This window comes from Enterobacter sp. SA187, from assembly GCF_001888805.2.
Lineage (GTDB): Bacteria > Pseudomonadota > Gammaproteobacteria > Enterobacterales > Enterobacteriaceae > Enterobacter_D.
The window spans coordinates 3,899,092-4,360,464 of the sequence record NZ_CP019113.1 but is presented as its reverse complement, the minus strand read 5'-3'; the positions used below and the strand labels follow the sequence as shown (position 1 = coordinate 4,360,464).

The following is a 461,373-nucleotide window of genomic DNA, read 5'->3' as shown; positions in this document are numbered from 1 at the left end:
GAAGCCGCCACACAGTCAGAAGGCAAAACCATGCGTCTGCTGCGTAATAAAGTCACGGATGCGGAAATCGCAGAAGTGCTGGCGCGCTGGACCGGCATCCCGGTAGCCAGAATGCTGGAAGGTGAGCGTGACAAATTACTGCGTATGGAGCAGGAGCTGCACGGTCGCGTGATTGGCCAGAATGAAGCCGTTGAGGCGGTTTCTAATGCTATTCGTCGTAGCCGCGCCGGATTATCAGATCCGAATCGCCCGATTGGTTCGTTCTTGTTCCTCGGGCCGACCGGGGTGGGTAAAACCGAACTCTGTAAAACGCTGGCTAACTTTATGTTCGACAGTGATGACGCGATGGTGCGTATCGATATGTCCGAGTTTATGGAGAAACATTCGGTATCACGTCTGGTGGGCGCGCCTCCGGGATATGTCGGTTATGAAGAAGGCGGTTACTTAACCGAAGCGGTTCGTCGTCGTCCTTACTCTGTCATCCTGCTGGATGAAATCGAGAAGGCGCATCCGGATGTGTTCAACGTCTTACTGCAGGTACTTGACGACGGACGCCTGACAGACGGACAGGGGCGGACGGTCGACTTCCGTAACACGGTAGTCATTATGACCTCGAACCTGGGATCCGATCTGATTCAGGAGCGTTTCGGCGAACTGGACTACAGTCATATGAAGGATGTGGTGCTGGGCGTGGTCAGCCAGAACTTCCGTCCGGAATTTCTAAACCGTATTGATGAAGTGGTGGTCTTCCATCCGCTCGGTGAAAACCATATTGCTTCTATTGCGAAGATCCAGCTGCAACGTCTGTATCAGCGTCTGGAAGATCGGGGCTATGATGTGCATATCACCGATGAGGCACTGAAAATGCTCAGCGCCAATGGGTTTGATCCGGTTTATGGGGCGCGGCCATTAAAACGTGCCATCCAGCAGCAGATTGAGAACCCGCTGGCACAGCAAATCTTGTCCGGGGAGCTTATTCCTGGCAAAACCATCCAGCTGGTGGTTAAAGATGAGCAAATAGTTGCCGTGCAGTAATTCACAAAACGAAGAAAACGAGCCCTGCGCGGCTCGTTTTTGTTTAAAAACCAGGCGAAAATACGCTTCACTGGCTCGTTTTGTATGAATATTGTGCGATCGATAAGTTTTTTTAATTTTAGACTTGTCAGCCCGGAATAACTCCCTATAATGCGCCACCACTGACACGGAACAACGGCTTACAGGCCACCGGGTCAGAAGGTCTTCCTCCGGGAATGACCGGCAGAGAAAAGCAAAATAATCGCTTGACTCTGAATGAGGAAAACGTATTATACGGGACCTCGCGACACAGCGCCAAAGCGCGTCGCAACTGCTCTTTAACAATTTATCAGACAATCTGTGTGGGCACTCAAGGACATGGATTCTTAAACGTCGAAAGACGCTAAATGAATACCAAGTCTCTGGAGTGAACATACGTAATTCATTACGAAGTTTAATTCACGAGCATCAAACTTAAATTGAAGAGTTTGATCATGGCTCAGATTGAACGCTGGCGGCAGGCCTAACACATGCAAGTCGAGCGGTAGCACAGAGAGCTTGCTCTCGGGTGACGAGCGGCGGACGGGTGAGTAATGTCTGGGAAACTGCCTGATGGAGGGGGATAACTACTGGAAACGGTAGCTAATACCGCATAACGTCGCAAGACCAAAGAGGGGGACCTTCGGGCCTCTTGCCATCAGATGTGCCCAGATGGGATTAGCTAGTAGGTGGGGTAACGGCTCACCTAGGCGACGATCCCTAGCTGGTCTGAGAGGATGACCAGCCACACTGGAACTGAGACACGGTCCAGACTCCTACGGGAGGCAGCAGTGGGGAATATTGCACAATGGGCGCAAGCCTGATGCAGCCATGCCGCGTGTATGAAGAAGGCCTTCGGGTTGTAAAGTACTTTCAGCGGGGAGGAAGGTGTTGAGGTTAATAACCTCAGCAATTGACGTTACCCGCAGAAGAAGCACCGGCTAACTCCGTGCCAGCAGCCGCGGTAATACGGAGGGTGCAAGCGTTAATCGGAATTACTGGGCGTAAAGCGCACGCAGGCGGTCTGTCAAGTCGGATGTGAAATCCCCGGGCTCAACCTGGGAACTGCATCCGAAACTGGCAGGCTTGAGTCTTGTAGAGGGGGGTAGAATTCCAGGTGTAGCGGTGAAATGCGTAGAGATCTGGAGGAATACCGGTGGCGAAGGCGGCCCCCTGGACAAAGACTGACGCTCAGGTGCGAAAGCGTGGGGAGCAAACAGGATTAGATACCCTGGTAGTCCACGCTGTAAACGATGTCGACTTGGAGGTTGTGCCCTTGAGGCGTGGCTTCCGGAGCTAACGCGTTAAGTCGACCGCCTGGGGAGTACGGCCGCAAGGTTAAAACTCAAATGAATTGACGGGGGCCCGCACAAGCGGTGGAGCATGTGGTTTAATTCGATGCAACGCGAAGAACCTTACCTACTCTTGACATCCACGGAATTTGGCAGAGATGCCTTAGTGCCTTCGGGAACCGTGAGACAGGTGCTGCATGGCTGTCGTCAGCTCGTGTTGTGAAATGTTGGGTTAAGTCCCGCAACGAGCGCAACCCTTATCCTTTGTTGCCAGCGGTTCGGCCGGGAACTCAAAGGAGACTGCCAGTGATAAACTGGAGGAAGGTGGGGATGACGTCAAGTCATCATGGCCCTTACGAGTAGGGCTACACACGTGCTACAATGGCATATACAAAGAGAAGCGACCTCGCGAGAGCAAGCGGACCTCATAAAGTATGTCGTAGTCCGGATCGGAGTCTGCAACTCGACTCCGTGAAGTCGGAATCGCTAGTAATCGTGGATCAGAATGCCACGGTGAATACGTTCCCGGGCCTTGTACACACCGCCCGTCACACCATGGGAGTGGGTTGCAAAAGAAGTAGGTAGCTTAACCTTCGGGAGGGCGCTTACCACTTTGTGATTCATGACTGGGGTGAAGTCGTAACAAGGTAACCGTAGGGGAACCTGCGGTTGGATCACCTCCTTACCTGAAAGAACCTGCCTTGCAGTGCTCACACAGATTGTCTGATGAACGTAATGAGCAAGACGGCTGCGAAGTCGTGACACCTCGTGTCCCCTTCGTCTAGCGGTTAGGACTCCGCCCTTTCACGGCGGCAACAGGGGTTCGAATCCCCTAGGGGACGCCACTTGCTGGGTGTGAGTGAAAGGCACAACCAATCAGTATCTCAAAACAGACCTCCGGGTCTCGTTTGAGATATTTGCTCTTTAAAAATCTGGATCAAGCTGAAAATTGAAACGACACGCTGTTTCTTTTCTCCGTAATAAGAAAAGAAAACGGTGTGTTCGAGTCTCTCAAATTTTTGCAATCAGAAGTGAAACATCTTCGGGTTGTGAGGTTAAGCGACTAAGCGTACACGGTGGATGCCCTGGCAGTCAGAGGCGATGAAGGGCGTGCTAATCTGCGATAAGCGCCGGTAAGGTGATATGAACCGTTATAACCGGCGATACCCGAATGGGGAAACCCAGTGCAATCCGTTGCACTATCATGTCATGAATACATAGTGGCATGAGGCGAACCGGGGGAACTGAAACATCTAAGTACCCCGAGGAAAAGAAATCAACCGAGATTCCCCCAGTAGCGGCGAGCGAACGGGGAGGAGCCCAGAACCTGAATCAGCATGTGTGTTAGTGGAAGCGTCTGGAAAGTCGCAGGGTACAGGGTGATACTCCCGTACACAAAAATGCACATGTTGTGAGTTCGAAGAGTAGGGCGGGACACGTGGTATCCTGTCTGAATATGGGGGGACCATCCTCCAAGGCTAAATACTCCTGACTGACCGATAGTGAACCAGTACCGTGAGGGAAAGGCGAAAAGAACCCCGGCGAGGGGAGTGAAACAGAACCTGAAACCGTGTACGTACAAGCAGTGGGAGCCTCTTTATGGGGTGACTGCGTACCTTTTGTATAATGGGTCAGCGACTTATATTCTGTAGCAAGGTTAACCGTATAGGGGAGCCGAAGGGAAACCGAGTCTTAACTGGGCGTTAAGTTGCAGGGTATAGACCCGAAACCCGGTGATCTAGCCATGGGCAGGTTGAAGGTTGGGTAACACTAACTGGAGGACCGAACCGACTAATGTTGAAAAATTAGCGGATGACTTGTGGCTGGGGGTGAAAGGCCAATCAAACCGGGAGATAGCTGGTTCTCCCCGAAAGCTATTTAGGTAGCGCCTCGTGAATTCATCTTCGGGGGTAGAGCACTGTTTCGGCTAGGGGGTCATCCCGACTTACCAACCCGATGCAAACTGCGAATACCGAAGAATGTTATCACGGGAGACACACGGCGGGTGCTAACGTCCGTCGTGAAGAGGGAAACAACCCAGACCGCCAGCTAAGGTCCCAAAGTCATGGTTAAGTGGGAAACGATGTGGGAAGGCACAGACAGCCAGGATGTTGGCTTAGAAGCAGCCATCATTTAAAGAAAGCGTAATAGCTCACTGGTCGAGTCGGCCTGCGCGGAAGATGTAACGGGGCTAAACCATGCACCGAAGCTGCGGCAGCGACACTATGTGTTGTTGGGTAGGGGAGCGTTCTGTAAGCCGTTGAAGGTGGACTGTGAGGTCTGCTGGAGGTATCAGAAGTGCGAATGCTGACATAAGTAACGATAAAGCGGGTGAAAAACCCGCTCGCCGGAAGACCAAGGGTTCCTGTCCAACGTTAATCGGGGCAGGGTGAGTCGACCCCTAAGGCGAGGCCGAAAGGCGTAGTCGATGGGAAACAGGTTAATATTCCTGTACTCGGTGTTACTGCGAAGGGGGGACGGAGAAGGCTATGTTGGCCGGGCGACGGTTGTCCCGGTTTAAGCGTGTAGGTGTGTGTTCCAGGTAAATCCGGTTCACTTTAACACTGAGGCGTGACGACGAGGCACTACGGTGCTGAAGTGACAAATGCCCTGCTTCCAGGAAAAGCCTCTAAGCATCAGGTAACACAGAATCGTACCCCAAACCGACACAGGTGGTCAGGTAGAGAATACCAAGGCGCTTGAGAGAACTCGGGTGAAGGAACTAGGCAAAATGGTGCCGTAACTTCGGGAGAAGGCACGCTGGTGCGTAGGTGAAGCGACTTGCTCGCGGAGCTGAAACCAGTCGAAGATACCAGCTGGCTGCAACTGTTTATTAAAAACACAGCACTGTGCAAACACGAAAGTGGACGTATACGGTGTGACGCCTGCCCGGTGCCGGAAGGTTAATTGATGGGGTTAGCGGCAACGCGAAGCTCTTGATCGAAGCCCCGGTAAACGGCGGCCGTAACTATAACGGTCCTAAGGTAGCGAAATTCCTTGTCGGGTAAGTTCCGACCTGCACGAATGGCGTAATGATGGCCAGGCTGTCTCCACCCGAGACTCAGTGAAATTGAAATCGCTGTGAAGATGCAGTGTACCCGCGGCAAGACGGAAAGACCCCGTGAACCTTTACTATAGCTTGACACTGAACACTGGTCCTTGATGCGTAGGATAGGTGGGAGGCTTTGAAGCGTGGACGCCAGTCTGCGTGGAGCCATCCTTGAAATACCACCCTTTAATGGCTGGTGTTCTAACGTGGGCCCGTAATCCGGGTTGCGGACAGTGTCTGGTGGGTAGTTTGACTGGGGCGGTCTCCTCCTAAAGCGTAACGGAGGAGCACGAAGGTTAGCTAATCCTGGTCGGACATCAGGAGGTTAGTGCAATGGCATAAGCTAGCTTGACTGCGAGCGTGACGGCGCGAGCAGGTGCGAAAGCAGGTCATAGTGATCCGGTGGTTCTGAATGGAAGGGCCATCGCTCAACGGATAAAAGGTACTCCGGGGATAACAGGCTGATACCGCCCAAGAGTTCATATCGACGGCGGTGTTTGGCACCTCGATGTCGGCTCATCACATCCTGGGGCTGAAGTAGGTCCCAAGGGTATGGCTGTTCGCCATTTAAAGTGGTACGCGAGCTGGGTTTAGAACGTCGTGAGACAGTTCGGTCCCTATCTGCCGTGGGCGCTGGAGAATTGAGGGGGGCTGCTCCTAGTACGAGAGGACCGGAGTGGACGCATCACTGGTGTTCGGGTTGTCATGCCAATGGCATTGCCCGGTAGCTAAATGCGGAAGAGATAAGTGCTGAAAGCATCTAAGCACGAAACTTGCCCCGAGATGAGTTCTCCCTGACCCTTTAAGGGTCCTGAAGGAACGTTGAAGACGACGACGTTGATAGGCCGGGTGTGTAAGCGCAGCGATGCGTTGAGCTAACCGGTACTAATGAACCGTGAGGCTTAACCTTACAACGCCGAAGATGTTTTGGCGGATTTGAGAGATTTTCAGCTTAGACCAGATTAACGTAAAGTCTTGTGGATTTTGCGCTGAGGCAAGGCGGCCAGCGAAGCGATGGAAGGAGCATACTGAAGTATGTGACTGACATTCGCGAGAGCAGCCAACGCCGTATCAGTGTAAAAGACACGGGACAGAGCACAAAGAATTTGCCTGGCGGCACTAGCGCGGCGGTCCCACCTGACCCCATGCCGAACTCAGAAGTGAAACGCCGTAGCGCCGATGGTAGTGTGGGGTCTCCCCATGCGAGAGTAGGGAACTGCCAGGCATCAAATAAAGCAGAAGGCCATCCTCACGGATGGCCTTTTTGCGTTGCGTTGCGTATAAAAAAGCTTAATGCCGGGCAAGCTGCCACACGCTATAGCCTGTAGTAGCACCCGCGACATCCCATGCAAAATCCTTCCAGCTCCAGCCACTTCCTGCCGGGCGGCTATCCCATAACTCTTTTGATGCCCCCAGGCTTACAGAAAACATAAATCCAAAGGCCGCGCTGCGATCCTGATTAATCCCCTGGTGCTGAGCATATTCGTTACCGGCAGCCGCCAGCATGGCTGAGGCGAGGAAATGCTGCGCTTTATCCTGGCCGTGCCATTCGTCATGGGCCATATGGCTACAACCACTAATGAAAAGAAGACCGAAAAGGGGGAGGTATCGCATTATTATCTCCATTAAAAAGCCCCATCAATGACGGGGCTCAGGGCAAGCGCAGAAGTTACAGTATTCGACTAATCAGCCTGTCGATGCGGATCCGACGCAGACGCCGTATAAGCTTACGTACTTTCACCGGGTAATCGGCGATACTTTGCAGATCGCGATAATGCTGCACAACAGTAGTATGCGTACGGATCAACTCCAGCTCTTTATCACGCAGCGGCGCCAGCTCCTGCTTAGGATCGTGGATCAAAATCGCATTTTCCAGATCCAGTCGCCAGGCGCGTGGGTTAAGATTGTTGCCTGTCAGCAGCATCCACTCCTCATCGACCCACATACCTTTAAGATGATAGCTGTTATCTTCATCTTTCCACAGACGAACAACCAGCTGATCGTTATTGACGTAATACTGCAGACGACTCAGGAAACGTCGCAGGTTGATCTCGTAAAGATACGGCAGCGCACCGATGATCTTGAATGGCTCATTTTCGGGGATGAAAAAGTCATTCGCAGTTTTATCACCGACAATAATCTCCACCTTTTTGCCATCGCGCAGCAGCTGGATGATATTGCGCACCAGTATTGCCGGCAGGTTAAAGTATGGCGTACAGATGGTGAGCTTATGCTCGGTGCACGGCATCAGGTGATAGATAGTTTTATTGAGCAGGCTGGATTTTCCCAGCCCGACGAGCGGCGTTACTGCCAGCCGATCGTTATCCGCATCGCCCTGGAAATGATAAGACGCATCGCGTAATTCCTGGCGATAAAGTCGGATATCGTTTTTGATTTCCGGGCTTTTCGGACGCTCCGGATTATCCAGACGATTTACGCCGCGCCCTTGTACCAGATTTTGTTTAACCCAGCCGAGCATTACATCCGCCATCTGCGGATTACGGATAAGCTGATAGCGATCGTAACGGTATTTATCGTGTTGATGCAGGTAAACATCATTCAGACTGGCGCCGCTGTACAGCACGCTGTCATCAATAATGAAACCCTTAAAGTGGAGTACGCCGAGCGCTTCACGGGTGTTAACCGGCACGCCGTAAACCGGTACTTCTACGCCAGGATTTTCCTGGGCCATGCGGCAGTACCAGTCTGCGTTAGTATTGGATGCCGCCGCGCCGATGCGTCCACGCTGCGCACGGTGCCAGTCAACCAGTACGCAAACGTCCAGTTCAGGACGCTGCCGTTTGGCATCATAAAGCGCCGATAAAATGCCTTTACCGCCATCGTCCTGCTCCAGATAAAGCGCAATAAGGCAGATGCGGTGCGTGGCACTGGCGATTTTTTGCAGCAGGGTCTCCCGGAAATCCGCAGGAGAGTAGTAAAACGCGACATCATCAACTGACTGAGAGAGCTTAGGTAGTTGGGCAAGGTGTTGTTGATGTTTATTACGCTTGAATTTTGACAACATCACAGTGCGTTTCTTCTCTGTTTATTGAAGGGTCCTCTGTACTAAGCAGACGACAGAAGCGGGCAATGATACCACCAGAGCCAGCCAAAGTGATCAACATTTCCAGTACCTTACTCTTCATTACTCTGCCGTATCCAGCCGGAGCGTCAGGCCAACGATCCCGTCTTCCAGCTGAACATCGACGTTAAATCCGAGTTTTCGCGCCAGCGTCACCATGCCACGATTGTTGGGCATAGTAATACCGTTCAGGCGTTTAAGTCCGTGATCGCGGGTATAACTGATAAGTTTTTCCAGCAATCGACGCCCAAGGCCGAGGCCTTTCAGATCGGAGCGTACCAGCACGGCAAACTCCGCATCAATATTATCCGGATCGGAAATGGCGCGCGTCACGCCAAGGATCTCATCACCCTGATCGGTTCGGCGTACAGCCACAAATGCCATTTCCCGATCGTAGTCGATCTGCGTCATGTTAGCTAAATCTTCATGGGTAAATTCATTGATCTCACTAAAGTAGCGATAGTAGAGATCTTCTTTTGTTACCTGTGAAATGAATTGTTGTAGCTGTGGTTCGTCTTCCGGGAGGATCGGGCGAAACAGGCTGCGTTCGCCATTTTTCATCTCCACCCACTCTTCCAGATGCTGCGGATAGGGGCGAATGGCCAGCCGGCTGTCATTATTGCCATTAAAGGGCGCCAGTTCGAGCGTCACATCAAGGGCGATGAATTCACTCGCCGAGGCAAGAAGAGGGTGGATATCCAGACGCTGGATCTCCGGGCAGTCGACGATCAGGTTAGACACCTGCACCAGCAGCTGGCTCAGCCCGGCAATATCCAGCGGTCTTAACGCGCTACGGCCGCGGATCTTTTTACTCTTGATCGCCTGGATCACAAGATAACGGGCGAGGTTCATATTAAGCGGTGGCAGGGCGACCGCCGCCTGATCTTCTGCCCGCCACTCCACACCGCCTTCCCCTAACATGATCAACGGCCCGAAGACCGGATCGTGCTCCACCACCACGCGAAGCTCCTGCGCCCCGGCACGGTTTGCCATGCTTTGCACCTTTAAGCCGTGGATGCGCGCCTGCGGCCAGCGCATTTTCACGCGATCGATAATCGCTTCCGCCGCCTGCTGCACTTCAACCGGCGTGCGCAGGTAGAGCATTACCCCCTGCACCTCGGACTTATGGGGAATATCAGGAGAACGCAGTTTTAGCGCCACCGGGTAACCGATTTGCTCGGCAATATGCACCGCTTCGGCGCTGTCGCTGGCGATCCAGGTCGGCAACGTTTGCAGGCCATAAGCACGCAGAACGGGCTGCACTTCATGGGTATCCAGCGAGGTCGCCCCCTCCTCAATCGCTTGTTGCAGGAGGTGATGCGCTTCAGCGGTATTCGCGGTGAGGTTACTGGGCAGCGCAGGGGTTTCACGTAACTGCTTCTGGTTACGACGATACTCAACCATATGCATAAAGGCGGTGATACTTCCTTCCGGCGTGCGATAGGTGGGCAAACCCGCTTCGCTGAACAGTCGTCGCGCCTCCTGGGAGGAGAACTCGCCGCACCAGTTGGTTAACACCGAGACATATTTCCCGCGCGGATGCTTTTTCAGCGCGTCTATTAACGCCCGCGCGCTTTCGCTGCCCGGCGCGGCGGCGCTGGGCGCATGGATCACCAGCAGGGCATCCATATCCGTGCTGTCGAGCAGAATATTCAGCGCGGCAATGTAACGCTCGCTGCTGGCGTCATCGCGTAAATCAAGTGGATTCCCTGCTTCCACATAATGCGGAAGGGCGTCCCGCAAGCGCGCCAGTACCTCATCGCTGAGGGTGGCCAGTTTGCCGTTACGCAGCCAGAGTTCATCCAGCGCCAGCGCGGCGGGGGCAGCGCCGTTACTGACGATCATCAGCCGCTCCCCGCGCAGCGGCCGCATATGGCTTAACGTTTCAACGGCGGAGAAGAGTTCATGGGTGTCCTGAACGCGCAGCAAACCGGCGCGCTGAATAGCGGCATCCCAGGCGGGATCCATGCCGGAATGGGCATGCAGCAACCGCTGAGCCTGCGGGCTACGACCGCTTTTGATCACCAGAATAGGCTTATTACGCGAGGCGCTGCGCGCCGCAGACACGAAACGCCGGGCGTCGCGGAGGTGCTCAAGGTAGAGCAAAATGGCGCTGGTTTTCGTATCCCGGGCAAGGAAATCGAGCAGCTCATCCACATCAATGTCCAGACTGTCGCCAAGCGCAATAAAGTAGGAGAAGCCCATTTCGCGCTGCTGCGCCCAGTCAAGAATAGTATTGGAAACGGCCGCCGACTGGGAAATAAAGGCGAGTTTTCCGCGCCGGATGGGGACGGGAGAGAAACTGGCGTTCAGCCCCTGCCAGGGAGCCAGCAGCCCCAGGCTGTTTGGTCCCAGCAGACGCATCTGGTAACGGCCCGCGCAGGCCAAAAGTTCAGCATGTTGTTCCGGCTGGGCGGAAAGAATAATGCAGGTCTTACAACCTTTCTCACCCAGCGCCTCCAGTAATGCCAGATTACGGCTGGCATTGGTGCAGAGCACCGCCAGATCGGGGGTAAAAGGCAGGCTCGGTATATCCGGCCAGGCCAGCACGCCCTGTACCGCTTTCCACGCGGGGGTGACGGGCAGCACAGGACCGGCAAACCCTCCCGCCAGCAGGTTGCGCATCATCAGATAACCGGCACGATCCGGTTTCATGGATGCGCCAATAACGGCAATCGACTTCGGACGTAACAGCGCTTCCAGCCCTCGTTGGCTCATACAGGTCTCCGGAAAAGAGCGACCCGATGATTCTAAACGCTTTCTGGATCTTCTGCTGTGATACTGCCCTGATGATGAGGTTTTCCCGCCAGATAACGTTCGCGGAAACAGGAGAAATGATCGCCCAGCGTCTGCGCCGCTTCGGTATCATCCGCCAGATCTAACAGCGCGATGGCGACTTCCGCCGTGCAGTACTGATCGTCCGCATGGGCGGCGCGCAACCGGTAGGCTGATACGCGGGACAAGTCGACGGAAATCACCGGCAGCGCATCCAGCCACGGGCTTTTACGAAACATTTTACGCGCTTCGGTCCAGGTGCCGTCGAGCATGATAAACAGCGGCGGCTTACCAGCGGGCGGGGCGGCCAGCACCTGACGCTCGCTTCCGGCATAGGAGGCGGGAAACACCACCATCGGCTGATAACGGGGATCGGCCACCAGATCCAGCAGCGCCTGTGGCGGTTCGGTACGCGACCACTGAAACGCTGCGGTATCCGGCAAGGTATCGGCAATCAGACGCCCGGTATTGCTCGGCTTCATGGGTTCGGTATCAAACATCACCAGGCAAAAGCGGCTGCGCGCGTCGGCAGGCTGAATGGTATCGCACAGGCACTGTTTAAGGGGCAGCAGACAGCGCTGACAGCGGCGGATGCGATTGCCGCGGGCAAGAAAAGGGCGGGTAGCGCGGGCAAGACGTTCAGCCCGGAGTTGCAGAACAGCGTTAGTTTTCATGAGTGCGCGCAGAAAAAACGCTATTGTCGCAGAGGAAAATACGGGGCACAAGTTGTGCCCCGTCAGATCAGAGTGATTCGTTCAGCCAGCTGTCAAAAGGCGCTTTCGGCACGGCGCCGTTTAACATGTCGACGACTTCACCATTTTTGAACAGCATAATGGTCGGAATACTGCGGATACGGAAGCGGGCGCTGAGTTCGCGTTCGGCTTCGGTGTTCACTTTAATAAAGCGTACTTTGCCACTGCGCTCTTCCGCCACGTCTTCAAAGATTGGCGCAAAGTTACGGCACGGGCCGCACCACGGCGCCCAGAAATCCACCACGACCGGCAGATCGTCCTTGAGCAATTTATCCAGGTTTTCACCGGTGGCGTTAATGACTTCGCCATCAAACAGTTCATGACCACAACGCCCACATTTCGCGATGTCATTAACGCGATCCTCGGGAATGCGGTTAAGCGCCTGGCAGCTTGCACATACGGTATTCATAACTAACCTCTGGTAAACCATGGGTACAGGTAGTGACAATAATGTTTCCTGAATGTTACGTATTATCATTGAAGGTGACACAGACAACAACGCGTTTTGTTCAATGAGTACGATAGCCGCTGGCTTTTAAACGAAGTAATGGCTATGCGACTGCACATCGGGTAATCTGCGCGCTTCGCGCAGCGCTGGTGGAGAAAAGCATGAACGACGAACTAAAGAATAAAAGCGGCAAGGTCAAAGTGATGTATGTCCGCAGTGATGATGATTCCGACAAACGCACCCATAACCCGCGTACCGGGAAAGGGGGAGGGCGTCCGGGATCCTCTCGTGCAGACGGTGGCCGTCGCCCCGCCCGCGATGAACGTAAAGGTCCGGGCCGCGATCGCGATCGCAGCCGTGACCGTGATTATGACGGCGAATCCTCTTCGCCATGGCGTACCGTTTCCCGTCCGCCGGTTGATGCGAGCGTGAAGCCGGAGGCCACGACCGCAGGCGGCAAAGCCTTTGTCGATCCTGAAGTCATTCGTCGCCAGCGCGCGGAAGAAACCCGCGTTTATGGTGAAAACGCCTGTCAGGCGCTGTTCCAGAGCCGTCCGGACTGCATCGTCCGTGCCTGGTTCGTGCAAAGCGTCACCCCGCGCTTTAAAGAAGCGCTGCGCTGGATGGCGGCTAACCGCAAGGCATACCACGTTGTGGACGAAGCGGAGCTGGTGAAGGCTTCCGGCACTGAACACCACGGCGGCGTGTGCTTTATTATCAAAAAACGCAGCGGGATCTCCGTTCAGCAATGGGTAGACCAGGCTGGCGAAGAAGATTGCGTACTGGCGCTGGAAGATGTGGGTAACCCGCATAACCTCGGCGCGATGATGCGCAGCTGCGCGCACTTTGGCGTCAAAGGCGTGCTGCTGGACGACGCGGGCATTCTGGAATCGGGTGCCGCGATCCGTACCGCTGAAGGCGGCGCGGAACACGTGCAGGCGGTAACCGGCGACAGCATTATCAGCGCGCTGGATGCGTTCCGTAAAGCGGGTTATACCATAGTCACCACTTCCAGCCATGAAGGTACGCCGTTATCTGCGGCGACGATGCCAAAGAAAATGGTGCTGGTGCTCGGGCAGGAGCGTGACGGGTTATCTGATGCCGCGCTGTCCAGCGCGGATATGAGCATCTCGATTCAGGGAACAGGTAAAGTGGAAAGCCTCAACGTTTCGGTGGCAACGGGTGTGTTGCTGGCGGAATGGTGGCGACAAAACAAAGCCTGATGCAAAAATGCCAGCGTAACGCTGGCATTTTTTTTACTCGGTTTCCGCAGGCAGTACCGGCATCCAGTCGATGGGCGTTTCGCCGTGCTGTTCCAGCCACTCGTTCGCCAGTACGAAATGATGGCAGCCGAAAAAGCCACGGTGCGCCGAAAGCGGCGACGGATGCGGCGCTTTCAATACATGATGGCGCTTGCCGTCGATAATCGCCCCTTTCTTCTGCGCGTGAGATCCCCAGAGCAAAAACACCACCCCTTCACGATGTTCATTAATCAACGCGATTACTTTATCGGTAAAGGTTTCCCATCCCAGACTGGCGTGTGAATGCGCCTGACCGGCGCGCACAGTCAGCACCGTATTAAGTAACAGCACGCCCTGGCGCGCCCAGCTTTCCAGATAACCGTGCGTCGGCCGTTCAAAGCCCGGGATCGATTTCTCCAGCTCCTTATACATATTCAGCAACGAGGGCGGAATGGCGACGCCAGGACGCACAGAAAACGCCAGACCATGCGCCTGCCCGGGGCCGTGATAGGGATCCTGACCTAAAATAACGACTTTCACGTCCCCAAGCTCAGTAAAACGAAAGGCGTTAAAGACATCTTTCTGCGGCGGGTAGATAGTGGCGCCCGCCTGACGCTCGGCGGCGACGGCGTTAAGCGTGTCGATAAAATAAGGCTGCTGTTTTTCTTCGGCCAGCACATCGTGCCATGTCAGTGAAGTGGTCATGCCGCTCTCCAGCGAAAAGTGATAATGCTTAGCTTAACTGCTTATGTTGCCAGAATAAAATTGCCAGGCTTCATAGTGCGAAATTGCCCAAAAAAATTTTAAAGCTTACAAAATAATTTTATTCCTCCCAGGGCTAAAATTGATATAAAACAATTATTTCCATATATAGGCACTTTTGTAGTGTGGTTTTTATTGATTTAAGTCAAAGAATGACGGCTGGCTGACTGGTATATCTACACTCAAGCAACAATGGTTTTACCAATTGGCCGACATCAGGCCGGTTAAAACAAATTATGAAGCCCGGGAGGCATAACATGATTACAGGTATCCAGATTACTAAAGCCGCAAACGACGATCTGCTGAACTCTTTCTGGCTGCTGGACAGCGAAACCGGTGAAGCACGCTGCGTATGCGCAAAAGCCGGCTTTGCAGAAGACGACGTGGTGGCTGTCAGCAAGCTCGGCGAGATTGAATATCGCGAAGTGCCGATGGAAGTGCAGCCGCAGGTTCGTGTTGAAGGCGGTCAGCACCTGAACGTTAACGTGCTGCGTCGTGAAACCCTGATGGACGCAGTGGAGCACCCGGAAAAATATCCGCAGCTGACCATTCGTGTTTCCGGCTATGCGGTGCGTTTTAACTCGCTGACCCCGGAACAGCAGCGCGACGTGATTGCCCGTACTTTCACTGAAAGCCTGTGATAAAGCGTATAAATCAGCGATAAAAAAAGCCGGGTTATTAACCCGGCTTTTTTATTACTCGTTAGTGGTGTCCTGCGAACCGCTTGGCTTGCGGCGCTTACCCACGTTTTTCGCATCGCGATGGCGATTCTTCACCCGCGGTTTCTCTTTTTCTGCTTTTTTCTTCTCGGCGCGTTTCGCCAGCACTTTTTTCGACGGCTTGCCGGTCAGCTTATCGCTTGGCGCACGGGTAGTCGGACGCAATTCATCAATAACGCGGGCTTTCAGCGGCTCGTCAACGTAGCGGCCGACTTTCAGCAGCAGCAGATGATCGTGCGCTTCGACCAGCGAAATCGCCGTGCCTTTACGACCCGCACGGCCGGTACGGCCAATACGGTGCAGATAGATGTCCCCGCTGCGCGGCATGTCAAAGTTGATCACATGGCTCACATCCGGAATATCGATACCACGGGCCGCCACGTCGGTGGCGATCAGCACGTTTACGCGGCCTTCCGTCAGACGTTTGATGCCTTCGGTACGCTTCGCCTGCGGCATATCGCCTTCGAGGTAGCAGTTGTTAATACCAGCCGTACGCAGCAGACCCGCCAGTTCATGCACACGCTCGCGCTTACGCACAAAGACGATGGTGCGGGTCGCATCGTCCTGTTTCAGCAGATGCTGAAGCAGCGCCACTTTGTGATCCAGATTATCGGCGCGGTAATACCACTGATGGATTTTCTTACGCTCGCGTGTGGACGGCGTGGCGGAGACCTCTTCCGGATCCTCCAGCAGACGCTCAGCAAACTCTTTTACCGCATTGCCTTCGAGCGTGGCGGAAAACAGCATGGTCTGTTTGCGCCAGCGCGTTTCGCCTGCAATATGTTCAATGTCCTGCGCGAAGCCCAGCTCCAGCATACGGTCAGCTTCATCCAGAATCAGCGTTTCCACCGCGCGGCAGTCAAAGTTTTCTTCTTTTATGTACTGCATCAGACGACCCGTGGTCGCCACCACGATGTCCTGGTTTTCGCTGAACACTTCCGCGTGGTTCATATAGGCGACACCGCCGGTAATGGTAGCGATGTCCAGATGGGTATTGGCGGCTAACTCACGCGCATGTTCCGCAACCTGCATGGCCAGTTCACGGGTCGGCGTCAGGATCAGAATACGCGGCGGCCCGGATTTTTTACGCGGGAAGTCGATTAAATGCTGCAACACAGGCAGCAGGTACGCCGCCGTTTTACCGGTGCCTGTCGGCGCAGAACCGAGTACATCACGGCCTTCCAGCGCGGGCGGAATAGCAGCCGCCTGAATGGCAGTCGGGCGTGTAAACCCTTTATTCTGGAGCGCTTCCAGAAGGGTTTCATCGAGTTCAAGTTCGGAAAAAGTCGTTACAGTCATGTTCTACCTCTGTGTGGGGCGCTGATTATAGACGTTATGGCTGCAATCTTCATCTGTTTGTGTGGATAAGCCTTCCCCGGCTTATCGCTTTCACCTATGCTACCCCGGTTTCATTAAGAAGGTTGTAAAGAATGTCGCCAGGCAAAACGTTGCTTCGTCGTGATGGATTCACGTTTAAACAGTTCTTTGTCGCGCACGATCGCTGTGCGATGAAAGTCGGTACTGATGGTGTTTTACTGGGGGCATGGTCGCCCGTGGCAGGCGTTAAACGCATTCTTGATATCGGCACCGGTAGCGGCTTGCTGGCGCTGATGCTGGCTCAGCGCACCGGCGATACGGTAGCCATTGATGCGGTAGAACTGGATGAGGCCGCAGCCAGTCAGGCCAGGGAAAATGTCGATGAATCCCTGTGGAAAGCGCGCATTCAGGTGCACAGCGCCGACATTCAGCAGTGGGTAAAACAGTGCACCCAGCGTTACGATCTGATCGTCAGTAATCCGCCTTATTTTGAGAAAGGCGTTGAGTGCGCTAGCGCAGAGCGTGAGCAGGCGCGTTATACCACGACGCTGGATCACGCAGCGTTACTGGCCTGCGCCACGGAATGCATTACCGAAGAGGGCTTTTTCTGCGTGGTATTGCCGGAAAATATCGGCAATGTCTTTACGCAAAACGCGCTGGAAGGCGGCTGGCATCTGCGCCTGCGCACCGATATTTCCGACACTGAAGGGCGACTGCCGCACCGTGTGCTGCTGGCATTCTCCCCGACGCAGGGAGAATGCTTTAGCGACCGGCTGGTGATCCGCGGCCCCGATCAGCGCTATTCCGAAGGCTATACGGCGCTGACCCAGGCGTTCTACTTATTTATGTAAGCCTGGCGATAACACCGACGGCCCGGAGGCAGGCAACAGCGCCGGGTAGTCGAGGGTGTAATGCAGTCCGCGACTCTCTTTGCGCATCATCGCGCAGCGCACAATCAACTCCGCCACCTGTACCAGATTCCGTAACTCCAGCAGGTTGTTGGAGACGCGGAAATGGGCATAGTATTCGTCGATCTCCTGTTGCAACATCTGGATCCGCCGCAGCGCACGCTCCAGCCGCTTAGTGGTGCGCACAATACCGACGTAATCCCACATCAGTAAACGCAGCTCATGCCAGTTATGCTGGATCACGACCCGTTCATCGGCGTTATCCACACGGCTTTCGTCCCAGGCGGGCAGGGCGGCAGTGTCACGTACGTAGGGCATACGGCGGGCAATATCTTCAGCGGCAGACCAGCCGTACACCAGGCATTCCAGCAGGGAATTCGACGCCATGCGGTTTGCGCCGTGCAGTCCGGTGTAGCTGACTTCACCGATGGCGTACAATCCGTCGACATCGGTGCGTCCGGCCTCATCCACCATGACCCCGCCGCAGGTGTAATGGGCGGCAGGGACAATGGGTACCGGCTCACGCGTCAGGTCGATCCCCAGACCGAGCAGTTTTTCGTAGATCGTCGGGAAATGCTGGCGCACGAAGGCTTCTGGTTTATGACTGATGTCCAGATACATGCATTCAGCGCCGAGACGTTTCATTTCATGATCGATGGCGCGGGCGACAATATCCCGCGGGGCCAGTTCGGCGCGCTCGTCAAAATCAGGCATAAAGCGGGAACCGTCCGGGCGTTTCAACAGCGCGCCTTCGCCGCGCAGCGCTTCGGTGAGCAGAAAATTACGCGCCTGCGGATGGAAGAGCGCCGTGGGATGAAACTGGTTAAACTCCAGATTCGCCACCCGACAGCCAGCACGCCAGGCCATGGCGATACCGTCCCCGGAGGCAATATCCGGATTGGTGGTGTACTGATACACTTTTGAAGCGCCGCCGGTGGCCAGCACGACCGCTTTGGCTTTACAGGTTTCCACCACTTCTTTATTGCGATCCCAGATCCAGGCACCCACCACGCGACGCGTACCCGGTAGGCCGATTTTATCGGAGATAATGAGATCGACCGCGTTAGCGCGCTCTAGCACCCGAATATTCGGATGGCTCAGCGCCTGGCTGACCAGCGTGGTTTCCACAGCTTTGCCAGTGGCATCGGCGCTGTGCAAAATACGGCGATGACTGTGCCCGCCTTCCCGCGTCAGGTGATAACCCTCAACGCCGTTGGGTTGAGTGTGGGTATCGAATAGCACGCCCTGATCGATAAGCCACTGCACGCAATGACGGGCATTGCTGGCGACAAATTCCGCCGCATGGGGATCGACAATACCGGCACCGGCGATCAGCGTATCTTCCACATGCGCCGCGATACTGTCGGTTTCATCAAACACAGCGGCAATGCCGCCCTGGGCATAAAAAGTGGAACCTTCGCTGACCGGGCCTTTACTCAGTACCAGCACGTTATGGCGTTCAGCCAGACGCAGAGCCAGCGACAGACCAGCAGCACCGCTGCCAATAATCAGCACATCACAGGCGTGTTCAGGTGTTGTGTTCATTTCGTGTTTAATTTACTAAACAAGGTTGTCGCAGCATAGCACTGCCAATCCCATCAGAGCACCTGTTTTTTAAGGCTGTGTTATAGGTACTAAACAGGTTATATCAGTCAGCGCAGATAAAAAAAGTGAAATTAATTTGCGAAGCAGAGCGTTAGCAACAGATTAAGAGATGAAATCGGGGGCGCGTTGCGTTACTCTTCAGGCGGTTAATAATGCCTTTATTGCTGGTCAAAGTACGTGGTTTAAAGTCCGTAGACTTATAATGAGTTATAACCAACAGTTTGCGAAACGATACACAAAAACAAAGGCGTAACGGAACTATTCACGAAACCTATTCTCTAATGACCTGCTTGCTCATAGTGCAGTATTGGAGTGGCGTTTCGATTACGCGTGGAAACAGGGTTTGGGGAGACATTACCTCGGATGAGCGAGCAGTTAACGGATCAGGTCCTTGTTGAGCGGGTCCAGAAAGGAGATCAGAAATCGTTTAACTTACTGGTAGTACGCTACCAGCATAAAGTGGCGAGCCTGGTCTCACGTTACGTGCCGTCTGGCGACGTGCCGGACGTGGTACAAGAGTCCTTTATTAAGGCCTATCGTGCGCTGGATTCATTCCGGGGAGATAGCGCTTTTTACACCTGGCTGTACCGTATTGCGGTGAATACCGCTAAAAATTATCTGGTGGCTCAGGGGCGTCGTCCGCCGTCTACCGATGTTGATGCAATTGATGCGGAAAACTTCGAAAGTGGCGGGGCGCTGAAAGAAATTTCGAACCCTGAGAACTTAATGTTGTCTGAAGAATTGCGACAAATTGTTTTCCGCACCATTGAGTCGCTCCCTGAAGATTTACGCATGGCTATCACCTTGCGGGAGCTGGATGGTTTGAGCTATGAAGAGATAGCCGTCATCATGGATTGTCCGGTCGGTACGGTTCGTTCACGTATCTTCCGTGCGCGGGAAGCCATTGATAATAAAGTTCAACCGCTTATCAGGCGTTGACGATAGCGGGATACTGGAAAAGGTATTTAGGCATGCAGAAAGAACAACTTTCCGCTTTAATGGATGGTGAAACGCTGGATAGCGAACTCCTTAGCGAGCTTTCGCGCGATCCGGAAATGCAAAAAACCTGGCAGAGTTATCATCTTATCCGCGATTCAATGCGAGGCGATACGGCCGATGTTCTGCATTTCGACATCTCAGCCCGCGTGATGGCTGCCATTGCAGACGAACCGCAACGCCAGACGACGCCGCTGATCCCTGAAGCGCAGCCTGCACCGCAGCAATGGCAGAAAATGCCGTTCTGGAGCAAAGTGCGCCCGTGGGCAAGTCAGCTCACGCAAATGGGCGTGGCCGCCTGTGTATCGCTTGCAGTTATCGTCGGCGTGCAGCACTATAACGGGCAGTCTGATGCCACCCAGCAGCCAGAGGCGCCGGTATTCAATACCCTGCCGATGATGGGTAAAGCCAGCCCGGTTAGCCTTGGCGTTCCTGCTGATGCCTCCCAGCCTGGCGCAGGTCAGCAACAGCAGGTGCAGGAACAGCGTCGTCGAATCAATGCCATGTTGCAGGATTACGAACTGCAACGCCGCCTGCACTCCGAACAGCTTCAGTTTGAGCAGGCCCAGACTCAGCAAGCCGCAGTCCAGGTACCCGGTACTCAAACCTTAGGAACGCAATCGCAGTAATGAAGCAACTTTGGTATGCCATGTCCTTTGTGACGGGTAGCCTGTTCCTCTCCTTCAACGCCTCGGCTGATATATCATCCGGGGCGTTGTTGCAGCAGATGAATCTGGCCAGCCAGTCACTCAATTACGAGATGTCTTTCGTCAGCATCAACAAGCAGGGTGTGGAGTCATTACGCTATCGCCACGCCCGTCTCGATAATCAGCCGCTTGCCCAGCTTTTGCAGATGGATGGCCCGCGCCGCGAAGTCGTACAGCGCGGCAGTGAAATCAGCTATTTCGAGCCTGGTCTTGAGCCGTTCACGCTTAACGGCGATTACATCGTCGACTCGCTGCCGTCGCTGGTCTATACCGATTTCAAACGCATCTCTGCCATTTACGATTTTATCTCCGTCGGACGTACGCGCATTGCCGACCGCCTGTGCGAAGTGATCCGCGTGGTGGCGCGGGACGGCACGCGTTACAGCTATATCGTCTGGCTCGATTCAGAAAGCAAACTGCCGCTGCGCGTTGACCTGCTGGATCGCGACGGTGAAACCCTGGAGCAGTTCCGCGTGATTGCGTTCTCGGTGGACAGCCAGGTGGGAACCAGCATGCAGTCATTGGCTAAAGCCAGTCTGCCGCCGCTGCTCTCCGTGCCGACGGGCGATAAGATTGAATTCAACTGGACTCCGTCCTGGCTGCCGCAGGGCTTCAGCGAAGTGGCCAGCAGCCGCCGGAAATTACCCACGGTGGATGTACCCGTTGAATCGCGCCTTTATTCAGATGGTTTGTTCAGCTTCTCGGTGAACGTGAACGCCGCAAACCAGAACAGTACCGATCAGATGCTGCGTACCGGGCGTCGTACGCTCAATACCACCGTGCGCGGCAACAGCGAAATTACCGTAGTGGGAGAACTCCCGCCGCAGACCGCAAAACGTATTGCGGACAGTCTTAAATTCAGGGCAGTACAATGATTAAAGAGTGGGCAACCGTCGTCTCATGGGAACAGGGCGAAGCCATGGTCAGCTGCGATGTGAAAGCATCCTGCAGCAGTTGCGCCTCGCGTTCCGGTTGCGGCAGCCGCGTGCTCAACAAGCTGGGGCCGCAGACCACGCACACGCTGGTGGTGCCCTGCGACCAGCCACTGGTCGCCGGTCAAAAAGTCGAGCTGGGGATTGCTGAAGGCAGCCTGCTTGGCTCCGCAATGTTAGTGTATATGACGCCGCTGGTGGGTATGTTTGCGGTGGCGGGGATTTTCCAGACCCTGTTTGGTTACGATCTCGCAGCGCTGGGCGGCGCGGTGCTGGGCGGAGCAGGCGGCTTTTTGCTGGCGCGCGCGCTTTCCCCGAAGCTGGCCGCGAAAGACGCCTGGCAGCCGGTGATCCTGAGCGTGGGTTTACCGCCGGACATGCTGCGAGTGGAAACGCCGCACTCCAGCGCCAGTCAATAATTTCACGCCTTTTTGCCTTAATCGTTACCGTACAACAGACAGCGCCGTCGCCTGCCGCGCCGTACGCGGGATGAGCATTTCCCCGCGTCAGGGTTGTAGTGTAGAATGCGGCGTTTCAGACAACAGACGTGGGCTCAGTACAGCGGCCTCTTAGTTTCCGTAAGGCATAAAATCTCCATATATGAAGAACATACGCAACTTTTCGATCATCGCTCACATTGACCACGGTAAGTCGACGCTGTCTGACCGTATTATCCAGCTTTGCGGCGGCCTGTCCGATCGCGAAATGGCAGCCCAGGTGCTTGATTCTATGGATCTTGAGCGCGAACGCGGCATTACTATTAAAGCGCAAAGCGTTACGCTCGATTACAAAGCATCAGACGGCGAAACCTATCAGCTGAACTTTATCGACACCCCCGGCCACGTTGACTTCTCCTATGAAGTCTCCCGCTCCCTTGCCGCCTGCGAAGGCGCGCTGCTGGTGGTGGATGCCGGTCAGGGCGTGGAAGCCCAGACGCTGGCGAACTGCTATACCGCACTGGAAATGGATCTTGAAGTCGTACCGGTGCTTAACAAAATCGACCTGCCGGCCGCCGATCCTGAGCGCGTGGCGGAAGAAATTGAAGACATCGTCGGCATTGATGCCACCGACGCCGTGCGCTGCTCAGCGAAAACCGGCGTGGGCGTGGGTGACGTGCTGGAGCGTCTGGTGAAGGAAATTCCTGGCCCGCAAGGCGACCCGGATGCACCGCTGCAGGCGCTGATCATTGACTCCTGGTTCGATAACTACCTGGGCGTGGTCTCGCTGATCCGTGTGAAAAACGGCACCCTGCGTAAGGGCGACAAAATTAAAGTGATGAGCACCGGCCAGGTCTACAACGCCGATCGTCTGGGCATTTTCACCCCGAAACAGATCGACCGTACCGAACTGAACTGCGGTGAAGTAGGCTGGCTGGTTTGCGCCATTAAAGACATCCTGGGCGCGCCGGTGGGCGATACCCTGACGCTGGCGCGTAATCCGGCAGACAAAGCGTTGCCTGGCTTTAAAAAGGTGAAGCCGCAGGTTTACGCCGGTCTGTTCCCGATCAGCTCTGACGACTACGAAAACTTCCGCGATGCGCTGGGTAAACTCAGCCTCAACGATGCCTCCCTGTTCTATGAGCCGGAAAGTTCTACGGCGCTGGGCTTTGGTTTCCGCTGCGGCTTCCTTGGCCTGCTGCACATGGAGATCATCCAGGAGCGTCTGGAACGTGAATACGATCTGGAGCTGATCACCACCGCGCCGACGGTAGTTTACGAAGTGCAAACCACCTCGAAAGAAACGATTTACGTCGACAGCCCGTCCAAGCTGCCGCCGCTGAATAACATCGAAGAGCTGCGCGAGCCGATCGCCGAATGTCACATGCTGCTGCCGCAGGAATATCTCGGTAACGTCATCACGCTGTGTATTGAGAAACGTGGCGTGCAGACCAACATGGTTTACCACGGTAAGCAGGTGGCGCTGACCTATGAAATTCCGATGGCGGAAGTGGTGCTCGACTTCTTCGATCGCCTGAAGTCCACCTCCCGCGGCTATGCGTCGCTGGATTACAACTTCAAACGTTTCCAGGCCTCTGACATGGTGCGCGTGGATGTCCTGATCAACAACGAGCGCGTCGATGCGCTGGCGCTGATCACCCACCGCGATAACTCCCAGTACCGTGGACGTGAGCTGGTGGAAAAAATGAAAGATCTGATCCCGCGTCAGCAATTCGACATCGCGATCCAGGCCGCCATTGGCAACCATGTTATCGCCCGTTCAACGGTGAAACAGCTGCGTAAAAACGTACTGGCGAAATGCTACGGCGGCGACGTCAGCCGTAAGAAAAAGCTGCTGCAAAAACAGAAAGACGGTAAGAAGCGTATGAAACAGGTCGGTAACGTCGAGCTGCCACAGGAAGCCTTCCTCGCCATTCTGCATGTAGGCAAAGACAGCAAATAAATTAAGGAGTTGGCATGGCGAATATGTTTGCCCTGATCCTGGTGATCGCGACGCTGGTGACCGGGCTGTTATGGTGTGTGGATAAATTTATCTTTGCACCAAAGCGCCGTGAACGCCAGGCGGCGGCGCAGGCGGCCACCGGCGATGCAATCGATCCGAAAACGCTGAAAAAAGTCAGCCCGAAACCGGGCTGGCTGGAAACCGGGGCATCGGTTTTCCCCGTGCTGGCCATTGTACTGGTGGTGCGTTCCTTCATTTACGAGCCATTCCAGATCCCGTCTGGCTCCATGATGCCAACGCTGCTGATCGGCGATTTCATTCTGGTGGAGAAATTCGCCTATGGGATCAAAGATCCGATTTACCAGCACACCTTGATTGAAACGGGTCACCCGAAACGCGGCGATATCGCCGTATTCAAATACCCGGACGATCCGCGCCTTGATTACATCAAACGCGTCGTGGGCTTGCCGGGTGACAAGGTGAGCTACGATCCGGTGACCAAGCAGGTGACGGTACAGCCAGGCTGTCGTTCTGGTCAGGCGTGCGAAAGCGCGCTGCCGATCACTTACTCTAACGTGGAGCCGGGCGATTTTGTGCAGACCTTCGGCCGTAAAAACGGCGGTGAGGCGAGCAGCGGTTTCTTCGCGCTGCCGAAAGGGGAAACCCGTGACAACGGCATTCGCCTTAACGAGCGTAAAGAGACGCTGGGCGACGTGACGCACCGTATTCTGATGGTGCCAATCGCGCAGGATCAGCTGGGGATGTATTACCAGCAGCCGGGTCAGCAACTGGCCACCTGGATCGTGCCGCCGGGACACTACTTCATGATGGGTGATAACCGCGATAACAGCGCGGACAGCCGTTACTGGGGCTTTGTGCCGGAAGCGAATCTGGTAGGGCGCGCGACGGCGATCTGGATGAGTTTCGAGAAACAAGAAGGTGAATGGCCAACCGGCGTGCGTTTCAGTCGCATCGGCGGCATTCATTAATTTGTCGGGTTGCAGTCGTCATGGCTGCAACCCAAATTATTTCTCTGATAAATCTATTCCGTTAACGACATACCCCGCCGTTGTGTATAGAATATTCCCCCGAAGTTTAAGGTTGGCGCTGCAAGGTGCCACGGCACACGAAACCGCGTTGGTTTGCTCAGGTCGGTTTCGTGTGCTGTATTTTTTACGCATTATTTTATCTGGTATCGCATGAATCCCATCGTAATTAATCGGCTTCAACGGAAGCTGGGCTACACTTTTCATCATCAGGAATTGTTGCAGCAGGCATTAACCCATCGCAGTGCCAGCAGCAAGCACAATGAACGTCTCGAATTTTTGGGTGACTCGATTTTAAGCTTTGTGATCGCCAATGCGCTGTATCACCGTTTTCCACGCGTGGACGAAGGCGATATGAGCCGCATGCGCGCCACGCTGGTGCGCGGCAATACCCTGGCTGAGATCGCCCGCGAATTTGAACTCGGCGAATGCCTGCGCCTCGGGCCGGGCGAGCTGAAAAGCGGCGGCTTTCGCCGTGAGTCTATCCTTGCCGATACCGTTGAAGCGCTGATTGGCGGCATTTTCCTCGACAGCGATATTCATAACGTCGAAAGACTGATCCTCAACTGGTATCAAAGCCGTCTGGATGAAATCAGTCCGGGCGATAAACAAAAAGATCCGAAAACGCGTTTGCAGGAATACCTGCAGGGGCGTCATCTGCCGCTGCCGTCTTATCTGGTGGTGCAGGTGCGTGGTGAAGCCCACGATCAAGAATTTACTATCCACTGCCAGGTAAGTGGTCTGAGCGAACCGGTGGTAGGCACAGGTTCCAGCCGCCGTAAGGCAGAGCAGGCCGCCGCCGAACAGGCGCTTAAAAAACTGGAGCTGGAATGAGCGAAGAAAAAACATACTGCGGATTTATTGCCATCGTGGGGCGTCCCAACGTTGGCAAATCCACCCTGCTGAACAATCTGCTCGGGCAGAAGATTTCTATTACTTCCCGTAAAGCGCAGACCACCCGTCACCGTATCGTGGGCATCCACACCGAAGGGCCGTATCAGGCTATCTACGTGGATACCCCGGGTCTGCACATGGAAGAAAAACGCGCCATTAACCGCCTGATGAACAAAGCGGCAAGCAGCTCCATCGGCGACGTAGAGCTGGTTATTTTCGTGGTGGAAGGCACGCGCTGGACGCCGGACGACGAGATGGTGCTGAACAAACTGCGTGATGCCCGCGCGCCGGTGATCCTTGCGGTGAACAAAGTGGACAACGTGCAGGAGAAAGCCGATCTGCTGCCGCATCTGCAGTTCCTGGCAAGCCAGATGAACTTCCTCGACATCGTGCCGATGTCTGCGGAAACCGGTATGAACGTTGATACCGTGGCAGGGATTGTGCGTAAGCATCTGCCGGAAGCGATCCATCACTTCCCGGAAGAGTATATAACCGATCGCTCCCAGCGCTTTATGGCGTCTGAAATCATCCGTGAAAAACTGATGCGTTTCCTCGGCGCAGAGCTGCCTTACTCGGTAACGGTAGAAATTGAGCAATTTGTCACTAACGAGCGCGGTGGTTACGACATCAACGGTCTGATCCTCGTCGAGCGCGAAGGGCAGAAGAAAATGGTGATCGGCAACAAGGGCGCGAAAATCAAAACCATTGGTATTGAAGCCCGCAAGGACATGCAGGACATGTTTGAAGCCCCCGTGCATCTTGAGCTGTGGGTGAAGGTTAAATCCGGCTGGGCCGATGACGAGCGCGCCCTGCGTAGTCTCGGTTACACCGACGATCTGAAGTAAGCCCTTATGGAAGGCTGGCAGCGCGCTTTCGTCCTGCATAGTCGTCCCTGGAGCGAAACCAGTCTCATGCTGGACGTCTTCACGGAAGAATCCGGTCGCGTGCGTCTTGTCGCAAAAGGGGCACGCTCTAAACGCTCCAGCCTTAAAGGCGCGCTACAACCCTTTACCCCTCTGCTGCTCCGCTTTGGCGGACGCGGCAACGTCAAAACGCTGCGCAGCGCCGAAGCCGTCTCCCTGGCGCTGCCTTTAAGCGGAATTTCCCTGTACAGCGGTCTGTATATCAACGAGCTGATTTCGCGCGTGCTGGAGCACGAGACGCGCTTCTCTGAACTCTTCTTTGAATACCTGCACTGTATCCAGGCGCTGGCGGGCGTCAACGGTTCGCCGGAGGCCATTCTGCGCCGCTTTGAACTGGCGTTGCTCAGTCACCTGGGGTACGGCATCGATTTCCTGCACTGCGCAGGCAGCGGCGACGTGGTGGAAGACACCATGACCTACCGCTATCGCGAAGAGAAAGGATTTATCGCCAGTGTCGTGCTGGATAACCGTACCTTTACCGGACGTCATCTGCGGGCGCTGGCGGAGCGCGAGTTTCCTGATGCCGACACGCTGAAGGCCGCGAAACGCTTTACCCGCATGGCCTTAAAGCCGTACCTTGGCGGTAAGCCGCTAAAAAGTCGCGAACTGTTTCGTCAGTTCATTCCTAAGCGCGCGGCACCCGATCCCCAATAAAATGAACATGTCATACGAGGACTGTCATGGCTGAATTACTGTTAGGCGTTAACATCGATCACATTGCCACATTGCGTAATGCGCGCGGCACGGCGTACCCGGATCCGGTGCAGGCCGCGTTTATCGCTGAACAGGCGGGCGCGGATGGTATTACCGTGCATCTGCGCGAGGATCGTCGGCACATTACCGATCGCGACGTGAAGATCCTGCGCCAGACGCTGGATACGCGCATGAATCTGGAAATGGCCGTTACCGATGAGATGCTGGACATTGCCTGTGACACCCGTCCGCATTTTTGCTGCCTGGTGCCGGAAAAGCGTCAGGAAGTGACCACCGAAGGCGGGCTGGACGTCGCCGGTCAGCGTGAAAAAATGCGCGCAGCCTGCAAACGTCTTGCTGATGCGGGCATCCTGGTCTCACTGTTTATCGACGCCGATGAAGCGCAAATCAAAGCCGCTGCGGACGTGGGCGCACCTTATATCGAGATCCACACCGGCTGCTACGCCGATGCGAAAGACGAAGCCGCGCAGGCAAAGGAACTGGAGCGCATCGCGAAAGCCGCAACCTATGCCGCCAGCCTCGGCCTGAAAGTGAACGCCGGACACGGTCTGACCTACCATAACGTGAAAGCCATCGCCGCCCTGCCGGAAATGCACGAACTGAATATCGGTCACGCGATTATTGGTCGCGCGGTAATGAGCGGGCTGAAAGAGGCGGTCAGCGAAATGAAACGTCTGATGCTGGAAGCGCGTCGCTAATGGCGATCCTGGGATTAGGGACGGATATTGTCGAAATCGCCCGTATCGAAGCGGTGATCGCCCGTAGCGGCGATCGCCTGGCGCGGCGCGTGCTGGCGGATAACGAGTGGGCCATCTGGGCTTCGCATCAGCAGCCGGTACGCTTTCTGGCGAAACGCTTTGCGGTAAAAGAGGCGGCGGCAAAAGCCTTCGGCACCGGCATTCGCAACGGGCTGGCCTTTAATCAGTTTGAAGTGTACAACGACGAACTGGGCAAGCCGAGCCTGCGGTTATGGGGCGAGGCGCTGAAGCTGGCAGAAAAAATGGGCGTCAGATCGATGCACGTTACGCTGGCGGATGAGCGGCACTACGCCTGTGCGACGGTGATTATCGAAAGCTAGATTTTATCGGCGTGATGCAACATCACGAACTTATCCCACAGCTGTTCGTTATTTTCGATATGTGCCGGATCTTTTAAGATGGTATTCGGGATCGGGCACACCTTCTGACAGGTGGGCGTTTCGTAATGGCCCACACACTCGGTGCAGCGATCGCTGTTGATTTCATAAATGCTGTCGCCCATCGAAATGGCCTCGTTCGGACACTCTGGTTCGCACATATCGCAATTTATGCATTTTTTGGTGATCAACAGCGCCATCAGGAAAATCTCAGAAACAACACAAACAGGGCGGGCATTATACGCCCAATTTCTGCTCAGACCAGTTTTTTTACCAGTGCTTCACTGTGACGAATACGCTCCGGCGCGTGTTCAATATCCTGCTGCACCAGCGCCATAAACAGCAGATCGGTTAGCATCATCTGCGCGCTGGAAGAGGAGATGGCCGCGCTGCGCGTCGCCTGTTCCTCCGCAATGGTGTACAGACAGTGGGAGGCCCGCTGTTGCAGCGTGTTGGGCGTAAAGCCGGTAATGGCAAGGATCCTGCCGCCGACGCGGAAGGTTTCGTCCGCCGCCAGATTGATTTCCCGCCGCTCGCCGGAATAGGACACCGCCACCAGCACGTCACCCGGCCCCAGCGCCTGTACCGTTGCCAGCAGCGCGTGCATATCCTGCTCCACCACCGCGTTAAAGCCAATCTTTAGCAGCTTCCAGCCAAAGTTCCGCGCCACCAGTCCGGATGCGCCGATCCCGGTGAGCACAATACGCCGCGCGCCGCGCAGCAGCTGCACGCTCTCCTGAAGTTTTTCTTCGCTGTTCACGTCCAGGGTCGCATGCATGGCGTTCACATTGTCCTGGATAAGTTTCTCGCCCACCAGACGCAGCGGATCGTCGCCGCGGATCTGATTATGCAGCGGCACGGCCTGCGGGTTCGGATGGCTGACCAGCGCTTCGCTTATCGCCAGCTTCAGCGCCGGAAACCCTTTAAAGCCGAGCTTCTGGGAGAATTTCACCACGCTGGACTGGCTGACGCCGGCTTCGCTGGCTAACTGCTGGGAGCTAAGGTGACGGGCCACGTCCGGCTGCGCCAGAATAAAATCCGCCAGCTTCTTATCGCTCTGCGCCAGCCCAGGGTAGCGCTGACGGATGCGAATCAAACAGTTCATAGGCTCTCCCCGACAAAATGTGACAATGGTTGCAAATTACACATTCCGCTCGCATGAATGAATATAATATTCCATCATGCCGCGGTTAAAGTGAATAAAAAATTCTTGAGGTCGAAATATGAATCTTGGCTTACTGGTATCAGAAACACGCAATTCACAGACAATGGATTTAGATGCCTTGTCGACCATCGAACTGGTTAACCGTTTTAATCAACAGGATACGCTGGTCGCCCTGGCAGTGAAAGAAACATTACCCGAGGTGGCGAAAGCGGTGGATGCCGCCGCCGCCGCCCTGAAGTCCGGCGGGCGGATTATTTATATGGGCGCGGGCACCAGCGGGCGGCTGGGGGTGCTGGATGCCTCTGAGTGTCCGCCCACCTTTGGCGTACCGCATGGGCTGGTGGTCGGGCTGATTGCCGGCGGGCCGGGGGCGCTGCTTAAAGCGGTGGAAGGCGCGGAAGACGATCCGCTGCTGGGGGAGGGCGATTTACAGGCGCTGAACCTGAAGGCAGAGGATCTGGTGGTCGGGCTGGCCGCCTCCGGGCGCACGCCTTATGTCATCGGCGGGCTGAAGTATGCCCGTACCCTCGGCTGTACTACGGTGGCGATCTCCTGTAATCCCGGCTCGCCAATCGCGCAGATCGCCGATATTGCCATCTCCCCGGTGGTCGGGCCGGAAGCGCTGACCGGCTCCACACGCCTGAAATCCGGCACCGCGCAAAAACTGGTGCTGAATATGATCTCCACCGGTGCGATGGTGAAGTTCGGCAAGGTCTATCAGAACCTGATGGTGGATATGAAGGCCACTAACGTCAAACTGGTGGATCGCGCCTGCCGCATGGTGGTGGAAGCCACGGGCGCGGAACGCAGCGAAGCCGAAGCGATCCTCAAACAAACCGACTATGACGTCAAACCAGCGATCCTGATGATCCTCAGCGGGCTGGATGCCGCCGCCGCGCGGGCAAAACTCGCGGCGCACCAGGGCTTTTTACGCGCAGCATTAGAAAATTAACGAGGCGGGTATGGATAAAACCACAACGCTGGCCAGTGAGATCCTGCGGGGCATTGGCGGGCAGCAGAATATTTCGCGTCTGGAAAATTGTATGACGCGGGTGCGCGTCGAAGTGCACGACGATGCGCTGCTGGATATTGCCGGTTTAAAACAACTCCCCGGCGTCAGCGGCTATGTGAAGCAGGGGGAGCAGCACCAGCTGATTGTCGGGCCTGGCAGGGCCGCGCAGGTAGTGGATGCTATGAAAGCGCTGATGGGGGCTAAAGGCGACACGCCGGTGACCGACGACGTTGAGCGCAACAAAGCCCAGGCCAAAAGCAAATACAAAGCGCCGATGAGCGATGCGCTGCGCATGCTGGCGAACGTTTTCATTCCGCTTATTCCGGCCTTTATCGCCTCGGGGCTTATCACCGGCATCATTAATATCCTCAAGCGCCCGGATATTGTTGGCGACGTGGCGACCCAGTATCCCAACCTGCTCGGTCTGCTGGCGATTTTCGGCAGTGCGGTGTTTGCCATCATGAACATTCTGGTGGGGGTGAATACCGCGAAAGTGTTCGGCGGATCGCTTGCAATGGGCGGCGTCATGGCGGGGATTTTGTCCAGCCCGCAGCTGGCGCAAATTACCCTGTTCGGGGAACAGCTCCAGCCGGGACGCGGCGGGGTGATCGCCGTGCTGCTGGTGGTGGCGCTGATGTGCTGGATCGAAAAGCGCCTGCGCGCGCTGCTTCCCGGCTCTATTGAGCTGATCCTTAACCCGCTGCTGACCACGCTCATCACCGGCGCGATTGCCATAGTGGCGCTGCAACCGCTTGGCGGCTGGATCTCCGAAGCCATCGCCCACGGTGCGTCCTGGGCTATCGATCGCGGCGGTTTCCTGGTGGGCGCGATCATGGCCGGGACATTCCTGCCGCTGGTGCTGACCGGGCTGCATCAGGGGCTGGTGCCGATCCACGTCGAGCTGGTGCAGGCCCACGGCTATAACGCGCTGTTGCCGATCCTCTCTATGGCGGGCGTAGGCCAGGTGGGCGCGGCTATCGCGGTGCTGATGAAAACCCGTAACAGCCGCCTGAAAAAGCTCTGTAAAGGGGCGCTGCCGGTAGGTTTGCTGGGTATTGGCGAACCGCTGATTTTTGGCGTCACCCTGCCGCTCGGCAAGCCATTCCTCGGGGCTTGTCTGGGCGGTGCCGTGGGCGGGGCGCTGATCAGCTACTTTAAAGTGGCGACAGTGATCACCTTCGGAATTTCCGGTTTACCGCTGGCATTAACGATAGTGACCGGAAAAGTCGTGCTCTATCTGTTAGGCTATTTAGTGGCGGTTATTGCCGGGTTCCTCTTTACCTGGCTTTTAGGGTTCAACGATCCAGAGGAGTAAGGTTTGGCTAACAGCGAGCGTCGTGTCGTTTTTTTTGACCTGGATGGCACACTGCATCAGCAGGATATGTTTGGTACCTTCTTGCGTTACATGTTGCGTCGTCAGCCACTGAATGCGCTGCTCGTTCTGCCGTTGCTGCCCATTATCGGCGGCGCGTTACTGATCAAAGGACGCGCCGCGCGCTGGCCGATGAGCCTGCTGTTATGGGGCTGTACCTGGGGGCACAGCGAAGCGCGCCTGAAACAGCTGGAAAAGGAGTTTGTCGCCTGGTTTCGCACCAAAGTCACCGCGTTCCCCGTGGTGCAGGACCGTCTTACCAACTATCTTGCCGCCTCCGACGCCGACATCTGGCTGATCACCGGTTCGCCGCAGCCGCTGGTGGAGCAGGTCTATTTCGATACCCCCTGGCTGCCGCGCGTCAATCTGATCGCAAGCCAGGTCCATCGCCGTTACGGCGGCTGGGTGCTGACCATGCGCTGCCTCGGCCATGAAAAAGTGGTGCAGCTGGAGCGCAAAATCGGCACGCCGCTGCGGCTGTACAGCGGTTACAGCGACAGCAAACAGGACAACCCCCTGCTTTACTTCTGCCAGCATCGCTGGCGCGTTACGCCGCGCGGCGAACTCCAGCAACTCGAATAGTGCCTGATACATAGCGACTGTGTATAATGCGCCCCGCTTTTATCACTGGAGTGCTATAACTTGTCCGACGCTGAATTGACCCATGAATACTGGATGCGCCATGCGCTTACGCTTGCTCAGCGCGCCTGGGATGAAGGGGAAGTACCGGTTGGCGCGGTGCTGGTGCACAATAACCAGGTGATTGGCGAAGGCTGGAACCGGCCCATTGGCCGTCACGATCCCACCGCCCACGCCGAAATTATGGCGCTGCGGCAGGGCGGGCTGGTACAGCAAAACTACCGTCTGCTGGATACCACGCTCTATGTGACGCTGGAGCCGTGCGTGATGTGCGCAGGCGCAATGGTGCACAGCCGCATCGGGCGGCTGATCTTCGGCGCGCGGGATGCGAAAACCGGCGCGGCAGGATCCCTTATCGACGTGCTGCACCATCCGGGTATGAATCACCGGGTGGAGATTATGGAAGGCATTCTTGGCGAGGAGTGCGCCGGTATGCTGAGCGCCTTTTTCCGGGCGCGGCGGGCCGAGAAAAAAGCGTTGAAAAAGGGCGCGACAGACGCGCGCTAAGGCGCGGGTTTTTGCACCGGCGGCAGCTGCGCCGGAGCCTGAGGTAGTATCAGCGGGGAATGGCCCAGCACCTCCGCCGGGGAAAACGCGCTGAAAGGCAGCACGCCTTCTTGAGGCGCATCCAGTTCCTCTATCTCCACGATCGGATAGCTTTGCGCCAGACGCAATGCCTCCGCCGCCTGTTTCTCTTTCTCCTGCAAATACCCTACCAGGCTTATCTGATACTTACGGATATTCTCCACATAGGCATAGGCCTCGTGACCCCGCGCATAGCCATAGGTGAGTTTGCTGTACCAGGGCTTCTGGCTCAGTAAGGGCAGGCGTTGCTTAACATCAGACCAGCTGTCCGGATTACCTTTGGTGCGGGCGGTCAGCGCGCGGGCGTCCAGCATGTGCGCGTAACCCATGTTATAGGCCGCTAGCGCAAACCAGATACGCTCTTCTTCCGGCACCGTCTCCGGCACTTTGCCCATCATGTCCTGCAAATAGCGCGCGCCGCCGCTGATACTCTGCTCAGCATCGGTACGATCGCTCAGGCCAAGGCTCTGGGCAGTGTTTTTGGTCAGCATCATTAAGCCGCGCACGCCGGTGGGCGAGGTGGCCTGGGTGTCCCAGTGGGATTCCTGATACGAAATTGCCGCCAGCAGCCGCCAGTCAATATTCTGCGCGTATTTCTCAAACAGCGGCTGCAGTTCCGGCAGCACATTGTCCACCGCCCGCAGGAAGGAGCGGGTATCGACATAGTCAAAGCCCTCGCCGTGGCCGAGATACTTCTCCTCCAGCCGCGCCAGGGTACCGTCTTCATTGATATCGTTAAAGAAATCGAGCATCGCCGCAGACAGGGTGTTGTCGCTGTCTTTGTGAGTAAACCAGGTTACCGGCTGCTCATCGCTGATATCCAGCGCCACCGCCAGTTCCGGATGCACCCGCTGGAACAGGCTGATGGCGACAGAATCCGCCACCGTGTACGCCAGCTTACCGTCTGCCACCTGTTGCAGCAGGGCGCTGGTGCCGAGTTTTTCATCCACCGTCCAGCTCAGATCCGGGAATTTCTGCGCTTTCAGCGCCTGCAAGTCGTTGATGGCGACATGCCCCGGCGCAATGGTCAGCTGCGAGGCGTTCACTTCCGCGAGCGAGCGCGGGCGATAGCTGCCCACCCGGTATACCAGTTGTTGCGAGACGGAATAGTAGATTGGCCCGGCCTGATAATTACGCACGCGCTCGCTGTTATACACCAGCCCGGCGGCCAGCATATCGGCGCGATCATGATCGAGATCGTCAAACAGCTGGCTGATATTCTGGCGCACCGTCACTTTCAGCGTCACGCCCAGATAATCGGCAAACTGCTGCGCCAGTTCGTAATCCAGACCGGAAGGCTTGTCGTCCACAGAAGACCAGGTCAGCGGGGAGACAATGGTGCTGACGCGCAGCTCACCGCGCGCCTGGATGGCGGCGATGCGGTTTTCGGCTTTAGTTGACCAGGGAATGGAAGGCCACAGCGCCGCTGCCAGCAGCAGGGTAACGATGCCGATAAGCAGATAATTAAGCTTTAATTTTTTCAATTAGTTAATTCTCTGCGCCGCGCGAGTCCTGAGTAGATGCTGCCCTGATAACAATAATGCGTGATGAAGGATGAGCGGCATTTTGCTTAACAATAAGGCAGTTGGCAACTAATTCGCAAAGCGGCAGGCGCAGCGGCGCAAAAACTGCGCCGATTTTATTTCCACGCAAACGGTTTCGTCGGCGCTCACTATTCTCTATAATGTGCCCGTTTTCCCCACCTTGCGCATACGTAAAGCGTCACCGACGCGCTAAAGACGAGAGACTTATGATGGAAATTCTGCGTGGTTCGCCTGCCCTGTCTGCCTTCCGTATCAACAAATTGCTGGCGCGTTTTCAGGCGGCCGACCTTCCTGTAAGCAACATTTACGCCGAGTATGTCCATTTTGCCGATCTCACCGCCCCGTTAACTGCCGATGAACACGCCCAACTGGCGCGTCTGCTGCAATACGGCCCGGCGCTCGCCAGCCATACCCCGGCAGGCAAACTGATCCTGGTGACGCCGCGTCCCGGCACCATTTCACCCTGGTCATCCAAAGCCACCGATATCGCCCACAACTGCGGGCTGGCGCTGATCAGCCGCCTTGAGCGCGGTGTGGCGTATTATGTTGACGCCGCTGAACTGAGCGTGGAACAGTGGCAGGCCGTGGCGGACGAATTGCATGACCGCATGATGGAAACGGTGTTCGCGGCGCTTGATGACGCGCAGCAGCTGTTTGCCCATCACCAGCCTGCGCCGGTTTCCAGCGTGGATATGCTGGGGCAGGGGCGTCAGGCGCTGAACGATGCCAACCTCCGTCTGGGGCTGGCGCTGGCGGAAGACGAAATTGACTACCTGTTCGATGCCTTTACCCGTCTGGGCCGCAACCCGAACGACATCGAGCTCTATATGTTCGCCCAGGCGAACTCCGAACACTGCCGTCACAAGATCTTTAACGCTGACTGGGTGATCGACGGCGAACAGCAGCCGAAATCGCTGTTTAAAATGATCAAGAACACCTTTGAACAGACCCCGGATCACGTGTTGTCGGCCTATAAAGACAACGCCGCCGTGATGGAAGGTTCAGAGGTGGGGCGTTTCTACGCCAGCCACGAAGAAGGGCGCTACGACTTCCACCAGGAGCCGACGCATATCCTGATGAAAGTGGAAACCCATAACCACCCGACGGCGATCTCGCCGTGGCCGGGCGCGGCAACCGGCTCCGGCGGTGAAATTCGTGATGAAGGCGCCACCGGGCGCGGCGCGAAGCCGAAAGCCGGGCTGGTGGGCTTCTCCGTTTCCAACCTGCGTATTCCGGGCTTTGAACAGCCGTGGGAAGAAGATTTCGGCAAGCCGGATCGCATCGTGACGGCGCTGGATATTATGACCGACGGCCCGCTTGGCGGCGCGGCCTTTAATAACGAATTCGGTCGCCCGGCGCTGAACGGCTACTTCCGTACCTATGAAGAAAAAGTGAACAGCCACAACGGCGAAGAGCTGCGCGGCTATCATAAGCCGATCATGCTGGCGGGCGGGATCGGCAACATTCGCGCCGATCATGTGCAAAAAGGCGAGATCAACGTTGGCGCGAAACTGATCGTGCTGGGCGGCCCGGCGATGAATATCGGTCTGGGCGGCGGCGCGGCGTCCTCTATGGCCTCCGGCCAGTCCGACGCGGATCTCGATTTTGCCTCCGTCCAGCGCGACAACCCTGAAATGGAACGTCGTTGCCAGGAAGTGATCGACCGCTGCTGGCAGCTTGGCGAGGCTAACCCAATCCTCTTTATTCATGACGTCGGCGCGGGCGGTCTGTCCAACGCCATGCCGGAACTGGTGAGCGACGGCAACCGCGGCGGTCGGTTCGATCTGCGCAAAATCCTCAGCGATGAGCCGGGCATGAGCCCACTGGAAATCTGGTGTAACGAATCCCAGGAGCGTTATGTGCTGGCGGTCGCCGCCGATCAGTTACCGCTGTTCGATGCCCTGTGCCGTCGCGAGCGCGCCCCTTATGCGGTGATTGGCGAAGCCACCGAAGAGATGCACTTAAGCCTGGCCGACAGCCACTTCGACAATCAGCCTATCGACATGCCGCTGGACGTGCTGCTGGGTAAAACGCCGAAAATGACCCGCACGGTGCAGACGCAAAAAGCGGCAGGCGAAGCCTTTAACCGTCAGAACATCACCGTGGCGGAGGCGGTTAACCGCGTGCTGCATCTTCCTGCGGTGGCGGAAAAAACTTTCCTTGTCACCATCGGCGACCGCAGCGTCACCGGTATGGTGGCCCGCGATCAGATGGTGGGGCCGTGGCAGGTGCCGGTGGCGAACTGTGCCGTGACTACCGCCAGCCTCGACAGCTACTATGGCGAAGCCATGTCGCTGGGCGAACGCGCGCCGGTGGCGCTGCTGGACTTTGCCGCCTCTGCCCGTCTGGCGGTGGGCGAAGCCCTGACCAACATCGCCGCCACGCAGATTGGCGACATCAAACGCATTAAGCTCTCCGCCAACTGGATGGCGGCAGCCGGCCACCCTGGCGAAGACGCCGGGCTGTATGAAGCGGTCAAAGCGGTGGGCGAAGAACTCTGCCCGGCGCTCGGCCTGACCATTCCGGTGGGTAAAGACTCCATGTCGATGAAAACCCGCTGGCAGGACGGCAACGAACAGCGCGAAATGACCTCGCCGCTGTCGCTGGTGATCACCGCCTTTGCCCGCGTGGAAGACGTGCGCCATACCATCACGCCGCAGCTCTCCACCGACGATAACGCCCTGCTGCTGATCGACCTGGGTAAAGGTCACAACGCGCTGGGCGCAACGGCGCTGGCGCAGGTGTATCGTCAGTTGGGCGACAAACCGGCGGACGTACGCGACGTGTCGCAGCTGAAAGGCTTCTACGATGCCATCCAGGCGCTGGTGGCGGGACGCCAGCTGCTGGCCTATCACGACCGCTCTGACGGCGGCCTGCTGGTGACGCTGGCAGAGATGGCTTTTGCCGGTCACTGCGGTATTGAAGCCGATATTGCCGCGCTGGGGGACGATCGCCTGGCCGCGCTGTTCAACGAAGAGCTGGGCGCGGTGATCCAGATCCGCGCCGCCGACCGCGAATCGGTGGAAAACATTTTAAGCAAACACGGTCTGGCGGACTGCGTGCACTACCTGGGCAAGGCCGTAACGGGAGATCGCTTTACGCTTACCGCCGGGCAACAGCCGGTGTTCAGCGAAAGCCGTACCACGCTGCGTATGTGGTGGGCAGAAACCACCTGGCAGATGCAGCGTCTGCGCGATAACCCGGAATGCGCTGACCAGGAGCACCAGGCAAAAGCCAACGATGCCGATCCGGGTCTGAACGTGAAGCTCTCCTTCGACATCAACGAGGACATCGCCGCGCCATATATCGCGACAGGCGCGCGTCCGAAAGTGGCGGTACTGCGCGAGCAGGGCGTTAACTCCCATGTTGAAATGGCGGCGGCATTCCACCGCGCCGGTTTCGACGCTATCGACGTGCACATGAGCGACCTGCTGGCGGGCCGTACCGGTCTGGATGATTTCCAGGCGCTGGTGGCGTGCGGCGGTTTCTCCTACGGTGACGTGCTGGGGGCAGGGGAAGGCTGGGCAAAATCCATTCTGTTCAACAGCCGCGTACGTGACACCTTCGAAACCTTCTTCCATCGCCCGCAGACGCTGGCGCTGGGGGTATGTAACGGTTGCCAGATGATGTCCAACCTGCGCGAACTGATCCCTGGCAGCGATCTGTGGCCGCGCTTTGTGCGTAACCACTCCGACCGTTTTGAAGCCCGCTTCAGCCTGGTGGAAGTGACGCAAAGCCCGTCTCTGCTGTTGCAGGGGATGGTCGGCTCGCAGATGCCGATTGCCGTTTCTCACGGGGAAGGTCGTGTGGAAGTGCGCGATGACGCCCATCTGGCGGCGCTGGAAAGCAAAGGCCTGGTGGCGCTGCGTTTCGTGGATAACACCGGCAAGGTGACGCAGACCTATCCGGCTAACCCGAACGGCTCGCCGAATGGCATCACCGCCGTGACCTCGGAAAACGGTCGCGTAACGCTGATGATGCCGCACCCGGAACGCGTATTCCGTACCGTCAGCAACTCCTGGCACCCGAAAAACTGGGGCGAGGACAGCCCGTGGATGCGTATCTTCCGTAACGCCCGTAAGCAACTGGGATAATGCTCACACGCCACTGTCGGTTTTAGCCGACAGTGGCGCATTTTCCTGTCTCTTTTTGGCGACACTTAACTCATTGATTTTGTTAGTGATGACCTTTGCGCTTCCGCTGTGTTGCTTTTTGGCGACAGTATGGCGTAAAAGTGAGCAGGCTAAGTACCACCGTTTAAATAATTAAATCCTTTTAATTCAATGGTTAAATAATAAACCCTGTACATTGGCACGGGTTGTGCATATTATAAGGCAGTGGCTCATTCACCTTCTTATGTCAGCCCCTCCGGGACGTGCTACATAAACTCAGAATGACGCACAAAAAGGTGCCTGCCGTCCAACTGCTGATCATAGCGCTGCTATTTCAGACCCCGGGCGAAACGTCGAGTAAGGCACCGCCTAATTCCAGATAAAGCCGGGTAATTCCCGGCTTTGTTGTTTTTGTCCCACGGTAATCTTAACTTTCCCCCGGCGCGTTACTCAGTTAGCATCCTCTAAAATCCGCTTTCACGAGAATAGTGCGTTGAAACCCTGGCCCGGCTTCCCCCGCTCCCTGCGACAACTGGTTATGATGGCCTTTTTGCTGATCCTGCTGCCGCTGTTAGTGCTGGCCTGGCAGGCATGGCAGAGCCTTAATACCCTCAGCGCCCAGGCGGCGCAGACCAACCGTACCACGCTGATTGACGCCCGTCGTAGCGAGGCGATGACCAACGTTGCCCTCGAAATGGAGCGCAGCTATCGCCAGTATTGCGTGCTGGACGATCCCACCCTGGCCCGCGTCTACCAGAGCCAGCGTAAGCGCTACAGCGATATGCTGGATGCCCACGCGGGCGTGCTGCCGGATGAAAAACTCTATCTTGCGCTGCGCCAGGATCTGAACGATCTGGCGCAGTTGCAGTGCCATAACAGCGGCCCCGGCGACGCCGCCTCAGCGCGGCTGGAAGCCTTTGCCGCCGCCAATACCATGATGGTGCAGTCCACGCGCGCGGTGGTGTTTTCCCGCGGGCAACAGCTGCAACAGGAGATCGCCGAGCGTGGACAGTTTTTTGGCTGGCAGGCGCTGGTGCTGTTTCTGGTCAGCCTGGGGCTGGTACTGCTGTTTACCCGCATGATCATCGGCCCCGTGAAGGGCATTGAGCGGATGATCAATCGTCTTGGCGAAGGGCGCACGCTCGGGCAGCGGGTGCTGTTTAAAGGGCCGCGGGAATTACGCTCGGTGGGCGAGCGCATTCTCTGGCTCAGCGAGCGCCTCGCCTGGCTTGAGTCCCAGCGTCACCAGTTTTTACGCCATCTTTCCCACGAACTGAAAACCCCGCTCGCCAGTATGCGCGAAGGCACGGAGCTGCTCGCCGATGAAGTAGTTGGCCCGCTCACCCCGGAGCAAAAAGAGGTGGTGGCGATTCTGGATGACAGCAGCCGTAACCTGCAAAAACTCATTGAGCAACTGCTGGATTACAACCGCAAGCTGGCGGATGGCGCGGTCGAACTGGAAAGGGTTGATTTAGCGCCGCTGGTGGAGGCAGTGATCGCCGCACACAGTTTACCGGCACGGGCTAAAATGATGCATACCGACGTCTCACTGCCGGAAACGCACTGCCTGGCGGAGCCGATGCTGCTGATGAGCGTGCTCGATAATCTCTACTCGAACGCGGTGCACTATGGGGCTGAATCCGGTAACATTTATATTCGCAGCTACACTCATGGGGCACGCTTAGCCATTGAGGTAGCCAACACGGGTACGCCGATCCCCGAAGCGGAACAGGCGATGATTTTTGAACCCTTTTTCCAGGGAAGTCATCAACGAAAAGGGGCGGTGAAAGGCAGTGGGCTGGGGCTGAGTATCGCCAGAGACTGTATTCATCGCATGCGAGGTGAGCTGCATCTGGTGGCCGACAGCCAGTCAGATGTCTGTTTCCGCATTGAGCTACCGCTCAGTGCGCCGGAAAAATCCCTAAAATGAATCTACGTCTGGTGAGTATGTCGCACATTTTTAATCGCGTGCTGAACGCGGTGTCGTTGTCAGGGCTTCTGCGCGCAGGCTTGCCCTGTCTGCTGCTGACGGGCTGTATTGCCCATGTGCCAAAAAGCGCCGTCAACGAAAAACAGGAAGAGAAACTTCCCCAGCATCAACTGGCGGATTTCCTGTCCACCGACTGCAACGACATCTGGTCGCTGCACGGAAAATCTGTGGATACTAACCCGCTGTACTGGCTGCGCGGCATGGACTGCGCGGAACGCCTGGCGCCCGCGACCGCCCGCGCCGAAGCGCGAAGCTGGCCGGATGACACCTGGCAGGATACCTTCAAGCGCGGCATTCTGCTGGCCAGCGCCAAAATTTCACCGGTGGAACGTCGCGCCTTCGTTACCCGTCTCGACACCCTCAGCCCGCAGCTACCGGCCCAGGTGCGTCCGCTGTATCAGGTGTGGCGCGAAGGGCAGGCGCTGCAATTACAGCTGTCAGAAGAGCGCTACCGCTACAGCAAGCTCCAGCAGTCTGCCGATGGCGAACTGGATACCCTGCGTCAGCAGCAGCAATACCTGCGTGAACAGCTGGAAACCACCTCGCGCAAACTGGAAAACCTGACCGATATCGAACGGCGTTTATCGACGCGCAAACCCGCCGGTAACGATCTGCCTTCCGCCAACCCTGACGTAAAAAATGAGGATGCCAGCCATGACAAGCCGTAAACCCGCCCGTCTGCTGCTGGTGGACGACGATCCTGGTTTACTGAAGTTGCTCGGCCTGCGCCTGACCAGCGAAGGTCACAGCGTGGTCACCGCTGAGAGCGGGCAGGAAGGGTTGCGCGTGCTGACGCGGGAAAAAATCGATCTGGTGATCAGTGACCTGCGGATGGATGAAATGGACGGCATGCAGCTGTTCGCCGAGATCCAGCGCCAGCAGCCGGGCATGCCGGTGATCATCCTGACGGCGCACGGCTCAATCCCCGACGCGGTGGCCGCCACCCAGCAGGGCGTATTCAGCTTTCTTACCAAGCCGGTGGATAAAGACGCGCTCTACAAAGCCATCGACGGCGCGCTGGAGCACTCCGCCCCGGCGGGGGATGACCTCTGGCGGGAAACCATTGTCACCCGTAGCCCGCTGATGCTGCGTCTGCTGGAGCAGGCGCGCATGGTGGCACAGTCGGACGTCAGCCTGCTGATTAACGGCCAGAGCGGCACCGGCAAAGAGATCCTCGCCCAGGCGATCCACAACGCCAGCCCGCGCAGTAAAAACGCCTTTATCGCCATCAACTGCGGCGCCTTGCCGGAACAGCTGCTGGAATCCGAACTTTTTGGTCATGCCCGTGGCGCCTTTACCGGGGCGGTCAGCAGCCGTGAAGGGCTGTTTCAGGCGGCGGAAGGCGGCACGCTGTTCCTCGACGAAATCGGCGATATGCCCATTCCGTTACAGGTGAAATTGCTGCGCGTGTTGCAGGAGCGCAAAGTGCGCCCGCTCGGCAGCAACCGCGATATCGACATCAACGTGCGCATTATCTCCGCCACCCACCGCGATCTGCCGAAAGCGATGGAGCGCGGCGAGTTCCGCGAAGATCTCTTTTATCGTCTGAACGTGGTGAACCTGAAAATCCCGGCGCTGGCGGAGCGTGCCGAAGATATCCCGCTGCTGGCGAATCACCTTCTGCGCCAGTCAGCGGATCGCCATAAACCCTTCGTGCGCGCCTTTTCCACCGACGCCATGAAGCGGCTGATGACCGCCAGCTGGCCCGGCAACGTGCGCCAGCTGGTGAACGTTATCGAGCAGTGCGTGGCGCTCACCTCCTCGCCGGTGATCAGCGACGCGCTGGTGGAGCAGGCGCTGGAAGGGGAGAACACTGCGCTACCGACCTTTGCCGAAGCCAGAAACCAGTTTGAGCTGAACTATCTGCGCAAACTGCTGCAAATCACCAAAGGTAACGTGACTCACGCCGCGCGCATGGCCGGGCGCAACCGCACCGAATTTTATAAATTGTTATCGCGCCATGAACTTGATGCGAACGATTTTAAAGAGTGATCCGCAAAGCGCAGTGAATATGGTAGTGTGAGCAACCGATAACGTAGCCGCCTGCAGGCAAAAATTCAGGGAACCACCATGAAAAAGATTGATGCGATTATTAAACCTTTCAAACTGGATGATGTGCGCGAAGCGCTGGCCGAAGTGGGCATTACCGGGATGACCGTGACCGAAGTGAAAGGCTTTGGCCGCCAGAAAGGGCATACCGAACTGTACCGCGGCGCTGAGTACATGGTGGACTTTCTGCCGAAAGTAAAAATTGAAATTGTCGTCACCGACGATATTGTTGATACCTGCGTGGATACCATTATCCGCACGGCGCAAACCGGCAAAATTGGCGACGGTAAAATCTTTGTCTTCGACGTCGCCCGCGTGGTGCGTATCCGTACCGGTGAAGAAGACGACGCGGCTATCTAACATTCTTGCCGGGTGGCGCTGCGCTTACCCGGCCTGCAAAACTCTTCGCAGGCCCGTGCAGGCGAAGCGCCGCCGGGCGATTACAGCACCTTATGAGGCCCGAAACATTCGTAGTAAATGTTGTCTTTATTCACGCCCGACTCCACCAGCTGCCGCGCGGCAAACTGCATAAACACCACAGGTCCGCACAGATAGAACTGCATCGCCGGGTCGGAATACAACCCTTCAGTCTGACTCAAATCCATCAGGCCTTCGCTGTTATAACCCGCTCCCGCGCGATCCGTATCGGTCGGCAGTCGATACCAGGTGTGCGAACTAAAGTGTGCAAGCTGCGCGCCAAGCTGCGCCACTTCATCGGCAAAAGCATGCACATCGCCATTCTCCGCCGCATGGAACCAGTTCACCTGCGCGGCGTGCTGACGGCTGACCAGGGTATCGAGCATCGCCAGCATCGGCGTCTGGCCGACGCCCGCGGAAATCAGCGTCACCGGTGTTTCCGGCGTCACCTGTAAGAAGAAATCTCCCGCCGGTACCGCCAGATGCACGATGTCACCCACAGTCGCGTCATTATGCAGCCAGTTCGACACCTGACCGCCCGGCTCGCGCTTCACAGCGATACGATAGCTTTTCCCGTCAGGTTTGCGGGTAAGGGAATACTGACGAATTTCCTGATGCGGAAAACCTTCCGGCTTCAGCCATACGCCGAGATACTGCCCCGGCTGATAATCCGCCACCGGCTGACCATCCACCGGCGCAAATTCAAAACTGGTGATAAGCGCACTCTGCGGATTTTTTGCGGTGATGCGAAACGCTCGTGTGCCTTCCCAGCCGCCGGTTTTGCTGGCGTGCTCCTGATACAGCTCGCTTTCACGATTTACAAACACGCCTGCCAGTACGCCATAGGCTTTGCCCCACGCATCCAGCACTTCCTGACCCGGACTGAACATCTCATCCAGTGTCGCCAGCAGATGCTCGCCGACAATGTTGTACTGTTCCGGTTTGATCTGAAAACTGGTGTGCTTCTGGGCGATCTTCTCCACCGCCGGCAGCAGCGCGGGCAGATTTTCAATATTGCTGGCATAGGCGGCAATGGCATTGAACAGCGCTTCACGCTGATCGCCATTGCGCTGATTGCTCATATTGAAGATCTCTTTCAGCTCCGGATTGTGTTTAAACATCCGGTCATAGAAATGGGCGGTAAGTTTCGGGCCGGTTTCGACGAGCAGGGGAATGGTGGATTTCACGGTGGCGATGGTTTGAGCGTCTAGCATGGCAGCTTCCTTTTTAGCAGAACTATAAGTTGTATTTTATATGCATCTTATAGAAATAACCCTGCGCTTGTAAATGACTTAGTGCATTTTAGTTATGATGGCTCACAGTCATGAAAAATTTACATCACAAAGCTGAAAAGAAATCCGGTTCCGCCGGGTTACGGCTTTTCCATCAAACCCTTGTACGGCGGGCAGCCAATCGTTTGCGTAAAATCCTTTGTCAAGACCTGTTATCACGATATGAATCAGTTATACTGGTCGCCGTTGCCCAAAAGGGCCCCCCTTCAGAGCTGTAATTACCGTTAGCTGAGTCAGGAGATGCGGATGTTAAAACGTGAAATGAACATTGCCGATTATGATGCCGAACTGTGGCAGGCTATGGAGCAGGAAAAAGTACGTCAGGAAGAACACATTGAACTGATCGCCTCCGAAAACTACACCAGCCCGCGCGTGATGCAGGCTCAGGGCTCTCAGCTGACCAACAAATATGCGGAAGGTTATCCGGGTAAACGTTACTACGGCGGTTGTGAATACGTGGATATCGTTGAGCAACTGGCGATCGACCGCGCGAAAGAACTGTTCGGCGCTGACTACGCTAACGTCCAGCCGCACTCCGGCTCGCAGGCTAACTTCGCGGTGTACACCACGCTGCTGCAACCGGGCGATACCGTGCTCGGCATGAACCTGGCGCACGGCGGCCACCTGACTCACGGCTCCCCGGTTAACTTCTCTGGCAAGCTCTACAATATCGTGCCTTACGGCATTGATGAGACCGGTCATATTGATTACGCAGACCTCGAAAAACAGGCGCAGACCCACAAGCCGAAAATGATCATCGGCGGCTTCTCCGCGTACTCCGGCGTGGTTGACTGGGCGAAAATGCGTGAAATCGCCGACAGCATCGGCGCTTACCTGTTTGTCGACATGGCGCACGTGGCCGGTCTGGTTGCCGCGGGCGTTTACCCGAACCCGGTGCCGCATGCGCACGTGGTGACCACTACGACCCATAAAACGCTGGCTGGCCCGCGCGGTGGTCTGATCCTCGCGAAAGGCGGCAGCGAAGAGCTGTACAAAAAACTGAACTCTGCGGTCTTCCCTGGCGCGCAGGGCGGCCCGCTGATGCACGTGATCGCCGGTAAAGCCGTAGCGCTGAAAGAAGCGCTGGAGCCGGAATTCAAAACCTACCAGCAGCAGGTGGCGAAAAACGCGAAAGCGATGGTGCAGGTATTCCTCGATCGCGGCTACAACGTGGTGTCCGGCGGTACCGATAACCACCTGTTCCTGCTGGATCTGGTGGACAAAAACCTGACCGGTAAAGAAGCTGACGCCGCGCTGGGTCGCGCTAACATCACGGTGAACAAAAACAGCGTGCCGAACGATCCGAAAAGCCCGTTCGTGACCTCCGGTATCCGTATCGGCAGCCCGGCCATCACCCGTCGCGGCTTCAAAGAAGCGGAAGCCCAGGAACTGGCTGGCTGGATGTGCGACGTGCTGGACAGCATCAACGATGAAGCGGTGATTGAACGCACGAAACAGAAAGTGCTGGAAATCTGCGCCCGCTTCCCGGTTTATGCCTGATCCGCGATAAACCCTGAAAAGGCCGCGTAAGCGGCCTTTTTTATTGCCGGGTGGCGCTGCGCTTACCCGGCCTACTTGTCTTCGGTTCTTCGGGTTAATGCAGGCCCGCGCAAGCGCAGCGCCGCCGGGCATAACCCGCCAGCCGTTAATGTAGGCCCGTGCAAGCGCAGCGCCGCCGGGCATAACCAGTTCATGTAGGCCCGTGCAAGCGCAGCGCCGCCGGGCAATATCACCGCTCCCCGCGCAGCGTCACACCCACATCTCCGCCCGGATGCACCGCCAGCAGCGTCTCTTTCGTATACCCGCTCTCGCTCATCAGACAGGCACAGGCCGCATCAAAAATCGCCAGCACCAGGATGATGGACGTGGTTGCCAGCATATTCAGCGGATCCACTTCCCGCTGCACGCCCGTTGAGATCACCAGCCGCGCCGCCTGAGCAATCGCCGACCCGCGGTTTTCCGTGACGCTGATCAGCGGCACTTGTCTGGCCGCCAGCCCCGGCAGCAGGCGGGTCAGTTCGTCCGAGTTGCCGCCGCGGGACAGCATGATCATCAGATCCCCCGACCGTAAAAAACCCAGATCGCCGTGGGCGGCATCGGTGGCGTTCAGATAGATCGCCGGACGCTCCACGCAGGCCAGCATATGGGCGATTTTACGCGCCGCGATGCCGGAGGTTCCCACCCCGGTGACCACGATTTTCCCCGTACAGCCGCGCAGCTCTGCCAGCAGGGCGTCCCACTGCTCAGCGGTAAGATGCTGGCCCAGTCCGGCCAGCGCGTCGCTGTAGGTTTGCCAGGCCTCGTTTGCCTGACGCCAGGCGCTGTTCATTCAACCTCCTGCATCAACTGACGGTATTTCATATGATCGAGGTACATCTCATGGAACACCTGATATTTACGATCGTAATACTGCTTGATACGGTTGGTTTGCGGCGTCACCGTTTTACCGATACGGCTCATCACTGACATCGCCTCCGGGAAGCTGTCGAAGACGCCTGCGGCCACGGTGCCCATCATCGCACTGCCCAGCAGCATGGCTTCACTCTCTTCCGGTAACAGCATGGCGCAGCCAGTGGCGTTGGCGTGCTCCTGCACGAACACCGGATTTTTGGTGCCGCCGCCGCTGGCCATCACGGTATCAATGGCGTAACCGGTCTGATTCATGGTTTCAATAATATGGCGGGTGCCCAGCGCAATCGCCTGAATGGTCGCCAGATATTGCAGCGCCATGTCCTCGGGCGTGCGGGAAAGCTTCAGGCCGGTGATCGCCCCGGTGAGCGTCGGATTAGCGCGCGGCGAGCGGTTGCCGTGGAAGTAGGGGAGGATATGCATATCGCGGGTCAGAAAGGCGATGTTTTCCGGCTCGCCCGCCATTTTACGCAGCAGGGCATTCAGCAGTTCATAAATGGTCTGCCCCTGGGTTTTTGCCTGCGCCAGCAGCGTTTCATAGCAGGGATGCGACTGGATCACATGATCGATAAGCGCGCCTGTCGCCGACTGGCCGCCTTCGTTCAGCCAGTAGCCAGGCAGCACCGCCGAATAGTACGGCCCCCAGACGCCGCCGATAAAACGCGGCGCTTTCGAGATAGCCATATGCCCGGTGGAAGTCCCGCCGATCAGCGCCACGCGGCGATCAAAATCCGCCACTTCCCCTGACACGCCACAGGCGCCCAGCGTACCGAGCGTACCGGCGTGGGCATCTATAATCGACACGCTGACCGCCGTGCCCGGGATCAGCCCCATTTCGCTGGCGGCGCGCGGCGTCAGGCCGTGGCCGAGCGGTTCGCCCATGGTTTTCACATAGCGGCCAATTTTTTCCGCGTCGTGCTCAAGTAAATCTTCCAGCCCAATCTCACGGAAATAGCTGCCGTCCCATTTATCTTCATGCCCCATGTAGGTCCACTTGCAGACGGTGGAGCAGAGGGAGCGGGTGTCATCGTCGGTGGCGCGCCAGGTCAGGAAGTCCGGCAAATCAAAATAGTAACCGGCGTTAGCCCAGGTGTTCGGCATGTGTTGTTTCAGCCACAGCAGCTTTGGCGTCTGCATTTCCGGGGAAATGATGCCGCCGACGTAATCCAGCACCCGATGGTGCAGGGCGTTAATGCGGTCGGCCTGGGTAATGGCGCGGTGATCCATCCACACAATAATGTTCTGCTCGCTGCGCCCGGAGGGGCTGACGGTCAGCGGCTTGCCCTCTTTGTCCAGCACCACCAGCGAACAGGTGGCGTCGAATCCCAGCCCCTTCACCTGGATCGGATTGACGTCCGACTGGTTAATGGCATCGCGCACCGCATTACACACCGCCTGCCAGATATTGTCTGAAGACTGCTCAACGAAATCCGCCTGCGGGCGATACATTTCAATGGCCCGGCTCGCCTGGCCGACCATTCTGCCGTTCAGGTCAAACACGCCCGCGCGGGCGCTTCCGGTTCCGACATCCACACCAATGAAGTAACTCGCCATCTTTTTTCTCCTGAAATCAGGCTTTACGATTCTGTAAGGCAATAAAGAGGATCAGCACCGCGCCCCAGAGCGCCATCGTCAGATAGCTGCTGATCCCCAGCAGATTGAAGCCGCTTTCCAGCATTTGCAGCACCACCAGCGCCAGCACCAGGCCGATGACGCGGCCAAAGCCGCCGTCCGGGTTGATGCCGCCAAGCACCGAGGCAAGAATGGTCACCAGCAGATAGGATTCGCCATACCCGGCTTTCGCCGAGTTGAACTTCGCCATCATCAGGATGGCCGCCACCCAGCCGAGCAGGGCGGAAATCACGTAGACGGAAATCTGCACCCGCACGGTATTCACCCCGGAATAGCGCGTCGCCTGCTCGTTGGAACCGACCAGATAGAGGCTGCGTCCAAGCGTCGTGTGCTCCAGTAACACCCACAGCAACACGGCTACAAGAATAAACAGCAGCAGGGCGACGGGGATCCCCGCGAGGGTGGCGTTACCTAAATACTGGATCGCCGCCGGGAAGCCGGAGATCACCGTGCCGTTAGAAAACAGAATGTTCAGCCCGGAGATCAGCGTCATGGTGCCGAGGGTCGCAAGAATAGGCGAGACGCCCACCCAGGCGATGAGCGCGCCGTTTAGCACGCCAATCGCCACCGCGACGGCCAGCCCCGCCAGCAGCGCCAGCATAAAGAAGAGGGGATTATCCGGATGGCTGACAATAATCGCCGCCATCACCAGCGAACAGGCGTTAGCACCGGCAATAATCGACAGGTTAATGCCGCCGGTGAGCATGGTCAGCCCCATGCCCAGCGCCAGCATGCCGAGGATCGGCAGCTGCGAACTGATGGACTGGAAATTCGCGACGCTGAAAAAGCGGCTGCCCAGCAGCGCCGAGAAGACCACGGCAACGACAATAATGATCACGCACTGGAGGCGAATGATGGCATCACCAGGCAGATAACGGGTGAAGGTTTTCATCTTAAAGTTCCCCTGCGAGTTTGCGTTTTTCGTTCCACGCCGTCGCGCTGATGCTGATCAGGATAATGGTGCCGCTGAACACGGTGTGCCAGTAAGAGGAGACGCTTAACAGCGTCAGGCCGTTTTGCAGGAAGGCCAGCAGGATCACCCCGAGCAGCGTGCCGGTCAGCGTGCCGCGACCGCCGGTCATGCTGGTGCCGCCCAGCACCACGGCGGCCAGCACCGTCAGCTCAAAGCCGAGCAGGGAGTTTGGCGCAACCGACTGGGTGATCTGCGCCTGCACCACGGCGGCGATACCGGCGAGAATGCCCATATAGCCGTAAACGCAGAAGTGCAGCTTCAGCAGATTCAGCCCGAGGCGGGAGGCGGCGTCACGGTTGCCGCCCATGGCGTAAATCTGGCGGCCCAGCCGGGTGTAGTTCATCAGAATGGCAGTGAATATAATCACTGCGGCGAGACAGAGCAGCGGCAGCGTCAGGCCATAGTCGTAGCCGTCGGCAGCGGTAAAGGAGAACCAGTTGATGCCGTTCATAAACCAGTCCGGGAAGCCGTACAGCCAGGTGCCTTTGGTGGCGTAGACCAGCAGACCGTAATAGACGTTGAGCGTGGCGATGGTGATGATGATCGCCGGCACGCGCAACCAGTAGACCAGAAAGCCGTTGATAAGCCCAAGCAGCAGGCCGACGGCAATGGCCATCGCCAGCGCCAGCACAAAGTTGCCGCCGTGGGCGATCATCCAGCTGGCCATGGCGTACTGCGCGATGGCGGTCATCGCCGGAAAAGAGATGTCAATGCCGCCGGAAATCAGCACCACAAACAGCCCGCAGGCCAGAATGCCCAGAATGGCGTAGCTGGTGGCGACATCCGTCAGGTTGCCCAGCGAAAGAAACTCATCGGTGCTGACGCTCAGCCCGACGATCAGGGCGATAACTAACAGCCCCAGCCAGAACTCATGTTGCCCGACGAGGCGGGAAAGACGCACGTTATTCATTGATGACCTCGACCACTTCAGCAATTTCCGCTTCGGTACAGCGATGGGGATTAAATTCAGCGACCAGCTTGCCGCGGCGCATCACCAGCACGCGATGGCTGTTGTAGTAGGCTTCCGGGATCTCATCGCAAATCATCAGCACCGCCATACCCTGTTCCGCCAGATCGCGGGCAATCTGATAAATTCCCTCTTTATTGGCGATATCCACGCCGACGGTGGGGGAGTCCAGGATGAGAATGCGCGGGTTAGTCGCCACCCATTTGGCGATGGCGATACGCTGGGCGTTGCCGCCGGAGAGGGTTTTCACCGGCAGGTGTGGATCGGAAACTTTAATGTTCAGATCGCGGATCAGATCGCTTACCAGCTTTTGCGCTTTGGCATGATCGAGCAGACCGCTGCGGGTATGGAGTTTGTCGAAGACCGTGACGATGGTGTTGTCATAGATCGACTGCTCCATGATCAGCCCCTGCGTCAGGCGATCTTCCGACACATAACCGATGCCGTGTCTGATGGCGTCGTGATTATTACGCAGGCGCACCGGCTGACCATTAATGAGCATTTCGCCGCTTTCTGGCTGCGTCATGCCAAACAGGCTCAGGCACAGCTCGGTACGGCCCGCGCCCAGCAGGCCGACAACAGAAACAATCTCGCCGCTGCGTAATGACAGATCGATGTTCTGGTATTTTCCTTTGCGGCTCAGGTTACGTAATTCCAGCATCGGCGGCTGATCGGCGGGCGGTTTTTCCGGCAGCGGGCTGTAGTGGAAACGCTGCCCGGTCATCAGGAACGCCAGCTCGTGGCTGTCCAGCTCCTGCGCAGGCCAGGTGCCGACAAGCTTACCGTCGCGCATCACGCTGATGCGATCTGCCACTTCCATCACCTCATCCAGACGGTGGCTGACAAAGACCACGCAAATGCCCGCCGCTTTCAGTTCATTCACCACCCGCAGCAGGCCGTTCACCTCCTGGCGCGTCAGCGAGGCGGTGGGCTCATCCATGATCACCAGCCGGGCATCGGCGGCGATGGCGCGGCAGATCGCCACCAGCTGGCGGTCAGCAATGGAGAGTTTTTCGACTTTTTTATCCGGGTCGAGGGCCACGCCAATGCGTTTCATGGCGGCCAGCGCCTGGGCTTTCATCGCCCCGCGGCGCACCCAGATATCGCCCCCCGGCAGATAGCGGTTAACGGCAATGTTTTCCGCCACGCTGAAGTTCGGAAACAGCGACAGATCCTGGTAAATCACCTGAATACCGTAATGGGCGGAGAGCTGCGGCGTCAGCTGATGGAACAGCTTGCCGTCGAGCATAATCTGCGCGCCTTTTTCCGGGTGGTAGACGCCGGAAATCACTTTAATGATGGTGCTTTTTCCGCAGCCGTTCTGCCCTGCCAGACAGTGAACTTCGCCTTTTTTCAGCGTCAGGTTCACGTTATCCAGCGCCAGCACGCCCGGAAATTGCTTGCTGATATTCTCAAGTGAGATAAATGCGGCGGTGTCTGCCATGGGCAATACTCCTGCAAGCGCCCTTACGGGCGCTGAGTGTGAATTGTTTTAGTTATTCGGTTTCCCTGGTGCGGGCGGAGTGCCTCAGAAACCGAGTGATTGCGCGTTATCTTTGGTGACTTCGAGGATCTTGTTAAAGCGGATCACTTTTTTGTCCATATCCACATCGGCTTTGCCTAAACCATCGATGGTCAGATCCGGCGTCACTTCCTTGCCCTGCAACAGCTGATCGGCAACGGTAACCAGCGCATAACCGGCATCTTTCGGATCCCACAGCAGCGCCTTTTTAATGTCGCCGCGCATCAGGTACGGCGCGGCCTGGGCAGGCATGGCAATACCGACAACCGCCATTTTTTCTTTAGCGCGTTTCTTCTGCACCGCCTGACCGGCACCGATTGGGCCAAGGGAGCCAAAGCCGATAATACCTTTCATCTGCGGATAGGTTTTCATCAGATCCAGGGTAGTGGAGTAGGATTTATCAATGCTTTCCGCCACCGGCAGGCGGGAGGTGACTTCAAACATCTCGGGGTATTTTTCTTTCTGATATTTGATGGCGTAGTCCGCCCAGGCGTTATGCAGCGGCACCGTTAACGATCCCACGTAAATGGCGTAGCCGCCTTTGCCGCCCATGCTTTTCGCCAGCTCATCGACGTTAGCCTGCGCATATTTTTCGCTGTCGATGGTTTCAATATCCCACTGGCCGATCTGCTGATCCGGGGATTCGTGGGTCAGCACCACAATGCCTTTATCGCGGGCTTTTTTCAGCACCGGCTCCAGCACCTTCGCATCGTTAGGCACCACGATAATGGCGTTGACGTTCTTGGCGATCAGATCCTCAATCACCTTCACCTGCTGGGCAGGATCGGGTGTGGAAGGGCCAGTCTGATACGCATTCACATTCAGCTTTTTGGCGGCGTCGTTCACGCCGGTTTCCATGCGGTTGAACCAGGGAATGCCGGTGACTTTCGCCACCACGGCAATTTCATACTTTTCCGCCGCCGCAACGTTACCGGACAACATGCTGACAGAAACCAGGGCTGCACTGAGTAAGGCGAGTTTGAATTTCATAGTTTTACCTTATGTAGGGTACGGGCATGTCACGCACAGAGATTAACAACGAAGGGAAGAGGGGATGAATCGCAGATTTTTTAAATGTGATGACTGCCCATTTTTGTTATTTTTTAGATCTAATTTAGTTAAATTATAGTTAAAAAATAACATTAGCTTCACAATCAGTAAGGCTGTCTTTGTTAAATTCGGATTTTTTATTAACTATAAATTAACAATTGTTTATCATTTGATGGGTTGAAGCGGTTTTTTTGCCGGATTTCTGCGCACCAGCCGCCGGGAATGTTTCAAATATGTGAGCTGAAACGATAAGCCTGCCCTGGGCGGTTTTTTACCGGTGATGTTAAAAACCTGTTAAGCGCTCACTTGTGTTTACCGCCGTTTATCGCCAGACTACCGCCACCATTCAGGAGGAAATCATGGTTCTGCACTCCACGCGCTGGCTGGCGCTCGCCTACTTCACCTATTTCTTTAGCTACGGCATCTTTCTGCCTTTCTGGAGCGTCTGGCTCAAGGGCACCGGTTTAACGCCGGAAACCATCGGTATTTTACTGGGCGCAGGCCTGGTGGCACGCTTCCTTGGTAGTCTGCTGATCGCCCCGCGCGTCAGCGATCCTTCCCGACTTATTACCGCGCTGCGGGTGCTGGCATTGCTTACGCTGCTGTTTGCGCTGGCATTCTGGGCAGGACATAGCGTCGCCTGGCTGATGGTGGTGATGATCGGCTTTAACCTGTTTTTCTCGCCGCTGGTGCCGCTCACGGATGCGCTCGCCAACACCTGGCAAAAGCAGATCACCATGGACTATGGCCGGGTGCGGGTATGGGGATCCATCGCTTTTGTGATTGGCTCGGCGGTGACCGGTAAGCTGGTGAGTCTGTACGATCATCAGGCGATTCTGGCGATGCTCACGCTTGGCCTGATCTCCATGCTGCTGGGAATGCTGCTGCGCCCGACGGTAATGCCGCAGGGACAAAGCCGCCAGCAGGAGGCCGCAGGCTGGCCGGCGTGGAAAAGCCTGATCCGCCAGAGCTGGCGTTTTCTGGCCTGCGTATCGTTGTTACAGGGAGCGCACGCCGCCTATTACGGCTTCAGCGCCATCTACTGGCAGGAGGCGGGCTATTCCGCCTCAACGGTGGGCTATCTCTGGTCGCTGGGCGTGGTGGCGGAAGTGGTGGTCTTTACCCTGAGCAATAAACTGTTCCGCCGCTGGAGCGCCCGCGATCTGCTGCTGCTTTCGGCGGTGTGCGGGGTGGTGCGCTGGGGGTTGATGGGCTGGACGACGGCGCTGCCAGGACTGGTGCTGATCCAGATCCTGCACTGCGGCACCTTCACCGTCTGCCATCTGGCGGCCATGCGCTATATCGCCGCCCGTCAGGGCGCTGAAGTGATCCGCTTACAGGCGGTTTACTCCGCCGTCGCCATGGGCGGCAGCATCGCGGTAATGACCGTCTTCGCCGGATTCCTGTTCCAGCATCTGCACCAGGGCGTTTTCTGGGTGATGGCGCTGGTGGCCTTACCGGCAATGGTGCTGCGTCCGCGCATCAGCCCTCAAGCATAACGCGGATATGGCTCTGCTGCTGCTCGCTCAGGGATCCGGCGGCATGGATTAGCGGGGCGGAGAACAGCGGCAGGGCGGTGGCGTAGGGGGTGACGATCAGCGCCACTTCCCGCGGCGCGCCTTCCTCCTGAAACGCTGCCAGGCTCAGGTGCTTAATATTGAGCGGCAATAGCGTCAGTTCGCGCAGTTGCAGCTCAATCTCCTGCTCAAGCTGCGGATCGTCGCCGGTGAGGATCAGCACCTGTTTTTCGTGCAGATCGCTCTCCTGCATCAGCCACGCGCCAAATATTACCGCCACCAGACCGGTTTCCTCCGGGCTAAAGCGCAGACCATATTCCTGCTCCATGCCGCCCATTACCTGTGTGGTGGTGCGCATCAGACGCGGATAGAGGCGGTGCATCTCCTCCGGCAGGGTGTCATCAATGCCAATGCCGAACAGACTGCGATCCAGCGCCTGCGCCAGATGGATATAGAGCTGATCCGCCAGCCCCTGCTCATCGCTGAAGCGCATACCTGAAAGTGCATGAAAGCGGCCAATCATCTGGTTTACCGCGCGGCGCAGCCGCAGGTCCTGCTGATGCCCGTCGCGCAGCGGATCCGGGGTGCGCAACAGCATAAACATCACCGCCAGGAACAGGTGTTCGCTGTCGTGGGGCATCTTCGCCACCCGGCGTTGCCAGTGACGCACAATGTCCTGGGCGGCGCGGTATTCTGCGCGGCTCTGCGCCCAGGCCTGCTGGACGGGATTAAACTCCGGGGTAAAGCCAAGCTGATGTTGCAGCAGGCAATACTGTAAATAGAGACGCAGAAACTGCACGTCGCGGCATTCAAACTGGCGCTGCAAATTGCGCGCGCAAAGATTAATCAGCGCCTGGAGATTGGTATCGTCATACAACGGACGGGCAATCTCGCTCTGTTTAAGGGCGGTTTTCAGGGCCGGGGTAAAATGATCGTTGATAAATTGCGGGCACAGGCGCAGCGCACGCCGCAGCCAGTGCACCAGGCACAGCCGCTGATCCAGAACGCTGCCCTCGATGCGATAACAGCCATCGGGCTGGGTGATGATATTCAGCCGATGATAACGCTGGATCTCCAGACCCGTGTCGGCTATATCTTGCCGGGTGACGGCACCATCCACACCGTTCAGTTCGCCAAGGCTTTCGGGCGTCAGAGCGTGTCCGGGCAACGACAACATCAGAAAAGCATGGCAGCGACGTTGTGGGCTGGAGAGGACAGATGGAGGGGTCATCACAAGGGTCATCTGCGTTGGCTCCAGTTAGGGGTTTTTGTTAAGAATAGCTAAAGGATGCGACGGCGAAAGCGCAAGCGGGGAGCTTTCCCTCAGGAATGCCGGGGAACATCACAGAATTTTTCACGTAAGGAACACATGCAAACAGTTAAACAATGCGCCGGTGCGCTCTTTCTCGCGCTTTTATCGCTGCCCGCGCAGGCGCATCCGCACAGCTTTATCGGCCTGCAGACGGCGCTGGTGGCGGACAACGGCCAGCTTACCGGGCTGCAAATGCGCTGGACGATGGATGAGATCACTTCAGCGGATCTGTTGTATGACGCGAAAGACGCAAAGCCGGGAGATGAGATCTGGAAAAAACTCGCCGCCGAAGTGATGGCCAATGTGCTGGGGCAGCACTATTTCACCGAATTCTGGCACAACGGCCAGAAGGTGAAGTTCCTCAATCGCCCCAGCCAGTACGGTATGGCGCGGGAAGGGCATCAGGCGGTGCTGACATTTGTACTGCCGCTGGCCGAGCCGCAGCCGCTCGCCGGACAGACCTACACCTTTTCCACTTTCGATCCCACCTATTATGTGGACATGAGCTACGCCCGGGATCAGGACGTGACGCTGCCCGCGGCGCTGCAAAAAAGCTGTCAGCTGAAGGTGGATACGCCGACGCCGGGCGAAGAAACCCTGAAGTTCGCGCAGTCGCTGGATAAAGAGGACGCGCCGCCGGAAGACATGGCGCTGGGACAACAGTTCGCGCAAAAGGTGACAGTAACATGTCAGTGATAGGCCAGACGATGAAACGCCCGCGACGCTGGACGGCGCTCTGGCCGCTGGCGCTGTTTATTATTGTGGCCGCCGTGTGCGGCATTTTGCTGTGGCAGCACTGGTCATGGATCCTGTATGAAAGCGTTGGCTGGCAGCGGGATGTCAACAGACGCATGAGCGGGCTGTTACAGGCCGTGGCGGATAATCCGGCAAGGGCAGGCGGCTCGCTGCTGGCCTTCAGTTTTCTTTACGGCGTGCTGCATGCGCTGGGGCCGGGGCACGGCAAAGTGGTGATCGCCACCTGGCTTGCCACCCATCCGTCAAAACTGCGATCCAGTATTGGCCTGACGCTGGCCGCTTCCTTATTACAGGGGCTGGTGGCGATTGCGCTGGTGGTGGTGGTGCTGACGCTGCTTGAGCTTCCCGCCCGGCAACTGCATATCAGCGGAGCCTGGCTTGAGAAAGCCAGCTATGCGCTGGTGGGTGTGCTGGGCGTACTGTTATGTGTTCGCGCGCTGAAAAAATTACGCCGCTTACTCCGGCGACCGACCTTTAAGTCCTTCACGCCGCATCATGTCCATGACGAGCACTGCGGCTGCGGGCATCAGCATCTGCCCACGGCGGATCAATTACAGAGCGGCGATGACTGGCGGGCGCGGCTGATGATCGTGCTGTCGATGGGGATGCGTCCCTGTTCCGGCGCGCTGATGGTGCTGCTATTCAGTAAGGTGATCGGGGTGTTTGGCTGGGGTATGGCGTCCGCAATGGCGATGGCGGCAGGCACCTCGCTGACCATTTCGTCGCTGGCGTTGCTGGTGCACAGTTTCCGCCAGTTAGCGGTGAAGCTTGGCGGCAATAAAGCGCCGGTATTGTGGCGGCAGATTGGCTGGACCACGCTGGCGCTGGCCGGAGGGGCAGTACTGGTGGTGGCGGCAGTGGTGATGTGGATGAGCGCGGTAACGCCGGTGCGGGGGTTAAGGCCGTTTTGATACCGCCGGATGGCGCTGCGCTTATCCGGCCTACATAACCCGCAGAACCACACAGTTCCGTAGGCCCGGTAAACGCAGTGCCACCGGGCAGAACCAGACAGTCCCGTAGGCCCGGTAAGCATAGCGCCACCGGGCAAAACCAGACGAATTAACGCTTCAGCGCATCGCTCAGTTCATCACGCATGTTCGCCAGCATGGCTTTCACCACGCGCGGGTTACCTGCCACGATGTTGCCGGTATGCATGTAGTTATGGTTGCCGGTGAAATCACACACCAGGCCGCCTGCTTCACGCACCAGCAGTTCGCCCGCGGCGAAATCCCACGGCTTCAGGCCAATCTCAAAGAAACCATCCACGCGACCGGCGGCAACATAGGCCAGATCCAGCGCGGCAGAACCGGTGCGACGGAAGTCAGCGCACTCGGTAAACAGTTTGCCGATCACGTTGATATAGGATTTGGAATGCTGTTTGGCTTTGAACGGGAAACCGGTCGCCAGAATAGTGCCGTCCAGATCGCGGGCGGTGCTGCCGCGCAGACGGTAGCCGTTCAGCTGTGCGCCCTGACCACGGGTAGAGGTGAAGAGTTCGTTACGCATCGGATCGTAAACCACAGCGACTTCAGTGCGGCCTTTAATACGAACAGCGATGGATACCGCGAAGTGCGGCAGACGTTTGATAAAGTTGGTAGTGCCATCCAGTGGATCGATAACCCATTGTACATCCTGATCTTCGCCTTCAAGCTCACCGCTTTCTTCGGTGATGATGGTGTGCTGCGGGTAAGATTTGCGAATGGTTTCGATAATCACTGCTTCAGCAGCTTTATCAACGTTAGTCACAAAATCATTGCTGCCTTTCTGGCTCGCTTCAACAGCGTCCGGGGTTTCATAGTTTTTGGCAATTAAATTACCCGCCTTGCGCGCTGCGCGCACGGCGATGTTCAGCATCGGATGCATCGGTCTCTCTCACTGGATGTTAAAGAACGGGGGAAAACGGCGCAGAGTATAGCAGCGAGTTCGTTATCTGTCTTCGGTTTATGATAATATGCGTGAATAATCTTTAGCCGTAGAAAACTTATGCTGCAAAATATCCGTATCGTACTGGTTGAAACTTCTCATACCGGCAACATGGGCTCGGTCGCCCGCGCCATGAAAACCATGGGCCTGACCAATCTCTGGCTGGTGAATCCGCTGGTTAAACCTGACTCGCAGGCCATCGCGCTGGCGGCAGGCGCCAGCGACGTGATCGGCAACGCCAATATTGTGGATACGCTGGATGAAGCGCTGGCGGGCTGTAGCCTGGTAGTCGGGACCAGCGCCCGTTCGCGTACCCTGCCGTGGCCGATGCTGGATCCGCGCGAGTGCGGCCTGAAAAGCGTCAGCGAAGGGCAACATGCGCCGGTGGCGCTGGTGTTTGGCCGTGAACGCGTCGGTCTGACCAACGAAGAATTACAGAAGTGCCACTATCATGTGGCCATTGCCGCCAACCCGGAATACAGCTCGCTGAACCTGGCGATGGCGGTACAGGTGATCGCCTATGAAGTGCGCATGGCGTGGCTTGCCACCCAGGAAAGCAGTGACGTGCAGCCAGAGGAAATCCCCTATCCGCTGGTGGACGATCTGGAGCGCTTTTACGGTCATCTGGAACAGACGCTGCTGACCACCGGTTTTATCCGCGAGAACCATCCGGGGCAGGTGATGAATAAACTGCGCCGCCTGTTTACCCGCGCGCGCCCTGAAGCGCAGGAACTCAATATCCTGCGCGGCATGCTGGCGTCGATTATTGAGCTGAAGAATAAAGAGAAGTAACGGTTGCTTGCCCGGCGGCACAGGCTTGCCGGGGAAGTTAATAACGACGGCACAGAAGGTCAAATACCTGACTAAAACAGTCAAGTAAATAGTTGACCATTTTAGTCGGGAATGTCAGACTTGCGCCTGCTATGCAACACTACATATTTTAATAACAACCCCGGGCAGGGGCGCGTTTGAGGTTAAGTAAGACATGAGACTAACATCTAAAGGCCGTTATGCCGTTACCGCAATGCTGGACGTTGCACTCAACTCCGAAGCTGGCCCGGTTCCGTTGGCAGATATTTCTGAACGTCAGGGTATTTCCCTTTCTTACCTGGAACAACTGTTCTCCCGCCTGCGCAAAAATGGCCTTGTTGCCAGCGTTCGCGGTCCAGGTGGCGGCTACCTGTTAGGCAAAGACGCCAACAGCATTGCCGTAGGCGAAGTGATCAGCGCCGTTGACGAATCCGTAGACGCTACCCGTTGCCAGGGTAAAGGCGGCTGCCAGGGCGGCGATAAATGCCTGACCCACGCGCTGTGGCGCGATCTGAGCGACCGTCTGACCGGCTTCTTAAACAATATTACGCTGGGCGAACTGGTGAATAACCAGGAAGTCATGGACGTGTCCGATCGTCAGCACAGCCAGGAATCACAACGTAATACCCGCGCGCAGGACGCTATCGACGTTAAGCTGCGCGCCTAGTTATCCGACTCGATTCGGATAATACATAAAAAATAAAGAATTTCTGAATCAGGCCGGGACCGCGTGTTCCGCCCCTTCGGTCGTACATCCAGCCGATTGCCTGATTCCTTGCATTAGAGTGATGTACGGAGCTTAAAAGCAATGAAATTACCAATTTATCTCGACTACTCCGCAACCACGCCGGTGGACCCGCGTGTTGCCGAGAAGATGATGCAGTTTCTGACCATGGACGGGACCTTTGGTAACCCGGCCTCCCGTTCCCACCGTTTCGGCTGGCAGGCGGAAGAAGCTGTTGATATCGCCCGTAACCAGATCGCTGAACTGGTTGGCGCAGACCCGCGTGAGATCGTTTTCACCTCGGGCGCGACAGAATCCGATAACCTGGCGATCAAAGGCGCTGCCAACTTCTATCAGAAAAAAGGCAAGCACATCATCACCAGCAAAACCGAACACAAAGCGGTTCTCGACACCTGTCGTCAGCTGGAGCGTGAAGGCTTTGAAGTGACCTATCTCGCCCCGCAGCGTAACGGCATCATCGACCTGAAAGAACTCGAAGCGGCGATGCGTCCGGACACTATCCTCGTGTCCATCATGCACGTGAACAACGAAATCGGCGTGGTGCAGGATATTGCGACCATCGGCGAACTGTGCCGCTCGCGTGGCATCATCTTCCACGTGGATGCCACCCAGAGCGTGGGTAAAATCCCGGTCGATCTGACGCAGCTGAAAGTTGACCTGATGTCCTTCTCCGGTCACAAAATCTACGGTCCGAAAGGCATTGGCGCGCTGTACGTGCGTCGTAAGCCGCGTATCCGTATCGAATCCCAGATCCACGGCGGCGGTCACGAGCGCGGTATGCGTTCCGGTACGCTGCCGGTGCATCAGATTGTCGGCATGGGTGAAGCCTATCGTATCGCCAAAGAAGAGATGGAAACCGAGATGGCGCGCCTGCGCGTCCTGCGTAACCGTCTGTGGGATGGCGTGAAGGATATGGAAGAAGTCTATCTGAACGGCGATCTGGAGCAGGGCGCGCCGAACATCCTCAACGTCAGCTTTAACTACGTTGAAGGCGAGTCGCTGATCATGGCGCTGAAAGACCTGGCTGTCTCCTCGGGCTCCGCCTGTACCTCTGCAAGCCTTGAGCCATCCTACGTGCTGCGCGCGCTGGGCATGACTGACGAGCTGGCGCACAGCTCTATCCGTTTCTCGCTGGGTCGTTTTACGACTGAAGAAGAGATCGACTACACCATCGAGCTGGTACGCAAATCCATTGGCCGTCTGCGCGACCTTTCTCCACTGTGGGAAATGTTCAAACAGGGCGTGGATCTCAACAGCATCGAATGGTCACATCATTAATCGGTTTCGGCATCAGGAGAATAGAAAATGGCTTATAGCGAAAAAGTAATAGATCACTACGAAAACCCGCGTAACGTTGGCTCTTTTGACAACAGCGATGACAGCGTTGGCAGCGGCATGGTGGGTGCACCAGCCTGTGGCGACGTTATGAAACTGCAGATCAAAGTCAACAACGACGGCATCATCGAAGACGCGCGTTTCAAAACCTACGGCTGTGGCTCTGCTATCGCGTCCAGCTCGCTGGTCACCGAGTGGGTGAAAGGTAAATCACTGGACGAAGCCCAGGCGATCAAAAATACCGATATTGCCGACGAGCTTGAACTGCCGCCGGTGAAGATCCACTGCTCTATCCTGGCAGAAGATGCGATTAAAGCCGCGATTGCGGATTACAAAAGCAAACGTGAAGCCAAATAGTTGAGGTTTGTATGTCGATTACCCTTAGCGACAGTGCTGCCGCGCGCGTAAATTCCTTCCTGGCCAACCGTGGAAAAGGGTTTGGCCTGCGTCTGGGCGTCAGAACCTCTGGCTGTTCTGGCATGGCGTACGTACTGGAGTTTGTTGACGAACCGGCGGCTGAAGATACCGTTTTCGAAGACAAGGGCGTGAAAGTCGTGGTCGACGGCAAGAGCCTGCAATTCCTCGACGGCACTCAGCTGGACTTCGTAAAAGAAGGCCTGAATGAAGGGTTTAAATTCACTAACCCTAACGTTAAAGATGAGTGTGGTTGCGGCGAAAGCTTCAACGTTTAATCGTGCCTGAACCAACAAACCCCACCTCAGCCCGCTGTGTGTGGGGTTTGCTTTAACTGATCAACCCCGGAATGGTTATGGACTACTTCACCCTCTTTGGGTTGCCCGCCGGTTATCACCTCGATATCCAGGCGATGACAGCTCGTTTTCAGGATCTGCAACGTCAGTATCATCCTGACCGGTTTGCCAGCGGCACCCCAGCCGAGCAGCTTGCCGCAGTACAACACTCCGCCACGATCAATCAGGCATGGCAAACGCTGCGCAACCCCTTAACGCGCGCCGAATATTTGCTGTCGCTGCAGGGTTTTGATCTCTCCTACGAGCAGCATACCGTGCGTGATACGGCGTTCCTGATGGAACAGCTTGAGCTGCGCGAAGAGCTGGATGAGATCGAACAGGCGAAGGATGTCGACAGGCTTGAAGCCTTTCAGACCCGCATCGGCACGCTGTACAACGCCCGTCAGCAGCAGATGATTGAACAGTTAGACGCGAAATCCTGGGACGCGGCCGCCGATGCTGTGCGCAAACTGCGTTTTCTCGATAAACTACGCAGCACGACAGAACAACTCGAAGAAAAGCTGCAAGATTTTTAATTTCGGAAGCTAACATGGCCTTATTACAAATTAGTGAGCCTGGCATGAGCGCTGCGCCGCATCAGCGTCGGCTGGCGGCAGGCATTGACTTAGGCACCACCAATTCGCTGGTGGCTACCGTGCGTAGCGGCCAGGCAGAAACCCTGCCCGACAGCGAAGGGCGTCACCTGCTGCCCTCGGTCGTGCATTATCAGCAGAACAATCACTCAGTGGGTTATGACGCCCGCGACAACGCCGCCCGCGATCCGGTCAATACCATCAGTTCGGTAAAACGCCTGATGGGGCGCTCGCTGGCGGATATTCAGGCCCGTTACCCACATCTGCCGTTGCAGTTGCAGGCCAGTGAAAACGGTCTGCCGATGATCGCCACCCCGGCTGGCTTGCTGAATCCGGTGCGCGTATCCGCCGATATTCTTTCCGCGCTGGCGGCACGCGCTAAAGAGGCGCTGGCGGGCGAACTCGACGGCGTGGTGATCACCGTACCTGCCTACTTCGATGACGCCCAGCGTCAGGGCACCAAAGACGCGGCGCGTCTTGCCGGGCTGCATGTGCTGCGCCTGCTTAACGAGCCGACCGCGGCGGCCATTGCTTATGGTCTGGATTCCGGCACCGAAGGGGTGATCGCGGTCTACGATCTGGGCGGCGGCACCTTTGATATTTCCGTCCTGCGCCTGAGCCGCGGCGTGTTTGAAGTGCTGGCTACCGGCGGCGACTCCGCGCTGGGCGGCGATGATTTCGATCACCTGCTCGCGGATCACATCCGTGAACAGGCGGGCCTGAGCGATCGCAGCGACAACCATCAACAGCGCGAGCTGCTGGATGCGGCCATCGCGGCGAAAATCGCCTTAAGCGACGCCGACAGCGTTGAAGTTAAGGTGGCGGGCTGGCAGGGCACTATCACCCGCGGGCAGTTTGATGCGCTGATCGCGCCGCTGGTAAAACGCACATTACTTTCCTGCCGTCGCGCGCTGAAAGATGCGGGCGTCGAGGCCAGTGAAGTGCTGGAAGTGGTGATGGTCGGCGGTTCAACCCGCGTGCCGCTGGTGCGCGAGCGCGTCGGCGAATTCTTTGGCCGCACGCCGCTGACCTCCATCGATCCCGATCGCGTGGTGGCAATTGGCGCGGCAATCCAGGCCGACATTCTGGTGGGTAACAAGCCGGACAGCGAAATGCTGCTGCTGGACGTCATCCCGCTCTCCCTCGGCCTCGAAACCATGGGCGGCCTGGTGGAGAAAGTGATCCCGCGCAACACCACCATTCCGGTAGCGCGAGCGCAGGAATTCACCACCTTTAAAGACGGGCAAACCGCCATGTCGATCCACGTGATGCAGGGCGAGCGCGAGCTGGTGCAGGATTGCCGTTCGCTGGCCCGCTTTGCGCTGCGTGGTCTTCCGGCGATGCCGGCGGGCGGGGCGCATATCCGCGTCACCTTCCAGGTGGATGCTGACGGGCTGCTTTCCGTCACCGCGATGGAGAAATCCACCGGCGTGGAAGCCTCTATTCAGGTCAAACCGTCGTACGGGCTGACCGACAGCGAAATCGCCACCATGATCCAGGATTCCATGAGCTTTGCCGGGCAGGACGTGAAAGCGCGTATGCTGGCGGAGCAAAAAGTGGAGGCGGCGCGCGTGCTGGAAAGCCTGCAAAGCGCGCTTGCTGCCGATGCCGCGCTGTTAAGCGCCGCAGAGCGTCAGGCCATTGACGACGCTGCCGCGCATCTGCGCGCGATGGCGGAAGGCGATGACACCGACGCAATAGAACAAGCCATTAAAAATACAGACAAACAAACCCAGGAATTTGCCGCTCGCCGCATGGACCAGTCAGTCCGTCGCGCGCTGAAAGGCCATTCCGTAGACGAGGTTTAACATGCCTAAGATTGTTTTTCTGCCTCATCAGGACCTCTGTCCGGATGGCGCAGTTCTGGAAGCGAATACTGGTGAAACCATTCTCGACGTGGCACTGCGCAACGGTATCGAGATTGAACACGCCTGCGAAAAATCCTGCGCCTGCACCACCTGTCACTGCGTGGTGCGCGAAGGTTTTGATTCGCTGAACGAGAGCACCGAAGACGAAGACGATATGCTGGACAAAGCCTGGGGGCTGGAGCCGGAAAGCCGCTTAAGCTGTCAGGCCCGCGTCGCCGACGAAGACCTGGTGGTCGAGATGCCGCGCTACACCATTAACCACGCGCGGGAGCATTAATATGGGCCTCAAGTGGACCGACAGCCGGGAAATCGGCGAGGCGCTGTACGACAGCCGCCCGGATCTGGATCCGAAAACCGTTCGCTTCACCGATCTGCACCAGTGGATTTGCGACCTGGAAGACTTTGATGACGATCCAAACGCATCCAATGAAAAAATTCTGGAAGCGATTCTGCTAGTCTGGTTAGATGAAGCAGAATAATTAAACGGGCTGCCTGCGGGCGGCCCTTTTAACATACAGGCCAGAAAGGATAAAAAAATGACAACTGAAGCCATGAACATCACCTTATCCACCGCGCCTGCCGACGCGCGCTGGGGCGAAAAAGCGACCTACAGCATCAATGCTGAAGGCATCACGTTGCATCTTAACGGTAAAGACGATTTAGGCTTGATCCAGCGTGCCGCGCGTAAAATCGACGGGCTGGGTATTAAACATGTGGCGCTGGCTGGTGAAGGCTGGGACGTGGATCGCAGCTGGGCTTTCTGGCAGGGTTATAAAGGGCCGAAAGGCAGCCGCAAAGTGGAGTGGGCCAGCCTGCCGGAAGCGGAGCAGAAAGAGCTGGACAGCCGCCGTAAAATTATCGACTGGGTGCGCGACACCATCAACGCCCCGGCTGAAGAGTTAGGCCCGGAGCAGCTGGCAGAGCGCGCGGTCGATCTGCTGAGCGACGTGGCTGGCGACCAGGTCAGCTATCGCATCACCAAAGGCGAAGATCTGCGCGAGCAGGATTACATGGGGATCTACACCGTGGGTCGCGGCTCTGAGCGCACGCCGGTACTGCTGGCGCTGGACTACAACCCGACCGGCGACAAAGACGCCCCGGTGTTCGCCTGTCTCGTCGGCAAAGGCGTGACCTTTGACTCCGGCGGCTACAGCATCAAACAAAGCGCCTTTATGGACTCCATGAAGTCCGATATGGGCGGCGCGGCCACCATCACCGGCGCGCTGGCCTTTGCCATCACCCGCGGGCTGAAAAAACGCGTCAAACTTTATCTCTGCTGCGCCGACAACCTGATCAGCGGCAATGCCTTCAAACTGGGCGATATTATTCGCTATCGTAACGGCAAAACCGTGGAAATCATGAATACCGATGCGGAAGGCCGCCTGGTGCTGGCTGACGGCTTAATCAACGCCGACAAGCAAAAACCGCAGATGATCATCGACGCCGCCACCCTGACCGGCGCGGCGAAAACCGCCCTGGGCAACGACTACCACGCGCTGCTGAGCTTTGACGACCAGCTGGCTAACCGTCTGCTGGCGAGCGCCGCTGCCGAAAACGAACCGTTCTGGCGTCTGCCGCTGGCGGAGATCCATCGCAGCCAGCTGCCGTCGAACTTTGCAGAGCTCAATAACACCGCCAGCGCGGCTTTCCCGGCGGGTGCCAGCACCGCGGCAGGTTTCCTGTCCCACTTTGTGGAAAACTACAAACAGGGCTGGCTGCACATCGACTGCTCCGCAACCTATCGTAAAGCGGCGGTTGAACAGTGGTCAGCAGGCGCAACCGGTCTGGGTGTGCGCGCCATCGCGAACCTGTTGACGGCGGAATAAGCATGTCGGAAACGAAAAACGAACTGGAAACCCTGCTTGAGCAGGCGGCCACGGAACCTGCACACCGCCCGGCATTTTTCCGGGCGCTGATGACGGCCACCGTCTGGGTGCCGGGTACGGCAGCAGAAGGGGAGGCCGTGGTCGCAGACTCCGCGCTGGAGCTTCAGCACTGGGAAAAAGATGACGGCACTTCGGTGATCCCGTTCTTTACCTCGCTGGAAGCCTTACAGCAGGCGGTAAGCGACGAGCAGGCATTTGTGGTGCTGCCGGTGCGTACGCTGTTTGAAATGACGCTGGGCGAAACCCTGTTCCTGAACGCCAAACTGCCGACCGGTAAAGAGTTCACGCCGCGCGAAATCAGCCATCTGGTGGGTGGGGAAGAAAACCCGCTCAGCCAGCAGGAAGTGCTGGAGGGCGGTACTTCGCTGTTGCTGTCAGAAGTGGCGGAGCCGCCCGCGCAGATGATCGATTCGCTGACCACGCTGTTTAAGACCCTGAAAACGGTGAGGCGCGCCTGGCTGTGCTCCATCAAAGAAGGGGCCGACGCGCCGGCGAATTTGCTGATTGGCATTGAAGCGGAAGGCGACATCGAAACGGTGATCCAGACCACGGGCAGCGTCGCCACTGACACCCTGCCGGGGGATGAACCCATCGACATCTGTCAGGTGGTAGAAGGCGATAAGGGCATCAGCCACTTTATGATGGCGCATATTACGCCGTTTTATGAAAAGCGCTGGGGCAGCTTCCTGCGCGACTTCAAACAAAACCGTATTATTTGATCACCATGTAGGCCGGATAAGGCGCTTGCGCCGCCATCCGGCGTACTGTCACGCGTCTTTGTAGGCCGGATAAGGCGCTTGCGCCGCCATCCGGCAAACTGTCACCCGATCTTTGTAGGCCGGATAAGGCGTTTACGCCGCCATCCGGCACAGTATCAACCGGTCGCTTCAAGCAACAGCAAATCCATCAGCAGCACCAGATTCGACTCAAACGAGGTCACGCCTGCGGCCTCGGCATCGTAATGCACCGCTTCGTCATACAGCGGAAAGTGCAGATCCGCCATCCCCGCCAGGGTATTCACCGAGGCGCGGGTAAAGGCCACCACCGTCATGCCGACATTCGCGGCGATCGTCGCCTTATCCACCACCTGCTCCGTTTCGCCGCTGCGCGATACGGCAATAAACACCTCATAGCGCGCCGCATTGCTGAGAAAAATATTGCGGCTGTCACCCGGTCCGGAAATAAACGCCGTTTTGCCCAGTACCTGTAATTTCTTGGTGAGGTATTCGGCGAACAGATAGGAAAACCCGGCGCCATAGAGAAAAAAGCTCTCTTTTTCCCGCAACAGCGCCGCGAACTGGCGGCGTTTTTCTTCCGTTACCCAGCGAAAGGTTTGCTGATAGTTGTTGATAAACTGGCCGAACAGCGCGGGCAGATCCGCGCTCAGCCCCGCCTCCACGCCGATATGTGGCGTGTCGGACAGCAGCTGCTTACAGTGCCAGATAAGCTCGCTGTAGCCGCTGAATCCGAGCTTGCGGCATAAACGCATAATGGTGGCGGTGGAAACGTAGGTCGCCTGCGCCAGATCGCGCACGGTCATTTTGCCCACCTGCAGCGGGTGCGCCGTCAGATGGGCCAGTACGCGGTACTCCGCCCGCGTCAGCGATTTACTGTGCGTCAGCAATGGCGCCAGTCGGTTATCCATATCCGTGGTTATCCTTGTTTATACCGGCTCAACGGGCAGGTCGTCCCGTGCGCCCCATTCACTCCATGAACCGTCGTACAGTTTGACATCGTTGACGCCAAGCGTTGCCAGCGCAAGGATCACCACCGCCGCCGTGACGCCGGAGCCGCAGCTGGCGATAATCGGCTGATGCAGATCCACACCCTGACGCGCAAAGATTTCTTTTAACTCATCGGTGGTTTTCAGCTCGCCTTCAATCACCAGATCCGGCCAGGGCACGTTAAGCGCGCCGGGAATATGGCCGCGGCGCAGACCGGGGCGAGGTTCGTCGGCTTCGGCGTTAAAGCGTGCCGCCGGACGGGCATCCACCAGCTGTGCTGTGCGTTCGTGGCTGACCAGCAGCACATCGGTCAGACGTTTTACACGATCGGCATCGAAGGTGGCCTCGAAATCGCTTTCCGCCAGCGTCACTTCACCCTCCTGTAGCGGCAGCCCGGCGCGCTGCCAGCCCGCCAGCCCGCCCGCCAGAATCGAGACGGTCTCAACGCCAAAGGCTTTCAGCATCCACCAGGCGCGCGGCGCGGAAAACAGGTTGCCTTCATCGTAGACCACCAGATGTTTACGGTGATCGACGCCCAGCTCGCGCATCGCCACCGCAAAGGCTTCGGCGCGCGGCAGCATATGCGGCAGGGGAGTGCTGTGATCGGAAAGAGCTTCGATATCAAAAAAAACCGCGCCCGGCAGGTGCCCGGCGCGGTATTCAGCGTTCATATCCCGCAGATGCTCCTGTCCGGCAGGGGCCATACGGGCGTCAATAATCTGGATTTCAGGATCATCACTGTGTTCGATGAGCCAGTCGGCTGCGACAAAATATGAGGTGGTCATGGTTATCTCCGTCAGCGTCTTTACCCGTCATACTTCAAGTTGCATGTGCGTTGGCTGCCTTCGTTCACCCCAGTCACTTACTTGTGTAAGCTCCTGGGGATTCGCTCAGTTGCCGCCTTCCTGCAACTCGAATTATTTAGGGTATGTATTAACGGATTGTCGGTGTTTTTTCTCACACCGACAAGTTCACCATCGCTAAGTCGCGAGCAAGCTTCAGAAAATCACACGGATTCTCCGTCTCGCCAGGCTTTTTTCAGCGCTGGCCAGTAGTCCTGATTTGCCTCGATCATGTCATCCAGAATCGCTTTCGCATGCTGCATGGTCGGCACGGTACGGTTAAGGGTGAAGGCCTGGAGCGCTTTCTCGTAGCTGCCTTCAATGGTGGCTTCCACCAGCAACTGCTCTGACGCCAGCTGTTGCATTAACAGCGTCTGGTGGAATAATGGCACCGCGCCCATGCGTATCGGCTCCGGCCCCTGCGAGGTGATGTACGCGGGCACTTCCACCATGGCGTCATAAGGCAGGTTCGCGATTGCGCCTTTGTTTTCCACAATCACCAGATGGCGCTGACGCAGGTTAAACGCCAGCGAGCAGGCCACATCGACGATAAAAGCGCCATGCACGCCGACGTGAAAGGCATCGGGCAGAATACCGGTACGCTGGTACTCTTCGGCGGCGGCAAACAGCTTTTTCTCGCGCCCGTTCATCACTTCATTGGCGCGGGTGATGTTCGGATCCTGATGTTCGACAATTTGATTCGGCATCAGGTAATACTGCAAATACGGGTTCGGCAGGTACTCCGGGAAGTGCTCCATAATCGGCTGGATGTTGCGCCAGGTTTTCACCCACGACGGATCCGAGTGCTGCGGATCGGTTTGCGCCGCATCTTCCGTCAGCAGGCCAAATTTCGCGATATGTCGACGCAGTTCCGGCAGACGATCTTCGCCATCCACCAGCACGCGGGTAAACCAGCCGAAGTGATTAAGGCCAAAATAATCCACCTCCAGCTTATGGCGATCCACCCCGAGAATTGCGCCCATATTACGCATGGCGGCGACCGGCATATCACAGATATTCAGCACCCGCGCATGAGGACGCAGACGGCGTACCCCTTCGGCAACAATAGCCGCCGGGTTGGAATAGTTGACGATCCAGGCGTCTTTATGGGCATAGCGCTCCACCAGATCGATCAGTTCCACCATCGGCAGAATGGTACGCAGGCCGTATGCCAGGCCGCCAGGCCCGCAGGTTTCCTGACCTACCACGCCGTGACGCAGAGGGATTTTTTCATCCTGCTCGCGCATTTTGTACTGACCGACGCGCATCTGGGCGAAGACGAAATGTGCGCCGCTAAAGGCCACTTCCGGATCGCTGGTGACGGTAAACCTGATGCTCTGGCTGTGATCGCGGATCACTTTTTCCACTACCGGCGCGATGGTGTTCTGACGCGCGGCGTCGATATCGTAAACGCGGATCTCCGCCAGCGGAAAATCTTCCAGGCGCACCATCAGGCTTTTTACGATGCCAGGGGTGTAGGTGCTGCCGCCGCCGGCGATAGCTAAAATAAAGGGAGGTTTAAACATGTTTGGCTCCTTTAGAGAAACGTCTCAACGGCTTCTCGCATTTTTTTGACATGCAGCCCGTAGACCACCTGAACGTTATTACCTTGTTTGATGATGCCCTTCGCGCCTGTCGCTTTCAGGCGGGGTTCATCAATGACGTCGACATCTTTTACCGTCACCCGCAGACGGGTGTAGCAGTTGTCGACCACGTCAATATTCTCGCGTCCGCCCAGCCCCAGCACGATGGCTTCGCCCAGCCCGCTGTTATTGCCTTTCGCCTGATACTCCTGCTTGCTGTACAGGCGCGTCTCCTGATCGTCCTCTTCACGCCCTGGCGTTTTCATATCAAAGCGGCGGATCAGGAAGCGGAAAATCACGAAGTAGAGGCAGAACATGATCAGCCCGACCAGGATATACATCGGCCAGTTAGACTTTTCGGTGCCGAGCGGCAGGTTATAGAGAATGAAATCAATGATGCCGTTCGCGCCGATAGCGTGTACGCCCAGCAGATAAAACAGCATCATGCCGATACCGGTAAGCACCGCATGCACCACAAACAGCAGTGGGGCGACGAACAGGAAAGAGAATTCGATGGGTTCGGTCACGCCCACCAGCAGGGAGGTTAACGCCGCCGGAATAAGTATGGCTTTTGCCGCCGCTTTACGCTCCGGCTTCGCGGTCATATACATCGCCAGCGCCGCCGCGGGCAGGCCGAACATTTTGCTGATGCCGCGCGCATCCCAGACCACGGTGCTGCTTAGCTGCTTAACATCCGGACAGGCCATCTCCGCAAAGTAGATATTACGCGCGCCCTGATACGTCTGGCCGCACACGTCTGCCGTGCCGCCCAGCTCGGTATACAGGAAGGGGGTATAGACAAGATGATGCAGACCGGTAGGCACCAGAATGCGCTCAAGGAAGCCGTAAATCGCTACGCCAATGGGGCCCGCGCCTTTGATCGCCAGCGCCAGCGTGCTGATACCGTGCTGGGCGAAGGGCCAGAGTTCGCTCATGATGACGCCCAGAATCATGGAAACCGGCAGCATAATGATGGCGACGAAGCAGTGACCGGAATAGATCGCCATCGCCCCGGCAAACTGCACCCCGGAGTAGCGGTTATAGAGATAACCCGACAGCGCGCCGGTGAGGATCCCGGCGAACACGCCCATCTCCAGCACCTGCACGCCAAGCACCATACTCTGCCCCGCGGCTTTCATCTGATCCGCAGGAGCCAGCTCGCCCTGCATTTGCAGCGTGACGTTCATGGCGTTGATAAAGACGACAAAGGTAACGAGACCAATCAGCGCCGCGTAGCCTTTATCCCGCGCGGCAAGGCCTACCGGAATACCGACGGCGAAGACCAGCGCCAGGTTAACCAGCACCGAAACCGCAGACTTAGCGATGAGCTGTCCGATGTTCTGAATAATCGGGTGACCGAGAAAAGGCACATACTCCGCCAGATTCCCGTTACCGAACACATTGCCAAATGCGATAAACAGACCCACAATTGGCAGGATAAGTACCGGACCATAAAGCGATTTACCGAAATTCTGTAGGGCATTAACGGCTCTTTTCATAACGTATTCTCTTATATGAACCGCGCACAACGGTGCGAAGACAGGATAACGGTAGCAGTCGCAAGCGGTGCTTATCCAGCTATCTTATTGTTTTAAAAACAAATGACGCATAACGTAACATGTAACGTTATGACCTGTGATCCACCTTACAATGGTGCATCAACAGGCGCAGGGCAATTTGCGAGGCGTCTTCCAGAGTCAGAATCTGACTTTGTATTTCAGCCGCTCGCGCATAATAATCAGCGTACCGTCGCGTAACGGGCTTTTGGGCAAGGGACACAGGATGAAACCGTTAAAATTAGCGGCGCTGTCAGTGGCATTACTGACAGCGCTCACCGTCGTGGGTTGTGATGACAACGATAAGCCGCAGGCAGCGCCTGCCAAAGCGGCAACCACAGCAGAGGCAAAACCCACCGCAAAACCTGATGCGGCGCAAAGGGAAAAACTGGCGGCGCAGAGCAAAGATAAAGCGCTGACGCTTATCGACGCCTCAGAAGTTCAGCTGGATGGCGCCGCCACCCTGGTGCTGACTTTCTCCATTCCGCTCGATCCGGATCAGGATTTCGCGCAAAACGTGCACCTCGTCGATAAGAAAAACGGCAAGGTCGACGGGGCATGGGAGCTGGCGCCCAACCTGAAAGAGTTGCGTTTACGCCATCTGGAGCCGAACCGCGAACTGGTGGTCTCCGTTGACTCTGGTCTGCTGGCGCTCAACAAAGCCACGTTCGGCGTCAATTACGAAAAAACCCTTACTACCCGCGATATTCAGCCCAGCGTTGGCTTTGCCAGCCGCGGATCGCTGCTGCCCGGAAAAGTCGTCGAAGGGCTGCCGGTGATGGCGCTGAACGTGAATAACGTCGACGTGAATTTTTACCGGGTGAAACCCGAGTCACTGCCCGCCTTCGTCAGCCAGTGGGAGTACCGTAATTCGCTCTCTAACTGGGAATCTGACGAACTGCTGAAAATGGCGGATCTGGTGTATACCGGCCGCTTTGACCTCAATCCGGCGCGTAATACCCGTGAAAAACTGCTGCTGCCGCTTGGCGAAATCAAGCCGTTACAGCAGGCAGGTGTCTATATCGCGGTGATGAACCAGGCCGGGCATTACACCTACAGTAATGCCGCCACCCTCTTTACGCTGAGCAACATCGGCGTGTCCGCGCACCGTTATCATAACCGGCTGGATGTCTTCACGCAGAGCCTGGAAAACGGCGGGGCGCAGCAGGGTATCGAAGTGATGCTGCTCAATGAGAAAGGGCAGACGCTGGCGCAGTCATTAAGCGACGACAAAGGCCACGCGACCCTGGAAACCGACAAAGACGCCGCGCTGCTGCTGGCGCGCAAAGACGGTGAAACCACGCTGCTCGATCTTAAACTCCCGGCGCTGGATCTGGCTGAGTTCGATATCGCAGGCGCGCCTGGCTACAACAAACAATTCTTTATGTTTGGCCCGCGCGATCTCTATCGCCCCGGCGAAACCGTGATCCTCAACGGCCTGCTGCGTGATACCGACGGTAAACCGCTGGCGGCGCAGCCGGTGAAGCTGGAAGTGGTGAAACCCGACGGCCAGGTGGTGCGCACGCTGGTGAGCCAGCCGCAGGACGGGCTGTATCAGGTGAATTATGCCCTTGATGCAAACGCCCAGACGGGCCTGTGGCACGTGCGCGCCAATACCGGCGACAACCAGTTGATCCAGTGGGATTTCCACGTGGAAGACTTCATGCCGGAGCGCATGGCGCTGGTGCTCGAAGGCAGTAAAACGCCGCTGGCGATGGCGGACAATGTGGACTTTAACGTCACCGGTTACTATCTGTATGGCGCGCCGGCAAACGGCAATACCTTGCAGGGACAGCTGTTCCTGCGTCCATTGCGTGAAGCGGTGAAAGCCCTGCCGGGCTTCCAGTTCGGTAACATCGCGGAAGAAAACCTCTCCCGCAGCCTGGACGAAGTACAGGCAACACTGGATGAAAAAGGCCATGGCCAGGTAAGCGTGGAAAGCCAGTGGCAGGAAGCGCACTCGCCGTTACAGGTGATTTTGCAGGCCAGCCTGCTGGAATCCGGTGGCCGCCCGGTCACCCGTCGCGTTGAACAGGCTATCTGGCCTGCGCAGGCGCTGCCCGGTATTCGTCCGCAGTTTGCCGCTAAAGCGGTGTATGACTACCGCACCGACACCACGGTCAATCAGCCGATGGTGGATGAAAACAGCAATGCGGCCTTTGATATTGTTTACGTCAACGCGGAGGGCGTTAAACAGCCGGTTTCCGGCCTGCAGGTGCGTCTGATCCGCGAGCGCCGCGACTACTTCTGGAACTGGTCAGAGAGCGAGGGCTGGCTGTCGCAGTATGACCAAAAAGATCTGGTCGAAGGCGAGCAGTCGCTGGATCTGCGCGCTGATGAAACGGGCAAAGTGACCTTCCCGGTGGAGTGGGGCTCCTATCGCCTCGAAGTGAAAGCGCCGGATGAAACGGTCAGCAGCGTGCGTTTCTGGGCCGGTTACAGCTGGCAGGATAACAGTGACGGGGCGGGCGCGGCGCGTCCCGATCGCGTCACCATGAAGCTGGATAAACCCGCCTACCAGCCTGGCGATACCATTAAGTTACATATTACGGCACCGGCCGCCGGTAAAGGTTACGCCATGGTCGAATCTGCCGCAGGCCCGCTGTGGTGGCAGGAGATCGACGTGCCTGCTGAAGGGCTGGATCTGGACATTCCGGTGGATAAAGCCTGGAAACGTCACGATCTGTACCTGAGTACGCTGGTGGTGCGTCCGGGGGATAAATCCCGCTCCGCCACGCCGAAACGCGCGGTCGGGCTGCTGCATCTGCCGCTGGGCGATGAAAACCGCCGCCTGAGCATTGCGCTGGATAACCCGCCGAAAATGCGTCCGAATCAGGATCTGACGGTTAAGGTGAAGGCCACGGTAAAAAATGGCGTGGTGCCGAAAAAGGTTAACGTTCTGCTTTCCGCCGTTGACAGCGGGGTGCTTAACATCACCGATTACGTCACGCCGGATCCGTGGAACGCCTTCTTCGGGCAGAAACGCTACGGCGCGGACATCTACGATATTTACGGGCAGGTCATTGAAGGGCAGGGGCGTCTTGCCGCGCTGCGCTTCGGTGGCGACGGCGATGAGCTTAACCGCGGCGGCAAGCCGCCGGTCAATCATGTGACCATAGTCGCGCAACAGGCGCAGCCGGTAACGCTGGATGAAAACGGCGAAGGCACCGTCTCAATGCCGATTGGCGATTTCAACGGCGAACTACGGCTGATGGCTCAGGCCTGGACCGACGACGATTTTGGCAGCAGTGAAAACAAAATTGTCGTCGCCGCGCCGCTGATTGCGGAACTTAATATGCCGCGCTTTATGGCGAGTGGCGATACCACGCGCCTGACGCTCGATCTCACTAACCTGACCGACAAACCGCAAACGCTGAATGTCTCCCTGAATACCAGCGGGCTGATTAGTCTGGAAGGCGCACAGCCGCAGCCGGTGAAAATCGCCCCGGGCGCACGCTTTACGATGCATATCCCGGTACGTGCGAAAGATGGCTTTGGCGACGGTGAAATCAACGCGCAAATCAGCGGCCTGACGCTGCCGGGTGAAACCTTCCCGGCGCAGCAAAAACAGTGGAAAATTGGCGTGCGTCCGGCGTACCCGGCGCAGACGGTCAATACCGGTATGCTGCTCAATCCGGGAATGAGCTGGACCGCGCCGACGTCAAGTCTCAGCGGATTTGCGCCATCAACCCTGCAGGGCCAGCTGTTGCTCAGCGGTAAGCCGCCGCTGAACCTGGCGCGCTATATTCAGGAACTGCGGGCCTATCCTTACGGTTGCCTGGAGCAAACCGCCAGCGGTCTGTTCCCGTCGCTCTATACCAACGCCGCCCAGCTGAAGGCGCTGGGTATTGTGGGCGACAGTGATGAAAAACGCCGCGCGGCGGTGGATATCGGTATCGCCCGTCTGTTGCAGATGCAGCGTGACGACGGCGGTTTTGCCCTGTGGGATAAAAATGGCGCAGAAGAGTTCTGGCTCACCGCCTACGTGACCGACTTCCTGGTCCGTGCCGGACAGCAGGGGTACAGCGTACCGACTGACGCCCTTAACAACGCCAACACCCGTCTGCTGCGCTACTTGCAGGATCCGGGCGTGATTGCCGTGCGCTACAGCGAAGATAGCGAGGCGAGCAAATTTGCCGTCCAGTCCTATGCCGCTCTGGTGCTGGCGCGTCAGCAAAAAGCCCCGCTCGGCGCACTGCGCGAGATCTGGCAGCATCACGATAAGGCGAATTCCGGCCTGCCGTTAATGCAGCTCGGCGTGGCGCTGAAGCTGATGGGCGACGAAGCCCGCAGCGGTCAGGCGTTCAAACTGGCGCTCAAAACCCCGCGTAAAGGGGGCGACCGCTGGACCGGGGATTACGGCAGCGCGCTGCGTGATAACGCTCTGATGCTGGCGCTGTTGCAGGAAAATAATCTGCTTAACGACGCGCAGAATCAGTTGCTGATGACCCTCTCTGAACAGGCTTATGGTCAGCGCTGGCTTTCCACCCAGGAGAGCAACGCCCTGTTCCTCGCTGGTAAATCCCTGCAGGATCTGCCGGGCACCTGGCAGGCGCAAACCTCTCTGGAGGCGGAAGCGCTGCACGGCAATAAATCCCTGACCCGCAATCTGTCGGGGGATCAACTGACCGCGCTGCAGGTGACGAACACTGCCGATACCCCGCTGTGGCTGCGTCTGGACACCACCGGTTATCCGGAATATGCGCCGCAGCCGTCGTCCAACGTGCTGCACATCGAACGCCGCATTTACGGTACTGACGGCCAGGCAACGACGCTCAGCTCGCTGAAGAGCGGCGATCTGGTGCTGGTGGCGCTGGAAGTGAACGCCAGCCAGAACGTGCCGGATGCGCTGGTGGTGGATCTGCTGCCAGCGGGCCTGGAACTGGAAAACCAGAACCTGGCCAGCAGCAGCGCCAGCCTTGAAGACAGTGGCGATGAGATCCGCAATCTGCTTAATCAGATGCAGCAGGCGGATATTCAGCATATGGAGTTCCGCGACGATCGCTTTGTCGCCGCCGTGGCGGTGAACGAAGGGCAGCCGGTGACGCTGGTTTATCTGGCGCGCGCGGTGACGCCGGGCACTTATCAGGTGCCGGTGCCGCAGGTGGAATCGATGTATGTGCCGCAGTGGCGGGCAACGGGAGCTGCAAGCGGCCCGCTGATTGTCACCCCATAACGTGAAGCAACATCGTTTATTGCGCTCCCGCTGGCTTTGGCTGCCGGGAGCGCTGTTGATCGTGCTGGCGATGGTCTGGCTCGCAGATCGGATCTGGCCGCTGCCCCTTACCGAGGTGCACCCGGCGCGCGTGGTGGTCAGCGAAGACGGCACGCCGCTGTGGCGTTTCGCCGATGCTGACGGTATATGGCGCTATCCGGTCACTATCGAAGAGGTATCGCCGCGTTATTTACAGGCGCTGATCCAGTATGAAGATCGCTGGTTCTGGCAGCATCCCGGCGTTAACCCGCTGTCGGTTCTCCGCGCGGCCTGGCAGGATCTGAGCTCGGGGCGGGTGGTGTCCGGCGGCAGTACGCTGACCATGCAGGTGGCGCGTCTGCTCGATCCCCACTCCCGTACCTTCGCCGGTAAAGCGCGGCAGCTGTGGCGCGCACTGCAACTGGAGTGGCATCTGTCCAAGCGCGATATTCTTACGCTCTATCTCAATCGCGCCCCCTTCGGCGGCACCTTACAGGGCGTGGGGGCTGCAAGCTGGGCTTATCTGGGTAAACCCCCGTCACAGCTGAGCTATGCGGAAGCCGCGCTGCTCGCAGTACTGCCACAGGCGCCGAGCCGTCTGCGTCCCGACCGCTGGCCGGAGCGCGCCCAGGCGGCGCGGGATAAGGTGCTGGCAAGAATGGCATCGCAGGGCGTGTGGTCGGCGCAACAGGTGCGGGAGTCGCGGGAAGAACCGGTGTGGCTATCACCCCGACAGATGCCGCAGCTCGCCCCGCTGTTCGCCCGTCTCGTCGCCGGAAAAACCCGTAGCGACAAGATTGTCACCACCCTGAACGCCGGGCTGCAACGCCAGCTGGAAGATCTGGCGCTGAACGTAAAAACCCGTCTGCCGCAGCGTAGTTCGCTGGCGATGATCGTCGTCGATCACACTGATATGAAAGTGCGCGGCTGGGTGGGATCGGTGGACATCAACGACGACAGCCGTTTCAGCCACGTGGATATGGTGACCGCCGTGCGATCGCCTGGCTCGGTGCTGAAACCCTTTATCTATGGTCTGGCGATAGACGACGGGCTGATCCATCCGGCCTCCCTGTTACAGGACGTTCCGCGTCTCTCCGGCGACTATCGCCCCGGCAACTTTGACAGCGGTTTTCACGGCCCGGTCAGTATGAGCGAAGCGCTGGTCAGATCGCTGAATCTGCCCGCTGTGCAGGTGCTGGAAGCCTACGGGCCAAAGCGTTTCGCCGGGCGTCTGCGTAACGCGGGATTACCGCTGATTTTACCGGCGGGAGCGGAGCCTAATTTATCGCTGATCCTCGGCGGGGCAGGGGCGCGCCTGGCGGACATTACCGCCGCCTACAGCGCTTTTGCCCGTCAGGGGAAAGCGGGCGCGCTGCGTCTACTGCCGTCCGATCCTCTGGCCGAACGTCCGCTACTCTCCCCGGGTTCGGCCTGGATCATCCGCCGCATTCTGGCTTCACAGGCGCAGCCGCTGCCGGACAACGCCCTGTCGCCGGTGGTGCCGCTGGCCTGGAAAACCGGTACCAGCTACGGCTACCGGGATGCCTGGGCGATTGGCATTAACGCCCGCTATGTGATCGGCATCTGGGTCGGCAGGCCGGACGGTACGCCGGTCGCCGGACAGTTCGGTTTCGCCAGCGCCGTGCCGCTGCTTAACCAGGTACATAATCTGTTGCAGGCGCAGTCGGTGAGCGGCAACGCGCATCAGCCTGTCGATCCGCGTCCGGCATCGGTGACGCGCGGCGTGATTTGCTGGCCGGGGGGACAGAGTTTGCCGCAGGGCGACAGCAACTGCCGTCGTCGCCTCGCCACCTGGCTGCTCGACGGCAGCGAACCGCCGACGCTGCTGTTACCGGATCAGGAAAGCGTTAACGGCATTCGTTTCCCCATCTGGCTGAATAAGGCGGGCGAGCGGGTGGCGGCGGACTGCCCGGACGCCACGCAAAAGACGCTCATCGTCTGGCCGCGGCCGCTTGAAGCCTGGCTGCCGGCGGGGGAGCGTCGTGCCGCCAGATTGCCGCCCGCTTCGGCGCAATGCCCGCCGCCTGCGCAGAATGCCGCCGCGCCCTTGCTGTTGACCGGCGTACGGGAAGGGGCGTTGATTCGCCGTCTGCCCGGCGAGGCGCAGGTTTCGCTGCCGCTGTATGCCCCCGGCGGAGAAGGACGCCGCTGGTGGTTTATCAATGGCGAAGCGTTAAATGAGTCGTCCGCAAGATTAACCCTGCAACTGACGAAGGCGGGCAGCTACCAGATTGTGGTTATGGATTTATCAGGGCAAATGACGGCAGTAAGCTTCGAATTGCGCTAAAAAGTCAGAAAAATAAGCCTGATGTGTCAATTTTAAATAAGAACCATTTAGGTTAAGAGGCTTTTAAACTAATAACTTAGTGGTAGTTGATAAAGGTCAAATGGCATTCGTTCGAAAAAGATGAAACTTACGTTTTTTACGTAATCCCTCTCTTTTTTACGGATGAAAATGACCAGTTCCAGAAATCCCCGGCCTGAAGAAGGCCTGCTGCCTGTCTCACGGCGCAGTTTCCTTCAGGCCAGCTCCGCGCTGCTAACCCTGCCTTTTTTCTCCACGTCCGGTCACGCCGCGCCAGCAGACGCACAACCGCTGCCGGCGGTTACCGGCGACGAGCGTGTGGTACAGACCTGCAGCACCTTTGACTGCGGCGGTAAATGTGACATCCGCGCCCATGTAAAAGACGGGGTTGTCACCCGTATTTCCACCCGCGCCGATAACGAACTGGATCCGCAGATGCCGGTGATGCGCGCCTGTGTGCGGGGCCGCAGCTACCGCAAATTCGTTTATCATCCGGATCGTCTGAAATATCCGATGAAGCGCACCGGCAAACGCGGCGAAGGCAAGTTTGAGCGCATCTCCTGGGATGAAGCCACCACCCTGATCGCCGAAAAGATGCGGACGATCACCGAAAAATATGGCCCCGCCTCACGCTATGTTCACGTCGGTACTGCTGTTTCTGGCGGGCCTTTTTCCGGCACGGCAATGGTGCAGCGCTTACTGAATCTGACCGGCGGGCATCTGGCCAGCTATCACTCGGTAAGCATGGGCAATACCGCCGCAGCCACGCCCTATACCTACGGCGTGGCGGCCAGCGGCAGTTCGCTGGACACGCTTGTGGATACCAAACTGGTGATCCTCTGGGGTCATAACCCGACGGAAACCATCTTTGGCCACACTAACCACTACTTCCAGCAGATGAAGCAAAACGGCACCCGTTTTATCGTCGTCGATCCGCGCTATTCGGATACGGTGGCGTCGCTGGCAGACCAGTGGATCCCGCTGTTGCCGACGACCGATAACGCCCTGATGGACGCGATGATGTACGTCATCGTCACCGAATCGCTGCATGATGAGGCCTTTATTCGTCGTTATACGCTGGGCTTTGATGAAGCGTCCATGCCGGAAGGCGCGCCGGAAAACGAATCGCTGGTCGCCTACCTGACTGGCGCGAAAGATGGCGTGCGCAAAACCCCGGAATGGGCGGAGCGCATTACTCATGTTCCGGCGCAAACCATTCGCCAGCTGGCGCGCGACTATGCCACCACTAAACCGGCGGCGCTGATCCAGGGCTGGGGACCGCAGCGTCACAACTGCGGGGAACGCACCGCGCGCGGCTCGACGCTGCTGGCGACCATCACCGGCAACGTCGGCGTAAAAGGCGGCTGGGCGGCGGGCTACGGCGGCTGCGCGAACCGCAAATTCACCGTCGGGCCGGAAATGCCGGACAACCCGGTGAAAGCGCAAATTTCGGTGATGAACTGGGTGCAGGCGGCTGAGGACGCGTCAAAAGTGACGTCGCAGGACGGGCTGAAAAATGCGGAAAAACTCGACAGCAATATTCGTCTGCTGTTCTCGCTGGCCGGAAACTATCTCACCAATCAGAACCCGGATCTGCACAAGGCCGCCAGAATGCTGGAGGATGAATCTAACATTGAGTTCATCGTCGCAAGCGATCTCTATATGACGCCCAGCGCGAAATACGCCGACCTGCTGCTGCCGGAAACCAGCTTTATGGAGCGCTGGAATATCGGCGAAACCTGGGGCACCGCCAGCTATCTGATGCTGTCTGAAAAACTCATCGAACCTGAATTTGAGCGCCGTTCCGACTACGAATGGCTGCGCGAAGTGGCAGCAAAACTGGGCGTTGAACCGGCGTTCAGCCTGGGGCGCGATGAGAAACAGTGGATCGAGAGCATCTGGGAGCGTACGCGTCAGGCGATGCCGGAAGAACAACTGCCGGATTTCGCTACCCTGCAAAAAACCCGTCAGCACCTGTTCAAAAGCGAGCCTTATGTGGCCTTCGCCGACAATATCCGCGATCCGGATAATCACCCGTTCCCGACGCCGTCCGGCAAAATTGAGATCTTCTCACAGCGGCTTTACGACATGCAGCATCCGGAAATCCCGGCGCTCTCCCACTATGTGCCCGCGCATGAAGGGCCGGACGATCCGCTGGCGGAAAAATACCCGTTACAGCTTATCACCTGGAAAGGGAAAAACCGCGCCAACTCTACTCAGTATGCCAACCCCTGGCTGCAGGAAGTGCAGACGCAAAAACTGTGGATCAACCCGCAGGATGCGCAGGCGCGCGGCATCCGCCAGGGGGATGAGGTGCGTATTCATAACGACCGCGGCATCAGCGTGGTACCGGCGGAAGTAACGCCGCGCATTATCCCCGGCGTGGTGGCGATGCAGGCTGGCGCCTGGTGGCAACCCGATGCGCAGGGCATCGATCGCGGCGGCTGCGCCAACGTTCTGAGTTCGGCGCGCATCACGGCGCTGGCGAAAGGGAATTCACATGAAACGATGCTTGTTGAGGTAGTAAAAGCATGAGTCAGTTTACAGACTATCCACCGGTGAGCGACACGCAGCTGGGATTTTTTATTGATTCCTCACGCTGTTCAGGCTGTAAGGCCTGTCAGGTGGCCTGCAAGGATAAAAACGATCTGGAAGTCGGGCGTCGCTTCCGTCGCGTGTATGAAGTGACCGGCGGCGGCTTTATACCGACCGGGCAGGGCGGGGTGCAGCATAACGTCTTTGCTTACACACTCTCCATTTCCTGTAATCACTGTGCCGATCCGATCTGCACTAAAAACTGTCCGACCACCGCTATGCATAAACGGCCTGGCGACGGCATCGTGCGGGTGAATACCGATAAGTGCGTGGGCTGCGGCTACTGCGCCTGGTCCTGTCCTTACGGCGCGCCGCAGTTAAATGCACAGACCGGCCAGATGTCAAAATGCGACTTCTGCGTCGATTTGCAGGCTAAAGGCGAACCGCCGGTATGCGTGGCAACCTGCCCGCTGGGCGCAATCAAGTTCGGGCCGATTGACGAACTGCGCGCGGCCTGGGGCAATGTTAACAGCGTGAAAGGGCTGCCGGATGCCGTCATCACGCAGCCGAATCTGGTGATCAAAGCGCATCAGGGCGCAGAAAAAGAGGAGCCGCGCCATGCATGAGTTGCCCTTACTGCTGTTTACGCTACTGCTTCAGGGATCGGTGGGCATCACGCTCTGGCTGGCATTGCTGCCAGCACGTGGCACCCCGCCGCGCAGCGGACTGTTGCTGGCCTTCATCATGGCCAGCCTGGGGCTGCTGGCCTCCACGCTGCATATGGGGTATCCGCTTAATGCCCTGAACGCCCTGCGTCATATCGCCAGCTCCTGGTTAAGCCGGGAAATAGTGTTCGCCTCGCTGTATCTCGGTGCGCTCGGGCTGTGCACGCTGCTTGCGCTGTGGCGCAAACCGGGGGGCGGATGGTTGCTGCCGGTGGCGGCGCTGTTCGGCGTGATCGATGTGTTCTGCATGGCGCAGATCTACATCAATACCGCGGTGATCACCTGGCAGCACCTGAATACGCTGATCCTGTTTGCCGGTACGACGGGCATTGTCGGCTCGGTATATGCCGCGCTGAGCGCTCCGGATATACGCAGAAGGCGTATTACGCTTGCCGTTATGGTCGTGGCGCTGGTGGTACTGATTCGCCTGCTGGCGCAGCCACTGTGGATGGGCGCGCTCTCTGCCAGCCCGCAGATCGTCACCCTGCCGCATAATCCGCTGGCCGCCTTTGAGAAGCTGCGCACGCTCTCTATCCTGAGCTGGGCAGTGTCGGCGGCGGGCATGATTATTTTTGGTCTGGGAGGTATTCGGAAAGCGAAAAAGCTGCTGCTGGCGGGAAGCGGGCTGCTGTTGCTGGCTGAGATCGGCCTGCGCTTTATTTTCTTCAGTATCGGCTGATGGTGCGCTTCAGGCTCACTCAGAAAGCAGCGGCGCCAGCCATCGGCGACCGCTGCGTGCGCCATGCGCTGCGTTTTGCCCGCTGTCAGGCCTGCGTGTCGGCATGTCCCGTGGAGGCGCTGTCGGTGGTGAACGGCAAAGTCACGCTCGCAGAGGATCGCTGTCTGTCCTGCGGCGACTGCCTGTTTGTCTGCCCGGCAGAGGCCATCAGCGGTATCACCCCGCCGCTCCGCCATTACCGCGGGGATGCGCTGGTCGTGCCCTTATCCTTCCGGGCGGCCAGCACGGAAGAGCTGCTGATCTGGCACCGGCTTTATCATCTTCGTGCCGTGGCCTGTAATATTGATGCGCAACCCGGCTGGGCGCTGGCGGTGGCGCGGCTCAACCTGACGCTGCGCCGCTATCAGGAGCCGGAATGGCGGATTATTCCGCCAGCGGATGCCGGAATCGATAGCTCGCGCCGTTCATTGCTGCGCGCTCAGGTTATCGAAACCCGCAGCGCCCGTGTACCGGCGGGAAGGCGCGTGTTGCGCCAGCTGTATCCGCAGGTCAGCGGCTGGCTGCCGGACATAGATCGGCAGCGCTGCCAGTTATGTGGGGCCTGCTGGCGGATCTGTCCTGAACAGGCGCTGCGCGCAGAAGGCGGGCGTTTTATCATCGAATCAGCGCGCTGTACCGGCTGTGGAAACTGTCAGGCGGTGTGCCATCATCAGGCGGTGATCCTGAATGCCGGGCCACGGGAGGATCCCGTCAGGCAACTGCCGCTGGCATCTGCCCGTTGCGCCTCCTGCCAGCAGCCGTTTCTGACGTGGCAGCAGGGCAGTACGCACTGTCCGACCTGCCAGCGGCATCAGCACGGTATGCGGGCGCTTTGTTGCTAATACTCATCTTATTTTAAAAAAATGTTACCTTCGTCCATAGGCAATAGTGCGGTTGCTCTCTATAATTCGCGCCGGGTCATACGCATGTATGCACAACAACAAAACATAACACTGAGGTAATCATGGCTATTGAACGTACTTTTTCCATCATTAAACCTAACGCGGTGGCAAAAAACGTTATTGGAAGCATCTTTGCGCGCTTTGAAACGGCAGGTCTGAAAATTGTCGGTACCAAAATGCTGCATCTGTCCTCTGAAAAAGCCGGCGGTTTCTATGCTGAGCATCAGGGCAAACCTTTCTTTGACGGTCTGGTTGAGTTTATGACCTCCGGCCCGATCGTGGTTACCGTGCTGGAAGGCGAAGACGCAGTACGTCGTCACCGTGAAATCCTTGGCGCAACCAACCCGGCGAACGCGCTGGCAGGTACTCTGCGCGCGGATTACGCTGACAGCCTGACCGAAAACGGTACCCACGGTTCCGATTCCGTTGAATCTGCTGAGCGTGAAATCGCTTACTTCTTCGCTGAAGGCGAAGTTTGCCCGCGTACCCGCTAACTATTTATTTAGTAAATGTCACGCGCGGTCGTGGCATCTGCGCAACATAATTTGTACAATGCAACGCCCCAGGATGAGCACAGGCTTACCGGGGCGTTTCTTTTTAACCCTCCACGGGCCATAACGTGTAATAACGAGGCCGGAATAAAATATGTCTGAACAAACTGTTACGCCTGAAACCGTTATCTCAACGGTACCGAATAAAGACGCCAAAATTAACCTGCTGGATTTAAACCGTCAGCAGATGCGCGAATTTTTCAAAAATATGGGCGAAAAACCCTTCCGCGCCGATCAGGTGATGAAGTGGATGTACCATTATTGCAGCGACAACTTTGACGAGATGACTGACATCAACAAAGTGTTGCGCACCCGCCTGAAAGAAGTGGCGGAGATCCGCGCCCCGGAAGTGGTGGAAGAACAACGCTCCGCTGACGGTACCATCAAATGGGCGATTGCCGTAGGCGATCAGCGCGTGGAAACCGTTTATATCCCGGAAGACGATCGCGCGACGCTGTGCGTGTCGTCCCAGGTCGGCTGTGCGCTGGAGTGTAAATTCTGCTCCACGGCGCAGCAGGGCTTTAATCGCAACCTGAAGGTTTCTGAAATCATCGGCCAGGTCTGGCGCGCGGCGAAAATCGTCGGCGCGGCGAAAGTGACCGGTACGCGTCCGATCACTAACGTGGTGATGATGGGCATGGGCGAACCGCTGCTTAACCTGAACAACGTGGTGCCGGCGATGGAAATCATGCTCGATGACTTCGGCTTTGGCCTGTCCAAACGTCGCGTGACGCTCTCCACTTCTGGCGTTGTGCCAGCGCTGGATAAGCTGGGCGATATGATTGACGTGGCGCTGGCGATCTCCCTGCACGCCCCGACGGATGAAATCCGTGACGAGATCGTGCCGATCAACAAAAAGTACAACATCGAAACCTTCCTCGCTGCCGTGCGTCGCTACCTTGAGAAGTCCAACGCCAATCAGGGCCGTGTGACCATTGAGTATGTGATGCTGGATCATGTGAACGATGGCACCGAACATGCGCATCAGTTAGCGGAATTGCTGAAAGATACGCCATGCAAGATCAACCTGATCCCATGGAACCCGTTCCCCGGCGCGCCTTATGGCCGCAGTTCGAACAGCCGTATCGATCGCTTCTCGAAAGTGCTGATGGAATACGGATTTACCACAATCGTGCGTAAAACCCGCGGTGACGATATTGACGCCGCCTGTGGTCAGCTGGCAGGCGATGTGATCGACCGTACCAAGCGTACGTTGCGTAAACGTATGCAGGGCGAAAGCATTGCGGTGAAAACCGTCTGACAACGATGCCTTAGCGGTACGCTCTCTGTACCGCTAAGCATAAGTATGTGGAATATACCGCCCAAATATACTCGTATAGTCAATAATTACGGTGCGTTTCAGCCGTGTTTAGGGCAGTATGTAATGATGGAACAACAGTTTAGCCTGTTACAGGAAAGCTTAACTGTTAACGCCTGACAGACCGTCTTATACTGTCTTGCTCAGGTTAATTGACCAGAAGTTTCGCGGCGCGGGCGGGCATTCTGACCCGCCAGCGCCTCAATTTACATTTCACGTACCAGCAGTTGTAGCGAATGAATACTGAAGCCACTCACGATCAAAATGAAACACAATCCACTGGCGTTCGTCTGCGCAGCGCCCGTGAACAACTCGGACTCAGCCAGCAAGCGGTCGCTGAACGCCTGTGCCTCAAGGTTTCCACCGTTCGCGATATTGAAGACGACAAAGCGCCTGCTGATTTAGCCTCGACGTTTTTACGTGGATATATCCGCTCCTATGCCCGTCTGGTGCACATCCCGGAAGAAGAACTGCTGCCGATGATGGAGAAGCAGGCACCGGTACGCGCGGCGAAAGTTGCGCCGATGCAGACCTTTTCGCTGGGTAAACGTCGCAAAAAACGCGACGGCTGGTTAACGAGCATCACCTGGCTGGTGCTTTTTGTCGTCCTCGGCCTGACCGGTGCCTGGTGGTGGCAGAATCACAAAGCCCAGCAGGAAGAAATCACCACTATGGCCGATCAGTCCACTGCGGAACTGAACGCCAGCAACCCGGACGCCCAGGCGATCCCGCTGAATAATGAAGCTGCCACGCCGTCTGCGGAATCCGAAACTACGGGCACCGCACCGGCAGACGCCGCGCCGCAGACTGCTGAAACCCCAGCGCCGACGGCCCCGACCACCACCGCGCAGAATGCGGTAGTGTCGCCTTCCCAGGCGAACGTCGATCCGGCGGCAACTCAGCCGCAGACCCCTGCGGCAACGGCATTGCCGACCGATCAGGCGGCCGTTAACGCGACCGCGCCTGCCGACGCCAACGCGCTGGCGATGACCTTCACCGCCGATTGCTGGCTGGAAGTGAGCGATGCGACCGGTAAAAAACTCTTCAGCGGTATTCAGCGTAGCGGTGCTACTCTGAATCTTGCAGGCCAGACGCCCTATAAGCTCAAAATTGGCGCGCCGGCAGCGGTACAAATTCAGTTCCAGGGTAAACCTGTCGATCTGAGCCGATTTATCAGAACTAATCAGGTTGCGCGACTGACCCTCGATGCCGGACAATCAGCAGCACAGTAACAGTCGGGCAACGCGGGAGATTTTTCATGCATAACCAGGCCCCTATTCAACGTAGAAAATCAAAGCGGATTTACGTTGGTAATGTGCCCATTGGCGATGGTGCGCCTATCGCCGTACAGTCGATGACCAATACCCGTACCACGGATGTGGAAGCGACCGTAAAGCAAATTCAGGCGCTGGAGCGGGTAGGCGCGGATATCGTTCGCGTCTCCGTGCCGACCATGGATGCGGCAGAAGCTTTCAAACTCATCAAGCAACAGGTCAATGTGCCGCTCGTGGCGGACATCCATTTCGACTACCGTATCGCGCTGAAAGTCGCGGAATATGGCGTCGATTGTCTGCGCATCAATCCGGGTAATATCGGCAGCGAAGAACGTATCCGTGCGGTTGTCGATTGCGCGCGCGACAAAAATATTCCTATTCGTATCGGCGTGAACGCCGGTTCGCTCGAAAAAAATTTGCAGGAAAAATACGGTGAGCCGACGCCGCAGGCGCTGCTGGAATCCGCCATGCGTCATGTGGAACACCTCAATCGCCTGAACTTTGATCAGTTCAAAGTCAGCGTAAAAGCCTCCGACGTTTTCCTCGCCGTAGAATCCTATCGCCTGCTGGCCAAAGAAATCGAACAGCCTTTGCATCTTGGCATCACCGAAGCCGGTGGCGCGCGTGCGGGCGCGGTAAAATCAGCGATTGGCCTTGGTTTGCTGCTCTCTGAAGGTATCGGCGATACGCTGCGTATTTCGCTGGCGGCGGATCCGGTGGAAGAGATCAAAGTGGGCTTTGATATTCTGAAATCCCTGCGCATCCGTTCCCGCGGCATTAACTTCATCGCCTGTCCGACCTGTTCCCGTCAGGAATTCGATGTGATTGGCACGGTGAATGCGCTGGAGCAGCGTCTGGAAGATATTCTCACGCCTATGGATGTCTCCATTATCGGCTGCGTGGTGAATGGTCCTGGCGAAGCGCTGGTGTCCACCCTTGGCGTCACCGGCGGTAATAAGAAAAGCGGTCTCTACGAAGACGGCGTGCGCCGGGATCGTCTCGACAACCACGATATGATCGCTCAGCTGGAAGCGCGCATTCGCGCTAAAGCCTCCATGATGGATGAAGCGCGCCGGATAGATGTCCGGGAGCTTGAAAAATAACGCGGCTGGGAAGCGGCTTGCTTCCCGTGTATGATTGAACCCGCAGCGCGCCCGCAAGGTTCGGGTAAGCGCTGAGGGTTCATTTTTATATCTATAAAGAGAATAAACGTGGCAAAGAATATTCAAGCCATTCGCGGCATGAACGACTACCTGCCTGGCGAAACTGCCCTCTGGCAGCGCATTGAAGGCACCTTAAAAAGCGTGCTCGGCAGCTACGGTTACAGTGAAATCCGCTTGCCGATTGTAGAGCAGACCCCGTTATTCAAGCGCGCGATCGGTGAAGTCACCGACGTGGTTGAAAAAGAGATGTACACCTTCGATGACCGCAACGGCGACAGCCTGACGCTGCGTCCGGAAGGAACGGCGGGCTGCGTGCGTGCCGGCATCGAACATGGTCTTCTGTACAATCAGGAACAGCGCCTGTGGTACGTGGGGCCGATGTTCCGTTACGAGCGTCCGCAGAAAGGGCGCTATCGTCAGTTCCATCAGCTGGGCTGCGAAGTCTTTGGTCTGCAGGGGCCGGACATCGACGCCGAGCTGATTATGCTCACCGCCCGCTGGTGGCGCGCGCTGGGTATTGCCGATCAGGTTCGCCTTGAGCTGAACTCCATCGGCTCGCTGGAAGCGCGCGCGAATTACCGCGATGCGCTGGTGGCCTTCCTGGAACAGCATCAGGACAAGTTAGACGAAGACTGCAAGCGTCGCATGTACAGCAACCCGTTGCGCGTGCTGGATTCCAAAAATCCTGACGTACAGGCGCTGCTGAACGACGCCCCGGCGCTGGGCGATTATCTCGACGAGGATTCCCGCGAGCACTTCGCCGGTTTGTGCGCGCTGCTGGATAAGGCGGGTATCGCCTATACCGTTAACCAGCGTCTGGTACGCGGTCTGGATTACTACAACCGCACCGTATTTGAGTGGGTGACCAACAGTCTTGGCGCGCAGGGCACCGTGTGTGCTGGCGGCCGTTACGATGGTCTGGTTGAACAGCTGGGCGGTCGTGCTACCCCGGCAGTCGGTTTCGCCATGGGCCTTGAGCGACTTGTTTTGCTGGTTCAGGCCGTTAATCCGGAATTTAAAGCCGATCCTGTTGTCGATATATACCTGGTTGCATCCGGTACCGATACGCAGTCTGCTGCTATGCAGTTTGCTGAAAAGTTACGTGATGCGATGCCAGGCGTTAAGCTGATGACCAACCACGGCGGCGGCAACTTCAAGAAGCAGTTTGCCCGCGCTGACAAGTGGGGCGCTCGCGTCGCGCTGGTACTGGGTGAATCGGAAGTCGCTGACGGCAACGTGGTGGTGAAGGATCTGCGCTCTGGTGAGCAAGTTACGGTGACGCAGGATGGCGTTGCGGCGCATCTGCGCACACTACTGGGCTAATCTTCCCCGGTGAATTATCGTTAAGGAGAGGGACTGCGTGGAAATCTACGAGAACGAAAACGAACAGGTTGATGCGTTAAAACGCTTCTTTGCCGAAAACGGCAAAGCGCTGGCCGTTGGGGTTATTTTGGGTATTGGCGCGCTGGTAGGCTGGCGCTACTGGGCGGGCCATCAGGACGAGTCAGTCAGAGCGGTTTCGCTCAACTATGAAAACGCCGTGTCTGCGCTCAGCGCGGATAAACCGGAAACCTTATCCGCAGCAGAAAAATTTGCCGCTGACAACAAAAACACCTACGGCGCATTCGCGTCGCTGGAACTGGCTCAACAGTATGTTGATAAAAACGACCTCAACAAAGCGGTTGCCCAGTTACAGCAGGGTCTTGCCGCGGCCAGCGATGAAAATCTGAAGGCCGTGATCAATGTACGTCTGGCCCGTGTCCAGGTACAGCTGAAGCAGCCCGATGCCGCGCTGAAAACCCTTGAGTCGATCAAAGGCGAAGGCTGGACGGCGATTGTTGCTGATTTACGCGGTGAAGCATTGCTGAGTAAAGGCGATAAACAAGGTGCTCGCACCGCATGGGAGAGTGGCGCTCAAAGCAACGCTTCACCGGCGCTGAGCGAAATGATGCAGATGAAAATCAATAATTTGTCCATCTAAGAGGGACCCGATGCAATTGCGTAAATTACTTCTGCCAGGGCTGCTTTCTGTCACCTTGTTGAGTGGCTGTTCTCTGTTTAGCGGCGAAGAAGATGTCGTCAAAATGTCCCCGCTGCCGGTGGTTGAAAACCAGTTCACGCCGTCCACCGCGTGGAGCACCTCTGTCGGTGACGGCATTGGCGATTTCTACTCGAATCTGCACCCGGCGTATGCCGATAACGTTGTTTATGCCGCCGATCGTCATGGCACGGTGAAAGCGGTGAATGCTGCCGACGGCAAAGAGATCTGGTCGGTGTCGCTGGCGCAAAAAAGCGGCTTCTTCTCTACCAGCCCGGCGCTGCTGTCCGGCGGCGTGACCGTGGCTGGCGGCCATGTCTATATCGGTAGCGAAAAAGCGCAGGTTTATGCGCTGAACGCCGCGGATGGCTCTACGGCCTGGCAGACGAAAGTCGCGGGCGAAGCGCTCTCCCGTCCTGTCGTCAGCGATGGCGTGGTGCTGATCCACACCAGCAACGGCCAGTTGCAGGCGCTGAACGAAGCGGACGGCGCGGTGAAATGGACCGTTAACCTCGATATGCCTGCGCTCTCCCTGCGCGGCGAATCCGCCCCGGCGACAGCCTATGGCGCCGCTATTGTCGGCGGTGATAACGGCCGCGTCAGCGCGGTGATCATGGATAAAGGCCAGATTATCTGGCAGCAGCGTATTTCCCAGGCCACAGGTGCGACCGAAATCGATCGTCTGAGCGATGTGGATACCACGCCGATTGTCATCAATGGCGTGGTGTACGCGCTGGCTTATAATGGCAACCTGACGGCCCTGGATCTGCGCAGCGGTCAGATCATGTGGAAACGCGAGCTTGGCTCGGTGAATGATTTCATCATCGACGGCGATCGTATCTACCTGGTGGATCAGAATGACCGTGTGCTGGCGCTGACCACCGAGGGTGGCGTCACACTCTGGACGCAAAGCGATCTGCTGCACCGTAACCTGACCACGCCGGCGTTGTATAATGGTTCTTTAGTGGTCGGTGACAGCGAAGGTTACCTGCACTGGATCAATACCGCAGATGGTCGTTTTGTGGCGCAGCAGAAGGTGGACAGCTCCGGCTTCCTGACCGAACCCGTGGTTGCTGAAGGTAAACTGCTGATTCAGGCGAAAGACGGCACGCTGTACGCGATTACGCGTTAATCACAGCGGCTGTCGGCTTGAGAAAAACGGCTCCTGTTGCAGGGGCCGTTTTCCTGTTTTTACGTTTTAGCGTTTTAATTTTTGTATTTGCACAGCGCCGCCCTCCGGCGACGCTGTAAATGATTTTTTGAAAGAGGCTTTAAACATGGTACCTGTGGTCGCGCTTGTCGGGCGCCCTAACGTTGGAAAATCCACGCTTTTTAACCGTTTAACACGCACCCGAGATGCGCTGGTGGCGGATTTCCCGGGGCTGACTCGTGACCGTAAGTACGGTCGTGCTGAAGTGGAAGGCCGCGAGTTTATCTGTATTGATACCGGCGGTATCGACGGGACAGAAGACGGCGTGGAAACCCGTATGGCCGAGCAGTCGCTGCTGGCTATCGAAGAAGCGGACGTTGTGCTGTTTATGGTGGATGCGCGCGCGGGCCTGATGCCTGCTGACGAAGCCATCGCCCAGCACCTGCGTTCCCGTCAGAAACCGACGTTTCTGGTGGCTAACAAAACCGATGGTCTGGATCCGGATCAGGCGGTAGCGGACTTCTACTCCCTGGGTCTCGGTGAGATCCACGCGATTGCCGCGTCTCACGGTCGTGGCGTCACCAGCCTGCTGGAGCATGTGCTGGTGCCGTGGATGGAAGAAGTCGATCCGCGTGAAGTGGAAGAAGTCGACGAAGAAGCCGCCTACTGGGCGCAGTTTGAAGCCGAGCAGAATGGCACCGAGCCGGTTGAAGAGCCGGAAGACGACTTTAACCCGCTGGATCTGCCGATCAAGCTGGCCATTGTCGGGCGTCCGAACGTCGGTAAGTCCACACTAACCAACCGTATTCTCGGTGAAGATCGCGTGGTGGTGTATGACATGCCGGGCACCACCCGTGACAGCATCTATATTCCGATGCAGCGTGATGAGCGTGAATTCATTCTCATCGATACCGCTGGCGTGCGTAAGCGCGGCAAAATCACCGATACCGTGGAAAAATTCTCGGTTATTAAAACGTTGCAGGCAATTGAAGACGCCAACGTCGTGCTGCTGGTGATCGATGCCCGCGAAGGCATTTCCGACCAGGACCTGTCGCTGCTGGGCTTTATCCTTAACAGCGGTCGCTCGCTGGTGATCGTTGTCAACAAATGGGACGGTCTGAGCCAGGAAGTTCGCGAGCAGGTGAAAGAGACCCTGGATTACCGCCTGGGCTTTATCGACTTTGCCCGCGTGCACTTCATCTCCGCCCTGCACGGCAGCGGCGTCGGCAACCTGTTTGAATCCGTCCGCGAAGCCTATGACAGCTCGACGCGTCGCCAGAGCACGGCGATGCTGACCCGCATCATGAACATGGCCGCAGAAGATCATCAGCCACCGCTGGTGCGTGGTCGCCGCGTGAAGCTGAAATATGCACACGCCGGGGGTTATAACCCGCCGATTGTGGTGATCCACGGTACTCAGGTGAAAGACCTGCCGGATTCCTACAAGCGTTATCTGATGAACTACTTCCGCAAATCACTGGACGTGATGGGGACGCCGATCCGCATCCAGTTCAAGGAAGGGGAGAACCCGTTCGCCAACAAGCGCAACACCCTGACCCCGAACCAGATGCGTAAACGCAAGCGTCTGATCAAGCACATCAAGAAAGGGAAATAATCCCTTTACGCCTCGCCCCGGCACGCCGCCGGGGTGAAGGCATACCAGGAGGCTTTATGGAACTGCAATGCCCGACCTGTCATCATCCGCTGGAACTTTCCGGCACGCAGGCGCACTGCGTGCACTGCGCGCACTGTCATCAGGATCTCACCCTTGAAGCGCGTTGCCCGGACTGTCATCAGCCCTTAGAGGTGCTGAAAGCCTGTGGCGCGGTAGATTATTTCTGCCAGCACGGCCATGGACTGATCTCGAAAAAGCGCGTCGAATTTACCCTCGCAACGCCTTAATCACACACGCAATCCTTTCCGCGTCGCCACAGCTCTTCCAGCTCTGACGGGGCGTCACTTTCAGCGATTAGCAAGACGATGTCCGCATGATGCGTGCTGTTTTGCTGCGTCCAGCTGATCTGAATGCGGTAATAGCGCTGATCGCCGCGTCCCGGTGACTCCGCTTTTCCCGGATCCTGTCCCAGCGGCAACGAGCGGCGCAGAATATTGCACACACGATCCCGTTGTTGTTCATCCAGTTCAGAAAGGGCGATACGGCGGGGCGCGGCAAGGCGCGGCATATACGCCACGCCGCCTTCTCGCGCCAGGTCAATAACGGCATCTTCCGTCAGCGCGGGCAGGGTTTTCATCACAGCACTCCTGTCTCTTTCCACGCCTGCTCAATGGCGTCGGCGACAGCGCTGCCAGAGCGTTTGCCGCCGTGCTCCACCGTCAGACGGGCAAAGGTGGCGAAATCGGCATTCTGCGCCAGCGAACGGTCGCACACCGTGTCATACCAGGCATAGCCCGCTTTTTCCCAGGCGTAACCGCCCAGCGCCAGCGCCGCGAGATAAAAGGCGCGGTTAGGAATGCCGGAGTTCAGGTGCACACCGCCGTTGTCCTCACGGGTTTTAATGTAGTCATCCATATGGGCTGGCTGCGGATCCTTGCCGAGCAGCGGATCGTCATAAGCGGTGCCGGGCGCAGACATTGAGCGCAGGCCGCGTCCGTTGATGCCTTCCGCCAGCAGACCTTCGCCAATCAGCCAGTCGGCCTGATCGGCGGTCTGCCCGAGGTGATACTGCTTCACCAGCGAACCAAACACATCCGACAGCGACTCGTTCAGCGCGCCCGCCTGCTCAAAGTAGATCAGGCCTGCTTCGGTTTCCGTGACGCCGTGGCTCAGCTCATGGCCGACGATATCAATCGCAATAGTAAAGCGGTTAAAAATCTCGCCGTCGCCATCGCCAAACACCATCTGCTGACCGTTCCAGAAGGCGTTCTGGTAATCCTGACCGTAATGCACCGTGCCGCTTAAGATCATGCCCTTATTATCGAGAGAGTCGCGCTGATACGCGTTCCAGAAAAACTGATGGGTAACGCCGAGATAATCCCAGGCTTCGTCGGCGGCGACATCGCCGTTCGACGGCTGGCCTTCCTTACGCACCAGCTTGCCGGGCAGCGCCTGGGTGTTTTGCGCGTCATAGATTTCGCGTTCGGTATCGCCGCTGGCGGCGCTCGGATGGGCAGCGGTTTTGCCATAGTGCTCCGCCATCAGCGTCTGCACATGCATCAATGTCTGACGGGCATACTGCTGCTGCGGCGGCGCGCCGTGGTCAATAATGTGGCGCAGGATATACGGCGGAATAACGGAATGCAGGCGAGAATAATTCATGCTGGTCTCCTTACTGGGCGAAAGCCGAAAAATAAGAAACACCAGCAGTATAGTTCCGGGCGGGAAGAGTTTCCCTTATCAGGCCTCAGGTTTACGCTTGCGGGTTTTCTTCACCGGCGTTACTTCTGTGACCTGGCTTGCCACCCAGCCATCTTCCAGACGGGTGGTCAGCGTATCGCCCGCTTTCACCTGCTTGGTTTTTTTCAGCACGCTGCCGTCAGCGGCGCTGGTCACGCTGTACCCGCGCGCCAGGGTGGCGAGAGGACTGACGGCTTCCAGATGGGTGATGGCGCCGCCAAAACGTTCGCGGGTACTGCTCAGGCGATCGCGCATGCTTTGTGCCAGACGGTACTCCAGCTGCTGTACGCGGGACTGGGCGCGATGGATGCGCGGTTGAGGGTTGTGCTGGTTCAGTCGCTGGGTGATGCGTTGCTGGCGCTGGGTAGTGCGCTTAAGCTGATTCTCCAGGGCGGTGGCCATACGCTGACGCAGGCGCTCCAGCACCGTTTGCTGACGCGCCAGCCGCAGCTGCGGATGCTGCTGTTGCAGACGATGATAAAGCTGTGTGAAACGACGATTGCGCGTCGCCAGATAATAATCCATCGCCATTTCCAGCCGCTGCTGGCCGATCTGCAACTGGCGCAACAATTCCTGCTGATTACGGCTGACCATTTCGGCGGCGGCGGAAGGCGTGGGGGCGCGCAGATCGGCGACGAAATCGGCGATGGTCACGTCCGTTTCATGCCCCACGGCGCTGACCACCGGAATGGCGCTGGCAAAGATCGCCCGCGCGACCCGCTCGTCGTTAAAACTCCACAGATCTTCCAGCGAGCCGCCGCCGCGTCCGATGATTAACACGTCGCACTCCTGACGGCGGTTAGCCTGTTCAATGGCGCGGACAATCTGCCCCGGCGCATCCTCGCCCTGAACCGCCGTCGGGTAGATGACCACCGGCAGAGAGGGATCGCGGCGCTTAAGCACATGCAGAATATCGTGCAGGGCGGCACCGGTTTTCGAGGTGACGACGCCCACGCAATGCGCAGGGGAGGGGAGCGGCTGCTTGAACTGGCTGTCGAACAGCCCTTCCGCCTGTAACCGCGCTTTTAACTGCTCGTATTTTTGTTGCAGCAGGCCTTCACCCGCCGGCTGCATGCTTTCAACGATGATCTGGTAATCGCCGCGCGGCTCATAGAGGGTAACGCTGGCGCGCACCAGCACCTGCTGACCATGCTGCGGGCGAAAGGTGACGCGGCGGTTACTGTTGCGGAACATGGCGCAGCGCACCTGGGCGGTGTCGTCTTTGAGGGTGAAATACCAGTGCCCTGATGCGGGCTGCGTGAAGTTGGAAATCTCACCGCTGATCCATACCTGGCCCAGCTCTTTTTCAAGCAGCATGCGCACCGTCTGATTCAGGCGGCTGACGGTATAAATTGCAGGGGATTGAGTCATTGACATGTGAGCTGGATCAAATTCTAAATCAGCAGGTTATTCAGTCGATAGTAACCCGATGAGAGGCGAACGCAACTATTTTTCTGAAAAAAGTGTGGATGCAACCGATTACGCTCTGTATAATGCCACGGCAATATTTAACCACCCGGTCAGAGATATTGCCCATGCTACGTATCGCTAAAGAAGCCCTGACGTTTGACGACGTCCTCCTTGTTCCCGCTCATTCCACCGTTCTGCCGAATACCGCCGATCTCAGCACCCAGCTGACGAAATCCATTCGCCTGAATATTCCTATGCTCTCCGCAGCCATGGACACCGTGACGGAAGCGCGTCTGGCGATTGCTCTGGCACAGGAAGGCGGCATCGGCTTTATCCACAAAAACATGTCCATTGAGCGTCAGGCTGAAGAAGTCCGCCGCGTCAAAAAACATGAATCCGGTGTTGTTACCGATCCACAGACCGTACTGCCAACCACCACGCTGCGCGAAGTGAAAGAACTGACCGAACGTAACGGTTTCGCAGGCTACCCGGTTGTCACCGCTGACAACGAGCTGGTCGGTATTATTACCGGTCGTGACGTGCGTTTTGTTACCGATTTAAGCCAGCCGGTCAGCGTCTATATGACGCCGAAAGAGCGCCTGGTTACCGTGCGTGAAGGCGAAGCGCGCGACGCCGTGTTTGCCAAAATGCACGAAAAACGCGTGGAAAAAGCGCTGGTGGTTGACGCGAATTTCCATCTGCTCGGCATGATCACCGTTAAAGACTTCCAGAAAGCCGAACGTAAACCGCAGGCCTGTAAAGACGAGCATGGCCGTCTGCGCGTTGGCGCGGCCGTAGGCGCAGGCGCGGGCAACGAAGAGCGCGTGGACGCGCTGGTCGCCGCCGGTGTTGACGTCCTGCTGATCGACTCCTCTCACGGTCACTCTGAAGGTGTGCTGCAACGCATTCGTGAAACCCGTGCCAAATACCCGGATCTGCAAATCATCGGCGGTAACGTCGCCACCGGCGCAGGCGCACGTGCGCTGGCCGAGGCTGGCGTGAGCGCGGTAAAAGTGGGTATCGGTCCTGGCTCCATCTGTACCACCCGTATCGTGACCGGCGTGGGCGTACCGCAGATCACCGCCGTGTCTGACGCGGTGGAAGCGCTGGAAGGCACCGGTATTCCGGTTATCGCTGACGGCGGCATCCGTTTCTCCGGCGACATCGCCAAAGCCATCGCCGCTGGCGCAAGCGCGGTAATGGTCGGCTCTATGCTGGCAGGTACCGAAGAATCCCCGGGCGAAATCGAACTGTTCCAGGGACGTTCCTACAAATCCTATCGCGGCATGGGTTCGCTGGGCGCGATGTCCAAAGGTTCTTCTGACCGTTACTTCCAGACCGATAACGCCGCTGACAAACTGGTGCCGGAAGGTATCGAAGGCCGCGTGGCCTATAAAGGCTATCTGAAAGAGATCATTCACCAGCAGATGGGCGGCCTGCGCTCCTGTATGGGGCTGACCGGCTGTGCTACCATCGACGAGCTGCGTACCAAAGCCGAATTCGTACGCATCAGCGGTGCAGGCATTCAGGAAAGTCACGTTCACGATGTGACCATTACCAAAGAGTCGCCGAACTACCGTATGGGCTCCTGATCGTTTCCACGCCCGGCTTAATGCCGGGCGATTTTGTTTTACTTGCCTCGGAATTAGCGTCAATGACGGAAAATATTCATAAGCATCGCATTCTTATCCTCGATTTTGGTTCGCAATACACACAGCTGGTGGCCCGTCGCGTGCGCGAACTGGGCGTTTACTGCGAACTCTGGGCATGGGATGTCACGGAAGCACAGATCCGTGAGTTCAACCCAAGCGGTATCATCCTCTCCGGCGGCCCGGAAAGCACCACCGAGCATAACAGCCCGCGCGCGCCGCAGTATGTGTTTGACGCAGGCGTTCCGGTACTGGGCGTGTGCTACGGCATGCAGACCATGGCGATGCAGCTCGGCGGTCATGTAGAAGGCTCGAACGAGCGTGAATTCGGCTATGCGCAGGTTGAAGTTAAAACCAGCAGCGCGCTGGTACGCGGTATCGAAGACTCCCTGAGCGCTGACGGCAATCCGCTGCTCGACGTGTGGATGAGCCACGGCGATAAAGTTACCGCGATCCCGGATGACTTTGTGACCGTCGCCAGCACCGAAAGCTGCCCGTTTGCCATTATGGCGAACGAAGAAAAACGCTTCTATGGCGTACAGTTCCACCCGGAAGTGACCCACACTCGTCAGGGTCAGCGTCTGCTGGAGCGCTTTGTACTCGACATCTGTGAGTGTGAAGCCCTGTGGACCCCGGCAAAAATTATCGAAGACGCCGTGGTGCGCCTGCGTGAGCAGGTCGGTAACGACAAAGTGATCCTCGGCCTGTCCGGCGGCGTGGATTCCTCGGTGACCGCCATGCTGCTGCACCGCGCCATTGGCGACCGTCTGACCTGTGTATTCGTGGATAACGGCCTGCTGCGTCTGAACGAAGCTCAGCAGGTGATGGATATGTTCGGCGATCACTTTGGTCTCAACATTGTGCACGTGGAAGGCGAAGCGCGCTTCCTGGATGCGCTGGCGGGCGAGAACGATCCGGAAGCGAAACGTAAAATTATCGGCCGTGTCTTCGTGGAAGTGTTTGACGAAGAAGCGCTGAAGCTGGAAGACGTGAAGTGGCTGGCGCAGGGGACTATTTATCCTGACGTTATCGAGTCTGCGGCCTCCGCAACCGGTAAAGCGCACGTGATTAAATCGCACCACAACGTGGGCGGCCTGCCGAAAGAGATGAAGATGGGCCTGGTTGAACCGCTGCGCGAGCTGTTCAAAGACGAAGTACGTAAAATCGGTCTGGAGCTGGGCCTGCCGTACGACATGCTGTACCGTCACCCGTTCCCGGGTCCGGGACTTGGCGTGCGTGTGCTGGGCGAAGTGAAGAAAGAGTACTGCGATCTGCTGCGCCGTGCTGACGCGATCTTCATTGAAGAGCTGCGTAAAGCCGATCTGTATAACAAAGTGAGCCAGGCCTTTACCGTATTCCTGCCGGTTCGCTCTGTTGGCGTGATGGGCGATGGCCGTAAATACGACTGGGTTGTTTCCCTGCGCGCGGTGGAAACCATCGACTTTATGACCGCACACTGGGCGCACCTGCCGTATGATTTCCTCGGCCGTGTCTCCAACCGCATCATCAATGAAGTGAATGGTATTTCCCGCGTGGTGTATGACATCAGCGGCAAACCGCCAGCAACGATTGAATGGGAATAAGATTAACCTGACCCCAACAGGTATTCCCGATAAAAAGCCCGCATAATTGCGGGTTTTTTTATGCCTGATATTTTTTGCTCAGACATAATCCATCCTGTATTTTCCCCGCCAGTTGTTCAATTATGTTATTTCACACCCGCATTAAGATAATGCTCAAACGTGAGCCGCTTCGCAAAAAATAACGGCGAAAAGCTTTTGTATCTATGATCACAGAAATAAAAAAACATAATTAATTAGTTCAAAAACGTAATGGATTCTCCTTAGTCACATGTGTCAGAAAGTGTTTCACCTACACAAAAGAGTCCGGAGAACTGATTAAAATGAGTGGAAACACAAAGCACAACCGGCATGATGAATATCATATATTAACCCGCGGCGAGCGTATCGGTTATGGCATGGGCGACTTTGCTCAAAACCTGGTGTTCGGTACGGTAGGCGGTTTTCTGGCGCTTCACATGCTGACGGTGAATACCATCAGTACGGCGACTGCCGGGTTTATATTCCTGTTTGTCCGTATCATCAATGTCTTTTGGGACCCGATGGTGGGAACCTGGGTGGACAAAAGAAGTTCGCCTGCCGGAAAATATCGCCCGTGGCTTTTAAGAGCAGGCGTTCCACTCGTCATTCTCTCCGCTTTGCTTTTTGCACCTATTCCCGGCATCAGGGGATCGGTTGCTTTTGCATTTATTATTTATCTGGCGCTGGATTTACTTTATTCCGTGGTGAACATTCCTTATGGTTCACTTAATGCGTCACTGACAAGAGATCCGGAATCTATTGATAAACTGACCAGCACGCGAATGATGCTGGCGAATAGCGCTAATCTGCTGGTCTATACGCTCTTTCCAATGTTTGTGCAGATGGCCGCGCCCAAAGATCGCACTCTTAAGGATACCGGCTTTTTTGGCCTTGAACTGAATATGGGCAACTATACCGATCCCTCCGCTAACTACGCCTGGTTTGGGGTGTATTCAGTTTATATGTTCTTAGGGGCGGTAGCGCTTTTCATCTGTTATAAATTCACCAAAGAACGTGTTGTGGCGACAGCAGAACAAACGGCCAGTGTAAAAACCACAGACCTGTTCCTTGAACTGAAAAATAACCGGCCGCTGGTTATTCTCGGACTGTTTTTCATGCTGGCGTTTACGTTCATGTTTTTCATGAACACCGTTAATGGCTTTTTCAATCAGTACGTGGTGGGGCATTCAGAATGGATGGGTGCGATTGGCCTTGTCGCCTCAATCCCCGGCATTTTATTCCCTGTTTTCTGGCCAAAACTGAAGAAAATTTTTGGTAAAAAAGGCTTCTTTCATCTTTTCCTCGGCATGTTTATCGCAGGTGAATTGCTGACGTACGTCTGGTCACGGGAAGGTATGCATGATGCGCTCTGGCTTGCCTATATAGCTACCTTCATTAAACAGTGGGGCTTAACCTCGGCGACCGGTTTCATGTGGGCGCTGGTGCCTGAAGTTATCGCCTATGGCGAGTTAAAATCAGGTAAGCGCAACGCCGCTATCATCAATGCCATCATGGGGCTGTTTTTCAAAATTGGTTTTACCATCGGCGGCGCTATTCCCCTTTGGTTACTGGCGGCCTATGGCTTTAATGAAACCGGAGCGCAGCAAAGCGCCCACGCGCTGGACGGTATCGTCATTACCGCGGTCTGGATCCCAATCCTGTTAGCTGCGATTTCAATGATTGTCATGCAAATCTATCCAATCTCAGACAAACATGTCACTGATATCAATCGTCAGCTTGATGAGATTCGTGTGTAGTCAGAAAAATTAACAATAAATAAAATTTAAGAAAGGTGTAATGATATGTCGCTTATTCAAAATCCTGTATTGCCTGGCTTTAACGCCGACCCGAGTATTATTCGTGTTGACGACACTTACTATATCGCAAATTCAACCTTTGAATGGTTCCCGGGCGTTCGCTTACATCAGTCAAAAGATCTGCAACACTGGGAGCTTCTGCCTGCGCCATTGTCAACCACCACGCTTCTGGAGATGAAAGGCAATCCTTCGTCTGGTGGTATCTGGGCACCCGCGCTCTCTTATGCCGATGGCCAATTCTGGTTAGTTTATACGGATGTGAAAGTCACAGAGGGCGCTTTTAAAGATATGACCAATTATCTGACCACCGCAACGGATATTCGTGGTCCATGGACAGATCCTGTGAAGCTTAATGGCGTCGGTTTTGATGCCTCACTTTTCCATGATGACGATGGTCGTAAATATCTGGTTCAACAAACCTGGGACCACCGGGAATATCACCATCCTTTTAATGGCATCACGTTAACTGAGCTTGATACACAGACGCTGAAATTAAAGCCTGAAACCGCACGAACGATTTACCGGGGCACCGCGGTGGCGCTTGTTGAAGGGCCACACCTCTATAAACTGAACGGGTATTATTATCTCTTTGCCGCGCAGGGAGGGACGGTGTTTACTCACCAGGAAGTGGTGGCACGTTCCAGCACCCTGGAAGCGGACAGTTTCGAAACCGCGCCGGGAGACGTATTCTTGACGAATGTCGATACGCCAGACAGTTATATTCAGAAGCAGGGGCATGGCTCTTTAGTCTCAACGCCCAAAGGTGAATGGTATTATGCCTCGCTCTGCGCCCGCCCGTGGAATCGTCCTGGCGAGTCGGTTTATGATCCCCGTGGCTGGTCAACTCTCGGCAGAGAAACCTCTATCCAGAAAGTGTACTGGGATCAGGATGGCTGGCCCCGCATTGAAGGGGGGCATGGCGGCAAAACTTTTGTCGAAAGGCCAGCTGATGCTATCCACACCGAAAGCGCAAAAGATCATAGCCAGTATGATGACTTCCGATCGCCGACACTGGATCTTAACTGGAATACGCTCCGGGTACCGTTCACCGAAAAAATGGGCACAACGGGCGAGGGTAAATTGACGTTAAGGGGGCAGGGCTCGCTGGCGAATACCCATGACCTGTCGCTGATTGCCCGCCGCTGGCAGGCCTTCTATTTTGATGCACAGGTCAAAGTCAAATTTGATCCCGTTAATTATCAGCAAATGGCCGGGTTAACGAACTATTATAACGATCGCCACTGGAGCTTTATTTTTATCACCTGGAATGAAATTAACGGTGCTGTCATTGAAATTGCTGAGAATAACCGTGGGAAATATACTTCATATCTGAAAGACGACGCCATTAAGATCCCTGAGCACACTCATTACGTCTGGTTTCGCACGAAAGTCCGCAAGGAAACCTACACCTATGAATACAGCTTTGATGGGATCACTTTCACTGAAATTCCCGTTACATTAGATTCCGCTATTCTCTCGGACGACTATGTGCTGCAAAGTTATGGCGGCTTCTTTACCGGGGCATTCGTTGGTCTTGCGGTGGTGGACTATTCGGGTTACGATGCCTGCGCAGAGTTTTATGATTTCGCCTATCAGGAGCTTGGGGATTCGTTAACGGCAGATAATACTTATAGTTGGCAGGCTTCTGAGTCACGGTTCAATTAAAAGCTAAAGCGTCAATTAAGATCACATTTCAAGCCCGCGCAGGCGCGGGCTTTTTATGCGTTACAGGCAGCAGGATATGCCTGTTCCGGTCACAAACGCGTGACCTTCTGAATTTGACCATGGTCGTTATGCGTAACCACAATGCGCTGCGCTTTCTGCAATTCCATGAACGTATCAGCGTCCACATCCAGGCTTGCCATCAGGTTCGGCAACTGAATGCGCTGGGCGTTATTGCGCCTCTCATACCGAAAACGGAGACGATTGTAGGTCGCCCAGATAATAAGACCTATGGCATTCAGACAGGAGAAATAAAAGTAAACCTTCAGTCGATGGATCACTTCTTCCCCTAATATTTCAGGATTGAAGAATTTTATCAGGCTTAACGCTAATAAACTGATAAACAGCAACCAGACAATACAGGTCAGGAACAGGTCAAGGCCATAACGTAATGGTCGCGTTTCTGTGCAAATGATGTGATTTTCCATATCAACCTCTTTCAATACCACGATCCGGGCTGATCCAGCGCGCCCGTTTAGTCTGTGAAATAATCATTACCCGGGTAAAGGCGACTATTGTCGTCATCAGGCTCAGCACCCAGTAAATGGCCGGGAACCAGATGACCCAGAAGAGTGCGCCTGCGAGGTTTTTCTCATAGCGGCTGTCGATAAGCAGGCTGACCGCAAACTGGGCGATGCAAATACAGGACAAAATGATCCCCGCCAGTCCATCCATCGCCATATTTGACAGCGTCATTGCGCCATGCGGGCTGGCAAGAAACAGGATAAAACTGATCACGCAGGTAAAAGCCCAGGCGGTGGAAAGACAATATTCAGTAAATAGCGGCCACATACGGCGGTTTTTCCACTGCCACAGTCGCGTCATATTCTTTCTGAAGACTTCCGCGCCGCCCTGCGCCCAGCGTAAACGTTGTTTCCATAAACCTTTTAAGGTTTCGGGCATCAATACCCAACACAATGCGAGCGGTTCATAAAAAATGCTCCAGTGCTTAAGCTGTAGCTTCCAGCTGATATCAATATTTTCAGTAATGATATCCTCACTCCAGTAGCCCACATCCGCCAGCGCTGTACGGCGGAAAGCCGCTACCACGCCGGAGATGGTAAATATCTGGCCGTACATGCGCTGCGTGCGTTTAATCATGCCGATAATAGAGGAGAATTCACCGACCTGAATTTTGCCGATTAGCGTTGAGCGGGTGCGAATACGCGGGTTACCTGTAACCGCTCCGACGCGGGGATTCTCAAGCATGGGCGCCACAATATAAGCCACCGCGTCACGATCGAGTTTTGCATCGCCATCAATGCATACTAACCATTCACTTTTCGCCGCCGCCACGCCGGTTTTTAACGCGATGGCTTTGCCCTGGTTATGCGCCAGATGGATAACGCGCAGCCGTAAATGCTGTTTCGCCAGACGATTAAGAATAAATCCTGTGCCATCCGTTGAGCCATCGTCGACGGCGATCACTTCAATATTCTTGTAACGCTGTTTCAGCACCGATTCGATGGTTTCGGCGACGTTGTTCTCCTCGTTATAACAGGGGACAATTACCGAAACCAGCGGCTTGCCTTTTAGCGTGGGAACATCATCTTCCCGCCCCCATGACCAGTGCCGTTCACGACTGAACCAGAACAGCAGCCCCCCGGCCATCCATAAAACAGACATAAAAAAGGGCCAGAAGAAAACAAAGCGAAGCATCGTTTCAACGGAAAATAACAGGGCTATCACCAGCGGAATGCTCACCACCAGTCACAGGATAATGAGCGAAACAATACGATTATTCATTTTCTGGATACCAGTTAGTTGAGATCTCAGGACTTATTACGCGGACGTGATCTTCACCAGTAATAAGATCGTCCGGGGTGTAACCATAATTTTTTACGCCGTTGAGTTGTAATAACTCCATCCAGCTGGCAATGTCTTTAGCATCAACAGATTGCGTTTCTAATTGCACTATTGCTTTATCGTTCGCAGCAGAGAAGCTGGTGATATAGCGGGCAAGCTGCTGTAGCCACTTACTGGCAAACTTTTTGTCTTGCTTCGCCCGGTAGGGATTAGCGACAACTATCGTCCAGTCGTAAAGGCGTAATGATTCCTGAATACGTCGATTAAACATGTCGTCCATTTGCGGGTGCAATTCCGGCATGGCGATAATCTGACGTGCCGTTTTTATCGACGGTCCGCGAACAGATTTAACCGTATTCGCCAGAGAAACCGTTAGCGCGGTGGACGTCGACTTGTTGGTGAACTCCCGTTCACGGGACGCTTTCTCATCGACAAAAACAACGCCGTCAAAGACGCTGTGTGCGGCCAGGTCCTCATACATGTCGTGTATTTTTTGCCAGGTGACGTCATCGATCACCTGTGATGGCTTGTCTTTCCCGACCGGGCTGAAGTCCCAGTTCAACAGCGGCATTGAGGCATACACCGCCACATCCGTGCGCGTCCTGAGTTGCCAGGCGAGACGATTGAACAGGTCTTCTCGGACAGGTAACCAGCGATTGGGGAAATACACCTCGCGAGTGGCGCTATTTGCTACCGGCGTTACCGATGCCTGTAAAAATACCGTACTCACATTCATGTCTTTAATGCGCTGAACAAGAAGATCAATATTCTTCTCCTGCCGGTTTTTATCGACATCATAAATGCTATCAATGCTCACGCTGATTGAACGCATCTCTGACTGTTCCTGCACGCTGGCGACCATTTGCGCAAAATCAATCAGCGACGGGTTATTATCAATTAACAGGCGTGGGATCGCGTCCAGGTTATCTACCGTGGCGAGTCCGTCCTCAAGCGTAAAGAAGGTATCAAAACCCAGCTTTTTGAGCTCCTGTATGGCCACGCCATTTTCCGCACCATACGGCCACACCCAGGATTTGGGTTGTTTGCCGGTATATTTTTTTAGATGCTCAGCGATATTTTTACCGTCGGCGCTAACGCGTCGACGATATTGTTGCTCCGTTTCATAGGTCGAGGTTGTCGGGTTATAGAAACGGTTAGCGATGGCTGGCAATTTGCTTCCGCTGGGGTTAGCTTGCACACCGTAATGGGAGTTCCAGGTATGAGCGCCTATTTCCACAAGCGGCGAGCGGGCAAGTTCAGCAATTTGCTGCCATGTCGCGATTTTCTCGCGATCAATATACTCATCGCCAAACTTTACCTTTTTATTGGCTGGCGTATCGACCCAACTGCCCACGGGAGCCCATAAAGCGGGCCACTGATAGGCTTTCAGTAGTGGGAAAACGCGGGTATAGAAACTCTGATAACCGTCGTCAAAGCTCAGCAAAACGGCTTTGGTGGGTAAGGTTATTTCGCCTCTGTGAGCTGCGCGAATTTGCTCCACGCTAATAGGCTGATAGCCATTTTCCCGCAGCCATGAAAATTGCTCCCGTAGCGCGCTGGTGCGTACCGACATAAAGCGCTGATCGGCACTCTCGTCCTCAACGTCATGGTAAGCCAGCACAATAAAGCTGTTGTCAGGCCAGGGATTTTCCGCACGTAATTTTTGCCGTATGTCCGGTGAAGAAAACGATACCTTTCGGTGATCGTTACAGGCTGTAAGCATGCTGATGCCAAGCACTATTATAAAAGTACGCAGTATCTTCTTTTTCTGCCATTGCACGCTGGCTTCGGCACTGTTAGCGGTAATGCCATGCTTTAAGGCACGCGCAGGGGTGCGACGCGAAATACGCTCCGCCTGCGTACCGATACTGAAATTATCGTTAAGGTCATAGCGCGCCGAGAAGCGGCCGCCTAATTTATCGCCATGATTAAAATGACGCTCCATGATTTCGCCTTCCATCCAGATATCGCGCGAACGCCACTCTAAGCCTGCTGACCAGTCGCGAACGTTACCCTGGCCTTCGGTGAAATGACTGTTGATCTCGCCAAAGCCCGCAAATGCCCGCCAGTTTTTTGCCAGCGGCGGGGTATAAATGGTCGTGGTAAAGCTGTTGTCATGGCGGCCGGAATCAGGGCTGTCAGAATCCAGATCGACTGTTGCGCCAACACGCAGCTCCGCGGAATGATGAATATCGTGGGCCCGTTTCAGCTCTTTCACCGCAGAATTTGCCGGATCGCGTTTTTGCACGTCCGCTAATAACAGTTCAGCGTGTCGCCAGTCCTGAAGCGCCATTGCGACATAGCTCTGTTCTACTTCCAGCGAAATGTTGGTCGGCTCAAGCACTTCCGCTTTCTTTAATTCCTTCTCAGCCTTACGCGGCCAGCCTCTGGCCATCAGCACTCGCGCATAGTCAATTTTCAGGTTCTGGTTACCCGGTGCCCTGTCTTTGAGATTACGCAGGTAACGTTCAGCCGCAGGAAGGTCGTTGGCATATTCATGCAGCTCGGCCAAAAACAGATGGCCCAGCAACCATTCGTTATTTGGCAAAGGCAGCGGCGAACCTGGCATATAAGTATGAACAGGCTCTTTTTTCAGAATATGATTTGTCAGCAGCGACGCCGATTTAAATCGATTGCTTTCCAGATGGCTATAAAACAGATCGGCACGTTGCTCTTCGGTAACGTTTTCTTTTAATACTCCCTTGCTGTAGAAAAGGTCTTTCAGCATTGCTTCGGCTTGCTGCGGTTTCTTTTCATGCAAATAGGCCGATGCGACCCAGTAGCGGGCATATTCGGGAAGCGCGATACCTTCACTTTTCAGTATTTTTTCCTGCTTAAGCACATCCTTATGCCTGTCGCGTGCAAGCAGCGCACCCATTTGATCAATAAGGGCGCGGCGATAGTAAGGGGCCAGCTCTTTTTTATCCTTCCACTCACTTAATAATGACTGGTAAGTGGCTAACGCGCGATCGGCAATGTTATAGCGCTCGGATTCGCTACGGGTTGGCATAAACGCCAGTCGTACAAGTTCGGCAGCATAACCGGCACGAGCATCAGGATCAGCGTGAGATCCATTCTCTTTCAGCAACACATACGAAAGATCGTTATCCTGCAGCGCCTCCTTATATTCTTTAACACCCGTGCCTGATGATGAATGCTGCATCGCCATCGTACTGGCAAAAAGTTCATTCTGCTCCTGTCCGGCGAGTCGATACACCCAGGCCGCCGCCAGATAGTTACGGCTGTCCGGATCCTTCTTAAGCAACGTATTTACGTGTTCTATAGCGGATTTATGATTACCGCTGTCCGCCAGCGTTAATAAATACCCCCGCTGATAGTCGGCATTGGCAGGATCCTTGTCCCATAAACGTTTCCAGAGCTGTAATGATTCAGACCAGCGTTTCTGATTGCGATAAGCTTTAGCCGCCGCCGGATAAGCCCGCAGCGGTAAGTTTTGCTGGCTAAAGCGCTCATATACAGAAATCACCTGCGCATCCTCGCCTGCCCAGGAGGCGATCTGTAACCAGTCTGCAATTTGCTGATTGTTTAGCGATGCGTGGGAGGCGAACCAGGCCAGCGCGGGCGTGGTATTGCCGTTTCTGGCTTCCCGTACCAGCGCATCATAATTCTGAGGCTGTGCATTAACCTGGCAGCTAAAAAAAGACGCCAGACAAACTGCAATTAATTTATAACGGGTTTTTTACACTGCTTTTCTTTACGTTAAACATAGGCCCTCATGTAATTTATCAGAGTGATACTGTCCCTTGCCTGATAAAGACATAATGGTGACGCTAAAGTTATTTTATTTATGGACCGGAAAGGGTTAGCTTTTCTGATCCGCGAGCTAAAAGCTTGCTTTCATTTTTGATCCTGAAACAACCGGTGAGAAAAAAATTCTTCTCCAGACGCGGTCTGACAAAAAATACGATAGCGGGAAAGCTTTTCCTCAAATATTTTTCGCTCCTGCGGCGTCAGGCCGGTAAGCGTACACGCCTGCAAATTGTCAATGCCCAGCCACTCGCTAAAAGCGACAGAAAAAGCGACAGAATCAATATCCCGTTCGTTGAGCGGAAAATTATCAACAGTCATCTCATGCCTCATTTATTTTCAGGTAGTCATCGAGTAATAATCGCCATCAAAAACGATGCTTCTGTTCTTGCCTTCACGTTTCGCTTCATAGAGCGCCACGTCAGCAAAGCCGATAATATCTTTCACGCTTTCCGTACCGTTACTACGGTAAATACCGATGCTCGCGGTTATCTCGCCTGGTAATCCCAGGGAGGAGGAGTGGGAAAGCCGCGCGACGTTTTTGCATATGTTGTCCGCCACATATTGCGCCTCTTTTTCAGAAGCGGCGGGTAATATAATGGCAAACTCATCACCGCCGAGACGGGCAAAAATATCTTTTGAGCCAAGATTGTTGCGGATCACCTGTGCAAATTCCTGAAGCACCTGATCGCCTTTTTGATGTCCGAAGGTATCGTTAATCTCTTTGAATTTATCCAGATCAAGTAACAGTACACTGAATCCGTTTTTTTTGTTTTTGTGCGCCAGCAGTGTTTCTATTTCCTCAAGAAAATAGGTGCGGTTATAGGCTTTTGTTAATGCATCGTACATGCGCATATGGCACACCTTTTTTAACGAGGTGAGGGTATCGGCGATGATGAAAGCCGTGATGAGCAAACGGCAACTCACTTTTATGCCCCTAATCAGGTTCCAGGCTACAATACTCTCCTGGCCATAAATATAAAGAATCATAACGCACAGCATTTCTGTCAGCATCAGCGCGGCAATGCCATTCCAAAGGGTGTTGTTAAAATTGTTGTAATAAACAACCAGCACAAACAATACCAGCGCGAGCGCACCACAGGCATAACGGGCATAGTCCATATTTTTTAGTGCCACGGGATGCCCAGGCGATGGGATAGCTGCATCTTTATAGAGATAACAGGCGGCGATATATACACAGATAATATATGCCGCTGACAGGGATAATATGATGCTGTCATTCTTCAGGCATTTGCCATGCTCTTTTATATCCGCGGCATACATCAAAAGCGCGGCAAAAATAAAGCTCATGGTGCATACTTGTCTTGCCAGGTTAAATATTCCAGGATTTGCGGCTTTACTCATTGATCGCACGAAATCGATGGGGCGCCATGTCGTCGCGTCATAGACGATGGAGGTACTTTCTGTGTAAAACAGTGCACCCGCCAGAAAAGCCATGCTCAGCAGTAGATAATGCTTTTTACGGTTATCACAATAATATTTGACAAGGATCGCTGAAAACGCCGCGACGTCCGTGGCGATTAATATCAATAATGATAATAAGTGAAATTGCGGTGTAGTATTTGAAAACACTGAATCAGCAATAATGATTAAATCTTTCATAATACAGGTATTGATTAGTAAATTAAAATCATGCTGTATGCTACAGCCCAGGTTAAAGAGGGTGCATTATATTTTCAGCTTTTAATAACTATCGACAGATTTTTTAATTACATTACCGGAATGAAAATGCTGAAGTTTACGCATTCCTCTGAATAAAAATTTAATTTCATTAAGTGTATTTCATGACGCAGCTTTAATTTATATTTGGTCATGATGAGCATATAAACAATTTTGCTAAAAGCTCCATAGGTATCCCAGTCCCCTTCGAAATTCATTTTTGCATAATTACCACTAAAAAGATGAGTGTTTTCTGCTGTTGCTGATTTCGTTGATGTCGCCCAGGAGATATCAACATCGACTATACTTTCGCGTCCTTTACTTAACAGCGCAGAGTGCTTAGCTGAGATAGCCAGTTCTTTTATGACTTCTTCACTATCAAGTAATAATTTTTTAATGCTTTTCGTCACGTCAGATACAGCTGGCTCAAAAATATGATCATGCACTGTCATCGTGTGGTTGTAAGCAAATTCCCGCGTAATGGTGCATAACTCCACCTCCGGCAACTGGACGTCTTTCAGCAACAATGAAGGCTGTAATTTATCAAATTCCCAGACGTCTGATCTGCGATAATCTGTGGGCGACAGGCCAGTAAATTTTTTAAAGGCTCTGGCAAACCCCTGACTGCTCTGATAATGAAATAAGTATGCAATTTCGGTGATTGGCAGTGACGTCATGCGGATCAACACTGCTGCACGGCATATTCTCCGTTTAAGGATGTAATCACCCAACGATTGACCATATTGTTGCTTAAACCAGGTTTCAATAGTACGTCTGCTATAGCCTAACACTTTGGTCAGATCGTCAATGTTTGCCAGAGAATAGATATTCTCTTCAACCCAGGAAATGATGTGCTTGCGTATAGTTTCTTTCATTCCCTCAGATTTTCCTTAGATTCTAGCGGGTAAAATGAGGCGAACGGATCATTTTACGCAAAAGTGCAGCCGGTAAGTCATTATGAGTATAGATGAATAAAAGAGCGACCCCTGGGGGAGGGTTCGTGCAGGAGCCGCCACCTGTCAGCGCAGGGCGGTTACAGGGTAAATTTTTACGGACGCAGGAATGCCCACGCTAACAGGAGCGTGCTGTCTGACAGGGTGAAGTCTTAGCGTTGTGCGGTGGGGTCGATAGTCTGGCTAATCTGTTGAGACTGGGCTTTATCCTGATGATGATACCAGGCGCCAATGGAGGAATAGACGAAGCGGCCAAAAAAGAAGAAGAAGCTGATGAGAAGTACGATACGGGTCATGCGACTGTCAAATCGATGTCGTTTTCGCATACTGTTTGCCTGACTCACAAGGGGTCCTATAAGGTAAGCCCGATCGACGGGCGGTACGTTATTAAGGCACAAAGCCAGATGCAGGTCAATTCACAATAATGTAAAAAATCGTCAAAAAAATATTAATCAGAATTATATATTCCGGCGTGAAACATTCATAATATCTATAAATAAAGTGCAGGAATGATTAAATGTGTAATTGTTGATTAGTGTGGGCCGCTTTTTTGATGCAGATCAGTTATTCATGGCAGTACATAACTAAAATCGCAACAGACTTCACGAAATCGTACCTTTACAGACGGGTTGGATGCCTGCCTGAAACGCCCCTCCTGGACCCTGGGTTTTCTGACGAGCATCTATGACTTTTTTAAAAAGGTATCAACAATACAAAGATCAATGGTGGGCGCTACCGCTTTTCCTCCCTGTTGTTTTACTGCCATTCGTTATCCTTGCTAATACATCCACCCAGATTGCTGGCGGTGTCGTTACGCTCTACTATCTGCCGCTGGCATTTTTTATCAGCCTGATGCTGTTTTTTGGCTGGGCGGCGCTGCCTGGCATCACGCTTGCGCTGGTTTTCCACTACTACCCCCATACCGGCGGTATGGAAATCCTGGCGAAAACTGTCCATTTTCTTATCCCGACCATCCTTAGCTGGGCGGGGTATCGCCTTTTTGTCACGCGACGGCATATGGTGTCGTACGGAAATGCCGATTTAATGGGGCAGCGCCTTTTCTGGCAGGTGATCTGTCCTGCCGCCATTATTCTGCTTATCTTCCAGCTGGCGACTTACCTCGGCATGTACAATAACTACAGCATGATGGCAGGTTCCAGTCCGTGGAGCGTTCGTACGCTGATCAATTTTCAGGCGTTGATGGTAGGCTGTCTGACCGGCATACCGATGTGCTATCTGCTGATCCGTATCATCCGCCATCCGCGCTATGTGCGCAGTTTTATTACCCAGATGCGACGTGAATTCCATCCGCGATGCTCACGGGTTGAAGTCGTGCTGTGGCTTGGCTTACTCATCGTCATCCTGGGTTTTTTACTGCAACCCATGAATGAAGAAAGTACCATTTTCAGCTCCAACTACACGCTGACGCTGTTAATGCCGGTAATGCTGTGGGGAGCGATGCGCTTCGGCTATCGTTTTATGTCGGTGGTCTGGACGCCGTTTCTTATCGTCGCGGTGCACTATTTTTACTGTTACCTGCCGGTCCGCCAGGACTATGGCATCCAGCTGACCATCACCTCGTCCAGTTATCTGGTGTTCTCATTCATCATTAACTATATGTCGATGCTGGCCACCAGCGAACGTATGGCCCATGTTCGCGTCCGAAAACTCGCTTACCTCGATCCGGTGATGCACATGCCTAACCTGCGGGCGCTGAACCGCGCGCTGGCGGATACGCCCTGGTCGGTACTCTGTTTTCTGCGTGTCCCTGAACTGGAAATGTTAGGACGTAATTACGGCGTCATGCTGCGCATTCAGTACAAACAAAAACTGGCAGAGTGGGTGCGTCAGGATCTGCATACCCATGAGGATGTCTATCATCTTTCGGGGCCCGATCTGGTGATCCGTCTGAATACGGAATCCTATGAAGAGCGTATTGACGCGCTGGACGCCAGGATCAAACAGTTCCGCTTCGTCTGGGATGGCATGCCGCTACAGCCGCAGGTGGGGATCAGCTATTGCTACGTGCGTTCACCCGTCGTCCATCTTTACCTGCTGCTGGGCGAGTTAAGCACAGTGGCGGATCTGTCGCTGGCGACCAATCATCCGGAAAGCCTGCAACGTCGCGGCGCCGCCAGCTTACAGCGCGGCCTGAAAGATAAAGTCGAGATGATGAACCGGCTCCAGCAGGCGCTGGAAGCGGATCGTTTTGTGCTGCTTGCCCAGCCCATCGCCGGCATCCGCGGCGATAATTATCATGAGATCCTGCTGCGCATGGTAGGGGATAACGGCGAATATATCGGCCCGGACAGCTTCCTGCCGGTGGCGCACGAACTTGGTTTGTCGTCGCGCATCGACAAGTGGGTAATAGAAAATACGTTACGCTTTATGGATGCCCATCGCGATGTGCTGCCCGGTCAGCGTTTTGCCATCAACCTTTCCCCGTCGTCCGTCTGCCGCGCGCAGTTTACGCTGGAAGTCAGCCGCCTGCTGAAAGCCTGGAATATCGAAGCCTGGCAACTGATTTTCGAAGTGACGGAAAGCAATTCCCTTACCAACATCGAACAGGCTAATCAGACCCTCGGACAGCTGCAACATATGGGCTGCCGGGTGGCGATCGATGATTTTGGCACCGGCTATGCCAGCTATGCGCGGCTGAAAAACGTTAATGCCGATATTTTAAAAATCGACGGCAGCTTTATCCGCAATATCACCTCGAACAGCCTCGATTATCAGATTGTCGCGTCCATTGTTCATCTGGCGCGCATGAAAAAGATGCAGGTGGTGGCGGAGTACGTAGAAAGCGAGGAGATCCTCCGCGCGGCCATGGAGCTGGGGATCGACTATATGCAGGGCTATCTGATTGGCAAACCAGAGCCGCTGAGCGGCCTGGTTGAAAGAGCAGCTTTGCCGTCATTGCGCGCCTGAGCAGGCGATGACGGCGGAGGCGATCAGGCGGCCACGTTGTCCGGGGCGTCTTCTTCCTCGATCTTGAGCATCCAGCCGGTAACCGACTGCCAGTACTCCTGTTCTTTTTCGAGATCAAAAAGCACCAGCGCATTCTGGCTGAACCAGTCATGGGGGAAGCTCAGCGTCCAGTGATTGTCATCGGTCTTCAGACGCAGGGTCGGCGGCGTGGTGGTGGCCTGACGCTGGTTATTCAGCAGCACGCCAAGGCGCAGCAACTGGATCAGCGGCAGGTAATGCTTCTTTTTGTACAGCGCGAAACGCGGCAGATCGTCAATTTTGATCCCCTTGCGGTGATAGCGCACCATGGTCGCCATCATCATCTGCTGCTCCTGGTTGAAGCCCGGCAGATCGCTGTGTTGCAGAATATAGGCTGAATGACGGTGCATACCGCTGTGATTAATATTCAGGCCCACTTCATGCAGCATGGCTGACCAGCGCAGCAGCGCCGCCAGTTGCGGATTATCGAGCTTAGGATTTTGCGCCAGCCACTGATCGTACATCAGCATGGTGGTTTCCAGTACGCGCTTCGCCTGATCCCGGTCGATATTGTACTGATTCGCCAGACTTTGTGCCGTGCGGCTGCGAATATCCTGATGGCGGAAACGACCTTCCATCTCATACAGCACGCCTTCACGCAGCGCGCCGTCGGAAAGACGCAGCTCGCGGATCGCCAGCGCGTCGAACACGCCGCAGAGGATCGCCAGCCCCGGCACGAACACCGCTTTACGCTCGTCTGACAGACCCGGCAGGCTCAGCGCGTCAAAGCTTTTGGCCTTCAGGGTTTCACTGACCAGCAGATCCAGGCGTTCCGGCGTGATAAAACCGTCCTTTTCGCCCATCGCCAGCAACACTTCGTGGGCGGCCTTGATGCTGCCGGATGCGCCCAGCGCGACATTCCAGCCCTGAATACGGTATTGCCACGCCAGACCTTCCAGTTTTTGTACGGCGGCAAGGCGCGCCCGCTGGAAGTTTTCCCGGCTGATGGTGCCGCCAGGGAAATAGAGCTGCGCAAAACTCACGCAACCCATACGGCGGCTTTCCACCAGCTTAGGTTCGAAATCTTCACCAATCACCAGCTCCGTCGAGCCGCCGCCAATATCCACCACCAGCTTGCGGCCTTTTTCCGGCTGCGTGTGCTCCACGCCCATAAAAATCAGCCGCGCTTCTTCGTTGCCGGAAATGATTTCAATGGGATAGGGGATCACCTCGCTGGCGCGTTTTAAAAACTCCGAGGCGTTCAGCGCCTGGCGCAGGGTATGGGTGCCGACAATGCAGACGCTGGACGGCTCAAAGCCCTGCAAACGTTCGGCAAACAGCGCAAGGCAGCTCAGCCCGCGCTCCATTGCCTCTTCGCTGAGCATATTTTTATCGTCCAGCCCGTCGGCCAGGTGCACGCGCTGCTTCAGACGGCCGATGATCTGCATCGCGCCATCCACCACACGGGCAATCACCATGTGGAAACTGTTCGAACCAAGGTCGACCGCAGCAAATTCCTGCGGGCGAGGGGCGTTATCATTTATAGGCATAGATTAGTCGGGCTGCTCGAGTGATTTGATGTAATCGTAAATCGCCAGTTGCGAGCGCACTTTACGGCGATTACCACGGGGTACATAAGTGTTGCTCAGCTCTTTGTCGATATAACGCGCTTTAACCGTATCGTTAAGCTGAAGATCCACAATATTCAGTATTTGTTGTTTCAGGCGCGGATCCAGCAGCGGCGTTGCCACTTCAATACGGTAATCAATATTACGCGTCATCCAGTCGGCGGAGGAGAGATAAACCTGCTTATCGCCCCCGTTTTCAAAAATATAAACGCGATCGTGTTCAAGATAACGGTCAACGATGCTGATCACGCGGATATTGTCGCTGATGCCCTCAAGCTGTGGGATCAACGAACACATACCGCGCACCAGCAGATTTACCATCACGCCTGAACCCGAGGCCGCATACAGCCTGTCCACAAGGCCTTTATCCACCAGGTTATTCAGCTTCAGGGTGATCCCGGACGGGCGGTTGTTCTGCGCGTTGGCAATTTCGCGGTCGATCATATCATACAGCAGGCGACGGGAGTTTTGCGGCGAAACCAGCAGGTAGTCGAAGTTTACCGGACGATATGGATTCTCGATAAAGTTAAATACCCGACGCACTTCGTTGGTGATCCGCGCATCCGCCGTCAACAGTGAATAGTCGGTATACAGGCGCGCGGTTTTTTCGTTGAAGTTACCGGTGCCGATATGGGCATAACGCACCACTTCATCGCCTTCTTTACGGGAGATGAGGAACAGCTTGGCATGGATCTTAAGTCCGGGCGCGGAGAAGATCACGTGTACGCCCGCCTCGGTGAGACGACGCGCCCAGTGGATATTGGCTTCTTCGTCGAAACGCGCCTGCAACTCCACCACCACGGTGACTTTTTTGGCGTTGTGCGCCGCATGGATCATTGCATCAATAATGCGCGAATCTTTCGCCACACGGTAAATGTTAATTTTGATCGCCAGCACGCTCGGATCGAACGACGCCTGACGCAACAGTTCCAGCACGTGCTCAAAGGTGTGGTACGGATAGTACAGCAACACATCGCGCTCGCGGATGGCATCGAATCCGTTACGGAATTTATCGAACCAGATATGGCGCAGACGCGGCAGGGGCTTATTCACCAGATTGGCTTTGCCGACGTTCGGGAAGCCAATAAAGTCTTTGAAGTTATGATAGCGGCCGCCGGGCACGATGGAGTCATAGCGCGAAATGGTCAGCTTGTCGCGCAGCATTTCCACCATCGCGTCAGGCATATCCCGCTGATAAACAAAGCGCACCGGCTCGGCGGTCAGACGCTGTTTCAGGCTGGAGGACATCAGCTCCATCAGGCTCGCTTCCATTTCATGCACCAGGTCATACTCGGCATCACGGGTCATTTTCATCGAGTAGGCGTTGAGCGCATCGTAATCAAAGAAGCCTTTGAAAATATCATCGAGACAGTAGCGCAGAATGTTATCCAGCAGGATCATTGGCTTGCGGCGGCGCGGCGCTTCCGGCGGCAGATTGACAAAACGCGGCACCTTGTCGGACGGGATCTCCAGCAATGCATAACGGATGGCGTCGCCACGGATAATTTCCACCGCCAGATAGGTGTAATCGTCTTTCAGGAACTGCACCAGATCGGTTTCGCGATTAATCAGAATGGGCGTAATGTGCTGGCGCAGATAGTGTTTGAAATAGTTACGCAACCAGCTCTGCTGGTTAACGGAAAGCTGGCGTTCGTTGATGAGGAAGATCTGGTTACGGGCCATTTCCAGCAGCAGTTCATTATAAAGGCCGTCAAATTCCTGATCGGCTTTTAGCACGCGGGCCTGGATCTTGCCGAGTAAATGGCGTGAATGGGCGTTAGAGCCTTGCTCTTCGCTGATGATGATCCGGCGTTTCAGCTCGGCAAAACGCACTTTATAGAACTCATCAAGGTTGTTGGAATAGATACCCAAAAAACGCATGCGTTCGATAAGCGGGTTCGATTTATCCGCGGCTTCCTGAAGGACGCGCTCATTGAACGCCAGCCAGCTTAATTCTTTCTCGATATATAGCTTTTCCTGACCCATTACAACTCACACTCCGGTTCAATCACGGTTCGTGGCAATCCGTCTCTGCCTTCATTATGGCGAGCTTTGCCACAGGTTGTCCAATTGTGACAGGGAAGTATGACAGTAAACTGTTTCAGTTATGTGAGTAAAGAGAGCAAGGTTGCGGGGTTATTTACTGATTTTAGCGGTGGCAATAAAAAAAGCCCCGCTGGTAAAAGCGGGGAAGAGGCGAAGCGTAAGACCATCAGGCGCTGATACCGCCATGTGGCAGCTGTTGCGCCAGCCGTGTCGCCAGATAGCGCAGGCTGGAGAACAGCCCGGCGGCGTGTACGGCGTCGTTTTTAATGGTCAGCGAGGAGATCGTCCAGAGCTGCCCCTGCACGTTTTCATTAATCGCCCGGCTGAACGGCCCGAGGAACAGCCCGCACAGCGTCAGCGCCGGGTTGAGCAGCGCGTCGGCCAGTGGATGACGTTTCAGCCGATCGTCGCTGTGCAGCCTGTTCAGTTCGAGGCTCGCCCAGGGCGTCAGCAGATCCTGTTCATCGTAAGGGGAGATGATTTTAATATCGCCCAGCGCCGCCAGTACATCGTCTGAGAGTCGGCGTTTATTCACCGTGGCGATCTGACGCAGCGGCAGGTGCAGGGTGACGCCCGTCAGCCGCGGCCCGCCTTTTATTTGCAGGGTTTCGGTTGTGGCGTAATACGCGCTGTTCATACCCACCACGATATTATCCGGCAGCGCGACGTCATGTTCCGCACACAGCGTCCGCAGCCACTGCCATAATTGCGGCTCGTCCTGTTCGGGGAGGGGAATAGCGCATAATACCCGCGCCTGAATAGTAAATAAGCGCAGACAATCGGCGACCTTCACCAGATTACACAGCAGCACCACGCCAATAAATCCGGCCAGGGTTTCGCCGACGATATATACCATCTCCCAGGTTTCGTTTTTCTTAACCGGATAAGAGAACCACAGCATATCGAAAACAATAATGGTTAACAGCGCCAGGATCAGAAATAATAGTTGTGCCGCGCTGGTCCACCCGAGCAGGTTACGAAACCAGTTAAACAGGCTGACGTCGCCATCTTCGCTATGGCCCACCATATCCCGACAGCGCAGGCAGAAGCGCTGGGCCAGAATGCCGCAAAACAGCGACAGCAGGGCGCATACCATACTTGAGATCGACAAATACCATTCGGCGGTGACCACCTTCATAAAGGCGAACATTTCCGGCGGGAACCGGGCATAAAGTTCGGCATTAGCTTTATGCTGCAGGTATTCTTTATCCGGTTTTGACGGCGGAGAGATATAGGATTTGATAATTTCAGTAGAAGTTTCATAAATCTGATAAATAGATACAACTTTATCATGTGATTTATTTATATGAATGAACTGACCGCAGGCGTAAAACAACAGCAGCGCAGGTAAAATCCAGGTGGCGAGAATAAAACGAAAGTTTTTGAGCATAATCCATTGCTCCAGAGATAAATAACCAGCGCGAATTTTACTCGCCGCGCAGATGAAAATAAACTGGAATTTATTATTGATTCTGTGAATAAAATAAGCGCATCGCGGGCGGAATTCATGCCGCGATGCGTTTTATGGATCAGTCGCAGGCATGGCCCTGCGGCGGAAGCGGTACGCCATCCAGCCACGCGCGGTTATCGCGCATCGCCAGGCGGCCTTCGGTAAACCAGCTCACCACCAGCGGATAGATCGCATGTTCCTGGGTCTGTACGCGCGCAGTAATGTCCGCTTCGGTATCGCCCTCAAAAACCGGTACTTTGGCCTGTAGAATTACGGGGCCGCCGTCGAGTTCATCCGTCACGAAGTGCACCGAGGTGCCGTGCTCCGTATCGCCGTTTTCCAGCGCCTGACGATGGGTATGCAGCCCCGGATATTTCGGCAGCAGGGAAGGGTGAATGTTGATCAGACGTCCGGCAAAGTGCGCCACAAACGCGGGACTGAGAATACGCATGTAACCGGCCAGAACCACCAGATCCGGGGCGTAGGCGTCGATTTCCTGCATCAGTTCACGATCAAATGCCTCGCGGCTGGCAAAAAGATCGGCGGTCAGGGCGTGCGCAGGAATATCAGCTTCGCGCGCACGTTCAAGGCCGAACGCGTCGGCCTTATTACTGAAAACCGCACGGATCGTGGCGTTAATTTTTTTCTGCTTACAGGCATCGATAATGGCCTGCAAATTGCTGCCGTTACCGGAAATAAGCACCACGATATTTTTCATTACGCAATGACCACGCGTTCGGCGGAATCGGAGGCTTTGATAACGCCGATTTTCCAGGCGGTTTCGCCTTTAGCATTCATCAGCTCAATAGCTTTATCCGCTTCTGCTGCCGGCAGGGCGATCAGCATACCCACGCCGCAGTTGAAAGTGCGGTACATTTCATGGCGGCTGACGTTACCGGCCGTTTGCAGCCAGTTGAACACGGCTGGCCACTGCCAGGACGCTTCGTCGATTACCGCCTGGGTGTTATCCGGCAGCACGCGCGGAATGTTTTCCCAGAAACCGCCGCCGGTCAGGTGAGCGATAGCGTGAACGTCGACGTGCTCAATCAGTTCGAGAATGTTCTTCACATAGATGCGTGTCGGCGCCAGCAGGTGATCGGCAAGCGGTTTGCCTTCCAGCTCAGTGGTTTCCGCATCGCTGCCGCTGACTTCCAGAATTTTGCGCACCAGCGAATAACCGTTTGAGTGCGGGCCGCTTGAGGCCAGCGCAATCAGCACATCGCCGTCGGCCACTTTTGAACCATCAATGATTTCTGATTTTTCTACCACACCGACGCAGAAACCGGCGACGTCATAATCTTCGCCGTGGTACATGCCCGGCATTTCTGCCGTTTCACCGCCGACCAGCGCACAGCCCGATTGCAGACAGCCTTCGGCGATACCGCTGATCACGCTTGAGGCGGTATCCACGTCCAGTTTACCGGTGGCGTAATAGTCAAGGAAAAACAGCGGCTCCGCGCCCTGGACCACCAGGTCGTTCACGCACATGGCGACCAGATCGATGCCGATGGTGTCGTGGCGTTTCAGATCCATCGCCAGACGCAGTTTGGTGCCCACGCCGTCAGTGCCGGAAACCAGCACTGGCTCACGATATTTTTGCGGCAATGCGCACAGCGCGCCGAAGCCACCCAGTCCACCCATGACTTCCGGGCGACGGGTTTTCTTCACCACGCCTTTGATACGGTCAACCAGGGCATTACCCGCGTCAATATCAACACCGGCATCTTTGTAGCTGAGAGAGGTTTTATCGGTCACTGCTTCTGTCCCCACGCGTTTACTTGCGGTAGAAATAAATTTCGGCGCAATTCTAACAGCCCAGGCAAACGTTTGCGAGTGCATTGTTAGGGGGCAGGCGCGATTATTCAGTCAGGCTCATTTCCGCTATGATTGATCGGGATCAACACACTACCTGTAGCGCCGCGGACAAAAAGCGGTATAATCCGGCGATTTTTTTTGTGGCTGCTAACTGTCTGGGGAAGGAGAAGAGTATGAAGATCGTGGAAGTGAAACACCCACTCGTCAAACATAAGCTGGGACTGATGCGTGAGAATGACATCAGCACCAAACGCTTTCGTGAACTCGCCTCGGAAGTGGGTAGTCTGCTGACCTACGTCGCGACCGCCGACCTCGCTACAGAAAAAGTGACCATCGAAGGCTGGAACGGCCCGGTGGAAATCGAACAGATCAAAGGTAAGAAAATCACCGTGGTGCCCATCCTGCGCGCCGGTCTGGGCATGATGGAAGGCGTTCTGGAAAACGTGCCGAGCGCGCGCATCAGCGTGGTCGGGGTCTACCGCGACGAAGAGACGCTGGAACCGGTGCCGTACTTCCAGAAACTGGTTTCCAATATCGACGAGCGCATGGCGCTGGTGGTTGACCCGATGCTGGCAACCGGCGGTTCGATGATTGCCACCATCGACCTGTTGAAAAAAGCAGGCTGCTCCAGCATTAAAGTGCTGGTGCTGGTTGCCGCTCCTGAAGGTATTGCGGCGCTGGAGAAAGCGCACCCGGACGTGGAACTGTACACCGCGTCGATCGACCAGGGCCTTAACGAGCACGGATACATCATTCCGGGGCTCGGCGATGCCGGCGATAAGATTTTCGGAACCAAATAATTGAATAAATAAAAAACAGCCGACTTTGATAGTCGGCTTTTTTTTGAATAAAAGAAGCCATTCGTTAATAACAAACACAACTCAGAGGAAAACACTATGACGCGCCGTGCTATCGGGGTGAGTGAAAGACCGCCGCTTTTACAGACAATCCCGCTTAGTTTGCAGCACCTGTTCGCCATGTTTGGCGCAACCGTGCTGGTGCCAGTCCTGTTTCACATTAACCCGGCCACCGTGCTGCTGTTTAATGGGATCGGGACGCTGCTTTATCTCTTTATCTGTAAAGGGAAAATTCCGGCTTATCTGGGTTCAAGCTTTGCGTTTATTTCCCCGGTGCTGCTGCTGTTGCCGCTGGGGTACGAAGTGGCGCTCGGCGGCTTCATTATGTGCGGCGTGCTGTTCTGCATCGTCTCTTTTATCGTGAAAAAAGCCGGTACCGGCTGGCTGGACGTGATGTTCCCGCCTGCGGCGATGGGCGCAATCGTTGCCGTCATCGGCCTGGAGCTGGCCGGTGTGGCGGCAAATATGGCCGGTCTGCTGCCGCCAGAAGGGCAGTCGGCGGATACTAAAACGGTGGTTATCGCGCTGGTGACGCTGGGCGTGACGGTCTTCGGTTCGGTACTGTTCCGCGGCTTTATGGCGATCATCCCGATCCTGATCGGCGTGCTGGCAGGGTATGCGCTGTCGTTCGTCATGGGCGTGGTGGATACCACGCCCATCGCCGAAGCCCACTGGTTTGCGCTGCCGACCTTCTACACGCCGCGCTTTGAGTGGTTTGCCATCTTCACCATTCTGCCGGCTGCGCTGGTGGTGATTGCCGAGCACGTCGGGCACCTGGTGGTAACGGCGAATATCGTCAAGCGCGATTTGATCCGCGATCCGGGCCTGCACCGCTCAATGTTTGCTAACGGTTTTTCCACCATTATTTCCGGTTTCTTTGGCTCGACGCCGAACACTACCTACGGCGAAAACATCGGCGTGATGGCGATCACCCGCGTCTACAGTACCTGGGTTATCGGCGGCGCGGCCATCATTGCCATTCTGCTTTCCTGTGTGGGTAAACTGGCGGCGGCGATCCAGATCATTCCGGTGCCGGTAATGGGCGGCGTTTCCCTGCTGCTGTACGGGGTGATCGGCGCCTCCGGTATTCGCGTGCTGATTGAATCCAAAGTGGATTACAGCAAAGCGCAAAACCTGATCCTGACCTCGGTGATCCTGATCATTGGCGTCAGCGGCGCGAAAGTGCACATTGGCGCCGCAGAACTGAAAGGCATGGCGCTGGCGACCATCGTAGGTGTGGGTCTGGCGCTGATCTTTAAGCTGATCAACGTGCTGCGTCCGGAAGAAGTGGTGCTGGATGCGCCTGACAGCGATAGCAGCCTGAAGTGATCGACGAGTTTGAGCCGGGCGTGATGCCCGGTTCAAACGCAGCGCAATTTTATGATAGACTCAGTGCGTTTTCTGTAAGCCCTGTTGAGGTCCCTCTGAACACACCGGCGCAGCTCTCTCTGCCATTGTATTTACCTGACGACGAAACCTTTGCCAGTTTCTGGCCGGGCGATAACCCTTCTTTACTGGCCGCCGTGCAAAACGTTTTGCGCCAGGATCACAGTGGATACATCTATTTCTGGTCACGCGAAGGCGCGGGACGCAGCCATCTGCTGCACGCCGCCTGCGCGGAACTCTCTGCCCGCGGCGATGCGGTGGGCTACGTGCCGCTGGATAAGCGCACCTGGTTTGTGCCGGAAGTGCTGGACGGCATGGAGCAACTTTCGCTGGTGTGTATCGATAATATCGAATGCATCGCCGGGGATGAGGAGTGGGAGATGGCGATCTTTGATCTCTACAATCGCATCCTTGAATCAGGCAAAACGCGGCTATTGATCACAGGCGATCGTCCCCCGCGCCAGCTGAATCTGCGATTAGCTGATTTGGCTTCACGCCTCGACTGGGGGCAAATCTATAAGCTGCAGCCGCTGTCTGACGAAGATAAAGTGCAGGCGCTGCAACTGCGCGCACGCCTGCGGGGATTTGAGTTGCCGGAAGACGTCGGCCGTTTCCTGTTAAAACGGCTGGACCGCGAAATGCGCACGCTGTTTATGACCCTCGATCAGCTGGATCATGCCTCCATTACCGCGCAGCGTAAGCTGACGATCCCGTTCGTAAAAGAAATCCTCAGGCTGTAACCTTGCCGGGTGGCGGCTGCGCCTTACCCGGCCTACAAGTTACGCCGTAAAACGTAGGCCCGGTAAGGCGAAGCCGCCACCGGGCAATATATTGCGCCATTTCAGGCAGTTCTGTAGGCCCGGTAAGCGAAGCGCCACCGGGCGACATGTCACGCCAGATCCCCCAGCAGATGCTCCACCAGCAGCGGGATCGGCCTGCCCGACGCCACGCTTCTGCCGTTTTCCCGCCACAGCGCCGTGCCGCTGATATCCAGATGCGCCCACGGAATTTCCGCCGGGCAGAAATGATGCAGCAGCCAGGCGGCGGAGGCGCTGATTGCGGCATTATTGGTCGGCGTATTACATAAATCCGCTATCGCGCTGTCGGTCTGCTTTTTCAGTCGCGCGTCCAGCGGCAGCGACCAAACATCATCGCCGCAGCGCTGCCCGGCATCGGTCAGCGCCTCGCGTAGCGGGTCGTGCTGCGTCATCAGCCCGCTCAGCTCATAGCCCAGCGCTTTCACCACCGCGCCTGTCAGGGTCGCCATGTCGATAATGTACCGCGCCTGCGGGTGACGCTGCGCAGCCCAGGCAATGGCATCCGCCAGCACCAGTCGTCCTTCCGCGTCGGTATTATTGATCTCCACCGTCATGCCATTGCAGGCGCGCGCCACGCTGCCCGGCTGCATCGCGTCAGGGCCGATGGCATTTTCCGCCAGCGCCAGTACGCCCATCATACGCACCGGCAGAGCCATCTGCGCCACGGCCAGCAGCAGCCCCAGCACACCGGACGCGCCGCACATGTCGTATTTCATGGTGTACATGCCCGCGCCTTCTTTCAGCCACAGGCCGCCGGTATCGAAAGTGATGCCTTTGCCGACGTAGCAGCGCACCGGTACATTTTCCGCACCGTCATAGTGAATGGCGAGCAGCCGTGGCGGAGTGCTCGCTCCCTGGCCCACCGCCTGCAACAGACCCAGCCCCTGTTCCGCGATCTGCGTTTCATCCAGCACCTCGCAGCGCAGAGTAGGGAAGGGGGCGCATAATCTTTGCGCTTCCTCCACCACAAACTGCGGCGTACAGCGATCCCCAGGCAGATCCGCCAGCCGCCGGGCGGCGATCATCCCTGTGGCAATCGCCTGCTGCTGCTGGATCAGCGCCTCAAGCTTCGCCTGTTGTTCGGGCAGACAGAGCGCGTCAATATGGGTAATTCTCACCCTTGTGGCCGGGTTTGATTTCAGTCCAAGATCGTCCAGCCGGTGCGCCTGATTAAACAAAAAGCGCAGCAGCTGCTTCAGGGTGGTGTCGTTGATGTCCGTCAGATCGACGATCAGCCGCGAACTGGCCGGTATCGCCAGCAAGGGGCGCAGGGCATTCACCAGGCTTTCCGTCAGGCTCTCCTGCCAGTGGGCGTCCGGCAGCAGCGTCACCCGCGCGAAGGGGGCGCAGCCAAAGCGGGTATCGGCGATCTCCGGCAGCCTGCGCATTTCATTGATAAGCGGGGTGTCCGGTAATAAAGGGCAGGAGGCGCGGGCGATGAGCTGTCCGCCTGGCGGTACCTGCGTGAGCGAAGTAATACATTGCCATGCGATCATAAATCCTCCTCTATCGGCGCGCGGATCCGCGCGGCATAGGCCTGCATCCATTCTTCATCCACCGGCTGATAATGGGTCTTTTCACGCAGGCGCTCCGCACGAAATACCGTCAGCGGCTGGCGGGCGGTGGCGACCACAAACGAAAAGGTTTTGATATTGGTCGCCGCGCCGAATTCGCCTTTATTGTTCATGCACACCACCGATAAATCTCCGGCGCGGCCAAAGCGCGACATCAGCTTGTCTTCCAGTTCAAAAACCACCGAGTCCGCCGCCTGTTGCGGCGTCATCCCCTGCGCCATGCGGCGGACGATTTCATAGCTGGCACAGCCTTTCATCAAATCTTCCCCGACGCCGGTGGCGGTCGCCGCGCCGGTTTCGCTGTCGCAGTAGAAGCCAGAGCCGATAATCGGCGAGTCCCCCAGGCGGCCACGTTTTTTCATAAACAGACCGCTGGTGGAGGTGGCGACGCTCATCGACCCCTGTTTATCCAGGCCGATAACGCCCACCGTATCGTGACCGTCATAAGGGCTAAGCCCTTTGTCGAGCGTTTCGCGGCAGCGCTTGCGATAGTGCTGCATGGCGCGATCAGTGAGCATGGTTTTTTCGGCAAAGCCCTGATTTAGCGCCCATTCGCGCGCGCCCTGGCCGACCAGCAGACTGTTATAGCGCTGGCGACTCAGCGCATGGGCCACCCGCACGGGGTTGGCGATATCCACCAGATTGCCCACCGCGCCGAACGCCAGCGTATCGCCGTCCATGTAGGCGGCGTCCAGTTCCACCTCGCCATTTTCCGTGGGCAGCCCGCCGTAGCCGACGGATTTATAGAGCGGAAAGTCTTCCACTGCGGCCACCGCGTCCACCACAGCCGCGGATACCGGCTGGCCTGCCGCAAGCGCGGAGGCAGACCCGGTAACCCCTTCCAGCGCCATTCGCCAGGTTGCGATAATTCCCCACATGCTTTACTCCTGTTTTGCCAGTGTTGAATCGGTTTGCACAGACGCGGTCAGTTCCGCCGCGCGGTACTGTTTATCAAGGATGCGCATAAAAGGCAGGTACAGCATCGCGCCGATCAGCAGGTTAAGCAGCTGCATCACGCTGCCGCTGAGATGACCGGTGACGATAAAACCGCTGATTACCGGCGGCAGTGTCCAGGGAATAAACACCCCGGTGGTGACCGCCACCGCGCCGATTTTCATCGCCGCGTACTGCACCGTGACCAGCACCAACGGCACCAGGTTGAAGGGAATGAGCATGATCGGGTTCATGATCACTGGCAGGCCAAACAGGATCGGTTCGTTGATATTAAACACCGAGGCCCCGGCCCCCAGCCGCGCCACCTCGCGCATGTTTTTACTGCGGGCAAAGATCAGCATGGCGATGACCAGCGACAGCGTGGCCCCCGCGCCGCCCATCCAGATCATGTCAAAAAACTGTTCGGTGATAATGTGCGGCGGGGTAGCGCCCGCCTGGATCGCGGCAATGTTGTCGGTCTGGTTTTCCATCCACAGCGGGCGAATGATGCCGTTGACCATAGAGCCGGAGTTAATGCCCACTGACCACAAAATGGTGATGCTGAAGACCGTCATCAGCGCGCCAAAATAAGAGGTGCCGTAATGGCGCACCGGCGTGGCGACCACCTCGTAAATAAACTGGTGGATGGTGTGGTAGTGGCTGTTTTCAAACAGAATGCGGATGCCGAGCACGAGGATCATCACGATCAACGCCGGGATCAGCGCGGCGAAAGATTCCTGCACCGCAGGCGGCACGCCTTCCGGCATTTTGATCACCAAGTTTTTGCGCTTCAGCCAGCAGAACAGCTCCGTCCACAGCAGCGATCCGATCATCGCCACGAACAGCCCTTTGCTGCCCAGCCACTCCACCGGGATCACCATGATGCCGCCGTTTTCCGCCACTTTAATAAAAGGTGTGAGGATCAGAAAACTGACCAGCGCAAGGATCCCGCTGGAGAGACGATCTTCGCCGTAATGCTCTGCCAGCCGGTAAGCCACCAGAAAGCTGATAAACAGCGACATGGTGGAGAACACCGCGTTAAACGGGATTTCGATGATGGCGCTCCAGCTTTCGCCAAAGGCATGAGACATAAACTGCTGATAGGTCTGGTTGGGAAAGGATGAGATCACCAGCAGGATGGAGCCGACGATAATAAACGGCATAAAGGAAACATAGGCGCCGCGGATAGCGCCCAGATGCCGCTGCTGCGCCGTTTTAGCCGCCAGCGGCATCAGTTTTGCTTCAAGAAATCCCAGAACATTGTTCATTGTGAACTCCGTAGAAGATCGGACGACGTGATTCAGGTAAGGTCCGGGGATTATCAGTGAAGCGCGGCGACGGAAAGGTGAAACGGGTCACAATGTCCGGCGTTTCTGATATAAATCTCATAAGATTGGTCATAAGAATTTGATCCGGGAGCCGGGGATGGAAATCAAACTGCACGCTAATGCCACCACCACGCCGCGCGTCCGGCGCTATCTGCAACAGTCCGATAAAAGCGACCGTGAACTGGCGAGCGAGCTGGGAATTTCGGTGACCACCGTCAGACGCTGGCGCAACCGCGAACAGGTCGCCGACCGGCATACCACGCCGAAGGTGATATACAAAGCGATGAGACAAGAGCAGATCGCGCTGGTCAATGCGCTGCGGGATCTCACCCTCGCGCCGCTGGATGAGCTGTTGCAGCTGGTGAACGACGGGCTGGGCATTGCCGTCTCCCGCGCCACCCTGAACCGCTATCTGAAACCTGCAAAAACCGCACGACAGGGCGCGCCGCTGAGCGGTAAAAAAGCGCTGAAAGCCGGGCTGCTGCCGCACCGGCTGACGCTGCACCACCTGCCGCTGGCGTTATCCATGGACGATAACGGCGAGCATCATCTGCTGTGGGCGCGGGAGCCGGTGAGCGGCTGGTGCTTCGCCCGGCTGTATGCGGGCATCTCGTCGCAACGGGTGGTTAACTGGCTGGAGGAGGGACTGGCAGCCTGTCCGGCTGCTATACAATCTGTTGAGACTTTTATCTCACCTGCCGCCCTTGCCGGGCTACCGGCGCTTCTGGCGGAAAAGGGCATAACGGCAGAAATACAGGATGTCAGGCCCGTCACCCTGGCGGTGACGACGCCATTGGTTGAGATCATTCCACAACTGAAAGCAGAGCCAGCCGCCGGGCTGCTGGCGCGGCTGTGTGAAAGCTATAACAACAAGGCGCAGAAAAAGCTGGGGGGCGCGACGCCGCAGGCTTTTTTACAGGCGCTGCGGCGGGAAGGGTGATCACATTTTGGTGTAGGGCTTAAAGCGTTCCTGCATCTGGCGCAGCTGATCGATACGGGCGTCATAGCGCGCCTGTTGCAGACTGCCGAGCTTAACCTGCGCGCTGGCGCTGCCCAGCAGGGAAATGGCCTGATCGAGTTTTCCCTGTAACGCCTGGGTTTCCGCCCGCGCCGCCAGTTCCTGATCGCGGTGTCCCTGCGCCGCTTCCGCCTGCGCCAGCAGATCCCAGCCGTTAATGTCGTCCTTATTGGTAAAGGTATAACGATTGAGAATGGCTGCGGCTTCGGCAGGCTGGCCCGACTGCATATAGGCGTTCGCGAGGTTCAGTTGCAACACCGGACTGGTTTTGATCTCACGGGCGTTTTTCAGGCGATTAATGGCGTCGCTGTTTTTCTTCTGTCCGAGGTCAATATCGGTGGCGAGATCCAGATACCAGACGTTACCCGGATCTTCGCGCAATAAGGATTGCAGCGCCTGGCTGGCCTCGGCGAATTTGCCGGCCTCCATTGCCTGGAGTGCCCGGCCATATTGGGCCGCACGCTGTTCACGCACGTTGCCTTTCGACCAGCTATCCAGCTGCTCGCCGGTCAGCTGATTGCGGCCGGAATTATACATTCCCAGGGCGCGGGCTTTCGCCAGGTAAAAATCTTCCGACGATTGCGCCACCACCGCTGGCATCTGGTTGGCGCGGTTGCGGGCGTCCGAGAGACGGCTTTCCGGTAAGGGGTGCGTCAGCAGGATCTCCGGCGGGCGGGAGGAGTAGCGAGCCTGATCGAGCAGTTTTTCCAGGAACCCCGGCATCGCCTGCGGATCGAAACCTGCGCGTTGCAATACCTGAATACCGATGCGATCCGCTTCCTGCTCGTTTTGCTGGGTAAAGCTGATCATGCCCTGGCGGGTACCGGCGAGCGTACCGGTCAGCGCCGCCATTCCCGCCTGCGGGCTGGCCATCGCCAGCAGAATTGAGCCTAATGCGCCGGCCCATGTCAGGGGCGCGCTGTTTTTCTGATCTTCCATTGCCCGCGCCAGGTGGCGCTGGGTAACGTGAGAAATTTCGTGCGCCATCACCGAGGCCAGCTGGCTTTCGTTATCGGCGTAGCGGAACAGCGCCGAATGCAGCACCACGTTGCCGCCAAAGAAGGCGAAGGCGTTAATTTCGTCGTTATTGATCAGGTAAAAATGAAAGGGCGTTTTCACCGAATTAGCGTGGGAAACCAGACGCAACCCCAGGGAATTAATGTACTGCACCAGCAAAGGATCGCTGATGAGCGGCGCGCTGCCGCGCAGCTGGCGGACATAATAGTCGCCCATCTGCATTTCCTGACCAATAGATAATGTGCTTCCTGCGGAGGTGCCCATATCCGGTAAGCTGTCCACGGAATCGGCCAGCGCCGGAGCGGCGGGGCTTAGCGTCAGCGCCGCAATCAACGTGGCGGCAAGGGTCTTTTTAAACTGCCTGAACATAACCTCAATCCTTTATCTGGGTTTGACCGTTTGACCTGCAATACCCGTTATCGTTCCATGATCGCAAAAGGTGCAAAACAGCACAGCGGGCATCAGGATTATCTTAGCAAGCCGGGGCATAGTTTCCTGTTCCGGCGACAAAAAGCGAAGTCTTTTTAGTGTCATTTCGCTACAATCGCACGACGTCGTTTTGACGAAGACTCTCCAGGGAAAGAATTATATGCTCGAAATGTTAATGCAGTGGTATCGCCGTCGCTTCAGCGATCCGGAGGCGATTGCGCTGCTGGTCATTTTGGTCGCGGGCTTTACCATCCTCTTCTTTTTTAGCGGCTTATTAGCGCCCCTGCTGGTGGCGATCGTGCTGGCCTACCTGCTGGAATGGCCGACCGCCCGCCTCCAGCACATCGGCTGCTCACGACGCTGGGCCGCAAGCATCGTATTAGTGCTGTTTGTCGGTATTCTGCTGCTGATGGCGCTGGTGGTGATGCCGATAGCCTGGCAGCAGGGGATCAACCTCATCCGCGATATGCCGGGTATGCTCAATAAATTATCCGACTACGCCGCCACGCTACCCCGTCGTTATCCGGCGCTGATGGATGCGGGCATCATCGACGCGATGGCGGAAAACATGCGCACCCGCATGCTGACGCTGGGCGACTCGGTGGTGAAATATTCGCTGGCCTCGCTGGTGGGGCTGCTGACGCTGGCGGTGTATCTGGTGCTGGTGCCGCTGATGGTCTTCTTCCTTGTGAAAGATAAAGAGCAGATGCTCAATGCCGTGCGCCGCGTACTGCCGCGCAACCGCGGGCTGGCGGGGCAGGTCTGGATCGAGATGAACCAGCAAATCACCAACTATATTCGCGGCAAAGTGCTGGAGATGGTCGTTGTCGGCGTCGCCACCTGGCTGGGCTTTATCCTGTTCGGCCTGAATTATTCGCTGCTGCTGGCGGTGCTGGTGGGATTCTCGGTGCTGATCCCTTATATCGGCGCGTTTGTGGTGACCATTCCGGTGATCGGCGTGGCGCTGTTCCAGTTCGGGCTTGGCACCGAGTTCTGGAGCTGCTTCGCGGTCTATCTCATTATTCAGGGGCTGGACGGTAACCTGCTGGTGCCGGTGCTGTTCTCGGAAGCGGTGAACTTACATCCGCTGGTGATCATCCTGTCGGTGGTGATTTTTGGCGGGCTGTGGGGATTCTGGGGCGTGTTCTTCGCCATTCCGCTGGCGACGTTAATCAAAGCGGTGGTGCATGCGTGGCCGGATGTGCCCGCCGTCGAAGAGTAATATTGCCGGGTGACGGCAGACGCCTCACCCGGCCTGTAGTCGTTGCGACCTGCAGGCCCGGCAAGCGCCGCCGGGCAAATAATCAGCTATGAGTTTTAATCCAGTTCAGCACGATATCGTGGTGATTGCTGGTCTTAAAATCGTCAAATACATGTTCAACGACGCCGTTGGCATCGATCAGAAAACTGATACGGTGAATACCGTCGTAAGTTTTCCCCATGAATGACTTCTCACCCCAGACGCCAAAGGCCTCGCAGACCTTATGATCTTCGTCTGAGAGCAGCGTAAAGTTCAGCAACTCTTTTTCGGCGAAGCGGGACAGTTTTTCCGGTTTGTCGGTGCTGATCCCCAGCACTTCCACGCCCGCTTTTTTCAGATCGTCCATGTTATCGCGTAAGCCGCAAGCCTGAACGGTACAGCCGGGGGTCATCGCCTTCGGATAGAAGTAGACCAGAACGCGCTGTCCCTGGAAGTCGGCCAAATTAACTTGTTCGCCATCTTGATCCGACAAGCTAAATGTCGGTGCAGGATCACCGGCTTTCAGTGGATTCATTACTTCACTCCATCGTGTTCATCAGTTTGAGAATAGTTGACGACGTTAATACTGCCTTGTGCGTTCAGTTCTGTACATAGTGCTTTGAACGCTTGCTCGATAATTGAGGCATTCTGCGAAGCGGGACTGTGGGCGGTGATCTGGATAAAGAGCTGCGCGGCAGCATCGCCCTGGGCGGGCTGCGTGCGGGAAACCAGCTCCGCGATGTTCATATGGTGCGCGTCGAACAGGGCGGTGAACCGTTCGATAAGATGCGGCGAATCAGGCACATCGACCTGAACCCAGACGGTGGCGGGCATCGCCGTACCGGGGCGCGCGGTGGTGCGCTTCATCACGATCAGCAAATCCAGCTCGGCGCCCTTTAAGGGGAGGGTGGATTCAATCAGGGTAATCGCATTCCACGAGCCGGAAAGCAGCATAATAAAGGTAAATTCCTCACCCAGCATGGCCAGCCGGCTGTCTTCAATATTACAGCCGCAGCTGCTCACGTGACGGGTGATCGTGTTCACAATACCAGGCCTGTCGACACCAAGCGCTGTGATTACCAGATAATGTTGTGATGACGGTGTCAAACCTGTTCTTCCTGTAAGCGGTGAGGTAATCCTAAGGAAAGCATAAAAAAAACCTCCATACAACCGCCTGAAGGCCTCTCGTCGCTTGCTTTTATTACAGTTCCAAACGTACCATTGAGGCTCTTGTTTGCACAGAGGATGGCCCATGTTCACGGGAAGTATTGTCGCGCTTATCACGCCGATGGATGAAAAAGGTAATATCTGCCGGTCAAGCCTGAAGAAACTGATTGATTATCACGTCGCTAACGGAACCTCAGCGATCGTCTCGGTAGGAACCACCGGTGAGTCCGCCACGCTGAGCCACGATGAACATGGCGACGTGGTGATGATGACGCTGGACCTGGCTGACGGGCGCATCCCGGTGATCGCCGGTACCGGTGCAAACGCCACCGCCGAGGCCATCAGCCTAACGCAGCGTTTTAACGACAGCGGCATTGTCGGCTGCCTGACGGTGACCCCGTACTACAACCGTCCTACGCAGGAAGGGCTGTTCCAGCACTTCAAAGCCATCGCTGAACATACTGACCTGCCGCAAATCCTGTATAATGTGCCTTCGCGTACCGGTTGCGATATGCTGCCTGAAACCGTAGGACGCCTCTCGAAAGTTAAAAATATTGTCGCAATTAAAGAGGCGACCGGGAACTTAAGTCGCGTTCACCAGATCAAAGAGCTGGTTTCAGATGACTTTATTCTGCTGAGCGGCGATGATGCGACCGCGCTGGACTTTATGCAGCTCGGTGGTCACGGCGTGATTTCCGTGACAACAAACGTGGCAGCACGTGAAATGGCTGAAATGTGCAGGCTGGCAGCTGAGGGGCATTACCGCGAAGCGCGCGTAATCAACCAGCGTCTGATGCCATTACATAACAAACTATTTGTCGAACCCAATCCTGTCCCGGTCAAATGGGCATGTAAGGAACTGGGGCTTGTAGCGACCGATACGCTGCGCCTGCCGATGACGCCGATCACCGACCACGGTCGTGAAGTCGTTGCCGCGGCGCTCAAGCATGCCGGTTTGCTGTAAAGTTTAGGGAGATTTGATGGCTTATTCAGTACAGAAGTCGCGCCTGGCGAAGGTTGCGGGTGTTTCGCTGGTGATGTTACTCGCCGCCTGTAATTCGGACTCGCGATACAAGCGCCAGGTGAGTGGTGATGAATCCTATCTGGATGCCGCGCCGCTTGCTGAACTTCACGCGCCTGCCGGCATGATCCTGCCGGTAGAAAATGGCGACTACCACGTCCCGGTGACCAACGGCAGCGGCGCTGTCGGTAAGGCGCTGGACATTCGTCCGCCTGCACAGCCGCTGGCGCTGGCGACGGGTACCCGTACCCAGTTCACCGGCGACACCGCCACGCTGCTGGTGGAAAACGGCCGTAACAATAACGTCTGGTCACAGGTAGTTAGCATACTTCAGGCGAATAACTACGCCATTGAGAAACGTGACGACGCCAGCCAGTCGCTGACCACCGGTTGGGTGGACTGGAACCGTCTGGATGAAGACCAGCAATACCGCGGCCGTTATCAAATCTCGGTTAAACAGCAGGGCTATCAGCAGGCGGTGATGGTGAAGCTGGTGAATCTGGAGCAGGCGGGTAAACCGGTTGCCGACATCGCGTCGCTGCAACGCTACAGCACCGAAATGCTGAACGTCATCTCCGCAGGTCTTGATAAAAACGCCACCGCAGCGTCTAACGCCTCGCAGAGCCGTACGGACGCCACGCTGGACGTGCAGAGCGCTGCCGATGACACCGGTCTGCCGATGCTGGTGGTGCGCGGTCCGTTCAACACCGTATGGCAACGTCTGCCGGGCGTGCTGGAAAAAGTGGGCATGAAAGTGACCGACAGCACCCGTTCAACGGGCAGCGTGGCGGTGACCTACAAGCCGCTGTCCGACAGCGACTGGCAGGAACTTGGCGCGCGCGATCCGGGCCTGTCATCCGGCGATTATAAGTTGCAGGTAGGCGACCTCGATAACCGCAGCAGCCTGCAGTTCATCGATCCGAAAGGTCATACGCTGACGCAGTCCCAGAATGACGCCCTGGTAGCCGTATTCCAGGCCGCATTCAGCAAGTAAAAAAGAAGGCCGGAGTTGTCCGGCCTTTTTTATCGCCATTGACGCACACGTTTGCGTCGGGCCGGAAAGCAGAATTTAGTCTCTAAATCATCATACCTGGAGTAACAAAGATGCAAAAGAAAGCTGAGTTGTATCGTGGCAAAGCGAAAACCGTTTACAGCACGGATAACCCGGACCTGTTGGTGCTCGAATTCCGCAATGATACGTCAGCAGGGGACGGCGCGCGCATTGAACAGTTCGACCGTAAAGGCATGGTGAATAACAAATTCAACCATTTCATTATGAGCAAACTGGAAGAGGCGGGCATCCCCACTCAGATGGAAGCGCTGCTCTCCGATACCGAATGCCTGGTTAAAAAGCTCGACATGGTGCCGGTAGAGTGCGTGGTACGTAACCGCGCCGCAGGGTCGCTGGTTAAGCGTTTGGGCATTGAAGAGGGTATCGAACTGAACCCGCCGCTGTTTGATATGTTCCTGAAGAACGATGCCATGCACGATCCTATGGTCAACGAATCCTACTGCGAAACCTTCGGCTGGGTGAATAAAGAAAACCTCGCGCGTATGAAAGAGCTGACCTACAAAGCCAACGACGTGCTGTTCAAGCTTTTTGACGATGCGGGTCTGATCCTCGTCGATTTCAAACTGGAGTTCGGCCTGTACAAAGGCGAAGTGGTGCTGGGGGATGAATTCTCCCCGGACGGCAGCCGCCTGTGGGACAAAGAAACCCTGGATAAAATGGACAAAGACCGTTTCCGCCAGAGCCTGGGCGGGCTGATCGAAGCCTATGAAGCGGTGGCTCACCGTCTCGGCGTAAAACTCGACTGATCTTCCGCAACATCGTTATGCCAGAGGCACTTGCCTGCCTCTGGCGTTCTGTGCCGTCTTTCTTATGGAAATCCTGCCTGTAAACGCCTACGATCTAAGAATAATTCCAGAATAAATCAGAGGTGGTTATGCGTTGGCAAGGGCGACGGGAAAGTAATAATGTCGAAGACAGGCGTAACGAATCCGGCGGCCCGATGATGGGCGGGCGGGGCATACGCTTACCGGCAGGCAAGGGCGGGATCATCCTGCTACTGGTGGTGGTCGTCGCAGGCTACTACGGCGTGGATCTCACCGGTTTGCTGACCGGACAGCCAGCCACGCAGCAAAGCGCGCCGCGGGCCACCGGGCCGCAGGAAAACGAAGCCGCAAAATTCACCTCAGTGATCTTCGCCACCACTGAAGAAACCTGGGGACAAATCTTCCAGAAAATGGGCGAAACCTATCAGCAACCGGTACTGGTCATGTATCGCAACCAGACCACCACAGGTTGCGGCACCGGTCAGTCCGTGATGGGGCCGTTCTACTGTCCGGCGGACAGCAAGGTGTATATCGATCTCTCTTTCTACGATGAAATGAAAAACAAACTCGGCGCGGCGGGTGACTTCGCGCAGGGTTATGTGATCGCTCATGAAGTGGGTCACCACGTGCAGAAACTGCTCGGCACCGAGCCGAAAGTGCGCCAGCTCCAGCAAAACTCCACCCCGTCGCAGGCACGCCAGCTGTCGGTGCTGATGGAGTTACAGGCCGACTGTTATGCCGGGGTCTGGGGACACAGTATGCAGCAGCAGGGCGTTCTGGAAGCAGGCGATTTGCAGGAAGCGCTGAACGCCGCCGAAGCTATTGGCGACGACCGTCTGCAACAGCAAAGTCAGGGGCACGTGGTGCCGGACAGCTTCACTCACGGCACGTCTGAGCAGCGTTATACCTGGTTTAAGCGCGGTTTCGACAGCGGCGACATGAAACAGTGCAACACCTTCGGCAACCGCCTGTAATGCCCGGCGTTGACGTGTGAACTTAACCGCACTGACACAAAACATGGCGCGCGAAGGTATTCGCCGCCTGCTGGTGATCGCCGGGGAAAGCGCATGGTGTGTTGAACAGGCGCAGCGCTTTGCCCGCGAACAGGGCGATGAGGTACTGTGGATCAGCGACAGCGCGGACGCACCGCAGGCCAGCAGTCCGCGCGCTTTTCAGCGGCTGCTGGGCCGGGAATTCACCCATGCCATTTTTGATGCCCGCGACGCTTTTGACGTGGCGGCCTTTGCCGCGCTCAGCGGCACCCTGACCGCCGGTAGCTGGCTGGTATTACTGACACCGCCGCTGGCAGACTGGGCCGCTACGCCCGATGCCGACGCCACCCGCTGGAGCGATACCCGCGACCCCATCCCGACGCCAAATTTTATCCGCCACTTCTGCCGCACCATGGAAGAAGACAGCGAGGTGCTGATCTGGCAGCAGCATCATGCTTTGCCATCGCCCGATTTTTCCCGTCGCCCGCCATGGCATCCCGCGACGGGCGCGCCTGAGCGGGAACAGGCGGCGATCCTTGAACGCCTCGCCGCGCAACCACCCGCCGTTACCGTCGTCACCGCCCCGCGCGGACGCGGTAAATCAGCGCTGGCGGGTATGCATCTCGCCCGGCTCGCCGGTGACGCCATCGTGACTGCGCCAACGCGGGCGGCCACGGACGTCATGGCGCACTATGCCGGGGATGGTTTCACCTTCATCGCCCCGGACGCGCTGGCGCAACGGCTGGCGGAAGGCGATGCGCCGCACGCCCGTTGGCTGATCGTCGATGAAGCCGCCGCCATTCCCGGCCCGCTGCTGCATCAACTGGTCGCCGGATTTTCTCACGTGCTGCTCACCACCACGGTACAGGGCTATGAAGGCACCGGGCAGGGCTTTTTACTCAAGTTCTGCGCGGGCTTTCCAGGTCTGCATCATGAAACCCTCAGCACGCCGCTGCGCTGGGCCGCAGGCTGCCCGCTGGAGGCCTTTATCAGCCGGGTATTGCTGTTTGAGGATGACACCTTAACCCGCGTGCCGGAGGGCGATTATCAGATCGCACCGCTGGCACAGACAAGCTGGCAGCAGGATCCCGCGCAGCCAGCCGCGCTTTATCGCCTGCTGGTCAGCGCCCATTACCGCACTTCGCCGCTGGATTTACGCCGTATGATGGATGCGCCCGGCCAGCGCTTCTGGCAGGCGCGCACGGCTTCCTCGCCAGTGGGGGCGCTGTGGCTGGTGGAGGAGGGCGGTCTCTCTCCGGCGTTAAGTCAGGCGGTGTGGGCCGGATTTCGCCGTCCGCGCGGCAATCTGGTGGCGCAGTCGCTGGCGGCGCACGGCGGCGATCCACTGGCAGCCACCTTTAAAGGCCAGCGCATCAGCCGCATCGCCGTACATCCTTACCGCCAGCGGGAAGGCATCGGCCTGGCGCTGATCGCCCGTGCGCTTGACCAGAGTGATGGCTGCGATTATCTGTCGGTCAGCTTTGGCTATACCCGCGAGCTGTGGCGCTTCTGGCAGCGCGCCGGATTTAAGCTGGTGCGCGCGGGCAGCTACCGCGAAGCCAGCAGCGGCTGTTACACGGCGATGGCGCTCTTGCCCCTCACCGAGAGCGGCAGAGCGCTGGTGGAGGCTGAACAGCGGCGGCTGGCGCGGGATCTCCCCTGGCTTGCCCCCTGGCGCGATGAGGCGCTGGATCTGCCGCCAGACGCTGACCAGGGGCTGAGCGATGACGACTGGCAGGAACTGGCGGGATTCGCCTTTGCCCATCGCCCGCTGTCGGCATCGACCGGCGCGTTGCAGCGGCTGCTTATCGCCTGCGACCTGCCGCTGGAGGCCCTGCGCGCGCAGTTAGCGGCGGGGCTGGATGAGCCGCAAATCTGCGTGCGGTTGCATCTTCACGGACGCAAAGCGCTGCTTGCGGCGCAACGGCAGCAAACCGCCGCGGCGCTGACAAGCCTGGACGCATCGCGCAGCAACGCCCTGAAAGATCACATTACGTCTCTGCAATTTTTTTAACTGACTCATTCAGTCATCCGGCATGGTCATTATGGCCGCAGGGCGTACACTTAGGGTATTGCCTTAAGGAGACCGTCATGAAACACGACCACTTTGTTGTACAAGCCCCGCAGACCCCGGCCAGACAACTGCTGCTGTTTTTTCATGGCGTCGGTGATAACCCGGTTTCCATGGCACAGGTCGCCAGCCTGTTCGCACCCGTCTTCCCGGAGGCGCTGATCGTCAGCATCGGCGGCGCTGAAGCCTGCGGTCCGGCACCGGCGCGCCAGTGGTTTTCCGTGCAGGACGTGACGGAAGAGAACCGTCAGGCGCGTGTCGACGCCATCATGCCGGTGTTTGTCGATACCGTGTGTTACTGGCAGCAACAGAGCGGCCTTGGTCCGCAGGCGACCGCGCTGGTGGGCTTTTCGCAGGGCGCGATCATGTCGCTGGAGAGCGTGAAAGCGCAGCCGCACCTGGCCTCAAGGGTCATTGCTTTCAACGGACGCTACGCCAGTCTGCCGACCCGTGTGAATCGCGATCTCACTTTGCATCTGATCCACGGCGGAGACGATCCGGTGATTAATCTGTCTCATGCGGTTGCGGCGCAGGAAGCGCTTTTAGCAGCGGGAGGGGATGTGACGCTCGATATTGTGGACGGGCTGGGACACGCCATTGACGATCGCAGCCTGCAACTGGCGCTGGATCACCTGCGTTTTACCGTGCCGAAGCACTATTTTGATGAAGCCCTGAGCGGCGGTAAACCGAACGACGACGATATCGTCGAGTTTATGTAAGCACTCTCTTCAGGCCCGGCAAGCTCGCGCTGCCGGGCGTTACCTTCAACAACCAGCTTATTTCTTTTTCGGCCAGTCGTCTTCGTCGTCCCACTTATCGTTAAAATCACGATGCGGGGGCAGATCGGGTTTATTGGCGAGAAACTTCTTATGGTCAACGCGCTTGAGATCTTTGATCACATTCAGCAGTACGCCGACCAGGAACACCAACACTAAAATCCACCAGTACTTTGCCAGCCAGTCCATGCGCTTATCCTCATTCAGTAATGCTTATCAGGCGACGAGCTGCACCATAATACGCTGGTACATGCGGGCGAGCAGTTGCAGATCGGCGGCGTTAACACATTCATTGATTTTATGAATTGTCGCATTCACCGGTCCCAGCTCCACCACCTGCGCGCCCATGCGGGCAATGAAGCGTCCGTCGGACGTGCCACCCGTGGTTAACAGCTGCGGTTTGATCTCATTATAGTGCGCAATCGCCTTCACTACCGCATCCACCAGCTTACCGCTGTCGGTCAGGAACGGCTGACCGGAGAGCCACCAGTCGATGGTATAACGCAACTGGTGTTTTTCCAGCAGCGCCATCACGCGGGATTTGATCATCTCGTCCGTCAGTTCGGTGCTGAAGCGGAAGTTGAACTGCACAAAGAGATCGCCGGGGATAACGTTATTGCTGCCGGTACCGGCCTGAATATTGGCGATCTGCATGCTGGTGGCCGGGAAGAATTCGTTGCCCTGATCCCACTCAATGTTGACCAGTTCGTCGATCATCGGCGCGGCGCGGTGCACCGGGTTATCCGCCAGATGCGGATAGGCCACATGCCCCTGCACGCCATGAATGGTCAGGTTGCAGGTCAGTGAGCCGCGACGGCCATTCTTGACCACATCGCCTACCACTTCGGTGCTGGACGGCTCGCCCACCAGACAGTAATCAAGACGCTCATTACGCGCCATTAAGGTTTCCACGACCTTTACCGTGCCGTTGGTGGCGCTGGCTTCTTCATCGGAGGTGATCAAAAACGCCAGGCGGCCTTTATGATTCGGATGCTGCGCCACAAAACGTTCAGCGGCCACCACCATGGCAGCCAGCGATCCTTTCATATCCGCCGCGCCGCGTCCGAACAGCATGCCATCGCGGATCGTCGGTTCAAAGGGCGGATTGATCCAGCGATCGGCGTCCCCGGCAGGGACCACATCGGTATGACCGGCGAATGCCAGCGTCTCGCCCTGACCGCGCCAGGCCCAGAAGTTTTGCGTGTCGCCAAAATCCATGGTTTCAATGGTAAAACCGATCGCGCGCAGACGCTCAATCATTAACGCCTGGCATCCCGCATCATCGGGGCTCAGGGAAGGGCGGCGAATAAGCTGTTGCGTCAGCTCAATGACCGGGCATGACATAGACTACACCTCGTTAAAATACAGCTCGTAACTGGATCCAGTGAAACCCAGCAGCATAGGCTTACCAGGCGCGCAGAGCAATGGGCGTTTAATAATTGCCGGCATTTCAAGCATCAGCGCCATGGCCGCATCGGCAGAGGTGATGCCCGCGCGCTGTGCTTCGTCCAGCCTGCGCCAGGTGGTGCCGCGGGTATTCAGCAGCGCTTCCCAGCCCAGTTCGTCAACGAAGGTACGTAATAAAGGCAGATCCAGGCCGTCAGAGCGGTAATCGTGGAAGCGGTAATCAATCTGCTGATCGTCCAGCCAGCGGCGGGCTTTTTTGACGGTGTCGCAGTTTTTTATGCCATACAGCGTGATGATGGCCTGTTGCGCGGAAGCGGTCATGTCCAGTCCTGTGTCGTTTTTGTGATCCTGAAACCACTCATTGTATAACATTCATGAATGGGTTTGGGTAAATTTGCCTTTGGCTGTCAATTATTTTGAATAATGGCTGTCATTAGCGGGCTAATTTTACGCGTTATTATTATTTCTCTCTACACTGGCTTATTAATAGCAGGGTATCTATTTATGAATAAAATATCATCTTTTTTGCATGCGCATTAATAACAAAAATACTGCGCCTGAAAGTGATATTGCTGCGAATCATACATCATGAAATTATATATTAAGAAATCTTAATATTGCTGTGGATGATAATTTTTTGCATTCGCAGGATCCGGGCGGCGGAGAGGCAGGCGAGGCAAAACTTGAGCGGTTTTGTGCAGTTTTATGACCGCCGTCACGTGAGCGAAACGTTTCTATCGTTCGTTTCAGAATATTGCTATGTATCACAAAAATATAATGCGATACCGGGCATAGTTAATTCAGGCAAAAGAAGTGGCGGGGATAACAATCGTAGCAATCGCTTAAAATATCTTCACAACACCGTTTTGTTTTCGTAGAATAGCCATAATAATTACAGAGGTTGTTATGATTGAACATGAACTGGGGAACTGGAAAGACTTTATCGAAGGCATGCTTCGTAAATAATTTCCGGAACAAGACGTAAAGCAAGAAGCACTGAAACCATAAAAAATTGTGAAAAATATCACAAAGCAAAAGGCGACCTGACGGGTCGCCTTTTTTATTTGTTCAAACTTACTGACCGTCTTTCAGCGGGAAGCGCTGACGCACCAGCACGAAGAACAGCGGCACAAAGAAGATGGCCAGCACAGTGGCGGAAATCATCCCGCCCATCACCCCGGTGCCCACCGCATGCTGGCTGCCGGAGCCTGCGCCGGTACTGGTCGCCATCGGCAGCACGCCGAAAATAAACGCCAGCGAGGTCATCAGGATCGGGCGTAGACGCTGACGGCAGGCGTAAAGCGTGGCGGAGAGCAGATCCTGGCCTCTGGCGTTCATCTCATTGGCAAATTCCACGATCAGAATGGCGTTCTTCGCCGACAGGCCAATGACCGTTAACAGCCCCACCTGGAAGTAAACGTCGTTTTCCAGCCCGCGCATCCAGGTGGCGAGCAGCGCGCCTATCACCCCCAGCGGCACCACCAGCATTACCGAGAAGGGCACCGACCAGCTTTCGTACAGCGCTGCCAGGCAGAGGAACACCACCAGCAGCGAAATGGCGTACAGCGCCGGTGCCTGCGCGCCCGACAGACGTTCCTGATACGACATCGCCGTCCACTCCAGGCCAAAACCGCCCGGCAGCTGTTTCACCAGGTTTTCCATAATGTCCATCGCGGTGCCGGTACTGACGCCCGGCGCAGCCTCGCCGACGATCTCCACCGCTGAATAGCCGTTATAGCGCTCCAGTCGTGGCGAACCCGTCTCCCAGCGCGAACTGGCGAAGGCGGAGAAGGGCACCATGCTGCCGTTTTTATTGCGCACGTACCACAGGTTGATGTCGTCCGGCAGCATGCGATATTTGGCGGCGGCCTGCACATAAACCTTTTTCACGCGGCCGCGATCCATAAAGTCATTCACATAGCTGGAGCCCCACGCCGTTTGCAGCGTGTCGTTAATGTCATCAATGGAGACGCCCAGCGCCTGCGCTTTGCGCTGATCGATATCGATCTGCAACTGCGGACTGTCGTCCAGCCCGTTGTGCCTTACGCGGGTAAGCTGTTTATTATCCCCCGCCAGCGTCATAAGCTGGTCGCGGGCGGCCATCAGCGCATCGTGTCCGGCTCCGGCGTGATCCTGTAGTTCCATATCAAAACCCGCCGAGCTACCCAGTCCGCTGATCGCGGGCGGGCTGCTGGCGAATACCCGCGCTTCATTAATGCGGCTGAACGCTTTAGTGGCGCGTTCGATAATGGCGAAAGAGGTGCCGGTTTCGCTGTCCCGCTCTTCCCAGTCTTTCAGGCGCACAAACATCCGCGCCACGTTCTGCCCGTTACCGCCAGGGCCGGAGCCGACGGTGGCAAATACCGAGGTGACGGTATCTTTCTCATGGGTGAAGAAATAGTCTTCGATTTTCTGCACCACTTTCAGCGTCTGCTGCTGGGTGGCGCCGCTCGGCAGCTGTACCGAGGTGGTGAACATGCCGCGATCTTCCTGGGGTAAAAACGAAGTCGGCAGGCGTAAAAACAGAAACACCATGCCCCCCAGCAGCAGGACATAAACCACCATCCAGCGCAGGCTGCGGTGCAGGATCTTCGCCACGCCGGACTCATAGCGTGCGGCGTTGCGGTTAAACATGCGGTTAAACCAGCCAAAGAACCCTCTCTGACCGTGCTGCTCGCCTTTATGCAGCGGTTTAAGCATGGTGGCGCACAGCGCCGGGGTGAGGATCATCGCCACCAGTACCGACAGCACCATGGCGGCGACGATAGTAATGGAGAACTGCCGGTAAATAGCTCCTGTGGTGCCGCCGAAAAAGGCCATCGGCACGAACACCGCCGACAGCACCATCGCGATACCCACCAGCGCACCCTGAATCTGCCCCATGGATTTGCGTGTCGCCTCGCGGGGCGACAGGCCTTCCTCCGTCATGATGCGCTCGACGTTCTCCACCACCACAATGGCATCATCCACCAGCAGACCGATGGCCAGCACCATCGCAAACATGGTCAGGGTATTGATGCTGTAGCCGAAGGCGTAAAGCACCGCAAAGGTGCCGAGCAGCACCACAGGCACGGCAATGGTCGGGATCAGGGTGGCGCGGAAATTCTGTAAAAACAGGTACATCACCAGGAAGACCAGCGCGATGGCTTCGATAAGGGTTTTCACCACGTCGATAATCGACGCTTTTACAAAGGAGGTGGTTTCGTAGGCGACTTTATATTCGAGGCCATGCGGGAAAAAAGGCGCCAGTTCGTTGAGGCGGTCGATCACCAGCTTCGAGGTTTCCATTTCGTTGGCGCCGGAGGCCAGTTTCACCCCCAGTCCGGAGGCGGCCTTCCCGTTAAAGCGGCTGAGGTTGTCATACTTCTCCGCGCCCATTTCGACGGTGGCCACATCCCCCAGCTTCACCTCTGAGCCATCCTGATTCACGCGCAGGGTGATGGCGCGGAACTGCTCCGGGGTTTGCAGCAGCGACTGGGCGTTAATGGTGGCGTTCAGCGCCTGGTCATCCACCGACGGCGTGCCGCCCAGCTGGCCGACGGCGATCTGCGCGTTCTGGGATTTAATGGCGTCCGTCACGTCGGTGGCGGTGAGCTGGAAGCTGTTGAGCTTCGCCGGATCGAGCCAGATACGCATCGAATACTGCGAACCATAAGCGTCAATATCGCCAACGCCGTTCACGCGGCTCAGCGGCTCCTGAATATTACTGGCGACATAATCGGCAATATCTTGCTTATCCATGGAGCCGTCGGTGGAGACAAAGGCGATGGTCAGGATGTTGGTATCGCCGGTTTTACGTACCGTCACCCCCTGATTCTGCACCGCCTGCGGCAGCTTACGCATCGCCGACTGCAACTGGTTTTGCACCTGCTGCACTGCTTCGTCCGGATCGGTACCGGCTTTAAAGCTCAGGGTGATGGACGCCTGGCCGGTGCCGCTGCTCTGCGACGACATATACATCAGGTTATCGAGACCGGTCATGTTCTGCTCGATCACCTGGGTGACGGTGTTTTCCAGCGTCTGCGCCGACGCGCCGGGATAGTTGGCGGTGACCCGCACATTAGGCGGGGCGAGATCGGGATATTGCTCAACGGGTAATGAAAAAATGGCCAGGGCGCCGGTCAGGCAGAGAATAATGGCTAACACCCAGGCAAAAATGGGGCGATCTATAAAGAAATTCGCCATCAGAAACAGGACCTCTTTTTGCTGTACTTCATTATTTTACATTGCTCGCTTCACTTTAGCGGCATCAGGGCGACTAAACGTGGAGAAAAAAAGGAGAAAGTGTAAATTACCGTCGTCACGACGTATCATCATGATCCTGCTATGTGTCGTGGAGTCGTATTACCGATGAATATTGAAATCATCAAAGACAAAATCCTTTCAGAAAACTACTTCGTGCTGCGCAATATCACCTACGACTTAACGCGGAAAAACGGCGAGGTTATTCGTCACAAACGGGAAGTGTACGATCGCGGCAACGGGGCGACCATCCTGCTCTACAGCCGGGAAAAACAGAGCGTGGTGCTGATCCGCCAGTTCCGTGTCGCCAGCTTTGTGAACGGTAATCCGGACGGACGCCTGATTGAAGCCTGCGCCGGTCTGCTGGACGATGACGAGCCGGAAGTGTGTATCCGTAAAGAAGCCATCGAAGAAACCGGCTATGCAGTCGGCGAGGTGCGCAAAGTGTTCGAGCTGTACATGTCCCCCGGCGGCGTCACGGAAATCGTGCATTTCTTTATCGCCGAATACAGTGAAGCCCAGCGCGCCAATGCGGGTGGCGGCGTGGAAGATGAAGATATTGAAGTGCTGGAAATCCCCTTTGCCGAAGCGCTTGCCATGGTACAGCGGGGCGAAATTCGTGACGGTAAGACGGTGATATTACTGCAATATTTACAGGCGTCCGGACTAATGGCTTGATTTTAATCAGGTTAATAAGATGTATTTTAAATAAATCTATCCGATAATTCTGATTGAGCATCAACCTCCGAATGAAGATCATACGCGCGTTTAATTAAGCGTATTTTCTTCCGGGGTTGTGCTGTCCATGCGTTATCGCGTTCTGATACTGTTTTTTCTCGGCCTGTTTACGGCGTTTTCGTCGTGGGCGGCGCCTGCCCAGCAGCGCTACTCCGACTGGCAGGTGACCTGCAACAACCAGAACTTTTGCGTGGCGCGTAACACCGGCGAGCATCACGGGCTGGTGATGACGCTGGCCCGCAGCGCCGGCGCGAAAACCGACGCCACCCTGCGTATCGAAATGGGCGGCCTGGACGAGCCCGCTGCCCGCATCGCCCCCATTGCCCCCCGGCTGTTACTGGACGGCAAACCTCTGCCGCTGACCTCCACCAACTGGAGCGTTACGCCTCAGCGCCTGATCACCGGCCATGCCGCCACCATCAGCGACTTTTTGCAGACCATTCAGGAGGCGCAAACCATCACCCTGCAAAACGGCGAGGGGATGATTTCGCTGGTGGGATTAAAGGCCGCGCTGCTGTTTATCGATGCCCAGCAAAAGCGCGTCGGCAGTGAAACCGCGTGGATCAACAAAGGCAGTAGCCCGCCGCTCAGCGTGCCGCCTGCGCCTGCGCTGAAAGGCGTCGCGCGGGTTAACCCGACGCCCACGCCGCTCACCCGGGAAGAGCTGGACGACCTGCTGGATTACGGTAACTGGCGGATGGGCAATACCCAGTGTTCCCTCGATCCGGCGCGCCGGGAAGTGCGGGTGACCGCGTTAACGGACGATAAAGCGTTGCTGATGATTGGCTGTGAAGCCGGGGCCTATAACACGGTGGATCTCGCCTGGCTGGTATCCCGTGAAAAGCCTTATGCATCGCGCATGGTGAAACTGCGCCTGCCGTTCACGCCCGCCAGCGGGGATAACGATATGGAAATGATGAACGTGGGATTTGATACGAAAACCCGTGAACTGACCACGCTGGCCAAAGGTCGCGGGCTGACAGATTGTGGTATTCAGACCCGCTGGCGGTTTGACGGCCAGCGTTTTCGTCTGGTGCGCTATGCGGAAGAGCCAAGCTGTGATAACTGGCATGGGCCAGATGCCTGGCCCACCCTGTGGATCACACGTTAAGCACTTTCTTCGCTTTCGCCACCACGTTGTCGACGGTAAAGCCAAAGTACGGGAACAGCTTATCCGCCGGTGCGGATTCACCGTAGCCGGTCATGCCGACAATCGCCCCTTTCAGGCCGACGTATTTATACCAGTAGTCGGCGATACCCGCTTCCACCGCCACGCGGGCGCTGACGTCTGACGGCAGCACCGCCTCGCGGTACTCCTCATCCTGCGCATCGAAAATATCGGTAGACGGCAGCGACACCACGCGTACCTTATGGCCTTCTTCACGCAGCTTCGCGGCGGCATTGACGGTGATCTCCACCTCGGAGCCGGTGGCGATAAGGATGATGTCCGGCGTCCCGTCGGCGTCCTGTAAAATGTAGCCACCGCGGGAGATGGCTTTCACCTGCTCCGGGGTACGCTCCATCTGCGTCAGGTTCTGACGGGAGAGGATCAGCGCCGTCGGGCCGTTGTGACGTTCAATGGCCAGCTTCCAGCCCACCGCCGCTTCCACCTGGTCGCACGGACGCCAGGTGCTGAAGTTTGGCGTCAGACGCAGGCTGGCGAGCTGTTCCACCGCCTGGTGCGTCGGACCATCTTCCCCCAGCCCGATGGAGTCATGGGTGTAGACCATGATCTGCCGCGCCTTCATCAGCGCCGCCATACGCGCCGCATTACGCGCATACTCCACGAACATCAGGAAGGTGGCGGTATAAGGCACAAAGCCGCCGTGATGGGCGATACCGTTGGCGATGGCGGTCATACCGAATTCACGTACGCCGTAGTGGATGTAGTTCCCGGCAGGATCTTCTTTCAGCGAGGTCGAGCCGGACCAGATGGTCAGGTTACTGGGTGCAAGATCCGCCGAGCCGCCCAGCAGTTCCGGCAGCGCCGGGCCATACTGGTTGAGGGCGTTCTGCGAAGCCTTACGGCTGGCGATCTTCGCAGGCTCCGCCTGCAGTTTTTCGATGTACTGCTGAGTCAGCTGCTCCCAGTTTTCCGGCAGGCCGCCGCTCATGCGGCGGGTAAATTCAGCCGCCAGCTCCGGGTGCGCTTTTTCATAAGCGGCGTATTTCTCGTTCCACGCCTGCTGGGCTTTCTCGCCGCGTTCGCGGGCGTCCCATGCGCGATAGATCTCTTTCGGGATCTCAAAGGCCGCATGTTTCCAGCCCAGTTTCTGGCGGGTGAGGGCGACTTCTTCTTCCCCCAGCGCCGCGCCGTGAGATTCTTCTTTGCCCGCTTTGTTTGGCGAGCCATAACCGATAACCGTGCGGCAGATGATCAGCGACGGCTTGTCGGTCACGCTCTGCGCTTCCTGGATGGCTTTTTTCAACGCTTCCGGATCGTGACCGTCAATTTCATGCACCACATGCCAGTGGTAGGCTTCGAAACGCTTCGCGGTGTCATCGGTGAACCAGCCTTCGGTTTCGCCATCAATGGAGATGCCGTTGTGATCGTAGAAGCCGATCAGCTTGCCCAGTCCCAGCGTACCCGCCAGCGAACAGACCTCGTGAGAAATCCCTTCCATCAGGCAGCCATCGCCCATAAACACATAAGTGAAGTGATCGACGATATCGTGGCCCGGCTGGTTAAACTGCGCCGCCAGCGTGCGCTCGGCAATTGCCAGACCGACGGCGTTCGCCAGCCCCTGACCCAGTGGACCCGTAGTGGTTTCCACGCCCGGCGTATAGCCGATTTCCGGGTGGCCCGGCGTTTTAGAGTGCAGCTGACGGAAGTTTTTCAGTTCCTCAATCGGCAGATCGTAGCCGGAGAGGTGCAGCAGGCTGTACAGCAGCATTGAGGCGTGACCGTTCGACAAAATAAAGCGGTCGCGATCGTACCAGGTCGGATCCGTCGGGTTGTGCTTGAGGAAGTCGTTCCACAGCACCTCCGCAATATCGGCCATGCCCATCGGTGCACCGGGGTGCCCGGAATTGGATTTTTGCACCGCGTCCATACTCAGGGCGCGGATAGCATTGGCAAGCTCTTTACGGGACATAGTTCTCTCCATGGCAAAAGTTACAGTTTGGCGGCAAGCAAATCTTCCAGGCTGCGCTGATCGACAGCGAACTGGCGAATACCATCGGCGAGCTTCTCGACGGCCATCGGATCCTGGTTATGCTCCCAGCGGAATTCGGCTTCGGTCAGCGGCGGCTGACGCTGGAAAGTCTGGGAAGACGGCACCAGCTTGCGCTCAACGGTGCCTTCTTTCTCCTGCAACTCCTTAAGCAGCGCCGGAGAGATGGTCAGACGGTCGCAGCCTGCCAGCGCGAGGATCTGTTCGATACGGCGGAAGCTGGCGCCCATCACGATGGTTTCAAAGCGGTTACGCTTGTAGAAATCATAAATATTACGTACGGACTTCACGCCCGGATCTTCTTCGACCACGTACGGATCCATGGGTTTGCGATCCTGATACCAGTCGTAAATACGGCCGACGAACGGCGAAATCAGATACACGCCCGCTTCGGCGCAGGCACGTGCCTGAGCAAAGGAGAACAGCAGGGTCAGGTTACATTTGATGCCCTGTTTTTCCAGCTCCTCGGCGGCGCGGATGCCTTCCCAGGTGGAGGCGAGTTTGATCAGGATGCGGGATTTATCAATGCCCTGTTCTTCGTACAGCTCAATCAGACGCAGCGCTTTGGCAATGCTCTTTTCTTTGTCATAAGAGAGGCGGGCATCCACTTCGGTGGAGACGCGTCCCGGTATGCTTTTCAGAATTTCCGCACCGATATTCACCGCCAGTTTGTCGCTGGCCTCCGCCACGATCTGCTCCTGGGTTTTCCCGCGTTTTTTACCGTATTCCAGCGCGTCATCAACGAGGTGGGAGAAGTGTGGCAGCGCGGCGGCCTTCAGCAGCAGCGAGGGGTTTGTGGTGGCGTCTTCCGGCTGATAACTGCGAATGGACTCAATATCGCCGCTGTCGGCGACCACGGTGGTAAATTTTTTGATGCCGTCTAAATAATTCATGCTAAATACTCCTTAAAAACCAAAAGCTTACGCTAGTGTGTTATCGCACACTTTTGTGAAGTTGTTCACGGGCCTGATAAAAAAGCATAGCAGACCGGGGCTGGCTTGCCGGGGAAGGGTGTAACAGCACTGTTATAATTTGATAACAAATTTGCTTTTGGATTGGTAAGAGTTTGGCGGCGTTCAAAGTTTATGAGCCGTCATGGGGCGATACTGGTGGATGCATCAGGATAGCTATCACGCTTCAACCCTACTAACGATACGTGAAAGGATCACCATAATGGATGAACAACTAAAACAGAGCGCGCTCGATTTTCACGAATTCCCGGTTCCCGGCAAAATTCAGGTCTCCCCCACTAAGCCGCTGGCGACGCAGCGCGACCTTGCGCTGGCCTATTCACCGGGCGTAGCTGCGCCCTGTCTGGAAATCGAAAAAGATCCGCTGGCGGCGTACAAATACACCGCGCGCGGCAACCTGGTGGCGGTGATTTCCAACGGTACCGCCGTGCTTGGCCTCGGCAACATTGGCGCGCTGGCGGGCAAACCGGTGATGGAAGGCAAGGGCGTACTGTTTAAAAAATTCGCCGGCATCGACGTGTTCGACATTGAAGTGGACGAACTGGATCCCGACAAGCTGATCGACGTGGTGGCCTCGCTGGAACCCACTTTTGGCGGCATCAACCTTGAAGACATCAAAGCGCCGGAGTGTTTTTACATCGAGCAGAAGCTGCGCGAACGCATGAACATCCCGGTGTTCCATGACGATCAGCACGGCACGGCGATTATCAGCACAGCAGCCATTTTAAACGGCCTGCGGGTGGTGGAGAAAAACCTCTCCGACGTGCGCATGGTGGTCTCCGGCGCGGGCGCCGCCGCTATTGCCTGTATGAACCTGCTGGTCATGCTCGGCATGCAAAAACACAATATTGTGGTCTGCGACTCAAAAGGGGTGATCTACAAAGGCCGCGAGCCGAACATGGCGGAAACCAAAGCCGCCTACGCCATCGACGATGACGGCAGGCGCACCCTTGCCGACGTGGTGAAGGACGCCGATATTTTCCTCGGCTGTTCCGGGCCGAAAGTGCTGACGCCGGAAATGGTCAAAGAGATGGCGCGTCAGCCGCTGATCCTCGCGCTGGCCAATCCGGAGCCGGAGATCCTGCCGCCGCTGGCGAAAGAAGTCCGTCCGGACGCCATTATCTGCACCGGTCGTTCCGACTATCCGAACCAGGTGAATAATGTCCTCTGCTTCCCGTTTATTTTCCGCGGCGCGCTGGACGTGGGCGCTACCGCCATTAACGAAGAGATGAAGCTGGCCGCCGTGCATGCTATCGCCGAACTGGCCCATGCCGAGCAGAGCGAAGTGGTGGCCTCCGCCTATGGCGATCAGGATCTGAACTTCGGCCCCGACTACCTGATCCCGAAACCTTTTGATCCACGTCTGATCGTCAAGATCGCCCCGGCGGTAGCGAAAGCGGCCATGGATACCGGCGTCGCCACCCGGCCAATCACAGACTTTACCGCCTACATCGACAAGCTGACGGAGTTTGTCTACAAAACCAACCTGTTCATGAAGCCGATTTTCTCCCAGGCGCGTAACGAGCCGAAACGTGTGGTGCTGGCGGAAGGCGAGGAAGCGCGGGTGCTGCACGCCACCCAGGAGCTGATCACGCTGGGGCTGGCGAAGCCGATCCTGATCGGTCGTCCGGGCGTCATCGAAATGCGCATCCAGAAGCTGGGGCTGCAAATCAAGGCGGGCGTCGATTTTGAGATCGTCAACAATGAATCGGATCCGCGCTTTAAAGAGTACTGGAACGAATACTACGGCATCATGAAACGCCGGGGGATCACCCAGGAGCAGGCGCAGCGCGCGGTGATTAGCAACTCCACGGTGATCGGCGCGATCATGGTACAGCGCGGCGAAGCGGATGCGCTGATCTGCGGCACCATCGGCGATTACCATGAGCATTTCAGCGTGGTGCAGCAGCTGTTCGGCTATCGCGATGGCGTGAACGCGGCGGGGGCGATGAACGCCTTACTGCTGCCGAGCGGCAACACCTTTATTACCGATACCTACGTCAACGACGATCCGACGCCGGAACAGCTGGCGGAGATCACCCTGATGGCGGCGGAAACCGTACGCCGCTTCGGTATCGAACCGCGCGTGGCGCTGCTGTCGCACTCTAACTTTGGTTCATCGAATTCGCCTGCGGCATGCAAAATGCGTGAGACGCTGGCGCTGGTACGTGAACGCGCGCCGGATCTGATGATTGACGGTGAGATGCACGGCGATGCGGCGCTGGTGGAGAGTATTCGCCAGGATCGCATGCCGGACAGCCCGCTGAAAGGCTCGGCCAATATTCTGGTGATGCCGAACGTGGAGGCGGCGCGCATTAGTTACAACTTACTTCGCGTTTCCAGCTCGGAAGGCGTCACCGTTGGCCCGGTGCTGATGGGCATAGCAAAACCGGTGCATGTGCTGACGCCCATCGCCTCCGTACGGCGTATCGTCAACATGGTGGCGCTGGCGGTGGTCGAAGCCCAGACGCAGCCGCTGTGATCCTGTTTTCCCCTCACCGGCGGGTGAGGGGAGCTTTATTTCACCTTACCAGTTATAACTCACCGTCGCCGTCATGGTGCGGCCCACGCCATAGAAGCAGGCCGAGTCGCTGGCGCAGGACGCCACGTATTTGGTATCCGCTACGTTATTGACGTTAAACTGCACCGACGCCCCTTTCAGGCTGCCGTTCATCTCGCCCAGATCGTAACTTACCATCGCGTCATACAGATCCACCGCCGGGACTTTAAAGCTGTTGCGCGCGTCGCCGTAACTGGTGCCGATATAACGCATCCCCACCCCTGCGGTCAGGCTTTTCAGCGGACCGCCTGGCAGGGTATAGCTGGCGAAAGCCGAAGCCATGTGCGTCGGAATACGCGCCGGGGTTTTGCCTTCGGTGCCGGCGACCGTGGTGCTGACGGTTTCCGCGTCGGTGTAGGTGTATGCGCCGATCAGGTTAATACTGTCGAGCAGCGTGGAATGCACTTCGGCTTCCACGCCTTTTGAACGCACTTCCCCGGCATTTTCAAACCAGCCCGCCGCGCTGTCATAGGTGGGCACATTATTTTGTCTTAAGTCATACACCGCCAGCGTCATCAGAGTGCTGTCCACCGGCTGATACTTCACGCCCACTTCCGTTTGCTTGCCGGTAGTGGGTTTGAACGGCGCCACGCCCGGCGCGCGGTTAGTTTGCAGGTTAGGTTCAAAGGAGGTGCTGTAGCTGATGTACGGCGACAGGCCGAAATCAAAGGCATACAGCAGGCCGGTGCGCCAGGTGAATTTATTGTCGTTCTGCTGCACCGTATCCGCTGTGCCGGTAAAGTCGCTGGTGCGCACTTCGTCCCAGTCATAACGCCCGGAGAGCAGTAATTCCCAGTTATTCCAGCTCAGCTGATCCTGCGCATACACGCCCAGCTGATCCAGCGTCTGTTTTTCGTCGGTCATCGTGCGGAATGCGTCTTCATCCACCTTCACGCCGTACACCGGACGTTGCCAGTCAAGGTCATACTGCGAGCCTGCGCCGCGCGCCAGCGTCTGGCGATCGTTGCTGGACTTATAATCCACGCCGCCGAGCAGCGTATGGCTTATCTCGCCGGTGACATATTGCGCTTCCAGCTGGTTATCAAGGCCAAACTCATCGGTCTGACGGGTTTCATGCTGGGCGCGGCGGGTCAGCAGGGAACTGTTAGCGGCGCTGGTGGCATACACCAGATAACGGTATTTCTGTTTGATGGTGGAATAACGCGCATTCTGGCGGAAGGTGAGCGCCTCATTAAGCTGATGCTCAAACTCATAGCCGATCATCGTCTGCTCGCGCCAGGACTGGTCGTAATCCGTATCGCTGACGTTAAAGTCCCGCGGGATATACTTGCCGTCCACCGGCACCACCGTCCCGTAATAGGGCAGGAAATTGCGATACCCGGCGTCGGGATCTTTCTGGTAGCTGGAAAGCAGCGTAAAGCGCGTCTGATCGTTCGGGAACCAGGTGATCGCCGGGGCGATCGCCATGCGCGTCTCTTTATAATCCTCCACCTGGTTATGCTGGGTGCGGCCAAGGCCGTTGACGCGATACAGCACGCGGCCATCGTCGCTCAGCTGGCCGCCAAAATCGAAGGCGCCTTCCGCCAGCTCGTTATTGCCGGTGCGGAACTGCACGCTGTGGATCGGCTCCGCCGTCGGACGTTTGCTGGTCATGCTGATAAGCCCGCCCGGATTCACCTGACCGAACAGCACCGACGCCGGGCCGCGTACCAGTTCAACGCGCTCCAGCAGCCAGGGATCCACCGTGCCGGTCTGCGACGACGCGCTGGCGCCAAAACTCAGCCCGTCGAGGTATTTCGGCACGTAGCTGAAGCCACGCACGAACACCTCATCATTGCGGTTTGACGAGCCGCGGTATTCGGTAAAGGCCCCGGCGCTGTAGCGCAACGCCTGCGACACCGAGGTGACATCCAGCGCTTTCATCTGATCGCGCGTCACCACTGACACCGACTGCGGCGTTTTCACCAGCTCAGTGGCGGTTTTGGTGGACGACAGGGTTTTGGTCGCCACTATGCCTTTAACGGGCGCCGTAGGATCTTCTGCGGTACCCGGCGTCACCACCATGGTTTCTTCATTTGCCATCACCGGCAGCGCAGCACCCGCCGCCAGGCTGAGCATCCAGAGTTGCATCATCTTATTTTTATTAAACATTTTATTATTAATTTCCCGTTTTGCTTTTGCCATCATCCGCCTGCGTCCCCCGGAGGGGAAACGCAGGTATCCCTCACAATCGCTATGAATGATATTGCAAATAATTAGCATTTGCATTAGCGTCGTATTTAAATTTCAGCAGGGAAATGTCTGGCAATGAAAATGGCGTTAAGCGGATTACTGATTGGCCTCAGCACCATGCCGGTGATGGCGGCAAGCTGCGAGGCACCCGCGGTGCAGGGAGAGCAACAGGGAAAGTTTGATGCCAGCGGCGAGGTCTGTTTCCAGTTGCCGCCGCTTGATGAAAATTACGTATCGGCTACGCTGGAAGGCATCACCGATGCCCGCCTGCTCGACGCCAGCAACCGCCGTATCCGCACGCTGCTGGAAGGCGGCCCGGCAGACGGGCAGCAAAGTCTGCTGTTTGCTCTGCCGGTAAACCAGATCTCCTCGCTGGTGTTGCACGGCGAAGAAGGCGCGCGCTGGCGCTTTCGCTGGCATATGAAAGAGACCACGCCGCTGAGGGTCGCGCAGGTGATGGAGCCGGTAAGCCCGACCTTGCAACAGCTGGCTAAACAGCTGGCTGCCGGCGGGACGACGGCGGCATTCTGGCAGGCGCGCCAGCAGGCCGGGACGCCGCTTGTGGAACCGGTGGATGCCACGCACAAACGCGTCACCTTTTTATGGCGCGGCGCGCGGGGTAACGTCTTTATACTCGGCTCCCCGGCCGGGGATCACGATCCGCTGTTCCGCCTCGCCCAGTCCGACGTCTGGTTTCGCAGCTACGTCGTACCCGCCGACACGGTGATGCAGTATAAGCTCGCGCCTGACGTGCCGCAGGTTGAAGGAACGCCCCGCGATCAGCGCCGGGCGATCCTCGTCAGCGCCCAGGCCGATCCCCTTAACCCGCACACCATGAGCGGCCCCTTTACCGACCGCTGGAACCGTTCATCGCTGCTTGATCTGTCAAGTGGCCGCTATTTCACCGGCGAGGCCATGGCGAAACCCCTGCGTTACGGCACACTACAGCGTTATCAGTTCAGAAGTGAACGGCTGGGTAACAGCCGTGAAATCGTGCTCTACCGCCCGCGAAGCCCGCAGCCGGTACGCTGGACGCTGTTCCTGTTCGACGGTAAAACCTGGCAGGGGGACTACCACACCGCCAACGTGCTGGACGATCTCATCGCCCGGCATGCGCTTTTGCCGATTAATATCGTCTTTATTGATAGTCTTGATCATGCCAGGCGGGCAAAAGAACTGCCGCCGAACGCCGATTTCGCTGATTTTATGGCTCATGAACTGGTGCCCTGGCTGCGGCAGAAAGGCATTGTATTGCAGCGCAATAAAACCGTGCTGGCCGGGGCGAGCTACGGCGGGCTGGCCTCATCCTGGGTGGCGCTGCGCTACCCGCGTCTGTTTGGCAACGTGCTGAGCTTATCCGGCTCCTACTGGTGGGCACCGAAAGGCGAACCGGCCAGCTGGCTGACGCGCCAGTATCAGAACGCGCCGCACTATCCGGTGCGCTTCTGGCTCCAGGCCGGACGTTTTGAAACCGGCGGCCCGGACGGCGGCATCTACAAAAACAGTCTGGAGTTTGAGCAGGTACTGCGGGAGAAGGGCTATCGCGTCAGCTTCCATCCGTGGTCCAGCGGCCATGATTACGCCGCCTGGACCGAAGCGCTGGTGCACGGCCTGCGCGATCTGTCAGGCTTAACCCGCCAGCGAGAACCAGCGACGCCAGATAAAGCGCAGCAGCAGGTACTCCAGGGTGCCGAGCAGTAAAAACCACGCGCATAAGAACAGGGTGTAAAACTGGCTGGCATCCATCAGATGAAAGAGGCCAATCAGTTTTTGCACCAGTGCGGTGCCAGGGGAGGGCACCGGCAGCAGCAGACAGGAGAGGAACGCCAGCAGCAGGATCCCGGCGGCGGTCATCAGCGATTCAAGGGGATGTTTCATTATGGTGTTAATCGTCAGTTAAAACGCCATTAGAAGTCATTTGCACGGCAGGTGCAATCGTCAGGCATCAGCCCGACGCCCAGATCTCGGTGTGTTTCTCCACCAGGCCAAACAGCGAACCGCCATCCGCCACAAAATCACGCATCAGCTGCGCCTCGCTTTTGCCGCGTTGCACAAAGCGCGACAGCTCATCCAGCGCGCTACCACCATTGAGTTTATCGGCATAGGGGGCGACTTTTTCCAGCATCCGCAGAATGTCGTCCTTGATGCTGATCTGATCGCCGGTATGCACATCCGTCAGAATGCCGTCGAAGCCAAAACGGCAGGCCTGGAAGCGGTTAAATTTATACAGCAGATAATCACGCTCCTGCATTTTGAAAGGCCGCTCGGCGAGCAGCCAGTGGGCGGTGGCCTGAATAAATCCGGCGACGTTAATCGCATGGGCCAGCGTCAGAGGCGTATCCATCACCCGCACCTCCACGGTGCCAAAATTGGGGCTGGGGCGAATATCCCAGTGCAGATCTTTAATGCTTTCGATCATGCTGGTATAGCTCAGGCGGCGGAACAGCCCCTCGAATTCTGACCAGTTAGTCACCCAGGGCGCATGGCCGTTATCCGGGAAGGCGGAAAAGATATTTAAGCGCGACGAGGCAAAGTGCGTATCCGCCCCCTGCATATAGGGCGATGCCGCCCCCAGCGCGATAAAGTGCGGCACAAAGCGCGATAGCCCGTGCATCAGATAGATAGCGTCATCGCCGCTGCGACAGCCAATATGCACATGCTGACCAAACACCGTCGCCTGCTGCATCAGATAGCCGAACATCTGCAACGTGCGGGAATAGCGCTCATCGTTGCAGATCTCCTGGCGCTGCCATTTCTGGAACGGATGCGTGCCGCCGCCGCAAATTTTTACATGATGCTCCGCCGCTGTTTGCAGAATGATGTGCTGCAATGCGCCCAGCTGGCTGGCGGCCTGATGAATGTCGACGCACACGCCGGTGGCGATCTCCAGCATGCTCTCGGTGATGTCGTGCTTCACTTCCCCCGCGCTGACCTGCGCTTTCATCGCATCAATAAGCGTGGTCGAATCCTGGCTTAAATCGTAACCCGGCGGGTTAACGATCTGTAATTCCAGTTCAATGCCCAGGGTAAAGGGATCGGAGACATGAAAATCGGCTAAAGGCATAGTTACGCTCACATTTATCTGCTTTTTTATGAGTATAGACGGGAATTTAGCCTCTCTCTTTTCCTTCCGAGAGCGAAATCCCCTGAACAAAACTCACGCCGCGAATGATACTTTCCTCCGCCCTGTCAGCCTGTTATAACATTTTCATTACAACCCAATGAGGATGTCACGTGCCTGAAATTAATGAATATGGTCAGACGGTGGGCGATGCGCTGACTGACTGGCAGGGCGCGCCTGCGCTGCCGCGTAAGGTGCTGTCCGGTCACTACTGTCGTCTGGATCCGCTGACGGCAGAGCATGCCGCCGATCTGTTTGATGCTTACGCGCAGGCCGCCGACGAGCGGGACTGGACGTGGATGGCCAGCGATCGCCCGGCGTCGGTTGCGGATACCGCCGCCTGGATCGACGGCAAAGTGCAGGACCAGGGGCTGGTGCCTTATGCGGTCATCGATCTGAAAAGTGGTCGTGCGGTAGGGCTGGTATGCTACATGGCAATCGATCGGGAAAACGGTACCGTTGAGATCGGCCACGTCACCTGGTCGCCGCGCATGCAGCAGACCGTGTTCGGCACCGAAGCTGTATGGTTACTGCTCGGCAATGCCTTTGCATACGGTTACCGTCGGGTGGAGTGGAAGTGTGATTCCCTGAACGTCGCTTCCCGCCGCGCCGCCGAACGGCTGGGCTTTACCTTTGAAGGCCGCTTTCGCCAGAAAATCGTACGCAAAGGCCGCAACCGTGACAGCGACTGGCTGTCGATCATCGACGCGGAATGGCCCGCCCGCGATGCGCCGATCCGCGCCTGGCTGGCAGAGGATAATTTTGACGCGCAGGGCAGGCAAAAGCGCAGGCTGGAGGCATTTCAGGAGCGGTGATCCCCGGCCACTAACGCCGCGCGATCATAAAATCGCTGGATCACGCCCCTGGCCATAAAGGCCGCCCGGTCGGACATATGGGCGATAACATCCGCATCATGGCTGACCAGCAGATAGGTCATCTGGTGCGCCTGCTTGAGGGTATTCAGCAGGTTAAGAATTTCCGCCTGCACCGACATATCCAGCGCCGAGGTCGGCTCGTCAAGCAGCAGCAGACGCGGGCGCAGCAGCAGCGCACGGGCGATAGCCACCCGCTGGCGCTGGCCGCCCGAGAGCTGATGCGGATAGCGCTGTGCCGCGTCGGCGGCGAGTCCCACTTCCGAGAGCGCCGTCGCCACCCGCGCTGCGCTGTCCTGTTCGCCATGAATGCGCAGCGGCTCCGCCAGCGTACGGTAAATGGTGTGGTTCGGATGCAGCGAGGCGTAAGGGTCCTGAAACACCATCTGCACATTGCGCCGCCGCTCGCCCTGAAAGCGCACGCCGGGTTTCACCGGCTCGTCAAACAGCGACACGTGGCCCTGCCACTCCCGCTGCAAGCCAGCCAGCACGCGCAGGATGGTGGATTTTCCGCAGCCGGACTCGCCGATCAGGCTGAAGGTTTCCCCCGCCTGCACGCTGAAACTGGCGGCGGAGACGGCGATTTTGTCAGCAAAGCTGACCTGTAAATTCTCGATAGTAACGAGGCTCATCGTTTTAACTCCGCGCGATTCAACGTCGGTAACATCTGCCCGTAGGTGGCGGCGTTAGGGCGACAGGTCCACAGGGTGCGGGTATAGGGATGCGTGGCGGTGGCAAGCTGGCTGGCGGGCATTTCATCCACCTTTTGCCCCTGATACATCACCAGCACGCGATGGCAGTGCTGCGCCACCAGCGGTAAATCGTGGCTGATCAGCAGCATCGCCATCTGCCGCTGTTCGCACTGTTCCACCAGCAGTTCGAGGATCTGGTTACGCAGGCGCGCATCCAGCGCCGAAGTAGGTTCATCGGCGATCAGCACGCGCGGATTGTTGATCAGCGCAATGGCGATCATCACCCGCTGCCCCATGCCGCCGGAAAGCTCGCCCGGATAGCGGTTCAGCACCGTCTCGTTCAGCCCGACCGCCAGCACCGCCTCGCGAATGCGATCCCGGCGCTCCTGTTTATTAATGCGCTGATGCAGCGTCAGCGTTTCCTCAATCTGGGAGAAAATGGTTTTTACCGGATTTAACGCATAGCGCGGATCCTGCAATATCATCGCCAGATGATTACCGCGCAGCGCCCGCCAGCCGGCAGGCTTCAGCGTCAGCAGATCCTGCCCACCGACGCTAAGCTCAGTTGCGCGTACCACGCCCGGACGGCGCACCAGCCCCATCAGCGCGCGGGCGGTCATAGATTTGCCGGAGCCGGATTCCCCCACCAGCGCCAGCCGCTCATTGCCGAGCGTAAAGCTGACGTTTTTCACCACCTGCGCGGCGGGATAATCAATGGTCAGGTTCTCCACACGAACGTTAATGTCAGTCATGTTGCGGCTCCAGTACATCGCGCAGGCCATCGCCCAGCAGGTTAAAGGCAAGGCTGGCGACCAGAATGATCGCGCCGGGCGCGGCGGCAAGCCACCACTGATCGAAGATCACCTGCATGCCGTCGGCAATCATTGCCCCCCATTCCGCCATCGGCGGACGCGCGCCCAGTCCCAGGAAACCCAGCCCGGCGGCGGCCAGAATAATCCCCGCCAGATCCAGCGCCAGCCGCACAATCGCCGACGGCAAACACAGGGGTAAAATATGCCCCACCAGCAGCCGCCAGCCGCGAATGCCCATCATCTCTGACGCGGCCAGATAGTCGCTGTGGCGCAGACGCTGGATCTCGCTGCGCGACTGGCGGGCATAGGCGGGCCAGGTGGTGAGCGCCAGCGCCAGCGCGCCGTTCACCAGACCAGGGCCGAGCATGGCGACAAAGGCGAAGGCGAGGATCAGCCGCGGCATCGACATCACCACATCGGTAAAGCGCATCAGCACGCGCTCCAGCCAGCCGCCGTAATAGCCGGATAAAATGCCCACCAGCAGACCGGCGGGCAGGGTGATGATAGTGACCAGCGCCACCAGCCCCAGCGCCGGGCGGGTGCCGTAAATCAGCCGCGACAGCACATCGCGCCCGTAGCTGTCGGTGCCGAGCCAGTAGTCGGCATTCGGCGCCTGCAAACGGGCGGCGGCGGACTGCCAGTTGGGATCGCGCGGGGCCAGCCAGGGGGCGAACAGCGCGATCAGCAGTAAGATCGCCACAATCAGCAGACCGGTCAGGGCGGCGGGGGAGCGGCGCAGACGGCGCAGGAAAAGATAAGTCGGCATCAGCGAACCCTCGGATCGGTCAGACGCACCAGCAGGTCGGTGAGGTTATTAATCAGTACAAAGCTCACGCCAATCACCAGCGTACCGCCCATAATGGCGGTGGTATCCCCGGCAAAGAGCGCGGTGGTGAGATAGCGGCCAATGCCCGGCCAGGAAAACACCGTTTCGGTGAGCACCGCGCCTTCGAGCATCCCGGTGTAGGCGAGGGCGATCACCGTCAGCAGCGTACCGCGAATATTCGGCAGCACATGACGCAGCAGAATGGTCATCTCGCCTGCGCCTTTCGCGCGCGCCAGCAAAATGTACTCTTTGTTCATTTCGCTCAGACAGGCGGAGCGGGTAAGGCGGGTGATGCTCGCCAGCGAGTAATACGCCAGCAGCAGCACCGGCAAAACCAGGTGGCTGATGGCGTTGCGCAGGGCTTCGCCATCGCCGGACAGCGCAGTATCAATCAGCGCAAAACCCGTGCGCGGCTCCACGGTATAAAGATAAATATCGTCCAGACGGCCCGGCCCGGCGCTCCAGTGCAGACGGGCGTAAAACAGCGCCAGCATCAGCAGGCCGAGCCAGAAAATCGGCACCGAATTACCCAGCAGCGTAAAGGTACGCACGAACAGATCCCAGGTGCTGCCGACAAAACGGGCGCACAGCACGCCCGCGATAACGCCCAGGGTCGCGCCGACCACCAGCGCCAGGGTCGCCAGTTCCAGGGTGGCCGGAAAGGCCGCCAGCAAATCCTGTAACACCGGCTGCCCGGTGGCGCTGGCCGTACCCAGATCGCCATGCAGCAGATTTAGCAGATAGTGCCAGAACTGCACCGGCAGCGGCTGATCCAGCCCCAGCTGGTGGCGCACCTGATCGTAAGTGGACTGGCTGGCGTGATCGCCGACGATTTGCAAAACGCGATCGACAGGGGAAAACGCGGAGAGCGCAAAGGTAACGAGCAGCAGCCCGAAGAGCGTGAGCAGCAGAGTCAGCAGACCCTGCAGCACGCGGGTGGAAAGATGTGGCATGGGAAATCTCTTCCTGCCGGGCGGCATCGCCTTACCCGGCCTGTAAATACCTGGATCGCAGCCTTGTAGGCCGGGTAAGCGCAGCGCCACCCGGCAACAGTAGCAACTTACTTGGTGACGTTGTCGTACCAGACCATATCGGCGTTCAGCCCCTGCTGATAGCCCTTCACATTGTCGCGTACCACGATCTGGGTTTTGCCCTGATCGACAAATACGTACGGCGAATTATGCTGCAACTGTTCCTGCATTTTACTGTACAGATCAAGGCGTTTTGCCGCATCCGGCTCCGCCACGGCGGCCAGCGTCTGCTTGCTCAGCTCCGGGATCTGCCAGCCGTTCAGACCGGCGACCGTGCTGGCTTTACCGTCGTTATAGGCAAAGGCGCTGGCGTTAGAGTGGGCATCAAAGTAGTCCGGGATCCACAAACGGATCGCCGCCTGATGCTGCTTCGCACGCACGCGGGCATACACCTGGCTGCCCGCGGCCGGCAGCAGATCCACCTTCACGCCGCCCTGGGCGAAGCTTGCCTGCATCGACTGGGCGATGGTGATAAACGGCGGTTTGTTCTCCACATCCAGCGTGAAGTGCGCGTCTTTGATACCCGCTTTGGCGAGGATCTCTTTCGCTTTCGCCGGATCAAATTTGAACGGGTTGGTTTCCAGCGCGCCCGGCAGACCCACCGGCAGGAAACTCTGATGGATAAAATACTGGCCTTTCAGCAGATCTTTGGTAATGCCTTCATAATCCACCAGCCAGCGTGACGCTTCCCAGAATGCCGGGTTATTGAGCAGCGGATTGGCGCTGTTACCGGCGTTAAACACCAGATAGTTTTGCTCGGCAGACGGGATGCTCAGCACCTGCACGCCTTTTTTGCCCTGTAACGCGCCGATCTGATCGGCACCCAGATCGCGGGCCACGTCGGCATCGCCCTGTTCGATCAACAGACGGCGGGACGCCGGATCGGGCACGTTTTTAATGATGATATTTTTCAGCTTAGGCGCGCCGCCCACGGCATTGTCGTTGGCGTCCAGCACAATCGCCTGATGCGGCTGATAGACGCGCATTTTGAACGCGCCGCTGCCCGCCGAGTGCATTTTCAGCCAGGCATTGCCGAAGTCATCGCCTTTCACATTCGCGCTTACCAGCTTCTCATCGACAATGGAGGCAATCGGCGTGGAAAGAATATTCAGCGCCACCGCCGGGCTGACGTCCGCCGTCCACTGCAACTGCACGGTATGGTCGTCGATTTTTTTCAGCTGGCTGTTGATATTGTCCGGCTGCCAGCCGAGCACGTTCAGAATAAAAGCCGGGGATTTGTTCAGCGTCACCGCGCGCTGATAGGAGAAGATCACATCTTCCGGGCGCAGCGGATTGCCCGAGGCAAATTTCGCGTCCGGCTTCAGTTTGATGGTCAGGGTTTTAGCCGCCGGATCCGCCTGCCAGCTTTCGGCGAGGATCGGGGTCACTTTTTCAGGATTGTCACGATCCGGCTGTACCAGGCGCTGATACAGGCTTGGCACGGTCTGGATGCTGGAAAGCTCGTTCGCTTCCGCGGGATCAAGACTGACAATATCATCCAGCCCCTGCGCCACCACCAGCGTATTCGGCGGCGTGGCAGCATGGCTGGCGGCCGACAGCGCGGTCAGCACCAGTAACGACAGCAATTTTTTGGTCATGAGCAATCCCTGTAAAGTAACGTAATGAGTTTGTTATGTTCCGCTACGTTAGGGGGGATGAGATTTTCCTGAAAGTCATAATTTGACTTAGCTTATGCGGAAAAAGCATAAGCTGTTCAGTTGTGTGATAAGAGGGTGATGACGTCGTCCTGCGCCACGCACCAGCCCGCAGTAACGGTTTCACCGGCCAGCGCCGGGCAGAAGCGGGCGGAAAGGGTGAGCGAGAGTTGCGCGTCGGTCAGCGCCGTCACCCGCGCGCTGGCAAAGCCGGGGTAAGGCAGAGCGCGGGCGGAAAAAGCTTTATACAGGCTCTCTTTGGCGGAAAACGCCAGCGTGACCGCAAGGGGCAAGGGCAGGCCGGAGGCGGTCAGCAGCGCGCGCTCATCCGCATCGACAATACTGTCCGCCAGTTCTGCGCAAAGTTTCGCATCGAGGCAGCGTTCAATATCCACTCCCACCGGCCGGGTCGCGATCACCGCCAGCGCGGTGGTGCCGCTGTGGCTGATGCTGCCGAACACTCCCGGAGGCCATAAGGGCGCGCCATTGTCGCCAATGGCGGGGATCGCTCCCAGCGCGTGAAAGGCCGCCAGTCTGCCCGCCAGATGTTCCCGCTGACGTTTTTGTGAAGTGTGATGCAGCTGTGTATGGTGCGGTAGCCAGAACAGATCGGCGTCGCGCCAGGTGGCGGGATCGAAATCGATGTGGTGCAGTGTAAGGCCAGCGAGGGGGAGTGTGGTGTGATGATAATCCATTATTTATCCCCTGTTCGTAGGCCCGGCAAGCAAGCGCCGCCGGGCATTATGACTATATCAGAAGTGCGTATTCACGCCCATAAACCAGGTGCGGCCAGACTCGTTGAAGGTTTCCGCGCCCGCGCCGTACATATAACCCGTAGTACCACCGGTGGTCTGGGCATTGCCCGCGCGCCAGTGACGTTTATCGAACAGGTTATTCACCCCGCCGGTCAGGCTGACATTTTTGGTCACGTCCCAGGTCCCGCTCAGGCCGACAATACTGTACGGGCTGACTTCGTTGGTTTCGGAGCCGGTCGTGCGCTCGCCCTTATAGTTGAATTTCTTCGGCTGCTGCTTGCCGTACCAGGTAAAGGTGGATTGCAGCGACACATCTTCACGCACCTGCCAGCTCAGGGTTGAGTTGAGCGTGTACTGCGGAATAATCGACAGGCGCTCGCCGGTCTCTTTATTCTTACTTTGCAGCATATACGTGAGGTTGTTGCTCCAGGTCACGGCGTCAGACACCGGCACGTTCAGCGTCCCTTCCAGACCTTCCACCACCGCTTTAGGCACGTTATCCCACTGGTAAATATCGGTCTTCAGCGATCCCTGTTGGGTCTGGCCGACCGGGACATAACCCGCCTCGATTTTGTTGCGGTAATCGTTGCGGAACCAGGTCACGCCCGCCAGCCAGCCGTCGCGTTTAAATTCGAGGCCGATCTCTTTGTTGATGCTGTTCTCGGCCTTCATGTCGTCGTTACCCTGCATATAGCAGCCGGTGCCGACCGGACTGGCGTAGCAGCCCTGTCCACGGCTATACAGAATATAGTTCGGGTTGGTCTGATACAGGCTCGGCGCTTTATAGGCGCGGGCGATACCCATTTTCAGGGTGAAGTCTTCGCCCAGGCCCTGGGAGAGGTTCAGCGACGGGCTCCAGTTATTGCCGACCACCGTGTGATGATCAAAGCGCAGCGCCGGCGTCAGCATGGTGCTGTCGGTCAGCTCCATATTGTCTTCGGCGAACAGCGAGAAAATTTCCGCGCTGGAGTAGGGGCTGCGGCCGGTGCTGTCGTAGCCGGGGATCGCGCCGCCGGACAGCGCCTGGGTGTTGGACGCCAGATCCTTCATGCGCTGCTGGTTCCATTCGGTGCCAATTGTCAGGTTCTGGTTGAACAGATACTCAAAGGGAATGTTCACTTCACTGTGCAGCGTCACGTCAGCCAGATCGATATCGCTGAACTTCTCGCTGTTGAACAGGCCTTCCGTGCCGCCGGCCAGCCCTTCGCCCAGACGGGAGTTGCGCGTGTGCTCGTACTGCGCCCAGTTGCTGGTGGTGACGCCGTTTTCCCAGCCGCCGTTCCAGGTGATGGCATAGTTCTGGCGATACAAACGGTTAGTCTCTTTGCCGTAGTATTTTTTCACCAGACCATTGGTTTTATTGTCGTTGTTGGTGTTCTGCGTGTCCCCCGCGTAGAGGTTATTCTGGCGGCTGTAGCCCGCCTCAAACTCCAGCGAGTTCATCGGCGCAAAGTCCCAGCGCAGCACACCGTTGATATTTTTGTTTTCCACCCCTTCGCGTCCGGCGGCGAGAGTGTCGCTGTAAATGCCGGTGCGTTCAGACTGATGGCCTTTGTTGATGTCCCAGGCATCGGCCTGCGTTTTATCCAGATTTCCCACCAGGCGGAAGCTGAAATCGCCCCCCAGCGGTCCGGTGAGGCTGAAGTCGGTGCGTTTGGTCGCGCCTTCGTCTTTATGCTCCGGCGCGTTCAGGTAGGTGTTCCAGGAACCGTGCCAGTCGCTGCTTACCGGTTTGGTGATGATGTTCACCACGCCGCCCGCCGCGCCGTTACCGTAACGCGCCGCCGCCGGACCGCGGATCACTTCGATGCGTTCGATCATCTCCGGCGGCACCCAGCCGGTATCGCCGCGGGTATCACGCTCGCCGCGCCACCCCAGACGCACCGAGTTACGGCTGGTCACCGGTTTGCCGTCGATCAGGATCAGGGTATTTTCCGGGCCCATGCCGCGAATATCGATCTGGCGGTTATTACCGCGCTGGCCACTGGTGGCATTACCGGTAAGGTTGACGCCCGGCATGGTGCGGATGATTTCTGATACGTCGCGCGCGGGCGGGTTTTTGCGGATCTCATCGGCGGTGATGGTGGACACGCCCGGCGCCTGTAAGTTTTGCTGCGCGGCGGTTACCACAATGGTGTCGTCGTCGCTGGTTTCTGCCGCATACACCGGCAGTGCTACCCCTGAGATACCCAAATGAACCAGTACGGCCAGGGTATTAAATTTATTATTCATGTTATTACCTGAGTTTGTCGCCAGCCTCTGCATCCTGCAAACGCGCACGGCTAACCGAATAGAGTGAAAGACGCGCATCCCGCCGCGCGCCAATACGCTATTGCAAATGAAAATAGTTATCAATAATATTATCGACAATTGTTGTCTTGTAACAATATTTCGCAGGTAACCTGGAGTTGCAGAACGGTGACAACGCAAGTAACGGGCAGTGACGCCTGGTGGAGTACAAAGCACGGGCCGGAATGGCGTCGCGAAAGCGAAGAGGCGTATCAGGTCACCTTCTGGTGGCGCGATCCGGCAGGCACCGAAGCCACCTCGCCGGTGCGCCACGTCTGGATCTATATCACCGGCGTTACCGACCATCATCAGCAGTCCGCGCCGCAATCCCTGCGCCGCCTCGCCGGAACCGATGTTTGGTGCTGGCAAACGACGCTGCCCGCCCGCTGGCGGGGGAGCTACTGTTTTATCCCCAGTGAAAACGACAGCGATTTTTCCGCCGCGGTGTTTGCAGGCCAGACGCCGGATCGCGCCGCGCTGCGCGAAGGCTGGCGCACGTTGCTGCCAAAGGCGATCGCCGATCCGCTGAATAAGGATTCCTGGCGCGGCGGGCGCGGCCATGGGGTTTCCGCGCTGGAAATGCCGCAGGCCCCGCTACAGCCGGGCTGGGATCGCCCCGACACGCCATTTACGCCGCCGGAATGTATTCACTGGCACAGCGCGATGCTGAACAACCGCCGCCGGGTGTGGATCTACACCACAGGGGCGGTCAGCAGTGACACGCCGCTGGCTATTCTGCTCGACGGGCAGTTCTGGGCGGAAAGTATGCCCGTCTGGCCCGCGCTGGCGGCGCTCACCGGCGACGGCCAGCTTCCGCCCGCCGTCTATGTGCTGATCGACGTGATTGATAACGCTCACCGCAGCCGCGAACTGCCCTGTAATGCCGATTTCTGGCAGGCCGTGCAGCAGGAACTACTGCCGCTGATCCACGCCCGCACGCCCTTCAGCGCTGATCCGGCACGCACGCTGGTGGCCGGGCAAAGTTTTGGCGGCCTGGCGGCGCTTTACGCCGGGCTGCACTGGCCGCAGCGCTTTGGCTGCATACTGAGCCAGTCGGGATCTTACTGGTGGCCGCACCGCGGCGCGCAGCAGGACGGCGAACTTATTGAACAGCTGCGTCGTGGCGATGTGAACGCCCGCGGACTGCGCATCGTGCTGGAAGCCGGTAAGCGCGAGCCGCTGATCTGGCGCGCTAATCAGACGTTATTAAACCTGTTGCAGTACACCCCGCAGACCTTGCTGTGGCGTGAAGTTGATGGCGGACACGATGCCCTTTGCTGGCGCGGCGGCCTGACGTCCGGGCTGATCGCCCTCTGGCAATCCCTGTCCCCCGCCACGCCATAAGCCGTTACCCCACAGGAGCCTGGTATGGAATTCAGTAATCCCTTCGATAACGCACAGGGACACTTTTATATTCTGCAAAATGCGCAGCAGCAATACAGCCTGTGGCCGCAGCAGTGCGCGCTGCCGGAGGGCTGGCAGGTGATCTGCGAGCCGCAACCGCAGGACGCGTGCAACGCCTGGCTGACCACCCACTGGCAGACCCTAACCCCTGCGCATCACGCGCGCTGAGGAACCCGCATGTCCGCTCGACTCCCCTTAGTTGCCGCTCAGCCCGGGATCTGGATGGCTGAAAAACTCTCCACGCTGACCAACGCCTGGAGCGTGGCGCATTACGTGGACATTACCAGCTCCGCGCTGGATGCCCCGCTGCTTTGCGAGGCGATTGCCACCGGCATGACGCAGGCCGATACCCTGCGTATGCGCTTTGTGGAAGATAACGGCGAGGTGTTCCAGTATGTTGATGAGGCGCTGACCCTTGCCGCGCCGTCCATTATTGATGTGCGTGATGCCGCCTGTCCCCACAGCGCCGCGCTGGCGCAGATGCAGGCGGATCTGGATCAAAACCTGCGCGTCGACAGCGGAAAACCGCTGGTGCATCACGCGCTGTTCCGCATCGGTGAGGATCGCTGGTACTGGTATCAGCGTTATCACCATTTGCTGGTGGATGGCTTCAGTTTTCCGGCGATAACCCGGCAGATCGCTGCCATTTACCGCGCCTGGCGCAGCGGAGCGCCGACGCCGCCATCGCCCTTTACCCCCTTTGCGGAAGTGGTGGACGAGTACCAGCGCTACCGCGACAGCGAGGCGTATGCCCGTGACGGCGCATTCTGGGGCGAGGTGAAGCGCACGCTGCCGCCGCCGGTATCCCTGTCCGGCACGCCGCTGCCGGGTCGCGCCGCAACCACGGACATTCTGCGCCTGAAACAGACCCTGGATCGCCAGGCCTTCTCGCGGCTTGCCGCCAGCGCGCCGGGCTGCCAGCGGGCCGATCTGGCGCTGGCGCTAGTGGCGCTGTGGTTAGGAAGGCTGTGTGGACGACTGGAGTATGCCGCGGGCTTTATTTTTATGCGCCGTATGGGGTCTGCGGCGCTGACCGCCACCGGCCCGGTGCTGAACGTGCTGCCGCTGGCGGTGAATATTGATGCGCAGGCCACGCTGCCGGAGCTTGCGCAAAAACTCGCCGCCAGCCTGAAAAAAATGCGCCGCCATCAGCGGTACGACGCCGAGCAGATCGTACGCGACGCCGGACGCGCGGCGGGGGATGAGCCGCTGTTCGGCCCGGTGTTGAACGTCAAAATGTTTGATTATCAGCTGGAACTGGACGGCGTGGCGGGCAGCACTCATACGCTGGCGACCGGGCCGGTGAACGATCTGGAAATCGCCCTGATCCCGGACGAGGAGGGCGGTCTGAGTATTGAGGTGCTGGCGAACCGTCAGCGCTACGACGAAAGCACGCTTAACGCGCATGCCGCGCGGCTGGACGCGCTGTTGCGCCAGTTTGCCGGCACGCCGGATCTGCGCTGCGGCGATGCGCAGCTCATATCGCCCGACGAGCTTGAGCAGATCGCGCGCATTAACGATACCACCAGAACGCTGCCGGAAACCACCCTCAGCCAGCTGGTGGCGGCGCAGGTGCTGAAAACGCCGCATGCTCCCGCGCTGGCAGACGCCCGCTGGCAATTCAGTTATTGTGAAATGCGCCAGCAGGTGATTGCGCTGGCGCAACTATTGCGCGAGCAGGGCGTACAGCCCGGCGACAGCGTGGCGGTGGCGCTGCCGCGCTCGGTATTCCTGACGCTGGCGCTGCATGCCATCGTTGAAGCGGGGGCCGCCTGGCTGCCGCTGGATACCGGCTATCCTGACGATCGTCTGCGCATGATGCTGGAAGATGCCCGTCCGCGGCTGCTGATCACCGCCCCGGATCAGCAGGGGCGCTTTGCGGATCTGCCGCATCTCAACACCCTGTGTTACACCGCGCCGCTGCCGGTGAGCGACGCGCCGGGGCTTGATCTCTCGCGTCCTGAACACACGGCGTACATTATTTTCACCTCCGGCTCCACCGGTCGCCCGAAAGGGGTGATGGTCGGGCAGACGGCAATCGTCAACCGTTTGCTGTGGATGCAGGCGGCTTATCCACTGAGCGCCGATGACGTGGTGGCGCAAAAAACGCCGTGCAGTTTTGACGTCTCGGTATGGGAATTCTTCTGGCCGTTTATCGCCGGGGCGAAACTGGTGATGGCCGAGCCGGACGCCCACCGCGATCCGCAGGCGCTACAACACTTCTTCGCGCAGTGGGGCGTGACCACCACTCACTTTGTGCCCTCAATGCTGGCGGCCTTTGTCGCCGCGCTGACGCCGGAAACGGCCCGCGCAAGCTGCCGCACGCTGAAACAGGTGTTCTGTAGCGGCGAAGCCTTACCGGCAGATCTGTGTCGGGAATGGGAGCAACTGACCGGCGCGCCGCTACATAACCTGTACGGTCCGACGGAAGCGGCGGTGGATGTCAGCTGGTATCCGGCCCACGGCGAGGCGCTGGCGGCCGTCAGCGGCAACAGCGTGCCCATCGGCTTCCCGGTGTGGAATACCGGCCTGCGCATTCTCGACGCCATGATGCAGCCGGTGCCGCCCGGCGTGGCGGGGGATCTCTATCTCACCGGCATTCAGCTGGCGCAGGGCTATCTGGGCCGCGCCGATCTCACCGCCAGCCGCTTTATTGCCGATCCCTTTGCGCCGGGCGAGCGCATGTACCGCACCGGGGATGTGGCGCGCTGGCTGGACAACGGCGCGGTGGAATACCTCGGACGCAGCGACGATCAGCTGAAAATTCGCGGCCAGCGTATTGAGCTTGGCGAAATCGATCGCGTGATGCAGAGCCTGCCGGACGTGGCGCAGGCAGTGGCCCACGCCTGCGTGCTCAATCAGGCTGCAACCGGCGGCGGGGACGCGCGGCAACTGGTGGGCTACCTGGTTTCCGAATCGGGCCTGCCGCTGGATCGCGAGGCGCTGCGTGAGCAGCTCAGCGCGCGTCTGCCGCCGCATATGGTGCCGGTAGTGCTGGTGCAGGTGGCGGATCTGCCGCTGAGCGCCAACGGCAAACTGGATCGCAAAGCGCTGCCGGTGCCGGAACTGACCGCCAAAGCACACGGACGCGCGCCGCAGTCGGCCAGTGAGATCCGCGTGGCGCAGGCGTTCAGCCAGCTGCTGGGCTGTGAGGTGAATGACGCGGAGGCGGATTTCTTCGCCCTCGGCGGGCATTCGCTGCTGGCGATGCGGTTGGCAGCGCTGCTCAGCCGGGAGTGTGGGCGTCAGGTGACGCCGGGGCAGATCATGGTGGCCTCGACGGTCACCGCGCTGGCGGCGCTGCTTGACGCCGATAACGACGAACAGGCGCAGCGTCTGGGGTATGAGACGATTTTGCCGCTGCGTGAAAGCGACGGGCCAACGCTGTTCTGCTTCCATCCGGCGTCGGGCTTTGCCTGGCAGTTCAGCGTGCTGTCGCGCTATCTGCCTCCGCGCTGGTCGATCACCGGTATTCAGTCGCCGCGCCCGGATGGTCCGATGGCGACCGCCGCCACTCTGGATGAGGTGTGTGAGCATCATCTGGCCACGCTGCTGGAGCGTCAGCCGCACGGCCCGTACTATCTGTTCGGCTATTCCCTCGGCGGTACGCTGGCGCAGGGCATTGCCGCCCGCTTACGCCAGCGTGGCGAGGCGGTGGCGTTTCTGGGACTGCTGGACACCTGGCCGCCGGAGACGCAAAACTGGGCGGAAAAAGAGGCCAACGGGCTGGATCCGGAAGTGCTGGCGGAAATCGACCGCGAGCGGGAGGCGTTTCTGGCCGCGCAGCAGGGGAGCGGGTCGGCGGCGCTGTTCAACGCTATTGAAGGCAACTACGGTGACGCGGTGCGCCTGCTCACCAGCGCGCGCAGCCTGCCGTTTGACGGCAAAGCGACGCTGTTTGTAGCCGAACATACGCGGCCATCAGGGATGGATCCCGCCCGCGCCTGGTCGCCCTGGGTACGCGAGCTGGAGTGTTATCCGCAGCCCTGCGCCCACGTCGATATTATCTCTCCCCGCGCCTTTGAATCTATCGGGCCGATAATGCAGAAATTGTTGCAGTGATGTAATACGTTTATCGCCCGTGATGAGCAATCATTGCGGGCAATTATTCTGCTTATATATCAGCCAGCCTGAAGCATCTGCATCATACTTCAGTCAAAAAACTACAAAAATTTGTAGCTAGACAGCACATTTCACCTCTCAGGGATTCAGATTATTCTCACTTTGTAATACCATTGAGCAGAACACAGGATGAGCTTATTCGGCCTATATACTTTAAAGAAGTTAATAAAATGTCCTCAACGAATATTAAGCAAGACAGGGATGTGGAGTTCAGTAATTATCCGCTTGAAACCCATCGTAATAATGAAATTGATCTGCTGGCGCTGCTCGACGTTTTATGGTGCGCAAAGAAACAAATCATCGGGATCGCGCTTGCCTTTGCTGTTATTGGAGCATTGGTGGCAACCTTCATGATGCCTCAGAGATGGACCAGTCAGGCCATTATTACTCCCGCAGAAGAGCTGCAATGGAATGAGTTGCAACAGACGCTGATGCAGCTACGCGTACTGGATATTGAGGTGCCGATTTCTCAACCTGATGTTTTCAATCGCTTTATCAAAGCCTTTAACTCCCGTGCGCTGATGCAGGAATATTTCATGTCGTCGCCGGAGGTAATGGGACAACTGAAAGACGCTGATATTGATCCTCAGCAATTGCAGCGGGCGGTGGTTGCCCTTTCGGACAATATGAAAGCCGCCGACAATGCAAAAGGAAAAAGCGATCCTGAACTGCCGTATGTGTCATGGAATTTAAGCTTTACCGCGCCAACGGCGAAAGATGCGCAGGCGGTGTTACAGGGATACATTAATTATGTAGCGGCGCTGGTGACAAAAGAAACGCTCGACAGCATCCGTAATACGGTGGCGCTGAAAACGCATTTTGAAAAAGAAAAATTAATGCTTGATCGCGTCAGATTAACCAACCAGCGTGATATTAAGATCCAGCGTCTTAACTATTCGCTGGAAGTGGCGAACGCGGCGGGAATTAAACGTCCGGTTTACAGCAATGGTCAGGTGGTGAATGACGATCCGGATTTCTCCATTGCGCTGGGCGCGGATGGGATCCAGGAGAAATTAAAAATCGAGAAATCGCTGCGCGATATTTCCGATCTGAACGCTGAACTGCGTAACCGCGAGTTTCATCTGGCCGAACTGGAAAAAGTCAGCGTGAAAAACGTCGATTTCGAACCCTTCAAATACCAGCTGGCGCCGTCCTATCCGGTGAAAAAAGACGGTCCGGGCAAGGCGCTGATCGTGGTGCTGGCGGCAATCATCGGCGGCATGGTGGCCTGTGGCTTTGTGTTACTGCGTAACGCGATGGTGACCCGCACGCTGACGCCGGAACTGACGCTGGAACCTTCTCACTAAGTTTTTGCCCGGTGGCGCTGCGCTTACCGGGCCTACGGAATGAGGCTACTGTAGGCCCGTGCAAGCGCAGCGCCGCCGGGCGCAGCAAACCTACCGTAGCCCGCGCCCGAGCGGCACCACCAGCGGCGTATGGGCCACCGGATCCTCAATAATCACGCAACGCATCCCGTAAATTTTCTCGATCAGATCCGCCGTCACAATCTCTTTCGGCGCGCCCTGCGCCACAATCTTCCCGTCCCGCAGCGCAATCAGATGCGTGGCATAGCGACAGGCCTGATTGAGATCGTGCAGCACGGCGGCCAGCGTATAGCCCTGCTCGCGGTTCAGCTCGCTTAACAGCTCCAGCACGTCAATCTGATAGCTGATGTCCAGCCAGGTGGTCGGCTCATCCAGCAGCATGATCGCCGTTTCCTGCGCCAGCACCATAGCGATCCACGCCCGCTGACGCTGCCCGCCGGAAAGCGTGTCCACGCTCTGCCCGGCCAGCGCCGTAACGCCGGTGGCCTCCATCGCTCGTTGCACCGCCGCGTCATCCTCTGCCCGCCAGCGGGTAAACAGCGGCTGATGCGGATAGCGCCCGCGCACCACCAGCTCCTGAACCGTAATATCCCCCGGCGTGGTGGCGTTCTGCGCCAGTAGTCCAATGCGGCGGGCCACCTCTTTACTGTTGAAACGCTGGATCTGCTCGCCGTCGAGATAAACATGCCCCTGCGCCGGGGTCATCAGGCGGCTTAAGGTGCGCAGCAGCGTCGATTTTCCGCAGCCGTTGGGGCCGATAATGGCGGTGAAATGCCCGTCGGGCAGAGTGACGTTCAGGTTTTCGGCAACGATTTTTTTGCCATAGCCGAGGGTTAAGGCCTCGCCGCGCAAACGGGCATCTGAGAAAGTCATCTTTTGCGGGACTCCTTAATTAACAGGGCGATGAGATAAATCCCGCCCAGGCTCACGGTCACCACGCCGACCGGAAGTTGATAGGGTACAAACAGCCGCTGGGCGCAGAGATCGGCGGCCAGCAACAGCAATGCGCCGCACAGTGCCGCCTGGGTCAGCCCCCAGCGCGCGGTGCCGCTGATACGCCGCGCGATGTGCGGGGCGACCAGCGCAATAAAAGAGATCGGGCCGGTCAGGGCGGTGGAGGCGGCGGTCAGCACCACCGCCACCAGCATCATCAGCAGGCGGGAACGCTCAACGCTGACCCCCAGCGCACAGGCGCTGTCATCGCCCATTTCCAGTAGCCGCATACGGCGTACCAGCAGCGCGGCGCAGACAAACATCACCAGCAGTACCGGCGCGGCGGGCAGGGTTTTCGCCCACGTCAGGCCATTGAGCGATCCGGCGTTCCACAGCCCGGCGGTAAAGGCCGTCTCAAGGGACGCCTGCAACAGCAGCCAGGTATTGAAGGCCACCAGCATGGCGCGCACGCCGATGCCGATAATAATCAGCCGGAAGGTTTCAATGCCGTTGCGCCACGCCAGCAGCCAGACCACCAGCGAGGTGAGAATACCGCCCGCCATCGCCGCCAGCGCAATGGCCGTCAGATGCTGGCCGAAAAATACCATGGCGATCAGCACGCCGCTCCATGCCCCGGTGTTAAAGCCCATCACGTCCGGGCTGCCGAGCGGGTTACGCATCAGCGACTGGAAAATGGCCCCGCTGATCCCCAGCGCCGCGCCGGTCAGCAGGGCGATGACGACACGTGGCAGACGCCACTCATTGACCACCAGCATAATACCGCGCGGCGCATCGCCGGTGAGGGCGGCAAATACCTGAGAAAACGTCAGCGGCACCGCGCCGCTTTGCAGACTCCATAGCGCCACCAGCAGACAGGCGATCGCCAGCAGCAGACAGCTCAAAATCAGACGACGGGAAGGGGCGTTCACCAGCCACCTCCGCGACGATGGCGGCGAACCAGCCAGATAAGCACAGGCGCGCCGATAAAGGCGCTGACCACCGATACCCGCAGCTCGCCGGGCACCAGCAGACGGCCAATAACATCGGCAAACAGCAGCAGGGCAGGGGTGGCGATCAGCGTGACCGGCAGCGACCAGCGGTGATCCGCCCCCACCAGCCAGCGCGCCATGTGCGGCATCATCAGGCCGATAAAGGCAATCGGGCCGACCACCGCCGTGGCGCTGCCGCACAGCACGGTAATTGCCAGTAAGCCCAGCAACTGCGTGCGCGCCACGCGGCTACCGAGCGCCGTGGCGGTATCCGTGCCGAGACTGAGACTGTTCAGCGCCCGGCTTTGCAGCAGCGTGATGCCTGCGGCGATCAGTACCGGCAGCAGGACGATTTTCAGGGTGTGGATCTGCCGCACGTCCAGCGATCCGGCCTGCCAGAAGCGCAGCTGATCGTAAACATCGGGGTTCAGCAGCGCGATGCCGCTGGATAAACCTTCCAGCACCGCGCCCAGCGCGACGCCCGCCAGCGTCAGCCGCACCGGGCTGAGCTGCCCGCCGCCCGCGCTGCCGGTAAAGGCCACCACTAATGACGCCGCCAGCGCGCCGCTAAAGGCCAATGCCAGCTGTTCATAGGGAGAGGTTAAACCGAGCAGCGCCGCGCCCAGCACGATGGCGAAGCTGGCGCCAGCGTTCACGCCGAGCAGACCGGGATCGGCCAGCGGGTTGCGGGTCAGGGTTTGCATCAGCGCCCCGGCAAGGCCCAGCGCGCCGCCAGCCAGCAGTCCGGCCAGGGTACGGGGCAGACGGGCATCCAGCACGATAGTGCAGTCCGCGGTCTGGCAGCTGCCCGTGAAGGCGTCCATGACGGCGGAAAAGGGCAGGGGTTTCGCCCCGATAAGTAAGCTGAGCGCAGCCGCAAGGAGCAGCAATAACAATAACCCGGTCACGATAATTGGACGCGCCAGGCTGAGCGAAAAAGACATCACAACGTCCTTGAGTTGATAATGATAGTAGTTATCGTTATCGATCTTGTTCGGGTATGTTAGCATGTGCGGCCATTGAAAAGGTATGAGAAATCGCAATAAAAGGCCCTGTAATGAACCGACAATCCTGGCTGCTCAACATGAGCCTGCTGAAAACCCACCCGGCATTCCGCGCGGTATTTATCGCCCGTTTTATCTCCATTTTATCCCTCGGTTTGCTGGGCGTCGGCGTGCCGGTGCAGATCCAGGCGATGACCCACTCCAGCGCGCTGGTGGGCCTTGCGGTCACCCTGACCGGCGGGGCGATGTTTGTCGGGCTGATGGTGGGCGGCGTGCTGGCGGATCGCTATGAGCGTAAGCGCCTGATCCTGATCGCGCGCGGCACCTGCGGGCTGGGTTTTATCGGCCTTGCCATTAATGCGGCGCTGCCGGAACCCTCGCTGGTGGCGATTTATCTGCTCGGTTTGTGGGACGGCTTTTTTGGCGCGCTCGGCGTGACGGCGCTGCTGGCGGCGACGCCCGCGCTGGTCGGGCGTGAGAATCTGATGCAGGCGGGGGCGATCACCATGCTGACCGTACGCCTGGGCTCAGTGATCTCCCCGCTGTGCGGCGGCCTGCTGCTGGCGTCCGGCGGTGTGGTGTGGAACTACGGGCTGGCGGCGGCGGGGACCTTTCTCACCACCCTGACGCTGCTGCGTTTACCCTTGCTGCCTCCGCCGCCGCAGCCGCGGGAACATCCGCTGAAATCCCTGCTGGCGGCCTTTCAGTTTTTAATGCGCAGTCCGCTGATCGGCGGCATCGCGCTGCTCGGCGGGCTGCTGACCATGGCGAGCGCCGTGCGCGTGCTTTATCCGGCGCTGGCGGTGAACTGGCAAATGTCGCCGTCGGAAATCGGCCTGTTGTATGCCGCCGTTCCGCTCGGTGCGGCGCTGGGGGCGCTGACCAGCGGCAATATGGCGCAGCGTGCGCGTCCGGGGGCGATCATGCTGTTGACCACCGTCGCCGCCTTTGTGGCGGTGGCGCTGTTCAGCCTGATGCCCGTCTGGGGGCTGGGGGTGTTGTTCCTCGCGCTCTTTGGCTGGCTGAGCGCGGTGAGTTCGCTGTTGCAGTACACGCTGATCCAGACGCAAACCCCCGAGGCGATGCTCGGGCGCATTAACGGCTTATGGACGGCGCAGAACGTCACCGGCGATGCTATCGGCGCGGCACTGCTCGGCGGTATGGGGGCGCTGATGACGCCAGCGGCCTCCGCCAGTGTTGGCGGCTGGGTGCTGGCGGTCATCGGACTGCTGCTGGTGGTGCTACTGAAAGAGTTACGCCGTTTCCATCAGCCAAACAGCGTGGCGAACCGCTGAAGCAGCAGCGTCACGCTGTAAAAGTCGAGGCGGAAGGTTTCACTGCCCAGCGCGTAAACGCGTTTGTTTTTCACCGCGCTGAGATGACTTAACAGCGGGTTGGCTTCAATGGCCGCGGCGTCGTTGTCGTCATTGGCGAATAAAAACAGCGCTTCGCCGTTCAGCCCCGCCGCCAGATTTTCGCCGCCCAGCTGCACGATGTCATGGCGTTTACCCTGGCTCTGGCTGGCGTTCAGCCCCTCCGGCAGGGTGGCGAGCGTAAAGCCAAGCTGGGCTAACAGCTGCCCCTGCGCGGAATCGCGGGTCCACAGATTGGCGCTGTGCGCCGCCCGGTGATAAACCAGCGCGCTTACCGGCTGCGGCGGCAGGGTGATCTTCTGCTTTACCGCCGCCAGCTGCGTATTGAATTCGTCGATGCGCGCCTGCGCCTGTTTCTCCTGGCCGGTGATCTCGCCGAGCTGCGTCAGCAGCGCCTGCCAGCTTTTATCGTCGTAATTGATGACCAGCGTCGGCGCGATGGCGGAGAACTGATCGTACAACGCCAGCGCAGAGTCGCCGCCGGTGGCGCTGACGAGGATCAAATCGGGCATCTGCGCCGCCACGGCTTCCGCGCTGGCCTCGCCAATGTAGAGCCGGGAAACCTGACGCTGTTTTGCTATCTGCCCCCACTGGCGCAGAAAGCCCTGATCGTCGGCAAAGCGGTTATTCGGCGTGGTCGCGCCGCTGGCTATTACCGGCGCATCAATGGCGAGCAGCGATCCGGTAAGCGTCACGCTGGTGGAGACAATACGCAGCGGTTTGCTTTCCAGGGTATGAGTGCCCCGGCTGTCAGTCACCTGACGCGGCCATCCGGCGGCGTGGCTTGCGGAAAGTCCTAAAACGAAAAGGCTGAGCGCCAGCACAGCATGCAGGCGTAACGAAGCAAATCTCACGGCGTGGTATCCTGTATTTATTGCAGTTAATGCTTCTCATTTTCATCATTGTGCGAAGCGGATGCAAGCGTTAGCCGCAGAAGTTGCATCAACCAGAGTTGACACTGCTGACAATAACTTTTAGCTTACCGACCAAAATATAAATGATAATTATTCTTAATGCCTTTATCATTTTCGGAGAAAGATATGGATACGTCAGTGGCAGAGGGGATCGCGCAGCGTACAGACGCGTTGTCGCCCGACCGGTTTTTCTTTATGTCGCCGTACCGCAGCTTTACCACATCCGGCTGCTTTGCGCGCTTCTCAGAGCCTGCCGTTAACGGCGATGACCTGCAAAGCCCGTTCCAGCGCAAACTGGCGGCGGCCTTTGCGCAGGCGAAAGCCCAGGGCATTGCAAAACCGGTGATGGTAGGGGCGATCCCGTTTGATACCACGCAGCCGTCGGCGCTCTTTATTCCGCAGTCCTGGCAGACGTTCACCCGTCCGGCAAAGCAGCATTCCGCGCGCTATTTCCAGGGCAGCCCGACGCCGAACGTGGTTTCGCGCCAGGCCATTCCGGAGCAGGACGCCTTTATGGCGATGGTGGCGGAAGCCGCACGCCTGACCGCCACGCCGACCGTTGACAAGGTGGTGCTCTCGCGACTGATTGACATTGCCACCGACGCCCGGATTGACAGCGGGGCGCTGCTGGAACGGCTGATCGCGCAGAATCCGGCGAGCTTTAACTTCCATGTGCCGCTGCCGGATGGCGGCGTGCTGCTCGGTGCCAGCCCGGAGCTGCTGCTGCGTAAAGAAGATGAGCGGTTCAGTTCGCTGCCGCTGGCAGGCTCGGCCCGTCGTCAGCCGGATGACATGCTGGATCGCGAGGCCGGTAACAAACTGCTGGCCTCGGAAAAAGATCGTCACGAACACGATCTGGTGGTGCAGGCGATGAAAACCGTGCTCACGCCGCGCAGCCGTGAACTGGCGATCCCCGCCTCGCCGCAACTGGTGAATACCCCGACGCTGTGGCATCTGGCGACGCCGGTCGAAGGTCTCGCCGCCGGTGAAGAAAACGCCCTGTCGCTGGCCTGTCTGCTGCACCCGACCCCGGCGCTGAGCGGCTTCCCGCATCAGGTGGCGAAGCGCGTCATCGCGGAACTTGAGCCGTTCAACCGCGAGCTGTTCGGCGGCATCGTCGGCTGGTGTGATGAGCAGGGCAATGGCGAGTGGGTGGTGACCATTCGCTGCGCGCGCATCCAGGATCGTAACGTTCGCCTGTTTGCCGGGGCGGGCATTGTGCCTGCGTCGTCCCCGGCGGCGGAGTGGCGCGAAACCGGCGTCAAACTCTCCACCATGCTTAATGTTTTTGGTCTGAATTAAGGAGCGATCATGACCCTTCCTTTTACCCGCTGGCCGGATGACTTCGCCCGCCGTTATCGTGAAAAAGGCTACTGGCAGGATCTGCCGCTGACCGACATTCTCACCCGTCATGGGCAGTCTGACCGCACGGCGGTGATTGAAGGCGAGCGCGCGTTAAGCTACCGCGAGCTGGATCAGGCGTCGGATAACCTCGCCTGCGCGCTGACGGCGCAGGGCATTCGCCATGGCGACACCGCGCTGGTGCAGCTGGGCAACGTCGCGGAGTTTTACATTACCTTTTTTGCGCTGCTGAAAATGGGCGTCGCGCCGGTCAATGCGCTCTTCAGCCATCAGCAGAGTGAACTCAACGCCTATGCCGCGCAGATCCGCCCGGCGCTGGTGATCGCCGATCGCGAACATAAACTGTTCCAGGATGACAGCTTCCTGAATGGCTTTGTCGCCGAACATGCCAGCGTGCGCGTGGTGCTGTTGCGTAACGACCAGGGCGAACATGCCTTACAGGCGGCCATTGAACGCCCGGCGGACGGTACGCCTCTGTTGCCGACCCCTGCCGATGAAGTGGCGTTTTTCCAGCTATCCGGCGGCAGTACCGGCACGCCGAAGCTGATCCCGCGCACTCATAACGATTACTACTACAGTATCCGCCGCAGCAACGAGATCTGTGAATTTACCGCCGACACGCGCTATCTGTGCGCGCTGCCTGCCGCCCATAACTATCCGCTCAGCTCCCCCGGCGCGCTGGGGGTATTTCTCGCAGAAGGCTGTGTGGTGCTGGCGGCGGATCCAAGCGCCACGCTCTGCTTCCCGCTGATCGAAAAACATCAGATTAACGTCACCGCGCTGGTACCGCCCGCCGTCAGCCTGTGGTTGCAGGCAATTGCCGAGTGGGGCAGCAATGCGCAGCTGGCGTCGCTGAAGCTGTTGCAGGTGGGCGGCGCGCGTCTGTCCGCCACCCTTGCCGCGCGTATTCCGGCGGAGATCGGCTGTCAGTTACAGCAGGTGTTCGGCATGGCGGAAGGGCTGGTGAACTATACCCGCCTGGATGATGGCCCGGCGCGGGTGAACCACACCCAGGGCCGCCCGATGTGCCCGGACGATGAAGTGTGGGTCGCCGATGAACAGGGCAATCCGCTGCCGACCGGGGAGGTGGGCCGCCTGATGACCCGCGGGCCCTATACCTTCCGCGGCTACTTTAACAGCCCGGAGCACAATGCCAGCGCCTTCGACGCCAACGGTTTTTACAGCTCCGGCGATCTGATCTCCATTGACGCCGACGGCTATATCACCGTGCAGGGGCGCGAAAAAGATCAGATTAACCGCGGCGGAGAGAAAATCGCTGCCGAAGAGATTGAAAACCTGCTGCTGCGCCATCCGGCGGTGATCCACGCCGCGCTGGTGAGCATGGAAGACAGCCTGCTGGGCGAGAAAAGCTGCGCGTATCTGGTGGTGCGCCAGCCGGTGCGTCCGGTGGAGATACGACGTTTTCTGCGCGAGCAGGGCGTGGCGGAATTTAAGCTGCCGGATCGCGTGGAGTGCGTGGACGCGCTGCCGCTGACCCCGGTCGGCAAAGTTGATAAGAAGAAACTGCGTCAGATGCTGGCTGAAAAGTCACAGGCGTAACACTGGAGAAGAGATGGCTATCCCGAAATTAACCGGCTATGCGCTGCCCGCCGCGGCAGAGATCCCGAACAACAAAGTGAACTGGGCCTTTGAGCCTGAGCGCGCCGCATTGCTTATCCACGATATGCAGGACTATTTCATCAATTTCTGGGGCGATAACTGCCCGATGATGGAGCAGGTGGTGGCGAACATCGCCGCGCTGCGCCAGTTCTGCAAACAGCAGGGCATTCCGGTTTATTACACCGCGCAGCCCAAAGAGCAGAGCGACGAAGATCGCGCGCTGCTGAACGACATGTGGGGGCCGGGCCTGACCCGCAAACCGGAAGAACAACAGGTGGTGGCGGCCCTTGCGCCTGACGCAGACGACACCGTGCTGGTGAAGTGGCGCTACAGCGCGTTTCACCGCTCGCCGCTTGAGCAGATGCTGAAAGAGACCGGGCGTAACCAGCTGCTGATCACCGGCGTGTATGCCCACATCGGCTGCATGACCACCGCCACCGATGCCTTTATGCGCGACATCAAGCCGTTTATGGTCGCCGATGCGCTGGCGGATTTCAGCCGCGACGAGCACCTGATGGCGCTCAACTACGTGGCCGGACGTTCAGGCCGCGTGGTGATGACCGACGAACTGCTGCCGGTACCGCTGACTAAGGACGCGCTGCGTGCGCAGATCCTGCCGCTGCTGGATGAATCCGACGTGCCGCTGGATGATGACAACCTGATCGATTACGGTCTGGATTCGGTGCGCATGATGGCGCTCGCCGCCCGCTGGCGCAAAGTCTACAGCGACATTGATTTCGTGATGCTGGCGAAAAACCCGACTCTCGACGCCTGGTGGGCGCTGCTCTCCCGCGAGGTGAAATAATGGCGGGGCTGGATTTTAGCGGCAAAACCGTGTGGGTGACCGGAGCCGGTAAAGGCATCGGTTACGCCACCGCGCTGGCCTTTGCCGATGCGGGCGCGCAGGTGACCGGCTTCGATCTGGACTTTCCGCAGGCGGATTATCCCTTCACCTGCAAGCGGCTGGATATTGCCGATGCCACACAGGTGGCAGACACCTGCCAGCGTCTGCTGGCGCATACCCCACGGCTGGACGTGCTGGTGAACGCCGCCGGGATTTTGCGCATGGGCGCGACCGATGCCCTCAGCCTTGCCGACTGGCAGCAGACCATGGCGGTGAACGTCGGCGGGGCCTTTAATCTCTTTCAGCAGACCATGCCAATATTCCGCGCCCAGAAGGGCGGGGCGATTGTCACCGTCGCCTCCGACGCCGCGCACACGCCGCGTATGGGGATGAGCGCTTATGGCGCGTCGAAAGCGGCGCTGAAAAGCCTGACCCTGACCGTCGGGCTGGAGCTGGCCGCCAGCGGCGTGCGCTGTAATCTTGTCTCCCCCGGCTCCACGGATACCGACATGCAGCGTACGCTGTGGACCAGCGAGGACGCGGAACAGCAGCGCATTCGCGGTTTCGGCGAGCAGTTCAAGCTCGGCATTCCGCTGGGGAAAATCGCCAGACCTGAGGACATCGCCGGTACCGTGCTGTTTCTGGCGTCCGATCTGGCAGGGCACATCACCTTGCAGGATCTGGTGGTGGACGGCGGCTCGACGCTGGGAGCATAAGCATGATCTGGAAACGTCATTTATCCCTCGATGAACTGAATGCCACCAGCGCGAACACCATGGTGGCGCATCTGGGCATTGTCTATACCCGTCTCGGGGATGAGGTGCTGGAAGCGGTGATGCCGGTGGATGCGCGCACTCATCAGCCGTTCGGCCTGCTGCACGGCGGCGCGTCGGCGGCGCTGGCGGAAACTCTGGGTTCGATGGCCGGTTTTCTGATGACCCGCGACGGGCAGTGCGTGGTGGGCACGGAGCTGAACGCCACGCATCACCGCCCGGTATCGCAGGGCAGGGTGCGCGGCGTTTGCCAGCCGCTGCACCTCGGGCGGCAAAGCCAGAGCTGGGAAATTGTGGTCTTTGACGAGCAGGGACGGCGCTGCTGCACCTGTCGGTTAAGTACGGCGGTGATGGGGTAGTCCCCATCACCAGCGCCATTTACAGCATCGACACAATCCGCTTCAGCAGCCTGATACGCGGCTCGATGGAAGCGATATCCAGCCATTCCGCCGGGCTGTGAAAGCCCGCGCCGACTGGACCTAAGCCGTCCAGCGTCGGAATGCCGAGCGCGGCAATATGGTTGGCGTCGCTGCCGCCGCCCACCGCCTGCCAGGTCACCGGAATGCCTTCTGCCGCACCCGCCTGTTCCACCAGCGCCATCAGCGCGGCGGTACCCTCGCTTGCCGCCATCGCCGGTTTGTAGTTCACGCGCGTCAGGGTGGTGGTCACACCGTCAAGAAAACCTTCAGCGCACAGCGCTTCCAGCCGGGCGTGGACGCGATCGTATTCGCTGTTTTCCCAATAGCGCAGATCCAGCTCGGCGGTGGCATGGTCGGCCACTACATTAGACGCGCTGCCGCCGCTGATCACGCCGATATTCAGCGTGGTGCCGCGCGGCATATCCGCCAGCGCATTAATGGCGATCACCGCATTTGCCAGCGCGGTGATGGCGGAGCGGCCTTTTTCCGGATCGTTACCCGCATGGGCGGCGACGCCGCTGAAGGTCAGTTGATAACCGGCCAGCCCTTTACGCGCTTTCACCAGCGAACCGTCGGCGCGCGCCGCTTCGCATACCAGCACCACCCGCGCGGTGCTTGCCAGGCTGCTTAGCCAGGCTTCCGAGTGCACCGAGCCGGTCTCTTCGTCCGGGTTCATCGCCACCGCAATGCTCAGGCGATGTTTATCGGCGGCGGGCAGTTCGCGCATCGCCTGAAGAATATTCAGCAGCCCGCTTTTCATGTCCGAGACGCCAGGCCCGTACAGGCGGCTGTCGTCGCGGCTCATCGGGCGTTGGGCGACTGTACCCGCCGGAAACACGGTGTCCATATGGCCGACCAGCAGCACATCATAATGGGTGGCCTGCGGCTGATTGGTCACCAGCAGTCCCGGCCCTACCGCAGTGCCGAGATCAACGGTAGTCACATGCCAGCCTTCCTGACGCCACAGCGCCGCCAGTCTGTCGGCGACCTGCGCCACGCCCTGCACGCATTGCGTGCCGCAATCGACGTTGACCAGGCTTTCCAGTTCAGCAATATAGTGTTCGATATTCATAAGACATCCTGTTCTAGATAATGATACGCATCAGTAACATAGCGATGAAGGCGTTGATAACCGAGATCACGATCATCAGCGGAATGCGGCGGGCGCTGGTGCCAATCACCCCGAGAATGCGCCCGAGGTACTGTACCTGCGATCCCATCAGGTAAATGGCCGGGGCCATGATCGCCAGATGTTCGCCGGTGATAATGCCCTTATCGAATAAGCCGATGGCGACGCCAATTCCGCCGCCCATCGACATCCAGCCGCCGATCAGCACCGCCGCCGCTTCCCCCGGCAGCCCGAACAGCCCCATCAGCGGCGAGAAAATCAGCCCGAGTCCCTTCAGCGCGCCGGTGATCTCCAGCGCTTTGATGATGATAAACGCCATCACCACGTTAGGCAGTGTGCTGGTGGTGGCGATATTCCACCCCTTGCGCGCGCCTGCGACAAACACATCGGTAATAACGGGATTAGAGGTCGGGTGGCTCATTGTGCAGCTCCTTGCGCGGCGCTTTTTTTCTGCGTGAAGCGGATAAACAGGCGCATCAGGTTCGCGCCGACAATTTTCATAATAAACATCACCAGGATACACATGCCGATAGAGGTGGGTACAGCGGTGCTGCCATCGGCGGCGATGAGCGTAAAGAGAATGGCGCCTGAGGAGAAAAAGTTGGTGATCATCGCTCCGGCGGAAAACTGGAACATGGCGAACACGTCTTTTTCGTTTTCATCCAGCTGACCTTCATCCGCCAGATTACGGGTTAAGGACGCCCCGACGTCAGTGCTTTGCAGGCTGCCGATTAGCGCCAGCCCGGTGGTGCCAGGCAGCCCCAGCAGCGGGCGCAGCAGCGGCGTGAGCAGACGGCGGGCGGCGTTCAGCGCGCCGTAATGCTCCAGCACGTTAATCATCCCCAGCGCAAACATCACCGCCGGGATCAGCCCAAGGGCGAACAGAAAGCCGTCCATCGCCCCGTTACCGCCGACGCCGCGAAAGGCGCTGGTGGTGGTTTTCAGCGTTTCGCCGTTCTGGCTGACGCCGGACACCACTTTGCCAAAAGCGCCGTTCAGGGTGGTGAAGTCAAACACCCCGTACCACTCTTTACCGCCCAGCAGCCCTGAGAAAAACACCGCTGCAAAGGCCAGCGCGAAGTAGGCCACGGGACCCGGTTTACGATCGTCTGGTGTTACATCCATTTGCTTCTCCTTGATTAAATAAATCCTCACAAACTTAACGGATTATCCGTGATGGGCCGGGCAAAAACCGTGAAGCAAGCCGTTGACTCCTATAGAAAATTGCTAAAAAGCCATAAATCAGAATAACGACCGAGGTTGTACCAGCTGGCGGGAAGGGCGGAATGTTACGCCGGATCTGAAACGCGGCGGCTGTTGCAGCCTGACGACCTGCGCAGAGTGATCGCCGTAACACTGTGAAGTAAATAGACGGGGCTGACAGGCGTTTTTAAGGTTTCAACATTGTTAAAAGCAGGAGGTTGATATAGATACAAAATGTAACATCTCTCTGTCTCAGCCAACGGATACCGATTATGCAAAATTCAGGGAAATACCTCATATGGGCCGCGCTCTCTGTTGTTGGCGCCTTCGCCCTGGGCTATATCGCATTAAACCGTGGTGAACAGATCAACGCCCTGTGGATTGTGGTGGCGGCGGTCTGTATTTATCTGATTGCTTATCGTTTTTATGGACAGTATATCGCCCGCACGGTGCTGGCGGTGGATGCCACACGTATGACGCCCGCGGTGCGGCATAACGACGGTCTGGACTATGTGCCGACCGATAAAAAAGTGCTGTTCGGTCATCATTTTGCGGCCATTGCCGGGGCAGGGCCGCTGGTGGGGCCGGTGCTGGCGGCGCAAATGGGCTATCTGCCGGGGATGATCTGGATCCTCGCAGGCGTGGTGCTGGCGGGTGCCGTGCAGGATTTTATGGTGCTGTTCGTTTCCACGCGCCGCGACGGACGATCCCTCGGCGAGCTGGTGAAAGAGGAGATGGGGCCGACCGCCGGGGTGATTGCGCTGGTGGCGTGCTTTATGATCATGGTGATCATCCTCGCGGTGCTGGCGATGATCGTGGTGAAAGCCCTCACCCACAGTCCATGGGGGACTTACACCGTTGCCTTTACCATTCCGCTGGCGCTCTTTATGGGGATCTATATCCGTTATCTGCGTCCGGGACGTATTGGCGAAGTGTCGGTGATTGGCCTGGTGTTTCTGGTGTTCGCTATCATCTCCGGCGGCTGGGTGGCGGACAGTCCGACCTGGGCGCCGTACTTTGACTTTACCGGCGTGCAACTGACGTGGATCCTCGTGGGCTACGGCTTTGTGGCGGCGGTGCTGCCGGTGTGGCTGCTGCTGGCGCCGCGCGATTACCTTTCCACTTTCCTGAAAATCGGCACCATTGTCGGGCTGGCGATTGGCATTCTGATTATGCGCCCGACCCTGACCATGCCCGCGCTGACGAAATTTATCGACGGCACCGGGCCGGTGTGGACGGGCAACCTGTTCCCGTTCCTGTTTATTACCATTGCCTGTGGCGCGGTGTCCGGCTTCCATGCGCTGATCGCTTCCGGCACCACGCCGAAAATGCTGGCGAATGAAAACCAGGCCTGTCTGATCGGTTACGGCGGCATGCTGATGGAGTCGTTCGTGGCGATCATGGCGCTGGTGTCGGCCTGTATTATCGATCCGGGCGTCTACTTCGCGATGAACAGCCCGATGGCGGTGCTGGCTCCGGCGGGGACAGCCGACGTAGTTGCATCGGCGGCGCAGGTGGTCAGCGGCTGGGGCTTTAGTATTACCCCGGAAACGCTCACGCAAATTGCTAATGAAGTGGGCGAGCAGTCGATTATTTCCCGTGCGGGCGGCGCACCGACGCTGGCGGTAGGGATGGCGTACATTCTGCACGGCGCGCTCGGCGGCCTGATGGACGTCTCCTTCTGGTATCACTTTGCCATCCTGTTTGAAGCGCTGTTTATCCTCACGGCAGTGGATGCGGGAACGCGCGCCGCACGCTTTATGTTGCAGGATCTGCTGGGGGTGATAAGCCCGGGGCTGAAGCGTACCGATTCGCTGCCCGCCAACCTGCTGGCGACGGCGCTCTGCGTGCTGGCATGGGGTTATTTCCTGCACCAGGGCGTGGTGGATCCGCTGGGCGGTATCAATACCCTGTGGCCGCTGTTCGGCATCGCTAACCAGATGCTGGCGGGGATGGCGCTGATGCTCTGCGCGGTAGTGCTGTTCAAAATGAAGCGTCAGCGTTATGCCTGGGTAGCGCTGCTGCCGACCGCCTGGCTGCTGATCTGCACCCTGACGGCGGGCTGGCAGAAGGCCTTCAGCCCGGATGCGAAAGTGGGCTTCCTGGCGATCGCCAACCGCTTCCAGAGCATGATCGACAGCGGCAACATTCCGGCGCAGTACACCGCCGCACAGCTGCGTCAGCTGGTGTTCAACAACCGTCTCGATGCCGGGCTGACCATCTTCTTTATGGTGGTTGTGGTGGTACTGGCGTTTTACTCCATTAAAACCGCGCTGGCGGCAATAAAGGTTGATCGTCCTACTGCCAATGAGACGCCGTATGAGCCGATGCCGGCAAATGTCGATCAGATTGTGACGCAGGCGAAAAGCGCGCACTGATGCGGTAACGCCCGGCGCTCTGGTAAGAGTGCCGGGCCAAACTATCAAAACGGAGTCACTATGTTCGATACGCTTTCTAAAGCCGGAAAATACCTGGGCCAGGCCGCGAAGCTGATGATCGGCGTGCCGGACTACGATAACTACGTTGAGCACATGCGCCAGAACCACCCCGATCAGCCGCCGATGACCTATGAAGAATTTTTCCGCGATCGGCAGGACGCGCGCTACGGCAGCAAAGGCGGCGCGCGCTGCTGTTAAGATCAGCGGCTGAGGTTTTCCACTTTTTCAAAGGCCGCACGCAGGGAGGCGGGGGTCACCGGCACCGGCAGCGCGTGGATGGATTCCACCGGGCGCAGGGTGTGGACGATCACTTTATCCAGTTCGGCGGCGTTGTGAATATCCACCTCCAGTTGTGCCAGGGTGGTGGGCAGGTTGAAACGTTTATAGGCGGCGATGAGCTGCGCCAGTACCTCGTCCTGGCCGAGCAGGGCGCTCTGCACCAGAATGCCGTAGGCGACTTTGGTGCCGTGCAGGTATTTCTCGGTTTGCGGCAGCACGGTCAGCCCGTTATGCACCGAATGCGCCGCCGCCACGCGGGTATAGCGCTCGCCCAGGCCGCCCACCATGCCCCCACCGGCGATGATGGCGTCCACCACATCACGAAACGCCTGCGTCACCTCGCCCCGTGCCTGATCCGCCAGCGCCGCTTCACTGCTTTCCAGCAGCACATCGCGGATCGCCAGCGCGCCATTGATGCCAAGCCGTACCGTCAGCGGCAGGCTTTCCGGTTCAGGGGCCAGCACCACCGCTTCATACCACTTTGCCAGGGTATCGCCGATGCCTGCCAGCAGGTACTCCGCCGGGGCGTCAAGAATGATCTGCGGCTCCACCAGTACAAGGAAATTAGCGTCATCGAAAATCTCAAAATGCAGCGCCTGTCCGGCGTCGTTATACCAGACGGAGAGCGGCGTCCAGGCCGCGCAGGTGGCGGCAATGGTCGGAATGGCCACCACCGGCAGCGCCAGACGACGTGCCACCGCTTTCACGGTATCCAGCAGCGCACCGCCGCCGAGGCCTATCACCACGCTGCGATCTTCTCCCGACTGCGCCACCAGCTCCGCGACATCGCGCTCGCTGCAATGGCCTTTAAACAGCAGGTGCTTTGCTCCCGGCGTATGAAAGCTTTCCGGCAGGTACGGCGTGGCGGCGGCGATGGCCCGTTCGCCGTAGATCCAGACCGCGCGGGAAAGCTGTTCGGGGGTATAAAAATCATGCAGGCGCGCCAGACTGCCGGCGTGGGAATAGTAGTTGGCGGGGCCGGGTACGACGCGAATATCGGTGTTGCTCATGAGTGTGTCCTTGTGCGTGATCGCTAACCTGATGTTATGTCTGGACATCCGGATGGCTAATAATATTTTGCTTTATCTTATGCCTTTTCCGTAGTTGTCAGTCAAGCCGCGCTGTGAAAAATTCATGAAATCAATCTATTAATGACAGGGATCTCCAGCGAATGAGCGTTAACCATCTCGACATGCGCGCCATCACGCTCGCCTTTGCCGGTGTCAGAGCGCTGTCGCAGGTCGATTTTACCCTGCGCGGCGGCTCGGTTCATGCCCTGACCGGGGCAAACGGCGCGGGCAAATCCACGCTGATGGCGGTGCTGTGCGGCACCCACGATCATTACGAAGGGGAGATCGCCATCAATAACCAGGTGGTGTCCATTCGCTCGCCCCGCGACGCAAAACAGTTGGGTATTCATCTGGTGCAGCAGGAAGTGGACGTGGCGCTGATCCCCGGCCTGTCGATTGCGGAAAACATTATGCTCGACCGGCTGGCGGAGCCGGGCCATGCATATCACTGGTCGAAAGTGCGTCAGCAGGCGCGTGCTGCGCTGGCGCAGCTGGATGTAACTCTGGACGTGCGACGCCCGATTGACAGCTGCACGCTGGCCGAAAAACAGCAAATTTTGCTGGCGCGCGCCCTGTCGCACCGCTGCCGTTTTTTGATCCTCGATGAACCCACAGCCCCCCTCGATCAGCACGAAAGCGAGCGGCTGTTTGCGGTGGTCAAACGCCTGCAACAGCAGGGGATCGCCTTGGTGTTTATCTCGCACCGCATCCATGAACTGAAAGCCATCTGCGACACCTTAACGGTGCTGCGGGACGGCAGGCTGATCGAATCCGGGCCAATGGACAATCTGCGCGGCGAGGAGATCGTCGAGAAGATGCTGGGTCATGAGCTGAGCGATATTTACCCGCCGAAACGCGCCCGCCACAGCGACGAGACCTTGCTGCGGGTGGAGGGGCTGCACGATGAAGGCCTGTTAAAAGACATCTCCCTGCAGCTGCGCAAGGGCGAGATTTTAGGCATTGCCGGGCTGGCGGGCGCAGGCAAAACCGAGCTGTGCAAGGCGCTTTTCGGCGCCAGCAAAAGCCGTATCACCCGCGGGGAGCTTAACAGCCAGCCGTGGAAACCGCGCGATCCGGCGGACTCTGTACTGCGCGGCATCGCGCTGGTGCCGGAGGAGCGCCGCAAAGAGGGCATTTTCATTGACGAATCGGTGAGCATGAATCTGGCGGTCAGCGCAGACAACAGCTTCTCCCGGGGCGGGATCTTCAGCCATCGCAAGGCCTGGCGCTGGGCGCAGGAGGTGATCGCCCGCACCGGCGTGCGCACCACCGGACCAGCGCAACTGCTGCGGCGGCTTTCCGGCGGCAATCAGCAGAAAGTGGCGATTGGCAAATGGCTGCGCGGTAACGCGAACGTACTGATTTTTGATGAGCCGACCAAAGGCGTGGACGTGAAAGCTAAAACCGATCTGTTTCAGCTTATCGACGGCCTGGCGCGGGAAGGGAAGGGCGTGATCTACGCTTCCGGCGAGTTCGCCGAGCTGGTGGGACTGTGCGACCGCATCTGCGTGTTGTGGGACGGCAAAATCGTGGCGGAGATCGCCGGGGCGGACGCCCGTGAAGAGACATTACTTTATTATTCGACCGGAGGTACGGCGTCGTGAGCAAGGCCCTTTCAGTGAATGCGACGGCATCGGGCCGTCAGCAGTTTTTCGATTTTCTTTATAAATGGGGCATGTTGCTGACCGTGGTGGTGCTGATCGCCGTGTTTGGCCTCGCCTCGGATAACTTCCTCGATCCGTTCAACATCATCAATATTCTGCGCTCCATTGCCATTGTCACGGTGATCGCCATCGGCGTGTCCATTTCCCTCACCGTGGGCGGTTTTGACCTGTCGGTAGGATCGACGGCGTCGCTGGCAAACGCGCTGGTGATTTCGCTGTTTGTCTGGCACGGATTTGGCACCACGGAAGCCATTCTGGTGACGCTGGCGCTCTGTACGCTGGTGGGGCTGTTCAACGCCTTTCTCATCGTCGTGCTGCGTATTCCTGACATGCTCGCCACGCTCGGCAGCCTGTTCGTTATTCAGGGTGTGGCGATGACGTACAGCTACGGCGGCTCGATCACGCAAAACATGCTGCTGCCGAGCGGCGAAATGGCGGAAGGGCTGATCCCGGAGGGTTTTGCGCTGCTCGGCCAGGTGCCGGTGATCGTCATCATCATGCTGGTGGTCACGGTGCTGGCGCAGCTTGCGCTGTCGCTGACAACGCACGGTCGCCGTATGTACGCCATCGGCGGCAACCCGGAAGCGGCGCGCCTGTCCGGTATTCGCACCACGCGCTACAAAGTGGCGGCCTATGTGATTGCCTCGCTGCTGGCCGGGCTGGGCGGGATTTTACTGGCCTCGCGCATCGGCTCCTCGCAGGTGAACGCGGGGGGCGGTTATCTGATGGATGCGGTGGCGGCGGCGTGGATCGGCTTTTCGCTCGCGGGCTCCGGTAAACCCAATGCGCTCGGTACGCTGGTTGGCGCGGTCATCCTCGGCGTGCTGTCGAACGGGCTGGTGATGCTGTCAGTGCCCTATTACGCCATGGACATTATTAAGGGGCTGGTGCTGGCCGGCGCTCTTGCACTCACTTATTTCCAGCGCCGTTAATTTATTATTCAGGGGAAACAGAGATGAAAAAATTTGCACTGTCACTGCTGGCGCTGGGCTTACTGAGTTCAGTACCGGGTTATGCCGCCACGCCTGCGCCGGTTCCGGCCGCCATCGCCAATCACGACGGCCCGATCCGTATTGCGGTTATTCGTAACCTTGGTTCCGACGATAACACGACGCAGTTTGTCTCCGGGGCGCTGACGGAAGGCAAAAAGCTCGGCTTTAAAATCAGCACCTTTTTAAGTAACGGCGATGACGCGAAGTTCCAGGATTTCGTCAATCAGGCCATCAGCCAGAAATACGACGGCATTATTCTTTCCCAGGGGCGCGATCCTTATTCCACTGAGCTGGTGAAGAAAGCGGTGGACGCAGGCATTGCGGTGTCGGTATTTGATACGGCGGTAAAAGGGGAGATCCCGGGCGTGACCGTTACCCAGCAGGATGACGCCTCCCTGACGGATCTGTCGTTTGGCGAGCTGGTGAAAGATTTCAACGGCAAGGCGAACATCATCAAACTGTGGGTCGCCGGTTTCCCGCCGATGGAGCGTCGCCAGGCGGCCTATCAGGAACTGCTGAAGCAGCATCCGGGCATCAAAGAGCTGGAATCCATTGGCGCGGTGTCGTCGGACGTACAGGGGGATACCGCCAACAAAGTGGGCGCGGTGCTGGCGAAATACCCGAAAGGGCAGATCGACGCCATCTGGGGCACCTGGGATGCCTTCAGCCAGGGCGCATATAAAGCGCTGAAAGAGAATGGCCGTACCGAGATCAAACTCTACAGCATCGACATCTCCAATCAGGATTTACAGCTGATGCGTGAGGCGGGCAGCCCGTGGAAAGTGAGCGTGGCGGTGGATCCGAAGCTGATTGGCGCCACCAACGTGCGGCTGATCGCCAATAAGATCGCCGGTGAGAAAACGCCTGCCACCTATGACTTTAAAGCCGCCGCCATTCCGCAGGCGCTGCTGGCGAGTCAGCCAGGCAATGTTAACGTCGCGGCGCTGGGCAAAATTATTCCGGGCTGGGGCCAGACGGAAGACTTTATCGCGCCGTGGTTTGCGACGCTGGAAGCGAAGCAGAAATAATGTTGCCCGGTGGCGCTCGCGCTTACCGGGCCTACAAAATCCCATGACCTACATCATGTAGGCCGGTGCAAGCGCAGCGCCGCCCGGCGAAATGGCAACATCGTAACAAGGAAACAACGTGGCTTCTCATTTACCCACTCCCGACTACAGCCGCAATATGCGCCTCATTGGCCACAGCGATCAGGGCGGTCGACCGGACGGGGTGCAGCTGATGGTGCATCGCGGCTATGCGTATATCGGCCATATGGTGTCGCAGGGCTTTTCCATTGTGGACGTGCGCAATCCTGCCAACCCGAAACCCGCAGGCTACATACCTGCGCCGCCGGGCACCTGGAACGTTCATTTACAGGCGCACGACGATTTGCTGCTGGTGATCAACGCCCGGGATCTGTTCGCCGACGCGCGTTTTGCCGATGAAAAGGTCTATTACAGCCGTCCGGTAGGCGAGACGGTGCGCGATGTGCAGGACAAAGACTGGAGCGCCGGGCTGCGCATTTTTGATATTTCCACACCCGACAAACCGCGTGAAATCAGCTTCCTGTCGCTGAACGGCATTGGCATTCACCGTATCTGGTACGTCGGCGGACGCTGGGCTTACGTCTCGGCGCTGATCGACGGCTTCACCGATTATATTTTCCTGACTATCGATCTGGCGGATCCGCGCAAACCAGAGGTGGCCGGGCGCTGGTGGTTACCTGGGATGCATCAGGCGGCGGGCGAAACTCCGCATTGGCCGGAAGGTAAACGCTATGCGCTGCATCACGCCATTATTGCCGGCGATACCGCCTATGGCAGCTGGCGCGACGGCGGGCTGACGCTGCTGGACGTGAAAGATCGCAACCGGCCAACGCTCATCAGCCACCGCAACTGGAGCCCGCCCTTTGGCGGCGGCACGCATACCGCGCTGCCGTTACCGGACAGAGATCTGCTGGTGGTGCTGGATGAAGCGGTGCTCGACAATCAGGAAGATGGCGAGAAGCTGATCTGGCTGTTTGATATTCGCGAGCCGTCAAACCCGGTGAGCATCGCCACTTTCCCGCAGCCGAATGAAACTGACTACGTGGCGAAGGGCGCGCACTTCGGGCCGCATAACCTGCATGAAAACCGGCCTGGCAGTTTTGTCAGCTCAACGCTGATCTTTGCCACTTATCAGAATGCTGGCGTGCGTGCCTATGACATATCAGATCCGTACCGTCCGGTGGAAACCGGCGCGCTGGTGCCTGCCGCACCGACTACCATGATGGACACCCGTCCCGGACGCCCGCAGGTGATCCAGTCCTGTGATGTCTTTGTCGATGCGGCGGGGATCATTTATGCAACAGACTATAATGGCGGACTCTCCGTGATTGAATACCTGGGTTAGACGATAATAATTCATTATGAAATAACTTCTTTCAAAATAATTGGGGATTACTGATATACACCCCGATTATATTTTTCATTGGTATTTTCTGATAAATTTAAGGCCTTCCTTATTAAATTAAGGAAGGCCTTCTTGCCCATGAGTGAATTCGTTTTTTTAAATTACTATTGATTATTGCTTTATAGATGCAATAATGCAGCGCCACTTATAAAATATTAAAAAGACCTTTCATTCTATATATAGTTCCCCGCTGGTGTGTTACTTAAAGGGAACTTAATTATCATGCGAATGAAAAAAGCACTGGCATGGGTGCAAATCGCGCTCCAGTTTATCTCACCGACCTCGCTCTGTTATCTGGGAACATTCTCGACCAGCCAGGCGCAGGAAAGAGTGATTAAATCTCAGCCTCCGGATACCAGCAACGAACAGGCCATCGCCCAGACTGCCATGCAGGCGGGGTCAGTCTTAAACGGCGGTAATGGCGGGGCGCTCGACGAGGCTATTGTCTCCACTGCGACCAGCGCCGCGACGGCCGAAGTGCAAAACTGGCTTAATCAGTTTGGTACCGCCCGCGTCAGCATCAGCACCGACGAACATTTTACCCTCCAGGATTCTGAACTGGATCTGCTGCTGCCGTTATATGACGGAAAAGAACACCTCTGGTTTACCCAGTTGGGTGGACGTCGGTACGATGAGCGAAATATGGTAAACGCCGGTCTTGGCTATCGTTATTTCAGCGATAGCTGGATGTGGGGCACCAACGTTTTCTACGATGAGCAGATTTCCGCTAATCACCATAAACGCCTCGGCGTCGGGACGGAAATGGGCTGGGATTACCTGAAACTTTCCGCCAACGGCTATTTCCGACTCAGCGACTGGATGGCATCAAAAGAATACAGCGACTATGACGAGCGGGTCGCCAACGGCTTTGACATTCGCGCCAATGGTTATTTACCCGCCTGGCCGCAGCTGGGCACCACGCTGGTCTACGAACAATATTATGGCGACAGCGTCGGCCTGTTCAGCGACGACGAAGACGACCGGCAGAAAAACCCGCATGCTATTACCTTCGGGCTGAATTACACCCCGGTGCCAATGATGACGCTGGGTGTTAACCAGAAATTCGGTAAGGGCGGTAAAAATGACACCCAGGTGAATCTGGGCGTCTCCTGGACCCCTGGCGTGCCGCTCAGCACCCAGCTCGATCCGGACCAGGTCGCCCTGCGCCGCTCGCTGCTCGGCAGCCGCATGGATTTAGTGGATCGCAACAATAATATCGTGCTGGAGTATCGCAAGCAGGATCTGATTTCGCTGGGCCTGCCGCCCGAACTCACCGGCGCGGAAGGCGAAAAGCAGACGGTGACGGCGAAGGTCAAAACCAAATACGGCCTTGAAAAAATCGACTGGCAGGGGGATGAATTCTTCCGCCAGGGCGGGAAAATCGCCGATACTTCCAGCCCCGAGCAGGTGGTGCTGACCTTCCCGGCGTGGAAAAACGGCAGCGCCAATACGTATGTGCTTTCCGCCGTCGCGCGGGATAAAAAGGGCAATGCTTCAAACACTAGCCAGATGAAGGTGAACGTCAGCGGCATTGATGTGGCAAGCCTGGTGTCCACGACCAGCGCCTCGCCCGTCACGCTGCCAGCCGATGGCATCAGCACCTCGGCGGTAACCGTGACACTGAAAACCGCAGCAGGAGAAAATGCCGGTGGATTTGCGGAACGCCTGAGTGCGACCCTTACCGCTCCGGCCAGCGTCGCGAAAGGCCTTGCCAGCGACAGCAAAGCGGCGGCCATCAGCGCCTTTAAAGAAACCTCGTCCGGCGTCTATGTCGCCACCTTCACCAGCGGCACCACGCCGGGCAGCGTTACCGTGCAACCGCTGATTGACGGCAGCACCAAACTGGCGACGGCAAAACTCATCCTCGAAGCCACGGAAATTCTGCCGAAGCTAACGCAGATTGACGTCTCCGCCAGCAGTGTTCCGGCTGACGGCACCACGCCTATCGCGCTGACCGCGCACGTGGTGGATCAGTATGGCAAACCGATACAAGATGCAGCCATTAAATGGCGCGCCGACAACCCGAAAGCGCTGCTTTCCACCGACAGCACCACCACTGATGCACAAGGTCTGGCGACGATCGACGTCACCAGTCGTGAAGTCATCAGTACCGTCGTCACCGCGCAACTGGAGCAGGGCAACAGCGTCAGCACCGCTGCGCTGAACTTTACCGCCGATGTTGCCAGCGCGCAGGTGGTTGCCATTGAGAGTGAAAAACAGCAGGTGGTCGCCAACAATATCGACACCGACACCGTCACCGCGCAGGTGAAGGATCAGAACAACCATCCGCTGGCGGGTATCACCGTCAACTGGATGGTGAAAAAGCGCGACGGTACGCCGGTCAGCAGTAAAACGTCGGTCTCTGACAACGACGGCATCGCCACGCTTGAACTGAAATCCCCGAAAACCGGCACAGTGACGGTATTGGCGGCGGTGAACCGCGACGCCGTACAGGAAACCGATCCGATCGTCTTTGTGGCGGACACCAGCACGCAAAAAGTGACCACCCTGACGCTCAGTAAAACCCAGGCGCTGGCGAACGGCACGGACAGTATTACCTATGAAGCGCAGGTGACGGATGCCCAGGGGAACGCCATCAACGCTGCCCGCGTGGCGTGGTCAGCGGATAATCCGGATGCTACATTAAGCGCCAGCAACACCACCAGCGGCGCGGACGGTAAATCGACCATCACCGTGACCTCTCTGAAAGCGGGCAAGGTCGTGGTCACTGCGAAGACCAGCGAAGCCACGCCGCTACAGGCGGAGCCTGCGACCTTTATCGCCGACAGCGCCACCGCGACCATCAAAACGCTGAAAAGCGATCGCGCCTCTGCGCTGGCAAACGGCAGCGATGCCATCAGCCTGACCGCCACGGTCGAGGATGCGAACGGCAACCTGGTGAACAATGCAGACGTTAACTGGACGGTAGACCCGGCAACCGGCACGCTCTCCGCCAGCAGCAGTAAAACCGATGCCTCCGGCGTGGCGCGGGTGACACTCAGCTCGCGGGACGTGGCGCAGTACAGCGTGACGGCATCCAGCGGCAGCAGCAGCGAAACCCTGGCAGGATTGTACTTTATTGTCGACAGCGGCACGGCGCACCTTAATACGCTGACGGCATCGTCAACGGAGGCTCTGGCAGACAACAATACGGCTATCACGCTGACCGCGAAGGTTATCGATAACAGCGGGCATCCGGTATCCGGGGAGACGATCAACTGGACGGCGGATAACATCAAGGCACAGCTCTCTGACACGCAATCCGTCACCAATACCCAGGGCGAGGCGCAGATCCTGGTGACCAGCGCGGATGTTATCGCTACGGTGATCACTGCCCAGCGTGGTCAGGCGGAAGCCCTGCGCAGCGAGACGCTGAACTTTGTGGCGGACCCGGCCTCGGCGAAACTGGTATCAGTGGAGCCCGACAAAAACCAGGTGGTGGCGAATAACATCGACAGCGCTAAGCTGACGGCGAAAGTCACCGATGCGAATAATCATCCGTTATCGGGCATCAGCGTCACCTGGAAGGTGGATAAAACCGACGGCACTACCCTCGGCAACCGCACCTCGCAGACGGATGCGCAGGGCGTGGCGACGACCGTGCTGAAATCTGCGAAAACCGGATCGGTCAGCGTCTCGGCGGCTATCAACGGCGGCACGCCGTTACGGACCGAAGACATTACTTTTATCGCCGACAGCAGTACCCAGAAAGTCACCACGATCGCCCTCGATAAAACCGAGGCCATCGCCGACGGTACGGATCGCATTACCTATGAAGCGACGGTGACCGACCAGCAGGGCAACGCGGTGAATGGCGCGACGGTGAGCTGGTCCGCAGACACCTCCGATGCCATTCTGAGTAGCACACAGACCACCAGCGACGGCAACGGCAAATCGACCATTACCGTAACGTCACTGAAAGCCGGTGAGAAAGTCATTACCGCCCAGACCAGCCCGGAAACGGCAATGCAGGCGAACAGCGCAACCTTTATCGCGGATAAGACGACGGCGAAAGTCGTGGCCGTCAGCAGCGACAAAACTACCGCGCTGGCGAACGATAAAGATGTGATCACCCTCAGCGCCACGGTCACGGATGCCAACGCCAACCCGTTAGACGCAACGGATGTGACCTGGGAAGTGGCGCCAGAAAGCGGAATGCTGTCAGCGAGCACCAGCACCAGCAATGCCGCAGGCGTGGCGCAGGTGACGCTGAAATCAGCCGTTGTCGCCAGCTATGAAGTCAGGGCGACGGTCAATGGCAACAGCGACTCCATCAGCAGCCTGAGATTCACCGCCGATAGCGCCACGGCAAAGATTACCAGCCTGACGGCGGATAAGACCGCTGACATTGTGGCGGATAAAGATGTGGTGACGCTGACGGCGACGTTGCTGGACGCTAACCAGCATCCGGTGGCGGGCGAAACGGTGAACTGGCTCAGCAGCGACGACGCTAACAGCACCTTCACGCCAGCGACGTCGGTGACCGATGCCAACGGCCAGGCAACAGCCACCTTTAAAACCCTGAAAGCGGGCAGTGTCGATGTCACCGCCTCGCATACCCACGGTGACAAGACGCTGACGCTGACGGTGATTGGCAACGTTGAAACGGCGCAGTTCGCCGATGTCGTGGCGGATAAAACTGAGGCCGTGGCGGATGGCTCTGAGGCTATCACCTGGAAGGCGATAGTGGAGGATAAAAACCACAACCTGCTACCGGACGTGACGGTAAACTGGAAGGCGGATCGCAGTGATGTGACACTAACGCCGGAAAACGCCACCACCAACAGCAACGGTGAAGTGACCACCAGCGGCACCACGCTGAAAGCGGGTAATGTTGTGGTGACCGCAGCGCTGACCAGCCCGGCAAAAGAGCGTAAAGCCAGTGCCGTCGCCTTTGTCGGTGATTTAAAAACCGCGAAAATCGTCGCACTGAACGTCAGTACCACCACCGCTATCGTTAACACCACCAGGGTGGAACTGATGGCTACTGTGGTTGACGCCCATGACAATGCGGTACCGCACGCGGAAGTGAGCTGGGAAACCACCTTGAATAACCTCTCAGCTCCAGCCAGCAACACCAATAATAGCGGCATCGCGAAAGCTGAGCTGTCGGGGCCGGAAGCGGGTACAGCGACGGTGACCGCTTCGATCAACGGCAGCAGCAAGGTCAGTCAGGAAATCATATTCATTGCGAAGTATGAGGCAGACTGGGAGATCAGCGACGATAGCAGCACTTATAAAACGGATGGAGTATTTGGTTTCGGTGACCTCGGTTTTGTCGCTATCGGCGAAACCCAGGGGCCACGTGATCTGGTCTGGGCAGAGAATGGTTATTCGCAACTTACTGTGCCAATGACTGATGAAATGGGCCAGACATGGAATGTAAACATCCGGGGACAACGCCATTCTAACTGTTCAAACCGCACCTTCAACTCAGCGGCGGGTTGTGACGGATGGCAGTACACTGGCTACGCGGCATCGTTGCACTATGAGCACAGCGACAACCCCGGCCTGCCAGCTGGCGTTTATCGCGGCGTAGTGACCTTTGCCGGTAAGGACTGGCACACCTCATGGGCGCTGGATTACGAGGTAACCACCACCCTGACCGTTAACTAACCAGCAATCGCACTACCGACGCAGGCCTTCCGCTAACAGCACGAAGGCCTGCGTTGCTTTAGGCAAGCGCTCATCCGGCGCATCTGCCGCCGCCACCCACAGCGCCGCATTCATCGCCGCCCCGTTCAGCAGGCGGGCAGCCGCTTCAACGTCCACCGCTTTCATAATGCCCTGGCCGATCATCTCTGCAACCGCCTCACAGGTGGCTTCCAGACAGGCATTCTGACTGGGCCAGCCAGACGGATCGCCGAGAAAAGCCGGGCCGTCGAGCAGCACAATGCGCTGCACTTCCGGATCGAGCGCCATTTCAATATAAGCCGTGCCTTCAGCAAGCAGCCGCTCCCAGCCTTCCGGCGCAAGGCTGGCGCGATCTTTCGCCTGCTGCGCCATTTCCCCGTCCACCTGCGCCACCACGGCGGCGAGCAGGCCGCGCTTATCGCCAAAATTATGGTACAGCGCGCCACGGGTCAGCCCGGCGCTGGCGGTGAGTTCATCCATTGACGCCGCGGCAAAGCCTTTTTCCGCAAAAGCCTTACGCGCGGCGGCAATCAGTTTGTTGCGGTTCTCTTCCATCATTTCTGCACGACGACCGACGGCCATATTCTTCACTCCTTCATTTCATATACGTCGCGTATTTTAAATTGACATACGCGGCGTATGCAAAGATACTCGGTTTCACATACAGCGTGTATGTTAAATGATCCTGGCGCGTGACGCCCGGATTTTCTGACTGAATAAAAGAGGTGAGTGATGACAGAACGCGAAGCGATATTCCCGGCCAATCGGCATGCTTTATATGAGCAGCATGGCTACTCCGCGGCGATCCGCTCCGGGGATTTATTGTTTGTGTCCGGGCAGGTGGGCAGCCGGGAAGACGGGTCGCCGGAGCCGGACTTTGCCGCCCAGGTCCGGCTGGCCTTTGCTAACCTGCGGGCTACGCTGGCCGCTGCCGGATGCGGGTTCGATGATTTGGTTGATGTGACGACCTTTCACACCGATCCGGAAAACCAGTTTGCCACCATTATGGCGGTGAAGCAGGAGATTTTCCCGCAGGCTCCCTATCCCAACTGGACGGCGGTGGGCGTCAACTGGCTGGCGGGCTTCGATTTTGAAATTAAAGTCATTGCCCGCATTCCGTAAGCGCCGTGGCGCGGTTCAGCTGTACTGGCGCACCCGCGCAATTAACTCCTCTGCGCTGTCGATACGTCCGGCGACCAGGATCAGGGATTTACCCAGCTCAATGGCATGACGCAGACAGGCGTGGCGCATCTCCTCGTCGCGGATGGTATCCAGATCGGCGACGTGGGACAAGCCGACGCTGCGGCGGATCAGTTCTGTCCCGCAGTAGCCCACCGCATCAGTCCACACTTTTTTCAGGAACTGCGAGGCATAGCCCGGCGTCGCCAGCGCCGCGTCGCGGGTTTTTTCCGTAGCCAGTTGCTGGAAACGCTCGGCAAAGGTATGCCATAGCTGCTGAATATCGGCGAGGCGCTGCTCACGGGCAGCCGCAGCATCGCGAATACCCAGATGCCCCGGCAGGCCGCAGTAGTTCAGCAACAGGTTGCCGATGGCGGTGCCGATATCAAAGCCCACCGGACCAAAGAAACCAAATTCGGCGTCGATAGCTTTCAGGCTGCCGTCGGCGACGAAAATCGACCCGCTGTGAATATCGCCGTGCAGCAGCGCTTCGGCGTGGGAGAAGAAGTGGTGCTTCAGCGCCGCCACCGCCAGTTTAAGCTGGGCGTCGTCACGCAGGGCGGCGACGTCCGCTTCCAGTTCGGCGGGATAATTATTGCGCTCGTGGATCTGGTAAGGGTCGTTGAAGAACAGATCTTCAGTGATCTCGCACATTTCCGGGTTGATAAAGCGCGCCACCTGCGCTTTTTTCTCATGGGGATGCAGATAAAAATCGCTGGTGTGGAACAGCGTATACGCCAGATATTCCCCCAGCTGTTGCGGCGCCTGCGGATAGCTGACGTTATTAATCAGCTCGCCGCGCCAGATGCGATGACTGGAGAGATCTTCCATCACCATCACCGCCAGCTGCGGGTCAAAATGCAGGATCTGCACCGTGTGCTGTGGACAGTGCTGATAATGTTCCACCAGGGTCTGCGCTTCCAGCCGCGCGCGATCCAGCGTCAGCGGCCAGGATTCCCCCACGCAGCGCACATAGGGCAGCGCCTGTTTAACAATCACCCGGCTGACGCCCTGACGGTCAAAAATTTTAAACACCAGATTGAGATTGCCGTCGCCGACCTCCTGCGCATCCACCAGTTCGGACGGATCGGCCAGACCGCCAAATTGTTGTGCATAAGCGACAGCGTCCTGCGCGTTGAAGGTGCGGTATTCCGACATTGCCCTGATCCTCATTCTTATGTTAATAAAGCCATTCAGACGTCTATACTTCCGGAAGTCATCCTGACACAATAGGTCACAACAACGCAACAGGGATTTAACGATATGCAGCCATTACAGACCACCAGTCTGCGCGTCAGCGAAAATCAGCTTTTTATCCTCGACCAGCAGGCGCTGCCGCAGCAGAAAAACTGGCTTGCGGCCAGCACCACAGAACAACTGGTGGGGCATATCCACGCCCTGCGCGTGCGCGGCGCGCCGCTGATTGGCCTTTCCGCCAGCCTGCTGCTGGCGTTACAGGCAGAGCAGGGGCTGACGCGGGATGAACTGGCTGAATCGCTGGCGACGCTGCGCGCGGCACGCCCGACGGCGGTGAACCTGATGAATAATCTTGATCGCATGAAAGCGGCGCTGGCGCGGGAGAATTATGTTCCGGCGCTGGTGGCGGAGGCGCTGCGCCTGATCGATGAAGACAAGCAGTTGTGTGACGCCATCGCCCGCGCCGGAAGCGCGCTGGTAACGCCGGGAAGTCGCCTGCTGACCCACTGCAATACCGGCGGGCTGGCAACGGCGGGCGTCGGGACAGCTATCGGCGTGATTGCCCGCGCCCATGAGCAGGGGCGGGTGGCGAATGTCTGGGTGGGTGAGACGCGCCCGCTGTTGCAGGGCGGGCGTTTAACGGCCTGGGAAATGGGCGAACTGGGTGTGCCCTGCCAGTTGATCACCGATTCAATGGCCGCCAGCCTGATGGCGAAAGGGCAGGTGGACGCGGTGTGGGTCGGGGCAGATCGCATTGCCGCCAATGGCGATGTGGCGAACAAGATCGGCACCTATTCGCTGGCGGTGCTGGCGAAATTCCACGGTATTCCGTTTTACGTTGCCGCGCCTCACACTACACTGGATTGTGGCTGTCCGGATGGCGACGCCATCCCCATTGAACAGCGGGCGGCAGAGGAAGTGACAGGCGTGGCGGGCAGCTTTGGCGCGGTGCAATGGGCGCCAGAAAAAGTACGGGTGTACAACCCGGCGTTTGATGTGACCCCGGCGGCGTTGATCAGCGGCTGGGTGCTGGATACGGGCGTGGTAACGCCGGAACAGGTCGCGGCAGGGGTGTTTGCGTGATATGCCGGGTGGCGCTGTCGCTTACCCGGCCTACAACAGCCATGTAGGCCCGGCAAGCCTGCGCCGCCGGGCGATATATTTGGCACCGTGCCCGCTGTTTTGCCGGGTGGCGCTGGCGCTTACCCGGCCTACAACAGGTATGTAGGCCCGGCAAGCCTGCGCCGCCGGGCGATACGTGCAGGTTTACCGGCCCGCCCCGTGGGGCGTTATCACCGCTTTGCCTTTTAACAATTTCCGTACCCAGAAGCGGTTTGGGTTCAGCGCCGCCAGCGTTTCGCTATCCAGCGGGATCGGCTCGTCGCTCATCTGCGCGGCGAGGATCTCCGCCGCCAGCGGCGCGCTGCACAATCCCCGCGAACCCAGCGCCCCCAGCAGATACAAATCTTCCCACACCGGTGCGCTGACCGCCTGCGCCGGGTGTTCCGCCAGGGTCGCATATTCCCGTAACGTCGCCGCAAAATCAGGTGCGTTGCCGACCACCGGCAGATGATCGCGGGTGGCGCAGCGCACGCCGTTGCGCGCCTCCTTAGCCGTTACATCCACCTCTTTCGCCCAGGCGGCATCCGGAAAACAGTCCAGCAAGCGCTGGCGATTATGCTGCTGATCGTCCTCGCGATACGCCGTTTCCCGATCGCCACGATGATAGCTTGCGCCGATGCAATGCTGCTGATTCAGCGGATTTTGCGGCGTCAGATAACCGTCGTAACACAGTACCTGACGTAAAGGCGACAGCCCCGGCGTGGTGGGAATATGACTGACCTGGCCCGCCACCGGATAGACCGGCAACGCCTCGGTCTGGGTGAAATCCCCCAGCCGGTGCCCGTTCGCCAGCACCACCACCGCATGGGCGGCCTGAGCGCCATCAGCAAAACGCAGCTGCCAGCCACTTTCCCCCTGCGTCAGTTCGGCAACGTCCCGCTGATAATGCACTTTCAGGCCCTGAGTAACGCCCAGCTCAATGGCCGCCGCCGTTAGCTGGGCCGGACACAGCCAGCCGCCGAGCGGATACTGAATACCGCCGCAGCCGGTATCAACGCCGGTCGTTGCTTCAATACACGCTCCATCGGCTGCCGCGGCGATCTCCTGCGGCAGCGCCAGAGATAACATCTGATCGATTTTATGCTGGCTCTTTTCATCCCAGCCGGTCTGCGTCACGCCGCACCAGTCATGATCGAACGCTACCGGCAGCGTGTCATACAGTCTGCGGGCAAAAGTGAAGGCGGCGGGGAAGAAGCGCGCCAGCGCCGGATCGTGGGCATTCAGCAGCGGATAGAGCGCCCCCTGGCGATTACCGGACGCGCCAAGCGCAGGGGCGGCATCGGCGCAGTAAAGGGTCACCTGCCAGCCCCGGCGCAGCAGGGAGAGGGATAACAGCGCGCTGGCCACCCCGCCACCGATAAGCGCCACTTCACGGCCGGATGCGCCGCTGCGCGCAAACCAGGGCGCGCGCGGGGCAGGCTCACGGGTCTGCGTCATCACGCCGGTGAGCATTTCACGTTTACGGCCAAACCCTTTGCATTTTTGCATGGTAAAACCGGCGTCCTGTAGCCCGCGACGCACAAAACCGGCGGAGGTGAAGGTCGCCAGCGTGCAGTCCGGGCGCGCCAGCCGCGCCATGGCGTTAAACAGCGCCGGAGTCCACATATCCGGGTTTTTAGCAGGCGCAAAACCATCCAGAAACCAGGCATCCACTTTTTGATCCAGCGAATCGTCCAGCGCGTCGGTCAGGGTAGTAATATCGCCAAACCACAGATCCAGCGTCACCCGTCCGCCATCAAGCAATAAACGGTGACAGCCTTCAAAAGGCAGCGGCCACTGCGCCTGTAACTGTTCCGCCCAGGGGGCCAGTTCCGGCCAGCGCTGATGCGCCTTTTGCAGGTCGTCGGCGCGCAGAGGGAATTTTTCAAAACTGATAAAATGTAATCTTTGTACGCCAGTATGGGGGTGCGCCGCGGTGAAGGCGTCAAACGCCTGCCACAGCGTCAGGAAATTCAGGCCGGTGCCAAAACCGCTCTCCGCCACCACCATCAAATCGCGGGGATGGGGGCGAAAACGCGCGGGCAACTGATTGCCGCCGAGAAAGACGTAACGCGTTTCTTCCAGCCCGTTATCGTTGGAAAAGTAGACGTCATCAAAATCTCGGGAAACAGGTGTACCCTCAGCGTTAAATTCGAGGTTGGCAGGTTGTATAACGGTTTGTTTCACGTAAGTTACTCGTGTGGCGGGCAGTGTCACGATCTTAACGAGGAGTGTCAGTTGGTGCAAATTTCTGCATAAATTCGCTGATCGGACTTGTTCGGCGTACAAGTGTACGCTATCTTGCCACTCGAATATTAAAATTGTTCGACTTACAGGGGTATTGAATGAAACGTGCAGTGATTACTGGCCTGGGCATCGTTTCCAGCATCGGTAACAACCAGCAGGAAGTCCTGGCATCTCTGCGTGAAGGACGCTCAGGGATCACTTTCTCTCAAGAATTTCTTGATGCTGGCATGCGTAGCCATGTATGGGGTAACGTAAAACTCGACACCACCGGCATGATCGATCGCAAAGTGGTCCGTTTCATGAACGATGCCTCTGTTTATGCCTACCTGTCTATGCAGCAGGCAGTGCAGGACGCCGGTCTGACTGAAGAGATGTACCAGAACAACCCACGCGTGGGTATCGTTGCCGGTTCCGGCGGCTCGTCCAAAGCGCAGGTGTTCGGCGCTGATGCCATGCGTAGCCCGCGCGGTCTGAAAGCTGTTGGCCCGTATGTGGTGACTAAAGCGATGGCCTCTGCGGTTTCCGCCTGCCTCGCCACGCCGTTCAAAATCCACGGCGTTAACTACTCCATCAGCTCCGCCTGTGCGACCTCCGCACACTGCATCGGCAACGCCGTTGAGCAGATCCAGTTGGGCAAACAGGACATCGTGTTTGCTGGCGGCGGCGAAGAGCTGGGCTGGGAAATGGCCTGTGAATTTGATGCGATGGGCGCGCTGTCCACCAAATACAACGACGACCCGTCCAAAGCGTCCCGTACCTATGATGCAAACCGCGATGGTTTCGTGATCGCAGGCGGCGGCGGTATGGTGGTGGTTGAAGAGCTTGAGCATGCGCTGGCGCGCGGCGCGCACATCTATGCTGAAATCGTCGGTTACGGCGCAACGTCCGATGGCGCAGACATGGTTGCCCCGTCAGGCGAAGGCGCAGTGCGCTGCATGAAGATGGCGATGCACGGCGTGGATACGCCGATCGATTACCTGAACTCTCACGGCACCTCGACGCCGGTTGGCGATGTGAAAGAGCTGGGCGCGATCCGCGAAGTCTTCGGCGATAACTCCCCGGCGATTTCCGCCACCAAAGCCATGACCGGTCACTCGCTGGGCGCGGCTGGCGTTCAGGAAGCCATCTATTCCCTGCTGATGCTGGAGCACGGTTTCGTCGCCCCAAGCATTAACATTGAAGAAATGGATCCGCAGGCAGAAGGCCTGAACATCGTGACCAAAACCACCGAGCGCGAACTGAAAACCGTAATGTCCAACAGCTTCGGTTTCGGCGGCACCAACGCCACGCTGGTGATGCGTAAATTTGACGCGTAATTAACATGCCCGGCGGCGCAGCCGCCGCCCGGCAAGAATCTGAAAGGAGCCTGATGGCTCCTTTTTTCATTTCTGAGCCTTGGCCAATAATGTGATGTCGATCCGGTAAAGCTGCCGCGTCGTTGTTATTCTCTTTGCGTTATCAACGGAAAAGGGGGTAAGCATGCCAGGATTTAAAGCGGATTTTCTCTGGGGCGGCGCGGTCGCGGCGCATCAACTGGAAGGGGGCTGGCGCGAAGGAGGAAAGGGCGTCAGCGTGGCGGATGTGATGACGGCAGGCCGTCATGGCGTGCCGCGTGAGATCACCGAAGGGGTGATCGAAGGCAAATATTATCCCAACCACGAAGGCATCGATTTTTACCATCGCTATAAAGAAGACATTAAGCTGTTTGCGGAGATGGGATTCAAATGCTTCCGCACCTCAATTGCCTGGACACGTATTTTTCCGAAAGGGGATGAGCTGGAGCCAAATGAAGCCGGGCTGCAATTCTATGATGATCTGTTTGATGAGTGCCTGAAATATAATATCGAACCGGTGATCACCCTCTCGCATTTTGAAATGCCCTATTATCTGGTGACCGAATACGGCGGCTGGCGCAATCGTCAGGTGATCGAATTCTTTGTCCGCTTCGCCAGAGCGGTATTCACCCGCTACCAGAATAAAGTGAAATTCTGGATGACCTTCAACGAAATAAATAACCAGGCCAATTTCCACGAAGATTTTGCCCCCTTCACTAACTCCGGCCTGCATTATAAGCCCGGTGAAGATCGCGAAAAAATCATGTATCAGGCGGCGCATTATGAGCTGGTAGCCAGCGCCCTGGCGGTGGAAGCGGGCCACGCCATTAACCCGCAGTTTCAGATCGGCTGCATGATCGCCATGTGCCCGATTTATCCGTTAAGCTGCGATCCGAACGACATGATGATGTCGGTTCGCGCTATGCATCGCCGCTACTGGTTTACCGACGTCCATGTGCGCGGCTATTACCCGCAGCACATTTTAAATTACTTCGAGCAGAAAGCCTTTAACCTGGACATTACCGATGAGGATCGCCAGATCCTGACCCGCGGCTGTGTGGATTATATTGGCTTTAGCTATTACATGTCTTTTGCCACCAAAGCGACGGACGATAATCCGCAGCTCGATTATGACGAAACCAAAAGCCTGGTGAAAAATCCGTATGTCAAAGCGTCGGACTGGGGCTGGCAAATCGATCCGGTTGGCTTACGTTATTCGCTGAACTGGTTCTACGATATGTATCAGCTGCCGCTGTTTATTGTCGAGAACGGTTTTGGCGCGATCGACGAAAAAGAGCCTGACGGCACGGTAAACGATCGGTACCGCATCGAGTATCTTGAAAACCATATCCGCGAAATGAAAAAAGCGGTGGTGGAGGACGGTGTGGATCTGATGGGTTATACCCCGTGGGGCTGTATCGATCTGGTCTCTGCCGGTACCGGCGAGATGAAAAAGCGCTACGGTTTTATTTATGTCGATAAAGATAACGAGGGCAAGGGCACGCTGGCGCGCAGTAAGAAGAAATCCTTCGACTGGTATCGCGACGTTATAAAAAGTAATGGCGAGAATGTGTAAGCGCTAAACAGAACGCCGGGTAGGGAAATCTACCCGGCGGTGTCGTTAAATGACGATCCACACCAGCAACAATGCCACCATCAGGGCAACAAACATCAGGCCCGGGCGGGCTGAAAGGGTTTTCACCGTTTCCATCACCGGCGCGAACAGCGGGCTGTAAATCGGCTGTATATCGCGCACTTCCAGCGTTTCCTGCGCGCGCTCGGTACGACGCAGGAAGACAAAATTAAGCAGATCCTGCACCTGGGCATTGGTCAGCACACTTTGCGGCGTGAGCTGGAACGTCTGCTGGGCATAATCCTGAATATGCTGCCATTCGTTGCTGTCCATCGGCTGCTTGAGCGCGGCCTGCATGGTATGCAGCGTCGGCGCGGGTTGCAGGCTGAGGGTCTGACGCGCCTGAAGCCAGGTCATCAGCGGCGCAAAATGTTTCGCCGGAATAAGCTCGCCGGTCTTCACGCCGGACAGCTCCAGCATCGACTGCCAGATCTGTTTGCCTGACTCGCCGGTCGCGGCCGCCAGCTTAGTCACCGCCTGATTCAGGGCATTGTGCTCGGCGGGCACCAGCGGCCTGTCGGTAGCAGGGCGCTGCTGAGGCTGCGGAATATTCAGCTCGCCTTTTTGCAGCATCACCAGCACCGTTTTCAGCTGATCCGGCGACAGCTGGCTTAACGCCGTCTGGCCGAACTGCTGGCGGATAAAGTCGCTCACCGCCTGACGGTTGTTGCCCTGGCCTAACAGCTCTGTCAGCCGGGAAAGGACCTGGCGGTTAGCGTGCTGCTGGCTGGCATTCTCCAGACGCTGATTCAGGCTCTGTTCCGCTGCCGGAAAGTGTTTCGACAGCAGCGGGGTATCATTTTTTAAGCCCAGATCGTGCTTCACTCCTGCCCATACTTCCGCGCCCTGTTGGTGCGTTAAAGAGATCAGGCGCGTGATCAGGCGCTCCAGCACGGTGCGCTGTTGCGAGGAGAGCGGTTGTTCGCCCGCAGCACTGGCGGGTGGAGTTGGGTCTTGCCCCGGAGGGCGCACCGGCACACCCTGGATGGGTTGCATCATTCAAAATCCTCGTAACGGTGGTCGGCATTCTCGGTATGCCTGGCGGCGAGATTATGGCACACTTGCACGCTTATCTCTCGTTATCATACAGGTACCGGAACGTGAAAATTCTCGTTGATGAAAATATGCCTTATGCCCGTGATTTGTTCAGTCGTCTGGGTGAGGTGAAACCTGTCCCAGGCCGCCCGATACCGGTGGCGGAACTGAACGATGCCGATGCCCTGATGGTGCGCTCGGTGACGAAGGTCAATGCATCCCTGCTCAGCGGAACCGCGATCCAGTTTGTCGGCACCGCCACGGCCGGTACCGATCATGTCGATGACGCCTGGCTTGCGCAGGCGGGCATTGGCTTTTCTGCCGCGCCGGGCTGCAACGCCATCGCGGTGGTGGAATATGTCTTTTCGGCGCTGCTGATGCTGGGCGAGCGCGATGGTTTTAGCCTGCGCGATCGCACCGTCGGCATTGTGGGCGTGGGCAACGTCGGCTCGCGTTTGCAGGCGCGGCTGGAGGCGCTGGGCGTGCGCACCTTATTGTGCGATCCGCCGCGCGCCGACCGTGGCGAGGAGGGCGATTTCCGTTCGCTGGACGAGCTGGTGCAGGAAGCCGATATCCTTACCTTCCACACGCCGCTGTTCAAAGACGGCCCGTACAAAACGCTGCACCTTGCCGATGAGGCGCTGATCGCCAGACTTAAACCCGGCACCATTTTAATCAACGCCTGTCGCGGACCGGTGGTGGATAACACCGCGCTGCTGGCGCGGCTGAACGCCGGTCAGGATCTCAGCGTGGTGCTGGATGTCTGGGAGCCGGAGCCGGATCTCAACGTCGCGCTGCTCGATAAAGTGGACATCGGCACCGCCCATATCGCGGGTTACACGCTGGAAGGCAAAGCGCGCGGCACCACCCAGGTGTTTGAGGCCTACAGCGAATTTCTCGGCAAGCGTCAGCAGGTGGCGCTGGATACCCTGCTGCCCGCCCCGGAATTCGGTCGCATCACGCTGCACGGCCCGCTTGATGAGCCAACGCTGAAACGACTGGTGCATTTAGTGTATGATGTGCGCCGCGATGATGCGCCACTGCGAAAAGTGGCGGGCATTCCGGGTGAATTTGACAAGCTGCGCAAAAATTATCTTGAGCGTCGCGAGTGGTCTTCGCTGTACATCCAGTGTGATGACGCACAGGCCGCGACCTTACTGCAACAGCTCGGCTTTAACGCCGTTCATCACCCGACACGCTAACTCATTTTCTGTCGCTCTCCCGCCTGCGGGCAGGGGAGCGTATTGCTATTGTCTGGAGTAAACCACCATGTCTGAAGGCTGGAATATTGCCATCCTGGGCGCCACCGGCGCCGTAGGCGAAGCGCTTCTCGAAACTCTTGCAGAGCGCGAATTCCCCACAGGCGAGATTTTCGCCCTGGCGCGCAGTGAAAGCGCCGGTAAGGCCCTGCGCTATAACAGCAAAACGGTCTACGTGACCGATGCCGAAGAATTCGACTGGACGCAGGCGCAGCTGGCGTTCTTCGTGGCCGGGCCTGAAGCCTCAGCCCGTTACATTGAGGAAGCCACCAACTCCGGTTGTCTGGTGATCGACGCCAGCGGTCTGTTCGCAATGGAGCCGGACGTGCCGCTGGTGGTCCCGGACGTCAATCCGTTCGTGCTGGCAGATTACCGTAACCGTAATATCGTGGCGGTGGCGGACAGCCTCACCAGCCAGCTGCTGACCGCCCTTAAGCCGCTGATCGATGAAGGCGGCCTGTCGCGTATCGCCGTGACCAGCCTGCTGTCTGCGTCCTCCCAGGGCAAAGTCGCCGTGGATGCGCTGGCAGGGCAGAGCGCAAAACTGCTCAACGGCATTCCCGTTGATGAGGACGATTTCTTTGGCCGCCAGCTGGCGTTCAACATGCTGCCGATGCTGCCGGACAGCCAGGGCAGCGTGCGTGAAGCCCGTGTGGTGGTGGATCAGGTGCGTAAAATCCTCCAGGACGATGGCCTGATGATCTCCGTTAACTGTGTACGTTCGCCGGTATTCTACGGTCTGGCGCAGATGGTCAGCTTTGAAGGGCTGCGTCCGCTGGCGGCGGAAGAAGCCCGCGATGCCTTCGAGCGCGGCGAAGATATTGCGCTGTCCCCGGCTAACGACTTCCCGACCCAGGTGGGCGACGCTTCCGGCAATCCGCAGCTTTCCGTGGGCTGTGTGCATAACGATTACGGCATGCCGGAGCAGATCCAGTTCTGGTCGGTGGCCGATAACGTCCGTTTTGGCGGCGCGCTGATGGCGGTGAAAATCGCCGAGAAGCTGGTGCAGGAGTACATGTACTAATGTCCGACGCGCAGGCAAAGCCCGTCAGCAAGATTGCGCTCGGCATTGAGTACGACGGCAGTAAGTATTACGGCTGGCAGCGGCAGAACGAAGTACGCAGCGTACAGGAAAAGCTGGAAACCGCGCTCTCGAAAGTGGCGGATGAGCCGATCACGGTGTTTTGCGCCGGGCGTACTGACGCCGGGGTGCACGGCACCGGGCAGGTGGTGCATTTCGAAACCAGCGTACAGCGCAAAGATGCGGCCTGGACGCTGGGCGTAAATGCGAATTTACCTGGTGACATCGCGGTGCGCTGGGTAAAAAATGTGCCCGATGATTTTCATGCACGTTTTAGCGCCACGGCTCGCCGTTACCGCTACGTCATCTACAATCATCGTTTGCGCCCTGCCGTGCTGGGGCGCGGCGTCACTCACTACTATCATCCTCTGGATGCCGATCGGATGCATCGTGCGGCCCAGGCGCTGATAGGGGAAAATGACTTTACCTCGTTTCGGGCGGTTCAGTGCCAGTCGCGCACGCCGTGGCGAAACGTGATGCACATTAACGTGGCGCGTTACGGTGCATATGTGGTGGTCGATATCAAAGCCAATGCCTTTGTACATCATATGGTCAGGAATATTGTCGGCAGCCTGATGGAAGTAGGCGCCAACAACCAGCCGGAGAGCTGGATAGCAGAACTGCTGGCGGCGAAGGACAGAACGCTCGCGGCAGCAACGGCGAAAGCGGAAGGGTTGTATCTGGTGGCGGTGGATTATCCCGACCGCTTCGATCTGCCGCGCCCGCCAATGGGTCCGCTGTTTTTAGCGGACTAAATGCATTCAGACAAAGGCGTAAGACATGGACCTCATTTATTTTCTCATTGATTTTATTTTACACATTGATGTGCACCTGGCTGAGCTGGTCGCGCAGTACGGCGTCTGGATTTACGCCATCCTGTTCCTGATCCTGTTTTGCGAAACAGGACTGGTAGTGACGCCGTTTTTACCGGGTGATTCGCTGCTGTTTGTCGCAGGGGCGCTCTCCGCTCTGCCGACGAACGATCTAAACGTGCACCTGATGGTGACGCTGATGATTGTGGCCGCTATCCTTGGCGATGCGGTGAACTACACCATTGGACGGCTGTTCGGCGAAAAGCTGTTCAGCAATCCGAACTCAAAAATCTTCCGTCGCAGCTATCTTGATAAAACCCATGCGTTTTACGATAAGCACGGTGGCAAGACGATTATCCTGGCGCGATTTGTGCCTATCGTCAGAACTTTCGCGCCCTTTGTGGCGGGAATGGGGCATATGTCGTATCGTCACTTCGCGGCCTATAACGTCATCGGCGCGCTGTTGTGGGTGTTACTGTTCACCTACGCCGGCTACCTGTTCGGTGATCTGCCCGTTGTGCAGGAGAACCTGAAATTGCTTATCGTGGCAATTATCGTGCTCTCGATCCTGCCAGGCGTAATCGAAATTATTCGTCACCGACGCGCAGCAGCCCGACAGACAAAATAAGAACCCGTCAGCGGTTCGACCACTTTTTTGTCCCAAGTTGCCGAGCGTTATGTTTTAATGTGCCCCATTTATGGGCTACCAGGTTCATGCATAAAGGTCATCAATGAGCTGGATTGAACGAATTAAAAGCAATATTACCCCCACCCGCAAGGCAAGCATTCCTGAGGGAGTGTGGACCAAATGTGACAGCTGCGGTCAGGTGCTTTACCGTGCCGAACTGGAGCGTAACCTTGAGGTCTGCCCGAAATGCGATCACCACATGCGTATGTCAGCGCGTAACCGCCTGCATAGCCTGATGGATGAAGGATCGATGGTGGAACTGGGTAGCGAACTTGAGCCGAAAGATGTGCTGAAGTTCCGTGATTCCAAAAAGTACAAAGACCGTCTGACGTCTGCCCAGAAAGAAACCGGTGAGAAAGACGCGCTGGTGGTGATGAAAGGCACGCTGCATGGTATGCCGGTCGTCGCTGCGGCGTTTGAATTCGCCTTTATGGGCGGTTCCATGGGTTCCGTGGTTGGTGCTCGCTTTGTTCGCGCGGTTGAACAGGCGCTGGAAGACAATTGCCCGCTGATCTGTTTCTCCGCTTCCGGTGGCGCGCGTATGCAGGAAGCATTGATGTCGCTGATGCAGATGGCGAAAACCTCTGCGGCGCTGGCGAAGATGCAGGAGCGCGGTCTGCCGTATATCTCCGTGCTGACCGACCCGACCATGGGCGGCGTCTCCGCGAGCTTCGCGATGCTGGGCGATCTGAACATCGCGGAACCGAAAGCGCTGATCGGCTTTGCCGGTCCACGCGTTATTGAACAGACCGTGCGCGAAAAACTGCCGCCGGGCTTCCAGCGCAGTGAGTTCCTGATTGAAAAAGGCGCTATCGATATGATCGTGCGTCGTCCGGAACTGCGCCTGAAGCTGGCGAGCATTCTGGCGAAGCTGATGAATCTGCCGACGCCAAACCCGGATGCGCCGCGTGAAAGCATCGTGGTGCCGCCGGTACCCGATCAGGAAAACGAAGCCTGATAAAATCGAAGGGCAGAGCGCAGGTGCTCTGCCTTTTTACTTTTTCAACTGCATTCAAGCCGGGCATCATGGAAACGAAAAGCATTCCTCAAGCCACGTCGCCCCTGGCCACGTGGCTTTCTTATCTGGAAAACCTGCACAGTAAAACCATTGATATGGGACTTGCGCGCGTTCAGACCGTGGCGGCTACGCTCGACGTGCTCAAACCTGCGCCTTTTGTCTTTACCGTGGCCGGTACCAACGGCAAGGGCACCACCTGCCGTACGCTGGAGTCTGTGCTGCTGGCGGCGGGGCTACGGGTAGGGGTTTACAGTTCGCCGCATTTAGTACGCTACACCGAGCGCGTGCGCGTGCAGGGCGAAGAGCTGGCAGAAAGCGATCACACCCGCTCGTTCGCCGCCATCGAAGTTGCGCGGGGAGATACCTCCTTAACCTATTTCGAATATGGCACGCTGTCGGCGCTGTGGCTGTTCAAAGAGGCGGCGCTTGATGTGGTGATCCTCGAAGTCGGCCTCGGCGGGCGTCTTGACGCCACCAACATTGTCGATGCGGATGTCGCCGTGGTGACCAGCATCGCGCTGGATCATACCGACTGGCTGGGGCCGGATCGCGAGAGCATTGGCCGCGAAAAAGCCGGTGTCTTCCGGGCGGGCAGACCGGCGGTGGTCGGCGAGCCGGATATGCCGCAGAGCATCGCCGATGTCGCACGCGAGAAGGGCGCGCACCTGCTGCGCCGCGATGCCGACTGGCAGTATGAGGTCACGGGCGACCGCTGGCGTTTTCGCGATGCTCAGGGCGAGCTGACTGGCCTGCCGTTACCGCAGGTGCCGCAGCCCAACGCGGCAACCGCGCTGGCTGCCCTGCGTGCCAGCGGCCTGAATATCAGCGAGACGGCGATCCGCGACGGCATTGCGAAAGCGATTTTACCGGGACGTTTCCAGATAGTGAGCCAGTCGCCGCGCGTGATTCTGGATGTGGCGCACAATCCTCATGCGGCGGCTTATCTGGCCGGACGCCTGGCAGCGTTGCCGAAAAGCGGACGCGTGCTGGCGGTGGTCGGCATGCTGCATGATAAAGATATTGCCGGAACGCTTGCCTGTCTGGAGAGCCAGGTCGATAGCTGGTATTGTGCCCCTCTGGAAGGGCCGCGGGGCGCGACGGCAGAACAGCTGCTGACGCACCTTAACGGCGGCAGCGCCTTTGCCAGCGTCGAACAGGCGTGGCGGGCGGCAATGGCGGATGCCAGACCAGAAGATACCGTGCTGGTGTGTGGTTCCTTCCACACCGTAGCACATGTCATGGAAGCGATGGACGCGGGGAGAACCGGTGGCGAGTAAGTTTCAGAACCGTTTAATGGGCACCATTGTGCTGGTGGCGCTGGGCGTGATTGTGCTGCCGGGGCTGCTGGACGGGCAGAAAAAACATTACCAGGATGAGTTTGCGGCGATCCCGCTGGTGCCAAAACCCGGCGATCGCGACGAGCCGGACATGCTGCCGGCGGCCACGCAGGCGCTTCCGGCACAGCCGCCGGAAGGCGCGGCTGAAGAAGTGCGGGCGGGCAACGCCGCAGCGCCGTCGCTGGAGGCCTCGCGTCAGGCGGCCAACAATCCTGAAATGGATATTGACCCGCAGCCGGTGGTAACACCTAAACCTAAGCCGGTGGAAAAACCAAAACCGCAGCGCGATACCGCTCAGCAACAGGCAGCCACGACGCCGTCGAAGCAGGCCGAAGAAGAGAAGCCTGCGCCGACGGGTAAGGCGTATGTCGTGCAGCTGGGGGCGCTGAAGAATGCCGATAAGGTTAATGAAGTGACCGGCAAACTGCGCAGCGCGGGTTATCGGGTATTCACTATTCCGGGCACGCCGGTGCAGGGTAAAATCACCCGTATTCTGGTCGGCCCGGACGCCTCGAAAGATAAGCTTAAGGGATCCCTTGGCGAGCTGAAGCAGATCTCCGGCTTAAGCGGCGTGGTGATGGGTTATACCCCGAACTGATTTTCCCCTCACCCTAACCCTCTCCCGGGGGGAGAGGGAACCGTTCGCGGACTTCCTTCCCCCTCTCCCTGGGGAGAGGGCCGGGGTGAGGGGAGAAAAAACGCACAAAAACCCGGCCCGCAGAGGCCAGGCCTGTGCTGGCGTTGAAGATTTTTTCAGCGCCATTTTTATTTACGCGCGGGAAGGAAATCCCTACGCAAACGTTTTCTTTTTCTGTTAGAATTCGCCCCGAACTGGATGACAGGGCGATTAATCGTGGGACACATATGGTCTGGATTGATTACGCCATCATCGCGGTAATTGGTTTTTCCTGTCTGGTTAGCCTTATCCGCGGCTTTGTTCGTGAAGCGTTGTCGCTGGTGACATGGGGTTGTGCTTTCTTTGTCGCCAGTCATTACTACACTTACCTGTCTGTCTGGTTCACGGGCTTTGAAGACGAACTGGTTCGAAATGGGATTGCTATCGCGGTGCTGTTTATCGCGACGCTGATCGTCGGCGCTATTGTTAACTATGTTATCAGTCAGCTTGTCGAGAAAACCGGCCTGTCGGGTACTGACCGGGTGTTGGGGATTTGCTTCGGTGCGCTGCGCGGTGCGCTGATTGTCGCCGCCATTCTGTTCTTTCTCGACACCTTTACCGGCTTTTCCAAAAGCGAAGACTGGCAAAAGTCGCAGCTGATCCCGCAGTTTAGTTTTATCATCAGATGGTTCTTTGACTATCTGCAAAGCTCGTCAAGTTTCTTGCCCAGGGCGTAAGTCCTGAGATGTGGCTTAACGAGGAATATACGTATGTGCGGTATTGTCGGTATCGCCGGTTTCATGCCGGTTAACCAGTCGATTTATGATGCATTGTCGGTGTTGCAGCACCGTGGTCAGGACGCCGCAGGCATTATCACCATTGATGAACTTAACTGCTTCCGTTTGCGTAAAGCGAACGGCATGGTGAACGATGTATTTGAAGCCCGCCATATGCAGCGCCTGCAGGGGAACATGGGTATTGGCCATGTGCGTTATCCGACTGCGGGCAGCTCCAGCGCTTCAGAAGCGCAGCCTTTTTACGTTAACTCTCCGTACGGTATCACGCTTGCCCATAACGGCAACCTGACCAACGCCCACGAGCTGCGTAAGCGTCTGTTCGAAGAAAAACGCCGTCACATTAACACCACCTCCGATTCTGAAATCCTGCTCAATATTTTTGCCAGCGAGCTGGATAACTTCCGCCACTACCCGTTAGAAGCGGATAACATTTTTGCCGCTGTTGCCGCCACCAACCGTCAGATCCGCGGGGCCTATGCCTGCGTGGCGATGATCATCGGTCACGGTATGGTCGCCTTCCGCGATCCAAACGGTATTCGTCCGCTGGTGCTTGGTAAACGCGATCTCGCCGATGGCCGCACCGAATACATGGTGGCGTCGGAGAGCGTGGCGTTAGATACGCTGGGCTTTGAATTCCTGCGCGACGTGGCGCCTGGCGAAGCGGTGTACATCACCGAAAAAGGCCAGCTGTTCACCCGTCAGTGCGCGGAAAACCCGGTCAGCAATCCGTGCCTGTTCGAGTATGTCTATTTCTCCCGTCCGGATTCCTTTATCGACAAGATTTCCGTGTACAGCGCCCGTGTGAATATGGGTAAAAAGCTGGGCGAGAAAATTGCCCGCGAATGGGAAGATCTGGATATTGACGTGGTCATCCCGATCCCGGAAACCTCCTGCGATATCGCGCTGGAAATCGCCCGTATTCTGGATAAGCCGTACCGCCAGGGCTTCGTGAAAAACCGTTACGTTGGCCGTACCTTTATCATGCCGGGTCAGCAGCTGCGCCGTAAGTCTGTGCGCCGTAAGCTGAACGCCAACCGCGCGGAATTCCGTGACAAGAATGTGCTGCTGGTGGACGACTCCATCGTGCGCGGTACCACTTCCGAGCAGATCATCGAGATGGCCCGCGAAGCCGGTGCGAAGAAAGTGTACCTGGCCTCCGCCGCGCCTGAAATTCGTTTCCCGAACGTCTACGGCATCGACATGCCGACCGCCAATGAGCTGATCGCTCACGGTCGCGAAGTGGATGAAATTCGCCAGATCATCGGTGCCGACGGCCTGATTTTCCAGGATCTGAACGATCTCATCGACGCGGTGCGCGCCGAGAACCCGGATATTCAGCAGTTTGAATGCTCGGTGTTCAACGGCGTCTACGTCACCAAAGACGTGGATCAGCAGTATCTCGACTATCTCGACGCCGTGCGTAATGACGATACCAAAGCGCTGCTGCGTCAGAACGAAGTGGAAAGTTTAGAGATGCATAACGAGGGATAACGCCCTCACTCCGGCCCTCTCTCACCGGGAGAGGGCTGTTGCAACTCCCGCCAAAATCCTGCAAAGTCCTCAGCAAATTAGCGAAAGGGCGATGGACATGAAACGACTCATAGTAGGGATCTCCGGGGCCAGCGGCGCCATTTACGGCGTGCGTTTATTACAGGTTCTGCGGGATGTTGCCGGGGTGGAAACCCATCTGGTGATGAGTAATGCCGCCCGCCAGACCCTGGCGCTGGAAACCGATCTCTCAGTTAAAGATGTGCAGGCGCTGGCGGATGTAGTGCATGACTCCCGCGATATCGCCGCCACTATCTCCTCCGGCTCGTTTAAAACCGCTGGCATGGTCATTCTGCCATGCTCGATCAAAACCCTCTCCGGCATCGTACACAGCTATACCGACAGCCTGGTCACCCGCGCCGCTGACGTGGTGCTGAAAGAGCGACGTCCGCTGGTGCTCTGCGTGCGTGAAACGCCGCTGCATCTTGGACATCTGCGTCTCATGACCCAGGCCGCTGAAATAGGCGCAGTGATCATGCCGCCTGTTCCGGCGTTCTATCATCGTCCGCAGACGCTGGATGATGTGATTAATCAGACGGTGAACCGCGTGCTGGATCAGTTTGATATTGAACTGCCCGCCGATCTTTTCACCCGCTGGCCGGGCGGCAATGCCTCAAAGTAGTGCGCTGCCCCGTTAAGGGGCAATTCTGCAAGCGCGATCATATCCTCGACATTTAATCCCCGTTTTCGGTTTGTAACCCGCGAGTGTGTCGGCAGACCTGCTATCTTTCACTGTACGTCAGTATTGCAACCTTTTGTTAACATACTCAACGCGGTAAATCGCAGCGGCAACAAACTGGCATAAGACATGCAAGCATTGACGGGTAGCAAACACACAACACAACGCAATACATAATAAAATCAGAAAACTTGAGGGGAATGTATGAAGAAGACGGTTGTTGCTCTGTCTTTACTGCTGGGCCTGTCCGGTGTCGCCAGCGTTAACGCCGCACTGCCGCAGACCGTGCGCATTGGTACGGACGCCACCTACGCGCCATTCTCATCCAAGGATGCGAAAGGGGACTTCGTGGGTTTTGATATCGATCTTGGCAACGAGATGTGCACCCGTATCAAAGTGAAATGCACCTGGGTCGGCAGCGATTTTGATGCGCTGATCCCCTCCCTGAAAGCGAAGAAAATCGACGCGATTATTTCGTCTCTGTCGATCACCGAAAAACGTTTACAGGAAATCGCCTTCTCCCAGCCGCTGTACGCTGCTAACGCCCGTCTGATCGCGGTGAAAGGCTCGCCCATCCAGCCGACCACCGATTCGCTGAAAGGCAAACACGTGGGCGTGCTACAGGGTTCCACCCAGGAAGCCTATGCAAATGACAACTGGCGCAGCAAAGGCGTCGACGTTGTGGCCTACCAGAACCAGGATCTAATTTATTCCGACCTGACCGCAGGCCGTATTGACGCCGCCTTCCAGGATGAAGTGGCCGCCAGCGAAGGCTTCCTCAAGCAGCCAGCCGGTAAAACCTTCGACTTCGCGGGCGCTTCAGTGAAAGACAAAAAATATTTCGGCGACGGCACCGGTATTGGTCTGCGCAAAGACGACGCCGAGCTGAAAGCTGCGTTCGATAAAGCGTTTGATGAGATCCGCAAAGACGGCACTTACGACAAGCTGGCGAAAAAATACTTTAACTTTAACGTCTACGGCGACTGATACCTGTTGCGCCGTGGTGCATAACTGACATGAATGCTTCAGCGTGGTGCGTTTCATGCACCGCAATGGAGCATTCATGCATAGTTAAGCAAAAGCGATGCAAAAAAAAGCGTAACTTGTTACAGAATATTTTGCCTTGTCGGGGCGAACAATGGCACGATACCAGTCAACTTCATTTAACAAATCCCCCTGGAAAGTCAGGCTGTTGAGGATAAATATGAAAAAACTGGTGTTATCTCTTTCTCTGGTGTTCGCTGTTTCCAGTATCTCCGGCGCTTTCGCTGCCATTCCGCAAAAACTTCGTATCGGTACCGATCCGACTTACGCGCCCTTTGAATCGAAAAATGCACAGGGTGAATTAGTTGGTTTCGACATCGATCTGGCAAAAGAACTCTGTAAACGTATTAATACGCAATGTACCTTCATTGAGAACCCGCTGGATGCGCTGATCCCGTCGCTGAAAGCGAAGAAAATCGACGCCATTATGTCGTCGCTGTCGATTACCGAAAAACGCCAGCAGGAGATTGCCTTTACCGACAAGCTCTATGCGGCAGATTCCCGTCTGGTAGTGGCAAAAGATTCTGATATCGTGCCAGAACTGGCGAAGTTGCAGGGCAAGCGCGTGGGCGTATTGCAGGGCACCACCCAGGAAACTTACGGTAATGTGCACTGGGCACCGAAGGGCGTGGAAATCGTCTCCTATCAGGGCCAGGACAATATCTACGCTGACCTGACCGCAGGCCGCATTGACGCCGCTTTCCAGGATGAAGTCGCCGCCAGCGAAGGCTTCCTGAAAACGAAGGTCGGTAGCGCTTATAAATTCGGCGGCCCGTCAGTGAAAGATGAAAAACTGTTTGGCGTCGGCACCGGCATGGGCGTGCGTAAAGACGATACCGAACTGCGTGAAGCGCTGAACAAAGCTTTCGCGGAGATGCGCGCCGATGGCACCTACGAAAAACTGGCGAAGAAGTATTTTGATTTTGACGTTTACGGTGGCTGATCGCTATCAGGTCGCCGGATGGCGTCGCTGACGCGTCTTATCCGGCCTACGCGGTGAGCGCATTTCGTAGGCCGGATCAGGCGAAGCCGCCATCCGGCATCAACACACACAGGACACAGGCTGCATGCTGTACGGGTTTTCACAGGTAATTTTACAGGGCGCTATCGTTACGCTGGAGCTGGCGCTCAGTTCCGTAGTGCTGGCGGTGGCGATTGGTCTGGCAGGGGCCGGGGGCAAGCTTTCCGGCAACCGCCTGCTGCGCATCATCTTCGAAGGCTACACCACGCTGATCCGCGGCGTGCCGGATCTGGTGCTGATGCTGCTGATCTTCTACGGTCTGCAAATTGCCATTAACAGCGTTACCGAAGCCATTGGCATGGGGCAGATCGATATCGATCCGATGGTGGCCGGTATCATCACCCTCGGCTTTATCTACGGCGCTTATTTTACCGAAACCTTCCGCGGCGCGTTTATGGCGGTGCCGAAAGGGCATATTGAGGCGGCGACCGCCTTCGGTTTTACCGGATCGCAGATCTTTCGCCGTATTCTGTTCCCGGCGATGATGCGTTACGCGCTGCCGGGCATCGGTAACAACTGGCAGGTGATTTTAAAAGCCACCGCGCTGGTATCGCTGCTGGGTCTGGAAGACGTGGTAAAAGCCACGCAGCTGGCCGGGAAAAGCACCTGGGAGCCGTTCTATTTCGCGGTAGTGTGCGGATTAATTTATCTGGTGTTTACCACTGTCTCCAATGGTGTGCTGCTTCTGCTCGAACGTCGCTACTCCGTGGGTGTGAAGAGGGCTGACCTGTGATCGAGATTATTCAGGAGTACTGGCAATCCCTGCTGTGGACGGACGGCTATCGCTTAACGGGCGTGGCGATCACCCTGTGGCTGTTGATCTCCTCCGTGGTAATGGGCGGCATTCTGGCGCTGTTTCTGGCTATCGGACGCGTTTCCAGCAACAAATTTATCTGGTTCCCGATCTGGCTGTTTACCTATATTTTCCGCGGCACGCCGCTCTACGTACAACTGCTGGTGTTCTACTCCGGTATGTACACCCTGGAAGTGGTGAAGGGTACGGAGCTGCTGAACGCCTTTTTCCGCAGCGGCCTGAACTGTACGGTGCTGGCGCTGACGCTCAATACCTGCGCCTATACCACTGAGATTTTCGCCGGCGCTATCCGCTCGGTGCCGCACGGGGAAATTGAAGCGGCGCGGGCGTACGGCTTTTCCCAGGTGAAAATGTATCGCTGCATCATTCTGCCGTCGGCGCTGCGTATTGCGCTGCCCGCCTACAGCAACGAAGTGATCCTCATGCTGCACTCCACAGCGCTGGCCTTTACCGCCACCGTGCCGGATCTGCTGAAGATTGCCCGTGATATTAACTCGGCGACCTATCAGCCCTTTACCGCCTTTGGGCTGGCGGCGGTGCTGTATCTGATTATCTCTTATGTGCTGATCAGTCTGTTCCGCAAAGCGGAAAAGCGCTGGTTACAGCATGTGAAACCTTCTTCGACGCACTGAGAATACGATGTCTGAGAACAAACTAAACGTTACCGATCTACACAAACACTACGGCGAACACGAAGTGCTGAAAGGCGTATCGTTGAAGGCGAATGCGGGCGATGTGATCACCATTATCGGCTCCTCCGGCTCCGGTAAAAGTACCTTTTTACGCTGCATTAACTTCCTCGAAAAACCGAGCGAAGGGACGATCGTGGTCAGCGGGCAGAACATCACGCTGGTGCGCGATAAAGACGGTCAATTGAAGGTGGCCGATAAAAATCAGCTGCGCCTGCTGCGTACCCGCCTGACCATGGTGTTCCAGCATTTCAACCTGTGGAGCCACATGACGGTGCTGGAAAACGTCATGGAAGCGCCCATTCAGGTGCTGGGGCTGAGCAAGCAGGAATCCCGCGAGCGGGCGGTGAAATATCTGGCGAAAGTCGGCATCGACGAGCGCGCTCAGGGGAAATATCCGGTGCACCTGTCCGGCGGTCAGCAGCAGCGCGTGTCCATTGCCCGCGCGCTGGCGATGGAGCCGGAAGTGTTATTGTTCGACGAGCCAACCTCGGCGCTGGATCCTGAGCTGGTGGGCGAAGTGCTGCGCATCATGCAGCAGCTGGCGGAAGAGGGCAAAACCATGGTGGTGGTCACCCACGAAATGGGCTTTGCCCGCCATGTATCTTCCCACGTGATTTTCCTGCATCAGGGGAAAATTGAAGAAGAGGGCACCCCTGCCGAGCTGTTCGACAACCCGAAAAGCCCGCGTTTGCAGCAGTTCCTTAAAGGATCGCTGAAGTAAACCGGCCCCCTCATCCTGTGGGTGAGGGGCTTATTTAAAATCCGCCAGCTCAAGACGATACACGCAGTCGTCATGAAACACGCCGTTCACCCTGTAAACCTTTGGCAGCACGTCCGTCTGCACAAATCCCAGTTTTTCCAGCACCCGTTGTGACGCGCGGTTTTCCGCCAGCACATACGCATTCAGCGCCGTCACGCCCGTCTGTGCAAACGCATACTCACACAGCGCCCGTAACGCTTCGCTGGCGATGCCCTGGCCCTGCGCCTCGCTTACCACGCTGTAGCCGACATCCGCCTCCAGCGGATTCTGCGAGCTGATACGCAGCCCGAGATCGCCGAGCGGCGTCGCATCGTGATGACGGCGGATGACAAAGGCCCCGGAGTTATTCAGGCGGGTGAAAAACACATGGCGCACTTCGTCCTCGGCGGCAATATCCGCCATATAGCGCATGTTGTCAGGATCCTGACGCAGACGTAAAAAGAACGGCCAGTCGCTTTCCTGAAAGGTGGAAAGCGTCAGGCGCGGGGTGGTGAGAGTGACCATTACCGGTACCATTCAGCGCACCACGTCCGCCAGCGCGTCTTCCAGTTCAAACCAGCGGAAGCCAAAGCCTGATTCCTCCAGCCGTTTAGGCAGCGCTCGCTGGCCGCCCAGCACCAGCACTGCGGCTTCACCCATCAGCAGGCGAATGGCGGTAGCGGGTGTGCGCAGGATGGTCGGGCGATGCAGCACATGGCCAAGGGAGTGGGCGAACTGTTCATTGTGCACCGGATAAGGCGAGACCATATTGAACGGGCCGCGCAGATCGTTATCCAGCAGCCAGAGAATGCCGTTGACCATATCGTCGATATGGATCCACGCCATGTATTGCCGCCCGTTGCCAATGGGGCCGCCAAGACCGGCGCGAAACACCGGCAGCAGTTTTCCGAGGATCCCGCCTTTGGGGGCAAGCACCACGCCGGTACGCAGCAGACAGACGCGGGTGGCCTCGCTCTGCGCGCCGCAGGCGATCTGCTCCCAGCGGGCGCACAGCTTATGGGTAAATTCGTTGTGCGGCGGTTCCTCTTCGGTAACCACCACTTCCCCTAAATCACCGTAATAGCCGGTGGCCGAGCCGGAAATCAGCACCGCAGGCGGCGTGTCGCTGGCCTTGATCAAATCGACAAGCTTTTGGGTGATGGTCCAGCGGCTGTTGCACAGGCGCTGTTTTTGCGTCTCGCTCCAGCGTTTGTCGGCGATGGGCTCGCCCGCCAGATTGATCACCGCGTCGATATCGTTCAGATCCGTGCGATCGTGCAGCCCTTTCCACAGCGTGACGCGGGCGTCGAGCTGGCCCTGCGCCTTGTGCGGGTTGCGCGTCACTACGGTCACGCTGTGGCCCAGTTCAAGTAAACGGGGAATAAGATGGCGGCCAATCAACCCGGTACCGCCCGTAATCAGGACCCTCATGCAACCTCCTGTTAACGCTCAGCGCCGCCAGCTCATGGTCATGGATACCGAATCGGCGTAACGCAGGGCGTGAAGTTTATCGATCTCTGCTTCAGCATAGGTCACCCAGCGATGTTCCCGCGCAATATCGAGTACATCCTGGGTTAATTTTTCCAGCAGGGAGAAGCGATTATTCTCCACATGCTGAATAATGCTTTTGGTGATCGTCCGGTAATTCAGCGCATCATTAATGTCTTCGCTGGCGCGCGCTTTCTCCGCCGGATAGTGGATCACCACGTTGATCACGATGTCCTGTCGGTTCGCGATCTCCTCGTCTTTGATGCCGATAAAAGTCCTCAGGCGCAGGTTTTTTATCCGAATAACAGCATCAGGTTGCGGCATGAAATAATTCTCCTTGTAATGAATGGCTCCATCATACACGAGGATTATTGCCGCGCGCAGCGCCCCTAAAGTTGCTGCGCTTTTTGCATTGCCCGCTGGGTAGCGGGGCGATTACGAATGCGCTCAAACCAGTTATTAACCGCGGGAAAATTATTTAAATCAATCCGCTGGCGCTCATGGCTGTTGACCCACGGCCAGGCGGCGATATCCGCGATGCTGTAATGTTCCCCGCCCAGCCAGGGCACCTGCTCAAGGCGTTTGTTCAGTACGTTATAAAGCCGCTGGGTTTCCACCTGATAGCGTTCAATAGCGTAAGGTTCGGGTTTAGGGGCGAAGTGGTTGAAATGATGATTTTGCCCGAGCATCGGGCCGAGGCCGCCCACCTGCCAGAACAGCCATTGCAGCGTTCGGTGCCGCTCGCGCAGCTCGCCGCTCAGCAGCAGGCCGGTTTTCTCTGCCAGATAAAGCAGGATCTCCCCGGACTCGAACAGGCTCAGGGGCGCACCGCCATCTGAAGGCGTATGATCAACAATGGCCGGTATTTTATTATTGGGCGATATTTCCAGAAACTCAGCGCGAAACTGATCGCCTTTGCCGATATTTACCGGTATCAGACGATAATCAAGTTCAGCCTCTTCCAGAAACAAGGTGATTTTATGGCCGTTCGGCGTCGGGGCGTAATAGAGATCGATCATGTCAGCTCCTGTCGTAGCGGTGGCGTCGCAGAATGGAGTATAGGCGTAACACCGGCGTGGTGAGTTTTCCTGAGTGACAGACGTGTCGTAAAGCACTATTTTGAAGGTAAATTCCCTGGTGCGTGAGGTTGTTATGAGCGATGCGGCAATAACGTTATGGTCTGATGCAAATTACTTTTCACCTTATGTTATGTCGGTGTATGTGGCACTGCACGAAAAAGGCCTGCCCTTCACCCTGAAAACGGTGGATCTGGATAGCGGCGAAAATACGCGCCCTGGCTGGCAGGGCTATACGCTGACCCGCCGCGTGCCGGTGCTGGAAATTGACGGTTTCGAGCTCAGTGAATCCTCCGCCATTACCGAATATCTCGACGAGAAGTTCGCCCCGCCTGAATGGGAGCGCATCTATCCCCACGACATGCAAAAACGCGCCCGCGCGCGACAAATCCAGGCCTGGCTGCGCAGCGACCTGATGCCGATCCGTGAAGAGCGCTCCACTGACGTGGTATTCGGGGGCGTGAAAAAAGCGCCGCTCAGCGCCGCTGGTCTGGCAAGCGCTCAAAAACTCTTTGATACTGCCAGCCTGCTGCTTGCTCACGGCAAGCCGAATCTGTTTGGCGAATGGTGCATTGCTGATGCCGATCTGGCGCTGATGCTCAACCGCCTGGTGCTTAATGGCGATGAGGTGCCCGAAGCGCTTGTGGAATACGCGACATTCCAGTGGCAGCGCTCCTCAGTGCAGCGTTATGTCGCACTTTCTGCGCAGCCTTCAGACTGATCGACGGTCAGAGATCCGCTATCATTAGACGGGATTTTTACCACGAGGTTTGCGCAATGAAGCTGATGTTCGCTTCAGACATTCATGGATCGTTACCGGCTACCGAACGCGTGTTGCAACGGTTCGCCGAAAGCGGCGCGCAGTGGCTGGTGCTGCTGGGCGATATACTGAATCACGGGCCGCGAAACGCGCTGCCGGAAGGCTATGCGCCTGCGCAGGTGGCCGGGCGGCTGAACGAGCAGGCGGCGCGCATTATTGCGGTGCGCGGCAACTGCGACAGCGAAGTGGATCAGATGCTGCTGAATTTTCCCATCACCGCGCCCTGGCAACAGGTGCTGATGGATAATCAGCGGTTGTTTCTGACCCACGGGCATCTGTTTGGGCCGGATAATCTGCCGCCGCTGGGAGCGGGAGATGTGCTGGTGTATGGTCATACCCATCTGCCGGTGGCGGAACGGCGTGATGAGATTGTTCATTTTAATCCCGGCTCGGTCAGCATTCCTAAAGGCGGAAATGTCGCCAGCTACGGCATGCTGGATGAAAAGGTTTTGCGTGTAATCGCACTGAATGATCAACGCGTTATTGCACAGGTCACGATTAATCCGTAATTTACCCGACAACCAAAAACGCGTCATAAGAACGCTTAGAGAGAAGGTTTCCTGATGGTGGAACAACGTCATTTTACAGGCACGGAATGGGTAGATATTGTCAACGAAGACAATGAGGTGATAGCGCAGGCCAGCCGCGAACAAATGCGCGCGCAGTGTTTGCGTCATCGCGCGACCTATATCGTCGTGCATGATGGCATGGGCAAAATTCTGGTGCAGCGCCGCACCGAGACCAAAGACTTTATGCCAGGTATGCTGGATGCCACAGCGGGCGGCGTGGTACAGGCGGATGAAGTCTTGCTCGATTCCGCGCGCCGGGAAGCCGAAGAGGAATTAGGCATTGCGGGCGTGCCCCTCGCCGAGCACGGGCAGTTCTATTTCGAAGATGAACACTGCCGCGTCTGGGGCGCGCTGTTCAGCTGTGTATCCCACGGCCCCTTTGCCCTTCAGGAAGATGAAGTCAGCGAAGTATGCTGGATGACGCCGGAAGAGATCACCGCCCGCTGCGATGAGTTCACCCCGGATTCGCTGAAAGCGCTGGCACTGTGGATGACCCGCAATGCCAACAACGATCAGCCAAAGCTGGAAACGGCGCAGTAACCTCAGCAACTCTCCCGCAGACACAGCGTCGAGGCAATAGGCGCGCGTGTCGTCCAGTCATCATCATTCAGTCGCGCCAGCAGGGCGCGACCTGCTTCAATACCAATCTGGCGATGCGGTACGGCGATGGTGGTCAGCGGCGGCTGGCATACCCGGCTGACATCGCTGTCGCCAAAGCCGACAATCGCCAGATCGTCCGGCACTTTGATGCGCCTCCGCTGGCACTCATAGAGCGCGCCGCACGCCAGCTCATCTGACACGCAAACCAGCGCATCCAGCTCCGGCCATGCCAGTAAAAACTCCGGCAGTTGCGCCGCGCCGGTCGAAAAGGTGGGCGGCGCGGCGGCGTTAATTACCCGGTTGGGCGACATATGGTGGCGCAGCATGGCTTTATACCAGCCCTGCAAATGCTGCTGAAAGATCCACTGTTCCTGATTGGCGCACAGCAGGCCGATGTTCTGATAACCGCGCTGGATAAGCGTTTGCGTTAATTCCTGCATGGCGGCGACGTTATCAATGCCGATATTCATATCAATGGGATCGGTTCGCGTCGCGCCGATTTCCATCACCGGAATACTGGCGTTGGTCAGCCAGTGACGCACGGTTTCGCTGTGCTCGACGCTGAGCAAAATGGCGGCGGCCAGGTTCGAGGCCAGCAGCGTTTCCAGCAGCTTTTCTTCCTGCTCCAGCCGGTGCTGCGACTCGGCCAGCATGATCTGGTAGCCCGCCGGTTGCAGCACCTGCTGAAGCCCGGCAAACATTTCCGAACAGCCGGACTCCGCCAGATTGGGCACCACCATCGCAATGGTCCACGACGAGGCGGAGGCGAGGGCGCTGGCCGCCAGATTAGGCAGATAGCCCAGCTCCTGTACCGCCGCCTCAATTTTTTCACGTAGCTTGCCGGAAACCTGCTCGGGCGTCCGCAGCGCACGGGAAACCGTCATGGTGCCGACGCCCGCCAGCTGGGCAACATCCGCCAGCGTCACCTTTCCGGTATTGCGCCGTTTTCGGGTAATAGACATTCTCGTTCCTGCGTAAAGACGATGATCTCAGTGGCTTTTTTCGATTTATTTTATTCGTGGCAAAAGAAGTATACGCCGTATAACCCCATTATTACCGCGATTCAGAACAATGAATGTGATCTGATAGCGCTATCACAATTCTGCACAGTGGTTTTTGATAGCGCTATCTTTGTGACTATCGTCACGGTCAGTCTGCGGATCCTTGCATAAAGTTTGTCCATCTTTTGCCATTAAAGAGGGAAGCAGAGTGCTGGAAACATGGCTTAACGGTCCCACCATTCAACGCCGCGAACGGGTTGATGACTGGCAACAGGCGCTGGCGATCTGCGCGCAGCCGCTGCTGGATGCAGGGGTCATCACGGCGGATTACGTACCGGCCATCATCAGCCAGCAGCAGGCGCTGGGGGCATATTACGTGCTGGCGCCAGGGCTGGCGATGCCCCACGCCCGGCCGGAAGAGGGGGCAAAGGCGCACGGCTTATCACTGTTGAAACTACAGCACGGTGTTTCATTTAACGCCGGGGAATTCGATCCGGTGGATCTGATTATTATGCTCGCGGCAGCCGATAAGCACAGTCACATTGAGATGATCGCCACCCTCGCGGAATTATTTTCCAGCGATCAGGACTTAGCAGAATTACATCAGGCAACCACCCGGGAGGAAATAGAAAACATTATTCAACGCTTTTAGATTTATACACGCTAATGCTTTTATAACATCACGCCATATTGCGTGGTGCGCCTGAACTTTACCCTACGAAAGGTGATAATAATGAAAATTATGGCAATTTGCGGATCCGGCCTCGGCAGCAGTTTTATGGTCGAAATGAATATTAAAAAAGTGCTCAAAAAGCTGAATATTGAGGCGGAGGTGGAACACTCCGATCTCTCCTCCGCCACGCCAGGGGCAGCCGATCTGTTCGTGATGGCGAAAGACATCGCCGCCAGCGCCAGCGTGCCGGACAACCAGCTGGTGGTCATCAACAATATTATCGATATTAATGAGCTGGAAACCAAGCTCCAGACTTATTTTGCCAACCGGTAACTGCATATAAAGCGAGGCGGATATGTTTATCCTTGAAACGCTCAATTTTATTGTTGATATACTGAAAGTGCCGTCAGTGCTGGTGGGCTTAATTGCCTTAATTGGTCTGGTGGCGCAGAAAAAATCCTTTTCGGATGTGGTTAAAGGCACGGTTAAAACCATTCTCGGTTTTATTGTGCTGGGCGGCGGTGCCACGGTATTAGTGGGATCGCTTAATCCATTAGGCGGTATGTTTGAACACGCTTTTAATATTCAGGGGATCATTCCAAATAACGAGGCGATTGTTTCCATTGCGCTGGAAAAATATGGCGCATCGACGGCGCTGATCATGGCCTTTGGTATGGTCGCCAATATTATCGTCGCGCGCTTTACGCGGCTGAAGTACATCTTCCTCACCGGGCACCATACGTTTTACATGGCCTGTATGATCGGCGTGATCCTTACCGTCGCCGGGTTTGAAGGCGTCGGGCTGGTATTTACCGGCTCGCTGATTTTAGGTCTGGTGATGGCCTTCTTCCCGGCCATTGCCCAGCGCTATATGCGGCGTATTACCGGCACCGACGACATCGGCTTTGGTCACTTCGGCACCCTGGGTTATGTGCTGGCTGGCTGGATCGGCAGCGTCTGCGGTAAGGGCTCGCGTTCAACGGAAGAGATGAACCTGCCGAAGAACCTGAGCTTTTTACGCGACAGCTCTATCTCCATCTCGCTCACCATGATCATTATTTATCTCATCATGGCGGTTTGTGCCGGACGTGAATATATCGAAAGCACCATTAGCGGCGGACAGAACTTCCTCGTGTACGCCATTATTCAGGCCATCACCTTTGCCGCCGGGGTATTTATCATTCTCCAGGGCGTGCGTCTGATCCTCGCGGAAATTGTTCCGGCATTTACCGGCTTTTCAGAAAAACTGGTGCCCAATGCCCGCCCGGCGCTGGATTGCCCGGTGGTTTATCCGTATGCGCCCAACGCCGTGCTGATCGGTTTCCTGTTCAGCTTCCTCGGCGGGCTGGTGGGGCTGTTCCTGCTCGGTCAGATGAAACTGGTGCTGATCCTGCCGGGCGTGGTGCCGCACTTCTTTACCGGTGCCACCGCAGGCGTGTTTGGTAACGCTACCGGCGGACGGCGTGGCGCGATGCTGGGCGCGTTTGCCAACGGGCTGTTAATTACCTTCCTGCCAGTGCTGCTGTTGCCGGTGCTGGGGGCCATCGGTTTCGCCAATACCACCTTCTCGGACGCGGATTTCGGCGTGATCGGCATCGTGCTGGGCAATCTGGCGCGCTATCTCTCACCGCTGGCGATCACCGGGCTGGTGGTGGCGCTGTTCGCCGCGCTGGTGGCGTGGAATCTGTTTGCACGAAAAAAACCTGCGGCTGGCGACACGCAGCCCAATAGCGGAGCGAAATTATGAGCAGTATTGCAGAACTGACGCAGCTGGCGCGGGAGATCCGCATCGCCACCCTGAAATCACTGACCACGCTGGGTTTCGGGCATTACGGCGGCAGCATGTCGGTGGTGGAAACCCTGGCGGTATTGTACGGCGAAGTGATGCGTATCGATCCGGCGGATCCCGACTGGCCGCAGCGTGATTACTTCGTCCTGTCGAAGGGGCATGCCGGGCCGGCGCTCTACAGTACTCTCGCCATTAAGGGCTATTTCCCGCTTGAGGAGTTGCAGACCCTTAATCAGAACGGCACACGCCTGCCAAGCCACCCGGATCGGCTGAAAACCCGCGGCGTGGATGCGACCACCGGCTCGCTGGGGCAGGGGATCTCCATCGCGGGCGGCATGGCGTTATCCCATAAGCTGGCCGGGCGCGCGAACCGGGTGTTCTGCATCGTCGGCGACGGCGAGCTGAACGAAGGCCAGTGCTGGGAGGCGTTCCAGTTTATCGCTCATCACCGGCTGAATAACCTGACGGTATTTGTCGACTGGAACAAACAGCAGCTGGACGGCGAGCTGGACGAGATCATCTGCGCCTTCGATCTGGAGGGGAAATTCCGCGCCTTCGGCTATGACGTTTATACCGTTAAAGGCGACGACATTGCCGGGCTGCTGGAGGTAGTGGCGCCGCGACCGGCGGCGGAGGCGCGCCCCAGGGTGGTGATCCTCGACAGCATCAAGGGCCAGGGCGTGCCTTATCTGGAACAGCTCGGCAATTCACACCATTTACGCCTGACGGATGAGATGAAGCAGGCGCTGGATCAGACCATCGCACAACTGGAGGCCGCGCATGATTAAGCTCGCACCCGTCGGGGGAAAAGACGCCGTTGAAATGCGTAAAGTGTACGCCGGATTTGTGGCAGAGCAGATTGAGAGCGGCAGCGATATTATCGCGCTGGAAGCGGATTTGATGAGTTCCATGGCGATGGATGGCGTGCACAAGCGTTATCCGCAGCACGTGATCAACTGCGGCATCATGGAAGCTAACGTCATCGGCACCGCGGCGGGGCTTTCCCTCACTGGGCGTAAACCCTTTGTGCATACCTTTACCGCCTTCGCCAGCCGTCGCTGTTTCGATCAGCTGTTTATGGCGCTGGACTATCAGCGCAATAACGTGAAGGTTATTGCCTCAGATGCGGGGGTGACCGCCTGTCACAATGGCGGCACCCACATGTCCTTCGAGGATATGGGCATTGTGCGCGGGCTGGCGCACTCGGTGGTGCTGGAAGTTACCGACGCGGTGATGTTCGATGATGTGCTGCGCCAGCTGATGACGCTCGACGGCTTTTACTGGCTGCGCACCATCCGTAAACAGGCGGCGACGGTTTATGCGCCCGGCTCGGTTTTTACCATCGGCAAAGGCAACGTGCTGCGCGATGGCAGCGACATCACGCTTATCGCGAACGGCATTATGGTGGCGGAAGCGTTGCAAGCCGCAGAGACGCTGGCGCAGGAGGGTGTCAGCGCGGCGGTGATCGACATGTTCACGCTAAAACCCATTGACCGGATGCTGATCAAAAACTACGCCGAGAAAACCGGCAAAGTGGTGACCTGTGAAAACCACAGTATTCACAACGGACTGGGTTCTGCGGTGGCGGAAGTGCTGGTGGAAACCTGCCCGGTGCCGATGCGTCGCGTCGGGGTTAAAGGGCGGTACGGCCAGGTGGGCACCCAGGATTTCCTGCAAAAAGAGTATGGCCTGACGGCGCAGGATATTGTCACGGCGGCGCGGGAGTTGTTGTAAATAAAAAGGCGACCTGTATGGGGTCGCCTTTCTTGCCGGATGGCGCTTCGCTTATCCGGCCTACAAAACCGTAGGCCCGGTAAGCGTTAGCGCCACCGGGCGTCCGGTATTACTGCTGCTGCGAAGACTGGATCGCCGTCAGGGCGATGGTGTAGACAATATCGTCTACCAGCGCGCCACGGGACAGGTCGTTCACCGGCTTACGCATACCCTGCAGCATCGGCCCGATGGAGATCAGGTCGGCAGAACGCTGTACCGCTTTGTAAGTGGTGTTACCGGTATTCAGATCCGGGAAGATGAACACGGTAGCACGACCCGCAACCGGCGAGTTCGGCGCTTTGGATTTCGCCACGTCAGCCATTACTGCTGCGTCATACTGCAACGGACCGTCGATAACCAGATCCGGACGTTTTTCCTGAGCGATACGGGTCGCTTCGCGGACTTTCTCTACGTCGCTACCTGCACCAGAGTTACCGGTGGAGTAGGAGAGCATTGCCACGCGCGGCTCGATACCGAAGGCCACGGCGGAGTCAGCGGACTGGATAGCGATCTCTGCCAGCTGTTCAGCGGTCGGATCCGGGTTGATCGCGCAGTCACCGTAAACATAAACCTGTTCCGGCAGCAGCATGAAGAACACGGAAGAGACCAGCGAGCTACCCGGCGCGGTTTTGATCAGCTGTAACGGCGGACGGATGGTGTTCGCGGTGGTGTGAACCGCACCGGAAACCAGACCGTCAACTTCGTCCTGCTCCAGCATCAGCGTACCCAGCACCACGTTGTCTTCCAGCTGTTCGCGGGCAACGGCTTCGGTCATGCCTTTGTTCTTACGCAGCTCAACCAGACGGGCAACGTAGCTTTCACGCACCACTTCCGGATCGACGATTTCAATGCCAGCGCCCAGCTCTACGCCCTGGGATGCCGCAACGCGGTTGATTTCGTCCGGGTTACCCAGCAGCACACAGGTGGCGATGCCGCGCTCTGCGCAGATGGCAGCCGCTTTAACGGTACGCGGCTCGTCGCCTTCCGGCAGCACAACGCGTTTGCCAGCCTGACGGGCCAGCTCGGTCAGCTGATAGCGGAACGCTGGCGGAGAGAGACGACGGCTACGCTCGGAGGTGGCGGTCAGGGACTCGATCCAGTCAGCATTGATGTAGCTGGCAACGTATTCCTGAACTTTCTCGATACGCTGGTGGTCATCAGCCGGCACTTCGAGGTTGAAGCTTTGCAGGCTCAGGGAGGTCTGCCAGGTGTTGGTGTTCACCATGAATACCGGCAGGCCGGTGGCGAAAGCACGTTCACACAGTTTGGCGACGCGGGCGTCCATTTCATAAGCGCCGGTCAGCAGGATAGCGCCGATTTCCACGCCGTTCATCGCGGCGAGGCAGGCGGCCACCAGCACGTCAGGACGGTCTGCAGACGTCACCAGCAGGGAGCCCGGACGGAAATGTTCCAGCATGTGCGGAATGCTGCGCGCGCAGAAAGTCACGGACTTCACGCGGCGGGTATTGATGTCGCCTTCGTTAACGATGGTGGCGTTCAGGTGACGCGCCATATCGATAGCACGGGTGGCGATCAGATCGAAGCTCCACGGCACTGCGCCCAGCACTGGCAGCGCGCTGGAGTGTTGCAGCTGGGTCGGATCGATATTGCTGACCTGCGCTTTGGAAGAGTCGTCGAAAATCTCGGACAGATCCGGGCGGGTACGACCCTGCTCGTCAACCGGGGCATTCAGCTTGTTAACGATAACGCCGGTAATGTTGGCGTTTTTCGCGCCGCCGAAGCTGCTGCGGGTCAGTTCAATACGCTCTTTGATCTGCTCCGCCGTATCGGTGCCCTGGGACATGACAAACACGATTTCGGCATTCAGGGTTTTGGCGATTTCATAGTTCAGCGACTGGGCGAACTGATGCTTACGCGTCGGCACCAGGCCTTCAACCAGCACCACTTCCGCGTCTTTCGCGCTTTCGTGGTAGCGGGCGATGATCTCTTCCATCAGCACATCTTTCTGGTTGCTGGAGAGCAGAGATTCCACGTGGCTCATTTTCAGCGGTTCCGCAGCCGGCAGGCCGGAGTTTGCGCGCACGATGGTGGTGGTCTGGTCAGGGGCATCGCCGCCAGCGCGCGGCTGGGCGATAGGTTTGAACACGCTCAGACGAACGCCTTTGCGTTCCATTGCACGGATCACACCGAGGCTGACGCTGGTCAGGCCGACGCTGGTTCCGGTAGGGATGAGCATAATAATACGGGACACGATTTATCCTCTTTCGTTACCGCCGCTGCGGGCGGAAGATAAAACAGCACCGCCAGCGTTGGCTGGCGGTGTGGTGAATCAGGCAGTCAGACGGTTAGCGTCTTGTGCGATGACCAGCTCTTCGTTGGTCGGGATAACCATCGCCGGGGTGGTGCCTTCTTTGTTGATGAAACCGGATTTGCCGAAGCGGGCAGCCAGGTTACGTTCATGATCAACATCGAAGCCCAGAACGCCCAGTTTGCCCAGGGACAGTTCACGCACCATTGCGGCGTTTTCACCGATACCGCCGGTGAAGACAACGGCGTCCAGACGGCCGTCCATCAGCGCAGTGTAAGAGCCGATGTATTTCGCCAGACGGTGGCAGTAAACGTCCATTGCACGTTTAGCGTCCGCTTTTTCTGCGTAGTTGTCTTCAACATAACGGCAGTCGCTGGTGACTTCGGTCAGACCCAGCAGGCCGGACTGTTTGGTCAGCATGGTGTTGATGTCATCAACGCTCATGCCCAGGTTATCGTGCAGGAAGAAGATAATAGCCGGATCCAGGTCACCGGTACGGGTGCCCATTACCAGGCCTTCCAGCGGGGTCAGACCCATGGAAGTATCGACACACTCGCCGTTGCGGATAGCGGAAACAGAACCGCCGTTACCCAGGTGGCAGGTGATGATGTTCAGTTCTGCTACCGGCTTGTTCAGCATTTTGGCCGCTTCTTGCGTCACGAAGTAGTGGCTGGTGCCGTGGAAACCGTAACGACGAACGCCGTGCTCTTTGTACAGGTTGTACGGCAGGGCATAGAGGTAAGACTCTTCCGGCATGGTCTGATGGAACGCGGTGTCGAACACTGCCACGTTTTTGTCTTTCAGATGCGGGAAGGATTTCAGTGCTTCGGTAATGCCGATCAGATGAGCCGGGTTATGCAGCGGTGCGAACGGCGCGGCGTCTTTGATACCCTGGATCACGGACTCGTCGATGATTACGGAGCTGGTGAATTTTTCACCGCCGTGGACGATACGGTGACCAATCGCGGTCAGCTGCGCAGACAGTTCTGGTTTTTGTGCCAGAATAGTGTTAACGATAAAGTTCAGCGCTTCACTGTGAGCGGCACCTGCACCTAAAGCCGCTTCTTGTTTATTGCCGTCCATTTTCCATTTCAGGCGGGCTTCAGGAAGATGGAAACATTCGGCTAAACCAGAAAGGTACTCTTCACCGTTTACAGCATCGATAATTGCGAATTTCAGTGAGGAGCTACCGCAGTTCAGAACCAGTACTAACTTACTCGACATGGAAGTACCTATTATTGATACGTGGCTAAAAAAACGTCAGTGAGTCTCACAGCGTAGCGTATGATGACGCTGACATTTATGATTAACATCATGCTCAGTTAACTTTTTGGCACGATGAAAGGGAATACAGATAATTTTATGCCATTTTGTACAAATTTCAGGCAGTGGCATAATATTCATTAAATTGACGATGTTTGATTCGTCGTCTATGGCCAAATCAGGCTGAAACAGGATACCTGATAGCAGCGTGGTATGACAAAATATTTTGAACGTTGTCCCGAGCAGTTGTTGTTTTGCACAAATTTTTTAATTTTTATATGTGAAGTTGAGGTAACGCCATGTCTGCACCTGAAGATCGCCATGTGAGCTTTTTCAGCCTGTTTCGTCGGGGACAGCATTATGCGAAAACCTGGCCCATGGAAAAGAGCCTCGCTCCGCTTTTTGTTGAAAACCGCACGATCCGCGTTACGCGCTACGCCATTCGCTTTATGCCGCCCCTCGCGGTATTCACCCTTTGCTGGCAGATCGCCCTTGGCGGTCAACTTGGTCCGGCGGTGGCCACCGCGCTTTTTGCGCTGAGCCTGCCGATGCAGGGCCTGTGGTGGCTGGGCAAGCGTTCGGTCACGCCATTACCGCCCTCCATTCTGCAATGGTTTTATGAAGTGCGGGGCAAACTCCAGGAGGCCGGGCAGGCGCTGGCCCCTGTTGAAGGCAAACCCGATTATCAGGCGCTGGCTGACACGCTTAAGCGCGCCTTCAAACAACTGGATAAAACTTTCCTGGATGATTTGTAATTCGCCCATGATTACGCATATAAAGAAGGCACATAATTTATGTGCCTCTTTTTTTTGCCGTGAAGTAATGAGGAGTAACGAATGGAAATGACCAACGCCCAACGCCTGATCCTGTCGAATCAGTACAAAATGATGACCATGCTGGATCCCAATAATGCCGAGCGTTACCGCCGTCTGCAAACCATCGTGGAACGCGGCTTTGGCCTGCAAATGCGCGAACTGGATCGTGAATTCGGCGAGCTGTCGGAAGAGACCTGCCGGGTGGTGATCGACATTATGGAGATGTATCACGCGCTGCACGTATCCTGGACCAACCTGAAAGACGCGCAGACGATTGACGAGCGTCGGGTCACTTTTCTCGGCTTCGATGCGGCGACAGAATCCCGTTACCTCAGCTATGTTCGCTTTATGGTGAACACCGAAGGGCGTTACACCGATTTCGATGCCGGTACGCATGGCTTCAATGCACAAACCCCGATGTGGGAAAAATACCAGCGTATGCTGGGCGCATGGCATGCCTGCCCGCGTCAGTACCATCTGAGCGCCAACGAAATTAACCAGATTATTAACGCCTGAGGACCTGCCTGTGCTGTGTAAAGGATTTTTGTTTGACCTGGATGGCACGCTGGTGGACTCGCTGCCAGCCGTTGAGCGGGCGTGGTGTAACTGGGCGGACCGTTTTGGCATCGCGCATGACGAGGTGCTGAATTTCATCCACGGCAAACAGGCCATCACCTCGCTGCGTCACTTTATGAAAGGACGCAGTGAAGAGGAGATCGCCGCGGAATTCACCCGTCTGGAAGGCATCGAAGCCAGCGACACCACCGGTATCATCGCGCTGCCGGGGGCGGTGGCGCTGCTGACGCATCTCGACGCGCTGGACATTCCCTGGGCGATCGTGACGTCCGGATCGATGCCGGTCGCCCGTGCGCGGCATCAGGCCGCCGGTTTACCCTCGCCGAAAGTATTTGTCACCGCCGAACAGGTGAAACGCGGCAAACCGGAGCCGGACGCCTATCTGCTGGGAGCGGAGCTGCTCGGCCTGCCAGCGGAAAACTGTGTGGTGGTGGAAGATGCCTCCGCCGGGATCCTCTCCGGGCTGGCGGCGGGCTGCCATGTCATTTCCGTTAACGCCCCGGAAAACTCACCGCGTCTTGATGAAGTGGATTTTGCGCTGCAAAGCCTGGAGGCGCTGGTCATCACCCGGCGGCCGGACGGTGAAGTAGAAGTACAAATTAACGCCTGATCCCATGATTTAGCCCCGTTCCGACGGGGCTTTTTTATGGCACAATAATTACCCTCTCAACGAATAAGGATATAGGGTGAACGGGGAATTAATTTGGGTTCTTTGCCTTCTGGGCGTGGCCATTGTACTTTTTGCTACCGGCAAGGTGCGCATGGATGCCGTCGCGCTGCTGGTGATCATCGCCTTCGTACTTAGTGGAACCTTAACGCTCAGCGAAGCCTTTTCCGGCTTCAGCGATCCTAACGTCATTCTTATCGCCGCGCTCTTTGTGATGGGCGACGGTCTGGTACGTACCGGCGTCGCCACCAGTATGGGCGCGTGGCTGGTTAAGGTGGCGGGCAGCAGCGAAACCAGAATGCTGGTGATGTTGATGATCACCGTTGCGGGCCTCGGCGCCTTCATGAGCTCAACCGGCGTGGTCGCCATATTTATTCCCGTCGTGCTCAGCGTCTCCATACGCATGAAAATCTCGCCGTCGCGGTTGATGATGCCGCTCAGCTTTGCCGGGCTTATCAGCGGCATGATGACGCTGGTCGCCACACCGCCGAACCTGGTGGTGAACAGCGAATTGTTGCGCGAGGGGCTGACGGGCTTTAACTTTTTCAGCGTCACGCCGCTGGGGCTGGCGATCCTCGGGCTTGGCATCCTGTACATGCTGATAATGCGCTTTGCGCTGAAAGGCGAGCAGCCGGAGCATCAGCGCGACGGCTGGAAGCGCCGCACCTTTCGCGACTTAATTAAAGAGTATCGCCTGACCGGGCGCGCACGGCGTCTGGCGATCCGCCCCGGCTCGCCGATGATCGGCCAGCGGCTGGACGATCTGAAACTGCGCGAGCGCTACGGCGCGAACGTCATCGGCGTCGAGCGCTGGCGGCATTTTCGCCGCGTGATGGTCAACGTTAACGGCGTGTCGGAATTCCGCGCCCGCGATGTGCTGCTGATCGATATGTCGGCGGCGGATGTTGATTTGCGTGAGTTTTGCAGCGAGCAGCAGCTGGAGCCGATGATCCTGCGCGGCGAGTATTTTTCCGACCAGGCGCTGGATGTGGGCATGGCGGAAGTGTCGTTGATCCCCAATTCCGAGCTTATCGGTAAAACGGTACGTGAAATCGGCTTTCGCAGTCGTTACGGCCTGAACGTGGTGGGTATCAAGCGCGACGGCAGCGCCCTTGAGGGGGCCATCGTCGATGAGCCGCTGGCGCTGGGGGATATTTTTCTGGTGATCGGCAACTGGAAGCTGATTTCCGCGCTGGGGCAGAAGGGCCGCGATTTTGTGGTGCTGAATATGCCGGTGGAGGAGAGCGATGCCTCCCCCGCGCACAGCCAGGCGCCCCATGCCATTTTTTGTCTGGTGCTGATGATCGCCCTGATGCTGACCGATGAGATCCCCAATCCCATCGCGGCCATTATCGCCTGTCTGCTGATGGGCAAGTTCCGCTGTATCGACGCGGAAAGCGCCTGGAAAGCCATTCACTGGCCGAGCATTATTCTTATCGTCGGCATGATGCCCTTTGCGCTGGCGCTGCAAAAGACCGGCGGCGTGGATCTGGCAGTAAAAGGGCTGATGCAGTTCGGCGGCGGCTACGGGCCGCACATGATGCTGCTTTGTCTGTTTGTCCTCTGCGCCACCATTGGCCTTTTTATTTCCAATACCGCCACGGCGGTACTGATGGCGCCTATTGCGCTGGCGACTGCCAAATCCATGGAATTATCGCCATACCCCTTCGCCATGATGGTGGCGATGGCGGCCTCTGCCGCCTTTATGACGCCGGTCTCCTCGCCGGTGAATACCTTAGTGCTGGGACCGGGGAATTATAAGTTCAGCGATTTTGTGAAGATTGGCGTGCCGTTCACCCTGATCGTGATGGTGGTGTGCGTAGTGTTGATCCCGGTGTTGTTCCCGTTTTGAGGTATGAGGGGATATTTTGCCGGGTGGCGACTGCGTTTTACCCGACCTACGATTTGGTGTGAAATCACAGGCCCGGCAAGCGCAGCGCCGCCGGGCAGGGCGGTCAGAGTGGAGAATCCTGGCTGATCTCATCCAGCGACAGCTGAAAACTCGGTACAAATACTGCCATAAAATAATCCATCTCCTCGCTGCGTCGCGCGGCGAGGGTTTTTTCCAGCCGCGACTTCGCCAGCAAAAATTCATTATTTCCGGCAGACAGCTCTTCCAGACATTTCAGGTAGGCGCACAGGGCATCCGCCTGTTTGACGATCAGCTTTTCGTCTTCGCTGTACTGGTGCTCGTCGATCAGCGGCGCAAAAATATCCCGCAGCTCTTCCGGCACCATATCCACCAGCTTCTGCTGGGCGATTTTCTCAATTGCTTTGTATTCCTGGGCGATCTGCGTATTGAAATATTTTACCGGGGTAGGGAGATCGCCGGTCAGCACTTCCGAGGCGTCGTGATACATCGCCAGCAGCGCAATACGCTCGGCATTGACGTTGCCGTTAAATTTGCGGTTTTTGATCGCCGCCAGCGCATGGGCAACCATCGCCACCTGCAAACTATGCTCAGAGACGTTTTCCGTGCGCACATTGCGCATCAGCGGCCAGCGATTGATTAATTTAAGACGGGAAAGATGGGCGAAGAAATGACTTTGACTCATGGGTAACCTGCCGGTGGCAACAACGTAAAGCCATTGTGCCCGCAGAGCGGGGGAAGATGCAAACTTCCCCCTTGCGTATGTTACTGGCGATAACCCGACAGGAAGCGACCAAAGCGGGTGATGGACATTTCCAGATCGTCAAGACGCGGCAGCGTCACGATGCGCACATGATCCGGCCACGGCCAGTTAAACGCCGTTCCCTGCACCAGCAGCACCTTTTCCTGCAACAGGAAATCGAGCACCATTTTCTGGTCGTCGTGAATATTGAAGCGTTTCGCATCAATTTTCGGGAACATATAGAGCGCGCCTTTCGGCTTGGTGCAGGAGACGCCAGGAATATCGTTGATCAGCTCCCATGCGCGGTTGCGCTGCTCGTACAGGCGTCCGCCCGGCACGATAAACTCGCTGATGCTCTGATAGCCACCCAGCGCGGTCTGAATGGCGTGCTGCGCCGGAACGTTGGCGCACAGGCGCATTGACGCCAGCATCTCCAGCCCTTCGATATAACCTTTAGCGTGTGTTTTCGGGCCGTTCAGTACCATCCAGCCCTGACGGAAGCCCGCCACGCGGTAGGTTTTGGACAGACCGTTAAAGGTGATGGTCAGCAGATCCGGCGCCAGTGGCGCAATGGAGTGGTGTTCTGCCTCGTCATAGAGAATTTTGTCGTAGATCTCATCGGCGAAGATGATCAGGTTATGCTGACGGGCGATCTCGACGATCTCCAGCAGCAGCTCTTTTGAATAAACCGCGCCGGTCGGGTTGTTCGGGTTAATGATCACGATGCCGCGGGTACGGGGCGTGATTTTCGCGCGAATATCGTCAAGATCCGGGAACCAGTCGGAAGACTCGTCGCAAATATAGTGCACGGCTTTACCGCTGGAGAGCGCGACGGCGGCGGTCCATAATGGGTAGTCCGGCGCGGGCACCAGCATTTCATCACCGCTGTTCAGCAGCGCCTGCATGGACTGCACGATAAGTTCAGACACGCCGTTGCCGATATAAATATCTTCCACGGTGACGTCGCGCATGCCGCGTGCCTGATAGTGCTGCATGATCGCTTTACGGGCGGAATATAATCCCTTGGAATCGCAATATCCCTGGGCGGTCGGGAGATTACGAATAACGTCAACAAGGATCTCGTCCGGCGCTTCAAAGCCAAAAGGCGCGGGGTTGCCGATATTGAGCTTAAGAACTTTATTGCCTTCTTCTTCGAGGCGTTTTGCTTCTTTAAGCACCGGGCCACGAATGTCGTAACAGACGTTATCTAACTTGCTGGATTTTTCGATGGGTGACATGAACCTTTGACCTTTTAGCTGTTATTGGCCACTCCCTGCCGTGGAAGTCAGCACCGAATAATGTACTCCGCCGGGTGGCAGTTTAGAAGGCTTTACAGAAGAAGATTTTGCGGCCTTTCGTCAGTCGCTGGCAGAGGTTAACGCTGCGCGGGGGAGTGGTTGTCCAGTTAAAATTCCTGTTTAATTTGCAGTGAAAGCGCTTGATCTTGGCTTAAAGGAAATCACGGGAGTTTTAGTCTGATATTCGTTGAGGCCGTTATATCAGCGTGTTTGCGGCATGAACTGGATTAGACGGAATCAAAACCGTGCGCCCGCTATTGTTCAGCAGTATTAATGAATTCTCAATTTATCAATTAATATTTATTTAATATTATGATTGAAAAATCAGGGTGACGGTAAATATCAATAAGTCTAAGCTACGTCTCCGGTCTTCGTTAGCATCAGAACATTCCCAATAACACTTATGAAAATAAGGTTTTTGCGGTAAGATGCCTGTAACAAATGCCGGATACGTATGGCTTTTTTTGGTTGTCATATCTATTACAAAATTCAATTCATTGTTATTACAGGATTTTATTTTGTAATCGATAATAAAAACGTTGGGGTTCAGGTATTGCGGTACCCGCGTGAAAACGCAAACGAATGTAAACTGAGATAAAGATTTTACCGGTAAATGTTTGTTTACTTATATCAATGCTAACCCGAGCAGTCGAAAATAAGACCATAAGCGGGATTTGCCAGATAAGCCCGCAAAATAGATGCCCTGACCTGCGTCAAATCCACCCTGGACCATGACGTTGCTGGATGCATGTTTTAAATGGAATTACTTCTTTCTTACGAATACAGCAAATACCGGGCGGCTCATCGAGGGCGACCTGGGAGTGAAAAAATATGATAAATGCAAATCGTCCGATACTAAATCTCGACCTCGATCTGCTGAGAACTTTTGTTGCGGTTGCCGATCTTAACACTTTCGCAGCGGCAGCGGCGGCAGTTTGCCGCACACAGTCAGCGGTCAGTCAGCAAATGCAACGCCTTGAGCAGCTGGTGGGGAAAGAGCTGTTTGCCCGTCATGGTCGCAACAAACTGTTGACTGAACATGGCATCCAGTTGCTGGGCTATGCGCGAAAAATTCTGCGCTTTAATGATGAAGCCTGCACCTCGTTGATGTTCAGTAATATCCAGGGCGTGTTGACCATCGGCGCGTCTGACGAATCCGCAGATACCATACTGCCGTTTTTGTTAAATCGCATCAGCACGGTCTATCCGAAAATTGCTCTGGATGTGCGCGTTAAACGCACGCCCTATATTCTGGAGATGCTGGAAAGTAATGAAGTGGATCTGGTGGTCAGCACCCACCGGCCTGCGCAATTCGAATCCCTGACCCTGCGCCGTTCGCCAACCCACTGGTACTGCGCCGCGGAATACGTTCTGCAAAAAGGGGAGTCGCTGCCGCTGGTGCTGCTGGAGGATCCGAGCGTACTGCGCGATACGGTTATTCACACGCTGAATGCGGCAGATATTCCCTGGCGCATGGCGTATGTGGCCTCAACCCTTGCGGCAGTCAAAGCCGCGGTGAAAGCCGGACTGGGGGTCACTGCCCGGCCGGTAGAAATGATGAGTCCGGATCTGCGCGTGCTGGGCCCGGCCGACGGTCTGCCGCCGCTGGCCGACACGGAATACGTACTCTGCCATAACCCGCAGGCAGAGAGCGAACTGGCGCAGGTTGTCTTCCAGGCGATGGAAAATTATCACACGCCCTGGCAGTACAGCACCGTTACTCCGCAAGAGGGTGGGGATCCCTTTATTGTCGAGCAGGATCTTGAGTAACAACTGTGCTGTAAACTCGTAACAAAATGTAATTACGCAAAACAAACCAATGGCGGCAATAATGCCGCCTTTGGTTTGAAAACCTCACTATCCCATCAGTTTTAATCTTAAATCATCATTTATATCTATATATATCATTATGTTAATGATTGGCGTTTTGCTATATCCCTGCCCGTAATGGTCTTATTCATAGCTGCTGTTCATGTTAAAAAACGAGCTGGTTTGTTGCTGTTTTTTTGGGTGAATTAACAAAAGCGTGTCACAGATCAAGAAAATACTCCCATTTAGGGGGAGGAATCCTGGGGAAATCCTGTCAAAATAAGAGGGTAATTTTTGTTTAACCTCACAACGGACACGATTCAACAGGGTAAAAATGCTCCCGGCGTTTTACCACTGGCGAATAAAAAGGCATTAAATGTTAATGAAATGTCTTGGATGTAAACTAATGTGAGGTAACTTTTGTTAAAGTTGACAAAAGGTTATAGAAAGGAGTAAAAAACCACATCATTTTACTGTCTACGGCACTACTCGCAGTAAATGTATGGTTTTTTTTGTTCCTCCCTTAAATCGATGTGGCGTTCATCTGCCAGCAAGAGCAGAGGTTTCAGCGCTACTTTTTGAGTTAAGCAATGCGTATGTCAACATCCACTGAAGTTATCGCTCATCACTGGGCATTCGCTATCTTTCTTATTGTTGCTATAGGCCTGTGCTGCCTGATGTTGGTAGGCGGCTGGTTCTTGGGCGGTAGGGCCCGCGCCAGGCATAAGAACACGCCGTTTGAATCGGGTATCGATTCCGTCGGCACGGCTCGCCTGCGCTTGTCTGCCAAGTTCTATCTGGTAGCCATGTTCTTCGTCATCTTCGACGTGGAAGCGCTCTATCTCTACGCATGGTCAACCTCTATCCGTGAAAGCGGTTGGGTCGGCTTTGTCGAGGCCGCAATTTTCATTTTAGTGCTACTGGCGGGTTTGGTTTATCTGGTGCGTATTGGCGCGCTGGACTGGACACCTGTGCGTTCGCGTCGCGAGCGTATGAACCCTGAAATCACCGGTAACACTAACCGTCAAGGCTAACCGCGAGGCAATAAGATGGATTACACGCTCACCCGCATAGATCCTAACGGTGAGAACGACCGTTACCCCCTGCAAAAACAGGAGATCGTAACAGACCCCCTGGAGCAGGAAGTGAACCGTAGCGTGTTCATGGGCAAGCTCGAAAATGTCCTGCACGATATGGTCAACTGGGGCCGCAAAAACTCAATCTGGCCTTATAACTTTGGCCTGTCCTGCTGCTACGTTGAAATGGTGACCTCCTTTACGGCGGTGCACGACGTGGCGCGTTTCGGCGCTGAAGTATTGCGTGCGTCCCCGCGTCAGGCTGACCTGATGGTTATCGCCGGCACACCTTTCACCAAAATGGCCCCGGTCATTCAGCGTCTTTATGACCAGATGCTTGAGCCAAAATGGGTGATCTCCATGGGTGCCTGCGCCAACTCCGGCGGCATGTACGACATTTACTCCGTGGTGCAGGGCGTTGACAAATTCCTCCCGGTGGATGTGTACATTCCTGGCTGTCCGCCGCGCCCGGAAGCGTATATGCAGGCACTGATGCTGTTGCAGGAATCGATTGGTAAAGAACGTCGTCCGCTCTCCTGGGTGGTTGGCGATCAGGGCGTTTATCGCGCCAACATGCAGTCAGAGCGCGAGCGCAAACGCGGTGAACGCATTGCTGTAACCAATCTGCGTTCTCCTGACGAGATTTAATTTGCGCCTGCGGGCTGTGGAGAAACCCTTCGCATATCAAAACAAATAGCGCGAAGCCACGCCCGACAGTCACCACGGACCATTTGCAATGGTGAACACTATGACCGACTTAACCGCGCAAGACGCCGCATGGCAGACCAGGGACCATCTCGATGACCCGATCATCGGCGAACTGCGCAACCGTTTTGGGCCGGATGCCTTTACCGTTCAGGCGACCCGCACCGGGGTACCCGTTGTCTGGGTGAAGCGTGAACAATTGCTGGAAGTTGGCGATTTCTTAAAGAAAGTGCCGAAACCGTACGTCATGCTGTTCGATTTACACGGCATGGACGAACGTCTGCGCACCCACCGTGACGGGTTACCCGCCGCGGATTTTTCCGTTTTCTATCACCTGATTTCCTTCGATCGCAACCGCGATATCATGCTGAAGGTGGCGCTGTCAGAAAACGATCTGAATGTGCCGACCTTCACCAAACTTTTCCCGAACGCCAACTGGTATGAGCGTGAAACCTGGGAAATGTTCGGTATCAATATCGAAGGCCACCCGCACCTGACGCGCATCATGATGCCGCAGACCTGGACCGGCCACCCGCTACGCAAAGACTACCCGGCGCGCGCCACCGAATTCGATCCATTTGAGCTGACCAAAGCCAAACAGGATCTGGAGATGGAAGCGCTGACCTTCAAGCCGGAAGACTGGGGCATGAAACGCGGTACCGATAACGAGGACTTTATGTTCCTTAACCTCGGTCCGAACCACCCGTCTGCGCACGGTGCATTCCGTATTATCCTGCAGCTCGACGGCGAAGAGATCGTCGATTGCGTCCCGGATATCGGCTATCACCACCGCGGCGCGGAAAAAATGGGCGAGCGCCAGTCCTGGCACAGCTACATTCCGTATACCGACCGTATCGAATACCTCGGCGGCTGCGTTAACGAAATGCCTTACGTGCTGGCGGTTGAAAAACTGGCGGGCATTAAAGTGCCTGAACGCGTCGATGTGATCCGCGTGATGCTCTCTGAGCTGTTCCGCATCAACAGCCACCTGCTGTACATCTCGACCTTTATTCAGGACGTGGGCGCGATGACGCCGGTCTTCTTCGCCTTTACCGATCGTCAGAAAATCTACGATCTGGTGGAAGCGATCACCGGCTTCCGTATGCACCCGGCCTGGTTCCGCATTGGCGGTGTCGCGCACGATCTGCCGCGCGGCTGGGATCGCCTGCTGCGTGAATTCCTCGACTGGATGCCGAAGCGTCTGGCTTCCTATGAGAAAGCCGCGCTGCGTAACAGCATTCTGAAAGGCCGCTCCCAGGGCGTGGCCGCTTACGGCGCGAAAGAAGCGCTGGAGTGGGGCACCACCGGCGCGGGCCTGCGTGCGACCGGCATCAACTTCGACGTGCGTAAGGCGCGTCCGTACTCCGGTTATGAGAACTTCGACTTTGAAGTGCCGGTAGGCGGCGGGGTAAGCGACAGCTATACCCGCGTAATGCTGAAAGTTGAAGAGCTGCGCCAGAGTCTGCGCATCCTTGAGCAGTGCCTCAATAACATGCCGGAAGGCCCGTTCAAAGCGGATCACCCGCTGACCACGCCGCCGCCGAAAGAGCGCACGCTGCAACATATCGAAACCCTGATTACTCACTTCCTGCAGGTTTCCTGGGGTCCGGTCATGCCGGCCAACGAATCCTTCCAGATGATTGAAGCAACCAAGGGTATTAACAGTTACTACCTGACCAGCGACGGCAGCACCATGAGCTACCGCACCCGTGTGCGTACGCCAAGCTTCCCGCATTTGCAGCAGATCCCGTCAGCGATCCGCGGCAGCCTGGTATCCGACCTTATCGTCTATCTGGGTAGTATCGATTTTGTTATGTCAGATGTGGACCGCTAATTATGCACGAGAATCAACAACCACAGACCGAGGCTTTCGAGCTGAGTGCCCTCGAGCGCGATGCCATTGAGCACGAGAAGCACCACTACGAAGACCCGCGTGCGGCGTCCATTGAAGCGCTGAAAATCGTTCAGAAACAGCGTGGCTGGGTGCCGGATGGCGCGATCTATGCGATCGCAGAAGTGCTGGATATTCCGGCAAGTGATGTGGAAGGCGTGGCGACGTTCTACAGCCAGATCTTCCGTCAGCCGGTTGGCCGCCATGTGATCCGCTATTGCGACAGCGTAGTGTGTCACATCACCGGCTACCAGGGCATTCAGTCGGCAATTGAGCAGAAGCTCAATATCAAGCCGGGGCAGACGACCTTCGACGGTCGCTTTACGCTGCTGCCGACCTGCTGCCTGGGTAACTGCGACAAAGGTCCGAGCATGATGATTGATGAGGATACTCACAGCCATCTGACGCCGGAGGCGATCCCTGAGCTGCTGGAGCGGTATAAATGAAAAACATTATCCGTACTCCCGAAACCCATCCGCTGACCTGGCGTCTGCGTGATGACAAACAGCCGGTATGGCTTGAAGAATACCAGAGCAAAAATGGCTATGAAGGCGCGCGTAAAGCGCTGACCGGCATGGCACCGGACGATATCGTTAACGCCGTAAAAGACTCAGGTCTGAAAGGGCGCGGCGGCGCGGGCTTCTCCACCGGCCTTAAGTGGAGCCTGATGCCGAAAGACGAATCCATGAACATCCGTTACCTGCTGTGTAACGCCGATGAAATGGAGCCGGGCACCTATAAAGACCGTCTGCTGATGGAGCAACTGCCGCACCTGCTGGTGGAAGGCATGCTCATTTCCGCGTTCGCGCTGAAAGCATACCGTGGCTATATCTTCCTGCGTGGCGAATACATCGAAGCAGCCGTGCACTTGCGCCGTGCGATTGCCGAAGCGACCGAAGCCGGTCTGCTTGGCAAAAACATCCTCGGCAGCGGTTTTGACTTCGAACTTTTCGTGCACACCGGGGCAGGGCGTTACATTTGCGGTGAAGAAACCGCGCTGATTAACTCCCTTGAAGGCCGCCGCGCGAACCCGCGTTCCAAGCCGCCGTTCCCGGCAAGCTCCGGCGTATGGGGTAAACCGACCTGCGTTAACAACGTTGAAACGCTGTGTAACGTACCGGCTATCCTCGCGAACGGCGTGGAGTGGTATCAGGGCATCTCGACCAGCAAAGATGCCGGCACCAAACTGATGGGCTTCTCCGGCCGCGTGAAAAATCCGGGCGTGTGGGAACTACCGTTCGGCACCACCGCGCGTGAAATTCTCGAAGATTACGCGGGCGGCATGCGCGATGGCCTGAAATTCAAAGCCTGGCAGCCGGGCGGCGCGGGAACTGACTTCTTAACCGAAGCGCATCTCGATCTGCCAATGGAATTCGAAAGCATCGGCAAAGCGGGCAGCCGTTTAGGTACGGCGCTGGCGATGGCGGTGGATCACGAGATCGGCATGGTTGGCCTGGTGCGTAACCTGGAAGAGTTCTTTGCCCGTGAGTCCTGTGGCTGGTGTACGCCGTGCCGCGATGGTCTGCCATGGAGCGTGAAAATTCTGCGTGCCATTGAGCGTGGCGAAGGCCAGCCAGGGGATATCGAGACACTTGAGCAACTGTGTCGTTTCCTCGGGCCGGGTAAAACCTTCTGCGCACACGCGCCGGGCGCGGTTGAACCGCTGCAAAGCGCGATTAAATATTTCCGCGAAGAATTCGAAGCTGGCATCAAACAGCCGTTCAGCAATACCCATGCAATCAACGGTATTCAGCCGAACCTGTTGAAAGCCCGCTGGTGAAGCCCACAAGTTCATCCAGGCAGCCAACGCAGAGGCAGCCTGAATGAGGAAGTGGTAACGATTTTTTTAATTTGGAAGCATGCTAATGGCTACGATCCATGTAGACGGCAAAGATTACGAGGTCAACGGGGCGGACAACCTGCTACAGGCATGTCTCTCGTTAGGTCTTGATATTCCGTATTTTTGCTGGCATCCGGCGCTGGGTAGCGTGGGTGCTTGCCGCCAGTGTGCGGTGAAGCAGTATCAGAACGCGGAAGACACGCGCGGACGCCTGGTCATGTCCTGTATGACACCGGCTACCGATAACACCTTTATTTCTATTGACGACGCAGAAGCGAAACAGTTCCGCGAAAGCGTGGTGGAGTGGTTAATGACTAACCACCCGCACGACTGCCCGGTCTGTGAAGAGGGCGGTAACTGCCACCTTCAGGATATGACCGTAATGACCGGTCACAGCTTCCGTCGCTACCGTTTCACCAAGCGTACTCACCGCAACCAGGATCTGGGGCCGTTCATTTCCCATGAAATGAACCGCTGCATCGCCTGCTACCGCTGCGTGCGTTACTACAAAGACTATGCTGACGGCACCGACCTGGGTGTGTACGGCGCGCACGACAACGTCTATTTTGGTCGCCCGGAAGACGGCGTGCTGGAAAGCGAATTCTCCGGCAACCTGGTGGAAATCTGCCCGACCGGCGTGTTCACCGATAAAACGCACTCTGAGCGTTATAACCGTAAATGGGACATGCAGTTTGCGCCGAGCATTTGCCAGCAATGTTCTCTCGGCTGTAACACCAGCCCGGGTGAGCGTTACGGCGAGCTGCGTCGCATCGAAAACCGTTACAACGGTACCGTTAACCACTACTTCCTCTGCGACCGTGGTCGTTTTGGCTATGGCTATGTGAACCTGAAAGACCGTCCGCGTCAGCCGGTTCAGCGTCGTGGTGACGATCTGATCACCCTCAACGCTGAACAGGCGATGCAGGGCGCGGCGGATATTCTGCGTCAATCGAAGAAAGTGATCGGTATCGGTTCCCCGCGCGCCAGCGTGGAAAGCAACTTTGCGCTGCGTGAACTGGTAGGAGCGGAAAACTTCTATACCGGTATCGCCAGCGGCGAGCAGGAACGTCTGGAGCTGATGCTGAAAGTGCTGCGCGAAAGCGGCATTCATACCCCGGCGCTGCGCGACATCGAAACCTACGATGCCGTGCTGGTGCTGGGCGAAGACATTACCCAGACCGGCGCGCGCGTCGCGCTGGCTGTCCGCCAGGCCGTGAAAGGGAAAGCCCGTGAAATGGCCGCCGCGCAGAAAGTCGCGGACTGGCAGATCGCCGCTATCCTCAACATCGGTCAGCGTGCCAAACACCCGCTGTTTGTCACCAACGTTGACAGCACCCGTATGGACGACATCGCCGCCTGGACCTATCGCGCACCGGTTGAAGATCAGGCGCGTTTGGGCTTTGCCATTGCGAATGCCCTCGACGCCAGCGCACCGGCCGTTGAAGGCATCGATCGCGATCTGCAAAACAAGATCGACGTGATCGTCTCGGCGCTGGCCAGCGCGAAAAAACCGCTGATTATTTCCGGTACTAACGCCGGCAGCACGGCGGTCATTCAGGCCGCCGCTAACGTCGCCAAAGCGCTGAAAGGCCGTGGCGCAGACGTCGGCGTGACCATGATTGCCCGTGCAGTGAACAGCGTCGGCCTCGGTATGATCGGCGGCGGCTCGCTGGACGACGCCCTGACCGAACTGGAAACCGGTCGTGCTGATGCGGTGGTGATCCTGGAAAACGATCTGCACCGTCATGCTTCTGCCGCCCGCGTTGACGCCGCGCTCTCCCGCGCGCCGCTGGTGATGGTTATCGACCATCAGCGCACGGCGATCATGGACAAAGCGCACCTGGTGCTCTCTACCGCCAGCTTCGCCGAAAGCGACGGTACGGTGATCAACAACGAAGGCCGCGCACAGCGTTTCTTCCAGGTTTACGATCCGTCTTACTACGACCGCAACGCCATCATGCTGGAAAGCTGGCGCTGGCTGCACTCGCTGCACAGCACCGTGCAGAGCCGCGAAGTGGACTGGACGCAGCTCGATCACGTGATCGACGCCGCGGTTGCGGCGCTGCCGCAGCTGGCCGGTATTAAAGATGCCGCGCCGGATGCCAGCTTCCGTATTCGTGGTCAGAAACTGGCCCGTGAACCGCATCGTTACAGTGGCCGTACCGCCATGCGCGCCAACATCAGCGTGCATGAACCGCGTCAGCCGCAGGACAAAGACACTATGTTTGCCTTCTCTATGGAAGGGAACAACCAGCCATCCGCGCCGCGCTCGCAAATTCCGTTTGCCTGGGCGCCGGGCTGGAACTCCCCGCAGGCATGGAACAAGTTCCAGGCCGAAGTGGGCGGCAAACTGCGTCATGGCGATCCGGGCGTACGTCTGATCGAAGCCTCTGACAGCGCGCTGGATTATTTCGATCACGTACCGGCTGGTTTCCAGGCGGAAGAGGGGAAATGGCGTGTTGCGCCTTACTACCATCTGTTCGGCAGTGACGAAATGTCCCAGCGTTCACCGGTCTTCCAGCAACGTATGCCGCAGCCGTACATTGCGCTCAATCCGGCAGACGCCGCGAAACTGGGCGTGAATGACGGTGCGAAACTTGCCTTCAGCTATGAAGGTCAGACGGTCAGCTTACCGCTGGTGATTTCTGAAGGACTGACGGCAGGGCAGGTCGGCTTGCCGATGGGTATGCCGGGCATCGCGCCGGTACTGGCAGGCGCACGCGTTGAGGATCTGCAGGAGGCACAGCAATGAGTTGGTTTACCCCGGAGTTGATTGACATCCTGCTCAGCATTCTCAAAGCGGTGGTTATTCTGCTGGTTGTGGTGACCTGCGGCGCGTTCATGAGTTTCGGTGAACGCCGTCTGTTGGGCCTGTTCCAGAACCGTTACGGACCGAACCGCGTAGGCTGGGGTGGTTCACTCCAGCTGGTCGCGGACATGATCAAGATGTTCTTCAAAGAGGACTGGGTACCGAAATTCACCGACCGCGTGATTTTCACCCTGGCCCCGATGATTGCCTTCACCTCGCTGCTGCTGGCCTTTGCTATTGTGCCGGTCAGCCCGTCGTGGGTGGTGGCCGATCTGAACATCGGCATCCTGTTCTTCCTGATGATGGCAGGCCTCGCGGTATATGCGGTGCTGTTCGCTGGCTGGTCGAGCAACAACAAATACTCGCTGCTCGGTGCGATGCGTGCATCTGCGCAAACCCTGAGCTACGAAGTGTTCCTCGGCCTCTCGCTGATGGGCGTGGTGGCGCAGGCCGGTTCATTTAATATGACCGATATCGTCAACAACCAGGCCGACATCTGGAACGTGATCCCGCAGTTCTTCGGGTTTATCACCTTTGCTATCGCGGGCGTGGCAGTGTGTCACCGTCACCCGTTTGACCAGCCGGAAGCCGAGCAGGAACTGGCCGACGGTTACCACATTGAATATTCCGGTATGAAATTCGGTCTGTTCTTTGTGGGGGAGTACATCGGTATCGTCACCATTTCCGCGCTGATGGTTACCCTGTTCTTCGGTGGCTGGCATGGCCCGTTCTTACCGCCCTTCATCTGGTTCGCACTGAAAACCGCGTTCTTCATGATGATGTTCATTTTGATCCGCGCAGCATTGCCTCGTCCGCGTTATGACCAGGTGATGTCCTTCGGCTGGAAAGTTTGCCTGCCGCTGACGCTACTCAACTTGCTGGGCACCGCGGCTGTCATTCTCTGGCAGGCGCAATAAGGGGTGAAAAGACCATGACTTTAAAAGAAATAATTGTGGGCTTCGGCACCCAGGTTCGCAGTATCTGGATGATCGGCCTGCATGCGTTCGCCAAACGCGAAACGCGTATGTACCCGGAAGAGCCGGTTTATCTGGCGCCTCGTTACCGTGGCCGTATCGTGCTGACGCGCGATCCGGACGGCGCTGAGCGTTGCGTAGCCTGTAACCTGTGTGCGGTTGCCTGTCCGGTTGGCTGTATCTCTCTGCAAAAAGCAGAGACGAAAGACGGCCGCTGGTATCCGGAGTTTTTCCGCATTAACTTCTCACGCTGCATTTTCTGCGGCATGTGCGAAGAGGCCTGCCCGACAACGGCGATCCAGTTAACGCCGGACTTCGAGCTTGGCGAGTTCAAGCGTCAGGATTTGGTCTACGAAAAAGAGGATCTGCTGATCTCCGGTCCGGGCAAATACCCGGAATATAACTACTACCGGATGGCAGGTATGGCAATCGACGGCAAAGATAAAGGTGAAGCGGAAAACGAAGCCAAACCTATCGACGTCAAAGGCCTGTTACCGTAAGGAGAGGGGCAATGGAGTTCGCTTTTTATATCTGTGGCCTGGTTGCCATCCTGACGACGCTGCGGGTGATAACCCACACTAATCCGGTGCATGCGCTGCTGTACCTGATTATGTCCCTGCTGGCGATTGCCGGGGTCTTCTTCTCCTTAGGCGCCTATTTTGCGGGCGCCCTGGAAATCATCGTCTACGCCGGGGCCATTATGGTGCTGTTCGTATTCGTGGTGATGATGCTGAACCTCGGCGGCGCTGAAATCGAGCAGGAACGTCAGTGGTTGAAACCGCAAATCTGGATTGGTCCTGGCGCGTTGTCAGCCATCCTGCTGGCGGTGATGATCTACGCCATTCTCGGCGTCAACGACCAGGGCATCGACGGGACGCCAATCAGCGCGAAAGCGGTGGGCATTACCCTGTTCGGGCCATACGTTCTGGCGGTTGAACTGGCGTCCATGCTGCTGCTGGCGGGTCTGGTCGTCGCCTTCCACGTGGGTCGTGAAGAACGCGCGGGCGAAGTGCTCAGCAACCGTCCTGGCGATGCGAAAAGAAAAACGGAGGAGCACGCATGATCCCCTTACAACATGGACTGATCCTCGCCGCGATACTGTTTGTACTCGGTCTGACCGGTCTGGTTATCCGACGCAATCTGCTGTTTATGCTGATTGGGCTGGAAATCATGATTAACGCGGCGGCACTGGCTTTTGTCGTCGCCGGTAGCTACTGGGGCCAGACCGATGGTCAGGTGATGTATATCCTCGCCATCAGCCTTGCGGCAGCAGAAGCCAGTATTGGTCTTGCGCTGTTACTGCAACTGCATCGCCGTCGCCAGAGCCTGAATATCGATTCAGTAAGTGAGTTGCGTGGATGAACATGCTTGCCTTAACCATTATTTTGCCATTGATTGGCTTTTTACTGCTCTCCTTCTCCCGCGGTCGCTGGTCGGAAAACCTCTCCGCCGCGGTTGGAATGGGTTCAGTCGGTCTGGCGGCGCTGGTGACCGCCATTGTCGGCTTCGACTTCTTTAATAACGGTCAACAGGCCTACAGCCAGCCGTTGTGGACCTGGATGTCGGTGGGCGATTTCAACATCGGCTTTAACCTGGTGCTGGATGGTCTGTCGCTGACCATGCTCTCCGTGGTAACCGGCGTTGGCTTCCTGATCCACATGTTTGCCTCCTGGTACATGCGCGGCGAAGAGGGCTACTCCCGCTTCTTCGCCTACACCAACCTGTTCATCGCGAGCATGGTGGTGCTGGTACTGGCGGACAACCTGCTGCTGATGTATCTCGGCTGGGAAGGCGTGGGCCTGTGCTCCTATCTGCTGATCGGTTTCTACTACACCGATCCGAAGAATGGCGCGGCAGCAATGAAAGCGTTCGTGGTGACCCGCGTCGGCGACGTGTTCCTGGCCTTCGCGCTGTTCATTCTTTATAACGAACTGGGTACGCTCAACTTCCGCGAAATGGTGGAACTGGCACCGGCGCACTTCGAGGCTGGCAATAATATGCTGACCTGGGCGACGCTGATGCTGCTGGGCGGTGCGGTCGGTAAATCGGCACAGCTGCCGTTGCAGACCTGGCTTGCTGACGCGATGGCGGGTCCGACTCCGGTTTCCGCGCTGATCCACGCCGCGACCATGGTGACTGCCGGTGTCTACCTGATTGCCCGTACGCATGGTCTGTTCCTGATGACCCCGGAAATCCTGCATCTGGTGGGGATTGTCGGTGCCGTCACTCTGGTGCTGGCAGGCTTTGCCGCGCTGGTGCAAACGGACATCAAACGTGTACTCGCTTACTCCACCATGAGCCAGATTGGCTACATGTTCCTGGCGCTCGGCGTACAGGCGTGGGATGCGGCGATTTTCCATCTGATGACCCACGCGTTCTTTAAAGCGCTGCTGTTCCTCTCGTCCGGTTCGGTGATCCTTGCCTGCCATCACGAGCAGAACATCTTCAAAATGGGCGGCCTGCGTAAGTCTATTCCGCTGGTGTATGTCTGCTTCCTGGTGGGTGGCGCGGCGCTTTCCGCACTGCCGCTGATCACCGCAGGCTTCTTCAGTAAGGATGAAATCCTCGCGGGCGCGATGGCGAACGGACACATGAATCTGATGGTGGCAGGTCTGGCGGGCGCATTTATGACCTCGCTGTATACCTTCCGCATGATTTTCATCGTCTTCCACGGTAAAGAACAAATTCACGCACACGCAGGGAAGGGGATTACCCACCATCTGCCGCTGATTGTTCTGCTGGTGCTCTCCACCTTTGTGGGCGCGATGATCGTGCCGCCGTTGCAGGGTGTTCTGCCGGAAACCACCGAGCTTGAGCATGGCAGCGTGATGACGCTGGAAATCGCATCGGGCGTGATCGCCATTGCCGGGATCCTGATTGCCGCCTGGCTGTGGCTTGGCAAGCGCACTCTGGTGACCTCAATCGCCAACAGCGCGCCGGGCCGCCTGCTGGGGACCTGGTGGTACAACGCCTGGGGCTTCGACTGGCTGTATGACAAAATTTTCGTAAAACCATTCCTGGGTATCGCCTGGCTTATCAAGCGTGACCCGCTGAATGCGTTGATGAACATCCCGGCAATCCTCTCCCGCCTGGCGGGTAAAGGTCTGCTGTTTAGCGAGAACGGCTATCTGCGCTGGTATGTGGCATCCATGAGCATCGGTGCGGTGGTCGTCCTCGCGCTGTTGATGGTATTGCGTTGATTTTTTGTGAAGTGTTTAGAATATAAGGGACATACGCAGCTATGTTATTACCCTGGTTAATACTTATCCCGTTTATTGGCGGCTTCCTGTGCTGGCAGACCGAACGCTTCGGCGTGAAGATGCCGCGCTGGATCGCGCTGGTCACAATGGGACTGACGCTGGCGCTTTCCCTGCAACTGTGGTTGCAGGGCGGCTACTCTCTGACCCAATCGGCTGGTTTACCGCAGTGGCAGTCTGAATTCCTGCTGCCGTGGATCCCACGCTTTGGCATCAGCATTCACCTGGCGCTGGATGGCCTGTCACTGCTGATGGTGGTGCTGACCGGATTCCTCGGCGTGCTGGCGGTACTCTGCTCCTGGCGCGAAATCGAGAAATATCAGGGCTTCTTCCATCTGAACCTGATGTGGATCCTGGGCGGCGTTATCGGCGTGTTCCTTGCCATCGACATGTTCCTCTTCTTCTTCTTCTGGGAAATGATGCTGGTGCCGATGTACTTCCTGATCGCACTGTGGGGCCATAAAGCCTCCGACGGGAAGACGCGTATCACTGCCGCGACCAAGTTCTTCATCTATACCCAGGCGAGCGGTCTGGTGATGTTGATCGCCATCCTGGCGCTGGTGTTCGTGCACTACAATGCGACCGGCGTCTGGACCTTCAGCTACGAGCAGCTGCTCAAGACGCCGATGTCCCATGGCGTTGAATATCTGCTGATGCTGGGCTTCTTCATTGCCTTCGCGGTGAAAATGCCGGTAGTACCGCTGCACGGCTGGTTGCCGGACGCGCACTCCCAGGCGCCAACCGCAGGTTCTGTTGACCTGGCGGGGATCCTGCTGAAAACCGCGGCCTACGGTCTGCTGCGCTTCTCGCTGCCGCTGTTCCCGAACGCCTCCGCTGAGTTCGCCCCCATTGCCATGTGGCTGGGTGTGATTGGCATCTTCTACGGCGCATGGATGGCATTCGCACAGACCGACATCAAACGTCTGATTGCTTACACCTCCGTTTCGCACATGGGCTTCGTGCTGATCGCGATCTATACCGGTAGCCAGCTGGCGTTCCAGGGCGCGGTGATCCAGATGATTGCGCACGGTCTGTCTGCCGCCGGTATGTTTATTATCTGCGGTCAGATGTACGAACGTCTGCATACCCGTGATATGCGCATGATGGGCGGCCTGTGGAGCAAAATTAAATGGCTGCCAGCGCTGTCGATGTTCTTTGCCGTGGCGACTCTCGGGATGCCGGGCACCGGTAACTTCGTCGGTGAATTCATGATCCTGTTCGGCAGCTATCAGGTTGTGCCGGTGATCACTGTGATTTCGACCTTCGGTCTGGTCTTCGCGTCAGTTTACTCGCTGGCGATGCTGCACCGCGCCTTCTTCGGGCAAGCGAAGAGCGAGATCGCAAGTAAAGAACTGCCGGGAATGTCACTGCGCGAGCTGTTTATCATTCTGTTGCTGGTCGTGCTTCTGGTACTGCTTGGCTTCTATCCGCAGCCGATTCTGGATACCTCGCATTCTGCGATGAGCAATATCCAGCAGTGGTTTGTTAATTCCGTTTCTACTACAAGGCCGTAAATCGCCATGACAATAACTCCACAACACCTGATTGCGCTGCTACCGCTGCTGATCGTCGGATTGACGGTGGTGGTTGTGATGCTCTCCATTGCGTGGCGACGCAACCACTTTACCAATGCCACGCTGTCGGTCATTGGGCTTAACGCCGCGTTAGTGTCGCTCTGGTTTGTTGGCCAGGCGGGCGCCATGGATGTCACGCCGCTGATGCGCGTAGACGGTTACGCAATGTTCTACACCGGCCTTGTGCTGCTGGCGAGCCTCGCAACCTGTACCTTCGCGTATCCGTGGCTTGAGGGCTACTACGACAACAAAGAAGAGTTTTACCTGCTGGTGCTGATTGCCGCCCTGGGTGGCATTCTGCTGGCGAACGCTAACCATATGGCTTCGCTGTTCCTCGGTATCGAGCTTATCTCGCTGCCGCTGTTCGGCCTGGTGGGTTACGCTTTCCGTCAGAAACGCTCGCTGGAAGCCAGTATCAAATACACCATTCTGTCTGCCGCCGCCTCGTCGTTCCTGCTGTTCGGCATCGCACTGGTTTATGCGCAGACCGGCAACCTGTCGTTCCCTGGCCTCGGTAAGAGCCTGGGCGACGGCATGCTGCACGAGCCGCTGCTGCTGGCAGGCCTGGGTATGATGATCGTCGGTCTGGGCTTTAAGCTGTCGCTGGTGCCGTTCCATCTGTGGACGCCAGACGTTTACCAGGGTGCGCCTGCTCCGGTTTCCACCTTCCTGGCAACCGCCAGCAAAATCGCCATCTTTGGCGTGGTGATGCGTCTGTTCCTGTATGCGCCGGTGGGCGACAGCGAAGCGGTTCGCATGGTGCTGGGTATTATCGCCGCGGCTTCCATCATCTTCGGCAACCTGATGGCGCTGAGCCAGAGCAATATCAAGCGTCTGCTTGGTTACTCCTCTATCTCGCACCTCGGCTACCTGCTGGTGGCGCTGATTGCGCTGCAAAGCGGTCAGATGTCGATGGAAACGGTGGGCGTGTATCTGGCCGGTTACCTGTTCAGCAGCCTCGGCGCGTTCGGCGTGGTAAGCCTGATGTCCAGCCCGTACCGTGGCCCGGACGCGGATTCCCTGTACTCCTATCGTGGTCTGTTCTGGCACCGTCCGGTTCTGTCTGCGGTGATGACGGTGATGATGCTGTCGCTGGCGGGTATTCCGATGACGCTGGGCTTTATCGGTAAGTTCTACGTGCTGGCCGTGGGTGTGCAGGCGAACCTGTGGTGGCTGACCGGTGCTGTTGTGCTCGGCTCCGCGATTGGTCTCTACTACTACCTGCGCGTGGCAGTGAGCCTGTATCTGAACGCTCCGCAGCAACTGAACCGCGATGCGCCGTCTAACTGGCAGTACAGCGCAGGCGGTATCGTGGTGCTGATCTCCGCGTTGCTGGTACTGCTGTTGGGTGTCTACCCGCAGCCGCTGATCGACATCGTGCAGCTCGCGAAGCCGCTGATGTAAGCGCGTTAGCCCATAAAAAAACCGCCGATGATTCGGCGGTTTTTTTTCGTCTTCTTAAAAAAATGCCGGGTAAGCATAAGCGCCACCCGGCAACCATCCATCTTACACAAACTGCTTATGGCTAATCAGCGGCCCGCTGACGTGCTGCGTGGCGCGATCCAGCACTTCCTGGATCACCGCGGAAAGCTCATTGATTTCAAACTTGGCGACGTAGCCATCGGCCTGCACTTTACGCACATGATCTTCGTTCGCGCTGCCGGACAGCGACGAGTGGATCACCACCGGAATATGCTTCAGACGCTCATCGGTTTTGATTTTGCGCGTCAGGGTGAAGCCGTCCATTTCCGGCATTTCCAGGTCGGTCAGCACCATCGAAATCTTATCGCTAATCGGCACGCCTTCCGCTTCCGCCTGCTGCGCCAGCACCTGAATGCGCTCCCACGCATCTTTACCGGTGATGTGCATGGTGTTCGGAATGTTCATGGATTCCAGGCCTTTTTCCAGCATGGCGCGCGCCACTTTGGAATCTTCGGCGACAATGGCCACCGCGCCCGGCTTCATATTGAACTTTTTAGTGTTCTCCAGATTTTTGGCATGCAGATCGTGGTCCGGCGGCGTAATGTCATAAAGGATCTGCTCAACGTCCAGCACCAGCGCCAGATTATTGGAATCCTGCTCATCGTCGAGACAGGCGATACTGGTGATGTAGCGACCATTAACGGCTTTCTCAGCCGTGTGCACCTGTTTCCAGTCCAGACGAATAATGTTCTCCACTGACTCGACGGCAAACGCCTGTACGCTACGGGCGTACTCGGTGATGAGCAGAATATTCAGTCCGGTAGTGGGTTTGCAGCCCGCCACCGCCGTCAAATCAATCACCGGAATGATTTGATCGCGGATATTCACCATTCCCATCATCGGCGGCTTCATCCCGGCAGGGCGGGTGAAGGTGGGCATGGGCACAATTTCACGCAGTTTGAAAACGTTTATGCCAAAGAGCTCTGACTTCGCGTCATGCACCGACGCGCCAAGACGGAACAGCAAAAGCTCAAAGCGGTTGGACAGGGTAAGATTAGCCCTGTCATCAATATCTTTCTGGAAACTATCCATCGTGCCCTCGGAGTGGAATGCGTGCGTTAACACTGTTATCGGCACGCCGGGGGAAAAATGGAGGAACGTTTTACATCAAACTGTGATGACAACGAAATCTTCAGCCAGAATACTCTCGGGGAAGATGGCCCGGCATTCCTCCACCAGCTTCTGGCTGCTGACGGCGTCGTAGCGTGAACTGATATGCGTCATCACCAGCCGTCCGGCATTGGCGTCACGGGCCAGCTGCGCCGCCTGACGCGTGGAGCTGTGACCACGGCTGTTGGCTTTTGCCTCCATTGCCGCCTCCAGCGTGGTTTCATGCACCATCAGATCCACATCCTGCGCCAGGTCGCGCGCGGCGGGGCAGGGGGCGGTATCGCCAAAAATCGCCAGCTTTTTACCCGGCGTGGCGGGGGAGAGATAATCCTGGCCGTCGATCACACGCCCGTCATCCAGCGTTACCCGTTCTCCGGCTTTCAGACGCTGAAACAGCGGGCCGGGCGCCACGCCTGCATCCCGAAGCGCACGGGCATCCAGCGCGCCGGGCTTATCATGCTCTTCGATACGGTAGCCGTAACACTCCAGCGGATGATCCAGCGGGTAAGCGGTCACGCGGCGTAACCCGTCATCCATCACTTCGCCTGCGCTAATCTCAACAACGCTCAACGGGTAATCCGTCCAGGTGCCGCTCAGACGCAGCGTGGTTTCAATAAACTCGCGGATGCCCTGCGGGCCATACACCGTTAACGGCTGAGTGATCCCTGCCATGGAGCGGCTGCATATCAGTCCCGGCAGGCCAAACAGGTGATCGCCATGCAGATGAGTAAGAAAAATTTTCTCTATCTTGCCGGGATGATACGGGGTTTTCATCAGTTGATGCTGTGTACTTTCGCCGCAGTCAAACAGCCACAGCGCGGGCTGCGTCGGGTGTTGCAGGTTCAACAACAGCGCGCTGACGTTGCGTGTGCGCGACGGCACCCCCGCCGAGGTGCCAAGAAAGAGAAGTTCCATATGTGCGTTACGCCCTTTCCGGAAGATGAAAAGCCATTAGTATAGCGAGAGGCGAATCAATTAAGGAGAGCACCATGATCCACTGGCAAGATCTGCACCACAGCGAACTGAGCGTCAGCGCGCTTTACGAATTACTCAAATTACGCTGCGAAGTCTTTGTGGTGGAGCAAAACTGCGTCTATCAGGATGTAGACGGTGAAGATCTGAACGGGGAGAATCGCCATCTGCTCGGCTGGCGCGATAACCAGCTGGTGGCGTATGCGAGGATTCTGAAAAATGAGGATGATTTCGCCCCGGTAGTGATTGGCCGGGTCATCGTCAGCCCACAGGTCAGGGGGGAGAAACTGGGTTATCAGCTGATGGATCGGGCGGTTGCCAGTTGTCAGCAAAACTGGCCGCAGCGCGCGATATATCTGGGTGCGCAGGCACATTTGCAATCTTTCTATGCCCATTTTGGCTTCCGGCCGGTGACCGATATTTATGACGAAGACGGTATCCCGCACATCGGTATGGCGCGGGAAGTTCGCCAGGCGTAACCGCAGGTCATTGACTATAGTTAGCAAACCAGTGCAAAACATGGAGAAAACAAATGACTAACCAATTCACAGAAACACGCGTTGACGACGACCTGACCCTGCTGAGCGAAACGCTGGAAGAGGTGTTACGTTCCTCCGGCGATCCTGCTGACCAGAAATATATCGAACTGAAAGCACGCGCCGAACAAGCGCTGCACGACGTGAAGTCCCGCGTGAGCCAGGCTTCCGACAACTACTACATGCGCGCCAAGCAGGTTGCCTACCGTGCAGATGATTACGTGCATGAAAAACCGTGGCAGGGCGTAGGTATTGGTGCTGCTGCAGGCCTGGTGCTGGGTCTGCTACTGCGCCGCTAATTAATTTTTCACATTAGTTCGCTAATGTTAGCAGCCTCCTGTTCAGGAGGCTGTTTTGTTTTACCTGTCTTATAAGTTTAATCTTATTTATTAATGGATATATTAATAAAAGACATCTCCGCATAAAAATAAATATTCTCATGGCTTAATTTATTATCTTGGTGAATGGTTTTTGCTTTTTTATATTTTTTGAGTGAATGTGTTTCACAAAATGAATAAAATTGCCTAAGATTTTCCTCCAAATTCAATTCTAACTAATTCAATCGGTTATCCTTAATTAATATTCTTTTAATTAAATTGTCCTTGAATAAAAATCAACTTTACCCTATAAAACCGGCGAAAATTGTATTTAATGTTCTCTCCTGACGACGCTATCGTGTCCGTCTGACATTGTTGATATTGACTCTTGTTGAATAAGGAATATTCATCATGCAAAAAAAATCCGTATTATCCCTCTGTATAGCGATGGCGCTGAGCGGCAATAGTTATGCCGGAACAGATCTGAGCGAAAAAGAACGCAAGTCGCAGGCGTGCCCGGCAAATATCAGCGCGCTGAGCGAAGCCCAAAAAGCAAAACTGCCTCCTGAATGCCTTAAAGAGCCCTCTTTTCTGGAAGAACAGTGGGAATGGGTTGCCGGAGGCGTGGCCGCTGTCGCGGCGGCAGTCGGCCTGGCTGCGGGCGGTGGCGGCGGTGGTGATGGTGGTGATAGCGGGGATGACGGCTCTTCCACGCCGACTGGCGATATTATTAAAACCTACAGCAACGGCGTAACCTGGAACGAAACCAAAAAAACGGTGGCCTTTGCGGGCATTACCTGGAATTACACCGCCAATCCGAACGGTACTTACACCCTGACCGATCCGGCTACCGGCAAAACCATTGTGCTGGATAAATGGGCTCTGGATGAGGCCAGCAATGCCGTCACTATGAAAGGCACCTCTGCGGATGGCAGCAAGATCTGGTATCTGGATATCACTGGTGAAATCAATTTCACTGATGCCGTGAACTGGCATGAAGGCAACAATAACAAGATCGATACAAACGGCGGCACGGCCTCAGGCGAGGGTAATAACGGCTCTATTACCATCGGTGACGATAACACCATCAATAATAACGGCGACACCAACGGTAACGATGGTGGCACCGGCACAAAAGTCGATGGCGACGGCAACACCATCGACAATAACGGCAACAACAGCGGCACCAATGGCGGCACCGGTACCGAAGTGGACGGGGACGGCAACGCTATTGATAACCACGGCACCAACACCGGCGACGGCGAAGGTTCCACCGGTACTGATGTTGATGGTAACGGCAACACCATTGATAACGGCGGCGATAACAGCGGCACCAATGGCGGTACCGGTACTGACGTTAACGGCGACACCAACGACATCAATAACGATGGCAATAACAGCGGCACCGGCGGCGGCACCGGCACCAATGTAGACGGCAACGGCAACACCATTGACAACAACGGTGACAACACCGGCGATGGCACAGGTTCCACCGGTACTGACGTTGACGGTAACGACAACACCATCAATAACAACGGCAACAACAGCGGGATTAATGATGGTACCGGTACTGATGCCACAGGTGATAACAACGACATCAATAACAACGGTAACAACAGCGGCACCGGCGGCGGCACCGGCACCAAAGTGGACGGTGACGGCAACACCATTGATAACAAAGGCACCAACACCGGCGACGGCGAAGGTTCCACCGGTACTGATGTAGACGGCAACGGTAACGCCATCAACAACGGTGGTGAGAGCAGCGGCACCAATGGCGGCACCGGCACCGATGTAGACGGCAATGGCAACACCATTGACAACAACGGTGACAACACCGGCGATGGCACAGGTTCCACCGGTACTGACGTTGACGGTAACGACAACACCATCAATAACAACGGCAACAACAGCGGGATTAATGATGGTACCGGTACTGATGCCACAGGTGATAACAACGACATCAATAACAACGGTAACAACAGCGGCACCGGCGGCGGCACCGGCACCAAAGTGGACGGTGACGGCAACACCATTGATAACAAAGGCACAAACACCGGCGACGGCGAAGGTTCCACCGGTACTGATGTAGACGGCAACGGTAACGCCATCAACAACGGTGGTGAGAGCAGCGGCACCAATGGCGGCACAGGTACCAATGTAGACGGCAACGGCAACACCATTGACAACAACGGTGACAACACCGGTGATGGCACAGGTTCCACCGGCACTGACGTTGACGGTAACGACAACACCATCAACAACAACGGCAACAACAGCGGGATTAACGATGGCACCGGTACTGATGTCACGGGTGATAACAACGACATCAATAACAATGGTGGCAACAACGGCGCAAACGGTGGCACCGGCACCAAAGTGGACGGCAATGGCAACACCATTGATAACACCGGCGGCAGCACCGCGACGGATGGCGGCACCGGCACCAAAGTGAATGGTGATGACAACATCATCAACTCTGGCGATTTAGACGTGTCCAGCACCGACAGCACCAAACCTTCCACCGGGGTTGATGTTGCAGGTAACAACAACCAGATCAACCAGATGGGCAAGATGGCGGTCGGCGATTTCTCCACCGGCATTAACGTAGAAGGTAATGGCAATACCCTTAATCTTGATTCATCGGATATGAGCATCACCGGGCAGCAGGCCACCGGCGCTAATGTTACAGGCGAGTCCAACACCGTCAAGCTGACCGGCAATATGGTGGTCAATAAAGATCAAAAATCACCACTGGCGGCAGATAACTTCTACAAAGCTTCCACAGGGATTAACGTCAGCGGCAGTAATAACACTGTCGTGCTGGACGGTCATTTACAGGTGGTTGTCGATAGCGAAGATGCTGGCAGAAATTATGCCAATAACAGCGGCTCGATGGAGTTAATACAGGGCGCCACCGTAACGGGTGACAATAACCGTGTTGACATCATGAAGGGCATCGAATTAACGGGTGAGAAAGACCAGCTGGACGATGCGGATAAAACCGCTAACCAGAGAACCGGCACCAGCAATGCCTCGGTTGTAACTGTTGATGGAAAATCTTCGGTCTACGTGCATGGCGATTCGTCCGTTAATGGCTATTTCCCCGTGGGTATCAACAACGTTATTAGCGTTAAAAATGGTGGCTATCTTGAATTTACCGAAGGTTCGACTTTCAGTACTTCCGGTGTAGAAGAAGTCAGCGACTATAACTATGACATGCATGTAAGCCAGGCTTTCACTGCAAAATCCGGTTCCACCATTGCTAACAAAGGTGAAATGTCTATTTCAGACATGACCGCCTTTGAAGCAAAAGATAAAGGTTCGAAAGTCGTTAATAACGGTCGCCTGGAGATGGTTCGCTCTGAACTCTCCACCGATCGTACGGCGCTGCGAGGCATTTCTGTAAGAAACGGAGCCACGGGTGTTAACCAGGGAGTAATGACAGGTAAGACGGTCTACCAGGGAAGCATCACCAACGTTAAAGATCATTACAGTATGTCGACTGAGGATGCTCTGAACAACCACGTCGCTGCTATTGAACTGATGACCGCCTATGCCGGTAGCTCGGTTATTAACGAAGGTCAGCTTGAGCTGTACGGACGTGGTACCGGGATGGTGGCGAATAAAAACTCGACAGCCGATAACTTTGGCCAGATTACCACCGATGCGATGTGGAAAGATGCCGCCGACACCTCTGACGTGAGAACCAGTGTCCCTTCCGGGGATAACCCAATGAACTATGCCGTAGGCATGGGGGCAGGTAGCAACGCCATTACCGCGCAGTCAAATTCTGTTGCCACTAACCGCGTGGGCGGCACCATTACCGTCTATAATGCCGGTGCTGGTATGGTGGCCTACGGTTCCAGTAACAAGGCTGTTAACCAGGGCACGATTAATCTCGAGAAAAACGAGAATTACGTTGCTGACCAGCCGCTGGTAGGTATGGCGGTCTATGGCGGCGCTACGGTGGTTAACGACACCACGGGTGTAATTAACATCAACGCCGAAAACGGTAAGGCATTCTATACAGACGGTAATAAAGATAACCGTATCATTAACCGTGGCCACATTAATATCGGTGCAGGCGTACCGCCGGAAGCTGATAACAGTGATGCAGTGGAAACGCCGGAATTTGCTGACGGCACCGTGCTAAGCGGTATTAATACGCTGACTGAAACTACGTCCGTACTTTCTGACAGCACAGTGAGTAATACCGGCACGGTGAACGGTACAGGACGGTTATATGTTGAGGGCACCTTTAATAACCAGAGCTCTGGTATTATTGATTCACCCGTCAGTGTTTCCGGCACTAATGGCGTAATTAATAACAGTGGCACCATCAACGCTTTTGTTATCACAAGCACCTCCGGGAAAGTGGTTAACAATGGTAGCGCTACTGGCGGCGCGGAGATGTGGGGAGACAGTCGCATTATCAACAGCGGTAGCTTTACGCTGGGTACAGCGACAGACGTTAAGGATGTCCATAGACTGGATCTGAAAACCAACAGCGTGTTTGAAAACGCGGCTGGCGGCGTGCTGACAGGCGATAATAACAAAAATGCTGTTCATCTGAATAACAACGGTACCTTTAAGAACGATAAAGGCGCGACCATGAACTTCACCGCCAGCAGTCACGCGGCGGGGGTAAATATCTGGGGCGGTACGGGCGACTTTATTAACGATGGTACAGCGAACGCCACTGGTGTGTCGCTGGTGGCTTCACAAGGTAATGCGGCTGCGGGTAAGGCGTTCTTCTGGAACCAGGATGACGGGGTGGTGAACTTTACCGCCTCTCAAACCGGCCAGAGCGCGGTCAGCCTGACGCACAGTAACTATGTGGGCGTCAACGACGGCACCATGAACGTCAGCGGCAGCGGCGCCGTCGGCATGAAGGGCAGCAAGAACGCCCAGCTGGTGAACAACGGCACCATTAACCTGGGCACCGAAGGCACCACTGAAAGCGGCATGGTGGCCATGCAGCTGGACGCGAACGCCACGGCTGACGCGGTGATCGAGAACAACGGCGCGATTAACATCTATGCGTCCAACTCTTACGCCTTCAGCAAGCTGGGCGCGAACGGGCGTATCGTTAACAACGGCACGGTAACCCTGGCCGGGGAAGGCAGCGGCCTGATCCAGCAGGACGTTGCGCTGGAAGGTAATGGCACCGGCGGCAACGGTACCGAGACACATGCTGCGTCTTACACCCTGCCGACCGATCCGACTGCGGCAGCCCAGAGCACCGGTCTGCGCAGCAGCATCAACCAGTACACCGTCGGCACCAGCGCAGACGGCAGTGCGGGTACGCTGACGGCGAGCCATGTCGACATTCAGGATGTGAACGTTGACACCGGCTTTACCGCGGGTACGGCGGACACCTCTGTGACCTTCAACGACGTCTTTGTCGGGGAAGACATTCAGGGTGAGCAGAACATCACCTCCGCCAGCGTGGTCTGGACAGCGGAAGGTGAGAAGGACGCCAGCGGTAACGTGGATGTCACCATGACCAAAAACGCCTATGCGGACGTGGCGGGCGATGCGAGTGTGAACAGCGTGGCGAATGCACTGGATGCGGCCTACACCAGCAACGAGCTGTACAACAGCCTGAACCTGGCAACCAGCGCGGAGCTGACCAGCGCCCTGAAGCAGATTTCTGGCAGCAAGGCGACCGGCGTATCCCGCGATGCGCGTATCCTGAGCAACCGCTTCGACATGCTGGCGGACACGGCACCGGTGATGAATAACGGTCTGGCGTTCAACGTGGTGGCGAAGGGTGACAAGCGTGCCGAGCTGGGTAATGACACCACCTACGACATGCTGGCGCTGCGCCAGAGCCTGGCGTTCGGTGACAACCAGACGCTGACCATGGAGTACGGTATCGCCCGTCTGGACGGTGATGGTAATGCGATGAGCGCCGGCGACAACGGCGTGACGGGCGGTTACAGCCAGTTCCTGGGGCTGAAGCACAGCCTGCCGCTGACGGAAGGCGGCCTGAACTGGGATAACGCCCTGCGTTATGACGTGCATAACTTCGACAGCAACCGTGCGGTACGTTACGGCGACGTGAACAAAACGGCGAACGCCGACACCCGCCAGCAGTACATGGAGTTTCGTACCGAAGGGTCAAAAGCCTTCAAGGTGCAGGAAGGCCTGACGGTAACGCCGTTTGCCGGTCTGAAAATGCGTCACACCATGGAAGACGGCTACAGCGAGAAAGGCGCGGGCGACTTCAACCTGAGCATGAGCAGCAGCAGCGAAACGGCGGTTGATGCGGTGGTGGGTCTGAAGCTGAGCTACGCGGGTGAAGACGGCTGGGCAGCGACAGCGTCGCTGGAAGGCGGCCCGAACCTGAGCTATGCGAAGAGCAAGCGCACGGCTTCTCTGGCGGGTGCCAGAGGCCAGACGTTCAGCGTTGACGATGCCCAGCAGGGCGGTGGCGTGAACGGCCAGGCGATGGCGGGCGTGAAGTACAGCGCCGGTAACGCGCAGTTCACGGCGGATGCCTTCCAGTGGCAGGAAGACGGCGTGAAGGACAAGGGCTTTATGCTGAACTACAAGTATAAGTTCTGATGAGGGTTTGCCGGGTGGCGGCAGCGCCTTACCCGGCCTGCATGACTTAACGATGAACATGTAGGCCCGTGCAAGCGAAGCGCCGCCGGGCAAAAAAACAATCACCCAACCTCAAAACACCCCGCCCCGGCGGGGTGTTTTTTTATTATTGTAGACATGAATGTATTTAATTATTGGTGGGGGTTAATTTATTAATTCAGAGAATGATTTATGAAAAAATACATTAATATCGTCTATATATTCTGCCGGCTTATAATTTGTCGTCGCCACTCCCGGTATTTATATCTCTCCTGATATCAAGCAGTTGACTTTTATTACAACGATTTGAATCATAATCCTCTTGAACAAAAAATAGTAACCCTCTATAAAATCCCTCAAATTTTTTTAATCAATCTTATCTGGCGACACCGCCATACCTTTCTGTCGTTAATATATATATCAGCTGAATAAGGAACATTCATCATGCAACGAAAATCAGTCCTGTCGATCTGTATCGCCCTGGCGTTAAGCGGCAATGGCTATGCCGAAACCGAACACTTAGCAAAAGATCGTACCGCTAACCTCTGCCCCGCGAATATGAGTGTGCTGACGGAAGAGCAAAAAGCGCAGTTAGCGGCTGAATGTCTGCAAGAGCCTTCGTTTATGGAAGATCCCAAAAACTGGGTTATCGGTGGCATGGCGGCGGTAGTAGCGGCAGTGGGTATTGCGGTTGAAAACGATCACGATGGTGAAAGTTCGGATAACAGCGACAGCGGTAACGATGATGGCGGCGATAACGGCGGAGATGATAATGACGGCGGTGATAACGGCGGCGACGATAATGGTGACGACAATGATAACGGCGACAATGGCAATGATGACAATAACGATAACGGCGATGATGGCGATGACGGTGGCGATGAGCCGCTAGTGATTAATGGCGGCACTGGTACAGCCACGGACAACGTTGGTGAAGAAATTGACGTTGACGGCAAGATTATCATTATCAAAGGCGACAGCACCGGCACGGATAGCGGTATCGGCACGCAAGTAAAGGGTGATAAAAATACGATTAACAATGAAGGTGGGATTACGGCCACTACGGACGGCACCGGTTTCGCTGTCACTGGTAATGAGAACACCATTAATAATACCGGCGCGACCAGCGTCACTGATGGCGGCACCGGAACGCAAATCAGTGGTAACAGCAATACCCTCAATCAGAACGGTAAGATGATCGTGGGAGATTTCTCCACGGGCATCAATGTTACCGGGGACAGCAATAACGTGAATCTTATCTCCGATGAGCTGAAAATCACAGGCTATGACGCGACCGGGGTGAATATTACCGGGAACACCAACACGGTGACCCTGACCGGAGATATGGTGGTGGATAAAGATCAGAAATCACCGCTCGCGAAAGAGTATTTCTTTAAGCCATCTACCGGCATTAACGTGGCAGGTAATGATAATACCGTGGTGCTGGACGGGCACATGCAGGTGGTGCTCGATACCGAAATGGCAGATAGCCACAAATGGGCAAAATATGATGGTTCTCAGGAGCCTATTTTTGGCCTGGTGGTCGCCGGAGAGGGCAACCGTGTAGATATCATGGGTGGTATCGAACTGACCGGGGAAATAAATCAGACGGCTGATAATGAAACCGGAAATAAGCGAAATGGTCCCAGTTCCTCTAAAGTAATTAGCGTGAGCGGAAACTCATCCGTGTATCTGCATGGTGAGTCGTCTATAAATGGTGATTTTGGTCAGCCGTTCAAGAGCATTATTGGTGTTTCTGATGGTGGTTACTTTGAAATTAGCGAAGATGCCACGCTCGAAACCGATATAACCAGCATAAATAAATACCTGCTTTATAATTATAATTATCTTGGCTATATCGATACTAACAGCACCATGGTCAATAAGGGGGCGATCAGTATCAACGATATTGGTTTTGCTCAGGTCGCAAACGGGTCAACCTTTATTAACGAAGGCGAAATTACGCTCGAAAAAACGATGGTTTCCGCAGGAACGGATGGCGCCGTGGTGGTAGGGCCAACGGCCATGAATAAAGGATCCCTTGTACGTAACGAGGGTAGCATTACCGGATATCTGCTTAACCGAGGAAGCATCCTGCCTGCGGGCGACATCGAAAGCGGTCAAATGACGAATGATGATGTAGGCTCCATCGTTCTTATGACGGCTCAGAAGGGCGCACAGGCCATTAATAATGGCTCACTCACATTGTATGGCCGCGGTGAAGCATTACATGCCCAGGATTCAACGGCAGATAACTACGGGCAAATCACCACGGATGCATTATGGGTGGCAGAAGGAGATGACACCACTTATGCGCAAGGGGTTCCCTCTGATAAAGCCATTGATTATGCCGTTGGCATGGGGGCCGGTAATACCTATACCCATGGCAAAAACGGAACCGCAATAAACCACGAGGGTGGAATCATTACTGTTAATAACGCCGGTGCCGGTATGGCAGCAGTCGGTGCCACCAACGTCGTCATTAATCAGGGCACCATCAACCTAAATCAGAACGAAAACTATACCGGCGACGAACCCTTAGTCGGTATGGCGGTATATGAGGGCGGTAGCGCCATCAACGATACTACCGGCGTGATTAATATTAACGCTGAAAACGGGATTGCCTTTTATTCCGACGGCGATGCGAATAACCGTATTATTAACCGTGGTGAGATTAATGTTAATGAAAGTGCAGGTGTACCGGCGGCTGCTGATAATAGCGACGAATTCACATCCATTGAATATGCTGACGGTACCATTCTGAGCGACACTACCACCTTAGATAAAAGTGGCGTAATACTAACCGGTAGTACGGTAAGTAATACCGGCACGCTGAATGGTCCAGGCCGGCTATTTGTGGACGGCACTCTTGAAAACCAGGCGACGGGAATCGTTAATGCGCCCCTTACTGTTACCGGGACCGTGAATAACAGCGGTACCATCACTCAAAGTATTGCGGTAAATGCTTCCGGCAAGGTGGTAAGCGACGGTATTATTACAGGCGGCGCGATTCTGGGGGACACTGCACATATTACCAACAGCGGCGCGTTTTCGCTCGGTAGCGCATCCGACAAAGCGAATGCCAGCATGCTGGAGATGAAAAAGAACAGCGTGTTTGAAAACGCCGCTGGTGGCGTAATGACGGGTGATAATATAAAAAATGCTGTTCATATGAATGACAACAGCACCGTGAAAAACGACAAGGGCGCGACCATGAATTTTACCGCCAGCAGTCATGCGGCGGCGTTTAATATCTGGGGCGGAACGGCTGACTTTATTAACGACGGTACGGTCAACGGCTCGGGAATGACCTCTGTAGTAAGATCTGCGGATAATGCCGCTGCCAGCAAGGCGTTCTTCTGGAACCAGGATGACGGGGTGGTGAACTTTACCGCCTCTCAAACCGGCCAGAGTGCGGTCAGTCTGACGCACAGTAACTATGTGGGCGTCAACGACGGCACCATGAACGTGAATGGCAACGACGCAGTCGGCATGAAGGGCAGCAATAACGCCCAGCTGGTGAACAACGGCACCATTAACCTGGGTACCGCAGGCACCACTGAAAGCGGCATGGTGGCCATGCAGCTGGACGCGAACGCCACGGCTGACGCGGTGATCGAGAACAACGGCGCGATCAACATCTATGCGTCCAACTCTTACGCCTTCAGCAAGCTGGGCGCGAACGGGCGTATCGTTAACAATGGCACGGTAAATCTGGAAGGTAGCGGCAGCGGTCTGGTGAAAGAGAGTGGTGTCGAGGTTGCCGGGGTTAACGGCAATACGGCAGACAAGAGCGAAGCGCATTACGCGTCTTATACGCTGCCGACCGATCCGACTGTGGCACCCCAGAGCACCGGTCTGCGCAGCAGCATCAACCAGTACACCGTCGGCACCAGCGCAGACGGCAGTGCGGGTACGCTGACGGCGAGCCACGTTGACATTCAGGACGTGAACGTTGACACCGGCTTTACCGCGGGTACGGCGGACACCTCTGTGACCTTCAACGACGTCTTTGTCGGGGAAGACATTCAGGGTGAGCAGAACATCACCTCCGCCAGCGTGGTCTGGACAGCGGAAGGTGAGAAGGACGCCAGCGGTAACGTGGATGTCACCATGACCAAAAACGCCTATGCGGACGTGGCGGGCGATGCGAGCGTCAACAGCGTGGCGAATGCACTGGATGCGGCCTACACCAGCAACGAGCTGTACAACAGCCTGAACCTGGCAACCAGCGCGGAGCTGACCAGCGCCCTGAAGCAGATATCTGGCAGCAAGGCGACCGGCGTATCCCGCGATGCGCGTATCCTGAGCAACCGCTTCGACATGCTGGCGGACACGGCGCCGGTGATGAATAACGGTCTGGCGTTCAACGTGGTGGCGAAGGGTGACAAGCGTGCCGAGCTGGGTAATGACACCACCTACGACATGCTGGCGCTGCGCCAGAGCCTGGCGTTCGGTGACAACCAGACGCTGACCATGGAGTACGGTATCGCCCGTCTGGACGGTGATGGTAATGCGATGAGCGCCGGCGACAACGGCGTGACGGGCGGTTACAGCCAGTTCCTGGGGCTGAAGCACAGCCTGCCGCTGACGGAAGGCGGCCTGAACTGGGATAACGCCCTGCGTTATGACGTGCATAACTTCGACAGCAACCGTGCGGTACGTTACGGCGACGTGAACAAAACGGCGAACGCCGACACCCGCCAGCAGTACATGGAGTTTCGTACCGAAGGGTCAAAAGCCTTCAAGGTGCAGGAAGGCCTGACGGTAACGCCGTTTGCCGGTCTGAAAATGCGTCACACCATGGAAGACGGCTACAGCGAGAAAGGCGCGGGCGACTTCAACCTGAGCATGAGCAGCAGCAGCGAAACGGCGGTTGATGCGGTGGTGGGTCTGAAGCTGAGCTACGCGGGTGAAGACGGCTGGGCAGCGACAGCGTCGCTGGAAGGCGGCCCGAACCTGAGCTATGCGAAGAGCAACCGTACGGCTTCTCTGGCGGGTGCCAGAGGCCAGACGTTCAGCGTTGACGATGCCCAGCAGGGCGGCGGCGTGAACGGCCAGGCGATGGCGGGCGTGAAATACAGCGCCGGTAACGCGCAGTTCACGGCGGATGCCTTCCAGTGGCAGGAAGACGGCGTGAAGGACAAGGGCTTTATGCTGAACTACAAGTATAAGTTCTGATGGTTTGCCGGGTGGCGGCAGCGCCTTACCCGGCCTGCCACAACCTGTAGGCCCGGCAAGCGAAGAGCCGCCGGGCAAAAACCAGCTCATCAAACCAAAACACCCCGCCCCGGCGGGGTGTCTTTTTTTACACGAACAACCCCGTATAATGTCCGGGTTTATGCAAAAGGGTGGGATCATTCGTGGCGATAATAGATGAAGCGTTGTGGCAGCTCAGACAGCAACTGGCAACGCCGTTGCCGGACCAGCCCGGTCTGCGCCGCCTGTGCATTCCGCTGGCGTTTGACGAGTCCCGCGATCCCCTCGCCTGGCTTGCCGGACAACCTCATTTTCCACAGTTTTACTGGCAGCAGCGCGGCAATGAAGACGAGGCTGCCGCCCTCGGCGCGCTCCGGCGCTTTAGCTCCCTTGCCGACGCACAAACATTTCTACAGCACAGCGGCGATGCGCAACTGCGCATCTGGGGGCTGAACGCCTTCGATCCACAGCGTGGCGATCTGTTCCTGCCGCGTCTCGAATGGCGTCGTGAGGGCGAGCAGGCCCGGCTGTATCTGACTCTCTGGAGTGAAACCTCCCTGCGCGACGATGCCATTTGCGCCGCAGCATTCCTTGACCAGTTACGCCCCGCCACGCCGTTTTCAGCCCTGCACCTCCATCTGACCGGCGAGCAACACAGCCCGGATCACGACGGCTGGTGCCAGCGGGTGCGTCTCGCTACAGAGGCCATAGAACGGCAGCAGATGGACAAAGTGGTGCTGGCGCGCGCCAGCGATTTGCACTTCAGCCAGCCGGTGAACGCTGCGGCGCTGATGGCCGCCAGCCGAAGCGTCAATTTCAGCTGTTATCACTTTTATATAGCGTTCAGCCCGCAGGAGGCGTTTCTGGGTTCCAGCCCCGAACGGCTGTGGCGGCGCATTGACCGCGCGCTGCGCACCGAAGCGCTGGCGGGCACTATTGAAAACCATGCCGACGACGCTCGCGCCCATGCCCTCGGCCAGTGGCTGCTGGCAGACGACAAAAACCAGCGGGAAAATCAGCTGGTGGTGGAGGATATCTGTCAGCGGCTGGAACCGCTGGGTAACGGCTACGATATTCTTCCCGCCCAGGTCGTGCGCCTGCGAAAAGTCCAGCATCTGCGCCGCTGCATCTGGATGACGCTAAACGCGCCGGACGACGCGCACTGTCTGCATCAGCTGCAACCCACCGCGGCGGTGGCCGGCCTGCCGCGCGAGGCGGCGCAGGAATTTATCCGGCAGCATGAACCCTTTTCCCGCGACTGGTATGCCGGATCCGCAGGCTACCTCTCCGGTCAGCAGACGGAATTTTGCGTGGCGCTGCGCTCGGCGCATGTCTCAGGCGGCAGGGTGCGGCTCTACGCCGGGGCCGGGATCGTCGCCGGTTCCGATCCGCAACTCGAATGGCAGGAGATCGAAAACAAAGCGGCCGGTTTGCGCTCCGTACTCCTGATGGATTAAGACAGATTCACTCATTACCGATTCATATCAAAAACCCGGCGTTCTGTGTTCTTTATACTGTGCCGTAATATTGATACCGGACAAACTTATGTCAGTAAGCTCATTCAACCGACGCTGGGCCGAAGTCATTCTCGAAGCCTTAACCCGCCACGGCGTGCGACACGTCTGCATCGCGCCGGGCTCGCGCTCGACGCCGCTGACGCTGGCCGCCGCAGGAAATAAAGCCTTCGTTCACCATACCCATTTTGATGAGCGTGGCCTCGGCCATCTGGCGCTCGGGCTGGCGAAGGTCAGCGGCGAGCCGGTGACGGTTATCGTCACCTCCGGTACCGCAGTCGCCAATCTTTATCCGGCGTTGATCGAGGCGGGGCTGACCGGCGAAAAACTGATCCTGCTCACCGCCGATCGCCCGCCGGAGCTGATCGACTGCGGCGCAAATCAGGCGATCCGCCAGCCTGGTATCTTCGCCTCCCATCCCGCACAGGCGCTGTCGCTTCCGCGCCCGACCCAGGACATTCCCGCCCGCTGGCTGGTGAGTACGATTGATAATCTTCTCGGATCGCTGCATTGCGGCGCGGTACACATTAACTGCCCCTTTGCCGAACCGCTGTATGGCGAACTGGATGCCACCGGCCTCGACTGGCAACAACAGCTTGGCGACTGGTGGCGCAGCGATAAGCCCTGGCTGCGGGAAAACACCCGGCTACACAGCGCCCGCCAGCGCGACTGGTTTTTCTGGCGGCAAAAGCGCGGCGTGGTGGTGGCCGGGCGGATGAGCGCTGCCGAAGGCAAACAGGCTGCGGAATGGGCGCAGACGCTCGGCTGGCCGCTGATTGGCGACGTGCTGTCGCAGACCGGCCAACCGCTGCCCTGTGCCGATCTGTGGCTGGGCAATGCCCGCGCGGTAACCGAGCTGGCGCAGGCGCAGATTGTTATCCAGTTAGGTAGCAGCCTGACCGGAAAACGGCTGCTTCAGTGGCAGGCCGCCTGCGAGCCGGAAGAGTACTGGCTGGTGGACAACCTGCCGGGACGGCTTGATCCCGCGCATCATCGCGGACGGCGGCTGGTGTCCGCCATCGGCGACTGGCTGGATGAACATCCGGCGGAACCTCGCGCGCCCTGGTGCAGCGACATCCCGGCGCTGGCGCAACAGGCCTGGCAGGCGGTGGAAGCGCAGCGTGAGACGTTCGGCGAGGCGCAGCTGGCGCACCGTCTGGCGGACTATCTCCCGGAACAGGGGCAGCTCTTTTTAGGCAATAGTCTGGTGGTGCGTCTGGTGGATGCGCTCGGGCAGCTGCCCGCGGGTTATCCGGTGTACAGCAACCGCGGGGCGAGCGGTATCGACGGCTTACTCTCCACCGCGGCGGGCGTGCAGCGCGCCAGCGGTAAACCGACGCTGGCCATCGTCGGCGATCTCTCCGCGCTCTACGATCTCAATGGCCTGGCGTTACTGCGCCAGGTCTCCGCACCCTTCGTGCTGATGGTGGTGAACAACAATGGCGGGCAGATTTTCTCCCTGCTGCCCACGCCGCCAGCTGAACGCGAACGTTTTTACCAGATGCCGCAGAACGTCCATTTTGAACATGCCGCCGCCATGTTTGGCCTGCATTACCATCGCCCGGAAAGCTGGCAGGCGCTGGACGGGGCGCTGACGCAGGCGTGGCGCAGGCCGCAGGCGACGATTATCGAACTGGTGGTCAGCGAAACCGACGGCGCGCAGACGCTCCAGCAACTGCTGGCGGGAGTCAGCCAGCTATGATCCTGCATGCCCGCGCTGAAGCCGCTAACGCCGCGCTGCCGTGGCTGGTGTTCCTGCACGGTTTTTCCGGCGATCACCGCGAATGGCAGCCGGTGGGCGAGCAGTTTCGCGATCATTCCCGGCTGTATATTGATTTGCCGGGGCACGGCGGCTCGGCAGATATTACAGCGGCGGATTTTGCGCAGGTCAGCGCGTTGCTCAGTAACACCCTTCTTAGTTACAACATACTAAAATACTGGCTCATCGGCTACTCCCTCGGCGGTCGCCTCGGGATGTATCACGCCTGTGCGCAACCGCCGGGTCTGGCAGGGCTGATTGTCGAAGGGGCGCATCCGGGATTAACCGATGCCGCCGCCCGTCGCCAGCGCGCGGAAAACGACGCCCGCTGGGCGGCGCGGTTTCGCCATGAACCATCAGAGGACGTATTCATCGACTGGTATCAGCAGCCGGTTTTTGCGTCCCTCAGCGCTGAACAGCGCCGCGCGCTGGTGGCGTTACGTCAGCACAACAGTGGTACCGCGCTTGCCGCCATGCTCGACGCCACCTCGCTGTCACGCCAGCCGGATCTGCGCGCCGCGCTAAGTGAGCGACATTTCCCGTTTTACTACTTATGTGGCGAGCACGACGCGAAATTCCGCGCCATCGGCGATGAACTCGCCGCGCCTTGCCTGTTAATTGCTGACGCCGGACACAACGCCCACCGGGAAAACCCCGCCGCTGTGGCGGCCCGTCTGGCGCATATTCTGCGTCTTCACTAAGGAATCCTTATGATCTATCCAGATGAAACAATGCTTTACGCGCCGGTTGAGTGGCTCGACTGTTCCGAAGGCTACACCGATATCCGCTACCACAAGTCCACCGATGGCATTGCGAAAATCACCATTAACCGTCCGCAGGTGCGTAATGCGTTTCGTCCGCTGACGGTAAAAGAGATGATGCAGGCGCTGGCAGATGCGCGTTACGACGATAACGTCGGCGTGATCATCCTCACCGGCGAAGGCGATAAAGCCTTCTGTTCCGGCGGCGATCAGAAAGTGCGCGGCGACTACGGCGGCTACCAGGATGACTCCGGCGTGCACCATCTCAACGTGCTGGATTTCCAGCGCCAGATCCGCACCTGTCCGAAACCGGTGGTGGCGATGGTGGCGGGCTACTCCATCGGCGGCGGCCATGTGCTGCATATGATGTGCGATCTGACCATCGCGGCAGAAAACGCTATCTTCGGTCAGACCGGCCCGAAAGTCGGCTCTTTCGACGGCGGCTGGGGCGCATCCTATATGGCGCGCATCGTCGGGCAGAAAAAAGCGCGTGAGATCTGGTTCCTGTGCCGTCAGTACGACGCTAAAGCCGCGCTGGAGATGGGGCTGGTCAACACTGTGGTGCCGGTTGCCGATCTGGAAAAAGAGACCGTGCGCTGGTGTCGAGAAATGCTGCAAAACAGTCCGATGGCGCTGCGCTGCCTGAAAGCGGCGCTGAACGCCGACTGCGACGGCCAGGCTGGTTTACAAGAACTGGCGGGCAACGCCACCATGCTGTTCTACATGACCGAAGAAGGTCAGGAAGGCCGCAACGCGTTTAACGAAAAACGCCAGCCCGACTTCAGCAAATACAAACGGAATCCGTAATGCGTCAGGCGCAGGTTTACCGCTGGCAGCTGCCGATGGATGCGGGCGTCGTGCTGCGTGAACAGCGTCTGAAAACCCGCGATGGCCTGCTGGTGCAGCTGCGTGACGGCGGGCGGGAAGGGTGGGGCGAGATCGCCCCCCTGCCGGGCTTCAGCCGTGAATCACTGGCGGACGCAGAGCGCGCCGCGCTGGACTGGGTAAACGCCTGGCTGGCTGGCGACTCACCGGCCTGGCCCTCAGCGCCTTCCGCCGCCTTTGGATTAAGCTGCGCGCTGGCGGAGTTGCACGATGAATTACCCGCGGCAGGTAACTATCGCGCTGCGCCGCTCTGTACCGGCGATCCGGACGAGCTGATCGTCGCCCTTGCCGCCATGCCGGGCGAGAAAGTGGCGAAGGTGAAAGTCGGTCTGTATGAAGCGGTGCGCGATGGCATGGTGGTCAATCTGTTACTGGAGGCGGTGCCGGAGCTGCATTTACGCCTCGACGCCAACCGCGCCTGGACGCCGCTAAAAGCCCAGCAGTTCGCCAAATACGTCAACCCGACGCATCGCCATCGTATCGCTTTTCTCGAAGAGCCCTGTAAAACCCGTGATGATTCCCGCGCCTTTGCCCGTGACACCGGCATCGCCATCGCCTGGGACGAAAGCCTGCGCGAGGATGATTTTACCTTTATAGCGGAGGAGGGCATAAGCGCGGTGGTGATCAAGCCAACGCTGACCGGCAGTCTCGAAAAAGTGCGCCAGCAGGTTGAAGCGGCCCACGCCCTCGGCCTGACGGCGGTGATCAGCTCCTCTCTTGAATCCAGCCTGGGCCTGACGCAGCTGGCGCGCATCGCCGCCTGGCTGACGCCAGCTACCACGCCAGGTCTGGATACGCTTAACCTGATGCAGGCGCAATTACTGCGCCGCTGGCCGGACAGCGCGCTGCCCTGCCTGCAAACAGACGTCCTGGAGCCGCTGCTGTGACCTTTCACGACTGGCCCTGGCGACACTGGCGCGAACAGCGCCCGGAAGCGGCGGCGATCCGCCTCGGCGATGAGATGCTGAGCTGGCAGGCGCTGTGCGAGCGGGTGGATGCGCTGGCGAGCGGCTTTGCCGCCCAGGGCGTACAGTGCGGCGACGGCGTGATGCTGCGCGCCTGTAATCATCCGCTGACCCTGCTGTCGTGGCTGGCGCTGCTGCAATGCGGCGCGCGCATTCTGCCGGTAAATCCGCAGCTACCTGACGGGCTTCTCCGCGAGCTGTTGCCGTCAATGACGCTGCGCCATGCGCTGGATCTGGCGGATTACGGCGACTACGCCGGGCTTTCGCGTCTGGAAGCTGGCGTAATTAGCGGCCATCATGCCGTGCCCTGGGAAGGGCAGCGGCTCGCCACCATGACGCTGACCTCCGGCTCTACCGGTCTGCCCAAAGCGGCGGTGCACACGCCTGATGCGCATCTGGCGAGCGCGGCGGGCGTGCTGTCGCTGATGCCTTTCAGTGAACAGGACGACTGGCTGCTTTCGCTACCGCTGTACCACGTCTCCGGACAGGGGATTTTATGGCGCTGGCTGCTGGCGGGGGCGCGCATCACCGTGCGCGAAAAAATGCCTCTGCAGCTGGCGTTGCAGGGCTGCACCCATGCCTCGCTGGTGCCGACGCAGCTGTGGCGATTACTCAACGACAACGCCAGCGTGGCGCTGAAAGCGGTGCTGCTGGGCGGCGCGGCCATCCCGGTGGAGCTGACAGAACTCGCCCGCAAGCGCGGCATTCGCAGCTGGTGCGGTTATGGCTTAACGGAATTCGCCTCCACGGTGTGCGCCAAAGAAGCCGACGGGCTGCCGGATGTGGGCAGTGCGTTGCCTGGGCGCGAAGTGAAAATCGTCGATGGCGAAGTCTGGCTGCGCGCGGCCAGCATGGCGGCGGGCTACTGGCGTGACGGGAATCTGGTGCCGCTGGGCAATGCCGACGGCTGGTTTGCCACCCGCGATCGTGGCCTGTTGGAGGGCGATCGTCTGACCATTGCTGGCCGCATGGATAATCTGTTTTTCAGCGGCGGTGAAGGGATCCAGCCGGAAGAAGTGGAACGCGTAATTGCCGCACATCCACAGGTGCGGCAGGTGTTTATCGTCCCCAAAGAGGACGCCGAATTTGGTCATCGATCCGTGGCGGTGGTGGAGTTGCAGGACGGCTACCCGTCGTCAGCGCTGGCCGACTGGTGCCGGGATAAACTGGCCCGCTTCCAGCAACCGATCCGCTGGTTGCCGCTGCCCGATCACCTGGCGCAGGGCGGCATCAAAATCTCCCGCCGCGCCTTACAGCACTGGGTGGCGACGGTGTGAACTCAATGTCGGGTGGCGCTGCGCTTACCCGACCTACTCTTTTGACATTGTAGGCCCGGCAAGCGTGCGCCGCCGGGCAAGGTGTTGATGTTATCGGGCGGTGTTAATGGCGTTCAGCGCGGCGGCGACACCCGCCCCGTACGCCGGATCCACTTCGCTGAATAAACCAATCTGCCGCTGCTGAATAAATTCCGGCACATCTTTCATATCTCCCGCGATGCGGGCAAACATGCGCTGGCGTTCTTCTTCACCGATCAGGGCAAACAGCTTGCGCGGCTGGCTGAAATAGTCCGTATCTTCCCGGTGATTCCAGTGATCCGCAGCGCCCTCCACCGACAACGGCGGTTCGCTGTAGTCCGGCTGCTCCTGGAAAACGCCGAAGCTGTTAGGCTCGTAGGTCGGACCGTTGCCACTGTTGCCGTCCACACGCATCGCGCCGTCGCGGTGATAATTATGGAACGGGCAGCGCGGCTGGTTGACCGGGATCTGGTGATGGTTCACCCCCAGACGATAACGGTGCGCATCGCCATAAGAGAAGAGGCGGCCCTGCAACATACGATCCGGTGAGAAGCCAATGCCCGGCACGATGTTCGCCGGGGACATCGCCACCTGTTCCACTTCCGCAAAGTAGTTATCCGGATTGCGGTTCAGCTCCAGTACGCCCACTTCAATCAGCGGATAATCGCCGTGCGGCCAGACTTTCGTCAGATCGAACGGGTTATAAGGCACCTGTGAGGCTTCGGCTTCCGGCATGATCTGCACGTAAAACTTCCAGCGCGGGAAATCTCCCGTTTCGATGGCGTTAAACAGATCGCGCTGCGAACTCTCGCGATCTTCCGCCACCAGACGTTTCGCCTCATCGTCCATCAGGTTATCAATACCCTGCATGGTTTTAAGATGGAATTTCACCCAGAAGCGTTCGTTATTGTGATTAATAAAACTGAAGGTGTGGCTGCCAAAACCGTGCATATTGCGGTAAGAACGGGGCAGGCCGCGGTCGCTGAAATCAATGGTTAACTGATGCAGTGATTCCGGCAGATGGGAGAAGAAATCCCATTTGTAGGTCGGGTTACGCAGGTTGGTGCGCGGATCGCGTTTCACTACGTGGTTGAGATCCGGGAATTTCAGCGGATCGCGCAGGTAGAACACCGGCGTGTTGTTGCCCACCAGATCCCAGTTCCCCTCCTCGGTATAGAATTTGATCGAAAAACCGCGGATGTCACGTTCCGCATCAGCGGCGCCGCGCTCACCGGCAACCGTGGAGAAACGCAGGAAAAGATCAGTCTTTTTACCCGGTTCAGAAAACATTTTAGCGCGTGTATAGCGGGAAATATCCTGGGTGACGGTAAAGGTGCCGTAGGCGGCAGAGCCTTTGGCATGCATACGGCGCTCCGGGATCACTTCGCGGTCAAAATGCGCCAGCTTTTCCAGAAACCATACGTCCTGCAACAGCATCGGGCCGCGTGGCCCGGCGGTCATCACGTTATTATTATGGGCAACCGGCGCGCCAGCGGCGGTGGTTAATCCTTTTTTATTCATCATACATCTCCTGGTGGAAGTCAAAAAAACGGCTGTGTTTCCGTATAACTTCAGAAATCACTTTAGGGCTTGTTTTTACCGGGAGTCTTGATCGCGGGCAATCTGGCTCTGTCTATCAGAGAGATACCCAAAAGCATTGAGATGACAACGAAGCGGGAAAATCACTTTTGGTGCAGAGTGTTAAGGCAAAGCCCTGTACACTAGCGGCGCTTTTCAGAACGTCTAACAATTACTTGCGCGGATAGTGAACGATGAAAAAGATTGCATTAATGACCCTGACCAGCCTGCTGTTTGTTTCTGCGGGCGCGAATGCCCTGAGCATCAGCGGCCAGGCGGGTGAAGATTACACCAATATTGGCGTGGGAATGGGCACCGAAACCAGCGGCCTGGCGCTGAGCGGCAACTGGGCGCACAACGACGATCACGGCGATATTGCCGGTCTGGGCCTCGGCCTTAATCTCCCCCTCGGCCCGTTTATGGCAACCGTCGGCGGTAAAGGCGTCTACCTGAACCCGAACGAAGGTGACGAAGGCTACGCCGCCGCCGTGGGTGGCGGTTTACAGCTGCCGATTGGCGAGAGCATCAAGCTGTTCGGTGAATATTATTACTCGCCGGACTCGCTCTCCAGCGGCGTGAAAGATTTCTCTGAAGCCAACGCTGGCGCGCGTATTTCCGTGCTGCGTCCGCTGAGCGTCGAAGTGGGTTACCGCTATATCGATCTGAGCGGCAAAGACGGCAACGGCGACAGCAAACTGGCCGACGGCCCGTACGTCGGCGTGAGCGCCAGCTTCTGATCCTCCGGCGCGGCACCCTGCCGCGCCAGTTTCCCTCCTGCATTCCCCCGCCATGCGTTATAGTGTTTTGACCGCTAATGCTGGAGAAAAGAATGTTAAACGTGGAAATGCTGTCAACCGGCGATGAAGTGTTGCACGGACAAATTGTGGACACTAACGCCGCGTGGCTGGCTGATGTTTTCTTTAATCAGGGATTACCTTTAACGCGCCGCCAGACCGTCGGCGATGATCTCGACAGCCTTGTCGCCATACTGCGCGAGCGCAGCGAACACGCCGATGTGCTGATTGTGAACGGCGGCCTCGGGCCGACCAGCGACGATCTGAGCGCGCTGGCTGCCGCTACGGCGGCGGGCGAGGGGCTGGTGTTGCATGAAGACTGGCTTGCGCACATGGAGCGTTTTTTCTCTGAACGTGGCAAGGTGATGGCGCCGAGCAACCGCAAACAGGCGGAAATTCCCTCCAGCGCCGAGATGGTCGATAACCCTGTGGGTACCGCCTGCGGCTTTGCCATGCAGCTTAACCGCTGCCTGATGTTTTTCACCCCTGGCGTGCCCTCTGAATTCAAAGTGATGGTGGAGCGCGAAATTCTGCCGCGCCTGCGCGAGCGCTTTACGCTGCCCTCGCCGCCGCTGTGCCTGCGTCTGACCACTTTTGGTCGCTCCGAAAGCGATCTCGCCCAGAGCCTGGAACATCTGCAACTGCCGGACGGCGTGGTGATGGGCTATCGCTCTTCCATGCCGATTATTGAACTCAAGCTGACCGGTCCGGCAGACGCGCGCGAGCAGATGGAAGCCCTGTGGCCTGAAGTGCAGCGCGTGGCGGGCGAAAGCCTGATTTTTGAAGGCACCGAAGGGTTACCGGCGCTGATCGCCCGTCAGCTACGGGAACGACAGCTGAGCCTGACCCTGAGCGAGCAGTTCACCAGCGGGCTGGTGGCGCTGCAACTTTCCCGTGCGGAAGCGCCGTTGCTGGCCAGCGAAGTGCTGCCGTCGCAGGCGGATAATCTGGAGCAGTCGGCGCGCTGGGCGGCGGCGCTGCGCGATCGTCATCTGGCCGGGCTGGCGTTATTTGTCGGCGGTATGGATGATGAGCACCTGAACTTTGCGCTGGCAACGCCGGATGGCGTACATGCGCTGCGGGTGCAGTTCAGCGTCAACCGCCACGGTCTGGCGGTTCGCCAGGAAGTCTGCGCGATGATGGCGCTGAATATGCTGCGTCGCTGGTTGCTGGGTAAAGACGTCGCCAGCGATCATGGCTGGATCAATGTTGTCGATACTCTGGTGACGGCGGGGACGAAGTAGCAGAATGCCGGGTGGCGGCTGCGCCTTACCCGGCCTACGAGGCCTACGGTGACAATGTCGCAGGCCCGGCAAGCGCAGCGCCGCCGGGCAACGTTAGGTTATCCCAGCGCCCGCGCCAGTAGCGTCACCGGGTGTTCACAGCGCAGGCGGGTGGACATTTCAATCTGCCATTTACAGGTTTCACAGTCTGAGATCACCAGATCCGCGCCGCTCTCCTCAATCTGCCGGAACAGCGGCGCGCCAATCGCCTGTGAGGTCGTATAGTTCTCCGCTTTAAAGCCGTAAGTGCCGGCAATGCCGCAGCACTGCGACTCCAGCACCGTTAGCTCCAGTTCAGGGATTTTACGCAGCAGTTCCAGGGTGTAATGCGTCCAGCCCATTTTTTCCATATGGCAGGGCGTGTGGTAGATCACCTTCAGCGGCAACGGGCGCAGCGGCAGACGGCGGCCTTCCTCCAGTTTGCGCCACAGCCAGCGCGTCGCCAGATCGATATGCGGACGCAGCGCGCGGTTATCGATATCCAGCAAATGTGGGTATTCATCCCGCAGGGTAAAAGTACAGGTCGAAGACGTGGCGATCACTGGCAGGCCATTGCCGCTAATGGCGCGCGTTAATGACGCGACGTTGGCATTGGCCTGCTTTTTCGCCTTTTCAAAAAAGCCGTTGGCGATCAGCGGCACGCCGCAGCATTTTTCACCCTCCAGCAGTTGTACGCCGATTTGCATCGCGTTCAGCACCCGCAGCAGATCCTTTCCCAGCTGCGGATGGTTGTAATTGACAAAACAGCCGTGAAAAAAGGCCACCTGGTCATCAAATGCCGCCTGTACGGCCGCCTGTTTGCGATACCACTGGCGGAAAGTACCGTGGGAATATTTCGGCAGGGTACGGCGGTGATCGATTTTCAGCGCTTTATCCAGCAGCAGGCGCACCGGTTTCATGCCGGTGGCGGCATTCACCAGCGGGGCGACTGGCGTGGACAGGCTTCCCATCAGATCGGTATGGCTGAGAATGGCGTTACGCAGTGAAGGTTTACGCGGCGCGAACTGGCTGCGGGCGCGCTGGATAATGTCGCCGATCTTCACGCCGGACGGACAGGCGGTTTCGCAGCGTTTACAGTTGGTGCAGTACTTCAGCGCCTCATCGTACAGCGTGCCGTCTTTCAGGCGCAGACGTTCGCCGTCCGGCCCCGCTTGTTTCGGGCCAGGATAGTCGACATTGACGCGGCTTACCGGACAGGCGGTGGTGCAGACGGTGCATTTGATACAGCTGTCGAAGTGAGTGGTGTTCATTCGGAGCCTCCCGGCGCGCAGATTTGCTGCGCGACATGTAACGCGGTCACGGCGCAAATTCCGCCGCCGCAGCCCTGGTGAATGGCGTCATAGCCGCCCAGTACCGAGCCGATAACGTATAAATTTTGCAGGGGTTCGCCCTGTAATTGTCCGCGCAGGGTGGCATCGGTGCGCACGCCAAACTGCTGCCACGGCTGCGCATCAAACAGGTTATCGCGATACCAGCTGGCGCGATCGGGGCTGTGCAGCACATCGAGGCCGAATACCTTTTCCCGCACGCCGTCGCGCCCGGCCACCAGCCCGTTACTGAAAAAACTGCCGCTGGCGAGCACCACATGATCGGCGCGCAGCGGAATATCCTCATGCCTGCGCGTCCACAGCTGGCTGACCACGTTGTTATCCAGAGTGGCGCGCAGCACCTCATCCCCCGGCATCCACGCGCCGCCGCTGCGGATAAACTGCTGCTGTAGCAGCGTCTGCATTCTCATCCCCGGTACCGACGGGGGCAGGGTGGGGAGCAGGTACAGCGGGCAGGCGAGTTCAGCATTAAGCCGGGTATAAACCTTGTCGTCCGTCAGGCCGAAGCAGGCAGGAAACCAGATGGCGTCATGGGTTTCGCTGAGCGGGCGCAGGGCGGCGCAAAGTTCAGCGAAATGGCTATCCTGATCCAGCTGGCGGGCAATAGTGACGGCGCGGAACTCGCTGGGGTTGTCGCGCAGTTTATCAAGCAGGGGTAAATCGATGTCCGTTGCCGTGACGCGCAGGCCCTGTTTACGCAGCGTTGCGGCCGCCAGATGGGGCTGGAAATCGGCAAAACCGTTGATGCCGACCACGCAGATATGCTCTCCTTTGCGCGGCGACAGCGGCACTTCCGGCGGGCTGAGCCACGCCGGACGCGTCATACCGAGCGGCGTCACGCGGCGGTGCGGGGCGCTGGCATCACCCTGAAATTTCAGCCCGCATTCTGCCAGCAGGTTTTGCGCCTCGCGGGCGTACTGGTACACGCGCCCGGCCCCGATCAGGCTGTAAGGATGTTCCGGGGCGAGGGTTTCAAGCGCGGCCAGCCCGGCGGCAGTATCCTGCACCGCTGTGCCGTCCAGCAGGCGCGAGAGCAGATCCAGCGAGCCGGAGGAAAAACTCAGCGCGCTCTGTCCGCGGCTGACAATGGCGCAGCGCTGCCCGCTGCGGCTTAGCCTGATGCCGCACAGCAGACCCGCCAGCCCGCCGCCGACGATCACCGTATCAAACTTCATCTGTCGTCTCCTTTTCCAGACCACACAGTCCCTGGTATACCCAGCGGGTAAACTCGCTTTCCCGCAGCGCATCGCCCCAGGCGACGGGGCGGATGCCTTTCCAGCGCTCATTTAAAAATGCGGACAATTGCGCGATGGATTGCGCATCGTTGGTGACGTTCAGGCGATGCAGCAACCCGGCCGCCCGGCAGGCGCAGAGTTCGCCCTGGCAGGTGCCCATGCCGAGGCGGGTGCGACGCCGCAAATCGGGCAGGGAACGGACGTTAAGATTATCCACCGCGTACTCCACTTCTCCGGCAGTGACGGCTTCGCATTCGCAGATCAGGCTACGGCTAAGACGTGCGTTGCCGAGCCATTCCGGGGTGCGATCGCCATGCCGCCACACCGCCGAGCCGCGCAGCGGCGCTGACAGGGAGATCACTTTTTGCAGGGTCTGAGCGGCAGACTCCCGCGATCCCGGCAGCGGTTCGCTGGCGGTGCGGCAGGGCGTCGTATTATTGAGTTTGCGGCACACGGCGTCGGTGGCCCACTCCGCCATCAGCCGGTAGGTCATCAGCTTGCCGCCGGTAATGGTGATAAAGCCTTCCATACCGTCGCGTTCGGCGTGATCCATCAGCACAATGCCGCGGCTGACGTTGCGCCCGCTGGGGTCGTCGTCGCTGGCCACCAGCGGGCGCACCCCCGCATAGGCGCGCAGAATACGCGAGGTCGCCATCACCGGGGCCAGTTTTTCCCCCTCGCGCAGCAGCACGTCCACCTCTTCCGGCGTGACGCGGGTGTTATCAATATCACGGTAATCAATGTGCGTGGAGGTGGTGCCAATCAGCGAGATGGTATCCCCCGGCACCAGAATATCGGCGTCTGCAGGTTTGCGGCAGCGGTTGATCACCTGCTGGTTGATGCGGTGATCAAGAATAAGCAGCGCGCCTTTCGCCGGGAACATGCGGATGCTCAGATCCGCATACTCTGCAATGCGCTGTCCCCAGATCCCGGCGGCATTCACCACCACAGGCGCGTACAGGGACTGCACCGCCTGCGTTGAGGGATGGCGGATCTGCACGCCGTTCACCCGATCTTTATCCCGCAGCAGGCCGATCACTTCATGGCCGGTTAAGATAATCGCGCCATGCTCGCGGGCGTCCAGCATGTTGGCGGCGGTCAGGCGAAAGGGATCGATGGTGCCGTCCGGCACCTGCACGGCGGCAATGAGCGCGGGATTCACGCAGGGTTCGATGCGCAGCGCTTCTTCCGCCGACAGCGGCTGTGCGGCGATCCCGGCACGGGTACAGGCGCTGATAAACTGTTGCTGCCAGGCCAGATCGTCTTCCGGCAGGGTAATGAACAGACCGCCGGTGGGTTCAATACAGTGGCGGGCGACCCGGCGCAGGATCTGGTTTTCGCTGATACACTCCCGCGCCGATTCTTCATCCGTTACCGCATAGCGCGCGCCGCTGTGCAGCAGGCCGTGGTTACGCCCGGTGGCGCCGGTGGCGATGTCGTGGCGTTCCAGCAGCACCACACGCAGCCCGCGCAGCGCACAGTCGCGGGCGATCCCCGCCCCGGTTGCGCCGCCGCCGATAATGATGACGTCGTACTCAGTCACGTCGCGCATTTTCGCTTCCCTCTTATCTTAATGACCCTTATTGCGCATTTAGCCACATTCCTTGTGTGGTTTGTTTGATTGCGCGCATATTCGCGCATAAAACGAAAGTAAAAGAACATTTGTTGCGTGAATTGAGCGCCTTGTCATATTTCTGTAACATTCGACGCGACTTTTCCTGCGTTAACGTCCAGTCTTCACTCGTCGCACGCTTTTGAGGCGGCGTGACGCTCGTTTTCACTCATTACAAAACAACACATGCCACGGAGGCTTTATGTTGAGCATCTTTAAACCTGCCGCGCATCAACCCCGGTTACCGGAGCAGCAGATCGATCCGTATTACCGGCGTTTACGCTGGCAGATTTTTATGGGCATTTTCTTCGGCTACGCGGCGTATTACCTGGTGCGGAAAAACTTTGCGCTGGCGATGCCGTTCCTGGTGGAGCAGGGCTTTTCCCGCGGCGATCTGGGCTTTGCGCTGTCAGGGATTTCCATTGCCTACGGCTTTTCCAAATTCATCATGGGATCGGTGTCGGATCGCTCGAATCCGCGCGTCTTCTTACCGGCGGGGCTGATCCTTGCCGCCGCCGTAATGCTGTTTATGGGCTTTGTGCCCTGGGCGACCTCCAGCATTGCCATTATGTTTGTGCTGCTGTTTTTATGCGGCTGGTTCCAGGGGATGGGCTGGCCGCCGTGCGGACGCACCATGGTGCACTGGTGGTCGCAGAAAGAGCGCGGCGGCATCGTGTCGGTGTGGAACTGCGCGCATAACGTTGGCGGCGGGATCCCGCCCTTGCTGTTCCTGCTCGGCATGGCGTGGTTCAACGACTGGAAAGCGGCGCTCTATATGCCGGCGTTCGCGGCTATCGTCGTGGCGTTCATTGCCTTTGCCCTGATGCGCGACACCCCGCAGTCCTGCGGATTACCGCCTATTGAAGAATATAAGAACGACTATCCGGATGATTACAGCGAAAAAACCGAAGAAGAGCTGACCGCGAAGCAGATCTTTATGCAGTATGTGCTGCCGAATAAATTGCTGTGGTACATCGCCATTGCGAACGTTTTTGTTTATCTGCTGCGCTACGGCATTCTCGACTGGTCGCCGACCTATCTGAAAGAGGTGAAACACTTCGCGCTGGATAAGTCGTCATGGGCTTACTTCCTGTATGAATATGCCGGTATTCCGGGCACGCTGCTGTGCGGCTGGATGTCGGATAAAGTGTTCAGGGGCAACCGTGGCGCGACCGGCGTATTCTTTATGACGCTGGTGACCATCGCCACCGTCGTGTACTGGCTGAACCCGCCGGGCAACCCGACGGTGGACATGATCTGCATGATCGTCATCGGCTTCCTGATTTACGGCCCGGTGATGCTGATTGGTCTGCATGCGCTGGAGCTGGCACCGAAAAAAGCGGCAGGGACGGCGGCAGGCTTTACCGGCCTGTTTGGTTATCTGGGCGGCTCGGTGGCGGCCAGCGCCATTGTCGGCTATACCGTCGATTTCTTCGGCTGGGACGGCGGCTTTATGGTGATGATTGGCGGTAGCGTCATCGCTGTGCTGCTGTTGCTGGTGGTGATGATCGGTGAGAAAAAGCATCACGAAGCAATAGCCCGTAAACGCGGTTAACCCTGGTCTGATGCCTCTCCGTCCGGAGGGGCATTTTTTTGCGCGATATTCCTGACCAGCATTTTATCCTGCAAAAAAGGCATAAATTAATATTTAAAGTTAATGATCCGGATAGCGATCATCCTGCAGGTGTCTGGACTTTTTGTAGTTCAATTTGCGCGGATAGATGCTTAATATTTTACTTAGGTTGTGTAAATATTTTGTCGACGTGCGATGGCCTGTGCCAAAATAACCTTCCCCCTGTATGTTGAAACTAATTCCCATAGCCATATAATCGACCTTATTGACAGTATGGCCTATGAACAGGAATAAAAAAGGCATTCCTTGCAAAGTTTCAGGACAAATGAGCAACGACACGATGGGATATCGGCTGTACGGCTATGTGATAGGCAAAGAAGTTCACTTCGAAATTGACAACGGAAGACTTTACCGCCTTCCGCAGGGAAGTACTGAGAAATATTTTATGTTCGGCTCAGTATTATTTAATCATACGATGTTGCAGCTATTTATCTATTTACTCCAGCATGGCCGCCAGAACATCGTGACCAAAGAGGAACTGCTGCGCGTGGTGTGGGAGGAGAACGATCTGGTTCCGTCCACCCAGCGTCTGTGGCAGGTTCTGAAGAATCTTAACCGTCGTCTTAGTCTGTTAGGGCTGCCGGAAGATTTTATCACCAGCGTGCGCGGAAGCGGTTACTGCATCAATTATGTCGATATTACCCCTATTTATTATCGGGTGAGTGAACTCCATCATCATCCGGAAGAAATAAAGGAGAGCTAGTTATTCCTGTGTGAGTGATGTCAACCAGGAATTTAACCCTGAACAGTGCTGTTCAGGGTTTTTTTATATTATTTGCGGTAGCTGCTGACGTTTGGGGAGCTGAAATAATAAACGCCGGAAATTAATTCATTTGCGGAAAATCTGACGCGCTATAACTCGATTTCAATATCGCCACGCGCACGGCAACAGCAGGGAAGGATTTCACCGGCGGAAATAAAGGCCAGCGGCTCGGTCAGCCAGTCAACCTGACCGGCCACCAGCCGCGTGCGGCAGGAGCCGCAATAGCCTTCACGACACTGATATTCCACCGCCACCTGGTGCGATTCCAGCGCCGCCAGTAACGACGGATGTTCATCCTGGCACAGGAGTTCTGTGCCAGTGATGCGCAGAATGACGCGGCTCATCAGAGCTGGAAGTCACTCAGATCGTCAGTGTTCACTTCGGAATCAATCTGACCGACCAGATAAGAGCTGACTTCCACTTCCTGCGGCGCGACCTGCACGTTGTCGGACACCAGCCAGGCGTTGATCCACGGGATCGGGTTCGAGCGGGTCTGGAACGGTAAATCAAGACCCACGGCCTGCATGCGGATGTTGGTGATGTAATCCACATACTGGCAAAGAATGTCTTTGTTCAGGCCGATCATGGAGCCGCCCTGGAACAGGTAGGCTGCCCACTCTTTTTCCTGTTCCGCCGCCAGTACAAACAGGTCATAGCACTCCTGCTTACACTCTTCGGCGATCTCGGCCATCTCGGGATCGTCCACGCCGCTGCGCAGCAGGTTCAGCATATGCTGGGTGCCGGTCAGGTGCAGGGCTTCGTCACGGGCGATCAGCTTGATGATTTTGGCGTTGCCTTCCATCAGCTCGCGCTCGGCGAAGGCGAAAGAGCAGGCGAAGCTGACGTAGAAGCGGATCGCTTCCAGCGCGTTGACGCTCATCAGGCACAGGTACAGTTTCTTTTTCAGCTCGCGCAGGTTAACGGTCACGGTTTTGCCGTTGACGTTATGCGTGCCTTCACCCAGCAGATGCCAGTAGCTGGTCAGCTCGATCAGATCGTCGTAGTAGTGAGAAATACCTTCGGCGCGTTTGAGGATCTGCTCGTTGGTCACGATATCGTCAAACACCACCGCCGGATCGTTCACAATGTTGCGAATGATATGAGTGTAGGAGCGGGAGTGGATGGTTTCTGAAAACGCCCAGGTTTCCACCCAGGTTTCCAGTTCCGGAATGGAGATCAGCGGCAGCAGCGCCACGTTCGGGCTGCGTCCCTGAATGGAATCCAGCAGCGTCTGGTATTTCAGGTTGCTTAAAAAGATGTGCTTTTCGTGTTCCGGCAGGGCCTGGAAGTCGATACGGTCACGGGAGACGTCAACTTCTTCCGGACGCCAGAAGAAAGAGAGTTGTTTCTCGATCAGCTTTTCGAAGATGTCATATTTTTGCTGATCGTAGCGTGCAACGTTCACCGGCTGGCCGAAAAACATCGGTTCCAGCAGCTGGTTATTTTTCGTCTGTGAAAAGGTGGTGTATGCCATGCGAGTATTTCCTGTCCTGCAATGATACGCCGGGTGGCGCAAAGCTTACCCGGCCTACAAAACCTAACCTCAGGCCCGGCAGGCTTTGCGCCGCCGGGCAATTTATTAAATCTTACACGCGCCGCTTTCGCAGCCATCATCCTGAATGGACGGCACCAGGTCATCCTGTGAATCTTCTGCGCCATCGCGGGTGTTCTGGTAATACAGCGTCTTCACGCCAAATTTGTAGGCGGTAAGCAGATCTTTCAACAGCTGCTGCATCGGGACTTTCCCTGACGGGAAGCGCGTCGGATCGTAGTTGGTGTTGGCAGAGATCGACTGGTCGATAAACTTCTGCATGATGCCCACCAGTTGCAGATAACCGTCGTTATTCGGCATATCCCACAGCAGTTCATAGCTGTCTTTCAGGTGCTCATAATCCGGCACCACCTGACGCAGAATACCGTCTTTCGACGCTTTGATGCTCACGTGGCCGCGCGGCGGTTCAATACCGTTGGTGGCGTTGGAGATCTGCGACGAAGTCTCGGACGGCATCAGCGCAGAGAGCGTGGAGTTACGCAGACCGTGCGTTTTAATGGATTCGCGCAGCGCTTCCCAGTCGTAATGCAGCTCTTTGGTGACGATGGCGTCCAGATCTTTCTTGTAGGTATCGGTCGGCAGAATACCTTTCGCATAGGTGGTTTCGTTGAACCACGGGCAGGCGCCTTGCTCTTTCGCCAGCTCGTTAGAGGCTTTCAGCAGGAAGTACTGAATGGCTTCAAAGGTTTTATGCGTCAGGTTGTTGGCGCTGCCGTCGGAGTAACGCACGCCGTGTTTCGCTAAATAGTAAGCGAAGTTGATCACGCCAATACCCAGCGTGCGGCGGCCCATTGCGCCACGTTTTGCAGCCGGGATCGGGTAATCCTGATAGTCCAGCAGGGCGTCCAGAGCACGTACCGCAAGGGTCGCCAGCTCTTCCAGCTCGTCCAGCGAATCGATAGCGCCGAGGTTGAACGCAGACAGCGTACACAGCGCGATTTCGCCGTTTTCGTCGTTCACGTCCATCAGCGGTTTGGTCGGCAGGGCGATTTCCAGGCACAGGTTAGACTGGCGCACCGGAGCAATAGCCGGATCGAACGGGCTGTGGGTGTTGCAGTGGTCAACGTTCTGGATATAGATACGGCCCGTGGAAGCACGTTCCTGCATCATCAGCGAGAACAGATCTACCGCTTTTACGCGCTGCTTGCGGATGCTGTCGTCTTTTTCGTACTGGGTATACAGACGCTCAAACTCGTCCTGATCGGCGAAGAAGGCGTCGTACAGGCCAGGCACGTCAGACGGGCTGAACAGGGTGATGTCTTCACCTTTCAGCAGACGGGTGTACATCAGTTTGTTGATCTGTACGCCGTAATCCATGTGACGTACGCGGTTGCCTTCCACGCCACGGTTGTTTTTCAGCACCAGCAGGCTTTCCACTTCCAGATGCCACATCGGGTAGAACAGGGTGGCTGCACCGCCGCGCACGCCGCCCTGGGAGCAGGACTTCACCGCGGTCTGGAAATGTTTGTAGAACGGGATACAGCCAGTGTGGAAGGCTTCGCCGCCACGGATCGGGCTGCCCAGCGCACGGATGCGACCGGCGTTGATGCCGATACCGGCGCGCTGGGACACGTATTTCACGATGGCGCTGGAGGTGGCGTTGATGGAATCCAGGCTGTCGCCGCACTCGATCAGCACGCAGGAGCTGAACTGACGGGTCGGGGTGCGCACGCCGGACATGATCGGCGTCGGCAGTGAAATCTTAAAGGTGGATACGGCGTCATAGAAACGCTTCACGTAGTCCAGACGGGTTTCACGCGGGTAGTTCGAGAACAGGCATGCGGCCACCAGAATATACAGGAACTGCGCGCTCTCGTAGATTTCGCCGGTCACGCGGTTCTGCACCAGGTATTTGCCTTCCAGCTGCTTCACGGCAGCGTAGGAGAAGGTCAGATCGCGATCGTGCTGGATAAAGGCGTCCATCTGGCGGAACTCTTCTTCGCTGTAGTCTTCCAGCAGATGGTGGTCATATTTGCCCAGCTCAACCATTTTCAGCACGTGGTTGAACAGCGTCGGCGGCTCAAACTGGCCGTAGGCTTTTTTGCGCAGATGGAAAATCGCCAGGCGCGCGGCCAGATACTGATAGTCAGGCGCGTCGCGGGAGATCAGATCGGCGGCGGCTTTGATGATGGTTTCATGAATGTCGGAGGTTTTAATGCCGTCATAAAACTGAATGTGTGAACGCAGTTCAACCTGAGAGATGGAGACGTTATTCAGCCCTTCTGCCGCCCAATCCAGTACGCGGTGGATTTTATCCAGATTGATGCGCTCAGTACGACCATCACGCTTTGTCACCAGCAGACTCTGATTCATGTGGGATTTACCTGTCCGTGAAATAGAAAAAATATCCCCCGCTTATCCACAAGTCCGCGCTGTGGCTAACTCTGTGGATAAATACTACATGTAGGGGGTTTGCGATAAGAGAAACGCTATATGGTGAGTATTCTAGTAGGGATTCTTTTGAGTACAAGAGTTGATTTTGGCGTTAATTTAAGGTTGCGAAAAGGTAAGAATCGCTAAGTCCCCGAACTGTAAGGCCTCCAGGGAAAGTCAATCATTTGCAAAAAAAATAAGAAATTTGATCGAGTGCTGATTTCTTCATCGGCGGGAGAAAATGCGTAACGTCCTGTCACGCAATCTTCATAACAATTTCGCATGACGTTAGTCGTTTCGTGCTTTTGTATGCAGCATATAGTTAACGTCAACCCCTGGCGCGAGCTTGAATTTGTCGGTCAGCGGGTTGTAGTGCAGGCCGGTGATATGGCACTCCTTCAGCACGGTGTCATCGATCCAGCCCAGCAGCTCTGCCGGCTTGATGAATTTTTTCACATCGTGCGTACCTTTCGGCACCATGCGCAGTACGTATTCCGCACCGACCACCGCCATCAGCCAGGCTTTGCCGTTGCGGTTAAGGGTAGAGAAGAAGACGTGGCCGCCGGGTTTCACCAGTTTTGCGCAGGCGTTCACCACGGACTGTGGATCCGGCACGTGCTCCAGCATCTCCATGCAGGTCACTACATCATATTGCTGCGGGTGGGCGGCGGCGTGTTCTTCTACTGTCCGCTGCACGTAGTCAACGTTGACGCCGGATTCCAGCGCATGCAGGCGCGCCACCTGTAACGGCTCAAAGCCCATATCCAGGCCGGTCACGGTTGCGCCTTCGCGCGCCATGCTCTCCGCCAGAATGCCGCCACCGCAGCCTACGTCCAGCACCTGCTTACCAAACAGGCCGCCAGCGCGTTCGGAAATATAGCCCAGGCGCAGCGGGTTAATACGGTGCAATGGTTTGAACTCGCCTTCCAGATCCCACCAGCGAGACGCGACCGCTTCAAATTTCGCAATTTCATCGTGGTCGACGTTATGAGCCACCGACGGTTTTTCGACATTCATGGGCGCTTTTACTCCTTTATCATCAAGACCGTGAAGTATATCAGGCCACGGGCGTGAATAAACCGATTGGTTTACCTCTCACGCGCGGGCTGTGTTATAATTTGCGACCTTTGAATCCGGGACACAGTAGAGGGATAGCGGTTACATGAGCGACCTTGCGAGAGAAATTACACCGGTTAACATCGAGGAAGAGCTGAAGAGCTCCTATCTGGACTATGCGATGTCGGTCATTGTTGGCCGTGCGCTGCCGGATGTCCGCGATGGCTTAAAACCGGTTCACCGTCGCGTACTATACGCCATGAACGTATTGGGCAATGACTGGAATAAAGCCTACAAAAAATCTGCCCGCGTCGTCGGTGATGTCATCGGTAAATACCATCCTCATGGTGATACCGCGGTATATGACACTATCGTTCGTATGGCGCAGCCATTCTCCTTACGTTACATGCTGGTCGACGGCCAGGGTAACTTCGGTTCCGTAGACGGCGACTCCGCTGCGGCGATGCGTTATACGGAAATCCGTATGTCGAAGATCGCCCACGAACTGATGGCCGATCTGGAAAAAGAAACCGTTGATTTTGTGGACAACTATGACGGCACGGAAAAAATTCCGGACGTGATGCCCACTAAAATCCCTAACCTGCTGGTAAACGGGGCCTCCGGTATCGCTGTAGGTATGGCGACCAACATTCCGCCGCACAACCTGACGGAAGTGATCAACGGCTGTCTGGCGTATATCGACGATGAAAATATCAGCGTTGAAGGGCTGATGGAACACATTCCAGGGCCTGACTTCCCGACTGCCGCCATTATTAACGGTCGCCGCGGTATTGAAGAAGCCTATCGTACCGGTCGCGGCAAAATCTACATTCGCGCCCGCGCGGAAGTGGAAGCCGACGCCAAAACCGGTCGCGAAACCATTATCGTGCATGAAATTCCGTATCAGGTGAACAAAGCGCGCCTGATTGAGAAAATCGCCGAACTGGTGAAAGAAAAACGTCTGGAAGGCATCAGCGGCCTGCGCGACGAGTCTGATAAAGACGGGATGCGTATTGTCATTGAGATCAAGCGCGATGCCGTTGGCGAAGTGGTGCTGAACAACCTCTATTCGCAGACTCAGATGCAGGTCTCCTTCGGTATCAACATGGTGGCACTGCACCATGGTCAGCCGAAGATCATGAACCTGAAAGATATTCTTTCTGCGTTTGTGCGCCACCGTCGTGAAGTGGTGACCCGTCGTACCATTTTTGAACTGCGTAAAGCCCGCGATCGTGCGCACATCCTCGAAGCGCTGGCGATTGCGCTGGCCAACATCGATCCAATTATCGAGCTGATCCGCCGCGCGCCGACCCCGGCCGAAGCGAAAGCCGGTCTGGTGGCGCGTTCCTGGGAGCTGGGCAACGTCTCTGCCATGCTGGAACGTGCGGGCGATGACGCTGCGCGTCCTGAGTGGCTGGAGCCGGAATTCGGCGTGCGTGACGGTCAGTACTACCTGACTGAACAGCAGGCACAGGCGATTCTGGATCTGCGTCTGCAGAAACTGACCGGCCTTGAGCATGAAAAACTGCTCGACGAATACAAAGAGTTGCTGGAACAGATCGCCGAACTGCTGCGCATTCTGGGCAGCGCCGATCGTCTGATGGAAGTGATCCGCGAAGAGCTGGAACTGGTTCGTGAACAGTTTGGCGATGCGCGTCGCACCGAAATCACCGCCAATACCGCTGATATCAACATCGAAGATCTGATCAGCCAGGAAGACGTGGTGGTCACCCTGTCTCACCAGGGCTACGTGAAGTATCAGCCGCTGACGGATTACGAAGCGCAGCGTCGCGGCGGTAAAGGCAAATCCGCCGCCCGTATTAAAGAAGAAGACTTTATCGACCGTCTGCTGGTGGCCAACACCCACGACACCATCCTCTGCTTCTCCAGCCGTGGCCGTCTGTACTGGATGAAAGTGTACCAGCTGCCGGAAGCGAGCCGTGGCGCGCGTGGACGTCCAATCGTCAACCTGCTGCCGCTGGAAGCGAACGAACGTATCACCGCTATTCTGCCGGTACGCGAGTACGAAGAGGGCGTGAACGTCTTTATGGCCACCGCCAGCGGTACCGTGAAGAAAACGGCGCTGACCGAATTCAGCCGTCCGCGCTCTGCCGGTATTATCGCGGTGAACCTGAACGACGGCGACGAGCTGATTGGCGTTGACCTGACCTCCGGCTCTGATGAAGTGATGCTGTTCTCTGCCGCCGGTAAAGTGGTGCGCTTTAAAGAGAACGCGGTGCGCGCCATGGGCCGTACCGCAACGGGCGTGCGTGGGATCAAACTGGCGGGCGAAGATAAAGTCGTGTCGCTTATCGTTCCGCGCGGTGAAGGGGCGATCCTGACCGTCACCCAGAACGGCTACGGTAAACGTACGGCGGAAACGGAATACCCGACCAAATCCCGTGGTACCCAGGGCGTTATCTCCATCAAAGTCACCGAGCGTAACGGCTCCGTGGTGGGTGCGGTGCAGGTGGCCGACAGCGATCAGATCATGATGATCACCGATGCCGGTACGCTGGTGCGTACCCGCGTGTCTGAAGTCAGCATTGTGGGTCGTAACACCCAGGGCGTGATCCTCATCCGTACCGCGGAAGATGAGAACGTGGTGGGGCTGCAACGCGTGGCTGAGCCGGTGGATGAAGAAGAGCTGGATGCCATCGACGGCAGCGTAGCGGAAGGTGACGACGAGATCGTGCCGGAAGCGGACACCGATGATGATGTCGCAGACGACGCTGAAGAATAATCAGCTTTGTCGATAAAAGGGCCGGGCTTCCGGCCCTTTTTATTGGCGTTTTCTTTAGCGTTGCGGGTATGACGTTTTACCGCTACTTTATCCACATTCTTTTTACATTCTGCGGCGGAGCTTCGCCCCCTTGAAATACCTTGTTTCTTTCCGCACCACCCTCAAAGTATCACGATACCTGTTCCGGGCGCTGGCGCTGCTGCTCTGGCTGTTGATTGCCCTGTGTTCGGTGTTTTATATCGTTAACGCTTTGCAGAACAAAGAGTCCGACATTCGCAAAGAACTTAATCTCAGTTCTGAGCAGGCGCAACGCTATGTCCAGCGCACCTCAGACGTGATGAAAGAGCTTAAGTACATTGCCGAAAATCGCCTGACCGCTGAAAACGGCATTATGACGTCACGGGGACCCAACGCCCGTAACGATGTGCCGGAGTTTGCGCCGCTGTTTGCGGATTCCGACTGCTCGGCCATGGGCAACACCTGGCGCGGCTCGCTGGAATCGCTGGCGTGGTTTATGCGCTACTGGCGCGATAACTTTTCTGCCGCTTATGAGCTGAACCGCGTGTTCCTCATTGGCAACGAATCCCTCTGTATGGCGGACTTCGGCCTGCGCAACGTACCGCTGGAGCGTGAAACGGCGCTGAAAAGCCTGCACGAGCGTATTCTCAAATACCGTAATGCCCCGCAGGAAGAGCGCGGCAATAATATCTTCTGGATGAGTCAGGGGCCGCGTCCGGGCATCGGCTATTTCTATGCCTTAACGCCGGTCTATCTGGGCAACCGCTTACAGGCGCTGCTGGGATCAGAGCAGACCATCCGCATGGATAACTTTTACACGCCGGGCAATCTGCCGGTGGGCGTGACCATTCTCGATGAAAACGGGCATCAACTGATTTCCCTGACCGGGCCGGAAAATAGCCTGGAAATCGATCCGGAGTGGATACAGGAGCGCACCTGGTTTGGCTACTCCTCTGGCTTCCGCGAGCTGGTACTGAAGAAGAGCCTGCCGCCGTCGTCCCTGAGCGTAGTTTATTCCGTACCTGTCGATCTGGTGCTGGAGCGCGTGCGCATCCTTATCCTTAACGCGGTACTGCTCAACGTGCTGGTGGGCGTGGCGTTGTTCACCCTGGCGCGCATGTACGAGCGGCGGATCTTTATTCCCGCCGAGGCCGATGCCCAGCGACTGGAAGAGCATGAGCAGTTCAACCGCAAAATTGTCGCCTCCGCACCGGTCGGGATCTGTATTCTGCGCACCATTGACGGCACCAATATCCTCAGTAACGAGCTGGCGCATAATTATCTCAATATGCTCACCCACGAGGACAGGCAGCGGCTGACGCAAATCATCTGCGGCCAGCAGGTCAATTTTGTGGATGTGCTGACCAGCAACAATACCAATCTGCAAATCAGCTTCGTGCACTCCCGCTATCGCAACGAAAACGTGGCGATCTGCGTGCTGGTGGACGTCAGCGCGCGCGTGAAGATGGAAGAGTCGTTGCAGGATATGGCGCAGGCGGCCGAGCAGGCCAGCCAGTCGAAATCCATGTTCCTTGCCACCGTCAGCCACGAACTGCGTACGCCGCTGTACGGTATTATCGGCAACCTCGATCTGCTGCAAACCAAAGAGCTGCCGAAAGGGGTGGATCGCCTGGTGACGGCGATGAACAACTCGTCGAGTCTGCTGCTGAAAATCATCAGCGATATTCTCGACTTCTCCAAAATCGAATCGGAGCAGCTCAAAATCGAGCCGCGCGAATTCTCGCCGCGTGAGCTGATGAGCCATATCACCGCCAACTATCTGCCGCTGGTGGTGCGTAAACAGCTCGGCCTGTACTGCTTTATCGAGCCGGACGTGCCGGTGGCGCTTCAGGGCGATCCGATGCGTCTGCAACAGGTGATCTCCAACCTGCTGAGCAACGCCATCAAGTTTACCGATGTCGGCTGTATTGTGCTGCATGTGCAGCGCGCCGGGGAATATCTCTGTATCCGCGTGCGGGACACCGGGGTGGGTATCCCGGGTAAAGAAGTGGTGCGACTCTTCGATCCCTTCTTCCAGGTGGGGACCGGCGTGCAACGTAATTTCCAGGGCACAGGGCTGGGGCTGGCGATCTGCGAAAAGCTGATCAGCATGATGGACGGCGATATTGCCGTGGATACCGAGCCGGGCATGGGCAGTCAGTTCTCGGTGCGTATTCCGCTTTATGCCGCGCAGCCAGCGCAGCCGCTGGACGTTGACGGCCTGAAGAAAACCACCTGCTGGCTGGCGGTGCGCAATGCGGCGTTAAGCGCCTTTATTGACTCCTTGCTGACGCAGAACGGCATCCGCGTGCTGCGTTACGAAGGGCAAACGCCGGACGCCAACGATACCCTGATCACCGACGACGATCTGGATACGCCGTGGCCAGGCCGCGCCACCATTACCTTCTGCCGTCGCCATATCGGCATTCCGCAGGAGCGGGCGGCCGGACAGTGGGTGCACAGTGTTGCCTCTCCCCATGAGCTGATCGCGCTGCTGGCGCGTATCTACAGCATTACCATGGAAAATAACGACGCCTCACGTGCGCTGCAACTGCCGGATTCGCTGGTCGCCAGCAATGACGACATGATGATCCTGGTGGTGGATGACCATCCGATTAACCGTCGCCTGCTGGCGGATCAGCTCGGTTCGCTGGGCTATCAGTGCAAAACGGCGAACGATGGCGTCGACGCGCTCAATGTGCTGAGCAAAAACCATATCGACATCATTCTGAGCGATGTGAACATGCCGAACATGGATGGCTATCGCCTGACGCAGCGTATTCGTCAGCTTGGGCTGACGCTGCCGGTGGTGGGCGTGACGGCGAACGCGCTGGCGGAAGAGAAGCAGCGTTGTCTGGAGTCCGGTATGGACAGCTGTCTGTCGAAGCCGGTAACGCTGGACGTGATCCAGCAGACGCTGGCGGTCTATGCGGAACGGGTAAGAAAAGCGCGGGGATAAAGCAGGAAAAGGCGTTACCCCGCCGGGCGGGGTAACGTCGGTATGGCAGTTACTCTTTGGTATCCGCCGCGCTCAGCGTTACGGACGAGAGGTAGTTAAGCAGGGCAATGTCATTTTCCACGCCCAGTTTCATCATCGCCGACTTCTTCTGGCTACTGATGGTTTTGATACTGCGGTTCAGCTTCTTGGCGATTTCCGTCACCAGGAAACCTTCTGCGAACAGACGCAGCACTTCGCTCTCTTTCGGAGACAGGCGTTTGTCGCCATAGCCGCCCGCGCTGATTTTCTCCAGCAGACGGGAAACGCTCTCCGGGGTAAACTTCTTCCCTTTCTGCAACGCGGCCAGCGCTTTCGGCAGATCGGTTGGCGCGCCCTGTTTTAATACAATCCCTTCGATATCCAGCTCCAGTACGGCGCTTAAAATGGCAGGGTTGTTGTTCATCGTCAGCACAATCACTGACAGGTTAGGGAAGTGGCGCTTGATATATTTAATCAGGGTGATCCCGTCACCGTACTTGTCGCCGGGCATGGAAAGATCGGTAATCAGTACATGGGCATCAAGCTTGGGAAGGTTATTGATCAGCTGTGTAGAATCTTCAAATTCACCGACTACATTCACCCACTCGATTTGTTCGAGTGATTTGCGAATACCGAACAGTACGATCGGATGGTCATCGGCAATAATTACGTTCATATTGTTCATGTATAAGGCTACCTTGCTTACAGCAAGCTTTTGACATAATCGTCAATGTCGCTGATGTATTTTTCTATGCCTGGAACATCGTTCTCATGAATTAAATGTTCCAGCGTTTCACATAACTGTTTGCCGGGTACCAGGTTAAGCATGGCAAACACGCCTTTCAGGCGGTGTGCCGTCTGCGCCAGCGCCGCTAAATCGCGTGCGGCGGATTCAGTATACAACCTCTTAACATCGTCGGGTACTGTATCCACAAACAGTGCGTAATAGCCGCTGGCATGGAGTTCGGCATTTTCATTGCCCCCCAGCGGGGACGCCGGAACATCTTCCTGTGCCAGTTGCTCTTCAATGAGTTGCAATATCGCTTCCTGCATTGCATTACTCATATTAAAGTTCACGCGCAACTGGCCTGGGCCGATTTTACGCGAGCCGGGCTCATCATCGCTTAAAAGCAAGCCCGAGGCAGTAAGATTAGACGGATTATCCGTTAAAAAGAGATCATATTCTTGACTCGCCAGGCGTTCGTCCGGGGTAATGCAGCTTGCGCCCCAGTTTTCCAGCTGACGCACCACGATATTACGAATATCGCTGGACGTAATATCAATCATGGCGACGACATCATCCAGTAATTTCTCTTCCTCATCGTCTGCCTGCGGACGTGCATCCATTTTAACGTGTAAAGAATAGCGCGTTCCTAAACTTTCACGCGCTTTAATATTCAGATGGCCGCCAAGTTTACGCGCCAGCTGATCGCACAGCCAGAAGGTGAGGGCATTAGCTTTGCCATAGCGATCCTCCTGGGTGTCGTTGAGGAACGGGAAATGCAGATTATCCACTTCGCTCGCCGTCACGCCTTCCCCGGTATCGAGGATACGGAAGGTCAGGCGATCCCCTGCGGATTCATCGGCGTCCACTTCGAGCGTGATTTTGCCAATCTGCGTGGTGGTCACCGCGTACTGGATAAGCATGGTCAGAATGCGTAGCAGGGCGTCGCGATCGCCGTGGCGCTGTTCGTTGGCTGGCAGATGATTATTGATCAGCAACTGCAACCCTTTACGCTTCACCACCGGCAGCACCGCGGGCACCACCTCGTCGATCAGATCCTGAATCGAGAACATGCTGGCGGCGCTTTTCCAGCCGTCGTTTTCCAGCAAATTGGCAAGCTGGATCTCATCCACCAGCTGTACCAGCCGGTCAGCCTGCGCTGCCAGCTTTTGCGCGTTTTCGCTATCTACCGCCGCCGCGTCCTGCGCCAGTTGTTTCGCCGGCTGCGACAGCGCCGCGCCAATATGCTGCATAAAGGCGGTGCGACCCTGCTGGTTTTTCTCATACAGACGCTGCGCCTGCTTGAGCTTTTTATTCACCAGCACTTCTCTGTCCTGATCGCGGATGACAAAAATCTGCGTGCGCGGCGAAACCTGGCTACGGAACTGGCGGATCTCATAAAGTTCGTTGTTGACCGTCGCCTGGATCACGCCCTGATGCTGATCGGCCATGCTGGTGATGTTCTGCAAATTAAGATGCGGCAGCAGGTGGTCGGCGATTTTATTGCTGATCACCGTACGGTTGGCTTCCTGATCGTGCACCAGCAGTCCCAGCGGCAGCACCGACACGATCTCTTCGTTGATGGCCCGCAGCATGCGCAGTTCGTTATTCGCGCCGGGCAGGGCGGCGTTTTCGCTCAGACGGCCCGGCTGATGGCGGAAGGTGGTATAGCCAAACAGCGCCAGCGCCAGCAGGCCGATGTTTAACAGCAGCGGCAGCAGGATGTTTTGCAGCGTGTCCAGCAGCAGCGTGCCAAAGGGCACCTGCCACACCAGCCGCATGCCCGTAGAGTTGAGTGAGGAGGAAATCTCAATCTGCGAGCTGTTGAAATTCACCGACGCGCTGTCCGCCATCTCTTTATCCGCGGTGCGCAGGGCGCTCTGGGAGGCATCGCTCTCCAGACGGAAACTGTCCAGCACCATGCCCGGCGGGATCAAATCGTTGATCGGCAAATCGAAGGCCACCACCGTCGCCAGATGTCCCGGCTGGTTGAAAGTAGTGCGCAGCGTGAAATAGTAACCATTCTGCCAGGTCAGACGGCGCAACGGCGAGAAGCTTTCCCGCTCATCCAGGGCATTGGCCTGTTGCAGCATCTCCGCGCGACGGGCATCGACAATGCTGCCAATGGATGATTCTTTAAAGCCGGAGGACAGATCTTTCAGCGGCAGCGTCGACACCAGGATCATGCTGTTATCCTGGCCGTTGAGATAATACATGGACCAGGGCACGGTTTCCGCGCCCCACAGCGTATCCAGATAGGTTGAGATGCGCTGGGTCATCTCCAGCGTCGAGCCGTCATGGGAGCCGAAAATCAGCGCTTCCGTCTTACGGCGCGGCTTCTCCAGATAATAGACATCCTGCTTTAAGCGGGTTTCCTGCAGACCATCCGCCGGGGAGGCGGGCGCCGCGGCGATATTGTCATAGATCTGCCAGGTGGCGTAGCGCCAGGTATCAATGCGCTTATGCATGGCATGCGTAATATCCACCACCTGATAGCTTTTATCCTTCAGCCAGGCATTAACGGCGCTTTGCACCATTACACCCATGGTGACCAGCAGAACGATGATCAACAGAAGAAAGAAACGGGTAATGCTGCCCGGTATCAGGGAAAATTTTCCAGGGTTCATGGTGTCAGATCGACTCATTAGTGTGTGTAACCCGTTATGCCAACACGCGAAGAAAAAGCCATTTAGCGCCTTTCGTAAGACTAAGACAGGAGACTACCGCGCCGCTCGCGCCTGCGTCGGGCTTGTAGTTGTTATGTTACACGGCAGTGTACAGCAGGCAGTATAAAGCCTAATGAATGAATTTCCAGACTCTCTTGCAGGTAAAGGCCGCAGCGGGGGGACAAAAAGGGAGGCGGCACAGCGGATCGGTAAGGCACGTACAATTAATCACCATTTTTCCCGTTATTAACTCTGAAAAGTAAAGGGATAGCACTTTTAATCAAGAAATTAATTTACGGAGTATTGGTAGCTAATATCACCCTGTGGCTAAGTGATTAATTAATAGTCATTATAATTTACCTGCGGTACCGCTTTTTCTGTTATCCGGGCGGTGCAGGGCAAAAAAAAACCGAATGCAGAGCATCCGGTTGTAATAGGGGTAAACAGTCATTCGAAGCCGAATGAAGGTAATAAATAAAAGTTAATGATGATAGCCAGATTATTTTAGTCGCAGGTTATGATTTTGTTTTATCATTCAGTGCTATCATTGTTTGTCATTTCAACTTATTGATTATATTGATTTAATTATCATCTTTGATTTTCCGTGCGCTATTTTTTAGCTATTAGTGCTAAAAAAAGTTCCGTGCAGTTTACATATTGAAACATCTAAGCGGTAAAGAGAAACACCTTTAGATTTTTCGTATCATAATGTTGTTGGATTATTCTGTATTTTTAGGGAGAATGAACTCGCCGACTGGTTAGCAGGTTAATCAGTAAGCAGTGGCATATAAAAATAAGCATATTACAGAGGGTTAATAACATGAAACGCAAAGTCCTTTCCCTGGTGGTGCCTGCTCTGCTCGTAGCAGGCGCTGCAAATGCGGCTGAAATTTATAACAAAGACGGCAACAAATTAGATCTGTACGGTAAAGTCGACGGCCTGCACTATTTCTCTGATAACGATGGCGACGACGGCGACAAAACCTACGTACGTTTCGGCTTCAAGGGCGAAACTCAGGTTAACGACCAGATCACCGGTTTCGGCCAGTGGGAATACAACGTACAGGCGGACGAAGCCGAAGGCGCAAGCGACCAGGCATGGACCCGTCTGGCCTTTGCCGGTGTGCGTTTCGGTGATGCCGGTGCCATCGATTACGGTCGTAACTACGGCGTGATCTACGATGTGACCTCCTGGACCGACGTGCTGCCGGAATTCGGCGGCGATACCTACGGCGCGGACAACTTCATGCAGTCCCGTGCTAACGGCGTGGCGACTTACCGTAACACCGACTTCTTCGGTCTGGTTGATGGCCTGAACTTTGCGGTGCAGTACCAGGGCAAAAACGGCAGCACCAGCGGTGAAAACGACAATGGTCGCAGCACCCTGAAACAGAACGGCGACGGCTACGGCATGTCCCTGACCTACGATCTGGGCGAAGGCTTCAGCGTGGGCGGCGCAATGTCTTCCTCCAAACGTACCTCTGACCAGAACGTGGCAGACGCTTACGGTAACGGCGACCGCGCTGACGTCTACAGCGGCGGCCTGAAATACGATGCCAACAACGTTTACCTGGCAGCGCAGTTCTCCCAGACTTACAACGCGACCCGTTTCGGTACCTCTAACGGTTCCGGCCGTACTGCCGCATGGGGCTTTGCGGATAAAGCACAGAACTTCGAAGCCGTTGCACAGTACCAGTTCGACTTCGGCCTGCGTCCGTCCATCGCGTACCTGCAATCCCGCGGGAAAGACATCAGCAGCGCTAACGGCCGTGATTTCGGCGACCAGGATCTGCTGAAATATGTTGATGTGGGCACCACTTACTACTTCAACAAAAACCTCTCCACCTACGTTGATTACAAAATCAACCTGCTGGACGACAACACCTTCACCCGTCAGGCTGGCATCAGCACGGATGATATCGTTGCGCTGGGCGTGGTTTACCAGTTCTAATCAACTGAGACGCTTAGCGAAGGGGCCGCACGGCCCCTTTTTTTATTGCTCACAAACTTAGACTTTTAGTGTACCCTTGCGCGCATTCAGCAAGGGGGGAAAAGACATGGATCTGCGTTTTCTTCGTGCCGCGACGCTCGCGGCTTCAGTTTTTTTAGCGGGCTGTGACGCGGTATCCAGCCCACAACCGGCGGCGTCAGCGGTCACCGTGCTGGAAGGTAAAACCATGGGCACCTCATGGCGCGTCAGCGTTGTGAACCTGGAAAAACCGCGCGCCGACGAACTCCGGCAAAAAATCCAGGCGCAGCTCGATGCTGACGATCAGATGATGTCGACCTGGAAAAATGACTCTGCCCTGATGCGCTTTAACGCCTCCTCCAGCCTGACGCCCTGGCCTGTGAGCGAAGCGATGGCGGATATTGTCACCACCTCACTGCGCATTGGCTATAAAACCGAGGGCGCGATGGATATTACCGTCGGCCCGCTGGTCAATCTGTGGGGCTTTGGCCCGGACAAACAGCCAGTCACCATCCCGTCGCAGGAACAAATCGACGCCGCGAAAGCGCGTACCGGTCTGCAACATCTGACGGTCACCCAGGAGGCCGGGCGACAGTATCTGCAAAAAGATCTGCCGGATCTGTTTGTTGACCTCTCCACCGTCGGCGAAGGCTACGCCGCCGATCATCTGGCGCATCTGATGGCGCAGGAGGGGATCCCGCGCTATCTGGTATCCGTAGGCGGCGCGCTCGCCAGCCGCGGCATGAACGGCGACGGCAAGCCATGGCGGGTGGCGATCCAGAAGCCCACCGATCGCGAAAACGCGGTGCAGGCCATTGTCGATATTAACGGCCACGGTATCAGCACCTCCGGCAGCTACCGCAACTACTATGAGCTGGACGGCAAACGGCTTTCCCACGTTATCGATCCGCAGACCGGCAGTCCGATTACGCACAATCTGGTGTCGGTGACGGTGATCGCGCCAACGGCGCTGGAGGCGGACGGCTGGGATACCGGGCTGATGGTGCTCGGGCCGCAGCAGGCGAAAGAAGTGGCGCGCCGCGAGGGGCTGGCGGTGTATATGATCACCAAAGAGGGGGATAAATTTGTTCCCTGGATGACGCCACAGTTCCAGGCCTTTCTGGTGAGCGAAAAAAATTAAACCGCAAGATTGCGGGTGCGAAGGCTGCCGGTGTGGCTCATCCTCAGGCTACACTTAACGGAGGAGCCCGCCATGTCTGAACTACTGTTGCAAAACGATGCGCACCGCTGGCAGGCGGTGCTGGATCGCAATCCCGACGCTGATGGTCACTTTATTTTTGCGGTGATCACCACCGGGATTTACTGCCGCCCGTCGTGCCGCGCCCGTCATGCGCTGCGGGAGAACGTGCGTTTTTTCCCCGATGCCGACAGCGCCAGGGCGGCGGGCTTTCGTCCCTGCAAACGCTGCCAGCCGGATCTTCCTGCCGCCGGTCAGCACCGCCGCGATAAAATCGAACAGGCATGTCGTCTGCTGGAGCAGGACACCCCCGTCACCCTCGACGCGCTGGCGCGGCAGGTGGCGATGAGTCCTTATCATTTCCATCGCCTTTTTAAAGCCACTACCGGCATGACGCCCAAAGCCTGGCAACTGGCATATCGCGCAGAACGTCTGCGGCAAAATCTGGCCGCAGGCACAACGGTGACCGACGCCGTGCTGGCCGCCGGATTCCCGGACAGCAGCAGCTATTATCGTCACGCGGATCGGGCGCTTGGCATGACGGCGCAGCAATACCGCAGCGGCGGCAGGGACACCACCCTTCGCTATGCGCTGGAAGGCTGTACGCTGGGGCGCTGCCTGGTGGCGGAAAGCGAGCGCGGTATCTGCGCCATTTTGCTGGCTGACAGCGACGAGCAGCTGCTTGCCGAACTGGCGCGCGCCTTTCCCGGTGCGCACAGAGAAGCGGGCGATGAGGATTTCACCCGACGGGTGCATCAGGTGATTGCGGTGCTGGATAACCCGCGACATACCCTGGCGCTGCCGCTGGATCTGCGCGGCACCGCCTTTCAGCGGCAGGTATGGAACGCGCTACGCCAGATCCCTGCCGGAGAGACCGTCAGCTATCAGCGGGTGGCGCAAGCCATCGGCAAACCCCGTGCCGTGCGCGCCGTCGCCAGCGCCTGTGCGGCCAATACGCTGGCGGTGGTGATCCCCTGTCACCGCGTGCTGCGCGTCAATGGCGCGCTTTCCGGTTATCGCTGGGGACTGGCGCGCAAAGCGCAATTGCTGGCCCGTGAATCTGAACAGGAGGAGCCGTAATGCTGGATTTGTTTGCCGATGAAGAACCCTGGCAGGAGCCACTCGCACCGGGCGCGGTGATCCTGCGCCGTTTTGCCGTCAGCGAGGCGCAGGCGTTGCTGGACGGCATCGCGCAGGTGGCGGCGCAGTCGCCGTTTCGCCATATGATCACCCCCGGCGGCTACACCATGTCGGTGGCGATGACCAACTGCGGTAACCTCGGCTGGGCGACCAATGCGCGGGGTTATCTGTATGCGACGGAAGATCCCCTCACGCAGCGCCCGTGGCCATTGATGCCGGAGGTGTTCCGTTCATTGTGCGATCGCGCGGCGCAGGCGGCGGGCTATCCCGATTTTACCCCTGACGCCTGTCTGATTAACCGCTATGCGCCGGGCGCGAAACTCTCGTTGCATCAGGATAAAGACGAGCCGGATCTGCGCGCGCCTATTGTGTCCGTTTCGCTGGGGCTGCCCGCGGTTTTTCAGTTTGGCGGCCTGAAACGTAACGATCCTGTCGCCCGGGTGATGCTGGAGCAGGGGGATGTGGTGGTATGGGGCGGCGAATCGCGTCTCTTTTATCATGGCATTCTGCCGCTCAAAGCCGGGCAGCATCCGGACACCGGCGAGTACCGCTACAACCTGACGTTCCGCCAGGCGGGGTTATTGCGAACATAAATAGCAATTATTCTTGATCCAGTACAAGAGCCGTTTACACTGCACGCTGTTTTTACTCTGTGCGGATCGCTTTTATGCCACTTCTTCTTCTCGTCTGGCGACAATATCGCTGGCCTTTTATTGCCGTGCTGGCGTTAAGCCTTGCCAGCGCCGCGCTGGGTATCGGGCTGATTGCCTTTATCAACCAGCGGCTGATTGAAAACGTTGATATTTCGCTCTCCGTGCTACCGGAATTTCTCGGGCTGCTGATCCTGTTGATGGCGGTCACCCTCGGCTCCCAGCTGGCGCTGACCACCCTCGGTCACCATTTCGTTTACCGTCTGCGCAGTGAATTTATCAAGCGTATTCTGGATACTCACGTCGAGCGTATTGAGCAGCTCGGCAGCGCCTCTCTGCTGGCGGGGCTGACCAGCGACGTGCGTAATATCACCATCGCCTTTGTCCGTCTGCCGGAACTGGTGCAGGGCATTATTCTGACCGTCGGCTGCACGGCTTACATGGGCTGGCTGTCCGGTAAAATGCTGATGGTCACCGCGGTATGGATGGCGATCACCATTTGGGTGGGATTTGTGCTGGTGGCGCGGGTGTACAAACATATCGCCACGCTGCGTGAAACCGAAGACAAACTGCATAACGATTACCAGACGGTGCTGGAAGGGCGTAAAGAACTGACCCTCAACCGCGAACGCGCCGAATACATCTATAACCAGCTCTATCTGCCGGATGCGCGGGAATACCGCCACCATATTATTCGCGCCGACACTTTCCACCTGAGCGCGGTGAACTGGTCAAACATTATGATGCTGGGGGCGATTGGCCTGGTGTTCTGGATGGCCAACAGCCTCGGCTGGGCGGATACCAATGTCGCGGCGATCTTCTCCCTTACCGTGCTGTTCCTGCGCACGCCGTTGCTGTCGGCGGTCGGCGCGCTGCCGACGCTGCTCAGCGCGCAGGTGGCGTTCAACAAGCTGAACCAGTTTGATCTCGCGCCTTATAAAGAAGAATTCCCGCGTCCGGTGTCGCTACAGGGCTGGCAGACGCTTGAAATGCGCGATGTCACCTTTACCTATCAGGACAACGCCTTTGCCGTCGGCCCGCTGAATCTGACGCTGCACCGGGGCGAGCTGGTATTTCTGATCGGCGGCAACGGCAGCGGCAAATCGACGCTGGCGATGCTGCTTACCGGACTGTATCAGCCGGTGTCCGGTGAAATCCTTATCGACGGCAAGCCGCTGGCGGCAAACAAACCGGAAGACTATCGTCAGCTGTTCTCGGCAGTGTTTACCGATGTCTGGTTGTTTGATCAATTGCTTGGCCCGCAGGGCAAATCTGCCGATCCGGCGCTGGTGGACAAATGGCTTAATCAGCTGAAAATGTCCCACAAGCTGGAGCTGAAGGACGGCAAAATCCTCAATCTCAAGCTTTCGAAAGGGCAGAAGAAGCGCGTGGCCCTGCTGCTGGCGCTGGCGGAAGATCGTGACATCATCCTGCTGGATGAGTGGGCCGCCGATCAGGATCCGCATTTCCGTCGCGAGTTCTATCAGGTGCTGCTGCCATTGATGAAAGAAATGGGTAAAACCATTTTCGCCATCAGCCATGACGATCACTACTTTATTCACGCCGATCGTCTGCTGGAGATGCGGGACGGCAAATTGTCAGAGCTGACCGGCGCAGAGCGCGATGCCGCGTCACGCGATGCGGTGTCCCGTACCGCCTGATCGAAAAAGCCCGGCTCGTTGCGCCGGGTTTTTTTATTCATTCCATTTATTTATCTTACCTGCCGCTATGCTTTACCCTGTCATCATGATCACGAATGCAGGGATGTCCTATGTCAGTCATACCAAACAACAGCGCCCGGTTGCGCGATGAAGAACGAGCGCGCCTGATCTGGCTGCTCACCACCGATAAAGCGATCACCTCCACCTTACTCAACAAGCTGACGCTCGCAGAACAGTATGACGTCGGCACGCTGGCGGAAGATATGGCGGAAGTGGGCGCGCTGGTGGCGCATTTGCCGCCGCCGGATCTGGCGGATGCGCTGGAGGCGCTGCCCGCCGATGCCCGTCACGCGGTCTGGCAGCTGATCGACCACACCAAACGCGGCGAAGTGCTGCTGGAAGCCTCGGAAAACGTCTGGGACGACCTTATTGAGGGCATGAGCGACAAAGCGTTGCTCGATGCCCTGAAAACCCTCGACATCGACGAGCAGATTTATCTTGTTCAGCGCCTGCCGCGTAACCTGACCGGACGGCTGGTCGCCTCGCTACCGGCGGGGGAGCGCGCGCGGGTGCATCAGGTCATGCACTACCCGAAGACCAGCGTCGGCGCGAACATGGAGTTCGCCGTTATCACCGTGCGCCCGGATGTGACGCTGGCCACCGTGCAGCGCTTTCTGCGCCGTCTCGACAAAATGCCGGAAAACACCGACAAACTCTTTGTCACCGGGCGGGACAACGTGCTGCTGGGCGAGCTGCCGTTGCAGACCATCCTGCTCAATACCGGATCGGTGAAGGTCAGTGAAGTGATGGAAAGCGATCCGGTGATCTTCTCGCCGGAAGACGACGCCGAAAATGCCGCCCGTACCTTTGAGCGTGACAACCTGCTCAGCGCCGCGGTGGTGGACACCACCGGCACGCTGATGGGCCGTCTGACCATCGATGAGATCGTGAACGTGGTGTATCAGGAAACCGATAACGATATGCGTCTGATGGGCGGTCTGAGCGCCGAAGAGGATGTCTTCGCGCCTGTGGGCAAAGCGGTGCGTACCCGCTGGGCGTGGCTGGCGATAAATCTCTGCACTGCGTTTATCGCTTCCCGGGTGATCGACGGCTTTGAGCACACCATTTCACAGCTGGTGGCGCTGGCCTCGCTGATGCCCATCGTCGCCGGTATCGGCGGTAACACCGGCAATCAGACCATCACCATGATCGTGCGCGCGCTGGCGCTGCAAAAGATCCACCCTGGCAACTTCCGCTTTCTGATTTTTCGTGAGATGGGGGTGGCGCTGATTAACGGCCTGGTGTGGGGCGGCATCATGGGCGGCATCACCTGGTGGTTGTACGGTGATATGGCCCTTGGCGGGGTGATGACCCTCGCCATGGTGCTGAATCTGCTGGTTGCCGCCCTGATGGGGGTGTTGATCCCGATGATTATGGTCAGGCTGGGGCGCGACCCGGCGGTCGGCTCCAGCGTGATGATCACCGCCCTGACGGATACCGGTGGCTTCTTTATTTTTCTGGGTCTGGCGACGCTGTTTTTGCTTTAGCGTCTGCGGCGCGCTGGCGGCGGCCTGGCAGCACAAACATCAGCGCCACGCCAGCGGCGACGCCAATAGCCAGATTACCGGTGCTGACGGTGGCGGCCACCGTCACCAGCATCACCAGGGTTTCCGCCACCGGTGCCTGTTTCAGCTCTGCCGGACGGATGCTGTGCCAGCTGAAGGTTTTCACCGCCACAATCACCATAATGCCTGCCAGCACCGCCATGGGGATTTTTGCCATCACCTCGCTGAGGGCGGTGACTAACAGCAGCAGCACCAGACCCGCCGCCACCGTGGAGATACGGCTACGGCCTTTGCCCATTTCCACATTCACGATGGTCTGACCGATCATCGCGCAGCCCGCGATACCGCCATACAGTCCGGCAAGGATATTGGCGATGCCCAGACCGGCGCTTTCCCGACGCTTGCTGGAGCGCGTATCGGTGAGATCGTCCACCAGTTTGGCGGTCAGCAGGGATTCCATCAGCCCGACAAAGGCGATACTCAGCGCGCACGGCCAGATGATACTCAGCGTGTGCAGATTGAACGGCACCAGCCACTGCGTGAAGCCCGGCAGACCACCCTGCATCGGGCCTTCATCGCCGACGGTCGGCAAGATCTGGCCGCTGGTCACGGTAAACAGCGTCAGCAGCACAATGGCCACCAGCGGGGAGGGGATACTTTTCACCCAGCGCGGCAACCACAGCACGATCAGCAGCGTCAGGCCGAACAGCCCGAGGATCAGCGGTTCCCGGCTCCAGAAGTGCGGCACCTGGGCGAAGAAAATCAGGATGCCGAGGGCGTTAACAAAGCCGGTCATCACGCTGTGCGGAATAAAGCGCATCAGACGCGCCATGCCCGCGAGGCCAAAGAGGATCTGGATAAGCCCGGCCAGCAGCACCGCTGGCAGGATGTACTCCACACCATGCTGATGCACCATCGGGCCGATCACCAGCGCCACGGAACCTGCCGCCGCGGTAACCATTGCCGGACGTCCGCCGAGCAGCGACATCGACAGGCACAGCACCACGGAGGCGATCAGGCTGACTTTTGGATCCACACCGGCGATCACTGAAAACGAAATCACTTCCGGGATCAGCGCAAGGGCCGTGATCACCCCGGCCAGGGTTTCGCGCATCAGCAGCGAAGGAGAGCGAAGAACAGTACTTACACGACCATCGTGGCTGGCCGTTACAGATGACATTGGATCAGGCATAGGGTTTCGCAAATTAGGCGCGCCGCATACAGTGCGGGCAAACAGGCATCCATGCGGTTTAGCAAAGCGCAAAATAGTAGCCGCGCAGCCTGGCAGATGCCAGTTTTATTATCATTGTCGCAACATTGTCTTTGTAACTATCAGGTTATTATTGTGCAAATAACATGTCGTGAGTGAAAGAGCGGTCTCAATCGCAGGCCGAAGGGTATATATACATTCAGCACTGCTGTGGATAGAAAACTTTAATGAGGGGAAAAGATAAGGGAAGAGGCTGAATGAACTACAATGCTGATATAAAAAAACCAACCACGAAGGTTGGTTTTTCCGGGATTTTTGGTCGGCACGAGAGGATTTGAACCTCCGACCCCCGACACCCCATGACGGTGCGCTACCAGGCTGCGCTACGTGCCGAACTGTGGCGATAATAGTACCCGTTTTGCGGCTGATTGCAAGCCGGGTAACGCTGACTGATTTATAATTAATCAATCAGTTAGCGATGAACCTTTTTTCATCCGTCAGCACCTGCAGCAACAAACTGAGCTGCGGTTTCTGATCGCGGATTTTCTCGCCGCGCAGGTTATAGGTTTCATAAGTGCCGTTATGATCCAGCACCAGCGTCATACTGGACGTGGTGACCGCCAGCGTGGTGGCATCCGCTGCCGTCACCCAGTTATGGCGACGGTTGGCGTTAAACAGATCCTGACCCTGCGAGTATTCGTTCGCTGGCGTGGTCACCTGCAACAGCCGCTGCATCAGCGTGGTCATGACATCTTTATGATCGGTCAGCAGGTTGATGCGCTGCGCAGGCGTACCTGGCCAGTGGATCACCAGCGGCACGTGCAGATTCGTGCGCGACCAGTCAAAGGTCTGCTCGGCTTTATCCACCGGCTGGCCGTGTCCGGCGGTAATAATCACCACCGTATTGTCCAGCTTACCGGCATCGCGCAGGGCGTTAAGCACGCGCGCAATCTGCGCATCCACATCACCGGCGGCGCGGGCGTAGCGGCGGGCAAAGCCCTGCTGCTGCGTCTCATCCAGCGTGGTGCCGTTGAGCGCCACCCAGGAGAACCAGCGGTTGTCTTCGGCGGCATAGCGGCCAAGCCAGTCGATCCACTGATCGGCGGTCTGTTTGTCCGACTGCGATTTCGCAGGCGGCAGTGAGAAGTCCGACAACAGGGCCTGGCGATACAGGGCGCTGCTGAAGCCATCGGAGGAGAACAGGCCAAGCTGATAACCCTGCTGATTCAGCGCGGTGATCAGTGCCGCAGGCGTACGCGACGACAGCACGCCGTCCATATAGGCGGGCGAAATACCATAGAACAGGCCAAAGATACCGTTGTCGGTGCCGTTGCCGGTACTCATATGCTGCGTAAAGGTCACATTCTGCTGGGCGAAGCTTGCCAGCGCAGGCATCTGTTTCTCATAACGCGAATAGTTGAGGCCATCGACGGTGATCAACAGGACGTTCTGCCCCGCGCCCATGCTGCGGTAATGCAGATCGCTTAACGGATACTGCACCGACACCGCTTCCGGATTACCCTGTTCCACCAGACGACGCTGATACTCCTGCGCATCCAGCAGCCCGTGTTTTTCCAGAAAACGGCGGGCCGTCATCGGATAGGAGAGGGGCAGGTTAGCGCGCTGCATGGTGATCGGGCGATAGAAGTTCGCATCCGCCCAGATGTACATCACGTGCGTGGCGATAAAGGCCACAAAGAAGAAGGCGGCGACGGGTCTGGCGTAATGGCGACGACGCGTCAGGCTGCGCAGTTTCTGCCAGCTCCAGGTTGCAAAGAGCATTTCGATCAGCAATATGACCGGGACGCTGATAAACATCAGCTGCCAGTCGCGGGCCATCTCGTTTTGATCGGGGTTGATCACCAGCTCCCAGACGATGGGATTCAAATGCAGGTGGAAGCGGGTAAAGACTTCGCTGTCGATCAGCAGCAGCGTCATGCCGGCGGTGGCCAGAATAGCGGACAACAGCCGCATCAGCCGCTGCGACATAATGACAAAGGTCAGGGGAAAGAGGATCAGCAGATAGGTGGCGAACACCAGAAAGCTGAAATGCCCGACGACGCTCAGGTAGGAGTAAAACCGCCCGGCAAGCGTGGTCGGCCAGTCGGCGACAAAAAGATAGCGGCTGCCGAAAACCATGGACAACAAAATGTTGAACAAGGCAAACCAGTGCCCCCAGCTGACCATCTGGGAGACTTTTTCACGGTAGCGCTGACGATGAGTCACCATAAAATGTCGTCGTGTTCCTTAGTGCGCGTTATCGTCGTTAACGGACGACTGCAACGCCTCTGCAAAAGAGCGGGCGATAGCCTGACGCTGAGCAGGCGCGACGCTGGTGTTGATAAGATTGGTCACCATGTTTCCCAGCACCATCAGGGAAAGATCGGTTGGCGTCTTATGTTTTTCCAGCACGTTTGCCAGTTCACTCAGCAGTTGTTCAACGTGTTCATCACTATAACGGGAAATCTGTGGCATAAATTCGGAATCAGTTTGTTCATGAAAGGGCAACATATTACCGTAGCAACAGCTTTTTTTCTGCATTTTTATCCGCTATTGCACAGATGTGCTGGCGGTGGTTGAATACCGCCCGGTCTAAAAGGAGAGTTTATCATGAGTCTGGACATCAACCAGATTGCCCTGCACCAGCTTATCAAGCGCGATGAGCAAACCCTTGAGCTGGTGTTACGCGATTCATTGCTGGAACCGACGGCTACCGTCAACGACATGGTGGCCGAGCTGCACCGGGTCTACAGCGCCAAAAATAAAGCCTATGGCCTGTTTAATGAAGAGAGCGAACTGGCGCAAACGCTGCGCCTGCAACGCAAGGGCGACGAAGATTTTCTCGCTTTCAGCCGTGCGGCAACCGGCCGTCTGCGGGATGAGCTGTCAAAATACCCCTTCGCTGACGGCGGGATCGTGCTGTTCTGCCATTATCGCTATCTGGCGGTAGAGTATCTTCTCATTGCCGTGCTGAATAATTTAAGCAGCATGCGGGTGAATGAGGAGCTGGATATCAGCTCCACGCACTATCTCGACATCAACCATGCCGACATCGTGGCGCGCATTGATTTAACCGAATGGGAAACCAGGCCGGAATCGACCCGCTACCTGACGTTCCTGAAAGGGCGGGTAGGGCGCAAGGTTGCCGATTTCTTTATGGATTTCCTCGGCGCCAGCGAAGGTCTGAATGCCAAAGCGCAGAACCGAGGGCTGTTACAGGCGGTGGACGACTTTACCGCTGAAGCGGATCTGGATAAAGCGGAACGCCAGAGTGTGCGTCAGCAGGTATACAGCTACTGCAACGAACAGTTGCAGGCCGGGGAAGAGATCGAGCTGGGATCCCTGTCGAAAGAGCTGGCGGGTGTGAGCGACGTCAGCTTCCAGGATTTTACCGCCGATAAAGGCTACGAGCTGGAAGAGAGCTTCCCGGCGGATCGCAGTACGCTGCGTCAGCTGACCAAATACGCGGGCAGCGGCGGCGGTTTGACCATTAATTTCGACGCCATGCTGCTCGGCGAACGCATTTTCTGGGATCCGGCCACCGACACGCTGACCATCAAAGGCACGCCGCCCAATCTGCGCGACCAGTTGCAGCGCCGTCTGAGCGGTGGCAAATAACAGCCATAAAAAAACCCCGCCGGAGCGGGGTTTTTTATTCAACCTGTTGGCGATTACGCGCGAACGAAGTCGATGTGAGTCAGTTTCGGCTTGAACGCGTGACGCTGTACAGCCTGAACTTTAACTTTTACTTCTTTACCGTCAACAACCAGGGTCAGAACTTCGCCATAGAAACCTTCTTTGGCCTGCATGTTCATCACTTTGTCGTGGTCCAGTTCGATAGCAATCGGTGCTTCAGCGCCACCGTAGATGATTGCCGGGAACTTGTTAGCGGTACGCAGGCGGCGGCTCGCACCCTTACCCTGCTCTTTACGTGCTTGTGCTTCAATAGTAAACATTTGAATCTCTCTAATTAATCCTGTTACAGGCGACCCAGCAACAGGCAGATGATCGGCTTTACGGTTGTAAAGCGGGCGGTATTCTATACCCGAACGTATGTGACTTCAACGAAAAGCGCCGCTAGCCGCGCAATTCATTGGCGCGCCGGAAGCGACCTTCGTAATCGAAAACCTTTTCACGTACCTGCCAGAACTGGCCTTTTTTGCGCGCGACGACAAAATCCGGATGCCTGAGCAGCGCGCGGGACGCGACGATATCCGCCGCGACTATCCAGCGCAGCGGCACGCCCGGCGTGCGGGTGTGGGGCCGAATAAAAAGCTGTTCGAAAGCCGTGCGCTGGGCAGGCGTTTGCAGACGGAATCGCTCGCTGACGTCCGCGCCGTCCTCATCGTAATAGGTAATTTTCAGCCACTGGCCTTTCTCATCCGCGCCATGCTGTAAGTCCATGCCGCTGCAGCGCAGCACCAGCGCGTCTTTCAGCTTCAGCGCGGCTTTCAGCATATCGTCAGGATCCACCAGCACCGTGTCGCACTCGCGGCAGCGGCGGGCGGCAATATCATTTTCTGCGTTGCACTGCGGGCAGTTTTTAAAGCGGAAGCGGTAGTCGCACTGGGCGCGATGACCCTCATCGTCTTCAAACCAGCCCTGGCAACGGCGGCCAAAATGCTCGATCAGGGTGCCGTCGGCGGTGGTTTTTCCCCAGAAGGTGTTGGCGAAACCGCAGTCCGGGCAGAAAACCTGCACCGGCACGTTATCACTTTTACCTTTTGGCGCGCCCACTTCCGGCGCGAAGAGATCGTGCGGGTTACCGGCGTAATCCAGGATCAGGCAGTCGGTTTTACCGGGGGCCAGCCGCAGGCCGCGGCCTACGATCTGCTGATACAGACTGACGGATTCCGTCGGGCGCAGAATGGCGATCAAATCGACATGCGGGGCATCAAAGCCGGTGGTCAGTACCGAGACGTTCACCAGATAACGAAACTGCTGCGCTTTGAACGCCTCAATCAGGGCATCGCGCTCGCTGCCCGGCGTTTCACCGGTGATCAGCGCCGCCTCATTCGCCGGCAGCAGGCCGGTGATCTCCCGGGCGTGCTCAACGGTGGCGGCAAAAATCATCACCCCTTTACGGGTGGCGGCAAATTCCTCAATCTGGCTGATAATGTGCGGCGTAATGCGCTGCTGCTTTTTCAGCTCGCCATTGAGATCCGCCTCGCTGAACAGGCCATTGCGCTGCACCTGTAAGCGGCTGAAATCATACTGTACTACCGGCATATCCAGCCGCTCCGGCGGCGTCAGGTAGCCATGCTTGATCATATAGCGCAGCGGTAGCTCATAAATGCAGTCGCGGAACAGCGCTTTTTCATCGCCGCGCACCATGCCGTGATAATGAAACTGATAGATCCAGCCTTTACCCAGCCGAAAGGGTGTGGCGGTCAGCCCCAGCAGGCGCAGTTGCGGATTCACTTTTGTAAGATGCGCGAGGATTTGCTGATACTGGCTGTCGTCGTCATCGCTGATACGGTGGCATTCATCAACAATCAGCAGCGAAAACTCCCCCTGAAAATGGTCGAGATTACGCGCTACCGACTGCACGCTGCCGAACACCACTTTGCCGTGGCTCTCTTTGCGTTTCAGCCCGGCGGCGTAAATGTCTGCCTCAAGGCCTAACGCCAGATATTTCGCGTGATTCTGCGCCACCAACTCCTTGACGTGAGCCAGTACCAGCACACGTCCGCGCGCGACCCTGGCAAGTTCGGCGATCACCAGGCTTTTACCGGCCCCGGTGGGCAGGACGATCACCGCCGGGTGACGATGATGGCGAAAGTGGGCGAGGGTGGCGTCGACAGCTTCACGCTGGTAGGGGCGGAGTGTAAAAGTCATGGTCTCTTTAATTTTCATCAGCAGACTAATAGTATGCCACGGTTTTTTTCCCTTGAGCGATACGCGCAGCCCGTTATACTTAGCCATGCAACATTGCTTCTTTTTTTCGGGCAGTTAGCCCGACTCCGGCACCCTTTACAGGCAAATTTAATTTCATGCGACTTGATAAGTTTATCGCTCAGCAGCTTGGCGTAAGCCGTGCTATTGCCGGGCGTGAGATCCGCGCCAACCGTATTACTATTGACGGCGAAATTGTACGACAAGCGGCGTTTAAACTGCTGCCCGAACATGAAGTGGCGTTCGACGGCAACCCGCTGGCGCAGCAGAATGGCCCGCGCTATTTTATGCTTAATAAACCGCAGGGTTACGTCTGTTCTACCGAAGATCCCGATCATCCGACGGTGCTCTATTTCCTCGACGAGCCGGTGGCGCACAAACTCCATGCCGCCGGGCGTCTGGATATTGATACCACCGGTCTGGTGCTGATGACCGACGACGGTCAGTGGTCGCACCGCATCACTTCACCGCGCCACCACTGCGAAAAAACCTATCTGGTGACCCTCGAATCCCCGGTCAGCGATGACACTGCCGAACAGTTTGCGAAGGGTGTCCAGTTGCATAACGAAAAGGATCTCACCAAACCGGCGGTGCTGGAAGTGATTACTCCGACCGAGGTGCGCCTGACCATCAGCGAAGGGCGCTACCATCAGGTGAAACGCATGTTTGCCGCCGTGGGTAACCACGTTGTCGGTCTGCACCGGGAACGTATTGGCGCCATCGCCCTTGACGATGATTTAGCCCCCGGTGAATACCGCCCGTTAACAGACGAAGAGATTGCCAGCGTTGGCATGCCTTCTGAACTTTCCCAGGAGTCCTGAGTGACCGCCAGGCAAAACTCATCTCTGAGTATCGTCTTTATCCTTGGCCTGCTGGCCATGCTGATGCCGCTCTCCATCGACATGTATCTGCCCGCTCTGCCGGTGATCGCAGAGCAGTTCGCCGTGCCGGCAGGCAGCGCGCAGATGACGCTCAGCACCTATATTCTGGGTTTTGCGCTGGGGCAGTTGTTGTATGGCCCGATGGCCGACAGCATCGGGCGCAAGCCGGTGATCCTCGGCGGGACGCTGATTTTTGCCGCCGCTGCCGTCGCCTGTGCGCTGGCGCAGAGCATTGAGCAGCTGATCACCATGCGTTTCTTCCACGGGCTGGCGGCGGCCGCTGCCAGCGTGGTGATCAACGCCCTGATGCGGGATATTTATCCGAAAGAGGAATTCTCGCGGATGATGTCCTTTGTGATGCTGGTGACCACCATCGCGCCGCTGCTGGCGCCGATGATCGGCGGGGCGGTGCTGGTGTGGATGAGCTGGCATGCGATTTTCTGGATCCTGGCCATTGCCGCGCTGCTGGCCTCGCTGATGATCTTCTTTTTCATTAAAGAGACGCTGCCGGTGGAGCGGCGACAAAAATTCCGCGTTCGCACCACGCTCGGGAATTTCGCCACGCTGTTTCGCCACAAGCGGGTGCTGAGCTATATGCTGGCGAGCGGCTTCAGCTTCGCCGGGATGTTCTCCTTCCTCAGCGCCGGGCCTTTTGTCTACATCGAGATCAACCATGTTTCGCCGCAGGATTTCGGCTATTACTTCGCGCTGAACATCGTCTTCCTGTTCATTATGACCATCATTAACGGACGTTTCGTGCGCCGGGTCGGGGCGATCAATATGTTCCGCGCCGGGCTGTACATTCAACTGGCGATGGCGATATGGATGGTGGTGTGCGCCGCGCTGGACGTCGGATTCTGGGCGCTGGTGGTGGGCGTGGCGGCCTTTATCGGCTGCGTGTCGCTGGTGGCCTCAAACGCCATGGCGGTGATCCTGGATGAATTTCCGCATATGGCGGGGACGGCCTCGTCGCTGGCGGGCACCTTCCGTTTCGGCATCGGTGCTATTGTCGGCGCGTTACTGTCGCTGGCGACCTTTAACAGCGCCTGGCCGATGATCTGGTCTATCGCCTTCTGCGCGGCCAGCTCTGTACTCTTCTATTTCTACGCCAGTCGCTCGAAAAAGCGCGCCGCCTAATCCTTTCCAGGGGGCAAAAACTGCCCCCTTCGTTGATGCATATCAACGGATCCTGCGATCGCATTTCCCCGATTTGTTTCTTTTATGTAAAATGTATTTGTGTAAAAAGTCACACCGTTGTAGTTAAAAAGGTTGAGTTAGATCTCATAAACGGGTACATATAGCCTGTGTAGTTACAGATGTAAATTAATTGTGAAGATTTTGCTTTCAGGGAAATAACGTGAATACATTAAACCTCTCTATCGTGCACCGGTTGCCGCAGAACTATCGCTGGCTGGCGGGAAGCGCAGGTTCGAAAGTTGAACCGATTCCGCACAATGGACAGAGCGGCGAAAATTGTCTGGTCGCGTTGAAACTGTTAAGCCCGGATGGCGATAGCGCGTGGCCAGTGATGCATAAGCTCAGCCAGGCGTTAAACGATATCGAAGTGGACTGCTCGGTGCTGGAATGCGAAGGCGAGCCGTGCCTGTTTGTTAATCGTCAGGACGAGTTTGCGGCCACCTGCCGCCTGAAAAACTTTGGCGTCGCCATCGCAGAGCCGTTCTCGAACAACAATCCTTTCTGAGTTAGCTCAGCGACAGCAGCTGGCGCGTATAAGCCTGCTGCGGCTGGCTGAACACCTGCGCGCACTCCCCCTGTTCCACCACCTCTCCCTGACGTAATACGATCACCTGATGACAGAGCGCGCGCACCACGCGCAGATCGTGACTGATAAAGATGTACGCCAGGCGGTGTTTTTCCTGCAAGGATTTTAACAGCGTGAGGATCTGCGCCTGCACGGTGCGATCCAGCGATGACGTCGGCTCATCCAGCACGATCAGCTCAGGCTTTAAGATCAGCGCCCGGGCAATGGCGATACGCTGTCGCTGGCCGCCGGAAAACTCCGCCGGATAGCGATGGCGGCTGTCCGGATCAAGACCCACTTCCACCATCACCGCTTTCACCTGTTCTTCCCGCTCCGCCCGCGACAGGGCAGGCTGATGCACCCGTAACCCTTCTTCGATGATCTGCTGCACATCCAGCCGCGGGTTCAGCGAGGAGTTTGGATCCTGAAACACCACCTGCATCCGGTGACGCACCGGCAGCATTTGCCGGCGATCCCAGCTGTGCAGCGGATGATGATCAAATTCAATTTGCCCTTCGCTGGCAATCAGCCGCAGCAGCGCCAGTCCGGTGGTGCTTTTTCCCGATCCGGACTCCCCCACCAGCCCCAGCGTTTCGCCGGGCCGCAGGCTGAAGCTCAGGTTGTTGACCACCGGTTTTTTCCCGGTCACGCGGCGGAAAAGGCCGCTGCGTACCGGAAAGGCGACGTTCAGATTTTTGACCTGCAACAGCGGCGGCAGGGCAGGGGTGAGCGGCACCGGATCGCCAGCCGGTTCGCTGTCCAGAAGCCGCTGCGTATAAGGATGCTGCGGGCGGGCGAACAGTTCTGCTGCGCGGTTCTGCTCCACGCAGCGGCCGTTTTGCATCACCGCCACGCTGTCCGCCAGCTTTTTCACAATGCTCAGGTTATGGGTGATGAACAGCAGCCCCATGTTCAGCTCATCACGCAGTTCACGCAGCAGTTGCAGGATCTGCGCCTGCACGGAAACGTCCAGCGCGGTGGTCGGCTCATCGGCGATCAGCAGTTCCGGGCGCGTCAGCAGCGCCATGGCGATCATCACCCGCTGCCGCTCGCCGCCGGAAAGCTGATGGGGGAAATCATTCAGCCGGGTACGGGCATTGCGGATGCCGACGCGATCCAGACAGTCGAGCATTTCGCTGCGCGCCGCCTCACGCCGCATCCCGCGATGCAGGGACAGCACTTCATACAGCTGTTTTTCCAGCGTATGCAGCGGGTTAAGGGAGACCATCGGCTCCTGGAAAATCATCGCGATTTTATTGCCGCGCACGGAGCGCAGAGTTTTTTCACTGGCATGCAGCAGCGATTCGCCTTTAAACAGAATATCGCCCGCAGGATATTCCACCGGCGGCGCGGGCAGCAGCCGCAATACCGACAGCGCGGTGACGCTTTTGCCGGAGCCGGATTCGCCCACCAGCGCCAGGGTTTCACCGGCATGGATTGTCAGCGACAGATCGCTGACCACGGTGCGCAGCTGTTGCTGATGGCGGAAGGCTACCGTCAGGGAATTTATCGCCAGCAGGGGAGCGCTCATCTTACACCGCCTTGTTCGGATCGAAGGCGTCGCGCACCGCTTCGCCGATGAAAATCAACAGCGACAGCAGCACCGCCACCGATAAAAAGCCCGCGATGCCCAGCCAGGGGGCCTGAAGATTATTTTTGCCCTGTAACAGCAACTCTCCCAGCGACGGCGAGCCGAGCGGCAGGCCGAAGCCGAGAAAATCCAGCGAGGTGAGGGTGGTGATGGAGCTGCACAGAATAAAGGGGATAAAGGTCAGCACGGCGACCATGGCGTTGGGCAGCATATGGCGCAGGATAATGCTGCGATCGCTGACCCCCAGCGCCTGCGCCGCGCGGATATAATCAAAATTACGGGTGCGTAAAAACTCTGCCCGCACCACCCCCACCAGACTCATCCAGCCGAACAGCACCGTCACCGCCAGCAGCCACCAGAAGCCCGGCTGAATGACGCTGGAGAGCAGAATGATCAAGAACAGCGTCGGCATTCCTGCCCACACCTCGATCACCCGCTGGCCAAAGAGATCGATACGGCCGCCGTAATAGCCCTGCATCGCCCCGACCATCACGCCGATCACGCTGGAGCAGAGCGTCAGCATCAGGCCAAAGAGCACTGAAATGCGCGTGCCGTAGAGAATGCGCGCCAGCACGTCGCTGCCGTTGGCGTCAGTACCCAGCCAGTTCTGTGCGGACGGCGGCGACGGGAAAGGCGTGTCGGTGGCGAAATTAATGCTGCGCGCGCCGAAGCGTACCGGCGCCCACAATACCCAGGCGTGGTCATCCAGCTGCTTTTGCAGCCAGGGATCCTGATAATCCGCCGGGGTGGTGAACTGCCCGCCGAATACCGTTTCGCTGTAATCCTTCAGCACCGGGGCGTACCACTGGCCTTCATAGCGCACCAACAGCGGCTTATCGTTGGCAATAAGCTCCGCGCACAGGCTGAGGGAAAACAGCACAAGGAAAATCCACAAGGACCAGTAGCCGCGACGATTATGGCGAAAGCGTGCCCAGCGGGCCTGGTTAACGAGGCTTAATTGACGCATCAGCGACCCTCAAAATCGATACGTGGATCCACCAGCGTATAGCTGATATCGCTGAGGATATTCAGCAGCAGGCCAATCAGGGTGAAAATATAGAGCGTGCCGAACATCACCGGATAATCCCGCGAGACGGTGGCTTCATAGCCGAGCAGCCCCAGACCGTTCAGCGAAAACATCACTTCAATCAGCAGCGAGCCGGTAAAAAACATGCTGATAAAGGTGGCCGGGAAACCGGCGATCACCAGCAGCATCGCATTACGAAAGACGTGTTTATGCAGAATATTGCGCTCGCTCACCCCTTTGGCGCGGGCGGTGACCACGTACTGCTTACGAATTTCATCGAGAAAGGAATTTTTGGTCAGCATGGTTAAGGCGGCAAAGCCGCCGATCACCGTCGCCAGCACCGGCAGCGTGATGTGCCACAGGTAATCGGTGATTTTCTGGTACCAGGGCAGGGTGTCGAAATTGGCGCTCACCAGCCCGCGTAGCGGGAAAAGATCGTAATAGCTGCCGCCGGCAAACAGCACGATCAGCAGCACGGCAAACAGGAAGGCCGGGATCGCATAGCCGATTATAATAAAGGCACTGCTCCAGGTATCGAAGCGGCTGCCGTTGTGCACCGCCTTGCGGATGCCGAGCGGAATGGACACCAGATAGATAATCAGCGTGCCCCACAGCCCGAGCGTCACCGACACCGGCATACTCTCTTTGATGAGCTGTAGCACGGAGGCGCTGCGGAACAGGCTGTCGCCAAAATCAAAGCGCAGGTAATTCCACAGCATAGTGAAATAGCGCTCATGCAGCGGTTTGTCGAAGCCGTAGCGTTTGGTGATCTCTTCGATAACTTCCGGATCCAGGCCGCGGCCGCCGCGATAGTTGCCCTCGCCGATATTGCCCACGCCGGTACGCGCATGGGACGCGCCCATACCGCCATCGCCGCCGCCGGGCATCGCGCCTTTCTGACCAAACTCAATAGCGGCAATCGCCTGATCCACCGGGCCGCCGGGGGCGATCTGCACGATGAAAAAGTTAATGGTGATGATCGCCCACAGGGTGGGGATCAGCAGCAGTAAACGACGAAGTAAATAAGCGCCCATAGCCTCTCCTTAACGTCTGGCAGCGGGCAGTTTCGCCGCTTTGTTGACGTCGTACCACCAGGTATCAAACCCGATGGAATAGACCGGGCGCTGCGCGGGCATGGAAAATTTATCCCAGTAAGCGAGGCGATCGGACGCCATAAACCACATTGGCAGCATGTAATAATTCCACGTCAGCACCCGATCCAGCGCCCGGCCCAGCGGCAGCAGCTTTTTTTTATCGCCCTGCGCGGCAATGATTTTTTCAAGCAGCGCATCGATGATCGGGCTGGTGACGCCCGGCGTGTTGTAGGTGGAATTCAGGTAGGCCGAGCCCCAGGAAATTTGCAGATCGGTATCCGGCCATGGCCGTGCCTGCAAGGTGCGCGGTATCATGTCAAAATCACGGCTGCGCAGGCGGTTGGTGAGCTGGGAGTTATCCACCTGGCGTACGTTGAGCGTTACGCCAAGCCGCGCCAGATTATGCTGGAAGGGCATCACCCAGAGATTGTTGCTCCCGGCGGGCAGCAGCAGCTCAAAGCTGAAGGGTTTTCCGGTTTTCGCATTCACACGCTGTTTGCCCTTCAGCACCCAGCCCGCCGCATCCAGCAATTGACCTGCTTTCAGCAGATTATTACGGTCAAAGCCGTTGCCCTGCGAGACGGGCGGCTGGTAGATGGAGGTAAACACCTCCGGCGGCAGCCCTGCTTTCATCGGCGCCAGCAGCGTCAGTTCGGCGGCATCCGGATAGCCACGGGCGGCGTATTCCGTATTCTGGAAATAGCTGTTGGTTCGTGAATAGGCGTTATAGAACAGCGCCTTATTCATCCACTCAAAATCGAAAGCCAGCGTCAGCGCTTGCCGAACCCGGCGATCCTGAAACAGCGGACGCTGGTTATTAAACGCCAGCCAGCGCGTATCCTGCGCCGATTCGTTTTTCTGCTCGTCTTTAACAATAAAGTGATTAGCGAAATTTTTGCCGGTGTAGCGTGTCGCCCAGTTTTTCGCATCGCCTTCCTGACGGAAATCAAATGCCCCCGCCTTGAAGGCTTCGAAAGCCACGTTATCGTCCAGATAGTAGTCGTAGCGAATATTATCGAAATTCCAGCGCCCGCGATTGACCGGCAGATCTGCTGCCCAGTAATCCCGCACGCGGGTGTAGGCGATATACTGCCCCATACGCCACTGGCTGATGCGATACGGCCCGCCGCCCAGCGGCGGTACGGACAGCGGATCGCTGAGCTTATGGTTTTTCCAGAATTTCTCCGGCATCACCGGCAGGCTGAACAGGCTCAGCAGATCTTCTTTACCGGGTTTGGCCAGCGCAATGCGTACGGTGAGCGGCGCGATGGCTTTGACCGTGGTGCCCTTGTAAATCAGCCGGAACTGCGGCACGCCTTCGGTCATGAATTTATGAAAGGAAAAGGCCACGTCGCTGGCTTTGACGGGCGTACCGTCCTGAAAGGTGGCCTTTGGATTAATGGCGATCTCCGCCCAGGAAAAGTCATCCGCGTAGCGCGCCATCTCCGCGATCAGCGGGTAGTAACTGCCCGGCTCATCGTCCGAAGTGGTGAATAGGGTGTCATACAGCGCCTCGGTGCGTACCGCGGCATTACCGCGCAGGGCGTAGCGGTTGAAGTTATCAAAGGTGCCGATCACCGCAAGCGTAATGTTGCCGCCCTTCGGCGCTGCCGGATTGACGTAATCAAAATGGCTGAAATCCGCGGCGTATTTCGGCTCGCCAATCACCGAAAAGGCGTAGCTCTCTTTTATGGTCTGTGCCTGAGCGGTCAGGCTCAACATGGCGAACAGCATCATTATTACGCGCAGAGACATCATCGGGCGGCTTCCTTTTACCAGCGCTAAGACCGGTGAATAATAAGGTACAGGCTGGTGGATGGTAAATGCTTCACCCCTGAAGCTGAACAGAAAAAGGCGGTGGCTGCCAGTTTTGCAGCTGGGCCAGCGTCATCGGGCGGCAAAACCAGTAGCCCTGCAAAAAGTTTACCCCACGGGCGCGCAGCCATCTGGCCTGGTCAGCGGTTTCCACGCCTTCCGCAACGGTCTGCATGTTCAGCCGTTTCGCCAGCAGCAGCACGGTGTCCAGCACCGGCGAGGCGGCGGTTTCCATATCAATGACGCTCACAAAGGCGCGATCGATTTTCAGGTAATCCAGGGTAAAACGCTCCAGATAAATCAGCGCGCTGTGGCCGGTGCCGAAATCATCAATGGCAATTTCATAGCCTTTCTGATGCAGGGCCTTAAACAGCGCCGCCGCTTCGCCATGCTTAAGCATATGACGCTCGGTAATTTCCAGTACGATGCTGAAATGCTGCACGGGCAGGGCGGCATTCAGACGATCAAGATCTTCAATAAAGCTGGCGGCATGCAGATGGCCGGTGGCGATATTGATGCCGAGCTTGCCGCCCACGGGGAGCACGCTTTGTAATGCCGCGGCGTCACGGGCGATCAGGCGAAACAGGTGCTGCGTCAGCGGTACCATCAGTTTTTGCGCTTCAGCGAGGGGAATAAAGGTATTCGGGGAGATCTCACCCTTCGTCGGATGCTTCCAGCGCAGCAGCACTTCCGCGCCGCTGACGCGCAGCGTGCCCGCATCCACCACCGGTTGATACACCACATAAAATTGGTCGTTCTTAATGGCCTGCAAAATCTCTCTGCCAGGCCGCAGACGCCGGTGCAGCAACAGGGCGCAGAGTAAACCCGCCAGCAGACCCGCCATCAGCGCGGGAAGCAGCGCCAGCTGAATGTCCTGCGGCGTCCAGCGTTCGGCATACAGCCAGAGGGTGAGCGGCAGGCTGTCGATGGCCGCATGACGTACCGACTGCGCAGAGACATCCCCCGGGGAAATCAGCCGGGCGGAAAAGGTGGAGATAGCGTTATCGCCTGTCGCCAGCGCAACGCCCTGATAATTATCCCGCAGGGAAGAGTTGATCAACGAAGGGGCGAGATTAACGTTAACGGAGACGAAAACCCCGTGTTCATCCCGCAGCGGGCTTTGATACCAGATGCCGATGGCGGGAGTATCGGGCATCATCGGCGTGCCGGGCAGGATCACCATATCGAGCTTTTTGCTGACATCAATACCCGGTATCAGATCGGTCAGCGGCACATCCATCGCGCCGGTGGCGGAGGAGCAAAACGCATTATGGTTACGTACCAGTAAAAACGCCCGCACGTTCACGCTGAATGCCGCCCGCGATGTTAATTCGCTGCTGACTTTTTCACAGGGGCTTAAGGCTAACGGTTGCAGTAAATCGCTGGTGGTATGCAGATCGCTAAAATAATGTTCAACGTTAGCTTTAATATCGCTGAATAAACGATCTAACTGAATTTCACGATGGTGTTGCGCAATGCTAAATTGCAGGCCTCCTGCCACGATGCCCGTCAGAATGCCTGTCAGAATACTGATGATCAGAATTTTGCGGCTGGCATGCGTTAAGCGGATCGGCATAGGGGTACGGTATCCAGATAAGACAGAGGATCGCTTTGAATTGTCAGACTATAGCCTGGAAAGACTTCAGCCGTCAGCAGGCAAAAAAAAAGCACTGCCGGAGCAGCGCTTCTTTTTTATGTCGTCATGTCAGTCAAGGGAAACCAACAGGCGATACGTTAACTGCGGACTAAAACGCGACGCGCTTCGTTATAACGTTTTTTCCAGTATGGCTCATCCATACTTGAAATCACGACACCGCTGCTGGTAGAGGCATGGACAAACTGGTTGTTGCCAATATAAATACCAACGTGACGTCCGGTAGAACCGGCTCTGAACAGGACCAGATCGCCGGTGCGTAAGCTGGTGCGTGAAACGGATTTGCCCATTTCCTGCTGTTCATAGGTGGAACGCGGCAGTTCTAAACCAAATTGTTCGCGGAAAGTACGCTGTACGAAACCGGAGCAATCAATACCTTTTTTGGTATCGCCGCCAAGACGATAACGAACGCCTTTCCAGCTTGCGTATTGATCCATAAGGCGGGATTTAACATCCAGATTACGAACCATCGTCTCAAATTCATCCTGAGAGGCTTGCAGTGACGAGGCATCTTCGGTGCCCACAACATGCGTCTCAGGGTGCATATTCTTTGCGGTATTAGTTGAACAAGCTGAAAGCAGTACCGCTACTGCTAACGCGGGGATCGCCCGCCCGAGATATCTCAAAAACGGTTGAGATTTGACCATGTTGTTTATTTTCCCTTGAAGTCCTTAACGATAAATATCGCTATATAAATGCCAAACGTGACGAGATTAATTACCTGCGCACTACGACACAATTCCTCCAGGTCAAATCTGTGGTTTAACGCACAAATTTATTCACAGCGGGAATATTTTATGTCTGTGAGGCGAAACGCAGTCGAGATTACCTTATCACCCCAGGCAATGCGAGACTTTTTATGTGTTTTTTTATAAGAAATTATGATACCGAAAGTGAAAATAAATCTTTGTACAAAAAGCAAGCAATTTAGCTTAAAAACCATGCATGCCGCTCATTTAGCTGGAGAAATTTTGTGACAGGCGTATGACGGAAAGGAGAAAGAGCCAACTTTATTTTGCAGGGATCCTTGTCGATCCCTGCAATGGCGGTAAAAAGAAGTTATTTATTTGTTTAAAAGTTGTTTGTTTTTATAAGGCAAATAATAGTCAAACAGTGAAACGATTTTATCGCTAAGGGGTGTCAACAAAAACCAGGGTAAGCCAATGAGCACGGCAGAAAGGGAGCCGACGACAATATCAGTAAACCAGTGCGCGCCTATCATTACCCGCGGGAACGCGAAAACCACCACAATAAGCAGGGCAATGGCAAAGGCGCCTTTACCAAAATAACGCCACATGACTGCTGAAAAAATAAGCAGCATCATGCCGTGATCCCCGGGGAAGCTGTCTTTCGAGGCATCTTTAGTAGGAATAACGCTCAGCAAATCGCTGACGCGGTTGACATGCTCAAAGAATAACGACGGGCTGGCGCGTTTTACCGGGTACAGCGCCTGCGCCAGCTGGTTGATCACCACGGCGGTGAACAGCATCATCAGGCCTATCATCACCACGCGGCGACGACCCGCCGCATCGGCGTTACGCCAGAAGCTCACCATCAGCGCGCCCATCGCCAGTAGGGAGCAGGCATCAAAGGCGCGGTTGTTGGTGATAGCGACCAGCCACAGAAAGGCACGGCTTTCAGTCAGCTTTTCATTAAAGAAATGAAAAATAGCCGAGTCGAGGGTAAACCACATGCCATGGTTTACTGGCAGGAACCAGGATAAAAACAGCGCCAGACCGGCGGCATTTAACAGTAAAATCAGGGGAAGTCGCGTTTTCATGTATTCATCAGAAACTAAGGTATCAACCGTAACGTTAATTCTCGTCGGCTAAACGAAGCTTCAACAAAGTTGACTGAAGTGCATTCCAGTCCGCTTCATCAGCGGTGATCAGCTCAATACGGCTGTCCGGCGGCGATACATTTTGCGTTTCGATACGCAAATCCTGTCCCTGACGATTAATACGCACCAGCCCTTCGGGAATGCGCATCACGCCTTTTACACGATCCACCGGCGCCAGCCGCGCCCACTCCAGCAGGCCAATGGTGTCGAAACGGGTTTCAGCATCAAAGATCCAGCCGCAGGCCTGATGGCCCTGCCCACTGTTGAGGCTGCGACGCCAGCGCTGATGGGAAGGCAGACTTAGCGCGGCAAGGCCTTTTTTATCGCCATGGCTGTGCTGATGCGCGGCGCTTTCGGGCAGCTCACGCTGGTTGCGGCGCGGGCGATCCAGCAGGGCGGGGTCGATATTTCCCTGGGTGGCGGTGAATAACTCCCGATCGCCGCCGTACTGCTGCCACCACTGCGCCAGCGCCTGCTCGCTTTCCGGCGTGCGGCGATCCGCTTTGTTGGCGATGATAATATCTGCCGCCGCCAGCTGGTCGCGGAAGTTCTCATTATTCACGGCCTTTTCATCCAGCAGTTGACGCGGATCGAGCAGGCAGAGGGTGGCCTGTAATTCGATCCACGGCTCATAAACCGGGGCGGTAAGCATATCGAGGATCTGCTTCGGATGGCCCAGGCCGGTAGGCTCGATCAGTAAACGGTCCGGCTTACCCTGGCGCAGCAGGGTATTCAGCCCCACCTGCATTGGCAAACCATTCACGCAGCACATACAGCCGCCGGGGATCTCTTTTAACAGCGCGCCGCTGTCCGCCAGTAATGCGCCGTCAATGCCGACTTCACCAAATTCATTCACCAGCACGGCCCATTTTTCGGCGGGATCCTTCTGCGCCAGCAGATGCAAAATAGAGGTGGTTTTACCGCTACCCAGAAAACCGGTGATCAGGTTGGTCCTGGTCATATAAGCTCCATGATTAGATCTGTTAACTGTTATTAAGTAACAATAATGCTAATCCTGGCGAAAAAAGAAGGAAAAGAGAAGTGAAAGGGCGGACAGATGGCTTCTCTGTCCGCTTTAATGGCAGGAATTGTTAATGAGCGAGCGTGTCAATCACCGCCTGATGCGCGCCTTTATCAGCAATCTGTTGCCAGGCCGCCTGGATCGCATTGACGAACGCCGGATCGGCCGGCAGGTCGCTGCCGAAGATTTCCGTCAGCGTCAGCAGGGCGGGTACGCGATCGTCCGGCTCGCTGGTTTCGACGATGGCGCGGAATTTTTCCACCAGCGGATCGCGAATATCAATCGCCTGCCCGGCATCGTCAACGCCGCTGACATAGCGCATCCAGCCAGCGACGCCCAGCGCCAGCAGCGGCCAGGGCGTACCGCGTTGCAGATGCACGCGGATCCCGTCCAGCATACGCTGCGGCAATTTCTGGCTGCCGTCCATGGCGATCTGCCAGGTCCGGTGTTGCAGCGCCGGGTTGGCAAAACGGTCGATCAGGCTGTCGGCGTAAGCGGTGAGATCCACATCGGTGATGCGCAGCGTCGGTGCCTGCTCTTCCAGCATAAGACGGCGGGCGGCGCGGCGGAAATGCGCGTCCTGCATGCAGTCGCTGATATGGGCAAAACCCGCCAGATAGCCCAGATAGGCAAGGAAAGAGTGGCTGCCGTTCAGCATACGCAGCTTCATTTGCTCCCACGGCAGCACATCCTGCACCAGTTGCACGCCAGCCACTTCCCATGCCGGGCGTCCGGCAACAAAGTTATCTTCGACTACCCATTGAATAAAAGGCTCACAGCTGATGGCGCAGGGATCTTCCACCCCCAACGTGCGGGTAATCTCCGCCAGCGATTCATCCGTTGCCGCCGGTACGATGCGATCGACCATGGTGCCGGGGAAGCTCACTTTGTCGTTGATCCACTGTGCCAGCTCAGCGGAGCGCTGCTGCGCCATGCCGAGCACGGCGTTTTTCACCACATGGCCGTTGTCGGGAATATTGTCGCAGGAGAGGACGGTAAAAGGCGCAAGGCCGCGATCGCGACGGCGGGCAAGCGCTTCCACCAGAATACCCGGCGCAGAGTGCGGCTCGGTGGGGTTTTGCAGATCGTGCACGATACGCGGCTGATTAAGATCCAGTTTGCCGGTCGCCGGATCGATGCAGTAACCTTTTTCCGTGATGGTCAGCGACACAATCGCCACCTGCGGCTCGCAGAATTTTTCGATGATGGCAGGCAGGGAGTCCAGTTTGGCGTTCAGGCATTCGTGAACCGCGCCGACGATAATCGCCTCGTTGCCCGTCGCGCCTTTTTCCAGCACGGTGAACAGGTGCTCCTGCTCACGCAATTGCATCATTAACCGGTCGCCGCTGAACAGGCTGATTTCGCAGATCCCCCAATCGCCGCCCCGGGCGTTCAGCACCCGGTCCGTTAACAGCGCCTGATGCGCGCGATGAAAAGCGCCAAAGCCGAAATGCACGATGCGCGAGCGCAGCAGGGAGCGATCATACTGCGGTAAGCGGACGTTTTCCGGCAGCGTTTGCGAGGCGATTGTCTTCATTAATAAACACCTGATTAACTAATAATTAACAAGATGCAGTGTAAAGTTATATGACAGCAAATTGAATTGGTATGCCTTAATTTTACGGGGAATGTGAGCTGGATCAATCTGGGATACGGTGGGGTTTGATCGCCGGAAATAAACATGTATGGTAGTCGTCATTGGCTTTGACTGTATTGGTATAACAACTTTTAGAGGGTTAGGCGATGGAACAAACCTGGCGTTGGTATGGACCGAACGATCCGGTATCTCTTGATGACGTCCGTCAGGCGGGCGCAACCGGCGTGGTCACCGCACTGCATCATATTCCTAACGGTCAGGTATGGCCGGTGGAAGAAATCAAACAGCGCCAGGCGCAGCTGGCTGAAAAAGGCCTTACCTGGTCGGTAGTGGAAAGTATTCCGGTACACGAAGACATCAAAACCCACAGCGGCGAATACAAAACCTGGATTGCCAATTATCAGCAGAGTATCCGTAATCTGGCGGCCTGCGGCATCGATACCGTCTGCTACAACTTTATGCCGATCCTCGACTGGACGCGTACCGACCTGGAATATACGCTGCCGGACGGCTCCAAAGCCCTGCGTTTTGATCAGATTGCTTTTGCCGCTTTCGAGCTGCATATCCTGAAACGCGAAGGGGCGCAGGCAGACTACACCGAAGAAGAGCAGCGTCAGGCGCTGGAATTCTTTAACGCCGCCAGCGACGCGGAAATTGAAAAGCTGACGCGTAATATTATTGCCGGTCTGCCGGGGGCGGAAGAGGGCTATACGCTGGATCAGTTCCGCGCGCGCCTGGCGGAATACGATGGCATTAATAAAGAACAGCTGCGTGAAAACATGGCCGTGTTCCTGAAAGCCATTGTGCCGGTTGCGGAAGAAGTGGGCGTGCGTCTGGCCGTTCACCCGGACGATCCGCCGCGCCCGATCCTTGGCCTGCCGCGTATTGTTTCCACCATTGAAGATATGCAGTGGCTGAAAACGTGCGTCGACAGCATCCATAACGGCTTCACCATGTGCACCGGCTCTTACGGCGTGCGGGCAGATAACGATCTGGTGAAGATGGTGGAAACCTTTGGCGACCGCATTCACTTTACGCATCTGCGTTCTACCTGCCGCGAGGCGAACCCGAAAACCTTCCACGAAGCCGCGCATTTACAGGGCGACGTTGATATGGTGGCGGTGGTGAAAGCGATCCTCACTGAAGAACTGCGTCGTAAGAAGGCCGGAGATTTACGACCGATCCCGTTCCGTCCCGATCACGGGCACCAGATGCTGGACGATCTGCGTAAGAAAACCAACCCTGGCTATTCGGCAATTGGTCGTCTGAAAGGGATGGCGGAAGTACGCGGCGTGGAACTGGCGCTGAAACATACGCTGTTCCCGGAACTGCTTTAGAACGGTAAAATGGTAAAACAATTGCCGGGTGGCGCTGCGCTAACCCGGCCTACATGTAGGCCCGGCAAGCTTGCGCCGCCGGGCGAAAATGTGCCTTAATCCGCTCGGCCCATATAACGGCTTTCTTCGATATGAATGCGGATCTTCTCGCCCGTGGTCAGGTATTCCGGTACCTGGATCACCAGACCGGTGCTCAGGGTGGCAGGCTTGGTACGGGAGCTGGCTGAAGCGCCTTTAATGCCCGGTGCCGTTTCCACAATTTCCAGATCCACCGTCTGCGGCAGCTCCAGCGCCAGCAGCTGACCATCCCAGGTTAACACCTGCATGTCCGGCATACCGCCTTCAGGAATAAATTGCAGTTCGTCTTCGATCTGCTCTTTGGTGAAGATATACGGCGTGTAATCTTCTTTATCCATAAACACGTATTCGTTGCCGTCGACATAAGAGAAGTCAACGAAACGACGGGTCAGCGTCACGGTATCCACGATGTCGTCGCCTTTAAAACGCTCTTCAACTTTCATCCCGGTACGGACGTCAGAAAAACGCATTTTATACAGCGTCGCTGCGCCACGGGCGCTCGGTGACTGAATATCGATATTTTTCACAATCAGCAGTTTGCCGTTGTAATTCAGCACCATACCTTTTTTAATTTCATTCGCTCTTGGCATTATTAATCCTGTTTGGGAAAAGGGTAAAAATATCGCGACAAATTACTCGCGAGGGGCGTTTCAGGCAAGGGGAATCAGCATGTTTTGCATGTTCACCACAAAAAGTGATAGCGTGCGCAAACGTGGGATGACAACCCCGATCACCCCCGCCAAAAGAGAGCCGTTTATGGAGTGTCGCAGCGATTGCGGAGCCTGTTGTACCGCGCCATCCATCAGCAGCCCGATCCCCGGTATGCCGGACGGCAAACCCGCCAATACCCCCTGCGTTCAGCTTGACGAGCAGCAGCGCTGTAAGCTGTTCCGCTCGCCGCTGCGCCCGAAAGTCTGCGCCGGACTGCAACCCTCCCGCGAGATGTGCGGCAGCACGCGCGCCCAGGCGATGGTTTACCTTATCGATCTGGAAAGGCTGACCGCGCCTTAAACATCTTTTATGCGCGCCAGGCATGCCATGGTGACGACGATCATCACCAGCGCAAACCAGAATACCGCGTGATAGCTCCAGAACTCCGCCACCACGCCCGCCAGCGACCCGGCGATGATCCAGCCGACGCGGGTGGTATTAGTATAAAGCGTGGTGGCAGCCCCCGCCTGGCCTGGCATCAGATCCTGAAAATAGAGCATGCCGATACCGGCAAGAATACCGATGTATACGGCGTTCAGCAGCTGTAAAGCAAGCAGTAATACCGGCGTGTGCACGGTCAGCATCCCGGCGTAAAAAATCAGCCCGGCGACCACCGCGATGCGCATCAGAAAGCGCTTGCCGAAGCGTTTAGCGTAGTAACCCGCAATCAGCATGGTCGGGATCTCAAGCCCGGCGGCGGTACCCATCATCACACCCGCCAGCTTTTCCGGCAGATGCAGCTCATTAATGATAAACAGCGGCATATTGATGATATACAGGCTGTTGGTGCCCCACATCAGCGTGCAGATGACAAACAGCAGCAGCGCATCACGTCTGTTGGTGCGCGGCGCTTCCAGCACACCGGTCGCCAGCACCGGCTCTTTGCGCATGGTTGGCAGAAAAAACCACACCATGATCCCGCACACCACAAAGGCAATAGCCGCGCTCAGATACATCATCGTAAAGCCGAATCCCATTGCCAGCGCATAGGCCAGCGGCGGTCCGATCACCCAGGCCAGCGACACCTGCGCGCGCAGGATCGAGCTGAACATCACCGCTTCGCGGCCGGTGCGATCCGCATGTTCACGGGCAAGGGCGAACATCTGCGGGTTTGCGGTTGAGCCAAAGCTGCTCAGGAAGACGCCGATAAACAACAGAATGAAATAGTTACGGTTAAAGGCAAAGAGCGTACAGGCCAGCACGCCGAACAGACAGCAGAAGACGATGAGGTTTTTACGGTCGCCTTTGCGATCCGAACGCCCGGCAAGAAACTGGCTGACCAGAATGCCGATCACCGCGCTGCCGGTGAAGAAAAAGCCGACCATCGCCGGACGGGCGTGCACTTCGTTAGTCAGAAATAAGCTCAGCGTCGGCGTCTGCAGGGCACCAGCAATGCCGGTGAGAAAGGCCACAATCAAAAACGCCGTGGAGGTGACGTCAAACGGTTTGGGAGAGGCGGCTGCGGGGGTAATGTGCATCTTTTCGGTTCTGCGTTCTGAAGAAGACGCGGAGTTTACGCCGCTACTCAGAAAATAGACAGACGCTAACGAAAAAGTGCCACAAAAAATCAAAATAGCATTTCAAAATAATTCTCATTACGGCTGAAGTTGCTGAAACAGACGCAGCGGCGGCGTCAGCAGCATCAGCAAAAAAACCAGCGCCGCAGCAAAAATGTGCTGTACATCTAAATTTTTTAAGCGGAAAGACGAGATTTCTTGCGTGCTGACGGATAAAGAGCAAGACTTCTTGAAACGTTTCAGCGCTATCCTTTAACTTCCCCGTTACCGGTTGGCGCGTTAATTCACCAGAAGGCTGAAACGATTCAACTTCAGCAGGAGTGGAAATCTATGTTCCAGTTATCCGTTCAGGATATTCATCCCGGCCAGCAGGCCACCAATAAAGAAGACGCTATCCGTCAGATCGCCGCCGCCCTGGTGCAGGCTGGCAACGTGGCCGACGGCTATGTTAACGGCATGCTCGCCCGCGAGCAGCAAACCTCCACCTTCCTCGGCAATGGCATCGCCATCCCGCACGGCACGACAGATACCCGCGATCAGGTGCTGAAAACCGGCGTTCAGGTTTATCAGTTCCCGCAGGGCGTACTGTGGGGCGAAGGGCAGGTGGCTTACGTCGCTATTGGCATCGCCGCCAGTTCTGACGAACATCTCGGCCTGCTGCGTCAGCTGACGCACGTGTTAAGCGACGATGCGGTGGCGGCGCAGTTGCAGTCTGCCACCACGACTGAAGAGCTTCGCGCCCTGCTGATGGGTGAAAAACAGAGTGAAGCGCTGAAGCTGGATAACGATTTGCTGACGCTCGACATCACTGCCAGCGATATTGTAACTCTCCAGGCCGTAAACGCCGGACGTCTGAAAGAGGCCGGTGCCGTTGACACCGCTTTTGTGACCCGCGCCATTAATGAAAAACCGCTGAACCTCGGCCAGGGTGTATGGCTGAACGACAGCGCCGAAGGCAACCTCGGCAGCGCCATTGCAGTAAGCCGCGCCGCCAGCGCCTTTACCGTTGACGGTGAAAACGCCCAGCTGTTGATCAGCGTGGCGATGGCCGACGACCAGCCGGTCGCCGTGCTCAACCGTCTGACGGATCTGCTGCTGAACAATAAAGCTGACCGTCTGCTGACGGCGGATGCCGCCACGCTGCTGGCACTGCTGACCAGCGACGACGCGCTGGCGGAAGACGTGCTGAGCGCGGAGTTCGTGGTGCGTAACGAACACGGTCTGCATGCCCGTCCGGGCACCATGCTGGTCAACACCATCAAGCAGTTTAACTGCGACGTGACCGTCACCAACCTCGACGGCAGCGGCAAACCGGCCAATGGCCGCAGCCTGATGAAAGTGGTGGCGCTGGGCGTGAAAAAAGGCCATCGCCTGCGCTTTACCGCACAGGGCGAAGATGCTGAACAGGCGCTGAAAGCGATTGGCGACGCCATCGCGGCTGGTCTTGGGGAGGGCGCATAATGAGCAGACGTGTTGCGACTATCACTCTTAACCCGGCTTACGATCTGGTGGGTTACACCCCGGAAGTGGAGCGCGGCGAAGTCAACCTGGTGCGGACTACCGGTCTGCATGCGGCAGGTAAAGGCATTAACGTGGCTAAGGTGCTGAAAGACCTTGGCATCGATGTCACCGTTGGCGGCTTCCTCGGTAAAGATAACCAGGACGGCTTTCAGCAGTTGTTCAGCGAATTAGGTATCGCCAACCGTTTTCAGGTGGTGCAGGGCCGTACGCGTATCAACGTCAAGCTGACCGAAAAAGACGGCGAAGTGACCGACTTTAACTTCTCCGGCTTTGATGTCACCCCGGCGGACTGGGAGCGTTTCGTTGCGGATTCCCTGAGCTGGCTGGGCCAGTTCGACATGGTTTGCGTGAGCGGCAGCCTGCCGGCTGGCGTCAGCCCGGAAGCCTTCACCGACTGGATGACGCGCCTGCGCAGCCAGTGTCCGTGCATCATTTTTGACAGCAGCCGCGAAGCGCTGGTGGCCGGTCTGAAAGCCGCGCCCTGGCTGGTTAAACCAAACCGCCGCGAGCTGGAAATCTGGGCCGGTCGTAAATTACCGGAACTGAAAGATGTTATCGAAGCGGCGCATGCACTTCGTGAGCAGGGCATCGCCCATGTGGTGATTTCTCTGGGCGCTGAAGGGGCGTTGTGGGTTAACGCCTCTGGCGAATGGATCGCCAAACCGCCGTCAATGGAAGTGGTCAGCACCGTTGGCGCAGGGGATTCAATGGTTGGCGGCCTGATTTATGGCCTGCTGATGCGTGAATCCAGTGAGCATACATTACGTCTTGCTACCGCCGTCGCAGCCCTGGCTGTCAGCCAGAGCAACGTCGGCATTACCGACCGTACCCAGTTGGCCGCGATGATGGCGCGCGTTGACTTAAAACCCTTTAACTAACAGCAGGAGAGCATAATGAAAACGCTGCTGATAATTGACTCCAGTCTCGGCCAGGCCCGCGCTTACATGGCGAAAACCTTGTTGGGAGTGGCGGCGCAAAAAGCCAATGTCGAAATCATCGACAATCCGCATGATGCAGAACTGGCTATTGTATTAGGAACCCGCGTGCCGGACGACAGCGCGCTGAACGGCAAAAAAGTGTGGCTGGGCGATATCAATCGCGCCGTGGCCCACCCGGAGCTGTTTTTAAGTGAAGCCAAAAACCACGCCGCGCCGTACAGCGCGCCAGTGGCCGAGGCTGCACCCGCTGCAACCGGCGGCGTGAAGCGCGTAGTGGCGGTTACCGCCTGTCCGACGGGCGTGGCGCACACCTTTATGGCGGCGGAAGCCATAGAAACCGAAGCCAAAAAACGCGGCTGGTGGGTGAAAGTGGAAACCCGCGGCTCTGTGGGCGCGGGCAATGCCATCACCCCGGAAGAAGTGGCGGAAGCGGATCTGGTGATCGTGGCGGCCGACATCGAAGTGGATCTGGCGAAATTCGCTGGTAAGCCGATGTACCGCACCTCGACCGGTCTGGCGCTGAAGAAAACCGCGCAGGAACTGGATAAAGCCCAGGCGGAAGCGAAGCCGTATCAACCGTCGGGTAAACCGCAGGCGGCAAGCGAAGGCAAGAAAGAGGGCGGCGGTGCTTATCGTCACCTGCTGACCGGCGTGTCCTACATGCTGCCGATGGTAGTGGCGGGCGGTCTGTGTATCGCGCTCTCCTTTGCGTTTGGTATAGAAGCCTTCAAAACGCCGGATACCCTTGCCGCCGCGCTGATGCAAATCGGTGGTGGTTCAGCCTTCGCGCTGATGGTGCCGGTACTGGCAGGTTACATTGCGTTCTCCATCGCTGACCGTCCGGGCCTGACGCCGGGTCTGATCGGCGGTATGCTGGCGGTAAGCACCGGCTCCGGCTTTATTGGCGGTATCATCGCAGGCTTTATTGCCGGTTATGTGGCGAAAGCCATCAGCCAGAAACTGAAGCTGCCGCCGAGCATGGAAGCGCTGAAACCGATCCTGATCATTCCGCTGTTCTCCAGCCTGGTGGTTGGCCTGGCGATGATCTACCTGATCGGCAAACCGGTCGCGGGCATCCTGACGGGTCTGACCCACTGGCTGCAAACCATGGGCACCGCTAACGCGGTTCTGCTGGGCGCGATCCTCGGCGGTATGATGTGTACCGATATGGGCGGCCCGGTGAACAAAGCGGCATACGCCTTTGGTGTGGGCCTGCTGAGTACCCAGACTTACGCGCCTATGGCTGCCATTATGGCCGCCGGTATGGTGCCGCCGCTGGCGATGGGTGTGGCCACCCTGATTGCCCGTAAAAAGTTCGACAAAGGTCAGCAGGAAGGGGGCAAAGCCGCGCTGGTGCTCGGTCTGTGCTTTATCTCTGAAGGCGCGATCCCGTTCGCGGCCCGTGATCCGATGCGCGTGATCCCATGCTGTATCGTGGGCGGCGCGGTGACCGGCGCTATCTCGATGGCGGTTGGCGCGAAGCTGATGGCGCCGCACGGCGGTCTGTTCGTACTGCTGATCCCGGGCGCAATCACACCGGTAGTGGGTTATCTGCTGGCGATTATTGCCGGTACCCTGCTGGCTGGTCTGGCTTACGCCTTCCTGAAACGTCCGGAAACGGTGGTGGCTGAGAAAGTCGCCTGAGGACGAGTTGCCGGGTGGCGCAAAGCTTACCCGGCCTGCATCGCCCTGATGAGGTATGCAAAAAGGACAGCCCAGGCTGTCCTTTTTTTATGCGGTCACTTCGCTATACTGCTGCGCTTTCAGCCAGGCGATCTCTTCTGCCCAGATATCAGGGTTGACGGTTTCCAGCACCATCGGGATGCCGTCGAAGCGCGCATCCTGCATGATCCAGCGAAACGCCTCATGACCGATATTGCCTTCGCCCAGGCTATGGTGACGGTCAACGCGGCTGGCAAACGCGCTTTTCGCATCGTTCAGGTGCATACCGCGCAGATATTTAAAGCCGACAATGCGCTCAAATTCTGTGAAGGTTTTTTCACACTCTGCAAAGCTTCGCAGATCGTAACCGGCGGCAAAGGCATGGCAGGTATCAATACAGACGCCGACGCGGGATTTATCTTCCACGCCGTCGATGATCGCCGCCAGATGTTCAAACTTAAAGCCCAGATTACTGCCCTGACCGGCGGTGTTTTCGATCACCGCGGTGACGCCTTCCGTCTTATCCAGCACGATATTGATCGACTCGGCGATGCGCGCCAGGCATTCCTCTTCCGGGATCTGCATCAGATGACTGCCGGGGTGAAAGTTCAGCAGGCTCAGGCCGAGCTGCTGGCAGCGGGTCACTTCATCAAGAAACGCCTCGCGGGATTTTTCCAGCGCTTCACTCACCGGATGCCCCAGATTGATCAGGTAGCTGTCGTGCGGCAGGATCTGCGCTGAGGTGTAGCCGTATTTTTCGCAGGCGGCTTTAAAGTCATCAATAGTGTCGCTGGTCAGTGGTGCGGCGCGCCACTGACGCTGATTTTTGGTGAACAGCGCAAAGGCCGTGGCCCCGATTTCCGCCGCTCGCATTGCGGCATTGGCGACACCGCCCGCGGCGCTGACATGCGCTCCAATGTATTTCATAAAAACTCCTGGCAAACCCGGCCGGGCAAAAACGCTATGATAACGGGTTAACAGGAATTTTACATGGGGGGTTATGGTTGTGAGGGCCGCAGCCATTACAGGGGCGGGATAAGTCCCTGGATATAGGGTTCTCTTATAACGGTTTCACTGAGGGTTTCCATTAATTTTTTTTCGTCGCCATGAATAATGGTGTTAGATGCGTCCATTGGATTAAAGGGGAAATGAAAGGTGGGTGACTGACTAAGCCGCTGAAGCTGCTGCTCGTAAACATATTCCGGTATCGCGGTTTGCGTAAAATCATCACGATTATCTTCAGGATAGAGATCAAGCCACTCCTCCAGCTTACTTTTATCTTTGCTGATGGCCGCAAGGCGCACAACTATAAGGGTATAGGCATCGGACTGCGGTTTAATACAGTTATTGAAAGCAATTTCCGAAAGCTCCCTGAGCATTTTGACTTTAACGTCCCGGCGTTGCGCCTGAAGCCAGAAGTCAAAATAGTTCACTTCGCGATCGCGCAATGCTCTGCATAGTCCGTATTGGTGTTCAAGTACCTGCCGGGCAGTGGTTGTTTCCTGAGTGAGTTTTTCAATGTGAGACAAACCACCGAAGACCGGAGATATATAAAGGCAACAGGCTAACCAGAGCACGGTTCTGCTTTTAAAGCGCATTATAAACACACTCCCAAAACTTGCTTTCTTCCGAGGATGTCTGTTCCTTCATATTCCATGCGAGTATCTCAAGTTGCTCTCGCTTAACCTTATCCACGCTCGAAAGCGCATTGGCAAGTTTGCTCCAGTCATAAGTGCTGATGTTATAACTGCTACTAAAAACGCTGCTGCCGAGATAGCTACTGCGCCCCGCGAAAAACTGGAATAGCGGCACGGCGGAAAGTAAATAAGTGAGGATATTTGCCGAGCGTGTGATCCGATCCACTTCCGCCAGTGCATCCCGCGTTCTTTGGCCTGGCTTAAAGTTATTGATACCGCAAAAATTCCCTTTCATTTTTTTTACCCTGTAAGTGGAAGAGGGTGATGTTTTACCTCATCACCCGTCCCGGATCCGGAGATGCATCACCCTTTCGCCAAACCAGGAATTTATTTAGTCAGCGCCTCCACCGCCAGGTTAATCATCCCGCCGCCGACAATCAGCCAGACAAACAGCGCCAGCGCCATCAGCAGAGGTTTCACCCCGGCGCTTTTTAGGGCGCTGACGTGGGTGGTCAGGCCGAGCGCTGCCATCGCCATGGCCAGCAGTACGGTATCCAGCGTGACCAGCGCCTGCACCAGCGCAGCGGGCAACAGACTGAAGGAGTTAAAACCCGCCACCACGATAAACAGCACGGCGAACCACGGGATGGTGATCTTGCTGCGCTGGTTATCATCTGCCGGAGCGAGGCGTTTGACGCGCATTGCCAGCAGGATCAGGAAGGGGGCCAGCATCATCACGCGCAGCATTTTTGCGATCACCGCAGCGTTTTCGGCTTCCGGGCCAACCGCATGACCGGCAGCCACCACCTGCGCCACTTCATGTATGGTCGAGCCCATATAAACGCCGTAGGCTTCCGGGCTGAAAACCGTGTTCAGCAGCGGATAGACCGCCGGATAAAGGAAGATCGCCAGCGTCCCGAAAATGACCACCGTCGCCACGGCAACAGTAACTTTACTGGCCTGCGCTTTTACCACCGGTTCGGTTGCCAGCACTGCCGCCGCGCCGCAAATGCTGCTGCCCGCGCCTATCAGCCAGCTGGTCTGTTTATCCAGCCCGAAAACTTTTTGTCCCAGAAAACAGGCCAGCGCGAAGGTGCTGGAAAGGGTGAGGGCGTCAATGATGATCCCGCTGATGCCGACATCGGCGATCTGCGAGAAGGTCAGCCGGAAGCCGTACAAAATAATCCCCAGCCGTAATAAATGCTGTTTCGCGAACAGCACGCCGGTATCACAATGGTGCGCGGCCTGCGGGTAAAGCGTGTTGCCGAGAAGCATCCCGACGAGGATCGCCAGCGTCAGGGCGCTGAATCCGGCCCCCGCGATGGCCGGAATGCCGCCAACCCACAGGGCAAAGCCCGCCACCAGCGCGCTCAGCGCAAGGCCGGGCGCATAACGTTGAAATGAAGAATGCGTGTGTAAGGTAAGCTCAGTCATAACCTCTCTCCTTTGTGTGGACAAAGCGTAAGGGCTGCTGGCTTAAAAATAAAATTGATTATATATTTATAATTAATCTTTATAAGTGGTAAGCAATGCCTTACCGGATGCGGTGAACCATGCATATTACGTTGCGGCAACTGGCCGTATTTGTGGAAGTGCTGAAAAGTGGCTCGACAACCCAGGCCTCGCAAATGCTGGCCTTATCCCAGTCGGCGGTCAGCGCGGCGTTAAGCGATCTGGAAGGGCAGCTCGGCGTACAGCTGTTCGATCGCGTCGGCAAACGGCTGGTGGTCAATGAGCACGGACGGCTGCTGTATCCCCGTGCGCTGGCGCTGCTGGAGCAGGCCACAGAGATCGAGCAGCTGTTCCGCGAGGATAACGGCGCGATCCGCGTGTCTGCCAGCAGCACCATCGGCAACTATATTCTCCCGGAAGTGATCGCCCGCTATCGCCGTGATTTTCCCGATCTGCCGCTGGAGATGAGCGTCGGTAACAGCCAGGAGGTGATCAACGCCGTGGCGGATTTTCGCGTGGATATTGGGCTTATCGAAGGGCCATGCCACACGGCGGAAATCATCGCCGAACCCTGGCTTGAGGACGAGCTGGTGGTCTTTGCCGCGCCATCATCGCCATTGTTAAAGCATGACGTGACGCTGGAACAGCTGGCGGCCGCGCCCTGGATCCTGCGCGAACGCGGCTCCGGCACCCGCGAGCTGGTGGATTATCTGCTGCTGTCACATTTGCCGCAGTTTCAGCTGGCAATGGAGCTGGGCAATTCCGAAGCCATTAAACATGCGGTGCGCCACGGGCTGGGCATCAGCTGTTTATCCCGGCGGGTGATCGCCGAGCAGCTCGACTCCGGCTCGCTGGTTGAAGTGCCGATCCCGCTGCCGCGCCTGGTACGCACGCTGTGGCGTATTCATCACCGGCAAAAACATCTCTCCAGCGCCCTGAAGCGGTTTTTGCGTTATTGCGGTGAATAGCGTCATTGCATTTTATTATCGAAAAGCGGCCCATCCACTGCTTTACTTATAATCCAGGGCCGGTCATGAAGGTCTCTTATAACAGCGCATTTGTGCCGGAAGGATGCCGTCTGGTCTGCTACAATCCGGCCTCATTTTTTGGAAGGACAGCATTTTCCCATGGTTTCCGAATCTAAAACCACACAAGCGCCCACGCTCCGTCGTGAACTCAAGGCGCGTCACCTGACGATGATCGCCATTGGCGGTTCTATCGGCACAGGCTTGTTTGTTGCATCAGGCGCGACCATCTCCCAGGCAGGGCCGGGCGGCGCACTGTTCTCCTATATTTTGATCGGCCTGATGGTCTATTTCCTGATGACCAGTCTGGGCGAGCTGGCAGCCTATATGCCGGTTTCCGGCTCTTTTGCCACCTACGGCCAGAAATACGTCGAAGAAGGCTTCGGCTTCGCGCTGGGCTGGAACTACTGGTACAACTGGGCGGTGACCATCGCCGTTGACCTTGTGGCGGCGCAGCTGGTGATGAGCTGGTGGTTCCCGGATACGCCAGGCTGGATCTGGAGCGCGCTCTTCCTGTGCGTGATTTTCCTCCTCAACTGGATCTCGGTAAAAGGCTTCGGCGAAGCGGAATACTGGTTCTCCTTAATTAAAGTCGCCACCGTCATCATCTTTATTATTGTCGGCGTGATGATGATTTTCGGTATCTTCCAGGGCGCAGAGCCTGCGGGCTGGAGCAACTGGGGCATCGGCGAAGCGCCGTTCGCGGGCGGTTTCGCTGCCATGATTGGCGTGGCGATGATCGTCGGCTTCTCCTTCCAGGGCACCGAACTGATCGGCATTGCCGCCGGTGAATCCGAAGATCCTGAGAAGAACATCCCGCGCGCGGTGCGTCAGGTGTTCTGGCGTATCCTGCTGTTCTATGTGTTCGCCATTCTGGTGATCAGCCTGATTATTCCGTACACCGATCCGAGCCTGCTGCGTAACGATGTGAAAGACATCAGCGTCAGCCCGTTCACCCTGGTGTTCCAGCATGCGGGCCTGCTGTCGGCGGCGGCGATCATGAATGCGGTGATCCTGACGGCGGTGCTGTCGGCGGGTAACTCCGGCATGTACGCGTCAACCCGTATGCTCTATACCCTGGCCTGTGACGGCAAAGCGCCGCGCATTTTCAGCAAGCTGTCGAAGGGCGGGGTGCCGCGTAATGCGCTCTATGCCACTACGGTGATCGCCGGACTCTGTTTCCTGACCTCCATGTTTGGTAACCAGACCGTTTACCTGTGGCTGCTGAACACCTCTGGCATGACCGGCTTTATCGCATGGCTCGGCATTGCCATCAGCCATTACCGCTTCCGTCGTGGATATGAGGTGCAGGGGCGCGATCTGAGCGAACTGCCGTACCGTTCCGGTTTCTTCCCGTTGGGGCCAATCTTCGCCTTTGTGCTGTGCCTTATCATCACCCTCGGTCAGAATTACGAAGCCTTCCTGTCAGATACCATTGACTGGGGCGGCGTGGCGGCGACCTATATCGGTATTCCGCTGTTCCTGATCATCTGGTTTGGCTACAAACTGAGTCGCGGTACTAAGTTCGTCAGCTATCGCGAGATGGAATTCCCGGAACGCGTTAAGAAGTAATCGATGTTATCAGGCCGGGTGGGGCTTGCGCCACCCGGCCTTTTCTTTGCTATCCCTTCTCCTTAATCTCCCATATTGACATAACTTTTAACAATTCAATTGATAATTGTTATTGTTTGCATTATCGTTACGCTCGTTTTCAGAATGATAAAAACCCGGCGTAACGCGGCGGGTCACCTGCATTATTATCACCGCCTTCGCCACCGTAGCGGGCGGGAATCTGCGCATTGTGAGCAACTTCTTTTTTATTTGCTGTATTTAGTTCATGGAGAATTTGGAATGTTTACCCTGAATCCCGTCGTGCGGGGAGGACTCTGTGCGTCCGCAATTTCACTCGCGCTGCCAGCCTTTGCCAGTGAAACCATGGTGGTCACTGCCGCTGCCACCGAGCAGAATGTGAAAGACGCGCCGGCCAGCATCAGCGTGATCACGCAGCAGGATCTGCAACGCAGGCCGGTACAGAACCTCAAAGATGTACTGCAGGAAGTACCCGGCGTACAGCTCACCAACGAAGGCGATAACCGCAAAGGCGTCAGCATTCGCGGCCTCGACAGCAGCTACACGCTGATCCTGGTCGACGGTAAACGCGTGAATTCCCGCAACGCCGTATTCCGTCACAATGATTTCGACCTGAACTGGATCCCGGTGGATGCCATTGAGCGCATCGAAGTGGTACGCGGACCGATGTCGTCGCTGTATGGTTCAGATGCCCTCGGCGGGGTGGTCAACATCATCACCAAAAAAATTGGTCAACAGTGGACCGGTAGCCTCACCGCCGACACCACTATTCAGGAAAAACGCGATCGCGGCGATACCTGGAACGGTCAGTTCTTCACCAGCGGCCCGCTGATTGACGGCGTGCTCGGCATGAAAGCGTTCGGCAGCGTGGCGAAACGCGAAAAAGATAAAGCGGAACCCTCAGACACGGCTGCCACAGGCGAAACGCCGCGAATTGAAGGCTTTACCAGCCGCGATGCGAACGTGGAGTTCGCCTGGACGCCGAATGACAATCACGATTTCACTGCCGGTTATGGTTTTGACCGCCAGGATCGCAGCTCCGACTCCCTCGACCAGAACCGCCTGGAGCGGCAGAACTTCTCCCTGAGCCACAACGGACGCTGGGATCTGGGTAACAGCGAGCTGAAATATTACGGCGAGAAAGTCGATAACAAAAACCCCGGCAACAGCCACACCATCACCTCTGAAAGCAACACCATCGACGGCAAATACGTGCTGCCGGTGGAGGCGATTAATCAGTTCGTCACCTTTGGCGGTGAATGGCGGCACGATAAGCTGAAAGATCCCGTCAACATTACCGGCAGCAGTAGCAGCGAAACCTCCACCAGTCAGTACGCACTCTTTGTTGAAGATGAATGGCGTCTCCTTGAGCCGCTGGCGCTGACCACCGGCGTGCGTATGGACGATCACGAGACCTATGGCGATCACTGGAGCCCGCGTGCTTATCTGGTGTACAACGCTACCGACACGCTGACGGTGAAAGGCGGCTGGGCGAAAGCCTTCAAAGCGCCATCGCTGTTACAGCTCAGCCCGGACTGGGTCACCGGCTCCTGCCGCGGCGCGTGCGAAATCGTCGGCAGCCCGCATCTGAAGCCGGAAACCAGCGAAAGCTACGAATTCGGTCTGTATTACGCCGGGGAAGAGGGCTGGCTGGAAGGCGTGCAGGCGAGCATCACTACCTTCCAGAATGACGTGGAAGATCGTATCAGCATCAGCCGTACGGCCGACGTCAACGCGGCGCAGGGCTACCCGAACTACGTCGGTCTGAATGCCGATGGTGAACCGATTTTCCGCTATTACAACGTTAACAAGGCGCGTATCCGCGGGGTGGAAACCGAGCTGAAAGTGCCGTTTGACGATCAGTGGAAGCTGACGCTGAATTACACCTATAACGACGGGCGCGATCTGAGTAACGGCGGCAATACGCCGTTGCAGGAGCTGCCGTTCCATACGGCTAATGGTACCCTGGACTGGCAGCCGGTGCAGGACTGGTCATTCTATGTGTCCGGGAATTACAGTGGCGAAAAACGCAATATCAGCGCCACCGGCACCACGCCGGGCGGCTATGTGATCTGGAATACCGGCGGTGCGTGGCAGGCGACGAAAAACGTCAAGCTGCGTGCGGGTGTGCTGAACCTGATGGATAAAGATCTCAGCCGCGACGACTACAGCTATAACGAAGACGGACGTCGTTACTTTATGGCGGTGGATTACCGGTTCTGATGGGGGTGCCGGGTGCCGGGTGCCGGGTGGCGGCTGCGCCTTACCCGGCCTACGGACAGATTTGTAGGCCCGGCAAGCTTGCGCCGCCGGGCAAAACGTCACTTCAATAAATGCTGCGCATGGAAGCGCAGATGATCCTCAATAAAGGACGCAATAAAGTAATAGCTATGATCGTGGCCTGGCTGCACGCGCAGGGTCAGCGGCCAGCCGGTCTGACGGGCGGCTTCCGCAAGGCGGGCAGGCTGTAGCTGATCGGCCAGAAACTGATCGCTGTCGCCCTGATCGATAAGCGTCGGGATCGCATCATCCGGCTTGCTGTTCAGCATCAGCGCACAGCTGTCCCACGCCTGCCAGTCGGCAGGATTATCCCCAAGATAGGCGCTGAAGGCTTTCTGCCCCCAGGGCACCTGGCAGGGATTCACAATAGGCGCAAAGGCCGACACGCTGGTATAACGGCCCGGATTTTTCAGCGCCATGATCAGCGCCCCGTGACCGCCCATCGAATGTCCGCTGATGGCGCAGCGATCGCTGACGTTGAACTGCTCACGGATAAGATCCGGCAGCTCATCACGCAGATAATCATACATCCGGTAATGCGCCGCCCACGGCTGCTGCGTGGCGTTCAGATAAAAACCTGCGCCTTTGCCCAGATCATAGCTCTCGCTGTCGGCAACATCCTCGCCGCGCGGACTGGTATCCGGCATCACCAGCACAATCCCCAGCTCTGCCGCCACGCGCTGCGCCCCGGCTTTGGTGGTGAAATTCTCGTCATTACAGGTCAGGCCGGAGAGCCAGTAGAGCACCGGCGGCGGCGTTTCCCGGCGTTCAGGCGGTAAAAACACGCTGAACGTCATCGTACAGTTCAGTACGGCGGAGTGATGACGCCAGCGCTGCTGCCAGCCGTCAAAACAACGATGTTCTTCAAGCATTTCCATGCGAAGTTCCTCTACTCGTCATACTCAGAATGAAGGCATCATCATACAGGCATTCACTTTGCTGTGAGTAACTTTCACTTCCGCATCCCTGCAACATATTGCATCATAAACACAACTTTACATTAACTTACGGGATAACCATGGCGCTCAGAATTGCGCTCAGTGGATTTGTGGTGCTGATTGTGGCGATGGGAATTGGCCGCTTCGCCTTTACGCCGCAGGTACCGCTAATGATCCGCGACGGTCAGCTCAGTCTGACCAGCGCCGGGCTGGTGGCCGCCATGAACTATCTCGGTTATCTGCTTGGCGCATGGGATGCCATGCGCGCGCACCGGCACGTGGAAAGCCGTCTGTATGCCGGTGTGTTCGGGGCGGTGGCGCTGACTTTTCTTTCCGCGCTGGCGGATACCGCCATTGCACACGGTCTGCTGCGGCTGGTGATCGGCATGATGAGCGGCTGGGCGATGGTGCTGACCGCAGCCTGGATCACCGACCAGCTGGCCCATGCGGGCAAACCGGGCCTGAACGCGGCGGTGTTTGCCGGGCCGGGGGCAGGTATCGCCCTGAGCGGTCTGCTGGCCATCGGCATCCAGTCAAAGGCGCTGTCCGCCTCAGCGGGCTGGCAGGTGTACGGCGTGCTGGCGCTGGTATTGATCGCGTTCATCGCCCGCTGGCTGCCGCGACCGGGACAGTTACACCGCAGCGGCGACAAACCGCAGCCGTTACAGCTCACCGCCGATATTAAACGGCTGGTCTGGAGCTACAGTCTCGCGGGCTTTGGCTACATCCTTCCGGCTACCTTTTTATCGCAGATGGCGGCGCAGCGCTTCCCCGGCAGCGTCTTCGCCCAGTTTGTCTGGCCGGTGTTCGGCGCGGCGGCGGTGATCGGCATTGCGCTCAGCATCGCCTTACGTCATGTCGGACACAGCCATCAGCGTCTGGCGGTGGTGCTGTGGTTACAGGGCGCGGGCGTGATTGCCGCCTGGCTGCTGCCGGGTATGGCGGGGCTGGTGAGCGGGGCGCTGCTGGTGGGCGGCGGTTTTCTCTGCGCGGTGCAGCTGTCGCTGGTCTGTGGTCGTGAACTGGCTCCGGCCCATGCGCGCTATATGGCCGGGCTGCTGACCACCGGTTACGCCATCGGACAACTGGTCGGCCCGATGACCTCTGCGCTCTCCACCTGGCTGACGCATCAGCTGGAGCCTGCCCTTGGCCTGGCGGGGGCGGCGCTGTTTATCGGCGGCGGGCTGGTGTGGAAACGTCAGCATGAAAGGCCGTAACGATTTCACTAATTATCGCGGTGAATACACTGGATTATGTGCGTGACCTCACGCACAATGACTGCGCACTTTGCCTGCTGAGCGGCAAAGGTAGCGACACCTGCAGGAGAATAAAGAGATGCCATCACTGAGTAAAGAAGCCGCGCTGGTTCATGAAGCCCTTGTCGCCCGCGGCCTGGAAACCCCGCTGCGCGCACCGGCCGACCTGGACAACGAAACCCGTAAACGCCTGATTGCCGGGCATATGACCGAGATCATGCAACTGTTAAATCTCGATCTGAGCGACGACAGCCTGATGGAAACCCCGCAGCGTATCGCCAAAATGTACGTCGATGAGATCTTCTCCGGCCTCGATTACGCCAATTTCCCGAAGATCACCGTTATTGAAAACAAAATGAAAGTCGACGAGATGGTGACGGTGCGTGACATCACGCTGACCAGCACCTGCGAGCACCATTTTGTGATCATCGACGGCAAAGCGACCGTGGCCTATATCCCGAAAGATGCGGTGATCGGCCTGTCCAAAATTAACCGCATTGTGCAGTTTTTTGCCCAACGTCCGCAGGTGCAGGAGCGCTTAACCCAGCAGATCCTCATCGCCCTGCAAACGCTGCTTGGCACCAACAATGTGGCTGTGTCTATTGATGCGGTGCATTACTGCGTTAAAGCGCGCGGCATTCGCGATGCCACCAGCGCCACTACCACCACCTCGCTGGGCGGGTTATTCAAATCCAGCCAGAACACCCGCCAGGAGTTCCTGCGCGCTGTGCGTCATCACAATAATTGAGGCAGGCAAACCCCATGGAACGTCATGTCACGCTGGATTTCATTCGTGGCGTTGCCATTCTGGGTATTTTACTGCTGAATATTAACGCCTTTGGTTTACCAAAGGCGGCTTATCTGAATGCGGCCTGGTATGGCGAGATCACCTCGCGGGACGCCTGGACCTGGGCACTGCTGGACATCTTCGCGCAGGCGAAATTCCTCTCTTTATTTGCCATTCTGTTCGGCGCCGGGCTGCAACTGTTGCAGGGGCGGGGCAAGCGCTGGATCCAGTGTCGCTTAACGCTGCTGGTGCTGCTGGGATTTATCCACGGGCTGCTGTTCTGGGACGGGGATATTTTGCTCGCCTATGGCCTGGTCGGGCTGGTGTGCTGGCGCATGATACGCGATGCGGCATCCCTGAAAACGCTGTTTAACACCGGCGTGGCGCTCTATCTCATCGGTATTGCGGTGCTGTTGCTGCTGGGATTTATCGCCGGCAATGAGCCGAACCGCGCCTGGATCCCCGATGCGGCTAACCTGCAATATGAAGCCTGGTGGAAAACCACCGGCGGTCTGGAAGCTATCGGCAACCGGGCGGATATGCTGTCCGACACGCTGCTCGCCATCGGCGCGCAGTATGGCTGGCAGCTGGCGGGGCTGATGCTGGTGGGCGCGGCGCTGATGCGCAGCGGCTGGTTAAAAGGGCAGTTCAGCCTGCGTCATTATCGCCGCACCGCCCTGGTATTGATTGCGGTCGGCCTGTTGATCAACCTTCCGTCAACCCTCGTCCAGTGGCAGCTCGGCTGGGATTATCGCTGGTGCGCCTTCTTTCTGCAGGTACCACGCGAACTGAGCGCGCCGCTGCAAACCCTGGGGTATGCTGCGCTGGCCTATGGCTACTGGCCGCAGTTAAGCCGCCTGAAGCTGGTGCATGCGGTGGCCTGCGTCGGCCGCATGGCGCTCACTAACTATCTGCTGCAAACTTTGATATGCACCACGCTGTTTTATCAGCTGGGGCTGTTTATGAAATTTGACCGTCTGCAACTGCTGGCCTTTGTGCCATTCATCTGGGCCGTTAATCTGTTGCTCTCGGTCTGCTGGTTGCGCCGCTTCCGTCAGGGACCGGTGGAATGGCTGTGGCGTCAGCTTACCGCGCGGGCGTCAGGCGTTTCATTGTCCCATACATCCAGATAACGATCTGGATCACAATCATTAACAAAACGGATGTAACCGTTTCCATCTGTGTGATGTCCTTCACGCTGGTTGTCCGCTCTGCCTGACAGAATACCCCCTTGCTTAACACAGGGGGTGTCTGTGAGCTGTTGCAACCTGAGAAAGGAAAATATCTATGATCACCATTCGTGACGTGGCCCGCCTTGCGGCCGTTTCCGTCGCGACGGTTTCCCGTGTGCTGAATAACAGCGCGCTGGTCAGCCCTGATACGCGTGAAACCGTCATGAAAGCCGTGGCGCAGCTGGGCTATCGCCCGAATGCCAACGCCCAGGCGCTGGCGACGCAGGTCAGCGATACCATTGGCGTGGTGGTGATGGATGTCTCCGATGCCTTCTTCGGCGCGCTGGTCAAAGCGGTGGATATGGTCGCCCAACAGCATCAAAAATATGTGCTGATCGGCAACAGTTATCATGAAGCTGAAAAAGAGCGTCATGCCATTGAGGTGCTGATACGTCAGCGCTGTAACGCCCTGATTGTGCACTCAAAAGCCTTAAGTGATGAAGAGCTGGCCGGTTTTATGGAGCAGATCCCCGGTATGGTATTAATCAACCGCGTGGTGCCGGGCTATGCCCATCGCTGCGTGGCGCTGGATAACGTCAGCGGGGCGATGATGGCCACGCGCATGATGCTGAGCCAGGGTCATCAGCGCATCGGCTATCTGGCGTCCAGACATCAGATTGAAGACAACGACTTACGTCGTGAAGGCTGGCAGCGGGCGCTGGCAGAGCAGGGGATTGTGGCCCCGGAGAACTGGATCGGCACCGGCGAGCCGGACATGCAGGGCGGGGAGGCGGCGATGGTGGAACTGCTGGGCCGCAACCTGCAACTCACCGCCGTTTTTGCCTATAACGACAGCATGGCCGCCGGGGCGCTGACGGCGCTGAAAGATAATGGCATTGCGGTGCCGCAGCATTTATCACTCATTGGCTTCGATGATATTCCCATTGCCCGCTACACCGATCCGCAGCTCACCACGGTGCGTTATCCGATAGCCTCTATGGCGAAACTGGCGACGGAGCTGGCCCTGCAGGGCGCGGCGGGAATGCTGGATCCTGCTGATTCTCATTGCTTTATGCCCACGCTGGTACGCCGTCATTCCGTGGCGGTGCGGCAAACTGTGTCGCCGATCACTAACTTATAACGATGTTGTATGTAACCGTTTTCAATCTGTGAGTAAATTCACAGTATCTTAACATCGCCATGTCTATGATGTCAGCGTTCCAGGGGCTGAAACATCATGTAACGGTAATGAAGCTAATTCGTCGTACCGTGGCCCCAAAACGACGAACCGTTCGAATTCTGGAGCGTTACCGAACACGGAAGAAAATAATTTTAAGTGACCTTCGGCGACAGTAACGTTTCACCAACCTGCTGTCCTGCCGATCATTATTCACAAGAACTACCCTGCATAAACCCGGAGATACCATGAATAAGAAGGTTTTGACTCTGTCTGCTGTTATGGCAAGCATGCTTTTTGGCGCGGCTGCAAATGCTGCGGATACCCGCATTGGTGTGACCATTTATAAATACGACGACAACTTCATGTCTGTTGTACGTAAAGCAATTGAGAAAGATGCTAAAGAAGCGCAGGGCGTTGAACTGCTGATGAACGACTCGCAGAACGACCAGTCCAAACAGAACGACCAGATCGACGTTCTGCTGGCAAAAGGCGTGAAAGCCCTGGCTATTAACCTGGTTGACCCGGCAGCGGCGGGCACGGTTATCGAAAAAGCACGTGGTCAAAACGTTCCTATCGTTTTCTACAACAAAGAACCTTCACGTAAAGCGCTGGACAGCTACGACAAAGCTTATTACGTCGGTACTGACTCTAAAGAGTCCGGTATTATCCAGGGCGATCTGATTGCCAAACACTGGGCGGCTAACCAGGGCTGGGATCTGAACAAAGACGGCCAGATCCAGTTCGTGCTGCTGAAAGGCGAGCCGGGCCACCCGGATGCTGAAGCACGTACCACTTACGTTATCAAAGAGCTGAATGACAAGGGCATCAAAACCCAGCAGCTGCAAATGGATACCGCCATGTGGGATACCGCAATGGCGAAAGACAAAATGGACGCGTGGCTCTCTGGCCCGAACGCTAACAAAATCGAAGTGGTTATCGCCAACAACGATGCGATGGCAATGGGCGCGGTAGAAGCGCTGAAAGCCCACAACAAATCAGCAGTGCCGGTATTTGGCGTGGATGCCCTGCCAGAAGCGCTGGCACTGGTTAAATCTGGCGCGCTGGCCGGTACCGTTCTGAACGATGCCAACAACCAGGCGAAAGCCACCTTCGATCTGGCGAAAAACCTGGCCGACGGTAAAGAAGCCACTGCCGGCACCAACTGGAAACTCGACAATAAAGTTGTCCGTATTCCTTACGTTGGTGTTGATAAAGAAAACCTCTCTCAGTTCAGCAACAAATAAGAAGGTTCCACTGGGCGCATTAATTTGCGCCCTTTTATAACGCGATGTGCCAGGCCAACAAGGTATAAATATGGTCAGCAATACTACTCAGTCGTCAGGCGAATTCTTGTTGGAAATGAGCGGTATCAACAAGTCGTTTCCTGGCGTTAAGGCGCTCGATAATGTGAATTTAAAAGTTCGTCCACATTCCATCCATGCATTAATGGGTGAGAACGGGGCGGGCAAATCCACATTGTTAAAATGCCTTTTTGGGATCTATCAAAAAGATTCCGGCAGCATTCTTTTTCAGGGGAAAGAGATCGATTTCCATTCAACTAAAGAAGCACTGGAAAACGGTATCTCTATGGTTCACCAGGAATTAAACCTGGTATTACAGCGTTCTGTAATGGACAACATGTGGCTGGGGCGTTATCCCACCAAAGGCGTGTTTGTCGATCAGGACAAAATGTATAAAGACACCAAAGATATTTTCGACGAACTGGATATTGATATTGACCCGAAAGCGCGCGTCGGTACCTTATCTGTTTCGCAAATGCAGATGATTGAGATCGCTAAAGCGTTCTCCTATGACGCCAAAATCGTCATCATGGATGAACCGACCTCATCGCTGACGGAAAAAGAAGTTAATCATCTGTTCAAAATTATCCGCAAGCTGAAAGATCGCGGCTGCGGCATCGTCTATATCTCGCACAAAATGGAAGAGATCTTCCAGCTGTGTGATGAAATCACCATTCTGCGCGACGGACAGTGGATTGCCACCCAGCCGCTGGAAGGGCTGGATATGGACAAGATCATCGCCATGATGGTGGGCCGCTCGCTGAACCAGCGTTTCCCGGACAAACAAAACGTCCCTGGCGAAACCATTCTGGAAGTGCGCAACCTGACCTCACTGCGGCAGCCTTCCATTCGCGATGTCTCTTTCGATCTGCGTAAAGGCGAAATCCTCGGTATTGCCGGGCTGGTGGGGGCGAAGCGTACCGATATTGTGGAAACCCTGTTTGGTATCCGCGAAAAATCATCCGGTACCATTAAGCTGCACGATAAGCCGATTAATAACCACACCGCTAACGAAGCCATTAATAACGGCTTTGCGCTGGTGACGGAAGAGCGCCGCTCAACGGGCATTTACGCCTATCTGGACATTGGATTTAACTCACTTATTTCCAATATTCAGAACTACAAAAACAAAGTCGGTCTGCTGGATAACTCCCGCATGAAGAGCGATACCCAGTGGGTAATTGACGCCATGCGCGTTAAAACGCCGGGTCATCGCACGCAGATTGGTTCCCTCTCCGGTGGTAACCAGCAGAAAGTCATTATCGGCCGCTGGTTGCTGACCCAGCCGGAAATCCTGATGCTCGATGAACCGACGCGCGGTATCGACGTAGGTGCGAAATTTGAAATTTACCAGTTGATTGCAGAGCTGGCTAAGAAAGGCAAAGGGATCATTATCATTTCGTCTGAAATGCCGGAATTGTTAGGGATCACTGACCGTATTCTGGTAATGAGCAATGGCCTCGTTTCCGGAATTGTTGACACTAAAACGACAACGCAAAACGAAATTTTGCGTCTTGCGTCTTTGCACCTTTAAGATCAGGGGCTCCTCATGAGTGCGTTAAATAAAAAAAGCTTTCTCACTTATCTGAAAGAGGGCGGTATTTACGTCGTTCTTTTAGTGTTACTGGCCATTATTATTTTCCAGGATCCAACCTTCTTAAGCCTGCTGAACTTAAGTAACATTCTTACCCAGTCCTCAGTGCGTATTATCATCGCGCTGGGCGTGGCAGGGCTGATCGTCACCCAGGGTACTGACCTGTCGGCTGGTCGTCAGGTCGGTCTGGCGGCGGTGGTCGCGGCGACGCTGTTGCAGTCGATGGAGAACGCCAACAAGGTGTTCCCGGAAATGGCGACCATGCCGATTATTGCTGTTGTGGCTATCGTCTGCGTGATTGGCGCGATCATCGGCCTTATCAACGGCATTATCATTGCGTACCTGAACGTAACGCCGTTTATCACCACCCTCGGCACCATGATCATCGTGTACGGCATCAACTCCCTGTACTACGACTTCGTGGGCGCGTCGCCGATTTCCGGCTTTGACAGCGGCTTCTCGACCTTTACCCAGGGCTTTGTGGCGCTCGGCACCTTCCGTCTGTCCTACATCACCTTCTACGCGCTGATCGCCGTGGCCTTCGTCTGGGTGCTGTGGAACAAAACCCGCTTCGGCAAAAACATTTTTGCTATCGGCGGCAACCCGGAAGCGGCAAAAGTCTCCGGCGTGAACGTGGCGCTGAACCTGCTGATGATCTATGCCCTGTCCGGCGTGTTCTACGCCTTCGGCGGGATGCTGGAAGCGGGGCGTATCGGCTCTGCAACCAACAACCTCGGCTTTATGTATGAGCTGGACGCCATCGCAGCCTGCGTGGTGGGCGGCGTCTCCTTCAGCGGCGGCGTGGGTACGGTGTTTGGCGTGGTGACCGGTGTGATCATCTTTACCGTCATCAACTATGGCCTGACCTATATCGGCGTGAACCCGTACTGGCAGTACATTATTAAAGGCGGCATCATCATCTTCGCCGTGGCGCTGGACTCCCTGAAGTACGCGCGCAAAAAATAAGTACCGGCTTAAACAAAAAACCCACGTTAGCGTGGGTTTTTTTATGGCTCTGTTTGCCGGGCCTGCAATTAACCGCCACCCGGCAACTTAATGTTTCGCTTCTAAAATTTTATACAGCTGGATGGCTTCGTTAATATTATTGGTTTCAAGAGAAGCGATCTTTTCTTCGTTGGTATACACATCATACGCCTCGCCGTTCAGCCGGAATAAGACCGACTGACCGCGATAGCGAACAATTTTTTCTCTTACGCCAATGCCCCGGCGACGCAGTGCGATTTTGGCTATTCTGTCAATGGTGAGGCCCCTTCTTGCTGGCTCAGTGTAAAAATAATGTTAAAGCCTCAGTAAGTATAGTGCTTATCAGCTTAAGGTAACCTTAAGATGTGCCTGTCGGCCTTTATGAAGACTCTGACAGCGGAATAATCGAGATGTGCCCGTTTTGTTCAAGAATAGCGAATTTAATATCCGACAACTTATCAATGCCGTGGTTATTGCGGGCGGACACTATAATATCAGCACAGGAAATATCTGCTTTCTTCATTTTCGCTTCCAGCAGTCGCCCGTTTTCGACGAGGATCACCGGCGTACCGTCAATAGCCGCTTCCACGGACGGCAGATATTTTTTCAGTAAGCCAAACAGAATGTCCACCACCACCAGCGTAATGATGGTCAGGGCCGCCCCAGTCACGGAAAAGTCATTACCGAGCAGCGCCTGCTGGGTCGCTTCGCTGATGATGAGCAGTAAAATCAAATCAAACGAGGTCATTTGCAGCAGCGCCCGCCGTCCGGCGATCTTGAAGACCACCACCAGGATCAGATAGATAGCAATCGCTCTTAAAACCATATCCATGACAAGCTCCTACGGGTAAATAAATTGCCAGAAGGGGAGAGAGGGCCCCTGATCCACAGCTACCGTGCTTTGGCTTTGGCCCCACTGCAAAGGCTGCACGCCCAGCCAGATGGCATGGTCTGCCGGAAGCGCGTCGCGTGACCAGCTCAGCACCAGCCGGTTGTTCTGCGCCTGCATACGATCGGGCTGCGGCTGGAGGGTGGTAATCTGGAAGGTTTCCATAAAATCCCCTCCCAGCACCACAGTGACCTCTTTACGGGTGCCTGCATGGACGACAATTTTCATTTCCGCATCGCTCATCAGCCGGTTAAAGCGCTCATACTCCAGCGTCAGGCCGCCGTCCGCCGTGGTACGTTGCTGGTGGCTGAGCCAGCCCTTAGAAAACGCGCCGCACAGCGCCGCGATGACGATTAACAGCAGCAGAAAAAAGCCGTAGCGTCGGGCATTCGCTTCAAAATTCAGCCAGAACGCATTTTCCGATACGGGTTGTGAATGGGAAGGGGGTGTGGAAGATGATGACCTGATTTTCATAGCCTCTCCATGCAAAATGGAAAACGTACTAATTCGTCATGTTTTGTAAATCCTGCCATCAGTATAGGTGAGATGTTTAACGAGGCGCGTTTAAAGCTGCCAGACTATGCTATTACTATTAAAGCTGGTCACCGTGCGTGCCGGGAATAAATTGCCAAATCATGGTATAAGATAAAACAGGTTTTAAGAGGGCGGATCGCGACATTCATTTCCGTCAATGCGTATACGCCATGGAGGCAATCTCATGTATTCATTCATCGCCCGGCAACCGGTATTTGACAAGAACATGTCGACGGTCGCCTATGAGTTGCTCTTTCGCGACGGCATGACGAATCGGTTTCCGGATGTCTCGCCGGAATACGCCACCAGACAGATCATCTCCGATCTGTTTCTCTCGACCTCACTACCCAAGCTGGTCGGCAATAATAACTGTTTTATCAATTTCCCGCCGGAGATGATCGTCCAGGGCTTTGCGGATACGCTGCCTCATGACAAAGTGGTGATCGAAATCCTCGAAACGGCAAAACCCACCGATGAGCTCTTTGACGCGGTGCGTCGTCTGTTTGGCTGGGGCTTCAAGATTGCGCTGGATGACTTTACGCTGGAGAACGGCTGGGAACGCTTTATGCCGTACATCAGCATTGTGAAGTTCGACATCCGCGCTTACTCCTTTGAAGAAATTACCCAGTACATCAACCAGCATAAGAAACACCTCAGTAAGGTAAAATTGCTGGCGGAAAAAGTCGAAACCGCCGAGGAATTTGAACGCTACAAAGCCTTCGGTTTTCACTTATATCAGGGTTATTTCTACAGTAAGCCGGAAATTATCAAAAACAAGCGCCTGGCCCCCGGTAAGGTATTACAGCTTCAGCTTATTCAGGAAGTGAACACCCCTAATCCTGATATGTTCAAAGTTGAGAATTACCTCAAGCGTGATTTGACCCTCTCCTATACCCTGATGCGTTACACCAAAAATGTGCTGTTTAAAAACCGCGGCATTGTACTGGGTAAAAACGCCACCCTCAGGGATACGCTGCTTTATTTAGGCATTAACGAAGTGCGGCGCTTTGTCTCCATTTCCTGCCTGACCAATATGGCGGATGTGAAAACCGACCAGCTCTATCATATGAGCCTGGTGCGCGGCATGTTCTGTGAACTGATGGCGAAAGAAACCGGCAACGCGCGGCTTTCGGGCGATGCCTTTTTCTGCGGCCTGTTCTCGCTGCTCGACACCATTCTGGGCATTTCCATGGAAGATCTGTTCCGGCAAATTCTGCTGCCGGAGAACGTCATGAACGCGTTAACGAAGCACGAAGGGGTGATCTGGCAATTCCTGACGCTGGCCCGTCTTTACGAGGAACAGGACTGGGATAACGCCGGCGCGCTGCTGGACAGCTTTAAGCTGGATCAGGCGACGGTTATCGGGGCGATGCAGCAGTCGATTGAGTGGGCCGATAATATCTCGGCCTAACGGCCTTTAGGCTTGCTCAGCTGCTCACTGAGCTGCTCCGGCGTCACCGCCGGATAGCCCTGCGCGTCGTCAGTAGTTTCACTGACGTTCGGAATAGGCACCAGCGGCCCAAGGAAACGCGGCTCGCGTTTGAAGACATACAGATCCGCCAGCGCGCCGAGCCGCGCGCCAAATTCACGGATGCGCACGGTCAGCATATCTTTCGGCGACGGCACGGCATAACACTGCGCCTGGATCCCCATATGCAGGGCGATAAACAGCGCCCGCTCGCAGTGAAAACGCTGGGTGATAATAATAAAGTCGTTGGTATCGAAGACTTTACGCGTGCGCACAATGGAATCCAGCGTACGGAAGCCCGCGTAATCCAGCACGATATCCTGCGGATCGACGCCACCGGCAATCAAATCCTTACGCATGGTCACCGGCTCGTTGTAGCTCTGCTGGGCGTTATCGCCGCTCAGCAACAGGTAATTCACCTTGCCGCTGTTATAGGCGTTGAGCGCTCCCTGAATGCGGTAACGGTAATACTGATTGATGACGCCGGTGCGGTAATATTTGGCGGTACCGAGCACCACCCCCACCTGTCGGTAGGGCAAATCCTGCAAATCGTCGTAGATATAAGGCGCAGTTTTCCAGCTGATCCAGCGGTCCAGTCCAAGCGCAGTAAACAGCAGCAAGCCGATGAGGACTAACAGGCTGTAAAACAAACGCTTCAACATGCAGATAGCTCAGTAAAGGAAGAAATTTCACTCAGGCTACTTTACGCGCCGGTTTTGCGCAAGAAACGGCGGTTCGATTGCGAAGATTTTCATCACTGCGGACGCGAACGTCCGCAGTAAAGGGGATCAGGCCAGCAGTACGCGATCGATATTCTGGCAGCCCAGGGCTTTCAGCGTGGCGGCGGTGGCGTCCCACTGGGTCAGGGTCGCATCGGCTTTTTCGGCCAGCACCGCGCGCTGAATGTCCGGGTAATCATAACCATTCAGGCTGAGCAGGTTCAGCGCGCCCTGCAACGGCGGCAGCGACGGGTTAAAGGCGGCGTTCTCGGCGTAACGGCCGGAGAATACCGTGCCGTCGCGACACTCCAGCGCCAGCCCGGCCGGAGCCTGACTGTAAGGCGCATGACTCTGGTTCGCCGCAGTAATGGCTGCCTGCGTCAGCGCATCGCCGGTAACGGCAAAGCCGTGATTTTCTTCGTCCATCAGCAGCGTTTTAATCTCCAGATCCTTCGGCCCGAAGGCATCCGGCAGGTAATCGGCCAGCGTATGGGGATCGCGCCCCGGCAGGTTAATACGCAGTGACAGACCGCTGTTCAGCTCGTTCATAAACTGACGGCAGTGACCGCAAGGGGTGTAGTTAACGGTGACAGACGCGAGAGATTTTTCGCCGCGCAGCCAGGCATGGCTGATGGCGCTCTGCTCGGCATGCACCGTTTGCTGCATGGTCGCGCCGATAAATTCCATATTGCCGCCAAAATACCAGGTGCCGCTGACGCCGCGGGCAATAGCGCCGACGTTAAAATGCGACACCGGCGTGCGTGCGCAGGCCGCGGCGAGGGGTAACAGCGCGAAAGCCAGTGCGTCTTCGTCCAGTCGCGTTGCGTTTTTAAGCATGGCGACCTGCTCCGCGGTCAGCAGGGCAGGGAAGTGCTCATCCGCCAGAACCGGCGCCAGCGCGGATTGCAGATCCGCCGCGAGACTTGCGAAAGCAGCGTGAAAACGTGAATGCATGGCATTGCCTCATAACAGTGTAATGGGAGCGTAGTTTACGGGCCGGTCAGGCCTTTATATGTGATTCATATCACACTGTATATGCAACTTATGAAATTCAAATGAAAAATGCGCGACGCATCGCAAATTTTAGCCCATCACCGCAAGGATCAGCGGGAAGACAAAGGGGGCCAGCAGCGAGGTGATAATGCCGCAGATCACCAGCGCCAGCGAACTGAACGCGCCCTCCTGATAATCCAGCTCGGCGCAGCGGGCAGTGCCCAGCGCGTGCGAGGCGGTACCCATCGCCAGGCCGCGCGATGCTTTGGTGCGAATACGCATCACATTAAGCAGGGTATGGCCGAACACCGCGCCCAGAATACCGACAAAAATCACGCACATGGCGCTGATGGCGGGAATACCGCCGAGGCTGCCGCCTACCGCCATGGCAATGGGCGTGGTCACGGATTTCGGCAGGATGGAGGCGGCGATTTCCGGCGTCGCTCCCATCAGCAGCGCAATAGATGTCCCGGTGATCATCGCCACCAGGCTGCCGACAAAACAGATGGTGATGATGGATTTCCAGCGGGCGCGGATCTGATGCAGCTGTTCGTATAAGGGATACGCCAGCGCCACCACCGCCGGTTGCAGCAGATCGTTGAGAATTTTACTGCCCTGAAAGTAACGCTCATAAGGAATGCCGGTCAGCAGCAGAAAAGGGATGATCACCACCATGGAAACCAGCAGCGGGTTCAGTAACGGGATACGAAAACGGGTCGCCAGTTTGCGCGCCGCGAAGAATACCGCCAGCGTGAGCGGCAAAGACCACCAGATCGAAGCCATCATTGTTTCTGCTCCTTCTCACCGACGATTTTGCGTTCGCCGTGCACAATGTGCGAACTCCAGCTGACCACCAGAAATACCACCAGCGTACTGACGGCGCAGGAGACCACTACCGGCCCGAACTGGGCGATCAGCACGTCATAATATTGCATCACGCCGACGCCAATGGGCACGAACAGCAGCGCCATATAGCGGATCAATACATAGCAGCCGGGGTTCACCCATTTTGCCGGCAGAATTTGCAGCGCCAGCAGCAGGAACATAATCAGCATGCCGATAATGCTGCCCGGAATGGTGATCGGCAGCAGCGAGGCGATAAAGATACCCGCGTACAGACAGGCATAAATCAGGACAAACGCACGCAGATATTGCCAGACAACAATGAGTGATTTATTCATGGTGACTACCCTTGACGAGATGCATTCATCATACAATTAAAATCTGAAATGTGCTACCGATCACAACATGCAGCCGAGCATAACAAAGAATCCTGAGATTAACGTTATGCATTCACACAAGATTAGGCGTAAAACCGCCCGCCCTCCGGCGGCTGGCCTCTTTCCTCCCCGCCACAGAGACGCTACCATACGCGCCTCTTAATTATTGGGTATTGTTATGCGTGTATTACTGGCTCCGATGGAAGGCGTGCTCGATTCGCTGGTGCGTGAGCTGCTGACCAGCGTGAACGATTACGATCACTGCATCACCGAATTTTTGCGCGTGGTCGATCAGCTACTGCCGGTAAAATCCTTCTATAAAATCTGTCCGGAATTACAGCATCAAAGCCGTACCCCCAGCGGCACGCCGGTGCGCGTGCAGTTACTGGGACAATACCCGCAATGGCTGGCGGAAAACGCCGCCCGCGCCGTCGAACTGGGCTCCTGGGGCGTCGATCTCAACTGCGGCTGCCCGTCGCGGCTGGTGAACGGCAGCGGCGGCGGGGCCACCTTACTGAAAGATCCTGACCTCATTTACCGGGGCGCAAAAGCGATGCGCGAAGCGGTGCCTGCGCATCTGCCGATGACGGTAAAAATCCGTCTCGGCTGGGATTCCGGCGATAAACAGTTTGAAATCGCCGATGCCGTGCAGCAGGCAGGGGCCAGCGAGCTGGTGGTGCATGGCCGTACCAAAGAAGACGGCTACAAAGCCGAGCGCATCAACTGGGCGGCGATTGGCGAGATCCGCAAACGCCTGACCATCCCGGTGGTGGCTAACGGTGAGATCTGGGACTGGCAAAGCGCGCAGGATTGCATGGCGGCAACGGGCTGCGATGCGGTGATGATTGGCCGCGGGGCGCTCAATGTGCCGAACTTAAGCCGGGTGGTGAAATACAACGCGCCGCGCATGCCGTGGCCGGAAGTGGTGCAACTGTTGCAGCGCTACAGCCAGCTTGAGAAGCAGGGCGATACCGGGCTGTATCACGTGGCGCGTATCAAGCAGTGGTTAGGATATTTACGTAAAGAATATGCTGAAGCCACCGCGCTCTTTGAACAGGTGCGCATCCTGAAACATTCGGCCGCCATTGCGGCGGCGATAGATTCAGTAGCTTTATAAATGACTTGCCCCCATAACGGGGGCAATTTTCAGAAAATCATTTTAAACACGCCGGTCACCACCAACAGCCCAATCAGAAAAATAATCAAAACCGCCCATAGTAAAATTTTCATCGTCCTTTCCTTTTAAGAGTCATATGCCTGCACGAATAAGTTTAGGCACACATTGGCAGCTTTGCCTGGTCGATCGCGAAGATCGTTTCTGCATCAGCCTGTTAACCCTCGTGAATTACCTATACTTACCTCTTTGCCGCTAAAGGCTCATTTCCCGGAGGAGTTCTACATGGTTTCGACGAATAAAGTTGCCATCGTTACGGCGTCAGATTCAGGTATCGGCAAACAGTGCGCGCTGGTGCTGGCTAAGCAGGGCTTCGATATTGGTATTACCTGGCATTCCGATGAGGAAGGCGCCAAAGCCACCGCTAAGGAAGTGGAGGCGCTGGGGCGACGCGCAGAACATGTGCACCTTGATCTGGGAAACCTGCCGGAAGGTGCAGAGGCCATCAACACGCTGATCGAACGTTTCGGTCGTATTGATGCGCTGGTGAATAACGCCGGGGCGATGAGTAAAGCGCCCTTCCTTGAAGTGGCGTTTGACGACTGGCGTAAGGTGTTTACCGTTGATGTCGATGGCGCGTTTCTGTGCTCGCAAATCGCCGCGCGCAAAATGGCGGAGCAGGGACAGGGCGGGCGCATCGTGAATATCACTTCAGTGCATGAACACACCCCGCTGCCGGAAGCCAGCGCCTACACCGCCGCCAAACATGCACTGGGCGGGCTGACCAAATCCATGGCGCTGGAGCTGGTGGATCACCGTATTCTGGTTAATGCCGTCGCCCCTGGCGCTATCGCCACGCCAATGAACGATATGGACGACGAAGACGCCAAAGACGGCTCGCTGCCGATTGTCCCCCTGACCCGCCCTGGTAAAACCCAGGAGATCGCAAGCCTGGTGGGCTGGCTGTGCTCGGAAGAGTCGAGCTACACCACCGGCCAGTCGTTTATCGTCGATGGCGGCTTTATGCTGGCGAACCCGCAGTTCAACGCAAAATAAGCTTTACAGGCCGGGCCGTAGCCCGGCTTATTCGTCGTCCTTATCGCGACGGCGGGTAAACCAGTAACGCAGCGCCAGGGCAATCGCCAGCGCCAGAACGATCCACACCCCATGCTTCAGATGCTGATCCAGATGGTGCAGCCAGGGTCCTATCACCTCGCCGCCCACATAGCCCAGGGTGGTGAAAATCAGCGCCCAGACAATGGCCCCCAGAATATTCAGCGGCAGAAAGACTTTTGGCGGCAGGCGGCTCGCGCCAATCAGTAGCGGGCCGATAATGCGAAAACCGTACATAAAGCGCGTGCCGATCACAAAGAGATAAGGCCGCCGCTGGATCAGTTTCTGCGCGCGGGTGATTTTCTTCTGGTGACGGGAAAAGCGTCGCAGAATGCGCTCGCCGTAACGCCGCCCGAGCAGGTACAACAGCTGGTCGCCAATCATACCGCCGAGCGCCACCGCCGCCACCACCAGCCAGAAACGAAGCAAACCCTGATGGGCCGCCACGCCGCCGAGCAGGGTAATGGTTTCACCTTCCGCCACGCTGCCGATCACCAGCGCCGCATAGCCGTACTGGGCTATCAGACCGTTTATATCCACGACAAATTCAACTCATTGTTTACATCCATTTTTTAAAGCATACACCCTCAAACGCGAACCGGATCGCAACGTCCGTTGACTGACTATTTATCAGACTTATCGTTTCGCTCAAAAAATAACCAATTCATGCATTATACTTACAGGGTCGACGTTCGGCTGACTGCAAGGGGGCGTTATGAACCATGTCTGGGGACTCTTTTCCCATCCCGATCGTGAAATGCAGGTAATTAAACGCGAAAACGAAACGGTTTCGCACCACTATACGCACCACGTTTTACTGATGGCCGCCATTCCGGTGATCTGCGCCTTTATCGGCACCACGCAGATCGGCTGGGACTTTGGCGATGGCAACGTCATGCAACTCTCGCTGTTCACCGGCTTTTATCTGGGCGTTCTGTTTTACGCCCTGATGCTGGCAGGGGTGGCGGTGATGGGCCGGGTGATTTACTGGATGGCGCGTAACATACCGCAGCGTCCGTCGCTGGCGCGCTGTATGGTGTTTGCCGGTTATGTCGCCACGCCGCTGTTTTTAAGCGGTATCGTCGCGCTTTATCCGCTGGTCTGGCTGTGCGCGCTGGTGGGCACCGCGGCGCTGTTGTGGACCGGTTATCTGCTTTATGTCGGCATTCCCACCTTCCTCAATATCAATCGTGAAGAAAGCCTAAACTTTTCCGGTTCGACCCTCGCCATCGGCGTGCTGGTGCTGGAAGTGCTGCTGGCGCTGACGGTGATCCTCTGGGGCTACGGTTACCGGCTGTTCTGAGCTAATTGCATTGCTGGCGTGAATGCCAGCAATGCAACCTTATGCAACGATTCTTCTGTGGCGACAACCCGAACGGGCGGCTATCATGCCTTAGCCAGCTTTTGTTATTTTTTAATTGCCGACATTAGCGGTGCGCGTTATTACGTGCGTGAATAATTATCAGAAGCCTCACCATGCTGAAATTCCGTGTTTCCTTATTAAGCCTTGCGTTATTACTGAGCGTGCCTGTCATGCCACAGGCGCTGGCGAAAACCTCCGCAGTCGCGACTTCTGCCCAGCCCGAAATTGCCTCCGGCAGCGCGATGATTGTCGATCTGAAAACCAATGAGGTGATCTATTCCAGTCACCCCGATCTGGTGCGTCCGATCGCGTCCATTACCAAGCTGATGACGGCGATGGTGGTGCTGGACGCCAGCCTGCCGCTGGATGAAAAACTGAAAGTGGATATCAGCCATACGCCGGAGATGAAAGGTATCTATTCCCGCGTGCGCTTAAACAGTGAAATCAGCCGTAAGAATATGCTGCTGCTGGCGTTGATGTCCTCGGAGAACCGCGCGGCGGCGAGCCTGGCGCACCATTATCCGGGGGGCTATGACGCCTTTATCCGCGCGATGAACGCCAAAGCCAAAGCCCTGGGAATGCGTAACACGCGCTTTGTGGAGCCGACGGGGCTGTCGATCCATAATGTCTCTACGGCGCGGGATCTGACGCGCTTGCTGGTGGCGACCAAACAGTATCCGCTGCTCGGTCAGTTAAGCACCACGCGGGAAGAGATGGCGACCTTCAGCAGCCCGGCCTACACGCTGCCGTTCCGTAATACCAACCATCTGGTATACCGCGATAACTGGAATATTCAGCTGACCAAAACCGGCTTCACCAATGCGGCGGGTCATTGCCTGGTGATGCGTACGGTGATTAACGGCAAATCCGTGGCGCTGGTGGTGATGGATGCCTTCGGCAAATACACCCACTTTGCGGATGCCAGCCGTCTGCGCACCTGGATCGAAACCGGTAAAGCGCAGCCTGTACCGGCGGCGGCGCTGGCCTATAAGCGCCAGAAAGCGGCGCAAATGGTCAGCAGCGGCGGCAGTGCCGCAGGCGAGCAAACCGCGCAGAACGATTAATTATTCCGGCAGCGTCCAGTCACCGTCGTTGAGCGGGCGCTGCATAATCAACGTATCCCGCCAGTCACCTTTCTTATAGCCGACGCTGCGCAGCTGGCCTGCCACGGTAAAGCCGTGTTTTTCATGCAGGCGCAGGGAACCGGCATTATTATGGCCGTCGCCGACAATGGCGATCATCTGCCGCCACGGGCCTTCTTCGCAGCGCGCGATCAGCGCATCCATCAGCGCGCCGCCAATGCCGTGACCGGTCATGCTGGCGTCCACATAAATGGATTCTTCAATAGTGAAACGGTAGGCGTGGCGCGGACGATAAGGTCTGGCGTAGCAGTAGCCGACCACAATGCCGCGATAGAGCGCCAGCAGCCAGGGCAGCCCGTCGGCGGTCACCGCCTCGATGCGTTCGCGCATCTCATCGACGGTGGGCGGGACTTCTTCAAAAGAGGCACGCCCGTGGAGCACATGCCAGGCGTAGATCGCGGCTACGGCATGGGCATCGTCAGGCCGTGCATCGCGAACCTCCACTTCAATTCCCGTTAAAACATCAATAACAGACATGGGCATAGGCTCCTGAATGGCATGCCATAGAAACGTTTCTATGGCGACATAGCGCTACTCTAGTACGAAAAAGGAACACGGAATACCCCATACATCACAGTGCAATGCATAGCGCCGGGCTTGCGCTATGCGGTTACGCTTTCGGTTTGCATTACGCCCAGTTTTTTAGCTTTGAAGTCTTGCCGATGCCGGGGTTCATGCTGTTTGTCGGGTCATTGCTGCGATAAAATTGTTTTAAACTTTCTGCCGCTTCGTACAGGTGACCGACATTATGTTCCGCCGGATACTGCGCCCCGCGCGCATGCAACAGCGCCAGCATCTGCTCTTTCAGCGCATGGGCATCGACGCCTTTTTTCACGATGTAATCCTGATGGAAGACGTAGCACATGAAATGCCCGTAATAGAGCTTGTGAACTAACTGGCTGTCGATTTCAGGCGGCAGCGTTTCAAACCACTGCTCGTCGTTGCGCCGCAGGGCAATATCCAGCGCCAGAATATCTTCCACTTCCTCCGCATGCACTGCCTGATAACGGATTGCCGCCCCCGCCGCCGCAAAGCGGTGCAGGAAGGCTTTATTGCCTTCTTCGGTGGTACAGGCGAAGAAATCGCCCTCTGCATCAGCGAAGTAGGACTTCAGCCAGCTCTGTGCTTCCGCAATGCCCTCGCCGGACATTTTCAGCAGCAGATGATGTTCGTACTTATCCCGCCAGGTTTTCATGCGCGGCGGCAGATGGTTCGGGAACAGATTGCCCAGCTTCTGCATCGCCCGGTCGGTAAAGTGCGGTTTCACCAGCGGTACTTTTTCCAGCATCGCGTCGGTGCGGCCTTTCAGGGTGAAGAACATCGGCATTTTGTCGGTGCCGAGCTTGTCGATCATCAGGAAAGTGTCTTTCCCGTAGCGCGCGGCGATGTCGTAAATATCGCGATGCATATACTCACCCGCCACCGGCAGATGGGTGAAGTTCGCCAGAATATGTCGGCGGATCTCCGTCAGCACCTCCGGCTGATTGGTGCCGATGTAAAATACCTGCTGGCGTTTTTCCGCCGGGAAGGTGTCCAGACGCACGGCAAAGACCGCGAGCTTGCCCGCGCAGCCGGAGGATTCAAACAGGCGATCCGGATCGGCGTTATAGCGCGCCGGAGTGTCAGCCGTGATGTCGCGTACGCGGGTAATATAGTCGTGATCGTGGGCGTGGCGGCCATCGTGACGCACATCGGCGTCGTTAATGCGATCGTCGTCCAGCTTGCTGAGGATCTGCTCCGGCGTGCTGCCCAGATCGATCCCCAGATGGTTCACCAGCTGTAACTGGCCGTCTTCATTAATACGCGCAAACAGCGACATTTCGGTGTAGGCCGGGCCGCGCTGTACCAGCGAGCCGCCGGAGTTGTTACAGATGCCGCCAATGACCGACGCGCCTATGCATGAGGATCCAATCACCGAGTGGGGTTCACGACCCAGCGGTTTGAGCGCTTTTTCCAGCGAATAAAGGGTGGTGCCCGGATACGCCAGCACCTGCTCGCCTTTTTCCAGCAGGTGCAGCTTATCGAGACGCAGCGTGCTGATGATGACGATCTCGCGGTCGTAATCATTGCCGTCCGGCGTTGATCCTGCGGTAAGACCGGTGTTCGCCGCCTGCATAAGAATAATTTTATCGGCGCGCACGCAGGCGCTCAGCACATGCCACAGTTCCAGCAGCGAGCCGGGGAAGACGACGGCCAGCGCATCGCCCTGGCCCGAGCGGAAGCCTTTACGGTAGCGCGCGGTTTTGGCCGGTTCAGTCAGCAGATGGGCGTGGCCCACGAGGCGGGTAAGTTCCTGCAAAAAAGCAGCGTTATTATCAGGATGATGACCAGACATGATCCACTCCTTGTGGCGGGGCAAAATTGACGCTTTAAAGCATAGCGCGGGAAAATACATCACGCGGAAGTAATCGTCAGAAAAATAAGAGAATAACCCTGCAACAGCTACTACGATTATGGCACACTGCGGTTTTCGCACGCTCTGCCGCTGATACGGCTGTAATTACGAGAGATATACGACATGAAATGGCTATGTTCTGTAGGTGTCGCTGTGAGTCTGGCGCTGCAACCCGCGCTGGCGGAAGAAACGACCGGCAATCATCCCCTTACGCCGGAAGCGCGTGATGCCTTTGTCACCGAATTACTCGGCAAAATGACCACCGATGAAAAAATCGGTCAGTTACGTCTTATCAGCGTCGGGCCGGATAACCCGAAAGAAGCCATCCGCGAGATGATCAAAGCAAGTCAGGTCGGGGCGATTTTTAACACCGTTACCCGCCAGGACATTCGCGCCATGCAGGATCAGGCGATGCAGCTCAGCCGCCTGAAAATCCCGCTGTTCTTTGCCTACGACGTGGTGCACGGTCAGCGCACCGTCTTCCCGATTAGCCTCGGTCTCGCGTCCTCCTTTAACCTTGAGGCGGTGAAAACCGTCGGCCGCATTTCCGCTTATGAAGCCGCTGACGATGGCCTGAACATGACCTGGGCGCCGATGGTCGACGTCTCCCGCGATCCGCGCTGGGGCCGGGGTTCCGAAGGCTTCGGGGAAGATACTTACCTGACCGCCAGCATGGGTAAAACCATGGTGGAATCCATGCAGGGTAAAAGCCCGGCGGATCGCTATTCGGTAATGACCAGCGTGAAACACTTCGCCGCTTACGGCGCGGTGGAAGGCGGTAAAGAGTACAACAGCGTCGACATGAGCTCGCAGCGTCTGTTCAACGACTACATGCCGCCGTACAAAGCGGCGCTGGACGCGGGCAGCGGCGGGGTGATGATCGCCCTGAACTCCCTTAACGGCACCCCTGCGGCCTCCGATCCCTGGCTGTTAAAAGATCTGCTGCGCAAGGAGTGGGGCTTTAAAGGCATCACCATTTCTGACCACGGCGCGATCAAAGAGCTGATTAAACACGGTACCGCCGCCGATCCGGCAGACGCCGTGCGCGTGGCGCTGAAATCCGGCGTCGATATGAGCATGGCCGATGAGTATTACAGCAAATACCTGCCGGATCTGATCAAAAACGGCAAAGTGACCATGGCTGAACTGGATGACGCCACCCGTCACGTGCTGAACGTGAAATATGATATGGGGTTGTTTAACGATCCGTACAGCCACCTGGGCGCGAAAGAGACCGATCCGCAGGACACCAACGCCGAAAGCCGTCTGCATCGTAAAGAAGCCCGTGAAGTGGCGCGCGAAAGCCTGGTGCTGCTGAAAAACCGTCTTGATACGCTGCCGCTGAAAAAGAATGCCACCATCGCGGTGGTGGGCCCGCTGGCTGACAGCAAGCGCGACGTGATGGGTAGCTGGTCGGCGGCAGGGGTGGCGGATCAGTCCGTGACCGTGCTGACCGGCATTAAAAACGCCATCGGCGACCAGGGCAAAGTGATAGTCGCGAAAGGCGCGAATATCACCGATGACAAAGACATTGTCACCTTCTTAAACCAGTACGAACCGGCGGTGCAGGTGGATGAACGCACGCCGCAGGCGATGATCGACGAAGCGGTAAAAGTGGCGAATCAGTCTGACGTGGTGGTGGCCGTGGTCGGCGAAGCCCAGGGTATGGCCCATGAAGCCTCCAGCCGTACCGATCTCACCCTGCCGCAAAGCCAGCGCAATCTGATCGCGGCGCTAAAAGCCACCGGTAAACCGCTGGTGCTGGTGCTGATGAATGGTCGTCCGCTGGCGCTGGTGAAAGAAGATCAGCAGGCGGATGCGATCCTCGAAACCTGGTTTGCGGGCACCGAAGGCGGAAACGCTATCGCCGATGTGCTGTTTGGCGATTACAACCCGTCCGGCAAGCTGCCGATGTCCTTCCCGCGCTCTGTCGGGCAGATCCCGGTCTACTACAGCCACCTGAACACCGGTCGTCCGTATAACGCTGATAAGCCGAACAAGTACACCTCGCGCTACTTCGACGAAGCGAACGGCCCGCTGTATCCGTTTGGCTATGGCCTGAGCTACACCACGTTCAGCGTGTCTGATGTGAAACTGTCTGCGCCAACCATGAAGCGTGACGGCACGGTGACGGCAAGCGTTGAGGTGACTAATACCGGCAAACGCGAAGGCGCAACGGTACTGCAAATGTATCTGCAGGACGTGACCGCCTCGATGAGCCGTCCGGTGAAACAGCTGAAGGGCTTTGAAAAAATCACCCTGAAACCGGGTGAGACCCAGACCGTCAGCTTCCCGATCGATATTGAGGCGCTGAAGTTCTGGAACCAGCAGATGAAATACGATGCGGAGCCGGGCAAATTTAACGTCTTTATCGGCACCGATTCCGCCCGCGTGAAGCAGGGCGAGTTCGAACTGCTGTGATCCTTTTTCCGTAATCCCCAACGCCACCGTCCGGTGGCGTTTTTTTTGCTTTTCTGTTTCGCCGGGTGGCGACGGCGTCTTACCCGGCCTACCGTTTTACCCGGCCTACGGGCTTATCCGGTCTGCGGACTAATTTGTAGGCCCGGCAAGCTTGCGCCGCCGGGCAACGCATTGCTCATGTGTAACATGCCAAAGCCTTCCTGCGCGTCACAATGGATACAAAATTTATTATTCACTCACCCGTGCCATGATGCGTCCCAGATATTCACTCAACTGATGCTTTTGCAAATAATTCCTTAAATCCCGCGCCCAGCCCGTGCCCTCGCCGAGGATCGCCCGACTGTGGGTGGACGCGTACAGATAGCGGGTATCATAAAGGTTAATCAAGGTCTGATTGATCCCCTCAACGTTAAACCCCGGATTACGCTGCTGCTGCATCTCTAATGCCTTAACGACCCGCGCCTGCTGGCCCGGATCCGGCGTAAACGTCCGCTCATTCAGTTCACTGAGCACCACAAATTCAGGGGCAATGCCCTCATCGATTGCTGCCTGCAGGCGATAATGTCCGTCGAGGATCACAAAGGAGGCCAGCCCGGCAATGTACCAGACCAGTACCGGCGGCAATGTCCCTTCACGGCTTTTTTTCCGCCACCATTTCAGGCGTCCCGCATCGCGGTCGATCGGATAGCGGCCCCGCAGTAAATTGCCTCCCCACCACCAGTCCACCAGCATGACTTTTTGCGGGTCTGCTACATCCGGGAAATCTTCGCCATAGAGCACCCAGTCGCAGCCGATATTTCCGGCGCTTGTCGGCGACTCAAAACGCCAGTCGGCAACGGGCTGTCGCTGCGCCAGGGGGCGCGGAGCTGCGCTTACTGGCATCATGGGTCTTAACAACCACCGACGCGCGGACAACAACGGCGTGGGGGCCGTCATTAACTGTCGGGCAAAATAGCGACACCATTCGCTTAGCGGATCGTGTACGGCCTGCTTTTGGACCCATTCCACGTCTGCGGAAGTCACCGGCGGCAACAAGGATTGCTGGCCCGGATGATCGGCATTAAACACCAGCCAGACGCCTGAGTGATCCGCAAGCATCGTGGCCCAGAACAGTGTTTCTCCCTGGAGCTGTAGCGCCATACGGCCATGATGGCCGCTTAACATTTCCATGGCCTGCACGGGAGAGTCGCTTTCCTGCACCTGCAGTTCCAGCCCCTGCCAGTGGCCATTGCGGTCGAGTAAATCCTTCCACCAGTATTGTGACATCTGATACTCGCTTAACCTGTCCTGTAAAAGATTTATCGGCACACTGTAGTACGTTTTCACCAGACTCAGAAAGCGCGTCACAAAAATGGCGGGCGGTAATCCGCATAATGCGGCCTTCACCTTCAGGGACGAAAATCTTGTTAAGGATAACATCATGGATCAAAGTCTTTTTATCCAGCGGGGCGTCTGGGCGCGCCTCGGCTTGCCCCGCGAGCTTTGCTGGGGATTTATCGGCGTCTTTCTCTTTATCACCGGCGCGACCATCGAACAGAGCTGGCTGGCATCGATGCTGCAAACGCGCGGCTTCGCGGCCACCGATATCAGCCTGCTGTCCTCAATTTTCGGCCTGTGCGTGGCGGCGGTGTCGTGGTTTTCCGGCATCGGCGCTGGCGTACTGGGCGTGCGGCGGCTGATGTGGGCGGCGACGGTGTGCTATTTCGCCGGATCGGTGCCCTTTATTTTTGTCGCTCTGCCGGATAACCACTATCCGATGATGATCGTCAGCTATGCCCTGCGCGGCGTGGCCTATCCGCTGTTTGCCTACTCCTTTCTGGTGTGGATCAACCAGCGCTGCGAAGCGCGGATATTAGGCCGCGCGGTGTCGTGGTTCTGGATCGCCTTTGGCGTCGGCATGACCATTGTCGGACCCTGGTATTCAGGACTGATGCTGCCCGCCATCGGGGAAACCGCCACCCTGGCCAGCGGTTTTATTTTTGTTGCGCTGGGAGCCGTATGCGCGCTGATCCTCAATAGCGACAGACCCCGTTTCACCCGCAGCCAGAGCATCCGTCAGGCGATGGGCGAGGGACTTATGGTGCTGGTGCGCCAGCCGAAAATGCGGCTCGCGGTGATGGTCAAAACCATCAATGACATCGGCAAATTTTCGCTGGTGATCCTCATGCCGATGTATCTGCCGCGCTTCGGCTTCAGCATCGCCGAATGGCTGACCATCTGGGGACTGGTCAATGTGGTGAACATTTTCGCCAGCTATCTGTTCGGCTGGCTGGGGGACACCATCGGCTGGCGCAATACGGTGATGTGGTTTTCCGGCACCCTTTGCGGGCTGGCATCGCTGGCGGTCTGTTATGCGCCGGTGATCTTTGGTCACAGCAATGCCGCGCTGTTCATGGCGCTTGCGCTCTATGCCATCGGCCTCGGCGCCTTTGGGCCGCTGAGCGCGCTGGTCCCCTCGCTGCTGCCGGAAAATAAAGGCACCGCCATCTCCTGTCTTAATCTTGGCTCGGGGCTGAGCAATTTTGCCGGGCCTGTTATCGTCACGTTGTGCGTGGGTCCGCTGGGCGTGGAAGGCACGCTGTGGGTCATTGCGCTGCTCTATTTTTCGGCCAGTATTATGACCGTACCGTTAAAGCTGCCAGAGAACCCCGCAGACTAGCGATATATCGTCTACGCTTTTTACACAAGCTGCTGATAGCAGACGGCAAAAAACGAGGAAAGCACGATGACAATCAAAAAGGGGATGCTTGGCTCACTGGCGTTGATCGCGGCGGTGAGCCTGCCGGCGCTGGCGGCGGAGCCAATTAAGGTCGGTTCAAAAATTGATACCGAAGGCGCGCTGCTGGGCAATATTATTTTGCAGGTGCTGGAAAGCCACGGCGTGAAGACCGTTAATAAAGTGCAACTCGGTACCACGCCGGTGGTGCGCGGGGCGATCACCTCCGGCGAGCTGGATATTTATCCGGAATACACCGGCAATGGCGCGTTCTTCTTTAAAGATGAAAACGACGCGGCGTGGAAAAACGCGCAGCAGGGCTATGAAAAAGTCAAAAAACTGGATGCCGAACAGAACAAGCTGGTATGGCTGACGCCTGCGCCCGCCAACAACACCTGGACTATCGCCGTGCGTAAAGACGTGGCGGAGAAGGGCAAGCTGACCTCCCTTGACGATCTGAGCCGTTACCTGAAAGAGGGCGGCACCTTCAAACTGGCGGCGTCCGCGGAATTTATCGAACGCGCCGATGCGCTGCCCGCCTTTGAAAAGGCCTATGGCTTTAACCTGAATCAGGATCAGCTGCTGTCGCTGGCGGGCGGCGATACCGCTGTGACCATCAAAGCTGCGGCGCAGCAAACCTCCGGCGTGAATGCCGCCATGGCCTACGGCACCGACGGCCCGGTAGCGGCGCTGGGTCTGCAAACCCTGACCGATCCGAAAGGCGTACAGCCGATTTACGCCCCAACGCCGGTGGTGCGCGAGGCGGTGCTAAAAGCGTATCCGCAGCTGGACGAATGGCTGAAGCCGGTCTTCGCCAGCCTCGATGAAAAAACGCTGCAACAGCTGAATGCCAGCATCGCCGTGGAAGGGCTGGACGCGAAGAAAGTCGCCGCTGACTACCTGAAGCAAAAAGGACTGGTGAAGTAATCACAGGATGGGATGGTATTGATCCGTTGTCATAATCGCGTGGTGTTGCTGCTGGCGCTGATCGCGCTGGCAGCCTCGCTGCTGCCCTTTGTTAATTATGCGCCTAACCGGCTGGTGTCCGGCGAAAGCCGCCTGTTATGGCAGGTCTGGCCGGCCTCGTCATGGCTGTGGCTGGCAGCGCCGTTGCTGCTGATGGCGCTCTGTTTTCTGCCCCGTCGCTGGCCTCAGGCCGCCACGCTTATCCTCGCGGAAGGGCTGTTTATTGTGCTGGTATGGGCGGCAGGCCGGGCGGCGACGGATCTGGCGCAGCAGGGCAGTACGCTTGCCCGTACGTCCATGGGCAGCGGTCTGTGGCTGTGGCTGGCGCTGGCGCTGCTTGCCGCCAGCGATACCATTCGTCGCCTGACGGCAGGCCCCGTCTGGCGCTGGCTGTTACATGCGCAAATCTGGATCCTGCCGCTGTTTCTGCTGCACTATGGCTATCTTAACGATCTCTCCCTGCTGAAAGAGTACGCCAACCGTCAGGACGTGTTTGACGATGCGTTGACCCGCCATTTGCTGTTGCTGGTCGGCACGCTGCTGCCTGCGCTGCTGGTGGGCGGGCTGCTGGGGTTGTGGTGTTACCGCCATCCGTCGCGTCAGGGGCCGGTGTTCGCGGTGCTTAACGTCATTCAGACAGTGCCCTCGGTGGCGCTGTTTGGTCTGCTGATCGCGCCCCTTGCCGGTCTGGTGCAACGCTTTCCGGTGCTGGGACAGCTTGGCATTGCCGGTACCGGCCTGACGCCCGCGCTGATCGCGCTCATTCTTTATGCGCTGCTGCCGCTGGTGCGCGGCGTGGTGGCCGGTTTAAACCAGGTACCGCGCGAGGTGCTGGAAAGCGCCGCCGGCATGGGCATGAGCGCCCGGCAGCGCTTTTTGCAGGTGCGCCTGCCGCTGGCGTTGCCTTTATTGCTGCGCAGTCTGCGGGTGGTGACGGTGCAGACCATCGGCATGGCGGTCATTGCGGCACTGATTGGCGCGGGCGGGTTTGGGGCGCTGGTGTTCCAGGGATTGCTGAGTAGCGCGCTGGATCTGGTGCTGCTCGGCGTGATCCCGGTGATCGCGCTGGCAGTGGTGGTGGACGCATTATTCGGATTGTGGCTCGCGCTGCTGAAGGTAAAACAGGCATGATTGAATTTCGACAGGTCAGCAAAGCATTTAATGGTCAGGACGCGGTCAGCGATCTGAATCTGCATTTCAAAACCGGGGCGTTCACGGTGCTGATCGGCACCTCCGGCTCCGGTAAATCCACCACGCTGAAGATGATCAACCGGCTGGTGGAGCACGATACCGGCACCATTTTGTTTGCCGGTGAGGAGATCCGCTCCTTTCCGATGCTGACGCTGCGCAGGCGCATGGGCTACGCCATTCAGTCCATCGGTCTGTTTCCCCACTGGACGGTGGCGGAAAACATCGCCACCGTGCCGCAGTTGCAGAAATGGTCGCGGGCGCGTATCGCAGCAAGGGTGGATGAGCTGATGGCGCTGCTCGGGCTGGATCCCGGCCTGCGCTCGCGCTATCCCCATGAACTGTCCGGCGGTCAGCAACAGCGTGTCGGCGTGGCGCGGGCGCTGGCGGCGGATCCGGAAGTGCTGCTGATGGACGAGCCGTTCGGCGCGCTCGATCCGGTGACGCGCGGGGCGCTGCAACAGGAGATGCGCCGCATTCATCAGCTGCTCGGGCGCACCATCGTGCTGGTAACGCACGACATCGACGAAGCCTTACAGCTTGCGGATCATCTGGTGCTGATGGATAACGGCAAAGTGGTACAACAGGGCACGCCGCTGGAGATGCTCACCCGTCCGGCCACGCCATTCGTGCGCGAATTCTTCGGTCGCAGCGAGCTGGGCGTGCGCCTGCTCTCCCTGCGCCGGGTCGGCGATTATCAGCGCGCCGGGGATGCGGCAGCAGGCGAGCCGCTCAGTGAAAACCTGACATTGCGCGACGCCCTGTCGGCCTTCGTGGCGCAGCAGCGCGACGTGTTGCCGGTGGTGGATGCGCAAGGTATTGCCTGCGGCAGTCTGCATTTTCGCGATCTGCTCAGCATGGAGGCCAACCGTGAAGGTCATCCGTGATCCGCTGCTGTGGCTTATCGCCCTCTTTATCGCGTTGCTGCTGGCGCTGCCGCACAGCGCCACGCTGTTCAGCGCCTGGTTTCCGCAGCTGCCGCGCCCGGTTTATCAGCAGGAATCCTTTCTTACCTTAACTCTGGCGCATTTCTGGCTGGTGGGGATTTCCAGCGTGATAGCGGTGATCATCGGCGTCGGGGCGGGGATCGCGGTGACGCGTCCGGCAGGGCTGGAATTTCGCTCGCTGGTGGAAACCATCGCCGCGGTCGGGCAAACCTTTCCGCCGGTGGCAGTGCTGGCGATTGCCGTGCCGGTGATGGGTTTTGGCAGGGATCCGGCGATAATCGCGCTGATCCTCTACGGCGTATTGCCGATTTTGCAGGGCACGCTGGCAGGGCTTAGCGCCGTACCGGCGGGGGTGATAAGCGTGGCGGAAGGTATGGGGATGAGCGCCTGGCAGCGGCTGATGAAAGTGGAATTACCGCTGGCGGCGCCGGTGATTTTAGCCGGCGTGCGCACCTCGGTGATCATCAACATTGGCACGGCGGCGATCGCCTCGACCGTGGGGGCGAATACCCTCGGCACGCCAATTATCATCGGACTTTCCGGCTTTAATACTGCCTATGTCATTCAGGGCGCGCTACTGGTGGCGCTGGCCGCGATTATTGTCGATCGCGGATTCGAGCGCCTGGCGCGGGCAATGACTAAGCACGCAGAATAAAGAAGTAACCCGCCAGCATCACGCCGCCCGTGCCGCCGATAGCCATAAGTAGAAAGAGGGTGGTGACAAGGATTTTGGACGCCTTCATGTTTTACTCCTGATGATTAACGCAGGGAGTATAACGTGAAGCGCAAGTGTTAACGAACCATTAAATGCCGAGCATCTGGATCGCATGCCCGGCATCACGCCAGCTGGCCATCTGCTGCATCTGTGAAATCGTCGGCGCATCGCCGCACCACACCATTAAGGTATGCCCGGTAAACTGTTCCGGGCGCAACTGCGTCAGGGAATGTGCCAGCACGCCGGTGCGCCAGCCCTGCTCGCTTGCGATCCAGGCTTCCAGCCACAGCCGCGTGGTATCGTGAATATTCCAGCCGACCACCAGCGCATCATTGCTGCTTTTCTTCCGCGACGAGGTAAGACACAGCGAAATATGGTTGATCAGCACGCCGTCCAGCAGACTCAGCATGGCGAGCAGCGTCGGATCCTGGCAGCGCAGGCGCAGACGCAAAGGAATGAGTAATTGCGTGATGATAGTATGGGCCGGGAACGCGCGCCCCTGTTCTTTGATCCACAGCTGCAGACGGGGAAGATTACCGCATTGCAGGTAACCGAGCAGACGCTCCTGTTGCTCCCGCCAGTTATATTCGCTGTCCGTCGCGCCATTCCACAGCAGGGTTTTGACTTTGCCGACCTGCACGCCGCTGTCGATCCAGCGTTTGATTTCGCGGATGCGGTCTATGTCCGCATCATTAAATAACCGGTGCCCGCCATCAGTGCGCTGTGGCGTCAGCAAATCGTAACGGCGTTGCCAGGCCCGCAGGGTAACAGGATTAACGTCGCACAGCTGAGCCACTTCACCGATGGTGTATAGCGCCATAGTTTCACCTTTGCACGGGTCCTGGTCTAACTGTAGACGCTGTTATGCGAACGGCTCTCATTTGCTTGTTTTTTATTCGCCAGGCATACGAAAGGGTGACAACAGGCGGCGTTATTGTGATGGCGGGCACGTTTTTTTGATTTTTTCCGGCGGTTTCACAGAAAGGATCCCCGGCGCCCTGTATGTTACGCGCTTTATGCGGTTTCGGTGTTTGGGTATGTACGAGTTTAATCTGGTGTTACTGCTGCTGCAGCAGATGTGCGTGTTTCTGGTCATCGCCTGGCTGATGAGCAAAACGCGCCTGTTTATTCCGCTGATGCAGGTCACCGTCCGGCTGCCGCATAAACTGCTGTGCTATGTCACTTTCTCCATTTTCTGCATTCTGGGCACCTATCTCGGCCTGCACATTGAAGACTCCATCGCCAACACGCGCGCCATTGGCGCGGTGATGGGCGGTCTGCTCGGCGGGCCGGTGGTCGGCGGGCTGGTGGGGCTGACCGGTGGATTACACCGTTACTCCATGGGCGGCATGACGGCGCTCAGCTGCATGGTGTCCACCATCGTCGAAGGGCTGCTGGGCGGCCTGGTGCACAGTTTCCTCATCAAACGCGGCCGCACCGATAAAGTATTCAGTCCGCTGACCGCCGGGGCCATTACGCTGGTGGCGGAACTGGTACAGATGCTGATCATCCTGCTGATCGCCCGCCCGTTTGAAGACGCGCTGCATCTGGTGAGCAGCATCGCCGCGCCCATGATGGTGACCAATACCGTCGGCGCGGCGCTCTTTATGCGCATCCTGCTGGATAAACGGGCGATGTTTGAGAAGTATACCTCCGCCTTTTCCGCCACTGCCCTGAAGGTGGCGGCCTCCACCGAAGGCATTTTGCGCCAGGGATTTAACGAAGAGAACAGCATGAAAGTGGCGCAGGTGCTGTATCAGGAGCTGGACATTGGCGCGGTGGCGATCACCGATCGCGAAAAGCTGCTGGCCTTTAAAGGCATCGGCGACGATCACCATTTGTCGGGGCGGCCTATTTCCTCACGCTGGACGCAAAAAGCGCTGGAAACCGGGGAAGTGGTCTATGCGGATGGCAATGAAGTGCCGTACCGCTGTTCACTGCATCCCCAGTGCAAGCTGGGCTCGACGCTGGTGATCCCGTTGCGCGGCGAGAATCAGCGGGTGATGGGCACCATCAAACTCTATGAAGTGAAAAACCGCCTGTTCAGTTCCATTAACCGCACGCTGGGGGAGGGGATCGCGCAGCTGCTGTCGGCGCAGATCCTTGCCGGGCAGTACGAGCGGCAAAAAGCGCTGCTCACCCAGTCGGAGATCAAACTGCTGCATGCGCAGGTGAACCCGCATTTTCTGTTTAATGCGCTTAACACGCTGAAGGCGGTGATCCGCCGCGACAGCGAGCAGGCCGGGCAACTGGTGCAGTACCTGTCGACCTTTTTCCGCAAAAACTTAAAACGCCCGTCGGAAGTGGTGACGCTGGCGGATGAAGTGGAGCATGTGAACGCCTATCTGCAAATCGAGCAGGCGCGTTTCCAGTCGCGTTTGCAGGTGCAGCTGTTTGTGCCGGAGGCGCTGTCCTGGCACAAACTGCCCGCCTTTACGCTGCAACCCATCGTTGAAAATGCCATTAAGCACGGTACTTCACAGCTGCTGGGCGTGGGGGAAATCACTATCCGGGCGAGTCTCGACGGGCAGTATATGGTGCTGGATATTGAAGATAACGCGGGTCTGTACCAGCCGAAGGCCAATGCCAGCGGGCTGGGCATGAGCCTGGTGGATAAGCGCCTGCGGGCGCGTTTTGGCGATGATTGCGGTATCGCCGTGGCCTGCGAGCCGGATCGATTTACCCGAATTACCCTACGTTTACCTGTGGAGGAAAGCGCATGTTAAAAGTGCTGATCGTCGATGACGAACCCTTAGCGCGGGAAAATCTGCGTATTCTGCTGGAAGATGAAAGCGATATTGAGATCGTCGGCGAGTGCGCCAACGCCGTGGAAGCCATAGGCGCGGTGCATAAACTGCGCCCCGACGTGCTGTTTCTGGATATTCAGATGCCGCGCATCAGCGGGCTGGAAATGGTGGGCATGCTCGATCCTGAGCACCGGCCTTACGTGGTCTTTCTCACCGCCTTTGATGAATATGCGGTGAAGGCTTTCGAAGAGCATGCTTTTGATTATCTGCTCAAACCCATTGCATCGCCGCGACTGGCAAAAACCCTGACGCGTTTGCGCCAGGAGCGCGGAGTACAGGACGTCTCGGTGCTGCCGGAAAATCAGGCGCCGCTGAAGTTTATTCCCTGCACCGGGCACAGCCGCATTTATCTGTTGCAGATGGACGATGTGGCGTACGTCAGCAGCCGCCTCAGCGGGGTGTATGTGACCAGTCACGAAGGCAAAGAGGGCTTTACGGAGCTGACCCTGCGCACTCTGGAGAGCCGTACGCCGCTGATGCGCTGTCACCGGCAATATCTGGTCAATATGGCGCACTTAAAAGAGATCCGCTTTGAGGATAATGGTCAGGCTGAATTACTGCTGCGTGAAGGGCATACGGTGCCCGTCAGCCGTCGTTATCTGAAAAATCTAAAAGAAGCGCTGGGTCTGTAAAACGCGGGGATCGTGGTAAACTGCGTTTTTGTATTTTTCTCCACCGAAGGCACTATGATCAGTAACGATATTTTACGAAGCGTCCGCTATATCTCTAAATTCAACAATCAAGATCTGCTGCGTATTTTCGCGCTGGGTGAAGCGGATGTCACCGCAGAACAGCTGGTGCCATGGCTGCGCAAGGAAGATGAAGAGGGCTTTGTGCGCTGCCCGGATATTCTGCTCGCCTGCTTCCTGAATGGTCTGATTTATGAAAAGCGTGGCCGGGATGAATCGGCGCCTGCGCTGGCGGTAGAGCGTCGCGTGAATAACAATATCGTGCTGAAAAAACTGCGTATCGCCTATAACCTGAAAACCGACGATATTCTGGCGATTTTAACCGCGCAGCAGTTCCGTGTGTCGATGCCGGAGATCACCGCCATGATGCGCGCGGCGGATCATAAAAATTTCCGTGAATGTGGGGATCAGTTCCTGCGTTATTTCCTGCGTGGTCTGGCGACCCGGGTGCACGCCGCGAAATAAGGGTTTTGTGCCGGGTGGCGCTGCGCTTACGCCGGCCTACAGGTAGGGTGAACTGGCGTGGGATTTGCCGGGTGGCGCTTCGCTTACACCGGCCTGGAGGGCGATGAGGTTTGTGTAGGCCCGGCAAGCTTGCGCCGCCGGGCAATATCAAACTTATTCTTTAACTTCTTTAAAACCACGAGATTTCAGCAGGGCTTCAGACTTGGACATGCTGACGCCTTCTTTCACATCACCGGTAAACTCCGCGCCCTGAATTTTTTGCAGCGCGTCACGGTCAACTTTGCTGTAATCCACGGTCAGGGTTTCGGTTGCAGAGGTATCGCCATATTCCAGGCTCTCTTCCACGCCCTTAATCTCTTTATATTTTTCGCTGATTGGCCCCAGACGTTGCATCGCTTCTTCTTTATTCGCCACGCCCAGACCTGCATAGTGCAGGGTATTTTTCGCTGTCTGACGCAGTACTACGTCATTTTTGTAGTAATAGGTCAGGGATAAATCGGTTTTACCGTCTGACCAGGTAAAGGTTTTGCTTTCTTCTTTATCGCCACAGCCGCTCAGCGCGACAACCACGAACGCCGTGAAGACGAGTGCGCCTAATTTTTTTAAAATGTTCATACTGCTCCTTAATATGAGAAAAAATCACCATCCCTGCAATCATAGTGCAATAAAAAAAGGGCGCTGTATAAACAGCGCCCAGTTAAGCGTATTTGGGATTATTTCACCTGCTGGCCGGGTTTTGCGCCATCATCCGGGCTTAACAGGAAAATGTCGCTGCCGCCAGGACCTGCGGCCATCACCATGCCTTCAGAAATACCAAAGCGCATTTTACGTGGCGCAAGGTTGGCGACCATGACCGTCAGGCGGCCAATCAGCGGCTGCGGATCCGGATATGCAGAGCGAATACCGGAGAAGACGTTACGTTTCTCGCCGCCCAGATCCAGCGTCAGGCGCAGCAGCTTATCTGAACCTTCCACAAATTCGGCGTTTTCAATCAGCGCCACGCGCAGATCGATTTTCGCGAAATCATCAAAGGTAATGGTGTCCTGAATCGGATCGTCTGCCAGCGGGCCGGAAACCGGTGCGCTTGCCGCCTTCACTTCTTCCTTCGAGGCTTCCACCAGCGCTTCAACCTGTTTCATTTCGATACGGTTGTAGAGCGCCTTAAAGGTGTTGACCTTGTGCGCCAGCAGCGGCTGGTTAATGGCATCCCATTCGAAGGTCGTGTTGAGGAAAGCTTCGGCGCGGGCGCTCAGCTCCGGCAGCACCGGCTTCAGCCAGGTCATCAGCACGCGGAACAGGTTCAGACCCATGGTGCAGATGGCCTGCAGATCGGCGTCGCGGCCTTCCTGTTTCGCCACCACCCACGGTGCCTGCTCGTCAACGTAGCGGTTCGCCACGTCAGCCAGCGCCATGATTTCACGCACCGCTTTGCCAAATTCGCGGCTCTCCCAGGCTTCGCCAATGCTCTGTGCGGCATCGGTGAAGGTTTTATAGAGTGCCGGATCCGCCAGTTCAGACGCCAGCACGCCGTCAAAGCGTTTGGCGATAAAGCCTGCGTTACGGGATGCCAGGTTGACCACTTTGTTAACGATGTCGGCGTTCACGCGCTGGACGAAATCTTCCAGGTTCAGGTCGATGTCGTCGATACGCGAGGAGAGCTTGGCGGTGTAGTAATAGCGCAGGCTGTCAGCGTCAAAATGGTTCAGCCAGGTGCTGGCTTTGATAAAGGTGCCGCGGGACTTAGACATCTTCGCGCCGTTCACCGTCACATAGCCGTGGACGAACAGGTTGGTCGGCTTGCGGAAGCCGCTGCCTTCCAGCATTGCCGGCCAGAACAGGCTGTGGAAATAGACAATGTCTTTACCGATGAAGTGATACAGCTCGGCATCGCTGTCTTTTTTCCAGTAAGCGTCGAAGCTTTCGCTATCGCCGCGCTTGTCGCACAGATTCTTGAAGGAACCCATGTAACCGATAGGCGCATCCAGCCAGACGTAGAAATATTTACCTGGCGCGTCCGGAATTTCGAAGCCGAAGTAAGGGGCATCGCGGGAGATGTCCCACTGTTGCAGACCGGATTCAAACCACTCCTGCATTTTGTTCGCCACCTGCTCCTGCAACGCGCCGCTGCGGGTCCACGCCTGCAACATTTCGCTGAAGGACGGCAGATCGAAGAAGAAGTGCTCAGAATCACGCATTTCCGGCGTCGCGCCGGACACCACGGATTTCGGCTCGATAAGTTCGGTCGGGCTATAGGTCGCGCCGCACACTTCGCAGTTATCACCGTACTGATCCGGGGATTTACATTTCGGGCAGGTGCCTTTCACAAAACGATCCGGCAGGAACATGCCTTTTTCCGGATCGTAAAGCTGAGAGATGGTGCGGTTCTTAATAAACCCGTTCTCTTTCAGGCGACCGTAAATCACACTGGCCAGCTCGCGGTTTTCGTCGCTGTGCGTGGAGTGATAGTTGTCGTAGCTGATGTTGAAGCCGGCAAAATCAGTCTGATGTTCCTGACTCATTTCGGTAATCATCTGCTCCGGGGTAATCCCCAACTGCTGAGCTTTCAGCATGATTGGCGTGCCGTGAGCATCGTCGGCGCAGATGAAGTTTACCTCGTGGCCGCGCATTCGCTGGTAACGGACCCAGACATCAGCCTGGATGTGCTCCAGCATATGGCCGAGGTGGATGGAGCCGTTGGCGTACGGCAGCGCGCACGTTACCAGAATTTTCTTCGCGACTTGAGTCATAGTGAACATTACTTCTTCTGTGAAAAAAGGGGTTTTGATATTACCAAAACAGCAATTATTAAGTAAGCACAAACCCGCCTCTTTCAGGTAAACTTGCATGACGAGCTAATCATACAAATACAAAGGAGTCGGGATGAACTCGCAATCCCAGGCCAAATCCCCGGAAGCCTTGCGCGCAATAGTTGTCGGAACCCTGGCAAATTTCCAGCACCCCACGCTGACCCATAATCTTACGGCCCTGAAAGCCGTCCATCATGTCGCCTGGATGGATGACACGCTGCACATCGAACTGCTGATGCCGTTCCCGTGGCGCAGCGCTTTTGAAGAGCTGAAAGAGGAGTGCAGCGCCGAGCTGCTGCGCCTTACCGGCGCGAAAGCCATCGACTGGAAGCTGTCGCACACGGTCGCCACCTTAAAGCGCGTGAAAAATCAGCCGGGCATCAACGGCGTGAAAAATATCATCGCGGTCAGTTCCGGTAAGGGCGGGGTAGGGAAATCCTCAACTGCGGTCAACCTGGCGCTGGCGCTGGCGGCGGAAGGGGCGAAAGTTGGCATTCTCGATGCCGATATTTATGGCCCGTCGATCCCCACCATGCTGGGTGCCGAAGGTGAACGTCCGACATCGCCGGACGGTACGCACATGGCGCCAATCATGGCCCACGGCCTTGCCACCAACTCCATTGGCTATCTGGTTACCGACGAGAACGCGATGGTGTGGCGCGGGCCAATGGCCAGCAAAGCGCTGCTGCAACTGTTGCAGGAATCTCTGTGGCCGGATCTGGATTATCTGGTGCTGGATATGCCGCCGGGCACCGGTGACATTCAGCTGACGCTGGCGCAGAACGTGCCGGTGACCGGCGCAGTGGTCGTCACCACGCCACAGGATATTGCGCTGATCGATGCGAAAAAAGGCATCGTGATGTTCGAGAAAGTGGAAGTGCCGGTGCTGGGCATCGTGGAAAACATGAGCGTGCATATTTGCAGCAACTGTGGCCACCACGAACCGATTTTTGGCACCGGCGGCGCAGAGAAGCTGGCGGAGCAGTATCACACCCAGCTTCTGGGCCAGATGCCGCTGCACATCAGCCTGCGTGAAGATCTGGATAACGGCACGCCGACCGTGGTCAGCCGTCCGGACAGCGAGTTTACGGCAATGTACCGTAAGCTGGCGGGGCGTGTCGCCGCGCAGCTGTACTGGCAGGGCGATGTGATCCCGGCGGAAATCGCATTCCGCGCGCTGTAAAACAAAACCCCTCGCCGTCCGGTGAGGGGTTCTTTTTCGTTCATCAGCTTAGCCGGTAGTGCAGCAGCACATATTCCCCTTCCGGCGACTCGCCTTTCGCTTCCACATGCCAGCCATGACGCTGATAAAATGCCAGCGCAGCCTTGTTTTGCGCCAGACATTTCAGCGCCCCGGTGCTGGTAAATTCCGACTGCACCTTTTTCAGCAGCGCGCTGCCGACGCCTTTTCCCTGCGCATGGGGATCCACAAACAGATTGTGCAGAAAGTTATTGCTCACCGAAACCGAGGCAAAGCCCAGCCGGTGCCCGTCTTCTTCCGCAACCCAAATCTGTTCGCCCAGGGTGGCGGCGTCGAAATCTTCCAGTTGCCACTCCTCGCCCTCAAGCCATGTCCAGCTGTGACGACGTGCCTGCAAATAAAGCGTGCGTAAAAAAGGGCGATCGCTCTCTGTCCAGTTGCGTATGCGCATCTCTTATCCCGGCCTGTCGATCAGCGGTGGTAGAAAATCTCACCGTCGTAGGCTTTAAGGATTTTCCCGTCGGCATCGGTGATCAGCACGTAGTTGCCGCCCATATAGGTCCAGTGGCTTCCGGCATCCGGCGCCGGCAGGTTACGCGCCTGCCACTGTTTAATATTGTATTCTTCGGTGCGGTACATTTCTGGCACCGTATCGCCTGGTTTAAATTTGGTGAAGTCGGCAATAAATTCCTGAATTTCATACTTCTGAATACCGGTTCCCTGCGGCGCAGCCAGTACCGCGCCTGAGGTCATCAACAGCGCGCCCAGAAGTAACATCTTCGTCTTACCCATAATCTCTCCGTTTTTGACAGGCGTTTTATTTTTCTACCGCCCTCTGGTAAATCATGCGCGCTAACATTGCTGCGATTTATGACTGAAAGCAACAGCGCTTTGCGAAAAAGTGTAAGCAAAGGCGGGGCAAAGCAGAAGCAGCGAAGCGCGTTAACCGCGCTCCGCTTTCATCGGGGAAAGGCTTTTGGGATGATTCCTGGCTCAGAAACCTTCAAGGACAATCTTGCCCACCGCCCGTTGTGTCTCGATCAGCTTATGCGCCTTACGCAGATTTTCCGCATTAATAGTGCCGCCATGCTCACCCAGCGTGGTTTCAATCACGCCGCTGTCGATAAGGGAGGCCACGCGGGTCAGCAGGTGGTGCTGCTCGATCATGTCCGGGGTTTCAAACATGGAGCGGGTGAACATAAATTCCCAGTGCAGGGAGATACTTTTCGCTTTCAGCGGCCGGGCATCCAGCGTCTCGGGATCGTCAATCAGCGCCAGCTTACCCTGCGGGATCAGCGCGTCAATCAACTGCTGATAGTGATCGCTGGTATTGGTCAGGCTGGCGACATGCGTCACCTGTTTGATGCCGATACGCGCCAGTTCTTCGCTGAGCGGTTTGCTGTGGTCAATGACATGATGCGCCCCGCGATCGCGTACCCATTGCTGGCTCTGCGGGCGTGAGGCGGTGCCGATCACCGTCATTTTCGTCAGCTTACGCGCCAGCTGGGTCATGATCGAGCCCACGCCGCCCGCCGCGCCGACGATCAAAAGCACATCGCCCTCGTTGCCGTTTTCCGCGACGCCAAGGCGATCAAACAGCATCTCCCAGGCGGTAATGGCGGTGAGCGGCAGGGCCGCCGCAGAGGCGTTATCCAGCGAGGCCGGTTTATGCGCCACGATGCGCTCGTCTACCAGCTGATATTCGGCGTTGCTGCCCGGACGGGTCAGCGCCCCGGCGTACCAGACGGTATCGCCTGGCTTAAACAGGGTCACGGACTCGCCCACGTCACTGACGACGCCCACGGCATCCCAGCCCAGAATGCGCGGCGCATCAGCGTTAAAGCCCGCACGCACTTTGGTATCCACCGGATTAACGGAAATGGCATGAACCTGTACCAGCAGATCGTGACCGCGGGCGACAGGCTTTTCAATATCAATATCATGCAGGAAATCGATGTTGCTGCCGTTCTGCGCGGCGGCGGTAATGGCGATTGCTTTCATAACTACTCCATAGCGTTGAGCGAATGTATTCAGCATAGCCGCCCACCGGCGCGGGAAACACCCGGCGCAAAATGCAGGACTTATCCTCCGGGAGTGAAAATCACGCCCCTTTATATAAACGCGACATTCGCCCTGGCGTGATATTAAACATTTCCTTAAAGCTGTGGGTGAAATGGGATTGATCGGCAAAATTAAGACCGGCGGCAATATCCGATAAGCTCAGGCCGCGTAATAATAAATTTTTCGCTATTTTTAACTTTTCCACTTTCAGCCAGGCGAAGGGCGGCAGGCCATAAGAGGCAGAAAAAATACGCACCAGCTGCACGGCGCTGAGTCCGTACTGCGCGGAAAGATCGTTGAGGGACGGCGGTTCGAGCAGTTCATCTTTCAGCTGGGCGGCGATCCTCGCGGCCAGCACCGCGTCCTGATCGAACAGAATAAGTTTGGTGCGGCAACCGGTGCGTTGCAGCACCTTTTTTAATAATACCGCCAGGCGTTCCAGCACTTCATCATCGGAATGCGCGTAATCCAGGCAATACGCCCCGGTTTTAATAATGTCGTCGGCAATATCGGGCGCGGTGAATACGCTCTTTCTGAATTCATCATCCTCAGGCAGGCCGGTAAGTTCGGCCAGCACCTGAGGCGGAATGTAAAAGCTGTAATAAACCCAGTTATAGGGGGTGGGCGTGGCGGCCTGTACCTGGCCGGGATTATAAACGGTAATATCCGCAATACTGGCTTCAGAACGTTTACCGTCAAGCCAGATTTTCTCCCTGCCGGCCAGGTTTGCGCCCAGATAAAATTCATCGTGGGAGTGCCGGGGAAAAACATGGTTGGTGCTGTCAGAAAGCGTGATCTCAACCGTTCCTGTCTTCCGATACCCTGTGATAGCCATCGTTCACCCGTCCTGTATGCTGAATACGCCACACTTCCGCAGCCAGAGAAAAGAAGCATATTAACAGAATGGCAACAAAGGAGGACGCTGTCGGCGACAGTCGGGGGTCAAAAATCTGAAAGCCAAAGGTAAAGACCGGGCTGACAGAAATTAATACCATCACCCGCGAAGGCGCTAAGGATTTTATGCCATATTGCAAGCACCATAACGGAATAATCAACCCCAGGACTGCCAGCAGCAGCACGCCGGGAAACAGGTTTTGCATATCGCTTTGCATATCCTGTAGCTGAAAACTGAACAGCAGCGTCACCAGCACCGTCAGGTAAAAGCGGTGCGCCATAATGGATTCCGGACGACATTCATCCTCACTGAGTTTCTTACTGAGGATATTGGAGAAAATACTGAACAGGGCGCAGCCGACGGAAAGGGCAATACCGATGATCACTTCCTGTACGGATAAATTATAGGTATTACGCCCCTCCTGCAGACTGATAACACCCAGCCATAATGAGCTACAGGCAATGCCTGTCAGTAACAACCAGCGGTATTCCCGTTTTTCGGTTCTGATAAAGAAAGGCACAATCATAACCATTAAAAGTGGTGCAACGCCGGTGATAATCGCCGACGCGCTGGCAGGCTCTAAATATTTTAAACAGTAGAAAAAAGTGATCCACGATCCCGCTGTTGTCATATTAAGCGCAACCAGAGGCTTCCAGGTTCTGTAAGGACGCAGGTATTCCTTTCGCAAGCGGAGCAGGCAGAAGATCTGAAAAAATACCAGCACGGTTGAGAAGACAATACAGGTGACCATCATCGGATGCGCAGACTGTACCAGGAATCCCGAATAGACCTCTTTTCCGGCGTCCAGAAAGTTGTAAATGAAAACCATAATAAAACCGAACACTGCACCACTATAATTATTCATAGTTATCTCAGGCTAATTCAAATAAGACGCCATTTTTTTCAAACTCTCTGATCTGCGCATAGTCCGCTTCGATCTGCTGCTGGCTTTCATGACACAGATAAATAATGCCAGGGTTGGTAAACAGATCGGTGGTGCGGTAGATTTTTTCACCCGCATCCGGCGTATGCATAACGCCATAAAAAGAGGGCAGTTGCGCGAGCAATTCCTGACAACGGTTTTGTCTAACCACGCCATCCACATCCGACGCCAGCGTGACGCAATAGAGCGTTTTCATGAGCTGATAATGCTGCTGTAGCCGGGCGGCGAAGCGTTGCGGGTTAAGATAACGCTCAGCGGTTAAGGTCACATGGCTGTAACCCAGGGCTGCCACTACCGCGTTGTGCATAATAGTGCCCTGCATACGGGCTGCCGTTTCGATTAATACCGGGCCTTTGGCGGTCATCATTAATTCACTGTGCGACGGGCCGTTTTTAATGCCTAACAGCGTCAGGGCTTTTTGCACATAGGCAATTAACGCTTCTTGCTCTTTACCCTGATAGGGCAGCAGCACCTCTTTCTCACAAATGAGTGAAGCGTTTCTGACCTGCTTTTTATCGTCAGACCAGATTTCACTGATCAAATGCTCGCCGTCAATACTGACGGCATTCACGATAAACTGGCGGCCAATTAATCTCTCCTGCAACAGCACTTCGCTGTTATGTAAACCCAGACGGTTGGTTTTGCCGTGAATATCGTTGAAGGCCTCGTTCAGCTCTTCAAAATTATGACAAAAGCGCACGCCATCGGCCCCTGCGCTGTCGACCGGTTTCACCACCACCGGCCAGCAGGCGGAGGTTTTCACCCAAATCCAGGCATCTGCCAGCGAATCCGTCACCATCTGCGGGATGGCGCGTAAACCGCCCTGGCGCAGCGCTTCCTGCATTTTGAATTTATTACGGCGTAATGCGCTGGTGGCATAGTCATTGCCCGCGGTGCCCAGCTCGGTTGCGAGAAAATCGGCAAGTTCGACGCCCGTTTCCGTGCCGGGAATAATAACCGTCGGGCCATAAAAGGCGAGGCTGACCGCCAGTTCCCGCATCGCAGCAGGCGAATGATCTTTTAAGATTAAATGCTTATCAAAGGTTTCCGGGCGAAAGGATAAAAGATAATCCCCCGGAATAACCGGATTGCTTTGAATATGAACGCAGCGCCAGCCTTCTTTTCTGAACAGCGGCGCCAGTTCCGCGCCCGTGGAATAACCATCAACGATGCAGATTGTTTTAGACATGTTATTTACCTTTGGTGGCAATAAGAACAAGGTTGTCGTCAACTTCTTTCGATTTAAGATCGAAGCTGCCGAAGATCCCGACATCAATAAACCCGGCGGCCAGTAACGCCTCCCGCAAATACTCTTTTTCATACAGGCGCGTTAAGCAGGTCCACTGACTGCTATTTTTTTCATAGGCAACGGTAAGAATTCGTTTTTCCCAGTCCATGGTTAATGTCTCCTGTACGCCGTTATGATGACGTACCAGCAGACCTGAGGTATCTATGCGGTTACGCGCCCGATCCATGTCGGCGAGTTCCATGATCAGCACGCCGCCGGGCTTCAGCGCGGCGAACCAGGCGGGCAGCACGCTGAGATCTTCTTCTTCGCTCTGGTAATAACCAAAGCTGGTATAAACGTTCAGTAATAAATCAAACTCTCCGGCAGGCAGCGTTGCCATGTCGGCGCGGATATAGTGCGGGCCAGGGGAAATCTGACGGGCAATCTCCAGCTGCGCGGCGGATAAATCCAGTCCCGTGACGCGATAGCCACACTCATGGAGCGCTTTACTCATCTTGCCAATGCCGCAGCAAATATCGAGCGCGGCGGGATAAGAAGCCGGAGGAAAAGCCTGGGAAATTGCCCGGGCGGCGTCGGTATATTCATCATAGCGACCCAGATCGTCAGAGATTTCAGTAAAAAATACCGGGAATCCGCCCTGGTCATTCATCCCGCCCGCACATTCATTAATACTCATGATGTCTTCCTTCTTCGTTATTATTTACAGCTGCGCCTGGGTGTCCTGCGGATAAATAGTTTCCATGGAGTCATGGGTGAGTTCAGGATCGTTAAGATCTAAATCGTTGGCATAAGTGAAGACGATTACGGTTCTGCGGGACGCGCTGGTTAACGGGGAGATACGGTGTAACGCATCTCTGGCGCGCAGCAGATAACATTGTCCCTGGGAGACATGGCGGCTACGGATGGTGTTTTCCGTCAGCACATCTTTAATCCATTCCCGGGTGGCGGTTTTTTTCCAGGGGACACGGGGAATAAACTCCACGCGCGCACCGGCGAAAACGTCCGGCTCGTCGATCACCCACACCAGCGCGTAGGAGTAGTCATCCCAGTGCCAGCCGTGGGTATCGCCGGTTTTGTTTTGTGAATTAATAATGAATTCTTCCGGGGCGTAAGGCACCCGATAAAGCGTTTCGCCGGTAATGCGGCTGAAAAAATTGAGAATGCTTGGGCTGTCAAAAAACGCGGGAATATATTCCCCCTGTTCGCGGATGACATTCCGTCCAACACTGTCGTAAGCACGCGGCGTATTACCGCTCTGGGCAATTATCACTTCACGCCGTAATGCTTCTTCGCTCAACAGGCGGCGCGCTTCCGTTTCCATCCCTTCACGAACGTCATGCGGCAGCAAATCATCTATCACCACCATCAGATCTTCCTGGTAATCGCTTTTAAGGTAATTCACCAGCGATACCGGAAACTGACGTATATGATTTTCAATTTTTTCTTCGATACTCACGGTTCTCTCCTGCCCAAAAGTTAATGCGTCTGTAGTCGAACTTCATTTTGCATGGCAGGCAGAATATCTCTTGTATGAGATTTCAGGATTTGATTAAAAAATGAGCTAACCGGATGCGGAACGCTTAGTCAGGTAAGTAAATATTGAATTTAAGTGTTTGATAAACCTCTACATTAATCATGCTGGCGTGTAAGAGAGGGTGACAAAGTGAGAAATTTTCACTTCGGATTAAGTAAGTTTAATCGGCGGGGCGCGAGGATAAGTAAAACTTTTGCGGCAAGCTGTCACTGCCGCCCGTTGTGCAGAATGGACGGCAGTGACGTTAATTATTTATTCCGGATATTCTTAGTTTCCTCGCTTTTACTTTTCTTGTTTTGTGCCTTTGTTTTATTTATGTCACATGTACCATTAGCTTCAGTAACTTGTGTGCAGCCTGATTTTTCAAGTTGCTTACGAAAGCTGGCATTTATGGCAAAGGCATTAGAAGTGACTAATCCAGTTATGATTGCTATCATCATTAACTTTTTCATTATTGCTGTCGCTTATTTTATAAATATCACATGAGTCGGTAAATATTTTTATATACTCCATGCCGCCTGTGAAACCAATGACAAAACAGGACAGATAGAGCAGGGCGCTACATAAAATGTATTTGAGCATTTTTTATATTGAGCAGGCTGATTATTATGAATCAACCCGGTAATTTGCTGTATTCTTATCAAATACAGACTAAGGTTATTAATGAAAATGCGAATGGCCGCCGAAGCCTTCTGATCGGCTATTATCATGACCATAGCCATGTCCGCCAAAGGCATGGGAATGGGCATTATCTGCACCGCGACCATTAGACTCGCCTTTCCGTGCGCCATTGTTACCGTGATTAGCCCCGTTATATTGGGTGCGAACCAGTACCGGCATATGTGGCACGCTAATTTGCGCCTGAGGATCGACCTTAGCAATAGCGCCCGCCGTTGTGGTGAAGGTTTTGCCTTCGACAGTGACGTTAACCTGTGTATCTGGTTTCAGGCTGTTAACGCTGACATTAATGCTGTCAACCTGCTCAGGTGTGGCGACTGCAGGAGACTGCATAATACCTTTCACCATGGCGGGAGCGGTCACAGAAGGTTGATAAGTGCCCGGTCGGCGAGAAGCACCGCTATAGCTGATTGCCTGCTTGGGTACAGAATAGGTGGCTACAGGCGTTAGCGTGCCCGGCGCCTGTAAATTGGCAACAGGCACTTTTTGATAACGCTGTGCCGGAATAGCGCCAGGCACGCGCTGTGGCGTGAGCTGTGTGGGCACAGCGTTGGTAAGTTGCGGTGTTTTCTGCGCAATGGCTGCAGGCGTAAGATTCAGCACAGGCGTACGTTGTTCAACCGCTTTCGGAGTCAGCTGCAAACCGGGCACGCGCTGCGGCGTTGCCTGCGGAACGCCATCTGTTTTCACAGAGGGTATGGCGTCCGGAATATGATTATTGCGATCGTCTGCCGTTGGCGCGAAGGTGCCGGGGCGGGTTGAGTATCCGGAGTACGCGTTAAAACCATAGCTGGCTGCGGTTGGTGTGGCTTGCGTCGTGCTCCCCATGTGCGAGTTATCCATTGAACCATTTTCAGCTTGCTTAACGGCGTTGTACGCATCATGTACACGGCTCGCTGTCGCATCATTATGGTTATTGGCTTGATCCTGCATGGCGCTGGAAAGGCGATCGTTCATAATGGAAACGCTTTCATTTGCCGCTGTATTAAAGGCAGTAGCCGCTAAGACGACCGCGGCGAGAGTAGAGATTTTCATATTGATTGACTTCGTGAATAGTAAATTTTGTGTCTATAAAAGAGACGCATTAGTTCAGCGCCGTTACTATCCTCCTGTCAAGATTTGTAAATGTTGATCCAGATCACACTAAGCACGAATACCTAAAAGAGGTTAAAAGCCGGGCGGCAGAAACTTTATGAAATTCCTTGTGCCCGATAACAGCCCGCGGCTACACTAAATTCTGTTGCAGTGTTAACTGTAAATAATTGATTTTGATTCAAATGACTCGGGGTGCCCTTCTGCGTGAAGGCTGAGAAATACCCGTACCACCTGATCTGGATAATGCCAGCGTAGGGAAGTCAGATGCCTCTGCCGGCGTCCCTTCTTCGCAGTCTGGCAGGAGCAAAAAATGCAACCTGACCTGCTAAATCCGGCGGATATCGCCACTCTGTTACAACACTTCCGCCGCCATTCCCCCCTTGTTCACTGTATGACTAACGACGTGGTGCAGAGCTTTACCGCTAACGTTTTGCTGGCGCTCGGCGCGTCCCCGGCGATGGTAATCGAGCCGGAAGAGGCCGTGCAGTTCAGCGCTATCGCCGATGCGCTGCTGGTTAACGTCGGCACCCTGACGGCGGATCGCGCCGAAGCCATGCGTGTCGCCATTAACAGCGCCCGCGAGGCGGGAAAACCCTGGACGCTCGATCCCGTGGCGGTTGGCGGCCTGACGTTCCGCACCGATTTTTGCCGGGAACTGCTGAACCTGCGCCCGGCGGCTATTCGCGGCAACGCCTCGGAGATCCTCGCGCTGGCGGGCATGCAGGCGGGCGGTCGCGGCGTTGACACCACAGATACCATCCGTGCGGCGTTGCCTGCCGCCGTGGCGCTGGCGCGGCAGAGCGGGGCGGTGGTGGCGGTGAGCGGGGAGGTGGATCACATCACCGACGGCGAGCGTGTGCTCGCGGTGCCGGGGGGCGATCCCTTGATGACGCGGGTGGTCGGCACCGGTTGCGCGCTCTCGGCGGTGGTGGCCGCCAGCTGTGCGCTGCCGGGGGATCGCCTGACTAACGTGGCGGCGGCCTGCGGCATTATGGCGCAGGCGGGCAGCCGTGCCGTCGCTGCCAGTCAGGGGCCGGGTTCGTTTATCCCGGCGTTTCTCGATGCGCTGTATCGTCTGGACGGGGAGGCGCTGGCATGAAACGTATTAATGCGCTGACCATTGCAGGTACCGATCCCAGTGGCGGCGCGGGTATCCAGGCAGATCTGAAAACCTTCTCGGCGCTGGGCGCCTATGGCTGTTCAGTCATTACCGCGCTGGTGGCGCAGAATACCCGCGGCGTGCAGTCGGTGTACCGCATCGAACCGGAGTTTGTCGCAGCACAGCTGGACTCGGTGTTCAGCGATGTGCGTATCGACACCACCAAAATCGGCATGCTCGCCGAAACCGACATTGTGGAAGCCGTGGCGGAGCGGCTGCGGCGTTATCAGGTGCAGAATGTGGTGCTGGATACGGTGATGCTCGCCAAAAGCGGCGATGCGCTGCTCTCCCCCGGTGCCGTTGACGCCCTGCGTCGGCATCTGTTGCCGCAGGTCTCGCTGATCACGCCCAACCTGCCGGAAGCCGCCGCGCTGCTGGCCGCGCCTCACGCCCGCAACGAGCAGGAGATGCACGAGCAGGGCCGCGCGTTGCTGGCGCTCGGCTGTGAAGCGGTGCTGATGAAAGGCGGTCATCTGGAGGATGCCGAAAGCCCGGACTGGCTGTTTACCCGCGACGGGGCGACGCGTTTTACCGCACCGCGTATTCACACTAAAAATACTCATGGCACCGGCTGTACCCTGTCGGCGGCGCTGGCGGCGCTGCGCCCGCGCTGTACAGACTGGGCGACCACGGTGGAGCATGCCAAAGGCTGGCTCAGCGCCGCGCTGGCGCAGGCCGACACGCTGGAAGTGGGGGAGGGGATCGGGCCGGTGCATCATTTCCATGAGTGGTGGTAGTATAACCACCGGACTTTTTTGCCAGGATACCCGAAATGGAACAAGCGCATATCCAGTTAATCGAACAGCTGAAAGAGCGGATTGCCGCCGCGGACAACATGCCGCTGTATCTGAAGTTTGCCGGGACGGTGAAAGACGCCGTGCGGAGCGGGCTGCTGGCCCACGGCAATATTCTGCCGGGCGAGCGTGATTTCAGCGGGTTAACGGGGATTTCGCGCATTACCGTGCGCAAGGCGATGCAGATGCTGGAGGATGAAGGCGTGGTCACGCGTTCACGTGGCTACGGCACGCAAATCAACAACATCTTCGAATATTCACTGAAAGAGGCGCGGGGATTTTCCCAGCAGGTGGTGCTGCGCGGTAAGAAGCCGGATACCCTGTGGGTGAACAAACGCATTGTTCCCTGCCCGGCGGAGGTGGCGGAAAAACTCGCCATCGACACCGATTCCGACGTGTTTCTGCTTAAGCGCATTCGCTATGTGGATGAGGACGCCGTGTCCATTGAGGAATCCTGGGTGCCCGCGCCGCTCATCAAGGATGTGGATGCCATTGGCGTTTCGCTGTATGACTATTTCCGCAGCCAGCGTCTCTATCCCCAGCGCACAAAATCGCGGGTCAGCGCCCGGATGCCGGACGCTGAATTTCAGACGCATATTCAGCTGGAAAACATGGTGCCGGTTCTGGTGATAAGCCAGGTGGCGCTTGATCAACAAAACCGGCCCATTGAGTACAGCATCAGTACCTGTCGCAGCGATTTATACGTCTTTGTATGCGAGGAGTAATTCCTCGCGCGTCGGCGCACAGTCGCCGCCGCGCTTGCTGACCACTATCGCCGCAATGGCGTTGCCAAGGCAGACTGAATCCGCCAGCGACAGGCCGGAGGATAACCCCGCCAGCACGCCGCCCGCATGGCTGTCCCCTGCGCCTATGGTGTCAACCATGGTGGCCGGGAAGGGCGGTACGAAGCCCTGCTCATCGCCATCATAGTACCAGGCCCCGTCGCGATCGTGACGAATAATCAGCGGCGCGCCGTACGCTTTCTGCCACGCCGGGCCTAAAAGTTCCGGCTCCACGTCCAGCAGCTGCGCGGCGATCTCTGATTCGCGGCGGTTTAAGGTGACGATCGGTTTCAGCGCCAGGATACGCGCCAGCAACGCCGGATCAATGTCTTCAATACGCGGACCGAAATCGATATAGGGCGTCACGTCGTGCAGCGTTTCCAGCCAGTTGACCAGCACTTCGCCGCAGGCGGCGGAGAGCTGATAACCCGACAGTGAAATCAGGCTGCCCGGCGGCACGGTAAGCGGATCCAGCCATGCCTTCGCCCAGCGGGTTTCGACGCCGGAAAAGGTCATAAAGGTGCGCTCGCCGTCCGGCTCCACCAGCGCCAGACACCAGCCGTTATCCCCTTCATCCACGTTCAGCACGCTTTCAATGCCGTGGGAATTGAGCGCGTTGCTGACCATGTCTGCCCAGATGCCGTGTCCTACCGGCAGCACGTTTTGCGCGCGCATGCCCAGACGATGCAGGGCGACAGCAATATTCAGCGCGCAGCCGCCGATATTGACGCTTTGCTGTTTCAGTTCAATGTCGCAGCCGCGAAATGGCAGCGCATAGGCGCTGGCGATAACGTCGATCACCGCGCCCCCTAACACCGTCACCGGACGCCGGGTTTCAAGCCGGTGCAGAAGGCTGACGAGATAGCCTGGTTTCATGCTTCCTCCCGCTCCTGACGATAAGCCAGGAGCTTTTCACTGTAATGCGAAAAATCGAGCTGATTGACGTCATCCAGTTGCTGCTTAAAGGCGGCATTGATGGCGGAAACTCCGTGCAGCGCGCCGCAGATGGCGGTAGCCATGGCACCGATGGTATCCGTATCGCCCCCCAGATTCGCGCACAGGATCGCACAGCGGTTCGGGTCAGTTTGCGCCAGCTCCACCATCGCAATGGCGGCAGGCACCGATTCAATAGTGCTGGTGCCGGTGCCGACCAGCTGATAAATCTGCTCGCTGGCAGACTCCACGCCGGACGCATTGCGCACCACATTTAACGCCAGTTCGAGGCGTGCCGCCAGCGATGCGCTAAAGGTGGTGACGCGTTTTTCCTGCGCATGGCGGGCCACGGCGGGCAGAGCATCGGCAATATCCTGCCATCGATCGCCGTCAATTGCGCGGGAAATCGCCCAGGCAATCACCACCGCCCCGGCAATCGCCAGATCGGACTTGTGGGTCGGGCTGGAGGCCAGCGCCACCTGATCGATAAACTGATCGAGGGAGTGCGTCGGCAACAGGCAGCCCAGCGGGGAGGCGCGCATCGCCGCCCCGTTGGTCACGCCATTGTTCTCCAGCTCGCTCACCGGGCGCCCCTCGCGGATCGCCCGCAGGGCGATTTTTGAGGTGGGGCCAAGCACGTTTTTATTAAAGGCATCAAAATCTTCGGCCCAGTGCAGGATATGCCGGGCGATAACCTCGGCGTCAATCCTGCCGTTGCATTCGAAAATGGCATCGGCAAGGCAAAGGGCCATCGACGTATCATCGGTGAACTGGGCGCGATCAAAATAACAGGCGGCGTTGTTTTCCGCCGGACCTGGCAGGAAACGGTCGATCCAGCCGAAATGCGCCTTCACCCGTGACCGGGGCCACAGCTCTGACGGCATCCCCATCGCATCGCCTAATGTCTGGCCGTATAACGCACCGAGAATACGTTCTGATTTCATTTTACCTCTCCTTGTGGGACCTCTCCGCGAGTGGGGCTCTTATCGTTGTCCACCACAATCGCGGTAATTTCTCTATCCGATTCACGGAAGAACAGCATAAACAGCACCGCGATGACGGCGATCATGATGCCGCCAAACGCCCACATACCTGCCCAGTTAAAGGTCAGGCCGTTAACCGGCTCTTTGTAGGCATACATTTTTTCCATCATCACGCCGCCAAGACGATAGCCCAGCAAACTGCCGAAGCCCTGGCAGCAAAGGGTGATCAAACCCTGCGCGGCAGTACGCATATGCACCGGCGCTTTTTTGTCGACGTAGATATAGGCGGTGACGTAGTAGAAGTCGTAGCTAACGCCGTGCAGCAGAATGCCGAGGAACAGTAGGGCATAAGTAAAGTAGTGATCCGCCCCGCCATAGACGAAGAAAGCATAGCGGATAGCAGCGGTCAGTAAGCCCAGCAGCAGAACCTTTTTAATACCAAAGCGCTTGGTAAAGAACGGCAGCGCCAGCATAAAGAAAATTTCAGAGAACTGCCCCAGCGTCATCCAGCCGGTGGCGTTTTTCATGCCGACTTCGGTCAGATAACCGTTGGCGAAGATGTAATAGAACGCCAGCGGCATGGCGAACAGGAAGGAGCAGAAGAAAAAGACGAGGAAATTACGGTCGCGCAGCAGCACCAGCGCGTCCAGCCCGAGCATAACTTTGACGTCCAGCTTGCCGGTGCTTTTCGGCGGCGTATGCGGCAGCATCAGCGCGAAGACACCCAGCACCACAGAGCTGCCGGCGGTGATCAGCAGCGGAATATTGGTCGGGGAAATATCCGCATAGCCGAGCATTTGCGGCAGGAAGCCGCACACCAGCCCTGAGGCGATCCAGCCAATGGTGCCCATCACGCGGATGCGCGGGAAGTCAGCCTCGACATCCTTCACATGCGCGAAAGCAATACTATTGGTCAGCGCAATGGTTGGCATATAGGTCAGGGAGTAGGCCAGCAGCAGTGGGAAGAAGTAAGCAAACTCCGTTTGTTGGGCGGCGAAGTAAATCAGAACGGCGCCGGCAAACATCAGCACCGCCAGCACTTTCTGCGCCGCGAAGAAGCGGTCAGTCAGCGAACCCACAAGAATAGGCGAGAGGATCGCGGCGATGGCGGTACAGGCGTAGGACCAGCCAATCTCCCCGGCGGTAAAGCCACTTTTGCTTAACCACAGCCACAGCGGGACAAACCACGCTCCCCAGATAAACCATTCCACAAACATCATGAACGACAGCTTAGCAGTTGTTTTCATCGGTCTTCCTTCATGACAAGCAAAGGGTACGGTATGACCATACCAGTTAATAATACCTTTTAGATACCTTTGTGCTGGATCTTTGATCAGAATAACATTTTTTTGAGTTATGGATCGTGCCATCAGATTGTGCTGAATAAATTTTCCAGGGTGGCGTTCCGCAAAGGTCGGTACCAGGCTTACTCTGCTTATCAACTTACGGGAGCATCGCTATGACTGATATTACGCAATTGCTGGGCAACGACGCCGACAGCCTGCTGCAACATCGTTGTATGACCATTCCGGCCGATCAGCTTTATCTTCCTGGACATGATTTCGTTGACCGCGTGATGATGGATAACAACCGTCCGCCTGCGGTACTGCGCAACATGCAGACGCTTTACAACACCGGCCGCCTGGCGGGCACCGGCTATTTATCTATCCTGCCCGTCGATCAGGGCGTGGAGCACTCCGCTGGCGCATCCTTTGCGGCGAATCCGCTCTATTTCGATCCCAAAAATATTGTTGAGCTGGCTATCGAGGCGGGCTGTAACTGTGTGGCCTCCACCTATGGCGTGCTGGCCTCCGTATCCCGCCGCTACGCGCACCGTATTCCGTTCCTGGTAAAAATTAACCATAACGAAACCCTGAGCTACCCCAACACCTATGACCAGACGCTGTATGCCAGCGTAGAGCAGGCGTTTAACCTTGGGGCGGTGGCCGTGGGCGCGACCATCTATTTTGGGTCGCCGGAGTCCCGTCGCCAGATCGAGGAGATCTCCGCCGCCTTTGAGCGGGCGCACGAACTGGGCATGGTGACGGTGCTCTGGGCATATCTGCGCAACAGCGGCTTTAAGAAAGACGGCGTCGATTATCACGCCTCCGCCGATTTAACCGGCCAGGCCAACCATCTGGCGGCCACCATTGGCGCGGATATTGTGAAGCAGAAAATGGCGGAAAATAATGGCGGTTATAACGCGGTGAAATACGGTTATACCGACGAACGCGTCTACAGCAAACTGACCAGCGATAACCCTATCGATCTGGTGCGCTACCAGCTGGCGAACTGCTATATGGGCCGCGCCGGGCTGATTAACTCCGGCGGCGCGTCAGGGGGCGACACCGACCTGAGCGATGCGGTACGCACAGCGGTGATCAACAAACGCGCGGGCGGTATGGGGCTGATCCTGGGCCGCAAAGCCTTTAAGAAATCCATGACGGACGGCGTGAAGCTGATTAACGCCGTGCAGGATGTCTATCTCGACAGCAAAGTGACGATCGCCTGATAACGGCCCCTCACCCCGGCCCTCTCCCGGCGGGAGAGGGAGAATGCGGACCATCCCTCTCCCGGTGCTGGAGGGCGAACGCGGACCGTTCCCTCTCCCTGGGGAGAGGGTTAGGGTGAGGGGAGATCCACTTCACATTTCACCATTCTTTTGTGGAAAACCTCACATCCCTTCGTGCACATGCACAACATTTAACCTCTGCTTAACGTAATTTGTCCGAGGCACTGGCTGTTTTTTCTGCATACATTGATTACTGAAACAGCTTTTCAAAAGCTTACTTCACCTCTGCCTCAAGGACTTGTCATGAAAATTGAATCCGTAAACGTCACCGTCTTTCAGTATCCCACGCGGCGGGTATCCGATACCGCCGGGCATTCGCACCCCGGCCCGGAGAACCTCGCGAAAATGGCGATGCTGACCATCACCGCAGACGATGGCACCAAAGGGTACTCATTCGCGCCGCCGGAAGTGGTGCGTCCCTTTGTGGTGAACACCTTTTTCCGTAAGGTGATGATTGGTCAGGACGCCTTTAACCGGGAGCGTATCTGGCAGGATCTGGCGCACTGGCAGCGCGGCAGCGCGCACCAGCTGACCGAACGCGCGCTCTCTTTTGTGGAGCAGGCGCTGTGGGATCTGATGGGCCGCAAACTCAACATGCCGGTCTACAAGCTGCTCGGCGGTTTTCGTGACAAAGTGCCCGCCTACGGCAGCACCATGTGCGGCGACGATCTGGAAGGCGGTCTTTCCACCCCACAGGAGTACGCCGATTTTGCGGAAAAGCTGGTGGCGCGCGGCTATAAGGCCATCAAACTGCACACCTGGATGCCGCCGGTGTCCTTTGCGCCGAACCCGAAAATGGATGTCAAAGCCTGCGCCGCGGTGCGCGAAGCGGTCGGCCCGGACATCGATCTGATGATCGACGGCTACCACTGGTACAGCCGCAGCGAAGCGCTGTACATCGGTAAGGAACTGGAAAAACTCAACTTCGCCTGGTTTGAAGAGCCGATGGAAGAAGAGAGCATGGCCTCTTACGCCTGGCTGGCAGAAAACCTCTCCATTCCCGTTGTCGGGCCGGAAAGCCTTGGCGGTAAACATCACAGCCGCGCCGACTGGGTGAAAGCGGGGGCCTGCGACATTCTGCGCGCCGGTTCCAATGGCGTCGGCGGCATCTGGCCGACCATGAAAGTGGCGAGCCTGGCGGAATCTTTCGGCATGGATTGCGAAGTGCACGGCAACGGCGCGGCCAGCCTGGCGGTGGTGGGGGCGATCAAAAACTGTCGCTGGTATGAACGCGGCCTGCTGCACCCGTTCCTCGATTACGACGTCCCGGCGGCCTATCTGCACAGCATTGTCGATCCGATGGATGAAGAGGGATTTGTTCATTTGCCACAAGGCCCGGGGCTGGGTGAAGACATTAATTTTGCATATATCGAAGCCAATACCGTCAGCCATGACTGACCTATAAAAACTTCTTACCCTACAGGCGATATATACATGAAAAAAACCTCACTGGCGGGAGCGTGTCTGCTGGCGCTTTCGCTGCTGATGGGGAGCGGGGCGGCGACAGCCAAAACGCCCCCCGATCAGCTCATCATCGGCATGAATATGAATAACCTGCTGAGCCTCGATCCGGCGGCGATGACCGGCAACGAGGTGGTGGGCATCGTGGTGAATCTTTATGATTCGCTGGTCGAACTGGATCCCAATCAGCTGACCAACGTTAAACCGGCGCTGGCGGAGTCCTGGGACATCAGCCCCGACGGTAAAACGCTCACCTTCCATCTGCGCAAAAACGTCAAATTTCACTCCGGCAACCCGCTGACCGCCGACGACGTGGTGTGGTCGATGCGCCGCCTGCTGCACCTCAATCTTGCGCAGGCGTCGGTGTGGAAATCCTACGGCTTCAGCAAGAAAAATATTGATGAACAGGTGAGCGCACCGGATGACCACACCGTGCAAATTCGTCTGCCGAAAGCCAACGATCCGCAGCTGGTCATCTACTCCCTGGGCGCGCTTGGCAATCTCGGCGTGCTGGATCGCAAAACCGTGCAAAGCCACGAAGTGAATAACGACTGGGGCAACCGCTGGCTGACCACCAATGAAGCGGGTTCCGGGCCGTTTTCCCTGGAAACCTGGCAGGCCAAAGACGTACTGCGCATGAAGCGCAACCCGGACTACTGGCGCGAGGCGGCGAAAATGAACCGCGTGGTGCTGCGCCATTTCCAGGAGTCGCAAACCCTGCGCCTGATGATCGCCAAAGGCGATCTGGATATTGCGAATAATATGGCGGTATCGGACATCAACGCGCTGCGTAGCGACCCCGATCTCACCGTTGAAGCGGTACAGAAGGGCACGGTCTATTACGTAGCGATGAGCATGAAAGAGCCGCACTTCGCCAACCCGAAAGTGCGGGAAGCGGTGCGCTATCTGGTGGATTACCAGGGCATTAACAAAGCGCTGATGCCGGGCTACGGCGTGCTGCACCAGCGCCCCATTAAAGCGGGAATGCCGTCCACGCTGCCGGATCCGGGCTATAAGCTTGACGTGGCGCGGGCGAAAAAGCTGCTGGCGGAAGCGGGCTACCCGGACGGCTTTGACACCACCCTGCGCGTGCTGGCCGACCAGCCGTTCCTCAATATCGCCATCGCCGTGCAGTCCACCCTGATGCAGGCGGGCATTAACGCCAAAATCATCACCGGCACCGGCAACCAGATCTACGGCGCCATGCGCGAGCGTAAATTTGATCTGCTGGTCGGGCGCGGCGGCAGCGGCGTCGAGCCGCACCCGCACTCCAGCCTGCGCGCGCTGGTCTATAACCCGGACAACAGCGACGAAGCGCGGCTGACCAATTTCCAGGGCTGGCGCACCGGCTTTTATGACAAAGCGCTGAACGAGATGATCGACAGCGCCCTGCTGGAGCGCGATCCGGAAAAACAAAAGGCGGAGTATCAGGCGATCCAGACCCGTTACGACCAGCTTATTCCCGCCCTGATGCCGATTTCCCAGATGGTGGATTCGGTGGTGGTGCGTAATGAAGTTAAAAACTTCCAGTCGCATCCCTCCGCCACCACGCACCTGCGGGAAGTCTGGAAAGCCCCGTTGAAAAGCGAAGGAGATAAAGGATGAGTACGGCAATTTTAGCGCCCGGCTCCCGCGCCCGGCGCTTCTCAAAACGCCTGACCCAGGTGCTGATCACGCTGTTCGGCCTGCTGCTGCTGACCTTTTTTATTGGCCGCGTGATGCCCATCGATCCAGTGCTGGCGATTGTCGGCCCGGATGCCGACCAGAGCACCTATAACCAGGTCTATCAGCAGCTGGGCTTTGATAAATCGCTGCTGTCGCAGTTTGGCATCTACTTCAGCAATCTGCTGCATGGCGATCTGGGCAATGCGCTGCTGACCGGTAAACCGGTGCTGGATGACATTATCCGCGTCTTCCCGGCCACGCTTGAACTGGCGACCATGGCGATTATCGTCGGCGCGGGTCTTGGCATTCCGCTGGGCGTGCTGGCGGCGGCGCGGCGTAACAGCATTTCCGATTATGTGGTGCGTATTATCAGCCTGGCGGGTTATTCGACGCCGATTTTCTGGGTCGGCATGATGGGGCTGCTGCTGTTCTACGCCTGGCTTGGCTGGGTGGGCGGCGCCGGTCGCATTGACCTGGGGCTGGACGGCATAGTGCCGCGCCGTACCGGGCTGATGACCATAGACGCGCTGCTGGCAGGCAACATGCAGGTGTTCTGGAATGCGCTTAATCATCTGGTGCTGCCCGCCTCGCTGCTCGGCTTTCACTCGCTGGCCTACATCAGCCGTATGACCCGCAGCTTTATGCTGGCGCAGCTCTCCCAGGAGTTCATCATCACTGCGCGGGTGAAAGGCTTAACCGAGCGGCAGGTGATCTGGAACCACGCGTTTCGCAATATCCTCGTGCAGTTGCTGACGGTGGTGGCGCTGGCCTACGGCTCGCTGCTGGAAGGGGCGGTGCTGATCGAAACCGTCTTCTCCTGGCCGGGCTTCGGCTCCTATCTCACCAGCAGCCTGTTGCTGGGTGACATGAATGCGGTGATGGGCTGCGTGTTAGTGGTGGGCGTGATCTTCGTGATGCTCAACCTGCTCTCCGACATGCTGTATCAACTCTTTGATCCGAGGACGAAATCATGACGGTTTATCTGGATCCGCCTGTTGGTGGCAAAGCCAGCGAGCAGGGTGCGCGCGTGAAACGTCTGTTCAGCCGCACCGGAGGCTTTATTGGCAAAATGGCGCGTAATCCGCTCACCGCCATTGGCGGCGGCATTATCTTCCTGCTGCTGGTGGTGGCGACGTTCGCGCCCTGGATCGCCCCTTATCATCCGCTGGTGCAGGATCTGAACAACGCCCTGCAACCGCCGGGGGCGCAGCACTGGTTCGGCACCGACGAGTTTGGCCGCGATATTTTCAGCCGCCTGGTCTATGGCTCGCGCATCACGCTGTACATCGTGTTGCTGGTATCCGTCACCGTTGGCCCGCTGGGTCTGCTGCTCGGCGTCTGCGCCGGTTATTTCGGCGGCAAGGTGGATATGGTCCTGATGCGCGTTACCGATATTTTCATCTCCTTCCCGAGCCTGGTGCTGGCGCTGGCCTTTGTCGCCGCCCTCGGGCCGGGGCTGGAGCATGTGGTGATCGCCATTACGCTCACCGCCTGGCCGCCGATTGCCCGTCTGGCCCGCGCCGAAACCCTGTCGCTGCGACAGGCGGATTTTATCTCGGCGGTGCGTTTGCAGGGCGCCTCGCCGGTGCGCGTACTGTGGCGTCACGTGGTGCCCCTGTGTCTGCCGTCGGTGATCATCCGTATCACCATGAACATGGCGGGCATCATTCTGACCGCCGCCGGTCTGGGATTCCTCGGCCTGGGCGCACAGCCGCCGGAGCCGGAGTGGGGCGCGATGATCTCCAGCGGTCGTACCTACATGATGGAGTGCTGGTGGGTGGTGACTATTCCGGGGCTGGCGATTTTGATCAACAGCCTGGCGTTCAACTTCTTAGGAGATGGCCTACGTGACATCCTCGATCCTCGCAGCGAATAATTCGCCCCTGCTTGACGTGCGCGATCTGCACGTCGATTTTGTCAACGGGCGTACGGTGACCAACGCGGTACGCGGCGTCTCCTTCCAGCTGGGCCGGGAAAAGCTGGCGATTGTCGGCGAGTCCGGCTCCGGTAAATCCACCGTCGGGCGCGCGCTGATGCGTCTGCATCCGGCTAAAGCACGCATTACCGCCGAACGTATGCATTTTGGCGATATCGATCTGCGCAACGTCAGCGAAGCGCAGATGCGCACCGTGCGCGGCAAACGTATTTCGATGATCATGCAGGATCCGAAATACTCCCTCAACCCGGTGGTGTGCGTCGGGGATCAGATCGCCGAAGCCTGGCTGACGCACCATCCGGGGCGCAAAGCCGAGGCGAAAGTGAAAGTGATGGAGATGCTGGATGTGGTACGTATTCGCCAGCCGGAGCGGGTTTACAGCCTTTATCCCCACGAAATCTCCGGCGGTCAGGGGCAGCGCATCATGATCGCCATGATGCTGATCACCGATCCGGAACTGGTGATCGCCGACGAACCCACCTCCGCGCTGGACGTGTCGGTGCGTTTGCAGGTGCTCGGGCTGCTGGACGATCTGGTGGCCTCCCGCGGGCTGGGGCTGATTTTTATCAGCCACGACATCAATCTGGTGCGCAGCTTTTGCGATCGCGTGCTGGTGATGTACGCCGGACGGGTGGTGGAATCCATCGCCGCGAAAGATCTTGATAACGCGCAGCACCCCTACACGCAGGGGTTAATCAACGCGCTGCCGGAAATTCACCATCGCCGCCCGGTGCTGCCGGTTTTGCAGCGCCAGGCCAGCTGGCTTCACGAATAAGGGGCAGATTATGATCGATGTCAGAAACTTAAGTCTGGAGTTCGGCGAGGGCGACAAGCGCAATCAGGTGCTGTTTGACGTTAATTTCAGCGTGCAGCCGGGGGAGATTTACGGTCTGGTGGGGGAGTCGGGATCCGGAAAAACCACGGTACTGAAATGCCTGGCGGGCCTGTTTACCCACTGGCAGGGAGAGCTGGCGATTAACGGCCAGAAGCTCGATCACCGCATCAATCAGCAGCGCTGTCGGCTGGTGCAGATGGTGTTTCAGGATCCCTACGGTTCGCTGCATCCGCGTCACACCATCGGCGATATTCTGGAAGAGCCGCTGCAAATCCACGGCATTCCTGACCGCGACCGGCGTATTAATTCGCTGCTGGATAAGGTCGGGCTGAACCGCGCGTTTCGCGACCGCTATCCGCATCAGCTGTCCGGCGGCCAGCGCCAGCGCGTGGCCATTGCCAGAGCGCTGATCCTTGAACCGCAGGTGCTGTTGCTGGATGAACCCACCTCGGCGCTGGATGTGTCAGTGCAGGCGGAAATTCTCAATCTGCTGGCGGAGCTGCATCAGGAGTCGAAGCTGACCTATCTGATGGTGACGCACGATCTGGGGGTGATCGCCCATCTGTGCCAGAAGGTGGCGGTGATGCAGTACGGTAAGATCCTCGAAACCCTGACGGTGGACGAGCTGGTGAGCGGCGGGGCGAAAACCGACTACACGCAGATGCTGGTCAGCGCCAGCCAGCAGTACAGCCGGGAGATGGCACGGGAGGTGGCGGCGTATTAATGGTTTGCTCATTGCTCCTTGCCCGGCGGCGCTACGCTTGCCGGGCCTACTCGCTATTCGCGCTGTAGGCCGGGTAAGGCGCAGCCGCCACCCGGCATTATCAACGCCATTAACGTAATAACGGGCAATCCGGCGGCAAACGGCACTTCAGTGCGCCGGGCAATACTTCAATGCGGAAACGCTGCCCGCTGAGCGGCTCGCCGTCGAGGTTAAAGGTAATATCGTGCGGGGCGGTCACTTCAAACCACGCCGATTTACCGTCGATAATATTCGGACTGTCTTCCGGCTGGGTGAGGGTGGTGAAGAGCGCCGGCAGCAGTTCCTCGCCGGTAAAAATGCGCAGATGCAGCAGGCCATCGTTAATCAGCGCGTCCGGGCAGAGCTGTTGCCCGCCGCCCGCCTGACGGCCATTGCCGATGCCGATCACCAGCGCATCGCCCTGCCACTGAAAGTTATCGCCTTTGATCTCGCAGCGGTCCGGCTTCAGCGTATCCATGCGCATCAGACCGTGGATCAGATAAGAGACGCCGCCGAGGGCGGCCTTCAGTTTTTCCGGCGTTTCGGTGGTGATCCGCGTACCGAAGCCGCCGGTCGCCATATTGATAAAACAGGTGTCATCATTGACCTGCGCCAGATCCACCGCTACCGCCTTGCCGATAATCGCCAGCTGCAACGCTTTGTCCAGCGACTCGGGGATCGCGGTGCTGGTGGCGAAATCGTTTGCTGTGCCCAGCGGCAGAATACCCAGCGCCGGGGCGTTTTCGCCGCCGTTTTTATACAGCGCCGTCGCCACTTCGTTGATGGTGCCATCGCCGCCGCCGGCGATCACCGTCGCCACGCCAAGCTGCACCGCCTCCCGCACATAGCGCTCCGCATCGCCTTTTTCCCAGGTCACTCTGACCTGAATATCGATGCCTTCATCGCGCAGTAAGGTGATGGCTTCGCGCAGCGTCTCGTCACCGGCGTTTTTGCCATTCAAAATCATCAAACTGGATGTATAGGTGCTCATCCTGCTACCTCGAAAAGAACCAATGAGAAGAGTGTATCTCAGGCGGAAGCAGAGCGCGTAAGAAGAAACTGAAAGGCGGGGAAAAAATAAGCCTGCGTAAGGGAGATTACGCAGGCTAAGGAGGTGGTTCCTGGTACAGCTAGCATTTATGGATTATGTTTTTCAGCAGGCGCGATATTACCCATAAAGAACGAAGCGGTATGTGATCCGATTCTAATCTCCCGAAAAAATAACCCCGCTGAACTAATTACCGTGCGGCGCGCGGGTGTTTTCGCCGTTGAAATTACGCATCAGGAGCGCATACTCCAGCGCCATATCTTCCGGCACCGGCAGCCAGACGGTATAGCCGTCGCCTGGCGCCACCGGCATGGCTTCGCCTTTGCTGTTTTCCATATGCTCCAGCGTGAAATTGACGTTCCCTTTCGGCGTCATCAATTCCAGGCTGTCGCCGACGCTGAATTTGTTTTTCACCTGTACGGCGGCAAGATGGCCGTTGCGCTCGCCGGTAAATTCCCCGACAAACTGCTGGCGCTCGGAAACGGAAAAACCGTATTCGTAATTCTGGTAATCATCATGGGTATGACGACGCAGGAAACCCTCGGTATAGCCGCGGTGCGCCAGGCCTTCCAGCGTGTCCATCAGGCTCTCATCGAACGGCAGCCCGGCGGCGGCGTCATCAATGGCTTTACGGTATACCTGCGCGGTGCGCGCGCAGTAGTAATAGGATTTGGTGCGGCCTTCGATTTTCAGCGAGTGTACGCCCATTTCCGTCAGGCGCGGTACGTGAGCGATCGCCCGCAGATCTTTCGAGTTCATGATGTAGGTGCCGTGCTCGTCTTCGAAGGCGGTCATGTATTCCCCCGGACGTTTGGCTTCCTCGATCATAAATACGCTGTCGGTCGGCGCGCCGATGCCCAGCGTCGGCTCGACGTTTTTCACCGGGATCGGCTCATGCACATGCACGATATTACCCACGTCGTCCTCTTTGCCTTCCTGGACGTTATATTCCCAGCGGCAGGCGTTGGTGCAGGTGCCCTGATTCGGATCGCGTTTGTTGATATAGCCCGACAGCAGGCAACGCCCGGAGTAGGCCATGCACAGCGCGCCGTGGACAAAGATTTCGATTTCCATATCCGGCACCTGGGCGCGGATCTCGGCGATTTCATCCAGCGACAGCTCACGGGATAAAATCACCCGCGTCAGGCCCATGCTTTTCCAGAACTTCACCGTCGCCCAGTTGACGGCGTTCGCCTGCACCGACAGGTGAATATCCATCTGCGGGAAGTGCTCGCGCACCAGCATGATTAACCCCGGATCGGACATAATCAGCGCGTCCGGCCCCATTTCCACCACCGGCGTCAGATCGCGAATAAAGGTTTTCAGCTTCGCGTTGTGCGGCGCAATATTCACCACCACGTAGAATTTTTTACCAAGGGCATGGGCTTCATTGATGCCCAGCTGTAAATTCTCGTGGTTGAATTCGTTATTACGCACGCGCAGGGAGTAGCGCGGCTGGCCCGCGTATACCGCATCGGCACCATAGGCAAAGGCGTAACGCATATTCTTCAGCGTTCCCGCCGGGGAGAGGAGTTCCGGTTTAAACATGATTTTCTCGTTCTGATGACAGGTCAGATCCGCTCACGGGGTGAGACGGTCGGGGAGATCCCTTAATTTTAGGGCGGGAATTGTAGCGCTGTGGGGCGGGGGAGTAAACCGGTGTGTTTCCCCGCCCCGTGAAGGCTCAGGCCACGCGGCACATATCCGCTTCCCAGCGATAGCCGACGCCGTACACCGCGCGGATAAACGACTGCGCTTCGTCCAGCGCCTCCAGCTTGCGGCGCAGATTTTTAATATGGCTGTCGATAGTGCGATCTGTCACCACGCGGTAGTCGTCATACAGGTGGTTCAGCAGCTGCTCGCGGGAGAAGACTTTTCCCGGCTCGCCGGAGAGGGTTTTCAGCAGGCGGAATTCTGCCGGGGTGAGATCCAGCATTTTGCCGTGCCAGCTCGCCTGAAAACGGCCTTCGTCGATGACCAGCGGGCTTTGCGCATCCAGCGTCTGTAATTCACGCTGCGGTTTGCAGCGGCGCAGAATGGTTTTTACCCGCGCCACCACTTCCCGCGGGCTGTAGGGTTTGCAGATATAGTCATCCGCGCCGATTTCCAGCCCCAGCAGACGGTCGATCTCTTCGATGCGGGCGGTGACCATCACAATGGGCAGATCGGAAAAGCGGCGGATCTCGCGGCACAAGGTGAGGCCGTCGGTGCCGGGCAGCATTAGATCCAGCAGCATCAGATCCGGCGGCGACTGGCGCACGTAAGGCAGCACCTGGTCGCCGTGGCCGATCAGTGTCGGCGCGTAGCCCGCAGCTTTAAGGTAATCAATCAGCAACTGGCCGAGCTTCGGCTCGTCTTCGACAATCAGAATGCGTGGGGTGTTTTCGTCTATCGGTAACTCAGTCATACATCTCTCGTTTTGTCGCGTTCCAGCGGTAGTTCAACTGTAATGCTTACCCCACCAAAAGGCGAATGGGCAGCATGAAGGGCGCCGCCGTGGGCTTCGACGATGTTCACGCAGATCGCCAGCCCCAGTCCCGAGCCGCCGCTGGTGCGGTTGCGGGAGCCTTCGGTACGGTAAAAACGTTCAAACAGTCGGGCGAGCTGTTCGTCGGTGACGCCCGGCCCGCTGTCGGCAAAGGTCAGCAGCACCGCGTTGCCCCTGGTGCGGGCGCTGATCAGCAGCTGCCCGCCCGCGTCGGTATAACGCAGGCTGTTTTCCAGCAGATTATTAAACAGCTGCATCAGCCGGTCGCGGTCACCAAACACGGTGGCGGATTCGGTTAACGAGGCGTTGAGGGATAACTGACGGCTGGCGAAGCGTTCACGGAACACACCCGCGGCCATCTCCAGCAGGGTGATGACGTCCACCGGCGCTTTCTGATAGGCCAGCGCGCCTTCGTCGGACATCGACAGCTGGTGCAGATCGTTCACCAGTTTGGTCAGGGTGCCCACTTCCGCCTGCAAAGAGGCCACCGACTCCGGCGTGAACTGGCGCACGCCGTCCTGGATCGCCTCCAGTTCGCCACGCAGCACCGCCAGCGGCGTGCGCAGTTCATGGGAAATATCCGCCATAAAATCCCGCCGCATCTGCTGGTTTTTCTCCAGCGTGCTGGCGAGCTGGTTAAAGTCGTTCGCCAGTTTGCCCAGCTCATCAGGGCTGGTGGGGGTGACGCGGGTGGAGAAATCCCCGGCGGCGAGTTTATGTGTACCTTCCACAAGGCGTTTGACCGGCGCCAGCAGGCCGCGCGCCAGTAAAAAGGTCGCCAGCGCCGCCAGCAGGGTGGCCAGGCCGACGATCAGCCAGCTGGTGCGCCGCTGCTGGCGATCAAAGTTAATGTCGGTATTGCGCGTCAGGCGTTCAACCGGCGAGGCCACCACCCAGCCGACGTTCGCGCCGTTCACCACAATCGCCCGGCGCGTGCCTTCCCGCGGCACCGGCGAGCGCGGGCCGACCAGCACATGTCTGTCCTGATCGACAACCCAGAACTGGGTGCGCCAGCCGTGGGGCGGCATTCCCGGCCCAGGCCGGTCATCGTCGTCATCGTGCTCGAACGAGCGCAGGATCTGGAACACAAAACGGTCATTATTTCGTAAAAAACGCCAGTCGCCGTGCAGCTGATACTGCTCCCCCAGCGCATCGCTCAGCATCTGTAGCCGCTGTTCATTGCCGTTCTTGATGTAGTCGATAAAGCCGCGCTCAAAGCTGACGCGCACTGCCCAGTGCATGCTGATCAGCAGCACAATACAGGTGGCGAAAATCGCGAGGAACAGTTTGCCGGTAATACCCGGCCGCCACAGTTTCATTGTTATCTCCTTTTGCGCCGGGCAATCAGTACATTTTTACTGGCGTCGTTGGGTACGCGGGCAAACACCAGCGCGGGCAGGGCGATGATCGCCGCCATGCACAGCCAGGTATAGATAAAGACGTGATGCGCCACGCCGCTGTCCGCCGTCAGATGGTGCTGACCGAACAGGCCGAGCAGCAGCCCGGCCACGGAAACCCCGATGCTCATCGACAGCTGCATCACCATCGACAGCAGGCTGTTGCCGCTGCTCGCCAGCTCGTCGGGCAGATCTTTCAGCGTCAGGGTATTCATCGACGAGAAGCGCATCGAGTTGATCATGCCCTGCATAAACAGCACCACCGGCAGCAGATAATACCAGCCGAGCAGCGCGGTGGTCATAAACAGCAGGCTGACCAGCGCCAGCCCGAGCGTGCTGCCCACCAGCACCCGGCGATAACCGAAACGGTTGACCACCTGCACCACAATCCGCTTCATGCCCATGCTGCCGAGCACCATCGGGATCATCATCAGCCCGGCGTGAAACGGCGAAAAACCGAGGCCAATCTGCAAAAACACCGGCGTCATAAAGGGCAACATGCCGCTGCCGATGCGTCCGGCGAAGCTGCCGAGCAGGCCGAGGGAAAAACTGCGGGTGCGAAACAGCGTTAACCGGAACAGCGCGCGCTCATTGTTTCTGGCGTGACGCAGATAGAGCAGCAGCGCCACCACGCCTGCCGCCACCAGCAGGATCGGCAACAGCGGAGACTGTCCGTCTGCTTTTTGTCCGTCCAGCGCCAGCGTCAGCGCCGCCATGCCCAGCGCCAGCAGCACAAACCCCCACATATCGAAACGGCGGGTTTGCAGGGTGTAGTTCGGCATCAGCCACAGCGTGGCGATGGCGCCGAGAATGCCCACCGGCAGATTAATCAAAAAGATCCAGTGCCAGGAGGCATACTCCACCAGCACGCCGCCGAGCGCCGGGCCTAACAGCGGCCCCACCTGGCCGGGCAGGGTGACGAAGGTCATCGCCGCCATATACTGCGCGCGGGGCACGATTTTCATCACCGTCAGCCGTCCGACCGGCACCATCATCGCCCCGCCGACGCCCTGTAATACGCGGGCCATTACCAGCTCATCCAGGGTGGCGGCGCGGGCGCAGAACAGTGAGCCAAGCGTGAACAGCACGATGGCGCTGAAAAAAACATTACGCACGCCAACTTTATCCGCCAGCCAGCCGCTGGCGGGTAGCATCACCGCCACCGTCAGCACATAGGCGACGATCACCATATGCATATGCAGCGGACTCTCCCCGAGGCTTTGCGCCATCGAGGGGAGGGCGGTATTCACAATGGTGGTATCCAGCGCCTGCATGAAAAAGCCCACGGCGACGATCCACAATTGCCAGCGTACGTTCCTGGACAGGTCGGTCATTTACTCACTTATCAGCTGTTGGTTTTTACGCGTAAAGCGCAGCCGCAGACGATCAAAGAACAGATACACCACCGGTGTGGTGTACAGCGTCAGCAGCTGGCTCATCACCAGCCCGCCGACGATGGTGATGCCCAGCGGCTGGCGCAGTTCCGAACCATCCCCGGCGGAGATCACCAGCGGCAGCGCGCCAAACAGCGCCGCCAGGGTGGTCATCATGATCGGCCGAAAACGCAGCAGACAGGCCTGGAAAATGGCTTCGTCCGGCGTCATATTGCCATTACGTTGCGCCTCAAGGGCGAAATCCACCATCATGATGGCGTTTTTCTTCACGATACCAATCAGCAGCATAATGCCAATCAGCGCGATCAGGCTGAAGGGCGCGCCGAACAGCTCCAGCGCCAGCAGCGCCCCGACGCCAGCGGACGGCAGCGTCGACAAAATCGTCAGCGGATGAATATAGCTCTCATACAGCACCCCCAGCACGATATACACGGTGGCAATGGCCGCAAGGATCAGGATCACCTGCGAGCTCATGGTGTCCTGGAACACCTGCGCCGTTCCCGCAAAACTGCCGCGCACCGAGGAGGGCACGCCGAGCTGCGTCATGGCGCGATTAATGGCGTCGCTCGCTTCCGACAGCGACACGCCGGTGGGCAGGTTAAAGGCGATGGTTGACGCCGCCGACAGTCCCTGATGGTTCACCGACAGCGGCGCATTGGCGGGCTGCCATTTCGCAAAATAGGACAGCGGAATGGCTTTGCCGTCGTTGTTAATCACAAACATTTTATCCAGCGCGCTGATGTCCTGGGTGTAGCGGGGATCGACTTCCATCACCACTTTATACTGGTTCAGCGGCTGATAAATGGTGGAGACCTGCCGCTGGCCGAAGGCGTTATTCAGCAGGCTGTTGGCGGCCTGCACGCTGATGCCGAGGCGTGACATGGTTTCGCGATCGTAGATCAGATTCATTTCCGCGCCGTTGTCCTGCTGATCCGAATTCACGTCCGCCAGCTGCGGCAGCGCCGCCAGCGCTTTACGGATCTTCGGCTCCCACTCGCGCAGGGCGCTTAAATCATCCGACAGCAGGGCGTACTGATAGCTGGCGTTGGACTGGCGTCCGCCGACGCGAATATCCTGCACCGCCATCAAAAACAGATTCGCTCCCGGCTCTTTCGCCAGCTTCACGCGCAAACGGTCGATGATCTGCTGGGCGCTTTCATGGCGCTCATCGCGGGATTTGAGGGTGATAAACATCATGCCGCTGTTCACCCGCGAACCGCCGGTAAAGCCGGTGACGTTATCCACCGCCGGATCGTCACGGATGATCTTCATGAAATCCTCCAGCTTGCCGCGCATTGCCTGGAAGGAAATGCTCTGGTCCGCCTGAATGCCGCCCATCAGCACGCCGGTATCCTGCTCCGGGAAGAAGGTTTTCGGGATCGAGATATAGAGCCAGACGTTGAGCACGATAGTGCCGAGCAGCACCGCGCCCACCAGCCGGGTGTGCCTGAGCACCCATTTCAGCGAACGGCCATAACCCTGCTGCATGGCTACCAGCAGGCGACCAAAACCCCGCTCGCGCGGGCGGCTGCGCGGTTTCGCGCTTTTCAGCAACCAGCCGCACATCATCGGCGTCAGGGTCAGCGATACCGCCAGCGAAATCCCGATCGCCACCGACAGCGTCACGGCGAACTCGCGCAGCAGACGGCCCGGCAGCCCGTCCATCAGCAGCAGCGGCAGGAACACCGCCACCAGCGACAGGCTCATCGAGAGCACGGTAAAGCCCACTTCCCGCGTGCCCTGAAGCGCTGCCTGCAACGGCTTCATGCCCGCTTCCAGATGGCGGGAGATATTTTCCAGCACCACAATGGCGTCATCCACCACAAAACCGGTGGCGATGGTCAGCGCCATCAGCGACAGGTTGTTAAGGCTGAATCCGCACAGATACATGGCGGCGAAGGTACCGATCAGCGATACCGGCACCGCCACCGCCGGGATCAGCGTTGCGCGACCGGATCGCAGGAACAGGAACACCACGAGGATCACCAGCGCCACGGAGATAATCAGCGTCTGTTCCACTTCCTCCAGCGAGGCGCGAATGGTCGGCGAGCGATCCTGGGCGATCTGTAAATCAATGGCGGCGGGAATGCTTTTCTGCATCTCCGGCAGCTGCGCGCGGATGCTGTCGACGGTCTGGATAATATTGGCTTCCGGCAGCTTGCGGATCATCAGCAAAATCGCCGGTTTGGCGTTGGTCATCCCGGCGTTGCGCACGTTCTCCACCGAGTCGGTGACGCTGGCGACATCGCCGAGCCGTACCGCCGCGCCATTGTTGTAATGGACGATCAGCGGCTGGTATTCCGCCGCCGTTTTCAGCTCATCGTTGGTCTGCAACTGCCAGCGGTGGGTGCCGTCTTCCACTGCCCCCTGCGGACGGCGTACGTTGGCATCGCTGATGGCGCTGCGCACATCATCCAGCGATACGCCCTGATTAAACAGCGCCTGCGGATTGAGGCCGACGCGCACCGCGGGCAGCGAGCTGCCGCCGACGTCGACATCCCCCACGCCTTCGATCTGCGCAATATTCTGCGCCAGCTGGGTGGAGGCGAAATCGTAAAGCTGCCCCTGCGACCAGGTGTCCGAGGTCAGCGTCAGGATCATGATAGGCGCGTCGGACGGGTTGGCTTTGCGGTAGGTGGGACGGCTTGGCATTCCGCTCGGCAGCAGACTCTGCGCGGCGTTGATCGCCGCCTGCACATCCCGCGCCGCGCCGTTGATGTCGCGGTCAAATTTGAATTCCAGAATGATGCGCGTGCTGCCCAGCGAACTGGAGGAGGTCATCTCGTTGACCCCGGCAATGCGGCCCAGCGCCCGCTCCAGCGGCGTCGCCACCGACGACGCCATGGTTTCCGGCGACGCGCCCGGCAGCGAGGCGCTGACCATGATCACCGGATAATCCACCTGCGGCAGCGGCGCGACCGGCAGCATACGGAAACCGAGAATGCCGCACAGGGTGATGGCCAGCGAAATCAGAATGGTGGCCACCGGACGATAAATGAAGAGGGCGAAAAACTTCACTTACGCCTCCTCATTACGCGCCGGGAAACGGCGGCGCAGCGACAGCGCCAGCCGGTCGAACAGCAGGTAAATCACCGGTGTGGTAAAGAGCGTCAGCACCTGGCTCACCAGCAGACCGCCCACCATACCGATACCGAGCGGACGACGCAGCTCCGCGCCGACGCCAGTACTGAGCATCAGCGGCAGCGCGCCGAGCAGGGCGGCGAGGGTGGTCATCAGGATCGGCCGGAAACGCAGCAGGCAGGCCTGATAGATCGCCTCCCGTGGGGTCATGCCCTGTTCGCGCTCGGCGGCCAGCGCAAAGTCGATCATCATGATGGCGTTTTTCTTGACGATACCGATCAGCAAAATGATGCCGATAATGGCGATCACATCCAGTTCCGCCCCTGCCAGCATCAGCGCCATCAGCGCACCAACGCCTGCCGTGGGCAGCGTGGAGAGAATAGTGATCGGATGGATAAAGCTTTCGTACAGCACGCCGAGCACGATGTACATCGCCACCACCGCTGCGACGATCAGCCACACCGTACTGCCGAGGGCATCCTGGAAGGCCAGCGTACTGCCCTGGAACTGGGTGGTGATATCCGTCGGGAAGCTAATGGTTTTTTCCGTGTCCAGAATCGACTGCACCGCTTCGCCCAGCGAATAGCCGTCCTGCACGTTAAAGGAGATGGTGGTGGACGGGAACTGGTCGAGATGGTTGATCGACAGCGGGGTAAAGCGCTGTTCCACTTTCGCAATGGCGCTGAGCGGCACCACGCCGCCGTCGCTCCCCGTCAGCCGTACCGTGTCCAGCGCCGCCAGCCCTGGCGTTTGGGTGGTGTCGTGCTCCAGCACCACGCGGTACTGATTCGCCTGGGTGTAGATGGTGGAGATCAGCCGCTGCCCGAAGGCGTTATACAGGGCGTTATCCACATCCGCCATGCTGATGCCCAGGCGGCTGGCGCTGTCGCGATCGACGTTGATATAAGCCGCAAGGCCTTTGTCCTGCCAGTCGCTGCTCACATCCGCCAGCTGCGGCTGCGTTTGCAGCTTGCTCATCAGCTGCGGCACCCAGGTGCTGAGCGCCTCCAGCGACGTTGCCTGCAACGTAAACTGATACTGCGTGCGGCTGACGGTGGTGTCGATAGTCAGATCCTGGGTCGGTTGCAGGTAGAGCGCCACGCCGGGCACTTTTGCCACCGCGTTTTGCAGCCGCTCGATCACCTCCGGCACGCGGTCGTCGCGATCGTCCAGCGGTTTAAGGTTGATTTGCAGGCGTGAACTGTTCAGCGACGGGTTAGTGCCGTCAACGCCGACAAAGGCCGTCAGGCTTTCCACCGCCGGATCCTTCAACACAATATCGCTCACCTGGCGCTGGCGTTCGGCCATGCTGGCAAAGGACGCCGACTGCGGCGCCTGTAAGGTGCCCTGAATAATGCCATTATCCTGCACCGGGAAGAAGCCTTTCGGGATCATCACCCACAGCAACACCGACAGCAGCAGGGTGGCGAAGGTCACGCCCAGCGTCAGCCACGGATGGTTGAGCACTTTCGCCAGCCCGCGCCCGTAAGCGGCGATCACCCGTTCAAAAAAGCGCTCCGATGCGCGGGAGAAGCGGTTCTGCTTGCGCAGCGATTCGGCGCTCAACATGCGCGCGCACATCATCGGCGTCAGCGTCAGCGACACCACGGCGGAAATCAGAATCGCCACCGCCAGGGTGACGGCAAACTCGCGGAACAGCCGCCCGACGATGTCCCCCATAAACAGCAGCGGGATCAGCACCGCAATCAGCGACAGGGTTAAGGAGATGATGGTAAAGCCGATCTCCCCCGCGCCTTTCAGCGCCGCCGCCAGCGGCTTTTCGCCTTTTTCGATATAGCGGGAGATGTTTTCGATCACCACAATGGCGTCATCCACCACAAAGCCGGTGGCGATGGTCAGCGCCATCAGCGTCAGGTTATTGATGGAAAAATCGAGGAACACCATTACCGCAAAAGTGCCGATTAATGACAGCGGCACCGCGACGCCGGGAATAATGGTCGCCGGGACGTTACGCAAAAACAGATAGATGATCATCACCACCAGCGCGATGGCCAGCATCAGCTCAAACTGGGTGTCAGACACCGAGGCGCGAATATTGGTGGTGCGATCGGAAAGGACTTTTACCTCAACGGATTTCGGCAGGCTGGCGGTTAACTGCGGCAGCATGGCACGGATGCTGTCGGCGGTATCAAGAATATTGGCCCCCGGCTGGCGTTGCACGTTCATGACAATCGCCTGCTCTTTGTTGGCCCATGCGCCCAGCCAGCGGTTTTCCGCTCCCTGTTCGATGGTGGCGACGTCACCCAGGCGGATCGGCGCACCGTTCTGGTACGCGACAATCAGCTTACGGTACTCTTCGGCGGACTGCATCTGGTCGTTGGCTGACAGCGTCACTGCCCGCGTCGGGCCGTCGAGGCTGCCTTTGGCGGAGTTAACGTTAGCGCTGGTGATGGCGGTGCGAATGGTTTCGCTGGTCAGGCCGAGGGAAGCAATGGCCTGGGCGTTAAGTTTTACCCGCACCGCAGGACGCTGCCCGCCGGATAAGGTCACCAGACCGACGCCTGCCACCTGGGAAATTTTCTGCGCGACACGGGTTTCCACCATGTCTTCCACCTGCGTCATCGGCATGGCGCTGGAGGTTACGGCCAGCGTCATGATCGGCGGATCCGCAGGGTTCACTTTGTTATAGACCGGCGGGTTCGGCAGGTCCGACGGCAGCAGGTTAGTGGCGGCGTTGATCGCGGCCTGCACCTCCTGCTCGGCGACGTCCAGCGGCAGCGAAAGCTGGAACTGTAACGTCACCACCGACGCGCCGCCGGAGCTTTGCGACGACATCTGTTTTAAGCCGGACATCTGCCCGAACTGGCGCTCAAGGGGCGCGGTCACCGCAGAGGTCATCACATCCGGACTGGCGCCGGGGTAGAGGGTGACGACCTGAATGGTCGGGTAATCCACCTCCGGCAGGGCGGAAACGGGAAGAAACCGATAGCCGATGATCCCGGCGAGTAAAATCGCCACCATCAACAGCGTGGTGGCGACCGGACGTAAAATAAACAGACGGGACGGGCCGCCGGTGCGGCTGGGCGGTAACACCTGCATCAGGATTTCGCTCCTTTAGCGGTGCTTTTTGCCGGTGCGGCGCTGGCGTCGTGCGCGTCCACCACTTCCACTTTCGCCCCTTCGGTCAGACGGTCGATACCGTCGGTGACCACGCGATCCCCGGCGGAAAGCCCGGCGGCGATCACCACTTTCTGGCTGTCCTGAATGCCCGGCGTGACGGTGTGTTTGCTGACGGTGTTCTGATCGTTCAGCACCCAGACGAAATTGCCCTCGTTACCCATTTGCAGGGCGGCAGCCGGGATCACCACCGCGTCCTGTTCGGTATCCACCAGCATGCGCGCATTGACGAACTGGTTGGGGAACAGGGCGTCGTCCTGATTCTCAAAGCGGGCTTTAAGTTTGATGGTGCCGGTGGTGGCGTCGATCTGGTTATCCAGACTCAACAGGGTGCCGGTGCTCAGCTTCTGCTTGTTGGTGCGGTCCCAGGCTTCGACGCTCAGCGTCTGCCCGGCGTTGCGCGCTTTCACAATAGTGGCGATGTCGTTTTCCGGCAGGGTGAAGATCAGATCGATGGGGTGCGTCTGGGTGATCACCACAATACCGGTGGTATCACCGCTGGAAATCTGGTTGCCGACATCCACCTGTTTTAAGCCAACGCGACCGTCTATCGGCGCGGTGATGCGGCTCCAGTCCAGCTGTAACTGCGCGCTGGCGACGGCGGCTTCATCGGCCTTGATGGTGCCTTCGCTTTCGCTGACCAGCGCCTGCTGGGCATCCAGCTCCTGACGGGACACCAGATTAGTTTTCACCAGCTGCTGATAGCGGGCCAGATCGCGGCGGGCGTTTGCCAGCGTCGCTTTATCGCGGGCCAGTTGCCCCTGGGCCTGGGCAAGGGCGACCTTAAACTGGCTGGGATCGATTTCGGCGAGCAGATCGCCTTTTTTCACCTGCTGGCCTTCCTGGAAATGCACTGCCAGCAATTGACCGTCGACACGGCTGCGCACGGTAACGGTATTCGCGGCCGTAATGGTGCCAAGACCGCTCAGATAACGGGGCACGGCCTCGCGGGTGGCGGTGGCCGCCTGTACCGGCGCAAGTGAAGGGCCGCGCATGCCCGCGCCGTGACGTCCGGCTCCGGCCTGGCGCTGCTGTCCGGCGGGGGCGGCAGAATGAGCGTGCCAGTACCAGGCAGCGGCAAGGGCGGCGATGACCAGTCCTGCGAGAAGCATCCAGCGGGTATTATTACGGCCTTTCATCGTTATTCGTATCTCTTCCTGAAACATTAAGCAGAATGATACTAGTTTAGTAATGCCAGGCCGCAGAAAAATGGAGGAAATATGAAACACTGTGTGGATTTGTCCGAATGACAAGGGGCGGACGCTCTGCCTGCGACTGTTATAAAAATGTAATAAATAGTTTATAGACTGCTCAGCATTGTTATTTTCCCGTCCTCTGGTAACAGGAAGTCATTATGAGCAGGCCATTAAAATCCGTCTTCAAACAAGAACACAGTGAAGAGATCAGCAACACCAGCGCCAACCCGGTATTTTCGGACGTCAAGGACGTCTTTCTGTCACGCCGTCGCTTTTTGCAGATGGGGGCGGTCGCGGGCGCGGCGGTGTCTTTCCCGGCGCTGATGCGCGCGGAAAGCGCTTTTGCGGCCATGACGCAGCCGACGGCGCTGGCGAAAGCGGTGTCGCTGGGCTTTACCAGCATTCCTGTTTCCACTGCGGACACCGTAACGGTGCCGGAAGGCTACATCGCACGTCCATTCTATCGCTGGGGCGACGCCACCGGCATCAAAGGCATGATGCCGGAATTCAAATTCGACGCCAGCAACACCACTGAAGAACAGGCGGCGCAGGCGGGTATGCACCATGACGGCATGGCCTGGTTCAGCCTGCCGCGCGGTGAAGATAATGCCGCCCACGGCCTGCTGGCGATGAACCACGAATACATCGATAACGGCATGCTGTTTAAAGACGGCACCGCAGACTGGAACGCCGATAAAGTCCGTAAAGGGCAGAACGCCATGGGCGTGTCGGTGATCGAGGTGAAAAAGAGCGGCAGCGACTGGCAGGTGGTGCGCCCGTCAAACTATGCCCGCCGTATCACCGTTAATACGCCGATGGAGCTGTCCGGCCCGGCGCGTCATCACATGCTGATGAAAACCGCCGCCGATCCGCAGGGCGAGCGCGTGCTCGGCACCATGCAGAACTGCGCCAACGGCCATACGCCCTGGGGCACCTATCTCACCTGTGAAGAAAACTGGTCAGATATTTTTGTTAAACAAGCCGACCGCAACGCGCTGGAAAAACGTTATGGCATCGCCGACAGCGACGAGTCCTACCGCTGGAGCGAAGTGGACGAACGCTTTAACGTCGATAAAACCCCAAACGAACCGAACCGCTTTGGCTGGGTGGTTGAAATCGACCCGTACAATCCGACCTCCACGCCGCGCAAACACACCGCGCTGGGGCGCTTCAAGCACGAAGGCGCAGCGGTGACGCTGGCGGCGGACAAACGCGTCGTGGTCTATATGGGCGACGATCAGAAGTTCGAGTACATCTATAAATTTGTCTCGGATAAAAAATATGATGCGGGCAACCGTGACGCCAGCATGCAATTGCTGGAGTCAGGCACGCTCTATGTCGCGCGCTTTAATGAAGATGGCACCGGCGACTGGCTGCCGCTGGTCTTCGGACAGAACGGGCTGGATCAAAGCAAGGGCTTTGAAAGCCAGGGCGATGTGCTGATCAAAACCCGTCTGGCGGCGGACGCGGTGGGCGCGACGAAAATGGATCGCCCGGAGTGGATCGCCGTCGATCCTCACGCTGCCGGCAGCGTTTATTGCACGCTCACCAATAACAGCGATCGCGGCAAAGAGGGCAAAGCGCCGGTGGATGCGGCGAACCCGCGCGCCAATAACGTGTATGGACATATTATGCACTGGAGCGAAGATAACGCCGATCCGGCAGCGGCGCGCTTTAAATGGGATATTCTGGTGCTCGCCGGGCGTAACGATGGCGATAAGCCGGACGCGAAAGGCAATATGCAGGGCGCGGCCTTCGGCAGCCCGGACGGCCTGTCATTCGACCATCAGGGCGTGCTGTGGATCCAGACGGACGTCTCCTCCAGCACCATCAACCAGAAAGCTTACGAGGGGATGGGCAATAACCAGATGCTGGCGACCATTCCCGGCACCAATGATTATCGCCGTTTCCTGACCGGGCCGCGCGGCTGTGAGATCACCGGCATCGCTTTTACGCCGGACAACCGCACGCTGTTTATTAATATTCAGCATCCGGGAGAAGGCGGAGATGATGTTACCGATCCGGCGAATCCGCGCGCGGTGTCGAACTGGCCGGATAACCGGCCGGATGGGCGCCCGCGCTCGTCAACGGTGGTGATCACCAAAGCGGACGGCGGAGTGATTGGATCCTGAGTGGGTTTGTGCCGGGTGGCGCTGTCGCTTACCCGGCCTGGGTAATTTGCCGTTCCAGGCCCGGCAAGCGTAGCGCCGCCGGGCAATGGGCATATCACCACTGCTTAATCACCGCCTCGCCAATCGCCGCGATGGCTTTATTACGTTCATCCATGGTGGCCTTGCTGCCCGTCACATAAATCACCACAATGCGCGACGGCGTGCCGTCCGGCCCCAGGGCTGCAACAATGCCACGCGATCCCCGCTCACCGGCCCCGGTTTTATCGGCGATATACCAGCCCGCAGGCAGGACCGAGCGCAGCAGCGGCCCGGCGACCTTATCCTCTTCCATCCAGCGCGCTAACTGCTGCCGTGAAGCCGCCGTCAGGGTATCGCCCGTTAACAGCTGACGCAGGGTTTTCGCCATCGCCGTCGGGGTGGTGGTATCACGCACGTCCCCCGGCAGGGCTTCGTTCAGTTCCGGCTCCACGCGATCAAGACGCGTCGTCCCATCGCCGGTTTTGCGGATGAAATCTGTCAGCTTTTGCGGGCCGCCCAGCGTGGAGAGCAGCAGATTGGCCGCCGTGTTATCGCTCAGGGTGATGGCGGCATCGCACAGCTCCGCCACCGTCATGCCGTCCGCCAGGTGCTTTTCCGTTACCGGCGAGTAAGTGATGAGATCCGCTTTCTGCCAGGTCAGGCGGCGATTAAGCTGCTCCTGCCCGGCGTCAACGCGCGCCAGCACCGCGCCGCACAGCAGCACCTTAAAGGTGCTCATCATCGGAAAACGCTCATCCTGACGATAGCTGTTCAGCACCTTACCGGAAGCCAGATCCAGCTCCGCATAGCCCACACGCGCCGCGAGCGTGGTTTCCGCCTGTTTGACGGCAGAAAGCGTGTCGGCGCGGGCAAAACCGCACAGGCCCAGCGCAATAATTAATGGCATGACGATCAGATGAAACCGTGGCATAGCGTTATTTCCTTGTTGATCCAAACTGTACCTGCGCCCAGCGCGCCAGTCCGGCGGTAACCGAGCCGAAATCATCGCCGCCGGCAATCGGAATGCCCGGCAGTTTTTCCGCCAGCGCGCGTTTGATGAGCGGCGAACGGGCGCTGCCGCCGGTGAGGTAAATTACATCCGGCGTTTCATTGCTGCTGTCCAGCGCCAGCTGCACCTGTTCCAGAATACGCGCCAGCGGCTGGCTGAGTGCCGCTTCCAGGCCGTCGCGGGTAATGGCGGTCGCCAGATCGTCGCTGATAAACGGCAGACGCGCCGTGACCTCATCTGTCTCCGAAAGCGCGATTTTGCTCTCTTCGGCACTGCGTACCAGCCGGTAGCTCAGGCGCTGACGCCAGACTTTGGTCAGCAGCGCCACTTTATCGCCATCGCGGGCATCGCGCACCAGATCGTTTAACAGGCGACCATTGGCGGTGCTGTAGAAATCGCTTTGTGCCGGAACATCGTTAATTGCCACAGCGTTCCACCACGGCAGGATCGGCAGCGCAATGCCTTTTTCGGTCTGGCCGCCCATGCCGAGCAGCGGCATCAGGTTTTTAAACGCCAGCGCGATGTCCAGATCGTTACCGCCGACGCGGCAGCCGCTGTGCCCGAGGAGACTGGAGTCGCGGTCGCTGCGGTGATGCCACTGCGGCCCCATCAGCAGCAGCGAGCAGTCGGTGGTACCGCCGCCAATATCCACCACCAGCACGCGTTTTTCGCCGCTGAGCGTCGCTTCAAAGTCCAGACCCGCTGCTACCGGCTCATACTGGAACACCACATCGCGGAATCCGGCGCGTTTTGCCGCGCGCGCAAGTATCCCCTGCGCCTGGGCGTTAGCCTCATCCCCGCCGAGACCCTGGAAGTTGATCGGACGGCCAATCACCGCCTGGTCAATCGGCTCCGGCAGCTGCGTCTGCGCCTGGAGACGGATGTGCAGCATCATGGCGCACACCAGATCTTCAAACAGCGCGATCTGCTGCGGCTTCAGGCCGCTGGCGCCGAGGAAGGATTTGGGCGATTTAACAAAATAGACCTCCTCCGGATCCTGCACATACTGATGCAGGGAACTGAGGCCGAACTGCACGCTGCCCGGCAGCACCTCGATATCTTCGTCGCGGTTGTAATTCATCGCCCGGCGCAGCAACGCCTGGGTTTCTCCCTCTGTCGCCGGAACGGCATGATGACGGTGCAGCCATTCGCTGACCGCTTCGCGCGTCGGGGCGCACAGCATGGAGGGCAGCAGCGAGCTATTGTTTTCCATTTTTAACAGCTGCGGCGAGCCGTCACGCATTACTGCCACAGAGCAGTTGGCGGTGCCATAGTCAAAACCAATAAACATGTTGAATTCCCCGGGCCGGTGCAGAAGGGGGGCGACTTTAGCGGAATGGGATTTGAAAGCAAAGCAAAAAGTGCCGGGGGCGGTTAGTCTGTTATAAGAAAGTTAATTACAGCAGGAGAGGCTATGTACACACTTCACTGGCAACCGCCTTATGACTGGGCGTGGATGCTGGGCTTTCTTCGCGCCCGTGCCGTAAGCGGGGTGGAAGTCGTCAGCGAGGGGCGCTATGTGCGTAGCCTGGCGCTCGGCGGGCACCATGGACTTATCACCGCCGAACCGGATGAGCAGGAACATACCCTGCGGGTGACGCTCAGCGATGGCCTGCTGCCGGTGGCGGATGAATGTCTGGCGCGCGTCGGGCGGCTGTTCGATCTGGCCTGCGATCCGCAGATGATTAATGGCGCGCTGGGCGATTTGGGCGCGGCGCGTCCGGGGCTGCGGCTGCCGGGATCGATGGATGCCTTCGAGCAGGGGATCCGCGCGATTTTAGGCCAGCTGGTGAGCGTGGCGATGGCGGCAAAGCTCACCGGCTATGTCGCAAACCGTTACGGCGAGCCGCTGAACGGCGAACCAGGTTTTGTCTGTTTTCCGCGCCCGGAAGTGCTGGTGAATGCCGATCCGGCAGAGTTAAAAACGCTGGGCATGCCGTTAAAACGCGGGGAGGCCATTGTGCATTTTGCCCGGGCAACCCTTGACGGGCGCTTTCCCCTCATCGCCCCGGCGGATGTGGAACAGGGGGTGAAGCATTTACAGACCTTTCCGGGCATCGGGCGCTGGACGGCCAATTATCTGGCCCTGCGCGGCTGGCAGGCAAAAGATGTCTTTCTGGCGGACGATTATCTGATCAAGCAGCGTTTTAGCGGCATGACGCCCGCGCAAATCCGTCACTACGCCGCCCGCTGGCAGCCGTGGCGCTCTTACGCGCTGCTGCATATCTGGTATACCGACGGCTGGCAGCCGTCAGTTGATGGCGAAATAGCTGGTGTTTAGCATCAAATCCAGCGGCTGCGGCGGAGAGATGGTATCGCCGTAGATGTAATCGATGCCGATGCCGGAGAGGGTGTCCATCACCATCGGCTGGTGCGTTGGCCCGGCGATGCTTTTCATGCCCAGACGCTGGGCGTGGCCCTGCACAATAGTGACCATCATTTCATCCATCAGGTTGCCGTGTACGTTACCGATCAATTCCTGGTCGAGCAGAATGTAATCCGCAACGTACGGGGTGAGATGGCTGAACAGCTCCAGGTCACGGCCCACGTGGCTTAAGATCACCTGGCAGCCCGCTTCGCGCAGTTTGTGCAACCCGTCGTTGATGCTGGCGTCGTCGCGCATCAGCGCATCCGCATGGATCACCAGATGCAGCAGGCGGGCAGGCATCTGGCTCTGCGCCAGGCTGTCCAGCAGTTCGCTGACCAGGGTTTTGCTGGCAAGACCGGTGGTGGAGAGCGGCAGGGCAACCCCTAAGCCTTTACGGGTGACGGCTGCGGCGCTGTTGCGGAAAAATTCCTGGAACACGCGGCGGTCAAGGGCGCGAATAAGTTTGCGATCGCTCAGGGAGGCGCGAAAAGCGTGCTCTTCCATGATGTCGCCGTTGCTGGTCCACAGGCGCAGCGACAGCAGCCAGAAATTGCAGGTTTCCGGTACACGAGGCGAGGCCACGCCGCGGGCAATCAGCAGCAGCGGATTGTCATTGATCATCCGCGACTGCTCTTCCGCGGACATCTGCAGACGAATTTCATGCATGTCGTCCTGCTCCGGCTCATAGACGGTGACCATGCCGCGTCCGCCGTTTTTCGAGGCATAACAGGCGATATCCGCCTGCGACATCACTTCTGACGCCAGATAGTTGGTTTCGTCAATAAGCGTAATGCCCGCGCTGGCCCCGATGCGGTGCAGACGGCCTTCCCACATAAACTGGTAATCGTTGATCGCGGCAATCAACCGCCCCGAAATATAGCGGGCGCTTTCGATATTGCAGTCCGGCAGCAGCAGGCCAAACTCATCGCCGCCCAGCCGCGCCAGAATATCGGTGGTGCGCAGCATGCTGAGCATCAGCGATGAAATTTCCCGCAGCAGCGCATCCCCCGCCGCATGCCCGGCGGAGTCGTTCACCGCTTTAAAGCGATCGAGATCGATATACACCAGCGCATGCCGCTGTTGGGTTTCCTGCACGCCCTGCAACAGGCGTTTAAGATGATTTTCAAAGCTGACGCGGTTGGCCAGATGGGTGAGGGCGTCGTGGGAGGCGCTGTAGCTGAGCTGGCGCAACATTTTGCGCGATTCGGTCACGTCCTGAATAACCAGCACAAAGCCGATGTTTTGCCCGTCCAGGGTGCTGAGCGGCGTCACGCTGTAGTGAATATCGTAGCTGCCGCCGTTGCGACAGTGCAGCACGACATCCTGTTCAATGGCGGAGCGGGACATATCGCCGCTGTGAATGTTTTCCATCAGCGGGCCGTTATCGCCGAAGGTAATGTGCAGGACATTGAGCAGCGCCTGGCCCATCGCCTGCTCCTGCGGCCAGCCGCTCATTTTTTCCGCCACCGGGTTCATAAAGGTGATGTTCATATTCACATCGGTACAGAGCACCGCTTCGCCGATGGAGTCCAGCGTAATATGCAGACGCTCTTTCTCCTGGAACAGCGCCTCGTTAAGCTGCTTCACCTCGGTCATGTCCATATTGATGCCGAGCAGGCGTTCCACTTCGCCATTTTTGTTCAGCACCCGGTTGGCGAGGGTTCGGATATGACGCACGCCCTCTTTCACGTGCACGCGGAATTCCAGCTTAAACGGCAGGCGCGACACCAGCGAATCGCGCACCACCTGCTCGGTCATCGCGCGGTCTTCCGGTATCACGCAGTCATACCACAGCTGCCAGGTCGGTTTAACGTGCGGCGGGATCTCATACAGCTCAAACATCCGTTTGTCCCAGCTGATGATGTCCGTCGCCAGTTCCCACTCCCAGATGCCGATGCCCCCCGCTTCGTTGGCGAGGGTAATACGCTCCATCAGGCGTTTGTTAACCCATTCCGTCTGTTTGAGATCGTTGATGTCTTCGATTTGCGAGATGAAATAGAGCGGGGTGCCGTCACCGTGCCGCACCAGCGATACCGCCAGCAGCGCCCAGACAACGTCGCCATTGCGCGTGTAGTAACGCTTTTCCATGGAATAGCTGTTGATCTCGCCGCGCACCAGCATCTCCAGCTGTTCAAGATCGCTGTTGAGATCTTCCGGCCAGGTCAGCTGTTGAAAAGTGAGGGCGCGCAGCTCTTCCTGGGTATAGCCAAGGAATTTACACAGCGCTTTGTTAGCTTGAAGCCATTCGCCTTCGGTGCCCACCAGCGCCATGCCGATGGCGGAATATTCCATGGCGTTACGAAAGCGCGCTTCACTCTCGGTGATGTGTTTGCGTTCTGTGCGAAAAGCATACATCACCATGGTCATGACGTTGGCCGGCAGCAGCATCATCATAAAGGGCAGCCAGGGCGCGTTGAGCATGACGGGCGTATTGTGCGGCGTCAGTGCAAAGGGATCCGCTGCCATCATCAGCGACACCATCATCACGGTGGAGAGAAATATCAGAAAGGCTTCAAGCCGCGGCAGGCGTACCGCGCTCCACATCAGCAGCACGATCACCGCGGTAAAGGGCCACGGCAGATATTTTATCGACAGCCAACTCAGCATCAGCGTAACCGCCAGCGTCAGCAGCGTTTCCAGCAGCAACTGCGGCTTACGGTGGCGCAGCAGATAATGCATTTTGAACAGCAGACCCAGCGGGATCAGCGCCATCGCGCCAATGGATTCCGAGAGCGTCCAGAGCGTAAAGGCGCGCAGCGGGTTGTCGTTCCCGACCAGCAGAGACACCAGCAGGCCGCCAATCACCGGCGGTATCACGGCGCTGCCGATAGTCAGACGGATCCAGTCGTTTAAGTTTTGCAGCGGGTTGTACCAGGGCAGCATTTTACGCAGCAGTATGGCCCCGATCAGCGCTTCAATAACGTTAATACCGGGGTACCAGAGATTGATGGCCTCGGGCGGGAATAACACCAGTGACGCGCCAATGCTGCCCAGCGAACAGGCCAGCGCAATCGCCGGCCACAGGCGGCCTGCATGACGATAAAACGCCACCATCATAATGGACGTGGAGAACCACAGCGGAGCAAGAATGTTGCCGAAGCGGGCTAACTCAAGGGAGAACAGGGTAAAGATAAAGGTGACCAGTCCTAAACTGATTAATCGCAGTAAAGGATTCGGGGTAGCCACCAAAACGCGCTGGTATTGTTTATTCATTACCGCTTTATCCGCAGACCCTGAGCCGCCCGATACATTCACGGGGCGAGTTAAATTTGAAATTTGGATTATGCTAGTACAAACAATTTACAATTCCTATCGTGGGCGCTCATAATTTGACATCACAGTGTTATTAATTACTTACCTGATGCTAAATCCCCGATCATCGCCGCAAAAGTGAGCATTTTAATTTGCGTAAAGGCGATATTCCTCTTTATGACCGCCGGATTTGCGCGATGACCTATTCAACTGGTATCACGGCGGCGAAATCCCTATAATTGCCGCGTTTGGCGTTTCGGCGTCGTCCTTCCTTAACATCCAGGTTAACCAGGTCGCAAAAATTTATGACTGATAAGTCTCATCAGTGCGTCATTATCGGCATTGCCGGTGCATCCGCTTCAGGTAAAAGTCTCATCGCCAGCACCCTCTATCGCGAGCTGCGCGAACAGGTTGGTGATGAGCATATTGGCGTCATCCCGGAAGACAGCTATTACAAAGATCAAAGTCATCTGTCCATGGAAGAACGGGTAAAGACCAATTATGACCATCCGAGCGCGATGGATCACAGCTTGCTGTTCGAGCACCTGCAAACCTTAAAAAACGGCAGCCCCATTGAATTGCCGGTCTACAGTTATGTAGAACATACCCGCACGCAGGAAACCATTCATATTCAGCCGAAGAAAGTCATTATCCTTGAAGGCATCCTGTTGCTGACCGACGCCCGTCTGCGCGACGCGCTGAATTTCTCTATTTTCGTTGATACCCCGCTGGACATCTGCCTGATGCGCCGTATTAAGCGTGACGTGAACGAGCGCGGCCGCTCTATGGATTCCGTGATGGCGCAGTACCAGAAAACGGTGCGCCCGATGTTCCTGCAGTTTATCGAGCCGTCCAAACAGTACGCCGATATCATTGTGCCGCGCGGCGGCAAAAACCGAATTGCGATCGACATTCTGAAAGCCAAAATCAGCCAGTTCTTTGAATAGTCTGCTTTTGAATAATCTGCGCGAATTGTGTACCGTTCAAAGTAGTATGCTTAACCTCCGGCGAGAACACTTGCCGGGGGATGCTGTATCTAAGGAGAAAACGCATGCGTTTGTGTGACCGAGATATTGAAGCCTGGCTGGATGAAGGCCGTCTGTCTATTACCCCGCGTCCACCCGTTGAACGCATCAATGGTGCCACCGTCGATGTCCGTCTGGGGAATAAATTCCGCACCTTCCGCGGTCATACTGCGGCCTTTATCGATCTCAGCGGTCCGAAGGATGAAGTCGCCGCCTCTCTTGAGCGCGTGATGAGCGATGAAATCGTTCTGCCGGACGGCGATGCCTTTTTCCTGCATCCGGGCGAACTGGCGCTGGCGGTCACCTATGAATCCGTGACCCTGCCTGCCGATCTGGTGGGCTGGCTGGACGGTCGCTCATCGCTGGCGCGTCTGGGCCTGATGGTGCACGTTACCGCGCACCGTATCGATCCCGGCTGGTCAGGCTGTATCGTGCTGGAGTTCTATAATTCTGGCAAACTGCCGCTGGCGCTGCGTCCGGGGATGCTTATCGGCGCGCTGAGCTTTGAACCGCTCTCCGGCCCGGCAGCCCGTCCTTACAACCGTCGCCAGGACGCGAAATATCGTGACCAGCAGGGCGCGGTCGCCAGCCGTATTGATAAAGATTGAGTATTAACCGCTCGCTGAGGATGCCATGAGAAGAGTGTTAACCACGCTGATGATTCTGCTTGTCGTGCTTGTTGCCGGCATCTCTGCGTTGGTACTGCTGGTCAACCCCAACGATTTCCGTGCCTATATGGTGCAACAGGTGGAGGCGCGAAGCGGCTATCAGCTGGAGCTGGACGAGCCGCTGCGCTGGCATGTCTGGCCGCAGCTCAGCATTCTCTCCGGGCGCATGTCGTTGACCGCGCCGGGGGCCACCACGCCGCTGGTGTCGGCGGCGAATATGCGCCTTGACGTGGAACTCTGGCCGCTGCTTTCGCATCAGCTGCACGTTAAACAGGTGATGCTGAAAGGGGCGGTGATCCAGTTAACGCCGCAAACCAAAGCCGCGCGCAAACCAGACGAGCCTGTTGCGCCGGATGATAATCCAATGCCGCAGGCAGAAGCCGATAAAGGCTGGTCCTACGCCATTTCCCGCCTTGAGGTCGCCGACAGCGTGCTGGTGTTCCAGCATGAAGACGAAGAGCAGGTAACGGTGCGCGATATCCGTCTGAAGATGGATCAGGATGCGTCTTACCACGCCACGCTCGATTTTTCCGGGCGTATCAACCGCGATCAGCGCGATCTGACGCTGGCGATGAAAGCAAAAATTGACGCCGCGGATTACCCGCACAGCCTGACCGCCGCCATTGAGCAGTTCGACTGGCAGCTGAAGGGCGGTGATGTGTCCCCGCAGGGGATCAGCGGTACGGCGACGCTAAACGCCCAGTGGCAGGAGGCGCAAAAACGCCTGTCTTTCAGCAACCTTAATGTCACTGCCAACGACAGCGCCATGAGCGGGCAGGGCAGCGTGGTGCTTAACGACGCCCCGGACTGGGCGCTCGATTTGCATTTTGACAAGCTTAATCTGGAAAACTTATTCAGCGGCGCGACTATGGCCGCCGCCAGCAGCGATACGGCGCAGAAAGCCCAGGCGCAGCCTAAGCTGTTGCCGCGTCCGGTGATCGCCCGCGACAGCAGCGAGCCGGAGTACAACAGTCTGCGCGGGTTCAGCGCTCAGGTTGCGCTCAGCGCCGGGCAGATCCGCTGGCGCGGGATGGATTTCACCGACGTCAAAAGCCAAATGACCAACCAGGCGGGACTGTTAACCCTCACCACCTTAGAGGGCAAAATGGGCAACGGTACGCTTTCGCTGCCCGGCCGTCTCGACGTGCGGGGCAGAACGCCGAAAAGCCTGTTCCAGCCAAAGCTTGAGAACGTGGAGATCGGCACCATCCTGAAAGCCTTTAATTATCCTATTGCCCTGACCGGCGCGCTCTCCATGAGCGGTGATTTTTCCGGTGGTCTGGTGGATGCGGAGGCGTTCCGCCGCGACTGGCAGGGCAACGCGCATCTGGAAATGGCGAATGTACGCATGGAAGGGCTTAACTTCCAGCAGCTGATCCAGCAGGCCGTGGCGCGCAGCAGCGATGTGAAGGTGGAGCAGGATTATGACAACAGCACCCGTCTGGATGCGCTGAGCACCGATCTGGAACTGGATCACGGCAGCGTAACGCTGAGCGATATGCAGGGGCAGTCGCCGCTGCTGGCGCTGGACGGCAAGGGAACCCTGGATCTGATCAAAGAAGAGAGCGACACCCAGTTTAACGTGCGCGTACTCTCCGGCTGGAACGGTGGCAACAGCGAGCTGATCGCCTTCCTGCGCGAGACGCCGATCCCGCTGCGGGTATACGGCAAATGGGATGCGCTGCAATACAGCCTGAAAGTCGATCAGGTGCTGCGCGACCATTTACAGGGCGAGGCGAAGCGCCGCCTTAACAAGTGGGCGGATCGCAATAAGGACAGTAAATACAGCGAAGATGTGAAGAAGCTGCTGGAAAAGATGTAACGGCCCAGTGATTAGCCCTCTCCGGCAGGGAGAGGGCAGAAACGGGATCAGACTTCGTAATCCAGCTCGCTTTTTGTGCGTAACGGCACGATCTGCACTTTCTGTACGCGATGGCTTTCCACCTGCAAAGTGATCACCCGATAATCGCCCACCTCAACTTCCTCCCCGACCTGCGGAATACGTTGCAGATACTCCATCAGCAGCCCGGCGATAGTGTGATATTCGCGCTTCTCGTCCAGCGGCAGCGGCACAAACTGCACCAGATCTTCCAGCGGCATATGGCCGTTCGCCGTCCAGCTGCCGTCGGCGTTTTTCTGAATATCGTGGCGGGCGTCGATCTCTTCCACTTCGTTCGGCAGATTACCGGCGATGGTTTCCATCACGTCGCTGAGCGTGACCGCCCCTTCCACGGAACCAAATTCATCCACCACAAAGGCAAAGTGCGTGCGGGCGTTGCGGAACTGCTCCAGCGCCTGTAACAGCGGCAACCCTTCCGGGAACACCAGCGGCTGACGCACCAGCACGTTCAGGTTCAGCGGCTCACCGCGCAGCGCCTGTTGCAGCAGATCAAGTATATGCACCACGCCCAGCAGATCTTCCTGCGCATCGCCGCCGGTGACCACCACGCGGGTATGCTGGTTCTTGTCCAGCAGCTCGCGGATCACCTCTTCCGGCGCGGTGAGATCGATATGTTCGATGTCATGGCGGGAGGTCATGATACTGCTGACGGTGCGCTGGTTCAGGTTGAGCACACGCTCGATCATCAGCCGCTCCTGCGGTTTAAAGATCTGCGCATTATCATGGTCGGCCAGCATGGAGGCGGTTTCAACATCCAGCTCGGCATCTTCTTTGCGGCCGCTGAGCAGGCGCATCACCGCCTCGGTGGTGCGCTGACGCAGGGTATTGTCAGCGAACAGGAAGCGGCGGCGGTTGAAAATCGCCAGCTGATTAAGCGCTTCGATCATCACCGAGAAGCCGATGGCGGCATACAGATACCCTTTCGGGATGTGGTAGCCAAAGCCTTCGGCGATGAGGCTAAAGCCTATCATCAGCAGGAAGCTGAGGCAGAGGATGACGATAGTCGGGTGATTATTCACAAAGCGGGTCAGGGCTTTGCTCGCCAGCAGCATCAGGGAAATGGCGATGATCACCGCCGCCATCATTACCGCCAGATGCTCCACCATACCGACGGCGGTGATCACGGAATCCAGCGAGAAGACGGCGTCAAGAATAACGATTTGCGTCACCACCGCCCAGAATTTTGCCCCGCGCCGCTGCGTCGGGTTATCGCTGTCTTTCCCCTCCAGCCGCTCGTTCAGTTCCACCGTGGCTTTAAACAGCAGGAAGAAACCGCCAAACAGCATGATCAGATCGCGGGCGCTGAAGCTCAGGCTGCGCACGCTGAACAGCGGGGTGGTGAGGGTCACCAGCCAGGAAATTGAGGCCAGCAGAACCAGACGCATCAGCATCGCCAGGATGAGGCCCGTGACGCGCGCGCGGTCGCGCTGCGCAGGCGGAAGTTTTTCCGCGAGTATGGCAATAAAGACCAGGTTATCAATGCCGAGCACCAGCTCGATAACGATCAGGGTAAACAGTCCCGCCCAGATAGAGGGATCGGCAATCCATTCCATAGTAAATGTCGTACCTTGTGTAATATGACGATTGTCACGTTTTGATCATGGGTACATTGCGCCCAAAATGCAATATTCCTCTGCGATTTATCCGAATAATCGCACCATAGGTTTAAGTGATATTTCGCGCTCCTCATGACTGTAATGCGCTTATATATTATGGGCTTTTTTATACTGTAAATTAGGAATTATCGTACGCGTAAATCTATATATAAATTTTGTCAATATGAAGAAACTCCTAAAAGCCGATATTTTTGAGGTTAATATTAATCTTAAAAAGACCTTACCCCGGACAAGTTACCTTGCCTGGTATTCCGTTAGCTGCAACAATTCCTCCAGCGCATCATGGCGTTCTTTTGTATGTCATATTTCTAACGTCATGATGGGTTATGTTCTTCTTTTTCTGACAGCCACTGCCGAGGTTTACATTATTTCCTGTAAATAATGTAAAGAGTCAGGCTGTAATCAATAACTTACTGTTTTATCAGTGAATTGGTAACTGGAAGCCAGGGGCGGTAGCGTGCCCGGAAGCGTGTGAATCAGCTCCGATTATTCTGTCAACAAACCGCGTTTGAATAAGCGATTTTTAGGACTGATGCCAGTTATATTTAGCGGCAATTAACTGCATGCTGAATGTGAACAGGCTACGCGCTTATTTATACCGCACAGGATAATTACTCTGCCAAAGTGATAAATAATCAATGATGAAATCCAAAATGAAATTGATGCCATTATTGGTGTCTGTGACCTTGATGAGTGGTTGCACGGTTTTTCCCGGCAGCAATATGTCAACCATGGGAAAGGATGTCATTAAGCAGCAAGATGCTGACTTCGATCTTGACCGCATGGTGAATGTTTATCCTTTGACCCCCCGACTGGTCGAGCAGTTACGTCCCCGTCCAAATGTCGCCCAACCCAATATGTCGCTGGATCAGGAAATCGCCAGTTATCAGTACCGTGTCGGTCCTGGCGATGTCCTGAACGTGACCGTCTGGGATCACCCGGAACTGACGACGCCAGCAGGCCAGTATCGTAGTTCCAGCGAAGCCGGTAACTGGGTACAGCCGGACGGCACCATGTTCTATCCCTATATCGGTAAAGTCCACGTGGTGGGCAAAACCCTGGCAGAAATCCGTAGTGATATTACCAGCCGTTTAGCGCAGTACATTGCTGACCCGCAGGTGGACGTTAATATCGCTGGCTTCCGCTCGCAAAAAGCCTATATCTCCGGGCAGGTGAATAAATCCGGTCAGCAGGCGATCACTAACGTGCCGCTGACGGTGCTGGACGCCATTAACGCCGCCGGCGGGCTGACCGATAACGCCGACTGGCGCAACGTCGTGTTGACCCACGAAGGCCGCGAACAACGCATCTCTTTGCAGGCGCTGATGCAAAACGGCGATTTGAGCCAGAACCGCCTGCTTTATCCGGGCGACATTCTCTTTGTGCCGCGCAATGACGATCTGAAAGTGTTCGTGATGGGCGAAGTGAAAAAACAGAGCACGCTCAAAATGGACTTCAGCGGCATGACGCTGACCGAAGCGCTTGGTCAGGCAGAAGGTCTGGATCTGAACACCTCCAACGCCAGCGGTATCTTCGTGATCCGTCCGCTGAAAGGCGAGGGTGGACGCGGCGGCAAGATCGCCAACATTTACCAGCTTGATATGTCTGACGCCACCTCTCTGGTAATGGCGACGGAATTCCGCCTCCAGCCGTACGACGTGGTCTACGTTACAACCGCACCGGTTGCCCGCTGGAACCGTCTGATCAACCAGCTGTTGCCGACCATCAGTGGCGTTCGCTACATGACCGACACGGCCAGCGACTTACGGAACTGGGAATAAGCGATGTTTAATAAAATTCTCGTGGTTTGCGTAGGCAATATCTGCCGCTCCCCGACGGCGGAACGGTTGCTGAAAGCGTTTAATCCCGCCCTGACCGTTGAATCGGCAGGATTGGGCGCGCTGGTGGGGAAAGGGGCTGACGCCACGGCAACCAGCGTGGCGGAACAGCATGACATCTCGCTTGCGGGCCACAGCGCCCGCCAGATCACCGCGCGCATGTGCCGCGAATACGATCTGATCCTGGTGATGGAAAAGCGTCACATTGCCTCGCTGTGTGAAATCGCACCGGAAATGCGCGGCAAAGTGATGCTGTTTGGTCACTGGGATAATGAGCGGGAAATTCCCGATCCATACCGTAAAAGCCGTGAAGCTTTTGAGGCCGTTTACACCTTACTCGAAAGGTCTGCCCGCCAGTGGGCGCAGGCATTGAACGTTCAGCAGGGATAACAATGACAGAAAAACTACAGCATTCTGCCGCCTCCCAGACAGGCAGCGATGAAATCGACATCGGCCGCCTTATTGGGACGGTGATTGAAGCCCGCTGGTGGGTGCTCGGGGTTACCGCAGCCTTTGCGGTGGCGGCGGTGATCTATACCCTGTTCGCCACGCCGATCTACAGCGCCGATGCGCTGGTCCAGATCGAGCAGGATACCGGCAACTCGCTGGTACAGAACATTAACAGCGCGCTGTCGAACAAGCCCCCTGCGTCTGACGCGGAAATTCAGCTGATCAAATCCCGTCTGGTGCTGGGAAAAACCGTTGACGATCTCGATTTAGATATTGCCGTCACCAAAAACACCATGCCGATCATCGGGGCTGGCTGGGAACGGCTGATGGGTCGCCAGAACGAAACGGTGAAGGTGACGACCTTTACTATTCCGAAAGGGGCAGGGGAGCAGGTTTTCACGCTGCGCGTGCTCAGCCCGACGCAGTACCAGTTGACCAGCGACGCGGGTTTCAGCGCCAGAGGTGAAGTGGGTAAGCTGCTGGAAAAAGATGGCGTCACGCTTGAGGTGAGCGAGATCCACTCCTCTACCGACAGCGAGTTCACCATTACTAAGTTTTCCACCCTCGGCATGATCAACAATCTGCAAAACAACCTGACCGTCACCGAAAACGGTAAAGACACCGGCGTGCTGAGCCTGTCCTTTACCGGTGAAGATCGCGAGCAGATCCGTGCCATCCTCAACAGCATTACCCGCAACTATCTTGAGCAGAACGTGGCGCGTAAATCGGAAGAAGCGGCCAAAAGCCTCGCCTTCCTCGCCAAACAGCTGCCGGAAGTGCGCCGTAATCTGGATGAAGCGGAAAACAAACTGAACGCCTTCCGCCAGGATAAAGACTCCGTGGATTTACCGCTGGAAGCGAAAGCGGTGCTGGATTCGATGGTCAATATCGACGCCCAGCTGAACGAGCTGACCTTTAAAGAAGCGGAAATTTCCAAGCTTTATACCAAAGCGCACCCGGCCTACCGCACGCTGCTGGAAAAACGTAAAGCGCTGGAAGATGAAAAAGCCAAGCTGAACGGCCGCGTTACCGCGATGCCGAAAACCCAGCAGGAAATTGTGCGTCTGACCCGCGATGTGGAATCCGGCCAGCAGGTGTACATGGCGCTGCTCAACAAACAGCAGGAGCTGAAGATCACCGAAGCCAGTACCGTCGGCGATGTGCGTATCGTTGACCCGGCGATCACCCAGCCTGGCGTGCTGAAACCGAAGAAAGCGCTGATCATTCTGGGCAGCATTATCCTCGGCCTGATGCTGTCGATTGTCGGCGTGCTGCTGCGCTCGCTGTTTAATCGCGGTATCGAAAGCCCGCAGGTGCTGGAAGAGCATGGCATCAACGTCTACGCCAGCATTCCGCTGTCCGAATGGCAGAAATCCCGCGACCACGTCAAAACCGTCAAAGGGGCTAAGCGTTACAAGCAGAGCCAGCTGCTGGCGGTGGGTAACCCGACCGATCTCGCTATCGAAGCTATTCGTAGTCTGCGTACCAGTCTGCACTTCGCCATGATGCAGGCCAACAATAATGTGCTGATGATGACCGGGGTCAGTCCGTCCATCGGTAAAACCTTTGTCTGCGCCAACCTTGCGGCGGTGGTCAGCCAGACCAACAAGCGCGTGCTGCTGATTGACTGTGATATGCGTAAAGGTTACGCCCACGAACTGCTCGGCACGGACAACGTGAACGGTCTGTCGAATGTGCTCTCCAGCACTGGCGACATTGCCGCCTGCGCCAAACCGACCTCGGTGCCGAACTTTGACCTGGTGCCGCGTGGGCAGGTGCCGCCGAACCCGTCAGAACTACTGATGAGCGAACGCTTCACCCAGCTGCTGGCCTGGGCGAGCAAGAACTATGACCTGGTGCTGATCGATACGCCGCCAATCCTCGCGGTCACCGACGCCGCCATCGTGGGCCGCCATGCGGGCACCACGCTGATGGTGGCGCGTTACGCGGTGAACACGCTTAAAGAGGTGGAAACCAGCCTGAACCGTCTGCAACAGAACGGTATCGAGGTGAAAGGGGTGATCCTCAACTCCATCTTCCGCCGCGCGACAGGCTATCAGGACTACGGCTACTACGAGTACGAGTACAAGTCTGATTCAAAATAAATCACCGAAAGGTGCCTGATGGCGCTGCGCTTATCCGACCTGCTTCCATGTAGGCCGGATAAGGTGCCCGCACCGCCATCCGGCAAATGAGTCGGTACTATCCGGGGAAATAAGAATGACAACAGATAATCCGCTGATCTCAATTTACATGCCAACCTGGAACAGGCAACAGCTGGCGATCCGGGCGATTAAGTCGGTCCTGCGCCAGGACTACAGCAACTGGGAGATGATCATTGTGGATGACTGCTCTTCGTCTTATGAGCAGCTGCAGCAGTTTGTCGAGGGACTTAACGATCCGCGCGTGCGCTATACCCACAACGAGATCAATACCGGTGCCTGCGCGGTACGTAATCAGGCCATTTTACAGGCCAGCGGCGAATTTATTACCGGCATTGACGATGATGACGAATGGACGCCGAACCGCCTGTCGGTCTTCCTGGCCCATAAACAGCAGCTGGTGACGCACGCATTTTTATATGCCAACGATTATATCTGCGAAGGCGAAGTCTATGCCCAGCCTGCCAGCCTGCCGCTGTACCCGAAATCCCCGTACTCCCGCACGCTGTTCTACAAACGCAATATCATCGGCAATCAGGTGTTTACCTTTGCCTGGCGTTTCAAAGAGTGCCTGTTCGATACCGAACTGAAAGCCGCTCAGGATTACGACATTTTCCTGCGCATGGTGGTGGAGTATGGCGAGCCGTGGAAAGTGGAAGAAGCCACGCAGATCCTGCACGTGAATCACGGCGAGATGCAGATCACTGCATCGCCGAAAAAGTTCTCAGGGTATTTTCATTTCTACCGCAAGCACAAAGACAAGTTTGACCGGGCCAGCAAAAAGTATCAGCTGTTCACGCTCTACCAGATCCGCAACAAGCGCATGAACTGGCGCACGTTGTTAACGCTGCTTTCCGTGCGTAACGGCAAACGCCTTGCTGACGGGCTGCGGGGGAAATAATGCGACTGGAAGATTTTCGTGCCAACCACTGGAGCCTGCGTCCGTGCTGCATGGTAATGGCCTACCGCATCGCGCATTTTTGCTCGGTGTGGCGTAAAAAACATGTGCTTAACAATATCTGGGCCGCCCCGGTGCTGGTGCTGTACCGCTTTATTACCGAATGCCTGTTCGGTTACGAAATTCAGGCGGCAGCCACCATCGGGCGACGTTTCACTATTCATCATGGCTATGCGGTGGTGATCAATAAAAACGTCGTGGCGGGTGATGATTTCACTATCCGTCACGGCGTCACCATCGGCAACCGCGGCGCGGACAGCCTGGCCTGCCCGGTGATTGGCAATGGCGTGGAACTGGGCGCCAACGTGGTGATGATCGGCGATATTACTATCGGCAATAACGTGACCATCGGCGCGGGCAGCGTGGTGCTGGACAGCGTGCCGGATAACGCGCTGGTGGTGGGTGAGAAAGCGCGCGTGAAGGTAATTAAATGAACATTCTGCAATTTAATGTGCGTCTCGCCGAGGGCGGCGCAGCGGGCGTGGCGCTGGATTTACACCAGCGCGCGCTGCAAAAAGGACTGCCTTCCCGTTTTGTGTACGGCTATGGCAAGGGCGGCAAAAAAAGCGTCAGCCACGACCACTATCCGCAGGTGATCAAACAGACGCCGCGTCTGACGTCGATGGCCAATCTGGCGCTGTTTCGTCTGTTTAACCGCGATGTTTTTGGCAACCTGAATAATTTGTACCGCACCGTCACCCGTACGCCGGGCCCGGTGGTGCTGCACTTTCATGTCATGCACAGCTACTGGCTGAAGCTTAACGATCTGGTGGCCTTCTGCCAGAAAGTGAAAGCCCACAAGCCGGACGTCACCTTTGTCTGGACGCTGCACGATCACTGGAGCGTAACCGGTCGCTGCGCCTTTACCGACGGCTGCGAAGGCTGGAAAACCAACTGCCAGAAATGCCCGACGCTGAGCAACTATCCGCCGGTGAAAATCGACCGCGCGCATCAGCTGGTGGAAGGCAAACGCCAGCTGTTTAAAGCCATGCTGGCACTGGGCTGTACCTTTATCTCCCCAAGCCAGCACGTCGCCGATGCCTTTAACAGTATTTATGGACAAGGGCGCTGCCGCATTATCAACAATGGTATTGATGTGGCGACCGAAGCGATCCTTGCGGAACTGACCCCGGTGAGCGAAACCGCAGGCGTACCGAAAATCGCCATTGTGGCGCACGACTTACGCTACGACGGCAAAACCAATCAGCGGCTGGTGCGCGATATGATGGCGCTCGGCGACAAAATCGAGCTGCACACCTTCGGCAAGTTTTCGCCTTTTGAGGGCGCGAACGTAGTGAACCATGGGTTTATGACCGATAAGCGCCAGCTGATGAGCGAGCTGAATCAAATGGACGCGCTGGTGTTCAGTTCGCGGGTGGATAACTATCCGCTGATCCTCTGCGAAGCATTGTCTATCGGCGTACCGGTAATTGCGACACATAGCGACGCGGCGCAGGAAGTGCTGCATAAATCCGGCGGCAAAACTTTTGCCGAATCGGAGGTGGTTTCCCTGGTGCAGCGTCCGAAAGCGGAGATTGCCCGGGCGGTGTTTGGCACCACGCTGGACGCGTTCCGCGCCCGCAGCCGCCAGGCCTACAGTGGCGAACAGATGCTGGAGGAGTATGTCTCGTTCTATCAGAGTCTGTAGTTATCTGCTGCTGCCGCTCATCTATCTGCTGGTGAACGTGAAGATCGCCCAGATAGGTGAGAGCTTCCCGATAACCATAGTGACCTTTTTGCCGGTACTGCTGCTGCTGTACGTCGATAAGATCAGCGTGAAAAAGCTGATGATAGCGCTGGGCATCGGCGCGGGCCTGACGATCTTTAACTACATCTTCGGTCAGTCGCTGAATGCCGGAAAGTATGTCACCTCGACGCTGCTGTTTGTCTACCTGGTGATCATCATCGGCATGGTATGGAGTATTCGTTTTAAAACCATTTCGCCGCACAACTATCGCAAGATTTTACGTTTCTTCTGGCTGGTGGTGGGTTTTGTGGTAATACTCGCCGCCGCCGAAATGGCGCAGATTATTCTTACCGGCGGCAGTAGCCTGATGGAGAATATTTCGAAATATCTGATTTACAGTAACAGCTATGTTCTGAATTTCATTAAGTTTGGTGGTAAGCGAACCACTGCCATGTATTTCGAACCCGCATTTTTTGCTCTGGCATTAATCTCAATTTGGCTCAGCATCAAACAGTTTGGTATCAAAACGCCCAAGACCGATGCTATGATTCTGGCAGGGATAGTCCTCTCCGGTTCCTTCTCTGGAGTAATGACATTTATCCTTTTTTACCTGCTGGAATGGGCATTCCAGTATCTGAATAAAGAGGCGATTAAGAAAAAGCTGCCTTTAGCGATAATTTCGCTCGCAGTCTTTCTCGTCGGTGTGGTATTCGCTTTTCCTTATATTTCGGAACGCCTGGGTGATTTAGGTACGGAAGGATCGTCTTCTTATTACCGTATCATCGGGCCGCTGGCGATGGTGGGTTATTCATTAACCAATATCGACGGCGTGGTGCGCTTCGGTTCACTTTACGAATATGTTGCATCATTCGGAATCTTTAACGGTGCGGACGTCGGAAAAACAATAGACAATGGGTTGTATCTGCTAATCATTTATTTCTCATGGTTCGCAGTGTTACTGACGATATGGTACATGTCGAAAGTGGTAAAAATGATGATCAACGCGTTTGGTAATAATCAGAATTATCGCGTTCAACTCTTTCTTTTTACCCCGGTGTCATTGTTTTTTACCGGTTCGATTTTTAGTCCCGAATATGCTTTTTTAATCGTCTGCCCTTTTATTTTGCGCAAAGCGCTGAATATTACGCATTCAAGATGAGGTGGTTCACATGCTTCTAAGTGTCATTACGGTCGCGTTTCGGAATTATGACGGCGTGGCGAAAACTTATGCGTCCCTGGCGCATCTGGCACAGGCACAGGACATCACCTTCGAATGGATCGTGGTGGACGGCGGCTCCCAGGACGGCACCGCAGAATTCCTGGAAAACCTCAACGGACAGTACAACTTACGTTATATCAGCGAAAAAGATAAAGGCATCTACGATGCCATGAATAAAGGCATTGCGATGGCAGAAGGGCGCTTCGCATTATTCCTGAATTCTGGCGATATTTTCCATGCTGACGCCGCGGATGTCGTGCGCCAGCTGGAGAACGCCCCGGAAAGCGCCATGTATATTGGCGATGCATTACTCGATTTTGGTGACGGGAAAAAAATTCGCCGCAGTGCGAAACATGGATGGTATATCTACCACAGCTTACCGGCCAGCCATCAGGCCATATTCTTCCCGGTAAGCGGTCTGAAAACCTACCCCTACGATTTACAATATAAAGTCTCTTCCGATTACGCGCTTGCCGCCCGCATGTTTAAAGCAGGCTATGCCTTTAAGCGCCTGAAAGGACTGGTTTCTGAATTTTCGATGGGTGGCGTGTCAACCTCGAATAATCTGGAATTATGCCAGGATGCTAAAAATGTGCAGCGCAAAATATTACGCGTGCCGGCATTCTGGGCAGAGCTTTCTTACCTGCTGCGCAAACGCACAACCGGTAAAACAAAAGCCTTATATAACAAAGCCTGAATATAAGGAAATACGATGCAGGAATTAAACGGATTCACGGTACCCGCCGGCTTCCGCGGGGCCAGTGCGCTCAAAGTTCAGCTCTGGTGGGCAGTACAGGCAACATTATTTGCCTGGTCCCCACAGGTTATGTACCGCTGGCGCGCATTTTTATTGCGTCTTTTTGGCGCAAAAATTGGTAAAGGCGTGGTGATCCGCCCGTCGGTGAAAATTACGTACCCATGGAAATTAACGCTCGGTGATTATAGCTGGGTGGGTGATGACGCGGTGTTATATACGCTGGGCGACATCACCATCGGCTCGAATTCTGTGGTGTCACAAAAGTGTTATTTATGTACCGGTAGTCACGATTATCAGAGCGCGCATTTCGATATTAATGCCGCCCCGATAGTAATTGGCGATAAATGCTGGCTGGCAACGGATGTTTTCGTCGCCCCCGGCGTAAAAATCGGCGATGGCACCGTCGTTGGTGCCCGTAGCAGTGTTTTTAAGACGCTTCCGGCGAATGTGATTTGCCGGGGTAATCCCGCAGTGGTGACGCGCAAACGCGTCGAAACGGCACTTTTTGAGGAAAATAAATTATGAGTAAAGTCGCTCTCATCACCGGCGTAACCGGACAGGATGGTTCTTATCTGGCGGAACTGCTGCTGGAGAAGGGTTATGAAGTTCACGGCATCAAACGTCGTGCTTCCTCTTTTAACACCGAGCGTGTGGACCATATCTATCAGGATCCGCATACCAGCAACCCGAAATTCCACCTGCACTATGGCGATCTGACCGACAGCTCCAACCTGACGCGTATTCTTCAGGAAGTGCAGCCGGATGAAGTGTACAACCTGGGCGCGATGAGCCACGTTGCGGTTTCTTTTGAATCGCCGGAATACACCGCCGACGTTGATGCCATGGGTACCCTGCGTCTGCTGGAAGCGATCCGCTTCCTCGGCCTGGAAAAGAAAACCCGTTTCTATCAGGCATCCACCTCTGAACTCTATGGTCTGGTGCAGGAAATCCCGCAGAAAGAGACCACGCCGTTCTATCCGCGTTCTCCGTATGCCGTTGCCAAACTGTACGCTTACTGGATCACCGTTAACTACCGCGAATCCTATGGCATGTATGCCTGTAACGGCATCCTGTTCAACCACGAATCCCCGCGTCGCGGCGAAACCTTCGTGACCCGTAAAATTACCCGTGCTATCGCCAACATCGCTCAGGGCCTGGAATCCTGCCTGTACCTCGGCAACATGGACTCCCTGCGTGACTGGGGCCATGCGAAAGACTACGTGAAAATGCAGTGGATGATGCTGCAACAGGATCACCCGGAAGATTTCGTTATCGCCACCGGCGTGCAGTACTCCGTGCGTCAGTTCGTAGAAATGGCAGCGGCTCAGCTCGGTATCAAACTGCGCTTTGAAGGCGAAGGCGTTGACGAGAAAGGCATTGTGGTGTCCGTAACCGGTCACGATGCACCGGGCGTGAAGCCAGGGGATGTGATTGTTTCTGTTGACCCGCGTTACTTCCGTCCGGCGGAAGTGGAAACCCTGCTGGGCGACCCGACCAAAGCGCACGAAAAACTGGGCTGGAAACCGGAAACCACCCTGCAGGAGATGGTCTCTGAAATGGTAGCCAAAGATCTGGAAGCGGCTAAGAAACACTCGCTGCTGAAAGCTCATGGCTTCGAGGTCGCCATCGCGCTGGAGTCGTAAGCATGAGCAAACAACGTATCTTTGTGGCCGGCCATCGTGGAATGGTGGGTTCGGCCATCGTACGACAGCTTGAGCAACGCGGGGACGTTGAGCTCGTCCTGCGTACCCGTGATGAACTCAATCTGCTGGATGCCCGTGCGGTAAATGATTTCTTCGCCACCGAATCCATCGATCAGGTGTATCTGGCGGCGGCGAAAGTGGGCGGTATTGTGGCGAACAATACCTACCCGGCGGAGTTCATTTTCGAGAACCTGATGATCGAGAGCAACATCATTCACGCGGCGCATACGCACAACGTGAATAAGCTGCTGTTCCTCGGCTCATCCTGCATCTACCCGAAAATGGCGAAGCAGCCGATGGCGGAAAGCGAGCTGTTGCAGGGCACGCTTGAAGCGACTAACGAGCCTTACGCGATTGCCAAGATTGCCGGTATCAAGCTGTGTGAATCTTACAACCGCCAGTACGGACGTGATTATCGTTCGGTGATGCCGACCAATCTGTACGGCCCGAACGATAACTTCCACCCGAGCAACTCCCATGTGATCCCGGCGCTGCTGCGTCGCTTCCATGAAGCGGCCCAGGAAAACGCCACGGATGTGGTGGTATGGGGCAGCGGTACGCCGATGCGCGAATTCCTGCATGTGGATGATATGGCGGCTGCCAGCATTCACGTGATGGAGCTGGATCCGGAAGTGTGGCAGGAAAACACCGAACCGATGCTGTCGCATATTAACGTCGGCACCGGCGTGGACTGCACCATTCGCGAACTGGCGCAAACCCTCGCGCAGGTCACCGGCTTTAAAGGCCGCGTGGTGTTCGACGCCAGCAAACCCGACGGTACTCCGCGCAAGCTGCTTGATGTGACGCGTCTGCATCAGCTTGGCTGGTATCACGAGGTGTCACTGGAGCAGGGGCTGGCAAGCACCTATCAGTGGTTCCTTGAAAACCAGCACCGGTTCCGGGGGTAAGCATGTTTTTGAGTCAAGAAGACTTCGCCACGGTAGTGCGCTCAACGCCGCTGATCTCCATCGATCTCATCGTGGAAAATTCGCGCGGTGAGTTTCTGCTGGGAGAACGCACCAACCGTCCGGCACAGGGATACTGGTTTGTCCCTGGCGGACGCGTACAAAAGGATGAGCCGCTGGCCAGCGCCTTCGAGCGCCTGACCCTGGCGGAACTGGGAACCCGTCTGCCGATGTCGGCAGGCGAGTTTTACGGCGTCTGGCAGCACTTCTATGACGACAACTTCTCCGGACGCGATTTTTCCACGCACTACATCGTGCTGGGTTTCCGTGTCCGTGTGGATGAAAGCACCCTGACGCTGCCCGCCGAGCAGCACGGGGCGTGGCGCTGGATGACGCCTGACGCCATCGTGAACAGCGAGAACGTGCACGACAACAGCCGCGCCTATTTCCGTACTGATAAGTCCGGAGTGCCGGGCTTATGAGAATTCTGGTGTACGGAATTAACTACTCGCCGGAGCTGACCGGGATCGGTAAGTACACCGGCGAGATGGTGGAATGGATGGCCCGTCAGGGCCATGACGTTCGCGTCATTACCGCGCCGCCGTACTATCCGGAGTGGAAAGTGGGCGAGCCTTACTCGGCCTGGCGCTGGCGTCGGGAAGAGGGGGCGGCGACCGTCTGGCGCTGTCCTCTATATGTGCCCAAAACCCCGACCACCTTAAAGCGCCTGATCCATCTCGGCAGCTTTGCGCTGAGCAGCTTTTTCCCGCTGATGGCGCAGCGCCGCTGGAAGCCGGATCGCATTATCGGCGTGGTGCCGACGCTGTTTTGTACGCCGGGCATGCGCCTGCTGGCAAAACTGTCCGGCGCCCGTACCGTACTGCACATTCAGGATTACGAAGTCGATGCCATGCTTGGCCTCGGCATGGCCGGCAAAGGTAAGGGCGGGCGAGTGGCCCGGCTTGCCAGCGCCTTTGAGCGCAGCGGCCTGCACAACGTCGATAACGTATCGACGATTTCGCGCTCGATGATGAATAAAGCGCAGGAAAAAGGCGTACCGGCTGAGCGGGTGATTTTCTTCCCCAACTGGTCGGAAGTGGCGCGTTTTCGCGACGTTACCGATGCCGATGCATCAACGCTTCGCCAGCAACTCGCCCTGCCGGCGGATAAAAAAATCATTCTTTACTCCGGCAACATTGGCGAAAAGCAGGGGCTGGAGAGCGTGATTGAAGCCGCAGATCGTCTGCGCGACCAGCCGTGGCTGTTCGTGATTGTCGGCCAGGGCGGCGGCAAAGCGCGACTGGAAAAAATGGCCCGCGAGCGCGGCCTGAGCAACGTGATTTTTCATCCGTTGCAGTCCTATGACGCGCTGCCCGCGCTGCTGAAGCTGGCGGATTGTCATCTGGTGATCCAGAAGCGCGGCGCTGCTGACGCGGTACTGCCGTCGAAGCTGACCAATATTCTTGCGGTGGGGGGCAATGCGGTGATCACAGCCGAGCGCCACACCGAACTGGGACAACTGTGCGACACCTGTCCGGGGATCGCGGTCTGCGTGGAGCCGGAATCGGTGGACGCGCTGATCGACGGCATCGGCCAGGCCCTGCTGATGCCCAAATTCAACACGGTGGCACGTGAATATGCCGAACGCACGCTCGAAAAAGAGAACGTGTTAAGCCAATTTATTGCAGATATTCGGGATTAAACAATGAGTCAACCAACGCTCTATCCGGTAGTAATGGCCGGTGGCTCCGGCAGCCGCCTGTGGCCGCTGTCCCGCGTACTCTATCCAAAACAGTTTCTGTGCCTGAAGGGCGAACTGACGATGTTGCAGACGACGGTGTGTCGTCTGAACGGCGTGCAGTGCGAAAGCCCGGTAGTGATCTGTAACGAGCAGCACCGCTTTATCGTGGCCGAACAGCTGCGCCAGCTCAACAAGCTGACGGAGAACATCATTCTTGAACCCGCCGGGCGTAACACCGCCCCGGCCATCGCCCTGGCTGCCCTTGCGGCGCAGCGCAACAGCCCGGACAGCGATCCGCTGATGCTGGTGCTGGCGGCGGATCATGTGATCCAGAACGAAGAAGCCTTCCGCGAGGCGGTGCGTGCAGCCATGCCGTACGCCGAGAGCGGCAAACTGGTGACCTTCGGCATCGTGCCGGATCTGCCGGAAACCGGTTATGGCTATATCCGTCGTGGCGCGGTCAGCCAGGGGCAGGTGGACGCAGTGGCTTTCGAAGTGGCGCAGTTCGTTGAAAAACCGGATCTCGATACCGCTCAGGCTTACGTCGCCAGCGGCGAGTATTACTGGAACAGCGGCATGTTCCTGTTCCGCGCCGGTCGCTACCTGGAAGAGCTGAAAAAATTCCGTCCGGATATTTTGCAGGCCTGCACCAAAGCCATGGACGCCGTCGATCCGGATCTCGATTTTATCCGCGTGGATGAAGAAGCCTTTCTCGCTTGCCCGGAAGAGTCGGTGGATTACGCGGTGATGGAAAAAACCGCCGATGCGGTAGTGGTGCCGATGGACGCGGGCTGGAGCGATGTCGGCTCCTGGTCGTCCCTGTGGGAAATCAGCGCCCATACGCCGGAGGGCAATGTGCATCACGGCGATGTGATCAGCCATAAAACCGAAAACAGCTATGTCTATGCCGAATCCGGTCTTGTCACCACCGTAGGGGTGAAGGATCTGGTGGTGGTGCAGACCAAAGACGCGGTGCTGATCGCCGATCGTAATGCGGTGCAGGACGTGAAAAAAGTGGTCGAGCAAATTAAAGCCGAGGGTCGTCACGAGCATCACATTCACCGGGAAGTGTACCGTCCGTGGGGTAAGTATGACTCCATTGATTCCGGCGAACGCTATCAGGTGAAACGCATCACCGTGAAGCCGGGGGAAGGGCTGTCCTTGCAGATGCATCATCACCGCGCCGAGCACTGGATCGTGGTGGCGGGCACCGCCAAAGTGACCATTAACGACGAGATCAAGTTACTGGGCGAAAACGAGTCGATCTATATCCCACTCGGTGCCACGCACTGCCTGGAAAACCCGGGCAAGATCCCGCTGGATCTGATTGAAGTCCGCTCCGGTTCGTATCTTGAAGAAGATGACATCGTGCGGTTTGAGGATCGTTACGGTCGGGTGTAGTGAATGAACGTTGCCCGGCGGCGCAGGCTTGCCGGGCCTACAGGTGAATGATTGTAGGCCCGGTAAGCGAAGCGCCACCGGGCAAGGAAAGTTCGCATCACCGGGCCCGGTAAGCAAAACGCCACCGGGCTGGAACAAATAACAAATTTGCCCCAACGGGCTCCAGGCTGTGTGTCGCCTGAAAACGAGGTAATCATGGAAAAATTAACCTGTTTCAAAGCCTACGATATTCGCGGCAAGCTCGGAGAAGAGCTGAACGAAGACATCGCCTGGCGCATTGGTCGCGCCTACGGCGAATACCTGAAGCCGCAGACCATTGTGCTCGGCGGTGATGTGCGTCTGACCAGCGAAGCACTTAAGCTTGCGCTGGCGAAAGGGTTACAGGACGCTGGCGTTGACGTGCTGGACATCGGTCTTTCCGGCACCGAAGAGATCTATTTTGCGACTTTCCATCTCGGCGTGGACGGCGGTATCGAAGTGACCGCCAGCCATAACCCGATGGACTATAACGGTATGAAGCTGGTGCGCAAGGGCGCGCGCCCCATCAGCGGCGATACCGGCCTGCGCGACGTGCAGCGTCTGGCGGAAGCCAATGATTTCCCGCCGGTGAACCCGGATAAACGCGGCAGCTATAAGCAGATCGATCTGCGCGATGCTTATATCGACCACCTGCTCGGTTACATCGACACCACCAACATCACGCCGCTGAAGTTAGTGATTAACTCCGGTAACGGCGCGGCAGGCCCGGTGGTGGACGCTATCGAAGCGCGCTTTAAGGCGCTGAACGTGCCGGTAACCTTTATCAAGGTACACAACACCCCGGACGGCAACTTCCCGAACGGTATTCCTAACCCGCTGCTGCCGGAGTGCCGCGACGATACCCGCAATGCGGTGATCGAGCATAAAGCCGACATGGGGATCGCCTTCGACGGTGACTTTGACCGCTGCTTCCTGTTCGACGGCAACGGTCAGTTTATCGAAGGTTATTACATTGTTGGCCTGCTGGCCGAAGCCTTCCTCGAAAAACACCCTGGCGCGAAGATCATTCACGACCCGCGTCTGTCCTGGAACACCGTGGATGTGGTGACGGCTGCTGGCGGTAAGCCGGTGATGTCGAAAACCGGTCATGCGTTCATCAAAGAGCGTATGCGCGAAGAAGACGCCATCTACGGCGGCGAAATGAGCGCCCATCACTATTTCCGCGATTTTGCCTACTGCGACAGCGGCATGATCCCCTGGCTGCTGGTGGCGGAACTGCTGTGTGTGAAAGGGCAGTCTCTGTCGGAACTGGTTCGCGATCGCATGACGGCGTTCCCGGCCAGCGGCGAAATCAACAGCAAGCTGGCGGATCCGGCCACCGCTATTGCCCGCGTGGAGCAGCACTATGCCGCCAGCGCGCTGGAAGTCGACCATACCGACGGCATCAGCATGGCGTTCCCGGAATGGCGCTTCAACCTGCGCTCGTCCAATACCGAGCCGGTGGTGCGTCTGAACGTCGAATCGCGGGGTGACGTGGCGCTGATGGAGGCACGAACACAGGACATCCTGGCGCTGTTGAACCAGTAGTCGAGCTTGGTTTCCCCTCGCCCGCGGGAAGGGGCGAGGGGACTTAAGAACAGGAACAACGATGATAAATCTAAAAAAGCGCGAGCGAGCTAAAACGAATGCATCGTTAATCTCTATGGTGCAGCGTTTTTCAGACATCACCATCATGTTCGGTGGGCTATGGATCGTCTGCAAGCTACACGCGTTACCCTTTTTTTACCTGCATCTGCTGATGGCCCTGATCACGCTGGTGGTGTTCCAGATGATCGGTGGTATGACCGATTTCTACCGTTCCTGGCGTGGCGTGAAGATCTCGACCGAGCTGGCGCTGCTGCTGCAAAACTGGACGCTGAGCCTGATTTTCAGCGCCGGACTGATGGCCTTCAACGCCGATTTTGATAATACCTTCAGCGTTTTCTTTGCCTGGTACGTATTAAGCAGCGTGGGGCTGGTGACCTGCCGCACGCTGATCCGCTTTTTCGCGGGCTGGCTGCGTCATCATGGCTATAACACCCGCCGTGTGGCGGTGGCGGGCGATCTGCCGGTAGGCCAGGTGCTGCTGGACAGTTTCCGCCATGAGCCCTGGCTGGGCTTTGAAGTGGTGGGCGTCTATCACGATGCCAGACCGGGCGGCGTGACCGCTGACTGGGCGGGCAATTACGACCAACTGCTGGAAGACGCGAAAGCGGGCAAAATTCATAACGTTTACATCGCCATGCCGATGAGCGAAGAGTCCGGCATAAAACGCCTGGTGCGTGAGCTGGCGGACACCACCTGCTCGGTGATCCTCATCCCTGATGTGTTTACCTTTAATATCCTGCATTCGCGCATCGAAGAGATGAACGGCGTGCCGGTGGTGCCGCTGTATGACACACCGCTCTCCGGCATGAACCGCGTGCTGAAGCGTCTGGAAGACATTGTGCTCTCCTCACTGATCCTGCTGCTTATCTCCCCGGTGCTGCTGTGCATCGCGGCGGCGGTGAAAATCAGTTCTCCTGGCCCGATTATTTTCCGTCAAACCCGCTACGGTATGGACGGTAAGCCGATCAAGGTGTGGAAATTCCGTTCCATGAAGGTGATGGAAAACGCCGAAGTGGTCACCCAGGCGACGCAGAACGATCCCCGCGTCACCAAAGTGGGCAACTTCCTGCGCCGTACCTCACTTGACGAACTGCCGCAGTTTATCAACGTGCTGACCGGCGGCATGTCGATTGTCGGCCCGCGTCCCCACGCGGTGGCGCACAATGAACAGTATCGCACCCTGATCCAGGGCTACATGCTGCGTCATAAAGTGAAACCGGGCATCACCGGCTGGGCGCAAATCAACGGCTGGCGCGGCGAGACGGACACGCTGGAAAAAATGGAAAAACGTATTGAATTCGATCTGGAGTACATCCGTGAATGGAGCCTCTGGTTCGATATCAAGATTGTTTTTCTCACCATCTTTAAAGGCTTTGTGAACAAAGCGGCGTATTAAGCGAGCACATCATGAGCCTGAGAGAGAAAACCATCAGCGGCGCAAAGTGGTCAGCCATGGCCACCCTGATCATCATCGGCCTTGGGCTGGTGCAGATGACCTGGCTGGCGCGCATCATCGATAATCACCAGTTCGGCCTGCTCACCGTGTCGCTGGTGATCATCGCCCTGGCGGATACGCTGTCGGATTTTGGCATCGCCAACTCCATTATTCAGCGCAAAGAGATCGGCCATCTCGAACTGACCACCCTCTACTGGCTGAACGTCGGGCTGGGGCTGGTGGTCTGCGCGGCGATGTTTTTGTT

General features: G+C 57.0%; 379 protein-coding genes, 2 tRNA genes, 3 rRNA genes, 3 pseudogenes and 1 riboswitch (2 of these 388 cut by a window edge). Of the genes and pseudogenes, 231 read left to right on the top strand and 156 right to left on the bottom strand.

Translation table 11 applies throughout. The annotated features are described in order from the left end of the window. The 5 genes from clpB to rrf all read left to right on the top strand — a co-directional run. Positions 1-1,035, top strand: the 3' end of a protein-coding gene (clpB, locus tag BMF08_RS20795) for an ATP-dependent chaperone ClpB (RefSeq protein ID WP_072571517.1). 1,539 nt of this gene lie to the left of the window's left edge; the window shows 1,035 of its 2,574 coding nt (coding positions 1,540-2,574); its start codon lies off the left edge, out of view; it ends in the stop codon at positions 1,033-1,035. 455 nt (positions 1,036-1,490) lie between these two features. Further along, positions 1,491-3,030 (top strand): 16S ribosomal RNA (locus tag BMF08_RS20790). 85 nt (positions 3,031-3,115) lie between these two features. After that, positions 3,116-3,190, top strand: a tRNA-Glu gene (locus tag BMF08_RS20785). Positions 3,191-3,398: 208 nt separating this feature from the next. Further along, a 23S ribosomal RNA gene (locus BMF08_RS20780) occupies positions 3,399-6,304 on the top strand. A 199-nt stretch (positions 6,305-6,503) separates the two neighbouring features. Further along, a 5S ribosomal RNA gene (gene rrf / locus BMF08_RS20775) occupies positions 6,504-6,619 on the top strand. The 16S, 23S and 5S rRNA genes sit together here with 1 tRNA gene alongside, the layout of an rRNA operon. 65 nt (positions 6,620-6,684) lie before the next feature. On the opposite strand, the gene BMF08_RS20770 is transcribed toward rrf, so the two are convergent. From BMF08_RS20770 to trxC, 5 genes are all read right to left on the bottom strand, one after another. Next, positions 6,685-7,008: a YfiM family lipoprotein gene (locus tag BMF08_RS20770; protein WP_072569508.1), complete on the bottom strand. Its 324-nt coding sequence runs from the start codon at positions 7,006-7,008 to the stop codon at positions 6,685-6,687. Between the two features lie 55 nt (positions 7,009-7,063). Then, on the bottom strand, positions 7,064-8,416 hold the full coding sequence (gene pssA, locus BMF08_RS20765) for a CDP-diacylglycerol--serine O-phosphatidyltransferase (protein WP_415877744.1): 1,353 nt from the start codon (positions 8,414-8,416) through the stop codon (positions 7,064-7,066). Between the two features lie 123 nt (positions 8,417-8,539). Further along, the gene (locus BMF08_RS20760; protein ID WP_072569396.1) at positions 8,540-11,194 is read right to left on the bottom strand and encodes a bifunctional acetate--CoA ligase family protein/GNAT family N-acetyltransferase; all 2,655 of its coding nucleotides are present in this window, start codon (positions 11,192-11,194) and stop codon (positions 8,540-8,542) included. A gap of 32 nt (positions 11,195-11,226) precedes the next feature. After that, complete coding sequence (locus BMF08_RS20755) at positions 11,227-11,925, bottom strand: tRNA-uridine aminocarboxypropyltransferase (RefSeq protein WP_072569395.1); 699 nt, start codon at positions 11,923-11,925, stop codon at positions 11,227-11,229. A 67-nt stretch (positions 11,926-11,992) separates the two neighbouring features. Next, positions 11,993-12,412 (bottom strand): thioredoxin TrxC, encoded by a 420-nt coding sequence (trxC, locus tag BMF08_RS20750; RefSeq protein WP_072569394.1) that lies wholly within the window; start codon positions 12,410-12,412, stop codon positions 11,993-11,995. A 200-nt stretch (positions 12,413-12,612) separates the two neighbouring features. Between trxC and BMF08_RS20745 the strand changes: the two genes are divergently transcribed. After that, positions 12,613-13,674: a tRNA/rRNA methyltransferase gene (locus tag BMF08_RS20745; RefSeq protein ID WP_072569393.1), complete on the top strand. Its 1,062-nt coding sequence runs from the start codon at positions 12,613-12,615 to the stop codon at positions 13,672-13,674. Positions 13,675-13,707: 33 nt separating this feature from the next. On the opposite strand, the gene ung is transcribed toward BMF08_RS20745, so the two are convergent. Further along, positions 13,708-14,397 (bottom strand): uracil-DNA glycosylase, encoded by a 690-nt coding sequence (gene ung / locus BMF08_RS20740; RefSeq protein WP_072569392.1) that lies wholly within the window; start codon positions 14,395-14,397, stop codon positions 13,708-13,710. 314 nt (positions 14,398-14,711) lie between these two features. Here ung and grcA point away from each other — a divergent pair, with 314 nt between their 5' ends. Beyond that, complete coding sequence (gene grcA, locus BMF08_RS20735) at positions 14,712-15,095, top strand: autonomous glycyl radical cofactor GrcA (RefSeq protein ID WP_072569391.1); 384 nt, start codon at positions 14,712-14,714, stop codon at positions 15,093-15,095. 54 nt (positions 15,096-15,149) lie between these two features. Here grcA and srmB read toward each other — a convergent pair whose 3' ends face one another. After that, the gene (srmB, locus tag BMF08_RS20730; protein ID WP_072569390.1) at positions 15,150-16,472 is read right to left on the bottom strand and encodes an ATP-dependent RNA helicase SrmB; all 1,323 of its coding nucleotides are present in this window, start codon (positions 16,470-16,472) and stop codon (positions 15,150-15,152) included. A gap of 131 nt (positions 16,473-16,603) precedes the next feature. Between srmB and trmN the strand changes: the two genes are divergently transcribed. Beyond that, a complete protein-coding gene (trmN, locus tag BMF08_RS20725; protein ID WP_072569389.1) occupies positions 16,604-17,341 on the top strand; it encodes a tRNA(1)(Val) (adenine(37)-N(6))-methyltransferase TrmN in 738 nt (245 codons plus the stop codon). Here trmN and nadB read toward each other — a convergent pair. Then, complete coding sequence (nadB, locus tag BMF08_RS20720; protein ID WP_072569388.1) at positions 17,330-18,943, bottom strand: L-aspartate oxidase; 1,614 nt, start codon at positions 18,941-18,943, stop codon at positions 17,330-17,332. The two genes, trmN and nadB, sit on opposite strands and share 12 nt — an antisense overlap. Positions 18,944-19,310: 367 nt before the next feature. On the opposite strand from nadB, the gene rseD reads away from it, so the two are divergent. From rseD to acpS, 12 genes are all read left to right on the top strand, one after another. After that, the gene (gene rseD / locus BMF08_RS21395) at positions 19,311-19,370 is read left to right on the top strand and encodes a rpoE leader peptide RseD (protein ID WP_234007236.1); all 60 of its coding nucleotides are present in this window, start codon (positions 19,311-19,313) and stop codon (positions 19,368-19,370) included. After that, complete coding sequence (gene rpoE / locus BMF08_RS20715) at positions 19,367-19,942, top strand: RNA polymerase sigma factor RpoE (RefSeq protein ID WP_072569387.1); 576 nt, start codon at positions 19,367-19,369, stop codon at positions 19,940-19,942. Before rseD ends, rpoE begins: the two co-directional genes overlap by 4 nt. A gap of 32 nt (positions 19,943-19,974) precedes the next feature. Continuing rightward, positions 19,975-20,628: an anti-sigma-E factor RseA gene (gene rseA / locus BMF08_RS20710; RefSeq protein ID WP_072569386.1), complete on the top strand. Its 654-nt coding sequence runs from the start codon at positions 19,975-19,977 to the stop codon at positions 20,626-20,628. Beyond that, positions 20,628-21,581: a sigma-E factor regulatory protein RseB gene (rseB, locus tag BMF08_RS20705; protein WP_072569385.1), complete on the top strand. Its 954-nt coding sequence runs from the start codon at positions 20,628-20,630 to the stop codon at positions 21,579-21,581. The genes rseA and rseB overlap by 1 nt, the downstream gene beginning before the upstream one ends. Then, a complete protein-coding gene (rseC, locus tag BMF08_RS20700; protein WP_072569384.1) occupies positions 21,578-22,057 on the top strand; it encodes a SoxR-reducing system protein RseC in 480 nt (159 codons plus the stop codon). Before rseB ends, rseC begins: the two co-directional genes overlap by 4 nt. A gap of 181 nt (positions 22,058-22,238) precedes the next feature. Beyond that, positions 22,239-24,038 carry a translation elongation factor 4 gene (gene lepA / locus BMF08_RS20695; RefSeq protein ID WP_072569383.1) on the top strand — a complete coding sequence of 600 codons (1,800 nt, stop codon included), beginning with the start codon at positions 22,239-22,241 and terminating at the stop codon, positions 24,036-24,038. A 14-nt stretch (positions 24,039-24,052) separates the two neighbouring features. Continuing rightward, on the top strand, positions 24,053-25,027 hold the full coding sequence (lepB, locus tag BMF08_RS20690) for a signal peptidase I (RefSeq protein WP_072569382.1): 975 nt from the start codon (positions 24,053-24,055) through the stop codon (positions 25,025-25,027). 210 nt (positions 25,028-25,237) lie between these two features. Continuing rightward, a complete protein-coding gene (rnc, locus tag BMF08_RS20680; RefSeq protein ID WP_072569507.1) occupies positions 25,238-25,918 on the top strand; it encodes a ribonuclease III in 681 nt (226 codons plus the stop codon). Next, positions 25,915-26,823 carry a GTPase Era gene (era, locus tag BMF08_RS20675; RefSeq protein WP_072569381.1) on the top strand — a complete coding sequence of 303 codons (909 nt, stop codon included), beginning with the start codon at positions 25,915-25,917 and terminating at the stop codon, positions 26,821-26,823. Before rnc ends, era begins: the two co-directional genes overlap by 4 nt. A gap of 6 nt (positions 26,824-26,829) precedes the next feature. Further along, positions 26,830-27,555 carry a DNA repair protein RecO gene (gene recO, locus BMF08_RS20670; protein ID WP_072569380.1) on the top strand — a complete coding sequence of 242 codons (726 nt, stop codon included), beginning with the start codon at positions 26,830-26,832 and terminating at the stop codon, positions 27,553-27,555. Between the two features lie 26 nt (positions 27,556-27,581). After that, entirely contained in the window at positions 27,582-28,313 is a 732-nt protein-coding gene (gene pdxJ, locus BMF08_RS20665) for a pyridoxine 5'-phosphate synthase (protein WP_072569379.1), read from the top strand. After that, positions 28,313-28,693 carry a holo-ACP synthase gene (gene acpS / locus BMF08_RS20660; protein WP_072569378.1) on the top strand — a complete coding sequence of 127 codons (381 nt, stop codon included), beginning with the start codon at positions 28,313-28,315 and terminating at the stop codon, positions 28,691-28,693. The genes pdxJ and acpS overlap by 1 nt, the downstream gene beginning before the upstream one ends. Here the strand turns inward: acpS and BMF08_RS20655 are convergent. Together BMF08_RS20655 and BMF08_RS20650 are read right to left on the bottom strand one after the other, a co-directional pair. Beyond that, entirely contained in the window at positions 28,690-28,950 is a 261-nt protein-coding gene (locus BMF08_RS20655) for a YfhL family 4Fe-4S dicluster ferredoxin (protein ID WP_072569377.1), read from the bottom strand. The two genes, acpS and BMF08_RS20655, sit on opposite strands and share 4 nt — an antisense overlap. Before the next feature lie 56 nt (positions 28,951-29,006). After that, positions 29,007-29,855, bottom strand: a complete 849-nt coding sequence (locus tag BMF08_RS20650) for a MurR/RpiR family transcriptional regulator (protein WP_072569376.1) — start codon at positions 29,853-29,855, stop codon at positions 29,007-29,009. Between the two features lie 118 nt (positions 29,856-29,973). Here BMF08_RS20650 and murQ point away from each other — a divergent pair, with 118 nt between their 5' ends. The 4 genes and pseudogenes from murQ to tadA all read left to right on the top strand — a co-directional run bounded on the left by murQ (position 29,974) and on the right by tadA (position 33,445). Beyond that, positions 29,974-30,867, top strand: coding sequence for an N-acetylmuramic acid 6-phosphate etherase (gene murQ / locus BMF08_RS20645; RefSeq protein ID WP_072569375.1), 894 nt, complete (start codon positions 29,974-29,976; stop codon positions 30,865-30,867). A gap of 10 nt (positions 30,868-30,877) precedes the next feature. Further along, a complete protein-coding gene (locus BMF08_RS20640) occupies positions 30,878-32,242 on the top strand; it encodes a PTS transporter subunit EIIC (protein ID WP_072569374.1) in 1,365 nt (454 codons plus the stop codon). 3 nt (positions 32,243-32,245) lie between these two features. Continuing rightward, complete coding sequence (gene yfhb, locus BMF08_RS20635) at positions 32,246-32,881, top strand: phosphatidylglycerophosphatase C (protein ID WP_072569373.1); 636 nt, start codon at positions 32,246-32,248, stop codon at positions 32,879-32,881. Positions 32,882-32,907: 26 nt separating this feature from the next. Then, positions 32,908-33,445, top strand: a pseudogene (tadA, locus tag BMF08_RS20630) (tRNA adenosine(34) deaminase TadA). On the opposite strand, the gene mltF reads toward tadA, so the two are convergent. Continuing rightward, positions 33,442-35,007: a membrane-bound lytic murein transglycosylase MltF gene (mltF, locus tag BMF08_RS20625; RefSeq protein ID WP_072569371.1), complete on the bottom strand. Its 1,566-nt coding sequence runs from the start codon at positions 35,005-35,007 to the stop codon at positions 33,442-33,444. The pseudogene tadA and the gene mltF sit on opposite strands and share 4 nt — an antisense overlap. Before the next feature lie 266 nt (positions 35,008-35,273). Here mltF and purL point away from each other — a divergent pair, with 266 nt between their 5' ends. From purL to glnB, 5 genes are all read left to right on the top strand, one after another. Beyond that, entirely contained in the window at positions 35,274-39,161 is a 3,888-nt protein-coding gene (purL, locus tag BMF08_RS20620; RefSeq protein ID WP_072569370.1) for a phosphoribosylformylglycinamidine synthase, read from the top strand. A 511-nt stretch (positions 39,162-39,672) separates the two neighbouring features. Continuing rightward, on the top strand, positions 39,673-41,109 hold the full coding sequence (gene qseE / locus BMF08_RS20615; RefSeq protein WP_072569369.1) for a two component system sensor histidine kinase QseE/GlrK: 1,437 nt from the start codon (positions 39,673-39,675) through the stop codon (positions 41,107-41,109). After that, a complete protein-coding gene (gene qseG / locus BMF08_RS20610) occupies positions 41,106-41,837 on the top strand; it encodes a two-component system QseEF-associated lipoprotein QseG (protein ID WP_072569368.1) in 732 nt (243 codons plus the stop codon). The genes qseE and qseG overlap by 4 nt, the downstream gene beginning before the upstream one ends. Further along, the gene (glrR, locus tag BMF08_RS20605; protein ID WP_072569367.1) at positions 41,824-43,161 is read left to right on the top strand and encodes a two-component system response regulator GlrR; all 1,338 of its coding nucleotides are present in this window, start codon (positions 41,824-41,826) and stop codon (positions 43,159-43,161) included. Before qseG ends, glrR begins: the two co-directional genes overlap by 14 nt. 78 nt (positions 43,162-43,239) lie before the next feature. Continuing rightward, positions 43,240-43,578 (top strand): nitrogen regulatory protein P-II, encoded by a 339-nt coding sequence (gene glnB, locus BMF08_RS20600; protein ID WP_002438074.1) that lies wholly within the window; start codon positions 43,240-43,242, stop codon positions 43,576-43,578. Positions 43,579-43,658: 80 nt separating this feature from the next. Here glnB and hmpA read toward each other — a convergent pair whose 3' ends face one another. Beyond that, positions 43,659-44,849 carry an NO-inducible flavohemoprotein gene (gene hmpA / locus BMF08_RS20595; RefSeq protein ID WP_072569366.1) on the bottom strand — a complete coding sequence of 397 codons (1,191 nt, stop codon included), beginning with the start codon at positions 44,847-44,849 and terminating at the stop codon, positions 43,659-43,661. 324 nt (positions 44,850-45,173) lie between these two features. Here hmpA and glyA point away from each other — a divergent pair, with 324 nt between their 5' ends. Further along, complete coding sequence (glyA, locus tag BMF08_RS20585) at positions 45,174-46,427, top strand: serine hydroxymethyltransferase (RefSeq protein ID WP_072569364.1); 1,254 nt, start codon at positions 45,174-45,176, stop codon at positions 46,425-46,427. A 229-nt stretch (positions 46,428-46,656) separates the two neighbouring features. Here glyA and BMF08_RS20580 read toward each other — a convergent pair whose 3' ends face one another. From BMF08_RS20580 to BMF08_RS20555, 6 genes are all read right to left on the bottom strand, one after another. After that, the gene (locus tag BMF08_RS20580; RefSeq protein ID WP_072569363.1) at positions 46,657-47,256 is read right to left on the bottom strand and encodes a KpsF/GutQ family sugar-phosphate isomerase; all 600 of its coding nucleotides are present in this window, start codon (positions 47,254-47,256) and stop codon (positions 46,657-46,659) included. Continuing rightward, complete coding sequence (locus tag BMF08_RS20575; protein WP_072569362.1) at positions 47,253-48,890, bottom strand: FGGY-family carbohydrate kinase; 1,638 nt, start codon at positions 48,888-48,890, stop codon at positions 47,253-47,255. The genes BMF08_RS20580 and BMF08_RS20575 overlap by 4 nt, the downstream gene beginning before the upstream one ends. Before the next feature lie 16 nt (positions 48,891-48,906). Next, positions 48,907-49,860, bottom strand: a complete 954-nt coding sequence (locus BMF08_RS20570; protein WP_072569361.1) for an ABC transporter permease — start codon at positions 49,858-49,860, stop codon at positions 48,907-48,909. A 1-nt stretch (position 49,861) separates the two neighbouring features. Beyond that, positions 49,862-50,851 carry an ABC transporter permease gene (locus BMF08_RS20565; protein WP_072569360.1) on the bottom strand — a complete coding sequence of 330 codons (990 nt, stop codon included), beginning with the start codon at positions 50,849-50,851 and terminating at the stop codon, positions 49,862-49,864. Further along, positions 50,844-52,352 (bottom strand): sugar ABC transporter ATP-binding protein, encoded by a 1,509-nt coding sequence (locus BMF08_RS20560; protein WP_072569359.1) that lies wholly within the window; start codon positions 52,350-52,352, stop codon positions 50,844-50,846. Before BMF08_RS20560 ends, BMF08_RS20565 begins: the two co-directional genes overlap by 8 nt. Before the next feature lie 84 nt (positions 52,353-52,436). Further along, entirely contained in the window at positions 52,437-53,420 is a 984-nt protein-coding gene (locus BMF08_RS20555; protein ID WP_072569358.1) for an autoinducer 2 ABC transporter substrate-binding protein, read from the bottom strand. Positions 53,421-53,839: 419 nt separating this feature from the next. Between BMF08_RS20555 and BMF08_RS20550 the strand changes: the two genes are divergently transcribed. Then, positions 53,840-54,979 (top strand): 3-phenylpropionate MFS transporter, encoded by a 1,140-nt coding sequence (locus tag BMF08_RS20550; protein WP_072569357.1) that lies wholly within the window; start codon positions 53,840-53,842, stop codon positions 54,977-54,979. On the opposite strand, the gene csiE is transcribed toward BMF08_RS20550, so the two are convergent. Next, on the bottom strand, positions 54,963-56,240 hold the full coding sequence (csiE, locus tag BMF08_RS20545; protein ID WP_072569356.1) for a stationary phase inducible protein CsiE: 1,278 nt from the start codon (positions 56,238-56,240) through the stop codon (positions 54,963-54,965). The two genes, BMF08_RS20550 and csiE, sit on opposite strands and share 17 nt — an antisense overlap. Positions 56,241-56,366: 126 nt before the next feature. On the opposite strand from csiE, the gene BMF08_RS20540 reads away from it, so the two are divergent. Beyond that, positions 56,367-57,005, top strand: coding sequence for a DUF1007 family protein (locus BMF08_RS20540; RefSeq protein ID WP_072569355.1), 639 nt, complete (start codon positions 56,367-56,369; stop codon positions 57,003-57,005). After that, the gene (locus BMF08_RS20535; protein WP_072569354.1) at positions 56,996-57,976 is read left to right on the top strand and encodes a nickel/cobalt transporter; all 981 of its coding nucleotides are present in this window, start codon (positions 56,996-56,998) and stop codon (positions 57,974-57,976) included. The genes BMF08_RS20540 and BMF08_RS20535 overlap by 10 nt, the downstream gene beginning before the upstream one ends. Positions 57,977-58,124: 148 nt before the next feature. On the opposite strand, the gene suhB is transcribed toward BMF08_RS20535, so the two are convergent. Next, a complete protein-coding gene (gene suhB / locus BMF08_RS20530; RefSeq protein WP_072569353.1) occupies positions 58,125-58,928 on the bottom strand; it encodes an inositol-1-monophosphatase in 804 nt (267 codons plus the stop codon). A 120-nt stretch (positions 58,929-59,048) separates the two neighbouring features. Here suhB and trmJ point away from each other — a divergent pair, with 120 nt between their 5' ends. From trmJ to sseB, 11 genes are all read left to right on the top strand, one after another. After that, positions 59,049-59,780, top strand: coding sequence for a tRNA (cytosine(32)/uridine(32)-2'-O)-methyltransferase TrmJ (gene trmJ / locus BMF08_RS20525; RefSeq protein ID WP_072569352.1), 732 nt, complete (start codon positions 59,049-59,051; stop codon positions 59,778-59,780). Between the two features lie 193 nt (positions 59,781-59,973). Next, entirely contained in the window at positions 59,974-60,465 is a 492-nt protein-coding gene (gene iscR, locus BMF08_RS20520; protein WP_072569351.1) for a Fe-S cluster assembly transcriptional regulator IscR, read from the top strand. 141 nt (positions 60,466-60,606) lie between these two features. Beyond that, complete coding sequence (iscS, locus tag BMF08_RS20515; protein ID WP_072569350.1) at positions 60,607-61,821, top strand: cysteine desulfurase; 1,215 nt, start codon at positions 60,607-60,609, stop codon at positions 61,819-61,821. A gap of 27 nt (positions 61,822-61,848) precedes the next feature. After that, positions 61,849-62,235: a Fe-S cluster assembly scaffold IscU gene (gene iscU, locus BMF08_RS20510; RefSeq protein ID WP_064327000.1), complete on the top strand. Its 387-nt coding sequence runs from the start codon at positions 61,849-61,851 to the stop codon at positions 62,233-62,235. An 11-nt stretch (positions 62,236-62,246) separates the two neighbouring features. Continuing rightward, positions 62,247-62,570, top strand: coding sequence for an iron-sulfur cluster assembly protein IscA (gene iscA / locus BMF08_RS20505; protein ID WP_072569349.1), 324 nt, complete (start codon positions 62,247-62,249; stop codon positions 62,568-62,570). Positions 62,571-62,647: 77 nt separating this feature from the next. Continuing rightward, a complete protein-coding gene (hscB, locus tag BMF08_RS20500; RefSeq protein ID WP_072569348.1) occupies positions 62,648-63,163 on the top strand; it encodes a co-chaperone HscB in 516 nt (171 codons plus the stop codon). 14 nt (positions 63,164-63,177) lie between these two features. Further along, on the top strand, positions 63,178-65,028 hold the full coding sequence (gene hscA / locus BMF08_RS20495) for a Fe-S protein assembly chaperone HscA (RefSeq protein ID WP_072569347.1): 1,851 nt from the start codon (positions 63,178-63,180) through the stop codon (positions 65,026-65,028). A 1-nt stretch (position 65,029) separates the two neighbouring features. After that, complete coding sequence (gene fdx, locus BMF08_RS20490) at positions 65,030-65,365, top strand: ISC system 2Fe-2S type ferredoxin (RefSeq protein ID WP_072569346.1); 336 nt, start codon at positions 65,030-65,032, stop codon at positions 65,363-65,365. A gap of 1 nt (position 65,366) precedes the next feature. Then, positions 65,367-65,567 carry a Fe-S cluster assembly protein IscX gene (gene iscX / locus BMF08_RS20485; RefSeq protein WP_064544436.1) on the top strand — a complete coding sequence of 67 codons (201 nt, stop codon included), beginning with the start codon at positions 65,367-65,369 and terminating at the stop codon, positions 65,565-65,567. A 57-nt stretch (positions 65,568-65,624) separates the two neighbouring features. Further along, positions 65,625-66,914: an aminopeptidase PepB gene (gene pepB, locus BMF08_RS20480; protein WP_072569345.1), complete on the top strand. Its 1,290-nt coding sequence runs from the start codon at positions 65,625-65,627 to the stop codon at positions 66,912-66,914. A 2-nt stretch (positions 66,915-66,916) separates the two neighbouring features. Further along, the gene (gene sseB / locus BMF08_RS20475; RefSeq protein ID WP_072569344.1) at positions 66,917-67,693 is read left to right on the top strand and encodes an enhanced serine sensitivity protein SseB; all 777 of its coding nucleotides are present in this window, start codon (positions 66,917-66,919) and stop codon (positions 67,691-67,693) included. A gap of 155 nt (positions 67,694-67,848) precedes the next feature. Here the strand turns inward: sseB and BMF08_RS20470 are convergent, their stop codons facing one another. From BMF08_RS20470 to BMF08_RS20450, 4 genes are all read right to left on the bottom strand, one after another. Further along, positions 67,849-68,619 carry a MurR/RpiR family transcriptional regulator gene (locus BMF08_RS20470; RefSeq protein ID WP_072569343.1) on the bottom strand — a complete coding sequence of 257 codons (771 nt, stop codon included), beginning with the start codon at positions 68,617-68,619 and terminating at the stop codon, positions 67,849-67,851. Positions 68,620-68,637: 18 nt separating this feature from the next. Further along, the gene (gene sseA, locus BMF08_RS20465; protein WP_072569342.1) at positions 68,638-69,483 is read right to left on the bottom strand and encodes a 3-mercaptopyruvate sulfurtransferase; all 846 of its coding nucleotides are present in this window, start codon (positions 69,481-69,483) and stop codon (positions 68,638-68,640) included. Positions 69,484-69,704: 221 nt separating this feature from the next. Beyond that, complete coding sequence (locus BMF08_RS20455; RefSeq protein ID WP_072569340.1) at positions 69,705-71,066, bottom strand: 6-phospho-alpha-glucosidase; 1,362 nt, start codon at positions 71,064-71,066, stop codon at positions 69,705-69,707. A gap of 11 nt (positions 71,067-71,077) precedes the next feature. Further along, entirely contained in the window at positions 71,078-72,622 is a 1,545-nt protein-coding gene (locus BMF08_RS20450) for a PTS transporter subunit EIIC (RefSeq protein WP_072569339.1), read from the bottom strand. A 283-nt stretch (positions 72,623-72,905) separates the two neighbouring features. Here BMF08_RS20450 and BMF08_RS20445 point away from each other — a divergent pair, with 283 nt between their 5' ends. The 15 genes from BMF08_RS20445 (at position 72,906) to BMF08_RS20375 (ending at position 94,475) form a co-directional block, all read left to right on the top strand. Continuing rightward, positions 72,906-77,855, top strand: a complete 4,950-nt coding sequence (locus BMF08_RS20445) for an alpha-2-macroglobulin family protein (protein ID WP_072569338.1) — start codon at positions 72,906-72,908, stop codon at positions 77,853-77,855. Then, positions 77,842-80,181 (top strand): peptidoglycan glycosyltransferase PbpC, encoded by a 2,340-nt coding sequence (pbpC, locus tag BMF08_RS20440; protein WP_442778368.1) that lies wholly within the window; start codon positions 77,842-77,844, stop codon positions 80,179-80,181. Before BMF08_RS20445 ends, pbpC begins: the two co-directional genes overlap by 14 nt. A gap of 168 nt (positions 80,182-80,349) precedes the next feature. After that, complete coding sequence (locus tag BMF08_RS20435; RefSeq protein WP_234007199.1) at positions 80,350-82,734, top strand: DMSO/selenate family reductase complex A subunit; 2,385 nt, start codon at positions 80,350-80,352, stop codon at positions 82,732-82,734. Next, on the top strand, positions 82,731-83,360 hold the full coding sequence (locus tag BMF08_RS20430; RefSeq protein WP_072569335.1) for a DMSO/selenate family reductase complex B subunit: 630 nt from the start codon (positions 82,731-82,733) through the stop codon (positions 83,358-83,360). Before BMF08_RS20435 ends, BMF08_RS20430 begins: the two co-directional genes overlap by 4 nt. Further along, on the top strand, positions 83,353-84,138 hold the full coding sequence (locus BMF08_RS20425) for a dimethyl sulfoxide reductase anchor subunit family protein (RefSeq protein WP_072569334.1): 786 nt from the start codon (positions 83,353-83,355) through the stop codon (positions 84,136-84,138). The genes BMF08_RS20430 and BMF08_RS20425 overlap by 8 nt, the downstream gene beginning before the upstream one ends. Beyond that, positions 84,138-85,019 (top strand): 4Fe-4S binding protein, encoded by an 882-nt coding sequence (locus BMF08_RS20420; protein ID WP_072569333.1) that lies wholly within the window; start codon positions 84,138-84,140, stop codon positions 85,017-85,019. The genes BMF08_RS20425 and BMF08_RS20420 overlap by 1 nt, the downstream gene beginning before the upstream one ends. A 122-nt stretch (positions 85,020-85,141) precedes the next feature. After that, entirely contained in the window at positions 85,142-85,573 is a 432-nt protein-coding gene (gene ndk / locus BMF08_RS20415; RefSeq protein WP_072569332.1) for a nucleoside-diphosphate kinase, read from the top strand. Positions 85,574-85,724: 151 nt separating this feature from the next. Continuing rightward, entirely contained in the window at positions 85,725-86,891 is a 1,167-nt protein-coding gene (locus tag BMF08_RS20410; RefSeq protein WP_072569331.1) for a bifunctional tRNA (adenosine(37)-C2)-methyltransferase TrmG/ribosomal RNA large subunit methyltransferase RlmN, read from the top strand. A gap of 293 nt (positions 86,892-87,184) precedes the next feature. Continuing rightward, on the top strand, positions 87,185-88,180 hold the full coding sequence (rodZ, locus tag BMF08_RS20405) for a cytoskeleton protein RodZ (RefSeq protein ID WP_072569330.1): 996 nt from the start codon (positions 87,185-87,187) through the stop codon (positions 88,178-88,180). Between the two features lie 26 nt (positions 88,181-88,206). Further along, a complete protein-coding gene (gene ispG / locus BMF08_RS20400; protein WP_072569329.1) occupies positions 88,207-89,325 on the top strand; it encodes a flavodoxin-dependent (E)-4-hydroxy-3-methylbut-2-enyl-diphosphate synthase in 1,119 nt (372 codons plus the stop codon). 108 nt (positions 89,326-89,433) lie between these two features. Then, on the top strand, positions 89,434-90,708 hold the full coding sequence (hisS, locus tag BMF08_RS20395; RefSeq protein WP_072569328.1) for a histidine--tRNA ligase: 1,275 nt from the start codon (positions 89,434-89,436) through the stop codon (positions 90,706-90,708). Between the two features lie 37 nt (positions 90,709-90,745). Next, positions 90,746-91,366: a YfgM family protein gene (locus BMF08_RS20390; protein ID WP_072569327.1), complete on the top strand. Its 621-nt coding sequence runs from the start codon at positions 90,746-90,748 to the stop codon at positions 91,364-91,366. A gap of 10 nt (positions 91,367-91,376) precedes the next feature. Continuing rightward, positions 91,377-92,555: an outer membrane protein assembly factor BamB gene (bamB, locus tag BMF08_RS20385; RefSeq protein WP_072569326.1), complete on the top strand. Its 1,179-nt coding sequence runs from the start codon at positions 91,377-91,379 to the stop codon at positions 92,553-92,555. Positions 92,556-92,700: 145 nt separating this feature from the next. Then, positions 92,701-94,188 (top strand): ribosome biogenesis GTPase Der, encoded by a 1,488-nt coding sequence (der, locus tag BMF08_RS20380; protein ID WP_072569325.1) that lies wholly within the window; start codon positions 92,701-92,703, stop codon positions 94,186-94,188. A gap of 56 nt (positions 94,189-94,244) precedes the next feature. Continuing rightward, entirely contained in the window at positions 94,245-94,475 is a 231-nt protein-coding gene (locus BMF08_RS20375; protein WP_072569324.1) for a zinc ribbon domain-containing protein, read from the top strand. Here BMF08_RS20375 and BMF08_RS20370 read toward each other — a convergent pair. The 3 genes from BMF08_RS20370 to xseA form a co-directional block, all read right to left on the bottom strand. Continuing rightward, positions 94,472-94,825 carry a protealysin inhibitor emfourin gene (locus BMF08_RS20370; protein ID WP_072569323.1) on the bottom strand — a complete coding sequence of 118 codons (354 nt, stop codon included), beginning with the start codon at positions 94,823-94,825 and terminating at the stop codon, positions 94,472-94,474. The genes BMF08_RS20375 and BMF08_RS20370 overlap by 4 nt on opposite strands. After that, complete coding sequence (locus BMF08_RS20365; protein WP_072569322.1) at positions 94,825-95,850, bottom strand: M4 family metallopeptidase; 1,026 nt, start codon at positions 95,848-95,850, stop codon at positions 94,825-94,827. The genes BMF08_RS20370 and BMF08_RS20365 overlap by 1 nt, the downstream gene beginning before the upstream one ends. A gap of 78 nt (positions 95,851-95,928) precedes the next feature. After that, entirely contained in the window at positions 95,929-97,305 is a 1,377-nt protein-coding gene (xseA, locus tag BMF08_RS20360; RefSeq protein ID WP_072569321.1) for an exodeoxyribonuclease VII large subunit, read from the bottom strand. 158 nt (positions 97,306-97,463) lie between these two features. On the opposite strand from xseA, the gene guaB reads away from it, so the two are divergent. The 4 genes from guaB (at position 97,464) to BMF08_RS20340 (ending at position 104,070) form a co-directional block, all read left to right on the top strand. Continuing rightward, the gene (guaB, locus tag BMF08_RS20355) at positions 97,464-98,930 is read left to right on the top strand and encodes an IMP dehydrogenase (RefSeq protein ID WP_158684905.1); all 1,467 of its coding nucleotides are present in this window, start codon (positions 97,464-97,466) and stop codon (positions 98,928-98,930) included. 62 nt (positions 98,931-98,992) lie between these two features. Further along, positions 98,993-100,570: a glutamine-hydrolyzing GMP synthase gene (gene guaA / locus BMF08_RS20350; RefSeq protein ID WP_072569506.1), complete on the top strand. Its 1,578-nt coding sequence runs from the start codon at positions 98,993-98,995 to the stop codon at positions 100,568-100,570. 320 nt (positions 100,571-100,890) lie between these two features. Further along, entirely contained in the window at positions 100,891-102,345 is a 1,455-nt protein-coding gene (locus BMF08_RS20345; RefSeq protein ID WP_072569320.1) for an MFS transporter, read from the top strand. Positions 102,346-102,390: 45 nt separating this feature from the next. Then, complete coding sequence (locus tag BMF08_RS20340; RefSeq protein WP_072569319.1) at positions 102,391-104,070, top strand: glycoside hydrolase family 43 protein; 1,680 nt, start codon at positions 102,391-102,393, stop codon at positions 104,068-104,070. A gap of 89 nt (positions 104,071-104,159) precedes the next feature. Here BMF08_RS20340 and pgaD read toward each other — a convergent pair whose 3' ends face one another. The 7 genes from pgaD to BMF08_RS20305 form a co-directional block, all read right to left on the bottom strand. After that, complete coding sequence (gene pgaD / locus BMF08_RS20335) at positions 104,160-104,570, bottom strand: poly-beta-1,6-N-acetyl-D-glucosamine biosynthesis protein PgaD (RefSeq protein ID WP_158684904.1); 411 nt, start codon at positions 104,568-104,570, stop codon at positions 104,160-104,162. Further along, positions 104,557-105,837: a poly-beta-1,6-N-acetyl-D-glucosamine synthase gene (gene pgaC / locus BMF08_RS20330; RefSeq protein ID WP_234007235.1), complete on the bottom strand. Its 1,281-nt coding sequence runs from the start codon at positions 105,835-105,837 to the stop codon at positions 104,557-104,559. The genes pgaD and pgaC overlap by 14 nt, the downstream gene beginning before the upstream one ends. Positions 105,838-105,865: 28 nt before the next feature. After that, positions 105,866-109,549 carry a poly-beta-1,6-N-acetyl-D-glucosamine N-deacetylase PgaB gene (gene pgaB / locus BMF08_RS21515; protein ID WP_442778384.1) on the bottom strand — a complete coding sequence of 1,228 codons (3,684 nt, stop codon included), beginning with the start codon at positions 109,547-109,549 and terminating at the stop codon, positions 105,866-105,868. 242 nt (positions 109,550-109,791) lie between these two features. Beyond that, positions 109,792-110,022 carry a hypothetical protein gene (locus BMF08_RS20320; protein ID WP_072569316.1) on the bottom strand — a complete coding sequence of 77 codons (231 nt, stop codon included), beginning with the start codon at positions 110,020-110,022 and terminating at the stop codon, positions 109,792-109,794. An 18-nt stretch (positions 110,023-110,040) separates the two neighbouring features. Then, positions 110,041-111,324: a GGDEF domain-containing protein gene (locus tag BMF08_RS20315; protein WP_072569315.1), complete on the bottom strand. Its 1,284-nt coding sequence runs from the start codon at positions 111,322-111,324 to the stop codon at positions 110,041-110,043. Positions 111,325-111,431: 107 nt separating this feature from the next. Beyond that, a complete protein-coding gene (locus BMF08_RS20310) occupies positions 111,432-112,256 on the bottom strand; it encodes a helix-turn-helix domain-containing protein (RefSeq protein ID WP_072569314.1) in 825 nt (274 codons plus the stop codon). Positions 112,257-112,486: 230 nt separating this feature from the next. After that, entirely contained in the window at positions 112,487-112,678 is a 192-nt protein-coding gene (locus tag BMF08_RS20305; protein ID WP_072569504.1) for a YfgG family protein, read from the bottom strand. 340 nt (positions 112,679-113,018) lie between these two features. On the opposite strand from BMF08_RS20305, the gene BMF08_RS20300 reads away from it, so the two are divergent. Continuing rightward, entirely contained in the window at positions 113,019-115,262 is a 2,244-nt protein-coding gene (locus BMF08_RS20300; protein WP_072569313.1) for an EAL domain-containing protein, read from the top strand. A gap of 23 nt (positions 115,263-115,285) precedes the next feature. On the opposite strand, the gene ppx is transcribed toward BMF08_RS20300, so the two are convergent. The 5 genes from ppx to purM form a co-directional block, all read right to left on the bottom strand. Next, the gene (gene ppx / locus BMF08_RS20295; RefSeq protein ID WP_072569312.1) at positions 115,286-116,830 is read right to left on the bottom strand and encodes an exopolyphosphatase; all 1,545 of its coding nucleotides are present in this window, start codon (positions 116,828-116,830) and stop codon (positions 115,286-115,288) included. Positions 116,831-116,833: 3 nt separating this feature from the next. Beyond that, positions 116,834-118,894, bottom strand: a complete 2,061-nt coding sequence (gene ppk1, locus BMF08_RS20290; RefSeq protein WP_072569311.1) for a polyphosphate kinase 1 — start codon at positions 118,892-118,894, stop codon at positions 116,834-116,836. A gap of 226 nt (positions 118,895-119,120) precedes the next feature. Continuing rightward, the gene (locus tag BMF08_RS20285; protein ID WP_072569310.1) at positions 119,121-120,344 is read right to left on the bottom strand and encodes a hypothetical protein; all 1,224 of its coding nucleotides are present in this window, start codon (positions 120,342-120,344) and stop codon (positions 119,121-119,123) included. 139 nt (positions 120,345-120,483) lie between these two features. Further along, on the bottom strand, positions 120,484-121,122 hold the full coding sequence (gene purN, locus BMF08_RS20280) for a phosphoribosylglycinamide formyltransferase (RefSeq protein ID WP_072569309.1): 639 nt from the start codon (positions 121,120-121,122) through the stop codon (positions 120,484-120,486). After that, a complete protein-coding gene (gene purM, locus BMF08_RS20275; protein ID WP_072569503.1) occupies positions 121,122-122,159 on the bottom strand; it encodes a phosphoribosylformylglycinamidine cyclo-ligase in 1,038 nt (345 codons plus the stop codon). Before purM ends, purN begins: the two co-directional genes overlap by 1 nt. Before the next feature lie 233 nt (positions 122,160-122,392). Between purM and upp the strand changes: the two genes are divergently transcribed. From upp to BMF08_RS20260, 3 genes are all read left to right on the top strand, one after another. After that, positions 122,393-123,019, top strand: a complete 627-nt coding sequence (upp, locus tag BMF08_RS20270; protein WP_072569308.1) for a uracil phosphoribosyltransferase — start codon at positions 122,393-122,395, stop codon at positions 123,017-123,019. A 96-nt stretch (positions 123,020-123,115) separates the two neighbouring features. After that, positions 123,116-124,405, top strand: a complete 1,290-nt coding sequence (gene uraA / locus BMF08_RS20265; protein ID WP_072569307.1) for a uracil permease — start codon at positions 123,116-123,118, stop codon at positions 124,403-124,405. A gap of 95 nt (positions 124,406-124,500) precedes the next feature. Further along, entirely contained in the window at positions 124,501-125,202 is a 702-nt protein-coding gene (locus BMF08_RS20260; RefSeq protein ID WP_234007234.1) for a DnaA inactivator Hda, read from the top strand. 149 nt (positions 125,203-125,351) lie between these two features. On the opposite strand, the gene BMF08_RS20255 is transcribed toward BMF08_RS20260, so the two are convergent. The 3 genes from BMF08_RS20255 to celB are packed head-to-tail and all read right to left on the bottom strand — an operon-like array spanning position 125,352 to position 129,055. After that, positions 125,352-126,776: a leucyl aminopeptidase family protein gene (locus BMF08_RS20255; RefSeq protein WP_072569306.1), complete on the bottom strand. Its 1,425-nt coding sequence runs from the start codon at positions 126,774-126,776 to the stop codon at positions 125,352-125,354. After that, positions 126,773-127,732, bottom strand: a complete 960-nt coding sequence (locus BMF08_RS20250) for a N(4)-(beta-N-acetylglucosaminyl)-L-asparaginase (RefSeq protein WP_072569305.1) — start codon at positions 127,730-127,732, stop codon at positions 126,773-126,775. The genes BMF08_RS20255 and BMF08_RS20250 overlap by 4 nt, the downstream gene beginning before the upstream one ends. Before the next feature lie 3 nt (positions 127,733-127,735). Then, on the bottom strand, positions 127,736-129,055 hold the full coding sequence (gene celB, locus BMF08_RS20245; RefSeq protein ID WP_072569304.1) for a PTS cellobiose transporter subunit IIC: 1,320 nt from the start codon (positions 129,053-129,055) through the stop codon (positions 127,736-127,738). A 157-nt stretch (positions 129,056-129,212) separates the two neighbouring features. On the opposite strand from celB, the gene BMF08_RS20240 reads away from it, so the two are divergent. Beyond that, positions 129,213-130,055, top strand: a complete 843-nt coding sequence (locus BMF08_RS20240) for a hypothetical protein (RefSeq protein WP_072569303.1) — start codon at positions 129,213-129,215, stop codon at positions 130,053-130,055. Here the strand turns inward: BMF08_RS20240 and bepA are convergent, their stop codons facing one another. Next, positions 130,056-131,519 carry a beta-barrel assembly-enhancing protease gene (gene bepA / locus BMF08_RS20235; protein ID WP_072569302.1) on the bottom strand — a complete coding sequence of 488 codons (1,464 nt, stop codon included), beginning with the start codon at positions 131,517-131,519 and terminating at the stop codon, positions 130,056-130,058. It abuts the gene before it with no gap. 220 nt (positions 131,520-131,739) lie between these two features. Here bepA and BMF08_RS20230 point away from each other — a divergent pair, with 220 nt between their 5' ends. Further along, positions 131,740-132,801 carry an AI-2E family transporter gene (locus BMF08_RS20230; protein WP_072569301.1) on the top strand — a complete coding sequence of 354 codons (1,062 nt, stop codon included), beginning with the start codon at positions 131,740-131,742 and terminating at the stop codon, positions 132,799-132,801. 82 nt (positions 132,802-132,883) lie between these two features. Here BMF08_RS20230 and bcp read toward each other — a convergent pair whose 3' ends face one another. Together bcp and BMF08_RS20220 are read right to left on the bottom strand one after the other, a co-directional pair. Then, positions 132,884-133,354: a thioredoxin-dependent thiol peroxidase gene (bcp, locus tag BMF08_RS20225; RefSeq protein WP_072569300.1), complete on the bottom strand. Its 471-nt coding sequence runs from the start codon at positions 133,352-133,354 to the stop codon at positions 132,884-132,886. Continuing rightward, positions 133,354-133,926, bottom strand: coding sequence for a glycine cleavage system transcriptional repressor (locus BMF08_RS20220; protein ID WP_199775937.1), 573 nt, complete (start codon positions 133,924-133,926; stop codon positions 133,354-133,356). The genes bcp and BMF08_RS20220 overlap by 1 nt, the downstream gene beginning before the upstream one ends. 145 nt (positions 133,927-134,071) lie before the next feature. Here BMF08_RS20220 and dapA point away from each other — a divergent pair, with 145 nt between their 5' ends. From dapA to ypfH, 6 genes are all read left to right on the top strand, one after another. Beyond that, positions 134,072-134,950 carry a 4-hydroxy-tetrahydrodipicolinate synthase gene (dapA, locus tag BMF08_RS20215; protein ID WP_072569298.1) on the top strand — a complete coding sequence of 293 codons (879 nt, stop codon included), beginning with the start codon at positions 134,072-134,074 and terminating at the stop codon, positions 134,948-134,950. Between the two features lie 16 nt (positions 134,951-134,966). Further along, entirely contained in the window at positions 134,967-136,001 is a 1,035-nt protein-coding gene (bamC, locus tag BMF08_RS20210; protein ID WP_072569297.1) for an outer membrane protein assembly factor BamC, read from the top strand. A gap of 110 nt (positions 136,002-136,111) precedes the next feature. Continuing rightward, complete coding sequence (gene purC / locus BMF08_RS20205) at positions 136,112-136,825, top strand: phosphoribosylaminoimidazolesuccinocarboxamide synthase (protein WP_072569296.1); 714 nt, start codon at positions 136,112-136,114, stop codon at positions 136,823-136,825. 128 nt (positions 136,826-136,953) lie between these two features. After that, positions 136,954-137,817: a KPN_02809 family neutral zinc metallopeptidase gene (ypfJ, locus tag BMF08_RS20200; RefSeq protein ID WP_072569295.1), complete on the top strand. Its 864-nt coding sequence runs from the start codon at positions 136,954-136,956 to the stop codon at positions 137,815-137,817. A 43-nt stretch (positions 137,818-137,860) separates the two neighbouring features. Next, a complete protein-coding gene (locus BMF08_RS20195; protein ID WP_072569294.1) occupies positions 137,861-139,849 on the top strand; it encodes a tRNA(Met) cytidine acetyltransferase TmcA in 1,989 nt (662 codons plus the stop codon). 77 nt (positions 139,850-139,926) lie between these two features. Then, positions 139,927-140,625, top strand: coding sequence for an esterase (gene ypfH / locus BMF08_RS20190; RefSeq protein WP_072569293.1), 699 nt, complete (start codon positions 139,927-139,929; stop codon positions 140,623-140,625). Between the two features lie 57 nt (positions 140,626-140,682). Here ypfH and BMF08_RS20185 read toward each other — a convergent pair whose 3' ends face one another. The 3 genes from BMF08_RS20185 to BMF08_RS20175 are packed head-to-tail and all read right to left on the bottom strand — an operon-like array spanning position 140,683 to position 142,386. Further along, complete coding sequence (locus tag BMF08_RS20185; protein WP_072569292.1) at positions 140,683-140,871, bottom strand: YpfN family protein; 189 nt, start codon at positions 140,869-140,871, stop codon at positions 140,683-140,685. Between the two features lie 27 nt (positions 140,872-140,898). Beyond that, complete coding sequence (dapE, locus tag BMF08_RS20180; RefSeq protein ID WP_072569291.1) at positions 140,899-142,026, bottom strand: succinyl-diaminopimelate desuccinylase; 1,128 nt, start codon at positions 142,024-142,026, stop codon at positions 140,899-140,901. Positions 142,027-142,029: 3 nt separating this feature from the next. Further along, complete coding sequence (locus BMF08_RS20175) at positions 142,030-142,386, bottom strand: ArsC family reductase (RefSeq protein WP_072569501.1); 357 nt, start codon at positions 142,384-142,386, stop codon at positions 142,030-142,032. Between the two features lie 609 nt (positions 142,387-142,995). Between BMF08_RS20175 and ypfM the strand changes: the two genes are divergently transcribed. Next, complete coding sequence (gene ypfM, locus BMF08_RS20170) at positions 142,996-143,055, top strand: protein YpfM (RefSeq protein WP_100181659.1); 60 nt, start codon at positions 142,996-142,998, stop codon at positions 143,053-143,055. A 108-nt stretch (positions 143,056-143,163) separates the two neighbouring features. Here ypfM and acrD read toward each other — a convergent pair whose 3' ends face one another. Further along, positions 143,164-146,274: a multidrug efflux RND transporter permease AcrD gene (gene acrD, locus BMF08_RS20165; protein ID WP_072569290.1), complete on the bottom strand. Its 3,111-nt coding sequence runs from the start codon at positions 146,272-146,274 to the stop codon at positions 143,164-143,166. Between the two features lie 165 nt (positions 146,275-146,439). On the opposite strand from acrD, the gene nudK reads away from it, so the two are divergent. Continuing rightward, the gene (nudK, locus tag BMF08_RS20160) at positions 146,440-147,009 is read left to right on the top strand and encodes a GDP-mannose pyrophosphatase NudK (protein ID WP_412176398.1); all 570 of its coding nucleotides are present in this window, start codon (positions 146,440-146,442) and stop codon (positions 147,007-147,009) included. Between the two features lie 127 nt (positions 147,010-147,136). Continuing rightward, a complete protein-coding gene (locus tag BMF08_RS20155; protein WP_072569288.1) occupies positions 147,137-148,180 on the top strand; it encodes a DUF1176 domain-containing protein in 1,044 nt (347 codons plus the stop codon). Here BMF08_RS20155 and tkt read toward each other — a convergent pair. Beyond that, positions 148,170-150,164, bottom strand: a complete 1,995-nt coding sequence (gene tkt, locus BMF08_RS20150) for a transketolase (protein WP_072569287.1) — start codon at positions 150,162-150,164, stop codon at positions 148,170-148,172. The two genes, BMF08_RS20155 and tkt, sit on opposite strands and share 11 nt — an antisense overlap. Positions 150,165-150,184: 20 nt before the next feature. Beyond that, positions 150,185-151,135 (bottom strand): transaldolase, encoded by a 951-nt coding sequence (gene tal, locus BMF08_RS20145; RefSeq protein WP_072569286.1) that lies wholly within the window; start codon positions 151,133-151,135, stop codon positions 150,185-150,187. Between the two features lie 280 nt (positions 151,136-151,415). Between tal and maeB the strand changes: the two genes are divergently transcribed. Next, complete coding sequence (maeB, locus tag BMF08_RS20140; protein WP_072569285.1) at positions 151,416-153,695, top strand: NADP-dependent oxaloacetate-decarboxylating malate dehydrogenase; 2,280 nt, start codon at positions 151,416-151,418, stop codon at positions 153,693-153,695. A 45-nt stretch (positions 153,696-153,740) separates the two neighbouring features. On the opposite strand, the gene BMF08_RS20135 is transcribed toward maeB, so the two are convergent. Beyond that, on the bottom strand, positions 153,741-155,885 hold the full coding sequence (locus BMF08_RS20135) for a TonB-dependent siderophore receptor (RefSeq protein ID WP_072569499.1): 2,145 nt from the start codon (positions 155,883-155,885) through the stop codon (positions 153,741-153,743). A 156-nt stretch (positions 155,886-156,041) separates the two neighbouring features. Between BMF08_RS20135 and BMF08_RS20130 the strand changes: the two genes are divergently transcribed. Then, entirely contained in the window at positions 156,042-157,667 is a 1,626-nt protein-coding gene (locus tag BMF08_RS20130; protein WP_072569284.1) for an alpha/beta hydrolase-fold protein, read from the top strand. Here BMF08_RS20130 and BMF08_RS20125 read toward each other — a convergent pair. Further along, a complete protein-coding gene (locus tag BMF08_RS20125) occupies positions 157,596-157,844 on the bottom strand; it encodes a DUF1158 family protein (RefSeq protein WP_072569283.1) in 249 nt (82 codons plus the stop codon). The two genes, BMF08_RS20130 and BMF08_RS20125, sit on opposite strands and share 72 nt — an antisense overlap. A 67-nt stretch (positions 157,845-157,911) precedes the next feature. Further along, positions 157,912-159,030, bottom strand: a complete 1,119-nt coding sequence (locus tag BMF08_RS20120; protein WP_072569282.1) for a YbdK family carboxylate-amine ligase — start codon at positions 159,028-159,030, stop codon at positions 157,912-157,914. 170 nt (positions 159,031-159,200) lie between these two features. Here BMF08_RS20120 and BMF08_RS20115 point away from each other — a divergent pair, with 170 nt between their 5' ends. Beyond that, on the top strand, positions 159,201-159,902 hold the full coding sequence (locus BMF08_RS20115; RefSeq protein WP_072569281.1) for a GNAT family N-acetyltransferase: 702 nt from the start codon (positions 159,201-159,203) through the stop codon (positions 159,900-159,902). On the opposite strand, the gene BMF08_RS20110 is transcribed toward BMF08_RS20115, so the two are convergent. From BMF08_RS20110 to BMF08_RS20080, 7 genes are all read right to left on the bottom strand, one after another. Further along, positions 159,890-160,591: an ABC transporter ATP-binding protein gene (locus BMF08_RS20110; protein ID WP_072569280.1), complete on the bottom strand. Its 702-nt coding sequence runs from the start codon at positions 160,589-160,591 to the stop codon at positions 159,890-159,892. The genes BMF08_RS20115 and BMF08_RS20110 overlap by 13 nt on opposite strands. Beyond that, a complete protein-coding gene (locus tag BMF08_RS20105) occupies positions 160,588-161,403 on the bottom strand; it encodes an ABC transporter ATP-binding protein (RefSeq protein ID WP_072569279.1) in 816 nt (271 codons plus the stop codon). Before BMF08_RS20105 ends, BMF08_RS20110 begins: the two co-directional genes overlap by 4 nt. Further along, entirely contained in the window at positions 161,396-162,229 is an 834-nt protein-coding gene (locus tag BMF08_RS20100; protein ID WP_072569278.1) for an ABC transporter permease, read from the bottom strand. Before BMF08_RS20100 ends, BMF08_RS20105 begins: the two co-directional genes overlap by 8 nt. Next, on the bottom strand, positions 162,229-163,242 hold the full coding sequence (locus BMF08_RS20095; RefSeq protein WP_072569277.1) for an ABC transporter permease: 1,014 nt from the start codon (positions 163,240-163,242) through the stop codon (positions 162,229-162,231). Before BMF08_RS20095 ends, BMF08_RS20100 begins: the two co-directional genes overlap by 1 nt. A 107-nt stretch (positions 163,243-163,349) precedes the next feature. Next, positions 163,350-164,918 carry an ABC transporter substrate-binding protein gene (locus BMF08_RS20090; protein WP_072569276.1) on the bottom strand — a complete coding sequence of 523 codons (1,569 nt, stop codon included), beginning with the start codon at positions 164,916-164,918 and terminating at the stop codon, positions 163,350-163,352. Between the two features lie 116 nt (positions 164,919-165,034). Beyond that, the gene (gene entD / locus BMF08_RS20085; protein ID WP_072569275.1) at positions 165,035-165,670 is read right to left on the bottom strand and encodes an enterobactin synthase subunit EntD; all 636 of its coding nucleotides are present in this window, start codon (positions 165,668-165,670) and stop codon (positions 165,035-165,037) included. Positions 165,671-165,727: 57 nt separating this feature from the next. Then, the gene (locus BMF08_RS20080; RefSeq protein ID WP_072569274.1) at positions 165,728-167,962 is read right to left on the bottom strand and encodes a TonB-dependent siderophore receptor; all 2,235 of its coding nucleotides are present in this window, start codon (positions 167,960-167,962) and stop codon (positions 165,728-165,730) included. A gap of 186 nt (positions 167,963-168,148) precedes the next feature. Here BMF08_RS20080 and fes point away from each other — a divergent pair, with 186 nt between their 5' ends. From fes to wzz(fepE), 4 genes are all read left to right on the top strand, one after another. Beyond that, positions 168,149-169,363: an enterochelin esterase gene (gene fes / locus BMF08_RS20075; RefSeq protein ID WP_072569273.1), complete on the top strand. Its 1,215-nt coding sequence runs from the start codon at positions 168,149-168,151 to the stop codon at positions 169,361-169,363. Positions 169,364-169,387: 24 nt separating this feature from the next. Further along, entirely contained in the window at positions 169,388-169,591 is a 204-nt protein-coding gene (locus BMF08_RS20070) for an MbtH family protein (protein WP_072569272.1), read from the top strand. Positions 169,592-169,600: 9 nt separating this feature from the next. Continuing rightward, positions 169,601-173,485, top strand: coding sequence for an enterobactin non-ribosomal peptide synthetase EntF (gene entF / locus BMF08_RS20065; RefSeq protein WP_072569271.1), 3,885 nt, complete (start codon positions 169,601-169,603; stop codon positions 173,483-173,485). 230 nt (positions 173,486-173,715) lie between these two features. Next, the gene (gene wzz(fepE) / locus BMF08_RS20060) at positions 173,716-174,852 is read left to right on the top strand and encodes an LPS O-antigen length regulator Wzz(fepE) (RefSeq protein WP_072569270.1); all 1,137 of its coding nucleotides are present in this window, start codon (positions 173,716-173,718) and stop codon (positions 174,850-174,852) included. 90 nt (positions 174,853-174,942) lie between these two features. On the opposite strand, the gene fepC is transcribed toward wzz(fepE), so the two are convergent. The 3 genes from fepC to fepD are packed head-to-tail and all read right to left on the bottom strand — an operon-like array spanning position 174,943 to position 177,736. Beyond that, the gene (fepC, locus tag BMF08_RS20055) at positions 174,943-175,743 is read right to left on the bottom strand and encodes an iron-enterobactin ABC transporter ATP-binding protein (RefSeq protein WP_072569269.1); all 801 of its coding nucleotides are present in this window, start codon (positions 175,741-175,743) and stop codon (positions 174,943-174,945) included. Next, entirely contained in the window at positions 175,740-176,732 is a 993-nt protein-coding gene (gene fepG / locus BMF08_RS20050; protein ID WP_072569268.1) for an iron-enterobactin ABC transporter permease, read from the bottom strand. The genes fepC and fepG overlap by 4 nt, the downstream gene beginning before the upstream one ends. Then, positions 176,729-177,736, bottom strand: coding sequence for a Fe(3+)-siderophore ABC transporter permease (gene fepD / locus BMF08_RS20045; RefSeq protein ID WP_072569267.1), 1,008 nt, complete (start codon positions 177,734-177,736; stop codon positions 176,729-176,731). The genes fepG and fepD overlap by 4 nt, the downstream gene beginning before the upstream one ends. A 113-nt stretch (positions 177,737-177,849) precedes the next feature. Here fepD and entS point away from each other — a divergent pair, with 113 nt between their 5' ends. Further along, the gene (entS, locus tag BMF08_RS20040; RefSeq protein WP_072569266.1) at positions 177,850-179,091 is read left to right on the top strand and encodes an enterobactin transporter EntS; all 1,242 of its coding nucleotides are present in this window, start codon (positions 177,850-177,852) and stop codon (positions 179,089-179,091) included. Here entS and fepB read toward each other — a convergent pair. After that, a complete protein-coding gene (gene fepB, locus BMF08_RS20035; protein ID WP_412176424.1) occupies positions 179,064-180,002 on the bottom strand; it encodes a Fe2+-enterobactin ABC transporter substrate-binding protein in 939 nt (312 codons plus the stop codon). The genes entS and fepB overlap by 28 nt on opposite strands. A gap of 207 nt (positions 180,003-180,209) precedes the next feature. Here fepB and entC point away from each other — a divergent pair, with 207 nt between their 5' ends. The 5 genes from entC to entH are packed head-to-tail and all read left to right on the top strand — an operon-like array spanning position 180,210 to position 185,041. Next, positions 180,210-181,385 (top strand): isochorismate synthase EntC, encoded by a 1,176-nt coding sequence (gene entC, locus BMF08_RS20030; RefSeq protein WP_072569498.1) that lies wholly within the window; start codon positions 180,210-180,212, stop codon positions 181,383-181,385. Between the two features lie 9 nt (positions 181,386-181,394). Further along, on the top strand, positions 181,395-183,005 hold the full coding sequence (gene entE / locus BMF08_RS20025) for a (2,3-dihydroxybenzoyl)adenylate synthase EntE (protein WP_072569264.1): 1,611 nt from the start codon (positions 181,395-181,397) through the stop codon (positions 183,003-183,005). Between the two features lie 13 nt (positions 183,006-183,018). Further along, positions 183,019-183,870 carry an isochorismatase gene (locus BMF08_RS20020; protein ID WP_072569263.1) on the top strand — a complete coding sequence of 284 codons (852 nt, stop codon included), beginning with the start codon at positions 183,019-183,021 and terminating at the stop codon, positions 183,868-183,870. Then, the gene (gene entA / locus BMF08_RS20015; protein WP_072569262.1) at positions 183,870-184,625 is read left to right on the top strand and encodes a 2,3-dihydro-2,3-dihydroxybenzoate dehydrogenase EntA; all 756 of its coding nucleotides are present in this window, start codon (positions 183,870-183,872) and stop codon (positions 184,623-184,625) included. The genes BMF08_RS20020 and entA overlap by 1 nt, the downstream gene beginning before the upstream one ends. Positions 184,626-184,627: 2 nt before the next feature. After that, positions 184,628-185,041 (top strand): proofreading thioesterase EntH, encoded by a 414-nt coding sequence (entH, locus tag BMF08_RS20010; protein ID WP_072569261.1) that lies wholly within the window; start codon positions 184,628-184,630, stop codon positions 185,039-185,041. A 19-nt stretch (positions 185,042-185,060) separates the two neighbouring features. Here entH and BMF08_RS20005 read toward each other — a convergent pair whose 3' ends face one another. From BMF08_RS20005 to BMF08_RS19995, 3 genes are read right to left on the bottom strand one after another with little or no spacing between them, the layout of a single operon-like run. Continuing rightward, complete coding sequence (locus tag BMF08_RS20005; protein ID WP_072569260.1) at positions 185,061-186,173, bottom strand: M20 family metallopeptidase; 1,113 nt, start codon at positions 186,171-186,173, stop codon at positions 185,061-185,063. Positions 186,174-186,186: 13 nt separating this feature from the next. Beyond that, positions 186,187-186,651 (bottom strand): YjiG family protein, encoded by a 465-nt coding sequence (locus BMF08_RS20000; protein WP_072569259.1) that lies wholly within the window; start codon positions 186,649-186,651, stop codon positions 186,187-186,189. Beyond that, entirely contained in the window at positions 186,648-187,355 is a 708-nt protein-coding gene (locus BMF08_RS19995; RefSeq protein ID WP_072569258.1) for a nucleoside recognition domain-containing protein, read from the bottom strand. Before BMF08_RS19995 ends, BMF08_RS20000 begins: the two co-directional genes overlap by 4 nt. A gap of 350 nt (positions 187,356-187,705) precedes the next feature. Between BMF08_RS19995 and cstA the strand changes: the two genes are divergently transcribed. Continuing rightward, a complete protein-coding gene (gene cstA / locus BMF08_RS19990) occupies positions 187,706-189,811 on the top strand; it encodes a pyruvate/proton symporter CstA (RefSeq protein ID WP_072569257.1) in 2,106 nt (701 codons plus the stop codon). 60 nt (positions 189,812-189,871) lie between these two features. After that, positions 189,872-190,069 carry a YbdD/YjiX family protein gene (locus BMF08_RS19985; protein ID WP_072569256.1) on the top strand — a complete coding sequence of 66 codons (198 nt, stop codon included), beginning with the start codon at positions 189,872-189,874 and terminating at the stop codon, positions 190,067-190,069. A gap of 2 nt (positions 190,070-190,071) precedes the next feature. Here BMF08_RS19985 and BMF08_RS19980 read toward each other — a convergent pair whose 3' ends face one another. Then, the gene (locus BMF08_RS19980) at positions 190,072-191,160 is read right to left on the bottom strand and encodes an oxidoreductase (protein WP_072569255.1); all 1,089 of its coding nucleotides are present in this window, start codon (positions 191,158-191,160) and stop codon (positions 190,072-190,074) included. 161 nt (positions 191,161-191,321) lie between these two features. Here BMF08_RS19980 and BMF08_RS19975 point away from each other — a divergent pair, with 161 nt between their 5' ends. The 5 genes from BMF08_RS19975 to BMF08_RS19955 all read left to right on the top strand — a co-directional run bounded on the left by BMF08_RS19975 (position 191,322) and on the right by BMF08_RS19955 (position 201,943). Beyond that, on the top strand, positions 191,322-192,824 hold the full coding sequence (locus BMF08_RS19975; protein ID WP_072569254.1) for a sugar ABC transporter ATP-binding protein: 1,503 nt from the start codon (positions 191,322-191,324) through the stop codon (positions 192,822-192,824). Further along, positions 192,821-193,816, top strand: coding sequence for an ABC transporter permease (locus BMF08_RS19970; RefSeq protein ID WP_072569253.1), 996 nt, complete (start codon positions 192,821-192,823; stop codon positions 193,814-193,816). Before BMF08_RS19975 ends, BMF08_RS19970 begins: the two co-directional genes overlap by 4 nt. Before the next feature lie 23 nt (positions 193,817-193,839). Then, a complete protein-coding gene (locus tag BMF08_RS19965) occupies positions 193,840-194,904 on the top strand; it encodes a sugar ABC transporter substrate-binding protein (RefSeq protein WP_072569252.1) in 1,065 nt (354 codons plus the stop codon). 118 nt (positions 194,905-195,022) lie between these two features. Beyond that, positions 195,023-196,267 carry an LVIVD repeat-containing protein gene (locus BMF08_RS19960; protein WP_072569251.1) on the top strand — a complete coding sequence of 415 codons (1,245 nt, stop codon included), beginning with the start codon at positions 195,023-195,025 and terminating at the stop codon, positions 196,265-196,267. Between the two features lie 282 nt (positions 196,268-196,549). Continuing rightward, positions 196,550-201,943: an Ig-like domain-containing protein gene (locus tag BMF08_RS19955; protein ID WP_234007198.1), complete on the top strand. Its 5,394-nt coding sequence runs from the start codon at positions 196,550-196,552 to the stop codon at positions 201,941-201,943. A 12-nt stretch (positions 201,944-201,955) separates the two neighbouring features. On the opposite strand, the gene BMF08_RS19950 is transcribed toward BMF08_RS19955, so the two are convergent. Further along, on the bottom strand, positions 201,956-202,543 hold the full coding sequence (locus BMF08_RS19950; protein WP_072569250.1) for a TetR/AcrR family transcriptional regulator: 588 nt from the start codon (positions 202,541-202,543) through the stop codon (positions 201,956-201,958). Positions 202,544-202,693: 150 nt separating this feature from the next. Between BMF08_RS19950 and BMF08_RS19945 the strand changes: the two genes are divergently transcribed. Then, on the top strand, positions 202,694-203,083 hold the full coding sequence (locus BMF08_RS19945) for a RidA family protein (RefSeq protein ID WP_072569249.1): 390 nt from the start codon (positions 202,694-202,696) through the stop codon (positions 203,081-203,083). A gap of 15 nt (positions 203,084-203,098) precedes the next feature. Here the strand turns inward: BMF08_RS19945 and mtnK are convergent, their stop codons facing one another. Continuing rightward, on the bottom strand, positions 203,099-204,298 hold the full coding sequence (gene mtnK, locus BMF08_RS19940; RefSeq protein ID WP_072569248.1) for an S-methyl-5-thioribose kinase: 1,200 nt from the start codon (positions 204,296-204,298) through the stop codon (positions 203,099-203,101). A 105-nt stretch (positions 204,299-204,403) separates the two neighbouring features. Between mtnK and mtnA the strand changes: the two genes are divergently transcribed. Beyond that, a complete protein-coding gene (mtnA, locus tag BMF08_RS19935; protein ID WP_072569247.1) occupies positions 204,404-205,420 on the top strand; it encodes an S-methyl-5-thioribose-1-phosphate isomerase in 1,017 nt (338 codons plus the stop codon). Between the two features lie 183 nt (positions 205,421-205,603). On the opposite strand, the gene mnmC is transcribed toward mtnA, so the two are convergent. Beyond that, on the bottom strand, positions 205,604-207,625 hold the full coding sequence (gene mnmC, locus BMF08_RS19930) for a bifunctional tRNA (5-methylaminomethyl-2-thiouridine)(34)-methyltransferase MnmD/FAD-dependent 5-carboxymethylaminomethyl-2-thiouridine(34) oxidoreductase MnmC (RefSeq protein WP_072569246.1): 2,022 nt from the start codon (positions 207,623-207,625) through the stop codon (positions 205,604-205,606). Between the two features lie 158 nt (positions 207,626-207,783). Between mnmC and fabB the strand changes: the two genes are divergently transcribed. After that, a complete protein-coding gene (gene fabB, locus BMF08_RS19925) occupies positions 207,784-209,001 on the top strand; it encodes a beta-ketoacyl-ACP synthase I (RefSeq protein WP_072569245.1) in 1,218 nt (405 codons plus the stop codon). A 163-nt stretch (positions 209,002-209,164) separates the two neighbouring features. After that, positions 209,165-210,595 (top strand): 6-phospho-beta-glucosidase, encoded by a 1,431-nt coding sequence (locus BMF08_RS19920; RefSeq protein WP_072569244.1) that lies wholly within the window; start codon positions 209,165-209,167, stop codon positions 210,593-210,595. Between the two features lie 45 nt (positions 210,596-210,640). Here BMF08_RS19920 and flk read toward each other — a convergent pair whose 3' ends face one another. Continuing rightward, positions 210,641-211,648 (bottom strand): flagella biosynthesis regulator Flk, encoded by a 1,008-nt coding sequence (flk, locus tag BMF08_RS19915; protein ID WP_072569496.1) that lies wholly within the window; start codon positions 211,646-211,648, stop codon positions 210,641-210,643. Positions 211,649-211,752: 104 nt separating this feature from the next. On the opposite strand from flk, the gene pdxB reads away from it, so the two are divergent. The 15 genes from pdxB (at position 211,753) to hisP (ending at position 225,814) form a co-directional block, all read left to right on the top strand. After that, positions 211,753-212,889 carry a 4-phosphoerythronate dehydrogenase PdxB gene (pdxB, locus tag BMF08_RS19910; RefSeq protein ID WP_072569243.1) on the top strand — a complete coding sequence of 379 codons (1,137 nt, stop codon included), beginning with the start codon at positions 211,753-211,755 and terminating at the stop codon, positions 212,887-212,889. A gap of 67 nt (positions 212,890-212,956) precedes the next feature. Continuing rightward, complete coding sequence (locus BMF08_RS19905) at positions 212,957-213,970, top strand: aspartate-semialdehyde dehydrogenase (RefSeq protein WP_072569242.1); 1,014 nt, start codon at positions 212,957-212,959, stop codon at positions 213,968-213,970. Next, positions 213,970-214,782 carry a tRNA pseudouridine(38-40) synthase TruA gene (truA, locus tag BMF08_RS19900; protein ID WP_072569241.1) on the top strand — a complete coding sequence of 271 codons (813 nt, stop codon included), beginning with the start codon at positions 213,970-213,972 and terminating at the stop codon, positions 214,780-214,782. Before BMF08_RS19905 ends, truA begins: the two co-directional genes overlap by 1 nt. Positions 214,783-214,807: 25 nt before the next feature. Next, on the top strand, positions 214,808-215,467 hold the full coding sequence (locus tag BMF08_RS19895; protein ID WP_072569240.1) for a DedA family protein: 660 nt from the start codon (positions 214,808-214,810) through the stop codon (positions 215,465-215,467). Positions 215,468-215,570: 103 nt separating this feature from the next. Continuing rightward, positions 215,571-216,485: an acetyl-CoA carboxylase, carboxyltransferase subunit beta gene (gene accD / locus BMF08_RS19890; RefSeq protein ID WP_072569239.1), complete on the top strand. Its 915-nt coding sequence runs from the start codon at positions 215,571-215,573 to the stop codon at positions 216,483-216,485. Positions 216,486-216,553: 68 nt separating this feature from the next. Beyond that, positions 216,554-217,822, top strand: a complete 1,269-nt coding sequence (gene folC / locus BMF08_RS19885) for a bifunctional tetrahydrofolate synthase/dihydrofolate synthase (RefSeq protein WP_072569238.1) — start codon at positions 216,554-216,556, stop codon at positions 217,820-217,822. Then, positions 217,812-218,480 carry a cell division protein DedD gene (gene dedD / locus BMF08_RS19880; protein ID WP_072569237.1) on the top strand — a complete coding sequence of 223 codons (669 nt, stop codon included), beginning with the start codon at positions 217,812-217,814 and terminating at the stop codon, positions 218,478-218,480. Before folC ends, dedD begins: the two co-directional genes overlap by 11 nt. 266 nt (positions 218,481-218,746) lie before the next feature. Further along, the gene (cvpA, locus tag BMF08_RS19875; protein ID WP_072569236.1) at positions 218,747-219,235 is read left to right on the top strand and encodes a colicin V production protein; all 489 of its coding nucleotides are present in this window, start codon (positions 218,747-218,749) and stop codon (positions 219,233-219,235) included. A 33-nt stretch (positions 219,236-219,268) separates the two neighbouring features. After that, the gene (purF, locus tag BMF08_RS19870) at positions 219,269-220,786 is read left to right on the top strand and encodes an amidophosphoribosyltransferase (RefSeq protein ID WP_072569235.1); all 1,518 of its coding nucleotides are present in this window, start codon (positions 219,269-219,271) and stop codon (positions 220,784-220,786) included. Positions 220,787-220,883: 97 nt separating this feature from the next. Next, positions 220,884-221,465, top strand: coding sequence for a UbiX family flavin prenyltransferase (locus tag BMF08_RS19865; RefSeq protein WP_072569234.1), 582 nt, complete (start codon positions 220,884-220,886; stop codon positions 221,463-221,465). Between the two features lie 261 nt (positions 221,466-221,726). After that, positions 221,727-222,509, top strand: a complete 783-nt coding sequence (gene argT, locus BMF08_RS19860; RefSeq protein ID WP_072569233.1) for a lysine/arginine/ornithine ABC transporter substrate-binding protein ArgT — start codon at positions 221,727-221,729, stop codon at positions 222,507-222,509. A gap of 217 nt (positions 222,510-222,726) precedes the next feature. Beyond that, on the top strand, positions 222,727-223,509 hold the full coding sequence (gene hisJ, locus BMF08_RS19855; protein WP_072569232.1) for a histidine ABC transporter substrate-binding protein HisJ: 783 nt from the start codon (positions 222,727-222,729) through the stop codon (positions 223,507-223,509). Positions 223,510-223,633: 124 nt separating this feature from the next. Beyond that, the gene (locus tag BMF08_RS19850; RefSeq protein ID WP_072569231.1) at positions 223,634-224,320 is read left to right on the top strand and encodes a histidine ABC transporter permease HisQ; all 687 of its coding nucleotides are present in this window, start codon (positions 223,634-223,636) and stop codon (positions 224,318-224,320) included. Continuing rightward, positions 224,317-225,033: an ABC transporter permease gene (locus BMF08_RS19845; RefSeq protein ID WP_072569230.1), complete on the top strand. Its 717-nt coding sequence runs from the start codon at positions 224,317-224,319 to the stop codon at positions 225,031-225,033. The genes BMF08_RS19850 and BMF08_RS19845 overlap by 4 nt, the downstream gene beginning before the upstream one ends. Positions 225,034-225,040: 7 nt before the next feature. Then, entirely contained in the window at positions 225,041-225,814 is a 774-nt protein-coding gene (gene hisP, locus BMF08_RS19840; RefSeq protein WP_072569229.1) for a histidine ABC transporter ATP-binding protein HisP, read from the top strand. A gap of 30 nt (positions 225,815-225,844) precedes the next feature. Here hisP and BMF08_RS19835 read toward each other — a convergent pair whose 3' ends face one another. From BMF08_RS19835 to yfcG, 4 genes are all read right to left on the bottom strand, one after another. Beyond that, a complete protein-coding gene (locus BMF08_RS19835; protein ID WP_072569495.1) occupies positions 225,845-226,357 on the bottom strand; it encodes a GNAT family N-acetyltransferase in 513 nt (170 codons plus the stop codon). 12 nt (positions 226,358-226,369) lie between these two features. Further along, on the bottom strand, positions 226,370-227,263 hold the full coding sequence (locus BMF08_RS19830) for a TIGR01777 family oxidoreductase (RefSeq protein ID WP_072569228.1): 894 nt from the start codon (positions 227,261-227,263) through the stop codon (positions 226,370-226,372). 18 nt (positions 227,264-227,281) lie between these two features. After that, entirely contained in the window at positions 227,282-227,644 is a 363-nt protein-coding gene (gene folX / locus BMF08_RS19825; RefSeq protein WP_072569227.1) for a dihydroneopterin triphosphate 2'-epimerase, read from the bottom strand. A gap of 65 nt (positions 227,645-227,709) precedes the next feature. Beyond that, positions 227,710-228,339, bottom strand: coding sequence for a GSH-dependent disulfide bond oxidoreductase (gene yfcG, locus BMF08_RS19820; RefSeq protein WP_072569226.1), 630 nt, complete (start codon positions 228,337-228,339; stop codon positions 227,710-227,712). A gap of 133 nt (positions 228,340-228,472) precedes the next feature. On the opposite strand from yfcG, the gene yfcF reads away from it, so the two are divergent. From yfcF to yfcD, 3 genes are read left to right on the top strand one after another with little or no spacing between them, the layout of a single operon-like run. Beyond that, positions 228,473-229,117, top strand: coding sequence for a glutathione transferase (gene yfcF / locus BMF08_RS19815; protein WP_072569225.1), 645 nt, complete (start codon positions 228,473-228,475; stop codon positions 229,115-229,117). Positions 229,118-229,173: 56 nt separating this feature from the next. Then, positions 229,174-229,725, top strand: a complete 552-nt coding sequence (gene yfcE / locus BMF08_RS19810; protein ID WP_072569224.1) for a phosphodiesterase — start codon at positions 229,174-229,176, stop codon at positions 229,723-229,725. A gap of 57 nt (positions 229,726-229,782) precedes the next feature. Further along, positions 229,783-230,325 (top strand): NUDIX hydrolase YfcD, encoded by a 543-nt coding sequence (gene yfcD / locus BMF08_RS19805; protein WP_072569494.1) that lies wholly within the window; start codon positions 229,783-229,785, stop codon positions 230,323-230,325. A 2-nt stretch (positions 230,326-230,327) separates the two neighbouring features. Here the strand turns inward: yfcD and BMF08_RS19800 are convergent, their stop codons facing one another. After that, positions 230,328-231,347 carry a LacI family DNA-binding transcriptional regulator gene (locus BMF08_RS19800; protein WP_072569223.1) on the bottom strand — a complete coding sequence of 340 codons (1,020 nt, stop codon included), beginning with the start codon at positions 231,345-231,347 and terminating at the stop codon, positions 230,328-230,330. 247 nt (positions 231,348-231,594) lie between these two features. On the opposite strand from BMF08_RS19800, the gene BMF08_RS19795 reads away from it, so the two are divergent. The 5 genes from BMF08_RS19795 (at position 231,595) to BMF08_RS19775 (ending at position 235,582) form a co-directional block, all read left to right on the top strand. Continuing rightward, positions 231,595-232,038, top strand: a complete 444-nt coding sequence (locus BMF08_RS19795; RefSeq protein WP_072569222.1) for a PTS sugar transporter subunit IIA — start codon at positions 231,595-231,597, stop codon at positions 232,036-232,038. Positions 232,039-232,119: 81 nt separating this feature from the next. After that, positions 232,120-232,392 carry a PTS sugar transporter subunit IIB gene (locus BMF08_RS19790; protein WP_072569221.1) on the top strand — a complete coding sequence of 91 codons (273 nt, stop codon included), beginning with the start codon at positions 232,120-232,122 and terminating at the stop codon, positions 232,390-232,392. 22 nt (positions 232,393-232,414) lie between these two features. After that, the gene (locus BMF08_RS19785; RefSeq protein WP_072569220.1) at positions 232,415-233,806 is read left to right on the top strand and encodes a PTS ascorbate transporter subunit IIC; all 1,392 of its coding nucleotides are present in this window, start codon (positions 232,415-232,417) and stop codon (positions 233,804-233,806) included. Then, complete coding sequence (locus tag BMF08_RS19780) at positions 233,803-234,636, top strand: transketolase (RefSeq protein WP_072569219.1); 834 nt, start codon at positions 233,803-233,805, stop codon at positions 234,634-234,636. The genes BMF08_RS19785 and BMF08_RS19780 overlap by 4 nt, the downstream gene beginning before the upstream one ends. Further along, the gene (locus tag BMF08_RS19775; RefSeq protein ID WP_072569218.1) at positions 234,629-235,582 is read left to right on the top strand and encodes a transketolase family protein; all 954 of its coding nucleotides are present in this window, start codon (positions 234,629-234,631) and stop codon (positions 235,580-235,582) included. Before BMF08_RS19780 ends, BMF08_RS19775 begins: the two co-directional genes overlap by 8 nt. A 109-nt stretch (positions 235,583-235,691) precedes the next feature. Here the strand turns inward: BMF08_RS19775 and pta are convergent, their stop codons facing one another. Then, on the bottom strand, positions 235,692-237,833 hold the full coding sequence (pta, locus tag BMF08_RS19770; RefSeq protein WP_072569217.1) for a phosphate acetyltransferase: 2,142 nt from the start codon (positions 237,831-237,833) through the stop codon (positions 235,692-235,694). Positions 237,834-237,911: 78 nt separating this feature from the next. Next, positions 237,912-239,114 carry an acetate kinase gene (ackA, locus tag BMF08_RS19765; RefSeq protein WP_072569216.1) on the bottom strand — a complete coding sequence of 401 codons (1,203 nt, stop codon included), beginning with the start codon at positions 239,112-239,114 and terminating at the stop codon, positions 237,912-237,914. A gap of 338 nt (positions 239,115-239,452) precedes the next feature. Between ackA and yfbV the strand changes: the two genes are divergently transcribed. The 4 genes from yfbV (at position 239,453) to BMF08_RS19745 (ending at position 243,063) form a co-directional block, all read left to right on the top strand. After that, a complete protein-coding gene (yfbV, locus tag BMF08_RS19760) occupies positions 239,453-239,908 on the top strand; it encodes a terminus macrodomain insulation protein YfbV (protein ID WP_072569215.1) in 456 nt (151 codons plus the stop codon). Between the two features lie 81 nt (positions 239,909-239,989). Next, positions 239,990-240,484, top strand: a complete 495-nt coding sequence (locus tag BMF08_RS19755; protein ID WP_072569214.1) for a YfbU family protein — start codon at positions 239,990-239,992, stop codon at positions 240,482-240,484. A gap of 4 nt (positions 240,485-240,488) precedes the next feature. Beyond that, positions 240,489-241,154, top strand: a complete 666-nt coding sequence (locus BMF08_RS19750) for a sugar phosphatase (RefSeq protein ID WP_318377283.1) — start codon at positions 240,489-240,491, stop codon at positions 241,152-241,154. Between the two features lie 76 nt (positions 241,155-241,230). Continuing rightward, positions 241,231-243,063 (top strand): SLC13 family permease, encoded by a 1,833-nt coding sequence (locus tag BMF08_RS19745; RefSeq protein WP_072569212.1) that lies wholly within the window; start codon positions 241,231-241,233, stop codon positions 243,061-243,063. Positions 243,064-243,166: 103 nt separating this feature from the next. Here BMF08_RS19745 and yfbR read toward each other — a convergent pair whose 3' ends face one another. Next, positions 243,167-243,766 (bottom strand): 5'-deoxynucleotidase, encoded by a 600-nt coding sequence (gene yfbR, locus BMF08_RS19740; protein WP_072569211.1) that lies wholly within the window; start codon positions 243,764-243,766, stop codon positions 243,167-243,169. Positions 243,767-243,846: 80 nt separating this feature from the next. After that, on the bottom strand, positions 243,847-245,061 hold the full coding sequence (alaA, locus tag BMF08_RS19735) for an alanine transaminase AlaA (protein WP_072569210.1): 1,215 nt from the start codon (positions 245,059-245,061) through the stop codon (positions 243,847-243,849). An 891-nt stretch (positions 245,062-245,952) separates the two neighbouring features. Here alaA and lrhA point away from each other — a divergent pair. The 14 genes from lrhA to nuoN all read left to right on the top strand — a co-directional run bounded on the left by lrhA (position 245,953) and on the right by nuoN (position 262,460). After that, complete coding sequence (gene lrhA / locus BMF08_RS19730; RefSeq protein ID WP_072569209.1) at positions 245,953-246,891, top strand: transcriptional regulator LrhA; 939 nt, start codon at positions 245,953-245,955, stop codon at positions 246,889-246,891. A gap of 629 nt (positions 246,892-247,520) precedes the next feature. Further along, the gene (gene nuoA, locus BMF08_RS19720) at positions 247,521-247,964 is read left to right on the top strand and encodes an NADH-quinone oxidoreductase subunit NuoA (RefSeq protein ID WP_072569207.1); all 444 of its coding nucleotides are present in this window, start codon (positions 247,521-247,523) and stop codon (positions 247,962-247,964) included. 15 nt (positions 247,965-247,979) lie between these two features. Then, positions 247,980-248,654, top strand: coding sequence for an NADH-quinone oxidoreductase subunit NuoB (nuoB, locus tag BMF08_RS19715; protein ID WP_072569206.1), 675 nt, complete (start codon positions 247,980-247,982; stop codon positions 248,652-248,654). Between the two features lie 88 nt (positions 248,655-248,742). Next, a complete protein-coding gene (gene nuoC, locus BMF08_RS19710; RefSeq protein WP_099458775.1) occupies positions 248,743-250,545 on the top strand; it encodes an NADH-quinone oxidoreductase subunit C/D in 1,803 nt (600 codons plus the stop codon). 2 nt (positions 250,546-250,547) lie between these two features. After that, positions 250,548-251,048, top strand: coding sequence for an NADH-quinone oxidoreductase subunit NuoE (gene nuoE / locus BMF08_RS19705; RefSeq protein WP_072569205.1), 501 nt, complete (start codon positions 250,548-250,550; stop codon positions 251,046-251,048). Beyond that, positions 251,045-252,382 carry an NADH-quinone oxidoreductase subunit NuoF gene (gene nuoF, locus BMF08_RS19700; protein ID WP_072569204.1) on the top strand — a complete coding sequence of 446 codons (1,338 nt, stop codon included), beginning with the start codon at positions 251,045-251,047 and terminating at the stop codon, positions 252,380-252,382. The genes nuoE and nuoF overlap by 4 nt, the downstream gene beginning before the upstream one ends. 85 nt (positions 252,383-252,467) lie before the next feature. Next, positions 252,468-255,194 carry an NADH-quinone oxidoreductase subunit NuoG gene (gene nuoG / locus BMF08_RS19695; protein ID WP_072569203.1) on the top strand — a complete coding sequence of 909 codons (2,727 nt, stop codon included), beginning with the start codon at positions 252,468-252,470 and terminating at the stop codon, positions 255,192-255,194. Next, complete coding sequence (nuoH, locus tag BMF08_RS19690; protein ID WP_072569202.1) at positions 255,191-256,168, top strand: NADH-quinone oxidoreductase subunit NuoH; 978 nt, start codon at positions 255,191-255,193, stop codon at positions 256,166-256,168. Before nuoG ends, nuoH begins: the two co-directional genes overlap by 4 nt. A 14-nt stretch (positions 256,169-256,182) precedes the next feature. Beyond that, positions 256,183-256,725: an NADH-quinone oxidoreductase subunit NuoI gene (gene nuoI, locus BMF08_RS19685; RefSeq protein WP_072569201.1), complete on the top strand. Its 543-nt coding sequence runs from the start codon at positions 256,183-256,185 to the stop codon at positions 256,723-256,725. Between the two features lie 11 nt (positions 256,726-256,736). Next, positions 256,737-257,288, top strand: a complete 552-nt coding sequence (gene nuoJ / locus BMF08_RS19680) for an NADH-quinone oxidoreductase subunit J (protein ID WP_072569200.1) — start codon at positions 256,737-256,739, stop codon at positions 257,286-257,288. Beyond that, entirely contained in the window at positions 257,285-257,587 is a 303-nt protein-coding gene (gene nuoK, locus BMF08_RS19675; RefSeq protein WP_072569199.1) for an NADH-quinone oxidoreductase subunit NuoK, read from the top strand. The genes nuoJ and nuoK overlap by 4 nt, the downstream gene beginning before the upstream one ends. Continuing rightward, positions 257,584-259,425, top strand: a complete 1,842-nt coding sequence (nuoL, locus tag BMF08_RS19670; RefSeq protein ID WP_072569198.1) for an NADH-quinone oxidoreductase subunit L — start codon at positions 257,584-257,586, stop codon at positions 259,423-259,425. The genes nuoK and nuoL overlap by 4 nt, the downstream gene beginning before the upstream one ends. A 41-nt stretch (positions 259,426-259,466) precedes the next feature. Beyond that, positions 259,467-260,996, top strand: coding sequence for an NADH-quinone oxidoreductase subunit M (nuoM, locus tag BMF08_RS19665; RefSeq protein WP_072569197.1), 1,530 nt, complete (start codon positions 259,467-259,469; stop codon positions 260,994-260,996). A 6-nt stretch (positions 260,997-261,002) separates the two neighbouring features. Continuing rightward, positions 261,003-262,460 carry an NADH-quinone oxidoreductase subunit NuoN gene (gene nuoN / locus BMF08_RS19660; protein ID WP_072569196.1) on the top strand — a complete coding sequence of 486 codons (1,458 nt, stop codon included), beginning with the start codon at positions 261,003-261,005 and terminating at the stop codon, positions 262,458-262,460. A 102-nt stretch (positions 262,461-262,562) separates the two neighbouring features. Here the strand turns inward: nuoN and BMF08_RS19655 are convergent, their stop codons facing one another. Beyond that, on the bottom strand, positions 262,563-263,570 hold the full coding sequence (locus BMF08_RS19655) for a chemotaxis protein (RefSeq protein WP_072569195.1): 1,008 nt from the start codon (positions 263,568-263,570) through the stop codon (positions 262,563-262,565). Positions 263,571-263,645: 75 nt separating this feature from the next. Next, positions 263,646-264,563, bottom strand: a complete 918-nt coding sequence (gene rbn, locus BMF08_RS19650) for a ribonuclease BN (RefSeq protein WP_072569194.1) — start codon at positions 264,561-264,563, stop codon at positions 263,646-263,648. Positions 264,564-264,637: 74 nt separating this feature from the next. Here rbn and BMF08_RS19645 point away from each other — a divergent pair, with 74 nt between their 5' ends. From BMF08_RS19645 to menE, 10 genes and pseudogenes are all read left to right on the top strand, one after another. Continuing rightward, positions 264,638-265,099 (top strand): GNAT family N-acetyltransferase, encoded by a 462-nt coding sequence (locus BMF08_RS19645; RefSeq protein ID WP_072569193.1) that lies wholly within the window; start codon positions 264,638-264,640, stop codon positions 265,097-265,099. A gap of 53 nt (positions 265,100-265,152) precedes the next feature. After that, positions 265,153-265,455 carry a stress response protein ElaB gene (elaB, locus tag BMF08_RS19640; RefSeq protein ID WP_072569192.1) on the top strand — a complete coding sequence of 101 codons (303 nt, stop codon included), beginning with the start codon at positions 265,153-265,155 and terminating at the stop codon, positions 265,453-265,455. Between the two features lie 429 nt (positions 265,456-265,884). Continuing rightward, a complete protein-coding gene (locus BMF08_RS19635) occupies positions 265,885-272,046 on the top strand; it encodes a BigA/YdbA N-terminal beta-barrel domain-containing protein (RefSeq protein ID WP_072569191.1) in 6,162 nt (2,053 codons plus the stop codon). A gap of 3,291 nt (positions 272,047-275,337) precedes the next feature. Then, positions 275,338-277,245: pseudogene (locus BMF08_RS21510) on the top strand (autotransporter outer membrane beta-barrel domain-containing protein); the annotation flags it as partial. Between the two features lie 182 nt (positions 277,246-277,427). Continuing rightward, positions 277,428-278,720 (top strand): isochorismate synthase MenF, encoded by a 1,293-nt coding sequence (gene menF / locus BMF08_RS19625; RefSeq protein WP_072569189.1) that lies wholly within the window; start codon positions 277,428-277,430, stop codon positions 278,718-278,720. An 88-nt stretch (positions 278,721-278,808) separates the two neighbouring features. After that, entirely contained in the window at positions 278,809-280,479 is a 1,671-nt protein-coding gene (menD, locus tag BMF08_RS19620) for a 2-succinyl-5-enolpyruvyl-6-hydroxy-3-cyclohexene-1-carboxylic-acid synthase (RefSeq protein WP_072569188.1), read from the top strand. Continuing rightward, positions 280,476-281,237: a 2-succinyl-6-hydroxy-2,4-cyclohexadiene-1-carboxylate synthase gene (menH, locus tag BMF08_RS19615; RefSeq protein WP_072569187.1), complete on the top strand. Its 762-nt coding sequence runs from the start codon at positions 280,476-280,478 to the stop codon at positions 281,235-281,237. Before menD ends, menH begins: the two co-directional genes overlap by 4 nt. 9 nt (positions 281,238-281,246) lie before the next feature. Continuing rightward, a complete protein-coding gene (gene menB, locus BMF08_RS19610) occupies positions 281,247-282,104 on the top strand; it encodes a 1,4-dihydroxy-2-naphthoyl-CoA synthase (RefSeq protein WP_072569186.1) in 858 nt (285 codons plus the stop codon). Next, positions 282,104-283,069 carry an o-succinylbenzoate synthase gene (gene menC, locus BMF08_RS19605; RefSeq protein WP_072569185.1) on the top strand — a complete coding sequence of 322 codons (966 nt, stop codon included), beginning with the start codon at positions 282,104-282,106 and terminating at the stop codon, positions 283,067-283,069. The genes menB and menC overlap by 1 nt, the downstream gene beginning before the upstream one ends. Further along, positions 283,066-284,424: an o-succinylbenzoate--CoA ligase gene (gene menE / locus BMF08_RS19600; protein WP_072569184.1), complete on the top strand. Its 1,359-nt coding sequence runs from the start codon at positions 283,066-283,068 to the stop codon at positions 284,422-284,424. The genes menC and menE overlap by 4 nt, the downstream gene beginning before the upstream one ends. Positions 284,425-284,514: 90 nt before the next feature. On the opposite strand, the gene katA is transcribed toward menE, so the two are convergent. Further along, positions 284,515-285,966 (bottom strand): catalase KatA, encoded by a 1,452-nt coding sequence (gene katA / locus BMF08_RS19595; protein WP_415877723.1) that lies wholly within the window; start codon positions 285,964-285,966, stop codon positions 284,515-284,517. A gap of 248 nt (positions 285,967-286,214) precedes the next feature. On the opposite strand from katA, the gene BMF08_RS19590 reads away from it, so the two are divergent. Continuing rightward, a complete protein-coding gene (locus tag BMF08_RS19590) occupies positions 286,215-286,757 on the top strand; it encodes a YfaZ family outer membrane protein (protein ID WP_072569182.1) in 543 nt (180 codons plus the stop codon). 92 nt (positions 286,758-286,849) lie between these two features. Beyond that, positions 286,850-288,058, top strand: a complete 1,209-nt coding sequence (locus tag BMF08_RS19585) for a nicotinamide mononucleotide deamidase-related protein YfaY (RefSeq protein WP_072569181.1) — start codon at positions 286,850-286,852, stop codon at positions 288,056-288,058. 98 nt (positions 288,059-288,156) lie between these two features. On the opposite strand, the gene glpC is transcribed toward BMF08_RS19585, so the two are convergent. From glpC to glpA, 3 genes are read right to left on the bottom strand one after another with little or no spacing between them, the layout of a single operon-like run. Next, the gene (gene glpC, locus BMF08_RS19580) at positions 288,157-289,347 is read right to left on the bottom strand and encodes an anaerobic glycerol-3-phosphate dehydrogenase subunit GlpC (protein ID WP_072569180.1); all 1,191 of its coding nucleotides are present in this window, start codon (positions 289,345-289,347) and stop codon (positions 288,157-288,159) included. Then, positions 289,344-290,600 carry a glycerol-3-phosphate dehydrogenase subunit GlpB gene (gene glpB, locus BMF08_RS19575; protein ID WP_072569179.1) on the bottom strand — a complete coding sequence of 419 codons (1,257 nt, stop codon included), beginning with the start codon at positions 290,598-290,600 and terminating at the stop codon, positions 289,344-289,346. Before glpB ends, glpC begins: the two co-directional genes overlap by 4 nt. Beyond that, entirely contained in the window at positions 290,590-292,212 is a 1,623-nt protein-coding gene (gene glpA, locus BMF08_RS19570; RefSeq protein WP_072569178.1) for an anaerobic glycerol-3-phosphate dehydrogenase subunit A, read from the bottom strand. The genes glpB and glpA overlap by 11 nt, the downstream gene beginning before the upstream one ends. Before the next feature lie 262 nt (positions 292,213-292,474). Here glpA and glpT point away from each other — a divergent pair, with 262 nt between their 5' ends. Continuing rightward, complete coding sequence (gene glpT, locus BMF08_RS19565; RefSeq protein ID WP_072569177.1) at positions 292,475-293,827, top strand: glycerol-3-phosphate transporter; 1,353 nt, start codon at positions 292,475-292,477, stop codon at positions 293,825-293,827. 463 nt (positions 293,828-294,290) lie between these two features. Continuing rightward, positions 294,291-294,608 carry a winged helix-turn-helix domain-containing protein gene (locus tag BMF08_RS19560; RefSeq protein ID WP_234007197.1) on the top strand — a complete coding sequence of 106 codons (318 nt, stop codon included), beginning with the start codon at positions 294,291-294,293 and terminating at the stop codon, positions 294,606-294,608. Between the two features lie 149 nt (positions 294,609-294,757). Here BMF08_RS19560 and yfaE read toward each other — a convergent pair whose 3' ends face one another. The 4 genes from yfaE to ubiG form a co-directional block, all read right to left on the bottom strand. Continuing rightward, positions 294,758-295,012: a class I ribonucleotide reductase maintenance protein YfaE gene (gene yfaE / locus BMF08_RS19555; protein WP_072569176.1), complete on the bottom strand. Its 255-nt coding sequence runs from the start codon at positions 295,010-295,012 to the stop codon at positions 294,758-294,760. After that, on the bottom strand, positions 295,012-296,142 hold the full coding sequence (gene nrdB, locus BMF08_RS19550; protein ID WP_072569175.1) for a class Ia ribonucleoside-diphosphate reductase subunit beta: 1,131 nt from the start codon (positions 296,140-296,142) through the stop codon (positions 295,012-295,014). Before nrdB ends, yfaE begins: the two co-directional genes overlap by 1 nt. Positions 296,143-296,247: 105 nt before the next feature. After that, positions 296,248-298,533 carry a class 1a ribonucleoside-diphosphate reductase subunit alpha gene (gene nrdA / locus BMF08_RS19545; protein WP_072569174.1) on the bottom strand — a complete coding sequence of 762 codons (2,286 nt, stop codon included), beginning with the start codon at positions 298,531-298,533 and terminating at the stop codon, positions 296,248-296,250. Positions 298,534-298,881: 348 nt separating this feature from the next. After that, on the bottom strand, positions 298,882-299,610 hold the full coding sequence (gene ubiG, locus BMF08_RS19535) for a bifunctional 2-polyprenyl-6-hydroxyphenol methylase/3-demethylubiquinol 3-O-methyltransferase UbiG (protein WP_072569173.1): 729 nt from the start codon (positions 299,608-299,610) through the stop codon (positions 298,882-298,884). 145 nt (positions 299,611-299,755) lie between these two features. On the opposite strand from ubiG, the gene gyrA reads away from it, so the two are divergent. Together gyrA and rcsC are read left to right on the top strand one after the other, a co-directional pair. Further along, positions 299,756-302,392, top strand: a complete 2,637-nt coding sequence (gyrA, locus tag BMF08_RS19530; protein WP_072569172.1) for a DNA topoisomerase (ATP-hydrolyzing) subunit A — start codon at positions 299,756-299,758, stop codon at positions 302,390-302,392. Positions 302,393-302,522: 130 nt separating this feature from the next. Continuing rightward, complete coding sequence (gene rcsC / locus BMF08_RS19525) at positions 302,523-305,369, top strand: two-component system sensor histidine kinase RcsC (protein ID WP_072569171.1); 2,847 nt, start codon at positions 302,523-302,525, stop codon at positions 305,367-305,369. Positions 305,370-305,418: 49 nt separating this feature from the next. Here the strand turns inward: rcsC and rcsB are convergent, their stop codons facing one another. Together rcsB and rcsD are read right to left on the bottom strand one after the other, a co-directional pair. Further along, entirely contained in the window at positions 305,419-306,072 is a 654-nt protein-coding gene (gene rcsB, locus BMF08_RS19520) for a response regulator transcription factor RcsB (RefSeq protein WP_072569170.1), read from the bottom strand. Positions 306,073-306,089: 17 nt separating this feature from the next. After that, the gene (gene rcsD, locus BMF08_RS19515; RefSeq protein ID WP_083580939.1) at positions 306,090-308,756 is read right to left on the bottom strand and encodes a phosphotransferase RcsD; all 2,667 of its coding nucleotides are present in this window, start codon (positions 308,754-308,756) and stop codon (positions 306,090-306,092) included. 841 nt (positions 308,757-309,597) lie between these two features. Between rcsD and BMF08_RS19510 the strand changes: the two genes are divergently transcribed. From BMF08_RS19510 to mgtE, 6 genes are all read left to right on the top strand, one after another. Then, positions 309,598-310,728, top strand: coding sequence for a porin OmpC (locus tag BMF08_RS19510; protein WP_072569168.1), 1,131 nt, complete (start codon positions 309,598-309,600; stop codon positions 310,726-310,728). Between the two features lie 106 nt (positions 310,729-310,834). Further along, positions 310,835-311,887 (top strand): FAD:protein FMN transferase ApbE, encoded by a 1,053-nt coding sequence (gene apbE, locus BMF08_RS19505; protein WP_072569167.1) that lies wholly within the window; start codon positions 310,835-310,837, stop codon positions 311,885-311,887. A 72-nt stretch (positions 311,888-311,959) separates the two neighbouring features. Continuing rightward, positions 311,960-313,024: a bifunctional DNA-binding transcriptional regulator/O6-methylguanine-DNA methyltransferase Ada gene (ada, locus tag BMF08_RS19500; RefSeq protein WP_072569166.1), complete on the top strand. Its 1,065-nt coding sequence runs from the start codon at positions 311,960-311,962 to the stop codon at positions 313,022-313,024. Then, positions 313,024-313,677, top strand: a complete 654-nt coding sequence (alkB, locus tag BMF08_RS19495) for a DNA oxidative demethylase AlkB (protein WP_072569165.1) — start codon at positions 313,024-313,026, stop codon at positions 313,675-313,677. The genes ada and alkB overlap by 1 nt, the downstream gene beginning before the upstream one ends. Positions 313,678-313,751: 74 nt before the next feature. Then, positions 313,752-315,395 carry a multidrug ABC transporter permease/ATP-binding protein gene (locus BMF08_RS19490; RefSeq protein ID WP_072569164.1) on the top strand — a complete coding sequence of 548 codons (1,644 nt, stop codon included), beginning with the start codon at positions 313,752-313,754 and terminating at the stop codon, positions 315,393-315,395. A gap of 110 nt (positions 315,396-315,505) precedes the next feature. After that, a complete protein-coding gene (mgtE, locus tag BMF08_RS19485; RefSeq protein WP_072569163.1) occupies positions 315,506-316,942 on the top strand; it encodes a magnesium transporter in 1,437 nt (478 codons plus the stop codon). Here mgtE and BMF08_RS19480 read toward each other — a convergent pair. The 4 genes from BMF08_RS19480 to BMF08_RS19465 form a co-directional block, all read right to left on the bottom strand. After that, positions 316,905-318,152 (bottom strand): SulP family inorganic anion transporter, encoded by a 1,248-nt coding sequence (locus BMF08_RS19480; RefSeq protein WP_072569162.1) that lies wholly within the window; start codon positions 318,150-318,152, stop codon positions 316,905-316,907. The two genes, mgtE and BMF08_RS19480, sit on opposite strands and share 38 nt — an antisense overlap. Positions 318,153-318,486: 334 nt before the next feature. Further along, positions 318,487-318,563: transfer RNA gene (locus tag BMF08_RS19475), tRNA-Pro, on the bottom strand. Positions 318,564-318,638: 75 nt separating this feature from the next. Beyond that, positions 318,639-320,399 (bottom strand): LPS biosynthesis-modulating metalloenzyme YejM, encoded by a 1,761-nt coding sequence (yejM, locus tag BMF08_RS19470; RefSeq protein ID WP_072569161.1) that lies wholly within the window; start codon positions 320,397-320,399, stop codon positions 318,639-318,641. 18 nt (positions 320,400-320,417) lie between these two features. Beyond that, entirely contained in the window at positions 320,418-320,645 is a 228-nt protein-coding gene (locus BMF08_RS19465) for a YejL family protein (protein ID WP_072569491.1), read from the bottom strand. A gap of 135 nt (positions 320,646-320,780) precedes the next feature. On the opposite strand from BMF08_RS19465, the gene yejK reads away from it, so the two are divergent. Continuing rightward, the gene (gene yejK, locus BMF08_RS19460; RefSeq protein WP_072569160.1) at positions 320,781-321,788 is read left to right on the top strand and encodes a nucleoid-associated protein YejK; all 1,008 of its coding nucleotides are present in this window, start codon (positions 320,781-320,783) and stop codon (positions 321,786-321,788) included. Positions 321,789-321,841: 53 nt separating this feature from the next. Here yejK and rplY read toward each other — a convergent pair whose 3' ends face one another. Together rplY and BMF08_RS19450 are read right to left on the bottom strand one after the other, a co-directional pair. Then, complete coding sequence (rplY, locus tag BMF08_RS19455) at positions 321,842-322,126, bottom strand: 50S ribosomal protein L25 (protein WP_072569159.1); 285 nt, start codon at positions 322,124-322,126, stop codon at positions 321,842-321,844. A gap of 121 nt (positions 322,127-322,247) precedes the next feature. Beyond that, a complete protein-coding gene (locus BMF08_RS19450; protein WP_072569490.1) occupies positions 322,248-324,008 on the bottom strand; it encodes a DEAD/DEAH box helicase in 1,761 nt (586 codons plus the stop codon). 155 nt (positions 324,009-324,163) lie between these two features. On the opposite strand from BMF08_RS19450, the gene rsuA reads away from it, so the two are divergent. From rsuA to BMF08_RS19435, 3 genes are all read left to right on the top strand, one after another. Beyond that, positions 324,164-324,886: a 16S rRNA pseudouridine(516) synthase RsuA gene (gene rsuA, locus BMF08_RS19445; protein WP_072569158.1), complete on the top strand. Its 723-nt coding sequence runs from the start codon at positions 324,164-324,166 to the stop codon at positions 324,884-324,886. After that, positions 324,887-326,083 (top strand): Bcr/CflA family multidrug efflux MFS transporter, encoded by a 1,197-nt coding sequence (locus tag BMF08_RS19440; protein WP_072569157.1) that lies wholly within the window; start codon positions 324,887-324,889, stop codon positions 326,081-326,083. It abuts the gene before it with no gap. A 220-nt stretch (positions 326,084-326,303) separates the two neighbouring features. Next, positions 326,304-326,648: a YejG family protein gene (locus tag BMF08_RS19435; protein ID WP_072569156.1), complete on the top strand. Its 345-nt coding sequence runs from the start codon at positions 326,304-326,306 to the stop codon at positions 326,646-326,648. Between the two features lies 1 nt (position 326,649). Here BMF08_RS19435 and yejF read toward each other — a convergent pair whose 3' ends face one another. The 9 genes from yejF to BMF08_RS19390 form a co-directional block, all read right to left on the bottom strand. Then, positions 326,650-328,239, bottom strand: a complete 1,590-nt coding sequence (gene yejF, locus BMF08_RS19430; RefSeq protein WP_072569155.1) for a microcin C ABC transporter ATP-binding protein YejF — start codon at positions 328,237-328,239, stop codon at positions 326,650-326,652. Between the two features lies 1 nt (position 328,240). Continuing rightward, the gene (locus BMF08_RS19425) at positions 328,241-329,266 is read right to left on the bottom strand and encodes a microcin C ABC transporter permease (RefSeq protein ID WP_072569154.1); all 1,026 of its coding nucleotides are present in this window, start codon (positions 329,264-329,266) and stop codon (positions 328,241-328,243) included. Next, positions 329,266-330,360 (bottom strand): microcin C ABC transporter permease YejB, encoded by a 1,095-nt coding sequence (locus BMF08_RS19420; RefSeq protein WP_072569153.1) that lies wholly within the window; start codon positions 330,358-330,360, stop codon positions 329,266-329,268. Before BMF08_RS19420 ends, BMF08_RS19425 begins: the two co-directional genes overlap by 1 nt. A 9-nt stretch (positions 330,361-330,369) precedes the next feature. Continuing rightward, positions 330,370-332,175, bottom strand: a complete 1,806-nt coding sequence (locus BMF08_RS19415) for an extracellular solute-binding protein (protein WP_072569489.1) — start codon at positions 332,173-332,175, stop codon at positions 330,370-330,372. A 73-nt stretch (positions 332,176-332,248) separates the two neighbouring features. Further along, positions 332,249-333,811, bottom strand: coding sequence for a cyclic di-GMP phosphodiesterase (locus BMF08_RS19410; protein WP_072569152.1), 1,563 nt, complete (start codon positions 333,809-333,811; stop codon positions 332,249-332,251). Between the two features lie 158 nt (positions 333,812-333,969). Next, positions 333,970-334,536, bottom strand: a complete 567-nt coding sequence (mepS, locus tag BMF08_RS19405; protein ID WP_072569151.1) for a bifunctional murein DD-endopeptidase/murein LD-carboxypeptidase — start codon at positions 334,534-334,536, stop codon at positions 333,970-333,972. 416 nt (positions 334,537-334,952) lie between these two features. Further along, positions 334,953-335,669: a phosphatase PAP2 family protein gene (locus tag BMF08_RS19400; protein ID WP_072569150.1), complete on the bottom strand. Its 717-nt coding sequence runs from the start codon at positions 335,667-335,669 to the stop codon at positions 334,953-334,955. 34 nt (positions 335,670-335,703) lie between these two features. Beyond that, positions 335,704-336,690 (bottom strand): CobW family GTP-binding protein, encoded by a 987-nt coding sequence (locus tag BMF08_RS19395; protein WP_072569149.1) that lies wholly within the window; start codon positions 336,688-336,690, stop codon positions 335,704-335,706. Positions 336,691-336,820: 130 nt separating this feature from the next. After that, entirely contained in the window at positions 336,821-338,287 is a 1,467-nt protein-coding gene (locus tag BMF08_RS19390) for a mannitol dehydrogenase family protein (protein ID WP_072569148.1), read from the bottom strand. Positions 338,288-338,493: 206 nt separating this feature from the next. On the opposite strand from BMF08_RS19390, the gene uxuA reads away from it, so the two are divergent. Further along, the gene (gene uxuA / locus BMF08_RS19385; RefSeq protein ID WP_072569147.1) at positions 338,494-339,684 is read left to right on the top strand and encodes a mannonate dehydratase; all 1,191 of its coding nucleotides are present in this window, start codon (positions 338,494-338,496) and stop codon (positions 339,682-339,684) included. A gap of 95 nt (positions 339,685-339,779) precedes the next feature. Here the strand turns inward: uxuA and yeiP are convergent, their stop codons facing one another. Then, positions 339,780-340,352: an elongation factor P-like protein YeiP gene (gene yeiP / locus BMF08_RS19380; protein WP_072569146.1), complete on the bottom strand. Its 573-nt coding sequence runs from the start codon at positions 340,350-340,352 to the stop codon at positions 339,780-339,782. A gap of 166 nt (positions 340,353-340,518) precedes the next feature. Here yeiP and BMF08_RS19375 point away from each other — a divergent pair, with 166 nt between their 5' ends. Continuing rightward, positions 340,519-340,773, top strand: a complete 255-nt coding sequence (locus BMF08_RS19375; RefSeq protein ID WP_072569488.1) for a YkgJ family cysteine cluster protein — start codon at positions 340,519-340,521, stop codon at positions 340,771-340,773. Here the strand turns inward: BMF08_RS19375 and setB are convergent. Further along, positions 340,770-341,951, bottom strand: coding sequence for a sugar efflux transporter SetB (gene setB / locus BMF08_RS19370; RefSeq protein WP_072569145.1), 1,182 nt, complete (start codon positions 341,949-341,951; stop codon positions 340,770-340,772). The two genes, BMF08_RS19375 and setB, sit on opposite strands and share 4 nt — an antisense overlap. A gap of 369 nt (positions 341,952-342,320) precedes the next feature. Here setB and fruB point away from each other — a divergent pair, with 369 nt between their 5' ends. From fruB to fruA, 3 genes are read left to right on the top strand one after another with little or no spacing between them, the layout of a single operon-like run. Then, the gene (gene fruB, locus BMF08_RS19365; RefSeq protein WP_072569144.1) at positions 342,321-343,451 is read left to right on the top strand and encodes a fused PTS fructose transporter subunit IIA/HPr protein; all 1,131 of its coding nucleotides are present in this window, start codon (positions 342,321-342,323) and stop codon (positions 343,449-343,451) included. Continuing rightward, positions 343,451-344,389, top strand: a complete 939-nt coding sequence (gene fruK / locus BMF08_RS19360) for a 1-phosphofructokinase (RefSeq protein WP_072569143.1) — start codon at positions 343,451-343,453, stop codon at positions 344,387-344,389. The genes fruB and fruK overlap by 1 nt, the downstream gene beginning before the upstream one ends. Positions 344,390-344,404: 15 nt before the next feature. After that, positions 344,405-346,093 carry a PTS fructose transporter subunit IIBC gene (gene fruA, locus BMF08_RS19355; RefSeq protein ID WP_072569142.1) on the top strand — a complete coding sequence of 563 codons (1,689 nt, stop codon included), beginning with the start codon at positions 344,405-344,407 and terminating at the stop codon, positions 346,091-346,093. 87 nt (positions 346,094-346,180) lie between these two features. Here fruA and nfo read toward each other — a convergent pair whose 3' ends face one another. The 4 genes from nfo to BMF08_RS19335 all read right to left on the bottom strand — a co-directional run bounded on the left by nfo (position 346,181) and on the right by BMF08_RS19335 (position 349,182). After that, positions 346,181-347,038 carry a deoxyribonuclease IV gene (gene nfo, locus BMF08_RS19350; protein WP_072569141.1) on the bottom strand — a complete coding sequence of 286 codons (858 nt, stop codon included), beginning with the start codon at positions 347,036-347,038 and terminating at the stop codon, positions 346,181-346,183. Positions 347,039-347,133: 95 nt separating this feature from the next. Further along, positions 347,134-347,688, bottom strand: coding sequence for a hypothetical protein (locus tag BMF08_RS19345; RefSeq protein WP_158684903.1), 555 nt, complete (start codon positions 347,686-347,688; stop codon positions 347,134-347,136). A gap of 10 nt (positions 347,689-347,698) precedes the next feature. Continuing rightward, positions 347,699-348,043 carry a hypothetical protein gene (locus BMF08_RS19340; protein ID WP_072569139.1) on the bottom strand — a complete coding sequence of 115 codons (345 nt, stop codon included), beginning with the start codon at positions 348,041-348,043 and terminating at the stop codon, positions 347,699-347,701. 92 nt (positions 348,044-348,135) lie between these two features. After that, the gene (locus BMF08_RS19335) at positions 348,136-349,182 is read right to left on the bottom strand and encodes a YeiH family putative sulfate export transporter (RefSeq protein WP_072569138.1); all 1,047 of its coding nucleotides are present in this window, start codon (positions 349,180-349,182) and stop codon (positions 348,136-348,138) included. A 119-nt stretch (positions 349,183-349,301) separates the two neighbouring features. Between BMF08_RS19335 and yieE the strand changes: the two genes are divergently transcribed. The 3 genes from yieE to cirA all read left to right on the top strand — a co-directional run bounded on the left by yieE (position 349,302) and on the right by cirA (position 354,038). Next, on the top strand, positions 349,302-350,168 hold the full coding sequence (gene yieE, locus BMF08_RS19330) for a DNA-binding transcriptional regulator YeiE (RefSeq protein ID WP_072569137.1): 867 nt from the start codon (positions 349,302-349,304) through the stop codon (positions 350,166-350,168). Positions 350,169-350,327: 159 nt separating this feature from the next. Then, positions 350,328-351,797 carry an amino acid permease gene (locus BMF08_RS19320; protein WP_072569135.1) on the top strand — a complete coding sequence of 490 codons (1,470 nt, stop codon included), beginning with the start codon at positions 350,328-350,330 and terminating at the stop codon, positions 351,795-351,797. Between the two features lie 279 nt (positions 351,798-352,076). Beyond that, positions 352,077-354,038: a catecholate siderophore receptor CirA gene (cirA, locus tag BMF08_RS19315; RefSeq protein ID WP_072569134.1), complete on the top strand. Its 1,962-nt coding sequence runs from the start codon at positions 352,077-352,079 to the stop codon at positions 354,036-354,038. A 98-nt stretch (positions 354,039-354,136) separates the two neighbouring features. Here the strand turns inward: cirA and fghA are convergent, their stop codons facing one another. Then, positions 354,137-354,973 carry an S-formylglutathione hydrolase gene (gene fghA, locus BMF08_RS19310; RefSeq protein WP_072569133.1) on the bottom strand — a complete coding sequence of 279 codons (837 nt, stop codon included), beginning with the start codon at positions 354,971-354,973 and terminating at the stop codon, positions 354,137-354,139. Between the two features lie 140 nt (positions 354,974-355,113). On the opposite strand from fghA, the gene BMF08_RS19305 reads away from it, so the two are divergent. The 7 genes from BMF08_RS19305 to mglC all read left to right on the top strand — a co-directional run bounded on the left by BMF08_RS19305 (position 355,114) and on the right by mglC (position 363,289). Further along, positions 355,114-356,250, top strand: coding sequence for a YbfB/YjiJ family MFS transporter (locus BMF08_RS19305; protein ID WP_072569132.1), 1,137 nt, complete (start codon positions 355,114-355,116; stop codon positions 356,248-356,250). A 118-nt stretch (positions 356,251-356,368) separates the two neighbouring features. Next, positions 356,369-357,037: a GTP cyclohydrolase I FolE gene (gene folE, locus BMF08_RS19300; RefSeq protein ID WP_072569131.1), complete on the top strand. Its 669-nt coding sequence runs from the start codon at positions 356,369-356,371 to the stop codon at positions 357,035-357,037. 14 nt (positions 357,038-357,051) lie between these two features. Continuing rightward, positions 357,052-358,209: a DUF418 domain-containing protein YeiB gene (gene yeiB, locus BMF08_RS19295; RefSeq protein WP_072569130.1), complete on the top strand. Its 1,158-nt coding sequence runs from the start codon at positions 357,052-357,054 to the stop codon at positions 358,207-358,209. A gap of 154 nt (positions 358,210-358,363) precedes the next feature. Continuing rightward, on the top strand, positions 358,364-359,389 hold the full coding sequence (gene galS / locus BMF08_RS19285) for an HTH-type transcriptional regulator GalS (protein ID WP_072569128.1): 1,026 nt from the start codon (positions 358,364-358,366) through the stop codon (positions 359,387-359,389). Positions 359,390-359,673: 284 nt separating this feature from the next. After that, positions 359,674-360,672 carry a galactose/glucose ABC transporter substrate-binding protein MglB gene (mglB, locus tag BMF08_RS19280; RefSeq protein WP_072569127.1) on the top strand — a complete coding sequence of 333 codons (999 nt, stop codon included), beginning with the start codon at positions 359,674-359,676 and terminating at the stop codon, positions 360,670-360,672. Between the two features lie 70 nt (positions 360,673-360,742). Beyond that, positions 360,743-362,263, top strand: a complete 1,521-nt coding sequence (gene mglA / locus BMF08_RS19275; RefSeq protein WP_072569126.1) for a galactose/methyl galactoside ABC transporter ATP-binding protein MglA — start codon at positions 360,743-360,745, stop codon at positions 362,261-362,263. A gap of 15 nt (positions 362,264-362,278) precedes the next feature. Further along, positions 362,279-363,289, top strand: a complete 1,011-nt coding sequence (gene mglC / locus BMF08_RS19270; protein ID WP_072569125.1) for a galactose/methyl galactoside ABC transporter permease MglC — start codon at positions 362,279-362,281, stop codon at positions 363,287-363,289. A 397-nt stretch (positions 363,290-363,686) separates the two neighbouring features. Here the strand turns inward: mglC and BMF08_RS19260 are convergent, their stop codons facing one another. Both BMF08_RS19260 and BMF08_RS19255 read right to left on the bottom strand, forming a co-directional pair. Beyond that, on the bottom strand, positions 363,687-364,139 hold the full coding sequence (locus BMF08_RS19260; RefSeq protein ID WP_072569123.1) for a DUF421 domain-containing protein: 453 nt from the start codon (positions 364,137-364,139) through the stop codon (positions 363,687-363,689). A 9-nt stretch (positions 364,140-364,148) separates the two neighbouring features. Then, a complete protein-coding gene (locus BMF08_RS19255; protein ID WP_072569122.1) occupies positions 364,149-364,670 on the bottom strand; it encodes a hypothetical protein in 522 nt (173 codons plus the stop codon). 244 nt (positions 364,671-364,914) lie between these two features. On the opposite strand from BMF08_RS19255, the gene BMF08_RS19250 reads away from it, so the two are divergent. Further along, positions 364,915-366,141: an EAL and HDOD domain-containing protein gene (locus BMF08_RS19250; RefSeq protein ID WP_072569121.1), complete on the top strand. Its 1,227-nt coding sequence runs from the start codon at positions 364,915-364,917 to the stop codon at positions 366,139-366,141. On the opposite strand, the gene sanA is transcribed toward BMF08_RS19250, so the two are convergent. The 4 genes from sanA to BMF08_RS19230 all read right to left on the bottom strand — a co-directional run bounded on the left by sanA (position 366,138) and on the right by BMF08_RS19230 (position 369,091). Then, positions 366,138-366,860: an outer membrane permeability protein SanA gene (gene sanA, locus BMF08_RS19245; protein ID WP_072569120.1), complete on the bottom strand. Its 723-nt coding sequence runs from the start codon at positions 366,858-366,860 to the stop codon at positions 366,138-366,140. The genes BMF08_RS19250 and sanA overlap by 4 nt on opposite strands. A gap of 126 nt (positions 366,861-366,986) precedes the next feature. Beyond that, the gene (gene cdd, locus BMF08_RS19240; protein ID WP_072569119.1) at positions 366,987-367,871 is read right to left on the bottom strand and encodes a cytidine deaminase; all 885 of its coding nucleotides are present in this window, start codon (positions 367,869-367,871) and stop codon (positions 366,987-366,989) included. A 129-nt stretch (positions 367,872-368,000) separates the two neighbouring features. After that, positions 368,001-368,696 carry a CidB/LrgB family autolysis modulator gene (locus BMF08_RS19235; RefSeq protein ID WP_072569118.1) on the bottom strand — a complete coding sequence of 232 codons (696 nt, stop codon included), beginning with the start codon at positions 368,694-368,696 and terminating at the stop codon, positions 368,001-368,003. Beyond that, positions 368,693-369,091: a CidA/LrgA family protein gene (locus tag BMF08_RS19230; protein ID WP_072569117.1), complete on the bottom strand. Its 399-nt coding sequence runs from the start codon at positions 369,089-369,091 to the stop codon at positions 368,693-368,695. The genes BMF08_RS19235 and BMF08_RS19230 overlap by 4 nt, the downstream gene beginning before the upstream one ends. Positions 369,092-369,308: 217 nt before the next feature. Between BMF08_RS19230 and dusC the strand changes: the two genes are divergently transcribed. Continuing rightward, a complete protein-coding gene (gene dusC / locus BMF08_RS19225) occupies positions 369,309-370,247 on the top strand; it encodes a tRNA dihydrouridine(16) synthase DusC (protein ID WP_072569116.1) in 939 nt (312 codons plus the stop codon). 29 nt (positions 370,248-370,276) lie between these two features. On the opposite strand, the gene yohP is transcribed toward dusC, so the two are convergent. Next, positions 370,277-370,360, bottom strand: a complete 84-nt coding sequence (yohP, locus tag BMF08_RS19220; protein WP_071785213.1) for a small membrane protein YohP — start codon at positions 370,358-370,360, stop codon at positions 370,277-370,279. A gap of 169 nt (positions 370,361-370,529) precedes the next feature. On the opposite strand from yohP, the gene BMF08_RS19215 reads away from it, so the two are divergent. Beyond that, on the top strand, positions 370,530-371,300 hold the full coding sequence (locus BMF08_RS19215) for an SDR family oxidoreductase (protein ID WP_072569115.1): 771 nt from the start codon (positions 370,530-370,532) through the stop codon (positions 371,298-371,300). A 27-nt stretch (positions 371,301-371,327) separates the two neighbouring features. On the opposite strand, the gene BMF08_RS19210 is transcribed toward BMF08_RS19215, so the two are convergent. Beyond that, a complete protein-coding gene (locus BMF08_RS19210; RefSeq protein WP_072569114.1) occupies positions 371,328-371,897 on the bottom strand; it encodes a DedA family protein in 570 nt (189 codons plus the stop codon). Positions 371,898-372,072: 175 nt separating this feature from the next. Here BMF08_RS19210 and BMF08_RS19205 point away from each other — a divergent pair, with 175 nt between their 5' ends. Together BMF08_RS19205 and pbpG are read left to right on the top strand one after the other, a co-directional pair. Then, a complete protein-coding gene (locus BMF08_RS19205) occupies positions 372,073-372,660 on the top strand; it encodes a Yip1 family protein (RefSeq protein ID WP_072569113.1) in 588 nt (195 codons plus the stop codon). A gap of 173 nt (positions 372,661-372,833) precedes the next feature. Beyond that, the gene (gene pbpG / locus BMF08_RS19200) at positions 372,834-373,784 is read left to right on the top strand and encodes a D-alanyl-D-alanine endopeptidase (protein WP_072569112.1); all 951 of its coding nucleotides are present in this window, start codon (positions 372,834-372,836) and stop codon (positions 373,782-373,784) included. On the opposite strand, the gene BMF08_RS19195 is transcribed toward pbpG, so the two are convergent. Beyond that, positions 373,785-374,339, bottom strand: a complete 555-nt coding sequence (locus BMF08_RS19195; protein WP_072569111.1) for a GNAT family N-acetyltransferase — start codon at positions 374,337-374,339, stop codon at positions 373,785-373,787. A gap of 151 nt (positions 374,340-374,490) precedes the next feature. Continuing rightward, positions 374,491-376,197: a D-lactate dehydrogenase gene (gene dld, locus BMF08_RS19190; protein WP_072569110.1), complete on the bottom strand. Its 1,707-nt coding sequence runs from the start codon at positions 376,195-376,197 to the stop codon at positions 374,491-374,493. 183 nt (positions 376,198-376,380) lie between these two features. On the opposite strand from dld, the gene bglX reads away from it, so the two are divergent. Continuing rightward, complete coding sequence (gene bglX, locus BMF08_RS19185) at positions 376,381-378,678, top strand: beta-glucosidase BglX (protein ID WP_072569109.1); 2,298 nt, start codon at positions 376,381-376,383, stop codon at positions 378,676-378,678. A 228-nt stretch (positions 378,679-378,906) separates the two neighbouring features. On the opposite strand, the gene BMF08_RS19180 is transcribed toward bglX, so the two are convergent. Continuing rightward, complete coding sequence (locus BMF08_RS19180; protein ID WP_072569108.1) at positions 378,907-379,944, bottom strand: hypothetical protein; 1,038 nt, start codon at positions 379,942-379,944, stop codon at positions 378,907-378,909. Positions 379,945-380,098: 154 nt separating this feature from the next. On the opposite strand from BMF08_RS19180, the gene BMF08_RS19175 reads away from it, so the two are divergent. The 5 genes from BMF08_RS19175 (at position 380,099) to BMF08_RS19155 (ending at position 385,150) form a co-directional block, all read left to right on the top strand. Continuing rightward, positions 380,099-381,337, top strand: a complete 1,239-nt coding sequence (locus BMF08_RS19175; RefSeq protein ID WP_072569487.1) for an MFS transporter — start codon at positions 380,099-380,101, stop codon at positions 381,335-381,337. 66 nt (positions 381,338-381,403) lie between these two features. Further along, on the top strand, positions 381,404-382,321 hold the full coding sequence (gene osmF, locus BMF08_RS19170; RefSeq protein ID WP_072569107.1) for a glycine betaine ABC transporter substrate-binding protein OsmF: 918 nt from the start codon (positions 381,404-381,406) through the stop codon (positions 382,319-382,321). A 12-nt stretch (positions 382,322-382,333) separates the two neighbouring features. Next, a complete protein-coding gene (locus BMF08_RS19165) occupies positions 382,334-383,491 on the top strand; it encodes an ABC transporter permease (RefSeq protein WP_072569106.1) in 1,158 nt (385 codons plus the stop codon). Further along, positions 383,488-384,435 carry an ABC transporter ATP-binding protein gene (locus tag BMF08_RS19160; protein WP_072569105.1) on the top strand — a complete coding sequence of 316 codons (948 nt, stop codon included), beginning with the start codon at positions 383,488-383,490 and terminating at the stop codon, positions 384,433-384,435. Before BMF08_RS19165 ends, BMF08_RS19160 begins: the two co-directional genes overlap by 4 nt. Then, positions 384,419-385,150 (top strand): ABC transporter permease, encoded by a 732-nt coding sequence (locus BMF08_RS19155; protein WP_072569104.1) that lies wholly within the window; start codon positions 384,419-384,421, stop codon positions 385,148-385,150. The genes BMF08_RS19160 and BMF08_RS19155 overlap by 17 nt, the downstream gene beginning before the upstream one ends. Here BMF08_RS19155 and BMF08_RS19150 read toward each other — a convergent pair. Together BMF08_RS19150 and BMF08_RS19145 are read right to left on the bottom strand one after the other, a co-directional pair. Continuing rightward, positions 385,134-385,238 carry a protein YohO gene (locus tag BMF08_RS19150; RefSeq protein ID WP_072569103.1) on the bottom strand — a complete coding sequence of 35 codons (105 nt, stop codon included), beginning with the start codon at positions 385,236-385,238 and terminating at the stop codon, positions 385,134-385,136. The two genes, BMF08_RS19155 and BMF08_RS19150, sit on opposite strands and share 17 nt — an antisense overlap. Positions 385,239-385,298: 60 nt before the next feature. Further along, complete coding sequence (locus BMF08_RS19145) at positions 385,299-386,030, bottom strand: MerR family transcriptional regulator (protein WP_072569102.1); 732 nt, start codon at positions 386,028-386,030, stop codon at positions 385,299-385,301. 217 nt (positions 386,031-386,247) lie between these two features. Between BMF08_RS19145 and BMF08_RS19140 the strand changes: the two genes are divergently transcribed. The 3 genes from BMF08_RS19140 to BMF08_RS19130 are packed head-to-tail and all read left to right on the top strand — an operon-like array spanning position 386,248 to position 389,171. Next, on the top strand, positions 386,248-387,936 hold the full coding sequence (locus BMF08_RS19140; RefSeq protein ID WP_072569101.1) for a sensor histidine kinase: 1,689 nt from the start codon (positions 386,248-386,250) through the stop codon (positions 387,934-387,936). After that, positions 387,930-388,649, top strand: a complete 720-nt coding sequence (btsR, locus tag BMF08_RS19135; protein WP_072569100.1) for a two-component system response regulator BtsR — start codon at positions 387,930-387,932, stop codon at positions 388,647-388,649. Before BMF08_RS19140 ends, btsR begins: the two co-directional genes overlap by 7 nt. 54 nt (positions 388,650-388,703) lie before the next feature. Then, positions 388,704-389,171, top strand: coding sequence for a DUF1456 family protein (locus BMF08_RS19130; RefSeq protein ID WP_072569099.1), 468 nt, complete (start codon positions 388,704-388,706; stop codon positions 389,169-389,171). A 153-nt stretch (positions 389,172-389,324) separates the two neighbouring features. Here BMF08_RS19130 and BMF08_RS19125 read toward each other — a convergent pair whose 3' ends face one another. Then, a complete protein-coding gene (locus BMF08_RS19125) occupies positions 389,325-389,786 on the bottom strand; it encodes a YehR family lipoprotein (RefSeq protein ID WP_072569098.1) in 462 nt (153 codons plus the stop codon). A gap of 98 nt (positions 389,787-389,884) precedes the next feature. Next, the gene (gene metG, locus BMF08_RS19120; protein WP_072569486.1) at positions 389,885-391,918 is read right to left on the bottom strand and encodes a methionine--tRNA ligase; all 2,034 of its coding nucleotides are present in this window, start codon (positions 391,916-391,918) and stop codon (positions 389,885-389,887) included. Positions 391,919-392,051: 133 nt separating this feature from the next. Here metG and apbC point away from each other — a divergent pair, with 133 nt between their 5' ends. Next, complete coding sequence (apbC, locus tag BMF08_RS19115) at positions 392,052-393,161, top strand: iron-sulfur cluster carrier protein ApbC (RefSeq protein WP_072569097.1); 1,110 nt, start codon at positions 392,052-392,054, stop codon at positions 393,159-393,161. A 43-nt stretch (positions 393,162-393,204) separates the two neighbouring features. Here the strand turns inward: apbC and BMF08_RS19110 are convergent, their stop codons facing one another. The 10 genes and pseudogenes from BMF08_RS19110 to BMF08_RS19065 all read right to left on the bottom strand — a co-directional run bounded on the left by BMF08_RS19110 (position 393,205) and on the right by BMF08_RS19065 (position 401,574). After that, the gene (locus BMF08_RS19110; protein WP_072569096.1) at positions 393,205-393,630 is read right to left on the bottom strand and encodes a GNAT family N-acetyltransferase; all 426 of its coding nucleotides are present in this window, start codon (positions 393,628-393,630) and stop codon (positions 393,205-393,207) included. Between the two features lie 20 nt (positions 393,631-393,650). Then, on the bottom strand, positions 393,651-393,971 hold the full coding sequence (locus BMF08_RS19105; RefSeq protein WP_072569095.1) for an RcnB family protein: 321 nt from the start codon (positions 393,969-393,971) through the stop codon (positions 393,651-393,653). Between the two features lie 201 nt (positions 393,972-394,172). After that, a complete protein-coding gene (locus BMF08_RS19100) occupies positions 394,173-395,180 on the bottom strand; it encodes a zinc-binding alcohol dehydrogenase family protein (RefSeq protein WP_072569094.1) in 1,008 nt (335 codons plus the stop codon). Positions 395,181-395,280: 100 nt separating this feature from the next. Beyond that, positions 395,281-396,075 carry an AraC family transcriptional regulator gene (locus tag BMF08_RS19095; protein ID WP_072569093.1) on the bottom strand — a complete coding sequence of 265 codons (795 nt, stop codon included), beginning with the start codon at positions 396,073-396,075 and terminating at the stop codon, positions 395,281-395,283. Continuing rightward, positions 396,038-396,655, bottom strand: coding sequence for a DMT family transporter (locus BMF08_RS21390; protein ID WP_234007196.1), 618 nt, complete (start codon positions 396,653-396,655; stop codon positions 396,038-396,040). The genes BMF08_RS19095 and BMF08_RS21390 overlap by 38 nt, the downstream gene beginning before the upstream one ends. A gap of 352 nt (positions 396,656-397,007) precedes the next feature. Further along, positions 397,008-398,267, bottom strand: a complete 1,260-nt coding sequence (locus tag BMF08_RS19085; RefSeq protein WP_072569091.1) for an ATP-grasp domain-containing protein — start codon at positions 398,265-398,267, stop codon at positions 397,008-397,010. Between the two features lies 1 nt (position 398,268). Continuing rightward, the gene (locus tag BMF08_RS19080) at positions 398,269-399,003 is read right to left on the bottom strand and encodes a class I SAM-dependent methyltransferase (RefSeq protein ID WP_072569090.1); all 735 of its coding nucleotides are present in this window, start codon (positions 399,001-399,003) and stop codon (positions 398,269-398,271) included. Between the two features lie 24 nt (positions 399,004-399,027). Next, positions 399,028-399,783: a HalD/BesD family halogenase gene (locus BMF08_RS19075; RefSeq protein WP_072569089.1), complete on the bottom strand. Its 756-nt coding sequence runs from the start codon at positions 399,781-399,783 to the stop codon at positions 399,028-399,030. Between the two features lie 371 nt (positions 399,784-400,154). After that, positions 400,155-400,313, bottom strand: a pseudogene (locus tag BMF08_RS21205) (hypothetical protein); the annotation flags it as partial. Positions 400,314-400,521: 208 nt separating this feature from the next. Beyond that, positions 400,522-401,574: a hypothetical protein gene (locus BMF08_RS19065; RefSeq protein ID WP_072569087.1), complete on the bottom strand. Its 1,053-nt coding sequence runs from the start codon at positions 401,572-401,574 to the stop codon at positions 400,522-400,524. A gap of 238 nt (positions 401,575-401,812) precedes the next feature. Beyond that, a riboswitch (TPP riboswitch) is annotated at positions 401,813-401,909 on the top strand. Between the two features lie 35 nt (positions 401,910-401,944). Here BMF08_RS19065 and thiM point away from each other — a divergent pair. The 3 genes from thiM to BMF08_RS19050 are packed head-to-tail and all read left to right on the top strand — an operon-like array spanning position 401,945 to position 404,312. After that, positions 401,945-402,733, top strand: coding sequence for a hydroxyethylthiazole kinase (gene thiM, locus BMF08_RS19060; RefSeq protein ID WP_072569086.1), 789 nt, complete (start codon positions 401,945-401,947; stop codon positions 402,731-402,733). After that, positions 402,730-403,530, top strand: coding sequence for a bifunctional hydroxymethylpyrimidine kinase/phosphomethylpyrimidine kinase (thiD, locus tag BMF08_RS19055; RefSeq protein WP_072569085.1), 801 nt, complete (start codon positions 402,730-402,732; stop codon positions 403,528-403,530). The genes thiM and thiD overlap by 4 nt, the downstream gene beginning before the upstream one ends. A gap of 35 nt (positions 403,531-403,565) precedes the next feature. Beyond that, positions 403,566-404,312 carry a GntR family transcriptional regulator gene (locus BMF08_RS19050; protein ID WP_072569084.1) on the top strand — a complete coding sequence of 249 codons (747 nt, stop codon included), beginning with the start codon at positions 403,566-403,568 and terminating at the stop codon, positions 404,310-404,312. Here the strand turns inward: BMF08_RS19050 and BMF08_RS19045 are convergent. From BMF08_RS19045 to BMF08_RS19035, 3 genes are read right to left on the bottom strand one after another with little or no spacing between them, the layout of a single operon-like run. Beyond that, the gene (locus BMF08_RS19045) at positions 404,286-405,245 is read right to left on the bottom strand and encodes a PfkB family carbohydrate kinase (protein ID WP_072569083.1); all 960 of its coding nucleotides are present in this window, start codon (positions 405,243-405,245) and stop codon (positions 404,286-404,288) included. The two genes, BMF08_RS19050 and BMF08_RS19045, sit on opposite strands and share 27 nt — an antisense overlap. Continuing rightward, on the bottom strand, positions 405,242-406,246 hold the full coding sequence (locus BMF08_RS19040) for an ADP-ribosylglycohydrolase family protein (RefSeq protein ID WP_072569082.1): 1,005 nt from the start codon (positions 406,244-406,246) through the stop codon (positions 405,242-405,244). Before BMF08_RS19040 ends, BMF08_RS19045 begins: the two co-directional genes overlap by 4 nt. Next, positions 406,243-407,532 carry a nucleoside permease gene (locus BMF08_RS19035; RefSeq protein WP_072569081.1) on the bottom strand — a complete coding sequence of 430 codons (1,290 nt, stop codon included), beginning with the start codon at positions 407,530-407,532 and terminating at the stop codon, positions 406,243-406,245. The genes BMF08_RS19040 and BMF08_RS19035 overlap by 4 nt, the downstream gene beginning before the upstream one ends. Before the next feature lie 212 nt (positions 407,533-407,744). On the opposite strand from BMF08_RS19035, the gene fbaB reads away from it, so the two are divergent. From fbaB to BMF08_RS19000, 7 genes are all read left to right on the top strand, one after another. Further along, a complete protein-coding gene (fbaB, locus tag BMF08_RS19030; RefSeq protein WP_072569080.1) occupies positions 407,745-408,797 on the top strand; it encodes a class I fructose-bisphosphate aldolase in 1,053 nt (350 codons plus the stop codon). A 303-nt stretch (positions 408,798-409,100) separates the two neighbouring features. Next, positions 409,101-410,255, top strand: coding sequence for a mandelate racemase family protein (locus tag BMF08_RS19025; protein ID WP_072569079.1), 1,155 nt, complete (start codon positions 409,101-409,103; stop codon positions 410,253-410,255). 36 nt (positions 410,256-410,291) lie between these two features. After that, on the top strand, positions 410,292-411,923 hold the full coding sequence (locus BMF08_RS19020; RefSeq protein WP_072569078.1) for an ABC transporter substrate-binding protein: 1,632 nt from the start codon (positions 410,292-410,294) through the stop codon (positions 411,921-411,923). Further along, entirely contained in the window at positions 411,920-412,957 is a 1,038-nt protein-coding gene (locus BMF08_RS19015) for an ABC transporter permease (RefSeq protein ID WP_072569077.1), read from the top strand. Before BMF08_RS19020 ends, BMF08_RS19015 begins: the two co-directional genes overlap by 4 nt. Further along, positions 412,954-413,859 carry an ABC transporter permease gene (locus tag BMF08_RS19010; RefSeq protein WP_072569076.1) on the top strand — a complete coding sequence of 302 codons (906 nt, stop codon included), beginning with the start codon at positions 412,954-412,956 and terminating at the stop codon, positions 413,857-413,859. The genes BMF08_RS19015 and BMF08_RS19010 overlap by 4 nt, the downstream gene beginning before the upstream one ends. Next, a complete protein-coding gene (locus tag BMF08_RS19005; protein ID WP_072569485.1) occupies positions 413,831-414,694 on the top strand; it encodes an ABC transporter ATP-binding protein in 864 nt (287 codons plus the stop codon). The genes BMF08_RS19010 and BMF08_RS19005 overlap by 29 nt, the downstream gene beginning before the upstream one ends. 10 nt (positions 414,695-414,704) lie before the next feature. After that, positions 414,705-415,478, top strand: a complete 774-nt coding sequence (locus tag BMF08_RS19000) for an ABC transporter ATP-binding protein (protein ID WP_072569075.1) — start codon at positions 414,705-414,707, stop codon at positions 415,476-415,478. A 109-nt stretch (positions 415,479-415,587) separates the two neighbouring features. Here the strand turns inward: BMF08_RS19000 and yegS are convergent, their stop codons facing one another. The 8 genes from yegS to BMF08_RS18960 all read right to left on the bottom strand — a co-directional run bounded on the left by yegS (position 415,588) and on the right by BMF08_RS18960 (position 429,181). Next, positions 415,588-416,487 (bottom strand): lipid kinase YegS, encoded by a 900-nt coding sequence (yegS, locus tag BMF08_RS18995; protein WP_072569074.1) that lies wholly within the window; start codon positions 416,485-416,487, stop codon positions 415,588-415,590. Between the two features lie 243 nt (positions 416,488-416,730). Beyond that, positions 416,731-418,092 carry a prephenate-dependent tRNA uridine(34) hydroxylase TrhP gene (gene trhP, locus BMF08_RS18990; RefSeq protein WP_072569073.1) on the bottom strand — a complete coding sequence of 454 codons (1,362 nt, stop codon included), beginning with the start codon at positions 418,090-418,092 and terminating at the stop codon, positions 416,731-416,733. 136 nt (positions 418,093-418,228) lie between these two features. Then, a complete protein-coding gene (gene baeR / locus BMF08_RS18985; RefSeq protein ID WP_072569072.1) occupies positions 418,229-418,951 on the bottom strand; it encodes a two-component system response regulator BaeR in 723 nt (240 codons plus the stop codon). Continuing rightward, positions 418,948-420,351, bottom strand: a complete 1,404-nt coding sequence (gene baeS / locus BMF08_RS18980; RefSeq protein ID WP_072569071.1) for a two-component system sensor histidine kinase BaeS — start codon at positions 420,349-420,351, stop codon at positions 418,948-418,950. The genes baeR and baeS overlap by 4 nt, the downstream gene beginning before the upstream one ends. Before the next feature lie 2 nt (positions 420,352-420,353). Continuing rightward, the gene (locus BMF08_RS18975) at positions 420,354-421,763 is read right to left on the bottom strand and encodes an MFS transporter (protein ID WP_072569070.1); all 1,410 of its coding nucleotides are present in this window, start codon (positions 421,761-421,763) and stop codon (positions 420,354-420,356) included. Beyond that, positions 421,764-424,841, bottom strand: coding sequence for a multidrug efflux RND transporter permease subunit MdtC (gene mdtC, locus BMF08_RS18970; RefSeq protein WP_072569069.1), 3,078 nt, complete (start codon positions 424,839-424,841; stop codon positions 421,764-421,766). It abuts the gene before it with no gap. Continuing rightward, the gene (locus BMF08_RS18965) at positions 424,842-427,964 is read right to left on the bottom strand and encodes an MdtB/MuxB family multidrug efflux RND transporter permease subunit (RefSeq protein WP_072569068.1); all 3,123 of its coding nucleotides are present in this window, start codon (positions 427,962-427,964) and stop codon (positions 424,842-424,844) included. It abuts the gene before it with no gap. Continuing rightward, complete coding sequence (locus BMF08_RS18960) at positions 427,964-429,181, bottom strand: MdtA/MuxA family multidrug efflux RND transporter periplasmic adaptor subunit (RefSeq protein ID WP_158684901.1); 1,218 nt, start codon at positions 429,179-429,181, stop codon at positions 427,964-427,966. The genes BMF08_RS18965 and BMF08_RS18960 overlap by 1 nt, the downstream gene beginning before the upstream one ends. A gap of 215 nt (positions 429,182-429,396) precedes the next feature. Here BMF08_RS18960 and BMF08_RS18955 point away from each other — a divergent pair, with 215 nt between their 5' ends. Then, on the top strand, positions 429,397-431,370 hold the full coding sequence (locus tag BMF08_RS18955; RefSeq protein ID WP_072569067.1) for a PhoX family protein: 1,974 nt from the start codon (positions 429,397-429,399) through the stop codon (positions 431,368-431,370). 94 nt (positions 431,371-431,464) lie between these two features. On the opposite strand, the gene bla is transcribed toward BMF08_RS18955, so the two are convergent. Continuing rightward, on the bottom strand, positions 431,465-432,319 hold the full coding sequence (gene bla, locus BMF08_RS18950; RefSeq protein WP_072569066.1) for a class A beta-lactamase: 855 nt from the start codon (positions 432,317-432,319) through the stop codon (positions 431,465-431,467). Positions 432,320-432,323: 4 nt separating this feature from the next. Continuing rightward, on the bottom strand, positions 432,324-433,688 hold the full coding sequence (gene yegD, locus BMF08_RS18945) for a molecular chaperone (RefSeq protein WP_072569065.1): 1,365 nt from the start codon (positions 433,686-433,688) through the stop codon (positions 432,324-432,326). Positions 433,689-433,811: 123 nt separating this feature from the next. Here yegD and alkA point away from each other — a divergent pair, with 123 nt between their 5' ends. Then, positions 433,812-434,678 carry a DNA-3-methyladenine glycosylase 2 gene (gene alkA / locus BMF08_RS18940; RefSeq protein WP_072569064.1) on the top strand — a complete coding sequence of 289 codons (867 nt, stop codon included), beginning with the start codon at positions 433,812-433,814 and terminating at the stop codon, positions 434,676-434,678. Here the strand turns inward: alkA and BMF08_RS18935 are convergent. After that, complete coding sequence (locus BMF08_RS18935) at positions 434,649-437,978, bottom strand: diguanylate cyclase (protein WP_072569063.1); 3,330 nt, start codon at positions 437,976-437,978, stop codon at positions 434,649-434,651. The genes alkA and BMF08_RS18935 overlap by 30 nt on opposite strands. Before the next feature lie 344 nt (positions 437,979-438,322). Between BMF08_RS18935 and udk the strand changes: the two genes are divergently transcribed. The 3 genes from udk (at position 438,323) to asmA (ending at position 441,532) form a co-directional block, all read left to right on the top strand. Further along, positions 438,323-438,964 (top strand): uridine kinase, encoded by a 642-nt coding sequence (gene udk, locus BMF08_RS18930; RefSeq protein ID WP_072569062.1) that lies wholly within the window; start codon positions 438,323-438,325, stop codon positions 438,962-438,964. 104 nt (positions 438,965-439,068) lie between these two features. Then, complete coding sequence (gene dcd / locus BMF08_RS18925) at positions 439,069-439,650, top strand: dCTP deaminase (protein WP_072569061.1); 582 nt, start codon at positions 439,069-439,071, stop codon at positions 439,648-439,650. 25 nt (positions 439,651-439,675) lie between these two features. Next, positions 439,676-441,532 (top strand): outer membrane assembly protein AsmA, encoded by a 1,857-nt coding sequence (asmA, locus tag BMF08_RS18920; RefSeq protein WP_072569060.1) that lies wholly within the window; start codon positions 439,676-439,678, stop codon positions 441,530-441,532. A 47-nt stretch (positions 441,533-441,579) separates the two neighbouring features. Here the strand turns inward: asmA and BMF08_RS18915 are convergent, their stop codons facing one another. Continuing rightward, a complete protein-coding gene (locus BMF08_RS18915; RefSeq protein WP_072569059.1) occupies positions 441,580-443,163 on the bottom strand; it encodes a TerC family protein in 1,584 nt (527 codons plus the stop codon). A 701-nt stretch (positions 443,164-443,864) separates the two neighbouring features. On the opposite strand from BMF08_RS18915, the gene BMF08_RS18910 reads away from it, so the two are divergent. The 17 genes from BMF08_RS18910 to BMF08_RS18830 all read left to right on the top strand — a co-directional run. After that, positions 443,865-445,007, top strand: coding sequence for a polysaccharide export protein (locus BMF08_RS18910; protein ID WP_072569058.1), 1,143 nt, complete (start codon positions 443,865-443,867; stop codon positions 445,005-445,007). A 3-nt stretch (positions 445,008-445,010) separates the two neighbouring features. Next, on the top strand, positions 445,011-445,454 hold the full coding sequence (gene wzb / locus BMF08_RS18905; protein WP_072569057.1) for a low molecular weight protein-tyrosine-phosphatase Wzb: 444 nt from the start codon (positions 445,011-445,013) through the stop codon (positions 445,452-445,454). 2 nt (positions 445,455-445,456) lie between these two features. After that, positions 445,457-447,619: a tyrosine-protein kinase Wzc gene (wzc, locus tag BMF08_RS18900; RefSeq protein ID WP_072569056.1), complete on the top strand. Its 2,163-nt coding sequence runs from the start codon at positions 445,457-445,459 to the stop codon at positions 447,617-447,619. Between the two features lie 115 nt (positions 447,620-447,734). Next, on the top strand, positions 447,735-448,577 hold the full coding sequence (gene wcaA / locus BMF08_RS18895; RefSeq protein ID WP_072569055.1) for a colanic acid biosynthesis glycosyltransferase WcaA: 843 nt from the start codon (positions 447,735-447,737) through the stop codon (positions 448,575-448,577). Then, positions 448,577-449,068 carry a colanic acid biosynthesis acetyltransferase WcaB gene (gene wcaB / locus BMF08_RS18890; protein ID WP_072569054.1) on the top strand — a complete coding sequence of 164 codons (492 nt, stop codon included), beginning with the start codon at positions 448,577-448,579 and terminating at the stop codon, positions 449,066-449,068. The genes wcaA and wcaB overlap by 1 nt, the downstream gene beginning before the upstream one ends. Next, the gene (gene wcaC / locus BMF08_RS18885; protein ID WP_072569053.1) at positions 449,065-450,282 is read left to right on the top strand and encodes a colanic acid biosynthesis glycosyltransferase WcaC; all 1,218 of its coding nucleotides are present in this window, start codon (positions 449,065-449,067) and stop codon (positions 450,280-450,282) included. The genes wcaB and wcaC overlap by 4 nt, the downstream gene beginning before the upstream one ends. Continuing rightward, positions 450,257-451,480, top strand: a complete 1,224-nt coding sequence (gene wcaD, locus BMF08_RS18880) for a colanic acid polymerase WcaD (RefSeq protein ID WP_072569052.1) — start codon at positions 450,257-450,259, stop codon at positions 451,478-451,480. The genes wcaC and wcaD overlap by 26 nt, the downstream gene beginning before the upstream one ends. A gap of 10 nt (positions 451,481-451,490) precedes the next feature. Next, positions 451,491-452,237 (top strand): colanic acid biosynthesis glycosyltransferase WcaE, encoded by a 747-nt coding sequence (gene wcaE, locus BMF08_RS18875; protein ID WP_072569051.1) that lies wholly within the window; start codon positions 451,491-451,493, stop codon positions 452,235-452,237. A 15-nt stretch (positions 452,238-452,252) separates the two neighbouring features. Further along, entirely contained in the window at positions 452,253-452,822 is a 570-nt protein-coding gene (gene wcaF / locus BMF08_RS18870) for a colanic acid biosynthesis acetyltransferase WcaF (RefSeq protein ID WP_072569050.1), read from the top strand. Further along, positions 452,819-453,940: a GDP-mannose 4,6-dehydratase gene (gene gmd / locus BMF08_RS18865; RefSeq protein WP_072569049.1), complete on the top strand. Its 1,122-nt coding sequence runs from the start codon at positions 452,819-452,821 to the stop codon at positions 453,938-453,940. The genes wcaF and gmd overlap by 4 nt, the downstream gene beginning before the upstream one ends. Before the next feature lie 2 nt (positions 453,941-453,942). Then, positions 453,943-454,908 carry a GDP-L-fucose synthase gene (gene fcl, locus BMF08_RS18860; protein WP_072569048.1) on the top strand — a complete coding sequence of 322 codons (966 nt, stop codon included), beginning with the start codon at positions 453,943-453,945 and terminating at the stop codon, positions 454,906-454,908. 2 nt (positions 454,909-454,910) lie between these two features. Further along, on the top strand, positions 454,911-455,387 hold the full coding sequence (locus tag BMF08_RS18855) for a GDP-mannose mannosyl hydrolase (protein WP_072569047.1): 477 nt from the start codon (positions 454,911-454,913) through the stop codon (positions 455,385-455,387). Next, entirely contained in the window at positions 455,384-456,607 is a 1,224-nt protein-coding gene (wcaI, locus tag BMF08_RS18850; protein ID WP_072569046.1) for a colanic acid biosynthesis fucosyltransferase WcaI, read from the top strand. Before BMF08_RS18855 ends, wcaI begins: the two co-directional genes overlap by 4 nt. A gap of 3 nt (positions 456,608-456,610) precedes the next feature. After that, the gene (gene cpsB, locus BMF08_RS18845; RefSeq protein ID WP_072569045.1) at positions 456,611-458,047 is read left to right on the top strand and encodes a mannose-1-phosphate guanyltransferase; all 1,437 of its coding nucleotides are present in this window, start codon (positions 456,611-456,613) and stop codon (positions 458,045-458,047) included. 195 nt (positions 458,048-458,242) lie between these two features. Beyond that, on the top strand, positions 458,243-459,613 hold the full coding sequence (gene cpsG / locus BMF08_RS18840; RefSeq protein WP_072569044.1) for a colanic acid biosynthesis phosphomannomutase CpsG: 1,371 nt from the start codon (positions 458,243-458,245) through the stop codon (positions 459,611-459,613). A gap of 61 nt (positions 459,614-459,674) precedes the next feature. Further along, positions 459,675-461,069 carry an undecaprenyl-phosphate glucose phosphotransferase gene (gene wcaJ, locus BMF08_RS18835; protein WP_072569043.1) on the top strand — a complete coding sequence of 465 codons (1,395 nt, stop codon included), beginning with the start codon at positions 459,675-459,677 and terminating at the stop codon, positions 461,067-461,069. A gap of 11 nt (positions 461,070-461,080) precedes the next feature. After that, positions 461,081-461,373: the 5' end (the start) of an MOP flippase family protein gene (locus BMF08_RS18830; protein ID WP_072569042.1), read on the top strand. 1,186 nt of this gene lie beyond the right edge of the window; 293 of the gene's 1,479 nt are visible here — the first part of the coding sequence; its start codon is at positions 461,081-461,083; the stop codon falls past the right edge of the window.

Excerpts from the sequence above, each read along its gene's own strand:
- BMF08_RS19235 (WP_072569118.1), bottom strand. The coding sequence starts at position 368,696 with ATGATGGCTTCGATCTGGTGGTCTTTGCCGCTCACGCTGGCGGTATTC.
- BMF08_RS19995 (WP_072569258.1), bottom strand. The coding sequence starts at position 187,355 with ATGGATGTAACACCAGACGATCGTAAACCGGGTCCCGTGGCCTACTTC.
- rseA (WP_072569386.1), top strand. The coding sequence starts at position 19,975 with ATGCAGAAAGAACAACTTTCCGCTTTAATGGATGGTGAAACGCTGGAT.
- yejF (WP_072569155.1), bottom strand. The coding sequence starts at position 328,239 with ATGAGCGCTCCCCTGCTGGCGATAAATTCCCTGACGGTAGCCTTCCGC.
- rsuA (WP_072569158.1), top strand. The coding sequence starts at position 324,164 with ATGCGACTTGATAAGTTTATCGCTCAGCAGCTTGGCGTAAGCCGTGCT.
- bepA (WP_072569302.1), bottom strand. The coding sequence starts at position 131,519 with ATGTTCAGGCAGTTTAAAAAGACCCTTGCCGCCACGTTGATTGCGGCG.
- folC (WP_072569238.1), top strand. The coding sequence starts at position 216,554 with ATGGAAACGAAAAGCATTCCTCAAGCCACGTCGCCCCTGGCCACGTGG.
- rseC (WP_072569384.1), top strand. The coding sequence starts at position 21,578 with ATGATTAAAGAGTGGGCAACCGTCGTCTCATGGGAACAGGGCGAAGCC.
- BMF08_RS19340 (WP_072569139.1), bottom strand. The coding sequence starts at position 348,043 with ATGAAAGGGAATTTTTGCGGTATCAATAACTTTAAGCCAGGCCAAAGA.
- BMF08_RS19050 (WP_072569084.1), top strand. The coding sequence starts at position 403,566 with ATGGAACAAGCGCATATCCAGTTAATCGAACAGCTGAAAGAGCGGATT.
- BMF08_RS19465 (WP_072569491.1), bottom strand. The coding sequence starts at position 320,645 with ATGCCACAGATTTCCCGTTATAGTGATGAACACGTTGAACAACTGCTG.
- cpsG (WP_072569044.1), top strand. The coding sequence starts at position 458,243 with ATGGAAAAATTAACCTGTTTCAAAGCCTACGATATTCGCGGCAAGCTC.
- BMF08_RS20070 (WP_072569272.1), top strand. The coding sequence starts at position 169,388 with ATGGAATTCAGTAATCCCTTCGATAACGCACAGGGACACTTTTATATT.
- BMF08_RS20255 (WP_072569306.1), bottom strand. The coding sequence starts at position 126,776 with ATGATCGCATGGCAATGTATTACTTCGCTCACGCAGGTACCGCCAGGC.
- BMF08_RS18975 (WP_072569070.1), bottom strand. The coding sequence starts at position 421,763 with ATGACCGACCTGTCCAGGAACGTACGCTGGCAATTGTGGATCGTCGCC.
- BMF08_RS20365 (WP_072569322.1), bottom strand. The coding sequence starts at position 95,850 with ATGAATTATTCTCGCCTGCATTCCGTTATTCCGCCGTATATCCTGCGC.
- BMF08_RS18915 (WP_072569059.1), bottom strand. The coding sequence starts at position 443,163 with ATGGAATGGATTGCCGATCCCTCTATCTGGGCGGGACTGTTTACCCTG.
- BMF08_RS20080 (WP_072569274.1), bottom strand. The coding sequence starts at position 167,962 with ATGAATAATAAATTTAATACCCTGGCCGTACTGGTTCATTTGGGTATC.
- nuoB (WP_072569206.1), top strand. The coding sequence starts at position 247,980 with ATGGATTACACGCTCACCCGCATAGATCCTAACGGTGAGAACGACCGT.
- bamB (WP_072569326.1), top strand. The coding sequence starts at position 91,377 with ATGCAATTGCGTAAATTACTTCTGCCAGGGCTGCTTTCTGTCACCTTG.
- sseA (WP_072569342.1), bottom strand. The coding sequence starts at position 69,483 with ATGACCACCTCATATTTTGTCGCAGCCGACTGGCTCATCGAACACAGT.
- BMF08_RS20445 (WP_072569338.1), top strand. The coding sequence starts at position 72,906 with ATGAAACCGTTAAAATTAGCGGCGCTGTCAGTGGCATTACTGACAGCG.
- BMF08_RS19150 (WP_072569103.1), bottom strand. The coding sequence starts at position 385,238 with ATGAAGGCGTCCAAAATCCTTGTCACCACCCTCTTTCTACTTATGGCT.
- srmB (WP_072569390.1), bottom strand. The coding sequence starts at position 16,472 with ATGACTGTAACGACTTTTTCCGAACTTGAACTCGATGAAACCCTTCTG.
- BMF08_RS19205 (WP_072569113.1), top strand. The coding sequence starts at position 372,073 with ATGAACCATGTCTGGGGACTCTTTTCCCATCCCGATCGTGAAATGCAG.
- purC (WP_072569296.1), top strand. The coding sequence starts at position 136,112 with ATGCAAAAGAAAGCTGAGTTGTATCGTGGCAAAGCGAAAACCGTTTAC.
- alkB (WP_072569165.1), top strand. The coding sequence starts at position 313,024 with ATGCTGGATTTGTTTGCCGATGAAGAACCCTGGCAGGAGCCACTCGCA.
- BMF08_RS20105 (WP_072569279.1), bottom strand. The coding sequence starts at position 161,403 with ATGACTGACATTAACGTTCGTGTGGAGAACCTGACCATTGATTATCCC.
- BMF08_RS20110 (WP_072569280.1), bottom strand. The coding sequence starts at position 160,591 with ATGAGCCTCGTTACTATCGAGAATTTACAGGTCAGCTTTGCTGACAAA.
- yejM (WP_072569161.1), bottom strand. The coding sequence starts at position 320,399 with ATGGTGACTCATCGTCAGCGCTACCGTGAAAAAGTCTCCCAGATGGTC.
- BMF08_RS19785 (WP_072569220.1), top strand. The coding sequence starts at position 232,415 with ATGTTTATCCTTGAAACGCTCAATTTTATTGTTGATATACTGAAAGTG.
- BMF08_RS19585 (WP_072569181.1), top strand. The coding sequence starts at position 286,850 with ATGTTAAACGTGGAAATGCTGTCAACCGGCGATGAAGTGTTGCACGGA.
- BMF08_RS19195 (WP_072569111.1), bottom strand. The coding sequence starts at position 374,339 with ATGTCTGTTATTGATGTTTTAACGGGAATTGAAGTGGAGGTTCGCGAT.
- BMF08_RS20240 (WP_072569303.1), top strand. The coding sequence starts at position 129,213 with ATGGAAATCAAACTGCACGCTAATGCCACCACCACGCCGCGCGTCCGG.
- nuoN (WP_072569196.1), top strand. The coding sequence starts at position 261,003 with ATGACAATAACTCCACAACACCTGATTGCGCTGCTACCGCTGCTGATC.
- elaB (WP_072569192.1), top strand. The coding sequence starts at position 265,153 with ATGACTAACCAATTCACAGAAACACGCGTTGACGACGACCTGACCCTG.
- nuoK (WP_072569199.1), top strand. The coding sequence starts at position 257,285 with ATGATCCCCTTACAACATGGACTGATCCTCGCCGCGATACTGTTTGTA.
- flk (WP_072569496.1), bottom strand. The coding sequence starts at position 211,648 with ATGCAACCCATCCAGGGTGTGCCGGTGCGCCCTCCGGGGCAAGACCCA.
- BMF08_RS20135 (WP_072569499.1), bottom strand. The coding sequence starts at position 155,885 with ATGTTTAATAAAAATAAGATGATGCAACTCTGGATGCTCAGCCTGGCG.
- mepS (WP_072569151.1), bottom strand. The coding sequence starts at position 334,536 with ATGGTCAAATCTCAACCGTTTTTGAGATATCTCGGGCGGGCGATCCCC.
- BMF08_RS19390 (WP_072569148.1), bottom strand. The coding sequence starts at position 338,287 with ATGAAGACAATCGCCTCGCAAACGCTGCCGGAAAACGTCCGCTTACCG.
- wcaA (WP_072569055.1), top strand. The coding sequence starts at position 447,735 with ATGACAACAGATAATCCGCTGATCTCAATTTACATGCCAACCTGGAAC.
- cpsB (WP_072569045.1), top strand. The coding sequence starts at position 456,611 with ATGAGTCAACCAACGCTCTATCCGGTAGTAATGGCCGGTGGCTCCGGC.
- rseB (WP_072569385.1), top strand. The coding sequence starts at position 20,628 with ATGAAGCAACTTTGGTATGCCATGTCCTTTGTGACGGGTAGCCTGTTC.
- yfcG (WP_072569226.1), bottom strand. The coding sequence starts at position 228,339 with ATGATCGATCTCTATTACGCCCCGACGCCGAACGGCCATAAAATCACC.
- BMF08_RS19045 (WP_072569083.1), bottom strand. The coding sequence starts at position 405,245 with ATGAAACCAGGCTATCTCGTCAGCCTTCTGCACCGGCTTGAAACCCGG.
- wcaJ (WP_072569043.1), top strand. The coding sequence starts at position 459,675 with ATGATAAATCTAAAAAAGCGCGAGCGAGCTAAAACGAATGCATCGTTA.
- BMF08_RS20450 (WP_072569339.1), bottom strand. The coding sequence starts at position 72,622 with ATGAAAAGAGCCGTTAATGCCCTACAGAATTTCGGTAAATCGCTTTAT.
- BMF08_RS20120 (WP_072569282.1), bottom strand. The coding sequence starts at position 159,030 with ATGCCTTTAGCCGATTTTCATGTCTCCGATCCCTTTACCCTGGGCATT.
- BMF08_RS20540 (WP_072569355.1), top strand. The coding sequence starts at position 56,367 with ATGCAAACAGTTAAACAATGCGCCGGTGCGCTCTTTCTCGCGCTTTTA.
- bla (WP_072569066.1), bottom strand. The coding sequence starts at position 432,319 with ATGCCACGGTTTCATCTGATCGTCATGCCATTAATTATTGCGCTGGGC.
- thiD (WP_072569085.1), top strand. The coding sequence starts at position 402,730 with ATGAAACGTATTAATGCGCTGACCATTGCAGGTACCGATCCCAGTGGC.
- gyrA (WP_072569172.1), top strand. The coding sequence starts at position 299,756 with ATGAGCGACCTTGCGAGAGAAATTACACCGGTTAACATCGAGGAAGAG.
- rcsD (WP_083580939.1), bottom strand. The coding sequence starts at position 308,756 with ATGAGTCGATCTGACACCATGAACCCTGGAAAATTTTCCCTGATACCG.
- BMF08_RS19125 (WP_072569098.1), bottom strand. The coding sequence starts at position 389,786 with ATGAACATTTTAAAAAAATTAGGCGCACTCGTCTTCACGGCGTTCGTG.
- nuoC (WP_099458775.1), top strand. The coding sequence starts at position 248,743 with ATGGTGAACACTATGACCGACTTAACCGCGCAAGACGCCGCATGGCAG.
- wcaD (WP_072569052.1), top strand. The coding sequence starts at position 450,257 with ATGTCTCGTTCTATCAGAGTCTGTAGTTATCTGCTGCTGCCGCTCATC.
- dcd (WP_072569061.1), top strand. The coding sequence starts at position 439,069 with ATGCGTTTGTGTGACCGAGATATTGAAGCCTGGCTGGATGAAGGCCGT.
- cirA (WP_072569134.1), top strand. The coding sequence starts at position 352,077 with ATGTTTACCCTGAATCCCGTCGTGCGGGGAGGACTCTGTGCGTCCGCA.
- hscB (WP_072569348.1), top strand. The coding sequence starts at position 62,648 with ATGGACTACTTCACCCTCTTTGGGTTGCCCGCCGGTTATCACCTCGAT.
- glyA (WP_072569364.1), top strand. The coding sequence starts at position 45,174 with ATGTTAAAACGTGAAATGAACATTGCCGATTATGATGCCGAACTGTGG.
- BMF08_RS19000 (WP_072569075.1), top strand. The coding sequence starts at position 414,705 with ATGATCGATGTCAGAAACTTAAGTCTGGAGTTCGGCGAGGGCGACAAG.
- lepA (WP_072569383.1), top strand. The coding sequence starts at position 22,239 with ATGAAGAACATACGCAACTTTTCGATCATCGCTCACATTGACCACGGT.
- BMF08_RS20535 (WP_072569354.1), top strand. The coding sequence starts at position 56,996 with ATGTCAGTGATAGGCCAGACGATGAAACGCCCGCGACGCTGGACGGCG.
- BMF08_RS19450 (WP_072569490.1), bottom strand. The coding sequence starts at position 324,008 with ATGACTTTTACACTCCGCCCCTACCAGCGTGAAGCTGTCGACGCCACC.
- BMF08_RS20185 (WP_072569292.1), bottom strand. The coding sequence starts at position 140,871 with ATGGACTGGCTGGCAAAGTACTGGTGGATTTTAGTGTTGGTGTTCCTG.
- dld (WP_072569110.1), bottom strand. The coding sequence starts at position 376,197 with ATGTCTGGTCATCATCCTGATAATAACGCTGCTTTTTTGCAGGAACTT.
- BMF08_RS19085 (WP_072569091.1), bottom strand. The coding sequence starts at position 398,267 with ATGTCTAAAACAATCTGCATCGTTGATGGTTATTCCACGGGCGCGGAA.
- trmN (WP_072569389.1), top strand. The coding sequence starts at position 16,604 with ATGTCGCCAGGCAAAACGTTGCTTCGTCGTGATGGATTCACGTTTAAA.
- csiE (WP_072569356.1), bottom strand. The coding sequence starts at position 56,240 with ATGACCCTTGTGATGACCCCTCCATCTGTCCTCTCCAGCCCACAACGT.
- celB (WP_072569304.1), bottom strand. The coding sequence starts at position 129,055 with ATGAACAATGTTCTGGGATTTCTTGAAGCAAAACTGATGCCGCTGGCG.
- wcaI (WP_072569046.1), top strand. The coding sequence starts at position 455,384 with ATGAGAATTCTGGTGTACGGAATTAACTACTCGCCGGAGCTGACCGGG.
- BMF08_RS20285 (WP_072569310.1), bottom strand. The coding sequence starts at position 120,344 with ATGCTCAAAAACTTTCGTTTTATTCTCGCCACCTGGATTTTACCTGCG.
- yeiP (WP_072569146.1), bottom strand. The coding sequence starts at position 340,352 with ATGCCAAGAGCGAATGAAATTAAAAAAGGTATGGTGCTGAATTACAAC.
- BMF08_RS20000 (WP_072569259.1), bottom strand. The coding sequence starts at position 186,651 with ATGAGCCACCCGACCTCTAATCCCGTTATTACCGATGTGTTTGTCGCA.
- BMF08_RS19835 (WP_072569495.1), bottom strand. The coding sequence starts at position 226,357 with ATGGTCACTCTCACCACCCCGCGCCTGACGCTTTCCACCTTTCAGGAA.
- bglX (WP_072569109.1), top strand. The coding sequence starts at position 376,381 with ATGAAATGGCTATGTTCTGTAGGTGTCGCTGTGAGTCTGGCGCTGCAA.
- BMF08_RS19400 (WP_072569150.1), bottom strand. The coding sequence starts at position 335,669 with ATGAAAACGCGACTTCCCCTGATTTTACTGTTAAATGCCGCCGGTCTG.
- BMF08_RS18935 (WP_072569063.1), bottom strand. The coding sequence starts at position 437,978 with ATGAATAAACAATACCAGCGCGTTTTGGTGGCTACCCCGAATCCTTTA.
- mgtE (WP_072569163.1), top strand. The coding sequence starts at position 315,506 with ATGTCAGTCATACCAAACAACAGCGCCCGGTTGCGCGATGAAGAACGA.
- wzb (WP_072569057.1), top strand. The coding sequence starts at position 445,011 with ATGTTTAATAAAATTCTCGTGGTTTGCGTAGGCAATATCTGCCGCTCC.
- BMF08_RS19215 (WP_072569115.1), top strand. The coding sequence starts at position 370,530 with ATGGTTTCGACGAATAAAGTTGCCATCGTTACGGCGTCAGATTCAGGT.
- BMF08_RS19410 (WP_072569152.1), bottom strand. The coding sequence starts at position 333,811 with ATGCCGATCCGCTTAACGCATGCCAGCCGCAAAATTCTGATCATCAGT.
- ppk1 (WP_072569311.1), bottom strand. The coding sequence starts at position 118,894 with ATGGGTCAGGAAAAGCTATATATCGAGAAAGAATTAAGCTGGCTGGCG.
- BMF08_RS19560 (WP_234007197.1), top strand. The coding sequence starts at position 294,291 with ATGTTCGGCTCAGTATTATTTAATCATACGATGTTGCAGCTATTTATC.
- trmJ (WP_072569352.1), top strand. The coding sequence starts at position 59,049 with ATGCTGCAAAATATCCGTATCGTACTGGTTGAAACTTCTCATACCGGC.
- fcl (WP_072569048.1), top strand. The coding sequence starts at position 453,943 with ATGAGCAAACAACGTATCTTTGTGGCCGGCCATCGTGGAATGGTGGGT.
- ispG (WP_072569329.1), top strand. The coding sequence starts at position 88,207 with ATGCATAACCAGGCCCCTATTCAACGTAGAAAATCAAAGCGGATTTAC.
- BMF08_RS19110 (WP_072569096.1), bottom strand. The coding sequence starts at position 393,630 with ATGCGCATACGCAACTGGACAGAGAGCGATCGCCCTTTTTTACGCACG.
- glpA (WP_072569178.1), bottom strand. The coding sequence starts at position 292,212 with ATGCGCGACGTGACTGAGTACGACGTCATCATTATCGGCGGCGGCGCA.
- mglA (WP_072569126.1), top strand. The coding sequence starts at position 360,743 with ATGGTCAGCAATACTACTCAGTCGTCAGGCGAATTCTTGTTGGAAATG.
- yohP (WP_071785213.1), bottom strand. The coding sequence starts at position 370,360 with ATGAAAATTTTACTATGGGCGGTTTTGATTATTTTTCTGATTGGGCTG.
- rcsB (WP_072569170.1), bottom strand. The coding sequence starts at position 306,072 with ATGAACAATATGAACGTAATTATTGCCGATGACCATCCGATCGTACTG.
- BMF08_RS20420 (WP_072569333.1), top strand. The coding sequence starts at position 84,138 with ATGGTGCGCTTCAGGCTCACTCAGAAAGCAGCGGCGCCAGCCATCGGC.
- ackA (WP_072569216.1), bottom strand. The coding sequence starts at position 239,114 with ATGTCGAGTAAGTTAGTACTGGTTCTGAACTGCGGTAGCTCCTCACTG.
- alaA (WP_072569210.1), bottom strand. The coding sequence starts at position 245,061 with ATGTCACCCATCGAAAAATCCAGCAAGTTAGATAACGTCTGTTACGAC.
- yejK (WP_072569160.1), top strand. The coding sequence starts at position 320,781 with ATGAGTCTGGACATCAACCAGATTGCCCTGCACCAGCTTATCAAGCGC.
- ndk (WP_072569332.1), top strand. The coding sequence starts at position 85,142 with ATGGCTATTGAACGTACTTTTTCCATCATTAAACCTAACGCGGTGGCA.
- BMF08_RS20570 (WP_072569361.1), bottom strand. The coding sequence starts at position 49,860 with ATGAAAACCTTCACCCGTTATCTGCCTGGTGATGCCATCATTCGCCTC.
- entS (WP_072569266.1), top strand. The coding sequence starts at position 177,850 with ATGAACCGACAATCCTGGCTGCTCAACATGAGCCTGCTGAAAACCCAC.
- rnc (WP_072569507.1), top strand. The coding sequence starts at position 25,238 with ATGAATCCCATCGTAATTAATCGGCTTCAACGGAAGCTGGGCTACACT.
- fghA (WP_072569133.1), bottom strand. The coding sequence starts at position 354,973 with ATGGAAATGCTTGAAGAACATCGTTGTTTTGACGGCTGGCAGCAGCGC.
- BMF08_RS20640 (WP_072569374.1), top strand. The coding sequence starts at position 30,878 with ATGGATAAAACCACAACGCTGGCCAGTGAGATCCTGCGGGGCATTGGC.
- BMF08_RS19830 (WP_072569228.1), bottom strand. The coding sequence starts at position 227,263 with ATGAGGGTCCTGATTACGGGCGGTACCGGGTTGATTGGCCGCCATCTT.
- rodZ (WP_072569330.1), top strand. The coding sequence starts at position 87,185 with ATGAATACTGAAGCCACTCACGATCAAAATGAAACACAATCCACTGGC.
- fepC (WP_072569269.1), bottom strand. The coding sequence starts at position 175,743 with ATGACTTTCTCAGATGCCCGTTTGCGCGGCGAGGCCTTAACCCTCGGC.
- BMF08_RS20345 (WP_072569320.1), top strand. The coding sequence starts at position 100,891 with ATGAGTGGAAACACAAAGCACAACCGGCATGATGAATATCATATATTA.
- hscA (WP_072569347.1), top strand. The coding sequence starts at position 63,178 with ATGGCCTTATTACAAATTAGTGAGCCTGGCATGAGCGCTGCGCCGCAT.
- BMF08_RS19850 (WP_072569231.1), top strand. The coding sequence starts at position 223,634 with ATGCTGTACGGGTTTTCACAGGTAATTTTACAGGGCGCTATCGTTACG.
- accD (WP_072569239.1), top strand. The coding sequence starts at position 215,571 with ATGAGCTGGATTGAACGAATTAAAAGCAATATTACCCCCACCCGCAAG.
- ppx (WP_072569312.1), bottom strand. The coding sequence starts at position 116,830 with ATGCCTATAAATGATAACGCCCCTCGCCCGCAGGAATTTGCTGCGGTC.
- xseA (WP_072569321.1), bottom strand. The coding sequence starts at position 97,305 with ATGTCAATGACTCAATCCCCTGCAATTTATACCGTCAGCCGCCTGAAT.
- BMF08_RS19025 (WP_072569079.1), top strand. The coding sequence starts at position 409,101 with ATGAAAATTGAATCCGTAAACGTCACCGTCTTTCAGTATCCCACGCGG.
- nuoE (WP_072569205.1), top strand. The coding sequence starts at position 250,548 with ATGCACGAGAATCAACAACCACAGACCGAGGCTTTCGAGCTGAGTGCC.
- iscX (WP_064544436.1), top strand. The coding sequence starts at position 65,367 with ATGGGCCTCAAGTGGACCGACAGCCGGGAAATCGGCGAGGCGCTGTAC.
- tkt (WP_072569287.1), bottom strand. The coding sequence starts at position 150,164 with ATGTCCCGTAAAGAGCTTGCCAATGCTATCCGCGCCCTGAGTATGGAC.
- BMF08_RS19905 (WP_072569242.1), top strand. The coding sequence starts at position 212,957 with ATGTCTGAAGGCTGGAATATTGCCATCCTGGGCGCCACCGGCGCCGTA.
- BMF08_RS20555 (WP_072569358.1), bottom strand. The coding sequence starts at position 53,420 with ATGAAATTCAAACTCGCCTTACTCAGTGCAGCCCTGGTTTCTGTCAGC.
- hmpA (WP_072569366.1), bottom strand. The coding sequence starts at position 44,849 with ATGCTAGACGCTCAAACCATCGCCACCGTGAAATCCACCATTCCCCTG.
- iscU (WP_064327000.1), top strand. The coding sequence starts at position 61,849 with ATGGCTTATAGCGAAAAAGTAATAGATCACTACGAAAACCCGCGTAAC.
- BMF08_RS19035 (WP_072569081.1), bottom strand. The coding sequence starts at position 407,532 with ATGAAAACAACTGCTAAGCTGTCGTTCATGATGTTTGTGGAATGGTTT.
- BMF08_RS20320 (WP_072569316.1), bottom strand. The coding sequence starts at position 110,022 with ATGACTGTTGATAATTTTCCGCTCAACGAACGGGATATTGATTCTGTC.
- murQ (WP_072569375.1), top strand. The coding sequence starts at position 29,974 with ATGAATCTTGGCTTACTGGTATCAGAAACACGCAATTCACAGACAATG.
- BMF08_RS19260 (WP_072569123.1), bottom strand. The coding sequence starts at position 364,139 with ATGGATATGGTTTTAAGAGCGATTGCTATCTATCTGATCCTGGTGGTG.
- asmA (WP_072569060.1), top strand. The coding sequence starts at position 439,676 with ATGAGAAGAGTGTTAACCACGCTGATGATTCTGCTTGTCGTGCTTGTT.
- BMF08_RS20340 (WP_072569319.1), top strand. The coding sequence starts at position 102,391 with ATGTCGCTTATTCAAAATCCTGTATTGCCTGGCTTTAACGCCGACCCG.
- osmF (WP_072569107.1), top strand. The coding sequence starts at position 381,404 with ATGACAATCAAAAAGGGGATGCTTGGCTCACTGGCGTTGATCGCGGCG.
- glpT (WP_072569177.1), top strand. The coding sequence starts at position 292,475 with ATGTTGAGCATCTTTAAACCTGCCGCGCATCAACCCCGGTTACCGGAG.
- BMF08_RS18855 (WP_072569047.1), top strand. The coding sequence starts at position 454,911 with ATGTTTTTGAGTCAAGAAGACTTCGCCACGGTAGTGCGCTCAACGCCG.
- BMF08_RS19980 (WP_072569255.1), bottom strand. The coding sequence starts at position 191,160 with ATGAGCAACACCGATATTCGCGTCGTACCCGGCCCCGCCAACTACTAT.
- BMF08_RS19775 (WP_072569218.1), top strand. The coding sequence starts at position 234,629 with ATGATTAAGCTCGCACCCGTCGGGGGAAAAGACGCCGTTGAAATGCGT.
- ubiG (WP_072569173.1), bottom strand. The coding sequence starts at position 299,610 with ATGAATGTCGAAAAACCGTCGGTGGCTCATAACGTCGACCACGATGAA.
- BMF08_RS19865 (WP_072569234.1), top strand. The coding sequence starts at position 220,884 with ATGAAACGACTCATAGTAGGGATCTCCGGGGCCAGCGGCGCCATTTAC.
- guaB (WP_158684905.1), top strand. The coding sequence starts at position 97,464 with ATGCTACGTATCGCTAAAGAAGCCCTGACGTTTGACGACGTCCTCCTT.
- cdd (WP_072569119.1), bottom strand. The coding sequence starts at position 367,871 with ATGCATTCACGTTTTCACGCTGCTTTCGCAAGTCTCGCGGCGGATCTG.
- BMF08_RS19040 (WP_072569082.1), bottom strand. The coding sequence starts at position 406,246 with ATGAAATCAGAACGTATTCTCGGTGCGTTATACGGCCAGACATTAGGC.
- nuoL (WP_072569198.1), top strand. The coding sequence starts at position 257,584 with ATGAACATGCTTGCCTTAACCATTATTTTGCCATTGATTGGCTTTTTA.
- yeiB (WP_072569130.1), top strand. The coding sequence starts at position 357,052 with ATGGAACGTCATGTCACGCTGGATTTCATTCGTGGCGTTGCCATTCTG.
- pdxJ (WP_072569379.1), top strand. The coding sequence starts at position 27,582 with ATGGCTGAATTACTGTTAGGCGTTAACATCGATCACATTGCCACATTG.
- BMF08_RS20095 (WP_072569277.1), bottom strand. The coding sequence starts at position 163,242 with ATGCCACATCTTTCCACCCGCGTGCTGCAGGGTCTGCTGACTCTGCTG.
- BMF08_RS20300 (WP_072569313.1), top strand. The coding sequence starts at position 113,019 with ATGACTTTTTTAAAAAGGTATCAACAATACAAAGATCAATGGTGGGCG.
- BMF08_RS20410 (WP_072569331.1), top strand. The coding sequence starts at position 85,725 with ATGTCTGAACAAACTGTTACGCCTGAAACCGTTATCTCAACGGTACCG.
- BMF08_RS19175 (WP_072569487.1), top strand. The coding sequence starts at position 380,099 with ATGGATCAAAGTCTTTTTATCCAGCGGGGCGTCTGGGCGCGCCTCGGC.
- BMF08_RS20560 (WP_072569359.1), bottom strand. The coding sequence starts at position 52,352 with ATGGCAGACACCGCCGCATTTATCTCACTTGAGAATATCAGCAAGCAA.
- ung (WP_072569392.1), bottom strand. The coding sequence starts at position 14,397 with ATGACCACTTCACTGACATGGCACGATGTGCTGGCCGAAGAAAAACAG.
- BMF08_RS19985 (WP_072569256.1), top strand. The coding sequence starts at position 189,872 with ATGTTCGATACGCTTTCTAAAGCCGGAAAATACCTGGGCCAGGCCGCG.
- rplY (WP_072569159.1), bottom strand. The coding sequence starts at position 322,126 with ATGTTTACTATTGAAGCACAAGCACGTAAAGAGCAGGGTAAGGGTGCG.
- purN (WP_072569309.1), bottom strand. The coding sequence starts at position 121,122 with ATGAAAAATATCGTGGTGCTTATTTCCGGTAACGGCAGCAATTTGCAG.
- udk (WP_072569062.1), top strand. The coding sequence starts at position 438,323 with ATGACTGATAAGTCTCATCAGTGCGTCATTATCGGCATTGCCGGTGCA.
- uraA (WP_072569307.1), top strand. The coding sequence starts at position 123,116 with ATGACGCGCCGTGCTATCGGGGTGAGTGAAAGACCGCCGCTTTTACAG.
- BMF08_RS19230 (WP_072569117.1), bottom strand. The coding sequence starts at position 369,091 with ATGAATAAATCACTCATTGTTGTCTGGCAATATCTGCGTGCGTTTGTC.
- alkA (WP_072569064.1), top strand. The coding sequence starts at position 433,812 with ATGTACACACTTCACTGGCAACCGCCTTATGACTGGGCGTGGATGCTG.
- der (WP_072569325.1), top strand. The coding sequence starts at position 92,701 with ATGGTACCTGTGGTCGCGCTTGTCGGGCGCCCTAACGTTGGAAAATCC.
- nuoG (WP_072569203.1), top strand. The coding sequence starts at position 252,468 with ATGGCTACGATCCATGTAGACGGCAAAGATTACGAGGTCAACGGGGCG.
- BMF08_RS19425 (WP_072569154.1), bottom strand. The coding sequence starts at position 329,266 with ATGCGTCAATTAAGCCTCGTTAACCAGGCCCGCTGGGCACGCTTTCGC.
- entF (WP_072569271.1), top strand. The coding sequence starts at position 169,601 with ATGTCCGCTCGACTCCCCTTAGTTGCCGCTCAGCCCGGGATCTGGATG.
- BMF08_RS19780 (WP_072569219.1), top strand. The coding sequence starts at position 233,803 with ATGAGCAGTATTGCAGAACTGACGCAGCTGGCGCGGGAGATCCGCATC.
- qseG (WP_072569368.1), top strand. The coding sequence starts at position 41,106 with ATGAATCTACGTCTGGTGAGTATGTCGCACATTTTTAATCGCGTGCTG.
- BMF08_RS20565 (WP_072569360.1), bottom strand. The coding sequence starts at position 50,851 with ATGAATAACGTGCGTCTTTCCCGCCTCGTCGGGCAACATGAGTTCTGG.
- ada (WP_072569166.1), top strand. The coding sequence starts at position 311,960 with ATGTCTGAACTACTGTTGCAAAACGATGCGCACCGCTGGCAGGCGGTG.
- nuoJ (WP_072569200.1), top strand. The coding sequence starts at position 256,737 with ATGGAGTTCGCTTTTTATATCTGTGGCCTGGTTGCCATCCTGACGACG.
- cstA (WP_072569257.1), top strand. The coding sequence starts at position 187,706 with ATGCAAAATTCAGGGAAATACCTCATATGGGCCGCGCTCTCTGTTGTT.
- fruA (WP_072569142.1), top strand. The coding sequence starts at position 344,405 with ATGAAAACGCTGCTGATAATTGACTCCAGTCTCGGCCAGGCCCGCGCT.
- nrdA (WP_072569174.1), bottom strand. The coding sequence starts at position 298,533 with ATGAATCAGAGTCTGCTGGTGACAAAGCGTGATGGTCGTACTGAGCGC.
- acrD (WP_072569290.1), bottom strand. The coding sequence starts at position 146,274 with ATGGCGAATTTCTTTATAGATCGCCCCATTTTTGCCTGGGTGTTAGCC.
- BMF08_RS20755 (WP_072569395.1), bottom strand. The coding sequence starts at position 11,925 with ATGAAAACTAACGCTGTTCTGCAACTCCGGGCTGAACGTCTTGCCCGC.
- BMF08_RS18960 (WP_158684901.1), bottom strand. The coding sequence starts at position 429,181 with ATGAAAGGCCGTAATAATACCCGCTGGATGCTTCTCGCAGGACTGGTC.
- bamC (WP_072569297.1), top strand. The coding sequence starts at position 134,967 with ATGGCTTATTCAGTACAGAAGTCGCGCCTGGCGAAGGTTGCGGGTGTT.
- BMF08_RS19920 (WP_072569244.1), top strand. The coding sequence starts at position 209,165 with ATGCCAGGATTTAAAGCGGATTTTCTCTGGGGCGGCGCGGTCGCGGCG.
- folX (WP_072569227.1), bottom strand. The coding sequence starts at position 227,644 with ATGCCGCAACCTGATGCTGTTATTCGGATAAAAAACCTGCGCCTGAGG.
- BMF08_RS19015 (WP_072569077.1), top strand. The coding sequence starts at position 411,920 with ATGAGTACGGCAATTTTAGCGCCCGGCTCCCGCGCCCGGCGCTTCTCA.
- tal (WP_072569286.1), bottom strand. The coding sequence starts at position 151,135 with ATGAATTATTTAGACGGCATCAAAAAATTTACCACCGTGGTCGCCGAC.
- BMF08_RS19420 (WP_072569153.1), bottom strand. The coding sequence starts at position 330,360 with ATGGGCGCTTATTTACTTCGTCGTTTACTGCTGCTGATCCCCACCCTG.
- lrhA (WP_072569209.1), top strand. The coding sequence starts at position 245,953 with ATGATAAATGCAAATCGTCCGATACTAAATCTCGACCTCGATCTGCTG.
- uxuA (WP_072569147.1), top strand. The coding sequence starts at position 338,494 with ATGGAACAAACCTGGCGTTGGTATGGACCGAACGATCCGGTATCTCTT.
- BMF08_RS20020 (WP_072569263.1), top strand. The coding sequence starts at position 183,019 with ATGGCTATCCCGAAATTAACCGGCTATGCGCTGCCCGCCGCGGCAGAG.
- galS (WP_072569128.1), top strand. The coding sequence starts at position 358,364 with ATGATCACCATTCGTGACGTGGCCCGCCTTGCGGCCGTTTCCGTCGCG.
- BMF08_RS20315 (WP_072569315.1), bottom strand. The coding sequence starts at position 111,324 with ATGAAAGATTTAATCATTATTGCTGATTCAGTGTTTTCAAATACTACA.
- glpB (WP_072569179.1), bottom strand. The coding sequence starts at position 290,600 with ATGAAGTTTGATACGGTGATCGTCGGCGGCGGGCTGGCGGGTCTGCTG.
- nfo (WP_072569141.1), bottom strand. The coding sequence starts at position 347,038 with ATGAAATACATTGGAGCGCATGTCAGCGCCGCGGGCGGTGTCGCCAAT.
- BMF08_RS20370 (WP_072569323.1), bottom strand. The coding sequence starts at position 94,825 with ATGAAAACCCTGCCCGCGCTGACGGAAGATGCCGTTATTGACCTGGCG.
- iscA (WP_072569349.1), top strand. The coding sequence starts at position 62,247 with ATGTCGATTACCCTTAGCGACAGTGCTGCCGCGCGCGTAAATTCCTTC.
- fepD (WP_072569267.1), bottom strand. The coding sequence starts at position 177,736 with ATGTCTTTTTCGCTCAGCCTGGCGCGTCCAATTATCGTGACCGGGTTA.
- fbaB (WP_072569080.1), top strand. The coding sequence starts at position 407,745 with ATGACTGATATTACGCAATTGCTGGGCAACGACGCCGACAGCCTGCTG.
- entA (WP_072569262.1), top strand. The coding sequence starts at position 183,870 with ATGGCGGGGCTGGATTTTAGCGGCAAAACCGTGTGGGTGACCGGAGCC.
- BMF08_RS20005 (WP_072569260.1), bottom strand. The coding sequence starts at position 186,173 with ATGAATATCGAACACTATATTGCTGAACTGGAAAGCCTGGTCAACGTC.
- pepB (WP_072569345.1), top strand. The coding sequence starts at position 65,625 with ATGACAACTGAAGCCATGAACATCACCTTATCCACCGCGCCTGCCGAC.
- BMF08_RS20745 (WP_072569393.1), top strand. The coding sequence starts at position 12,613 with ATGAACGACGAACTAAAGAATAAAAGCGGCAAGGTCAAAGTGATGTAT.
- baeR (WP_072569072.1), bottom strand. The coding sequence starts at position 418,951 with ATGACTGAGTTACCGATAGACGAAAACACCCCACGCATTCTGATTGTC.
- upp (WP_072569308.1), top strand. The coding sequence starts at position 122,393 with ATGAAGATCGTGGAAGTGAAACACCCACTCGTCAAACATAAGCTGGGA.
- btsR (WP_072569100.1), top strand. The coding sequence starts at position 387,930 with ATGTTAAAAGTGCTGATCGTCGATGACGAACCCTTAGCGCGGGAAAAT.
- fruK (WP_072569143.1), top strand. The coding sequence starts at position 343,451 with ATGAGCAGACGTGTTGCGACTATCACTCTTAACCCGGCTTACGATCTG.
- nudK (WP_412176398.1), top strand. The coding sequence starts at position 146,440 with ATGAATATTGAAATCATCAAAGACAAAATCCTTTCAGAAAACTACTTC.
- pbpG (WP_072569112.1), top strand. The coding sequence starts at position 372,834 with ATGCTGAAATTCCGTGTTTCCTTATTAAGCCTTGCGTTATTACTGAGC.
- BMF08_RS19510 (WP_072569168.1), top strand. The coding sequence starts at position 309,598 with ATGAAACGCAAAGTCCTTTCCCTGGTGGTGCCTGCTCTGCTCGTAGCA.
- BMF08_RS20575 (WP_072569362.1), bottom strand. The coding sequence starts at position 48,890 with ATGGCGAGTTACTTCATTGGTGTGGATGTCGGAACCGGAAGCGCCCGC.
- iscS (WP_072569350.1), top strand. The coding sequence starts at position 60,607 with ATGAAATTACCAATTTATCTCGACTACTCCGCAACCACGCCGGTGGAC.
- purL (WP_072569370.1), top strand. The coding sequence starts at position 35,274 with ATGATGGAAATTCTGCGTGGTTCGCCTGCCCTGTCTGCCTTCCGTATC.
- nuoM (WP_072569197.1), top strand. The coding sequence starts at position 259,467 with ATGTTATTACCCTGGTTAATACTTATCCCGTTTATTGGCGGCTTCCTG.
- BMF08_RS19320 (WP_072569135.1), top strand. The coding sequence starts at position 350,328 with ATGGTTTCCGAATCTAAAACCACACAAGCGCCCACGCTCCGTCGTGAA.
- BMF08_RS19105 (WP_072569095.1), bottom strand. The coding sequence starts at position 393,971 with ATGGGTAAGACGAAGATGTTACTTCTGGGCGCGCTGTTGATGACCTCA.
- fruB (WP_072569144.1), top strand. The coding sequence starts at position 342,321 with ATGTTCCAGTTATCCGTTCAGGATATTCATCCCGGCCAGCAGGCCACC.
- BMF08_RS19395 (WP_072569149.1), bottom strand. The coding sequence starts at position 336,690 with ATGACCAGGACCAACCTGATCACCGGTTTTCTGGGTAGCGGTAAAACC.
- yfcF (WP_072569225.1), top strand. The coding sequence starts at position 228,473 with ATGAGCGATGCGGCAATAACGTTATGGTCTGATGCAAATTACTTTTCA.
- BMF08_RS19140 (WP_072569101.1), top strand. The coding sequence starts at position 386,248 with ATGTACGAGTTTAATCTGGTGTTACTGCTGCTGCAGCAGATGTGCGTG.
- dapA (WP_072569298.1), top strand. The coding sequence starts at position 134,072 with ATGTTCACGGGAAGTATTGTCGCGCTTATCACGCCGATGGATGAAAAA.
- mglB (WP_072569127.1), top strand. The coding sequence starts at position 359,674 with ATGAATAAGAAGGTTTTGACTCTGTCTGCTGTTATGGCAAGCATGCTT.
- BMF08_RS20435 (WP_234007199.1), top strand. The coding sequence starts at position 80,350 with ATGACCAGTTCCAGAAATCCCCGGCCTGAAGAAGGCCTGCTGCCTGTC.
- BMF08_RS20310 (WP_072569314.1), bottom strand. The coding sequence starts at position 112,256 with ATGAAAGAAACTATACGCAAGCACATCATTTCCTGGGTTGAAGAGAAT.
- truA (WP_072569241.1), top strand. The coding sequence starts at position 213,970 with ATGTCCGACGCGCAGGCAAAGCCCGTCAGCAAGATTGCGCTCGGCATT.
- apbE (WP_072569167.1), top strand. The coding sequence starts at position 310,835 with ATGGATCTGCGTTTTCTTCGTGCCGCGACGCTCGCGGCTTCAGTTTTT.
- BMF08_RS20230 (WP_072569301.1), top strand. The coding sequence starts at position 131,740 with ATGCTCGAAATGTTAATGCAGTGGTATCGCCGTCGCTTCAGCGATCCG.
- nuoF (WP_072569204.1), top strand. The coding sequence starts at position 251,045 with ATGAAAAACATTATCCGTACTCCCGAAACCCATCCGCTGACCTGGCGT.
- BMF08_RS20655 (WP_072569377.1), bottom strand. The coding sequence starts at position 28,950 with ATGGCGCTGTTGATCACCAAAAAATGCATAAATTGCGATATGTGCGAA.
- setB (WP_072569145.1), bottom strand. The coding sequence starts at position 341,951 with ATGCACATTACCCCCGCAGCCGCCTCTCCCAAACCGTTTGACGTCACC.
- nuoH (WP_072569202.1), top strand. The coding sequence starts at position 255,191 with ATGAGTTGGTTTACCCCGGAGTTGATTGACATCCTGCTCAGCATTCTC.
- maeB (WP_072569285.1), top strand. The coding sequence starts at position 151,416 with ATGGATGAACAACTAAAACAGAGCGCGCTCGATTTTCACGAATTCCCG.
- entD (WP_072569275.1), bottom strand. The coding sequence starts at position 165,670 with ATGGATTATCATCACACCACACTCCCCCTCGCTGGCCTTACACTGCAC.
- fdx (WP_072569346.1), top strand. The coding sequence starts at position 65,030 with ATGCCTAAGATTGTTTTTCTGCCTCATCAGGACCTCTGTCCGGATGGC.
- menH (WP_072569187.1), top strand. The coding sequence starts at position 280,476 with ATGATCCTGCATGCCCGCGCTGAAGCCGCTAACGCCGCGCTGCCGTGG.
- cvpA (WP_072569236.1), top strand. The coding sequence starts at position 218,747 with ATGGTCTGGATTGATTACGCCATCATCGCGGTAATTGGTTTTTCCTGT.
- wcaB (WP_072569054.1), top strand. The coding sequence starts at position 448,577 with ATGCGACTGGAAGATTTTCGTGCCAACCACTGGAGCCTGCGTCCGTGC.
- BMF08_RS18910 (WP_072569058.1), top strand. The coding sequence starts at position 443,865 with ATGATGAAATCCAAAATGAAATTGATGCCATTATTGGTGTCTGTGACC.
- BMF08_RS19645 (WP_072569193.1), top strand. The coding sequence starts at position 264,638 with ATGATCCACTGGCAAGATCTGCACCACAGCGAACTGAGCGTCAGCGCG.
- glpC (WP_072569180.1), bottom strand. The coding sequence starts at position 289,347 with ATGAACACCACTCACTTCGACAGCTGTATCAAATGCACCGTCTGCACC.
- BMF08_RS19145 (WP_072569102.1), bottom strand. The coding sequence starts at position 386,030 with ATGGCGCTATACACCATCGGTGAAGTGGCTCAGCTGTGCGACGTTAAT.
- hisJ (WP_072569232.1), top strand. The coding sequence starts at position 222,727 with ATGAAAAAACTGGTGTTATCTCTTTCTCTGGTGTTCGCTGTTTCCAGT.
- yfbR (WP_072569211.1), bottom strand. The coding sequence starts at position 243,766 with ATGAGTCAAAGTCATTTCTTCGCCCATCTTTCCCGTCTTAAATTAATC.
- BMF08_RS19490 (WP_072569164.1), top strand. The coding sequence starts at position 313,752 with ATGCCACTTCTTCTTCTCGTCTGGCGACAATATCGCTGGCCTTTTATT.
- yfaE (WP_072569176.1), bottom strand. The coding sequence starts at position 295,012 with ATGAGCCGCGTCATTCTGCGCATCACTGGCACAGAACTCCTGTGCCAG.
- trxC (WP_072569394.1), bottom strand. The coding sequence starts at position 12,412 with ATGAATACCGTATGTGCAAGCTGCCAGGCGCTTAACCGCATTCCCGAG.
- yfcE (WP_072569224.1), top strand. The coding sequence starts at position 229,174 with ATGAAGCTGATGTTCGCTTCAGACATTCATGGATCGTTACCGGCTACC.
- BMF08_RS19100 (WP_072569094.1), bottom strand. The coding sequence starts at position 395,180 with ATGAAAGCAATCGCCATTACCGCCGCCGCGCAGAACGGCAGCAACATC.
- BMF08_RS20155 (WP_072569288.1), top strand. The coding sequence starts at position 147,137 with ATGCGTTATCGCGTTCTGATACTGTTTTTTCTCGGCCTGTTTACGGCG.
- hisP (WP_072569229.1), top strand. The coding sequence starts at position 225,041 with ATGTCTGAGAACAAACTAAACGTTACCGATCTACACAAACACTACGGC.
- BMF08_RS20770 (WP_072569508.1), bottom strand. The coding sequence starts at position 7,008 with ATGCGATACCTCCCCCTTTTCGGTCTTCTTTTCATTAGTGGTTGTAGC.
- iscR (WP_072569351.1), top strand. The coding sequence starts at position 59,974 with ATGAGACTAACATCTAAAGGCCGTTATGCCGTTACCGCAATGCTGGAC.
- wcaE (WP_072569051.1), top strand. The coding sequence starts at position 451,491 with ATGCTTCTAAGTGTCATTACGGTCGCGTTTCGGAATTATGACGGCGTG.
- BMF08_RS19165 (WP_072569106.1), top strand. The coding sequence starts at position 382,334 with ATGGTATTGATCCGTTGTCATAATCGCGTGGTGTTGCTGCTGGCGCTG.
- baeS (WP_072569071.1), bottom strand. The coding sequence starts at position 420,351 with ATGAAACTGTGGCGGCCGGGTATTACCGGCAAACTGTTCCTCGCGATT.
- ypfH (WP_072569293.1), top strand. The coding sequence starts at position 139,927 with ATGAAACACGACCACTTTGTTGTACAAGCCCCGCAGACCCCGGCCAGA.
- mtnA (WP_072569247.1), top strand. The coding sequence starts at position 204,404 with ATGCAGCCATTACAGACCACCAGTCTGCGCGTCAGCGAAAATCAGCTT.
- metG (WP_072569486.1), bottom strand. The coding sequence starts at position 391,918 with ATGACTCAAGTCGCGAAGAAAATTCTGGTAACGTGCGCGCTGCCGTAC.
- BMF08_RS20100 (WP_072569278.1), bottom strand. The coding sequence starts at position 162,229 with ATGCCGACTTATCTTTTCCTGCGCCGTCTGCGCCGCTCCCCCGCCGCC.
- BMF08_RS19065 (WP_072569087.1), bottom strand. The coding sequence starts at position 401,574 with ATGAAAATCTCTACTCTCGCCGCGGTCGTCTTAGCGGCTACTGCCTTT.
- BMF08_RS20550 (WP_072569357.1), top strand. The coding sequence starts at position 53,840 with ATGGTTCTGCACTCCACGCGCTGGCTGGCGCTCGCCTACTTCACCTAT.
- BMF08_RS19790 (WP_072569221.1), top strand. The coding sequence starts at position 232,120 with ATGAAAATTATGGCAATTTGCGGATCCGGCCTCGGCAGCAGTTTTATG.
- BMF08_RS19975 (WP_072569254.1), top strand. The coding sequence starts at position 191,322 with ATGAGCGTTAACCATCTCGACATGCGCGCCATCACGCTCGCCTTTGCC.
- BMF08_RS20130 (WP_072569284.1), top strand. The coding sequence starts at position 156,042 with ATGAAAATGGCGTTAAGCGGATTACTGATTGGCCTCAGCACCATGCCG.
- menD (WP_072569188.1), top strand. The coding sequence starts at position 278,809 with ATGTCAGTAAGCTCATTCAACCGACGCTGGGCCGAAGTCATTCTCGAA.
- BMF08_RS19255 (WP_072569122.1), bottom strand. The coding sequence starts at position 364,670 with ATGAAAATCAGGTCATCATCTTCCACACCCCCTTCCCATTCACAACCC.
- menC (WP_072569185.1), top strand. The coding sequence starts at position 282,104 with ATGCGTCAGGCGCAGGTTTACCGCTGGCAGCTGCCGATGGATGCGGGC.
- BMF08_RS20650 (WP_072569376.1), bottom strand. The coding sequence starts at position 29,855 with ATGAACTGTTTGATTCGCATCCGTCAGCGCTACCCTGGGCTGGCGCAG.
- BMF08_RS19375 (WP_072569488.1), top strand. The coding sequence starts at position 340,519 with ATGGAGTGTCGCAGCGATTGCGGAGCCTGTTGTACCGCGCCATCCATC.
- BMF08_RS20125 (WP_072569283.1), bottom strand. The coding sequence starts at position 157,844 with ATGAAACATCCCCTTGAATCGCTGATGACCGCCGCCGGGATCCTGCTG.
- gmd (WP_072569049.1), top strand. The coding sequence starts at position 452,819 with ATGAGTAAAGTCGCTCTCATCACCGGCGTAACCGGACAGGATGGTTCT.
- wcaF (WP_072569050.1), top strand. The coding sequence starts at position 452,253 with ATGCAGGAATTAAACGGATTCACGGTACCCGCCGGCTTCCGCGGGGCC.
- entE (WP_072569264.1), top strand. The coding sequence starts at position 181,395 with ATGACCCTTCCTTTTACCCGCTGGCCGGATGACTTCGCCCGCCGTTAT.
- nrdB (WP_072569175.1), bottom strand. The coding sequence starts at position 296,142 with ATGGCATACACCACCTTTTCACAGACGAAAAATAACCAGCTGCTGGAA.
- BMF08_RS19180 (WP_072569108.1), bottom strand. The coding sequence starts at position 379,944 with ATGTCACAATACTGGTGGAAGGATTTACTCGACCGCAATGGCCACTGG.
- trhP (WP_072569073.1), bottom strand. The coding sequence starts at position 418,092 with ATGTTTAAACCGGAACTCCTCTCCCCGGCGGGAACGCTGAAGAATATG.
- suhB (WP_072569353.1), bottom strand. The coding sequence starts at position 58,928 with ATGCATCCGATGCTGAACATCGCCGTGCGCGCAGCGCGCAAGGCGGGT.
- glnB (WP_002438074.1), top strand. The coding sequence starts at position 43,240 with ATGAAAAAGATTGATGCGATTATTAAACCTTTCAAACTGGATGATGTG.
- entH (WP_072569261.1), top strand. The coding sequence starts at position 184,628 with ATGATCTGGAAACGTCATTTATCCCTCGATGAACTGAATGCCACCAGC.
- BMF08_RS20580 (WP_072569363.1), bottom strand. The coding sequence starts at position 47,256 with ATGAACAGCGCCTGGCGTCAGGCAAACGAGGCCTGGCAAACCTACAGC.
- BMF08_RS19250 (WP_072569121.1), top strand. The coding sequence starts at position 364,915 with ATGTATTCATTCATCGCCCGGCAACCGGTATTTGACAAGAACATGTCG.
- wcaC (WP_072569053.1), top strand. The coding sequence starts at position 449,065 with ATGAACATTCTGCAATTTAATGTGCGTCTCGCCGAGGGCGGCGCAGCG.
- BMF08_RS20455 (WP_072569340.1), bottom strand. The coding sequence starts at position 71,066 with ATGTTTAAACCTCCCTTTATTTTAGCTATCGCCGGCGGCGGCAGCACC.
- mglC (WP_072569125.1), top strand. The coding sequence starts at position 362,279 with ATGAGTGCGTTAAATAAAAAAAGCTTTCTCACTTATCTGAAAGAGGGC.
- katA (WP_415877723.1), bottom strand. The coding sequence starts at position 285,966 with ATGATGAATAAAAAAGGATTAACCACCGCCGCTGGCGCGCCGGTTGCC.
- BMF08_RS19755 (WP_072569214.1), top strand. The coding sequence starts at position 239,990 with ATGGAAATGACCAACGCCCAACGCCTGATCCTGTCGAATCAGTACAAA.
- BMF08_RS19895 (WP_072569240.1), top strand. The coding sequence starts at position 214,808 with ATGGACCTCATTTATTTTCTCATTGATTTTATTTTACACATTGATGTG.
- apbC (WP_072569097.1), top strand. The coding sequence starts at position 392,052 with ATGAACTCGCAATCCCAGGCCAAATCCCCGGAAGCCTTGCGCGCAATA.
- yegS (WP_072569074.1), bottom strand. The coding sequence starts at position 416,487 with ATGAGCACCTATACATCCAGTTTGATGATTTTGAATGGCAAAAACGCC.
- BMF08_RS19095 (WP_072569093.1), bottom strand. The coding sequence starts at position 396,075 with ATGGCTATCACAGGGTATCGGAAGACAGGAACGGTTGAGATCACGCTT.
- era (WP_072569381.1), top strand. The coding sequence starts at position 25,915 with ATGAGCGAAGAAAAAACATACTGCGGATTTATTGCCATCGTGGGGCGT.
- bcp (WP_072569300.1), bottom strand. The coding sequence starts at position 133,354 with ATGAATCCACTGAAAGCCGGTGATCCTGCACCGACATTTAGCTTGTCG.
- ypfJ (WP_072569295.1), top strand. The coding sequence starts at position 136,954 with ATGCGTTGGCAAGGGCGACGGGAAAGTAATAATGTCGAAGACAGGCGT.
- BMF08_RS19080 (WP_072569090.1), bottom strand. The coding sequence starts at position 399,003 with ATGAGTATTAATGAATGTGCGGGCGGGATGAATGACCAGGGCGGATTC.
- folE (WP_072569131.1), top strand. The coding sequence starts at position 356,369 with ATGCCATCACTGAGTAAAGAAGCCGCGCTGGTTCATGAAGCCCTTGTC.
- yfbV (WP_072569215.1), top strand. The coding sequence starts at position 239,453 with ATGTCTGCACCTGAAGATCGCCATGTGAGCTTTTTCAGCCTGTTTCGT.
- nadB (WP_072569388.1), bottom strand. The coding sequence starts at position 18,943 with ATGAACACAACACCTGAACACGCCTGTGATGTGCTGATTATTGGCAGC.
- BMF08_RS19800 (WP_072569223.1), bottom strand. The coding sequence starts at position 231,347 with ATGTCTATTACCCGAAAACGGCGCAATACCGGAAAGGTGACGCTGGCG.
- BMF08_RS19955 (WP_234007198.1), top strand. The coding sequence starts at position 196,550 with ATGCGAATGAAAAAAGCACTGGCATGGGTGCAAATCGCGCTCCAGTTT.
- yegD (WP_072569065.1), bottom strand. The coding sequence starts at position 433,688 with ATGTTTATTGGTTTTGACTATGGCACCGCCAACTGCTCTGTGGCAGTA.
- mtnK (WP_072569248.1), bottom strand. The coding sequence starts at position 204,298 with ATGTCGGAATACCGCACCTTCAACGCGCAGGACGCTGTCGCTTATGCA.
- acpS (WP_072569378.1), top strand. The coding sequence starts at position 28,313 with ATGGCGATCCTGGGATTAGGGACGGATATTGTCGAAATCGCCCGTATC.
- dapE (WP_072569291.1), bottom strand. The coding sequence starts at position 142,026 with ATGTCATGCCCGGTCATTGAGCTGACGCAACAGCTTATTCGCCGCCCT.
- rpoE (WP_072569387.1), top strand. The coding sequence starts at position 19,367 with ATGAGCGAGCAGTTAACGGATCAGGTCCTTGTTGAGCGGGTCCAGAAA.
- thiM (WP_072569086.1), top strand. The coding sequence starts at position 401,945 with ATGCAACCTGACCTGCTAAATCCGGCGGATATCGCCACTCTGTTACAA.
- nuoI (WP_072569201.1), top strand. The coding sequence starts at position 256,183 with ATGACTTTAAAAGAAATAATTGTGGGCTTCGGCACCCAGGTTCGCAGT.
- rbn (WP_072569194.1), bottom strand. The coding sequence starts at position 264,563 with ATGGAACTTCTCTTTCTTGGCACCTCGGCGGGGGTGCCGTCGCGCACA.
- BMF08_RS19655 (WP_072569195.1), bottom strand. The coding sequence starts at position 263,570 with ATGGATAGTTTCCAGAAAGATATTGATGACAGGGCTAATCTTACCCTG.
- BMF08_RS20195 (WP_072569294.1), top strand. The coding sequence starts at position 137,861 with ATGGCGCGCGAAGGTATTCGCCGCCTGCTGGTGATCGCCGGGGAAAGC.
- menB (WP_072569186.1), top strand. The coding sequence starts at position 281,247 with ATGATCTATCCAGATGAAACAATGCTTTACGCGCCGGTTGAGTGGCTC.
- BMF08_RS20250 (WP_072569305.1), bottom strand. The coding sequence starts at position 127,732 with ATGTGGGGAATTATCGCAACCTGGCGAATGGCGCTGGAAGGGGTTACC.
- BMF08_RS20090 (WP_072569276.1), bottom strand. The coding sequence starts at position 164,918 with ATGACCAAAAAATTGCTGTCGTTACTGGTGCTGACCGCGCTGTCGGCC.
- BMF08_RS19635 (WP_072569191.1), top strand. The coding sequence starts at position 265,885 with ATGCAAAAAAAATCCGTATTATCCCTCTGTATAGCGATGGCGCTGAGC.
- BMF08_RS19020 (WP_072569078.1), top strand. The coding sequence starts at position 410,292 with ATGAAAAAAACCTCACTGGCGGGAGCGTGTCTGCTGGCGCTTTCGCTG.
- BMF08_RS19130 (WP_072569099.1), top strand. The coding sequence starts at position 388,704 with ATGATCAGTAACGATATTTTACGAAGCGTCCGCTATATCTCTAAATTC.
- BMF08_RS20430 (WP_072569335.1), top strand. The coding sequence starts at position 82,731 with ATGAGTCAGTTTACAGACTATCCACCGGTGAGCGACACGCAGCTGGGA.
- BMF08_RS19950 (WP_072569250.1), bottom strand. The coding sequence starts at position 202,543 with ATGGCCGTCGGTCGTCGTGCAGAAATGATGGAAGAGAACCGCAACAAA.
- dusC (WP_072569116.1), top strand. The coding sequence starts at position 369,309 with ATGCGTGTATTACTGGCTCCGATGGAAGGCGTGCTCGATTCGCTGGTG.
- BMF08_RS19305 (WP_072569132.1), top strand. The coding sequence starts at position 355,114 with ATGGCGCTCAGAATTGCGCTCAGTGGATTTGTGGTGCTGATTGTGGCG.
- glrR (WP_072569367.1), top strand. The coding sequence starts at position 41,824 with ATGACAAGCCGTAAACCCGCCCGTCTGCTGCTGGTGGACGACGATCCT.
- sseB (WP_072569344.1), top strand. The coding sequence starts at position 66,917 with ATGTCGGAAACGAAAAACGAACTGGAAACCCTGCTTGAGCAGGCGGCC.
- BMF08_RS19945 (WP_072569249.1), top strand. The coding sequence starts at position 202,694 with ATGACAGAACGCGAAGCGATATTCCCGGCCAATCGGCATGCTTTATAT.
- BMF08_RS19010 (WP_072569076.1), top strand. The coding sequence starts at position 412,954 with ATGACGGTTTATCTGGATCCGCCTGTTGGTGGCAAAGCCAGCGAGCAG.
- entC (WP_072569498.1), top strand. The coding sequence starts at position 180,210 with ATGGATACGTCAGTGGCAGAGGGGATCGCGCAGCGTACAGACGCGTTG.
- recO (WP_072569380.1), top strand. The coding sequence starts at position 26,830 with ATGGAAGGCTGGCAGCGCGCTTTCGTCCTGCATAGTCGTCCCTGGAGC.
- argT (WP_072569233.1), top strand. The coding sequence starts at position 221,727 with ATGAAGAAGACGGTTGTTGCTCTGTCTTTACTGCTGGGCCTGTCCGGT.
- BMF08_RS20375 (WP_072569324.1), top strand. The coding sequence starts at position 94,245 with ATGGAACTGCAATGCCCGACCTGTCATCATCCGCTGGAACTTTCCGGC.
- BMF08_RS19480 (WP_072569162.1), bottom strand. The coding sequence starts at position 318,152 with ATGCCTGATCCAATGTCATCTGTAACGGCCAGCCACGATGGTCGTGTA.
- BMF08_RS19965 (WP_072569252.1), top strand. The coding sequence starts at position 193,840 with ATGAAAAAATTTGCACTGTCACTGCTGGCGCTGGGCTTACTGAGTTCA.
- sanA (WP_072569120.1), bottom strand. The coding sequence starts at position 366,860 with ATGTTGAAGCGTTTGTTTTACAGCCTGTTAGTCCTCATCGGCTTGCTG.
- BMF08_RS18965 (WP_072569068.1), bottom strand. The coding sequence starts at position 427,964 with ATGCAGGTGTTACCGCCCAGCCGCACCGGCGGCCCGTCCCGTCTGTTT.
- yieE (WP_072569137.1), top strand. The coding sequence starts at position 349,302 with ATGCATATTACGTTGCGGCAACTGGCCGTATTTGTGGAAGTGCTGAAA.
- nuoA (WP_072569207.1), top strand. The coding sequence starts at position 247,521 with ATGCGTATGTCAACATCCACTGAAGTTATCGCTCATCACTGGGCATTC.
- BMF08_RS19335 (WP_072569138.1), bottom strand. The coding sequence starts at position 349,182 with ATGACTGAGCTTACCTTACACACGCATTCTTCATTTCAACGTTATGCG.
- BMF08_RS20760 (WP_072569396.1), bottom strand. The coding sequence starts at position 11,194 with ATGAGCCAACGAGGGCTGGAAGCGCTGTTACGTCCGAAGTCGATTGCC.
- BMF08_RS19160 (WP_072569105.1), top strand. The coding sequence starts at position 383,488 with ATGATTGAATTTCGACAGGTCAGCAAAGCATTTAATGGTCAGGACGCG.
- purF (WP_072569235.1), top strand. The coding sequence starts at position 219,269 with ATGTGCGGTATTGTCGGTATCGCCGGTTTCATGCCGGTTAACCAGTCG.
- fabB (WP_072569245.1), top strand. The coding sequence starts at position 207,784 with ATGAAACGTGCAGTGATTACTGGCCTGGGCATCGTTTCCAGCATCGGT.
- lepB (WP_072569382.1), top strand. The coding sequence starts at position 24,053 with ATGGCGAATATGTTTGCCCTGATCCTGGTGATCGCGACGCTGGTGACC.
- BMF08_RS19590 (WP_072569182.1), top strand. The coding sequence starts at position 286,215 with ATGAAAAAGATTGCATTAATGACCCTGACCAGCCTGCTGTTTGTTTCT.
- grcA (WP_072569391.1), top strand. The coding sequence starts at position 14,712 with ATGATTACAGGTATCCAGATTACTAAAGCCGCAAACGACGATCTGCTG.
- BMF08_RS20470 (WP_072569343.1), bottom strand. The coding sequence starts at position 68,619 with ATGGATAACCGACTGGCGCCATTGCTGACGCACAGTAAATCGCTGACG.
- BMF08_RS19415 (WP_072569489.1), bottom strand. The coding sequence starts at position 332,175 with ATGTCTCTGCGCGTAATAATGATGCTGTTCGCCATGTTGAGCCTGACC.
- BMF08_RS18955 (WP_072569067.1), top strand. The coding sequence starts at position 429,397 with ATGAGCAGGCCATTAAAATCCGTCTTCAAACAAGAACACAGTGAAGAG.
- guaA (WP_072569506.1), top strand. The coding sequence starts at position 98,993 with ATGACGGAAAATATTCATAAGCATCGCATTCTTATCCTCGATTTTGGT.
- wzc (WP_072569056.1), top strand. The coding sequence starts at position 445,457 with ATGACAGAAAAACTACAGCATTCTGCCGCCTCCCAGACAGGCAGCGAT.
- BMF08_RS20425 (WP_072569334.1), top strand. The coding sequence starts at position 83,353 with ATGCATGAGTTGCCCTTACTGCTGTTTACGCTACTGCTTCAGGGATCG.